A 456390-nucleotide genomic window follows, 5' to 3' on the forward strand; every position below is an offset into this window, starting at 1 on the left:
TCCAGACGATTCATAAACAGCTGCTGAGGGCGAACGAGCCTGTGGTTCGCCACGGCATCCTGCACGATCCGAACCCGTTGCTCGGCCGCGAAACAGACATCGCGGCGGTGACCGCGCTGCTGCGGTCCGCGCGCGTCGTCTCCCTCGTCGGCCCCGGCGGCCTCGGCAAGACTCGCATGGCCCATGCCGTCGGCAGGCTGGCCGGGCGGCGGGTAGTGCACCTGGTCCCGCTCGCCGGTGTCGAGGACGACGGCATGGTCGCCACCGAGGTGGCCGGTGCGCTGGGGGCGGGTGATGCGTCGCAGGCCGGGCCATCGACTGGCAACAGTGTCATCTCCGCCATCGCCAAATCGTTGAGGTCCGGTCCCACCCTGCTGATCCTGGACAACTGCGAGCAGGTTCTCGAGGGAGTCAGCGCACTGGTCGGTCCGCTGGTGTCACTGGTAGCAGACCTGCGCATCCTCGTCACCAGCCGGGCGCCGCTGGGATTGACCTCGGAGGCGGTTCATCTGCTTCCTGAGCTGGCGACGGCGACGGCGGCCGAGTTGTTCGGGCAGCGCGCCCGCGCGGTGCGGCCGGACATCGCGCTGCCGCCGGCCGAGGTGGCGGCACTATGCGCCCAACTGGACGGGCTGCCTTTGGCCATCGAGCTGGCGGCGGCGCGAGTGCGGGTAATGTCGGTCGCCGAGATCTCGGGCCGATTGGTCGACCGGTTCGCGCTGCTGCGCAGCGGCTCCCGCGATGCGCCACAACGTCATCGGACGCTGCATGCGGTGGTCGATTGGAGCTGGAACCTGCTCGACGAGCAAGCGCAGGCGGCGATGCGGTTGTTGTCGGTCTTTCCCAACGGATTCACCGCTATGGCGGCGAACCGACTGCTCAGCGGCGACTCGGGCGATACAGACGGCCTGGATGAGACATTGGAGATGCTCGAGCATCTGGTCGACCATTCGTTGATCCAGATCACCGAGGTCGGCTCGGGCACCCGGTTCCGGATGCTGGAGACCGTCAGGGATTTCGGTGCGGCTCGGCGGGCCGATGCGGGTGAGGGCGAGCGTGCGTTGGCAGGGTTCCTGGCCTGGGCACGCGAATTCGGTGTCGGCGCCAACGAGATCGCCTTCACCGACCAAGAGGAGGACAACCCCGTGCGCGCCGAGCAGGACAACCTGGTGCGGGCCCTGCGGCTCGGGCTGGATCGGTCGGACGGGCCGACGGTCGCCGCCACCTGGGCGGCGTTGGGTGCCTGGTGGTACGTCGGATCCCACTACGCGCGGATCGTGGAGCTGGTGGGCGAATGTGCCTGGGTGCTCTCGCATTACCGGCCCGAACCCGACTATGTGGAGGTGACCCGAACGGCGGCGACCGTCTGCGCGTTGAGTGCCGTCACCCAGAGTGGTTTCGAGCTGCGATCGATGCTGGTGTTGCGGCGCCTGCCCGCGGCGCCGCCGGACACCCTGGTGCGCGCCGTTGCGGTGATTTTCCGCGCTGGACCCGAGCTGCTCGGTCCGGACTCCGCCGCACTGGATCGGCTGTGCGCTAGTGATCAACCGCTGCTCGCCGGCGTTGCCCACCTCGTCGCGAGCTTCCGCGCGGAGCAGACAGGTGACCGCGACGAAGCACTCGCGGCGACCCGGCGGATGCTCGCCGCCTTCGAGCGCACGTCGAATACCTGGATGCAGTTCCAGGCGCGTTGCCGGATCGGCAAACTCGCGCTGCTGTCGGAGCAGGGGGAGCTGGCGCGGCAGCAGGTGGAACGAGCGCTGCGGCAGCTCGTGGACCATGGGCCGAGGCCGGATCGCGTCGATCTGATCGTCGGGCTGGTAATGGCGTCACTGCAGCTCGGGGATATCGAAGGTGCCGAGCAATGGTTGGCTCAGGTTGCCGATCATGCCGACCCGTTCGCGCAGCCGTACAAGGTGATTGCCGATGCCGAAATTCGGCTCGCCCGCGGCGATATCGACGATGGTCTGCGGCGCTGGCGGGGGATTGCCGAGCTGGTAGCGAGCACCGCGCATCCCTTCTACCGTCCCGATCCGCGCGGTGTGCAGGTGTGGGCGTTGGAGGCTAGGTCGGCGATGGTCCTCGCACACGCCTACCACGGCCGGCTGGATCTGGTCGCCGCTCTCGTCGAAGATCTGCCCTGGCAGGTGACCGCGTTACTGGAGCATCCGGTAACCCAGCCGGGCGGCTATCTGGCGGAGCTGACAGCCTGTGGCGCAGTTCTTTTGGCATTGGCCATGGTGGAAATCGACCGCGGCCTGACGGCGGACGGCGCCCGCCTGATCGCGCTGGCCGAACGGTTCGATCCACCGCGGCAGATCCATCCGACCATGTCGAGTAAGCGAGCCAGAGAGTGCGCCGCAAACGCAGATGAGGCGGCGTATGTCGAGGGTGTGTCGACATACACCGCCCTGGACGTACTCGGCTTGCGTTCCGCCGCCCTTGCCGCACTGCGGAAACGGATGGCCTGATGGGCACAGCCGATTAGCGGCCGGGCTCGCGGTTCAGCAGCTGCTTCGCGCCGAAGAAGCTCGCGGCGGTGATGGCCAGGCACCAGGCGATGGCGATCCACGCGCTGTTGCCGATAGCCGTGCCCATCAGCAGTCCGCGCAGCGACTCCATGACGGGGGTGAACGGCTGATGCTCAGCGATCCAGCCCAGCCAGGACGGCATCGAGTCGGTGGGAACGAACCCGCTGCCGAAGAAGGGCAGCAGCATCAGCAGCATGGGCAGGTTGCTCGCGGTCTCCACGCTATCGCTGACCAGGCCCATGAGGACGGCGACCCAGGTGATCGCCATGATCAGCAGGGACAGGATGCCCACTGCGGCAAGCCATTCGGCCGGGCTCGCGGTGGGACGGAAACCGATGACCACGGCGACCGCAATGACCGTCGCGACGCTGAGCAGGGTCTGCACCACGCTGCCGACGACATGCCCGGTCAGCAGGGATGGCCGGAAGATGGCCATGGTGCGGAACCTCGCCACGATGCCCTGGGTCATATCGGTGCAGACCGACACCGCGGTGGCCGTCGCCGCACCCGCCACGGTCAGCAGCAGGATGCCAGGGGTCACGTAGTTGACGTAGTCGGCGCGACCGCCCGAGCTGCCGAGTCCGGCGCCGAGGGTGCCACCGAAGACGTAGACGAACAGCAGGAGAAACACGACCGGCGAGATGATCAGCGGCAAGGTCATCGACGGATAGCGCACGATGTGCAGCAGGCTGCGGCGCACCATCATCATCGAGTCGGTCACGGCGTACTTCATGGTGGTGCTCATCGCACGGACTCCTTCGGCTTGCCGGTGAGGGCGAGGAAAACATCATCGAGATCGGGGGTGTGTACAGAGAGTTCGGCTGCGTGGATCGACGCGGCTTTCAGCTTGTCCAGCAGGGCGTGCAGCGAATCGACGCCGCCATCGCTCGGCACCTGTAGCGTCAGCTCGCCCTCGTCGCGGGCGAGGACGCCGAACATCTGCGCGGCGAGGGCAAGGGCACGCGGCTCGGTGAACCGCAGGTTGATGTGGCCGCCCGGGACCAGGCGCTTGAGCTCCTCCGGGGTGCCTTCGGCGACCACCTTGCCGCCATCGATCAGCGCGATCCGGTCGGACAGCTGGTCGGCCTCCTCCAGATACTGCGTGGTGAGGAAGACGGTGGTGCCGCCCGCGACCAACTCGCGGACCAACCGCCAGACCGAGCGACGGCTGCGCGGGTCGAGCCCGGTGGTCGGCTCGTCGAGGAAAAGCACCTGCGGGTCGCCGACCAGGCCCATCGCGATGTCGAGCCGGCGGCGCATGCCGCCGGAGTAGGTCGATGCCGGTTTCTTCGCGGCGTCCACCAGGTCGAATTGCTTGATCAGCGAAGCGATTCGGCGTTTGCGCTCGGCCCGGCCGAGATGGTGCAGTGTCGCCATCATCGCCAGGTTCTCCTCGGCGGTGAGGAGGTTGTCCACCGCGGCGAACTGACCGGTGACGCCGATCGCGGCGCGAACCGCATCGGGTTCGCGGGTGACGTCGTGGCCTGCGACCCGCAGTTCGCCGTCATCGGCACCGATCAGTGTCGAAAGGATCTGCACCGTGGTGGTTTTCCCGGCCCCGTTCGGGCCGAGCAACGAAAAGATAGTCCCGGCAGGCACATTCAGATCGATGCCGTCGAGCACCTGGTGATCACCGTAGGACTTGCGCAGTCCGGTCGCCGTGATCGCCGGTGGGCGGGGGCTGGTCATCATGTCTTTCTCCTCGAATCCGCGACCCCGTGGTCGCTGTCGAGATAAAGAATGCGACCCCCCGGATTCACCGCGGTTGCCTCACGGTTTCACGAGGTTGCACTGGTCAGCGCGCGAATCCAGCCCGATGAAACCCGGAATCCCACGAGTGCCGCGTGCTGAGCCAGATCGACAGATCGCGGCCACGTGTGAACACCTGTGTCTGGAACCGTGATCGATGCTGGCAGGCCGGCCAGCGACGTAACTACCGTCGACGCCTGGTCAATTTCTCTTCGCCCGGCACGAGTTCCAAAGCGGCGCAGCGTTTTGGAACTACCTGACGGAAATGACGGTGATCAAGTGTTGCCACCCTCTTGATCCCGAACCGTTCCGCGATGGCAATTACCGACGCGTCTGCCGCACCGAGCGGGAACCTTCCGTACTGGACTACAAGGTCTGCCATGCGCGCATAGTCGGCGGGGAGGAGTTGTTCAACCTGGAGTTCTTCGGCCGCCAACGAACGGAGGAAACCGGCCTCGGCTTGTGCGCCGAGCTTGGCGAGCATGTAGCAGACTTCGGTGACTATGGTCGAATCAGCGGGGCCCGCTCTTCGCTCGAGGCGGCGTAACAAGCCGTGTGCTCACTGTCGTGTTTGTTGGCGATTGCGAGAAGTGGCCCGGTGTCACAAATGATCACTCACGGCCGCCGAGGTCACGCCACAACACTTCCTGGGACGTGGAAGCGAAGTCGGGTTCGGCCTCGACTGTCCCAGCGAACGAGAGCCGTCTGGATTCGGTCGCTGCTTCCCGGTCTGTGACCGGCTTACCGTGGCTGACCACCAAGCGAAGCACAACAGGTCGCAGATCCTGCTGCTCCTCTTCGGTCAATAGGCCGACGAGGTCACGGAGGTTCATGTCATCGAAGGCCGCGGTCATGCTCCTCGGGGTACCGTTCGACCTACTGCGAAGCAGCAGCGAAATCGCTCAGTTCAGCCCCGCGTACGAGTGCAACCCGCTGATCACGATGTTGATGATGAAGAGGTTGAACAGCATCGCAACGAACCCTGCGATGTTGATCCACGCGGCCTTGGTATCGCGCCAGCCGGAGGTTGCTCGGGCGTGGAGGTAGGCAGCGTAGAGAACCCAAGCGATGAAGGAGCACGTCTCCTTCGGGTCCCAACCCCAGAAACGCCCCCATGCTGCTTCGGCCCAAATGGCGCCGAGGATGACTCCCGCACCGAACAGGGGGAAGCCGATGATGGTGGTTTTGTAGGCGAGGCCGTCGAGGGCGCGGGCGTCGGGGAGGCGGCGAGCGATGGTGCCGAGGATGGTGGCGGATTCTTGGCCCTCGGGCTGGCGCAAGCGGAAGAGGAACAGCAGGCTGGCTATGCCGGAGACGAGGAACACGCCGCTGCCGATGCTGACGATGGTGACGTGGATGGGCAGCCAGAACGATTTGAGGGCGGGGACGACGGGGGCGGCGTCGGCGTAGAGCATGGTGCCCGCGAGGAACATCAGGATCAGGATCGGGACGAGCAGGAAGACCCACATGGCCCGGTAGCGCTGTTCACGCAGGAAGAGGATGCCGACGACGGCGGCCGCCGCGGTCGCCATGGTGACGAACTCGTACATGTTGCCGAGCGGGAAGCGGTGGGTCGCGAAGCCGCGCAACACGATCGAGGCCACGTGCAGTGCGATCGCGACGACGAGCACCGAGAACGCCATATTGCCTGCGCGCTCCGCGAGCGGCTTGGCCTGCGGCGTCTCGATGCGGCCGGGGACGGCGGGTCGGTCCGCGCCGGAACCGCCCGCGGTGACGAGCTCGCGCTCGACGACCTGCAGCGTCCGCGCCGAGGCGTACTGCACGATGAGCAGCACCAGCACCAGGGCGTACACAACGATCGCCGACTTGAAGGCGAGATCGCTGTAGTGCGCGATGTTCTCGTCGATCGGCATGGTCACTCTCCCGTGTTCTCGGTGCCGGACTGCTGATCCAGCAGGCGCGCACGCAATGTGTCGAACTCGCCACCCCAGCCGGCCTGATCGGTCCGCGCGAGCCCGCCCATTTCTACTACGGTGCGTCGTTGGTCAACGGTACCGGCTTCGGCATCGGCGGGGTAGACGCGGATCCAGACACGCCGCCGCTTCACCAGCAGCGAAACGAGCAGCCCCGCCATCATGGCCAACGCACTGACCAGCACCCACTGCTGCGCGGGATCGTGTGACACCTGCAAGTTCACGAATTCCTGTGCGCCGTCGAAGGTCACCTTGGCGCCGTTGGACAGGGTGGTGGATTCGCCGGGGCGCAGGTTCACCCTGGCCTCCTTGGTCAGCCTGCCCTGTTTGATCTGCTCGGAGTCGAGTGAGAACAGCGACTGCGGCTTTCCGGTGTCGAGGCCGGTGTCGCCGCGATAGACGTCCACCGCGACGGCCGGATCGTTCATGACGGGGAACGACGAGGTCAGCAGGCTTCCGTGGAGCAGGGCGGTCGGCGCGAACAGGCCCTCCACGGCGATCTGATTCTTGCGGCGCTCGGCCTCGGTGGCGTACATGCCGCCGGGCGGATCGATCCGCAGCACTCCGCTGGACAGGAAGGTCCGGGCATCCTCGGGTCGCCACTGGATGGTCTCTGTCCTGGTCTGCCCGTTCGGGAAGGTGACGGTGAACGTCGGCGCGAACCCGTGCCCTTGCAGGTACAGCCGGTCACCAGCGACACGCAGCGGATGGTTCACCTGAATCGTGCTGGTGCGCCAGGTGTTGGTCTGGAGGTCGGCACCGGCCTGGTATTCGATATTCGAGGTGAACATCTCGGCCTGGCCGTTCTGCAGGTAGTCGGCCTTGAAGTCCTTGACCCGCACACAGATCGGAGTCATGCCGGTGCCGTCGTTCACATTGCCCGCACGGAACGAGTCGAAAACCGCGGGCGAGGTGGTGCAGAAGCCGGGACCGTTGTTCGCGATGACGATAACGCTGCCCTCGTAACCGAACAGCTTGCCGACCGCGATGGCGACCAGCAGCCCGACCAGAGCCAGATGGAAGACGAGATTGCCCAGCTCGCGGGTGTACCCCTTCTCGGCCGAAAGAGTGGTCTCCCCGTCCCGCCCGCTCTGCTCGATGCTTCGCTCGCCGGGCCCTGCGTGGTTGGGCAGGCTGCCGCCTCCGGGCCGGACGCTCCCACCGGCGCGCACCTCGGTGCGCCAGCCGCGCAACTGCCGACGGGCATGCGCGATCACCTCGTCGGCAGACCGCTCGACGGTCTCGGCGTAGTGGTGCGGCAGCCTGGCCAGATTGCGCGGTGCGCGCACCGGCGGCGTGCGCAGCGCCCGGTAGTGGTCGAACACGCGCGGCAGGATGCAGCCAACCAGCGAAATGAACAGCAGCACATAGATGGCCGTGAACCAGAAGCTGGAGAACACGTCGAACAGCTCGAACCGGTCCATCCACGGCCCGAGCGTCGGCCGGTCGGCGATGTACTGGGCGACCTTCTGCTCGTTGAGGCTGCGCTGCGGCAGCAATGCGCCGGGGATCGCGGCCAACGCGAGCAGGAACAGCAGCACCAGCGCGGTGCGCATGCTGGTGAGCCCGCGCCAGGTGTTGCGCACCAGCGCCCACGCCCGACCCGGCAGCGACTGGCGCGGCGGAGTGTGCGGCGCCTCCGGTCTGTCGATCACGGTCATATCGGTAGCGTCACCTCGGAGACGAATGCATCGCGAACCCAGGCGACGAACTGGTCCCACGCGCCGGTGACCAGCGCGATGCCGACCGCAACAAGCAGGATGCCCCCGATGATCTGGATGGTGCGGGAATTGCGGCGCAGCCACCCGACGCCGCGCAGCGCGCTCGCCGAACCGAAGGCGAGGACCACGAACGGCAGGCCGAGGCCGAGGCAGTAGGCAACGATCAGCGCCACCCCGCGCACCGCGGTCGTCCCGTCGGTGCCCGCGGACACCGCCATCACACCGGACAGGGTCGGCCCGAGGCACGGCGTCCAACCCAGCGCGAACACCGCGCCGAGCAGCGGCGCGCCCGCGATGCTGGTCAGCCTGCGCGGCTCCATCCTGGTGTCGCGCTGCAGCGCGGGCACCAGGCCGATGAACACCAGGCCCATCAGAATGGTGACCACACCGCCGATGCGTTGCAGCAGTTCACGATTCACGTTCAGTGTGTGGATCACGCCGAAAACCGTCGCGGTAGCGAGCACGAACACCACGGTGAAGCCGGCGACGAACAAACCGGCCGCGCCCGCGACCCGCATCCGGCCACTGCGCGCCACTTGCGGTGCGGACACTACGGCCCGATCGGCAACGGCCACCGAACCGGACTTACCCCCGCGACCTTTGGCTTCGGCAGGGGTGACAGGCGGCGCCTCGGCACCGACCAGCCCCGCCAGATACGACAGATAGCCGGGTACCAACGGCACTACACACGGTGAAGCGAACGACACGAGTCCCGCCAGCATGCAGGCACCGAGCGCAAGCAGCAGCGGTCCGGTCGCCGCGGTCTGCTGGAACGACTCCCCCACTCCGGCAAGCACGATCACGCCGACTCCGCTCCTCGCGGATCGCCAGTGGTCGCCTGCTCGGCAGCCGGCACGGCGGAGACCGTCGGCGCCTCGTCGCGCGCGACATCCCGCAAGGATTCCGCCGCGGCACTGCGCGGCACCATCGCGACACCGGCCCAGCGGTCATCGACCCGCCAGGTGCCACGGACGAGCCGGGCAGCCTGCCGCGGACGACAGGCGCGGCCGCCGCGCATCCGGCGATCGCGGTTCACGACTGCACCTCCTCGGCCTGCTCCGCGTCGCGGCGCATCGGCACCTGCCGTTCGGTGTCCGTCGGCGCCGGGTCGACCTCGGCCCAGCTGACATCCATCATCGATGCCGCCGCGGCGCTGCGCGGCACCGAGGCCACGCCCGCCCAGCGATCGTCGACGGTCCATGTTCCACGGATGAGTCGGGCGGCCTGCCGCGGGCGACAGGCGCGCGGGCTGCGGGTGCGGTTCACTGAGAGTCCTCTGTGGCGATACGTTCGAGTACGGGCTGGAGATCCTCGGCCAGGAGCGACCGGAGGAAAACGGCGGCGACACGGTGCTGACGATCCAGAACGAGCGTCGTCGGGATGACGCTGGTCGGGAAGTTGCCGCCGAGGGCGAGCAACGTGCGCATGGACGGGTCGTAGATCGACCGATAGCCGATCTTGTTGTCCACCACGAAATCCTGGGCCTTGTCCTGCTGCGGATCACGGACGTTGATGCCGAGGAAAACGACACCCTTGTCCTTGGTCGCCTCGTAGGCCTTTTCCAGGGCAGGAGCCTCGGCGCGGCACGGCCCGCACCACTGCCCCCAGAGATTGAGCACGACCACCTTGCCGGCGAAATCCTCGACCGAGGTGGTTTTGCCTGCGGTCATCAGGTCGGGGCCGGCCAGTGTGCCGATGGTGCCTCGCGCGCTCGGCGGGTCGTAGAAGATGTCGGTTTTGCCACCGGGTGAGACGAACTCGAAGGTGCCGCCGGAGGCCACCGCGTCTGTCCCGGTCGAGCAGCCGGCCAGCGCGGCAACGAAGCACACGCAGGCGACCAGGACCGGCGCGAGGCGCCGGGCCACGGGCCGAGAGAACACGGTGGCCGATCTCATGCGCCGTGCACCGTGGGGTCCGAACCGCCCGCAGGCTCGGAGTAAACGATGTCGACGAGCGTATCGCCCTGGTACACAAGGGAAGTCAGTGAAGCGAGCGAGCACTGCCGGTGCCGGGGATCGTGCCAGAGCCGCTGCCCCTGCAGGAACCGGCGCAGCGTCCACACCGGTAGCTGATGGGAGACCAGCACGGCCTCGTGTCCGGCCGCCTCGACCCGCGCCTTGTTCACCGCGGCCAGCATCCGGTGCGCGATCTGCAGGTACGGCTCGCCCCAGGACGGCGTGAACGGATCACGCAGCTTCCACCAGTGCCGCGGCTTGCGCAGTGCGCCGTCACCGACCGACACCCGCAGACCCTCGAAGGTGTTGCCCGCTTCGATGAGATTCTCATCGGTCCGCACGATCAGGTCGTGCTGCGCGGCGATCGGCTCGGCGGTCTCCTGCGCGCGTTGCAACGGCGAGGCGATCACCAGCGAGATGTCGTGATCGGACAGCGCCCGCGCGACCGCGCCGGCCTGCGCGCGTCCGGTCACCGAAAGCTGGAAGCCGGGCAGCCTGCCGTAGAGGATGCCCTTCGGGTTGTGCACCTCGCCGTGGCGCAGCACGTGCACGATGGTCTCGACGCCGGGATCGCTATCGGCGGCGGCTGGTGTTTCGCGCTCTTCGGAATCTGGCTGATCGGGGTCGGAGCTCACGCGCGGGATCCTTCGGGTGTGGCGGCCGCGGCCGCATGTGCGGCGGCGGGCAGGGCGGCGGCAATACGGTCGAACGCATCCTCGTCGAGCGCCGCGGAAACGAACCAGGCCTCGAACGCGCTCGGCGGTGCGTACACGCCGCCGTCGAGCAAGGCGTGGAAGAAGGCGGGGAAACGCCAGGTCTGGCTGGCTTTGGCGGCGGCGTAGTCGATGACCGGACGGTCGGCGAAGAACACGCTCACCATATTGCCCGCGAACTGCACCTGATGCTCGACCCCCGCGGCAGTGAGAGCCTCGGTGAACAGGCCGCCGAGCCGTTCGGCATTGCGGTCGAGCGCGGCGTACACCGCATCGTCGGCGGCGCGCAGCGTGGCAAGGCCCGCCGCGACGGCGACAGGGTTACCGGAGAGGGTGCCCGCCTGGTAGACCGGGCCGAGTGGGGCCAGGTGATTCATGATCTCGGCTCGACCGCCGAACGCGGCGGCAGGCAGGCCGCCGCTCATCACCTTGCCGAAGGTGTAGAGGTCACCTGCGACGCCCTCGCGGCCGAACCAGCCTGCGCGGCTGACCCGGAACCCGGTCATCACCTCGTCCATGATCAGCAGCGCACCGTGCTCTTCGGTCAGTGCGCGCAGGCCCGCGTTGAACCCGGGCAGCGGCGCGACCGCACCCATATTGCCCGCGGCCGCCTCGGTGATCACACAGGCGATCTCGCCGGGATTCGCTGCGAACGCGGTGGTGACGGCGTCGATGTCGTTGTAGGGCAGCACGATGGTGTCGCCCGCCTGCGCGCCGGTGACGCCCGGCGAGGTCGGCAGGCCGAGCGTGGCGACACCGGACCCGGCGTCGGCGAGCAGCGCGTCCACGTGCCCGTGGTAGCAGCCGGAGAACTTGATGATCTTCGCGCGACCGGTGTAGCCGCGGGCCAGTCGCACCGCACTCATCGTGGCCTCGGTGCCGGAGTTCACCAACCGCACCCGCTGCACCGGCGCGACCCGTTCGGCGATCAGCTCGGCGAGTTCGATTTCGGCCTCGGTCGGCGCACCGAAGGACAGCCCGCCGGTCGCGGCGCGCTGCACGGCTTCGACCACCGCGGGGTGCGCGTGGCCGAGAATCATCGGCCCCCACGAACACACCAGGTCGACGTACTCGTGGCCGTCGGCGTCGACGAGGGTGTAACCGTTGGCGGAAGCGATGAATCGCGGTGTGCCACCAACGGACTTGAACGCCCGCACCGGGGAGTTCACACCACCGGGGATCACCGAAATCGCCCGTTCGAAGAGCTGAGCGGAAACCGGCACCGATGACCTGGTCGCGCGCGGAGAAGAACTCACGACGTCCAGTCTCTCAGCACGATCCGATCGAGTCGACGACAGGGTGTAGTGGAGTGATCCACACCGCAGCGCGCGTCGCGCACCGACGCGGCGCTCCTGCGCAACACGCCGGGCATGTTTCCTCGAATATCGGTCGCCGAATGATTGCTGATGCGTAATCTCGGTGCGTCTCACACCACATTCGGGCACCATCTACCAGCCAGAAGGGTCTGTCTATGCGGTTTGCCATCTTCACCGCCGCGGTTCTCACCGCCTGCACCACCGCCGCCGCACTGCTCGGCGCAGGAACAGCCGCCGCCGCGGAGCCGTTCGGCCAGCCGGACCGGGTCGGTCTGCATCTGAGCCACCAGGAGACGGCGGCCATCGCCGACGGGCCGCTGCCCGCACTGGTCTCCATGCTCGTGCCACCGAACCGGATCGGCGCGGGTCTGAAGACCGACACCAAGATCTACCACGACGACAGCGGCAACGTCCACGCCTCGCTGCGCCAGGTCATGACGGAGGCCGCGAGTTACCCGGACGGCACCATCACGCTGTATATCAACGCCCCCGGCACCCACGACGGTCGCGTGCTGGACATCTACCAGCAGTGGAACTGAGCGGAGGCCGGTCACGCACTCGAGCCGGGTCTCCGGCTCAGGTGTACATGCACGGCACCGAGGCCGAGATGGTGTGCAATCGGCACATGATCCCGTTGTAGATGCCTGCGGAGCCGGTCTCCGGCGCGAAGACCGGCACGACCATGGCGGTGTCGAACGCGGCGGGCTCCAGCGGCAATGTAGTGGCGCCCGCCGGCGCGGCACCGATCCCGACCGCAGCGGCGATGGCCACCCCGGCACCCAGCTTTCCAGCAAATCCGATCATAAGCATTCCTTTGTCGACGCACTATGAACCACAGCGAAATCTTAACGGCCACACAAAGATTCGCTATATTCAGCGTTGTGCGCCGTCCCACCGCCCACAGCAGCCGTGGCTGCACGTGCACGGTAACCGAGTCGGCGGTTGCGCGCCAGAGCGTGCCACATCAGGTGATCCCGGCGCAGGACCCGGCCGAGCCGGTGGTCGCAAGACAAGCCAGCGGCGCGGGCAGCAGGTGCAGCAGTGCCTGCGCAGTGGCGCCGAGGGTGGGCGGCACCGGCGCGACCTCGGCGGGGACGGCAGCGGCGAGAGCCATTGTGGCGACGCCGATCGTGTGGCTCGTCGGCTTCATGGCTTCGATGTTCCCGCGATCGGCGCAGTAAAACAGCAGCGGCGGCGATGATCGCCGGTGGTTGCCCGGCTCGGTCAGCCTCGGGTCGACGGACGCTCGGCGACGACGCGCAGCGCGCGTGCGCCCGCGTCGATGCCGACGATGCCGGCTATGGCGACCAGAAAAGCCGCCAGCAGCAGCCACGGACCGACATAGCGGGTCGCACTGTGGGCCGGGAGGTCGCCCGCGGCGGCGAATGACGTGGTGACCAACCCGTTTCGCCAGCTGAGCACCGCAACGACCAGGCACAGCACCGCAACGACTACCTCACCGAACACTACGATTTCTCGCCTCAACGATCCGCTCCGTTCTCGCTGTGTCGGTCATCGGCGCCGCCGGGGTCTTCGACGCTATCGACCTCGTCGACACTATCGGCAATGCCGTCGGTGGCGTCGGTGCCTGAGGTGCCGCGCTGCCGGTGGAGCGCCTCGGTGAGCGCGACCCGCAATCCACGGTGGTCCTTGGCCCAGGCCTGCACGAAGCTACCATCGACCAGCCGCAGTCCGATCCCGCCACGGCGGCGCGGCACCCCGCTCAGCTCGCCGAGCGCGCGCGCCGACTCCCAGTCCTCATCGTCCCAGGAGTCCTCGTCGCGCTCGGGGAGCACCGCGGCGACGGCGCTCAGCGGGAGCGTCTCGGTGCCCTCGCGCAGGATGCTGTCGGTAAGTTCGACGCTCACATGGCGTCGACCCGCGATCACCTGCAACACAACGAAACCCGCGATCAGCGCGGCACAGAAAATCAAGGCGAACCAGTGCACCGCAGTGGCGGTCACCAATTCGATGAAAAGAATGATCAGACACAGACCCGGCCCGTAGGACACCGAGCGCCAGCGCGCGCCCGGTTCGGCGAACAGAATGCCGGAGCCGACCCCCACATCGCTCACGTCATGCTCCCGGTCGCGCCGATCACGACGACGGGGAGGACCATCGAACGCGGACGATTCAGCCGACGATGCCGGGAATCAGCAGTACCGCGACGGTGAGCACACCGAACAGAATCAGCAGGCTGAGGACGAGCAATTCTCGCCGAATGCTCTGCGGCTGTTGGATAACCACACGCATCTATGCCTCCGATCCCCCGGAGCCATCTGGTCAACGCACTCACGAAAGATAAGCGAACGCCTGACACGCAACTACCGGTTCCCAAGTCCACTGTGACAACCCTCACGATACATGCCGGCGTTTCCCCGACAAACTCGACCGCCTGCTCGACGGCCCGTTCACCTGCGCTTCAGCTGGAAGTACGCGGTCGAGTCCGGACGGTGACTCAGGTAGATCGCACCCGCCGCGAGCACGCCCTGCACGATGCCCGCGCCGCCCGCCACCAGGGAGGCCACACCTGCGGTCCCCGAACCGAGCGCGAACATGGTGCCGACCGCCGTGAGCGCAAGCCAGACGCCGACGAAGGTCAGCAGCGTCCGCGCCCACAGCTTGCCGAGGAACAGTTGGTGCGCGAGCACCAGTGCGACCGCCGCGATGGTCAGGCCGAGCAGCACCGCGACCACGTACGCCAAGGACACCATCAGGTCGGCGGTGGCCATGGTGAATTTCGGATCGCTCTCCTGCATCTGGTCGAACATCTGCTTGGCGAATTCGTGCCGATTCTGCACCGCGGCCAGCATCGAACCCGCGAGTTGCACAATGCCGAAAACGACAACGCCCCACCACAATTGACGTGCGGTCCGGATGTCCTCCGGCGGTGCGGGCGGCTGCGGCACAGCGCCCATCGGGCCTATCGGGTTCGTCACGACAGCCAGTGTGCGGCCTCGGTTGCCCAGTAGGTGAGCACGATGTCCGCGCCCGCCCGCCGGATTCCGAGCAACGACTCCATGATCGCGCCCCTGCGGTCGATCCAGCCGCGCTGGGCGGCGGCGGTGATCATCGCGTACTCGCCGGAGATCTGATACGCGGCGACCGGAACCGACGAGCGATCGGCGACATCGCGAAGGATGTCCAGGTAGGACATCGCGGGCTTCACCATCACGATGTCGGCGCCCTCGGCCAGATCCAGCTCGAGCTCCCGGATCGCCTCCTTGCGGTTGGCCGGATCCTGCTGGTAGGTGCGCCGGTCGCCCTCCAGCGAGGAGCCGACGGCCTCGCGGAACGGGCCATAGAAGGCCGAGGCGTACTTGGCGGCGTAGGCGAGGATGCCGGTGTCGGTGTGCCCGACCGCGTCCAGCCCGCGCCGGATCGCGCCGACCTGGCCGTCCATCATCCCGCTGGTACCGAGCAGGTCGGCGCCGGAGTCTGCTTGCGCGAGCGCCATCTCCACGTAGCGGTGCAGGGTCGCGTCGTTGTCGACGGCACCGTTCGGGGCGAGCACACCACAGTGCCCGTGATCGGTGAACTCGTCGAGACAGGTGTCGGCCATGAGCACCGTCGAGCCGCCCACCTCATCGGCCAGCGCACGCAGGCCCCGGTTGAGGATGCCGTCCGGATCGCTGGCCTTGCTGCCGGTGGCGTCCTTGTCCTCCGAACGCGGCACCCCGAACAGCATGAGCCCGCCGACACCCGCGGTCACCGCCTCGACGGCGGCCTTGCGCAGCGAATCCATCGAATGCTGCATCACCCCCGGCATCGAACTGATTTCCCGCGGTTCTTCCAGGCCATCGGCCACGAACATCGGCAGCACCAATTGCCGTGGCTGCAGAGCCGTTTCGGCAACGAGGCGGCGCAGAGCGGGGGTACGGCGCAACCGCCGCGGGCGGTCCATTCCGGTCATGAACCGCACGATACGCCTGCCGCCTCCCTGGTGTTTCAGCGGCGCTCTTCCCACTACTGTGCCAACCGCGAAAGTCCTTGTGGCCAGCGGTTTTTGTCGGTGCCCAGAGGTAGAATCGAAGAAGTGTTCGAGAGATTCGCACTCGAAAACGCACCACTACGGGAGGACTGGCGATGCCCGCTACCGCACCCAAGTCGAAGACCGTCATCATCGACCGGCCCTATGTTCCGCTCCAGAAGCGGCCGCTGCCTGCGGGCCGCCCACGCAAGTGGTACGTCAGCCACAACCGCAGGCTCAAGGCCATGCGGCTGACCATCGCGCTGCTCGATTCGGGCATCTATCTCCCGAGCCAGGCGAGTAACGAGCGCATTCGGCGCACCGCGGAACTCATCGATATCCGCCCACCGTCGGACACCACCTGCAGGCTGGTGCGCACCCTGATGCGCTACAGCCGCTGATCCCGCCGAGCTGCCCGGCGTTCGACCCGGCGGCCGGTGGAAAAGCGAAACGCCCACAGCGCGGTGGGCGTTTCGTCCGACAATCCGATTACCGGCTGCGGCGGCTCTTCTTACGCGGCGGCGGCAGCAGACCCTCGGCGCGCAGCCGTGCGGCGTGCTCGGCGAGCGCCTCGACCAGCGGGCCGACCTGAGCGACCTCCGGCTGCACGTCGACGCGCAGACCGAATTCGATGGCGGTCTCTGCCGTCTTCGGGCCGATGCAGGCGACGATGGTGCGGGCATGCGGCTTACCCGCGATGCCGACCAGGTTGCGCACTGTCGAGGACGAGGTGAACAGGACCGCGTCGAAACCGCCGGTCTTGATCATCTCGCGGGTCTCGGCGGGCGGCGGCGACGCGCGCACAGTCCGGTAGGCGGTGACATCGTCGATCTCCCAGCCGCGGTCACGCAGACCCTCGGCGAGGGTTTCGGTGGCAATGTCCGCGCGCGGCAACAGCACTCGGTTCACCGGATCGAAAACATCGTCGTAGGGCGGGAAGTCGGCGAGCAGGCCCTCGGAGGACTGTTCACCGCTCGGGACCAACTCCGGGTTGATGCCGAACGAGCGCACCTTCTCCGCGGTGGCCTCGCCGACACAGGCGATCTTCACACCGGAGAACGCCCGCGCGTCCAAGCCGAATTCGGCGAACTTCTCCCACACCGCGCGCACCGCGTTGGTGGAGGTGAACACCACCCACTGGTAGCGGCCGTCGACGAGACCCTTGACCGCCCGCTCCATCTGGGCGGGACTGCGCGGCGGCTCGACCGCGATGGTCGGCACCTCCATCGGGATGGCGCCGTGCGTCACCAGCCGCTCGCTCATCTCGCCTGCCTGGTCCTTGGTGCGCGGCACGAGCACGGTCCAGCCGTACAGCGCGCGCGACTCCCACCAGGACATCTTCGACCGCTGCGCGACCACCTTGCCGATGGTCACCACCAGCGGGCCGACCAGCTCGGAGGCGGCGCTGTTGAGCGTGGCGAGGGTCGCCTCGATGGTGCGCTGCTGGCGCGTGGTGCCGCGCACGGTCACCGCGACCGGGGTCTGCGGCGCCATGCCGTGTTCGACAAGGGCGCTGGCGGTTTCGGCCAGGTGCCCCGAGGACGCGTGCAGCACCAGCGGGCCGGGCGCGGCCGCGAGTGCGGCCCAGTCGACCTCGCCGCGCACGTCGGCCTCGGTGTGCCCGGACCCGAGCGCGATGCCCGCGTAGCTCGGCACCGCCGAGCCGCCGGGCAGACCGGGCAGCACCTCGAAGACCATGTGTGACCTGGTCACCGCAGTGACCTCGGCGATAACGGCGTCGGTGGTCAACGGGTCGCCGGAGACGACGCGGACCACGTCATGGCCGTTGCGGGCTTCGGCGATCAGCGTTTTGGCCACCTCGGCGGGTTCGCCGAGCGCTGGACGCACGTCGACGGGACGCTCACCGTCCTGATCCGCCTGGACGGCAGTCCCGATGAGGGCGAGCACGCCCTTGTCCACATCGGGATCGGTGAACGCCAGCGTCGCCCGGCCGAGTACCTCACGGGCGCGCACTGTCAGCAATGCCGGGTCGCCGGGACCCGACCCGACGAAAAGGATCCGACCGGGATGCTTCTTGGTAGCTCGGCTGCTCATCGGCTGTTCTCCATTGGGCTGGGATCGACAAAGTCTGTGGCGGGCAGATCCACCGCCTGTGTGGGGGAACCGAGCGCCTCCGGTTCCACGCTGGTGAGCAGCTCACGCGCGCCGAGCTCCAATAGCTCACGGGCGAGTGCTCGACCCAATTCGGCCGCCCGCTCCGGGGCGCCGACCACGGAAGCCCGCAGCACCTCGGAACCGTCGATGGCCGCCGCGCATCCGCGTAGCGAGAGTTCGTCGACAACCCGGCCGTCGTCGTCGAGCGATTCGACGACCTCGGCGAGCGCGCCGATCGGCGCGGTGCAGCCCGCCTCCAGCTCGGCGAGCAGGGCCCGCTCCGCGAGGATGGCCGCCCGGGTGGCGGCGTCGTCGAGTCCGGCAAGCACCGCGAGCAATGCGGTGTCGTCGCTGCGGCATTCGACAGCGAGCGCACCCTGCGCAGGAGCGGGCAACATCTGCACCGGCTCCAGCGCCTCGGTGACGGCGTCCAGACGGTCGATTCTGGCGAGCCCCGCTCTAGCGACGACGACCGCGTCGAGCTCGCCTTCGGCGACCTTGCGCAGTCTGGTGTCCAGGTTGCCGCGCAACGGCACAATGTCGAGACCGAGTCCGAGCGCACGCAACTGCGCCGCGCGCCGCGGCGCGGAGGTGCCCACCCTGGAACCGGCGGGCAGCTCACCTAGCACGAGGCCGTCGCGGGCGACCAGAGCGTCACGCGGATCCTCGCGCACCGGAATGGCGGCGATGGTGAAACGGGGGTCGGGCGCGGTCGGCAGATCCTTGTACGAGTGCACCGCGATATCGATGGATCCGGCGGCCAACTCGTCACGCAGCGCGGAGGTGAACACCCCGACGCCGATCTTCGCGACCGGGTCTGTCGCGTTGTTGTCGCCTGCGGTTCTGATCACGACCAGCTCCGCCGCCTGCCCAGCCGCGATCAGCGCGTCGCGAATAGTGCCCGACTGGGTGAGCGCGAGCAGACTGCCGCGCGTGCCGATCCGCCACGGCGCATGAATGCTGCCTGCGGTCACGTTGTCCTCTTCCTGCACGATGGTCATGCGGACTGCCCCCGTTCTTCGCCGAGGTGGCCTGCCGTGAAGTCGTCGGCCAGCACAATGTCGCCGTCGCCCGCGAACCGGAAGGACCCGTGCTCGCCGCCGATCGCGTTGATCTCCATCGGCGCGGCGACCGCTTGCGCCGCACCAGGTTTGAGCTCGAACAGTTCCCGGAGCGCCTCGGCGTAGCTGTCGCCGCCCGGCGTGGAGGCCAGCTGTTTGACCCGCACCGTCGGCGCATGTAGCAGCTTGTCGACCACGCGGCGCACCGTGCGCGCCACCTCGTCGCGTTCCGGGTCGGCAAGACTCGGCAGCCGTGAATCGAGACGAAGTAGTTCGGCCTCGACCACCTCGGCCGCGCGCTGCCGCAGTGCGGCCACGGTCGGCGTCACCTCGGCCATCCGCTGGCCGGCAAGGTATTTCGCGAGTTCATCGGCAACGATCGCGCGGGCGGCGGCAGTGTCGTCGGCAGCGGCTCCGGCCGCGGGGTCGCGCTGCAGCGTCTCGATGTCGATCACCGTGATGCCGGGCAGCCCGGCAACCGCGTGCTCGACATCACGGGGCAGGCCGAGGTCGCAGAAGATCAATGGCCGTTCGGTGGAAGCGGATTCGGCGCGTTCGCGATCGGCGAGGGCGCGGTGGGTGTCGGCCAAGGTCACCACAGCGCCGACCGCGCCGGTACAGGTGATCACGACATCGGCGGCGGCCATGGCCTCGGTCAGCCGCGACAGCTCCATCGCCGCCGACTCGACCCCGTAGGACGCCGCGGTCTCCGCAAGCCGGCTCGCCCGCTCGATGGTGCGGTTCACCACGATGATGCGACCGATGCCCGCACGCGAAAGATGAGCCACGGCAAGGCCGCCCATCGCACCGGCGCCGACGACAACGGCGGTCCGGCCCGCGAGCGCGGTGTCGGATGGGACGGCAGCGGACCCCTCCGTGGTTACCGGAGCTGCCGCCTGCGAACCGTTCGCAGCCGCCCGCAGCACCTGCTGGGCCCGATCCAGCGCCACCGAAACCACCGAGGCGCCCGCTCTATCGATGCCGGTCTCCGAATGCACCCGCTTGCCGACCCGCAATGCGTGCTGGGCCAGTTCGTGCATGGTCCGGCCGACGGCCTGCTGCGAATCGGCGGAGGCGTAGGCACTGCGGATCTGGCTGAGCACCTGCTGCTCGCCGATCACCATCGAATCGAGGCCGCTCGCCACCGCGAACAGATGCTCAGCGGCGGCCTCGCTGTAGCGGACGTAGGCGTGCTTGGTCAGATCCGGCAGCGGCAGTCCGGAATGCTTGGTCAGCAGATCGCCGATCTCGGCGAGACCGCCGTGAAAGGCGTCGACCACCGCGTAGACCTCGACCCGGTTACAGGTGGAGACGATCATCGCTTCGGACACGTGGCTGGAAGTGAGCATTCGGTCGACCAGCTTCGGGCGGTCGGCATCGGTGATGGCAACCTTCTCCAACACCGAGACGGGAGCGCTCCGATGCGAAATCCCGACCAAAAGAACACTCATGGGGTAACCACCGATCCCTTGCTGCTTGGCTCCGTTGCCGAATGCGAGGTCGAATGCTTGAGTGCCGGATGCGCGCGATGGGTGATGCGGCCCGATACGGCACGTGCCACTTCGGGCAACGGCGGTGCGTTGCGCGAAGCATCGAAGGAAAGCATCTGCATCTCGACGGCCAGATCCACCCGGCGAACCTCGACGCCGTCCGGCGCGGTCAGCTCGCACGGGGCGAAGCTCAGAATCGACTGCAGTCCCGCACCGACCAGGCAGTCGCACACCGCCTGCGCCGCGTCGTCGGGAACGGTGATCACCGCGATGGTCGGCTGCAGCACGGTGACGGCCTCGGCGAGTGCGGCGACGTCACGCACCACCAGACCGGCGACCTGCAGGCCGATCACCTCGGGGTGACTGTCGAACATACCGACGACGGTGAAGCCGCGGCGCTGGAAACCGCCGTAGCCGACCAGTGCCCGGCCCAGATTGCCGGCACCGACCAGTACCACCCGATGTCCCTGCGACAGCCCGAGCACATCCTCGATCCTGCTGCGCAGCTTCGCCACGTCATAGCCGACACCCCGAACGCCATTGGGCCCGAGGAAGGAAAGGTCCTTGCGCAACTTGGCGGAATTGACACCCGCCGCGACAGCCAGTTCCTCACTCGATACGATGGCAACACTGTCGTCGGCCAACATGGCGAGGACCCGGAGATAGGTGGCAAGCCGCGCAACAGTGGCCTGCGGGATGTCCTTCTGCAGAGCCCTGCCGGAGACGCCGCCTGGCGTCTCATGCTGCTCTGTCACGTCGTCGGCTCCTCGTTCCGGACTGCTCAGGTCCGGTTCGCTGTTCGACCTCTTGCCCGGGGCGGTCCGGTGCCATGATCGAAGTATCGGAATGCTGGGTGTCATTACGCGGTGGGTCCGCAGCCTGGGCATGGGGGTCGCGTGCCACCACCGTAACCGCTTGTGAAGCCCTGCACAAAGTCGGTGAATTTGGCCTCATTTTCCGCCGCGACCAGCAGCGCGGCAGAAACGGACAGGATCAGCTTTCCCTCAGCGGGTCAAATCGGACCGCAATCGGGGCTCGTCGACATCGAAATAGCTGTGCTCACGGCCGTCGAGCAGCACGACGGGCAGCCGGTCACCGTACTCCGCGCGCAGGCCAGGGTCGGTAACGGCGGCCGCATCGACATCCACCGTCGCGGGCTCGATCCCGAAGTCGGCGCAGATCACCCGCAGCTGTTCCAGTGCGGTGACACACAGCGCGCAGCCGGATCTCGTCAGCAAAGTCACCGAATGTGTGGGATTGGTCATGACGGATATTAAATCGCCTCGCCACGCCCGGTTCGGTGCGCGCGGTAAGCCCGTGACTGTCACCGCTTCCGGCTACTGTGGACGTGGTTCGCGCGACGGGCGGAGGTACTGGTGCCGGAACAATCGAAGGTGGCCCACAGTTCAGGGACGAAGGCCGGATTCATCGCCGGACGATTCGGCGAGTTTCCGGTGCGATGGAACCAGGGCAGGCTCGGCCAGAGCCTCCAGGACCAGCTTGCGCGGATCTCCCGCAGCCCCTTCGGCCCGAGCGAGGAAGAGCTGCGGGCCAACCTGGCAGGCGAGGCGAGCGCGGACGCCGCGCTGACGCTGCACGACGCCGACCTGGCGGCCGCCGAACAGGAGACGACCGGACCGGAGGTGCCACGCGATCTCACCGCGGCCGCGTTCTTCGATGTCGACAACACCATGGTGCAGGGCGCGTCGATCGTGCACTTCGCCCGTGGTCTGGCCGCACGCAAATACTTCAAGACCTCCGACCTGGTCGACGTCGCCTGGAAGCAGGTCAAATTCCGCGTTACCGGCAAAGAGAACAGTACCGATATGGCAAGCGGCCGGGAAAAAGCGCTCGCATTCATCGCGGGCCGCCCGACCGCGGAGCTCGCCGCACTCGGCGAGGAAATCTACGACGAAATCATCGCCGACAAGATCTGGCCGGGGACAAGGGCTCTCGCGCAGATGCACCTCGACGCGGGCCAGCAGGTGTGGCTGGTCACCGCGACGCCGGTCGAACTGGCGCAGGTGATCGCGAAACGGCTCGGGCTGACCGGTGCCCTCGGCACCGTCGCCGAAAGTGTGGACGGAAAGTTCACCGGCCGGCTGGTCGGCGACATCCTGCACGGCCTCGGCAAGGCGCACGCGGTGCGCACCCTCGCGGTCCGAGAAGGTTTGAACCTCAAGCGGTGCACCGCCTATTCCGACAGCCACAACGACGTGCCGATGCTGTCGCTGGTCGGCACGGCGGTGGCGATCAACCCGGATTCGGATCTGCGGGAGGTCGCCAAGAATCGCGGCTGGGAAATCCGTGACTTCCGGACCGGCCGCAAGGCCGCCAAGATCGGCGTGCCGACCGCACTGGCGCTGGGCGCCGCCGGTGGTGCGGTGGCAGCGGCAGTCACTCGCCGCCGCGAGCACTGACTATCCGCTGAAAGCGTTGCGGCGCTTGGTCAGCAGTTTGTAGAGGGTCTGCTGGATGGTTTCGCGGACCTGATCGGTGACCTCGAACATGGTCATCGGGTCGTCCGCGGCGTCGGCCTCGTAGCCGTTGGTCGAGATCGGCGCGCCGAACTCGATGTACCACTTGGACGGCAGCGGGACCGCGCCGAGCGGACCGAAGTGCGGGAACAGCGGGGTCACCGGGAAGTACGGCAGGTTGAGCAGCCGCGCCAGCGGCTTGATATCGGCCAGCTTCGGGTAGATCTCCTCGGAACCGACGATCGAGCACGGGATGATCGGGGTGCCGGTGCGGACCGCAGCGGCGACGAATCCGCCGCGGCCGAAGCGCTGCAGCTTGTAGCGATCGGTGTACTGCTTGCCGACGCCCTTGAAGCCCTCGGGGAATACGCCGGTCAGCTCACCCGAGCGCAGCAGTCGTTCGGCGTCCGGACGGCACGCCAGGGTGTGGCCGGCCTTGCGGGCCAGCGAACCGAGCACCGGCGTCTCGAAAATGAGGTCGGCGGCCAGCAGGCGCAGCGCCCGCTGCTTCGGATGCTTGTCGTGCACCGCCAGCTGCAACATCAGTCCGTCCAGCGGCACAGTGCCCGCGTGGTTGGCGACAATCAGCGCCCCACCCACCTCTGGAATGTTCTCCATCCCGCTGACCTGCACCCGGAACCAGAAATCCGACATGGGACGCAGCATCGGCAGGAGCAGCGATTCGAGTAGATGCTCGTCGAAGCCGAACTCGTCGACCTGGTAATCGCCGGTGAGCCTGCGCCGCGCGAAATCCGCGGTCTTGCCGATCTGCTTGCCGAGGGCGCCGCGCAGCATGTCCGACAGTGATTGCGGCACTGGCGGTTCGGTGGCAGCAAGCCGTTCGGTCAGCGAGGTCACCTGGCCCGACGACGACTCACCGACCGTGGGCTCCGGCCAGCGACGCGCGGTCGGGCGCGGGCGCGCCTCGATATTCACGTCGTGGAGTTGGATGACTTTCGCGACATCGTTCATGGTTGTGCTCCCGTACCGGCCCCGAGCAGGCCGAGCAGTTTATTTTCTGCGGCATCGATCCATGCGGGGTCGATGACGGGCCGCAACGCTGCGCCCCCGATAAAGTCGTCGAACGCCTGCACCGTCGTCCAGCGCGGCACGAACCCGAGTTCGGTGCGCATGCGCGTGGTGTCCAGGCCACAGCCGAAATGAAAATAATCGAGTTGTTCGCTGCTGAATTCGCGCATCAGCGGGCCCATCAACGCGCGTCCCGCTGTGCGGAACACCAGGAACGGGATCGGAAGCTCGATGCGGCCTGCCCGCCGCACCGCTTGCGATAGAGCAAGGGCGCCGTCACCCGCAATATTGTATGCGCCGACGGCCGAAACTTTGGCAGCATGCGCCAAAGCGGCGATTGCGTCCTGCTCGTGGACCAGCTGCATCCTGGCATCACGGCCGAACACGGTCGGTGCAACCGGCAAACGCAAATACTGCACACCGCGCCCCGCCAGCCGTGGACCGACGATCGGCGCGAAACGCAGAACCGCTGTGGCCATATCGGGGCGGCGCCGGGCAAGCCCGCGGACGAATCCTTCGATTTCGATCATGTCGCGCGCGAATCCGCCGCTCGGCGGTATGCGCGCACTCATTTCTTCGGTGAATTTCGCGGGGTCTTTCGCGCTGCATCCGTACACCGCCGACGTCGAGCGCACCACCACTCGCCGCACCGACGGCGACTTCTGGCAGACCGCGAGCAGTTGCATGGCGCCCAGGACGTTGAGGTCCTTCATCACCGCTCTGCTGAAACCGGCGGGTGGCCGCGCCAACAGCGCGGCATGCACGACGGTGTCCACCTGGCTGCCATCGATTACCTTGCGGATCAACGGATTTCGAATGTCGGCGCGAATGAATTCGGCACGGCCCATGCGGCGGGAGAGCTCACGACTCGGGGTCATGGTGTCGACAGCGATGATGCGTTCGATACCGGGGTCCTGGGCGAGTCTGGCCACCACATTGCCGCCGAAGAACCGGCTGGCGCCGGTGACCAGCGCAACCTTGGGTGTGTGTCCATCTCTTATCTCAGATCCCACAGCACCGGATCCCAACTCGACAGCCCCCATTTCATTTAATGCGGTTCAAGCGTAACCGCTGCCATACGACGCGCCGAGATTGTTAACGAGGATCTAACGATGACTTCAGTCACCCGATACACAAACCGTTTTCAAACTTGAGTGTTTCAAAACGAAAAGCCCGCCACCGGATCGGTGACGGGCTCCCCAGCTAACGCGCAGCGGCTTACTTGCCGAGTTTGCGCCGCTGAACGCGGGTGCGGCGAAGCAGCTTGCGGTGCTTCTTCTTCGACATGCGCTTGCGACGCTTCTTGATCACAGAACCCATAGGGTTGTTCCTCGCGTTCTCTCTACTCGGCGCGCACGTCAATCACGTACGCCGTACTCGGCATCCGCGCCGCCGACGGCCACCGGACACCACGAAACGGTGCCACCGGCAGGCGAACACGAACCGAGGGTTCATCCTACCGGGACACCCCGAGGCGAACGAAACCGCCTCATCCAGCGTCGAAGTAGGACGTCTCCAGGTAGTCGTGGACCGCCTTGGCATGCACCCGGAACGACCGACCGACCCGCACGGCGGGCAACTCACCCGAGTGCACGAGCCGATAGACCGTCATTTTGGATACCCGCATCAAATTTGCCACCTCGGCGACGGTGAGGAACTGGGTGCCGCCACCGAGCACGGGTTGCGTTGGAGATACCGAACTGCCTTGCGACCGGGAACCTGCCCGGCTGGTAGATGGTCCGGAGCCGCCAGGCGACGTCCCTGAGCTATTTGCAGACATCTTGTTAGACATCATTGCACCATTGACCTCCGGCACGTCCGCGCCGCCGGCTTCCCCACCGGCGGAACAGACACGCACGTGCTCCTTGAAGCTTAGCGGGACCAGTGGGATTACTGCGACGGGTGTGAGAAATAAGCTTTGCTTCCAGGGAACCAACCGGTCACTCGGTAGACCTGCCCTGTTCCGCAGACCGTTGCTTGGCCGCGTGCAGTGCCTCCAGGAACGCGGACCGGACCCCGCCCCGCTCCAACTCGCGCAGCGCCGCGGCTGTGGTGCCCGCGGGCGAGGTCACCGCGGCGCGCAGTTCCACGGCGCTCTGCTCGGCATCGTCGAGCAGCGCGGCGGACCCGACCATGGTCTGCACCACGAGCTCAGTCGCGACGTCCCTGGCGAGGCCGAGGCCGACGGCCGCGTCCACCATCGCCTCGACGACAAGAAAGAAATACGCGGGTCCGGAACCCGACACCGCGGTGACCGCGTCCATCTGCGACTCGGCGACGGTCACCACTTTGCCGACCGCGCAGAGCAGGTCGGCCACCTCGGCCAGCTGCTCCGGCCTGGCATAGCGCCCCGGTGCGAGCACGCTCATGCCCTGGCCGACCAGCATCGGGGTATTCGGCATCACCCGCACCACGGGAAAGCCTGCGGGCAGCTTGGCTTCGAGTCGCGCGGTCGGCACGCCGGCCACGAGCGAGACGAGCACCTGATCCCGGTCTGCATCGAGTTCGGCCTTGCCCAGTTGGGTCAGCACGGTGTCGACGTCACCCGGCTTGACCGCGATCACCAGCAGATCCGCGCCGATGACCGCATCGGCCACCGACTCGGTGACCCGCACGCCGAACCGATCGGCGATCAGCGCGGCGCGATCCGCGTGCGTCTCGACGATAACCAGGTCCTTGCCCACGCGACCCGACTCGAGCAACCCGGCGACCAACGCCTCCCCGATGCGACCTCCACCGATCACCGCAATTCTCGTCATGGGGGTAAAGGTTAGACCGCGCTCAGCGCTGCGGAATCAGCGCCAGCTGGCGGCTTTGCGCGACGACCGCACCAGTGGAATCGAGAATCAGCTGATCCTCGTCGAACATGCGGCCGCCGACCTCGTGGGTGGTCGCGATGATCCGCAGCCAGCCGGGGGCGGGCCTGCGGCGCAGGTAGGTGGTCATCTGGACGGTCGGAGCCCAGCCGAAGTGGCCGAGGTTCATCGGGACCGGCGGGCTCATATCGGCCGACATCATCGCGAAGAACATCGAGACATCGGGATCGCGCTGATCGCCCGCGCGTGGGCGCATCCACAGCCGCAGTCGCGGTTCGGCCTGCTCGCCGTCCAGGAACCTGGCCCACTCGCGGTCGATGTAGAGCTCCGCGCCCTGGCCCACGTGCACGATGCTGCCCATCGCGGAGCCGGATTCGTAGCCGACGGCGTCGGCGGGCGGCGCGGCGGGCATATCGCCGTGCTGCGGTGCGTACAGCGGATCGGCGTCGTCGAGGTGTCCGAAGGTGAAGGCGGTTCGCACCAGACTGCGCCCGTCCTGGATCAGGGTCGTATCCGCCAGGCAGATCTGACGGCCCACTTTCCGGATGCGTACCTCGTACTCGACTGCACCGGGCTCCGGAGCGCCGAGGAAGTCGGAGCTGGCCGCGATGGGCGCCATCGCGACGAGTGCCGGATCGGAGGCGCGCAGCCAGTTGGTGGCCGCCGCGGCGCTGGCCGCGACCATCGTGCCGCCGTGCACCTTTTTGCCGATCGTCCAGATCTTGTCGATGATGCCGAGGTAGCGACCGGTGTCGGGGGTGGTCGCGGACAGTTCGGTCAGCGCGCATACGCGGCTGAACGGCGCGTCGGTCTCGGTGTCCCGCTCGAGGTCCACGGTCAGCTCCGGCATCGTCACTCCTGTCGTTCCTGTGCCGCATCGGCGGTCCGCGGCGATAGCCGAGACACCACGCTTATCCGATACCCGGCGTTCGTACAGCGTAGAACGACCGGATTCGGCGTCCGCATTCCCCTCCGGCGAGCGTGGGCGAACGACCTCGTCACACCTGGCCGGCGTGGCTCGGCGCGGGCGCGGGAGTAGGCGCCATGCCATTGAGATGCTCTCTGGCGAACGCGAGCGTGCGGTGCAGCATCGCCGCACGGTCTTGAGTCGTGCGTGCGCTCTGGGTATTGATCTCGGCGACCGCATGTCCGGAGAAACCGGTGCGCACCAGCGCCGCGCACAGCTCCACACAGGGCTGGGTGCCCTCGCCGGGCACCAGATGCTCGTCGTGTGCGGCACCGCGGCCGTCGGCGAGATGCAGATGCGCGAGGCCATGCCCCATCCGCCCGGCCAGCGCCAGCGGATCGGCGCCCGCGGTCGCGGTGTGCGAGAGGTCGAGGGTGTAGTGCCGGTATCCGACATCGGTCGGATCGTAGGACTGACTGAACGCGGTCACGCCGAGCCCCGGCCCGCCGCGCCGCTCCAGCCGCTTGACCGAACCGGCGCCACGACCGAACAGGGTGTCCGCGCGCATCGGGAACATATTCTCGACCGCGACAATGACGGTGCTGTGCTCCTCCAGCTCACCGACCTGATCGGCGAAGCCCTCCGCATAACGGCGCTGCCACCGGAACGGCGGATGCACAACCACGGTGCTCGCGCCGAGCGCCTCGGCGGTGCGCACACTGCGCTCCAGCTTGGCGACCGGATCCGAGCCCCACACTCGCTGCGAGATGAGCAGGCACGGCGCGTGCACCGCGATCACAGGCATGGAGTATTTACGGGCGTAGGCCTGCACAGTGGCGATGCTCTGACTGGCGGGCTCGGCCCAGACCATCAACTCGATGCCGTCGTAACCGAGTTCGGCCGCGTAGCGGAAGGCCGCTTCGGTGTTCTGTGGATACACCGACGCCGTCGAAAGACCGACCAATATCTGCCGCTGTCCGCCGACGCACGCGGGCTCGCCGGGCGAGTGGGATTCGGTGCGCACGCCCGTACCCAGTACGTCCGCGCCGACCACACTTCCCACCTGTGTGTCGTCTGCCTGCCCGATGTTCCCCACAGCAGCTCCTACTCAGTTCGTACTGAGAAGAAAGGCTAGCGGCCCGAGCGTGACAAAGATGCCGACGACGACGGCGATCACCGTGCTGAGGATGTCGTCGGTCCTGCGCAGTATCCGAACCAGCGCCACCAGGCCGAGAATCACGATCATCGCCAGGGCCAGCGCCACCCAGGGGAGCATCTCCCACATCCGCTCGAACCCCTTGAACAGCAACATGCCGGCGACCGCGGCGCCGGTGCTCTGCCCGCCGAGGATCATCCACTGCCGCCGATTGGCGTCGTACTCGGCCTTGCGCGCGACCCGCGAACGGCGCGACGACATGATCCCCGACCGCTCCGAATCCGGATGCTCGTCGAGGTCGTCCTCGTCGTCCTCCAGCGGGTCCGCATCCACCTCGAACTGCGGGTGCACATCGGTGTGGCCCTGCATATCGTCCAGGTCGATGATGTCGAGGGCGCGGCCCGCGTCGCGTTTCCCGCGGCCACGCTTACCTCGACCGCCCTCGCGTCTACTCGCGCGCGCGGCCTCCTCGCGTTCGGCCCGCTCGACCTCGTCGCGCAGCAGGTCACCCGCCACCGTCTGACCGGAAACCAGCTGCTGATCCTGACTGGCCAGCGACCACCCTGCGGTCGGAATCCCACCGGATTCGGGCGCCAGATCGTTGTTCGGGGTCGGCGCGTGGTGTCTTCGTGCCGACCACGCGGGCAGGCCGGCATCGGCAGAGCGTCGGGATGATCTTCGCGGTGGCTCCGGAGGCGGCTCCGGACTCGGAGCCCGGTTGCCTCGCGGCGGGGCCTCCGGCAACGGCGAAAGCGGCATCGGCGCCGATTCGGGCGCGAACCCGTTGGGCGCGGGCGACCACGGCGCGGGCGACGGCCCGACGTCGAGTGCCTCCTCCGCACGGCGGACGTCGAGTGCCTCCTCCGCACGGCGACGGGCAGCCCTGCCGGTTTTGGCTCCGTTGTTTCCCGCCTGGCCGTTGAGCGACCCACGGTCGGCGAGCGGGTCGGCTCGACCTGCCTCGTGCAGCGGCCGTACCTCGGTGGTTTCCTCGTCGGGATCGCGCCTGCGCCTGCGACCGGTGCGCCCGGAACCGAGCGGCGGCGCGCTGTCGCCCGACAGCGGATCGGCCCCATAGGGATCGACCGGTGCATACGGATCGACGGGGGCATAGGGGTCGGGCGCGGCATGCGACGACAACGGATCGGCGGGCGCGGCATGTCGGGAAGCCGGCATGTCCCGCCCCGGCATGACCCGGCTCGAGCGGCCGGGCAACGGATCCGGCTCGGGCGCAGCGTAATCCGACAACGGGTCATAGCGCGTGATCGGCCCCGACATCGGCGAATAGCTCGGCAGCTCCGACGCGGGCGGCGGGGGGGCGTACGAAACCGGTTCCGGTGCAGGCGCTTCGAACGCCGACGGCTGATATGCCGCGGGTTCGTATGCGGCGGGCTCGCGCACCGATGGCTGATATGCCGCGGGTTCGTATGCGGCGGGCTCACGCACCGATGGCTGGTAGGCCGACGGTTCATACGCGGGTTCATACGCGGCAGGCTCATACGACGGCGCGTCGAGCGCCGGTTCATCGGGCGCGGCATGCGAGGAGCGACCGCCGCCGGCCGGGATGACAGGCAGATCGCCCGTCAGCTCCGCGACCGAGATCCCTCGGCCGCTGCGCCTACGCCTGCCACCGCCACCGGAGGACGACGAACCCTGCTGACCATTGCGGGCCAGCAGTTCGGCCACCGATAGCTGTTTGGAGTCATCACTCATGGCGACACCGTTTCGATCGGGCCCGATAGCGCGGCGCCACCACCGGGTGCGGGCCTGCCGGTCTCCGCAGCCGGTCCCGGTGAGCTCGTCGCTCGGGGTCCGCCGTTCATGTCGGTATCCAGTTTGCGCAGGATCAGCCCCTCACGCAGTGCCCACGGACAAATCTCGAGGGTATCCAGCGATAGTGCCCGCATACTCGCCTCCGCGACCAATGCGCCAGCCACCAATTGCTGTGACCGATCGGAACTTACGCCTTCCAATTCTGCACGGTCCGACGCTGTCATTCGCGAGATGAAAGCAATCAGTTGGCGCAGACCTGAGCTGGTGAGTGTACGGCGCACCCGCAGTCCCGCAGAAGAGGGTGCCGCTCCGGTCAACCGAGCCAGCGAGCGGAAGGTCTTCGACGTGCCGACGGCAAGGTCCGGCTTACCCGCGTCCAGCAGCTGTTTGGTGGGCAGCACCAGCTCGGCGTCGAGCCAGTCGCGCAGCACGGCGACGCGTCGCTTGCCCGGTGGATCCTCGCGTAGCCACTCGCGAGTCAGCCGACCGGCGCCGAGTTGCAGCGACAGCGCGACATCGGGTTCCTCGTCGCCGCCATTGGTCATTTCCAACGAGCCGCCACCGATGTCGAGATTGAGGATGCGGCCCGCGCTCCAGCCGTACCAGCGGCGCACCGCGAGGAAAGTCGACCTGGCCTCGTCGACGCCGGAAAGTACCCGCAGCTCGACGCCGGCCTCGGCCAGCACCCTGGCGAGCACCTCTTCGGAGTTGGTGGCCTCGCGCAGCGCCGAGGTCGCGAAGGGCATCAGCTCGACGCACTTGGAGGTCTCGGCGATGCTGGCGAATTCGGCGACGGTCGCGATAAGCCGTTCGGCCCCCTGGACAGTGATCCGACCTGCGCCGTCCATGTTCTCCGACAACCGTAACGTCGCCTTTGTCGAGCTCATCGGCATCGGGTGGCCACCACGATGGGCGTCCACCACGAGCAGATGGACGGTATTGCTTCCGACATCGAGTACCCCAAGCCGCACATGAACACGGTACTGGGTGAACCGGGGCTTTAGACGAGGCGACCGAACTGTTAGCGTCTCGAGGTGTGACGGTAGGCGTATCCGCGAACGGCCCAGCCCGGCCCCGACCAGCCGAGAAGATCCAACCGACTCCCGAAGTGGGTCTCGATTTCCCGCGGGAGTGGATCGAGTTCGTCGATCCAGCAAACAGCGAGCATCTGATCGCCGCGGACCTGACGTGGTTGCTGTCACGCTGGACATGTGTCTTCGGCACGCCGGCGTGCCAGGGAATCCTCAGCGACCGCCCCGACGACGGCTGCTGCTCGCATGGCGCTTTCATGTCAGGCAAGGAAGACCGCAAGCGGCTGGAAGCCTCTGTGAAAATGCTCACACCAGAGGACTGGCAGCTGATGGACAAGGCCAAGAATGTGGGCGGCAAGGTCACCAAGCAGGGCTATCTCGACGTCGATGAGCTGGAAGAGGAGCCCGCGCTTCGCACCCGGCGATTCGACGGGGCGTGCATTTTCCTCAACCGCCCCGATTTCGAGGGTGGTGCCGGCTGCGCCTTGCACACGATGGCGCTGCGCAAAGGTATCGAGCCGCTGGAAGTGAAGCCGGACGTGTGCTGGCAGCTGCCCATCCGGCGCACCATGGAGTGGGTCGACCGTCCCGACGGCGTCCAGATCCTGCGCACCACCATCACCGAATACGATCGGCGCGGCTGGGGCAGCGGAGGTTTGGACCTGGCGTGGTACTGCACCAGTTCCCCTGACGCCCATGTCGCCGCGCGCCCGGTGTGGCAGTCCTATGCAGCCGAACTCAAAGAACTACTCGGCGAACCTGCCTACGAGGCGCTGGCGAGGCACTGCAAGCGCAGAGAAGGACTCGGCCTGATCGCTATTCATCCGGCGACCGTGAACGCCGATCGAATGAAGGCGGACGCACCGATTTCCGACCAATCCGCGTGAGGTTTTCATAGCGGGTGGTTCACCTGCGCGCCATGCGAGCGTCACCAATATGGGGTTTGATGTGCGGTCATGTTGAAGAAAGCCGTCACCCTGACAACCATCGCCGTCGGAGCCACCCTCGCCATGAGCGGCGCCGCGCATGCGGAACCCAATGGCGACCCGGCCAAATACGCCGATTTCACCGCCGACTTCCTGCCCGCCAACACCCCTGAGGCGCTCAATGCGGCAAAGGAGGGCAAGAACCTGATCATGAGCCCGTACGGCGTCACCCACACCATCGCTTGCCGCGGCACCAGCGCCGCGGATGTCTACGACTGCATGCAGGAAGACGCCCTCGGCTGGATCAGCCTGCGCAAGACCGACACCCCCGTCGGTCCCACCTGGCTCTACCTGCCCTGAGATCGCGGCGACGCCGAGGTTGTCGGGGGCCTCGGCGGATTCGCCTCGAGAAATCGCCTCGTCACGCCTCGAGTTTGTAGCCGAGGCCGCGCACCGTCACCAGATGTTCCGGCTTGGCCGGATCGCCCTCGATCTTCGAGCGCAGGCGCTTGACGTGGACATCGAGGGTCTTGGTGTCACCGACGTAATCGGCACCCCAGACCCGGTCGATCAGCTGGCCACGGGTCAGCACCCGGCCGGAATTACGCAGCAGATATTCGAGCAGGTCGAATTCCTTCAGCGGCAGGGTGACCTGCTTGCCGTTCACGTGCACGGTGTGCCGGTCGACATCCATCCGGACCGGCCCGGCTTCCAGCACGCCGCTCTCGTTGCCGCCGTCGAGTTCGTCGCCCGCGCCGCGGCGCAGCACGGCCCGAATCCGTGCGATGAGTTCGCGTGCCGAGTACGGCTTGGTCACGTAGTCGTCGGCGCCGAGCTCGAGCCCGACCACCTTGTCGATCTCGCTGTCGCGCGCGGTCACCATGATGACCGGGACCCCGCTGCGGGTGCGCAGCTGCTTGCACACGTCGGTGCCGCTCATGCCGGGCAGCATGAGGTCCAGCAGCACGATATCGGCGCCGGAGCGGTCGAATTCGGCGAGCGCGGATGGTCCGTCACCGACGACGGTGACCTCGAAACCCTCCTTGCGCAGCAGGAACGCGAGCGGATCGGCCAGCGACTCCTCATCCTCGACGATCAGAACACTCGTCATCTGCGTGCCTCCACACCATTGGGTCTGCTCGGCCCCGAAGGGCGCGGGCTGATTTCTCTCATGCTCACCACGGAGCCGTCGACCTCGTCGTCGCTATCGGCCTCGAGATGGGCGGGTATTCGCAAGGTGAACGTCGAACCGGTGCCCAGCTTGCTCCACAGGGTGATCTCACCGTTGTGGTTGGCGGCTACGTGCTTGACGATAGCCAGCCCGAGCCCGGTACCGCCGGTGGCGCGCGAGCGCGCCTTGTCGGACCGGAAGAAGCGTTCGAAAACCCGTTCCTGATCTTCCTTGGCGATGCCGATGCCACGATCGGTCACGGCCATCGCGACGTGATCGCCGCGCAGCGACCGGCTCACCGACACGTGTGAGCCCGCCAGCGAGTACGCGATCGCGTTCTCCACCAGGTTGGACAGGGCCGTGACCAGCAGAGTTTCGTCGCCGAGCACCTCGAGCCCGCTGGGCCGGTCGGTGCTGACGGTGATGCCCGCCGCCTCGGCCGCGGTGCGCGAGCGGTCGACCGCCTGCATCACCACCGTGTCCACGTCGACCACTTCGAGCTCGGGCAGCTTTTCCGCGCCCTGCAGCCGCGACAGCGCGATCAGTTCGGTCACCATTTTGCCCAGGCGCCTGGACTCGCCGAGCACCCGCTGGCCGAAGTGGCGCACTGCTTCGGGGTCGTCGGCGGACTCCAGCATGGCCTCGGCGAGCAGACTCATCGCACCGACCGGGGTCTTGAGCTCGTGGCTGACATTCGCGACGAAATCCCGGCGCGTGGCTTCCATCCTGGCCTGCTCGGAGTCGTCGTCGGCGAACAGCACGGTGAAGCTGGTCTCCTCGCGCGACAACTGCCTGGCCACGCCGCGCACCGCGATCCTGCTGCGGCCCGGCATCGGGTTCTTCGCGGTGAGGTCGAATTCGGCGGACTCACCGGTGGCCAGGACCTTCTCCACCGCGGCCCACGCGCGTTCGTCGAGCAGCCGGTTGCGGACGAGGCCGAGTTCCTCGGCGCGCGGGTTCACCAGCACCACGTCGCGATACTCGTCGACCACTGCGATGCCGCTCTCGGAGGCAAGAACGATGAGGTCGAGCACCTGCGACATCGTGAGCCCCGAGTCGGCCTGCCTGCGCGCGGCTTGCCTGGCGTTCATGAACGGGATCAGTAGCCCGCCGACTGCCAGTCCGACAACAGCCGCGAGGACTGCCAACAGTACGGCCTGCGGAACACTCACCCTTGAATCGTACGGTCGCCGACCGGCAACCCAACTCTGGGTACGAGAAGTTTCGCGCAGGTCATGGGCACTTCCTGCCCTGTTAGCCGCGCGTTTACGCGTTGTTAGGCCTGCGGAGGACGGTGCGCGGCACGAGCGGAAATCGGCCATATCCAGCGGACATACCTCGTGCGGCAGCCGCCCCCTCGGGCCGCGCTCAGTCCTCGTCGTCGGCGCCCGACATCGCGGCGCGGACCGCGCTCCCGTGTCGATCGACCCACTCGCCGAGGGCGTAGATCGGATTCAGCAGATCACGTCCCGCCGCAGTCAGCTCGTACTCGACCCGCGGCGGGGCCTCGGCGTAGCGGCGGCGTTCGATCAGGGTCATCTGCTCCATCCGACGCAGCGTCTGGGTGAGCATCTTCTGGCTGATGCCGCCGATGGCGGTGCGCAGGTCGCCCGGCCGCATCGGACCCTCGCGCAGCATGTACACGATCACCGGTAGCCACGAGTTGCCGAAGAGGTCGACCGCCATCCTGGCCGGGCAGTCGGCTTCGAAATCGCCGTACGGCGCGAACTGCGCGGGTTCCGCGACGATCGGCGTGGCAGGTTCGACTGTCATGACTCGAGCCTGCCACCGCCGTTGCGCACCCGGAGGTGCCCATCGACTTTCCTAGCGTCATTTCCGAAGACATCCAGACACATCCAGGAGTTGAGATGCGAATCGGAATCATCGGCGCCGGGCAGATGGCACAGGCGCTCGGCGGGGGTTGGGCAGCGGCCGGGCACGACATCGTCATCGGGGCGCGCTCGCAAGCCGCGGCAGACCAACTGGTCGCCACGATCGGACACAGCGCACGAGCGGGCAGCATTGTGGACGCCGCCGAGTTCGGTGCGGTTGTCCTGCTCGCGCTGCCGGTAAGCGCCCTTGACGCGGTATTGGGCGAAGTCGGCGGAAAACTGGTGGGCCGCACAGTGATCGATTGCACCAATGCGTTCATGCCGGACGCGGCCGCACCGGCGGGCGTGACCGCATTTGTGCTCTCCGAAGACGCGGTCGCCGAGCGCATTGCGGCGACCGCACTCGGCGCTCACGTGGTGAAGGCGTTCAATGTCTGCGCCGCCGAGGTATGGGCTTCGGACGCACGAGAATTCGAGGGCCGCAGGCTGGGTGTCCCGATCTGTGGTGACGACCCGGCCGCCGTCCGGCAGGTCTGCGCTCTGGCCGAAGACCTGAAGCTGCAACCGATTTCGTCCGGTGGCCTGCACCGTGCGAAATACCTGGAGGCGACATCGGTATTCACCGTCGGCCTCTGGTTCAGCGGGCAGGATGCCAGGGCAATCTTCCCGCCGCTGGATGCCGCCTTCGCGGTCGAGGACTGAGCGAGGCCGATAGTGCCTGAAGAAAGGACGCCTTCTTCGAATGATTCGAGGAAGGCGTCCTTTTCAGTGCTCCGATGCCGATATCACCAGCCGGAATTACCGCGGACCGGGATATTGACGAAGCTCGGACGGTTCGGATCCAGCTGCACATGCTGCGGCTTCAAGCCCGTGTCGAGCAGCATCGGCAGCACCGGCAGACCCTTCGGGAAGTTGCCCGCGAACACATCGACGCGCAGGCGGTGACCCGGCTTCAAGATCGCCTCGGTGGCGGGCAGCGCAATGTCGAGGGTGGTCTCCTGGCCGGGCACCGTCGGCTGACGGCGGTCCAGCGAGGTGTAGGCGCGCGGGTCGGTGTAGTCGCCGTTGGCGGACTTGCTGCTGTTGGCCGCATCGACCTCGCGCAGCGACGCCATGATCTGTCCGGAGGAGAGCACGGTCGACTGCCCGTCCGGCGCGACATCGTTCACGGTGGCCACCCAGTAGCCGTCCGCGCCATCCTGAACGGTGTTGAGCCGCACCGCGATCCGGCCGGAGATCGTGGTGGTGTCGGCGACCGGCACGCTGGTGAACGTCAGCCCGTTCGTCTCGGCGACCCGCGAGTCCTTGGCGCAGCCGTCGATGATCGAGAGCGCGCCCGCGCTACCCTGCGCTGCGTCGTTGGAGCACAGGGTAGTCAGGCCGGGCGCGACCGTCAGCCGCGCCGAGTCGGGGCTCGCCTGCGGCAGCAGCGATCCGTCGTACAGGCTGTTCGCGGTGCCACTGCGGTCGGCGGACAGATACATCCTGCGGTGCACCGCATCATGCGACGCCTCGGCGGCATCCGGATCGGCGAACGAATCGGTGGTGATCCAGCCGCCGCCCTGCTGACGCAGCGTGACCGGGCCGTAGCTGTCGATGCCGTTGTCGATGCCCTTGAGCCACTTGTCGAACCAGGCCCGCTGCAACACGTCCAGCCGCGGCGGCAGGCCGGGCTTGCCGTATTCGTTGCCGGAATTGATGTGATAAGTGTTGCCCATCAGCAGCTGCTTCTGGCCTGCGGGCAGCGGAATCTCGTTGTAGATCTTGGATTCCGAGTAAGTGAACAGGTCGTGCCAGCCGCCGGTCACGAAGGTCGGCACCTGGATCTTGCTCGGATCGCCCAGCCAGGCCCCCCGCGCTGCCGAGGTACCGGTCAGCAATTCCTTCGCGCGCGGATCGAGATCCTCGACGCGGGTGGTGGTGTAGACGTTGAGCAGCACGTCCATGAAGGTCAGCGGATCCTTCGCCCGATCGGCGAGCCACTGCGTGTCGAACTGGCCGTTGACCACCGACGCCAGATCCGGAAGCAGCTTGAGGCCGTTGATCGCCGTGAGCCACAGCGGAATGAAGTTGAAGCCGAAGCCGCCGCCGGGCGCGAGCACGTCGTTGACGAGGTCGCTGCCGGGCACCACCGGGAAGATCGCCTTCAGCGCGGGCGGCTGCTTCTCGGCGACCTGCACCTGGTTGATGCCGGAATACGAGATGCCGTTCATCCCGATGCGGCCGTTCGACCACGGCTGACGGGAGGCCCAGTCGATCACCTCGACGGTGTCCTGCTGCTCGCGCTCGCGCAGCATGTCCCACACACCCTGCGAGAAACCGGTGCCACGCACGTCGACGACGACCTGGGTGTAACCACTTTTGATGAGCTGGCGGTCGACCGCGAAGTTGCGCAGCTCGCCGCCGCCGAATGCCTTGGTGAGGTCGGTGACACCGGAGAGCGGCGTACCGCTCGAATCGATCTGACGGAACAACTCGATCAGCGCGTCGGAGAGACCGGGAATGGACATCGCGCTGTCGGCGAGGTTCGACACCAGCTTGGTGTAGGGCGTCATGTTGACGACGGTCGGCGTCGGGGTCTCGATCGGCCTGCCCGCCGCGTCCGCGGGGCGGTACACGTTGCCCTCGAGCACGGTGCCGTCGCTCATGGTGATCGGCACATCCCATTGGATGTTCACGTTCGGGAACTGCTGGGGGCCGTCTTCGGCCGCCGTCCAGGCCGCGCCCGCGGCGCCGCCGTCAGGGCCGGTGGCAACCGGTGCGGCGCTCGCGCCGGAAGTGAGGAAAGGAACGAGCACCGCGGTGGCAACTGCCGCCACCGTAACCCGCAACGCGTGCTTCATCGGACGTGATCCACCTCTCGGACTGATCGAACGAGCGAAAGTTTACATACCGACGAGTAAGTTCGAACTCCCGGTCACGCGAATTTTGAGCCGAATATCGATTCACATACAGCGGACAGCATGCCATGTCGGCTGCATATCCAGGCTGTAGCCGCGCTCGAAGATCAGAATTGCCACTCACCAAAACAGCAGATGCGCTGCGGTCGATTGCTCGACCGCAGCGCATCTGCGTGCAGGGATTGCCGGTCAGGGCTACTTGCCGCCCTGGCTTGCCACCGCGGCGGCGCCCGCGGCAGCGGCCTCCGGATCCAGGTACTCACGCGGGCGGACCGGGCGCAGGTTCTCGTCGAGCTCGTAGCGCAGCGGGATGCCGGTGGGGATGTTCAGCTCCGAGATCTCGTCGTCGGAGATCTGATCGAGGTGCTTCACCAGGGCGCGCAGCGAGTTGCCGTGCGCGGCGACCAGCACGGTCTTGCCCGCGACGAGCTCCTTGGAGATGGTCGACTCCCAGTACGGGACCATCCGGTTCACCACGTCGAGCAGGCACTCCGTCTTCGGCACCTCGATGCCCGCATAGCGCGCGTCGCCCTCCTGGCTGTACTCGTTGGCCGGGTCGATCGGCGGCGGCGGGGTGTCGTAGCTGCGACGCCACAGCATGAACTGCTCGTCGCCGTACTTGTCACGGATCTGCGCCTTGTTCTTCCCCTGCAGCTCGCCGTAGTGCCGCTCGTTGAGTCGCCAGTCGCGGACCACCGGAATCCAGTGCCGGTCGGCCGCGTCCAGCGCGATGTTCGCGGTGCTGATCGCGCGGCGCAGCAGCGAGGTGTAGACGATGTCCGGCGAGATGCCGTGCTCGGCCAGCAACTCGCCGGCCCGCTTGCCCTCGGCGATACCCTTGTCGGTCAGGTGCACATCCACCCAACCGGTGAACAGATTCAGGGCATTCCATTCGCTCTCGCCGTGGCGCAGCAGCACGAGGGTGTACGTCATGCAGGCCATTCTGGCATGTGCGCAAACCTGCCTCGCATCCGTTCCCGGTGGCCGAACCGGGCATCAGCCGGTCCGAGCCCGGCCCTTCAGACAACGGTGTCGGCCGTCGCGTGGCCCGCGGCGAGCACGCCCGCGCCGACCAGGGTGGCGCCGTTGGTGATTCGCGACAGCACGACGTGGAGTCCACCGAGGAACTCCAATCGCGCGTGCCTGGCGACCGCCGCACGCAACGGCTCCCAGAGTGGTGCACCCGACTGCGCGAAACCGCCGCCGATCACCACCAGATCGATATCCTGCAGCGCGGCCGCCGAGGCGATGGCCTGCCCGAGCGCGGTCCCGGATCGATGCAGCGCCGCGAGCGCGATGTCGTCGCCGGAGTGCGCCGCTTTCGCCAGCGCGGCACCGGTCGCACCGGACCAGCCCTGCGCACGAGCCCAGCGCACCGACGACATGCCGCTGGCGATCGCCTCGACGCACCCGACCCCGCCGCATTCGCACGGCACATCCCAGCCCGGCACCACAATGTGACCGATATGCCCAGCGTTGCCGGTCCGGCCGAGCAGTACCCGGCCATCCGCGATTATCCCGCCGCCGATCCCCGACGACACCGTCATCGCCAGCCCGTTCGCGACGCCGCGCAATGCGCCGACATGATGTTCGGCCAGCGCCAAGCAAGCACCGTCGATGGCGAATCGTATTGCGGCGCCGGGAAACAGCTTCTGCACCTCGGCGACGATCGGGAATCCGGACTTCCACTCGGGGATGTTCAGCGGGCTCGTGACACCGGACCGGGTATCGACAGGACCGGCCGAGCCGATCCCGATGGCGGTGACGGTGTCGTCGCCCGCGACCTCCGCCAACAGCGTGCGGCACGCCTCCCACACCGCCTCGCGCGGCACATCGACCTGCCGCACGTCACGCACCTTGCGGCCCCCGTGCACCCGTCCCGCCGCGAACTTCGTCGCGCCGATATCAAGAGCAAGAACTGTCATAGCCGGGCCGCCTCCACACTCACCGAGTCCCAGCGCGATTGTCGCGCACCGCGGGCCTGCCCGGGAGAGATCCCGCACCCTACGGCGTCGAGGGCGGCTCTCCGAGCACCGACGCCAGCACCGCGTCCACGAATTCCCGGAGCAACTTCCCCATGCTCGGTTGATCCGACATCGCTGTCCTGCGGTGGGTTCGGCAACGAAGCCGGACTCGCTCAGGGCTGATCGGCCGCGTCCACCAAATGCTCGAAGGCGCGCAGATTCGTCAGCGATTCGCCGCGCGAGACACGCCACTTCCACTCTCTGCGAATGGATTCGGCGAAGCCGAGTTCTAGCAGGGTGTTGAAGTCGGCTTCGACGGCCTCGAGGATCTGGCCGAACACCCGGTCCAGTTCATCGGCGGTGACAGCGTGGGTGGCGATGCGGCCGACCAGGTAGATATCGCCGACACGGTCGAGGGTGTAGGCCACGCCGTAGAGCCTGCGGTTGCGCCGCAGCAGGAATTTATAGACGCCTTCGAAATTTTCGTCGGGCTTGCGGCAGACGAACGATTCGATCCGCAGGCCGTGCTTGCCGACGGTGAGCATGACGGTGGTCTTCAGCTTGCGCTCACCGGGCAGGATGACGACGAAGACATCCGCGCTCGGCCGGGTGTATTCGATCTCCCTCTCACGCAGCGTCGCGTCGATCAGCTGCGCGGTCGCGTGCGCCCCGCTACTCACCGGCGTGCTCCCGTCCGGCGCCGCCACAGCGCCTGTGATCTGGCCTGGTTGCTCTCGCCGAGGAGAGCGGCCGCGCGTTCCATGGCGAGGCTAGCGCGCTCACCGGGTTCCGCGGGACGTGCGGCGTCGAACTCGGTGTCGTCGCCGAGCAGGTCGGACAGCACGCCGCGCCCGCCACCGAGCCGGGTGCGCACCGCACGGAAATCGGTCAGCGCCGCGGAGTAGCTGGCGAGCAATCCTTCCGCGGTGTGCTCCCAGGAGAAGTTGGCGGCATGGTCGACGGCGCAGGCGCTCATCCGGGCCAGCCGTTGCGGGTCGTCCAGCAGGTAACCGAGCGCGCTCGCCCAATCGGTGGTGGCGTGGCCGGGAAGCAGCAGGCCGCTCTCGCCGTGGCGGACCGCGGTGCCGAGCCCGCCCACGTCCGCTGCCAGCACCGGCGTGCCGCTGGCCTGCGCTTCGATGGCGACCAGTCCGAACGATTCGTTGTAGCTGGGCACCGCGACCAGATCGGCGGCGCGGTACACCTGGACGAGGCGGTCGGGCGGCTGCGGCGGCAGGAAGGTCACGCGGTCGGCGATACCGAGGCCGGCCGCCAGTTCGATCAGCGCGTCAGGGCGCTCGAGTCCCGTTCCGGATGGGCCGCCGACGATGAGCACCCGCAACTGCCGCGCGGGCTGGGCGCGCAGCACCTCGGCCGCGGCGCGCACCAGTACGTCGGGGGCCTTCAGCGGCTGGATCCGACCGACGAAGGCGACGATCTGCTCGTCGGTGGCCAGCCCCAATTCCGCGCGGGCGGCGGCCTTGTCGCCGGGGCGGTAGCGGGTCAGATCGGCGCCGGGCGGCACCACGTCGATGCGTTCGGGGTCGGCGCCGTAGAGCTCGATGAGCTGGCGCGCCTCGTCGGCGGTGTTGGCGACCATCCGATCCGCTTCGGCGATCACCTGCTTCTCACCGATCTCCCGGGTGACGGGTTCGGGACAGTCGCCGTCGGCGAGTGCGGCGTTCTTCACGGCGGCCAGGGTGTGCGCGGTGTGCACGAGCGGCACCCGCCAGCGGTCCCTGGCCAGCCACCCGACCTGACCGGACAGCCAGTAGTGCGAGTGCACGAGGTCGTAGTAACCGGGCTGATGCCTGGCTTCCTGCCGCAGCACCTCGGCGGTGAACGGGCACAGTTGGGTCGGCAGGTCGTGTTTGTCCAGCCCCTCGAACGGACCCGCCACCACGTTGCGCACGAGCACCCCGGGCGCCGCCTCCTGCACGGGCGGGACATTCGAGGAGGTGGCCCTGGTGAATATCTCCACCTCGGTACCGCGGCGGGCCAGCTGAATGGCAGTTTGCAGCACGTACACGTTCATGCCGCCCGCGTCGCCAGTGCCCGGTTGAGCAAGTGGTGAGGTGTGCACCGATAGCACGGCAATCCGATTGGGCCGTAGGTCCGGGCGTTGACTCACACTATCCATAGTGCACGTTGCATCGGCGAACTCAGACGCCGCTACCGAGGCAAGTGACGGCCATCACAAGTCGGCCGTGAGCACGCTCACGAAACTCGCGCCGTCCAAAGACACTCCCCGAACACGACCCAGTCTGCGCGAGGAGCGCAGACCGTACCGGCGGGTTTCGGACGGCTACTTCGGCGCGACCTCCACGCCGTCGACGAACGCACCGATCTCGGCCACGAACCGCGCGCGGTCCTCGATAAACAAACCGTGCTGCGCGCCCTCCCAGAACGAGGCGCGCGCACCGGGGACCGTGTCGAGGATGTAGCGGCCGTTCTCGATCGGGACGACGGGATCACTGGTGCCGTGCAGAACCAGCACCGGGACATCGAGGGCGCGCAGCGTCTCGGTGTTGTCGACGGTCCGATAGAACAGCGCCTTGCGCACCCGCGGCGGTGTGGCCAGGCTCGCGCCGAACAGTCGCTGGGCATCGACGCCCTTGTCCTGGCCCGGGCCGGTGTTGGCATTGCCGAAAGCTCCGAAAGCACGTATCGCACGTCCGGCGCTTTCCTCGAAGACGCCGGGAATGGCTTCCTGCATGGCCGAACCGGTCGCCGCACCTGGTGCACGGCCGATATTGGCCATCGAACCGGTGTAGACAACGCCGGCGATCGCGCCGGTGCCATAGGCGGTCAAGTAGTCGCTGAGCACAATGCCGCCGTAGGACCAGCCCAGCAGCACCGCGCCGGATTCGATGCCCTCCCGCCCGAGCACCGCCGCGATATCGGCGGCCCAGTTCTCGGGATCGTCGTACCCGGCCTCCGGCGCATCGGAGTAGCCGTGCCCGCGCAGATCGACGGCGATGACACGGAAGCGCTCGGCCAACTCGTCGGCGGCCGCACCCCAGCACCGCAGATTTGCCGACCAACCGTGCAGCAGCACCAGCGGGCGCCCATCGGCGGGCCCACTGACCCGATAGACGATGGTGGTTCCGTCCGCACTGACCGCATCCCGAATAGCCATGCCACCGAGGCTAACGGTGCGGCGCGCGCCGACCGTGATCCGGGCAACAACCCCGGTCTCCGGCAAACTCCCTGCACTTAGGATCGAGATCATGAGTATCCGCACCGCCGTCGTCACCGGAGCCAGCTCGGGAATCGGGGAAGCCACCGCCAGGGAGCTCGCCGAACAGGGTTACCACGTCTACGTCGGCGCCCGCAGGCTCGATCGGCTGCAGACCCTCGCCGACGAAATCGGCGGCACCGCGCTGGAACTCGATGTGACCTCCGACGAATCGGTGCAGGCCTTCACCGACGCGATCGACAGCGCCGACGTGCTCGTCAACAATGCGGGTGGCGCAAAGGGCCTCGCCCCGGTGGCGGAGGCCGATCTCGACGACTGGCGCTGGATGTGGGAGACCAATGTGCTCGGCACGCTGCGCATCACCAAGGCGCTGCTGCCGAAGCTGATCGCCTCGGGCGACGGCCTCATCGTCACCATCACCTCGGTGGCCGCCTTCCACGCCTATGACAACGGCTCCGGCTACACCTCCGCCAAGCACGCCCAGGCCGTCCTGCACCGCACGCTGCGCGGCGAGCTGCTCGGCCAACCGGTCCGGCTCACCGAGATCGCGCCCGGCGCCGTCGAGACCGAGTTCTCCCTGGTCCGCTTCGACGGTGACGCCGAACGCGCCGCCAAGGTGTACGAAGGCATCGACCCCCTGGTCGCGCAGGACATCGCGGAGATTGTCGGCTTTGTCGCGTCTCGACCGTCACACGTCAACCTGGACCAGATCATCGTCGCGCCGCGCGACCAGGTGGTGCCGGGTCGCTTCGCGCGCCGCAGCTGAGATCGGGTCCGCGCTCGGGTCGCAGCACCACGCTCTCCCGTCTATCGTGGCCCGGAGCCAGGGCTGGCCGAGTGCCCCGTAGCGGTTGCTCAGCGTGCACGGACGGTTAGCATCCGGGATTTGAAATTCGAATACACCAGATTGGAGTTGCTCGGCTCATGCTCAAGGGTTTCAAAGATTTCCTGATGCGCGGGAACGTTATCGACCTTGCGGTCGCGGTGGTCATGGGCACCGCGTTCACCGCGGTGGTGACGGCGGTGACCAAGGGCATCATCAATCCCTTGCTCGCCGTTTTGGGCAGGACCAACGAGCTGGGACTCGGCGTCCAATTGGTGGCGGACAAGCCCGCCACTTTCATCGCGGTCGGCCCGATCATCACCGCGCTCATCGATTTCGTCATGGTCGCCGCGGTGCTGTACTTCGTGCTGATGGTGCCGATGAAGACGCTCAAGAACCGCTTCGGCACCACCAAGGCCGCCGAGCCGACCGAGACCGAACTGCTCATCGAAATCCGCGACCTGCTCGCCGGGCGCAACCTGGGTACCGTCGAGGAGGCCATCGCGCTGGAGAAGGCGAACGTGGTGCCCGAGAAGGCCGCATCGAACCGGTAATCACCTGGCGCCCAAGACAATCCGCCCCCGTTCGGATCATCGAACGGGGGCGGATCTGTATTTCGCTGGTCGCGGATCAACGCGGCGGCCCCGGCGCGACCGGTGTCGCAGAGATGCCGGGAGCGTGCGCGGCGTCCAACGCGGACAAGCCCTTCCAGGTGCTCCAGTCGATGGTCCAGTCGTAGAGATCGCCGTCGGCGGCCGACATCTGGATCGACGTGCCGGTCACTTCGACCGGATCGCCGTAGAGCGCGGTCGGGAAGTACGCTTGTGCGTCACTGGGCGAAAGATTGATGCAGCCGTTGGTCACATTCGACGCCCCTTGCGCCGACAGCGATTCCGGATTCGCGTGGATGAATTCGCCGTTATTGGAAATGCGTACCGCCCAGCGTTCGCGAACGTTGGTGTAGAACGGCGGATTCGACATCATGAAGTCTTCGTATTTCTCGGTGACCACGTGCACACCGGAGCGGGTCACATTGCGTGGCTCATTACCCTGGCCGTAGCTGACCGGGAAGTCGAAGACGACCTGGCCGTCGCGCACCACCTGCATGCGGTGGCTCGGCGCGTTGGCCTGCACTACTTGACGGCGGCCGATGCGGAAATCCGAAGTGAGATCGGTGTATCCGTAGTTGCCGCCGCCGAGGTCGAGTCCGTAGAGCTTGGCCGTGACCTGCACGGTGGTGCCGGGCACCCAGTAGTCCTTCGGCCGCCAATGCAGGCGCGAGCCACCGTTGTCGTCGGGGAACCAGGCCCACGCGCCCTCGGTGGGCGGGTTGGTCGTGACGGTCAGCGCCTTCTCCACCGCGGCTTTGTTCTGCACAGAAGCCTTGAACTGCAGGATGATCGGCGCGGCGATGCCGACTTCCTGGTTGTCGGCGATATTGACGGTCGCGGGGACCGCGTTCTTCGGCGCGAGCGTGCGGAAGGTGCCGTCGATGGGAACCGGTTTGCGATCGGTGCCGATCACCGTGCCCGACCAGGTGTAGGTGGCGGCGTAGCCGAGCGCCTCGGTGATCTTGTAGCTGCGCTTGTCCGGTGCGAGTTCGCCGGTGACCTGCTTGCCGTTGGCATTGGTCAGCGCGATCTGGTCGATGGTGCCGTCGGCGACGGTGACCGAGACCGGTGCCGTCGGGTTGACATTCTCGGCGTCGGCGGCCGGGGCCATGCTCACTTTTGCGACCGGACCGGAGTCGCGGGCGGAGTCGCTCTTGCCGCCGCGGTCGATCGTGCAGCTTGCCACCAGGGCGACCACGACGAGTAGCACGGCCGACACGGCGGCGGCCGGTCTTCGGATGACTGGACGATTGCACACTTCTTCGAATTTACGCGCGAGAAATCGTTCGCTCGGCTAGCGAAGAATGTGGCGGCATCCGGTTAGAGCGTGACGCCGACCGTGACCGGTTCCGGCTCGAGCCGGATCCCGAATCGCTCGGCGACACCGTCGCGGACCGTCCTGGCCAGCGCGACCAAATCCGCGGCCGTCGCGTCACCACGGTTGGTCAGCGCCAACGTGTGTTTCGTGGACAGCCGAGCCGGGGCCGCCTGCCCGGGAAAGCCCTTGGCGAAACCGGCCCGCTCGATGAGCCAGCCCGCGGAGAATTTGACCCCGTCCGGCGCCGGATAGGTCGGGATCGTGACATCTCCCACATGTGCGGTGATCGCGGCCCGCACCTCGCCCACCCCGGCCTCCGGAACGACCGGGTTGGTGAAGAAGGACCCCGCGCTCCAAGTGTCGTGATCGCCGGGGTCGAGCACCATGCCCTTGCCCGCCCGTAGGCCGAGCACCGCCGCCCGCACCTGTGCCGCCGGTCTGGATTCGCCGTTGGTCGCGCCGAGCGCGTTCGCCAGCTCGCCATAGCGCAGCGGTGCGCTGGACCCGCTGGGATCGAGCGCGTAATCGACGGCGAGCACGACGGCGTCGTCACGGTGTTTGAGCACGCTGGTCCGGTATCCGAAACCGAGCTCGCCCGGCTCGACCCAGCGGATCTCGCCGGTAGCGCGATCGAGCAATCGCGCCCGGCGCAGCAGGCGCTCCACCTCGACGCCATACGCGCCGACATTCTGCACCGGGGTCGCGCCCGCCGATCCCGGAATGCCGGAAAGGCACTCCAGCCCGCCCAACCCGGCCGCTACCGTCGCCTCCACCACCGTGTCCCAGTTCGCACCCGCCTCGGCAATCACACCGTCCGCGCCGATCTCGACGCCCTCGGTCCGCACCAGGACGACGACACCGTCGAAGCCCTCGTCACCGATCAGCAGATTGGAGCCGCCGGCGAGCAGCAACATCGGTATTCCGGCCGCGTCCAGCGCGCGCACGGTCGCCACCAGCGACTCGGTCGTCACACACTCGGCCACCGTCGCGGGCCCGCCGACCCGCAGCGTGGTCAGTTCCGCAAGCCGCACCGATTCGCGCACCAGCGCACCGGTATCGGCCAGCAGTTCGCGCAGCTGATCCGACGACACCACCCGTGAAGTTCGCACAGCCAGACGGTAGCGTGTTCGAACATGGCTACACCCCTGGCGTACACGGCCCGCTATTCGCATCCGGTCGCGGCCGTGCGCGCGGCGATCGCTGACGAGCAGTATTGGAAGGACCGCATCGCCGAGGTGGGTGGGCCCAACGCCCGACTCGATTCGGTCGCCGTCAACGGTGATCAGGTCCACGTCGAGATGGTCCAGGCCATCGCCGCCGAGCTGCTGCCCGCCGCCATCACCGCGGTCCGCCCCGGCGATCTGATCATCCCACGCGCTGAGAATTGGTCCGGCGATACCGCGACCTTCGAGGCCCGCGTCGACGGCGCACCCGCCGAGGTCCGCGGCGCCATCTCCCTCGTTGCCGACGGCTCCGGCTCGGTCGCCACGGTCACCGGCAGCATCGAAGTGAAGATCCCGCTGTTCGGCGGGAAGATCGAAGCCGCGATCGCCGAGCGCCTCACCGAACTGTTCGCCTCCGAAGAGGAGTTCACCAACAACTGGCTCGCTCAGCGCTGAGTCCGCGCCCGACGCCGCACACCTTCTGAAATGTCAGGAGGTGTGCGTTCGTTCCGGGGCGTTAGCGCGGCGCCCAGCCGAGGAGCGCTGCCACCAATACCGGGACAGCAGTCCGGCCAGCAGCGCGCCGACCGCGTTGACGAGCACGTCGTCGACCGAGGAATGACGCCCTACCCCCAGCGCGAACTGCAGCATCTCGACGCCGCCCGACAGGATCGCGCCGACCATCAGCAGTCGCCACGGATCAGCGAACCAGGCCGAACGCACCGGAAGCAGAAACCCGAGCGCCGCAAAGACCAACAGGTTCCCGCCGAGCTGTTCGACAACCCGGTCGTCGGTGAGCTGATCGGCCAGGTCACGCAGCGGCACCAGGTTGACCGAGCGACCGGAACCGGCGGGCGTGAGAATCATCCACAGCCACGGCACCGTACCGACCACCATGCCCACATCGCAGAGCGCGGTGCGCCAGGAACCGCGCCGCCGCGCCAGCCACCACGCGACCGGGCTCGCCGCCGGAATCGCGGCCAGCGCCGCAACGACCACCCCACCCCATGTCTGCCATGTCCCGTTCACTTCGCAAGTCTGACCGAAAGATTTCGGTCTCGGCCGTGCGCGGGCGGCCACCAGCGCGAACTGGGTAATCTCCTGGTCCGACCGCGTGCGGATGGTCTTCACATTCACCGCCGAGCGATGGCGCGGCAATCGGTCCCGGTAACGTAATCGCTCATGGCTCGCCGACTGGACTATTCAGCCCGCTACCCGTTGCACACCACCAAAGAGCTGTATGCAGCGCTGTCGAACCGCGACTACTGGGAGGCGCGGGTCACGGAGATGCGGAAGTACTCGGAGAACGAAGTCGTGAGTCACGAGGTGAGCGACTCCGGGATCGAGATCATGCTGCACCACATCCTGCCGCGAGAGATGCTGCCGGAGATGGCGCAGGCGGTGATGCGCAAGGACATGGTGATCACCCGCAAGGAGAGCTACGGCCCGTTCAACGAGGAAGAAGTCGTCGGCAAATACTCCGCGTCCATCCCCGCGGGCCCCGGCAGCCTCGGCGGCGCCATCCGCGTGTTCCCCACCGACACCGGCTGCACCGCGCGGTTCTCCTCGGAGGCGAAGGTGTTCATTCCCATGGTTGGTCCGCGACTCGAGCAGCTGATGCTGGTGAACCTCGTCGACCTGTTCCGTGCCGAGGCCGAAGAGACCGTGCGGTGGCTGGAAGAGCAAAACCCGACCAGCTGACCAAACCGGTCGGCACCATCACCCGCGGCACCACCGGCGTCAACCGGCTGCGGCGCAGCGACCGCTGGCTGATCAACGACGAGCTGGTCCGTGCGCGCCTGCAGACCACGCCGGATCCGCTGGTCGTCGACCTCGGTTACGGTGCGAGCCCGTGGACCACGCTGGAGCTGGCGACCCGGGTGCGGACCGTCCGCGCCGACGTGCGCGTGATCGGTCTGGAGATCGATCCGGAACGGGTGGTACCCGGCCGCGACGGTGTCGGGTTCGCCCGCGGCGGCTTCGAATTGGCCGGGCTGCGGCCGGTCTTGGTGCGCGCGTTCAATGTGCTGCGGCAATATCCGGAATCGGCGGTTCCCGACGCGTGGGCGACCATCCTGTCCGGCGTCGCCCCCGACGGCCTGTTGGTCGACGGAACCTGCGATGAACTCGGCCGCCGCTGCGCGTGGGCACTGCTGGATCGCTCGGGACCGCTGTCGCTCACCCTGGCATGGGATCCGTTCACCGTCGAGCGCCCCTCCGACATCGCCGAGCGACTTCCGAAGGCGTTGATCCACCGCAACGTTCCCGGCGAACCGATCCATGCTCTGCTCACCGCCGCCGACCGCGCCTGGGCCCACGCCGCGCCACACGCGCCGTTCGGGCCACGGGTCCGCTGGCGGACCGCGGCGGAGTCGTTGCGGCAGGAAGGTTTTCCGGTGCGGACCTACCGCCGCCGCATGCGCGACTGTGTGCTCTCGGTGCCGTGGTCGGCCGTCGCGCCGAACAACGATCGCACATAGCCCGTCGCGGCCCCGACCGAGTCCAGCGCCGTCGCGACCGAGCCTGTTGCCGACGCGACCGGCAGCATCGAATGCGGCTCGAAGGGCTGACGCCACAGGCCGCCGTGCGCCGCGCCCACCGCGAACAGGCTCTCTGGATTCGCATCGTCCGGCGCGGCAGGCGGTGCCATCAGGTCGGCGACCAGTTTCGCAGCGAGAAGTGTTCGTGCCGTGGCGGGTTCGAATACTTCGACGCCGAATCGGTGCACGCCACGGTAGGCCGCCGCAAGCGAACGCTCGGCGCGCACCGCACTCGTCGAGGCCGGTGGCGCGACGGTGTAGGACACCGTGCGCCCCGCGGTGTGCGCGAGCACCGCGCGCCAGCGCAGGATGCGGTGCGCCAGAGCATGATTCGGACCGATGGACGGAACAAGCGCATCCGCGACACCCCATATCGCCCCGAGGTGGTCGGTGACCGTGGTGCGATAGTTCGGCCGATAGAGCGTCGACACCGACAGCAGCCGCAGCAGATTCTGGTCCGCGCCACGCAGACCGCGCCCGTGCAGTCGCGCATGCGCCAGCGCGACAACCTCTTCCGGCACGGCATAACAGTCGATCGGCGACCCGAGAAACGCCAGCGCGGCGTCCGGCCGGTGCTCGAGCAGATCCTCGACAAGGACGTCCTGCGCGGTGGCGAGCCGAACTCCCGCGGACCCCTGATCATTCGCGTACAGGCCGAACACCGGCCGGACCTCCGCACCGAGCTGCGCACGGATCCAATGCACCAGCGCCGGGAACTGCTGGGTGATATCGACGCCGGGATCGGCCGTGACCGGATAGCGCAGCACCCCGGCACCGGTCTCGGCGAGCCGCGAAAGTTCCTGCCAGCGTTCCGTCCCCGGCAGATCGATGCCGAGCACGTCCGCACCCCACCGCAACAGCGGGCGCAGCGGGCCGAGCTCGGCCGCCGCCCCGGTGACGATGACACGGAAACCAGTCAGTGCCAACCACTCCGGATGGTCGATCACCCGTTCCACAGCGGCGGCGAATCCCGGTTCCACGATGCCGCCGCGACGCCATTCGGTCAGCTGACGCTGCAACGACTCCTCCGCCAGCACCGTGTCGCGGTAGGGGACTTCCAGCCGCCCGAGTGGTTTCGCGGTGCCCTCGACCCGGACGGTATCGAGGGTGCCCGGTTCGGCAACCTTTTCGACGTCGACGCTGCGCAGCGGGGCGATGGTCGCTCCGGTCACCAGCCGCAGCAACTTGCGCGCGGAGCGCAGCCCTTCGGTCGCGATCCCGACCGACGCCGCAGGCGAGCTGGCGGCCAACGCGGTCAGCCCACGAAACACCGTGCGATAGGAGCAGCGCCAGTCCCGGCAGGTCTCCACCGTCTGGGCGAGATCCGCGTCATACCCGCGGACCGCGTCGGCGACCACGGCGGTGGCGAACATATCGCCGATCCGCTCGGGCGCACCGGAGGGGAAGACGAGATCCCACCTGCTCTGACCTTCGGTCCCCATGATCAGTCACCCTGCCATGATCGCGCGTCCGGCAAAACCGGACGCCACGGCGATTCATAGCCGGACCGAATCACCTCGCACCCGCTCACCACGCGGCTCATCGGCTCATACGCCGGTGAGGGCCCGATACACCCGGGCGGCCGCCCGCGGGGGCAGTCGGACACTGGCCGAACGGATTTCGTCGCGCGCACAACGGTCGATGGCGACCGCATCGCCGACCACCTCGTCCAGGGCGGTCTGTCCGATGTCCGCCTCCGCCAGATCGAGCACCGTCCGCACCGGCGTCGTGACCAGGAACGAGCCCGCCGACTCGACATCGGTGGCGATCAGTGGACGACGCAACACCACGAGGCGCGGCGTCACCGGCGGACGCCCAGCACCGACCGACAGGTGCAGGAATCGCGGCCGCAGCCGACCGAGCCCGTGCAGTTCGGCCGCGCTCTGATGCGACACCGCGGCGGCGCCATCGAACCAGGCCGCCCACATGGCGTACTCGTCGAGCGGGCCTTCGGGCCAATCGGCCAGCCGAAGTAAACCCACTCCCGCCCGCGTCACCGACCCGTCCCCGAGCGCCACCCGCACCCGCACCTCACAACCGGTACGCAGCACCTGCCTGGTGGTGAAAAATCCGGCATGCCGCCCGGCCAGGCGTCGCAGCACCCGCCATCCCTGCTCCGCGGAATCGAGTGCGCGGGCCGCAGCATCCCCAGCCATGGCCACCAGACTACGCCCGAAACTTGTGTCGCATGTCACAATCAATCCCCTCACCGCGCCCTCAGAGCGAACACAGAAATGTCGGGAAGAATCGGGCTCATGAGTCAGAAGCCTCCTGCCACCGTGACCTCCACCCGGCGCACCCTCGTGATTGCCCTGGTCGTGGTCGTGACGCTGCTCATCGGTGCGCTGGTCGCCGGCGAGGCCTACGCCAGGCACAAGTTCTCGCGGTGCATCAGCACGCAATTCGAGAAGGACATGGGCTCGAAGATCGACGTCGGCTTCGGCTGGCGGCCGATGCTGCTCACCTTGATCGACGGCAAGGTCTCCCGGGTGACGGTGGACAGCGCCGACTCCAAGTTCGGCCCGGCCGTCGGCATGGTGGTGCACGCCAGGTTCAAGGACCTCGATGTCGAGAACGCCGGACAGGGCGGCGGCACCATCAATAGTTCGTCGGCCGATGTCACCTGGAACAACGACGGTATCCGGCAGACGCTCGGCGGCCTGGTCAGCGGCGTGCACTCCTCCTCGAGCAGCGGCATGCTGACCCTCGACGTGCTCGGCGGGCTCGCCCAACTGCAGGTGCAGCCGCGGGTGACGAACGGGGTGGTGCAGGTGGACACCATGTCGGCGGAGCTGCTCGGCATGGGCCTGCCCACCGATCTGGTGCAGGGCATTGTCGATGTCTTCACCCAGAGCCTGCAGAGCTACCCGATGGGCCTGAAGGCGACCGACATCAAGGTGACCGACGACGGTATCACGGTAAAGCTGGAGGGCGGCCGCACCGAGCTCGAGACCGCCCCGGGCGAGGCCCGCTGCTGATCACCACCGAAATCGTGTCCTCGCCGGAGGAATTCGCGCTCCGGACGAATCAGGCGGGGAAACCGTCAAGCACCGCACGGGATTTGGACAGCCCGAGCCGTGTCGCGCCCGCGGCGATCAGTTCCGCTGCGGCTTCGGCGGTCCGGATCCCACCGCTCGCTTTCACTCCGAGACGCCCACCGACCGTGTCGGCCATCAACGCGACCGCGTGCACGCTCGCACCGCCCGCAGGATGAAATCCGGTGGAGGTCTTCACAAAGTTCGCACCCGCACGTTCGGCGACGCGGCAGACCTCCACGATCGCGGCGTCGGGCAATGCGGCAGATTCGATAATCACCTTGAGCACCGCCCGCTCGCCCATTGCCTCGCGGACGGTGACGATGTCGGCCAGGACGGCGTTGTAGTCAGCGGCAAGCGCCGCGCCGACATCGATGACCATGTCCACCTCGGCCGCACCGTGCTCGACGGAAAGGCGAGCTTCCGCGCCTTTCACCAGCGAATGGTGTTTGCCGGAAGGGAATCCGGCGACCGTCGCGATCGCCACGCCCGGTGCGCGCACCGGCAGCATGGACGGCGATACACAGATCGCATACACGCCGAGCGCACGCGCTTCGGCGATGAGTGCGTCGACATCGGCCGTCGTCGCCTCAGGTGCGAGCAAGGTGTGATCGATCATGGCGGCCACTGCGGCCCGGGTCAGCGACGTGGAATTTGCCATGGGGTGAGAGTCTGGCATACCGGCGGCGAATTCCGTTGCGTGCCTCCGGTGCTTCCCGCACACTCGTTATTGTCGGTGGAGTACGGGTATTGCATCGGACACGAGCGCGTACACGACTCCGCCGCAAGCGCAGGAGCGTGTACGGATGGCCCTACTCGTTCGGGAGGAGACGATACCGTGCTGATCCGTCGCGAACGCGCCGATGATGTCACTGCCATCGCGGCGGTGCATCGCAGCGCTTTCGGACCGCAGTACGCCGACGGCGACGCGCGATACACCCTCGCCGACGCCGACATCGTGGAGATGACCGGCGAAGCCGCCGACGACGGCGCCGGCGACCCGCCCGAGGTCGATCTCGTCGCCCGCCTCCGCAGCGACGAAGGCTGGATCCCCACCCTGTCCTTGGTCGCCATCGAGCACGACATAGTCATCGGACATGTGTGCCTCACCCGCGCGGCTGTCGGCCCATTTCCGGTCCTCGCGCTCGGCCCGCTCGGCGTCGACACCGAACACCAGGGCAGCGGCGTCGGCGCGGCCCTCGTACACGCCGCCCTCGGCGCGGCGGATGCCCTCGACGAACCCCTCGTCGCCCTGCTCGGCAGTGTCGACTACTACCCCCAGTTCGGCTTCGTCCCCGCCGCCCGCCTCGGCATCACCCCGGACGAACCCGCCTGGGTCTCCCACTTCCAGGTCCGCCCCCTGACCGCATACGAATCGCAGATAGTCGGCGAATTCCATTACGCCGAACCGTTTTATGGTGTTTGACTTGCTGTGTTTTTTGGCAGCGCCTGCGGCGCCGCGTGTTCGCGGCCCCCTTGGTCTCGCTTCCGAGCCGTCGAGACTCGCGCCTGCGGCGCATGCGCTTCGACGACTCGGAAGCGAGACGGGCCGCGAACTTTAGTGCTCGGTCTCGCTGCGCTCGGAAGACATCATCGTGCCCAGCGGGTGTGGCGGTAGTGATTGTCGCGACGTTGGTGGATCCGCGTCGGTTTGTGTGCGGTGATGGTGGCTCCCTCGCTTGGAGCACTCGCTGCCGGATTGGGGCGTCGATGGTGATGCTCGCGCCTTTGGTGGAAGTACTCGCCTTGCGTGAGGCGGGCGGATGGGGCGAGGAGCGACCTGGGAGGATGTGTCGATGAGTTCCGCTCCATCCGCTCTCGACGACCGTCGTTTCGTGCTCAGCCTCGGCTGCCCGGACCGCCCGGGCATCATTGCTCGAATCACCTCGTTCATCGCCGAGTTCGGCGGGTCGATCGTGGAGGCCGGCTACCACTCCGACGTCGACAGTGGGTGGTTCTTCACCCGGCAGGCGATCAAGGCTTCGACGGTGCCGTTCGGGATCGCCGAACTACGGGACCGGTTCGCGGGAGTGGCCGCGGAGCTGGGGCCGGAGACGGAATGGCAGCTCCTCGATTCCGGGGAGCGGCGGCGCGCGGTGCTGCTGGTCAGCAAGGACGGACACTGCCTGCACGACCTGCTCGGACGCGCCGCCAGCGGTGAGCTGCCCGCCACCATCGAGGCGGTGATCGGCAACCATCCCGACCTCGCAGGCATGACCGAGGCGCACGGCGTGAAGTTCCACTACGTGCCGTTCCCGAAGGACCCGGCCGAACGCGGCCCCGCATTCGAGGAAGTGCGTGCGCTCGTCGACGCCCACGACCCACACGCGGTGGTGCTCGCCAGGTTCATGCAGGTGCTTCCGCCCGAGCTCACCGAGCACTGGGCAGGCCGGGCAATCAATATCCACCACAGCTTCCTGCCGTCGTTCGTCGGCGCCCGCCCCTACCACCAGGCCTTCGCCCGCGGCGTCAAACTGATCGGCGCCACCTGCCACTACGTCACAGCAGAACTGGACGCAGGCCCGATCATCGAACAGGACGTCATCCGCATCGACCACGCCGACGAGGTCCGCGACATGGTCCGCCAGGGCCGCGACATCGAACGCGTAGTCCTGGCCCGCGGCCTCCGCTGGCACCTGGAAGCCCGAGTCCTGGTCCACGGCCGCCGCACAGTCGTCTTCAACTGACAAACCACCCACGACACAACCGCACCGTCGTCCTCACACACGGCCGCAACTTCGACATCGACGGTAGTCGAAATGGCGGCTGCGTAGGAAGTCCGCAACCACCATTCGACTACCGTCGATGTTCGTTGGGCGGTCAGCCTACGGCTTCTGCTGGGGTGCGGGTGGATTCGAGAACCTGGGTTAGTTCTTCGTTGAAGCGGTCGTGGGCCTCGGTGTTGCCGAGATGGCCGGTGTTCAGTACCTCGTACTTGGCCAGGCTGCCTGTTTCGCTGAGCATTTCGGCGATCAGCTCCGAGTGTGCGGGTGGTGTCATGTCGTCGAGGGAGCCCGCGAGCACGGTTGTGGGCACCACCAGGTTTCGTGCCGATTCGCCGAGGTCCATCTCGGCGAGAAGGATGCCGAACTCAGCGCGCACGCGGGCTGGGCAGGAGCGCACGATGGCCATGCTGAAGGCGATCTCGTCGTCGGTGGCGGCGAGGGTCATGATCTGCCTGGCGAAGACCCAGCGCACCGGAGCAAGCGGCGGGAAGAGGATGGGGGTGCCGAGTCCGAGGCGGCCGATGAAGGCGGGCAAGGGAATTCGGAGCTTCAGCAGCGGGAGCGGTCGGTTGAACAACGGCACGACCGTGGTAGTTGCGACCAGCCCGTGCGGGGCGGTATTGGTCAGCAGCACCGCGAGCGCCTGCTCGGCGACCCGCTCGGGATACCGTCCGGCCCAGGCCTGCAGCGTCATTCCGCCGAGGCTGTGCCCGACCAGCACGGCCTTGCGGCCGCGACGCAGAGTGGCCGCGAGGACAGCGGCCAGATCGTCGGCGAGCAGATCGGTGGTCAGCGGGCTGGAACCGAGTTCGCTTTCTCCGTGCCCGCGCTGGTCATAGGTGATCACGCGGTACTCGCCCGCGAAGGCGTTGATCTGTGCGTTCCAGTATTCGATGGCGCAGGTCCAGCCGTGCACGAGCACGATCACCTGTCCGTCGGCCGGTCCGTATGCGTGCACCCGCAGCTTGGCGCCGTCGGCGGTGGTCACGGGGACGACCTGATGCGCAACGGTAGGCGGGTTCAACGCCGCGGTCGCATAGGTACGGTTCCGCAGATTGGCGCGGTGTACGTCGAGCAAGCCCCGGATATGTTCCGGGAGGTTCCCCAACGCAGACGGCAGCATTGCACGCATCGGACACTCCTTTGTGTTACTGCTCGATACAGTAACCCCGATTCGCGCTGCTAACTAGAGCTAGCACCAAGAAAGTGCGACCGCCGCGCCTTCACCACCCCGGCGCGGCTTCGGACGGACACCGTCCGGCTCTGCCCAATTACTGCCGAATTCCGCCCTACCAGCGCGGACCGCGCTGAATCTCGTCCACCTTCGGCCGCACATCGGCCAGGTAGATGCCGGTCGCAATGATCGCAATGAGCGCAAGCAGACTCGTCACCGTCAGCGAAAGCAGCAGGAACAACAGCGCCGCGGCGAGGATCGCGATCCAGATCGGCTTGGTCAGCTTGTCCACCGCAGTGAAGGCGTCCGGACGCTGACGAATGGCGTGAATCAGCGCGAAGATCGTCGCACCGAGTGCTACCAGCCGCAGCACGAACAAGATCATGCCGGTTAAATCTTGCGCCACATTCACCCCACCCATCATAGAAGCAACGACCCCGCGCACCACGGGTGCGCGGGGTCGTCGTTTGTGCGTCAGGCGATTACACCTTCTTGGGAGCAGCCTTCTTGGCCGGAGCCTTCTTGGCCGGAGCCTTCTTGGCGGGGGCCTTCGCGGCAACGGGCTCCTCGGCCGCGGCGGGCGCGGTCTCGGTGGTCACCGTCAGCACCTCGGCCTCGACGACCGGCTCGGCGACGACCTCGACCTCGACCTCGACCTCGACCTCATCCTTGGCCGGACGGCCGAGCAGGTCGTTGACCTTGCCGAGCACGTCCTCCGCGCGGCTGACCGCGTCGGTGTAGAGGGATTCCACGCGCTCGATCTGATCCTCGACCAGGTGGTTGGCGCGCAGCCGCTCGACGGTCTCCTCGCCGCGAACGGCCAGGTCCGCGTACAGGTCGAGGACCTTGGCGTAGTACTTCTCGGCGAGCGTGCGCAGCTCCTCCGGAGTGAACTTCTCGCGGAGCTCGGCGAGGTCCTCCGGCAGTTCGGAAGGCAGCCCGGACAACCGCTCACGCAGCGTCTCGAACTGAGCCTGCACGTCGGCGGGCACGTTTGCGAAGCGCTCACGAGCCTCTTCGACGCGGCCGGTCACATCGGCGGTGGCGGCACGCTCACGCACCTGAGTGACAGCGTCGAGCACCGCGGCGTAGACCGCGTCGCCTGCGCCGACGGTGGCGAACAGTGGCTTGGTGGTCTGGTTCTTCTCGGTCATTCTTCGTTCTCCTGGCGTGGCGGAGTGTCGGTTGTCGTAAGCGGAACTTCGCTGTCCCATTGATCCCCCCCTGACTCGTTCCCTCCGTTTTCGCGGCGAAACGATTCATAGATATCCAGCAGGACCTGCTTTTGCCGTTCGCTGATCGACGTATCGGCAAGCAGGGCATCCCGGATCGGACTGTGCGGCCGCTGCTCGAGATAGCCAGCCCGTACGTACAACACCTCCGAGGACACCCGCAGTGCCTTGGCGATCTGCGTGAGTACCTCGGCGGACGGATTGCGCAATCCGCGCTCGATCTGACTGAGGTATGGATTGCTCACTCCCGCAAGGGTGGCGAGCTGACGCAGCGAGACTTGCGCAGCCTCTCGCTGTGCCCTGATGAACCCTCCGATGTCGTGCGCCGCGTTCACGACGCGGGCCGCCTTTTCTCCGACGCCTGCCGATTGCTCGGCCGAACTGTCGGTGTACTCGGCGGAAACCTCGGGCTGGTCTGCCATCACTCACCTTCTGGCGGTTGTACGGTATCAATTCTAAATGAGGGTGCTAGCTATTGCAAGCACTCTGTTAGCACTCTTCCAGCAAACATTCGGCGCTCTATCCTTCAGCCGTGGAACAGCACCTGCGAAATCGTGTAGATCGCAAGCCCTGCCAGCGATCCGACCACCGTTCCGTTGATGCGGATGAATTGCAGATCGCGCCCAACCTGCAATTCGATCTTCTTGCTCGCTTCCTCGGCATCCCACCTGGCAACCGTGTCGGTGACCAGGGTCGTGATCTCTCCTGCATAGTTTCCCACCAGATAGCGCGCCCCCCTGTCGATCCAGCCGTCGACTTTTGCGCGCATCTCGTCGTCGTCACGCAGCCGCTCACCGAGCTGCTGCACGTTCTCGGCAACCTTCCTACGCAGCGTACTGCTGGGATCATCCGCTGATTCCAGGATCAGCCGCTTGGCAGCGCGCCAGGTCGCCTCGGCCATGCCGGTGATCTCCTCGCGCCCCATCACCTGCGCCTTGATCCGCTCGGCCTTCTTGATCATCGCGTCGTCGTGCTGCAGGTCGTCGGCGAATTCCTCGAGGAACCGATTCGCCGCGAGGCGCACCTCGTGCTCGGGATTCGAACGGACCTTCCAGGTGAACTCGACCAGTTCCCGATAGATCTTTTCTGAAAGCAGAATGTTTACGAATTTCGGAGCCCATTGCGGAGCATCGCGCAAAACAATCCGATCGATCGTCTCCTGGCTGCCCAGCGCCCACTGATGGGCACGCTCGGCGAGCATGTCGAGCAGCGGAAGCTGCCGATTGTCGGCCAACAGTTCGGCAAGCACCCTGCCGATCGGCGGACCCCACAGCGGTTCCGCGATCCGCTTGACGATCGTGTTGTCGATGATCTGCTCGACGTCCTCGTCACGCAGCACGCCGACCACCGCACGCAGGATGGTCGAACTCTCCTCGGCCACCCGCGCGGCATGGCCGGAGTCCGCCATCCAGCGCCCGACCCGCCAGGAGATCTGCGCCGAGGTCACCTTCGCCGAGACCACATCCGGAGCAAGAAAGTTCGAACCGACGAAGGAACCCAGACTCGCGCCGAGCTGATCCTTTTTCTTCCGGATGATCGCGGTGTGCGGAATCGGCAAGCCGAGCGGATGCCGGAACAGCGCGGTCACGGCGAACCAATCGGCGAGCGCACCGACCATGCCCGCTTCCGAGGCCGCGCGCACATAGCCGACCCAGTCGCCACCCGAACCGCGTGATTCCAACCAACGGCAGAGCAGATAGATCACCGTCGCAAAGGCCAGCAGCCCGGTAGCCAGTGCCTTCATCCGGAACAGGTCGCGCTTCTTGCCTTCCTCGTCCACGAAGGCCGCGAAGGTACTGGGTGCCGCTGCGGCAGGCTGGGTGCGCGTGTCGAGAACCGCGATGTTGCCGGGAGCTTTCTCCATGCCTTCCATTCTGCGGTGCCCGGCACTCGGCCATACTCGGCACAGCACCGGCAGCGTGTGACGACACACCCGCGCCGCGCCCGTTCCGGTCGGCAAATATGTGGTTCCTGCCGCATCAGCGACCCAAACGCACATCTCACCGGTTGCCTGGACCTAAGCTTGTGGTCCGAGGAGCCCAATGGCTCGAAGCCCGAACCCCTACGAACGAGGGAGCTCACGCTGTCCACCGAAGACCTTGTCGACGTCGGCGAGCTCGCCGAGCGACCGGCAGCGGTGCGCACCGGCCGGACGGACGGCCGCAAGCGCCGATGGCGGCAGCACAAGATCGACCGGCGCGAAGAGCTGGTCGACGGCACCCTCGCGGCGATTCGCACCCGGGGCAGCAATGCCGGCATGGACGAAATCGCCGCCGAGATCGGTGTCTCCAAAACCGTGCTCTACCGGTACTTCTCCGATAAGAACGACCTGGTCCACGCCACCATGCAGCGGTTCATCGAAACCACGCTGATGCCGCGGGTCTACGAGGCGATCAGCCTCGATGCCGACGAGTACCAGCTGGTGCGCTCGGCCCTCTCGGCCTACGTCGGCACCGTCGACGAGGACCCCGAGGTCTACCGCTTCATCATGGGCAACGGCTCGGCCGACCAGTCCTCGCTCGCGGAGTTCGAGAAGCTCTTCGCGGAGGTCGTCTCCGTGGTCATCACCGACCGCGCCGGCGCGAAGGGTATCGACACCGAAGGCGCCCTGCTGTGGTCCTACGTGCTGGTCGGCGGCATCCAGCTGGCCACGCACTGGTGGACGACCAACAAGTCGATGTCCCGCGAACAGGTCGTCGACTACCTCACGATGATGGCCTGGAGCGCCATCGAGGGAATGGCGCGGGCCAACGGGTCGCGCGAGGTTTTCAACGCGCAGCCGCATGTGCTGCCGACCTTCGATACCGACTCGGGAAACTGATCAACCGCCCGACTTCGGGTACCTCCACAGGGTGCTAGCTGGGCCGCTAGCTGAAGTTCACCGCTGTGCTCGACTTTGCGGATTCGTTGGCTAGTCTGAACCCGAGCGGTGCGCCGAGTGGGCTGCGTCACCGCCCGCGCGCTGGCACCAATGGAGGTACCTCGATGGCGAAGCAAGTGCCGACTTCCCGGCTTGCTCGTGGCACCAAGCTGGGTGCGGTCGCAGCCAGCTCGGTCATCCGGACGCAGCGCACGCGGCTATCGATGCGAGGAAGGTCCGACGCCGTGCGGGCCAAAATGGCCGAAGAGTCGATGATCCGCACTACCGAACAGGTGGTCATGGTCCTGGGGACCATGAAGGGCGTGGCCATGAAACTGGGCCAGATGATGTCCGTGCTCGATCTCGACCTGGTGCCCGAAGACCACCGGGAACGCTTCCAGAAGCGCCTCGCCGTGCTACGCGATGCCGCACCGACGGTGTCTTTCGAATCGATGCGCCGGGTGATCGAGGAAGACTTCGGGCAACCGCTCGATCGGGTGTTCGCCGAATTCGAATCGACGCCGATCGCGGCGGCCTCCATCGGCCAGGTCTATCGCGGCACCCTGCACGACGGTCGGCAGGTTGCGGTGAAAGTGCAGTACCCCGGCATCGACGTGGCGGTGCGCGCGGACCTGAAGAACCTGGCCATGTTCCGGCGGGTACTGCAATCGGCGATGCCGTGGGTGACCCCGGCCGTGCTCGACGAACTGCGGCTGAACATGGAGAGCGAACTCGACTATCAGGCCGAAGCCAACACCCAGCTGCAGATTGCCGAGGTCTATGCAGGCCACCCGTTCATCCGGGTGCCACGCTCGATGCCGGAACTCAGCACCACCCGGGTCCTGGTCAGCGAATACGTGGCGGGCATGGGCTTCGACGCCATCCGACGGCTGCCCGATACGGAGCGCAACCGGATCGCCGAGATCATCTACCGGTTCTACGTCGGCTCGCTGTTCACCTTCAACGAGTTCTGCGGCGACCCACATCCGGGCAACGTGCTGCTCGCTACCGACGGCAAAGTCGCGTTCCTGGATTTCGGCCTGTTCAACCGGATGGATCCGGAGCACGTGCGCTTCGAGACGATCTGCCTGCGCGCGGCGGCCGAGGATCGCGCCGAAGACCTGCGGCAGTTGATGATCGAACGCGGCGTCATCGACTCGCCCGAGGAGATCGGCGCGGAGGAATGTCTGGAATATGTACTCGCCGCGTCGGAATGGTGCCTGATCGACGAAGAGCTGACGATCACACCCGAACTGGCCAGCGGCGCGTTCCTGCTCGCCGTCGACCCGAGGGCCAGCGAGTTCGCCGGGATGAAGCAGCAGAACCTGCCGCCGGAGCACCTTTTCTCGCGCCGCGCCGACTTCCTGACCTTCGGCATGCTCGGGCAGCTCGAATGCACCGCGAACTGGCATCGCATTTCCCGCGAGTGGATCTACGACGAACCACCGGTCACCGAACTCGGACAGATTCATCACCAATGGCTCGCCGAGCACCCGCCGGTTCCGCCGAAAAAGCCTCGGGCCCGGGCGAAGAAGCCCATACGGGACAAGGCATAACGCACACAGCACTGATCGGGAGCAGGTAACGATGGCAGACACACGAGAATTCGACCTCACGCTATTCGGCGCAACAGGTTTCGTCGGCAAGCTCACCGCGGAGTACCTGGCAGGCGCCGCGCCCGAGTCGGCGCGCATCGCGCTGGCCGGGCGATCGCTGGACAAGCTGACGAAGGTGCGCGACGAACTCGGCCCTGCCGCCGCGGGCTGGGAACTGGTCGTGGCCGATTCCACCGATCAAGCCGCGCTCGATGCGCTGGCCGCGCGGACCACCGTCGTGGTCACCACCGTCGGCCCGTACCTGCGCTACGGCCTGCCACTGGTGGCCGCCTGCGCGAAGGCAGGTACTCACTATGCCGACCTCACCGGCGAGCCGCTGTTCATCAGGGATGCGATCGACCAGTTCCACGACCAGGCCGCAACCACCGGCGCGAAGATCGTGAATTCCTGCGGCTACGACTCGATTCCGTCGGACATCAGCGTGTACCAGCTCTACAAGCGTTCGGTCGCCGACAACACCGGCGAACTGGAGGAGACCACGCTCGTCGCCTGGCTCAAGGGCGGCGCGAGCGGCGGCACCATCGACTCCGGCCGCGCGATGATGGAAGCCATCGCCGAAGACCCGTCCAAGGGTCGAGTGCTGTCGCACCCGTACTCGCTGAGCCCCGACAAGTCGATGGATCCCGATGTGGGCCGCCAGTCCGATCAGGCCCTGCAGCGGGCAAGCAGCATCGACCCGAGCCTGGACGGGTGGGTCGCGACCTTCATCATGGGCTCGCACAACACCAAGATCGTCCGCCGTACCAACGGCCTGCTCGGCTGGGTGTACGGCAAGAACTTCCGCTACCGCGAGGTGATGAGCGCAGGTAAATCTCCGGTCGCTCCGCTGGTTGCGGCGGGCATGGCGGGCGGCATCGTGGCCACCATGGCGGCGGGCGCGGTGCTGTCGCGAGTCGCGATGGGCCGCAAGCTGCTGGACCGGGTGCTGCCGAAGCCCGGCACCGGGCCGAGTGAAAAGGCCCGCACCAGTGGCTGGTTCACCATGAAGACCTTCGCGCGTACCTCCTCGGGAGCCAAGTACGTCGCGACCTTCGCAGGCAGCGGCGACCCGGGCTACCAGGCGACCGCGGTGATGCTCGGCGAAGCAGGCCTGTGCCTGGCCTTCGACGGCGACAAGCAGCCCGAACTGGCAGGCATCCTCACCCCCGCGGCGGCCATGGGTGACGCACTGACCGACCGGCTGCGCGCGGCGGGAATCACCATCGAGGTCGACCGAACCTGAGTTCGGTTGCGGCGGGCGGTGATCGAGGCATGGTCACCGCCCGAATCGGCCGCTCCGACTGCCCGATGACGAGGAGCGCCCATGGAATTTCCAACTGATCAGCGCGGCCGTCCTCGATCAGACATCGCATCGATAGCGACCGAACCGAGGATGACCCCGTGAACCTCGCCAGACGCACCATGAACGCCCCCGCACTGGCAGCAGTATACGAAAGAGCTTGGCGGCCAACCCTTTTCTACCTGGCCAGCGGCCGTACCACCGCCGCCGATCGCCGCGACGCCGTCACCGCCCTGCACCTCGAGGGCTCCAAGAAAGTCCTCGATATCGCCTGCGGCCCAGGTAATTTCACCAAATATCTGAGCAGCGCACTCGACGGCGACGGCTACGCCATCGGCCTCGACTACTCCACACCGATGCTCGCCCGCGCCGTCACCGACAACGCGGGACCCCGCGTCGGCTACCTTCGCGGCGACGCCCGCCGACTCCCCTTCGCCGACGGCATCTTCGACGCCGTCTGCTGCTTCGGCGCCCTCTACCTCATTCCCGACCCGATCGCCGCCACCCGTGAAATGATCCGCGTCCTGGCACCCGGCGGCCGGATAGCCATCACCGCCAGCCACCGGACCGACAACCCGTTCGGCCACGCCAGCCGCATGGTGGGCAGCTGGAGTGGCCTACGGGTCTTCGACAACGACATCTTCCCGACGTTGTTCGCCGAGCACGGGCTGGTCGACATCGACCAGCGGATCCATCGCCTATTGCAGTATGTGAGCGCAAGTCGCCCGGAGTGAGTCGGCTGCTCGCACCGGACGCGGCGGCAGCCTTGCCTCGCGCCACCTGCCTGGAAGATGATGGGCCAGTCCGTTATCCGGACATACTGAAATCACCGCTCTCGCTCATGTTCGCCGGCATCCACTGGCTTTGTGCCAGCGCCTCGAAAACGCAGGTCACCAATAGCTTGCGGCCACGCTGGCTCACCGTGTACTCGAGGACCGGGTGCGATTCGTGGCTTCGAATGGCATTGCCCCCTGCCGTGCGGTGGGCTCCGACAGCATCCAGAAAAGCTCGGGTCCGATCAGAATCGATTGCCCACCGCTCTCGTGGAACCATCGGCTGGAATATTCGATCAACAGATCGGTGAACGCTTCCGCGCTATCCGCCGCTTCGGTGAGCTGATTCAAGGCTGTGGATCGGTCGACGGTACTGAGGATGACCGCCGCCAATCTGCCTCCTATTTCCCGAAACTGATCAATACCCTGGTCCTGCCAAATGATAAAAGGCATAGCTACTCCATCGAAGAATTCGAGCATGACTGAAGTATTCGAACTCGTACGATCACGCACGGACTGATGCCGGGACCAGGTGACGGCCCTCGGTCGCCTTGATCGAGGTGATCTTAGCCTGCACCGGCTGCTCGGTGATGAACGGCGCGGCGATCAGTTCGGAATTCGTGACGATGTCGATCGGATCGAGCCGCATCGGCGCTGTATCAGCTTCGCGCTCGGGCCGGGTCGACGCCGGTGCGCTGGATTGCGGCGCCACAGCAAGGAGTTCGGCGCGTCCGTCCGCGCGTCCATGCTCCCACAGCATCAGCGTCAGATGCACAGCGAAAAGCAAGGCCAGCGGCATGCCCGCGTAGATGGCCACCGACACTGCGCCACCGCCGATCTCACGTGCGTACTCGATATTCCCGGCGACCGATACCAGCGTCGACAGCACGAACAGCCCAGTCGCGTACCACCAACCGGCACTCAGTTTGCGGAACGAGGCAGTGGCAATCATGGAGCCGATCACCAAACCGTCGATCGCGATCGGCACATTGGAGGCTAGATCGGGTAGGACGCGGTTTGTGATGGCTAGTCCGTGCAAAGCGGCAAAGGACATTTCGAATGCCTTGACCGCAACAACAGCAGTAACAACCAGCGACGCATGCGCCGGACGCGGCCTGAGCCAGCGCCGCCAGTTCACATTGGACGCACCGGGCATTGACGCGGGTGGTCCGTCGAATTCCTCCGCCATCACAGGTGTGATCGTCGTCATGGTGGGGAAGCGTAGCGCGTACACCGCATTACACACCAAAGCCATGGGGGAAAGTCGTCGCCGAGCGCGAACGACGCACCTATGGCGATCCAGCCGAACGACACCGCTTCACATTCTATGTCGCAGCGGGTGTCCGGTTTACGAAACAAGATGCGGGATCAGCAGGGAATGGCAGTTTTCACAGCGGGCGTGGTCACCATTTCACTACCGCCGCAAGGACATTCGGAGCGGCCGCCGTTCAGTCCGGTTCATCCGGCCGGGGCAGCGGCGCGGCACCGAGGTCGACCATGCGGCGCAGCATTTCCGGCGTGAGGGCGAATTCGAATTCGCTTCCGCCACTTTCGAATATGAAGGCCAGGTAGTGGTCTCGCTGCAAGGGTGCACGGCGGACGGAGCAGTGCTCCCCCACGACTACCCAGCTACCGATGGTCAGTTGATCGAACATCGCACCCTCCCACCCATTGGCCTATGCCACCCCGACAAGTGGACTATGCCAGTTATGCCGACCGGCTGTCAATACAGAAACCGGTTACGAGCGGGTGGAATACTCCTGCTGGAACTCCCAGCGGTCGGACGGGTAGACCACCTCGTCGAATTGCAGGACGGCGTCATCGGCCTCGTGTAGCGCCAACCGGTAGACGAGCACCGCGGCCGGACGGGGCAGGTCGAAGTGGCGACGTTCGTCGGCCGTGGCAAGACGCGCGCTCACTCGATCGCGGGCGTAGGACACGCGATGGTCGGTGACGGACTCGAGGTATCCGACGGTGCCACCCGGCAGCCGCTCGGCGTCGAGCAGCCGCGGTGCGATCTCGGCGAGCGCGGCCGAAAACCAGGATGTCGCGAGCTCGGCCACACCGGAATCGTTGGACACCAACCGCTTCCGAACGAGCACCGAGCCGTCGACCGCCACCGCGAGGCCTTCGCGCACCCACACCGGCCCATCGACCATCCCGGCTTCCAACACCGTCACCGACGCGTTCTCGGAGTACGCCGAACCGTATTGCCGTGCCCGATCGCCCCGCTCCCGCGCTGCCGGCAGCGCACTGCGATCGACCACGTACGTGCCGGATCCGCGCCGCGACTCGACAATCCCCCGCTGCCGCAACTCATTCAACGCCCGCGCCGCCGTGGGACGCGCGACATGCCAGCTCGCCGCGAGCTCCCGCTCGGACGGCACTTCGGCACCGGGAGCCAGTTCGCCGCGCTCGATCTGATTGCGGATATACCCCGAGATCTGGAGATATTTCGGGAGTACTTCTTCGATTTCGGGCACCGGACGCCTTCCCTTTCGAAACCTCCCTAGACCACTGGCCAGTGTAGCCGGGCAGGCGTGCCACACATCACACTGCGCTGCGCAGCCGACCGCAGGCAAGGAGCTCACCCCGTGACTTACCGCCCGGTAGAGTACGAAACCAGTACGTGCGGTGGGTGTGGACCGACACGTGCGGTGGGTGTGGACCGAACAGAAGGGGGCGACCCAGATGGCGGTACCTGATACCGGGCAGCGGATGGCCAGGCAACTCTATGCGGCGGCCACCGGTGGCGGCGGCGAGCCGTTCGTGCTCGCCGAAGACGTCGCCGAGAACCTCGCCGCGGCTTGCGACAAACTCGTCGATGACCTGCAAAAGGCCACGAGCACAGGATATCTCGTCACCGAGGTCGCCGGCTTCCCGAATCTGCCGACAGGACACGGCCTTACGCGTGGTTTCGACGACAAGGGCAGGCAATACCTGGACACGGTGACCGCCCTACAGGAAACAGCTCTGCTGTACAAGGCCGCATACCTGGCGGCAGGCAAGAAGTTCGAGGACGCCGACGCCGCGAACAAGGCGGCCCTCGCACTGGTCACCGAATACCTGGAGCCACGGTGACCGCGCCGCGGGATGCGGCAAGAGCAGCCGCCGCCGACATCCGCACCCGACAGCAACTGCTGACGAACGACGCCGCAACAGCAAGCGCCGGAACAGATCCCGTATTCGCCCCCGAACGAGAGCGGTTCGGTGCCTACACCCATCGCGAGATCTGGGACCTCGTGCACGAGACCCTGGATCCGGCCGCACTCGGCGAGGTCGCGACCGGATGGGAGTCCAACGCCGTCGCGCTCGCCGAGGCATTCCAGATCTTCTCCGACGTCGCCAACCGCGAATTCGCACGCTGGTCCGGCCGATCGGCCGACGCCGCACTGCAGGCCACCCGCGCATTCGTGCAGGTCGGCACCGAAGCACACGAGGTGTGCCGGACGGTGCAGCGCCTGATGGAGCTGAATTGCGAAGCTGCGCAGACCATTCGGGCTGCCATACCACCGCCGGTGGAGTACCGTCCGCTGGAGGACCCGGCCGCGGAGGCCGTGCACGGGGGTCAGCGCAGAATGGAATACGACATCGCGGCTGCCACGACCCAGGCCGACGTCCAGGACACGATGACCTACGTCTACACCCCGACCATGCCCGCCTCCGGCGACCGTGTCCCCCGCTTCACGCTGCCGCCAGAGGTGCCCGCGGGCTCGACTGAGGGCACCCCTGCTCGACCCACGTCAGTCGGCGGGGGCGGCGCGCAGTGAAATGGATTCTCACTCCGGACGAATTCACCCACGTCTGGGAAAATGAAACGAGCCTGGACCGGCGGCCCTACCCCGTCAACATGATGCCCGCGGCCACCACCCGCACCGAAACCGAATACGCCGCACTGCGATTGCCGCAGCGCTTCGCCCGCCAAGCCGACCCGGACCTCGCCGCCGCGCTCATGATGTGCGCCCGCACCGACGCGACAACCATCACCGTCTCCGGCGAGCGCACCGTCGCGCCGCGCAACGGCGGTTCCAGCGACACCGACCCGATCCTCGCCTTCGCCGCTGTGGTGCACAATCACGCAGGCATCCTGGTCGCCACCTCCGACAAGGTGATCGTGCAGATGTGCCACGCCCGCACCCTGGGCCAGCGCCTGGTCCAGATCATCGGCCCGGCGCAAGCGGGCAGGCTCGGCCCGATGCGGGAGCCACAGGACGCGGTGTTGAGTCCGGATCGCACCGAACCCTTCGTCACCAACGGCCACCGCGGCGCCGCACGTTTCCGCCAAACGCTCCGAAAACCGGTCGATGGCCGCGGCTTCATCACCGTGACCGTGGAGCCCGACCATCCCATGTCCCCGCCGACCCGCCACCGCAGCTGGCTCGACTTCACCAGCGACGGCCGCTACCTGCTCGCCTCCTCCAACGACCTGGTGCTCACCCCGGTCTCCGACGAGGATTTCGCCGACCAGATCCTGCGTCTCGCGCAGATCCGCTGACAGTCGTAGCGACTGCTTGCAGGTTGCTCGAAGCAACACCGCAGTGGCTTGCAAGTCGCTGGTATCAATACGTCCCGATCCGACACGAGCTGAGCAGACGACCCGTCGTCGGGAGTTCGCCGTGGTTAGCTGGACCGATGGCGAAGCACTGGTCTCTTCCGCCCACCAACGCCCTGCGGGCCGATGGCCTGCGGATCGCTGCTCTGGACACCTCCGGCACGCCCGGGTTCAAGGGTGACAAGAAGACGGCCGCCGCATTGCAGGCCGAACGCGCCGAAGTCCTGTCGGGCCTGCAGGAAAAGCTGTATGCCAACGGCCGTTCCGGCGACTCCCGCAATGTCCTGCTGGTTCTGCAGGGCATGGACACCGCGGGCAAGGGCGGCATCGTCCGGCACGTCATCGGCTCGGTGGACCCGCAGGGTGTCGATCACGCCTCCTTCGGGGTACCGACCGAGGAGGAGAAGCAGCACCATTACCTGTGGCGCATCCGCAAGGCGCTGCCGCGCGGCGGCCAACTCGGCGTGTTCGACCGTTCGCATTACGAGGACGTGCTCGTGGTGCGGGTGCACAACCTGGTGCCGCCGGAGGTATGGGATCCGCGCTACGACGAGATCAACGCCTTCGAACAGGAGCTGGTCGACCAGGGCACCACACTGGTGAAGGTAGCCATGTTCGTGTCGCTGGACGAGCAGAAGCAACGGCTCATGGAACGCCTCGAGCGACCGGACAAATACTGGAAGTTCAACCCCGCCGATATCGATGAGCGCGCCTACTGGCCCGCCTACCAAGAGGCCTACCAGGTGATGCTGGATCGGACCTCGACCGAGTTCGCACCGTGGCACGTGATTCCCGCCGACCGCAAATGGTTCTCCCGCCTCGCGGTCACCGAGCTGCTCATCGATGCACTCGACCAGCTGAAACTGGACTGGCCGACCGCCAAATTCGAAGTCGAGGAGCAGAAGCGCCGCCTCGAACAGGCCTGACCGCTTCGCCGTAGGCGACTGCCAACATATCGCTCGAAACGGCCCGCCTGCGGCTAAATTTCGGAATCTCTCAGGTTCACCCAGGATGATGTGGGCCGTGCCAGACCACGCCCGGCAGAGCTTCGGAACTACCATCGTGGCGGCAGGAAACCGGCAGGCTAGCGAAAGGCGTGGTGAACGCACGGTGAGCAACAACCCTGGTGGCAAGAAGAATCCGTTGGCGGTGGCGGAGCGCGCCGACCGCAACCGCAAGATCTTCATTCAGGTCGGCGTTGCAGTCGTGCTGATCGGTCTCGTCGCGGCCATCGGCATCGGCATCGCGGTGAAAAACAATCGCAAGAACGCGCCCGGCGCCACTCCGGCCATCGCGACCTCCGGCCAGAGTTCCGGCGCGGTGCAAGGCTCCATCACCGACAACGGCGCGATCCGCATCGGCAAGCCGGACGCCAAGGTCACCGTCCGCGTGGTCGCCGACCTGCAGTGCCCGGCGTGCAAGGGCTTCGAGGCTGCCAACTCCAAGGTGCTCGAGGATGCCGTAAACAATGGCACGGCCGTGGTCGAATACAACGTGATCGCCTTCTTGGACAAGGCATCCACCACCCAGTACTCCTCGCGTGCGGCGAACGCGTCGTACTGCGTCGCGGAGTCCGATTCGTCGAAGTACCTGCCCTGGCTGGCCGGCATGTTCGCCCAGCAGCCCGCCGAGGGCGGCACCGGACTGCCCGACGACAAGCTGATCCAGATCGCCAAGGACGCCGGCTACACCGATCCGGCCGTTGCCCAGTGCATCACCGATCACAAGTACGACAAGTACATCCAGGACAAGACCAAGGACGTGCTCAACAGCGGGATCAAGTCCACCCCGTCGGTGTTCGTCAACGGTAAGCAGATCGACTCCAGCCAGGAGATCTTCGGACCGGGCGGACTCGCACCCGCGATAGCCGCCGCCGCGGGTCAGTGAACGACGCAGCAGCGGCGCGGTCCGCGTGGGTGCTGCTGATCGGCGGGCTCGCTGGTTGGATCGCCTCGGTCACGCTGACCGTCGAGCGCTTCAAGCTGTTCACCGATCCCGATTACAAGCCCTCCTGCAGCATCAACCCCATCCTGTCCTGTGGGTCGGTGATGGCGACCGATCAGGCTGCCGCGTTCGGGTTCCCGAACCCGATCATCGGCATCGTCGGCTTCTCCGTGGTGGTGACTCTCGGCGTCCTCGCGGTCGCCGGGGTGCGGTTTCCGCGCTGGATCTGGGGCGGGCTGTGGCTCGGCACCGTGCTCGGCGTCGCCTTCATCGGCTGGCTGATCTTCCAGAGCCTGTACCGGATCAATGCGCTGTGCCCGTACTGCATGGTGGTGTGGGCGATCATCACACCGCTGCTCGCGGTGGTCACCGACCAACTATGGGGTCGCTCGCGCGGACCGCTCGGCATCATCGCGGAGTGGCGCTGGACGTTTGTGGCGGTTTTCTACGCGGTGGTGCTGCTGCTCGTTTTCCTGCGTTTCCAGGACTACTGGCTGTCGCTGGCCTGAATTCGATAGTCCGGCAAGTCGATTCGACGGCCGATGGTGCCCGGCGCCGTCGGCTGTCGTCGTTCTCGGGCACTGTTCAGCTCGGCGGCCCGACCGTCAGCACCACGGGGACCGTGCGCTGGAGGTGGCCCGAACCGGTGACGGCCAGTCCCACGGTGTCGTTCGGTCGGCGCAGGTTCAGTGCCGCACGCAGGGACTGGGCCGTGGTGACGGGGTGCCCGTCGATCGCGGTGATCACCTCACCCGAAACGATGCCTGCGGCGTAGGCGGGCATTCCGTAGATAGCGACGTCAACGCGAGCGCCTGTGCCGGCGGGCTCTGCGTTCGAGATGAGAATGCCGAGGGTGGCGGTCGGCCCGATGTGCACGGTGTCGGTCGGCGTACCGGATCGGATCTGCTGCACCACCCGCATCGCGGTATCGATCGGTACCGCATAGCCGTTCGCGGTGCTCCCGATTTCACGCGCCGGCTCACCCGACGCCGCGGTGATCACGCCGACCACGGCGCCATTCCGATCCGCCAGCGCGCCGCCGGATTGCCCCGAACTGACCGGCCCTGCGACCTCGAGCATGTTGGACAGCGGCTTGCGTGACAGGTCGGCGGAGTTGAGCGCGACGATCGTGCTGTTCAGATTGGTGATACTTCCGGCGATCGCGGTCGGGGTGCCGCCCGTGCCGCCCGCGTTGCCGATCGCCAGCACCTGGTCGCGCATTCGCAGATCCGACGAAGTGCCGATAGTCGCGATCACCAGGTCGGCCGCGTTGCCGAGTTCCAGCAGCGCGATGTCGGCGCCCGAGTCGTAACCGAGCACAGTCGCGTCGTACTCCAGCCTGTTGCCGACATCGGTCACCGTGACGGTCTCCGCGCCCTTCACCACATGATGGCTGGTCAGCACCTGCCCGTCGGGAGTGAGCACAATTCCCGACCCGGCCGCGCCGAGTCCGAAGGCGTGGCTGGAGGTGCTGATGTTCACCAGTGCCGGTTGGACGACGTGCGCGACCGCCACCGGGTCGAGCGGCGGTACCGGCGCCGATAAAGCGGGCGGCGAGGTGTCCGGTTCGCCGGTCGGCCAACCCGGCAGTTCGCCATGGAACCCCAGGAAAGCGGCAACCGCAAGCATCGCGGCGACGAACAGCGCGAGCGCGCGCCCACCGCCTGCCGCCCGATCCCGCTCGGGCACGCGATGCCATTCGTCGTCCATCGTCTCCCGCTCCGCTAGACCTGATGAATTCCATTGTGGCTGGAGATCATCATCCCGCCGGGAAGATTCAATGAACACCCCCGCGCCCCGGGCAGGTCCGGCGAGGAGTTTGGCAAACATGCTCATGCAGCGGTAGGCATGTAAGCATGAGCACCGCTGCCGCTTACGCCATGCCCACGCCCGATGGCGCCTTCGAGAAGGTCACCATCGAGCGCCGCGAACTGGGGCCGCGCGATGTATTGATCGACGTCGAATACGCCGGTATCTGTCACTCCGACATCCACACCGCGCGCGACGAGTGGGGCAACGCCAAGTACCCCTGCGTGCCGGGCCACGAGATCGCGGGCATTGTCGCCGCGGTCGGCTCGGCGGTGACAATGCATCAGGTCGGGGATCGGGTCGGCGTCGGATGCATGGTGGACTCCTGCGGCGTCTGTGGCCCCTGCCTCGCCGATGAGGAGCAGTACTGCGAAGCCGGCGCCACCATGACCTACAACACGCCGGTCGACCCGGCCGTCCAGCCGGGCGGCTACACGATGGGCGGCTACTCGACACAGGTCGTGGTGACCGAGCATTTCGTGCTCGCCATCCCCGAGGGCATCGGACTCGACGTGGCCGCGCCGCTGCTGTGCGCGGGCATCACGTTGTTCTCCCCGCTGCGGCATTGGGATGCGGGACCGGGCAAGAAGGTCGCGATCATCGGCATGGGCGGCCTCGGACACATCGGGGTGAAGATCGCGGCGGCGATGGGCGCGGAGGTCACGGTGCTCAGCCACTCGCTCGGTAAGCAGGACGATGGCAAGCGGTTCGGCGCCCACCACTACTACGCGACCAGCGACAAGCAGACCTTCCGCGAGCTGCGCAACCGCTTCGATCTCATCCTCAACACCGTCTCGGCCGACTTGCCGATCGACAACTACCTGCGCCTGCTCGGGGTGAACGGAACCTTGGTGCAGCTCGGCGTGCCCGAGAATCCGATGAGCGTCAAGACTTTCAGCCTCTCCGCCTACCGGCGCTCGCTGTCGGGCTCGATGATCGGCGGCATCGCACAGACCCAGGAAATGTTGAACTTCTGCGCGGCGCACGGCATCGGCGCGGAGATCGAGCTGATCTCGGCCGACGAGATCGACGGCGCCTACGACCGGGTCGTCGCGAGCGACGTGCGCTACCGGTTCGTCATAGACGCCGCAACGATCTAGCGGTCCCGGCCCATCCACTTGGTCGACGGCCCCCGGCAGTTCTTCGGATTACCGGCGGAACAACGGATCTAGGATGCACACGGGTGACTCACCGGCGCACCCAGCAGCCGAGGCCGCTCGACAGCGGACCCTCGAAGGTGGCCTCGGCGCACCCCGATTGCCTGCTGAAAGAGGCGGAGGAGCGTTGTGCCTGCGGATGAAGACAGCTCGCCGATCGACAAGGCTGCCAGCAGCGATGCTCCGGCGAACACCGACGATGTGAGAGTGGGGCCACCGCCCTGGCTGTTGCGTGCGTTCCTGCTCGCCGCGGCGACGGTGGCCGGTCTGGTCGGCGGCTTCTGGCTGTTGACCCGGCTGCGAGGGCTGCTGACGGTGCTGTTGATTTCGCTGTTCCTCGCCTTCGCGATCGAACCCGCGGTGAACTGGCTCGCGGCCCGTGGCTTGCGCCGTGGACCAGCGACCGGACTGGTGTTCCTCGCCTTGACCGTGCTCACCGTCGCCTTCGTGTGGACGCTCGGTGCGCTGCTCGTCGAGCAGGTCACCACGCTGGTCAAGAACGCGCCCCAATACGCCGACCAGGCGGTCGACTGGATCAACCACACCTTCAAAACCGACTTGTCCGGCACCGACATCGGGAAGATCGCCAAGGATCGCAGCGCCACCATCGAGGGCTATCTCGACGGCTTGGCGGGCAATGTCTGGGGTATCGGCACCACCGCGGTCGGCGTGCTCTTCCAAGCCCTCGGCGTGCTGTTGTTCACCTACTACTTCGCCGCCGACGGTCCGCGCTTCCGCCACGCCGTCTGCTCACTGCTACCGCCGCATCGCCAGCGACATGTGTTGCGCGCCTGGGACATCGCCGTCGAGAAGACCGGCGGCTACATTTTTTCGCGCGGGCTGCTCGCACTCTGCTCGACCATTGCGCACTACGCGGCACTGCGCGTGCTCGACGTGCCGTCGGCCTTCGCGCTCGCGCTCTGGGTCGGCGTTGTCTCGCAATTCATTCCGACGGTCGGCACCTACCTCGCCGGTGCGCTGCCGGTGGTCGTCGCGCTGGTGCACAGCCCGAGCACGGCGCTGTGGATTCTGGGCTTCATCATCGTGTACCAGCAGTTCGAAAACTATGTGCTGCAACCGAGAATCACCGCGACCACCCTGGATATGCATCCCGCCGTCGCGTTCGGAGCGGTGCTTGCGGGCGCGGCGGTACTCGGGGCAACCGGTGCGCTGCTTGCCATTCCGGTGACAGCCACTGTCCAAGCCTTCGCCGGCGCGTATGTCCGTCGATACGAGGTCGAGTCCGATATCCACGACGACCTGCCGGTGCCACCCAAGAAGGATCGCCCGAAGTGGACCAGGCAGTTGGCGATTCGGCTCACCGGGAGCCGACGAGCGCCGACGGACTGATCGCGGACCGCGCGGCCCGACTACGTGCGCCGACTCGACGGGATGCGCGTTCTCCGCAACGGCAGGGGAAGTCCCCGCGCCGGAGGCGCAATCGAGCACTGTGCTCGCGGGCGGTTCGGGCACGGAGTCGGGTCGGACTGCGTGGCCGCTTTCGTAGATCGGGGCGGTCGCGCTCGGCCATACAGATGTTGAACATCCATCACTGACGCTTGTTTGAAACATATGTCACAAACAGATGTATGCCCCACTGCTATGGTTCGGAGGTGGGAACCCGAGAAGATCTGCTGGCCGCGGCCAAACAATGCCTGGCCGAACGCGGCTACGCGCGCACCACCGTGCGCGACATCGTGGCCGCCTCCGGCACCAATCTGGCGGCCATCAACTACCACTTCGGCACCCGCGACAAGCTTCTGAATCAGGCGATGATGGAGTCCAGCGCCACCGCGGTCCAGCAGATCCTCGCGTCATTGCCCGACACCGACACCGACGACCCCGCGGCCCGCCTGCACACCTTTCTCCAGCAGCTGATCACCTCGTTCACCGAAAACCGCGCGCTCTGGTCGGCGAACGTCGAGAGCCTGGCCCAGGCCCTGCACTCCCCCGAGATCCGCGCCGAACTCGGTAACGCCCAAGCCCTGGCCCGCACCGAACTCGGCGAGTTGTTCGCCCGCACCGGCAAGGACTCCCACCTGGGCGCGGTCCTGCAAACCATGATCGGCGGCCTCCTCGTCCAATGGCTGGTCGACCCCGACCACGCCCCCACCGCCGCCGACATCACCACCGGCCTCCGCACCCTGGCCACACTGGCCTGACCGACGCGCGGGACACGAATGCGGTTATCGCGTGGTCCCTCCGTCATATCCCGCTCGCCGCGGGCCGAGTGGCTGCCGGCAAGCCTCTTCGCCGCGCCCGCGCGCACCTCATTGCCCGAGGGCCGAGCACGGGACCAACTCGCCGGGCAGATTTGTCAGTGCGGCGGGGGTGGCACATGCTGGATCGATGGCGATCCTGCTGGCGTTGGCGTCTATGTGTTCGACGCTGGTCGGGGGGCTGGTGGCGGTGCGGATCGGGGACCGGAGACATTTGGTGCTCGGGGTGGCGGCGGGGGTGATGCTCGGGGTGGTCTTCTTCGATCTGCTGCCGGAGGCATTAGCCGAGTCCGCACACATTGTGCTCGGGGTGCCCGACGCGCTGATCGCCACGGTGTTCGGGTTTCTCACCATCCATGTCATCGAGCGGGCGGTTGCCGTTCACACCGGTCATGAACACGAATTCGGTACGCACAAGCACGGGTTCGAGTCCGTGGGGCTGCTTGCGGCGGCCGGATTGATCTTTCACAGCACGCTCGACGGTCTCGGGATCGGACTCGGTTTCCAGGCCGGAGCGACCGTCGGCACCGCCGTCGCCATCGCGGTGATCAGTCACGACTTCGCCGACGGTTTCAATACCTTCACCATCACGACCCTCTACGGCAGTGCCCGCAAACGAGCACTCACCCTGCTCGCCCTGGACGCCATAGCCCCCGTAGTCGGCGCGATAATCGGCACCCTCATCCGCGTGCCCGTCGAAGCAGTCGGCCTCTATCTCGGCTACTTCGCGGGCTTTCTGCTCTACCTCGCCACCGCCGACATCCTCCCCGAAGCCCACGCGCAACACCCCTCCCGGCTGACCCTCGCCTGCACCGTGGGAGGCGCCGCATTCATGCTGGCGGTCTCGGCGTTGAGCCACTGACGGCTGCGGGGCCTCGCTCCGACTCCCGTAAACGGGGGGCGAGGAGCAAATCCGCCCGATCCGGCGCTAGCCGAATGAAACCGCTTCCGACCAGGCGCTTTGCGGGTGGGAAGACAAATAGCGGGAGCAAGACCGGACACAGCGCAGACCAGACGCGATATACCAGCCGCCCAAGCCGACCTCGAACATATCTGGGACTACACCGCCGACCGGTGGGACGCCGACCAGGCCGAGGGATACCTGCGCGAACTCCAACACACCATCAAGCGCATTGCCGTGAACCCGTGCATCGGCCGGGCCTGCGATGAGATCCGCCCCGGCTACCTCGAACTCGTCGCCGGATCACACACGCTGTTCCATCGGGTCACCGACGGTGTCGTCGATGTCGTACGCGTCCTGCACCAACGCATGGATGTCGACCTGCACCTCTGACCGAGTGCTTGCGCGTTCGGGTGGAACCGCTTTTGCACTATGGCTGCGGTGTAGAGAACGCTGTTGAGCCGGCGGTTGCCGCCTCGGTGCAGTCGATGGTGTTCCTTGTCGGAAGAGTAGACCGGAATCGGAGCGCAACCGGTGTAGCGGGCGAGTTTGGTCGAACTCGCGAATCGTGTGATGTCGCCGATCTCCGCTATCAACACTGCTGCCGAGATATGGCTGATCCCAACGATTTCCATCAACGTGGGCGCCAAAGGGCTAACCAGGTCCTTGCAGCCAACCGGCGAACTTCTTCATACCCGCCTCGACATCGAAGCCCGGCAGCAGCCCCGGCCGATGGCGACTCCGCAGAACAATTCGCCCAGTCGCCCAGGGCCGTATGCGGTAGCCTGAGACGGCGCCGAGTTGATGTGAGGACATGGGGAGTGTCCCGGCTCGGCCGCTCTATGGGAGGGGAATTCCATGCGTGCACGACTGTTGGCACTCGCGGCTATTGCAGGTCTGGCCTGCGGGATCGGGATCAGCGCTGTCCCGGCGTCGGCGGATGCGGATTCGGGGCGCTGCCCCGGCGGTGCATTCTGTCTGTGGTCCGGGGCCGGCTACACCGGCACGATAACCCAGAAGGCGGTGCCGCCCGGTGGGAGAGGAGCCGGCCAAGTAGCGACCAACCCGACCCGGTCAGTGGTGAACAACACCAGCTACGTCCTGGACCTCTACGAGAACCCGGGCGGCGGCGGTCGCCATGCCACCATTCGGCAGCGGTCGGTACCCGACCTCGGATTCACCGCACACTGGTTGGTGCTCTGCATTTCCTGCTGACCGCCGCGGATGTCGTAGCACGGCCGCACAACACACGGTGCGGCCGTTGGCGGCCAGGGCTCAGGCACAGATCTACTCCACTCTCGAGGTCGCCAGCCAAGGGCCATCAGTCCGGCGTGCTCGTAGCGAGGTGGTTACGTCGACTGGATCAGCCAGGAACATCCCCTGGTAGCGGACCGTCACCACCTGCACCGCGAACCCGAGCCAGTTGTAGTCCCGGCGCCGCGCCGCGATCAACCGGCGATTCTCATCATCCAGATAGCAGAGCCGTTCCAGCTTCACCCGGGGCAACACACCGAAACACCCGTAGCCGGGCACGCCCTCATCAGTCACCCAGACATGAAATCATCAGCACAACAACAGGATTCACCCTGCCTGCTTAGTGTGACTGTCGTCCCAGATGTTCCTCAACCCCCATTCAGGGCCGCAACAGACCGGTCGGCACTGTGTTCAGCTGCCCGAACAGGACCAGTGCTTCCTCAGGGCCGGTAGCCGATAGTCCCGTCGGGTTGGATGCCGGTCTGTTGGCCGTTGGGAAGGCGCACCGGCGTGGTCAATGCCGAGGCCGCTGCGACGAAGTGGGCCTCGAGTGTCTCGACCGGATAATGGTAGGGCCCTTTGCGACTCGCGACGATGTTCCTCTTGTTGCGGACATACCAATCCAGGTAGAGGGCGCCGTCGGAGGTCACCGCCCATCGGGGTTCCTTGAAGCCACCGAAGGGATACCAGCCGCCCGCCACTACACATTGGTCGGGAGTCGGCTTGTATTCCGAGAAGTCGATGTAGTCGTGTTCCGTATATCGCTGGAACAGCGGAGCGCCGCGCTTGCGGGCGAACGCGAAAAACTCCGCGGCGTGGCGCGTGAACATGCCCATCCTCCGTGCCGCGGCCGCTCGCTTCTCGGCCTGCTGTCGAGCCTCGCGCTGGGCGATCTCCCGCTGTATCCGTGCATGCTCGGCGGCAGCCTTCTCCAGTTCCGACACGAATCCACCCCCTCAAAGGCCGACACCGGACCTCAGCCTTATATAACACCCTAATCTGCAATGCCAGTGAGACACAATGGAACTCGTGGGGAAAGTACCGAACTCCGCCCACCGGTACAGGTTCCACGCACCCGCGCCACCTTGCGGCAGCGTACGGAGCACTGAGAAAGGCTGCCGCGAACCCTCGAACGCGCTCCGGATGCGCTCCAGAGACGGCGCGGTCACGGTTGTGCCAATCTCAGCTCGAAGGCGACCATCGCGCTGACCAGCCATCGACTCTCGCCCACCGGGACGACCGCGTGGTCGACCACACTGCAATGGGCGGCTACCGCGACCGGCCCGGCTGTCGAACGCTCTACGGCGGCGCGGCGCGCTGTCCGCCGCGATCCCATGCGCGACAACAACTCCGAGCCACCCCAGCGACCTTCAGGCAACGGAACCTCGCACGGGAGTGCAATTTCCGCTTCCGCCGACTTGGCTAAATTCGTAGAGCTACGAAACCCATCTCGCATCGGTTCGCGTTCCCTGGTCCACCGGAGTTCTACGAGATCAAACCCTCGTCCACCACGGGCATCGAAAGCGGCGCACGGAAGATCGCGTGGTTCAACATCCTCTGCGGTCTACCGCCGACGGGCGCCAACCTGCCCTACCGGACGGGAAACAGATACCGACCGAATTTCATCAGAAAGCTCCCGCGCAAGCGCGCTTTCGGGATCGCCTACAACCTCGGGATCGAGATCAAATGGCATGTCGACGGACTGATCCTGTGGCGGCTGTGCATGGAGGTCGACAATCCGCCCGACGACGGAAAATGCACCGCACTGCTGTGGGCAGGAGCGATCGCGGCCATGATCCGGCGCCGCCAGGACTTCGAGGCAACCGCAGCAGCGCTGGACACACTGTCGTCCAGGCGGGTGTCGCCGATGGAAGCGCCGGTCGGTGCGGGCGCGGCGAATGTGCCCGCCGACGTCGGCTACGTGCAGGCGCTGCTCAACGATCACCGGGGCAGACAAGGGCTTTCGCTGCTCGTCGAGGACAGCGTCATCGGCAGCGCCACGATCGCAGCGATCAACGCGGCCGGGTCCCTCGCGGTGCAGCAGCCGAACAACCCCCGCACGGAATGGTTCAAGGGCCATTCGGTTGCGCCAGACCACAAATCGTCAAGACCGCTGGTCCGCGACGGACAACCGCCGGATCTGGACCGGACACCTGCCGGGCGCATTCATCTCGGATCGATAGCCGAACGACCCCTACGAGCGCGAGCTCGAGGGGTCGTTCGGTTGCGCCAGAAGGCGATTCGTCGAGATGTCGGCCGCAATGGACCTATCGGGTGATCAGTGTCGGCCTGCGCGGGGCTGGGCCGCCTGGTCGCGGGAGGTCGAGCGAACGTGCGAGGTGCCTGTGCGGGCGGGGCGGCCCTGGGACCGGCCTGCGGCATCGGTGCCACGGGCAACAGCAACGCCTGCGCCACGGGGGTTCCGGCTGCGCTGCCCACCGGTCGCGGCACCGTGGTCGGTGCGGCCACGCGACTGACCGTCGAAGCCGCCGCCACGACCATCACTGTTACGCGACGAACCGGCAGGACGCTCGGAGCGGCCACTCGAACGACCATCGAAGCCGGCACCACGACCATCGCTGTTACGCGACGAACCGGCACCACGCTCGGACCGGCCGTCGAAGCCGGTGCCGCGATCGAACGAGTCGCTCGCGCCACGCCCGTTGCGGCTCCGCGACGACCCACCGGCGACCGCGTCCCTACGGGACTGTCCGCCTGCGCCTTGACCGCCACGGGTACGGGCACCACCGGTTGCGGCGCCGCGTCCGTCGCTGCTGGGGCGGCTGTTCCGGTTACGGGCCTGGCCACCGGTGTGGGTGGAGGCGGTCGGGTTGTAGGTCGGTGCGACGAGGGGGGCGATCTCGCCGACCAGGTCGGTCACCGGCGCCGAGTCCGCGGTCACGCGCTGCGGGCTCACCTGGATGCCTGCCTTGCGCAGTAGTCCGGCGACGTCCCTGCGCTGCTCCGGGAGCACGACGGTGACCACGTCACCGGCGCTGCCCGCGCGGGCGGTCCGCCCGGAGCGGTGCAGGTATGCCTTGTGCTCGGCGGGCGGGTCGACGTGCACGACCAGCTCGACATCATCGACGTGCACGCCGCGCGCGGCGATATCGGTGGCGACGAGCACGCGCGCCGAGCCATCGGTAAACGCGGCCAGGTTGCGATCACGGGCGACCTGGGAGAGGTTGCCGTGCAGATCGGTCGCGGGGATGCCCGCGGTGGTCAGCTGCTTGGCGAGCTTGCGCGCCTGATGCTTGGTGCGCATGAACAGGATTCGGCGGCCGCCGCCGGAGGCCAGGGTGCGCACGAGCGCGTTCTTGGCGTCGACGCCGCCGACCTCGAAGACGTGGTGGGTCATCGCGGCCACCGGCGAGTTGGCCTCGTCGACGGAGTGCGACGCGGGATCACGCATGAATCGTTTGACCAGCTTGTCCACGCCGTTGTCCAGCGTGGCGGAGAACAGCAGGCGCTGGCCGGTCGGCTGGGTGGCCGCGAGGATCCGGGTCACCGCGGGCAGGAAGCCGAGGTCGGCCATGTGATCGGCCTCGTCGAGCACGGTGACCTGCACCTCGTTGAGGTGCACCACGCGCTGACGCATCAGATCTTCCAGCCGGCCCGGGCAGGCCACGACGATATCGACGCCGGCGGCGAGCGCGCGGCTCTGCCGCACTTGGGAGACACCGCCGATGATCGTCGTGACCGTCAACCCGCAGGCCACGGCCATGGGCTCGAGCGTCGCGGTGATCTGGGTGGCCAGTTCACGTGTCGGGGCGAGGATCAGGCCGGTGGGCCGACCCGGCTTACGCACACCGCCCGCGAGCCGGTCGACCATCGGGATGGAAAAGGCCAGCGTCTTGCCACTACCGGTCTTGCCGCGGCCGAGCACGTCACGTCCGGCGAGCGAATCGGGCAGGGTGGCGGCCTGGATCGGGAACGGTGCGGTGATCCCGTTCGCCGCGAGGGCGTCGACCAGCTTCTTGCGCACGCCGAGCGCGGCAAAAGAGGTCACAGGGGCAGAGCTCGAGGAACGGGTCGTCATAAGAAGTACAGGTGCCTTTCCGGCATCGGGGGTTGTACCGCAGCGGCACGCAGGATGGTGTGTCCATACCTGCGTTCGGTGTTATGACACCCAGCTGCGGGGCCGACGCGAAAGAAAGACATCCACGACGGACATAGGGCGACCGTGCAAGATCAACAATCGCCGACTAGCAACCATAGCGCAGTTCCGCGCCTTCTGCGGCGGGGGCGTCGTAGGTCACTATCGGAAAGCCGACGCCGCGCCCCGACAACCCGCTTTCCGACACCACACCCCCGCACGGCACCTGTACCACTGCCTGCGATTTCACCATTGCGCAGCCGTCAGTCACTCCGCGAAGGTGACTTTCGTCATCGAAGGCCATGCAACATTGCCGCAAATGTCCGCACCGCGGGTCAGCACCTCCGGTGGCCTGGTGCTCTCGGCCCGTGTGCGAGGGTGCCGACCCGCTGTGCGTCGGTCGCGGGTTGCATAGTGTTGCGGCCGCAACCGACACCCGCGCCCGAGGCCCGTATCAGTGCCCCTTCAGCTGTGGCATAACCTCCTGCGCGACCCACGACATCGCGTCGGCAAATGCGGTCGTCGGTACCGGCAGCCACAGTGAGCAGGCGCCCAAGCCGGCTTGCTGCAGGGCACCGAGTTCGTCGACGATGTTCGTGGCCGAGGCCTGTGGGCCGCCGAGCAGTCGGCCAGGATCTCGGTCGATCGCGGGGAATCCCGGGGGCACCACGAATGCCACCGAATTCGTCTGCGGTAGTTCGCGTTCGATGCCGGAGGCGGCGGCGAGTTCCGCTAGCCGGCCGCGTATCCGGGCAAGTTCGGCAGGCCCGGAAATGGATCCGTACCACGCCGCGCCGAATCGCACCGCGCGAAGCAAGGCAGCGTCGCTTTGCCCGCCGACCCACACCGGCGGTCCACCGGCCGTGCACGGCGCGACACCGATTCGCCTGCCGGGATCCTCGCCACGCCACAGCGCGCCGAGCTCCGCCAAGTACTCGTCGGTGCGCTTCCCGCGCGCCTCGAACGGCACCCCGACGGCGTCGAATTCGGTTCGGTCCCAACCGGTCCCGACGCCCATGGTGAACCGACCGCGCGACAACCGATCGAGCGTCGCGGTCTGGTGTGCGAGCACGATCGGGTTGTACAGCGGCAGAATCAGCACACTCGTCGCAAGGCCGATCCGTGATGTCGCCCCCGCGATCGCCGACAACATGACCAGCGGATCGGGCGTGACGCCCAACTCCCCCGCCAGCACATGACTGCCCGCGATCACATGGTCGAACCCCAATTGCTCTGCGGTGCACGCAGTTTCCACCACGTTGTCCAGCTCGACCTCCGCATCCGTCCACAACCGGTGCGGGCCGATACCGAGCCGCAACCCGTCGCTCGATTCCACGGACTCGTCCACGTGCATCCTGTCGGCCCTGCTTCCTGTCGTGTGTGCGCCTCACCCGGTCGACAACGCTCGACGCCCGATCCATCCGACCCGATCTCGCCCGGCCCGCCTTCGCCATCCACCACCGCCATCCAGGTGGAGCCCGACCAGTGGCACACGGCTGCGGCCGAGAGACCCGACATCATTGTGTGCCACTCGCCCCGATGGACGCACACCCCGAGTCAAGCTGCGAGGGTGACGATCCGGAGGACGGCGGCGACGGATTGGTCGGCGAGAGTGTCGGTCAGGGGCAGGTGACCGAAGAGGGCGCGATAGTAGATGGGGGCAGCAATGGCGTCGAGGACGAAGTCCATATCAAGGTTCTGGTCGATCTCGCCGCGGCGGATTGCCGATGCGAGCGCGGTTGCGGTGGTGCGCCTGCGCGGCTCGAAGACGGTGGCCAGGAAGTGATCTCGCAGAGCCCGATCATTGGCAAGGTCGGCGACCAGGGCCGGAAGGACGTGATGCAACGAGGTATCTCGTAGTGCGGCAACGAGATTGCGCATTGCGATGGTCAGATCGGCGCGGAGGTCGCCGGTGTCGGGGGTCGGCTGGAGACCGAGCAGGTCGGCGACCACGTCGACAACCAGGTGCCGCTTCGATGGCCAGCGGCGGTAGATCGCCGGTCGATGAATGCCGGCCCTGGTGGCGATCCGGCCGATGGACAGGTCTACGTAGCCGGTTTCGTCGAGCAGTTCCCGAGCCGCCGCCAGCACCGCCGCATCGATTCGGTCTTCACGCGCTCTGCCCGCCATCAGAACACCGGTCGCGGCATCAGCACGACCCGCCACCCGTCCGGATCCGGAAAGGTCAGTCCGCCGTGCTCGGCCCAGTACGGATTCTCCGCAGCCACCGGTTCCACACCGAAATCACCGAGCCGCTGCGCCACGTCGTACATCTGCGATTCGCCCGAGAAGTACAGCACCAGCACGTTTTCCGCACTGGGCGCATCGCCGGGGCTGCCGTCCGCGTGCGTGGTGAACTCCAAGTGGTAGCCGGCCCCCGGCAGCCCGAGCATCACTCCGTCGTAGCCGGCGTGATTCTCGAATCGGTACAGCTCCCGCAGCCCCAGCCCTTCGACGTAGAACCGAACTACCGCTGCCAAACGATCGGTGGGTCGGGCAATCCGAACTTGCGCCACAGGCAACGACTCGGGCCAGGTCTCGGTCATAATTCAACGATACGGTACGTACTGTACCGATTTCATGACCATTTCGCCGATTCGCCGGTCGGAAGATGCACCGACCCGGGCGGCCCGCGGCCGAACACTCCGACAGCCGCCGGAATAGCAAAGGCCGCCCCCACATCACTCGGACATGAAGGGCGGCCTCACCTTTTGCCTATTCGGCCGACGTCGCCCGCCGACGAACCCGGCGCGCGGCCGCGACCATATTGCGCAGCGACGGCTCGAGCTGCCAGTAGTGTCGCGTCTTCAAACCACCGTCCGGGTTCGCCCATAGTCGTTCCGGCGTAACCGCTTCGGCTGCGGCCGTGAGCAATTCGTCGAGCTCATCGATATCCGGGATACGCGCCGAACGGCTCTCGTAGACACCGGGTCCCACACCGTGGCTCAGGCCGTGGCCGGAGGCGCAGTCGTCCTTGAGCGCCTTGAGCACCCATTCGATGGAGCGGGTCGCGACCAGCGCGGTGACGTCGGCATCGAGCTGCTCGATCGCCTCGACCACCTCGGCGCGACCGGAATAGTTGATGTGCGTGTGGATCTGGGTTTCCGGCCGCACACCGGAGGTGGCGAGGCGGAATGCCCCGACAGCCCAGCGCAGGTACTCGGCACGACCGACAGGACGCGACGGCAACATCTCGCGAATGGCGGGCTCGTCGACCTGAATGATCGAGATGCCCGCGCGCTCCAGGTCGACAACCTCGTCGCGGATCGCCAGCGCCACCTGGTCCGCGGTCTCGAACAGCGGCTGGTCCTGGCGGACGAACGAGCGCGCGATCATGGTGACCGGACCGGTGACCATGCCCTTGACCGGTTTGTCGGTCAGCGACTGGGCGTAGGTGATCCATTCGACCGACATCGGGGCCGGACGCGACACATCGCCGTAGATGATCGGCGGTCGGACACAGCGGGATCCGTACACCTGCACCCAGCCGAAGCGGGTGGTCGCGAAGCCGTCGAGCAGCTCGGCGAAGTACTGGATCATGTCGTTGCGCTCGTGCTCGCCGTGCACGAGCACGTCGAGGCCGATGTCCTCCTGCAGGCGGATCGTGGCCTCGATCTCGGCCTCGATCTTCTTGCGGTACTCCGCGTAGGACAACCTGCCCTCGCCGAGATCGTGGCGGGCCTGCCGGATCCGTGTGGCCTGCGGGAAGGAACCCAGCGTGGTCGCGGGCACCGGCGGCAGATTCAGCTTGCGCTGCTGGGCTTCTCGGCGCACCTCGTAGGGCGCACGCTCACGCATACGCGGCGTGACCGCGTAAACCCGTTGCCGCACTGCGTGCTTCTGCTTGAAGTGCACCTCGGTCGGCCGCTTGCGCCACTTCTCCGACGGCCCCTCGGTGAGCGCCTTCGCGAGCGAAACCACCTCGCCCACCTTCTGTTTCGCGAAGGCGAGGCGATCGGCGACATTGCCCTCGATGTCGTATTCGGCGAGCACGTCGTAGGGCACGTGCAGCAGCGTCGTACCAGTGGAGACGACCAGGTCGGGGCAGACCTTCGCCAGCTCGTTGAGGTAGGACAGCGTGACGAACCGATCCGCGCGCCACACATTCAGGCCGCTGATCACGCCCGCGTACAAACGCTTACGACGAATTCCGGGAACCTTCGCGAGTTCCTCGGGGTCGATCCGGAAACTCGCCAGGTCCAGGCCGATGGCCTCGACGTTGGTGCCTGCCAGGATGGTCAGCGCTTCACCGAAGTCGCCGTACTGACCGGTGACCAGCATGCGCGGGCGCAGCGGCGCCTTCGAAAGTCGTTGGTAGGCCTTGTCGAACGCGGCGAGCTCGGCGGGGCTGCGCTCACCGGTGAAACAGGGCTCGTCCAGCTGCACGCAGGTGGCACCGCGCTTGGCGAGAATCTCGAACAGCTGCTCGTACACCGGCAGCAGCTTGTCGAGCAGGCTGAGGGTGTCGAATTCCGCCTCACCCGGCACGTGCCCGGCCTTGGACAGCAGCAGCAGCGACAGCGGGCCGAGCACCACAGGGCGCAGCTCGAAATCGCGTTCCTTGGCCCGGTCGAATTCGTCGAGCAACGCCTCGGGATGCAGTGAGAACTCGGTGGATTCATCGAGTTCGGGCTGCCGGTAGTGGTAGGCGGTGCCGAAGAACCGCACCAGCTCCAGTGGCGGCAGGTCGGGACGACCGCGTGCCATCAGGAAATAGAAGTCCAGCGGGTCCAGTTCATCCTGGAGCGGCTTGAACCTGGTCGGCACCGCACCGAAGAGCAGCGCATTGTCGAGTACATGGTCGTAGAAGGAGAAGGTGTTGCCGGGAACCTGGGTGAGCCCGGTGGCGGCCAGCTCGTTGAACTGCCGTTCCTGGATGTCGCGCCCGACTGCGAGCAGCTCGTCGCGGGATGCCCCGCCGCGCCAATAGGCCTCCAGGGCCCGCTTGAGTTCCCGGTGCGGTCCAATCCTCGGGTACCCGAGGATGCTCGACCCGTAACCATCGGTGACGTTGACCATGCGCGGGATGCTCCCTTTCGATCACCTGCGCTGGCGCCCACCGCCGAACGGTGGAACGCCGCACAGCGCTGCGCTCTCGGTGTTCGAGCGAGCCGTGACCACGACTCGCCTTCTTGCAGCTTATGCCGATAACCCCATCCACCCGGCCATACCTGAGGCCGGATGATGTTCAGCTGACCCACCCACCACGGAGCGAGTCTTACGAGCGACGTTCGCGGCCGGCTCGCGTCCGAGTGGCCGAAGCGCATGCGACGAAGTCGCGAGTCTCGGCCGCTCGGACGCGAGCCTTGGGGGCCGCGAACACGCAGCGCCGCAGGCGCTGCAAGTCAACTCAGCGCCGCAGGCGCTGCAAGTCAACTCAGCGCCGCAGGCGCTGCAAATCAACTCAGACCTTGTACTGGTAGAAACCCGCGCCGGTCTTCTTGCCGAGCAGGCCGGCCTCGACCATGCGCATCAGCAGCGGCGGGGCCGAGTACAGCGGCTCCTTGAACTCTGCGTACATGGAGTCGGCAATCGACTTGACGGTGTCCAGGCCGACGAGGTCGGTCAGCGCCAGCGGGCCCATCGGGTGGGCACAGCCGAGCACCATCGCCTTGTCGACGTCTTCCTTGGTGGCGAAGCCGGACTCCACCATGCGGATCGAGGACAGCAGGTACGGCACCAGCAGCGCGTTCACCACGAAGCCGGAGCGGTCGGCCGAGCGGACGACCTGCTTGCCGAGCACATCGCCCGCGAAAGCCTCGGCGCGCTTGGACACCGACTCGCTCGTCTTGAGCGTGGTGACCAGCTCGACGAGCGGCAGCACCGGAACCGGGTTGAAGAAGTGCATGCCGACCACGCGCTCGGGGTTCGCCGTGGCGACCGCGATCTTCATGATCGGGATGGAAGAGGTGTTGGAGGCCAGCACCGCATCGGGGTCGGTGACAACCTTGTCGAGCTCGCTGAAGATCGAGGTCTTCACCTTCTCGTCCTCGAGCACCGCCTCGACCACCAGCTGGCGGTCGGCGAAGTCGCCGAGGTCGGAGGTGAACCGCAGCCGCCAGGCGGCCTGCTCGCGCTCCCGCTCGGTGATCTTGCCGCTGCTGACGCCACGGTCGAGCGACCGCAGGATGCGGGAACGGCCTGCGGCGGCTAGTTCCCGAGTCTGTTCGAAGACGAGCACGTCGATATGCGCGCGAGCGCACACCTCCGCGATTCCGGCACCCATCTGTCCGGCGCCGATAATGCCGACGCGTTGAATCTTCTCGCTGCTCACGTCCCGCTCCTGCTGGTTTGTCTGGCAATCGGGTGGCTTGTGGCGAAGGAGCGACGCGGTCCGCGGCGAGCCTTCGATGGTCCAAGGTATAGGGATATGCCCTCCCCGCCGAGGGCTGTTCGGCGGGGAGGGCGGTACACCCCTACTGGAGTAGAGGGCTAAAGGTATTCACGTCGGGAACCTCATTCCCTTGTGCGAATCACGATTCCCTTGTGCGAATCACGGTTGGTGACGTCGGATGCTTTCGCAACCCCGTACGGGGTGAGCCCGACGAACCCCCGTTCGCGGCCGGCTCGCTTCCGAGTACTCGAAGCTTGGAGCGCCGGGGCGGACGAAGGTCCGACCCTCGCGCATGCGCCGAAGGCGCGAGTCTCGAGTGCTCGGAAGCGAGCCTTGGGGGCCGCGGACACGCGGCGCGGAGGCGCCGCCATGTCTCAGTGGAACTGACCCTCTTCGGTGGAGCCCTTCAGGGCGGCCGTCGAGGTGTTCGGGTCCACGGTGGTGGCGATCAGGTCGAAGTAGCCTGCGCCGACCTCACGCTGGTGCTTGGTGGCGGTGTAGCCGCGCTCCTCGGCGGCGAACTCGCGCTCCTGCAGGTCGACGTAGGCGGTCATGCCCTCGCGGGCGTAGCCGTAGGCCAGGTCGAACATGCCGTAGTTGAGCGAGTGGAAGCCGGCCAGGGTGATGAACTGGAACTTGAAGCCCATCGCGCCGAGCTCCTTCTGGAACTTCGCGATGGTCGCGTCGTCCAGGTGCGCCTTCCAGTTGAAGGACGGGGAGCAGTTGTAGGCGAGCAGCTGGTCCGGGAACTCGCTGCGGACAGCCTCGGCGAACTGCTTGGCCAGCTCGAGATCGGGCTTGCCGGTCTCCATCCAGATCAGGTCCGCGTAGGGGGCGTAGGCCTTGGCGCGGGCGATGCAGGGCTCGATGCCGTTCTTCACACCGAAGAAGCCCTCTGCGGTGCGGGTGCCGTCGAGGAACGGCTTGTCGCGGTCGTCCACGTCGGTGGTGATCAGGGTGGCGGCTTCGGCGTCGGTGCGGGCGATGATCACCGAAGGCACGTCGGCGACGTCGGACGCGAGGCGAGCCGAGGTCAGGGTGCGGATGTGCTGCTGGGTCGGGATGAGCACCTTGCCACCGAGGTGGCCGCACTTCTTCTCCGAGGCGAGCTGGTCTTCCCAGTGCACGCCCGCGGCGCCGGCCTGGATCATGGCCTTCTGCAGCTCGTAGGCGTTCAGGGCGCCACCGAAGCCGGCCTCGGCGTCGGCGACGATCGGGGCGAGCCAGTTCTTGACCGAGGTGTCACCCTCGACCTTGGCGATCTCGTCGGCGCGCAGCAGCGCGTTGTTGATACGACGCACGACGGCCGGGACCGAGTTGGCCGGGTAGAGGCTCTGGTCGGGGTAGGTGTGGCCGGAGAGGTTCGCGTCACCGGCGACCTGCCAACCGGACAGGTAGATGGCCTGCAGGCCGGCGCGCACCTGCTGCACGGCCATGTTGCCGGTCAGGGCGCCGAGGGAGTTGATGTAGTCCTCGTTGTTGACGAGATCCCAGAGGATCTCCGAGCCGCGGCGCGCGAGGGTGGCTTCCTCGACGACGGTGCCCTGGAGCTTCGACACCTGCTCTGCGGTGTAGTTACGGGTGATGCCCTTCCAGCGGGGGTTGGTGTCCCAATCCTGCTGGATTTCCGCGGCTGTCTTCGGGGTGCCGGTGGTCATCTCTGACTCCACTTCCTCGTTTGGTCGGGTATGCCCCACGGTCGAGTCTGGCTCGAACTGCTGGAGCGGCAATTTGCAGGCTTGCTAGGCCCATGGGGTGTACTTCCACACGATGGCACACCAAGAAATAGCCGTCTACCTGTTGCTAGTGTGAATCTCAGCTAGGTTTCCACAGGTGTTTGCTAACTTTGCGAAATTTGCCGATGAATTGCACGCATAAAACCTACCGACGGGTAGCTCTGACATGCGGTTTTAGCGTAACGCTCGTACTGTTAGCGATCTTCGGGTGGGCTGCCATCGACTGGCGCGGACATTCCGTCCTGTGAGGACCTTCACAGCTTCGGGCGGGTGCCTTCGGTGTGGGCTGGGCCACCTTCGAGTGGGACGGGCCGCGCGCCGTCGGGCAGACTGGGTCGAATTCACTCCAGGACACGCGTCCAGCTGCCTCGGCCATCCGCGGCGGGCATCGGGCGCTCGATCAACCCGACAGGAGCACCATGCGGAAACTGTGGTTCACCACGGCAATCGCCTGCGCTTGTGCCGCGAGCCTGCTGACACTGTCCGCAGCGACCGCCGACCCTGCGGGCGGACCGGGCACCGTCACTTCTATTGCGCCACTCGCCGCGGTCGCGACCCTGCCGGGGTCGGTGAACTCCACCCGCATCATCTATCGCACCAGCACCGCGAACAACGTGCCGACCGAGGCGAGCGCCGCCGTCTACTTCCCGCCGGGTCCCGCGCCCGCGGGCGGCTGGCCGGTGATCGCCTGGGCGCACGGCACCGTCGGACTCGGCGACGACTGCGCCTACAGCATCACCGGACCGAGCGCCGCCGAGCGCGACTGGGCCTACCTGGGCACCTGGCTGCAACAGGGTTACGCCATCGTGGCCGCCGACTATGCCGGGCTCGGCACGCCGGACGAGCATCCCTATCTCAACGGGATGGTCATGGCACACAACGTGGTCGACGCAGTACAGGCCGCGACCAGGCAGTACTCGTCACTCGCGAAGAAGTGGGCCGTCGTCGGCCAGTCGCAGGGGGCGGGCGCGGCCGCCTACACCGCGCGCTACGCCACCGAATTCGGTGGTCCCGAGTTGGACTACCGCGGCGCGGTCACCACCGGCGTGCCCGCCTACATCGAGGACGTGCTGCTGCCGCTGGCTCCGCATATGCCACCCATCAAGCTGAGCCCGCACAGCACCGCCTACGTGCTGTACATCCTCAACGGGCTGCGCACGACGTACGGAGACACAGTCGGACAGAGTCCGTCCGAAAACCGCGCCGGGCCGAGCGGAGGCGAGGCAGCCGCCTACAGCGACACAGTCGGACAGAGTCCGTCCGAAAACCGCGCCGGGCCGAGCGGAGGCGAGGCAGCCGCCTACAGAGACACAGTCGGACAGAGTCCGTCCGAAAACCGCGCCGGGCCGAGCGGAGGCGAGGCAGCCGCCTACAGAGACACAGTCGGACAGAGTCCGTCCGAAAACCGCGCCGGGCCGAGCGGAGGCGAGGCAGCCGCCTACCCGACGTTGAATATCGAGTCCTTCCTCACCGACGCCGGCCGGGAATGGCTGACCCGCGCCCGCGATGCGTGCATCGGGCCGCTCGGTGACGAGCTCGCCGCACGGGGCGTGGTACTGGGCGATCTGTTCTCCCGGCCGTTGTTGGAGATCCCCGACCTGCACGGGTTCCTCGCCCGCTACATGGCACTGCCCGAATCCGGCTACAACAAGCCGCTCTTCATCGGACAGGGCCTGCGCGACACCGATGTCATCACGCCGGAATCCCTGCGCTGGGCAGCCGTGCTGAAGGCGAACGGCCAGCCGGTCACGCTGCACACCTATCCCACCGACCACAGCGGGACGGTCAACGCTTCACTGCCGGATTCCCTGCCGTTCGTGCACAACCTGTTCGCCTGAACCGCACCCCGGCCGGTCGCGAACCCGACTCACACCGCGGTGAGCAGGTCACGGAGGCGAGCGGCGTAGGCCGACGGGTGGGTCATATTGCCGTTGTGGCCACCGGGGAATTCGACCACCGGGGTATCACGCAACACGGCCAACTCCTGCGCGCATTTGTGGTCGAAAACCTCATGCGGGGTGCTACGCCCGGAAGCCGGAATGATGTGGACGGCTGACCGCTGCAGTTCGGCGGCATCGAGGTTGTCGGTGCGAACGGCGGTGAAGTCCTCGCCGATAAAGAATGCGAAGTTCGCGGCACGCGCTGGAGTAATCGGGGGCAGCTCCACACCCGGCTCCAATTCCTGGTTCCGTGGGTCGATGCCGAGGGTTTTCACCATGGGCGCCAAGGCGGCCTGCCAACCGCTGTCCCGGAAAACCTGCTGGCAGTGTTCGAGTTCGCGCAGATGGTGCGCGCGTTCGGCCGCCGCAAGAAGCCACGGCGTGACCGGCTCGTGCGCGATCAAGGTGTGCAGCTGCTCCGGGTGTTCGACAGCCAGGTGCAGTCCAATGGCCGCACCCATGCTGCAACCGAGCATGTGGGCTGGTTGATCTGTCAGCGCGGTGAGCAGACGATGCACGTCATCGGCATGCTTCGCCACGGTCACCGGCTCGGTCGTGTCGTGAATCGTGCTGCGCGACAGTCCCCTTCGATCGTAGGTGATGACGGTGTAGGTCTGCTCCAGCTGGCGGACCAGGCCCTCGCTGCGGCGCGCGTCGCCCTCGCCGCTCTGCGAAATGAGCAGAACCGGGCCGGTACCCCGAACCTCGTAGTAGAGGTCGGCACCGGGCACCGAAAGGGTGGCGTTCGAAATCGTGGTCATACCGAGAACGATAACCCATCAGATTTGATACATCAATAGTGATGCATCAAACTTGATGTACTGTTGCCGCATGGATGGTGTGGAGCTTTTCCTATTGGGCCGAACGCTGATGAAGCTCGGCGAAGACGCGCTGCCCACCGAGGGTCTCGGCGGCGGCCACCGGCCGGTGCTGATCGTGACCAGCGACATTCTGGAGCATCCAGACAGCACCGTCAGCGAAATAGCCTCACGCACCAGCCTTCCGCAGAGCGCCGTATCGAACGCAGTCGCCCGCCTGAAAGAAGCAGGCTCTATCACCACAACCACCGACCCACGCGACCGACGTCGATCGTTGATCCGCAAGGCCGACCGAATCTCTGCCCGCGTCGCGCAGGTGCGGGCGACCACGATCGACGCCGCACTGGCGGCCGCACTCGGCACCGACGACCCTGAGCTGGTGAACGAAGTCGTCACCGCTTTGGAATTACTCGCTCGGCAACTACGCCCGAGCCACCCGCGCACAGCCGCGAGCAGCGATCCTTCCACCGCATCTCGGAAGCAAGGCGGCTGATCTCGCCTTCCGGCACACACATCCCGAGAATTCGACCGCGTTCAGTGTGTCGATAGCCCCGTAGGAGCGTGGGTTCGGTGCCAGTGTTCGGCGATGTCGATGCGTCGAGTTATCCACACATCATCGTGGGATTGGACGTGGTCCAGGAAGCGTTCGAGGGCCGCGGTGCGGGCAGGGCGGCCCACTATGCGGCAGTGCAGACCCACCGAAAGCATTTTCGGGCTGCCCTCGGCGCCTTCGCGGTAGAGCACGTCGAAGGCGTCACGCAAGTGCGCGAAGAACTGCTCACCGCTGGGGAAACCCGCAGGCGAGGCGAAGCGCATGTCGTTGGTGTCCAACGTGTACGGGACCACCAGGTGATCGCGGTTGTGGACGGTGACCCAGTAGGGCAGGTCGTCGGCGTAGGAATCCGAGTCGTAGACGAATCCGCCGTGCTCGACCACCAGCTGCCTGGTGTTCGGTGAGTCGCGCCCGGTGTACCAGCCCCGCGGTGGAGCGCCGGTCAATTCGGTGAGGATGCGAACCGCCTGGGCCATGTGCGCCCGCTCGGTCTCGCGGTCGGCGAGCTGATAGGACTTCCAGCGCAGGCCGTGGCAGGCGATCTCGTGGCCGAGCTCGCGAAAAGCCGCTACCGCCTCGGGATTTCGTTGCATCGCCCTGGCCACCGCGAAGATGGTGAGCGGCAGGGCACGGCGCTCGAAGACCCGGAGCACCCGCCACAGACCAGCGCGGGAGCCGTACTCGTAGAGCGACTCCATGCTCATGTGCCGATTCGGAAAGGCTTCCGCCGGAGTCATTTCCGAGAGGAAGGTCTCCGAGTGCGGATCGCCGTCGAGAACACTGTTCTCCGCGCCCTCTTCGTAATTGAGCACGAACTGGACCGCGATCCGTGCGCCACCCGGCCATTTCGGATCCGGTGGCGTCGACCCGTAGCCGACAAAGTCCCGCTTGCTCATTCGCCCAGCTCTCCGTACAGCCGCAGGCGCGCGAGCCCGCCGTCCGGGTAGATGTCCAGGCGCACTTGCTCGACCGAAGCGCCCATCGGCGCGATCGCGAAGCGGTGCCTGGTGTCGGGCAGCAGTGCGGTGCGTGGCAGCAGCTCGAGCTCGGTGCCGTCGGTGGTGCGGCCGGTGAGCCGGGCCGCGCCGGGGCTGTTGCCGAGGAAGTACGACGTGTCGATCTCCGCGAGCCGGATCAGGCCCGGTCCGGCGAGGCGGATGTGCACCCAGTCGTTGCCGTCGTCGCGGCGGCGGGCGGTCTCCCAGCCGTCGCCCATCTTCCCGGCCAGGCCGGGATAGAGCAGATGGTTGGGCGAGCTGTAGAAGCGGTTGGAGCAGTCGATCACCAGCGCGCCATTCTCCAGCGCGGCCAGATCCAGCGGGCCGAGACCGAGCAGCCTCGGATCGGGGCGACCCTCCCCGTACACCCGCAGCCGAGCCACGCCGCCATCCGGATGCATGGTGAGTTTCACATGGGTCCAGCGCTTTTCGCTCTCGATCGAGAACGGGTTGCGGCTGTCGCCTGCGACCGGGGCACGGTCGACCAGGGTCACCCAGTCGTCGCGTTCGGCGATGGTCTCGGCGTCCGGGTAGCCCTCGATCTCCAGCGCCGACACCGACACGACGGGCGGATAGTTGCCCTTGAACCAGGCGGTATCCACCACGATTCCCCGGATGAGGCCGGGCACGCCGAGCCGCACGATGGCGGAATCGTCACCGGGCTTGCCCCGACGCCTACGGGTCTCCCAGCCGTCATAGATCTGGCCCTTGTGCCCGAAGGTCGACGGGCGGTATTCGGCGGGGCCGGGGTTGATCAAATTCTCCTTCTCCGCGAAGAATTCGTCATCGGCCCAGATCACCGACCCGCCGAGGGGTCGGACCGCCAGATCCGGCAGCACCGTGAAGTCCGCGTCGTGCACTACCCCTCCTGTTCGGGCCGGAGCTTGGTTGTTCATCTACGCCCCCTGCGGGATCGGCGCGCGCGAGACCAGCGCTTGCAGCACCTCGATAGTCAGGTCGCCGAGCTCACCCGCGCCGCGCGCGCCGCAGTTCACGCCGCGTAAGACGGTGGCGGCCAAGGCTTCCGCGGTGGCGGGCTCGTCCATGACCCCGCCGGATCGCCGTTCGAGATAAGCCTGCAGGCGCGGGACCGCGATGGCGGTGGCCTGCCGGAAGAACTCGTAGGTGGCCAGCCAGCGGGTGATCAAATGCCCGGGGTGCATGTCCCAGCCCTGGTAGTACCCACGACGCAGCGATCGGGTGACCAGCCGATGATGGTTGCGCAGTGCGGCTTCGGGTTCGGTGTCGGGCACGATCTGGGTGGAGCCGTCACAGATCCACACACCCGTTTGCGCCGCGGCCGCCTGCATGACGGACTTGGCGTAGTCCGCGGCCGGATGATCGAGCGCCTGATCTGGCGCGGCGATACCGCAGGCGGCCGTGTAATCGTATGTGCCGAAATGCAATCCGCTGCAGCGACCACCAGCAAGGCCGATCATTCTTGCTATCGGTGTGGTGCCGTCGGCGGCAATGACGGCCTGCGGGCTCTCGATCTGGAGCTCGAAACGCAAGGTGCCTTCAGCCAGGCCATAGCCCCGCTCGAAGGCTTCGGAGAGGGCGACGAGAGCCGAAACCTGTTCTGCCGCTCGAATCTTGGGCACGGTAAATACGAAGCCTGCCGGGACGCCGCCCGCCGCGTCGAGCACCAACTCGAGGGTGCGCAGGGCTCTGTGGCGTTCCGCGTCCGCAAGACCCTTCGTCCGAATGCCGAAACTTGCCGGGCCGTCGGATTGTTCCGCCCAGGCAGACAGCACCGCGCCTGCGGTGATGGCGGCCTTGTCTTCCTCGTCGTCGGAACGGAATCCATAGCCGTCCTCGAAGTCGATGCGCAGATCCTGGATCGGGTTGCGCTGGAGGCGGTCGCGCACGGCGGGCAGGGACCGGGTGCTGTCGAGCTCGGCGAGCAGGTCGTGGTGGCGGTCGAGCAGTTCCGTTGCCGCCGCACCCCATGCCACGGGCGTTTCGGCGGTGACGCGATCGGCGGACACGTATGCCGTGTGAATGGGCTGCGCCCGGCGGTCGGGGCCTGGATAACGCGCAAGCAGTTCGGCGTCGACCGGGTCGAGCATCGCGTCGATTCGGGCACGAACGTCTTCGGGTAGCCGGGTCACCCCTGCGCTCCTTTCTGAATGACATGCCAGATCCGGTCGGCCGTCATCGGCAACCGGTCCAGTCGTACTCCGACAGCATCGCGGATGGCATTGGCCAGGGCGGGGGCGACCGGGTTGTACGGCGATTCACTCATCGACTTGGCACCGAGCGGGCCGAGGTCATCGGCGGTTTCGGCGAAGTACACCTCGGTGCGGGGCAGGTCGGCGAACTGTGGGATGTGGTAGTGCCGCAATGTCCGGGTGGTCACCACACCGCGGTCGCTGCGCATGTCCTCGTAGAGCGCGGTGCCGATGGCCTGCGCCGCGCCGCCCTCCACCTGACCGCGGCACTGCACCGGGTTGAGCACGGTGCCCGCGTCGACGGCCTGGATGGACTGCAGGATGCGCACTGATCCGGTGTCCGGGTGAACCGCGACCCGGAAGGCGTGCACGTTGAAGCTGACCGAACGTGGGCTGCCGTCATGATCGCCGCGGCCGGACAGCTCACCATTGGCCAGGAGTTCCGCCGCGACGAGCAGTCGATCACCGCAGCGGACACCACCGGGGCGCAGTTCGCATTCCGACGCGGGCAGTCCGGACAGCTCGGATGCCCTGGCCAGCATCCGGTCACGCAGCGACAGCGCCGCCGAGTAGCAGGCTTTGCCCGCCACCGTTATCCCGGTCGATCCGAACGCGCCGGTGTCATGTCCGACCAGATCGGTGTCCGACTGCCGGATCACCACCTGCCGCACATCGGCGTTCAGCGCCGTGGCCGCGAGCTGCGCGTGCACCGTGGTGGTGCCATTGCCGAATTCCGCAGTGCCGACCCGGATCTCGTAGCGTCCGTCGGCCAGCAGGGTGGCCGTTGCTTCGGAGCGATGTCCACGCGGCGGAATGGTGGCGATCATGGACAGCGCCATGCCCTCGCCGACGCGCCACTCCCGGCCGGGAGCGGCAATACCGTTACCGCGCAGCAGTGCTCGTTCGGCCAGGTCGATGCACTGGTCCAGGCCGTAGCTACCGATCATCAGGTCGCTGTCGTCGACTTCCGCACCGACGAGCCGATCTCCTGGCACCACCACGTTACGGCGGCGGAACTCGAACGGGTCGATACCGGTAGCCCGCGCGAGCTCGTCGAGCGCCGACTCGACCCCGAAGATGATCTGCCCGAGGCCGTACCCGCGGAACGCGCCCGACGGAATGTTGTTGGTGTACACCGCCTGGGCGTCGACCCGTTTATTGACGCAGCGGTAGACCTCCACCGACTCGCCCACACCGTGGAACATCACGCCCACGCTGTGATTGCCGTAAGCGCCCGCATCGGAGAGCACATCGACAGCAAGGGCGGTCAACGTGCCGTCGGCGCCGGCGCCGGCGGTCACCTCGACGCGCATCGGATGCCTACTCGTCGCCGCGGTGAACTCGTCGGACCTGGTGAACTCGTACTGGACCGGCCGCCCGGTGCGCAACACCGCCAGGGCAATGAGATCCTCGGCCAGCATCTCCTGCTTGGCGCCGAAACCGCCGCCGACCCGGGTCGCGAACACCCGCACCCGTTCCCGAGACAGACCGAAGACTTCACACAATTCGTCCCGCACCAAGAACGGCACCTGGGTACTGCACCTGATCACCAGCCTGCTCTGCTCGTCCAACCAGCCGATGCCACCGTGTGTCTCCAAATGCACATGCTGGGCGCGCGGCGAATGCCACACTCCGTGCACCACATGGGCGGCCGCGTCCAGCCCCGCAGCCACATCACCCACCTCGCCGTGCACCTCGGCGACCAGATTTCGCTGCGCATCCGCGATCCGAGCCGAATTCCGTTTATCACCATGCAGTTTCGGCGCCCGCGGGCTCAGCGCCCGCGCCGGTTCGAAGACCGCGGGCAGCAGCTCGTACTCCACCAGCAATGCCCGGCACGCCGCCCTGGCAATATCCACGCTATCGGCGACGACAGCGGCCACTCGCTGCCCGACGAAGCGCATCGTCCGGTCCAGTACATAGGTGTCATCAGGATCGTCCATCCGGAACTCGTGGCGCGCAGTCGAAAACGCGACATCCGGTGCGTCGGCCCAGGTGAGCACCGCATGCACGCCGGGGAGGGCTTCGGCGGCCGAGGTATTGATCGAGACGATCCGCGCATGTGGGTGCGGGCTCGGCAGCACCGCGATATGCAGTGGCGCGGTCGGCGGGGCCATCGCCGGGTCGGCCGTGGGGTCGGCATCGAGGGCACGGACGTCGAAGGTAAATGCTTCCGTACCGGTCACGACACGAGCGGACGCCGGTGCCGCGGTTCCCGTCCCGATCTGCCCCGAGCCGCGGTCAGGAAATATACCGGTGGCAGCGGGTGCGCACAGGCCGGCAGCCGTGCCGGGGCCAGCGGCCGCACCAATGTCAGCAGCGGGCCGCAGATCAGCGGCCGCACCAGCGTCGGCGGCCTGTCCTAGGTCGGAGGTCGCACCACCGCCCTCGTCCGCACGCAAGCCAGCGGCCGGACGCAGGTCAGCAGCGGCGCTGAGGCCAGCGGACGGATCGAGACCGGCAGCAGCCCTCGGACCAGCACCGGTTCCGAGGTCGGAGGCCGTGGCCCGGTCAGCGACCACGCTGAGGCCAGCAGACGGATCGAGACCGGCAGCAGCCCTCGGACCAGCACCGGTTCCGAGGTCGGAGGCCGGGGCCCGGTCAGCGGCCGCGCCGGGGTCGACCCGGTGCTGGGCGCGAACGTCGGATCCAGCTTCCGCAGGCACCGCATGCGCGGCCGGCTCGGGTTTCGCGGCTGCGGCGGTCAGTGCGTCGGTGATGGCGCGATATCCCGTGCAGCGGCAGAGGTTTCCCTTCATCAGCTCGGGTAGGTCGGCGGTGTCGGGCGTTGTCGATGGGCTGCCGCAGCCGAGGCCCGCGGCGGTGACCACCATGCCTGCGGTGCAGAAGCCGCATTGGAAGGCCGCCGCGTCGATGAATTGCTGTTGCACGGGGTGTAGGTCGGTAGTGGTGCCGAGGCCGGAGGCCGTGGTGATGGTGCGGTCGGCAGCGCGGTAGGCGGGGATGATGCAGGAGTGGACGGTCATGCCGTCGAGTTGCACCGAGCAGGCGCCGCAGTCACCTGCGTCGCAGCCCTTCTTCACGGCCAGGTTGCCGGTTTCGCGGAGCAGGGTGCGCAGGCACTGGCCGGGGCGGGGGTCCGCCTGCACGAGCTTGCCGTCGACCTCGAATTTCATAGTGGCTCACCCGTTTCGGGGCACAGCTCCGCGGCGACCTGCGCGGCCAGACGGCCGGTGACGTGGCAGCGCCAGTCCGGTGCGCCGTGCGGGTCGTCGAACCAGAGCGCCGGATCGATCGACTCGATGGCTGTGTGCACCTGAGCAGAGCTCGGTGGTTCGGCGAAATCCAGCACAATCGGGCGGCTGGTTGCCGCGGTGATGGTGAGCGCGCACCGATCGCCTGGCTCGCGCCGACCCATCACCACCGCCCCGGAGCGACCCAGCGGCGATAATGCGATCTTCCGGAAAGCAGTGCGCGACAGCAGGCTTCGCATCGGGATGGTGATCGATCGCAACACCTCGTTCGGCCGCAATACCTGGACGCCCGGGCCGATAACGAACTCCCGCAACGGGATACGTCGATCGGTTCCGTCCGGCGACCACACCAGTGCGACCCCGTCGAGTGCGGTCACCGCACCGAGTACCCCACCCGCGGGCAACGCCAAGCACACATTGCCGCCAACGGTCGCGGTCCGCCAGATCTTGTGTGAGGCGAGCAGCGCCCGGCAGCCCGGCGCGAACAGCGCCGTCCCCGGCCACTCGTTACGCAGCATCGGCAAGCCGAGTTCACGGCCGGGCCCCGCACCGGCGAATTCGGCCAATGTGCAGGTAGCCGCGATCTCCAAGCCTTCCGGCGTCTCCGACAACGCGGTCCAGCCGAGCCCGGTGATGTCGACAAGCCGCTCCAGCCGCTCCTGCGGCTCGGAGAACAGGAAAGTGCCCCCGGCGAGAACCCCGCACGAGCCGCCCACCACCCCGAGGTCAGCCCGCTCGCGCGCCACCGTCACCGCCCGGATCGTATCCAGGTCCACGTCTCACCTCACTCCACTACCTCTGCCGCCACAGTAGAAGCCGAGAGTTGCCGCGATGTTGCACGACACCCGCTCCACATTGCGCCATCGTTACCGCGACGCCACCAGCTGCCGGCTTCCGGCTTCCGGCTTCCGGCTTCCGGCTTCCGGCTTCCGGCTTCCGGCTTCCGGCTTCCGGCTTCCGGCTTCCGGCTTCCGGCTTCCGGCTTCCGGCCAGCATCGCCGCATTCACCAGCTCACCCAGCCGTGATGCCGCAATATCCTTTTCAACCGTCCGAGATCACCACAGTGCAACCAAGCCGACCGCCCGAACCGGACATCATCCAGCCTCCCACCACACCGCACCGCACCGCACCGGTCATCCTGCACGACTGGTCCGAACACAACGTGCTGTTCGCAAGCGCACTGTCTGCGACAGCAACAGTCAACGAGCCCGCGCCGATCGCGGCACCGATACGAGCGGTCGTACCATCCGATCCTTAGACTTCACGCGGCTCCTTCGACTTCATGCGGCCGGGCCCCGCACCGACCGACTACCTCGACACCGCGGTAGAGCCTGCCCTTTGGCCGGGACGGACAGAACCGCGCCAGCAAGCTGAGCCCGGCCGCGGTCGGTCACCGAACGGCCCTACTTCACGCCCAGCCCGCGCCAACAGCAGATGTTCCGGCGCCGATGAGGCAACGGACCGAGCGGACGACACCGGATACGGCGACAGGCTGTTATCAGGCGTGCCGGGGTCGTGTATCGCCCGGGGCCGAGGACGCCGCGCGGCACAACGGCGTGTTGTTCGTGAAAGCCGACGGCGTGGTAGCACCTGCTGCGCGGCGCCGGTCGGGGCGACGGGCTTGGGCCGGCGCCTCCCAAAGATGGGCAGTTTCCAGCCGTGGGTGCCGGGTTGATCTGTGCACACTGCCCTGGTGGGCTTGGAAATAGATCTTTGCGTGGTTGGACTCGGCCCGACGGGGCGCGCGTTAGCTCATCGTGCGATGCGTGCCGGGCTCTACGTCACAGCGATCGATCCGCGGCCGGAGCGGTTGTGGTCGCCGACCTATGCTTGCTGGGTCGATGAACTACCGGAGTGGCTGCCTCCCAGTGCGATTGCCACCCGCATCGAGGCTCCGACGGTGTGGACCAACACCGAGCGCCGCATCGAGCGACCCTACTGCGTGCTGTCCAAACCGGGACTGCGCGACGCCCTGCCGCTCGACGACGCTACTGTGCTGACCGGCCGGGCCACCCGGGTGAACGCGCACAAAGTAGAGCTCGCTGACGGCACGATCGTCCGCGCGGCCACGGTTTTCGATGCCCGTGGGCTCCCGCCGGTCGAACAGCGCCTCGCAGTCACCGCGCACGGCATTTTCGTGTCCGCCGAAACAGCGGCGCCGATGGTCACCGATGGTGAAGGATTGCTGCTGGATTGGCGTCCCGACAACGGCGCGGGCCCGGACGAGCCGCCGTCGTTTCTGTACGCGGTGCCGGTTGGCGATGGCACGGTGGTCTTCGAGGAGACCAGTCTCGGCCTGCGCGGTGGTATGCCTCAGCGTGAGCTGCGCGAGCGTTTGCTGAATCGGCTCGCCGCTCATGGCATCCGGGTTACAGGTGAGGAACCGAGCGAGGCCCCGCACTACCCACTGGATCAGCCGCCACCGAAAAATGGCGTGGTCGGGGCGATTCCGTTCGGCTCGCGCGGCGGCATGATGCACCCGACCACCAGTTACAGCGTGGCCGACTCACTGACGCTGGTGGACACCGCGGTCAGCGCGGTGAGCGAGGAGCGTGATCCGGTCGCCGCACTGTGGCCCTGGCGGGCCCGGCTGGTCTACTGGATGCGGATGCGCGGGCTGCGGGGCCTGGGCAGGCTCACCACCGATCAGTCGATGGCGATGTTCGAGTCTTTCTTCAGCGCCTCGCCGCGTGGACAGCGGGCGTTGCTGTCCGCGCACGACGACTACGCCGCGCTGGGGACTGTTCTGTTCGACACAGTCGCGCACGTGCGTCCGTTCCGATGGCGCTACGACCTGGTCGGCTGGACCAACCGGGACCGTTGGGTGGGATACGACTTCGATCAGCTGACAGTCCTGGCGGGCCGCCGTCCTCGCAGCGGCGACCGGACCGAGATAGCTGTGTCCTGATCTGGGTGTTCGATCACGCGAGACGGTCCAGCGGATGAGTCCGATTTCGGGTGAGGCCGAGCCGACGTCGAATCATCGCTCCCGCGCAGCCGGGTCGGATCAACCCGCCTTCGCGACCAACGCCGCCTGCTCCCGGGCTACCTGGGCTCCGACGGTCTGCTCGTCGACGGTCCGGACCTCGCCGTCGCGAACGACCTCGCGTCCGTTCACGATCAGTGTGGCGAGCGGTGGGGCCGAGCCGAGGATCAGTGCGGTGACCGGGTCGTCGATGCCCGCGTGCGCGGGGGTGTCGAGTCGCCACAGGGCCAGGTCGGCCAGCTTGCCCGGTTCGATCGAGCCGATCTCGGTATCGCGGCCGAGTACTCGGGCGCCGCCGATGGTGGCCAGCGCCAAGGCTGTTCGGACGCTCAGTGCGCGCGGGCCGCCGATGGCGCGGGCGTAGAGGAGGGCGTTGCGTGGCTCCTCGATCATCGAGCTGGACTCGTTGCTGGCCGCGCCGTCCACACCGAGGCCGACGGCCGCGCCCGCGGCGACCAGGTCGGCGGTGCGGGCGATGCCTGCGCCGAGGCGGCTGTTGGAGGTGGGGCAGTGCGCGATGCCGGTGCCGGACCGCGCAATCGAGGTGATGGCCGCATCGTCGATGTGCACGGCGTGTGCGAACCAGACGTCGGGACCGATCCAGCCGAGCTGTTCCATGTATTCCGCTGGGGTGCAACCGAACTGCGTCGCGCAGAAATCCTGCTCATCGACGGTCTCGGCCAAGTGGGTGTGCAGGCGCACCCCGGAATCGCGGGCGAGCGCGGCGGATTCCCGCATGAGGTCCACGGTGACCGAGAACGGCGAGCAAGGGGCGAGCGCGATGCGCAGCATCGAATCGAACGACGGATCATGCCAGCGGGCGATCGCCTCCGCGCTCGCGGCCAGCACGGTGTCCAGCGATTCCACCACGCGATCCGGTGGCAGCCCACCAGAACTCGCGCCGAGGTCCATCGAGCCGCGGCACGGGTGGAAGCGCAGCCCGACCTGCTCGGCGGCCGCGATTTCCGCGCCGAGCAGGTCACCGCCCTCCTGCGGAAAGACGTAATGGTGGTCGGTCGTGGTGGTGCAGCCGGTGCGCGCCAGCGCCGACAACGCTCCGGTCGCCGCGACCCGCACTGCCTGCTCGTCGATGCCCGCCCAGATCGGATAGAGCGTGGTGAGCCACTCGAACAGGGTGTTGTCCGCCGCCAAACCCCGGGTGATCCACTGGTAGAGATGGTGATGGGTGTTCACGAGGCCGGGAGTCAGCAGGCAGCCACGCCCATCGATGTGTGGCACGCCACCGAAATCGGGGGCATCACCTGCGGCGACCGCGCCGATCCTGTTGCCATGCACTGTCACATAGCCGCGGCGGAACTCCGTGCCCGCCGCATCGACCGTCGCGACAGCACACCCGTCGATGACCAGCGTCGGTTCGCTCATGCCCGCCATGCCGGCCCCCCGTCAGGCGCGTCTTCGCGTGACACCGTGGCGTGGATCAGCCCGTAGGGCCGATCGTCGGCATGGAACACCTCACCGTGCGTGTCGATCCCGAATCTGCCGAGGTCGTAGTCGAAGTGGTGTTTGTTCGGCGCGGCGAGCCGGATCTCGGCGAGCACCGGATAGGCCTCCAGCGCGGCCGATCCCATGGCGAACAGCGTCTGCTGCAATGCCTTCGAATGCAGTGTCGCGAACGCCTCGACCAACCGGGCCCGGACACCGGTGTACACCGCATCCCAATCGACGCCGACGGTGGTCGCAAACCGCCACTGCGCAATGAGCGAGGTGGCCAGCATGCGGTCGTGGGTCGGTGCGAGCACGGTGAATTCGTCGGTCAGGAAGTCTGCGAACTCGGAGCCGGTCGACTTCAGGATCACCAGGTCCTGCACGCCACCGATCACCCAGGCCCGCTGGTCGCTGCCCTTGCCCGCGACAGTGACCGTTGCCGTGCGCACCTCGGGGCCCGATCTGGTCCAAGTGTGGTCGTGCTCGCTGCCGTCGACCGAAACCCGCTGCCAGGCATACTCTTCGACCTCGATTCGCGCACTGTCGACGGGTTCGATGTCGTCGACGAAGTGCCCGGCCAACGCGAGCGCATAATCCTCGATGGTCTGGATCCCCGGCTGCTTCGCATACGCGTACGCCGTGTGCTTCTGGGTGTCGGTGGGCAGCACCTTCGACTGGTCACCGCTGATGTAGGCGTCGGCGAAATCACCACGCAGCACCGTGGATACGTTCAGGTCGCGGATCTCGTGGCGTGCCTGGTCGCGGTAGATCCGGACGACGCGGTTCTCGGCCTTGCCGTACCGGTTGTCGGACAGCACGATCGGCCCGGTCAGTTCCATGAATGGATCAGCTCCCTCGATAGGTGGAAAAAGCGAAGGGCGACAGCAACAACGGGACGTGGTAGTGCCGCTCCTCGGTGACAACGAATGTGATCGAGACCTCGGGAAAGAACGAATCGACCCGCAGCCGCTCGAAATAGGATCCGGTATCGAACACCAGCCGATAGGTGCCTGCGGCGAGGGTCCCGCCGAGTGCGCCGATCCGCCCGTCGGCATCGGTCACGCCCGCATCGAGCTGCTCCCGGCCGCCGTGCAGCGCCACCGCGACGCCTGCCGCAGGCGCACCACGAACCGCGTCGAGCACATGGGTGCTCAGCGTGCTCATGCGGCGGCGCCGAGCAGGCGGCGCAATCGGATTCGATTGATCTTCGCCAATTCTGTTCGCATCACGCGCCTTTCGGTCTGCGGATCGTTGCCGAGCCTGGCGTGCAGCAGTTCGAGCAGCTCGGCACCGGATTTGCCGGTCGCACACACCAGGTAGATGTGACCGAACCGCTGCTCGTAGGCGCGGTTGCCCTCGGCGAGCGCGGCCCGTATCGAATCCCCGGCGGTGGCCACGGCGGCCTGCTCGCGCGCCGACGCCGCGGTGTCCGGCCGGTCCCCGATCCTGGGGTGCCCGTCGAGTGCGCGGTCGATCTCCGATTCGGACAGTTCGGCCAGTGCCGTATCGGCCGTTTCGAGGAGAACTTCGACAGTGGCATACGGTCGCCCGGAAGCCACCGCACGGGCCCACGCGGGCGCCGAGCAACAATCGAGCAATGTCGCGACGGCGTCCGTCTCGGGCAGCGCGTTGAACGGCGCGAGGCCCTCCCCGTCCTGTGTCATCGATCCAGCATCGAATACGAACAGCCCGGTTGCCACTCGAACGACAGAGATCGCGTCCGGCGTGTCGCGTAGACGCGCCGAGATGGTTCGACAGCTGCATACCACCTGTGGGAAACCTGCCGGCAACGGTCGCGGACTACCGTTCTCTCTATGGGTGTTCCCAACCACGGCGCCGGCACCGAACACGGCGCCGAAGCAGCACGTGGTGCGGGCCGGGCCGGCGCCGCCGACACCCCCGAGTGCGTAGGCATCGTGCTCGCCGCGGGCGCGGGAAAGCGCTACGGAATGCCGAAGGTGCTCGCCGAAGACGGCGCCTGGCTGCGTGCGGCAGTGACGGCACTGCGCGATGGCGGCTGCGATCCGATCATCGTGGTACTCGGCGCGACAGGCCCGTCGCCGGACATCGTCGACCTGCCCCCTGACGTGCGCCACGTATGGGCGGCGGACTGGGCCACCGGACTCGGCGCCTCGTTCCGGGCCGGGCTGATCGCAGCGGAGGATACCGCCGCCGGGTACGCGGCGATCATGCCGGTGGACACCCCCGATGTCGGAGCCGATGTCGTCGCCAGGGTCACCGCCGCCGCCTTCGCGGCACCGAGCGGCCTGGCCCGTGCTGTGTTTCACGACACACCGGGGCACCCCGTTGTGCTCGCGCACAAGCACTGGACCACGGCGTGTAAGCAAGCCGTAGGAGATTCGGGCGCCCGCACCTATTTGTCCGGTAAGAACGATATGGTGTGCGTCACGTGCGACGATTTGGCGACGGGGAACGATCGTGATTACCCGGCCTCGGCCGCACGGTGATCGGAGCTAACAGATGCGTGACATTGTCGAAGATTTACTGCGACTATGGCATTCCGGACGTACCGGAGGGCTGGCCACCATCGTGCGCACAATCGGTTCCGGTTCCCTGCCGGTGGGTTCCGCGATCCTGGTCGACGCGAACGGCTCCATCTACGGCTCGGTGCTCGGCGGCTCCGTCGAATCGACCATCTACGATGCCGCCGTCGAGGCCGCCCGCACGGGCAGGCGCGGGCTGCACCGTTTCGGCGTTCCCATCGGTGAGGCGGGCCTGGACTCCGGTGGCATGATCGATGTGTTCATCGAACCGTTCTCCCGCCGGGATTTTCCCGAATTCCCCACTGTCGCAGCCGAAATCGCGGCCCAGCGCCGGGTCACCGTATTCACGGTGGTGTGGAATCCGGACGCGGACCTGATCGGCCAGCATCTGGTCACCGACAAGCGGCACGCCACCGAGTTGGTCGCGCTGCCCGAATCGGATCTGTTCGTCGCCTCGTTCCCGCCACCGCCGCGATTGCTCATCTTCGGCGCCAACGCCTTCGCCGCGGCGCTCACCGTGCAGGCAAACCTGCTCGGCTATCGCGTCACCATCTGCGACTCGCGTGACACCGTCGCCACCCCCGACGCCTTCCCCGGCGCCGAGGTGGTCGTCGACTGGCCGCACCGCTATCTCAACACCCTGTCGGCGGCGGGTGAAATCGACAGCAGCACCGGGATCGTCGTGCTCTCGCACGATCCGAAGTTCGAGATCCCGCTGCTGACAGTGGCATTGCGACTACCCGAGCTCGGTTATCTCGGAGCGATCGGCTCGAGGGCTGCCCACGTCCGGCGCATCGAAGACCTCCAGGCGGGCGGCTTCGACAATGCCACCCTGGCCCGCCTGCACTCCCCCGCCGGACTCGACGTCGGCGCACGGACCGCCGCCGAGGTCGCGGTCTCGATCGCCGCGCAACTGCTTGCCGCCCGGTCCGGTCGGACCGGACGGCACCTATCCGAAAGCAGCGACCCCTTGCATACCGAGCAGGCGTTCGCCTAATAGGCACAGTCGGACGAAGTCCGCCCCCAAACCGCGCACGGCCGCAGCGAAGGCGGAGGTACGCCTGACGGGCACAGTCGGACGAAGTCCGCCCCCAAACCGCGCACGGCCGCAGCGAAGGCGGAGGTACGCCTGACAGGCACAGTCGGACGAAGTCCGCCCCCAAACCGCGCACGGCCGCAGCGAAGGCGGAGGTACGCCTGACAGGCACAGTCGGACGAAGTCCGCCCCCAAACCGCGCACGGCCGGAGCGAAGGCGGAGGTACGCCTACTTCAGGCCGGGATTCTCGGCGTACACCTCACGCAGCACGGACAGATCGAACAGCTGATCGGCCTTGATGTCGATCTTGGCGTTGCGCAGCGCGGCAATGTTCTGCTCGATCAGGTGATCGGTCATGCTCAGCAGCCCGTTGGCCGTCGTGTCCTGCGAAACCACCAGACCGTTCTGCGCGATCGCCTCCTTGGTCTGCTCGGCAAGATCGAGCTTCTGATCCTTGCCATACACCTCGACGGCCAGTCTCGCCGATTCCTCCGGGTTCCCGATGGCGTCCTTCCAGCCCTTGATCTCGGCGATCAGGAAAGCCTTGAGCTTGTCGCGCTCCTTGTCGATGGTGGACTGCTTGACCGTCAACGTCTCGGCGACCAGCGGCAGGTTGTAATCGGCGAACAAGAAGTGGTTGTTCTCGAATCCCTTGGCGGCCAAGGTGATCGGCTCGTTGGTCACATAGCTGACCCAGCCGTCGACCTCGCCGTTGGCCAGCGGGGTCGGATCGAATTGCGCGGGCACGATAGTGACATCGCTCGGCTTCATACCGTTGGCGGTCAGCAGCGCACCGAATATCAGCTGATTGGTGTCCTGCACACCGATCCTGCGGCCCTTCATGTCCTGCGGCGTCTTGATCGGCTTGGCCGCGGAGCTGACGATCGCGAAGGGGTTCTTCTGATAGGTGGTCGCGACGATTTTCGCGGGCAGGCCCTCCAGGACCGCGGGTGCGGTGGTCTGCGGCGCCGAAAGGCCGAGCCACACTTTTCCGGTGTCGAGCCCGGCCTCCACCGAGGTGCTCGCAGCGCCGCCCGCGATCAAGTTGACCGAACCGAAACCGGCGTCCTTGTAATAGCCCTTCGAATCGGCGAAGTATTCACCGGCGAATTCGATGTTCTTCAACCAGGAGAGCTGGACCGCGACGGTGCCGTATTTGGAACCGTCGTCGATCGAGCCGCCCGATGAGCTGGTGGAATCGGAGCCACAGGCGGCCAGCAGCCCGGTGCCGCTCAGCACGGCTCCCGCCAGTGCGGAGTAGCGGAGGAACGAACGGCGGTCCAGGTGCTGCGGCCCGAACGAGGAGCGTTGCGCGGGTGTCATGCGCCGAATCTAGGTCGATTCCGTTTCGATTTCTTTACTTTGAGGTTCCGAGCGTTGATTTGCCCGAATTCGCGATCAACGGCGACCGGCTTCCGGCCCGAATCGGGCGAGCACGAGATTTTCGATCACGCCGACGATCGCGTACAGGATCACCGACACGATGGTGACGATGACGATCGACGCCCACAGCTTGTTGTACTGGAATGTCGGGATGGCGCGGATCAGGCTCGCGCCGAGACCGGTGCCACTGCCGAGCCATTCACCCAGTAGCGCGCCGATCAGTGCGCCGGGCACCGAGATTCGGGCCGCGGCGAACACCGAGGGCAGCGCGGCCGGGACCGCGACCATCCGCAACCCGGTCCAGCGCGAGCCGCCGTAGGCGGTCACCAGGTCCATCGCATGCTGTGGCGCGTTGCGCAATCCCGCCATAATCATCACCAGCGCCGGAAAGAACACCACGATCGCGGCCATCACCGTGACACCGGCGAGCCCACGCCCGAACACCAGCACGATGATCGGAGTGAGCGCCACCAGCGGCACCGACCGCAGCAGCATCGCGACCGGCAGGAAGGTCTGCTCGACCGCCGCGAACGACACGAACAGCGCGGCGACCACCAGCGCCGCCCCCATCCCGAGCCCGAACCCGATGGCCGCATCACGCAGCGTGATCTGCAGATCGTCGAAGATCGCCTGCCGCGCCGTTCCCGCGTTATCCGAGGTGACGAGGTATTTCCAGATATCGCTCGGCGTCTTGCCGACCCGCGGCCCGACCTGCGGGAAGGCCTTCAGGAAGACGTACCAGATGGCGAGCATCAGCAGCAGCGAGGTGAACAGCGGGAACAGGAAGCGCCCGATCCGCCGCAGCACGTCGATGGTTCCCGCGGCAGCGCCCGGCCGCGCTGCGCGGGTGTCGGCGGTGACCGCCGGGGCAGGGGCCACGGTCGGGTTCCGGTCGTCGGCTCGGTCACTCATCGGGCCTCCTGTGTCGTCCACGGCGCGACCAGCCGGGCGGCCAACGCGACGATCGCGTAGCCGAGTCCGGCCAATGCCGCGGCCGCGAGTGCCATACCCCAGGTGCGCGGCACGTTGTAGGCGGTTTGGGCGGCGGTCAGCGCGACTCCGATGCCGCTGTCCACGCCACCGAGGTATTCACCGATGATCGCGCCGAGCACCGCGGAGGGCGCGGCGATCTTCAACGCCGCGAACGTATTCGGCAGCGCGGCGATCGCCTGCACCCGATACAACTGTTGCCAGCGCCCGCCGCCGTAGGCACGCACCAGGTCGAGGCTGGTCTGGTCGGCCGAGCGCAGACCGGTCACCGTTCCGACCATGGTGGTGAAGAAGCAATACATCGCGGCGAGGAACACCGTCGGGGTGCGACCGCCGAAGACCACCAGGATGATCGGTCCGAGCGCGAGCAGCGGCGTGCAGTAGCTGAGGATGGCCAACTGGGTGGCCAGCGGTTCGATCGGCGGAATCAGCATGATCAGGATGGCCAGCCCGATGGCGAGCGCATTACCCCACACGAAGCCTTTCAGCGCACCCCATGCCGTGATCCGGAAGTTGGGGCCGTAGAGCGCCCAGCCGTCGTTGTACATGGTGTCCAGCACGTGCCACGGGCTCGGAATGGTGCCGCCCGCCACATCGAGCGCCGCGAGCAGCCACCAGATCGCGATCAGCCCGACGATGCCGAGCAGACCGCCCGCGCGTTTCATGCGACGCCGCCCTTACCCGACTTCCCGAACAACAGCTCCGAGAGATAGTCGTGCAATTTGTGGAACTCGGGGGTCCGCATCATCTCGGGGGTGCGCGGGCGCGGCAGATCGATTTCCACCAGCTCGAGCACACGACCCGGTCGCGGACTCATCACCGCGACCACATCGGAGAGGAATACCGCCTCCGCGATGCCGTGGGTGACCATCAGCGTGGTCGCGGGCTTCTCGGTCCAGATCCGCAGCAACTCCAGATTGAGGCGCTGCCTGGTCATGTCGTCCAGCGCGCCGAACGGCTCGTCCAGCAGCAGCACCGTCGGCTTCACCACCAGTGCCCTCGCAATCGAGACTCGTTGCCGCATACCGCCGGACAGCTGCGCGGGCTTGGCCTTCTCGAAACCGTCCAGCCCGACCAGCCGGACCAGGTCGGCGATCTGATCCGGATCGGGTTTGAGACCCGCGACCTGCAGGGGCAGCTTGATATTGGACTCCACCGAGCGCCACGGCAGCAGCGCCGAATCCTGGAAGGCGATGCCGAGCTCGTGGTGACCGCGCAACTCGGCGGGCGTCTCACCATCGATGAGCGCCTTGCCCGCCGTCGGCGTCTCCAATCCGGCCAGGATGCGCAACACCGTCGACTTGCCGCACCCCGACGGCCCGAGCAGCGAAAGAAACGCACCCTGCTCGGTATGCAGGTCCACCGAATCCAATGCGTGCACCGTGCGCCTACCGACGCGGAAGGTCTTCGTCAACCCGCTGATGTGGATGCCCGTCCCGCCGCTGGGCTCCTGCTCGCCGGTATCGCTCGCCGTGCTCATATACCAAACCCTAGGAGCAGGTCGTTGCACGGATATTGCGAATCGCCACCCCAGATTGCGCAATCGTTACGCGCGGCGCGTTCGGGCCGTTGTTCGTTCGAATCCGGCTGAACGGAATACCGCCGTGCGGATGAGAAACCGCCCGGCGACGGTTACACCGGTCGTGAACCCGATTTATGCGCTGCTCGACGCCAAGCTGCATATCGCAGGCTCGGAGATCCTGTGGCGCGAGGTGATCGGCAACGGCTTCGGTTTGGCCTCGGCGATCGGTGGCATGCGGCGTCGGGTCTGGGCCTGGCCCATCGGGATCGCGGGCAACACGCTGTTGTTCACGGTTTTCGTCGGCGGCATTTTCAACACACCCCAGCACTTGAATATGGCGGGGCAGGCCGGCCGCCAGCTGATGTTCGTCGCGGTCAGCGTCTACGGCTGGTGGAGCTGGTACCGCCATGCCCGCATCGAAACCGGGCTGGAGCATCGCGGCGTCGATCCGCGTTGGGCGAGCACGCGGGAGCGCTGGCTGCTCGTCGCGGCCATGCTGATCGGCACCGCCGTTTTCGCGCAGCTCTTCGCCCTGATCGGCTCCTATGGGCCGTGGGCCGAAGCATGGATCTTCACCGGCTCGGTGCTCGCCACCTACGGCATGGCCCGTGGCCTCGCCGAATTCTGGCTCATCTGGATCGCCGTCGACCTGGTCGGGGTGCCGCTGCTGCTGAAGGCCGGCTACTACCCGTCGGCCACGTTGTACTTGGTCTATGCGGGCTTCGTTGCCTGGGGCTTCGTCGTCTGGGCGCGAACGTTGCGTCCTGTCGTCGAGCCGACGCAGCAGCATGACGCGGTGCCGCTCACGCGTCTTCAGTAGCCGCAGGAGCTTCGCCGGACCGCCGACAAATTTTCTTCTCCAACTCCGATGAGTCTGCACGCCGGCGCAGGTAAGTACTCGCGAAACCCCTTCGGAGGAGGAAATTCGCGATGAACATGACCGTCGGTCAGCGCTGGGTACTGGCGCTGACCTCGCTTTCCGCATTGATGATCACGCTCGATTCCCTGATCGTCACCACGGCGCTGCACGCGATCCAGCTCGATTTACACGCGTCGATCGCCGAGCTGGAATGGACGATGAACGCCTACACCCTGAGTTTCGCGGTGCTGCTGATGGCAGGCGCGGCGCTCGGCGACCGCTTGGGCCGCAGGCGGGTACTCGCGGCCGGCCTGATCGTATTCAGCGTGGCCTCTGCCGGGTGCGCGCTGGCACCGAGCCTGGGCTGGCTGATCGCCGCGCGAGCCGCGCAGGGCGCGGGCGCCGCAGCCGTGCTGCCGGTGGCCATGGCGTTGCTGTCGGCCACGTTTCAGCCGGAGCAGCGGACGCGGGCGCTCGGATTGTTTGCCGCCGTAACCGGATTGGCCACCCTCGGCGGCCCACTGGTCGGTGGCGCGGTGGTGCAGGGCTTGGCCTGGCAATGGATCTTCTGGCTGAACGTCCCGATCGTTGCGGTGCTCGTCCCACTGGTACGCACACGGCTTGCCGAAAGTTTCGGCGCCGCACGAACAGTGGACTACCCAGGAATCGTGCTGGTGAGCGTTGCCGCGCTCGGGCTGGTGTGGGGGCTGGTTCGGGGCAACGAGTCCGGTTGGGCCAGTGCCGAAGTAGTCGGCGCGTTCGTCGTCGGCGCGGTGGGGCTGTTCGGGTTCGTCCGCTGGGAGTTGCGCACCGGCACACCGCTGATGCCGATGCAGTTCTTCTCGTCCCGAGCCTTCTCCGCAGGAAATACGGTGGGATTCTTATTGTTTGCCACGGTCTTCAGCGGCGCGTTCTTCTTCGCCCAGTTCCTGCAGGTGGTTCAGCAACAGGGTCCGCTCGGTGCCGGCGTCCGGTTGGCGCCGTGGACGGTGACGCTGTTCCTCGTCGCGCCCGTGGCGGGCAAGCAGATCAACAGGTTCGGCGAACGCCCCCTCATCGTCACCGGATTGCTCATGCAGGGTGTCGGTTTCGGCTGGATCGCGCTCATCGCCGACCCCGATCTGCGCTATCCGGCCATGATCGCGCCGTTCGTGATCATGGGTATCGGCGTGTCCATGGCGATACCTGCGGCGCAGAGTGCGGTGCTGCGTGCCGTGCCGATGTCTGCGGTCGGGGCCGCGTCGGGCACCTTCAACACGCTGCGCCAACTCGGCGGCGCTTTCGGCATTGCCGTGCCCGCAGCGGTCTTTGCGGCAGCCGGCGGGTTCGGATCGGTGCAGGCGTTCAGCGATGGATTCGCCGCGGCGATCGGAACGGCGGCGCTCCTCTCGCTCGCAGGTGCGGTGATCGGCCTGCTGATTCCCGGAGGTGCGCCGGTGGCACCGGGTCTGGCCGAATCATCGAATTCGGTAGGCGCGCCCGCCGCGGGTGGGCCGGTGTCCGCGGTCTCGCCGGTCCCCGCCGATAGCACGGGGACCACCGCATGACCCGCATCGACCGACGGGAACCGAGCTCCGGCTCGGTAGGTTGTGCACCTATGACGATCGGTGCGGATTTCGCGGCGCGGACGATGCCCTACCGCCCGGAGCTGCTGGCGCACTGCTATCGCATGCTCGGCTCGATCCACGACGCCGAGGATCTGGTGCAGGAAACCATGTTGCGCGCCTGGCGGGCCGCGGACCGCTTCGACGAACAGCGCGCCTCGATGCGCACCTGGCTGTACCGGATCGCGACAAATGCCTGCCTGACCGCGCTCGAGCAGCGCGGCAGGCGGGCACTGCCCACCGGGCTCGTCGGACCGAGCGCGCAGATGCCGACCCGCCCCGAGAAGCACCCCGAGATCTCTTGGCTGGAGCCGATTCCCGATGCGCTGCTCGGCACGTCGGCCGACGACCCGGCGACCGTGGTGGCCGCACGCAGCGGCATCCGGCTCGCGTTCATCGCGGCTCTGCAATATCTACCTGCCCGGCAGCGTGCCGTACTGATCCTTCGTGACGTGCTCGCCTGGTCGGCGGCCGAGGTCGCCGACCTCCTCGAAACCTCCCCCGCCGCAGTCAACAGCGCCCTGCAACGCGCACACGCCCAACTCGACAAGGATGCCCCGATGCTCGATCGAATGTCGGAATCCCTGAGTCCGAACGAACGCGCGATGGTCGATCGCTACATGTCCACCTTCGGCAATGCCGACATGGACGAATTCGCCAAGCTATTGCGCGACGACGTGACGCTCGAAATGCCACCCGCCCTGATCTGGTTCGCCGGCCGCACCCATGTCGTCGAGTTCTACGCCGCCAGGTGCGCAACGGACCCGACCCAATGGCGCGCCATCCCGACCGCAGCCAACACCCAACCCGCCGTCGCCTACTACCTCCGCGACGAAACCGGTTGCTACCGTCCGCATTCCATCCACACCTTCACGCTGAAGGACTCGGTGATCCATCGAATCACCGTCTTCGTGGACCCAACCCTCTTCCCCCGCTTCGGCCTTCCCGCGGTCGTCTGACCACCGAGGTCAGCGATCGCAGCGGCGATCGACGTAGCGGGCCACGCGGCCCGTGCGTTGTTCGCGCCGCAGACCCGAACACACGAAGCCCGGAAGCAGGGCGGATTGCGCGGCGTTCAGTGTCTGGTCAGAGGAGCCGGAGGTGGGCCGGACTGTCCGTGCGTTCTCCGGCGATCTGGAGCGTGTCCACGGTCGATCGCGGGCGAAGCCCGGCGAGTAGACAGGGTGCAGGACAAGCGAATTCCCCACCCGCAGCCGATGCCCACAAATCGCCACTATGGTCGGATCTATGGATGACGAAGTATCAGTGCGACTCGGGACCGCCGCCGACGCACGACGACACTTCGACGCGATCTGCCAGCTCTACGACGCCGCGTTCTCGCAACCGCCGTTCGTATGGCCGGACACCGAGTCGCAGCACCACCGGGAACTACTGACCGGCATGATCGGGTCACCGAACTTCGGGATCGCGGTAGCCACCGACGCCGCGGACGCCCTGATCGGATTCGTCTACGGAACAACGCTATCGACCACCACCGGATGGTGGAAGGGATTCCAGCAGCCGGTACCCGCCGAGGTGACGACCGAGTGGCCTGCCCGCACCTTCGCCGTCATAGACCTCGCCGTCGACGCCGCAGCGCGAAGGCACGGTATCGGACGCCGCCTGCTCGACACCCTGCTCGGCAACCGTACCGAGGAACGCGCGACGCTGGCGGTACAACCGCAGGCCGATGCCAGCCACGCCTTCTACCGGGCGCTCGGCGGATGGCACCTGATCGGACGCCAAGACACACCCGGAATGCTGTCCCCCGAATTTGATATCTACATCCGGGAATTGGACAGGCCGTAGTCGTTCATCAGGTCATCCAAATGGCGGACACACAAAGCGTCCGCCCACGGCGTCAAATCCGCCCGTACGCCCGCGATGATCCCCGACAGCCGGTCCGAGCGGCACGCCGCAGCCAGCACGGCCGCTTCCCCGATCACCTGCGCCGCCTCATCGATCTCGCGTCCCTCGATGTGGGCGTGCGCCAGATCGACGTAGGCCATTGCCCGGTTGCGGGTGTATCCCTCGCCGATCAGCTCCAGCGAAGATAGGGCCGCCTGATGCGCGTCGGCCGCTCGCCCGATCCGATACATGCAGTCGCTACGGAACGACAGCGACAGCCCCGGCCCGTGGAAATAGGCGACGCTCGCCTCCGTCCCGATACCGTCGACGAGCGCATCGTCCGCCGTGTCCAACGCCGCGAGACACGCGTTGGCCCGTCCGCTGGACGCGTACGCGAACGCCGCGATCACTTCCGCATAGGACCTCAACAGGCTGTCGTCGACGCTGCGCGCCCACACCTGCGCTGCCACAGCATGATCGATACCGGTCCGCGGAGACCCCCGCCAGGTCGACAGGTAGCTCAGATTGCACAACACCAGCGCGACCAGCTCGTCGTTGCCCGCCTCGTGCGCGGACTCGCGGGCCGCCTCATAGCTCGCATTGGCAAGATCGAACGCACGCAGATCGAAATGCATCCACCCAGCCAGCTGCGCCAACTGCGAATGCACGGTCAACAACCGAGGCTTCAACCGCTCGGGTGCCTGGGCCAGCAGCGCCCGCGCAATAGCCTGCTGCGCGGTCACCATCGGCAGTACAGCTTGCGGGCCGTACACATCATTTTGTGTCAGTGCGATATTCAGTGCGTCTTCGATATGGGCGATGCTCGCATCATCCACCCGCTCGGGCCGGATCAGCACCTCACCAACGCGCCGTTGTTCATTGACATCCAGGCCCGCCAGGATTGCAGCGACGGCAGGCAGGCCGCCTGCGACACCGCCGAACAGTTGCAAAAGCTCCCGTCGATTCATTTCGACCCACATCCGCAAATCGTCATCCAATGGCGAGTGTAGGCCCGCACGGTCCGGTGCCGCCGCGACAACTACCGCGAGCGCCGACGATGGCTCGGCTTTGTGGAACCGGTGAGCCTGCTCGCGAGTCAGACTGTCCAGCAACGTATCCATCACATCCGCCGACCGCGGACTCAGCAACGCTGCCGCGCCTTCCTGCTCCCACTTTCCGACCGTGCGCACACCACGCTGACACACCGCAGCGAACTCCGCCTGAGACAGGCGCATCGCATCGCGAAGTGCCTTCACATCGGTACCCGTCCATTTCTCGATCATCGCTGGTCCACCCCCCAACTCGGCGTGTCGAATACCGAAAGAGTAGGACCAAATTGCCGGTTGCGTACCTGTATCGCCGGTCATGGGGAACCGATGCTGAACGAGCACCCGTCGCCGGAGTGCTTCCAAGCCGGAAACCGTGACCAGGGGGTCAAAGTTGTTGACCACGAAAGAATTGCCGAAGCGGACCACCGCGCTCGAAGGGCCACCCCGCCCAGTCTTCTGTGACCTGCCAGGCGAGGCGATCGCCCGCTACCGCGACGCCCTCACCAATTGGGCCGCCACGCCCGACCCTGTCTCCTGTGAACTGCCCAGCGATGAAATGGTCAGCATCAGCGACGCACTCGCCGAATGGGCAAACCCAATGCGGCCCGGTGGCGGGGTGTCAGGTCCCCTGCCACCGGTGCCACTGACTCCAGCCGAGGCGGTGCAATGAACCTTGTCTGTCGAACTCATCGAACTCGTCGCGGACGGCTCACGCGAATGGGATCCCGGCACACTGCCTCAACATGCCGATGCCCAGGTCTCAGCCATCGGCCACAGCACCGACCACGACACAAGGGATTGAACTCAATGGAGCACATACCTTTTGGGGATACCCCCGTGTCCCGTTGCCTCTTCTACCGGCGGGTATGCGATCTGCCCGCAACCATCGATCCACCGAGCTTGGGTCGCATCATCATGAAAGCCAGCCACGTCGAAGGGCTCACGATGCCCGCACCGCTGGGCCAATCGGTCAAACACGACATGGGCCGACGCGGAGCCGCTATCGGCCCGATCCTGTCGCATCCACGGTCCAACAGATGGACATTCTTGATCCGACCCGACATACCCGACGATGTGCCGCTGTTCGCTGATCTGTTCCGCCACAACATATCTGTCATCCGCGACGGCGGAACAGTGGCGTTGCCGTCGCCGACCACGCAATCCGGGGCCATCAGGCAATGGATCGAACCACCACATGACACCTTCCGACCCTCCGGACTTCTCGTCATCGAATCGGTTCGCGCGTGCGTGGGACCGGGCCGGGCGCGTGAGGTGGCGCATGTCTGAATGTGATTGCGGCCCATGGGTCAGCCTGTCCCATTGCGGCGGAAGCGGTTTCAGCGCCGACGGCGCACTGATCAAGGTGATATGCCCTCAGCACTCGTGCCGGAAGTGGGTGTCGCTGCTCGATGGCCGCATCGAGATGCACACCGGGGGCGATCCGCTGCAACGGTGCCGATGGACAGATGTCCGGGTGAAAGATGACCGTGAGGTGTTAGGGATCGCATGGCCGGATAGAGCCCGTCAACCACCAGCACAAGCCGCCATCGAACCAGACGTCACCACCGACCTGTCGAACAGCGAACCCCATGACTGCTAAAGCGATCGGGCTGTTAGTTCTCGATGTCAGCGGCCCGCACCTGTTGCGAGACGAACGGGTCATCACCGATTTGGCCGACCAGCGCGGCTACACCCTGGCCGGGCTGGTCACCATCGCTCACGACACGTTCATGCCGACGACACTTATCGTCGCGACAGCGTGCCGCAACGGTGCGTCGACGATCATCGCGCCGAGCGTCGACCACATCAAGCACAACGCCCGCGCCATCGCCATAGCGTGCGACCTCATCACCCCGACCCACCGCATCCCCTGCACATCCCCTGACCGACGAGGAGGCATGTCATGAGCACACCAGACGGCGAATACAAAGCTGCCCTCAGAGAGTTCCGGCGCGCCTCGGATGCGTTTCATGACGGGGGCCTTCCCCCGACCGGGCCACTCGCGGATGCGTACAACGCGGCTGCGGCACGCCTGAAAGGGGTGGCGTCTCACCGCTGCGACACCGATGAGCCGACTAGATTCGATGCGCTATGACATCGGACAGCCAGGACGAGGGGAAGCCAGTGGACGACGAGCAGATCGGTTTTGATATCGAATTCGACGAACAAACCGAAGCGTTTTTGGATTGGGTTGCTCCAGAACGCATGGAATCGGAAGTGCAAGCTTTCCTCGCTAGGGTCGCTCCAGATTTGAGCGATGATTCGCAGTGGTGGAAGCCGCCGCTGTCGACTCAAATCATGGAGACGTCGGCGCAATTGTTTAGCGACTGGGCTGGATTTCTCGCACCCGAAAATCGTGAACTCGCTGATGGCTTGATTCGGTTTCTTGGGGAATGCTGCATACGTCGACGTGCCGGTATGACATGGACGAACAGTCCTGGGTCAGGCACACCGTTGTATACCGATTTCGGCCCCGCAGCACACTTCGCTGACAGCGGCCTTGGCTGCGAGCTGATGCCGCTGGCGAGTGAATTGTTCGAGGAGCACTTCGGCCCCAAGGGAGTCGAATACAGCATTCGCATGGCAGGAAAGCCTGCCTGACTAAGAGGCAAAAACGGGGGGCGTTGTGCCCGACGAATACGACGATTTCCGTCGAAGACTGTCCAACTATGAAAAGGGCCTATACTTCGAGCTTGGCCGGGCACATGAGCGGGGCGAAACCCGTGACCGGGGGTGGGTTCGCCAATTCACGCTCAAGATTGGCAAAAACATTCGCGTGCTGGATTCGGCACGGACTGAAGGGAAGAGCACTCGAGGTACAGAGCGCAAATCGGGCCGGGTCAACGAACGGGAAACGCTGAGGCAACTAAAGACTGAACGGGAATTACTTGTTTCCGGCCAGTTGACGCGTAGTCAGTGGGAGACCGTTGCTGGCGAGAAGATGCCGCGCGCTGTCCTCAGCTATATGCAGCAGATGGGTCGAGACTTCCCAGGCCGGTTTCAGCACGAGATCGTTTCCCGCGCCGATGCATTGCGGGCAATACAGCTCGGCCAATCCCTGGCGGGTAGGCAACTCGAATTAGTCCGACCATATGAGTTGCAACGGGCCGAGCGTGCTCGTCAACGGCTAGAGAAGATACGTGAAATTGTTCGGGTGCGTGACGAGAAGGCCCGCGAGAGAGCCGAGAAATTCCAGCGCATGCAGCAGTTCCGTGAAGCTGCCGCACGCGGTAGGGCGGATGCCACTGAGCGGGCTGAGCGCGACCGACAAGCGCGAGAGCAGGCCACGCGTGCCAAGGCGCGGGACGTACCGGAAACCGAACGTGCAAGGGTTGAACGCGAGGCCGCTGAACGGGCGGCGCGTGAATTCCCGGTACCCAGCCAGCTCTTCGGGCGGGAAGCCACCGACGGCGGGGAAGGTGTACACGACAAGGCACGGGCTGAGCGTGAGGCGGCCGAGAAGGCTCGGGAGCAACCTGACAGGGCACGGGAGGCAGCCGAAGCGGCGGAGCGGATCCATCTACACCGGGAATTCTTTGCGGCGCAACGCGAACGTGCCGAGCGAGCGGGCATCTTGGATTCGGTACGCGTTGTGCAACTCCAGTGGAATCAGCCGGGGGAACAGCGTCAGCCGGAACCGGTGGATCGGACAGTTGCCGACGCCAATCGTCATCACAACGAAGCCAGGGAACGCGAACGCGTCGAGGAGCGAGAACGTCAGCGCACCCTTGGGCGCGAACCTGACTAGAAGGGTTCGGGGTGCTGCCTACCGAGACTACAAAGCGGCCCGTGGAGCCCATTTCCGGGAAATCCGGCGCTAAGGAGTTATCGCAGATAATGAACCATTATCTGCGATAGTCTCGGGGTCTGCCTGGCGCGATGGCCATCGCAGGCTGACTGGTTGGCCATTGATACGGGCCTACTGCATCAGTTGGATGTGGGCGTGATCGGGTGACGTTGGGCAGACGCGAAGGATCATGTCGTAACCGCGAGCAATTGTGACGTCGGGGCCTATGGTCGTGCTGTAATCATCTGCGAGGGCCTGATCTTCGTAGGGTATCCAGCTGTGGGTTCCGCCGTCCCATTCGCACGAGGCGACGGTGAGCAGCGGTTCGGTCTCGATACCACAGGTGGGGCATGGCTGTGGAAAGGGGTCCGTGGTGCCCCACCGGATATGGCCGCCGACCTTCCACCCGGGTGCAACGCATATGTTGTCGATGAACCAGCTCTCGATGTCATCCGGATCGATCCCGGTTTGCTGCTGGCTCGCCCACTGTCGCATTTGCTCCAGCGGCTCGCTGCCGAGTTCTTCGAAATCGCTCGGGTATTCGGTGATGCGTTCCGGCTCCACCGTGCACGGCAAGGGTATGTAGTTGTAGCCGAAATCCACCGCTGCCGGTATCGGTGGGGCATTCAGGATGTCGGTGACGTCGGCGGCGGTGCGCCACACCAGCGCGGTCTCGGGCATGGCGTCGGCGTTGTCCAACGGGCACCAGAGTATCTGCAGCAGATCCTTGCCCGGTGGCGGACGTAACCCGGGGACGTCACGCGTATACAGTTGCGCCACCGGCAACATAGCATTCGGTACATCGGCCATCGGCCGCCACGGTACGGTATTGCGTTGCGTCAGCTTGGCATCCGCCAACGACTGTAACGGGTTGAGCCCGTGGGGATTCCACGCGTTGGTTAAGAAGTCCCAGTCGTGAGGCCCGTGACAGTGTGGCCACGGTTCATCGGTCGACCACAGCAAAGGGCCGCCGATCGAACTGTCGTATACCGATGGTGTGCCGCTGCGCGGGTGTAGCCGGGTCGCGGGACGAGCCAGCGGCGCCAGTGCGGGACACGCGGCTGCGACATCGACAGCTCGGGGTGGTGTGGTGCGGGTCATCGACAAACCTCTTCGGATTCGGGGCGTTCGAACTGTAGTTCGAAGTATGTCGAATCCCACGGTTGGGAATATCTGGCCGGACGTCCCTCCGCACCCTAGAGCCGCAGGCACGCGACACAGCCCGCCATGCAACCACCGCAAGGCCCTACCCGCCACCCGAATCCATCGAATCAAGCCGGGCCAACACGGCATTCAGCCAGCCCGGATCACCCGGGCATCGCTAAGCGCCGGATTTCTCAAATCTGGACCCCACGGGCCAAAGCCCCCAAAGCGCCGCCGACCACCTGCCGATGAAATGAGCAGGCCGGCGATCGCTTCCTGATCCGGCCGTTCGGCATCCGTCAATGAGACACACTCACTCGGTCAATGGGTCGGCGGCGATGGATCGGCGAATTTCGCCGACGACAAAACAGCCCGGCGACTGTATGGCGGCTGTGCCAAAGAAATCGAAAGCTGTCCGGAACCGCGCTACACGACGTCCACCCTCACGCCTGCGGCGCGGATCGTCGCGATGGCCGCGGGATCGGCATCGGAATCCGTGACGAGCACGTCGATCTGCTCGATGCCACAGATCCGGGCCAGCGCGGATCGTTCCAGCTTGTCGGCGGTGGCAACCACCATGACGTAGCCGGAACGGCGCACCATCTCGGTTGTCACCCCGGCTTCGTCGATATGCCGGCACTGCGCGCCGCCCTCGGCGGAGATCGCATTCACCCCGAGGATCAGCGCATCCAAGCGCAGCTCGGCCAGGGCGCGCTCGGCCAGTGGCCCGTGCAGCTCATAGGACTCCCGGCGCGCCACCCCACCGAGGCAGATGGTGCGCAGATGCGGACGCAGCACCATCTCGCCGGCGATATTCAATGCGTTGGTGACGATCGTGAGCTGATCGCCGCCGGCATTCGCCAGATCGGCGCGCCCCGCCAACGCCCGCGCCACCGCCGTGGTGGTGGTGCCGCCGTTCATGCCGACCACCGCGCTCGGATTGACAAGTGTCGCAGCATGTTCGGCGATCCGCTGCTTGGCCTCGCCGCCGGTCTGCCGATAGCGGGCGGGCAGATCGTAGGCCACGGTGGTCGCGACGACCCCACCATGCGTCCTGGTGGCCAGCTGCTGTTCGGCGAGCGCGGTGAAGTCGCGGCGCACCGTCGCCGGTGATACGCCGAGACGTTCGGCAGCTTCCTCCACCGAAAGCCGCCCCGAGTCGGCGAGGAGCTCGAGCAGCCGATTCCACCGCTGCGGCCGATCAGTCGGTCCGGTCATCTCACCCGTTCCCAGTCGAGCGGACGACCTGCTGTTTTTCCAGGCACGCGAACAATATGACCACAGGCACGCTGCCGACCGTAGAGATTCCGGACGGGTATTGCCAAGCCTGGTGACAACCGCTCGGCCACTCTCATTCCTTTCCCGGCGTGGCCCGCAGCCCGTCCAGCACGATCTCCACCACCCGATGGACGGCCTCGGCATACGACTCGTTGGATCGGGTGTAGATCTGCAACGTCATCAGTGCGGCCACATCCTCCGTCCGAATATCCACACGCACGGCTCCGGATGCCTTGGCCTGCTCGGTCATTCGCTCGACGAGGTCGACGACCTTGCCACGCACTTCACGCAGCCTCGGGTCGGCCTGGATCTGCGCGTGCAGCGCCGGCTCGATGGCCGCGGCAAGTCCGCCCACCTTTCGTTCGGCGCATTCGTGCAGGAATCGGCGCAGTGCGGGCCACGCGTCGACCTCCTCCTGCCAGGAAGTGGCGGCGGTCTGCGCCAGGTCGGCGAGGTAGGAGTGGGCAGTCGCGGCAATCAGCGCGTCGCGGTCGGGGAAGTGCCGATACAGCGTGCCGACGCCGACGCCCGCGCGGTCGGCGATCTCTTTCATGGATACGTCGATGCCTTGTTCACGGAATGTCACCAGGGTCGCCGCGATGATCTGTTCGCGGTTGTTCCTGGCATCTGCCCTCTTCGCCGGGGTCGTGGCACTCACCTCCCACTTTAAGTGGACGAAATCCTTCCGCTTACCGTACCGTCTTCTAAGCGGACGAAATTCGTCCACTTATGCGGAAGGCGTTGCCATGAACAAAACGGTTCTGATCTCGGGCGCAGGCATCGGCGGCTCGACGCTCGCGTTCTGGCTGGCCCGCCGGGGCTTCGAGGTCACGGTGGTCGAACGGGCCGCGGGAGTGCGTTCCAGCGGCAATCCCGTCGATGTCAAAGGGCCCGCGGTCGAGGTGGTCGAGCAGATGGGTGTCATGCCGCAACTGCGCGCGGCCGGGTCCGATGTCTCCCGGATGAGCTTTGTCGACAGCCACGGCAGGCAGGTCGCGCACGTCGACCTGAAGGCCTTCCAGGGGTCGGCCGGTGCGCGCGAAGTCGAGGTGCCCAGGGCCGATCTCGCGAATATCCTGCTCGACGCGGGCCGCGAACAGTACGAGTTCCTGTGGAACGACACGATTACCGATCTCGCCCAAGACCCCGCCGGAGTGGACGTCACCTTCGCCGCCGCGCCGCCGCGCCGATTCGACCTCGTCATCGGCGCAGACGGACTGCATTCCGCGGTGCGGCGCTCGGTCTTCGGCGAGGAGACCGCATTCCTCACGCACCAGGGGATCTACGTCGCGACACTGCGGATCGCCGAACCCTTCGGCAGCGACAGGAAAGTCCTCATCTACAACACCCCGGGGCGGGCGCTGGCGGTGCATCCGACGCGCGGCCGGGCGGTTGCCGCATTCATGTTCCGCCACCAGGGCATTCCCGGCTACGACCACCGCGACACCGCGCAGCACAAGCGGACGCTCATCGAAGCGTTCACCGATCAGGGCTGGCGAGTCCCCGAACTGCTGGACCGGGTGCGCGACACCGACGACCTGTTCTTCGACTCCGTCAGCAAAGGCGAGCTGCCGCAATGGTCCGACGGCCGTATCGCGCTGCTCGGCGACGCCGCCTCCTGCGTATCACTGTTCGGCGACGGCACCACGCTCGCCATCGCCGGTGCCTACACCTTGGCGGAAGCACTCACGGCCGATCCCGACGATCACCGAGCGGCATTCCGGAACTACGAACGGCAGCATCGAATGTTGGTGGAGCCCAAGCTCAATGGCGTCACCGCGGCGGCAGCCCTACTGATCCCCGCGACCAGAGCCGGGATCGCGATCCGCAATGCGGCCACTCGGGTGGTACCCGCGATCACCGCGGTCCGCGGTCTACTGCGACCGGCGGCGTGACGGGACCGGCGCAGCCATCAGCCGCGCCTCTCGGAGGCTCCCGCCAACGGGATCGTCAGGAAGGATGCGGGTGTTCGAGTTTCGCTGAATGCCGTAGGCGCAAGTCCAGAATTGACGAAATACGCTATCTCATCGCACATCTCATCTAGTGAGACTTCCCCGGGCAGTGTGTGCTGCACCAGCTCCTGTGCAAGCGAGTTCACCGCGCCGATCACCGCGAGCGCGAACAGATCGAAACGCCGCGGCTTGGTTTCGCCTCGTTCGACCGCGCGTTCCGCTTCGCTGACCAGCAGTGCCGAAAGCAGGCGTCGCTGCCGCCTGCGCCAATCCTCCACGGCCGGACTGACTCCGACCACCTCGACATATAGGACCCGCGCGGAGCGCTGATCCTGGCAGGTCACTTCCAAGTAGGCACGGACACCGTCGACCAGCCTTGTCGAAAACGGCTCGCCCTGAGTCTTTTCCAATACTTCCAATGTTCGTTCGACCGCATGCGAGGTAATGCGGTTGACCAGCGCGATCAACAAAGCTTCGCGGCTACCCATATCTTCGTAGAAGCTGCGGGTGGAAACGTTGGCAGTGGTGCACAACCGCTCGATCGAGGTCGCGGCATAACCATGGGTGCCGAACAACTCCAGCGCGGCATCGACGAGCCGCTGCTGCCGCTGTGCTACCCGCTGCTCCTTGGACAAGCCGCCGTAACTGCGACCGTCTCTTTGCTCGTCATCCTGCTGTGCCACGCTTCGATGCTACCGAGCGAGCGCGGCCGAACCCCGACGCGGACATCTGGATGACCGGGTCGACGCCGAGGGGTGCGGACCGGCTACCGCTGCTGCCCGACAAGGGCTTAGGCCATGGGCGGCAACAGATCTGAGAGCCGCTGCGTGAACTGCGGCGCGGTCACGGCGCTGACCGGATATGACGAGCTCGCAGGATCTCACCCGGCTGCGCCTGCGCGACAACGCCGGCTGACGGCTGGAAGAAGTCGTCGGTCGGCATGCCGCTCGATACGCCCAACCGGGAATGGGACACGCTGGTCATGGGCCGCCGCGGCACCTACGAACCGGGCCTCGAGATCGGGATCACCAGCCCGTGCAACCATCTGAAGCAGTACGTCTTCTCCACCACCCTGGAACCCGTCGACAACCCGCAGGTGGAGATCGTCGACACCGATCCGGTCGAGCTGGTGCGGCGGTTGAAAAAGGAGGAGGGCCTGAACATCTGGCTCTGCGGTGGTGGAAACCTGGCCGGACAGCTCATCGACGAGATCGACCAGCTGATCATCAAGAGCTCCCCCGTGATCGCAAGCGAAGGCGTGCAGGCCTTCACCGGCAACTTCCAACCGACGCAGCTCACGGTCACCACGCGCCAGGAGTTCAGCAGCGGCGCGCGAGTCACCTGGTTCGACCGCACCTGAGCCCCGCGATCCACCGAGGTTCCGGCATAACCGATGTCGGCTACGAGATGTCCCGGACAATTCCATCGGCCGCGGACTGTTCGATGGCGGCGAGGAGCCGGTGGTGACGCAGGGCGGTCTCGAAGCTGGGATGCGGTTGCCGGCCTTCGGCGATGGCCTGGGCGACGTCCTGGTAGAGGGCCGCGATGTTGGCCGGTGGGCCGGACCGGACGCTGGCTGGGACGGTGCGATAGGTGTCGGGCATGGCCAGGGCCTGGTCGCCGACCCGGATATCCCAGTCGCCCCAGTGGATGAATGTCCCGGGCTGGGCTGGGGTGGCGGTCAACGTTCCGTCGCTGCCGACGAGCTTGAGGAAGAACCCCTCCCGGGCGGGCCCGTTGCCGCCGTGCACGGCGGCGGAGGCGGTGGCGCCGCCGGCCAGCAGTCCGTGCAGCAGCACGTGGCTGGGCGTGGCGTTGGGCACGGTCTGCTCCGTCCCGGCGACGAGCACGCGGTCGTGTGTGCGGGGCAGCCGTGCGGAGACTTCGGTCAGTGGGCCCGTCACCCGTTCGAGTGCGGCCAGGAAGTGACCGGCCATGATGGTCAGGATGTTGGTTCCCTCCGAAGGGTCGAGGCCGAATACCAGGTTCGGCCATATTCGACTGCCGCCCCAGGGGGCGCCATCTGCCACCAGCGCGACCGATTCGAGCGTGCCGATCCGGCCGTCGGCCAGGAGGTCCGCGGCGAAGCGGGCGCTCGGGGAGTGGTAGCCCTGGAGGACGACCGCGTGCACGACACCTGCGGCGGTGGCGGCCTCGGTCAGCTCGCCCGCTTCGTCGGCGTCGACGCCCAGCGGCCACTCGGACACGACGTGCTTGCCGGCGTCGAGTGCTGCCCTGGTCACGGCGGCATGCCCGGAGGCCTTCACCGAGACGACGACCAAGTCGACCTCAGGGTGCGCGATGAGTTCGCTTGCGTCGGCGAAGGCGTGTCGTGCGCCGTGGGCGGCGGCCGCCCGGTCCGCGCTGGCCTGGTTGGTCGTCGCGACCGCGGTCACGTCGAACTCCTCGAGCGCTGCGAGCGCGGGCAGGTGCGAGCTGTCCGCCCAACCGCTGGCCCCGATAACTCCGACTCGGATCATGTGTGTCGCTCCTTAATTATGTACGTTTCGGTATGAAACTAGGCGGCGACACGCTCTCGCGCAAGAGGTAACGTACCGATAGGTAAAAAACATGCAGAGAGCACGGAGGACGGCATGCCCGGCGGACGCCCACGCTCGTTCGACACAGACACCGCACTCGACCGCGCGCTGGAGGTGTTCTGGCGGCACGGCTACGAGGGCACCTCGCTGGCCGACCTGACCGCCGCGATGGGCATCAACAAGCCCAGCCTCTATGCCGCCTTCGGGAACAAGGAGGAACTGTTCGGCAAGGTCCTCGCCCGCTACCTCAACGGCCCCGGCGCCTACGCCGCCGACGCGCTGAACGCATCCACCGGCCGCGAGGTCGTCGAACGGCTGATCCGCGGGGCCGTCGACCTGACCGCAGGCGAGAACACGCCCCACGGTTGCCTGTGCGTCAAGACCGTTCAAGCCTGCGGCACCGACGCGCACGCTGTACGCCAGGAGGCCGTCACGGTACGCAAAGCCAGCGAGGCGGCGCTGCGCAGGCGGCTCGAGCAGGCCACCGACCTGCCGCCTCGCCACGAACCAGCCGCCCTGGCCGCACTCGTCCACACGATCTCGGACGGCATCGCCGTCCAGGCCGCGGCCGGGCACAGCCGCGACGAGCTGCGGCAGGTCGGCAACTTGGCGCTGCGTGCCCTCCTGGACGACGACAGGTAGACCACGCCGCGAACGAGATCGGGATCACCCTGCCCGACCACCTGTACCCCGTGACCGGCGACAAGCGCTGAGTATCAACGAGATTCAGTCGTCCGGGGCGTCAGGATCGCGCAACGGCCGATGGCCGCCGCCTAAGTCGGGCAGATGGAAGGCGTAGTGGCCGTCCAGCCCGATGTGAGCGCGTACGAACGGTGCGGGCCGGCGGCGTCTTCGTCGCGGACCGGGTAGTCCTGGGTGGTTGCACAGGTCATCTTCGACACCACTCACCGGGGTATCTGGGCACCGCCCTTGATCTGAAGATGTTGGTGCAGACGAATTTTGACGTCACCGTGGTCGGATGGTGGTCGGTTGCGGCGCAACGTTCTGGTCTGGAGAAGCTGGTCGCCGCCGGGCGGGAATCGGCCGAGTTACAGCCTGGCATGGCAAGATCGGCACCCTGCATGTCGGTCAGTCGCAGTCGTACCAGTGGGTGAAGGGGCGGTCCGGGCAGGACAGGCACTCGAAGACGTACACAGCGCCCACCCCGCCTACGTCAAGGCCAGTAGGGTCAACGGCGCCAGCCCGATCATCGTCTTCGAGGGGCCGCCAGGTCCGCCAGGAGTCACCGTCCCATTCCCAACTGGCCACGGTCAGCAGGTGGCACATCGGCCGGCCGCATTGCTTGCAGTCGACGTCGCCCGGTCCGGTGAACCAGGCTGGATATCCGCCGAGCTTCATGCCCGGCGCCTCAGCGTGGTGAGTGCCGTACGACAGAAGCGGGGCTGCTTCCTCCAGCCGATAGAAATCCTCCTGCCACGCTTCGGCCAGGTCCTCCGGCAGATCCCAGGACGGGTATTCCGTCACGCGCTCGGGGTGGACTACGCAAGGCGCTGGCACGTGCCAGTCAGCAGCTGCGGGATCGGCTGCAGGTGCCGGAAGGACCGCCCCGACTGCTGTGGAGTTACGCCAGAACACCACAGGCCACGGCGACGCCGGAAAGTCGTGATTGAACGGGCACCACAGGACCTGCAGAACGTCCCTGTCCTGCGGAAAGGACACAACACCGGTCGGCAGATCCGAACGGAAAGCCTGCACAACGGGAACCATCGGCACCTGGGGGGCGCTCGGCGTGCCCCTCCCGAAGTCCTGGTGCGGCCTGGTGCACACCGGCCACGCCTCATCCGCCGGCCACAGCAACGGCCCTCCCACGGAACTCTGCCTGTTCGACGGGGTGCCCCGCCTCGGATGCAGACGGATGGTGTCCCGAGCCCACGCCGCGAGCCCCGGTACCAGTCCCGTCACGTCAACCGGGCGCGGGGTCGTCCGTCGAATCGCTCCGCCTGCTGCGGCACCCGAATCCATCACCTGATCAGTCACACGGCGAACCCTGCCAGACACCGCTGACAGCGGTCCACTATGTGCGGTAGCTCCTTAGCGTGACTTTTCTCGTCGATGTTCCCGGACACCCAAGCCCGGCCGGTGCCAGGTTTTACGACCACTGCGGAAATGGAGAACCGAAGCGCCGCGACCGAGTGCTACCCGGCGCGGCGATTCGTGGTGTGATCCGTTACTTGACGCTGCCCGCGGTCAGGCCCGCCACCAGCCGCTTCTCGATGAACGCGAACAAGATGACCACCGGAATGATGCCGACGGTGGAGATGGAGAAGACGTACTGCCATGCGGTGTCGTACTGTCCCACGAACTTCGTCAGCGCCACCGACAGCGGCTGATTCTCCGGGGTGGTGAGCACAACCAGACTGGCCGCGAACTCGTTCCAGCAGGCGACCACGGTGAAGATCGTCGCGGTGACGATGCCCGGCCACACCAGCGGCAGGCTCACCCTGGTCAGGATCTGCCATCGGTTCAGGCCGTCGAGCTGCGCGGCCTCCTCGATCTCCACCGGAATCGCGGCGAAGAAGCTGTGCAGAATCCACACCGCGAACGACAGGTTGAACGCGGCATTCACCAGGATCATCGCCAGCCAGGTGTCATTGATGCCGAGGGTGAAGAACTGCCGGATCAGGCCGGTCACCAGCACGGTCGGCTGCAGCATCTGGGTGATGAGCACCAGACCGAGGAATGCCGCCCGACCGGGAAAGCGATGCCGGGCGGTGTAATACGCGGCCGGAACGGCCACGACCAGCACCAACACAGTGGCGCAGACCGAGATGACGATCGTGCTGACCATATTGAACGGCAGCGGTGTCTCCGGCGTGTCCCACATCGTGCTGTAGTTGTCCGGATGCCAGGACTCCGGCAGGTACGTCGGTGGGATGCGCAGGATTTCGGCTCTGCTCTTCAGCGACCCCAGCACCATGACGAGGAACGGGATCAGGAAGATCGCGGCCACCAGCACCCCGACCGCGGTGAGCTCCCAGCGCCGCCGCTTGCCGCGCCCGGGCGATATTTCCCGAGGCGCTGCCGTGGGCGGGATGCCATCGATACGGATATCGTCCGGTGTCGTCATCGCCTCGCCCTGCCCTCGGTGCTGCTGCGCGCTCATCCGTCGACCTGCTGCGTCGGTTTGACGACCTTCACGTAGATCGCGATGATCACCACGATCAGCGCGAAGTTGAGCACGCTCATCGCGGCGGCGGTGTCGATCTGCTGGTTCTGCCGAATCAGCTTGAACGTCAATGTGGTCGTGGTGTCGGCGAAGAAACCTGCGATGCTACCGGTGATCACCTGCAGAATCGGCAGCGAATTGAACACATTGATGATGTTGATGATGGTGGCCACCGCGATCGCCGGACGCAGTTGCGGCAGTGTGAGATACCGGTAGCGCTGCCACGGACTTGCGCCGTCGACCCGGCCCGCCTCGCCGATCTCCGCTGGAATCCCCTGCAGCCCGGCAAGAATTGTGTAAGTGGTGAACGGAATCGAGACGAATACCGCGACCCCCATCGCCACCAGGAACGCCGGGATCGGTTGTTTGGTGAAGCCGTAGCCCCGGTCGAGCAGCCCGATGTCGACGAGGAAGCGGTTGGCGATGCCGACGTCGGGGTCGAGCATGTAGTAGAAGATCGTCGTCGTCATCACCACCGAGGCGGCCCACGGCACCAGGATCGCCATCCGCACCGCGGTGCGCCCCGGAAAGTCCTTGTTCAGGAACTGAGCCAGCGCCGCCGAGAGCACCAGGGTGATCAGCACGACGCAGACCACCCAGATCACCGTGTGCAGCAGCACCGAGCCCAGTTCACTGATGTCGAACAGATTGCGGTAGTTGGCCAGCCCGGCGGAGCCGCGATCCTGGCCGTAGGCGCTCAGGTCCCTGGTGCTCGTCCAGACCATGTAGCAGACCGGGAAGGCGACGATAGCCGCGATCAACACCAGGGAAGGCCCGAGCCACGGAATCGCCCGCAGCGCGCTCGCCCGCCCGGACGGCACCCGGGTTCCTTTGCGCCCCACGCTATTTCGCGGCTTCCTGGATGCGCGCGAGCACCTGAGCTGGGTCCGTGCCCTGCGCGATGGTGCCCATCTGCTGACGGATGGCACCCTGTGCCGCAGCCCATTTCGGGTTGTTGCTCGGGTAGAATTTGGCCACCGGCAGCGTCGCGGCGAACGCCTTCGTCACCGGGTCACCCGCGAGCTTGGCGGCCGCGCTGTTGGTGATCGGGATGAAGCCCTCGTGCTGCACGAAGTTCGCGTAGGTGTCCGCACCGTAGAAGAAGTCGAGGAACTTCTTGATCGACTCGGTCTTCTTGCCGTCCTTCTTGAACGCCATCAGATGATCGGCGACGCCGAGGGTGACCGGGTCGCCGGACTTCGTCGGCGAGGGCGCGGTCGCGTACGGCAGGCCCGCGTTCTTCGACGCGATCTGGCCGATGGTGGGCGGCAGACCCTCGATCATGCCGATCTTGCCCTGAATGAAGGCGTTGATGACGTCTTTGCGGTCGGTGGCGCCCGGATTGGGCTGGGTCGCACCGGCATCGATGAGTTCGCGCATGGCACGGACGCCCTCGAGGTTCTGCGGGGTGTCCACGGTGACCTTGTCGCCTTCGGCCCAGTTGCCGCCCGCGCCGAAGGTCCAGATGGAGGTCTCGCCCTGGGCCTCCTCACTGCCGAGGGGCAGACCGTAGCCGGAGACGCCGCCGCCGAGCGCCTGGATCTTCTTGGCCGCTTCGGTGAGTTCGGCCCAGGTCTTCGGCGGCGCGGCGACGCCTGCCTTGGCGAACAGGTCGGTATTGTAGAAAAGGGTGCGGGTCGAGGCGAACAGTGGCAGCGCGAACTGCTGGCCGTTGAGCGACGCGTTCTTGGCGAAGCCGGGCTGGATATCCGACAGCACATTCGGGGAGACGATCTCCGACGCCCCGTAGAGCATGCCGTCACCGGCGAAGCTCGCATAGGCGTCGATGTTCAGGATGTCCGGGGTTGTCGATTTGGATTGCAGCTTGGTCCGCACCACGTCGTTGATCGAGTTCCACGACTCCATCTGCAGGTTCACCGTGAGGCCGGGGTTGGCCTTTTCGAAGTCGGCGATGATGCCGTCCCACAGCGCCTTCGTGCCGGTAGCGCCGTCGCTGTAGACGGGAGCCAGGAAGTTGATCGTGGAGTCGGAGTCGGCCGAGTCTTTCGAGCCGAACCCGCAGGACGAGAGGGCGAGAGCGAGGCCGGTGGCCATCGCGATCCCCGCGAGCACGCCGTGGAGTGGTCTTTTCACGAGCAGAACCTTTCAATTTTCACACCCGGCGCCAGCGGACCGCCGATGATGGAGCGAACGTATCGACTGACCAACAATCTAGACCTCAGAGTGATCATATGTGACTGTTTTGATCGTAAATTTGACATGAACGATCATCAGGTCGATTCTGTTGTGGTGCCGATCTCCGCTCACCCCAGCCCCGTGACCCATCTGGCCACCGAGGTCGCCACCCAGCCGGACGACTGGGCGCGCGCCGAAACCATCGCTGCCGAACACCGCGCCGTACTGCCCCAACCAGGCGAGCGCGTCGCCGTCATCGGCTGCGGCACTTCACTGTTCATGTCCCGGGCCATCGCGGCGCTGCGCGAGGGCTCGGGCCAGGGCATTACCGATGCCTGGCCCGCCAGCGAAGTCCGCAGCGGTCGCGAATACGACCGCTACCTGGTCATCTGCCGCTCCGGCACCACCACCGAGGTGGTCAATGCCATGCGGGAGATCCCGACCCACATTCCGCGCACCGTGATCTGCAGCAGCCCGGGCACCCCCGTGCTAGAGCTGGGCGATGCAATCCTGATCGACGAGGTCGACGAGCAATCGGTCGTGCAGACCCGCTTCGCCACCACCACGCTCGCCATCCTGCGCTGGCATCTCGGCGAGGACCTGAACCCCGCGATCGCCCAGGCCCGCGCCATCCTCGCCGAGGATCCCGCGACGGCACTTGCCGAAGTCCGGCACGCCGAACAGATCAGCTTCGTCGGCATGGGCTTCGCAGCCGCCATCGCCGAAGAAGCGGGCCTCAAACTCCGCGAGTCCTGCCAGTCCTGGACCGAGGCCTACCTACAGACCGAATACCGCCACGGCCCGATCAGCATCTCCACCCCCGGTCGCGCGGTCTGGGCCTTCGGCCCGCTGGTCCCGCAATTCGAAGCCGACGTCACCGTCACCGGCGCCCACTTCGAACACCGCGATATCGACCCGATGGCCGACCTGGTCCGAGTCCATCAACTCTGCGTCCTGCGCGCCGCCGACCACGGCCTGGACCCCGACCATCCCCGCAACCTCAACCGCTCGGTAGTCCTCGACCAGTGACCCTGGCGCCACCATGACCGACTCCCCGACCCCGGCCCGCGGATCTGCGCTGCTCACACCACCAGAAGTGGTTACCCTGACCGAGATGGGAACCGCGCAGTCCGCAGCAGGATCACCGCGACCGGACGCCGGGTCACCCCGGCCCGGCCCGCCGGCTGTCGCGCCCGGCGCGGCGGTCGACGCGAGGGGTGCCACACCAGACGCCGCACTTCCCGACGACACGCTGACGCCGGGGACCCCGCTTCCCGACGATGCCCTGGTACTCGGCATGGATGTCGGTGGGACCACTATGAAAGGTGAGATCACCGACGCGGCCGGCACGGTGCTGACCGCTGCCGTCACTGCCACGCCGCAGGGCGAGGCGGCGTTCGAGGCCATGGGTGCGCTCGGAGATCGGCTGCTGGCCGAGCTCACGGCCGAACAGCGCGGCCGGGTGGCGCGGGCCGCGGTGCTGCTGCCGGGGATCGTGGACCATGTCCGGTCGATTGCCGTGTTCAGCAGCAATGTCGGCTGGCGGGATGTACACATCGGTGACCGGTTCATCGAACGCTGGCACATGCCGGTGTTGATCGAGCACGATGTCGCCGTGGCCGGTTGGGCCGAATGGCGGTACGGAGCCGGACGCGACCACGACAACGTATGCGTGGTCATTCTCGGCACCGGTATCAGCGGAACCCTGTCCGTCGGTGGCCGACTCGTGCGCAGCGAATACGGCCAGACCGGCGAGTACGGTCATATCCCGGTTCGCCACGCGGATGGCCTGCGCTGTCCGTGCGGCAACATCGGCTGCGTCGAGACGGTGGCATCCGGCGCGGCCATCGCCCGTGCGTACTCCCGCCGTACCGGCATCGAAACAGACAGTGCGGCAGATGTTTTCGCACTCCTCGATACCGACCGCGACGCCAAGGCCGTAGTAGACGACGCCATCAGCGCCCTCGCCGACGGCCTGCTCGGCATCATCCATGCCGCCTGCCCCCAACTCATCGTCCTCGGCGGCGGACTGGCCGGCGCCGGCGCCGCCCTCACCGAACCCCTGCACCGCACCATCGCCGAACGACTCCGCATAGTCCCCGCACCACGGGTGGTCCTCGGCGAATTCGGCGCACGAGCAGGCCTGGCCGGCGCGGCCCTGTTCGCCCGCCGCGGGGCTTTGACATGAAGTACGACAACGCACGCGCGACGCCGCCGACAGCAGGAGCGCAAGGCCGCACAGGTGCCGCGCCACCACCGGCCGAAAGTGTTGCGGCACTCGATGATTGCGCCATGCTCAGGAACGGGGGCGGCGCATGACGCGGCAGGCCCGGGCAGCCGAGTTCCACGTTCGCGGGCGGATTGTTTCCGCGGCGCAGGTGCTCGACGACGGGGTGGTCTCGGTTCGCGGCGAGCGGATCCACGCGGTGCAGTCGGTGACGGAATGGGCTGCGGCGCATCCTGATTCGGCTATCCCGACATTCAGTGGCACGGTGTTGCCCGGGCTGGTCGACATCCATAATCACGGCGGGTTCGGACACCGGTTCGACACCGTCAACGACGCGGAGGCGCGCGCGGCGGCCGAGTTTCATCATTCGCGCGGGTCGACCACGGTGTTGGCGAGCGTTGTCACCGGGGCCGCGGCGGACATGGTGGCGCAGACGACCATGCTGGCCGGGCTGGCCGAGACCGGAATGATCGGCGGAATTCATGCTGAGGGGCCATTTTTGTCGTCGGCCCGCTGTGGCGCCCAGGATCCGCGCTACCTGCGCGATCCCGACCTCGAACTGACCGATCGACTACTGTCCGCCGCCGGCGGACACCTGCGCGTGATGACGATCGCGCCGGAACTTCCGGGATATCGCGCAGTCGCCGAACGGCTGTCCGACAACGATGTGGCGGTATCTCTCGGGCACAGCGACGCCACCTTCGACGAGTTTCGTAAGTCATTGCGCCCCAACGGTTTCGGAAGTCTGGTTACGCACCTGGCGAACGGTATGCCGCCGCTGCATCATCGCAAGCCCGGTCCGGTTGCCGCCGCATTGGTCGCTGCGGCGACCGGCGACGTGGTCGTCGAACTGATCGGCGATGGGGTTCATGTCGACTCCGGTTTCGCCGCACTGGCTTTCGCGACCGCGCCGGGACAGGTCGCGCTGATCACCGATGCGATGCAAGCGGCGGGTATGCCGGACGGCGACTATCAGCTCGGTCCGCAGGCGGTGCGGGTTACCGACGGCGTCGCCCGAGTGGCAAGTGGATCCATCGCAGGGGGTACCGCTCACCTGCTGCAGTGTCTGGCCTGGGCCGTGCGCGATTGCGGCGTCCCACTACGCGATGCTGTGATTGCCGCCACTTCTATCCCGGCCCATTCGGCCGGATTGGCCGATGTGGGCGATATCTCGACCGACCAGTTCGCGGACCTGTTGATAGTTGATGACAATCTACAGTTGCGCCGGGTGCTCAGACATGGACAGTGGTTGACGTGATCCTCACCGTGACAATGAATCCTGCCTACGACATGACCTATCGCGTCGAGCGTTTCGAACGCGGCCAGGCGCATCGGGTCAGGTCCGTCGAGCAACGCATCGGCGGCAAAGGCATCAACGTGACGCGGGTGCTCAATCAGCTCGGAAAATACTCCCGGGCAACGGGTTTTTCCGACCATGCCTTCGCGGCCGCCGCCGAACTGGAGATGCCGGTGGACTTCGTGCACGCGTTGCCGTGGGTCCGGCGCACGGTGGTGATCAGCGAATCCGAGGACGGCACCGCCACCGCATTGTGGGAACCCGGCGCGCGCGTGTCGAATCCCCATGCCGTCGAACAGCTCGCCGTGCGAGTAGCCGGCCTACTACCCGATATCAATGGACTGGTGATTTCCGGATCGCTGCCCGGCGGCGTCTCGTCCAGCCTCCCCGCCGACCTCGCCCGCACGGCCATCGCCGCAGGCGTTCCGACTATCTGCGATGTCGACGGCGAATCCCTACGTCTTGCCGCCCAGATCCCCGGCGTCATCCTCATGCCGAACACCGAAGAACTCGAACGCCTCACCGGCCGAGTCCCGCTCACACCCGACGAGGTCGCGACCGCCGCGCGCCCACTCGTCGATCGAGGAGTGCGCGCCATCATCGCCACCCGCGGCGCCGACGGCATGATCGCGATCACCGCGGCCGGCTCCTGGTTCGCGAACCTCCCCGAACCGATGTCCGGAAACCCTACCGGCGCAGGCGATTCCGCAGCCGCAGCCGTCATCTCTGCCCTCTCGGAAGGCCCCGAACCCGATTGGCCCGCCATCCTCGTCGACGCAGTCGCCACCGCCGCCGCAGCAGTGCTGATCCCGGTGGCAGGCGAAATAGACCGCTGCGCCCGTACTCGGCTCATCCCCACCGTCCACCTCGAAAAGCTAGCCGAACCCAGCCCGCAGGACTCCTCACCATGAGCGCGAAACACCAGGCTCCCATGATGACCGGCGCTCCACATCGCCCGGACTGCGCTCAACCAAGAGCCGGTCACGCGAAGCATCCCGAAGACCATACCGCCGGACCAACCGATCACGCCCGGCATGCTGGTTCACCGGCCCGCCGTGTAGTCGGCTACGGGGTGTTCCGAAAACCCGTCCTCGCCTCATCAGATGATGAGCGCACTGCTTATGCATTTCAGGCCGTGCCTGCTTCCCGCGGCCGACCCGAGCTCCAGGAGACCCGACAATGACTCTGACGCCCGTCTCCGAACTGATCACCTCCGCACGCCCCGGCGGCCTCGGTGCGTTCAATGTGATCACCCTGGAGCATGCCGAGGCCATCGCGGGTGCGGCTGAATCAGCGAAACTTCCAGTGGTGCTGCAACTTTCGGAGAACACGGTCAACTACCACGGCAGCATAGCTCCTATCGCGCTCGCGTGCCTGCGGATCGCCGCGGACAGCACCGCGGCCATCGCCGTGCACCTCGACCACGCCACGTCGTTCGACCTCATCAGAGCCGCCGTCGATCTCGGCATCCGGTCGGTCATGTACGACGGCTCCACCCTCGACTACACCGCCAATGTCGCGACCACCGCGGAAGTGGCCCGCTGGTGTCATGATCACGGCGTCTTCGTCGAGGCCGAATTGGGTGAGGTCGGTGGCAAAGACGGCGCGCACGCACCGGGCGTCCGCACCGATCCCGACGAAGCGGTCGAATTCGTCGCGACGACAGGCGTCGACGCCTTGGCCGTGGCAGTCGGCTCCTCGCACGCCATGCACACTCGCACCGCCGAACTCGACAACGACCTCATCTCTCGACTGGCCTCGAAAGTGCCTGTCCCCCTTGTGCTGCACGGCTCCTCCGGTGTCCCCGACGAAGGTCTGCGCGCCGCCGTCGAACACGGCATGACCAAAATCAACATCGCCACCCGCCTGAATGTCCTTGCCACGGAAGCAATCCGGGTCACCCTGGCGGGAAGTCCCGACCTGTCCGATCCCCGCAAGTATCTGAAGCCCGCACGCGCCGCTGTCCGCTCAGAGGTCGAACACCTCCTGCACCTGCTGGCCGCGTAGCCCAACATCCACCCGCCTGCCAGAGCCTCTCCACACCAGCTTTCACCGGCGCGGCAGCCACCTTGCGGCAAGCACCGCGCAACCGGAACCCACATTCGGCTCCGAGACCACGGCGTGCGCGCGCCTGCGATCACTCCGTTGACCGATCCGCCCGAGGCAGTGCATCGTCGCAGCTCAGGTGGCGTATCCAGCCGGAACCAGCGGGGGCGTGATCTCCCCATGCCCGGGAAAGCATGGGCAGAGCATGGACACGTGGAGATGATAGGCTGAGTTGCCCTTAGTTTAGCTAACTATTTGCTCGTTTCGCCTGTGCTGTCTCACCTGATGAAGGAAACACAACTACATGGCTGCCATCCTGCAAATGGGAGAACAGCGCGCTGCCAGGACTGTCGAGCCGTCCCGGTCCCCGCACACATTGACGGCCCTTTGTGCCGCAATAGCTTTCGCTGCCCTATCCGTCGGCGTCTGGCTGGAATTCCTGCGGCCGAATTGGGAGATGTACTGGCACCAGATCGACCTACAGGTCTATATGTGGGGCGGTTCGACCGCGGCGGTGCACCCCGAGCTGCTGTACGACGGCCGCGGACCGATGGGCCTGCCCTTCCTCTACCCCGTCTTCGCCGCGTGGATCTGCGCCGAGCTGTCACGATTCTCGATCAATTACATCGGGACCGGCATCGTGGTCCTCACCATGGCATCGCTGTATGTGAGCGTGTGGAGCACCGCCGCACTCCAGCGGCATCGGCGCGGAGCCGGCATGGTCGCCATGACAATCGCCGTCAGCGCCGCCGCGATCTGGATCGAGCCGGTGCAGCAGGCATTTCAGTTCGGTCAGCTCAGCGTGATTCTCATGGCGTTGGTGCTCGCGGACCTCGCCATCCCCAAGGATCGCCGGTATCGGGGCATCCTGATCGGCATCGCAACCGGCCTCAAGCTGACCCCGGCGGTGTTCATCGTCTACCTGCTCATCACACGCCAGTTCAAAGCCGCCGCCGTAGCCACCGGGACCTTCGCCACCACCGTCGCGATCGGCTTCTGGTACCGCCCGACCCAGGCGTTCGAGTTCTGGAGCACTACCACGTCCTCGCAGAACCGAATCGGCTTCGCCTACGTCCAGAATCAGTCGATCAACGGCCTTTTCGGTCGCCTGCAATGGACGACATGGGATAGCAGCGAAGCCTGGCTCGTCGGCGCAGGCTTGCTCGCGATCACCGGAATAGCCGCCGCTCGCGTCGCCTACCTGCGCGGCGACGAACTACTCGGCGCCCTCCTCGCGGCCACCGTCATGCTGCTCGCCTCCCCGATCTCCTGGACCCACTACTGGGTCTGGATCGTCCCCGCCGCGATGTGGATTTTCCATGCACTGCGCAACCGCCCGCGCAGCATCCGAATCGGCGTGCCCGCCGCCATCTACCTCTTCACCTTCGCGTGGCCGATGCAGGTCGACCGCATCGGCTCCTGGGACCCAGATCTCCCCCTCCTCCCTCAGGGACTGATCTGGTTCGTCCCGCAAACCCTCGGCCGCGAATTCCACTGGACCCTCCCCCAATTCCTCCTGGGCAACTCCTACACACTCCTGGCCACCGCCGCCCTCTTGGCAGCCATCGCCTACCTCCTCCCCCGAACCCCCAAACCCCCCGCCCCAACCACAACCGCAATCCCCACCACAACCCGCGACCTGACCCACGCCGCGACCTAACCCGCACCGGCGCACCCACTCACACCGAGCCACATTTTGTCACTGGGTCGGCGAGTTGTGATGGCGCACATGGGTCCGGTGACCTGCCTGGCTGCGGCTGAGCCGCTCCGACGCTGAACAGCTCGACAACCTCGGTGGATGGTTGACCACCGTCGTCGCCCGGGAGTGCCTGCATATTGCGCTCCCGCCGACACCGCCGGAGGACCAGTGGCACACCGTGGAGCGACACACTCGCGATTCGGCGCGGATGTATGCCGTTCGCGGGCGGGGATACCGGCCGGTGGCGCCGGCGAGGGTGCGGAGCCACCGGTCGGCGGGCGGTGGGTCAGGGCAGTGAGCCACCTGGGTCGGTCGGAAGGGTGGTTTGGGCCGTTGGGTGAGGCGGGCCGCTTCCGTTACCGACGGGATAAGCCTGCTCGGGGGACCTCGAGGGTTACCGCGATCGGGCTGTGAGTCCGCTGGGAACTATGGGGCGCTGGGGCGGCAGAACACCGGCTCAGTGACGTACGGGAATCCACAACATGGACGAGATAGCGGATCAAGGATCGCGAGTCCGGCCCAGTACGGGATGAGCACGCAGGCGCTACGGAGGCGGTCCGTACCGAAGGAGGGGTCGCACCACCGCATACGTTGCCGCTTATGCGATCGTCAGCCGTTCGCGTGACTCATAAAGGTCCGCGCCGACTCGTGAGCTGGCTCTGTTTACGGCTTGCCTCAGCAATGAGTTGTCGTCGGACTGAGCGGATCATGCCCGGCCATGTGACCGTTCGAATCCGGGCGGCTCGGCCAGGCCCCAGCTATGCCCCGGGGCGGTCGGCAGAACGCCAGCATCCTCGTAGTTACACACAGCCTGCTGCGACACCGCCACCGCACGTGCCAGGTCCACCGGCAGCATCCATCCCCTCCTTTGAAGGTTTTCACTCGCTGTAACGAGGAAAAGCTGGTCCTACATTCAACCGAGGGTTCAAAGTTACGATCAGAGAGCATGAACATCCAGCCAGAGCCTCCCACCCTGCGCGAGCTGCGCACTCCAGACTTCACCTTGACCTTGAACGAGCTCAGGGCAGTGACCGCCTTTGCCGTGGCCTCGGCTGAGCAGGTGCTCCCGCTTTTCCAGGCGCATCACCCCGACGACGGCAGACCCCGCGAAGCACTCGCCGCCGCCGTCGCGTTCGCGCAGGGAGACCGCCGCTCCCGCACCCAACGTGTGGCAGCACCGGCGGCCCACCGTGCTGCAAAGGAAGCGGCGTCGCCGGTCTCGTTCCACGCCGCGATGGCCGCAGGCGATGCCGCGGCGTCGGCGTACCTGCATCCGCTGGCAGATGCTGTCCAGGTCAATCACATTTTGCGCGCATCTGCGCACACCATCCGGGTGTTCGAACTGTGCCCCACCAGCGAGGAAGAGGCCGCAGGTAATCCTGTCGAGCGCATCGTCGACCTCGCGACGCCGCTGTTGATCGACGTCCTCTGCCGCTACCCGAGGATCGGCGCCGGAACGAACCGGGTCAGTCAGCTGGTGCACGAGCTCGACGACCGTCTGCGAGACCAGTCGCGAACCCCGCCCGGGTCACACGACCGAGTGTCGGAGCAGCGATGATTCTGCCCAAGATCCGAGATCCCCGGATGGTGACGATCCGTCGGGGTGGCTCGCTGACCGACGCCGATCATCGGTTGCTCGCGCTGTGGGCCGCCGATTGCGCCGAGCATGTTCTCGACTACTTCGAGCGTGAACTGCCCGACGATCCACGGCCACGGGACGCAGTCGCGGCCGCGAGAGCGTGGGCGAGGGGCGACCTGCCGATGATGCAGGCCCGCACCGCAGGTGGTCACTCGATGGGCGCGGCCAGGCCGCTCGTCGGCGCGGCCCGATTCGCCGCCTACGCAGCCGGACAAGCCGCATGCGTTGGACATGTCGCCGAACACGATCTCGGCGCCGCTGCATACGCGATCAAGGCCGCTCGACGCGCGCACCCTGGCAATTCCCGGGCGGAGCGGATCGAGCGTGACTGGCAGCGTACGCAGCTCCCTGCCCCGGTCCGCAGGCTTGTCCTCGAAGACCAGATCCGGCGCAACAGCATCTGCTGGTCGGTCTTCTCCGACTGAGATCTACGCTTCTCTCGCAGTTAGGCCGCGTGCGTATATGCGTTCAACGTATTCCGCATCTCGTTCGCAACCACGGAATCCGGAAAGTGCTTACTCAACAACCCATTCAGCTGATTGAGCCGCTTGCGAACCCACGAGAAGCGCGCCGAAATCGGATTGTCGAGGACAGGGGACACCGCCGCGATTCTGCTATCCAGATCGCCTAACCGTGCACTGGCGGTCGCGAGATAGATCTGGCTCAGCATCTCGTCACCGGGCGAGCGCTGCACCTGCCACGCAGCGATTGCATCCTCGGACGCCCTCGCCAACCGGCGCAACGTCTTTTTGTCCTCAGCCCACATCAAAGAGAAGCCGCGGTCGTAGATCTGCTTGGCAGGGGTGAACGTGAAAAGCCCGGGTACCTCATCAGGTCCCGCGCCCTCGCGCGCCCGCTCCGTCTCGTCGAGCAGTTCTAATGCACGCTCAGAATCGCCCGAGTTCGCAACCGATGCGGCGAGCCCACAAAGCAACCGCGCCTCCGCAGACCCGGCGGTCCGGTGAAGTCCGGTACTGGGTCGAGCCGCCACGGGACACGTTCCGCCCCTCCGGGCTCGCCGTGATCGCCTCGGTTCGCGCGTGTTTGGGACCGGGCAAGGTGCGGGAGGTGTCACATGTTTGAATGTGGTTGCGGCCTTTCGATCACGGTCCCCAAATCGGACGTCGCTGCCGACCCGTCGAGCAGCGAACCCTGTGACTGTTAAAGCAATCGGCTGTTACTACTCGATGTCAGCGGCCCACACCGGTTAAGAGACGAACGCGTCATCACCGAGTTGGCCAACCAGCATGGATACACCCTGATGCGGCTGGTCACGATCGCGCACGACACGTTCATGCCCACCGTCCTGATCGTCACCACAGCACACAATTCGGGTACCTCGGCAGTAATCGCGCCGAGCGCCGACCACATCAAGCACAACGCCCGGGCCATCGCAGTGGTGTGCAACCTGATCACCCCGACCCACCACATCCCCTGCACATCCCCAGACCGACGAGGAGGCATGTCATGAGCACACCAGACAACGAATACCAAACCGCCCTTGCCGAATTCCGGCGCGCCTCGGATGCGTTTCATGACGGGGGCCGTCCCCCGACCGGGCCACTCGCGGATGCGTACAACGCGGCTGCCGCTCGCCTGCAAAAGGCGGCGTCTCACCGCTGCGACACCGACAAGCCGACTAGATTCGATGCACTGTGAAACCAGACAGCCAGCACGAGAGGAAGGCCCGGCCAGTGGACGACGAACAGATGACGATGGACCTCGGCGTGCCAGTTGAGCAGACAGCATGGGGGAAATGGATAGACCCCGATCGCCGCAAGGCGCAAGTCCAGAAGTTCATGGACCATGCAGGCATAAGCCGCTTCCCTTCGGAGCCGTGGCCGGAAGGGTCGGTGGAGGTAAAACGGCTCGATTCTATTGTCGTGGAACTGTTCCCGGACATGACTACCGCGATGGCTCCCGAGAACGCCGACATGGCAGATGCGTTCATCTGCTTTTTAGGTGAATGCTTCATCAGGTTCGCGGGGGCACATTGGGAGGATTACGAATGGTTCGGTCGTGACCATTCATTCTACGATCACGTCAATCCACTGCTCGAATATGGGTTCGACGCCGAGGGTGACACCGCCTACGGGTTGATGGAACTCATGATCGATGATTATGACCCGGACGACGGCGGCGACATGTTCTCCGGTATGGCAGAGATGCTGCGCGAATTCGCGGACGAATATGACGCCAATCGTCATCACAACGAAGCCAGGGACCGCGAACGCGTCGAGGAGCGAGAACGTCAGCGCACCCTTGGGCGCGAACCTCAGTAGAAGGGTTTGGTGCTACCCCGCGAGACTGCGAGGCGACTTCGGTCGATCACGCGGGCGGCGACGTTCGAATGGCTGCGGTAAAGGCAGCCCACTCGACTTGCCCGAACTCGAGGGTTGGACGAGCGTCGGGCAGCCCCCGATACTTGCTGTCGCGGACGAGAATCCGGTCGCCTTCGAACCGGACTTCTACACACGCAGTGCTGTCATTCGAATACGACGACTTGAACCAGCCCGGCACGCCATCCATATCGGCCGAGCCTACAGCTCACCGAGTTTGCGCTCGATCAACGTTATCGAATCGTCCCGTGACAGGGCATGATCGGTGATGGTGTTGGCGTACATAGTGCTGAGATGCCTTACCGGCTCGGCGTCTTCGATCACTCCGAGGTGCACCAATGTCTCGGTCCACCCCACGTCGGGTAGCAGCATGTTCTCGAACCCGAGCAGGTGGAACGATGCGCCTGCCAGCAGCGCACCGCCGGGCGCGTCGAACGGGATGACGCGAATGTTCACCGAATCGCGGTGCTCCTGGACGATCGAGACCAGATGGCGTAGCTGGCCTTTCAAGACCTCGGTACCACCCGTTCGCTGTGTCAGGGCAGCCTCGCCGACAAGTGCGGTGAAATACAGCGGTTCCGCGCCGGTCAGCCGCTGCTGACGCCGCATGCGTACCTCCACCCATCGATCGATCTCGACCTGCCGAACGCGGGCAGTGTCGTTGGCGATCACCGCACGGGCGTAGTCCTCGGTCTGCAACAGCCCGGGGATCAGGACGCTCGCATAACTCCGAATGTTGTGCGCTCCGTACTCGAGCCCATATAGCCGCGAGACTTCATCCGACAGCAATCCGGCATAGCTCGACCACCACCCGCGCTGCCTGGCGATCTCGCGCAACCGCAGCATCTCGTCGCGTTCGGCGGGGTCGAACTCGAGCAGCGACATCAGCCTCTTCAGCTTGTCCTCGGCCAGGACGCGTTCCTTCTCGACCTTCGACCAGTACGACAGTGTGAAGCCGAGTTCCTTGGCGATGACCGACGCGCTGACGTCGAACTCGCTGCGCCTGCGCTTGATTCGGAGCATGAGTTCCCAGCGGGCGACCGTTGGCGAGAGTGGTGCCATCGGCGGATGGTGTCCTTCCAGCTCTAACGATGCGTGGAGATGACCGTACCTCCCAGCAGACTAGATCAATCAGTGGTGAAATCGATAGGTCAACTTGACTTATCGATGGACCAAACCCTAGGCTTCATGTGTCTCAGATCACAGGCGGGAGCGTTCCAGCCGGGCCCGCACGGCGCGGGATCGAGGGGGGCGCATGGCTGTGCATGTTGTCGATCAGGCATGGATGGTTGGGGATCGGACCGCGCATCAGGCGCGGCGGGTCAGTGATGACGCGTGGGTGGTCTCGTATTTACGGGGACGGATGCTTACTACCGAGCAGGCGACGGCTGCGATTCAGGCGGCGGAGTTTGTTGCGGTGATGGATGAGCTTGCGGGGCGGATGGGGCTGACCGCGTTGGAAGCTTTGGGGCTTGCTGTCAACGAAAACCCCTGGGAGACATCGCTACCACGGCATCGCATTACCAAACTCCGTGGACGGCATCGGCGTTGAGGATTGTCAGCCTTGTACAGGTAGGTCGTTGTCCAGCAGCATCATTCGAACGAGGGGTAATCGGCATGGAACCACTGCCGCCGAAGGAAATGATCTTGGAAGCCTGCCGCAGCCTGCCGCGCGGTGATCATCCGATTCTGACATCCGCGCACCAACTGGCGGGACTGCACGAACAGCGCAGGTACTGCGCGCTGGGCTCGACGGCCGAAATCGACGAGCGGCGAGCCTATTTCGTACTCACCATCGATCGCTGGATTGCCACCGAAGTTCCGCTTCCGCACGGTGGCGCGCACATGCACACCGAGACGGTCGGCACCGTGATCGACAGAATGGCCCAATTCTCCACCTGCGCCTACGCGGCCCTGCGCACCGCACCGGACTGGATCGTGCACGACGCCTGGCAGCGTTTAGCCGAGCTCGCCCTCGGCTACCAGGATCTCGCCTTCGAGGTCTCCGCCGGCATCCGCCGCCTGCCCGACCTCGGCGGCCATCGGCCCTACAGCTCCGGTCAGGGCTGGCTCTGAACCACCACCCGAGACCACGGCAGCGCCTCCCGCCATCCTGGCTTCCCGAAAGCCCAGCCCTGCAACACTTTTGCCACGGTCTCGTGTCCCGACATATCGAACGGGCCCGCCACGCGTGCCGCGAAGTGCCGGTCGGAGCCACCCTCACGGAACTCGATCTGACAACTCATGTTGTCGTTGAGATAGATCTGCATGTAGTGCTGCCCGACCGGCTCGGCATCCAACCGATCCACGATCACGAACCGATGCCGCAGATTCATCTCACTCAGCAGGTCGAACAACAAGTCCGCAGAAGGGTTTTCCCACGCCTCCCCGCTCGCCGTCTCCACCCGCAACGCCGCATCCATCACCCCGCCGACCCTAACCAGTTCCCCATACTGGCAATACCCAAACATTGTCGCAAAACTTTGGTCCCCACCAAGTGCGCTGCTGCGGACCAACATTTGCCCATCGGCCGTAGTCGCTCGGCCCACCTGCCCTGTGCAACGCCCGGGACCGGTCACCGAACAGGGCATCAAGCGAGATACGTCACAGCCGAGTCCCGTTCGCCAACAATGTAATCGGGCGGGAAGCGCGCTGATATACCGTGGAGCTGCTGGCGCGAGCCGGATTCGAGCAGCGCCGGTCCGGTTGCTATTCGCCGGAGGCCGGGTCGGGCCAGGCGTGGGCTTCCAGGCGGGACCGGACCCGCGCGGCGTCTGTTTCCGAGGGCATTTCGTTGGTGGTCTTGGTGATCATCACCTGGATGTCGGTCTTGTCGGCGGAGAGGTCACCGGTGGCTGCCAATTCGGCGGCTATCTGGCGGACCTCGTCGTCGGAGAGGCGGCGGCGCAGGAGGGCGAGCAGCGGGATGTAGTCGGATTCCGGGACACCGTCGGGATATCCGGCCCGCAGCCAGTCGATGATCGCGTGGAGAAACGGCGGCATCGGGCTGGGTTCAATCGGCGTCGGGGAAGGGGGTGGCCAGTGGCCAACCGCCTGCGGCGAGGTGCGAGGCAACGCGGGCGACGTCGTGTTCGTCCGGCTGCTCCATCGCGAACCGCGTGATCGCCGTCTCGATATCGGCGTGACTGATCTCGGTGTCCGGGTTTTCGCTCACCAGTACCTCGGCGATCGCGACCACCTCGAAATCGGTCAGGTGCCGGTGCAACACGGCGAACAGGGCGACATAGTCGGAGCTGGGGATCCCCTGCGGGTATCCGGCGCGCAGCCAGCCGATGACCCGGCTGAGCACATTCGGTCGCCCCTGCGTGGATTTCGGTTGCTCTGTCACGATGCCGCCCTTCAGGCCTGTCCGAACAGGTGGATACCGAATTTGGCGGCGAGGAATGCCTTGGCGGTGTAGAGGATTCCGGTGATGATCGCGGCGATGATCAACCCGAAGCACACCAGAGCCCCGGCCAGCGCCGGGTAATTGCGTTGGACTGCACGGCCATCCGCGGTGACCGAATCGGCCGCCGACCAGAACCGCACTCCGACGGCGAAGATGATCGGCAAGCCCGCACCGAGCACCAAGCCGGCCGCGGTCACCTTCCACAGCGAGTTCAGATTCGTGATGAGCGTGTGCACGGTGCTCCTCCTAATGCCTACTGTGGACAACGGACCGGGAACGATCCACCGGTGCGGCTGCTCGCATGCGACGCCTGAGCGGGGCGGGATACAGCACGTTGTTCGACATGCTTCACACCTGAGCGGAACGGTTGGATTTGGTGCCGGGGCCCTCCGATGAGGACGTGCCGGGGGGTGGCGACAACCCGTCCGCGGTCACGCCGCCCGGCCTGCCCTCGGCCGACGACGAGGCACCCGCCGCAGCGGCAGACGACGAAGTGTCCTTCGCGGTAGCAGCGTCCTTCGCAATGCCGGAATCGGCGTCCGGCGTGTCGTCTGCCGGCCGCGCCCCGCCGGGCGATTCGATCGGCTCGTCTGCGTCCGGTGTCCGGCCGGGCCATTCGTTGACATTGCTGGTGTCGACGGGGTCGCGCCGCGAACGCAGGTACATGACAGCCGACAGCGCAATGAGAATCGCGAACACGACGAGCACGCCCGCGAGCCCGCCGATGATGTGCGCGATGGCCCAGCAGATAGCCCCCGCCACACCCGCGAGCGGCAGCGTGAGCAGCCACGCCACGGCCATTCGACCCATCACGCTCCAGCGGACCTCCGCGCCCTTGCCGAGCCCGGTGCCGAGGATCGAGCCGGTGGCGGTCTGTGTGGTGGACAGCGGCAGACCGAAATGGGCCGAGGTGAGAATGATCGCGGCCGACGAGGATTCGGCGGCCAGCCCCTGCGGAGAGTCGATCTCGACGAGGCCCTTGCCGAGGGTGCGGATGATGCGCCAACCACCCAGGTAGGTGCCCGCCGCGATGGCGACAGCACAGGCCGCCATCACCCACAGCGGCATCTCGTCGTTCTTGGTGAGGGTGCCGTGCGCGACGAGCGCCAGGAAGATGACACCCATCGTCTTCTGTGCGTCGTTGGTGCCGTGCGCCAGCGAGACCAGTGAGGCCGAACCGATCTGGCCCCAGCGGAAACCCTCGTCGACTTTGTTCGGATCCGACTTCTCGGTGATCCGATAAACCCCCCAGGTGCCGATGGCCGAAACCAGCGCCGCCACGATCGGGGCGAGCACGGCAGGCAGCACGATCTTGGTGAGCACGCCGTCCGAACCGGAGGCCCAGATCACTCCGCTCCAGCCGAGCGCGGCGATGGTCGCACCGATCAGGCCGCCGAACAGCGCATGCGACGAACTCGAGGGCAGGCCGAGCAGCCAGGTCAGCAGATTCCACAGAATGCCGCCGACCAGGCCGGCGAACACGATGATCAACAGGTCCTGGCCGTCGACGGCGTCGAGCCGGACGATGCCCTTGGCCACCGTCGCGGCGACAGCCACCGACAGGAACGCGCCGATGAGGTTGAGCACCGCCGACAGTGCGACCGCCACGCGCGGCCGCAGTGCGCCGGTGGCGATCGAGGTCGCCATCGCGTTCGCAGTGTCGTGGAAGCCGTTGGTGAAATCGAATGCGAGTGCCGTGACGATGACGATCAGAAGAACCAGTAATTCGACGGTCACCTCTCCAGTGTGAAGTACCGGCCATCTGAATTGCGATGCGGTTGCCGTCTGCCGGGACTCGATTTCGATCGGTTACCGTAGACTTGGCCTCTACCTGCCGAAGCGTGAGCAGCCCCCGCTACGGTCCACCGTCCGAGGTCAGGGCCTCGCCGAGATTCTGATCGCCGGCAAGCTCCCGCGACGCGACGCGACGTACTGCGGTGCGGCGAACGGCGGCTCATGGCAACAGGGCGCGGACGGTCTCGATGGTGTCGGCGTCCGCGGGTTCCTTGTCCGGGCGATAGCGAACGACACGGGCGAAGCGCAGGGCGACCCCGCCGGGATAGCGCGGACTTACCTGGACGCCGTCGAGCGCGATCTCGACGACGAGTACCGGCCGCAAATACACGGTCTGGTCGTCACGGGCGCGCTGGTGGCGCGGAAATTCGGCGGTCTGCCAGTGCAGTAGCGCGTCGGTGAGGCCCTTGAACGTCTTGCCGACCATCACCGGTTCGCCGGTTTTCGGATCGCGGGCTCCGAGATGCAGGTTCGACAGGTAACCGGTGCGGCGGCCGTACCCCCACTCGGCGCCGAGCACCAGCAGGTCGAGGGTGTGGGTCGGCTTGATCTTCTGCCAGGCGCGGCCACGTCGACCGGCCGCGTACGGCGCGTGCAACGATTTGATCATCACGCCCTCGTGCCCGGAGGCCAGCGCGCCGTCGAAGTACTCGGCAGCCGCCTCCGGATCCGGCCGCAGCAGAGCCGGAATACTGTGTTCGACAGCAACTTTCGTCAGCGCCGTGCGGCGCTCGTACAGCGGGGCGTCCAGCAGGTCCTGGCCGTCGAGGTGCAGGCAGTCGAAGAAGTACGGGTGCAGCAACAGTTCTCTGGTCGAGCTCACCTCGGCGAAGCGGCTCATCGTCTCCTGGAACGGGCGCGGCCGACCCGAATCGGTCAGCGCGAGAGTTTCCCCGTCCAGCACCACGCTGGTGCAGTGCAACCGGGAAACCAGATCGACCAGCTCGGGCACGCTCGCGGTGATATCGCGCAGCGTCCTGGTGAACACCCATACCCGCGATCCGTCGCGATGCACCTGTATCCGGGCGCCGTCCATTTTGTGCTCGACAGTCACCTCCCCGTCGAATTCGGCCATCGCCTCCTCCAGCGAAGCGCCGGGCGAGGCGAGCATCGGCTGGATGGGCCGACCCAGCTCCAGCCGGAACTCGGTGAGCGCGTCCACTCCACCGGTCAGCGCGGCAATGGCGGTGACCGGCAGTTGCCCCGACAGCATGTACGCCCGGCGAACCAGATCCACCGGCACCTGCGCCGCGACGGCGACCGCCTCGCCGACGACCGCGGTCAGCGCACCCTGGCGCAGCTCACCGGTCAGCAGCCGGAGTAGGAACACCTGTTCATCGGCGGTCGCCGCGGTCCACAACGCCGTGAGCAACCCCTTGCGCCGGTTCGCCGAACCCGCGCCCGCGATGCCCGCCAACTCGCTGAGCGCGCCATCGACATCCGAAACCGCAAGTGCCGCAGTGTCGCTCGGCGCACCATCCATCGCGGTGAGCGTGCGCCAGCCGGTGCCGATGCCCCCCTGCCGCAGCTCGCCGGAAACCCAGGCGACCACCGGGGCCAGCTCGTCCGGCGCGGCATCGGACAACAGTCCGGCCAGCGCGGCGATCTTGGTCTTACGGGACCGCGTCGCGCGGACGGTCTCCGAGGTCCGCACGACATCCGAGAACAGCACCACCTGACGGTAACCCGGGGGTGTGACATATCGCTCAGCTCTGCTGCTAATTCACCATTGGCAGGGCTGTGAAAGCGGCCATAAACTGGACAGATGGCCAAGACTTACGTCGGGGCGCGGCTTCGTCAGCTGCGGGCCGAACGAGGGCTGAGCCAGGTCTCGCTTGCCCAGAAGCTGGAGATCTCGGCGAGCTACCTCAACCAGATCGAACACGATGTGCGCCCGCTCACCGTGCCGGTGCTGCTGCGGATCAGCGAGGTTTTCGGCGTCGACGCCACCTTCTTCTCCTCACAGGACGACACCCGGCTCATCGCCGAACTCCAAGAGGTCGTGATGGACCAGGAGCTCGGCATCGAGGCCGACACCCAGGAGATCGCCGACATGGTCTCCGCGCACCCGAGCATGGCGCGCGCACTGGTCAACATGCACAACCGCTACCGAAACACCTCCGCGCAGCTGGCCGCCGCCACCGAGGACCGATTCGCCGACGGCTCCGGCAGCGCGACGATCAGCAAGCCACACGAGGAAGTGCGCGACTTCTTCTATCAGCGGCAGAACTACATCCACGAATTGGATACCGCCGCAGAGGAACTCACCGCCCGCATCCGATTCCACGGCGGTGACATCAACAACGAGATCGCGCGCAGGCTGCGCGCGCACGATGTGCGGATCGTCGAACGCATCGACCTCGGCGAGGGGGTGCTGCACCGATACGACCCGGACACCCAGCGACTGGAGATAGCCCCGCACCTGTCCGGCGGACAGCGCACCTTCAAACTCGCCGCCGAATTGGCTTATTTCGAATGCGGCGAACTGCTCGAAAAGCTGGTCGAGGAAGGCAATTTCGTCTCCGAGGACACCCGCAAACTGGCCATGCTCGGCCTGGCGAACTATTTCGCCGCGGCCACCGTGCTGCCCTACACACATTTCCTCGAGGTCGCCGAGGACTTCCGCTACGACATCGAGCGACTCTCGGCCTTCTTCACCCAAAGCTACGAGACCATCTGCCACCGGCTTTCGACTCTGCAACGCCCCAAACTGCGCGGCGTGCCCTTCTCGTTCGTCCGCGTCGACCGAGCAGGCAATATGTCGAAACGCCAGTCCGCCACCGGTTTCCACTTCTCCGCCAGCGGCGGCACCTGCCCGCTGTGGAATGTCTACGAGACCTTCGCCTACCCCGGCAAGATCATGACCCAGATCGCCCAGATGCCCGACGGCCGCAAATACCTGTGGGTCGCCCGCACCGTGGAGCGGCGAGCAACCCGATACGGCCAGGCCAGCAAGACGTTCGCCATCGGCCTCGGTTGTGAACTGCGGCATGCGAGCCGGGTCGTCTACGCCGACGGGATAGATCTCGACGAGGCGAAGGCCACCCCGATCGGCGCGGGCTGCCGAGTCTGCGAACGCGCCAATTGCCCGCAGCGCGCGTTTCCGCCGCTGGGCAAGGTGCTGGATATCAGCGAGCACCGCAGCTCGGTGTCACCGTACGTTCTCAAGTAGGCCGATGCATGTGGTCCGCCACTGCAGCCGAGTAGTCACCACCTCGAAACCAACTGGGCCCCACCCACATTGGATGGGGCCAGCCCCGTCTGCGGCGCCTCGGTTCGCCTCGGTTCGCCTCGGTTCGCCTCGGTTCGCCTCGGTTCGCCTCGGTTCGCCTCGGTTCGCCTCGGTTCGCCTCGGTTCGCCTCGGTTCGCCTCGACGGCATGCTGGTCGAGCAGGACCTTATGCAACGCAGAGGATTCGGCGGCATCGACTACCACGCATGAGACGTGCCCCTACGCGAGCAGATCATGAACTCGAGTCGGTTCGTTGGGGTGGATCAGTGATAGGCGTGTTCTGGGCCCCCGCGAGCCACCATCCGCCATCCTTCTCGACCAGTACGTACATAGCGATCTCGGAGAACCCGCCCGCTTCGGCGGCGAGCCTGCAGATCTGGGTCAGCACGACCCCCGGCGCGGGCGAAGTCGCGCCAACGACTTCGAAGTGTGAGCGCGGCGCAACCTGTGCGGCCATCAAGCGGCGGTGTATGGCGTTCAATTCGGAGTAGCCGGTTACTGACGCACCATACGGACTGCCCCACACCACGTCTGCCGCGAAAGCGGCATCGTAGCCATCCGCGTCGCCTGCTGCGCCTGACTGTTGTAGCCCTTCGGCGAACCGTGAGGCCACCTCGTGGGCCGTGGTAGCGCGCGATGGATCACCGAGAGTAGGTCGGGTTTGCATTTTTCCTTGCTCCAATCACTTCAACTATCAGTTACATAGGGCACGGCGCCGCCTGCGCGGACAGGATCATCGGCCTGCGGTCGGGCAGGCGGCCGTACGGCTCAGTGGAGACTGCCGAGCAGCCCCCCGTGGAAGGGGGTGAGATCGTCGATGCGGCCGGCGAGGACCTTCGCCAGCCACTCGGGGTCTCCCAGCAGGGCCCTGCCGACCGCCACGAGGTCGAACTCGTCGCGCTCCATGCGGTCGAGCAGCTCGCCGATGTCCGTGACCTCGCCCAATGACATCTGGGGGAACTCGTTGCTGATACCCACCGAACCGACGCTGATGGCGGGTTTTCCGGAGAGCTTCTTGGCCCAGCCCGCCAGGTTGAGGTCGGAGCCCTCGAACTCGGGGAGTTGGAACCGCCGGGTGGAGCAGTGGAAGGCGTCGGCGCCCGCGTCGGCCAGCAGGCCGAGCATGGTCTCCAGTTCCTGCGGCGTCTCGGCTATCCGCGCCTGGTAGCGGTTTACCTTCCACTGAGACAAACGGAAGGAGATCGGGAAGTCGCTGGAGACGCTGTCCCGGCACGCGGCCACGGTCTGGGCGGCGAAACGGGTACGGCCGACGATGTCGCCCCCGTAGGCGTCGGTGCGCCGGTTGGTGTGGGCCCACAGGAACTGGTCGATCAGATAGCCGTGGCCACCGTGGATCTCGACGCCGTCGAAGCCCAGTGCTTCGGCCGTCGCCGCTGCCGTGGCGTACGTCGCGACCACATTGTCGATATCCGCTTGGGTCATCGCTCGGCCCGAGTTCGTGCCGTCCAGGGCGATGCCGGAGGGGCCGATCCGCGGGGCGTCGAGGACCGGCGGATTGCCAACGGTGCGATCCATTCCGACGTGCCACAACTGCGGCATGATCCGGCCACCCGCCTGATGGACCGCCTCGGCCACGGCCGACCAGCCCGCCAGGGCCTCGTCGCCGTAGAAGTGCGGGACCCGGGCGCTACTGCCCGCCGAATCGTGGCCGACGTAGGCGCCCTCGGTGATGATCAGACCGACACCGGCGGCCGCCCGTCGGGCGTAGTACTGCGCCACGTCGTCGCCCGGCACACCTCCGGGGGAAAACTCGCGCGTCATCGGCGCCATCACGACGCGGTTGGGCAGCGTGAGACTGCCCAGTGAGAACGGGCGGACCAGGATGTTCCTGGCACGTTCGAGGGGATTCGTGGGCATCGGTGTTCGCTTTCGATAAAGGCCGACCATGCTGCGACGAGGGATTCAGGCCATGCGGTCGGCGGCTTGGGCGGGTATGGGAACTAGAGGTGGCTGGAGTTCCGCCTCAGTCGCAGGTAGGGGCCCCGGGGCTGTAGTGGCCGAGGTCGCCCACGATCGGGGAAGCCTGGTGTGAGGATCGGTTGTTCGTCGAGCGCCGCGAGGAAGAAGCGCGGGAGTGTCGGGCGGTCGGTCGTTCATCGCTGTGGCGCGATGTCAGACGGCGTACGGACGGACGCGTCTGGCCTCGCGCAGGGACTGCCCCCACCAGGTGAGCTGGTCGAGCATGGCCTTGGCCGCGACGTCGCACCCCGGGTCGGACGGCTTGCCGTCGGCGCCGAAGACCTCACCAAAGTTGTGGAAGCTGACGGTGTTGCGGATCGTGACAGCGTGGAGCTCCGCGAGCACGACACGAAGCTGCTCAACGGCGCGCAGCCCGCCGGCGAGTCCACCGTAGGAGACGAAGCCGACCGGCTTGGCGTGCCACTGCTCGTTGTGCCAGTCGAGGGCGTTCTTCAGCGACGCGGGGAAGCTGTGGTTGTACTCGGGCGTGACGATCACGAAGGCATCAGCCTGGGCCAGCCGCGGCGACACCGCGCCCAGTTGTGCCACGACCTCGTCGGAAGGAGCCTGCCCGAACGCCGGGAAAACGGCCGGCAGGGGCGTCTCGACGAGGTCGATCAGGTCGGCCGTCATGTCCGTGCGCTGAGCGATGTGTCCGGCGAACCAGTCGGCGACGACCGGACCGAACCGCCCGTCCCGGGTACTGCCGATGATCACTGCGGTGCGGAGGATGTCGTCGGTCGAGTCAGCCACGAAAACCCCTCAACAATGTGTACGCTGTATCCATAATATACAACGTACACATTGATGTGTACGTCGTCTACTCCAGGTACGCTGTACACAGCATCATTCGGCGGAAGGAACCCAGGCGATGGCCTCCCAGGAGAGACAGTCAGCGAGCGAGGACAAGGACCCCGTCTCGATGTGGGAGCGACTCGAACGACCGGCGCCGGCTCCCCGCACCACCCTCACTCCCCGGCGGATCGCCGAGGTCGCCGTCGCCGTCGCCGACGCCGAAGGACTCGACGCGGTCACCATGCGCCGCCTGGCCACCGAACTCGGCGTCGCCCCCATGGCCGCGTACCGCTACGTCACCGGCAAGGACGAGCTACTCGAGCTGATGGCCGACTTCGTCTACGCGGAGCTGGATCTGCCCGACAGCAAGGACGGCTGGCGCGCGACCATGCGGTCCGTCGCCCTGCGCATAAGGGAGGTCCTGCTCCAGCACTCGTGGGTGACGCGGGCGGCGTGCGGCGCACCGACCCCGAACCAGCTGGCAGTGCCGGAGGCGGCGCTCGTCGCACTCGACGGCCTGGGGCTCGACGTGGACACCGCCATGGCGGTCTACAGCACCGTCACCGCCTATGTACACGGCGCGGTCGACTCGGAGGTCAGGCTGAGTCAGATGCTCCACGTGCGCGGCTGGTCCACCCGCGAGGAGGCCCGCGCGGGACTGGCCACACAGATGACCTGGCTCATGAACACGGGCCGTTACCCGATGTACGCACGCTATATCCACGAGGCCGACCGCAAGGACGACGTGCAGTGGCAGTTCGAGATCGGCCTGGACTCTGTCCTCGATGGCATTGCGGCGCGCCTGGCGATCTGAGGACATCCGCGCTGGCGAACCGTGTCCCGAGCGACACACCGAGCCAGTCGAATCCGACCACCACACCGAAGCTGCTTGACAAATACAGAGGTATCGCGGGTTGTCGATGGTCTCCAGCCAGCCAGTGATCGGAACCGGGGTGTGGTGACGTAGCGGCTCCAGATCGCCACCGCCTCGGAGGCGAGCTCGGCTACCGCAGCCCCCCAAAAGAGGTTCACGCTGAGCATCTCAGCAGCGGTGATGCGCTGACCGTTTGAGCGCAGCAACGTTTCTCAACACCTTCGGTTGGGTCGCCGACGAGCCAACAGGCTCTGTGTCGAAAGGCGTTCGAGCGGCGTACGGTCGAGTGTGTGAACAGTGGCGCCGCACCTGCGGCAGCTGTGGAGAGCTCGGACCTGTGGGCGCGGGCGTTCTCGGCCCTGTACGACCCGCTCCTGTGGGTGGGCGAGAAGGCGGGCATGGGCGTTCGTCGACAGGATTTGCTCGGCCGTGCGAGGGGGCGGACGGTCGAGCTGGGCAGCGGTACTGGTCTTAACCTGCCGTACTACCCCGACGACCTCGCCGAGCTGATCCTGACCGAACCCGAAGCCGCAATGCGTGCGCGGTTGGCGCGGAGGCTGCATCGCAGTCGACGTCGGGCGCGGGTGCTCGACGCATCAGCGGAACAGCTGCCATTCGCGGATGAAACCGTGGACACGGTCGTCTCAACTCTTGTGTTGTGCACCGTCGACGCAGCCGATCCGGTGTTGCGGGAGATTGGGCGCGTGCTACGCCCCGGAGGCCAGCTGCTGTTCCTCGAACATGTCCGTTCCCAGTCGCCGCGACTTGCCCATTGGCAGGATCGCCTCGCCGGTCCGTGGCGCCGGTTCGCAGAGGGCTGCCACTGCAACCGTGCCACCCTCGAGCTGATCCGGACCTGCGGGCTGGAGCTTGGAGAGGTACAGGAAGCGTCGTGGCGGGCGATGCCCCCGATTATTCGACCGCTGATCACGGGCGTGGCCACCAAAAGCGGTGGCTGACACTCTCGAGTGGCTCTGAGCTCGTTTCACGCTGCGCTGTCGAACAAGGTCAGGAGGTTCCGGTCGAACTCGCTGAATTTTGGGCGGATATGACCGTAGCTGCTGATCAGGCCGGACACGGTGTTGCCTCAGGCCGCTCGCGTCAGGCACGAGCATGCAATTCCGCTCATGGCTTTCAGGTCGGTCACGTCACCACTCGCTGCAATTCGTGCTGTAGTGCGTTCAGTTCTGCGCCACCGGCCATCTGCTGGGTGAGCTCCGGCAGCCCGATGTCGAGCTTCTCGTAGGAGCCGAGCACAGTGCCTCGCTCGAGTAGCAGAAACCGGTCACCGACCAGGTAGGCGTGGTGGGGGTTGTGGGTGATGAGGATGACGCCGAGCCCGCGGTCGCGAGCTTGCACGACATACCGCAGGACCGCGCCCGCCTGTTTCACGCCGAGCGCGGCGGTCGGTTCGTCGAGGATCAGCACCTTGGCGCCGTAGTGCACCGCCCGCGCGATGGCCAAGCACTGCCGCTGCCCGCCGGACAGCGTGCCGACGGGCTGTTCCAGATCCTGAATATCGATTCCCATGTCGGACAAGGCAACACGTGCGATCTGCTGGGCTTTGCGCCGGTCCAGCAGCCGCAGCGGCCCGAATCCGGTGGTGGGTTCGCAGCCGAGGACGAAGTTGCGCCACACGCTCATCAGCGGTATCAGTCCGAAGTCCTGGTACACAGCGGCGATACCGCGGTCCATGGCCGCACGCGGTGAGGAGAGCCGGGTCGGCTCGCCTTCGATCCGCACCTCGCCGCTGTCGTGCTGGTGTACGCCGGAGAGGATCTTGATGAGGGTGGATTTGCCGGCGCCGTTGTCGCCCAGCACGCAGGTGACCTCGCCCGCGTTGACAACCATCGACACGTCCCGCAGCGCCACCACACTGCCGTAACTCTTTCCGACAGCGAGTGTTTCGATCAGCGCAGTCATCGGCGTGCCCTTTCCGCGCGCTTGGAGAACTCGGTGTTCACCAGCACTGCCGACAGCAGCAGGATGCCGAGGAACAGCATGAACCAGTCGCTGTTCCAGCGCGCGAACACAATTCCCTGCTGTGCCATGCCGAAGGTCAGCGCACCGATCGCAGCGCCGACCACGGACCCGAAACCACCGCTCAGCAGACAGCCACCCACGACCGCGGCGATGAGGTACTGAAACTCCGATCCGACACCCTGGCTCGCCTGGACGCTGTCGAATCGCAGAATGTCGCACGAGCCGACCACCCAGCCGGCGGCTGAGGTGGTCATGAACAGGATGATCTTGGTGCGCCCGACGGGCACGCCGACCGCTCGTGCGCCCACCTGCGAGCCGCCGAGAGCCAAGACCCAGTTCCCGAATCGGGTGCGCACCAGCACGACTGCGGCGATTATCGTGAGCACGATCCACCACAGGGTCGAGGCCTGTATGCGAGCGTCACCGATGCCGGTCGTGGAGGCGAACACCGCACTCGCCGACGAGTAGCCGCCCGAGTTGTGGATGCCCGACACTTGCACAGTGCCGGTGACCAGGCGCGTCACACCGAGGTTGAGGCCTTGCAGCGCAAGGAATGTGCCGAGAGTGACGATGAAACTCGGTAACCCGGTCCGTACCACGAGCCAGCCGTTTAGCGCGCCCACGGCCAGCGCGAACATCAGTGAGACAAGCAGCGCCGACCACACATTCCACCCGACGTGCACTGCGAGCAGCGCGGTGACCAGCGCGGTGGACCCGGTCATCACACCGGCCGACAGATCGAACTCACCGCCGATCATCAGCAAAGCCACGGCGATAGCCATGATGCCGATCGGCGACGCGGCGTCCAGCCACGTCGAGATACCCAACGGGCTCAGGAACTTATCGGTGACGACCGAGAAGAACACGAACACCGCGGCCGCACCCAGCGCCGCACCGGTCTCCGGACACACGATCAACCGATGCACCAATGGTGCGCGCCCTTTCGGCGGACGCGGCATCGAGTCGGAAGCTTCTGCCGCAACAGTCACTTCGCGCTCCCGGCCGGTCTCAGCGCGTTCCCTGCGCCACGAGCTGGGCGATCGCATCGACATTGGACTTGTCGACGAAGCTGGGGCCCGTCTGGATCGGCAGGCCGCCGCCGACGGTATCGAGGTTCGACCGGTAGAGCTGCAGCAGCACGATGGGCAGATACCCTTGTTCGTACTGCTGCGGGTCGGCGGCGAACAACAGTTTGCCCGCTCGGATGGCGTCGAGCACCTCGGTGTTGAGGGTGAAGGTGGCAATCGCTGCGGTGGAGTTGGCTTCTTGTGCCGCGGCGACCGAGCGGGCAGCGATCTGCGCGTTGTAGGACAGCACTGCGTCGATCGACCGGTCGGCCTGGAGCGCAGCCTTGATCCGAGACTGAACATCTGTCGGGTTGTTGATGTCGACCACCACCGTCGTGGTGGCATTACCGAAGCCCTCCGCGGCACCGCTGGCAAGATTGTCGGCGCTGACCTGGCCGGCCATATGGTTCACCAACAGCAGCTTGGTCTTTCCGGCATCGCGCAGGCGTTTACCCACGGCCACCGCGGCAGGTCGCTCACTCTGGCCGACGTGGCCGATGGCGCCGAGGCCGGCGCTTTCGGCTTCGCCGGAGTTGGTAGTCACCACCGGGATGCCAGCCGCCACGGCGCGTCGGATGGAGGGGCCCAGCGGCTGCGGGTAGGCCATCGAGACGACCAGGCCGTCGACACGCTGCGCGACGGCATTGTCGATGAGTTTGGCCTGCGCGTTGGGATCCTCGGCAGAGTAGTAGTCGACGCGTATGCCGAGCTGTTTGCCCGCAGCCAACGCACCGTTCTTCACCACACTCCAGAAAGCGTCACTCGGGCTGCTCTGGGTGACCACCGCAACCGAGCGCAACGTGCCCGCAGCGGCCGGGGTGCGGGTCTGCGCGGAGCTGCCGGTGCCCGGCGCGCTGCACGCGGCGAGCACAGGGCCCGCGACAAGCCAAGGCAGGACACGCCGCCGCTGTATCGTTTGCGAGATCATTGTCATCACGTCCAATCTGCCTGTCGGGCCGAAATACACCGCCCGCCAACGCGGTACGTAAGCCGACTGACATCAGATATACAATCCGGACTACCCCAAGCAGTGGGAAGCACCACCACGGCCGGCGGGCCGACATTCCAGGTTTCTGCTTGTCCCGCAAGACTTTCCGCCACAGCTTGCCCGCGAACCTGTCTACATCCACCCGGATCGCGGTCTTGCATCCGAGCACCTGGTGCCAGTCGCCCGCTACTTCCTCGAGCTGACCATGCAGCAGGCGGACGGCGCCGCGTTCGAGCAGGCGCAGACCACCCTGCTCAACCGGCTCAACCGGCTCGAGGAAACCGCCACCAGGTCGGCCGAGAACGGCGTGGAAGCAACCGAACTCGAACAGATCATCACCGAAGCCCGCGAACTCGCGCAGCGCGCCCAAGACGCGGCCGACAAGATCAAGGAGCAGTAGTAGCCGACGGCACGCTGTTGTCGTATCCGTAAGCAGCAGAACACAAATCGGCCATAGCGCGGTCGGGTGCCCCGGAGCTCGTCGGCCCAGCACAGCCGAGGCCGGAACGTTCGAACTGATGGCTATTCGGCACGCGGCGCGGCAGCCCGATATGACAAAGCCGGGCGACATCAGCGAAAACCGATGTCGCCCAGCCAGTTATTTGCTCACGCAGGTTGTGCGCTGGAACCGCATACCGAGCATGGTCAGCCCGAGTGCGGTGACCAGCAGGATGGCCAGTGTCCACGCGAGCATCGAAAAGCCGTGTGGTGCAGCGGCCGCCGCGACGATCGGGCCGACGGTCGCACCGACGTAGAAGCTGAACATCGCGACCGAAGAGGCCGCGGCCCTGGCTTCCCCGCCCAGCTCGCCTGCGCTCTGCAGGACGGCGGGGGCGATGATGCCGAGGCCGCCGACGAGCACGGCGAGCAGCACGGTCAACACCCCGAGGTGTCCGCCTTCGAAGGTGGCGAGCACCATCGCGGCAGCGGCGACGAGCACGCCGAGCACGATCTGGCCCGGCTTCGACAGCCGCGCAAGCGGCATCGCGAGCAGTGGCAGCGCGACCATCACCGGGAGCGCACCGGCCCGCAGAGCGAGCAGTTCGCCCGATCCCTCGACGATGCCGGTGAGTTCGATGCCGGTGTAGACCCCGACCATCACCGCCATGCTCAACGCACCGGCGGCAAGCATCGGCAGCAGCGGTTTGATCCGCAGCACCGCAGGAATCGCCGCGTAGCTGTGCAGCAGCGGCTTGTCCCGGCCGGTCGGCGCGTCATCGAGCATGACAGCACGCAGGGCGAGCGCCAGTGCCGTGAAGACGACGGCCGAACCGACGAACATGGTGCGCCACGGGAACGCGGCGACCACCGCCTGCGAGACGATCTGCGCGAGCACCGTCGCGGCAAGGAACGAGGTGGCCACCGACATGGTGACGACAGGCCGGTGCGCGGGCGCGATGCGAGTGGCGACGTAGGCCATGATCGCCGGTGGGATGGAACCGACGACCAGACCCTGCACGATCCGCAGCCCGACCGCGAGCGGCGCACTGAACGCCAGGCCGGTCAACAGTGTTACCACTGCGGCAGCGATCATGCCGGTGACCAGCACCCGCCGGTGGCCGAAGCGATCCGACAGCGGGCCGAAGAGCACGAAGCCGCCCGCGTAGCCGAATGCGAAGGCGCTGATGATCCACGTCATCACCCCCGAGCCGACGTTCCAATCGGCTTTCATGGCCGTGAACAGCGGAATCGGGATGTACATCTGGCCGGTGGCCAGCAGGGCGGACAAGACGAAGACGGGCAGTGTGCGCCCGGTGTGCGCGCGTGGTGACACGCTCCGGGTGCGTGCGGCAGCCGGTGTACCGGCCGGAAGCTGAAGTGTCGGCGTTGCCATAGCGCTGACAGTACGACGGCCATCAAACCTTGTCAACCAAATAGTTGGTTTAATGAAATGGTAAAGTCCAAGCCATGACCGTCACGATGAAGCGCAGCGACGCGACCAAGCAGGCGCTGCTGCGCGCCGCCCGGGACGAATTCGCCGAATACGGCCTTGCGGGCGGTCGAGTCGACCGCATCGCCGAGGCGGCCGGAGTCAACAAGGAACGCATCTACGGCCTTTTCGGCAGCAAGGACAAGCTGTTCGACGTCATCCTCATCGACACACTGCGCGAGTTCATCGACGTGGTGCAGCCGATGGCCGACACCGAACCGGGCGATTACGTCGGCAAGCTCTTCGACTACCACCGCGACAACCCCCAGCTGCTGCGACTGCTGCTCTGGGAATCACTCCATCGCGGGGCCGACGCACACGACATCGACGGCTGGCGAGCCGAGCACTACGTGCAGAAATTCGACCGGGCCCGAGAGCAATTCGGCGTCGACGAACAGCAGGCCGGACTCGTTCTCCTTGCCCTGTGCGGCGTCGCCAACTGGACATACGCGGTCCCGCAGACCACCCGCCTGCTGCTCGGCGCTGCCGCCGAGGACTACCAAACAACCAAACGGTTCATGCAGGAGTTCGCCAGGGCCGCCATGCGGCGCGAGCCCCGAGACGATCCATCGGTCAATGAGTTGACCACCCGGACGGCGGCCGCCGCGCCTACCGGGACGCTCCGCACCGCAGCGATCGAGACTCCGGTCGAGGCGATCGCCAGAGCGGATGACAATGCCGCGGTGGAGCCGCCCGCGCACACCGGCCCGGAGGATTCCGCTGACAACGTGGACCGGGCTGCCCAGCGGCTACGCGACGCACAGGCAGCCGCCGAGGCCGCCCGCGACGAACTGGCCGAAGCCCTGCGGGCGGCCCACGCAGCAGGCGCGGGGGCCAACCAGTTGGCCCGCCGAGTCGGGGGCACACTTTCCCGCCCGGTAGTACTCAAGCTGCTGGCAGACTGACTCCGCCGGCACCGCCCCCGCAAGTCGCGGGCCCTCTCCGGCCCGAAGGTCGCGCGCCCTCACCGGCCTGTAGGGCCCCTGCCGACCGACTCAGCCAACGCTCGGCCGACAGAGTCGCGGACGCTCCCAGCCCCCGTAGGGCTCCCAGCCGACCGACTCAACGAACGCTCGGCCGACAGAGTCGCAGACCCTCCCAGCCCCCGTAGGGCTCCCAGCCGATCACATCAACGAACGTCCAGCCACCGAGCCACAGGCCGCCCCCGGGTATCGCTCCTGACCGGCCGTCCTCGAATGGCCACCCGACAGAACCGCCGGTGCCCGTAGCCACCGGCGGTCGAGTCGAGACGTTCGGCCGAGCCCGCGTCAGAACACGGCAGCGCCTAGAACGCCGCCTCGTCCATCTCCATGATGTCGTTGTCGATCGCCGCGAGAATGCCCTTGACCGCGGTCAACTCCGGTAGCACGTTCTTCACGAAGAAGCTTGCGACAGCGACCTTTCCGGCATAGAACGGCCGGTCCTTCGCCGCCGGTTCCGCGGCCAGTGCGGTCGCGGCGATTTCGGCCTGCACCAGCAGCCGCCAGCCGATCAGCAGGTCGCCGACGGCGAACAGGAAACGGACCGAACCCAGGCCGATCTTGTACAGCTCGGCCGGATCCTGCTGCGCGGCCATCAGGTATCCGGTCAGCGTGGCCGCCATCGCCTGCACGTCGGCGAGCGCCGTGGCCAGCAGCGCCCTTTCGGACTCGAAGCGACCGGTCTTCATCTCGAGGAAAGCGGAGATCTGCCCGGTGACGTGCGCGATGGCGACGCCCTTGTCGCGAATGATCTTGCGGAAGAAGAAGTCCTGCGCCTGGATCGCCGTGGTGCCCTCGTACAGCGAGTCGATCTTGGCGTCGCGGATGTACTGCTCGATCGGGTAGTCCTGCAGGTATCCCGAACCACCCAGTGTCTGGAGCGATTCGGTGAGGTACCGGTAGGCCCGCTCGGAGCCGACACCCTTGACGATCGGCAGCAGCAAATCGTCCACCCGGTGCGCTAATTCGGCATCGGCACCCGAAACCAGCTGCGCTACATCGGCATTCTGATGTGCCGCGGTGTACAGATACACCGCGCGCAGACCTTCGGCATAGGCCTTCTGCATGGCGAGGCTGCGCCGCACATCCGGGTGGTTGGTGATGGTGACGCGCGGCGCCTCCTTGTCCGACATCCGGGTCAGATCCGCGCCCTGGACGCGCTGCTTGGCGTAGTCGAGCGCGTTCAGGTATCCGGTGGACAGCGTGCCGGTGGACTTGATGCCGACCACCATGCGCGCGTTCTCGATGACCTGGAACATCTGCGCGATGCCGTTGTGCACCTCGCCGACCAGCCAGCCCTTGGCGGGAACGTCCGTGCCACCGAAGGTCACCTCACAGGTGGGCGAGGACTTCAGGCCCATCTTGTGCTCGACACCGGTCACATACACACCGTTGCGGTCGCCCAGCTCGAGCGTCTGGTGATCGAAGAGGAACTTGGGCACATAGAACAGCGAGAGGCCCTTGGTGCCGGGTCCCGCGCCCTCGGGTCGAGCCAGCACGAGGTGGAAGACGTTCTCCGCGGTCTCACCGACATCGCCGCCGGAGATGAAACGCTTGACGCCCTCGATGTGCCAGGAGCCGTCCTCCTGCCGGACGGCCTTGGTGCGCCCCGCGCCGACATCCGAGCCGGCATCCGGCTCGGTCAGCACCATGGTGCCCTGCCAGCCACGGTCGTAGCCCTTGGTGGCCCATGCCTGCTGCTCGTCGGTGCCGACGTTATAGAGCACCGAGGCCATCACCGGACCCATATTGAAGAAGCTCGCCGACGGGTTTGCGGAGGTGAGCATCTCGTTGATCGCCCAGATGACCGCAGCGGGCGCGGGCGTGCCGCCCATCCCCTCCGGCATGCCGAGCCTGCCCCAATCGGCCTCGCGCACGGCCGCGATGGTCTTGCGCAGCGGCTCCGGCACGGAGATGGAGTAGGTGGCCTGGTCGTAGACCACCGGATCGCGATCCGCCGCGGCGAACGATTCCGCGACCGGGCCCTCGGCGAGACGCTTCACCTCGGTCAGGATCTCGCGCACGGTGTCGGAGTCGAGATCACCGTAGGCACCCGTATCCAGCAGCTTGTCCAGCTGCAACACCTCGAACAAATTGAATTCGATGTCGCGCACGTTCGCCTTGTAGTGACCCACCGTGGTCCTCCTCGACTGACAACTCCGTGGCCAGGCGAGCCACGGGATCGGCTTTCTGACGATGTACAAACGAAGCCTGCCGTACCGCGACGACGCTACGCAACCGTAGCCATTGGGAAGCCTCACCGTCGTTTACCGAGCGGTTACCACAAAGGTTCACACGGCGGAAACACAGGCAACGGACTCGTCATCGGGAGTCATTCCGGCGCAACAACTTCTGTCTAGTGTTCGCACCACGAATACAGCCGTTGTATACATCCCGGTCGACCCACCTGACCGGTGCAAAGGCGCGTGTATTCGCCCGCGGCGCACGCAGCGCCGCCGAACACCTGATGAAGTGAGAAGGGTCCTGCCCCATGCCAGATTCCCGTGCCATCCATCGGCCACGCATGCATCGCGCGGCAAAAGCGCTGGTCGCCCCGACGGCAGTCGTACTTGCCGGTCTGTTGCTGACCGCCTGTGGCGCCAAGGACGACGACTCGACCAGCGGCTCCAACGCCGCGTCCTGCGTCGACACGTCGAAGGATTCGATCAAGGTCGGTTCCCTGCACTCACTGTCGGGCACGATGGCCATTTCCGAGGTCACCGTCGCCAACTCCACCAAGCTCGCTATCGACCAGATCAACGCAGCGGGCGGCGTCCTCGGCAAGAAAATCGACCTGGTGCTCGAGGACGGCGCCTCCGACCCGAAGACCTTCGCCGAGAAGGCCGAAAAGCTCATCAGCTCCGACTGCGTCGCCGCGGTATTCGGCGGCTGGACCTCCTCGAGCCGCAAGGCCATGAAGCCGAAGTTCGAGAGCCTGAACTCGCTGCTCTACTACCCCGTCCAGTACGAGGGCCTGGAAGACAGCAAGAACATCTTCTACACCGGCGCGACCACCAATCAGCAGATCATTCCCGCGCTGGACTACCTGAAGCAGAAGGGCATCACCTCCCTCTATCTGGTCGGCAGCGACTACGTTTTCCCGCAGACCGCCAACCGCGAGATCAAGGAATACGCGAAGGCCAACGGCATCGAGATCAAGGGCGAGGACTACACCCCGCTCGGCTCGACCGACTTCTCCACCATCGTGAACAAGGTGCGCACCGCCAAGGCGGGTGCGGTGTTCAACACCCTCAACGGCGACTCCAACGTCGCGTTCTTCCGCGAGTACACCAATGCGGGCCTGAAAGCCGCTGAGATGCCGGTCGTTTCGGTGTCCATCGCCGAGGAAGAGGTCGCGGGCATCGGCGCGCAGAACATCGCGGGGCAGCTGACGGCGTGGAACTACTACCAGACCGTCGACACCCCGGTGAACAAGAAGTTCGTCGCGGATTACAAGGCCGCCTTCGGCGCCGACAAGCCGACCTCGGACCCGATGGAAGCCGCCTACGCCTCGGTCTACCTCTGGAAGAACACCGTCGAGAAGGCGAAATCCTTCGCAGTGGCCGACATTAAGGCCGCGGCCGACGGCGTGAGTTTCGAGGCACCCGAGGGTCTGGTCACCCTCGACGGCTCCAACCACCACATCACCAAGACCGCCCGTGTCGGTGAAATCCGGCCGGACGGACTCATTTACACGGTGTGGAACTCGGGCAAGGCCGTCACTCCGGACCCCTACCTGAAGTCCTACGACTGGGCCAAGGGCCTGAAGTAGTCGATCAGCGCCGGTGCGGGTCTCGTCGAGGGGACCGGGCCCGCACCGGCCGACACCGTTAGGAACCTTTATGGACGTGCTGATCGGCCAGCTCTTCACCGGGCTGAGTCTGGGATCGATTCTGTTGCTCGCCGCGCTCGGCCTTTCGCTGACCTTCGGTCAGATGGGCGTGATCAACATGGCGCACGGCGAGTTCATCATGGCCGGCTGCTACACGACTTACGTTGTGCAGAAGGTTTTCTCGTCGGCCGGTGTCTCACTGATGGTGTCGCTGCTCATCGGATTCCTCGTCGGCGGCCTACTCGGCGCTGCGCTCGAAATGGGCCTGATTCGCTGGATGTACGACCGGCCGCTGGACACCCTGCTCGTCACCTTCGGTGTCGGCTTGGTGCTGCAACAGCTGGCCCGCGACATCTTCGGCGCACCGGCCAAGAATGTGCTCGTCCCCGAATGGCTCGGCGGCGGCATCACCATCATGGGCGCGGTGGTGCCGAAGACACGCATCTTCATCCTGGTGCTCGCGGTCGTCGCGGTGACCACGCTGGCCACGGTGCTCAAGGCGACGCCGCTGGGCCGCCGCATCCGCGCGGTGGTGCAGAACCGCGGATTGGCCGAGACCAGCGGCGTTTCCAGTCGCGTCACCGATATCAGCACGTTCTTCATCGGCTCCGGCCTGGCCGGTGTCGCGGGTGTCGCACTCACCCTGATCGGTTCGACCAGCCCCACCATCGGACAGAGCTATCTCATCGACGCGTTCCTCGTGGTGGTGATCGGCGGCCTCGGGCAGATCAAGGGCACCGTCATCGCGGCGTTCGCGCTCGGCCTGCTCAATTCCTACATCGAATACTCGACCACCGCATCCATCGCCAAGGTGATCGTCTTCGTCATCATCGTGATCTTCCTGCAGGTCCGGCCGCAGGGCCTGTTCACGGTCCGGACAAGGAGTCTCGCATGACCACACTTGTGCAACGGTGGCGCGCACACTCCTCGCTGACCACGCTCGGCGGGTTCGCGGTCGCCGCGATCCTCTTGTTCGCGGTCGCACCTGCCATGCTCAGCGACTTCCGGCTGAACCTGCTCGCCAAGTTCCTGTGCTTCGCCATCGTCGCGGCGGGCATCGGATTGGCCTGGGGCCGTGGCGGAATGCTCACCCTCGGTCAGGGCGTGTTCTTCGGCATCGGCGCCTACATCATGGCGATGCACCTGCAGATGGCCGACGCGGCCAGGCTGCACAACGACGTGCCGGAGTTCATGGAGATCGCGGGTATTCGCGAATTGCCCTCGTTCTGGCAGCCTTTCGCCTCGGGCCCGGTCGCGTTGATCGGCATTCTGGTACTGCCCGCGCTCGTTGCGGCGGCGCTCGGGTACGGCGTGTTCAAGCGCCGGGTCAAGGGCACCTACTTCGCCATCTTGAGCCAGGCGCTTGCCGCAGCGCTGGCCATCCTGCTCACCGGTCAGCAGAAGATCGGCGGCTTCACCGGCCTTTCGGACTTCCGCGCCTTCTTCGGGTTCAAGCTGTCGGATCCGACCAACCGGCAGATGCTGTTCTTCATCGCGGCGGGCACGCTGCTCGTGGTCGTCGCGCTGGTCCGCCAGCTGATGCGCAGCCGCTACGGCGAACTGCTTGTGGCCGTGCGTGATCAGGAGGAGCGGGTGCGCTTCCTCGGCTACGACCCGGCCAACGTCAAAATCGTCGCCTATGTCGTCGCGGCCTTCTTCGCGGGCATCGCGGGCGCGCTGTTCACCCCCATCGTCGGCATCATCTCACCCGCCGATATCGGGGTGGTGCCCTCCATCGCCTTCATCATCGGCGTCGCGATCGGCGGCCGGACCACTCTGCTCGGGCCGGTGCTCGGCGCGATCGGCGTCGCGTGGGCGCAGACCGCGCTTTCGGAGGAATTCCCGTCCAGCTGGACCTACCTGCAGGGCGTGCTGTTCATCGTGGTCGTCGGGTTCATTCCGGCCGGTCTTGCCGGTGTGTGGCCCATGCTGAAGGGCGCGCTGGACAGCAGATTCCGCCGCACCGCGCCGACGTCGCCCGCCGCACCGGCTCTGGTCGCGGCGAGTACGGAACTACCGACATCGACGACGCAGGAGAAGGTGAAGTCGTGTTAACGCTTCCCCTGCCTGAAGGCAGGAGATTTCCAGCTCAGACCGCAACCGAACCACCCACCCGAGGGAAGTGATCCACTTGTCTCATGTCGTCGACACTGATGTGGCCGCGTTCTGCCACAACCAGAACCACTCCGGCAGCGTTCCGATCCCGACCCGCGGTGTAACCGCAGTCGATGCATCGGAAAGTCCTCTCGCACAGTTCCAGTCGCTTGGTTCTCGCGAAACACCGACTGCACGTCATCGTCGTAAAGGCGGGCTGAACCAACACCACCTTCCGGCCAGCCCGCACACCACGCTCGACCAACTCCCGCTTCGCCCCACCAATCGCCGCATCCGCCGCTTTGCGCGCCATCGTGGACTTCGCCAGGAACTTCGGCCGGAAATCCTCCACCGCGATCAACGCATGATGAGCGACAACACGTTTCGCCCACACCCGCGAATCATGCCGGGTTTGCCGCGCCGCTTTCTTGTGCAGCTTGGCAGCCTCGCGGGCGGCCCGCTTGTAGCCGCGCGACTGTGGGCCACGTTTGCCGTTGTGCCGACGGGCCATGCGGCGTTGCGCTTTCGCGAGTTCCGCCGCGCACCGTTTCCGATGCCCCAGAAACGGCAGGTCGAACCGGGTGTCGGTGGTCGTGGCCGTGACGCTCACACCCCAGTCGATACCGACACCGCCCTCTACCGTCGGCACGGTTTCCACCTCACGCCGCACGACGAACGAGGCATACCAATGCCCAGGACTGTCCCGGGTGATCCGGACAGACGTCGGATCCGACGGCAGTTCCCGCGACCACACGACCGGGATACTCACCCCTTTCGGGAGCAGCAGCCTGCCTGCACGGATAGTGAACCCGCGGACGGTGTACTCCAGCGACAGCAACGCCTTCTTACGTGGTTTGAACCTCGGGCGACCACGCCCTTTCACCGTGAACGAATGGTCGAGGGCTTGCGTATAGGTACGGAGGGTCTGCTGCTGGGCGACCTGCGACCCCTCCCGCAACCACGCGGTCCGGCCACGCGCTTCGGTAAGCAACTTTCCGAGCTTGCCGAAGGTGGAACCTGCACCCGACTTCCGTTGATGCACAGCCTCATTCCACAGAAACCGGCACCGATGCCACTCCGAGACCAGCGCCCGCTCTGCCTGCACGCCAGGGCGCAGTCGGTAGCTGTATCGCACTACCTCGGTCACACCCAGCAATCTAACCGACACCACCGACAAATCCTGGCGACCCAATCTCTGGAAGGAGGATGGCGCTTCCTTTCCCCCGCGAACGAAGGAGTATCCGCGCCAAACACCCGATGACCGAGACAACACACGAACCGAAGCTCGGCGGCAATGCCGGCATGTCGAGCGAGTACCTCGAAATCCGTGGCCTTTCGGTGAGTTTCGACGGCTTCAAGGCCGTCACGGACGTGGATCTCACTGTGCTGCAAGGTGATCTGCGCTTCCTGATCGGGCCCAATGGCGCAGGCAAGACCACGCTCATCGACGCGATCACCGGGCTGGTGCCCGCCACCGGGTCGGCGCAGAAGTCCGGCGTCGAACTGCTCGGCAAGAAGGTGCACCAGATCGCGCGCCTCGGCATCGGCCGAACCTTCCAGACGGCAAGCGTTTTCGAACAGCTCAGCGTCCTACAGAACCTAGATATCGCGGCGGGCGCGGGCCGCTCGGCGCTGACCATGCTGCGGCGGCGCACATCGGTGCTGCCGAGTATCGAAGAGGCGCTCGAGATCACCGGCCTCGGTGAGCTGCGCGACAAGCCTGCCGGTGTGCTCGCCCACGGACAGAAACAGTGGCTGGAGATCGGCATGCTGCTGGTGCAGAACGCTTCGGTGCTGCTGCTCGACGAACCGGTTGCCGGCATGAGCGCCGAAGAACGCGAGGAAACCGGAAACCTGTTGCGCCGCATCGGCGGCGAACGCATCGTCATCGTGGTCGAGCACGATATGGATTTCATGCGCGCTTTCGCCACCTCGGTGACGGTGCTCGCCGCGGGCAAAGTGCTCAGCGAAGGCACGGTCGAGCAGGTGCAGGTCGATCCGAAGGTACAGGAGGTCTACCTCGGTACCGCGGCAGCCATCGGGCTGGACGGGGACATCGAAGAGAGCTCCACCGCAGCGAACAAGGAGGCCGCCGATGCTTGAGCTCGTCGATATCCACTCCGGCTACGGCCGGACCGAGGTGATCCACGGTGTTTCGGTGTCCGTCCCGGACGACAGCGTCGTGGCGATCATGGGACACAACGGCGCGGGCAAGACCACCCTGCTGCGCACCGCCGTCGGCCTGATCGGTGCCAAATCGGGCCGCATCGAGTTCGACGGCGAGACGATCACCAAGATGTCACCGTCGCGCCGGGTGCGGCGCGGCATCGCGTATGTGCCGCAGGGACAACAGAGTTTCCCGCAGCTGACCACCGCGGAGAACCTCCAGGTGGTTGCCGACGGCCGCAAGCGCGGCAAGGCGCTGATCGACGAGTCGCTCGACCTGTTTCCGGCCCTGCGCGAGCTGCTGACTCGCAAGGCCGGCCTGCTCTCCGGCGGCCAGCGGCAACAGCTGGCGATCGCGCGGGCCCTGATCACCGAGCCGAAGCTGCTCATCCTGGACGAGCCGACCGAGGGTATCCAGCCGTCGGTGGTCGCCGAAATCGAGCGCACCATTATCGATCTCACCCGGCGCGGCGGATTGAGTGTGCTGCTCGTCGAACAGCACATCGGTTTCGCGCTGCAAGCCGCGCAGCACTACTACATCCTGCAATCCGGGCGCGTTGGCTCCGATGGCGCGGGCGGTGCGAGTGCGGAGACCGCGGTTCGCTCGGCGATGGCGATCTGAGCTGGCCGCCATGACGCGCAGGGGGCGAGTCCCACTGAGCGAGAGGGTGTATCACTCGCTGCGGCGAGACCTGGCCACGGGCGCGATCGTGCCGACCGAACGGCTCGGCGAGGAGCGTCTCGCCGAGATCTACGGTGTGTCCCGAACCCCGGTACGGGAGGCGCTGGCCCGGTTGCAGGCCGACGGGCTCGTCGAGCGCCACAGCGACGGGCTGTACCCGTACCGGCCGCGCCTCGAAGAATTGGACAACCTGTACGAGCTGCGGATCGTGTTGGAAACCAGGGGGATTCAGCGCATAATCGACGTCGCGCAGGCCGCCGAACGCGAGGCAAGCAGGTTCGACCCGGCACCCGCACACGATCTGGCACTGGTGCGTGCAGAACTCGACACCTGGCGCCGGATGCTCGAGGATCCGCCCGCGCCGGGCCCGGCACTGGTTGCCGCCGACGAGCAGTTCCATACGACACTGCTTGCCGCGGCGGGCAATACGGCGCTGGCCGATGCGCTCACCGGTGTCTACGTCCGGGTACGCCCGGTCCGCACCTTGGATCTGCCGACCCCTGACCGCATTGCCACCATGACCGCCGAACACATCGCCATCGCCGAACAACTCCTGTCCGGCAACCCCGATCGAGCTCTCGGCACCCTCACCGCCCATATCGACAGTTCACGTGCTCACGTTCTTTCGCGTGCCCAGCAGGCCCTCGACCTGACCAAACTCGCTCGCGCCGTGCGTGATTGACGCTCGGCGAGCCGATCCGGTCGGACTCGAGTAATCAGCAATCCGGCTGGAGGGGCCAGCATTCGACCGGATGATACGGCGGTGGTGCGGGTGTCGGGCTCGTCATCCCACTGCCCGGTTCGGGGTGCGCACGGCCGGAATCGTGCGCGATACCGCTGATGACTGCGCCGATGACAACGAAAATCCCGATGACCGCGAGGGCGAGGACAATCCAGGAGGCAATGCTCTGACGTCGCGTCGGCTCGCCGGGGATCGGCGCGACCCACGGCGGTCCGGCCTCCGGCAAGCCGATCGGGTTCGGGTCGGGAAGTACCGCGTCGAACCCGTCGGCGATGAGTTCGGCGCGTGAGGGGCCGTTGTCCACACCGAGTGCTCGGTAGGCGGCGAATACGCGGTCGGCGGTCCAGTTGCGCGGGCCCGCGGAGAAGCCTTCCAGGTAGATGCGCAGTTCGGTCGCGTCGCGAGCATTGGCGGCGAGGACGTCGATACCGGGGCGCAGGTTGGTGCGCGCCGGGCGCACCACAACGCCGTGAAACGGGACGAGCACCACCGCACCGCACACATGGCCCGGGTCGAGCAGCGCCCGCTCCAGCCGGCTCTTCACCGCGTACACCGCGTGTTCCAGCTGGTCGGTCGGACTGACCACGCCGTCGTCGTCCAAGTCGGCCCGCGCATCGCTGATCGTCCACGGCCCGTCGGCAGAGATATCGAGAATGCCGCTCTGGCGGCGCCGGAAGCCCCTGACCTCGATCACCGTGATGCCGCGCGCGGTGAAGAGCACCGCGTCGACCTGCCGGGTTCCGTTGTCGCCCACATCCAGGTCGACCACCGCCAGGCACGTCGTCGGGAACACCCGCAAGGACTCGACGAACTCCTGTTCGGCCCCGGAAAGAGTCGCTCCGGTCTTGATCTTCACCAGCATTGCGTTTTCCTACCCGCCTCATTCGGATCGACGCGGTCCTCCCGCCGCACTGCCGCGCCGGTACTGATGATGACGCGCTACCACCCCGAAGGCCACCGAAAACCCGAGAGCGGCAAGAACAACACCGTGATCCAGACCGGCCGGTCGCCTTGTTGACCCGTATCGGACTTGCCCGCCCGGCTCACGGCACGGTGGACCGACACTTCGGAGCCCGGACTTTCCGGACCTCACCGGCCCGGGAGGAACGCTTTAGTACGCTCGGGTCGGCCCGTCCCACCTCGGGCCCGCAATCAGGATCCCCGCAGCGCAGACGCGCTACCCGGAGATCGCGCAGGAGGAGGCGCAAGCATGGTTTCAGCGTTGCAACCACGGGTTTCACCTGGTCGGCTCCGGGAGCTGGGTCCCATCAATTGGGTTGTCTGGCAAGCGCTCTCCCGCGCCGCGGGGACCGACGATGCCCATCTTTTCAGCACTCTCGGTCGCACCAAGGGCCTGTTCCGGGGTTGGCTGCACTACTCGGGCAAGCTCATGCCGGGCGGCAAGCTGCCGCGGCACGAGTCGGAACTCGTGATTCTGCGCGTCGCGCACCTGCGTGCTTGCGAATACGAGATGGACCACCACATCCGCCTCGGCAAACGCGCCGGCGTCACGTTCGAAATTTTGGACCGTCTCCGCACCGGACCGTCCGCGCCCGAATGGTCGGACAAGCACCGCGCGCTGCTCTGCGCTGTCGACCAATTGGTGGAATCTCGCGATATCGACGATGCCGCCTGGTCGACCCTGGCCGAGCATTACGACGAGCGTCGTCTCATCGAAATCGTCCTGCTCGTCAACCAATACGAGGGCTTGGCCGCTACCATCACCGCCCTGCGCATCCAGCGCGACGCGGTATAGCACAGCCGATCGGCCCGCTTTCGCCGGCGCCTGACGAGCGTACGGCGCTGTTGTTCAACGGCTTTCGATCAACGTCGCCAAACCGCCCAAGACCCGGGTCAGCCCGAATTCGTAGGCGTGGTCGGCGCTGTAGGCGGCGTCGTGGGCCCGGCCTGCGGCGGCGCCGATGCGGGCGGCGAGCGGGTAGCGGTCGGCGTCGAAGACCTGTGCCAGGACCGGTGCGGCCCGCGCCCACCATTCGAGGTCCGTCATGGCGCTGTCGGCCACCGCACGGGCGGTGTCGATGGCGATGCGGGCGACCGAGGTGACGAAGCCGAGCACGAAGGTGAGTGCGGCATCCATCTCGACGTCACCGAGGCCGAGGCCGTCGAAGGCCCGCAGTTCGTGGTCGTACTTGGCGGCGAGACCGGGGCCGAGCGGCGGACGAGTAGTGGGCAAGTAGGCCACCCACGGATGCCGGGCGAGCAGCGCACGGTTCTCCGCAGCGATCGTGGTCACCCGGTCACGCCAGGGCAGGTCGGTCAGATCCGTGCGCGACATCTCGCCATAGACCGTGTCCAGCATCAGGTCGATCAGCTCCGCCTTGCCGGGCACATAGGTGTAGGTGGCCATCGGCGTGCGGCCGAGCCGGTTGGCGACGGCGCGCATGGTGAGTGCGCCGATCCCGTCCGCGTCGGCAATCGCGATGGCCGCGGCAACCACGGCGTCGACGCTGCTGCGCTGCTTCGGTCCACGCACCGCGCCCTGGTCTCCGGGCACGCGCCAGAGCAACTCCAGAGTTCGCACGGGATCGCCCGCGCCGCTGCGTTCCTTCGGCTGCTTGTCCGCCACACCTTCTCCTCGGTCGTGCGGCCCCACCGCCCGAGCTCACGATGGTATCGACGTGACGTAGATCATAGTGCAGCACGGCGTAGATCTCTCTACAAAGTATAGCGTACTTAGTATAGAGATTGAGTGCAGTCCAGAGGAGAGCCCATGAACATCACCGCTTCCGCCATCTCGCTCAATGTCGCCGACCCGCAGGCTTCGGCGAAGTTCGTCGTCGACCACCTCGGTTTCACCGAGAAGATGTCGGCCGACGGATTCGTTTCACTGGATCGGCCGGACGCAGGCCTGAACCTGATCTTCCTGCGGACCGGACTGGAAACCTTCAAGCCGAAGAGCGCGGCAGGTCACGCCGGTGACGGCCTGCTCGTCGTGTTCGTCGTCGACGACATCGACGCGGAGTATGCGCGGCTGCAAGCCGAGGGCGTGCCGATCGTGACACCCATCGAGACCGAGGAGTGGGGTGAGCGCTACTTCCAGATGAGCGATCCGAACGGGATCATTCTGCAGTTGGTTCAATGGGTGTGACCGATCCGAACGGCCGGGGCGGTACCCGATAGACGGACACCCTCGCGAGTGCGCAGTGGAAGTCCACTACCACCCGCTAGGGTGTTCGCCCGCGCCGGTCAGGCGAGACCCGCGCGGAACACCTCGACCGCGGGCGTCGAGGCGCGGCCGATCAGCTTCTGCAGGTCGCCGCTGTCCACATCGAGAATCCCGGAGGCGATTCCGGTGTCCGCGTCGGCCAGCGCCGCGGCGTAGCCCGCATCCAGACCCGCCTGCCGCAGCGCCGCGCTGTAGTCCGCCTGCGACAGGTTCTCGTAGCGCACCGGCTTGCCCGATGCCTCCGAGATCACCTGCGCCAGTTCGGCATAGGTGAGACGCTCGTCGCCGCCGAGTTCATAAATCTTGCCCTCGTGCCCATCGGTGGTGAGCACGCGCGCGGCCGCCTCGGCGTAGTCGGCACGTGCGGCGGCCGCCACTCGACCTGCGCCCGCGGCGCCATGCAGCACCCCGGTTTCGACAGCGTGGCCGAGCCCACCGAAGTAGTTCTCCCAGTACCAGCTGTTGCGCAGCACGGCATGCGGGACCGTCGATTCCGCGAGTACAGCTTCGGTGCCCTGGTGCTCCTGCGCCAGGATCAACGGGTTTTCGGTGGCGCGCGGAATGCTGGTGTAGGCAAGCAGTTTCACACCGGCCCGCTCTGCGGCCCGAATGACGTTGGTGTGCTGGGCGACTCGTTCGCCGAACTGATTTCCGGAGATGAGCAGCACGCGGTCGACGCCGTCGAGCGCGCGGTCGAGCGCGTCCGGGTCGTCGTAGCCGGCCTGCCGGACATCGACGCCGCGCTCGGCCAGATCGGCGATCTTCCGCGGGTCACGCACGATCGCGACGACCGGGGTCGACCCGTCGCGCAACAGCGCCTCCACCACGAGACGACCCAGGTGCCCACTTGCTCCGGTGACTGCCACAGTCATGACTACCTCCATATGTATCAACTGATCCGTAAGCACTAACTAATAGTAAGCACTATGCATCTCTACACCACTAAGGTCAAGTTGGGTACCATCGAATCCATGAGTACACAGCGCATCCAGTTGGCGGAGACCGACGATCCCGCGCTGGAAGCCGATGTTTTCGCTAGAAACTGCACGTCACGTCCGGTTTTGCAAAACGTGGCCAGCCGCTGGGGCATCCTGGCCCTCGTCGCATTGCGCGAGGGGCCGTACCGATTCAGCGCGCTGCGCAGACGCGTCGACGGCGTCAGCGAGCGCATGCTGTCGCAGACCCTGCAGGCCCTCGAACGCGACGGCATGGTGCACCGCGAGGTCCACGAGACCATCCCGCCGCGCGTCGAATACACCCTCACCGATCTCGGCGCCGACGTCGCCGATCGCCTGGAATCCCTGATCCAGGTGCTCGAAACGAACATGCCACGGGTCCGCGATGCCCAGGCGGCCTACCACCGCGCATAACCGGCGGACCCGCGATGGTCGACGACTCGCGGATCGGGCCGCGGCCGACACGCAGGGGAAGCACCGTCGAGGGTGACCGGTTGACCTGGTCATGGAACTGTCCTCCGCACTCGATTTCGCGCGCGCGACCAAGCGATCCGTGCTCACCACCATCCGCCGCAACGGCCGCCCCCAGCTATCCAACGTCCTGCACGTCGTCGGCGACGACGGGATCATCCGCATCTCCATCACCGCCGACCGCGCCAAGTATCACAACCTCGCCCGCGACCCATGGGCCGCGATCCACGTGACCCGCCCCGACTTCTTCGCCTACGCCGTCCTCGAAGGCACCGTCGAACTCACCCCCGTCGCCGCCGCCCCCGACGACCCCACCGTCGACGAACTGATCGCCTATTACCGCGCGGGCTCCGGCGAACACCCCGACTGGGACGAATACCGCCGAGCCATGGTCACCGACCGCCGCGCCCTGGTCCGCCTGACCCCCACCCACGCCTACGGCATGCTCTGAGCGCCCCTCGCGCAATCCGGGTATCGGGAGTTGGCGGTCGGACCGGCATACGATTGGTGCGACCATCCCCCACGAGACCGAGGTGATCATGAGCGCGCTGCCTGCCTGGGCTGCCGACCCGGAGACACTGCTCATCACCGAAGAAGGGTATGAGGCACTGCCGGCCGAGGTGCAGAAGCAGATCGAAGTGCTGGATGGCAGGGTGATCTTCTGCCGTAGCGGCAGTGTCGAGCACAACATCGTCGCTCGACGCCTGGCGAATGGATTCGATGCGGCGCGCCCCGCCGAGCCCTGCACACGCGTGGTGACCGATTTCGAGATGCATTACCGCAAAGTGCGCCCGCGCAGCCCTGGTTTCTCGTTCCGCCGCCCCGACGTCGTCGTCCATCGATGCTTCCCTCGCGGTCAGAAGCTGACGACCGAGGACGCCCTGCTGGTAGTCGAGGTCATCTCCCCTGGTTCGGAATACATCGACACAGTGGACAAACGGGCCGAATATGCGGGCGAGGGGATACCTACCTACCTCGTCGTCCATCTCGACGGCGAGCTGCGTGTCAAGATCATTCAGGAATTCCGGCTGGACTGGGCCAGCGGAAACTATCGACTGGCAGAGACTCACCAGGAAGTTCTCGTCCTCAAGGAGCCCTTCCCTGTGGAGATTCCGTTCGCTGACCTCGACGGCTGAGTACGAGTCGCCGACGAAAACGACGGTGGCCGGTCCGCCGCAGCGAACCGGCCACCGTCGAGGCGCGGGTGAACCCGATCAGAAGTTGATCATGTGGCCGCCGAGGCCGTGGAACGCTTCCTGCAGTGCCTCGCTCAACGTCGGGTGGGTGTGGACGTTGCGGGTCAGCTCGTTGACCGTGAGGTCCCACTTCTGGGCGAGGGTGAGTTCCGGCAGCAGCTCGGAGACGTCCGGGCCGATCAGGTGGCCGCCGAGGAGTTCGCCGTACTTGGTATCGGAGACCAGCTTGACGAAACCGGTCGGGTCGCCGAGGCCGTGGGCCTTGCCGTTGGCGGTGAACGGGAAGGTCGCGACCTTCACGTCGTAGCCTTCGTCACGGGCCTGCTGCTCGGTGAGGCCGAAGCTGGCGACCTGCGGCTGGCAGAAGGTGGCGCGCGGCATCATGCGGTAGTCGCCGAGGGTGACGGTCGGCGCGCCCGCGATGGTTTCGGCGGCGACGACGCCCTGTGCCTCCGCGACGTGGGCGAGCTGGAGCTTCGCGGTGACGTCACCGATGGCGTAGATATGCGGCACATTGGTGCGCATGTTGTCGTCGATGGCGATGGCGCCACGCTCGAGCGCGACACCGGTGTTCTCCAAGCCGTAGCCCTCGACCCTGGGCGCGAAGCCGACGGCCTGCAGCACCTTGTCGACGGTGACGGTCTCGATCGAACCGCTCTTGTTGTCCTTGATGCTGACGGTCACCTTCGATCCGTCGTCATCGATGGACTGCACGGCCGCACCGGTGGAGATGGTGATGCCGAGCTTCTTGTACTGCTTGGTGATCTCCTTGGAGACGTCCGCGTCCTCGTTCGGCAGCGCGCGGTCCAGGAACTCCACGATGCGCACGTCGACGCCGTAGTTCTTCAGGACGTAGCCGAACTCCATACCGATCGCGCCCGCGCCGACGATCAGGATCGAGCCGGGCAGTTCCTTGGTGAGGATCTGCTCCTCGTAGGTGACGACGTTCGCGCTCAGCGAGGTGCCGGGCAGCAGCTTGGTGACGGTGCCCGTGGCGATGATCGCGTTGCCGAAGGTGATCGTCTCGGTGCCGCCGTTGGACAGCGCGACCGAGAGCGTGTTCGCGTCGGTGAAGGTGCCCTTCCCGTCGAACTCGTCGATCTTGTTCTTCTTCATCAGGAAGTGGACGCCCTTGACGCGGCCGTCGGCGACCTTGCGGCTGCGATCGAACGCGACGCCGAAGTCGAAGCTCACCTCACCGGAGATGCCGAAGGTCTTGGCCTCCTTGGTGAAGATGTGCGCCAGTTCCGCATTGCGCAACAGTGCCTTGGAGGGGATACAGCCGACATTGAGGCAGACGCCGCCCCAATACTTCTGCTCGACGATCGCGGTACGGAGGCCAAGTTGTGCCGCACGGATGGCGGCGACATAACCGCCAGGACCGGCACCGAGAACGACAACGTCGTAATGGGAAGTCACGTCACCGAGCCTAACTCCGCCGCCAGGACTTCACCCACCGGTCCCCCGCAACAGTGAGAAGCACGACGCATCGACCTGGCAGATCGTCGGCGTGAACAAAATGAACGGATCAAGAGGGGTGGTCACGGGCACCTGGCCGCACCGCGCGCGCGACCAGGCCGGTGCCTGCTCATTACTGTGAACGGGTGGCTGATCGCGGAGCAGGTGTCGACGATCCGCGTACCGGACAGCGATCGGTGCCGTTGGCGCTCGACCCGTTGGACGAGACCGCGTCGACCCATTTGATCCGGTTGGTCCTCGCGCAAGCACGGCGCGCGGGTGTCGGCGCCGAACAACTCGCGACGGTGCACGGCATCGACGACGCCGCCCTCGCCGGGGAGCTCAATCGAATTCCGCTGCGTTCGCTGATCCGGCTGTGGGAGTTGCTGGCCGCCGCGCGGCCGGGGCCGGGCGGCGGCGTGGCCGTGGCCGATGCCGCTCCGCTCGGCACCCTCACCACCTGGGATTACCTCGTCACCACGGGGTCGACGCTCGCCGATGCGCTGCGCTCGGCCCAGCCATATCACCGCCTGGTGACCGCGGCAGCCGAAGGCTTCGATCTGCATCACGACGGCGACCTCACCGTGGGCTTCCGCACCACCGCAGGCGATCCGGCGGCCGTGGCCATGGTCAACGAGTATGTGCTCGCCTACTACCTGCGGCGGGCCCGTGAGGCTACCGGCCGCGCCGTCATCCCGACCTCGGTCACCTTCGGTCATGCCGCGCCACGCGATCACACAGCGCTCACCGACGCCTTCGGCACCGACCGCATCGAATTCGACGCACCCGCCGACACCATCACCTTCAGCGCCGCCGACGCCACCGCCCCCTTGTCGCGCGCGGACCCCTTGCTCGCCGACCTACTGCGCAGCCACGCCGATCTGGTGCTGGCGACAGCTCGCCCGATCGCCGGTCCGCTCGATGCGTTCCGCATCGCGGTGACGGCCGCCGTCGCCGACGGCGACGCGTCGCTTGCCGCGGTCGCGCGCAGGCTGGCGGTCAGCCCGCGTACCCTGCAACGCCAGCTGTCCGAGCAGGGCACCACCTGGCGGCACGAATTCGACCTCGTGCGCTATGAACAGGCGAAAACCCTACTGGGAGAAGGCCGTTTGACCACCGCGGCCATCGCGGGGCGGCTCGGATTCACCGATGATCGCGCGCTGCGCAAGGCTTTCCAGCGGTGGGCCGGTTCGTCGCCGTCACAGCTGCGGACCTCGGGCCCGCTTTAGCCGCCGAACCGCCTGTTTCGCCAGGTCACAAGGCTGGCGCGGATGGACCGGTTGGTGGCATCGCAGGACCTGGGAGCCCGGTCCGCGAGTCCATAACGTCTTCGGTACCGGATCGACACGGTTCGGATCTACGGAAGAAAAGGCAGCGTCATGCAGACCATCACCGAAGACGACGTCACGACCCTCCCCCGCACCTCCCGGGAGATCCAGCTGGCCGCGCGGCCGACCGGCGCCCCGACGGCGGAGCACTTCGCGCTGGCGCAGCGGCCGGTTCCGGAGCTGGCCGACGGGCAGATCCTGGTGCGCAACACGTGGATGTCGGTCGACCCCTACATGCGCGGCCGGATGGACGATCGCCCGTCCTACATCCCGCCGTTCCAGCTCGACGCGGCACTCGAGGGTTCGGCGCTCGGCGAGGTGATCGCCTCCCGCAGCCCGGAAATCCCCGTCGGCGCGACGGTCTCGCACTTCGCCGGCTGGCGTGAGTACGCGGTGCTCGATGCCGCGACCGCGACCCCGATCGCGCCGGAACTGGCTGCGACGCATCACTTCTTGGGCGCGCTCGGCACCACCGGCCTCACCGCATACGCGGCGCTGACCGATGTGGCGCCGATCCGGCCCGGCGACACCGTGTTCATTTCCGCCGCTGCCGGCGCGGTGGGCAGCGTCGCAGGACAGATCGCCAAGGCGCTCGGCGCCGCACGGGTGATCGGCTCCGCGGGCGGGCCCGCCAAGACCACGCTGCTGCTCGACGAATTCGGCTTCGACGCCGCCATCGACTACCGGGCGGGCGACCTGGCCGGACAGCTCGCGGCGGCGGCGCCCAACGGCATCGATGTATATCTGGACAGCGTGGGCGGCGAGCACCTGCGGGTCGCGGTGGATGCCATGCGGCCCAAGGGCCGGATCGCGCTCGTCGGCGCCATCAGTGGCTACAACGGCGAAGCCGCCGAAGCGGGGCCCGACCTGTACAAGGCCGCGACCAAGGAGGTTTCGCTGCGCGGCATGCTGGTGAACAGCTACTTCCCGATCTTCGGCGAGTACATCGGCAAGGCGGCGGGCTGGCTGGCCGACGGCACCATCCGCACCAGGGAGACCGTCTACGAGGGGCTCGAGCAGGCTCCCGCCGCTTTCCTCGGCGTCCTGTCCGGCGCCAATACCGGCAAGATGCTCGTCCGCCTCGGCTGAGGAGGACCGCGGGGATGTGTGGCGCGACCGTTCTACGGTCGCGCCACACCCGGCTGTGGGGTCAGTCCTGCCAGACCTGCTGGGCGGCACGGGCAAAGTTGCCGCCGAAGATCGCGGCCCGGTCGGCGGCGCTGAAACCACGGCGCGACAACAGCTCGTCGAGTCCGGGCACTTCGCTCCGTCCGAGCAAGTCCTCGGGCGGAACCCATTGCAGTGGACCCCATTTGGTGTAGGCGTCGGAGAATGCCTCCGGGTTGTTCAGCAGTTCGTGGTTGAAGTCCGCGGCGTCGAACGAATAATCCGAGCCGACGCCGATATGGTCGATGCCGACCAGCTCGACGCCGTATTCGATATGCGCGGCCATTGCTTCCACCCGCTGTGCGCGTTCCTCGGGACCGTTGTGCCCGAGGAAGATTCCCACGCCGTTGATGCCGATCACCCCGCCGGTACCCGCGCAGGCCGTGGCCTGTTCATCGGTGATATTGCGCGGGTGTTCCCACAGCGCGTCGAAGTTGGCATGGCTGTAGATCATCGGCGCTTCGGTGCACGAGGCCAGATCCAGGCCGGTGCGCCGAGAGCAGTGTGCGCCGTCGACGAACATGCCGACCGCGTTGAGCGTGCGCACCAGATCACGGCCGTAGGCGGTGAGTCCGGTGTCCTCGGCGTCCAGACACCCGCAGGCCGCCTCGTTGGCGTGGTTGTAGGCCGGCAGCAGCGAGCGGACGCCGAGGGCGTAGAACACTTCGACATTGTCGAGCTGCCCGCCGAGCGGACCCGCGTCTTCCAGGTCGAAGGCCAGCGCAATGGTTTCCGCATCGGCGGCGACATCGTCATAGCCCTGTACGAGGCGAAATCGGCCATCCGCCAAGGCATCCCGACGAAACTGCCGTGCGAGCGCAAGCGAATCCGCGGTCGACTGCCTGGAGTATCCGATATTCACCGACAGATAGGAACCGCGCGGGTACCTGGCCAACTCCTCGATTCGCGCCGAGGGCAGCAGCGGCAGACAGCAATGCTGTTCCCACAGAAATGGAGACAAGCTCGGGCTCCTGTTCGCTCGGCGCGGAAATGCCGATACTACGGAGCGCAATCGGGTGCATAACCATCGCCCGACCACCGCGTAACGACATGTCCGATTCGACCGATTTATTGAAGATATTCACCCCAACTGCCGAAGGCGGTGCGGCCATGCGTCGCATAGTGCTCCTGATTGCCTCGGTCGCGACTTGTGTAGGCCTCTGGATCATTCCGAGACCAGCTGCTGCGACTGCCGACTGCGGATTTGTCTGGGGTTCGCTCGATAAAGAGAACCCCGCCATGTCCGCTGCCTCGCTCACCGCCATCCGCTCCGGTCGGCACGACTGCTACGACCGGCTGATATTCGATCTCGCGGGCGCGGCCATCGGCTATCGAGTCGGCTACGTCGACGAAGTCGTGATGGACGCGTCGAGCACACCGGTTCCCCTGCGCGGCGGCGCATTCCTGCACATCGTCGTCCTCGCGCCCGCCGACGACACCACGGGCAACAGCACCTACCGCCCGTCGAACCGCGGCGAACTCGTGGATCTGACGGGCTACCGCACCTTCCGCCAGGCCGCGTGGGCGGGCTCGTTCGAGGGACAGACAACCGTCGGACTCGGGGTCCGCGCGCGACTGCCCTTCCGGATATTCATCCTCGAAGGCCCAGGTAGCGGGTCGCGGGTCGTGCTCGACGTCGCCCACTTCTGGTAACCGGACCACCCACCGCCGCGCCGCTCGGCAACAATGTGGACATGAGCGGTGTTGAGCAGAGTGTGAATGATCCGTATCTGTGGCTCGAAGAAGTGACCGATGAGCGGGCCCTGGACTGGGCCCGCGCGCACAACGATGTGGTCGTGGCGCGCTTTGCCGCGTCCGAACGGTTCACCGACCTCGAACGCCGCATCCTCGACATGCTCGACACCGACACCAAGATCGCCTATCCCGGGCGGCGCGGCCCCTGGCTCTACAACTACTGGCGCGACGCCGCCCACCCGCGTGGGCTGTGGCGGCGCACCACGTTCGCCGAGTACGCCAAGGACGCACCGGACTGGGAGGTGCTGATCGACCTGGACGCGCTGGCCACCGCCGAGGACGAGAACTGGGTGTGGGGCGGCGCCGCGGTGCTTCGGCCGGAACAGTCGCGCGCCCTCATCAGCCTGTCGCGTGGCGGCGCCGATGCGAAAGTCGTACGCGAATTCGATATCGAGAAGCGGGAATTCATCGACCCCGCCGACGGCGGTTTCCAGCTGCCCGAGGCGAAATCGGAACTGCGCTGGATCGATATCGATTCGGTGTACGTGGGCACCGATTTCGGGCCCGGCTCGTTGACCGATTCCGGATACCCGCGAATCGCCAAACGCTGGCGGCGCGGCACCCCGCTCGCCGAGGCGGAAACGGTGTTCGAAGGTGAAGCGGGCGATGTCGCGGTGTCGGCGGGTTACGACCGCACGCCCGGCTACGAACGGCATTTCGTCGGGCGGGCCACCGACTTCTTCAACGAAGAGGTCTACCTGATCGAAGACGACGGCAGCCTGCGTCACCTCGACGTGCCCACCGATGCCAGCGAATCCTGGTACAAGGATTGGCTGCTGATCCGGCTGAAGTCACCGTGGGAGGTGGGCAACGCGCGCTACCCCGCGGGCGCGCTACTGGCCATCGACTTCGAGAAATTCCTTTCCGGCGCAAGAGAATTCGAGGTGATATTCACCCCGGACGCCCACACCTCGCTGCACGGTTACGGCTGGACCGAGAACCACTTGCTGCTGATCACCCTCGAGGACGTGCAGACCAAGCTCTACGTCCTCACCCCCGGCCCCGACGGCTGGACCCGGGAGCCGCTGGCCGACACCCCGCCCATGGCCACCACCAGCGTGATGAACCTGGACCCGCTGGAGGGCGGCGACGAGTTCATGCTGACCACAAGCGGATTCACCAATCCCGCGACATTGCTCGCCAGCGCCGTCGGCGGCCGGACCGAACAACTCAAGCAGGAACCGGGCTTCTTCGATGCCTCCGGCATCGAGACCGAGCAATTCTTCGCCGAGTCCGACGACGGCACCATGGTGCCGTACTTCGTCATCCGTCACCGGGACCGCAAGGACAGCCCCGGCCCGACGGTGATGTCCGGCTACGGCGGCTTCGAGGTGTCGCGCACCCCCGCCTACAGCGGGGCCTCCGGCATGGGCTGGCTGGAGCGCGGCGGCACCTGGGTGATGACGAATATCCGCGGTGGCGGTGAATACGGCCCCGAGTGGCACACCTCCGTGCAGAAGGCCAACCGGCACAAGGTGTACGAGGACTTCGCCGCCATCGCAAAGGATCTGGTCGCCCGCGGCATCACCACCGCCGACCAGCTCGGCGCGGTGGGCGGCAGCAATGGCGGCCTGCTCATGGGCGTGATGCTGACCCGCTACCCGGAGCTGTTCGGCGCCATCGTCTGCCAGGTGCCGCTGCTGGACATGAAGCGCTATCACCTGCTGCTGGCAGGCGCCTCGTGGATGGCCGAATACGGCGACCCGGACCAGCCGGAGGAATGGGAGTACATCAGCAAGTACTCGCCGTACCAGAACGCCCGCGCGGAGGTCACCTATCCGCCGATCCTGCTGACCACTTCCACCCGCGACGACCGCGTGCATCCCGGCCATGCCCGCAAGATGGCCGCACTGCTGGAGGAGCAGGGCCACACCTTCTGGTACCACGAGAACATCGAAGGCGGCCACGGCGGCGCCGCCGACAACAAGCAGTCGGCGTTCCAGGCCGGACTCATCTACGAGTTCTTCACCCAGATGCTGATGGAACAGGGCGGAGCCCGCTGACGGACACTCGGCCACCGCCGACCGGCCTGACCGGCAGGCGGTGGCTGTTTCCTGAGCCGGATTCTACTATGTAGATGACATCTACTTTGTAGACAGAAACGAGCAGAGGAGCAGGCGTGACCCACCAATCGCAGTCTGCGACCCGGCTGCTCGATGCCGGTCACGAGCCGGGCGCATGAGCGACCGGAAGCGGCCGGCGCCGAGCGTCCGGACCACGTTGAACCGCGACTACATCGCCACGGTCGCACTGACCGTCATCGATGAGGCGGGCCTGGATGGTTTCACCATGCGGAAACTGGGAGCCGCGCTCGGCGCGGACCCGATGGCCGCCTACCGCCACTTCACCGACCAGCAGGACCTGTTCGACGCCATCGCCGCCGCGATGTTCGCCGAGCTGGAGATGGAAACCCTGCCCTGGCAAGAGGATTGGCCCGAGTTGATGCGCACCTACGCGTATCGACTGCGCTCGACGTTGCGTCGGCACCCGAATGCGGTGCCCATCTTCGCAACTCGGCCGGTCCGCAGCGCCACGTCGGTCGAGACCGGCAACTGGATGCTGGAACGCCTGCAGGGTGTCGGCTTTCCGGCGGCCATCGCCCTACAGCTGGCCCGATGCCTGCGCGAGTACGTGATCGGCCACATCCTCAGCCATACGGTGGCCACCGTGGCAGCCCAACGCAGTCGCACACCCGCTGCGGATTCCGCCGGCCACCACGCGCGCATCGCGGCCGCCGACGCGGTCACGAACACCGATCATTTCGAGATCGGCCTGACCGCCATGCTCGACGGATTCGGCAAACACCTCGATTAGACCGCAGTGTCGCTCAGCTTTCTGTGGCCTGCTGCCACGAGGCATCCATAATCGCTGTCGCCAAGGCAAGTTCGTCCTCGTCGCGGGGCGCGTAGAGCATCACGATCGTGTCCGGCCACTGTGGGCGCAACGTAATCGGATGCGGCTCGATCCAGCCTGCCTCGATCAGCGGCGCGATGATCGGCCGCGGCACGGTCAGATGCATGAATCCGGTTCGATGGATGTGCCCGAACTCGTCCGGGCTCGGGTACAGGAACGCCTCCCACCGACCGCGTGGGTCGTGCAGTCGCAGCGCGAGCGAGGCAGGTTCGGACACCTGGCTCGGACCGGTGAATACACCTGGCAGCGCGGTGGCGTGACCGATGAGCGCGGCGCGGATCCGTGGTGGCGAGAACTGGTCGAGCTGGTCGTGCGGAATCTCGCGACCGGTGGTCGTCGGCCGGGGGCCGGAGCGGCGCGGCGGCGCAAAGAGATCGACGTCCGACGGGTGCTGCGCTGTCATCAGATACCACACTTTCTGTTCGCTGATTACTTCTTGTGCGCTTCTCGAGTCTGGCCGACAATGACGCGGTGATGGAAGAAGGCACTTTGTCCCGCCTACCGCACACCGATGTGCGCGCCGCAGCCGTGGCGCCGATCGGGGCCGAGACGGCGAGCTGTCAGCTACGCGAAGTGCTGGATCGAGTGGGCGACAAGTGGAGCGTGCTCGTCATGGCACTGCTCATCGACGGACCGAAGCGCTACTCCCAATTGCAGCGTTCGATCGAGGGCATCTCGCAGCGGATGCTCACTCTCACGCTGCGCAGCCTCGAACGCGACGGCATGGTCGAGCGAACAGTGACCCCCACCTCGCCGCCGCGGGTGGACTATGCGCTGACTCCCGTCGGTGCCACCCTCTCCAATCAGGTCGACGCGCTCATCGAGTGGTCGGAGGGGCACCGCGAGTACATGGCGGCCGCCCGCCTCCGATATGACGCGGCAATCGCGAAGGGGCATGACGCTCGGAGCGCGGGAACGCCGGCACGCGAATAGCATGAGGCGTGTGTCCAATGAACAACGGCAGCAACTGAATCGGGAAATCATCGCGGAATTCCGCGCTAATGGCGGTGTCGTCGGAGGGCAGTTCGCGAACATGAGTTTGCTGCTGCTGACCACAACCGGCGCACGCACCGGCGAGCAGCGCACCTGGCCGCTGGGTTACCTGCGCGACGGCGACCGGGTGGTGATTTTCGCGGCCAACGGCGGTCGGCCGAACAAGCCGGGCTGGTATCACAATCTCGTGGCGAACCCCGGGGCCACCGTCGAGGTCGGCACCGAATCCTGGCCGGTGGTCGCGTCGATCGTCGAAGGCGCGGAGCGGAAGCGGTTGTGGGATAGCGAGTTGGAGGTTGCGCCGTTCCTTGCCGACTTCCAGAACGCGGTGCCGTGGGAGATTCCGGTCTTGGCGCTCACCCCGGCCAACGGCAGCGCGGCAGGCTAACGATCGCGCAGCCACTTCTCGATCTGATCGACTGTACTGCGGTACTGGCGAATCCAGCCGTTGTGTCCCAGTGACTCCGGCTGATGCCAGGTCGTCACGTCGGCCTTGGGCATCTTCTCCAGCAGATGCGCGGCGGAGCTCGGCGGTGCGAGGTCGTCGCCGGTCATCGTGATGGACAGGATCGGCAGCTGCAGTCTGCCGATCCGCTCCTCGTAGTCGATATCCGCACCGACCGGTACGAAGCGGCCGGTGCGCGACAGCCGGGCCCAGTCGGAGATCAGCACCTTCGACTGCCTGCCGAAACCTCCGACCGAGATCCGGTCGCCCGGCCAGAAGCCCGCGATGTTGGCGGTCAGCGAGATCGCCGTTGTGCCCATCAGCATCCCGGGCCCCGAAAGTCCACGGAAGCCACGATGATACGGAGATCCGGAGGCGACCAGGATCAGCCCGCCGAGCCTGCCGCGGATCCGAGAGGCGTACAGCACGGCGAGCTGGCCACCCATGCTGTGACCGAGCAGGTACGGCGTGCTGGCCGGGAAGCGGTCGCGCACAACCTCGAAGATCGCGGGGAAATCGACCGATGCCAGCTCGTGATAGCCGTAGGCGCTCGAGGAGTTCGGCCGCGGCCTGCTGTCGCCCTGGCCACGCATTTCCCCGATCGCCACGTCGAACCCGCGCTCGGCCAATCCGGCGGCGAACAGTTCGTAGTATCCGGCCGGGACACCGAGCCCCGGGACCATCACCACGACCGGGCGCGGCGCATCCGGGGTCACCGGATGGCTGTGTGCACCGCTCGCCGGGATCAGCCGCACCGGAACGACGCTGCCGTCCGGCATCTGGATGGGAACTGTCTCCATGCCGCGACGCTACCGCGCCGGGGCCGCATCGCCGTCTCCGACAAGGCGCTACGCGCCGACTGCACCCATGATCACCCGGCTGAGCACTCTGATCACGTCGTCGAGCGGTGGCCGCGGATCCGCGCCGCTCCAGGAATCGACCACATAGTTGACCGCGCCGATGATCGCGAGCACGCGCATCTCGTAGTCGCCCGTGGGGATTTCGCCGTGCATGGCGGCGTCCTCCGCGGCACTGGCCAGCAGCGAACCCCAGACCCGGCGCAATTCGAGCCGGAACTTCTCCACCTTGGGCCCCGCACCGACCACTTCGACCAGCGCCACACGCGCCTTGCGCGGATCGGACCCGATGGCCTCGACGTAGGCGCGGACGGACGCGTCGATGATCTCGAGTGCGGTCGCGTCGGCCTTCTTGTCCAGTGCAGCGGTGACCGCGTCGCGCGACTCCCTATCGATCTGCTGGTAGAGCTCGAGTAGTAGGGATTCGCGACCGGTGAACTCCTCGTAGAACTGCCGTGACGAGAGTCCGGCGTCCTTACAGATAGCGCCGACCGAACTATTGGCGTAGCCGTCGCGCGCAAAGACCGTCAGGCCCGATTCCAGAAAACGCGCACGCCGCTGACGTTGCCGGTCCTCTACGGGTTGCCCGGCATACATTCGTCCCGTATTCGCATCCTGTGACATTGGGGCAGACAATACCTAAGGGCCCGATCCCCTCGTCATGGATCGGGCCCTTCTGGAAAACCTCCGCGCGACCGCGCGTTAGCCGAAAGTTGGCGGCTTTGTTGCTAATGCGCCGACAGGCTCGCCGAACCAGTGGCAATCAGCTGCAGAAGGGGGCCAAAGACTGCGTTGGAAAGGAAGAGGCTCAAGGTATTGCTCCGATCTCACCGTAGCGACCACTCGGTCACTAGCTGTTTGCCGAAAAGGACGATACAGAGCACAACGCGCCAGGGGAAGTATTTTGCAGGAATTTTCTAGAATATTTTCCGGTGGTTCGCTGCCGGATCTTCGCGCCCGGATCGGCGCTCTCCGCGGCGACTGATTCGCCTGCCAAACCTCACATGGTCGAAGCCGGCTCGCAACCCGAACGACGTCGAAGGCGCGGGCAACGACTGTCGCCGTGGCGCAATTCCGCGTCACGGCTTCCCGCAGTGCGAAATACGTTCGGCCCGAACAATATCGACACCGGAGCCGGAAAGTCTTGCCGAACCGTATCTTTCGCGGTTACTTCGGCGTCACGTCAGCCGCTGCCGCCGCCGGATCGGCCTCAGCGCGTCGTGTCGGCGAGTACCGCGTCCAGTAGACCGGGGAAGCGCTCCGCGAGGTCGTCGCGTCGGAGTTCGACGAGCCGGTTGCGCCCGGACGCGAAGGTTGTTGTGACGCCCGAGTCCCGCAGCACCTTCCAGTGGTGCGACAGCGTCGCGGCGGTGATCTCGACATCGAACTTGTCGACGCTGCAGCTGAGTGGTTCACGCACCCCCGCAAGCGCCCGGACCAGCTCCAGCCGCACCGGATCGGCGAGCGCGCTCAGCACCCGGACCAGGTCCAGGTCGGCGGTGCTCGGCTGCGGTAGCTGGCGCAAATCCATTCTCCGATCGTTTGACAACAATCGAATCATATCTCAGCATACTAAGATGCTTCGACAATCATCGAACAATATCGTTCGGTCTCTCATTCCACTCGCCGTGGGCACCTTCGTGCTCGGCACCGACCTGTTCGTGCTCAACGGCTTGCTGCCGCTCATCGCCGCCGACCTGAACGTCTCCGTCGCCACCGCGGGCCAGCTGACCACGATGTTCTCCTGGACCTACGCAGTCGCATCGCCACTCATCGCGACCGCCACGGGATCTTGGGATCGGCGCTGGCTATTGGGTGGCGGCGCGGGCCTTTTCGTGCTCGGCATGATCGGCCAAGCCGCGGGCGAGACGTTCGCGATCATGGCGGCGGCGCGCATCGTGGCCGCGTTGGGCGCGGCGGCATTCCAGGCCAACGCCTTCGCCGTCGCAGGCGTGGTCGCCGACGACACCAACCGCGGTAAGGCACTGTCGGTGGTCGCCACCGGGCTCACCCTGTCCAGTGTCGCGGGCGTGCCGATCGGCATCTTCGTCGAACGCTGGATCGGCTGGCGTGGCGTGCTGTGGGTGATCGCCGCCGCAGGCGCCGTCGCGGCGGTCCTCGTGTTGTTGCTGCCACGGGTCACGCTCCCGAAAACCGGTCTGCGAGAACGTATCAGCGTGCTCGTGCGCCGACCGGTGCTGCGCGTGCTGATGGTGACCACGGCCGCCACGACGGCAACGTTCACTACGTTCGTCTATCTGCCTGTCGTCGTCGCGCCGTCGGTATCCCAGCAGCTGCTGGCATGGCTCCTGCTCACCATGGGCGTCGGCCAGGTCATCGGCAACGCGCAGGCCGGTCGCGCCGTCGACCGCTACGGGCCACAGCGCACACTGATCGTCGGCATCATCGGCACAGCGGTCGGGTTGATCCTGTTCGGTCCCGCCATCAACACCGCTTGGACCGTCTTCGCGGTGCTTGCGATCATTGGCCTGTTCGGCGCCACCATCATGGTTCCCCAGCAGACCCGCCTCTTCGGCATCGCCGCCGATGCGCCCACCGTCGCCCTCGGCCTCAATGGCTCCGCCATCTACCTCGGCAGCGGGATCGGCTCCATAGTCGGTGGCGCGGTGCTGGATTCGTTCGGCGCGTCCTGGCTGCCGTTGGTCTCCGCTCTCATCGCGTGTGCCGCGTTGGCAATGACTGTCGCAGACCGCACTCCCCGACCCGCAAGGGCCGCAGCCCCCGCAACGGCCTGAACTGCCCGCATCCGATCGGCGCGATCCACCACCGACGCTGGATCGGCCGCCGCACTGCGCAGGCACCACGACCTCGATACATCACGGTCAGGTCGTCCACCTGCGGCACCGGCACAGCTTCCGACTCCGGACCGGATTCGGCGGCGGCCGCGACCGAAACGACCTTCCCGTCGCCTGCGGGCAACCGGGGCATGGCAGCCGGTGCGGCAGGCCGCATTCGAGCGCGGCGCTACTGAGGTGCGGTGTCGCTCAGGCACGGTGTCGAAGCACCCAGGTGGCGATCTCGGTGCGATTCTGGACACCGAGCTTGCCGAGGACACTGCGCACATGGGTCTCCACGGTGCGCTCCGACAGCACCAGACGCTCGGCGATGTGACGGTTGGAGAAGCCGCTCGCCACCAGTTCGGCGACTTCGGTCTCGCGTGCGGTCAGCGGGTTCGCGCTACGGCCCGCACGATCGATGTCGGCAAGCAACGTGTCCGCCGATCGCAGCCGATAATCCAGACCGAGCAGCCGGAACTCCTGTGCCGCTCGGGTCGCCGCAGTTCGGGCCTCGCGCAGGTCGGCCTCCGTGCCGCGGTCGAGCAGGGCCCCGGCCAGCCCGAGCCGGCCGAGGGCGAGGAAGGGGCGCGCCCCGATACGGGCATCCATGTCGATCGCATGCCGGTAGTGGTCGATCGCCGTGTCGTTGCGTCCCGCGGTGCGGGCCAGGTCGGCGATCGGACGGGCGATCGAACCGGCGCAGAACACCGCGCCGCTGCCGTCGCCCATGTAGTAATCGTCGGCGACGCCGAGCACCCGGTAGACACGGTCGGCGGTATCCCTGTCCTCCAGCAGCACAGCGACAACGCCGATCAGGTAGAGCAGACCGAGCCATCGGGGCCCGACTTCGAGCGTGTCGGGCAGGGTCCGGAACTCCTCGAATCCGGCCCGCGCCTCGGCCATATCACCGGCCAGCGCGTGCAGCATCGGCGAATACACCCGGACCAGTGGAATTTTCGGCGCGAACCCGAACGCGTCGAGATGCTCGGCGATCTCGGCCGCGTCGAGGTATCCCTGCATTACACAGAATTGGCCGCGGAAGGCGTAGTGCAGGCCGATCAGCGAATAGTCGCCGATTCGCAGGGCGAGCGCGTGGGCGGCCGCGGCACTGTCCGCGGCGGCGGCGAGGTCGCCCACCAGGGTCGCGCGGGTCGCGCGGAGTCGATACAGGTGCCAGCGCGCCACCGGCAGTCGCCGGGAGTCCGCCACTTGTTCGATCTGGTCGAGTGATCTGTCGACCATGCCGAGGTCACCTAGTTGAAACCCCGCGTCGGTTGTCCACAGGTGTCCCCACAGTTGAGCAAGGGGTTGCTGTGCGCGAGAGCCGATGTCGATGGCGCGGTCGGCGAGGACGCGGCGTTCGGCAAGGTAGGGCGGCGCCGACAGGGACAGGTGCCTGGCGTGGATCGCGTCCAGCAGCGCATCGGGGTCGTTGCTGCGCTCGGCCTCGGCCAACGCCGTCGCGGAAAGCTCCCTTGCCCGTTCGCATTCGGCCATATCGGCGGCGGACATGGAGCGCTGTGCCAGCAGCCGGGCCCGTAATGCGGTGTCCGCGTCGGGCGAGAGTTGTCGTAAGGCGTTGACGCACAGCCGATCTACGCTTGCCATTGCCCGCGGCGTCGTAATGCCGGTGACCACGAGACCTGCCGCACCGATGAGATCGGGGCGGTCCGCCTGATCGGCGAGTTCGCCCGCGCGCACGGAGTGCGCCACGCTGTCATCGATCCGCCCCGCCGTGAACTCGCTGCGCGCAAGGTCGAGCCACAACTCGGCGAGCGTTGCTGCCGGGGTGATCCGGCCGATCCCGTCGATGACCCACTGCTGGAATCGAATTGCCTCGTCGTCGGCCAGGCTTGCGCGCGCGGCCGCGGCGGCCATCCCGGCCCAGTACGCACAGTTGACACCGGCGTCCCGGCCGCTCGCCTTGTGCCAGTGCGTCGCGATCGGCCCCGCCGCGGCAGGATTGCCGTCGGCGTGTACGGCAAGCAGTTCGGCGGCAGCTCTGTGCAGCGCCATGCGCTCCGATGGGACCAGTTCGGCGTAGACGGCGTCGCGGATCAGCGCATGCGCGAACGTGAACTCACCGTCGTCGAGTTGTCGAACCACACCCGCGCCGATGGCCGCATCCAGGGCCGCATCGACGTCGGCGCCGACGACGAGCCGAAGCAGTTCGGGTTCGATCCGCTCGCCGAGCACACTTGCCGCACCCAGCACCGCTCGGCTCGCCGGATCCAGCCGATCCACCTGCACGAGTGCCAGTCGGCGAAAGCCGGGATGTGACATCGGATCCAGCGACGCGACATCGGAACCTGCTGTGCCGAAATCAGATTCGATGACAAGTCGGATATACAACGGATTCCCGCCGGTTCGCGCGAACAACCGATCCACGTCGGCACGGCCCGGGGTCGGACACGCCTGGTCCAGCCAATAACGGATCTCCTCGATCGACAACCCGGACAGCGCCATCGACCGGGTGTGCGGGAGACGAAGCAACCACGGCACCTGCTCGAGGTAGACCGTGGTGGCAGGATCGCGCGCGGTGGTCACCACCAGGAGCCGCAGCCCGGGCAGCTCGGCCGCGATATACCGCAACAGCAGCAGCGAGGTCCGGTCCGCCCAGTGCAGGTCCTCCAGGATCAGTGCGAGCCCGGCCGGCTCGGCCAACTGCTCGAGGGCGGCCGCGACGGCGGCGAACATCCGGAACCGCCGTGCCGCGATATCCATGGTCGGATCGTCCGAGAGGTCGGCCGACAGCGATTCGGCGAGTTCCGGAATGTCGCGGATCAACCGAAGCCACGGCCACAGTGCCGGCATCCCCGCATCGTCCACCGCGAATCCCCGCCCGACACGCATACCGCATTCGGCGGCCAGTTCCACCGTGCGGTCCGCAAGCCGAGACTTGCCGATTCCGGCGGGACCGTCGATCAGGACCAACCGGCCCGCGCCGCCTGCCGCGGACAGCACCGCGGCACGCAGCGCGGCGACCTCGCGATGGCGACCGACGAACGCAGCCTGCATAGCCAGAAGTATCCCCCGCCTCCGGTGGCATGCGCCGGAGCCGCGGATGACCTTCGGGCCCGCTCGGCGGCGGGTCCGGCTATTCCGGTCGTATCGAATCGAGCAGGTCCGCGCAGCGATCGAGCAACTCCATCAAGGTTGCCCGCTCTTGCGTCGTGAAGCCGGCGGCCAGCGCGCGCTCGACTCGCACCGCTCTGGCGTCCGCATCCCGCATGACCGTCGCCCCCTTCTCGGTGAGGCGAGTTTCGAGCACATTCTTGTGCCATTCGTGTGGCGTCCGCTCCACGAGGCCGCGGTCCTGCAGGTTGGTCAGCACCGTATTCATGGTCGGTGGGGTGACGCCGCAGAGGCGGGCGAGCGCGGCGGCCGAGATACCGGGGTTCTCCGTCAGGAACAGCAGGGCCGCGTACTGCGGCACCGTCACGCCGGCGGGCTTCAATGCCGCGTTCTTGGCCGCACTGAGCGCCTGCTCAGCCCGCTTGATCGGGGATCCGATGCGCTCCGATGCGGGCATAGACGTCATGGCTGCATCGTATCCGCCCATTCTCTCATTAGCGTCTTGACGACCATTAGAGTTCTAATATACATTCGTGCTCGCTCTTAGATGTCGATACATCTGATTGATAGACCCGATGAGAGGCACGACCATGTCCCGCACGATCCGCCGCCGCCACTTTTCGACCATCGCCACCGCCGTCGCACTGACCGCCGTCGCCGCCTGCGGCACGACCACGGATGCCGCGAAAGCCACCGACCAGCCCGCCGCCTCCCGAATCAGCACCGCCTACGAATTGCCGAGTGATCGCGCGTATCCCGAGGGCATCGCGGTCGACACTCGCAACGGCGACACCTATGTCGGCTCATACACCAACGGCGCGATCTACCGCGCCACGCCGGGCGCCCGCCGGGCCGACATCTTCCTGGCCGAGGGCACCGACGGCCGCAAGACCGCCAATGGCTTGAAGGTCGATCGAGCCGGACGCCTGTGGGTAATCGACTCGACCATGGGCGTCGCGATCTACGACACCGGAACCCGAGCCCTGATCGCCCGCTTCGACGTTTCGGCCCTCGGCCCGCACATGGTCAACGACGTCGCGATTACCCAGGACGGCACCGCCTACCTGACCGACAGTCTGTCCGCCGTCGTCTATCGCGTCACCGAAGCCCAACTGGCCGACGCCGTGGCACACGGCGGAAAAGCTGAACTGACAGCACAATTCGATATGAATTCCACCATCGCATCGCACAAAGCCGGCTCCTTCACCCTCAACGGCATCGCGTCCGATGACTCGGGCCGCTACCTGCTGGTCGTCGATATGACCGCAGGCGACCTGTACCGCATCGCAACAGCACCGAATTCACCCGATCCGATCCGCAAGGTCGCCATGCACGGCGGCGATCTGAAGTACGGCGACGGCCTGGAACTGCACGGCGGCACGCTGTGGGCCGCACAGAACGTCACCAACACCATCACCCGTTGGAAGATCACCGACGACGGCGCTACTGCCACCCTGGAGCAGTCCATCACCGACGAATCCCTGCACATCCCGACCACCCTGGTGCGCGCAGGCAATCAGACCCTGGTCGTCGCCTCACAATTCGACAAGGGCGGGCCGATGGGCCCGGGCACGCCCACTACGTTCGCCGTCCTGACCGTCGGCGGAATCTGATCACCACCCATCGAGGGCCGGTCCGCTACCGCGCGGGCCGGCCTTCGGTCTTTTCTCGCGCCTCGCGAGCTCACCATCGCTAGGAACACCGGCGGTTATCGGACACCAAAATTTAGGTTAGCCTGCCCTGTATGACAGGAGTGGATTCGCGCAGCGCGAGTGCCCTCGAGGCAACCGGCGATCGTTCGAAGCCGTCCGCCCGGGTCGCGCCCGCGAACCGACCGCGCCGGCGCAGGCGGAAGCCGATTCGCCAAGTGCTGATCCGCACCCATCGGTGGTCCGCACTGACGCTCGGCCTACTGCTGGTTATCCAATGCACGACCGGGGCGGTCCTGCTCTACCACGGCGAACTCTTCCGAGCGAGCCATAGATCGTTCTATCAACAGACCGATGCCGCGCCGATAGTCACGACCGAACAGGCCGTCGACCTCGTACGCGCCGCCGACCCGGACTTCGACGTCGGCTGGGTCGGCTCCGACGGCGGCGTGATCGCCGTCGGCAACCGCGGCTCCACCGCCGCCTACGCGGTGGACCCCGGCACCGGCCGGATCAACGCCCGCGCCGGGCTCACCGACGGCGTGCTCGGCTGGCTGGTCAACCTGCACGACTGCGCATTCGGCTGCCTCCGCTATGTGGGCACGGTCCCCGCCGTGAACGGCAAGGCGCCGATTCTCGACGTGACGTGGGCCTACCTGATTCTCGGCGTCCTCGGAGTCCTGCTCGTCCTGCTCGCGGTATCCGGCGCTGTCGTGTGGTGGCCTTCCCTGAAGCGCATACGCCACGGTTTTCGCGTCCGGACGAACAAAGGCCGTTTCGCCAGGGACCGCGATCTGCACAACGTCATCGGCATCCTCGGCGTCCCCTTCCTGCTCATGTGGGGGATCACCGGCATCGCCTTCGAATTTCCCGCCGTGGAGCAGGCCTGGCTCGCCGTCACCGGCGGCGACGCCGTCACCGAGATGCCCAACGACACCTTCACTCCGCGGCCGACCGCACCACAGCGCCCACCGGTGTCCATCGGCGAGGCGAGCACTATCGCACTCCAGCAGGTACCGGGCCGACTCGCCTATCTGAAACTGCCCGGCGAAAAAGCCGACTACTACCGAGCCTCGATAGCAGGCGCCTATTCACCCTACGCACACCGTGCCTTCTACAGCGGCGATGTCCTGGTCTACATCAACGCCAGAGACAGCGCCGATATCAAGGTGGTCGATTCCAGTCACGACCGGCCGGTGGCCAATACGTTCTACGACAAAGTCTTCCGACCCGCCCACTTCGGGTGGCTTGTCAATGGCTGGTGGCGAATTATCTGGCTGCTGCTCGGCCTGACGCCCGCGGCCCTCGCCGTCACCGGCATCTCCACCTGGCTGGTCAAACGACGAACCCGACGAAACGCCCGCACCCTCCGTGCCAGCAGCGACTCAGTGACGTAAGCTCGGCCGATCGCAGGCAAGCGAAACTGGGGTGGCGACCGCTGGTCGAGTGACATACGCTTCGCCGCGGAGGAAAACCGCCTCATGGAGGGACAATTGACCACTCCGAGCACGGTGAAGCAAGGCGAAACCGGAACCAGCCTGGCGCAAAAGGTTCCACTGACGCAGCTGATCCACTTGATGGCCGAATACCAAAAGCTCGGCACGCACCGCCAGACATTTCGACCGGCGGCGCCTGCGAGAGATAACTTTGTGCGCGGCTGCGGGATCGTGGCGGGCGGATTTGCCACGGTCGGCGCGATCTGCGCGGTGGTCGGCGCGTACCCGGGTAGCGTTGCGGTCAGCCTGCTTGCCCTCGTACCCGCGTCGATGGCATTCGTCTGGGGCAGGCGCAACCGGCACAACCGCGCCGCGCGCCTCGACCTCTTCGAATCCGGCATGACCGTGTACCGCTCCGGCGAGCAGATCGCCGGATTCCGCTGGGACAGCGCCGAAGTACGCCAGCAGGTGATTCCGTTCCAGAGCACCGCGCCGTCGGACTACTCGTTCGAGATGAGCGGCCCCGGCGACACCGCGGCCGCGTTCGACGACGGACTGTTCGACGACGCGCGCGAGTGGGCCAAGGCGATCCAGTCGGCAATCACCGCAACCCAATTGCCCCGCGCGGTTATCGCCATCGACGAGGGTGCGACCGTGAATTTCGGCGAGATCGGCCTGCACCTGGGGGCACTCATCTTCCGCGACAAGATCTTCGCGTGGGAGCAGATCCAATTGATCGACGCCCGTAGCGGATTGGTCCGGATGAAGGTCGACGGCAGCTGGGTATCGCTCACCCCCGTCGGCAGGATCCCGAACTTCTACATCTTCAACGAAATCGCCGAACGACTGCGCCAGGCTGCCGCCGAAGAATTGGCGGCAAGAGGATCGATCGCTGCGGAAATGGCCGAGGCCGCCGCCGCTCCGAGCGCGGATGCCACAGCCGCGCAAGTCGAACCGCCCACTGCCGCTGCGCAAGTCGACGCGTCCGCTGCCGCTGCGCAAGTCGAACCGAACGATGCCGCGCCCGTTGCCGAGCGGGAACCACCCCACACCCCGGAGATCACCGAAGACGAGAAGCCCGATGTCACGGGCTCGGTGAACAATCCGAACAAGGGCAAGAAGAAGTCCACAGCAGGCACCGCGCGCGACAACCTGAACCCGGTAGACCTGAGCGCCGCCTCCAACTGACGCATACCCAACCGCTCCGCCACATCGACCGATACCGAAACGCCGGAAGCCGGCCACCCGAGGGTGGCCGGCTTCCGGTTTCTGCAGGTGTTGCCGGGAGGCTGGACTCAGAAGTCCATGCCACCCATGCCACCGGTCGGGTCGCCGGCGGGAGCGGCGGCCTTCTCCGGCTTGTCGGCGACGACGGCCTCGGTGGTGAGGAACAGAGCCGCGATGGACGCCGCATTCTGCAGCGCGGAGCGGGTGACCTTCACCGGGTCGGCGACACCGGCGGCAAGCAGGTCCTCGTACACGCCGGAGTCGGCGTTGAGGCCATGGCCTGCGGGCAGGTTGGAAACCTTCTCGGCGACAACGCCGGGCTCGAGGCCGGCGTTGAAGGCGATCTGCTTCAGCGGAGCCGACAGCGCGACACGCACGATGTTCGCACCGGTCGCCTCGTCGCCCTCGAGCTTCAGGTCGTCGAGAGCAGGAGCCGACTGCAGCAGAGCCACGCCACCACCGGCGACGATGCCCTCTTCGACGGCAGCCTTGGCGTTGCGCACGGCGTCTTCGATGCGGTGCTTGCGCTCCTTGAGCTCGACCTCGGTCGCGGCACCGGCCTTGATGACCGCAACACCGCCGGCCAGCTTGGCCAGACGCTCCTGCAGCTTCTCACGGTCGTAGTCCGAGTCCGAGTTCTCGATCTCGGTGCGGATCTGCGCAACGCGGCCCTTGATGGCCTCCGCGTCGCCCGCGCCCTCGACGATGGTGGTCTCGTCCTTGGTGATGACGACCTTGCGGGCCTGGCCGAGCAGCTCGATGCCGGCGGTCTCCAGCGAGAGGCCGACCTCTTCGCTGATGACCTCGCCACCGGTGAGGATGGCGATGTCGGCGAGCTGAGCCTTGCGACGGTCACCGAAGCCGGGCGCCTTGACGGCGACGGACTTGAAGGTGCCGCGGATCTTGTTGACCACCAGGGTCGACAGGGCTTCGCCCTCGACATCCTCGGCGATGATCAGCAGCGGCTTGCCGGCCTGGATGACCTTCTCCAGCAGCGGCAGCAGGTCCTTGACGGTCGAGATCTTCGAGCCGACGAGCAGGATGTACGGATCCTCGAGGACCGCTTCCTGACGCTCCGGGTCGGTGACGAAGTAACCCGAGATGTAGCCCTTGTCGAAGCGCATGCCCTCGGTGAGCTCCAGCTGGAGACCGAAGGTGTTGCTCTCCTCGACGGTGATGACGCCTTCCTTGCCGACCTTGTCCATGGCCTCGGCGATCAGCTCACCGATGGACGAGTCGCCTGCGGAGATACCAGCGGTAGCAGCGATCTGCTCCTTGGTGTCGATCTCCTTGGCGGTGTCGAGCAGGCGCACGGTGACGGCCTCGACGGCCTTCTCGATGCCACGCTTCAGGCCGAGGGGGTTGGCACCGGCCGCGACGTTGCGCAGGCCCTCGCGCACCAGCGCCTGGGCGAGCACGGTGGCGGTGGTGGTGCCGTCGCCGGCGACGTCATCGGTCTTCTTGGCGACTTCCTTGACCAGCTCGGCGCCGATCTTCTCGTACGGGTCCTCCAGCTCGATCTCCTTGGCGATGGAAACACCATCGTTGGTGATCGTGGGGGCGCCCCACTTCTTTTCCAGAACGACGTTGCGACCCTTGGGGCCCAGCGTCACCTTTACCGCGTCGGCGAGGGCGTTGAGGCCCCGCTCGAGACCGCGGCGGGCCTCTTCGTCGAACGCAATCATCTTGGCCATTGCGAAGTGATCCTCCAAGTAATGAGGCTGACACGCAGGGCGACCGCTTGTCGGATCGCCCCATTTACGCTGGCCAGGTTCGGTGCCCGCGACGGACGACCGGGGGTGTCGATGGAACCCGGTCTCACCGTCCCGACCTGGCACTCACAGGTAGAGAGTGCCAAAGCCCTTTTTAGCACTCAGGGGTGTCGAGTGCAAGGTACGGCGACACCGCGCCCACTCAGTCTCGGTCGTCGACGCGCAGCACCAATGCCACGAAGGCGTCGGTACGACGCTCCTCGGGCGTGCGCGGCTCGCCACCCTCGACCGTGACGAGCTCGGCATCGTGCAACAGCAACTCTGCCTCGACCCGCATGACAGCTCGGATGAATGGCGGTGCCACCTCCGGGGGAAGATCGCCGTTGACGATGTACTCGCCGTCCGGCCCCGACTCCGTGGACACGTAGGACAGCGCATGTATCAGGTCAGCGCGCCGCTCCCCTGCCACTAGGTCGGAATCCGTGTCATCCGCCATTGCTATAGCTTAGCGGCCGTCGATCTTGACCGCTGCCGGAGATCGCGGGTCGGCGCGCCGCGCCAGAGCCGAGGCGCAGGTAAGAAAGCCCAGGTCACCCGGCCCGCCGTGCAGGGTCGACCGCAAACCGCTGTCCGCCAACGTCTTACGATTCCATGCGACGCGCCGGGTGGACGACACGGAACTAGAGTGGCGACGTGAGTGAAGCACCGGGCTGGGACGCCATCGACGGCGCCCTCGCACAGTTGTACGACGGCGTCGAACCCACCCATTGGGCGCCGGAACTGCCCTGGTCGCTCGGCGGTCCCGATCCGCTCGACGGCATCAGCGTGTATCCGCGCACCGACCCGATCCCGCACTGGCACTACCTCGGCTATGGCATGAGCGAGCTGTACGAGAAGGAGTGGGACAACCCCGCCGAATCGGGCTGGGGATTCGAATTCACCTTCCGGCTGGTACGCCTGCCCACCGATACCGTGCCACCGGTGTGGCCTGGCAACTTCATGCAGAACCTCGCCCGCTACGTCTTCCAGTCGGGCAAGTGGTTCGAGCCCGGCCACACCATCAAGGCGAACGGGCCCATCGCCGCCGACCGCGTGGACGCGACCGTCCACGCCGTCGGGTTCACCGTCGACCCGGAACTCGGCGGCATCGACACCCCGAACGGCAGCCTCCAGTTCCTGCAGATCGTCGGTCTGACCATGCCCGAGTACCGGGCCGCGCAGGGCGGGAACCTGCTCACCCTGCTTGCCGAGCTCGAGCCGCGGCTGCCGCTGTTCGTCACCGATGTCGGGCGCGAATCGCTGATCGCCGAACCGCCGCCGAAGGTGGACTGGCCGCGTTGGGGCGGCGGGCTGCGCGGCAGGCAGTAGCCCCGGCCGGGGGTAGATTTCGCGGCGGAGCATGATCTCGTTCGACTCGATCCCGAAGGGGGACGACGATGCCCGACCTGGCGTTCGAATCGCTCTACCGGCACGGGTTCGCGCGGGTGGCGGTCGCGGTGCCACGGGTGCGGGTCGCCGACCCCGCCTACAACGTCGAGGAGACGCTGCTGCTGGCCCGCCAGGCGGCTGACGCCGACGCGGTACTGACGGTGTTTCCCGAGCTCGGGCTGTCCTCCTATACCTCCGACGACCTGTTCCATCAGGATGCGCTGGCCGACGCGGTGGAGGCGGCGCTGGGACGCCTGGTCGCGGCGAGTGCGGACATCGACACGGTGCTGGTGGTCGGGGCACCGGTCCGGGCCCAGGGCAGGCTGTTCAACTGCGCGATCGCGGTGAGCGGGGGCGTTGTGCTCGGCGCCGCACCCAAGAGCTACCTGCCGAATTATCGCGAGTTCTACGAGAAGCGGCAGTTCGCGGCGGCGCGGGAGAACTTGGCAGACCAGATCACGATCGCGGGTCGGCGGGTGCCGTTCGGAGCCGATCTCCTGTTCACCGCGACCAATCTGGACGGATTCGTCTTTCATCTGGAGATCTGCGAGGACGGCTGGGTGCCGCTGCCGCCGAGCGGGTTCGCCGCACTTGCCGGTGCGACCGTGCTCGTCAACCTCTCGGCCAGCAATATCGTCATCGGCAAGGCCGACTATCGGCGGGCGCTGTGCACTTCGCACTCGGCGCGCTATCTGGCCGCCTACCTGTATTCGGCTGCGGGACACGGCGAATCGACGACCGATATGGCGTGGGACGGACAGGCCCTGGTCTGCGAGAACGGCGATCTCCTTGCCGAAGGTGAACGGTTCGCCGATCATCCACAATTGATCACCGCCGACCTCGACCTACCGCGCCTGGCCGCGGATCGATTGCGCACCACCAGTTTCGCCGACAATGTGCACGACCACCGCGACCATCTGGTTCGGCTGCGGCGCATCGAGATCGAGTTGCCGGTGCCGACCACCGCCGTCGAGCTGCGACGCGAAATTCCGCGCTTCCCTTACGTTCCCGCCGACCCGACCGCACGCAACGAGCGCTGTGCCGAGGTGCACCACATCCAGGTGGAGGGCCTGAGCACCCGGTTGCGGGCCACCGGAATCCAGCGTGTCGTCATCGGGGTCTCCGGCGGGCTCGACTCCACTCAGGCGCTGATCGTGGCGGCCAAGACCATGGACCGGCTCGGGCTGCCGCGGACCAATGTGCTCGCCTACACCATGCCCGGCTTCGCGACCGGGGCGCGCACTCGCAACGACGCACACCGGTTGATGCGCGCACTCGGAGTGAGCGCAGCGGAGATAGATATCCGGCCCTCGGCCACCCAGATGCTGCGCGACCTGAATCACCCTGCCGCCGACGGTGTTCGGCAATACGACATCACCTACGAGAATGTGCAGGCCGGCGAGCGGACCGCACATCTGTTCCGGCTGGCCAATCAGCACAATGCGCTCGTCGTCGGCACCGGTGATCTCAGCGAACTCGCGCTCGGCTGGTGCACTTTCGGCGTCGGCGATCATATGGCGCATTACAGCGTGAATGCCTCGGTGCCCAAGACGCTGATCAAATACCTGATCGCCTGGGCAGTGGACACCGATCAGTTCGGTGCGGATGGGGGCGAGGTGCTCGCGTCGATCCTGCAGACCGAAATCTCGCCGGAATTGATTCCCACCACCGATTCCGACGCGACCGGACCCGGTCAGAGTTCCGAGGCCACCGTCGGCCCGTACGAGTTGCAGGACCTCCACCTCTACAACCTGCTGCGCTTCGGCTACCGCCCGAGCCGCATCGCCTACCTGGCGTGGCAGGCCTGGTCGGACACCGCCCGCGGCAGCTGGCCCGATCTCATCCCCGCCGACCAGCGCAATGCCTACGACCTGCCGACCATCAAACACTGGCTCGCGGAATTCCTGCGCCGCTTCATCCAGACCAGTCAGTTCAAACGCTCGACGCTGCCGAACGCCCCCAAGGTCGGCTCCGGCGGCTCACTGTCGCCGCGCGGTGACTGGCGCGCTCCCAGCGACGCCTCGGCCGCCGCCTGGCTCGACGAACTCGCCCGCAACGTGCCCGATCGGTGATACCTCAGCCGGCCCGTAGATGCGTGCCGACGGTGTTGCGCTGAGGGACGTTCGGGAGACCGTTCGACCGCCCGCGCCGCGATAGCTCGCACACGGCAGCCGCTCGACGCCGCCGAGCCGACGACCTGCGCCGAACCCGTGCCTGCCTGGCACGGGCGGCAAAGGCGGCACGGAATCCGGCCAGCACCTGCCGGATTCGGCTGCGACACCGAACCTGCGCCGGACGGACGGTCATCCGGTCGCCGTGGATGTCCGCCCATCCCCTTGTCATGACTGCTCGGTGGCGATCACCGAAAGCAGTTCGACCAGATGGGTTTCCACCTGGGGCTTGTAGACGCCGACACCGGCGAACAGGCCGAGACCGTTCTCCTGCTCCAGCAGTGCGAGCAGGATGTGCTCGGTGCCGATGTAGTTGTGGCCGAGGCGCAGTGCCTCGCGGAAGGTCAGCTCGAGCGCCTTCTTCGCCTCCGGGCCGAACGGGATCAGCGGGGGCACCTCGTCCACCCGAGCCGGTAGGCCCGCCGTCGCGACCTCGCGGACGGTCTCCAGTGAACCGCCCTGCACGATGATCTCCTTCGCACCGAGACCCTCGGGTTCCGACAGCAGCCCGAGAATCAGGTGTTCGATGCCGATCTGGGCATTGCCCGCCGTGCGGGCGGCTTCCTGCGAGGCCATCACGACCGCCCGCGCCCGCGGGGTGAATCTGGCGAAGCCGGCGTTGGGGTCCATGGCGGCGGCGTCCTCCGCCGCACCGGGCGCCTTGGGCACGAACCGCTTCTGGGCGGCCTGCTTGGTAACGCCCATGCTGACGCCGATATCGGTCCATGACGCGCCGGAGCGGCGGGCTTGGTCCACGAAGTGGCCGATCAGGTGATCGGCTACTTCGCCGAGGTGTCCCGCGGCGACCACCGCGTCGGAGAGTTGTTCCAGCACGTCGTCGGGACGCGCTTTCTTGATGCCCTCGATCAGATCGTCGAGCCGTATGTTGTTTGCCATGCGTCAACCATAGGTTGACGATTGCGCATCGTCAACCGTTCGTTGACGATGTCGCCCGGCGGGTGGCGCCACCGCACCGCACCGGAATATCGAGCGCGCCGGCGATGTTCAGGGGCGGGCGGCCCGACCGGCGCCCCGCACGATCTGTTCCTTGAACCACGCGGCCGTGCGACCGGTCAGCACGGTGCGTCCCGGGGTGTCATCTGCGTGCAGAAACTGGATGAGTCCGTCGCGGCGGCCGAGGCTGAGGCACTGGAACACATAGCGGAACCGCAGTTTTCGCGGGTCGCGACCCCGCATCCTCGCGACCACGGCATCCGCCACGTACTTGCCGGTCGGCAACGCGGTCGCGCAGGCCATGCGCAGCTCTCGATCGCCGGGGCCGGCGACGACCGCACTGTCGCCCGCCGCATAGACATCCGGATGCGAGACCGAGCGCAGCGTCGGGTCGGTCAGCATCCGACCATCGGCGGCCACCGCGATACCGGATCTGCGCGCGAGATCCGACACACCGAATCCGGTGGTCCACACCGTCGCCATGGACTCGATCAACTCACCACCGGCCAACCGGACCCCCTCGGCCGACACCTCGATCACCGTGGCGTCCGACCGGATTTCGACCCCGAGCCGCTCGAGCACCCGCCGCACATGGGCCTGTGCGCGCTGCGACATCCACGCACCGGGCTCCTCCGAACTGAGCAGCAGCACGCGCGAATCCGGCTCGGACTCCGCCACTTCCGCGGCCAGCTCGATGCCGGTCGCGCCGCCGCCGACCACGATCATCCGCGCCGTTTCGGCTTGCTCGAACAGCTGGATCGCATCCTCGGGGGTGGCCACCGAGAAGGCGTGTTCGGCGACGCCCGGCACACCGGCCGGGTCGGCCTTGCTGCCGAGCGCATAGACAAGCGTGTCGTATTCGAGAGCAGGCGCGCCGTCCAAGATCACCCGCCGCGCGTCGGCGTCGAGCTCCGTCACCCACGCCTGGACGAATTGTATTCCCTTGGCGACCAACAACTCTCGAAGATCCCATGCCGGAATTCGCTGCCCGGCGGCTTGCTGATGCAGTCGCACTCGCTCGACATAGCCGGCGCGTCCGTCGACGACGGTGATCCGCGCATCCTGCGCTGTGCTCGCGAAGCGGCGGGCCGCGGCGAGCCCCGCGTATCCGGCGCCGAGTACGACAATTCGATGCTGTCCGGTCATGATGTGGCTCCTTTTCGACAGGCCGACACCCTTCAGACCAAACCGGCTGCCGATCCATGACAGTTGCCGGGCATGAGCCGCATCACACTGAAGTTGGCCCAGAGCCTCCGGTCTCAGGCGGGCGAACCGCCAACGCGACCGAGATAGGCGAGTTTCTCGGGATTCACGATCAACCGCAGCGCGGTCACCGTATCGCCCGCCGTTTCCACATCGACGACGAGCAGCGGGTCGCCCGCCACCCAGGCGACGACCGCGGGCGAACCGTTGAGTTCCTGCACCGCGATCTCCAAACCCGGCACCTCCCAGCGGAACAGCCCGATCAGGTAGCGCGCGACATTGTTCGCGCCGACGATCGGACGCCGTGCCGTGTTGACGACATCGCCGCCGTCGGCCGTCGAGGTGGCGTCGGCGGCGAGCATCCGCTCCAGTGCCTCGACATCGCCGTTGCGTGCCGCCTTCAGGAATCGCTCGATCAGCTCGCGAGCCTGGTCGGAGGGCACATCGAAGCGCGGCCGTCCTTCCCGGACTCGCAGGCCGGCCCGCCGGAAGATTTGCTGCGAATTGGTCTCGGTCAGCGTGAGCATGTCGGCGATCTCTCGGTGGGCATAGTCGAACGCCTCGCGCAGTACGAATACCGCCCGCTCGACCGGGCTCAACCGCTCCATCGCGGTCAGCAACGCCAGCGAAACCAGCTCGCGCTCCTCCACCGATTCCAGCGGACCCAGCTCACCGGCGGCCGTCGGCACCGGTTCGGGCAGCCACGGCCCGACATAGCTATCCCGGCGCGCCCGCGCCGAAAGCAGCCAGCTGCGACACAGATTCACGACCGCGGTGGTCAACCAGGCCTCCGCGGACCGAATGGTGTTGCGGTCGGTACCATCCCAGCGCAGGTAGATCTCCTGCACCGCGTCCTCGGCCTCGCTCGCCGATCCGAGCATTCGATAGGCGAGCGCGAACAGCCGCGGTCGATGCGCCTGGAATTGGCGCAATCCATCCGGTTCCACCCACACCTGCTTCCGCGCTCGGCCGTCCGGGAAGACGCTACCGCTTGTGCCCGACCCGACCCGAGAGCGCTCACCGCCAGTGGTGGGTGACCGCCGCCGGAAACGCACGAGCCGGGCGTGGTCGCCGGTGCGGTGCGCAGCGCGAATGCTCATACCTCGGCAGCCTGCACGCCGAGGTATGAGGAATCCTCGTCGAAAACCTGCGGACCGCCGCAGCGATCAGCGTGACACCTCGTCTTGCCGCTGCCTGCCGCCCGGCCTGCGCAGGCGTAAGCGAGCGCTGGACACGCGGATGGCCGGGCGACGGATCGCGGGCATACGCCGCTGAGCACGGCGCTGAGCACGGCGCTCGGCCGGCTTGTGCTCCCAGGTCTCCGGTCGCGCGGCGACCCAGCGCTGCGAGTGCCAGGCGAACGGGATATGACCGAGGTACAGCGCGACCAACACCAGCAGCAGCACAATCGGGTAGGTGACCAGCGCCGCCGCGGCGACCGCGACCAACACGAGCAGGCCCGCGGCGGCCTGCGGTGCCACCGACACCGACTTCATTGCCAGCGTGGGGATGGTGCTGACCGACAGCGCGGCCGCGCACAGGGTCCACAGCGCGACCTCGTAGAAGCCGACCCACCAGCCGTCGCCGAACTGCACGAACAACGCGATCGGCACCAACGCGATGAGCGCGCCCGCGGGCGCGGGCACGCCGACGAAGTATTCGCGCGACCAATCCGGGCGGGTGTCGTCGTCCATCAGGGTGTTGAACCGGGCCAGCCGCAGCACGATGCTCACCGCGTACATCAGCGCGACGATCCAGCCTGCGCTATTGCTGTCCAGTAGCGCGATGTACAGCACAAGGGCGGGCGCGACGCCGAACGAGATGGCGTCCGACAGCGAATCGAGCTCCGCGCCCATCTTGCTGGTGGCGTCGAGCATGCGGGCCAGCCGCCCGTCGAGAGTGTCGAGCACCGCCGCGGCGCCGACCATTGCGAGCGAGATGTTGAGCTTGCCGTCCAGGGCGAATTTCACCGCGGACAATCCGGCGCACAGCGCCAGGATCGTCACAATGCTCGGCAGCAGCCGGATCGAGCGGCTACGCCGGGGCTTGGACACGGCGTGCTCCATCATGACTCGGCGGATGATGAGCCCAACACCGCCAGGACGGTTTCGGCCCCGATGGTGCGCTGTCCCGGCTCGACAAGTAGCTCGGTGCCCGCCGGGAAGTAGGTGTCGACGCGCGAGCCGAAGCGGATCAGCCCGTAGGTATCGCCGATGGTCAGCACGTCACCGACCTTCGCGTCGCAGACGATGCGCCGGGCCAGCAGCCCGGCGATCTGGACGACGACGACCTGCCGGCCGTCGGGGGTCTCCAAGACCATGCTGTTGCGCTCGTTCACCGAGCTGGCCTCGGGCAGGTCGGCCGAGCGGAATTGGCCGGGCTGATGCGAAACGGCGCGCACGATGCCGGAGACCGGCGTGCGCTGCACGTGCACGTCGAGCACCGAGAGGAAGATGCTCACCCGGGGCAGCGGCTGGTCGCCGAGGCCCAACTCCGGTGGCGGAGAAGCGGTGTCGACGAGTGCGACCTCACCGTCGGCGGGTGCGACGACAACGCCCGCCCGATTCGGCGGCACCCGGTTCGGGTGCCGGAAGAAGGTGGCGCAGGCCGCCGCGGCGAATAGTCCGCTCCGGCGCACCCACTTGCGACGCCCACCGAGGACCGCCACCGCTAACGGCGCGGCCACAAACGGCAGGCCGGCGGGGTGCAGCGGGGGAATCGCGGCCCGAACCAGATCGACGACATGGCCGACTCCGGTGGTTTCGGGCGTGCCGGGCGGGGTGGGGCGGCGTGCCACAGGCTCCTCTTTCGTGCTCGATACAGGTGGAATGCGCCCCTCAACAATAGGTCGAGCGCAAGCGATCACACCCTAATCGACGTAGCCGGACATCGTCCGCCCACAGCCCACACCGGGCCCAGCGAAGGCGAGGCACTATCGAGCATAGGAGCCTGTGGCAGGTGTTGCCCGTATCAGGCTCGACGGCCGGTGAACAGCTTCACCAAGAACAACAGAAGGGCCGCACCGGCCAGGCAAGTGAAGAAGCTGAACCAGAGGCCGCCGCCCTCGACGTCGACGCCGAGCAGCTTCAGCAGGAATCCACCGAGTAGACCTCCGACGATGCCGACCACGATGTTGAGAAGGATGCCCTGCTGAGCATCTGTCTTCATGATCTTGCTGGCAATCCAGCCGGCGAGTCCGCCGATTATGATCCAGCCGATAATCCCGAGTCCCAGCATGTTGTCCTCGAATCACTAGTTGGGGGCCTGCCGCCAACAGCAAAAGGCGTGCTCAGAGGGTATACCCGCGGAATGTGAGAATACGCACTGGCGCGCAGCGATCCTAGGGCTAATATGAGGGGGCCTCATGTCTACGGGCACGTAGGTAGTTGACCGATGAGGGACTCATTACATGCTTCGGGGTACAACCCGGCGGCGCCGCCGCAGGTACATAGGAGACGCATAATGGCTGCTCGAATCGCCCAGTACACCGGGGCAGAGCACACGGCGATCCTCGGGCTCGGCGTATACCGCCCCGCCCGGATCGTCACGAACGATGAGGTGGCGGGTCCGATCGACTCGAGCGACGAGTGGATCAGGACCAGGTCGGGAATCAAGACCCGAAGGTTCGCTTCGGAAACGGAAACGATCCAGAGCATGAGCGTCGCGGCCGCCCGCGACGCGCTCGAATCCGCAGGGGTCGAGATCGACCATGTCGACTGCGTGATCGTTGCTACGTCCACCCATCTATTGCTCACCCCGGCGGCCGCGCCGCGCATCGCCACCGAGCTCGGCATGAACGGCGCGGCGGCCTTCGACGTCTCCGCCGGTTGCGCCGGCTTCTGTCACGGGCTGGCGCTCGCCTCGGATCTGGTGCGCGGCGGCACCGCGAACCATGTGCTGGTGATCGGTGTGGAGAAGCTGACCAACACCGTCAATCCGACCGACCGCTCCACCGCATTCCTGTTCGCCGACGGTGCGGGCGCCGTGGTGGTCGGGCCGTCGGACACCGTCGGGATCGGCCCGACGGTGTGGGGTTCGGACGGCACCCAGCATCACGCGATCCGGCAGGACAAGGACTGGATGGAGTTCTTCGCCGAGATCGAGGAGAAGGGGCTCGACGCGGTCCGCCCCTACATGGCGATGGAAGGCACCGCGGTGTTCCGCTGGGCGGCGCATTCCCTGGAGAAGGTCTGCCGTGACGCCATCGATCGGGCGGGGCTGTCCACCGACGATCTGGACGCGATGATTCCGCACCAGGCCAACGGCCGGATCATCGAGATCATGGCCCGCGTACTGAAACTGCCGGAGCACTGCGCGCTGGCCAACGACATCGAGGAGACCGGCAATACGTCGGCCGCCTCGATTCCGCTTGCCATGGAGGCACTGCTGCGCACCGGTGAGTCGAAGCCGGGCGATACCGCGCTGCTCATCGCCTTCGGCGCGGGGCTTTCCTACGCCGCCCAGGTGGTCACACTGCCGAAATGGCAGTAGCCACCGGGTAATTCAGCCGAGGCCCCAGGTGACTTTCACCGTGAAAGTCACCGTCTGGGTGCCCGGCTCCAAGGCGAAGGACTCCGGCGCCCCGTCGCGCAGTGCCTTCGGGTTGTCGTCGCGGCTGCTTGCCTCATTGATGGTGCTGACGTCCGTCAGTTTCAACCCGGCAAGCACCGCGTATTGCTCGGCCCGCGACTTCGCGTCGGCGAAGGCACGCGAGCGCGCGTCGGCGAGCAATCGCGAATCGTCATCGAGTGCGAAAGAGACACCGCGCAGTCGAGTTTCGTTGCCGCCCGCCTTGACCCCGCTGTCCAGGATCGCCGAGGCCTTCGACAGGTCACGGACCACAATGTGCACGGAGTTGGTCGCTCGGTAGCCGATGATGGTCTGGTTGCCGCCGTTCGGGCTGCCGGCGTATTGCGGTTGGATGGAGATCTCGGTGGTGCGCACGTCCTCCCGGGCCATGCCCACGGCCACCATGGCGTCGGAGATCGCCTTGGCCTTGTCGTTGGCACCGTTGATCGCCGCGGATACGTTGTCGGCGTTCACCTCCACCCCGAGATCCGCATTCAGGGTGTCCGGGGCACCGCGCACCTGACCGGACCCGACCACGGTGACCTCGCGGTCGGGTCCCGAATCGGATTTACCACAACCGGACAGCAGCACAGCCGTCCCCGCCGCAGCCGCAATGGCCGCGGTAAAGCGCGTGTTTCGTCGCATACGACGAAAGCTACGCCTGCGCCTCGACCGCTGTCTTGATCTTGCCGAGCGTCTCGTTCATGCCGCGCACGAGTTCCTCTTCGAACGGCTGCTCGCCACCGAGCGCGGCGTTGATGGCCGTGCGAGAGAACCAGGTGGTGCCGTTGGGGACATCGCGGCGTTCGATCAGCCTGGTGCCGGTCGAGGTCGGCTCCAACGTGTAGCTCCAGATGCTGCGGTTCTCGTTGACCCGGAACGCGAAGGCCTGGTTGGGTTCATAGCGCACGATCCGCGCGGTGGTCGGCCAGTACTTCTTGCCGTCGGTATTGAGGTTGAACGTCCAGGTGCCCGCCTTCGGCGTGCCGAGCGCGAGCATCCTGACGCACTGCGGGCTGAACTCCGGCATCCGCTTCAGGTCGCCGATAACGGCCCACACCTGCTCCGGGGGTGCGGCGATGTCGATCGTGACTTCGAGGTTTTTCGGCAACACTGCCTCCGGGAGAACTGCGGCGACCGGACCTATTTCGGTCCGGCCAGCACGATTTGACGATTATCTCGCATCCTAAATATGCAGCAGTTGGAAGACAAACACGTCACATTTTCGAGATTTGTTCACCTGCCCGTGTAATGGCCAGCGCACAATGACGGATAGACGAAGCATCAGACACTGCCACCAACTTTTCCGTCCAGCGTGAGGTGATCGGCCGTGAAACTGCGCTCGCTTTTACACCGTCGGCACGTGGAACAGCTTCCGCTGCTACCCGCTGTCGAATCCTCCGATGGATCTGCGGCTCGTGGCTCGCCCTCCTCGCTCGCAGCCCGCATGATCGCTCAGGAAGAACTGCTCGAGCGCCTGCTCACACCGGGCGAACTCGACATGGTGCGCAGGCACCGGGCGTGATGGCGGGCAAACCCCGACGACAGCAGACCCGGCGAGGATCCATACTCGTTAGGTGACTTCACCCGCTGCTACGAAGCCGGCCATCCTCAGCGTCGACGACGACCCAGGGGTCTCCCGCGCGGTCGTGCGCGACCTGCGCCGCCGCTATGGCGCCGAGTACCGGATTCTGCGCGCGGAATCGGGCGCCACCGCGCTCGACGCGCTTCGTGAGATGAAACTGCGCGGCCAGCCGGTCGCGGTACTGATCGCCGACTACCGGATGCCGGGCATGGACGGCATCGAATTCCTCGAGCAGGCGATGGACCTGCACCCCTACGCCCGCCGCGTGCTGCTGACCGCCTACGCCGACACCAGCGCCGCGATCGACGCGATCAATGTCGTCGATCTCGACCACTATCTGCTCAAGCCGTGGGATCCGCCGGAGGAGAAGCTGTATCCGGTGCTCGACGGGCTGTTGGAGGCCTGGCGCGGCAGCGAGCAGCGGCCGGTGACCGAGACCAAGGTGGTCGGCAACCGCTGGTCGCCACGGTCGTCGGAGGTACGCGAGTTCCTCGCCCGCAACCAACTGCCCTACCGCTGGTATATCGCCGACGAGCCCGAAGGCGCGCGGCTGCTGGAGGCGGCGGGCGCCGATCCGGAGCGATGTCCCGTCGTCATCACCGAAGCCGGGCAGACGCTGGTGCAGCCGAGCGACGGCGAGTTGGCCCAGAGTGTCGGGCTGAGCACGAATCCGACCGGCGACTTCTATGACCTCATCGTGGTCGGTGGTGGCCCCGCGGGTCTGGGCGCGGCGGTCTATGGCGCCTCCGAGGGCCTGCGCACGGTGCTCGTCGAGCGCACGGCAACCGGCGGCCAGGCCGGACAGAGTTCGCGGATCGAGAACTATCTCGGTTTCCCGGATGGCGTGTCCGGATCGCAGCTCGCGGATCGGGCCCGGCGGCAGGCGGCCAAGTTCGGCGCCGAGGTGATCACCACCCGTGAGGTGGTCGGTCTCGAGGTGAACGGGTCCGCGCGCACCGTGCGGTTCGCCGACGGCGGACGGCTCTGCGCGCACACGGTGATCATCGCGACCGGCGTCGACTATCGCCGCCACACCGCTCCCGGCGTCGACAACTTCACCGGGCGCGGTGTCTACTACGGCTCGGCGATGACCGAGGCATCCGAATGCTCCGATCACGACGTCTACATCGTCGGCGGGGCGAATTCGGCGGGCCAGGCCGCGGTCTTCCTGTCCCGCAACGCCCGCACCGTGCACCTGGTCATCCGCGCGGACTCGCTGGACAAGTCCATGTCGCACTATCTGATCCAGCAGATCGGGCAGATACCGAACATCAAGGTGCACACTCGCACCGAGGTGATCTCCGCCGACGGCGACGACCACTTGCAGCAGATCGTGCTGCGCAATAACGAAACCGGCGCCGAGGAGAAGGCCGAGGCCGAGCGGCTGTTCCTGTTCATCGGCGCGGCGCCGCAGACCGACTGGCTCGACGGAGTGATCAAACGGGATAAGGCCGGATACGTACTGGCCGGACCCGATCTGCTCGTCGACGGCGCCAGACCGGCCGGTTGGGAATTACCGCGGCCCCCACACCACTTGGAAACAAGTGTGCCGGGCGTCTTCGTCGCCGGTGATGTGCATGCCGACTCGGCCAAACGCGTGGCTTCCGCAGTCGGTGAGGGTGCTATGGCTGTCATGCTCGTGCACCGGTATCTCGCGTAATCAGGAGGCTGACATGAATTCGAAAGATACCGCCGCGCGCAGCAGCCGCCTGGTTTGCGATCCCGCGGAATTGCGCAAGCTCTTTCTCTTCGAGAAGCTCGACGACGAACAACTCGAATGGCTGTGCGGGGACGGGCGGGTGGAAACCATCGAACCCGGTTTGGTTTTCCGTGAGGGCGATCCGGCGACCTGCTTCTATGTACTGATGGACGGCGAGGTGGTCCTCACCAAGCTCTCCAGCGGCACCGAGATCGAAATGGTCCGCACCGACCACAAGGGCGCGTATGCGGGCGCCTGGATGGCCTACATGGGCGACAAAGTCGACCAGACCTACAACGGCTCGATGTCCGTGCCGCGGCCGTCGCGGTTCTTCGTGCTCGACGCCGGCGCCTTCGCCAGGATGATGCACGAGTGGTTCCCCATGGCGGTGCACATGCTGGAGGGCGCGTTCTTCGGCAACCGCAACTCCAACGAACGCATCGCCCAGCGGGAGCGGCTGCTCGCGCTCGGGTCGCTGTCGGCGGGCCTGACCCATGAGCTGAACAACCCCGCCGCCGCCGCGGTCCGCGCTACCTCGGGGCTGCGGGAACGGATCGCCGGGATGCGGCACAAGCTGGCGATGATGGCCGAAGGCAAGTTCGACACGGAATCGCTCGTCTCGCTGGTGCGGCTGCAGGAGGAGGCGGCGGCGCAGGTCGCCAAGGCGCCGGAGTTGACGCCGATGGAAGCCGCCGATCGTGAGGACCTGCTCGGCGAATGGCTGGAGGACCACGGCATCGGCGACGCCTGGAATCTCGCGCCGAACTTCGTCCAGGCAGGCTTCGACGTCGATTGGCTCGAGCGCGTGGCCGCCACCCTCGACGACTGCCCCGACCAGGTGTTCCAGGGCGCGATCCGGTGGCTGAACTACACCATCGAGACCGAGCTGCTGATGAACGAGATCGCCGACTCGACCACGCGAATCTCCTCGCTTGTCGGTGCGGCCAAACAGTATTCGCAGATGGACCGGGCGCCGTTCCAGGTGATCGACATCCACGAGCTGCTCGACAGCACGCTGGTCATGCTCAGTCGCAAGATCGGCGACGGGGTGCAGGTGGTCAAGGAGTACGACCGCACTTTGCCGCAGGTGCCTTGCTATGCAGCGGAATTGAATCAGGTGTGGACCAACCTGATCGACAACGCGGTGTACGCGATGAACGGCCAGGGCACCCTGACGATTCGGACCAGGCACGAAAACGACTGTGCCGTCGTCGAAATCGGCGATACCGGTCCCGGCGTACCCGCCGAGGTGCGTAGTCGAATCTTCGAACCGTTCTTCACCACCAAACCGGTCGGCGAGGGCACCGGCCTCGGCCTGGACATCTCCTTCCGGATCGTGGTGAATAAGCACAACGGCGATATCCAGCTCGATTCGGAGCCGGGCAATACGCGCTTCACCGTCTGGCTGCCGCTGCACCGCGCCGAGGAAAACCCGGCCGAAGCGAACTCGGCCGACGACAATCGAGGCGAACCGGAATCCAACGCAGGAGGACAACGATGACGCAGCAAGACCTGGAAGGGATCGACCCGAGCGTCGCACCGAGCGGAACCGGCTGCGTCGAATGCGAAGCGGCACAGGGCTGGTGGGTGCATCTGCGCCGCTGTGCCCAATGCGGCCACGTCGGCTGTTGCGACACCTCGCCCGCGCAGCATGCGTCCAAGCACGCCGAGGAAACCAGTCACCCGTTCATCCAGAGCTTCGAGCCGGGCGAGGATTGGTTCTGGGACTTCCGCACCGAGGAGATGTACAGCGGCGGACCGGAGCTGGCTGCGCCGACCAGTCACCCGGCCGACCAGCCGACACCGGGCCCGAGCGGGCGTGTTCCCGCCGATTGGCAGCAGCATATTCACTGACCTTCAGTGATCGATTGGGCGATCATAAGTCGCCCACCGCACAGTAGGAGCGACAGCGCCGGAGCCAGACCCCGGCGCCCGATCCGCTGCGGAGCCTCCCATGACGACGACCCGATCGCACCCGGTACGCTGCACCGAACGCGCCGGAGGCTCCGGCGCCTCTAGTCACCGGGAAATGCACGTGATGAAGCGAACTTCCGCCATCGCCCTCGCCGCAGGGGCGGTGGTCCTACTGCTGGCAGGCTGCGGCGGATCGGATGAATCCGCCGAGGCCAACGGTCTGCGCAAGGGCACGACCGGCACCAGTTCGTCGGTACCGCAGCCGACCGGCACCAGCACCGGCACCAGCAGCCCGCCGACCACCGGTGGCGGCGCTGCGACAACCCCCGCCAAGACGGTCGACCCGTCGCTCGGCCCGGCGTCGCGCACCACCTGTGGTGAATTCAAAGCGCTCGATAGCGTGGCGGAGAAGGCGCTGATCGAGCAGATACTGGCGGAGAACCCGAACAGCTCCTTCGCAGGCAGCCCGAACGTCGCGCTCGGTACCGCGAAGCTGGTCTGCCTCGCGCCGAGCAATGCCGATACCCCGGTCGCCACTGCCGCCGGGATCGTCAGGTAGGACAGTGTCTCGCTGAGACAGCGCGCGTGCGCAGCCTACCGGCTGCGCACGCGCGTTTTTTCATACCATCACTGCTCAGGGCTGGCCGGTGGCGAGCGCCGTCAGAGCATCGATGAACGGCTGACCGCCCATGGCCGCACCGCCCGCGAGCGCGCCGACGACGATCCCGGTCGGCCCGGTGATGAGGCTGAAGATGCCGAAGCCGAGCAGGCCACCGATGAATCCGCCGAGCATGCCGCCGAGAATCATGCCGACAATGTTCTGGCTCGCTTGCTGCACGAAGTTGTCGAAGGAGCTGATGTCCTTCAGATCGGCGATATCCTTCGGGCTCACTTCCGGTGTAAGTGTGAGGCTTCGGCCGCTGTCATCGATCTTGTAGGCGACCGGAATCGCGTGCCCGGCAACCTCGAACGTCAGCGGCACCTCGGCGACGACCGCGCCGTTCTCGCCCTGTACCGCCACCGCTGCGCCGTTACCGCTGAGGGCGAATTTGCCCGCGTCGAGCGTGGTGGTCACAACCTTTGCATCACGGGAAAGCGCTGTGTTGTAGCCGATTCCCTGCTCGATGCCCGAAGTGGACACGGCCTGCTCGACGGCCACCGGTTGCGCGTTCGCGGCGCCCGCAGTGATTCCCACCGCCGCGATGGCCAGAAATGCGGTCGCGCTGAACTTTCCGAACTTCATTCTTTGAATCCCCTCCAAAAGACGGCCGTCCGATCGGATCGACCGTCGGGGACGTTACCGCGTCCGCAAGTGACTGGCACACAAGGGATTAGCGCCGATGTCGACGGACTCCCCGGGTTGTTCTCCGCCGAAATAGTTGGTCGCCGGAACATAACTGAAATGGAGTTGTCGCACCACGCCGGTGCGTGACGAACCACGTAATAGTCATTGCGAACTGTGAAATAGATATGTGCGCGACAGCGTGGATCGCCGCTGTTCATTGATTGCTGCGGCAACGGCTGGAACCGAGTAGGTCGGCACGCGACCACTGGTGCGCGGCCACGATGCCGCCGACGACGAAACCCGGCCGCATCCGGTTCCGTGAAAACACTCACAATTATGTTTGCGAGCTGCAGATAGCAGGACGAGGCGCTCACGACGGTGTTTTTCGGCGAACACGCCCGCACCCGGGCAGAATGGCACAGTGGCAGAACTGGCTCTCACCGCTCGCTTGAACCCGTCCGCCGCCGATGCCCGCCGCGGCGTGGTGCGGCTGCACCCGGAGGCGCTGACCGCGCTCGGGCTGCGTGAGTGGGACGGCATCTCGATGGTCGGGTCGCGACGAACCGCGGCGGTCGTCGGGGTGGCGCCCGCGGATACACCGACGGGAGTTGCGCTGCTCGACGACGTCACATTGTCGAATGCGGGGCTGCGCGAGGACGCGACCGTGGTCGTCGCCCCCGCGACGGTGTACGGCGCAAAACAGGTCTCGGTCAGCGGGTCGGTGCACGCCACCAGGACCATTCCGGCGGCGACCCTGCGACAGGCGCTGCTCGGCAAGGTCGTGACCGTCGGTGACGCGGTCTCGCTGCTGCCGCGAGATCTGGGCCCCGACATCAGTTCTTCGGCTGCCACCCAGGCGCTTTCCCGCACGTTCGGTATCGCGTGGACCACCGAGCTGCTCACGGTGACCGCCATCGATCCAGGGCGCGGCCCGGTGAGTGTGCAGCCGAACACCGCCGTCTTCTGGGGTGCGGGCGTGGTCGCCGCACGCGAGGCCGCCGACCGCGCGGCGGCCGGGGCACCGATCCCGGTGGGCGAGCAATCGCAGGCAGCGGCCGCAGCAGGCGAGCTGGCGGCCATAGCTGCGACGAACGGCGAGGTAACGGGCTGGGTCACCGGGAGCGGTCGCGCCGCGATCCCCGTCGAGGAGCTGGCGGGCGTGCACGGCCAGGCCGCGAAACTCGACGAGTGGCTCAGCCTCGCGCTCGACGAACCGGAGTTGCTCAAAACCCTCGGTGCCACACCGCATCTCGGCGTGCTGATCACCGGCCCCGCCGGTGTCGGCAAGGCCACCCTGGCTCGCTCGGTGACCGCGCCGCGGCGCATCATCGAGCTGGACGGCCCGACCGTCGGGGCCGCCGAGAGCGGCACCCGGTTGCGTGAGGTCGCCGCCGCGGTCGCCGAGACCGGCTCCGGTCGGGGCGGGATCCTGCTCGTCACCGATATCGACGCACTGCTGCCTGCGCAGGCCGAACCGGTCGCCACCCTCATCCTCGACCAGTTGCGAGCGGCGATCGCCGAGCCCTCCGTCGCGTTCCTCGCGACCACCGCGCACCCCGCCGATATCGACCCACGGCTGCGCGCTCCCGATCTGTGCGATCGCGAACTCGCCCTCGCGCTGCCGACGGCCGCGGTGCGCAAGGCACTGCTGGAGCAGTTGCTGCGCAAGGTGCCGACCGACGAACTGAAGCTGGACGACATCGCCGCGCGGACACCCGGATTCGTGGTGTCGGATCTGGCGGCCCTGTGCCGGGAGGCGGCGCTGCGCGCGGCATCCCGTGCGAGCAAACAACATTCGGACCCGGTGCTGGCCCAGGCCGATCTGCTCGGCGCACTGGAGGTGATCCGGCCACTCTCGCGTTCCGGCGTCGACGAACTCGCGATCGGCAGCCTCGGTCTCGACGACGTCGGCGATATGGTCGAGACCAAGCAGGCGCTCACCGAGACCGTGCTCTGGCCGCTGCGCCACCCGGATTCCTTCGCCCGCCTGGGCATCCATCCGCCGCGCGGGCTGCTGCTCTACGGTCCGCCCGGCTGCGGCAAGACATTCCTGGTTCGCGCGCTGGCGGGCACCGGCCAGCTCAGCGTGCACGCGGTGAAGGGTGCTGAGCTGATGGACAAATGGGTCGGGGCCTCCGAGCGAGCGGTGCGCGAACTGTTCCAGCGCGCACGCGATTCCGCGCCCTCGCTGATCTTCCTCGACGAGGTGGACGCACTCGCGCCACGACGCGGTCAGAGCAGCGACTCCGGCGTCGGCGACCGGGTGGTCGCCGCGCTGCTGACCGAACTCGACGGTGTGGAGCCACTGCGCGATGTGGTGGTGCTCGGCGCGACGAACCGCCCGGAGCTGATCGATCCCGCACTGCTGCGCCCGGGCAGACTGGAGCGCCTGGTGTTCGTGCCGCCGCCGGACGCCGACGCCAGGCTGGAGATTCTGCGCACCGCGGGCCGGTCGGTGCCGCTGGCCGACGACGTCGACCTCGCCGCACTCGCTGCCGACCTGGACGGGTACTCCGCGGCGGATTGCGCGGCCCTGTTGCGTGAGGCCGCGCTGACGGCCATGCGGCGGGATATGGACGCCGCCGACGTCACGGCCGATGACGTCGCAGCGGCACGGGCGGTGGTGCGGCCCTCGCTCGATTCCGATCAGGTCGAGTCGTTGCGCCGCTACGCCGACACCCGCGGTTAGCCGTTCGCAGCCACCGAGGCGAACTCACCGCAATCGAGGCCTTACTGGCCTTTGCCCAAATTGCACCTGACCGGGCAATGTTTCAGTAATCACAAGGTCAACCGTCGCGCACAGGTATGTTCGCATCGTGCGAAGGATCGGCAATGCGGTCGACACGATCACGGCTTTCCTGGGGGCCGCGGTCGCCGGCGTGTCGCTACTGCTGCCGATCACCTTCACCTGGACGGGCCAGACCACGCAGTATCGGCTGACCAGCCTCATCAACAGCGTGCCGCGCGGCGCCGCGATCGGGGTGATCGTCGCGGTCGCCGTCGCCGTGCTGGTGACCACCTTCACCCGTCCGGTGACGGCGTGGGCGACGGCGCTCGGCGGCGCGCTCGGCATGTTCGTCAATCACTTTGCCGGACGCCACGTTTCCTCGCCCGACATGCTGACCACACAGAACTATCTGGACTCGGTGTGCGCGGGCATCCTGCTCGGCGCACTCGGCGCGGCAGTGCTGCGCAGACCGGGTCTGGCGATCGGATTCACACTGGGTGGCGCAGGCTCCTTCGTCGCAGGCAACCTGGCCGACGCACTGCATATCACCGCGCAGGATCCGCTCCAGATTCTGGAAACACCGCCACGGTGGCTGATCGCGGCGGCGGTGGGGTTCCTGTCGCTCAGTACCTACCACAACCGGTCGCGGCCGATGGCCGAGCGGTCACCGCGGCTGGCCGTGGAACTTCCGGTGACGCCGATTCTCGCGGCCATGGTGCTGGCCCTTGTCGTCCTCATGGTCACCGAATGGCTGAACCGCCAGTATCAGGACGCGCCCAACGTCAGTCATGCGGTCGATATCGGACTCGCGGTCACCGCGACGGCGCTCGCCGCAATGGCCGCCGCGATGCTGCTGCCGGGGCGCGATGGCGTCGGCGTGTACCTGGCGGTGAGTCTGGTTCCGGTCTTCACTGCCCTCGGCTACGCCGCACGGCCGGGCTGGGGCGTGGTTGCGCTACTGGCAATTACCGCCGTCGGGCTGTTCATCGGGACCCGACTGCCGTCGGCGTTCATCGCGATCACGATGATCGCCGGACTCGCCGTATTCGCCATATACAACGGGAGCAGCGATATCAACGTCGTGGACGCAGCGGGCAGCGCCGGTCTCGCATTGACGACAGGCTACTGCTGTGGCACGGCACGCCCTCGCTACGCGCCGAGCGGCGTGCTGGCGATCGCGGCCCTCTACCTGCCATCGATCATCACAGCGGTCGAACTCCGGCCCGACGGCGCGACCAAAGCATCGACACCTGGGTGCACCGCACTCGCGATCGTGGCCTGTTCGGCCGTCGGAATTGCCGTGCTGTACTTCTTCCGGCCGCGCGGTCGGCCGCCGCAATCGGACGAGCCCGCCGAGGGCGAAACATTAGCGGACATATAGCCGATCCGCTTCGACATGGCCGACGCCATACCGGCTCCAGCCACTGAAAACACGCGCTCCGCGTAGGATTTACCCGCATCACGCCGCCGCCCCGACCCGACGGAGTGCAGTTTGCTCGTAATCCTGCTCGCGCATGCCATGGCCGCGCTCGCGGCACCGCTGTGCGTGCGGATGTTGGGTCGCAATGCGTTCTATGTCCTTGTCCTGGTCCCGTTGGGCGGCCTCGGCTGGGTGATTGCGAATTGGGATAGCACACAGCAGGTTCGGGTCGCGTGGGCGCCGAGCATCGAGATGAACATCGATCTGCGTTTCGATTCGCTCGCCGCCGTCATGTCGGCGCTCGTCCTCGGCATCGGCACGCTGATCCTGATCTACTGCGCCAGATATTTCGAGGACGACCAGCCGCGGCTCGGAGTGTTCGCGGCCGAGATGGTCGGCTTTGCCGGGGCCATGTTCGGGCTGGTTACCAGCGACAACATGCTGCTGCTCTTCGTATTCTGGGAAACAACCACGGTGTTGTCGTTTCTGCTCGTCGGGCACAACGCCGAGCAGGCGGTCAGCCGAAGGGCGGCGATCCAGGCGCTGCTGGTGACCGGCGCGGGCGGACTCGCGATGCTCGTCGGCATCACCATCCTCGGCGAGGCCAGCGGCAGTTACCTGCTGTCGGACCTGCTGACGCGGGCGGACCCGCCGGCGGGCACCGCGGTGAATGTCGCCGTGGTGCTGCTGCTCGTCGGGGCGTTGAGCAAGTCCGCGATCGTGCCGCTGCACTTCTGGCTGCCCGGTGCGATGGCCGCGCCGACTCCGGTCAGCGCGTACCTGCACGCCGCCGCCATGGTGAAAGCGGGTGTATACCTGGTGGCTCGGCTGGCGCCGGTGTTCGCGAGCAGCCCGCCGTGGCACCCGGTGATCCTGACCCTTGGGGTGGCGTCGATGCTGCTGGCCGGGTTGCGGTCGATCCAGGTGCACGACCTCAAATTGGTGCTGGCATTCGGCACGGTGAGCCAGCTCGGCTTCCTGATCCTGATGGTCGGCCTCGGTACTCCGGACGCGGCGCTGGCCGGTGTGACGCTGATAGTCGCGCACGCGTTCTTCAAGGGCTGTCTGTTCATGGTGGTGGGCATCATCGACCACGGGGCAGGCACGCGCGATCTACGGCGACTTTCCGGTCTCGGCCGCCGCGCACCCGGGCTGTACGCAGTCGCGATGCCGGCCGCGCTCAGCATGGCCGGGATCCCGCCGCTGCTCGGCTTTGTCGGCAAGGAAAGCGCGCTGGCCGCCATCCTGGACACCGAGACGCTCGCCGCGCCCGCCAAGGCCGCCGTCGCCGCCGGCGTGGTGCTCGGGTCGATGCTGACGGTCGGCTACAGCATCCGCTTCGTGTGGGGTGCGTTCGCGGACAAGCCGGGGCGCTCGACCGGCGCGAACGACAGCGAGTGGCGGGGCAGGCAGGATCAGGGCACGCATGGTGCGGCGGAGGATCACTGGCATGCGCCGGGTGCGTTGTTCCTTACGGCTCCCGCGGTGCTGGCGGTGGCGAGCCTGGCCGCGGGAATCGCCGCACCCTGGCTCGACGAGCTGCTGAGTCCGTACGCGAAAACCCTGTCGGGGACGCTCGATTCGCATCTGGCACTGTGGCACGGATTCAATGACCCACTCGCGCTGACCATCCTGATCATCACCGTAGGCGTCGCACTGTTCCGGCTGCGTACCCGTATCGGCGAATCCCCGCGCCCCAAGCTCGGCAATGCCGACCGGGCCTACGACGCCACCCTTGCGGCGATGGATCGACTGTCGCTACGGATGACCGCCGCCGTGCAGCGCGGTTCGCTCCCGTTGAGCCAGGCGACCATTCTCGGCACGCTGATCATCCTGCCGACGGTGTTGCTGGCGAGCGGCACTCGCACGGGAGTCGAACTGCGCCTGTGGGATTCACCGTTGCAACTGGCCATCGGGGCGATCATGGCCGCGATGGCGCTGGCCGCAACGCTGCTGCGCAACCGGTTGGCCAGCGTCCTGGTCGTCGGCGTCACCGGCTACGGGTGTGGCGTGATCTTCGCACTGCACGGCGCTCCGGATCTCGCGCTTACCCAATTCCTCGTCGAGACACTCACATTGGTGATCTTCGTGCTGGTGTTGCGCGCCTTCCCCGCCGAGATCGAGCACAGCCGCACCGCCGCCTTCAAGATGCGCAGGGCGGTGCTAGCCACCGGGGTCGGCGCCACAGTCGTGACGCTCGCGGCCTTCGCCACCGCGGCCCGTAGCACCGAACCGATCTGGCACCTGATCCCCGACGCCGCCTACACATTCGGCGGCGGCAAGAACGCGGTCAACGTCCTACTCGTGGACATCCGCGCGTGGGACACCCTCGGCGAGATCTCGGTACTCGTCGTCGCTGCGACCGGTGTGGCCTCACTGGTGTTCCGCAGCAGGCGTTTCGGCACCGCACCGCGCGCCGCCGACGCACCGAACTACGACCCGGACCTGGTGAGCTGGTTGCCCGCGGGCCGGCTCGTCGCGCGGCGGGACCGATCCATGGTCCTGCAGATCACCACCCGCCTGGTCTTCCCGACCATCATGGTGCTGTCGGTGTACTTCTTCTTCTCCGGCCACAATGCGCCCGGCGGCGGTTTCGCGGGCGGGCTCACCGCCGGACTCGCGCTGACCCTGCGCTATCTCGCGGGCGGCCGGTACGAACTCGGTGAGGCACTCCCTGTCGACGCGGGCCACGTGCTCGGCGCCGGGCTGGCACTGGCCGCCGGCACGGCGGCAGGCTCACTGCTGCTCGGCGCGCCGCCGCTGTCCTCGGCGATCCTGGAAGTCACGCTGCCGGTGCTCGGGCATATCAAGCTGGTCACCGCCTTGTTCTTCGATCTCGGCGTCTATCTGATCGTGGTCGGCCTTGTCCTCGATGTGCTGCGCAGCCTCGGCGCGCGCCTGGACAACGAGTTGGCATCCGACAAAACCGGCTCGGCGAAGGGCGGTGTGTGGTCATGACGGCAAACCTGACGCTGCTGGTCCTCATCGGGGTACTCGTCGCCTGCGGGGTGTACCTGATCCTCGAACGTGCCGTGTCGAAGATGCTGCTCGGCATGATCCTGTTCGGCAACGCGGTGAATCTGCTGATCCTCACTGTCGGCGGACCCGGCGGCAGGCCACCGATTCGCGGCGATACCGACAACGCGCACGAACAGACGGCCGACCCCTTGTCCCAGGCGATGGTGCTCACCGCGATCGTGATCACCATGGGCCTCGCGGCATTCGTCCTCGCGCTCGCCTACCGGTCCTACAGCCTCACCACCACAGAGGATGTCCAGAACGACCGGGAAGACGTCGACATCGCCGCACGGCGCGAGCGAGAGGACCCAGAGGATTGAGCCCGTCGCCGGATCTATTGCCCGTGCTGGCGCCGCTGCCGGTGCTGGTCCCGTTGCTCGGTGCCGCAGCGACCCTGGTGTTCGGCCGCAAGCCACGCATCCAGCGGTCGATCATGGTGCTGGCGCTGGCGTCGGTCGTCGTGATCTGCGGACTGCTGCTGTATCTGGCCGACCGGGACGGAACCACCGCGGTCCAGGTCGGCGGCTGGGAAACACCGATCGGCATCACGCTGGTGGTGGACCGGCTCTCCGCGGCGATGCTGCTGGTCTCGTCCATCGTGCTGCTCGTCGTCTCCCTCTACGGTGCGGGCCAGAACATCCGCGACGGCGACGACCGGCAGCCGACCTCGATCTACCGGCCCACCTATCTGGTGCTGACCGCGGGTGTTTCGGCGGCATTCCTCGCCGGTGACCTGTTCAATCTGTTCGTCGGCTTCGAGATCCTGCTGGCCGCCTCGTTCGTGCTGCTGACCGTCGGCGCGACCGCGGACCGGATCCGCGCGGGCGTCGCGTATGTGATGGTCTCGATGCTGTCGTCGCTGATCTTCCTGACCGGCATCGGGCTGGCCTATGCGGCCACTGGAACGCTGAACCTGGCACAGCTGGCCGTCCGGATGAGCGAGGTGCCCCATGGCACACGCACCGCCATCTATGCGGTGCTGCTGGTGGCGTTCGGTATCAAGGCGGCGGTCTTCCCGCTGTCGAACTGGCTGCCCGACTCCTACCCCACCGCACCCGCACCGGTGACCGCGGTGTTCGCCGGGCTGCTGACGAAGGTCGGTGTGTACGCGATCATTCGGACGCACACACTGCTGTTTCCCGACGGTGGTTTCGATTCGGTACTGCTGGTCTGTGGTCTGCTCACCATGCTGGTCGGCATTTTCGGCGCGATCGCACAGAACGATATTCGCCGCCTGCTGTCGTTCACGCTGGTCAGCCATATCGGCTACATGGTGTTCGGCGTCGGGCTCGCCACCACGGCCGGGCTGACGGGCGCGGTTTTCTACGTGGCGCACCACATCTTGGTGCAGACCACACTGTTCCTGGTGGTCGGTCTGATCGAGCGTCAGGCCGGTTCGGTGACGCTGCGCAGGCTCGGCGGCCTGGCCGAGGCGAGTCCACTGCTTGCCGTGCTGTTCCTGGTCCCGGCGCTCAATCTCGCCGGGATTCCACCGTTCTCGGGGTTCATCGGCAAGGTCACGCTGCTGCAGGCGGGTGCGGCAGACGGCAGTGTGCTGGCCTGGGTGCTGGTGGCGGGGTCGGTGGTCACCAGCCTGCTGACGCTGTACGTCGTCGCGCGGGTGTGGAGCAAGGCCTTCTGGCGGCCGCGGTCGGAGGCTCCGGAGGGCCATCTCACGGCCGCTAAACCACCGACGCTGATCGAGGATTCGAGCGACGTGCTCTACGACGAACGCACCGACCCCGGCCGCATGCCGGCGCTGATGGTGCTGTCGACGACCGCGCTTGTCGCGGTGGGCCTCAGCCTCACCGTGCTGGCCGGGCCCATCCTCGGCATCGCCGAGCGCGCCGCGACGGATCTGCGCGATCCCGCCGTGTATACCCGTGCGGTGCTCGGCAATTCGCAGATGGCAGCGCCGGGAGCAGTCCGATGAGCCTCGGTAGCGCGGCGATCAACCGGGAGCGGGCGGTCCGCGTCGGCATTCTGGTGTGGCTGACCGCCGTCTACATGGCCCTGTGGGGTGATCTGAGCGTCGCCAATCTGCTGGCCGGGCTTGCCGTCGCCGCGCTGATCATGGTGACCCTGCCGCTGCCCCGGGTGCCGGTCGCCGGACGACTGCACCCGCTGTCGCTGGCCGAACTCATCGTGGTGAGCGTGTACTACGCCCTCGAATCCAGCCTCCAGGTCGCCTGGTTCGCGATCCGGCCCGCACCGCCACCGGTCTCCGGTGTGCTGCGACTGCGTATGGAGATCAAATCCGATCTGGTGCTCGCATTGTGCGCGGACCTGCTCAATCTGATTCCGGGAACCATGGTGCTCGAGATCGAGAAGGAACGCCGCGTCGTCTTCGTACACGTGCTCGACGTGGGCAGCGACGCGGCCGTCGACAAGTTCTATCGGACCACCCGGCGGCTGGAACGACTGCTGATCGCCTCGTTCGAGCGCCCCGCCGAATGGCATCTCACCGAACCACCGGAGGTCAGCAGATGACCGTCGTCGCCATTGTCGCCGCCGTGCTTTTGACGGCAGCGGCCGTGATCACCAGCTACCGTGTCCTCGCCGGACCGAGCACCTTGGACCGAGTCGTCGGCATCGACTCGCTGATGGCGATCGCCGCCTCGGGGCTCGCGGTCTGGGCGGCCTACAGCAACGACACCACCGTGCTCCCTGCGATCGTCGCGCTGGCGCTCGTCGGGTTCCTCGGCTCGGCAGCCGTCGCCCGATTCCGGGTCAGGGACGACCAATGACGCGCGACAAGGACGGCCGATGACACTGTGGCACTGGATTTCCGCCGTCCTGATCCTGTCCGGGGCCGTGCTCGCACTGACCGCGGCAATCGCGATCGTGCGCTTCCCCGACACCATGACGCGCATGCACGCCGCCACCAAACCGCAGGTGATCGGGCTGATCCTGGTGCTGGAGGGCGCGGCGATCCCCCTGCGCGGCAGCGGCAATGTCTGGCTGCTCGTCCTCGTCGGCTTATTCACCCTGCTCACCGCACCGGTCATCGCACACTTGATCGGCCGCACCGCCTATCGCGAACAGCGCCACCGCGATGGCTTGTTCCGAGTCAACGAGCTCGGCGACGACATCGACGCGCCCTGACTCCGGCAAGCGCTTACAGTGCTGCGCCCCGGCCTCGACGACAGATCACGCGATGGACGGCGTGGTGAGCGCCTGATCCTTCGCCGCGACTCCGGGGCGCCGGGCGAACCAGGTGGCGTGGAAGGCAGCGGCCATTGCCGCGAGCAGCGCAAGCACGACTGTGCCTGCCAATACCGGGTATTCGGCCATCGAGACCGCGAGGTAACGGTAGGAGATCAGCAGCGTCGTCAGGATTGCCGCGCCGAAGGCGACCACCCGGACGCGGAACAGACCCCAGCCGCGTTCGGGTTCACGCAGCACCGACTCCACCGTCAGACAGAGCACCGCGCCCGCGACCAGGTCGACGCCGTAGTGGTAGCCGAAGCCGAGTGTCGCGGTCAGGGTGGCGAGCAGCCAGAACGTGCCGCCCCAGCGCAGCCAGAGCGGGGCACGTTCACCGTTGGTGTCGCGGCGGGTGTGCAGGAACACCGACAGCGCCCACGCCGTGTGCATGGACGGCATGCAGTTGCGCGGGGTCGCGGCATCGAACGGCAATGGCGCTGGACTGTGGTCGATCGGCGGCAGCACCCCCGGCCAGAAATTGCCGACCTGCAGCCCGTGACCGTCCGGCCCGAACGCGAACATCGGGCCGACCACCGGGAAGATCACATAGATGACCGGCCCGAGCAGGCCGAGCACCAAGAACGTCCGCACCAGATAGTGGCTCGGCCACTGACCGGTGGGAACCACCCCGCGCAGCTGCCATACCGCGACGACGATCGCCGCGACCGGCAATTCGATGTACACCCAGTGCAGCACCGCGTAGACCCCGGGACCGAGCGTGTCGAGCACCCGACCCATCACCCACGACGGGTCGCCAAGGGCATGGTCGGCGAGCATGACGTACTCGTCGAGCACCGTCGGCCGGGTGATCACCGTGACGTGCAGCCAGACATCGCCGACCTTGGTCGCCAGCATGAGCAACGCGCCCAACGCCGCGGCATGCAGCGCATTGCGCCGTTCGACGCCGCGCCAACGCAGCCACGCGAGCACGGCGAGCCCGGTGAGCACGATCACCGGCCCGTTGCCGACGGTCACCGGATCGCCCGCGAGCAGGCGCCCGCCCGCACCGACCAGATCGATGGCGACGGCCGCGCCGAGCGCGATGATCCGACGCCGCATCGATACACCGACGAGGGCGAGCACCAGCCCGGCCCACGGCACCGACATCGACTTGGGCGTGCCGACATAGTCGTGCCACACGCTTTCCAGCGGACCCTCGAAGCCCTGCTCCACGGCCACGATCTGCAGGGCGATCAGCAGGATCGGCACGGCGGCGACAGCGGCCACCATCCACACCCGGGTATGCGGCATGCGCACCCGCGCAGCCGCACTTCCCACTCTGGAACCCGGATCTTCGACAAGCACGTCGACCATAGTAAACGGGGGATGAACGCCACCCCACTGGCCGACTGAACGTCAGTCGACCGAAACGATGGGCAGACCTACTGGTCCAGCTCTTTGACCAGCGAGTCGACCACCGCGATCAGATCACCCTGGGCAGCCGCGGCGACTTTGCGTTGCCGCTGATACGACGCGCCACGCTCTGGAATCTCGGCGACGAATCGCAGCTCGTCGGCACACCCGAGCCGTTTGGCCGTCGGCTCCAACCGGTTGAGCACATCCATCAGATCATCGGTGACCAACCGCTCGTTGCTGGCGGCATCCACGATGACGATCGCGTCGAGGCCGTAGCGGGCGGCCCGCCATTTGTTCTCCTGCACATGCCACGGCGGCAGCGTCGGTAGCTGTTCGCCGTTCTCGACCCGCTGATCGAGATCCACGATCAAGCAGTGAATAAACGACGCCATCGCCGATAGCTCCGCACGCGTGGAGATGCCGTCGCAGACGCGCACCTCGATCGTGCCCCACTTGGGCGCGGGCCTGATGTCCCAGTGCATGCCGCCGAGTTGCTCGAACACCCCGGTCTTCATCTGGTCGTGCACGAAATGCTCGAACTCTGTCCAGTTTTCGAACTGGAACGGCAACCCGGCGGTGGGCAGTTGCTGGAACATCAGCGTCCGATTGCTCGCATATCCGGTGTCCGAACCGGCCCACATCGGCGAGGACGCGGACAGCGCGAGCAGATGCGGATACGACAGCAGCATCGAGTTCAGAATCGGAAAGACCTTGTCGCGGTGGGAGACCCCGACGTGCACGTGCACGCCCCAGATCATCATCTGGCGGCCCCACCACTGGGTGCGCTCGATCAGCTCGTCGTAGTGCACCGAACGGGTGAGCTGCTGCGCCGACCACTGGGCGAACGGATGGGTGCCCGCGCAGAACAGGTCGACGCCCAACGGGTCGGCGGCGCGCCGCACGGTTTCCATGGTGCCGCTCAGATCGTCGAGGGCCTCACCGACGGTGTTGTGCACCCCGGTGACCAACTCGACGGTGTTGCGTAGCAACTCCTTGGTGACCTGTGGGGTGCCGTCGTGCGCACGCAGGTCACCCACCGAATCGAACACTGTCGCAGCCGTATTCGACAGGTCTCGAGTGACCTTGTCGACCAGCGCGATCTCCCACTCGATGCCGATCGTCGGCCGGGGCGAACCTTGGAAGAGAACCCGCTCGATTCCTGCCCCGGCCATATCAAACCTTGCTACTGGATGACACCGCAGGCGACGCGGCCACCCGCGTCGCCGGTTGCCAGACTGGTGTCGTCCGGGCCGGCAACGCCGTCGGCCCGAACATAACGGTTGGGGATGTTGCCGAAGTTGTCGGCGTCGGCGTGGATCATCAGGGCCTTGCCCTTGATCTCTTCCAGGGTCACCGCATCGGTGGTCGTGACCAGCTTCGCCATGCCGTCTTCGCGGACCTCGAGCGAGGTCAGGTCGCCGCTGGCCGGGTGCGCGTTGGCGCTGCCGACCTGCAGGTGGCCGCCCGCCGAGAGGAAGGCGCCCGCCGGGCCGCCGGTGGGCGCGACCGAGTTGGCCTCGCACTTGCCGACCTGGTGGATGTGCAGCCCGTGGAATCCGGGCTTCAGGCCGTGGCCCTCGACCGTGACCTGCAGGTGTTTGCCGTCCTTGACGAAGTTCGCGGTGCCGACGGAGGCGCCCGCGGGGTCCTTCAGCTCGACCTTCACGCCACCGTTGGCGTCGGCGCTGCCGTGCTCGGTACCGGATTCGCCGGCCGGAGCGGACGCGCCGGTCCACACCGGGGGCGTCGTTCCCTTGACATCACTCGACTCCTGACTGTTGGAACAGGCAGCGAGGCCGAAGACCGCGACCGCAAGCACCGGGGTCACAGTCCGCCAGGACGGGCGACGAGTTGTGTACGGGGCCATCGGAGAACTCCTTTACGAGTACCGAGTTTACGAGTAAAGCTGGGTGGACACGTTCGTTACCGGACAAGATGATGCCACGCCCGTCGTGTCGCGGGAGTGACCGGGCCGTGTCGCGGCGGGCCGCGGACCTCAGTTACCGGTGACGACGACGGTCACACCCGAACCCGAATCACCTGCTCCGGTACTGCGCGGTACGGCGGTGGCGCCGAGTTCCGCGGCGATCGCCACGGCCGCTTCCCGCTCGCCGGGCGTATTTCCGTAGAACACAGTTGTTTTCGCGACATTCTCACCGGGATAGTTACCGACTTCGACGACGTTCCAGCCACTGGCGCTGAGTTCGCTCGCGGTGCGCGAGGCCAATCCGGCGATCAGGCCGTTGTTCAGAACCCGCACCGGCACCGCGCGACCCAGGGCAGGTGTCGTGGTCGGTGGCGTCGTCGTGGTCGGTGGCTTAGTCGTGGTCGGCGTCACGGTGGTGGTGGCCGCCTCCGATGTCGACGTCGCGGCCGAGGTGCGAACGACGACGGAAGTCGCCTGAACCTGTGACGCGGGCGATACGGCCTCCGACTCGCCTGCGCTGTCGGTATCGGAACTCGACAGCGACATCGCACCGAGGCCTGCGAAAACAATGGCCAGCGCGATCAACACCATCGCCAGCGCGCGCAACGGCGGTCCCCCGGAGGTGGGATTCGGGTAGCTCACCTGCTCGACCCTAGTCTCAATTCACAGCAACAGGTCATACCTGGAAACCGAGCCGCCGTGCGGCCCTGGCCTTCTGCCTGCTCGCCCGCAGCCTACGCAGGCGCTTCACCAGCATCGGGTCGGCGGCGAGCGCCTCCTGACGGTCCACGACCGCGTTCAAGACCTGGTAGTACCTGGTCGGCGACATGCCGAACAATTCGCGGATGGCCTCTTCCTTGGCGCCCGCGTACTTCCACCACTTACGTTCGAAGTCCAGAATGTCGCGCTCACGACGGCTCAAACCGTCGGTGTCACTGTCATCGGTCTGTGTCGAGACCTCAACCGTGACATCGTCGCTCGCAGAAGGGCTGCCCTGGATCGCGGAAAGATTCCGTGCCGCTGCGCCGTCCATCTCGCTCCCTCGCCGAGTAACCACCAGACGAAAAATGATGCTTGTACGTCGCGGATCATTCAACCACGGGCCGATGGGAATGCCGCATCCTCGTCGCGGCGTGTTCGCTACCCCTGGGTAACGCGTGTCACCGGGGTGTTCCCACCCTCACGGCGCACCGCCCGGCCGCCCCCGCAATAATTGCCCTATGTCAATCCTCCCCATCGTCATCGTCGGCGACCCCGTTCTGCACCACCCGACCGAACGGGTCACCCAGACACCGGAGGAGCTCGCGGAGCTGATCGCGGACATGTACGAGACCCTGGACGCAGCCAACGGCGTCGGCCTGGCCGCCAATCAGGTGGGCGTGCCGCTGCGGCTGTTCATCTACGACTGCCCGGACATCGGCGCCGACGGCAAGGCGACACGGCGCAAGGGCGCGGTGATCAACCCGGTGCTGGAGACCTCACAGATCCCCGAGGTCATGCCCGACCCCGATGACGACGAAGAGGGCTGCCTGTCGGTGCCCGGCGAGCAGTTTCCCACCGGTCGGGCCGAGTGGGCTCGGGTCACCGGCATCGATGAGCACGGTGAACCCGTCGACATCGAGGGCAAGGGCTTCTTCGCGCGCATGTTGCAGCACGAGGTCGGTCATCTCGACGGGTTTCTCTATGTCGATGTGCTGATCGGACGCAACGCCCGCGCGGCGAAGAAGGCGATCAAGCGAAACGGCTGGGGCGCGCCCGGGTTGAGCTGGATTCCCGGCACCGTGCCCGATCCGTTCGGCCACGATGACTGACGCTGCGCTGCCCGATATTCCGCTGGGCAGGCGCGTGGTGCTTCGCTACCAACTGCCTGCCGGTTATCCGCAATCGCTGACCGATGTGATCGGCGAGCTCGTCTCGCTGAATCCGCCGACGGTGCGCGCCGTGGACGGACAGGTGGTCGCGGTGGCCCCGGACCGGGTCGTCGCACTGAAAGCGTTGGGGCCGAGACCTATTCGCACCAAGGAGATCCGGGCGCTGGAGGCCGCCGCGGCCAACGGGTGGCCGGGGATCGAGCACGCCTGGATCGACGGTTGGCTGGTACGTGCCGGGCGCGGTTACACCGGTCGTGCCAATTCGGCGGTGCCGCTGGGCAATTCCGCGGGACCAGCGGAGCTGGGCGCGGAAACACTGCACCGCATCGGCGAGTGGTTCACCGCGCATGGGCTGCCGTTGCTCCTGCAACTACCCGATCGCCTCGCTCCCGTGCCGCCGGGTTGGCGCACCTGGAGCGAGACCGTGGTGCTCGGCATCGATATCGACACTGTCGTACTGCCGCAGGGACCTTCGATGGTCCGGGTGGCGCCCGCACCCGACCCGGCCTGGGTGGACCTGCACCGGTTCAAGGGCGAAGACCCTGCGGCACCGAGTGTTTCGCGGCCGGTACCGGAGCTCGACGTGCTGACCGCGGTGCAGGACGGCGAGGTCGGGTTCGCGTCGCTCGGCCTGCCGCAACCGATCGCGATCGGCCGCGGCGCGCTCACCACCGCGCCGGACGGGAGATGCTGGGTGGGGCTGACCTGTGTCGCGGTCGCCGCGGCGCATCGCAGGCACGGGCTCGGTTCGCTGGTGTGCGCCGAGCTGATCCGCTGGGGACACACTCGTGGCGCCACCCATGCCTACATTCAGGTCGAAGCCGACAACGCCCCGGCCATGGCGATGTACCACGATATGGGCTTCGTCGAGCACCACGCGTACAGATACGCCGCGCCGGAGGCCACTCGCTGAACCGAGCGGCCTGCGGTAGAACGGTCCTACAACCCACTGCGTAAGGAAGGCATCCGTGCGTCTCGCGACCTGGAACGTCAATTCGATCCGCTCCCGTCTCGATCGGGTCGCGGATTTTCTCGACCGCCAGGACATCGACGTGCTCGCGATGCAGGAAACCAAGTGCCGCGACGACCAGTTCCCGTTCGAGCGTTTCGACGAACTCGGCTACGAGGTGGCCCACCTCGGCGTGAACCAGTGGAACGGTGTCGCGATCGCCTCCCGGGTCGGCCTGGAGAACGTGGAACTCGCCTTCCCCGAGCAGCCCGGCTTCGACAAGGACGCGGGCGAATCGCTGATCAGTACCCCGGTGGTGGAATCACGCGCGCTCGGCGCCACCTGCGGCGGCGTGCGCGTCTGGAGTCTGTACGTCCCCAACGGCCGCACCCTGACCGACCCGCACTACACCTACAAGCTGGAATGGCTTGCCGCCCTGCGTGACAACGGCGCGAAGTGGCTCGCCGACGACCCCGGGGCCCAGATCGCCCTGGTCGGCGACTGGAATATCGCCCCGACCGACGACGACGTCTGGTCGGTCGAATACTTCGCCGACAAGACCCACATCTCCCAGCCCGAACGCGACGCCTTCACCGCCATCGTCGACACCGGCTTCGCCGACGTCATGCGCCCCTTCGCCCCCGGCCCCGGCGTCTACACCTACTGGGACTACACCCAGCTGCGGTTCCCCCGCAAAGAGGGCATGCGCATCGATTTCATCCTCGCCTCCCCCACCCTCGCCGCCCGCACCAAGGACGCCGTGGTCGACCGCGAGGAACGAAAAGGCAAGGGCGCCAGCGACCACGCCCCCGTCATCGCGGAGTTCACCGACTGAGGGCTCGATCACGTGGTGCGCGATCGCTGGACGCTTGATGCGGACACGCCAGATCGGTGTGAGCCTGACGAGCCTGGTCGAGCTCTAGGCGCTCAATAACGAATTGGCGATACCTCACTCGTAGTGGGTGCGGCAGGCGATGATGATGGCTGCGTCGTCCTCGATGACATATACGACACGGTGTTCGGAAGTGATTCTGCGCGACCAGTAGCCGGAGAGGTTCTGCCGCAACGGTTCCGGCTTACCGATACCTTCGTAACCGTCGCGACAGATGTCGTCGATGAGTTTGTTGATCCGCCGCAGAGTGGCCCGATCCTGCGTCTGCCACCACGTGTAGTCGGCCCAAGCGCTCGGGGTGAAGGTGATCTTCACTTGCCGCCCTCGGCCCCGACATCGGCGGCACCGATGATTTTCCCGCGCCCTGGTTTCCGAGCCGCTTTCGCCTTGACCGCCTTCGGCGTCGCAGACTTCCGCGTCGGGGGCTTCGCTGTCGCAGACTTGGGCGCCGCAAGGCGCGACTCATCGTCTTCGACGAGGTCGTGCGGACTCGCCTGGCCGCTGCGATGCTCAGCAATCGAGCGCTCCAAGTGCCGTGCGTTGGCAGGGTTGCCGAGCAAGTACGCGGTCTCTTTCAGCGCCTCGTATTCGCGCAGAGAGATGACAACGGCGGCCTCATGTCCGGCCCGTGTGATGACGACTTCTTCCAGGTCTTCGGTTGCGCTATCGAGAACGGCGGCGAGATTGGCACGTGCCTCGCTGATAGTCATGGGGCGCATACTGCTGATTGTACAGGATCACGTACAAAGCCGGCAGAGCCAACAGGCGTCAGCCGGCAGAGGCCCTGGACCCGACAGGGCGGGGCGTCGCGTTCGCGCGCTTCCCGCGGGGATACTGTCACCGGGTTTGCGGGGTGCCCGCAGCCAAATGCGCACCGTCGAGGCGTCCGGGCATCAGGCCCAAGAATATGCATCCGCGACGGTGGCAGTGAGGCCCGAGCTCCTGACTACGGGTTCATTTCATAGACCCCGGCGTGCGCCCGAGCCTGACTCAGCACCTGCTCGAACCGCGCTCGATCGGCGACGGGACGACGGACCAGGTCGAGCGCGCGTGTCTGCTGGGCCTTGGTCGCGGCCGGCTTGGTGTGCAAAGTCAGTGCGTTCTTGGAGAATTCGCGCACGAAACCGTCGAAGATCTGGTCCAGCACGTCCGCACCGGTGCCCTCGATCTCGGCCTGCTCCAGGATCAACTGCGCGTAGGGCACCGCGGTGAACAGTTCGCCGAGCGCGAAGAGGAAGTCGACGTCGCGCTGTTGTGCGGCGGTCGGCGCGGCGGCGGCCAGTAGGGTCTGGAACGCGAGGGCCTGCTCGAGGAATACCGCGACATTCGCTATGTGCGTGAACTTTTCGAAGACCGGACGCCAGTCACGGAACCGGATGCGGCCGAGGCCACTGCTCGGCCCTTGCCGGAACAGAAATTCGTCATCGGACGCGTCGCGCCGCGTCGGCACCGGCGCGTAGTCGGCGCCGGCCAGTTCCTTGCCCAGTCTCGGCACTGCCGCACCCGCGCGCGGGGTGAGCTTGCGGCTCGACCAGCTCAAAGCGCCGGAGACCGCGCGCACCGCGCTCTTGGGCGCGACTGCCGCGCCCGGCAGATAACGCAACGCCGCCAATCCGGCATCGGCGGGATGGAACATGTAGTTGGCCATGAACTTCAGCGACAACGCCATGTTCACGTGCACCGTGCCCTCGAGGCGCGGCAGCCCGAAGAGGCCGAGCATCGCCATCGGGAAGTACATGTCGTTCTCGAAACCGCGGGCGGCGATCACATCCGCGAGGTCCTCGACGATCCGCTGGCCCTGGCGGGTGACGGTCATCTTCTCGATCGCATTGAACAGCAGGTAGCGGCGGTCGTCCGGCGAAGCGCAGCGCAGGTAATCGATGGCCCGCTCGCTGTAGAGCTTCATACCGATCAGTCGCGCGTACGAGTCGGTCAGCAACGACTGCACCTGCGGGAACTCGGTTACCCGGTGGCCGAACAGTATTCGGTTCTCGGCATGCGTAATCGCCTCGTAGTAGGCGTGTTCGCACGCGCCGACCGCGCCGAAGCCGAGGTTGAACTTGCCGACGTTCACGGTGTTCATCGCGGCATGGAAGGCATCCTCGCCGCGGTGCAGGATGTCCACCTCGGCGACCGGATACTTCTCCAGATCGAAGGCGGCGACATACATCTGACTGTCGACGACATTGCGGCGCAGCTTGTAGTTCTTGTGCTTGCTGTCGGCGACGAAGAACAGATACCCCTCGTAATCTTCCTGCGTCGGCTTGCTTTCCAGCGCCTTGGAGCTGTCGATGATCGGCTTGTCGGCGCGGCGGCCGAACACCGACACCATGGCCGCCAGGTTGCCGTTGCCGATGTAGTGCTTGCTGCCGGTGGCGGTGTACCCGCCGCCGCGCTCGGGCTCGAGCACCATATCGGTGGAGTAGACGTCGGCGCCGTGATCCTTCTCGGAGAGGCCGAAGGCGAAGATCTCACCGGAATCCAGCAGCGCGGCGGCCTTCTGCTTGGCGGCTTTGTTGTCGCTCTGCCAGATCGGGCCGAGCCCGAGGATGGTGACCTGCCAGACGTACCAATAGGACATGCCGTAGAAGCCGAGGATCTTGCTCAGCATCGCGATCCGTCCGGTGTCCCAGCGCTTGTTCGGATCACCGTTCGCCTCGGCGGCGGGCGTGAGGAAGGTGGCGAACACCCGCTCACGCTTCACGAAATCGAGGAAGTCGGAGTACCAGATCCGATCCCGATCATCGCTCTTGAGCATCGCCTTGCCGCGGGATTCGAACCAATCGACCGTGGCGCGCAACAGCCTGCGGGTCTCCGCGTCGAACTCGGCGAACTCGCTGGCCTTCGGGTTGAACAGAGTTGTGGTCATCGATGACTCCTCGGCGTGGTCGGCGACTTCATTCGCGACTGTAGCATTATTGTTCGTCAACGTAGGAAGCTGATTTTACGCGTAAGACCAGGGCGAACCGTGGCAATCGCACTGATATCGTTGGTCTTCATGGGTAGCGAGTCGGCCGTGCAGCCACGGCAGCGGGCACAGCATTTGGGCCCCGAGCGCCGCCGCCCCCAGGTGCTGGACACCGCGCTGGCGATTGCCGTGGAGAACGGCATCGCAGCGGTCACCATGGCCGCCATCGCCGAGCGCATGAATGTGACAAGGCCCGTGGTCTACGCGTGCTTCGCCGATCGTGTCGAACTGATCGAGGCCCTCATCCAGCGTGAGGAGAGCTATCTCGTCGGCGGGCTGCTCGAGGTGCTGCCCGCGCGCGATGTCGACGCGGGCGAGACCGTGTTCATCGAGGGCTTCCACGCGCTGCTGGAGCAGGCGGCCGATCGTCCCGATGCGTGGCGGCTGCTGTACGGCAATCCCGATCCCGCGGTTGCGGATTCGTTCGGGCGTGGCCGCAAGCTCGCGGTCGAGCGCTGCTCCACCCTGCTGCGCCCCACCCTGCGCGCATGGGGCACCGAGGACGCCGACCGGAAGCTGCCTGCCCTGGTGGAGCTGTGGGTGTCGGCCGGCGAGGGTGCAGTGCGCACCTTGCTCGCGGGCGAGGGCGACTGGGATCCGCAGAGCCTCGGCGCCTTCGTCGGCGCCGCGGTGTATCGCGCGCTGCGCCACGCCTGACCTCTCGCCGCCGGATCCCGGCAGCACACCCCGTGCCCCGCACTGCGCAGCTCAACAATTGTGCAGCAGGTAAGCCGCATCGCTAGGCGAAATGCTCGTCAACGCGGTGATGTCCCGACAGAATGCGCACCGATCGGGCCGATTTTGCCACCATTCGGCAACACCGCTCACTACCATGGGTAGCAAATATCCGACCAGCGGCCGGAGGTGCGGTCATGGCGTTCTATCGGCAGGTGGGATCGGTGCCGCCGAAGCGGCACACCCAGCACCGGGACGAGAGTGGGCGACTCTATTACGAGGAGCTGATGGGCGAGGAGGGCTTCTCCGGCGACTCGTCATTGCTCTATCACCGCGGCCTGCCGCCCGCGATCGTCGACTCCACGGTCTGGGAACTGCCCGACCAGTCCACGACACCGAATCATCCACTGCGCCATCGACATCTTCGTCTGCACAACCTGTTCCCCGGTGACACCCCCGCCGAGACCGATCCCGTCACCGGTCGGCGGCTGCTGCTCGGCAACGCCGATGTCCGGATCTCCTACGTGGTCGCCAAGGGCGGCTCGCCGCTCTACCGCAATGCCATCGGCGACGAACTGGTGTACGTGGAATCCGGTGCCGCGGTGCTGGAGACGGTCTTCGGCGCGATCGCCGCACGACAGGGCGATCAGGTGCTCATTCCAAGGGCGACAACACACCGCTGGCTGCCCAGCGGGCCCGACCCGCTGCGCGCGTACGTGATCGAGGCGTCCGGTCACATCACACCGCCGAAGCGCTATTTGTCGAAATTCGGTCAGCTGCTGGAACATTCGCCGTACTGCGAGCGCGATCTACACGGACCGACCGAGCCGTTGACAGAGACGGGCACCGATATCGAGGTCCTGGTGAAGCACCGGCCGGGCGGCCGCGTCGTCGGTACCAGAATGATCTACGCGACGCACCCGTTCGACGTGGTCGGCTGGGACGGCTGCCTCTACCCGCTCACCTTCAACATCGCCGACTTCGAGCCGATCACCGGACGCGTGCACCAGCCGCCACCTGCTCATCAGGCGTTCGAGGGCATCAACTTCGTGGTGTGCAATTTCGTGCCGCGCAAGGTCGACTACCACCCGCTGTCGATCCCCGTGCCGTACTACCACTCGAATGTCGACTCCGACGAGATCATGTTCTACTGCGGCGGAAACTACGAGGCGCGCAAGGGTTCCGGCATCGGCCAGGGCTCGGTGTCGGTGCACCCCGGCGGTTATGCGCACGGACCGCAGCCCGGGGCCTATGAGCGCAGCATCGGCATCGACTTCTTCGACGAATTGGCCGTCATGGTCGATACCTTCCGGCCGCTGGAACTCGGCGAGGGCGCGTTGGCGTGTGAGGATCCCGGCTACGCCTGGACCTGGTCGAATCGGGGTCCACAGCAGTGAAGAAGCGCATCGAGGTTCGTCCCGGCTCGCTCTATGGACCCGACAACCTGCCCTACTGCGTGTTCGCGCCCGCCCAGGGCAACTATCGCGTCGGCGCCCGACTGGCCGACTCGGTCATCGATCTCGCCGTGGCACTCGATGATCCGGTCTTCGCACAGCCGAGTCTCAATGCGTTCATGGCACAGGGCCCGCGCCGCTGGCATGCGGCGCGCGACCGGCTCCGCACGCTGGTCGATGGCGAAATCCTCGCCGAGGCAGTGCATCTGCTGACCGAGGTGACCTTGGCGCTGCCGGTGCAGATCGGCGACTACGTCGACTTCTACGCCAGCATCGATCACGCCACGAACCTCGGCCGCCTGTTCCGCCCGGATTCCGAACCGCTACTGCCCAATTGGCGGCACCTACCGGTCGGGTACCACGGCCGGTCCGGCACCGTCGTCGTATCGGGCACCGGCATCACCCGCCCCTGCGGTCAGCGTCGAACCGATTCGGGCACACCCGATTTCGGCCCGACCCGACGGCTGGATATCGAAGCCGAGCTCGGCTTCCTGGTCGGGGTCGGCTCCGAGCTCGGCACGCCGATCGGCGCGGACGAGTTCGCCGAGCACGTCTTCGGTGTCGCGCTGGTCAACGACTGGTCCGCACGGGACATCCAGGCCTGGGAGTATCAGCCGCTCGGCCCCTTCCTCGGCAAATCGTTCGCTACCTCACTGTCACCCTGGGTGACCCCACTGGCGGCGCTGGAGTCTGCCCACATCCCGCTGCCCGAACAAACCCCCGAGCCGCTGCCCTACCTCCGGGAGACCGAGAAGTGGGGCCTCGATATCGATCTCACCATCACCTGGAACGGTCAGCCGGTGTCCTACCCGCCCTACAGCCGCATGTACTGGTCCCCGGCGCAGATGCTTGCCCATCTCACGGCGAACGGCGCCGCCACCCGCACGGGTGACCTCTACGCGTCGGGCACCATTTCCGGACCAGCACGGCAACAGCGCGGCTCGTTCATCGAATTGTCCTGGGGCGGTATTGAACCGGTGCCCGTCAACGGGCAACTGCGCACCTTCCTGGAAGACGGCGATGAGGTGGTCATCACCGCGACCGCCCCGGGCCCAGCGGGCATGCGCCTCGGACTCGGCGAGGTCCGGGGCCGCATCCTGCCCGCCGCGCAGCCTTGACCCGCTGAATCGAGGGCTACGACGCGGCAATTCCGCTCGGTAGCGTTCGGGCCGGAGGAGGCATCCGCCGCGAGTGCGCCCACCGCGGTAGCGGATTCCGGATCCGGCGGATGCACCTCTAGCCAGCCCCCGACGTGCAGTTCGCCGGTGGTTGGCGTGATCATGGGTTTGCTCAGCGCACTGAACACGGGTTCGGCGAACGCCGGGACCAAGTAGGCGAATTCGCCATCGTGCCGACCGGCGCCCACCCCCGCTCACGAAGGCGGGTGGGCGCCGGCCGATCGTCCGGAGCTGATAGCTCGCGAAATATCCACAGCCGCAGTGCAGCCCGACATCGTCCGACTACCCGACGGCCGCTCGGCCCGCATCCACCGCATTGAGGAAGCGGGTGAGGTCGACGATCAGGGTCTCGACCACATCGGGTGCACCGCCATCGTCGTGGTGGTGCAACCAGTCGGTGACCAGCTCGAACATGCCGCCGATGGTGGCCAGCGCCAGCGCGAGCCGACGATGTTCGTCGGCGGCGTCCGCGACGGGCTTCGTTGACCACTGTTCGTCGAGGAAGGCCGCGGCCCAGCGCCGATTGATCCGACGCTGCTTTTCCACGGCCGTCGAAATGCCGCCCGACTCACCGAAGGTCACCCGAGCCAGCCGCGGATCATCGGCGATCGCATGCACGAACGCGGCGATAACGGCGGCGGCGCGCTGCGGCCAGTCCAGTCCGGCGGCCGCGGCCGCGCCCTCGATGACCCGTTGTTGGATCTGCTCGGTGAGCTTCACCAGCAGTGCGACATAGCAGGCTTCCTTGCTGTCGAAATGATCGTAGAAGCCCTTGGTGCCGACATAGGCGTGCTGGCAGATCTGCTCGATCGATGTCCCCGAAAAGCTCTGCTCGGCAAACAGTTCGGTGGCGGCGTCGAGCAACTGATTGCGGCGCTGCGCGCTGCGCTGTTCGGCATCGAGGCCGCGGATCCGACGCCGCACCGATTCCGGTTCGGGCCGCGCGGCAGATGTGCTGCGGGTCATCTCTCGACCATAGCCGGAGCGATTTCAACAAGAGTTCTTGTTGGTAATCGGAGTTCATGTTGTAATCACTGGCACGTTGATGAGGGAAGGACTGACGTGTCAGTGATCAATGGGGATCGGACCGACAGCAGACGCCGGGCCGCGGCACGCGCCGTTGCGACGGCAGTGACTATGGCCGTCGCGCTGACCAGCGCACTACTGGCCGGTGACCTTACCGCCGCCCCGGCAGCTGCGGCACCGCTACTGCCGCAACATGATTCGTTCTATCGGCCGACCGAGGGATTCGAATCGCAGGAACCGGGCACCATCCTGCGGTCGCGGGAGGTGAAGCCGGCCGTGCTGACCCTGCTGCCGCTGAATGTGCGTTCGTGGCAGCTGCTGTACCGCACCACCGACCTGTTCGGGAAGCCCACCGCGGCCGTCACGACGGTGGTGCTGCCCGCGGGCGCCGATCCGAACCGGACCCGGCCGCTGGTCTCGCTGCAGTTCTACTACGACAGCGCAAGCCCCGACTGCGCACCGTCGTTCGTGCTGCAACAGGGCAGCGGACTCGCGGGCGCCGAGGGCATCCATTCGCAGAGCGAGCTGATCGCACTGGCAGCGCTGATCAGCCAGGGCTGGGCGATTTCGATCCCGGACTACGAGGGTCTCGACGGCCATCTCGCGGTCGCCGAAGAACCCGGATACATGACCCTCGACGGCATTCGCGCGGCGGAACGATTCGAGCCGCTCGGTCTGGACGGCGCGAACACACCGGTGGCCATGTGGGGTTACTCGGGCGGCGGCATGGGCAGCGGGTGGGCGGCCGAAATGCAGCCGACCTACGCGCCGGAGCTGAACGTCAAAGGCGTCGCGCTCGGTGCGCCGACCTCCGATGTGGTTTCGCTGTTGCATGTCAACGGGTCGATGTTCGCGAGCCTCATCGGCATCGGCATCTCCTCGCTGCGCAAGGCGTACCCGAGCTTCAAGGAAGCCGCCGACCGGTACCTGACCCCCGAAGGCCGGGCGCTGATGGACCGGACCGAGCGTCAGTGTCTGCCACGTAACGCGCTGACCATGATGTTCATCGACTACCAGCGGCTGCTGACAATTCCGATCGCGGATTTCCTCGCGGTTCCGGAAATCAAGGAGGTCTTCGATGCCACGGTGCTGGGCCGCAATATCCCCACCGCGCCGATATTCCTCTACCAGGGCGTCTTCGACGAGGCGGTCCCGTGGTGGACCAACGACCGGCTGGCCCAGCACTACTGCGCGGGCGGCGCGTCCGTCGTCTACACCCGCGATCATCTCAGCGAGCATCTGACACTGCCGTCGCTGGGCATGGGACAGACCTTCAACTGGCTGAAGTCACGGCTCGCGCCGAACGCCCCCGAGCAGGTCGGCTGCCGCACCGACAACGTCGTGTCCATGTTGGCCGACACCAATGCGCTGCTGTCGCAGATCGAGATCAATCTCAACGCCACCTTCGGCGCCCTCGGATTCCCCATCGGCCCACGCGAGCGCTGATCGACACCCTCTGGCCGCTCGTCTCCGACCGGATATCGGACCGGTCGGGGGCGAGCTTCGCCGTCCGTCCACGATGAGTTCCTGACCCCCGTACCGTCTGCATTGATGCACGCAACTTCACTCGGGAGGATCGTCATGCAGAAAATCGTCACCAACCTCTGGTACGACACCGAGGCCGAGCAGGCAGCCGAGTTCTACTGTTCACTGTTCGAAGACTCGAAGGTCACCAACGTCGTGCCCTACACCGAGGCGGGTCCGCGCCAGGCGGGCACGACTATGCTCGTCGACTTCGAGCTCAACGGCCAGAAGTTCACCGCCATCAACGGTGGCGGCGACTACCACTACACCCACGCCATGTCGCTACTGGTCAATTGCGACAGCCAAGCAGAGGTCGACCGCCTCTGGACCGCTCTACTCGCCGACGGCGGCCACGAAATCGAATGCGGTTGGCTCAACGACAAATACGGCGTCCCCTGGCAAATCTGGCCCTCGGAAGCCGACCAACTCCTGACCGGCTCCGACCCCGCCGCAGTCAACCGCGCGGTAGCCGCCATGCTCGGCATGAAGAAAATAGACGTCCAAGCGATGCGCGATGCCTACGACACTCCCGACTAGCCCCGGCCCAAACCGGCGAGCAAGATCAACGGGACATGATTGCGGGCTTCCCGCGCGATGCCGCAGTGATGTCCCGTTGATCTCGAGCGGAGTAGCCGACCTTGCCCACTATGACGAGAGCGGTATCTCCAAGCGCGTATGCATATCCCGATAATAGTTTCTCAAGTGCCGGGCGACGTCGGACGAGTTGGCGAACTCCGCGGCATCGGGGTTGCGGTAGAACCAGGCCAAGCCCGAGGCGAACAGTTCAGCTTTGCCGCCGGGGTTGCTCGGACCAAAATATCTGGCTCGCTCCGGATCCAATGCCTCGATGATCGGCATAACCTGGGCATGAATTCTGCCGAAGTCCCTTTTATGACTCGGATTGCCGAGTGCATGATCGACACCATGACTGAACTCGTGCAGTGCGGCGTCTTCGTTCACACGTTGACTGGCGCTTCTGCCCACCAGCAAGGCCCGATCCTTGGGGCTGTACACAGCCGGGACATCACTCCATGTTTGACCTTCGTGCCAACCTTCGGGGGTTCCTTTGAATTTGATCGTCGGATGACCGAATTCCGTCACAGCGGCGTCTCCGAGCCATATCCCACCCGACTTTCTGCCGTTCATATGCGCCGCCACGATACTATGCATTTGTTCCGGAGCGAGTGTCAATGAGTCGGCGTATTCTCGGGCTAGCTCCGAATCGTTCGTATGGAACCTGCCATTATAAATGCTCGCCAGATATGTTCGGCTGGTCGGCGCATGTTTCTCCACCTGTGTCGCATACGCCGAAGGAGTGTCGCGGTCGGCTCGCAGTCCATCAGCTATATGGATGTCCTCGCCGGTGAATACATTGCCTGCGCCCACCGCTTTGCCCGTCAGACTGTCCGATTCTTCATGCAATGATTTCGTGCCACGCAGCAAGCCACCCGTCAATCGTTCTACGATCCCCCTGAATTCACCGGCAGGGCCGCCTCCCCTCACCGCCGCAACCTCGAAATGCCTTTACGCACCGCCCTCGTCTCCTGCTCACCCAGCCTTGTGGCCGCCACCATCGACAGCACCGGCACCACCTCCCATTACTGCCGACGACTCAGGTTAAATAACTTCCGCCACAAGCCTTCCCGCCTCCGGGAAGTATTGTGGAGTCCCGGAACGACGCTAACTCCGACCCGCGATCGACGCAGAAACCGCACGGACATCGGCCACGGCCGCACGGAATTCGCGAGCTGTTCAGCGTCGACCACGGTAGGTTTGGAGGTTTGTCCGACCAGCACGCGGGACATCGGGGTGTAGGGTCGGCCGGGAAAAATTCACATCGCCAACGGGGGCTCGCACCAGCGGGCTGAGAGGACAGCTAGCCCATTCGGGCGTCAGGGCTGTCGACCGTATGAACCTGACCGGGTAATGCCGGCGTAGGGAGGAATTCCATGACGACGACACCTGTCGAGACTGTGACAACGGGTCCGATCGAGGGCAGCGTCAAGCACTACCACGAGGTCGATGACCTGCGCATTCCGGTGCGCCGCATCAACCTGACCAACGGCGAACATTTCGACGTCTACGACACCTCGGGCCCGTACACCGATGACGCGGCCACCATCGACGTCGAGGCCGGTCTACCGAAGTTGCGCGACGCCTGGACCAAGCCGGAGGTCGCCGGTCCGCCCACCCAGCTCGCGTGGGCGCGCCAGGGCATCATCACCCCGGAAATGCGATTCATCGCGGCCCGCGAGGGCGTGGCGCCGGAGTTGGTGCGCGAGGAGGTGGCCGCGGGCCGTGCAGTGATCCCCGCCAATCACAAGCACCCGGAGCTGGAGCCGACGATCATCGGCAAGAAGTTCCTGGTGAAGATCAACGCGAATATCGGCAACTCGGCCGTGTCCTCTTCCATTGCGGAGGAAGTCGAGAAAATGGTGTGGGCCACCCGCTGGGGTGCCGACACCATCATGGACCTGTCCACCGGCAAGAACATCCACGAAACGCGCGAGTGGATCCTGCGTAATTCCCCCGTCCCGGTCGGCACCGTCCCGATCTACCAGGCGCTGGAAAAGGTGAACGGCGACCCGACCGCGCTCACCTGGGAGATCTACCGCGACACCGTGATCGAGCAGTGCGAGCAGGGCGTCGACTACATGACCGTGCACGCAGGCGTGCTGCTGCGTTACGTGCCGTTGACTGCCAAGCGGGTCACCGGCATCGTCTCGCGTGGCGGTTCCATCATGGCCGCCTGGTGTCTGGCTCATCACCAGGAATCGTTCCTGTACACCAACTTTGCCGAGCTCTGCGAGATCCTGGCGAAGTACGACGTCACCTTCTCCCTCGGCGATGGTCTGCGGCCCGGCTCTATCGCCGATGCGAATGACGAGGCCCAGTTCGCCGAGCTGCGCACCCTCGGCGAGCTGACGAAGATCGCCAAATCCTATGGCGTGCAGGTGATGATCGAGGGCCCCGGCCACGTGCCGATGCACAAGATCGTGGAGAACGTGAAGCTCGAAGAGGAGCTGTGTGAGGAGGCGCCGTTCTACACTCTCGGCCCGCTCGCCACCGATATCGCACCGGCCTACGACCACATCACCTCGGCCATCGGCGCCGCGATCATCGCGCAGGCGGGCACCGCGATGCTCTGCTACGTGACGCCCAAGGAGCACCTCGGCCTGCCCAACCGCGACGACGTCAAGGTCGGCGTGATCACCTACAAGATCGCCGCCCACGCCGCCGACCTCGCCAAGGGCCACCCGCACGCCCAGGACCGGGACAACGAATTGTCCAAGGCCCGTTTCGAATTCCGCTGGCGCGACCAGTTCGCCCTCTCGCTGGATCCGGATACCGCCCGCGAGTACCACGACGAAACCCTGCCCGCCGAACCTGCCAAGACCGCGCACTTCTGCTCGATGTGCGGCCCGAAGTTCTGCTCGATGCGGATCTCGGCGGATGTCAGGGAGTACGCGGCACGTCAGGGGCTCGACGACGCCGCGGCGTTGGAGGCGGGCATGGCGGAGAAGTCCGCAGAGTTCGCCGACGCGGGCGGCAAGGTCTACTTGCCGGTGGTCTCCTAGCCTGATTCACCGCACCCGCCGGGTTCGCCTTCGGACCCGGCGGGTCGCGTGGAATGTCCCCGCAGGCATAACGTCCGCTACTCGAAGTGCCGAGGCCTGCGGACTGGCGTGGATTCCGAAGGCGAATCGGTCTCCGCCCCAGCCTGGTCTACGCGGACCAACCACTCGATAGCCGAGGGCCCGACCCACGAACCGAGGTGCGCTGTGCGGATACTCGTGACAGGAGCGAACGGCTACCTCGGCGCAGCCGTCGCGGCAGCATTGCGTGACAGCGGGTATGACGTTGTCGGACTTATCCACAGGGACCGTTCACGAGTACCGGACGGCATGCCTGTCCGGTCCGCCGACCTACTCGACCCGGGCTCGCTACGTGCAGCAGTGCGCGGCATGGATGTGGTCTGCCACCTCGCCGGGCTCACCCGCGTTCGCGAGTCTTTCACCGATCCCGAGCGGTATTTCGATGTCAATGCCGCAGGGACAGTGGCATTGCTGCGGGCCATGGAGTCCGAGGGTGTCGGCGCCATGGTTTTCGCGTCCACCGCCGCGATCTACGGCGCACCCGAACAGCAGCCGATGCACGAAGACCTGCCCGACAACCCACCCCATCCGTATGCCGCGAGCAAACAAGCCGCCGAACAGGCCATCGAAGCCGAATCCCGCACCGGGCGACTCGCCGCAGTGATCCTGCGGCTGTTCAACATCGCGGGCGGGCCGGACCCCGACAGCACTCGAATCCTGCCGCGCATCCTCGCGACGGCCGCCGGTGACAGCCCCGCCCTGACTCTCAACGGCGACGGCAGCTCCGTCCGCGACTACGTGCACATCGCCGATGCCGCAAGGACTTTCGGCGCGGCGATCGCCACGATGCCGAGCCATGGAATGTGCGTGCGCTACAACATCGGCAGCGGAGTCGGCACCAGTGTGCGGCAATTGATCGACGTCGCCTCGCAGGTGACGGGGCGCGACATCCCGATCGAGCACCGCCCGGCGGTCGCGGAACCACCACGACTCGTCAGCGACAGTGGTCGGGCTCGGCGTGAACTTAATTGGACTGCAACAACTTCCGAGATCGGGAGCATCGTCCACGAGGCGTGGTCGTGCCGACCGACGAAAACCGAACGGCCGGAGTGAGATTCCACTCCGGCCGTCTCGAATCGAATCAGGATACGGTCTCGGGCTGCGCCTCAGCGGTAGTTCCCACCCGCACGGCCGGTTCCGGCGCTACAGACCGCCGTCTGCGCGACACTCCACCATGGTGGCCTGCTCTATTAGATTAAGCGGAAGATCTGATGCCGACCGCCGGAAGCGTTCACCTAGGGCTAGTCCGGAGCTGGAGAGATGCCTGGTGACGCAACGGAGTCGCGCATCCAGTTCCACCCGGCTATGTCAGAACGGTCCATCCCGGCTACCGCAAATTTCGCACCATAGCCGCCGGTTCGCTACCCAGCCGCACCACTCGCTCGGCATCCCCAACCCTGGGGGCAGTCGCCCGCTGGGGATGCAACAATACTTACCTCGTGCTGGTTCGATCCACCGCGTGGTGGGGATTTCAAAGGCGGAGCATTGGATGCGTTGGTCTGCGTGTCGGACGGTTTCATCTATGACGACGTCGACTACGGCCTGAGGATTCAACAGCGGCTTACAGCCGAGGGGCTCGAGACCGGACGGGTAGATTTAACGAAGTCGAATTTGGACACACTGCCACCGGCACGCGTTTACGTGTTCACCGGTGGCGAGACTTCGGTGAACACAGAGACAGCATGGATGCGCCGGGCCGTCGAGCATGCGGGCCGGCTCGTCCGGACCGCCGGTGCCGCGACGCACAGTGTGGTGGGCATATGCTTGGGTTCGCAAATCATTGCAGAGGCCCTTCGTCCGGGCTCGATAACATCGTTGCCCGCCATGGACATCGGTCTTATCCGCGTCATGGGCCGCGACGGCGCGCATGGTCAGGAAACCGTTCCGACGTTCCATTATCAGGCGATATCTCCGCATATCGAGTCGATCGACGGCGTTCGAGTCACGTGGTCCAGTCCGACAACTCCGGTCGAGGGCTTTTCCTACGGTTCAGCGGTATACGGCTTCCAGTTTCATCCGGAGTTGACCTCCGACGATATGCTCGAGCTCATCAACGGGCGAGCGGATGAAATCGAATTCCGGAACGGGACCGTCGCCGACGCCCGGCACTCGGTCGGCCGATATCGCGATTCACTGAGTTCCGATCTGTTTCGGCGCCTAGTCGTCGATCGTTGTCGTGTCGGGAACGGAATGCGCCGTGTCGGGTGAAGGCGGGCAGGTGAATGCGGCTTCGGCATGCCCGCTGCGGGCGTCAACGGTGCGATGGTGCCACGTAGATTCGTGAGATTCCGGTTGAAAAACGTTGCGACACTGCGTGATGTCGTAAACTCCCCAAAGCCTATCCCAACAGTGTGAAGGTGAGCCGTGGCAGGTTCGGAGTCGGTCGTTGAGACGCTGGTGAACATTGATCGCTATCCGCTCGATGATCTGGAAGGTCGAAGCTGCCGTGATGTCGTCGAGCACGCTAGACGGCACCTGACGGAGGACGGTTGCTGTGTCCTGCCGCAGTTCATCCGAGGCTCCGTGTTGGAGGCACTCAGAAGCGAGTGCGTCGATCTTATTCCTGGCGCTGATCATGTGTCCGAGGTCGTGAATGTGTACAAGACCGAGCCCGACGCTTCGCTACCGACCGATCATCCAGCCCGTTTCATGATGGAGCGCGGCAACGCTTTTGTGGCGCGAGATAGGATTCCGGCGGCCTCGGTCATTCATAGACTGTACGGCGACGAGATGTTTCAACATTTCATCGCACGATGTTTCGGCTTACCGCGAGTGTACGAGTTGGCAGATCCGCTTGCGGGTCTGTGTCTCAATGTCGTTGCACCGGGAATGTCGCACCCTTGGCATTTCGATATCAACGAATTTGCAGTCAGCATGGTCACACAACGGGCTGACGACGGCGGCGAGTTCGACTACTGTCCGAATATTCGATCTGCGAGCCACGAGAATATTGATGACGTGCGAGAGGTCTTGACCGGTCGCGACCGGGGCCTCGTACGCAGCCTAACGCTCCAGGTCGGTGACCTCCAGTTGTTCCGTGGTCGTTATTCACTACACCGCATACGCGAAGTCCGCGGCGATCATGAGAGGCTCTCGGCGATATTCGCCTACAGTGGGCAGGCGGACGTCATCGGCAGTCCCGATCGAACTCGTTTATTGTTCGGCAGGGTAACGCCTCAGCACGACAAAGATTCAAGCGCAGCTCATCCCGACGGGTTGCTGGGATGACCGGACCCGCCAAACGCCACGAAAGCGGCAAAGCGACGTTCGACCACGTGTACTCGCAACCGGACCCGCGTGCATACTTCGCCGAACTGAACAAGTTTGAATATCGTATCCCGCAGTACGCCGCGCCGACTTTTCTGGCACTTATCGACCGCTACCGCATGGAGCGGGGGCAGCAACAAATCCAGGTGCTGGATATCGCATGCTCGTACGGTGTCAACGCTGCTCTACTGCGTTGTGACGTAACGCTGGACGACCTGTATACCCGGTACCGGACCGCTGCCCACTACCCTCGGCGTCGGCTCGTGGCGTACGACCGGGAACTGGTTCGATCACGTGGCAGGGAAGGTAGCGTGCGATTCGTCGGCCTCGACGTCTCGAGGGCCGCCTTGACCTACGCCCATGACGTCGGATTTCTCGACGACGTGGTGAACGCCGACCTCGAGCACACCGAGATGTCCTGGGCGCAGCGCACGCTCGTCGGCAGGTCGGATCTGGTCATCTCAACCGGCGCACTAAGCTATGTCGGCTCGACGACATTGACTCAGATCGTGGCAGCCGCCGCTCGCCGAGCGCCGTGGCTGGTCAATTTCGCCGTCAGAACCATACAGTTCGGCGTCATCGCCGCACGTCTCGACGCACTCGGCTACGACACGATCGAACTCGCGGCACCGGTAAGGCAGCGGCGGTTCGTTTCAGAAGAAGAGCAGACGCGAGTCCTCGCCACACTGAACCGCATAGGACTCGATCCGCATGGTTTCGAAGCGGACGGGTGGCTGTATGCCCAACCCTATCTCTCGCTCCCGCGCATAGGCAGGAGCCCGGTGACCATCGATATCGCCCGATCCAATTCCACAACGAAATCGAGTGTGCCAGTGAACGAGAACCTCGCCGCGGAGCGGTCCGTCAGCACGTTCGGCAACGACGAACAATTGCCGCGGCTGCCCATCCCTACGTTGGAGGATACGTGCGAACGATTTCTCGAGCGGTGTTCGCCGTTGCTGACTGCCGAGGAACTGACTGTCACGGTCGCGGCCGTGGAACAGCTCCTCGCATCGGACAGTCCGGCACGGACGTGGCATGCCGAGATCGAACGATTCGATCGGACACCGGGAGTCCACAGTTGGCTCGACACATTCTGGACGTCCCGTCATCTCGGCCGTCGGGACCGTATTGCGCTCAACGCGAATTTCTTCTTCTTGTTCGCGGACTCGGCGCACGGACAACTCGAACGTGCCGCCGAGCTGATCGCGCGCACCGCCGCTTATAAGCTCGAACTCGACGCGGAGACGGTACCGCCGGTGATGCTGCGCGGCCGGCCGCTGTCCATGCATCAAAACAGGTACCTGTTCTCCACCACCAGGATCCCCGGAATCGAATGCGACACCGTGCGCTCGCCCTACAGCGCTGCGGAACCCGGCCCGTCAACCGCACGGCACATCGTCGTCCATTTCCGTCGCCAAGCGTTCCGACTGGACATTCTCGCAGCTGACGGAACCCCGTACCCCGTCGAAGACCTGATCGCCGGGCTGAATTCGATCAGGGGAACCGATCCGACCGTGGAGTTCTCGCCGGGAGCGCTGACAACAAAACCGCGCGCAGCGTGGGCGACGACCCGCCAGGCCCTCATCGAAGATCCGGACAACCTCGCCGCACTCGAGACGATCGAGACGGCACTGTTTTCCGTCGCGCTCGAAGACTCCGCGCCCCAAAACGAACTCTCGGCCTGTAACCAGCTCCTCTATGGCGACGGCGGGAACCGCTGGTATGACAAAGCGTTGACATTCATCGTGTTCGTCGACGGCCGCGCGGGCGTCAACATCGAGCATTGCGGCCTGGACGGAACCACCGTACTCAGCTTCTGTGACGCCGTTCTGGCGAGTTCGACAGCCACACCAGCGGATAAGCCCGGCCAAGCGCCCGCGATAGCTCCGATCGAATTCCGTCTCAACGAGCACCTGCAGCAGGACATTCGGTACTCCGCAGCCGACTTCGACAAGCAAGCGGCCGAGACCGCGACCGCTGTTGTGACGTTCGACGACTTCGGCTCGGACACAGCCAAACGCCTCGGAATATCACCGGATGCGTTGGTGCAGGTGGCTTACCAACTGGCTCACCAACGGGCGAGGGGATTGCTCGGCACCACCTACGAATCCATTGCCATGAGACATTACCGCCACGGCCGCACAGAGGCTCTCCGGGCGGTCACCCCCGAAGTCGTTCGCTTCGTGGCGTTGATGAACGACTCGACCGCCACAGCCACGGCTCGGGCCGAAGCGCTGCGGGCCGCGGCGGGGGCGCACGTTGCTCGTGCCAGGGACTGCCAGGCGGGTCGCGCTCCCGAAAGGCACCTCGCGGAGTTGCAGCGAATCCAGCGGCAACTCAACGCTGAGCCGCTCGCGATCTACGAATCCCCCGGGTGGACGATTCTGCGTGATGACTATCTCAGCACCAGTTCCGTGCCATCGGCCAATATTCGATTCTTCGGTTTCGGGCCGACGACCGCCCAATGCATCGGGATCGGCTACGTCCTGCTGCCTGGCAGCCTCAACATCTACCTCAGCGCACCCCAGGCCATTGAACAGCACATGCGCCAATTCGCCCACGCTCTCCATGTCGCCATCCCCGAGTTGTGCGACCTGTTGGTCCCGGCATCAGTCGCCTAGCTTTCGTAGTTAAGTAGCAGGGGAGCCATGAGCGGCTGCAACACCGGATACGCCGACGGGCAGTGGAACCTGCCGTCCGGGAAGCTCGAGGAGGGGAAGACCTCGAGTTGGCAATGATCCGCGAGGCCGAGGAAGAGATCGGGATTCAGCCGATAGCCGAGGGCCCGACCCACGAACCGAGGTGCGCTGTGCGGATACTCGTGACAGGAGCGAACGGCTACCTCGGCGCAGCCGTCGCGGCAGCATTGCGTGACAGCGGGTATGACGTTGTCGGACTTATCCACAGGGACGGTTCACGAGTACCGGACGGCATGCCTGTCCGGTCCGCCGACCTACTCGTCCGAGATCGGGAGCATCGTCCGCGAGGCGTGGTCGTGCCGACAAACGAAAACCGAACGGCCGGAGTGAGATTCCACTCCGGCCGTCTCGAATCGAATCAGGATACGGTCTCGGGCTGCGCCTCAGCGGTAGTTCCCACCCGCACGGCCGGTTCGGGCGCTTTGCCGCGCAGCGGGACCTCCTCGACGAACCACGAGACGATGAATCCCAAGGCGCAGATAATGGTTGCGGCCAGGAATACGTAACCAGTGCCTGCAGCGAACGCCTCGAGGTAGCCGTAACCGTCGGCGGGCACATGCCCATGCAAAGCCCTGGTGAACAGCGAGCCGAAGGCGGCCACACCGAGGGAGCCGCCGAGTGTGCGGAACAGGGTGGTTGCGCCGGAAGCGGCGCCGATGTGCTTCATATCCACGCTGTTCTGGGCGATCGCGGTGGACAGCTGCATCGCGAAGCCGAGTCCGGCACCGATCAATGCCATCGCGAAACCTGTTGCCAGGCGCCCTGTCCCGGCGTCCACAATGGTCAGCAGCGCGGTCCCCGCGGTGAGAAATCCGCCACCGAGGATGAAGTAGATCTTGTATTTACCGGTGGCGCTCATCCGCTTGCCGACGATCTGGGAAACGATCAGCAGCGGAATCATCATCGGCAGCAACAACAGTCCGGAATTCGCGGCGGAAGCGCCTTGGACTGTCTGCTGGAACAGCGGCAGATAGAGGATCGCTCCGAACATCACCACACCGCCGACCAGTGCCGTCAGCGCGGAGACGACAAGATTGCGGCTGCGGAAGATCTCCAATGGAATCACCGGGTCGACGGCTTTCCGTTCGATGGCGAGAAAAGCACTCACCGCCGCGACGGCCAGTGCGATCAGTCCCAGGATCGGCACCGAGAGCCAGGAGTACTCGACGCCACCCCACGTCGCGACCAGCACCAGGGCGGCGATAGCGGTCGCGAGGGCGACGATGCCCGCGTAGTCGATGGTGACCTTCTTGCGAGCGACAGGAAGGTCCAGCATCCAGAACGACCAGGCGAAGGCCAACAGGCCGAGTGGAATGTTGATGTAGAACGCCCATCGCCAATCGAGGCCGTCGGTGATCACGCCACCGAGCAGTGGTCCGCCGATGGTCCCGATCGCCATCGTCGTCGCGGTCATGCCCTGGTATTTGCCGCGCTCGCGCGGCGGCACCAGCGCGCCGATGAGCGCGAATGCGCTGACGGCGATACCGCCCGCACCGAGGCCCTGTAGCGCACGGAACCCGATCAGCGCGGGCATCGACCAGGCCGCGCCGGCGAGCACCGACCCGACGATGAACACCCCGATGGCCGTCAGGAACACCGGCTTGCGGCTGAACAGGTCGCCGAGCTTCGCCCACACGGGTGTCGATATCGCCGACAGCAGCGCATAGGCGGTCACCACCCAGGCGACCTGGCTCAGGCCGCCGAGCTCACCGACGATCGTCGGCATCGCGGTGCCGACGATCGCGTTGTCGAGCATTGCCAACAGCATCGCGAGCATCACCCCGGCCACGACCAGCCGGATCGACCGCTGCGGTGCGGTCTGCGTCTCGATCTTTGTTGCGGACATGGCCGCTCACCTCCTCGATTTTCGAACACCGCCAGAAAAGCATATCGACTATAAAAGTACAACTGATACGACTTTGAAGTCGATAGCTAATCGGAGTAGAGTCGTCGACATGACCGCGACGACAGGGCGCCGCGAGCGCAAGAAGGCCCAGACCCGGCAGACGCTTGCGGACGCCGCGACGCGACTGTTCCTGGAACGCGGCTACGACAACGTCGGCGTCCGCGACGTCGCCGAAGCGGCGGACGTCTCACTCAGCACGCTGTTCAAGCACTTCCCCAGCAAAGAGGCGCTGGTCTTCGATCTGGACGAGGAACTGGAGGCCGCCATGGTTGCCGCGGTCCGCGACCGAGCACCGGGCCAGTCGGTGCTGCACGCCATTCGCGACTACTTGGTGCTCAACCGCACCAGATCCGGTACCGACCCAGACATCGCGGCGTTCCACGATTTGGTGAACTCGACACCCGCCCTGCGCGAGTACGCGCACCGAATGTGGCTACGGCACGAGACCGTGCTTGCCGCCGCGATCGCCGAGGCGACCGGCGCACCCGAAGACGACCTCGCCGCCGCCGGGCTGGCCCATTTCGCCTTGGAGAGCACCCAAATCGCCGGTGACCGCGAGGACCCGCCGCGCGCCCTGCGCGAGCTCTTCGACCTGCTCGAACATGGCTGGGGCCGCACCCACTGACTGCCGGTCACCCGAAAACCACTCGGCACCAACCACACTGCCAGTACCGCGACGACGATGGCTGCCGATACGGAAGACCTCGTCGTGAGTGCCAGGTCGAACGCGTGCCGTGCGGCGAGCATCAGCCACCGCTCGGATCCGATCGTGGCGGCCTCTTCTGCAGGAAACCCGCAGACATCGCGCTCCTTCGCTCGCCCGAACGAACCTCAGCCAACATCTGCCGCACATAAGCAAACAGCAAGCTACCGAGCCGGGCGCGACCTTGTCGAACTTCGGCTTGCTTCTTAATCTAGCTGTGCTAGATTCTCTATCACAGCTAGAACAAGAGAACGGAAGTCGCCATGCTCACCACGGTCATCCAGCTCCTCGCCATCGTCGCGGTCCTCGCCAACGCGGTCGTCTATGGCACCGACACCCTCGCAGCGCTGGTCATGCGGTCGGTCCACGCCGAACTGGATGACCGCACCATGACCATCACCGCGGGATGGGGTCACTACTACGCCGACAAGCGGATGCCGATGGTCGGTATCAGCGGCGTGGTGACCGCGGTGGCGACCACGCTTATCGCGGCCATCGGCGGACACTTCGCGGCCGCCATCGCAGCCGGTATCGCCGTACTGGCCCTCGTGTCGTGGCTCGGCGTCTATGTGCGGGTCGCCAAGCCGATCAATGCCGTGCAAACCACCGCCGCGCAGACCGGGATCATCCCACCGAATGCCCGTGCACTGCAGGAGAAGTGGGACAGCGTCGTCAACGGTCGCGTCGCCCTTCAGTTCGCCGCCATCGCCGCCCTGTGCGCCGCCATCGCCCTTGCGTGACGGCATCTCGACCACAGCCGAGTGTGAGCCGTGCATCCGTTACGGATGTAGGGCTCATACTCGTTCGACGTGGTGGCGGCCAGCCCCACATGCCCCTCAGCGCAGCTGCCCTGCTCGACGAGGCGACAGACGGCAGAACAAATGCCACTGGTGCCGATCTCGAATTGCGCCCATGCGAGCCGGAAACCGACAGCAGCAACAGCTTCCGCACCGACGACGCTTCGGCCGATGACCCGCCAGCGCAGACTCGGCTCGACAACGCAACAGATGGCGCGGGCGATGCCGACGGTGACCGGTCTCGAATGTGGCGCAGGCAGGAAAACTCAGCACCGCAATGGCTTCCGCACCCTTGGCACAGGGAATGATCGATCAGGCCATCAGCGCAGGTTCTGCTCGATCAGGCGGTGGGCCGCGCGGTCGGCGCGGTCGATGTCGCCGGTGATCAGGCGGTCTTGGATGACGCCGCGCAGGCCGGAAATCAATAGCGTGGCAACGGCTTCCGGATCTTCGATCGACGCGATTCGACGGAGGGCGTCAGTAAGGGCCGCGACGAAGGTGGCGATCGCGGCGTTGGCGTAGGCGGCGTACGGGCTGTGCGGGGCGCAGGCCGTGCCGAGCACCTGCAACAGGACGCGCACGCTGGTCGCACCCGCGCCCGACAGGCTCGCGGTATAGAAATCGCTCAGTCGCTGCCGGAGTTCGGCGGCGTCGCCGACGTCCGCGAACAGTGCCGCGATGTCGGGGCGCTGGGTGGTGAGCGCCTGGACGAGCATCTCCTCTTTGGTGTCGAAGTAGTAGATCAGCATGCGGGAGCTGGTGCCGAGTTCGGCCGCGAGTGGGCGCAGCGACAGGTCCGCGAGGCCGTGATCGGCGATGTATTGCACCACGTCGGCGAGGAGTTCGGCGCGTTTTGCTTGGTCGAGTGGGCGGGCCATGAGTTGACTGTAGCGAGTGGTACAGGTATCCATGACCTCGTGACTGTAACAATCGCTTCAGAAACTCTCGGCGCTGCTCGCGACTCGGTCGTGGTCACCGCCTACGCCGCGACCACCTCGCTCGCCGACGACGCCGACATCACCTGGTCGGAGCTGCTGGCCTGCCACAGCGGCATCGGGATGCTCGAGGACGATTTCGTCACCGAATACGACCTGCCGGTGCGGATCGGCGGCAAGCTGAAGTCACAACCCGGCGAGCAGTTGACTCGGATCGAGCAGCGGCGGCTGTCCTATGTCGAACAGATGGCGCTGGTACTCGGCCGCCGAGTCTGGAGCAATGCAGGCGCGCCTGCGGTGGACCGGGAACGGCTGGCCGTCGCGATCGGCACCGGCCTCGGCGGCGGCGACGCGCTCATCAACGCGGTGGACGCCATGCGCGAGGGCGGCTACCGGAAGGTGTCGCCGATGTCGGTGCCGATGGTGATGCCCAATGGGCCCGCCGCCACTGTCGGACTCGAAATCGGTTCCCAGGCAGGCGTTTTCGCGCCGGTCTCGGCGTGCTCGTCGGGTTCCGAGGCAATCGCGCACGCCTGGCGGCTGATCCGCACCGGCGAGGCCGACATCGTCGTCGCGGGCGGCGTCGAGGGCCACATCCACGCGGTGCCGATCGCGAGCTTCGCCATGATGCGCGCGATGAGCACGCGCAACGACGAACCGCAGCGCGCGTCGCGGCCGTTCGACCGGGACCGCGACGGCTTCGTCTTCGGCGAGGCCGGGGCCCTGCTCGTGCTCGAATCCGAGCGCCATGCACGAGCGCGGGGCGCGCAGATCCACGGCAGGGTGCTCGGCGCGGGAATCACCTCGGACGCCTACCACATCGTCGCATCCGACCCCGGCGGCATCGGCGCGGCGCGAGCCATGCGCAAGGCGATAAGTACTGCGGGACTGCAGGTTTCGGATATCCAGCACGTCAATGCGCACGCCACGTCGACGTCCGTCGGTGACGCGTCCGAAGCCAACGCGATCGCGGCCGTCGTGCCCGATGCCTCGGTCTACGCGCCGAAATCCGCGCTCGGACACTCGATCGGCGCGGTCGGCGCCCTCGAATCGATCCTGACCATGCTGACCCTGCGCGACCAGATCGTCCCGCCCACACTGAATCTCGACAATCGCGGGCCGGATATCGACCTCGATATCGTCGCCGGCGCACCGCGCACCCAACGGATCGACTATGCGCTCAACAACTCGTTCGGTTTCGGTGGGCACAACGTCGCCCTCGCGTTCGGCCGGCCCTAGTACTCCAGCCTTGATCAACTTCTACGCGCCGGGAAGCGCCTGATCGGCTCGACCACGTTCCGGACGAGCTTGCCCCCTTGGCCGCCATCGCGAGCGCGGCCCGGAGCCGACAGGCTCGATCAGCCGATCGGTGGTGCGAGGTATTCCAGCGCATAGCCATCACCGGAGGGGGTTACGCGGGCGATGCCGGGTGAGTCGAGGTGGGCGCCGGCTACGAAGTGGTGTGGTTGGGTCAGTTGTTCGAGGAGGGCCGCTCGCGCGGCGCGGGCTTGGGACTGGTTGCCGTCGAACTCCCAGGACACGTTCGGCCGATCGAATTGGAGCGTGGGAACGTGAACGGTGTCGCCCCAAACGAGAAGGTGGCCGGTGCCGCTCCTGACGTCGTAGACGGTGTGACCGGGTGTGTGGCCCGGTGTCGGGATCGCGGTGGTCCAGTCGTTGATCGCGACCTTCTTCGACACGGGTACGACCCGGTCGCGGATCGGCTCGAGCCGCCCCGTGAACACCGAGGTGTCGCCCGCGCCGATCCACACGCGCTCGAGTTTGGTGAACGCCTCTGAACCGTCCGGCGCGATCAGGCCGCTCACGTGATCTTCGTGCCTGTGGGTGATGGCCACATCGGTGACATGCGCGCGGTCGATTCCCGCTTCGTCGAGCGCATCGTAGATCAATCCCATGGTGGGGTCGTGCCAGGCGTTGGACGCGCCGGTGTCGATGAGAACCGACCGCGTGCCGTCGGTGACGAAGAAAGCGTTGACCGACAGCCGCAAGTTGTCGCCGGCCAGCGGCACGGCGGCCGGCAGCTCATCGAGCGTGCACCCATCCTCGTCGCGGAGCCGTGTCGGCGGCATGTCGATGTACCCGTCTCGCAACGAGATCACCTGCAGATCGCCGAATTCGAACGTGGCATGGTGCTGGCCACTCGAGATCAAACGCATGGAACCTCCGTCGTGTTGGGCGCATATCGCGCGTCTCCGATAGAAGACTATATCTTCTTTAGGAGATAGTTACACTGTGGGCGGCGAGTTACCCATCGATCGAGGAGCACGGTGGTCGAGCAAGACGGAAACGCGGCCGAACCGCAGCACGGTGACGACCTGGCCGGCGCGTTCGGCGGTAACGTGCGGCGACGCCGCGAGGAGGCGGGCCTGACGCTGGAGCAGCTGTCCACACAGTCGGCGGTGAGCCGGGCGATGCTGTCCAAGGTCGAACGCGGTGAGAAGAGCCCGACGATCGGCGTCGCGTCCAGGATCGCCCACGCGCTCGACGCGTCGCTCTCGGACCTGATCGGTGGGGCAGCCGCTGCCGCGTCTGGTGTGGCCGTTGTCATGCGCAAGAACGATCGCCCCGTTTTCCGTGACCCAGAAACCGGCTTCGAACGGCACATGGTGTCAGCGGCCCCGGGCGCGGGAGGAGCCGAGATGGTCGTCCACTACCTCCCCGCACAGGTCTCTACCGGGCTACTGCCCGCGTATCCGCCGGGTACGGAGAAACAACTCGTGGTGCTCGAAGGCACCCTCACCGTCGCGATCGGCGGAATCAGCGAGACCCTGAACACAGGCGACTCTCTGTTCTTCCAGGCCGACGCGGACCACGGCTTCGCCAACCGAACGAACGCTGCCTGCGAATACATCATGGTCATCTCGCGCAGAACCTGATCGGCCGCAGCCATCGCCCAAGGAGCACGACAGAGAACGCAAGATCGTCCAAGGAGAAGCGACCCGGTTACGCCTATGGTGCAGCCATGTTGCTCGAAACAAGAACGCGGTCAGCTACGGAGCAGCCGGTTCGGCCGAGTCTGCTGTCGGGCGGTGGGCAGCTTTGCCCTGATCGCGGCAAGCGCGTTCATGCTCTGGTACGACATCACCGATGTCAGCGGCCCGACCAGCGAGTGCCGTTGCAGTACTGGCCCGATGCCGCCGGAGTACCGTTCCAAGGGAAATCGTTAACCGAACGAACAACTTTCCGACCGGCAACGCCGGCCCGATGGGACGGACAACGACGTGGCCGACGCCTTCTACCTGCCGGATCCAGCGGACCCGAATCGGTTCGTCTCGACCGAACTCACCCGCGGCCCCTGGTCGCCGGATGCCCAGCACGCCGGGCCGCCGTCCGCGCTGCTCGGCTACGCGATCGAACGCTGCGCACCGCGGGAGGGTTTCCAGGTCGGCAGGGTCGCAGTCGAGATTCTCGGTCCGGTTCCGCTGGCGCCGCTGACCGTCGAGGCGCGCGTCACGCGGCCCGGCCGCAGCGTCGAACTCATCGAGGCAACGCTCTCGACCGATCGCGGGCCGGTCATGAAGGCCAACGCCTGGCGCTTCACACTGGCCGACCCCGAACTGGACCTGCCCGCGCAGATCATCCCCTCCGGCGTCCGTCCGGGACCCGAGCAGGCGGTCTCGTCACCGTTTCCGGCCACCCAGCCGGTCGGTTTCCACACCGGTATCGAATACCGTTTCATCACAGGATCATTCGCTGAACCCGGCCCCGCGATCTGCTGGATCCGGCTGAAATATCCGATCGTGGCAGGCACCACCCCGAGCCCGCTGGAGCGCACCCTGGCCGCCGCCGACTCCGGTAACGGTGTGAGCTCGGTCCTGGACTGGTCGCGCTACCTGTTCATCAACACCGACCTCACCGTCACGCTCCACCGCATGCCCGTTGACGAATGGATCTGCCTCGACGCCGCCACTTACCCCCAACCACACGGCATCGGCCTGGCCGAATCCGCCCTCTTCGACGAGAAAGGCCCCCTCGGCCGCAGCACCCAAGCCCTCCTCCTCGCCTCGCGTGGATAGCGTCGAGTAGCGCATGACGGGTGCGCCTCCGGACGTTCGCGGCAGCGATGCGCAACTTGTCGGGCAGCAGCCGGTGCACCAGCCGGGTGAGCTGGACTGCCTCCGTGGACAATTCGACGTGGTACAGGTTCGGACTCGAGGTGGCGCGTACCCCTCGGTGCAGATCAGGTACAGCATGGCGGCCGGCCGCGCATCCCGGTCCGCGGCCAGGGGCGGGGCAAAGGGACGCCGTCATCCCTGATGGCCTGCTCGGCGCGGCCGATGCGCTCGGTCTACTTCATGACCACTCTTCGGGGTCGTCGGCGCCCCGGGGGCGCCGCCCATCGGGAACGTCACAGCCGCTGACCATCCTGCTACATCATCGCCGCAAGACTTTCGTTTTCGGTCATGACATGCTGTCCCACATGGTGATCGACGGGCTGGTTGCGGACGGATACGAAGCGGTGCGGGCGGCATTCGCCGCGAACTTCGCCGACCGGGGTGATGTGGGCGCCGCGGTATGCGTGTATCGGGACGGACGGCCGGTGGTCGACCTGTGGGGCGGATCTGCCGATCCCGAGACCGATCGCACCTGGGATCGGGATACCATCCAGCTGGTCTATTCGGCGACCAAAGGCGTCACCGCGACCGCCGCGCACCTGCTCGCGCAGCGTGGCCACCTCGACCTCGACGCGCCGGTGGCGCAGTACTGGCCGGAGTTCGCGGCCGCGGGCAAGGGCGAGATTCCGGTGCGCTGGTTGCTGAGCCACCAGGCCGGGCTCGCCGCGGTGGACAAGCCGGTACTGCTGGCGGACGCGCTGGCCTGGCAGCCGATGGTGGAAGCGCTTGCCGCACAGGCGCCGAACTGGGTTCCGGGCACCGCGCACGGGTATCACGGCCGCACCTTCGGCTGGCTGGTCGGCGAGGTGATCCGGCGGGTCAGTGGCCGCAGCGTCGGGCAGTTCGTGGCCGAGGAGATCGCCGGGCCGCTCGGGATCGACTTCTACATCGGGTTGCCCGAGGCCGAACGCCACCGGGTCAGCCGCTTGGTGTTCGCGCCCGCCGTCGATCTGGCAACCGTCCCGATGGATGCGATTCCGGCCGAACTGCACGATATGGTTGCGGCCCTTCGAGATCCGGAGTCACTGGCCACCCGTGCGTTCCAGGTCACCGACCCGGCCGACATCGACTTCAACTCCCCCGCCGTACATGCCGCGGAGATCCCGTCGAGCAATGGCATCGGTAGCGCACGCGGGCTGGCGCGGCTGTACGCCTCGCTCATCGGAGAGGTCGACGGCATCCGACTGCTCACCCCGGAAACGGTCGCCGACGCCACCCGGGTGCAGGCCGATGGCATCGACCGCGTGGTCATGCTGCCCGATCGCTACGGCACTGGCTACATGCTTCCCGCCGAGGGCTTTCCACTCGGCGGCGCCGCCTCCTTCGGCCATCCCGGTCGCGGCGGTTCGCTGGCCTATGCCGACCCGTCGCGTGGCATCGCGTTCGCGTACGTCACCAACTACATCATCGAAGGTGCGGTGGATCTGCGGGCCCGCAGCCTGGTCGAGGCGCTGGATCAGGCCCGCGCCTAATGGCGGGTGGAGATCTGCTGGACGGCCCAGCCGTTGCCGTCGGGGTCGGTGAAGAAGAGGAAACCGACGTTGTCCAGGGGATCGGGCATTTGGGTCGGGCTCTGGCCGAGGACTTGGATATCACTGACCTCGACGCCGCGTTCGAGCAACTCGGCGTGGGCTTTTCGGATGTCGGGGACAACCAGCTGTAAACCCTGCAGCGAGCCGGGTTCCATCTTGGGGACCGCGCCCTCGCCGATGACGATGGAGCAGCCGGAGCCCGGTGGGGTCAGCTGCACCAACCGGACGCCCTCGCCGATTTCGGTGTCGTGGTCGACCGCGAAACCCAGCTGCTTCGAGTAGAAGTCCTTGGCCCGGTCGATGTCCGACACCGGCACGATCACGACCTCGAGTGTCCAGTTCATAGCGAGTCCTTTCGCTGCTGCGGACAGGGATATTCCTAGCAGTGCAGACGCTCGGTCGGCGGCGAAATCATCGGTCGGGCCGTCGGTCACGGGCGCCGCTGCCAACGCCAGGCGAATTCACCGGCCTCCGGCGGCGGACCCGGCAGTTCACCCTCGACCGTCAGGCCCGCGATGAGCAGCGCGAGCACGCGACGCCGCAGCTCGGCGGTGCGTTTCTCGTCGGGCATCGAAATGGCGGCACAGGCTTCCAGGACGAGACCGAGATCCAGGCTGGTGACGTCGGGACGCAATCGCCCGGAGGCGTGGGCGCGGCGCACCAACTCCTCGGCCACCTCACCCGCGTGCACGACGTCGGGCAACATCGATTCGTCCGGCGTGAAGGTGCCTGCCAGATGCACCGTCAGCGAGTGCACGTCGGCATCGACCACCCGCTCCAGGAATCCGACGAAGCCGTGCCAGCCGTCGGATTCCTCCAGCGCGGCATCGGCTTCCACGTTGTAGCGGCGCAGGCCCTGGTGGCACAGGGTGCGCAAGAGGTCTTCCTTGCTCGGATAGCGGCGATAGAGCGCGCTGATCCCGACTCCGGCACGTTCGGCGACGGCGGCGATCGGGGCGTTGGGGTCGGCGAGGAAAACCGCCCGCGCGGCCTCCATGATCAGCCCGTCGTTGCGGGCGGCCTGCGCCTTGCGGCCGGGCAGGGCCTTCGGAGCTGGGGTCTCGAATGTTTTCGGCATGATTTCAGCGTAACACTTGAAACGGAATGATCCGTTCTGTTATGGTTCAAACAGAACAAAGCATTCCGTTTCAGAAGGAGAACGCCATGAACGCCATCCATCCCTTCACCATCGACATCCCGCAGTCCCAGCTCGACGACCTGGCCAACCGGCTGCAGCGGACCATCTGGCCGAACGAGCTCAGCGGCGTCGCCGACTCCTACGGCGTTCCGAACGAGCGGGTGCGCGCCCTCGCCGAATACTGGCTCGACCGTTTCGACTGGCGGGCGCTGGAGGCCAGGCTGAACTCCTACCCGCAGTTCGTCACCGAGATCGACGGCGAGGACATCCACTTCCTGCACATCAAGTCCTCCCGGGCCGACGCACTCCCGGTGATCCTCAGCCACGGCTGGCCGGGCTCGATCCTGGAATACCTCGACGTCATCGCCCCGCTCACCGAGCCGGAGTCCGCCGATGCCCCGGCCTTCCACCTGGTCATCCCCTCGCTGCCGGGATTCGGATTCTCCGGTCCCACCCGCAGCACCGGCTGGGGTCGCGACCGCACCGCCAAGGCATGGGTGGAGCTGATGAGCAGGCTCGGCTACCAGCGCTACGGCGCGATCGGCAACGACGGCGGCTCGATGATCTCGCCCGAGATCGGCCGCATCGATCCGGAGCGCGTCGTCGGTGTCCATGTCACGCAGCTCTTTTCGTTCCCGTCCGGCGACCCGGCGGAATTCGAGGGCCTGTCCGAGGACGACATGGCCGCGCTGGCGCAGCTGCAGTGGTTCCACGACAACAAGATGTCCTTCAACACCCTGCACAGCCAGCAGCCGCAGACCCTGGCCTTCGCGCTGAGCGATTCGCCGGTGGGCCTGCTCGGCTGGAATGCGCAGCTGTTCGGTGAGAGCCTCGACGACGACTTCGTGATCGGCAATGTGGCCATCTACTGGCTGACCGGCACCGCGGGCTCGTCGATTCGCTTCTACTACGAGGATGCGCACGTCGCGCAGCAGCCGGCCGCGCCGACCGAGACGCCGACCGGGCTCGCGATGTTCAAGGGTGACTTCCAGTCGATCCGCCGCTTCGCCGAGCGCGATCACCGCAATATCGTCAGCTGGAACTCCTATGACGTCGGATCCGTGCAGGGCGGCGCCAACGACGCGGCCGGGCACTATGCCGCACACGAGGCGCCCGAAGTGTTGGTCGCCGATATCCGCAGCTTCTTCGCCCAGCTCAGCTGAGCATTCTTCGCCACTCGACGGCCCGTGCCCGGCGTTCCGGAGCACGGGCCGTGGTGCGTTCCCCAGGCCCGAGACACTCTCTTATGTCAGCGAGACGCGCGGCCATGGTTCACCGGACTCGACGCTGATGTACTGGATTCACCAACAGCTCAACAGCTTTCGAGAACAAGGAGAACATCGTGAAAATCGCAGTCTTCGGAGCCACAAGCACCGTCGGTCGCCAGGTCGTCGAGCAGGCGCTCGCCCAGGGTCACGAGGTGACGGCCTTCACCCGCAACGCGGCCGGAGTCGGGCAGCGGCACGAGCGCCTGCACATTATCGAGGGCGACGTGCTCGACACCACGTCGGTGGAGCGGGCCGTCGTGGGCCAGGACGCCGTGCTTATCTCGCTCGGTGCCGGCCGCAAGGGCGTCATCCGGGCCGAAGGCACGCGCGCGGTCATCGAGGTGATGAACCGGACCGGGGTGAAGCGGCTGATCGCGCAGACCACCCTCGGCGTCGGCGACAGCCGCGGCAACCTGAACTTCCTGTGGAAGTACGTCATGTTCGGCATGCTGCTGCGTCAGGCGTACGCCGACCACGTGCAGCAGGAGGCGTACGTCCGCGCCAGCGATCTGGACTGGACCATCGTGCGCCCGAGCGCCTTCACCGACGGCCCGCGCACCGGCAGCTACCGCCGCGGATTCCCCGCCGACGAGACCGGACTCGCGCTGAAGATCGCCCGCGCCGATATTGCGGACTTCATGCTCGAGCAGCTGACCGACACGTCCTACCTCCAGCAGACTCCCGGCATCTCGAACTGAGGCAGGAGCCATGCCGCGCCGTTGGACCGGCGCATGTCACCGGCCCGCCCGACCGCGCCCCACACTCCGACCCGGGGTGTGTGGGGCGCGGTTGTGGAATACCTCGGCGTCACAATTGCTTGAAATGAGGGTGACCGATCACGAAATCTTCGAGCTCGGCGACTTCGCCTTTGCCGGTGGAGCCGTGCCCGACGCCCGGCTGGCGTACCGGACCTACGGCGAGCTCGCGGACGACAAGTCGAACGCCATTCTCTTCCCGACCTGGTTCGCGGGGACCCACAGCCACAACGAGTGGTTGATCGGCCCGGGCAAAGCGCTGGATACCACCCGCTACTTCGTGATCGTGCCGAATCTGTTCGGCAACGGGCTTTCCAGCTCGCCGAGCAACACGCCGGCACCCTACGACCGCGCGCGGTTCCCGAACGTCACCATTCTCGACAATGTCACCGCCCAACACCGCTTGATCACCGAGCATTTCGGCATCACCCGACTGGCCCTCGTCACCGGCGCCTCGATGGGCGCGGCGCAGGCGTATCAGTGGGCGGTCAGGTACCCGGACATGGTGGAACGCCTGGCGCCGATCACCGGCTCGTCACACACCAGCCCGCACAACAAAGTCTTCCTCGACGGCCTGCGATACGCCCTGACCGCCGATGCGGCCTTCGCCGACGGCGACTACCTGGAACCACCGCGCCTGGGCCTGCGCGCATTCGCCCGCGTGCTCGCGGGTTGGGCGCTGTCGCAGGCGTTCTATTGGGAGCGAGTGTACGAGAAAGTCGGCTTCGCTACCCTCGACGAATTCCTCACCAACCTATGGGAGCCGATCTTCGCGACGGCGGACGCCAACGATCTACTCGCCCAGATCTGGACCTGGAAGCACGCCGACATCGGCCTGACACCGGGTTTCGACGGCGACACCGCGGCGGCATTGGCCGCCATCACGGCGAAGACCGTAGCCCTGCCCGCCCTGAAGGACCTCTACTTCCCTCCGGAGGACGAGGCGTGGGCCGTCGGTCATATGCGGGACGCGAAACTGATTGTGGTACCCGGCATCTGGGGACACCTCACCGGCGGCGGGAGCGACCCGGAGGGAGCGGTGTTCATCGATAACGCACTGCGGGAGCTACTCGCGCGCTGAACGCCATCACACGGTCGACATTCGGCCACGACTCGAACCCGACGTGTCACCCAGGTGACGCCGACGATGCACCACCAAGTTTCGAACCCAGCGCGGCAAGACCCGTCGGAATGTGTCGCGCTCCAGCCCGAGTTCCATGTGCAGGGAACTGCGGTCGCGCCGGGCTTACGATTCACCACCCGCGCCGATCAGCCACATCACCCGACGAAAAGATCGAAAACGTGGCCGTCGATACGGCTCCGGACCGTTCGCTACTTCCTTCCACTTCACGCCGGAAGGCAACCGCCTCCGACCACCACCGGACGAGATCTCCTGAACCAGTGGCGCTTTGGCCCGGCCGGGCCACGGACCTGCTCGCACACCGCCGCGATCTGGCGCCAGCTCACGCATGTTCGCGCAGTTCACCCCAAGCAGGGAACGGATCGGGGTATTCGGCCCATTCCAGCGGTCCCGCAGCAAGTTCGGCGGCGGTGAGCAATGCGGTGTCCAACATTTCGCGTACCCGGTCGCGGTCGAGCTTTACGCCGATGAAGACGATCTCCTGTCCGGGCGGCACCTCCAGCGAAGTCCACCGGGCGGCCGGTTCGAATACCAGGTTCGGGCCCGCCTGCGACCAGACCGCTGCCAACCCTGCTCGGCTGGCGATCCAGCAGAAACCCTTGCTGCGCAACAGTCCTCGCATCTGATCGAGTGCATCGGAGAGGCGGGCCGGATGGAAAGGGCGGTCGGCGGTGTAGGTCAGGCTGCGGATGCCGTATTCCTCGGTCTCCGGGATGTGTCCGCCCGCGAGTTCGTCCTCCCAGCCCGCAGCCTCAGCGGCGACGACCGGGTTGTAGCGTCCGGTGCCGAGCACCTCGGCCAAGTCCACGATGCCCTGCTGTGTGCGCAGCACTTCGGCGCGCGGATTCAGCCTGCGCACAGTGGCTTCCACCGCCCCGGCGACGGCGTCGCTCACCAGATCGGTCTTGTTGACGAGCAGGACGTCGGCGAATTCCACCTGATCCACCAGCAAGTCGGCGATAGTGCGCGCGTCCCCTTCCGCCGCTTGCAGATTGCGTTCGGCAAGCGCCTGCCCGCGGGCCACCTCGGTGAGGAAGGTCGATGCGTCGACCACCGTCACCATGGTGTCCAGCCGCGCGATATCGCCGAGCTTGAAACCGTCCTCGAATTCCCAGTCGAAGGTGGCGGCCACCGGCATGGGCTCGGAGATGCCGGTGGATTCGATGACCAGCTGATCGAACCGGCCGTCCCGTGCCAGGCGGCCGACCGCTTCGATCAGGTCCTCGCGCAGCGTGCAGCAGATGCAGCCATTGGTGAGCTCGACCAGCTTCTCCTCGGTCCGGTCCAGGTGACCTTGGCCCGCGACGAGCGCGGCGTCGATATTCACCTCGCTCATGTCGTTGACGATGACCGCGACGCGGCGGCCGTCCCGGTTGGCCAAGATGTGGTTGAGCAGCGTGGTCTTGCCCGCGCCGAGGAAGCCGGACAGCACGGTGACGGGCAGCAGGTCGGTGGTCGATGAAGTGGTCACCCATTAATGATAATGGTTTTCATTTGCGTTGAGGATTCGGGGCGGCTTCCCGGCGTGGCAGGTCGTAGGGTCTTGGGTGTGAAATTGCTGCCTCTTCCCGCCGAGGGACAGACTCCGGTCCGCGCACTCACCATCGCGGGCACCGACTCGGGCGGGGGTGCCGGAATCCAGGCCGACTCGCGCACCATGGCGCTGTGCGGGGTGCACGCGTGCGTCGCGGTGGCGGCAGTGACGGTGCAGAACTCGTTGGGTGTCAGCGGCTTTCACGAGATTCCGCCGCAGATCGTGGCCGATCAGGTGCGCACGGTGGTCGGCGATATCGGGATCGGCGCGGCCAAGACCGGGATGCTGGCCTCGACCGCCATCATCGAGGCCGTCGCAGGGGTCTGTCACGAGGTCGGCATCGGACGCGACGGGACGATTCCGCTGGTGGTCGACCCCGTCGCGGCGTCTATGCACGGCGATCCGCTGCTGCACGAGGAGGCGCTGGACGCGGTGCGGCACACGCTGATTCCGCTCGCGACCGTGGTGACACCGAACCTCGACGAGGTCAGGCTGATCACCGGCATCGACGTCACCGACGATCCGAGCGCCCGCCGCGCCGCCGAGGCGCTGCACACACTCGGCGCACAGTGGGCGATCGTCAAGGGCGGGCACCTGCGCTCGTCCGAATTCAGCACCGATCTGCTGTTCGACGGCGAGCAGTTCCTGGAATTCACCGCGCCGCGCATCAGCACCGGCAATGACCACGGCGGCGGCGACACCCTGGCCGCCGCGATTGCCTGCGCCCTCGCCAACGGCTATTCGGTCCCCGACGCGGTGGCCTTCGCCAAGGAGTGGACCTACCGCTGCCTCGCCGCGTCCTACAACCTCGGCGCCGGGCATGGGCCGGTGTCGCCGCTGTGGCGATTGAGCCACCTGTAGGCCGCGCTCAGAGCGACTGAGTCGCGCTCAGAGCGACACCGAACGAACAACACGGAAGCCGACGTCGTCGGGCCGAAAGCTCGGATGACTGCGACGGCGTACCGAGGCGCGGCAGCTCCAGTGCTCGTCGAACCACCCGCCGCCACGCAGCACCCGGTAGGCGCCGTACACCTCGGCGTCGTAGACGTCCCAGCACCAGTCCCACACATTGCCGAGCATGTCGTACAGACCGAACGCATTGGGGCGCTTGCCGCCGACCTCGTGCATTCGACCATCGGAATTGCCGCGGTACCAAGCGATCTCATCGAGTTCGCCATAGCGCGGACCGGTCGTCCCCGCGCGGCACGCATGCTCCCACTCGGCTTCCGTCGGCAACCGGTACCCGTCAGCGGAAGCGATCCACTCGATACTGCCGCCATCGCCATCGCCATCGGCACTGGCTTGGGCACGGCTATCGGCACCAGCTTTGGCTCGGTCCTTGGGACCGCCGTCGGCTCTGGCATTTGCATCGCCATCGTCGCTGGCGTTGGTATCGACATGGGCACCGGCGTTCGCATCGCCATCGGCACCGGCGTTCGCATCGCCATCGGCACCGGCGTTCGCATCGCCATCGGCACCGGCGTTCGCATCGCCATCGGCACCGGCGTTCGCACCAGCACCGGCACCGGCACCGGCACCGATGCGATATGCCGGTGACAACCCCTCGCTTCGGGACAGCGCGTTGCAGAATCGGACCGCGTCCCACCACGAGACGGTCTCGACCGGCATTCGGTCGCCGTGCGCGGCGCTCGGGCGTTGACCAGTGACGTGCGCGTACTCCGATTGGGTGACCGGAAACCGCGAGATCGAATACGGCTCCACCTCGACCGACCAGCTGCGCTGCGTCCGCCGATCCGACAGCGTCACCCGCCCGGCGGGGATGGCAACCATCCCATTTTCCGTATTCACACCCACGGGGAGTTGATCCTATCGTCGCGGGTCGGCGAGCACCGTCGGCCGCAATCCCATGATGTCAGGTCTCGGCCGGATTCCACGGACCGCCCGGAGGGCCGGGCTCGTGTCAGCGTGATGGCAGCGACGGTGGGCACTGTGCGGCCGCCGGCTCCGACTGCCGTTTCTTGTCGGTGGGCCGGTTCATACTGTGAACGTCGCAAACACAGTTGGCCTCAATGGCGCGGCACAACAGGAACAACGTGGTTCGCGTGGATGCGGCAGCCGGCCGTCATAGCGCGCTCGCGGCCGGCGCTACCGGTGGTTCACTACGGCTTATACACTCGAAAATGCTTGGTGCAACGGTCGATCGGCGTCGATGAGGATCCCGTTGAGACGGGCGTTCGCCTCGGCGAGGGCCGAGATTATCTCGGCCAGGTAGGCGACGAACTTCTCGATCGGCATCGCGTTGGCCTGTAGGCGGTTCGCGCCCAGCCACCAGTCGGTGGCCGAGGCGACGGCGCCGAAGATCGAGTAGTTGACCAGCTCCACGCTGGCCACCTCGACGGACTTGTCCGCCAGCATTCCGGCGAACAGCTCGGCGGCGCGCTTGGCCGATTGGCGGGCGGACTGCAAGGCGCGCTCGGATTCGTCGGCATGTTGAGTGAAGTGGCTGTGCAGCATGAAGCGGAAGACGTTCGGATGCTCGGTCACCACGAGCACGTATTCGGCTGCGCCGCGGCGAACCAATTCGCGGGCCGAATCGTGGGTCGGGTCGATGCTGGAAATAATTCGTTCCCACAGCATGTCGCGCACCCGGTCGACGATGGCGTTGTAGAGATCGGTTTTGTCCTCGAAATGCCGGTACAGCTTGGGTTTCGCCGCACCCGCCTCCTTGGCGATGTCACCCATGCTGACTTCGGGGCCGAACTTGTCCAGCGCGCGGAATGCCGCGTCCACGAACTCGTCACGCACCTTCTTGCGATGCTCGCGCCACCGTTCGGTGCGAGCATCGACGCGCTTGGGCGGCGCTTCATCAGTGTCCCGGCCGCGTTGCGTCACGAAATCGACCGTACCAACCACCTACTCCACCTCGGACAACTCGGTAGGAACACGGAAGGGCGGCGTGCTCTTGCCCATGATCCGGAAGCGGCGCCACGGGTCGGGATCGCCGACGAAACCTCTCGCGCGCTGCGCTCGGTACGGATGGTCACCCTGGTCCGTGCTTCGTCGCCGAGGGCGGAGGGAAGTTCGTCGCTAGGCCGAATGCGGCCGAACCAGCGGAAGATTCCGTCGATCGGCTCGCGGTAGCCGCGCAGCTCGACCAGGACCGGGATTTCCGTGTCGTGCACGACGATCGTTGCGGGCCCGATGTAGTCCGATCCGGTATGTGGGCTGCCGGCGAAACCGCTGCTCATCTCGACTCCTTCCGGATCCCGCCGTAGCGGTGAAAACCGAACGCACACCCCCGCGTTGACATCGGATGAGACGTGCGACACACTCGTAAATGTACACGGAACTGTCGGTATTGGGTACCTCAGGTATTAGATATTACGATTCCGCAGATCAGCGGAGAGAGCTGGGGACAATGACGTCCGGCCACGATTACAGCTTCCGACCTGCCACTACTGCGTCCGGTGCTGCCGTGCACCGACGCCGCCGCACCGGCGATCGGCAGAACACCGCACGGCGATTGCTGCTCGCCGCAACGGCGGAGAGCGCCTACGACCCGGATCTCGACATCGACTGGGACGCGGCGCCAGACCCCGCCAAGGTGGGGATGCTCGACGGCACCGTGACACGGCTGCTCTACAAGCCCTCGCGCACCGTGCCGCAGGACATCCTCGACGAGCTCGACAGCAAAGCGGCGTGAGCATGGCGCCCGTGCACACCAGAGTGCTGATCATCGGCAGCGGCTTTTCCGGCCTCGGCATGGCCATCGCGCTGGACAAGGCCGGGATCGGCGACTACCTCATTGTGGAGAAGGCCGGCGAGATCGGCGGAACCTGGCGCGACAACACCTATCCCGGATGCGCCTGTGATGTGCCGACCCACCTGTACTCCTACTCGTTCGAACCGCGCACGGACTGGCAGCGGCTGTTCTCTCAGCAGCAGGAGATCTTCGACTATTTGAAGGAGGTCACCGACAAGTACGGTCTGCGCAAGCACATTCGGTTCCACCAGCACATGAATCGCAGCTATTGGGACGACACCGAGCAGCGGTGGCACGCGTTCAGCGTCGACGGCCAGGAGTACGTCGCACAGTTCATCGTCTCCGCGATCGGTGCGCTGCATGTGCCGAGCATTCCGAAGATCGCCGGCAGCGCGGAATTCGCCGGCGCGGCTTTCCATTCCGCGCAGTGGAACCACGATGTCCCATTGGCGGGCAAGCGGGTCGCGGTGATCGGAACCGGTGCGAGCGCCATCCAATTCGTGCCCGAGATCGTCGGCCAGGTGGCCGCGCTGACGGTGTATCAGCGCACCGCGCCGTGGGTGCTGCCGCGGTCGGATGTGGTCTTCTCCGAAGGGTTCCGGCGGGCACTGCGCCGGGTGCCCGGACTGCGTTTCGCGGTGCGCAACGGGATCTACTGGACCGCCGAGGTCGGCGCTTATGCGATGAACCGGCGGCCCGATCTACTGCGGGCCGTGGAGTGGGTCGGCAAGCGGCTCATCAACCGTCAGATCGCCGATCCGGTGCTGCGCGCCCGCGTGACGCCGGACTACCGGGCCGGTTGCAAGCGCCTGCTCGGCTCCGACACCTACTATCCCGCGCTGGCCGATCCCAAGACGGAGCTGGTGACCGAGCGCATCGACCACCTGACCGCAGCGGGCCTCGTCACCGCCGATGGCGTCGAGCGCCCGGCCGATGTGATCATCTACGGCACCGGATTCCACGTCATCGATTCGTTCTCGAGCCTCTCGATCACCGGACGCGGTGGCGTCGACCTGGCGCGGCGGTGGACCGAGGAAGGCGTGCAGGCCCATCGCGGTATCACGGTGGCCGATATGCCCAATGCCTTCTTCCTGCTCGGCCCCAATACCGGGCTCGGCCACAACTCGATCATCTTCATGATCGAGTCACAGATCCACTATGTGCTGCAGGCGATGCGGCAGTTGCGCGAGCAGGGCGCAGTGGCGCTGGCGCCGCGCCGCTCGGCGCAGGACCGGTTCAACGCGCGGCTACAGCAACGGTTGGCCCGCTCGGTGTGGAACACCGGTGGCTGCAAGAGCTGGTATCTGGACGAGCACGGCAACAACCGGACGCTGTGGTCGGGCTTCACCTGGGAGTACTGGCGGCAGACCCGGCGAATCGACCCCGCGGAATACGAATTCTTCGGTCCGAGCTCGAGTCCCATCGTTCGCCCGACCATTGTGCTGGAAGACCTTCCCGCACAGTCGTTCCCCACTTCGATCACGTCATAGCGCGAGGACAGGTCATGAAGAGCTTCGATAATAAAGTTGCTGTCATCACCGGTGCGGGCTCCGGGATCGGTCGCGCGCTCGCGCTGGAGCTTGCGCGGCGGGGCGCGCGGCTCGCGCTGTCGGATATCGATACCGGCGCGGTGGCCGATACCGCGGGTCGTTGCGAAAAGCTGGGCGCGACAGCCATTCCCTATGAACTCGATGTCGCGCATCGGGCGGCGGTGTACGCCCATGCCGACGATGTGCGCGGCGAGTTCGGCGGCGTGAATCTGGTGATCAACAATGCCGGTGTTGCGTTGGGCGCCAAAGTCGAGGACATGGAGTGGTCGGACTTCGATTGGTTGATGAACATCAATTTCTGGGGCGTCGCGCACGGCACCAAGGCTTTCCTGCCGGATGTCATCGCCTCGGGAGACGGACATATCGTCAATATGTCGTCGGTGTTCGGCCTCATCGGCGTGCCGACCCAAAGCGCCTATAACGCCGCGAAATTCGCGGTGCGCGGCTTCACCGAGGCATTGCGGCAGGAGATGCGGATCGCCGGGCACCCGGTCGGCGTGACCTGCGTGCACCCCGGCGGGGTCAAGACGAATATCGCGGTGAACGCGCGCGGCATTCCCGATGGCATCGACATCGACGTGGTGCGGCGCGGCTTCGAATCCATCACCATGACCAGGCCGAACTCGGCGGCCAAGATCATTCTGCGCGGCGTACAGCGAAACAAGGCCAGGGTGCTGATCGGCGCAGACGCACGCGGCTTCGATCTGATTCCCCGGATTCTCGGCCCGAGCTACGAGGACCTCGGCGTGCCGCTCTACCGGCTGGGCCGCCGTGCCGCAGGGCGTTTCGGCATCCAACTGTAGGCGGGGCGATGGCGAATTCGCACGTGCGCACCCTGGAAATCGTCGAAGTGATCAAGGAGACCGACGCCGAATTACCATGGCCGCGAACGTCCACACTGTTGGACACTCTGCCGGCCAACGGCTACGACGCCCCCTATTCCCGCCGTGCCGGCGAATGCAGCGCCTGCGCCTGCACGGTGCGCGCGGGCGAGGTCAGCATGCTGCGCAACGAAACTCTCGTCGACGCCGACCTCGCCCTCGGCCTCACCCTCGCTTGCCAGTCGGTGCCGCTGACCGACCACGTCGAGATCGACTTCGACTAACCGGCCGAGGACGATCCCGCGGTCAGCGCTTCTTGGGCAGGAAGGTGGCCTCGGTGCTCGCATCACCGGCCGACTTGGCCTTCTTCTCCGCTCGCTTTTCCTTGAGAGACTTGCCGGACTTCTTCGTCATGCCACTGCGCGGAGATTTATCGGACATCGTGGTCCTTCGATTGGAGACCTGAACGGTCCCGATCCCCCGACCGTACGCTACGGCGGAGGGCTCGGAGCCCGGCTTTCCGCTGGAGAGCGGATTTTCAGCCCAGCTGTTCGGTGAGGAAGTCCTCCCAAGTGCGCTTGCCGATTCGCGCGTTGTCGAGATTGAGATTGACGCCCGCACGGTAAGCCTTGCCCGCCTTGCCCGGCACCCGGATCGGCAGGAACGGGCGGCGCTTGCCGACGGCCGTCAAGTAGCTGCGGATCAGCTCCGGCAGCGTGTATACCGTGGGGCCGGCCAAATCCGTCACCAGACCGGCCGGGGCGCCGTTCGCCAGCTCGACCAGGCGGGCCGCCACCTCACGCGAATCGACCGGCTGCCACCGGATCGCGTGGGGAGCCGGGACGATCGGCATCTTCGCCATCGCCTGCACCGTCTTCAGCGCCAGGTCGTGGAACTGGGCGGCCCGCAGGATCGTGTACGGCTGGCCGGACTCGATGATGGCGCGCTCCGCGCCGAGCTTGGCCTTGAAGTACCCGAGCGGGATGGTGTCCGCGCCGATGACCGAGATGTGTACGAAGTGCTGCACGCCCGCGGCCGCGGCGGCCTGCACCAGGTTCTGCGTGGCGATGTCATCGCCCTTGGGGCCGCCCGCAAGGTGCACGATGGTGTCGACACCGGCTACCGCCGCATCGATGCCTTCGCCTTTCAGGAGGTCACCGGTCACGTATTCGATGCCCTCGGTGGCCTCGCGGGTGCTGCGGCTCAGCAGCCGAATCCGGTAGCCGGCCTCCCGCAGCAGCGGCGTGACGTGGCCGCCGAGGGTGCCGGTGCCGCCGGTGAGCAGGATGGTCGAGGTCATTGGTCTCTCGGCGGACCGGGAGTCATCCCAATCGCTTCGTTGGCGGTTCTGCCTAGATGACTGCGCAGGCGGCCGGAGTGTGACAGCGGGTCCATAGAGTGCCCCGTCACCATCGCCATGATTTGCCGAAACAGCAAAGAAAGTGGCCCGGGAAAGCACCGCGCGGCCATCATTCGATGACGGTGGACAACCACACGCCTGCGACCCCGACAGGAGCACAACCCATGACCGAGACCTCTGAATCGAACGCCACCCAGGAGTTCTGGGAGGAGTTCTATCGAGACCGCGACCAGGTCTGGTCCGGGAATCCCAACCCGCTGCTGGTGCGTGAAGTTGCCGACCTGACACCGGGAACTGCGCTCGACCTCGGCTGCGGCGAAGGCGGCGACGCCATCTGGCTGGCCGGACACGGATGGCGGGTCACCGCGGTCGATGTGTCCGCGACCGCCTTGCGGCGCGCCGCAGGGCATGCACAGGATGCAGGCGTCGGGGACCGGATCGTCTGGGCCGAACACGATCTGGCGCAGTCGTTTCCGGATGGGTCGTTCGATCTGGTGACCGCGCAGTTCTTCCATTCGCCGGTCGCGCAGGCCGATGAGCGGACCGACGTGCTGCGGCGGGCCGCGGCGGCGGTGTCGCCCGGTGGGGTGTTGCTGATCGCCGGTCACGCCGGGTGGCCGTCGTTCGTGCACGAGCACGACGCGCCCTTCGACGTGCACTTCCCGACGATCCCGGAGGTCATCGACGGACTCGGCCTCGACACGACGGCCTGGCAGGTCGAGACGACCGACGAAGTCCAGCGCGAGGTGACCGGGCCGGACGGTCAGAGCGGGCACCGGGCCGACACTGTCGTGCGCATTCGACGCCTCCGGTAGGACCCGGGTACCCAGCAACCTCACAGCTGGGGCCCAGCTCCACACCAGCGCGGGTGTCGAAGGTGGTCCACATGACCGAAACCGCGACCGCCGTGCACCGGGCGGAGCCGACCGAAGCGGTGATCGCCCCCGTGCTGGATGTGGTGATCCCCGTCTACAACGAGGAGACCGACCTCGGGGTATGCGTGCGTCGGCTACACGAGTACCTGCGCGCCGGATTTCCGTTCCCGGCGCGCATCACCATTGCCGACAATGCGAGCACCGACGACACCATGCAGGTCGCACGGCTGCTCGCCGACGAACTCGACGACGTGCGAGTAGTGCATCTGGACGACAAAGGGCGGGGCAGAGCGCTGCGGACGGTGTGGGAGCAATCCGACGCCCAGGTGGTCGCCTACATGGACGTCGACCTGTCCACCGACCTCAATGCCCTGCTCCCCTTGGTCGCCCCACTGATCACCGGGCATTCCGATCTCGCGATCGGCACCCGATTGAGCGCGTCGTCGCGCGTGGTGCGCGGCCCCAAGCGCGAGATCATTTCCCGCTGCTACAACCTGCTACTGAAAGCCTCACTGCAGGCGCACTTCTCGGATGCGCAGTGCGGATTCAAGGCGATGCGCACCGAGGTCGCGCGCCGGTTGCTGCCGCTGGTACGGGACGGTGAGTGGTTCTTCGACACCGAGCTGCTCGTGCTGGCGGAGCGAGCCGGGCTGCGCATTCACGAAGTGCCGGTCGACTGGATCGATGACCCCGACAGCCGCGTCGACATCGTCGACACGGCGCGCAAAGACCTGCTCGGCATCGCCAGACTCGGTCGGGCGCTGGCGACCGGTGCACTGCCGCTGGAGGAGTTGCGCCGCGCGATCGGGCGCGAGCCGCTGGTGGCGGGCGTGCCGCTCGGCATGGTCGGTCAGTTGGTACGCTTCGCCATTGTCGGGATCTCGAGCACCCTCGCTTACCTGCTGCTTTACGTTGTCCTGCAATCGTTCATCGGTGCGCAGCCCGCCAACTTCCTCGCGCTGTTGATCACCGCGGTCGGCAATACGGCCGCCAACCGTGCCTTCACCTTCGGGGTGCGCGGGGTGCGCGGGGCGGTGTCGCACCAGTTCCAGGGTTTGGTGATCTTCGGAATCGGCCTGGCGTTAACCAGCGGATCGCTGTTCACGCTGCATCATTGGGCCCCGGATGCGCCGGTCCATCTCGAGCTGTTCGTGCTGGTGATGGCCAATCTGATCGCCACGCTGACCCGATTCGTCGGGCTACGTTGGGTTTTCCGGAACCCTGCCGATCGACGCGTGTTGGACACCGCGGCCCACGGTGAGGAAGGAGGTCTCCGATAATGACCACACTGATCGATTCGCGGCCGGCCGCGACGGTTGCCGAGCCGCCCAGCAAACGCGACATCCGGTGGGAATACCCCGCCTTGGCCGTGCTGCTGATCGGCACCGCGGCCGCCTATCTGTGCAATCTCAGCTCGAGCGGCTGGGCCAACTCGTTCTATTCCGCCGCGGTGCAGGCCGGTTCGGTGTCGTGGAAGGCGTTCTTCTTCGGCTCCTCGGATGCCGCGAACTCGATCACTGTCGACAAACCGCCCGCCTCGCTGTGGTTGATGGAACTGTCGGTGCGTGCGTTCGGCCTCAACAGCTGGAGCATTCTCGTTCCGGAAGTACTGCTCGGCGTCGCTTCGGTGGCGCTGCTGTGGGCGACGGTCCGCAGGCCCTTCGGCCCGGCCGCCGGACTGCTCGCCGGACTGGCACTCGCGGTGACTCCCGTCGCGGCGCTGATGTTCCGGTTCAACAATCCGGATGCGCTGCTGGTGTTCTTGATGGTCGCGGCGGCATGGGCGATGACGCGTGCGGTGGCGGACGGGCGCACTCGTTGGCTGGTGCTCACCGGCGTGCTGATCGGATTCGGGTTCCTCACCAAGCAATTGCAGGTGCTGCTCGTTGTGCCCGCGCTGGCGCTGACCTATCTGATCGCAGGTCCACCGAAGCTCGGCAAGCGGATCTGGCAGCTGCTCGCGGCGGGCGCGGCGATGATCGCCGGAGCGGGCTGGTGGCTGCTGATCGTGGAGCTCTGGCCTGCCTCGTCACGACCGTGGATCGGTGGCTCGCACACTAATTCGATCCTCGACCTGACCCTCGGCTACAACGGCCTGGGCCGATTGAACGGCAATGAGCGCGGCAGCGTCGGTCCCGGCGGTGAACTGCCCGCGGGCGGCAACGGAATGTGGGGCAGCGCCGGGATCACCCGCATGTTCGAGCCCGCCCAAGGTGGTCAGATCGCCTGGCTCATCCCGGCCGCACTTGTCGCTCTGGTCGTCGGAATTCTGCTGCGCGGCAAGGCCACTCGCACCGATCAGCAGCGCGCGGCACTCGTCCTCTGGGGTGGCTGGCTGCTGGTGACCGGGCTGGTTTTCAGCTTCATGGCGGGGATTTTCCATCAGTACTACACGGTGGCCCTCGCGCCGGCCGTCGCCGCGTTGGCCGGCGCGGGCGTGGTGCTGCTGTGGCGAGGTCGGCACCGATTGTGGGTCCGATCGGCACTGGCGCTCGCCGTTGGACTCACCACGGCGACTGCGTGGATGTTGTTGTCGCGCAGTGAAAGCTTCGTGCCATGGCTACGGTGGGCGGTGCTCGTTGTCGGCGTGATCGCGACGGTCGCCGTCGCGTTCCCCGCACCCCGCAAGCTTGCGATCGGGTCGGCATTGGCTGTCGCGTTCGTCGGGCTGGCCGGGCCCGTCGCCTACACCGTCGACACTATTGCGACAGGGCATGCGGGGGCGATTCCCTCCGCGGGGCCGAATGTCGGGGGCGGGCATCGTCCGCCGTGGGGCGAGGGCGCGTTCGGGATGAATGGTCCGGACGGCGGACCCGGCGGTGCGATGCCGGGCGCGGACGGACGAAACTCACAGCCCAACAGCCGGATTCCGAATGGTGGTGGGCGGACCGACGGCGGAACTGCGGCCGGACCGAACGGCGCACCTGGGATGCGTGGGGGCGGCATTACACCGGGTGGCGGCGGCGCACCCGGCATGCAGGGCGGCCGAGGCCAAGACGGTGGGCCCGGCAATATGCTCATGGCCAGCAAGCCGAGCGATCAGATGGTCACGAAGCTGGAACAGAACGGAAGCGACTACACCTGGGTCGCCGCCGCGGTCGGCTCCAATAGCGCAGCCGGGTTCCAGCTGGCCACCGAACTGCCGGTAATGCCGATCGGCGGCTTCAACGGCAGCGACCCCTCACCCAATCTCGACCAGTTCCAGCAGTATGTGGCCGAAGGAAAGATCCACTATTTCATCGGTGGCGGCCGCGGGCCGGGTTCCTCCGGCACCTCGACCAGCGCCCAGATCGCGCAGTGGGTGCAGGAGAACTTCACTGCTGTCGATGTAGACGGCGTCACGATGTATGACCTGACAGTCGGACGCTGAAAGACCGAGATCTCTTTGCACACAAGGTGATTCGCCCGATCCTACGGTCGCGGCATGGGCGTCGGCGCGATCCATTCGCGCCGCCGCCCGACTCCGCTCTCCGCTGCTGGGCACCCGATCGACCGAAGCTCGGCGCGCGGCAGCGCTGCCCGCCTTCACATACCCCGAGCCCCCAGGCTTGGCGGCACTGCGAGACACGGGTTTCACCGCAAGCGCGGTAGTTTCGCACCCATGTCGACATCGAATAGCAACGTGCAGTGGAAACGCGGAATCAGTGGACTGGTGTTGGCCGGTGCGGTAGTTGCGGGTGTGCTGTCCGGGTCTGCCACGGCTTCGGCCGATAGCGGACAGGTCGTCATCAGCCAGGTCGGTCCGTCGCCGGTGGCGAATGACGGTTGCACCTTCTCTTCCGTCGGCGGTTCGTGCACCGATCCGGGGCCGGTCGGCGGCGCATTGATCGCCTTTCGGAATTGGCTTGTGAGCATGGGTTACGGGACTGGCAGTTCATCGGGGTCCGCCTACTTCTTCTGACAGTCGAGGGCTTGATCGGAAATATCGATCGCCGCGTTATCGCAGCCGCGACCTTGTAACGTGCCGCGACATAATTTCGGATACATCCCATGTAATCAACGACAACCAATGATCGGAGCTCCCCATGCGAACCTCGGCTCGAGCAGTAGCCATATGCCTGGCCGCTCCCATTGCGGCAGTCGCCCTGACCGGGATAACCGCCGGAACAGCCGCCGCCGCCGCGCCGGGCTGTGAGGGGTCGATGAACGCCGGATTTTCCTACAACGGTGTGTGCCGGGGCGAGGAGGGCACCTACCGACTCGAGATCGATTGCATCGGATACAATCTCGCAGCCAATCCGCCGGCCGTGGGCCAGTTCACGACACGCCAAGACTTGCCTGTCGGACAAGCGGGCACGGTGAGTTGCTTCGGCCCGAACTGGTCCAGCGCCGGGTGGGCTGTGGGTGCGCGGATCTTCCGGCTCTGACTGCTGAACGCGGCCCCTGGCCAGTACGGAGTTCCCGGTCGGGGGCGTTCGGCAACAGCACCTCGAGGTGACCTACCACCTCGAAAGACGCTGCGGCAGTTCGACTGAACCACGCGTACGCGTCACGATCACTACCGGCAGCCTTCAGAAACCGATCGAGCCTCGGCTCCCAGAGCAGGTCCCCCATCGGCTGCGACATAGTTCCCCATCACTCGCAGTTGTCACCCTATGTGTGAACGCCCCAGTGCCGCCTCTGAAGCAATTCATGCGCCTGGGGCTCCCTCATTTCTTCCCAGGCACAGGTTCCGCGACCTACGGCAGGGTCGTCTTTCTGGCGTAGCTTCTCGTATTCCCACAGCGGCCGAACCTCACGCATTCTCAGCGTCGATCGCCGAATCCGGCTGAAGTGGAAAAGGAAGAGGAGATGGATCGGTACGACCAGCGCAAGAGCCGGCTCGAGTAGTGAGCGAATCGAGGCCGATGATGTTGCGGCCGATCCGCCGAAGGCGGATCCGAGAAATCTTGCGCGACAAGCCACTTCCGCGACAATGCTCCGGAGGCGACTACGCTCGCCGCAATATCGATATAGGTCACGTGATCAACAAGGGGAAGGCGTAGTGGACGATCTCGCCGCGCGATTCGAGGAGCTGGGTCGCCTGGTACCGATCCCCCACCCATGGGACATAACGGAATACATCGCGCGGGTGGCAGAGTACCGGGGACGGCCGATCACGTTGTGCCCGATCGACGTCGGCGCGCTCTTGGGTAACGGATGCGGCACCGGAAGCGGCCTGTGGATTGCCAGGGAAAGCGACGACGTGATCATGTACGGGGCCGACACCGAATGGCATGCCGATCACATCATCGCCCACGAGATCGGTCACATGCTGCTCGGCCACGGCGGGACTGCGAGCGGTCCCGGTGGTGCCGCGGCTGATCCGCCATTGCGCGAATTGATGCCCTCGCTGTCGCTGGAAACCATCCGCAGCGTACTGCGCCGCCAAGACTACGGCAGTGAGCGCGAGCACGCCGCCGAAACCTTCGCCGACCTGCTGCTGGTCGAAGCGATGCTGCCGAAGCGGTCGGCGAGCCGGTTCCGCTCGACGTTCTTCCGAAACCGGCATCGATGAGATGACCTCCCCGATCCCGGGTCTGATCACCTGGCCCGTCCTGACAGGTATGACGTTGGTGCTCGCCGGCCGGTGGTGGCTGTTGCGGGACAGCATCATCGACCGGCTCATCAACCGCGCGCTCGCCGCCGCTCTCATCGAACACCTGTTGCGGGAGGCATGGTTCGAACAGTCACTGGCCTGGCTGCTGCCCGGCGATGACAGCGACGTGGTGAACATCGCCCGACAGCTCTCGCTGGGAGCAACCGTATTGGCCGTCTCGAATATCTACGGCATTGCCAAGTTGTGGGCAGGCGCCGATCCCGCCCACACGTGGCGCAGGCAGTGGCGCTATTACCTCGTCACGATCACTGCCACCGCCGTCATCCTGATCGCAGGGACGCCCGCCCGCCACGCCGACCAGTTGATCGACCAAGCCCTCGGCTGGCCAGCTGTCGTGGTCTGCATCGCGTTTTCCCTGCCGCTCGGCGCTACAGCCCTGCTCCTCGGCCGGGTATGTGTGGGCGAGATGCGCGCCGCAGGCAGCACCACCTGGCAGGAACGTGCACTGTACACAGCGGTCCTGGGCACCATAGTGGGCATGGGAATCGTAGCGGTCGGATACCCGCTCGGGACCATCATCAGTGTCATGACTGGCCAACCGTCATTCGACCCCGAGATGCACTGGGAAGCATGGAGCGGCTTCTTTCTCTCTGCCGTCGGCGCTACCGCCACGATCACCGTGCCGCTGATCAGCACCCTGCTCACCCACATCGGATGGGACCGCACCGGCCGATACTGCCGCCGCCTGTGGCCGATGTGGGCCGATCTCACCGCAGCCGTACCCGAAATCGTCCTAGAGATGCGGCGCGACCACAACGGCCGAACAGACCCGGCCATCCGTCTGCACCGCATGACGGTCGAGATCCGTGACAGCCTGCTGCATCTCAAGCGCTACAGCGACAGCCCTGACGATCTGGCCGCCACCGGCGGTGACCCACATATCTATGCCCGCCGCATCGCCGAGGCCATTGCCACCAAAGCTGCCGGGCACCCCCCGAGCGCGAGCCGGTTCACGCCCCGGCACCAAGTCCAACCGGGGGCACGGGACCTCACCGCGGAGCTGCGCCAGCTACTCGCACTTGCCAAGGCATGGCCGCACGTCCGCGGCCTGACAAAGTCGCCGTAGCGGCGCGCCGTCAACCTCGAACCACCTGAGGTAATGCGGTGGCCGGGCGACGCCGTGCGGTGATCGGATCGAATTCTGCGATGTAGCGCCGATCTTGTCTGCAGATCGGCATGGCCATGCCGCTAAGCGAGCGGTCGCACGCGAGAAGCGTCGGGCTCAGCGCATCCTGGATTAGCCGATTGCATGCTATCGCCGGCGCGGCGCGGTAATCCAGTCGGTGAAATCCCACTGATTGACGGGAACCCACGGCAGAATGCGGCCATGCGGACATTTGCTCGATTGTTGCAGGCTGCCGTCGTCGGGGCGCTGGTCGTGGTCGCCGGTCAGGGCGTCACGGCCGCCCCCGCCGCGAGCGAAACCCATATTCACTTGCCCTGGCTGACTTCTGAGCCGGGCGCGGTGCAGGCGTCGGGAGCAGCACTGGCAGACGGAATCACCGGCACGGTGCTGTGGTCGCGACAGCCGCACACCCCGGTCCCGATAGCCAGCATCACGAAGGTGATGACGGCACTGGTCGTGATCAACGCCGGCGACCTCGACCGGACCATTACCGTGCCGCAAGAAATCATCGCCTACGACACCAAGTACGACGGAAGCAACGCAGGCCTGGTCCCCGGCGAGGTGCTCACCGCGCGACAGCTCCTCTACGCGATGATGCTGCCGTCCGGCTGCGACGCCGCCTATACCCTTGCCGAGGCCTACGGGCCCGGCCAAGACGGCTTCATCGCCAAAATGAACGACACCGCGCATCAAATGGGCTTGGCGGGAACACATTTCACCGATCCCAGCGGGCTGCCCGCCCCCAACGACCACTCCACCTACTCCACACCGGCGGACCTGGTGGCCCTCGGCCTGCGCGCAATGAGCCTGCCGGTGTTCCGCGACATCGCCGGGTCGCAGAGCTATCACCTGCCCGCCGGCCCGGGCAACCGCGCTCACCTCTGGCAGACCACGAACAGGATGCTGCGCGACTATCCCGGCACTGTCGGCATCAAAACCGGATACACCGACGCTGCGGGAACCTGCCTGTTGTTCCAGACCGTCAGGGCAGGAATACCGCTGATCGGTGTTGTCCTGCACAGCTCACCCGACAGTGACGTCGCGGCAAAGGACGACGCCGAGCGCATGTTGAACTGGGCCTACAACCCGATCCTGAGCGCGCTGCCGATCGGCTAGCGCCGAATGCGGCAGGCTTGCCTGCGGATCCCGGTGCGCACCAAGCCAAGAAGTCCGACGCGGAGGATGCCCGTCTCGAGTCGAGATCTCGGCAGGTTCGGGTGGCCGCAAGTTGATGGCCGAGCCGATGTCACAGGCACTGACGATCGCCGGCGCGAGTGAGCGCTCATGCGGATTACCGTTCGGTGGTCCGTAGCCACCGATGCTGACCATCGAGTCCGAGGATCGGCTCTACGGCTGCGGCATGCCTCCGTGCGGACTGTTGAGCACCAGAGGCGCCGAACCCTTCCGCAGGTAGCCGAAGTCCTCGTAGTACTCGATGTGCTGATGCCCGCCGTCGGTCATGGACCCCACGCTGCGGAGGTCCTCCGCAAGGAGCGCTCGGCTCTCCCGGTCCCCCACCAGCAGCAGGACCCGGCGCTGCGCGACGACCTGGACGAGCAGCCGAGGACCAGCGTCCGAACCGACTTCGACAGCCGCGAGATCCTCGGTCTCGAACCTCCCCTCGCCCCGAGCCACTACGGCGGCCAGACCTTCGAACTCCTCCGCAGAACCGCTGACGTCGACCATGCCGTCGCTGAACTCCTCGACCCTCATACCTCTCCCTACGACAGCAGCGGGGCCAGTTCCTCCGCGCAGGCGTGCAGTTCGGACAAAAGTACGGGATCGGGCACGGCCGGGCCGACTCCCCGTGTGGCATTGGCCAGGCATGTCCGCCTGAACCCGCACCGATGAGCGTGCGTTCAATCGGAGCTGACTTCTGTTCCCGGTTTCCGGGTGCTCGCCGTAGCCCCAGACGCACGCAGTAGCCGCGCGATGACTTCCATTTCAACCAGCGTTCCCTCGATCCCGGCACCCAAGAGTTCGTCGGCCATGGAACGTGCTTCCGCCAGGGAAAGCGATCGCGCGACACGGAGGGCTTTCATCACCAATGCTGGTGCGACACTGCTCTTCTCGACTCGAAGCACCGTCAGTCCGTTCGCAGCTAAGAGTGCGTCACGCATACGCGGCGGTGCCGGATCGATGCCACATTCCCACCAGGTGCTTCCGCAGGTTGAACACTGGGCCTCGAGATCCCATCGGTGATCGTCGCCGACGAGCGCCTCGGTCACCGAGGACTCGAACACCGTCCGGCAGTCGCCGCAACGTACCGAGTACGGCGCGGATTCAAATACGAAGTCCGCCACCGCCGAATCCTAAGCCACCCGGACCGACACGCAGAACGTCTTTCTTGCCGCATACCGCGCGGTTCCAACAGCCACGCAGCCGAACCCCGGGGTTCGACGGTCGGTGGCCGTGTCGCGGGGTCCGGAGTGGACCCCTCGACACGGCTGCCAGCTGTGCTGTGCCGGTCCCGCACCGTCAGACGGCGTCGAGGGCCGCGGTGATCTTGCGGGCCATCGCCGCCACGGCGGGGCTGGGTTCTCCCTTGCCGGGCCCGGTGGCGGCTTCGACGGCGACCAGGACGGTGTCGCGGAAGTTGTCGGCCTCGCCCGGATGCTGTGTGCCGAGCAGGCTCATGGCTGCGGTCAGGGCAGGCAGCACCTGGTCGGCGAGTTCGGCGACGGACTTGCCTGGCAGGTGGATGTCTTTGGACTTGGCGGCGAGCACGTGCCCGACCAGCCCGGTCGCCGAGGTCAGGGCGATGGAGCCGTGTGTGATGCCCTTGTGTGGTGCACCGGCGGCGGCCAGCAGCGACACCGCGCCGTAGGCGGCGGTGCGCAGGGTGGCCTTGTCCTGGTCGGTCAGGGTGATGGTCATGTCGTGTGCTCCTCGTAATCGGTTGTGGCAGCGACCCGTACCGTGTCGGTGCCGGTCGTTTTGTTCGATGGACACACTGTTGCCGGGCTGACTGACACCGACCTGACACACGCCTGACGCCTCCACTGACACCACGATCGGCCATCTGGCTTCAGTCGTGAATTCGGGAGGCATGTCGTGTCTCGTTGAAGCTGAGGCACCGAAACGTTCCCGATCTACGGTGCCTCAACTGCGTGAGACGGCAGAATTGATGATTCGTCTCGCCGATCTGAGGCAGATGGCTGTTTCATCGACGCAGGCACGGAAACGGGTCGGCAGGTTCGGGAACGTAATTACTGTTGATGACCCGACAGTTCAACGGTTGAGTAGGTAGTCGACGACGCCGCCCGGGTTCGACAAGGCAACGAGGTGACCGCCGGGGACGATGTCGGCTTCGAGTCCGAGCCGCTCGCGGGCGACCCGTTGCTGCAGAGCGACCGGGAAGAAGCGGTCATCAGCACCGGCCAGGACATGGATCGGCGCCTGCGGCCAAGCGCCGAAGGGACACGGCTCGGCGAAGACCCGATCGGACTCGGGGCGTTGATACGGCTCTCCCTCGAGCGCAATCTCCGGTCGGACGTCGTGGAGAAAGTATGTCTCCAGGTCGAATTCGCGGCTGTAGCCATTGGCGTCGGCGGCAGCGTTGCGGGCGTCGATTGATCCGACGTGGTCCCACCACTGTCCCGCCGTTTCACCGGACATCGGAATCATCGCGTTGACGAACACCAGTGCCGACGGGGTGATCTGTTCGCACACCGGGCCCGCAGTGAACGCACCGAGCGACTGGGCCACGATCACGTCGCCGTCTACCGCGTGCTCGAGCACGATATCGCGGTATTCCGCGAGCCCCGAGCCCTCGTCGTCACCCGGCAAATCGACCGGAATTGCGCGGTGGCCCGCGTCGGTCAGACCGGCCGCCACGCGGCTCCAATACCAACCGACCCCGCCGGCACCCGGGATCAAGACAAATCTGCGCAACTTCGCGGTCATACCGAAGTAGACGACGCACGGCCGCCGAACTCATCGCAACGCGATCGGGCATGGCGGGAAGCCCCGCACCGGCGCGACTTCCTCGAACCGAACACCTCAGCAGCCGCAAAGAGCGCCCCTCGAGCTCGACCGGACCGCCTCGTTGACATCACGCATGCCCGGAGTCGTCACTGTTGGAACGCCACACCCTGACGACCCGTGCCTCAACCAAATGAGACGACGCGCCGGATACCTCAAATCAACGAGACTGCCTCACCTTCAACGAGATAGGACAAGTCAGTTGATCGCGAATTCGGGCATCAGTCAGGCCGCTTGCGGCCCGTTTCCGGCCGCGAATTTCGACACCACCCGACCGATGTGTCGGTCGAGTTGTGTCGCGGCGGTGCGTCGGATGGTGACTCGGGTTCAGCCCTTGGTGGCGCGACCGATCCTTTCCTTGGACCGGCATGACTACACCGTGCGGCCCGGTCTGGGTTGCTGGGCCGCACGGTCGGTGGAGTGGTCAGGCGCCGAAGTCGGCGCGGTGGTCGGTGGCCCACTCGGCCAGGGTGCGTCCGGGCTTGCCGGTCACGGCGGTGGCGGGACGTACCTGGTCGGGGGTGGTGAGGGTGTCGCTCCAGTAGTCGAGCAGCATTTTCATGATCGGCTGGGGGATGAATTGCGCTGTCTCGGCGCGGAATTCGTCGGGGGTGATCTCGGTCAGGGGGAGCTGTCGGCCGAGTGCCGCACTGATCGTGGCGACCTGCTCGGTGCGGGTGAGTGCCTGCGGACCGGTGATCGGGATGATCTGCCCGATGTGGTCGTCGGACAGCAGCGTTTCGGCGGCGGCATCGGCGACGTCGTATTCGTGGATCGGTGCTTGCGCGGATGCCAGGTACGGTGCGCGGATGGGTGCGCCCGAGCTGATCTGCCACCGCCATTCGAGCAGGTTGTTGGCGAAGATGCCGGGGCGCAGGATCGTCCACGCGTCGGTGCGATCGGTGATGGCGGCTTCGACGGCGCTGTGGTGCAGCTGGCTTGCCGAGCCGCGGTCACGGGGAAATTCCATCGCCGCAGCCAGCGAGGACAGGACCGTGAAGCGGTGCACGCCGGCGGCGACGGCCGCGTCGAGGAAAACGTCGATGCCGCGTGCCGGGAAGATGAAGGCGCGATCGACGCCCCGGAACACATGCCGGCCGAGGGTCGAGGCGTCGGCGAGGTCGCCCGCGACGACTTCGACCGCCTCGGGCAGGATCGCGTCCTCGGGTTTGCGGGTCAGGGCGCGGACTGCGGCACCGCGGGCGAGGAGGGTGGTGACGAGGTGGCGGCCGACGGCGCCGGTCGCGCCGGTGACAAGAACGGTCGGGCGGGAGGGGCGAATCTCTGTGCTGCTCATGACATGAACACTTCCGGTAAAGACCATCTCGCCACATCACGAGAATTCGTTATTTCTACGACGGCTACACCAGCCGAACCAGGAGAGTTCATGCAGGATGTCTACGTGGTGAGCCACCCGCACGCGGAGCACACGCAACTCAATCTTGTTGGCGGGTGGCACGACTCGCATCTGACTGCGCGTGGCCGACGCGATGCGCACCTGGTTGCCGAAGAGCTGAAACGCCGCCGCGACACACCGCGGCCGATCCGCATCACAACATCCGACCTTGCCCGATGCGCCGAAACCGCCACGATTCTCGCCACAACACTCTCCGCCCCCGTCACCACAGACCCCCGGCTTCGCGAGATCAGCTTCGGCGAGGCCGAAGGCCGACCGAACGACTGGCTCGCACAGCGGCAGGTGCCTGCACCCGAGGACAACCGGCTCGACCACCGGGGCCCCATCCTCGGTGCCGAGACCCGGCGCGAAGTCGCAACCCGGGTCGGGGCATGCATACGCGAACTGATGACCGACACCGTTCATGACCACGTCGTGGTCACTCACGGATACGCGCTGACGTTCGTCATCACCACCTGGATGCAGATCCCCGTCGACGCGGTCGGATTCGCATCCTTCGCGACAACACCGGGCGCGATCACCCACCTGCGCCTGGACGACTACTGGCGCAACCGAGCCCTGCTCAGCCTCGCCGACACCTCCCACCTGACACCGATCAGACCTGAACGGTGACGAAACGGGCTGATCATCCGACCGTATCCGGCCAGTCGATCAGTCCCGAAACCCTGGGGTCCGAGTGAGACGACGCGGGCCGGGAGGTCGGGCACGCCGTACTCGAATCCGCAGCTCACCGTAGGTTTTGGGCCAATCGTATGCGCTGGCCTCCGCCGGACTGTCACGCTAGTTGCTACCGCACCGAGCAGCTCGTGATACGAGGAGGACATGTCGATGCTTGAAATCACCAAACTGAGCACTGACGAGGCCCTGGTAAGTGGCGGTACCGAGGTCATCGTGACCGGGCGGGGTTTCCAAGGAGCCAGCCGGGTGTTCTTCGAAGATCAGAACTCGAAGCAATACGACGTGCAGAAGTACACGGTGGACAGTGATAGCCGCATCACGCTGGTCAGTCCTGACACAAAGGGCACGACCGGCACGTTCCACATCTTCATCGTCGTCGGCGGGAAAGAATCCATGGTTCCGGAGGTTCACGGCGTGGTTCCTGACAGCGACACTACGCGCAGCACAGGAACATTCGGAGGCACCCGAACGATGGTTCGCAGCTGCGCCGCCGAGATTGATGTGACGCATCGCCGCATGGCGGATATCCTCTGGGACGACTTCATTCGAGCGCAGCAGGAGCCCGTTCAGTTGTAGTGGTCCGCGGGTACTTCGCTTCGGAACTCGACCTTGCTGACATACAACCGCAAATCTGCATGTCGAACGACAGGCCAGTAAGCCCGAATACCCTGCCGCACAGCCGCTTCGATCCGAGTAGTCCACCAGTAAGCGGAAGCTCAACGCGGCCGCAGGGAGTTCCGAAGCCGAATAACCTCAACTCGCCGATCGCCGTACCGAACGTCCTGTAATGCCGGCGACCGCGCGCGTGCCGAACGCGCCGTGCCGTGCTGCGACGCGCCTATCGTTGTGCAGGTGAGGGCAGATAGCTGGCCTGGAGGAGAGGCGGAGGCCGCTGTGTCACATGAGGACAACAAGCAAGCCGGACACCGCGCTCTGGTGGACCGCGTCCTCAACGGGAAGGGCACGGCATCTCCGGACCTGCGCGCCCGCGCCTTCCGCAACGCGGATGTTCCCGCGCCGTTGCACGCGCTGATCGACAAGGTCGCCACGAGGCCGGCGCAGGTCAACGACGCGGACTTCGCTGCAGCCAAGGCATCGGACTTCAGCGAGGACCAGCTCTTCGAACTGGTGATATCCGCTGCGGTTGGCCAGTCCACCCGGCTCTACGACGCGGGACTGGCAGCCTTGGCCGAAGCAATCGGCAGCGCGGAGGCCGAATAATGCGACTCGACATCCTGAACCGCGGCTACAGTCCCGGAACCAAGTTGCTGTTTACACTCATTCGGGTGTTTTCTGGCCAGCCGGTGCCGGACGCCGCCAGGCTGGTCTTCTACCGGCCCGACTTTTACGGTGCCTGGGCGAAGAAGTTCACCCACGACGCGATGCGTGGGCCGTCCGCTTGGCCGGTCGCCGACCGAGAGCTGATGGCGGCCTTCGTGTCGAAGGTCAACGAAAGCGCGTTCTGTATCGGCGCACACACCGCGACCGCAGGGCAGGCATACCAGGACGGCGCGAAGGTCCGAGCGGTGCTGTCCGACGTGGAATCGGCACCCATCGACGACGGGCTGCGGGCGACACTGCGGATGCTCGGCAATCTGACCAGGGCAGGAACGATCGGCGTCGAGGACATGCGGGAAGTGTTGTCCACAGGTGTCACACGCCGGCAGGTCGAGGACGCGCTGGCGGTCTGCGCCGCATTCAACACGACCGACCGGCTCGCCGACGCCTTCGGCTTCGAACTGCTCAGCCCCGCGGGCTTCGAGGCAGGAGCCAAGTACCTGCTCAAACGGGGCTACCGATAGGACTGCAACACACCGCGTGACCACAACCGCCGACGACGCGCAATTCAACCTGGTGAGTTACTTCTTCGCAGAGGCTGATTCGCTTCGGAACTCGACAGACTCGCCGTCCAACCTATTCAGGGTCGACCGTCGGTTCCAGAAACAATCGTTCGTTGGGTAGTCGCGCCAACCCAGTTGTGTCGCCGGGGATCACGTTCACTGCATCCATGTAGTGGCGTGATCGGTGTTCTTCCACGAACCGCAAGGCCGCAGTCACACACGCGACGAAATCCAGCCGCACACCGTGCAGGAACACGCTCAGGTGGACATCCGCCTCGTCCGGCATCGGGGAAGAACCGTTGGGGCTCAAGGTGTTTCCGTGTCTCGAACGCTGGTGGGTCGTACCGGGATCGCTTCGAGCTCGTCGAGGTTGTCGTGCAGTTCGGGCCAGCCGTTCTCGTCGACGGCACAGAGAGTGCCGTCGGACCTGTGGACGATGGGCCGACTGTCGGTGGGGGCGATCGCGAGTTTGTGGGCGGTGTCCTCGTGGAAGACCGCGAGTAGCGCCCGCACATGAGGGGCGATCTCGCCGGGCGGCAGGTATCGGATCATGTCGGACATCGGTTCACGCTCTCGCCGTGGTGTCGGATCGGGTGCTGATAGGCCAGGCGTTCCCCAGCGCGTCACGGCTATCGACGACCCGAACACCTGACCAGGTACAGCGGGCCAGCGGATCACCACCCGTGTGTATCTCGATCCGACCTCCGATCAGCGACACCGATTTCAGGCAGTAGTGACGCGGGCACCGTACCTGAATCAGTGCGCCCTCCAGATCGAATCCTGCACTGCCGCAATAGAACCGTTTCATCCCCTGGCTGCCATCGCCTTCAAACATGCGACACCGCCCGCATTCTGCGTGGTGCGACACACGCGCGAATCGATGCGATGACGACAAGCCCGGAGGGGCGGAACGTGTCACGCGGTGGCTCGATCCACTGCCGGATGGCCCCCGACTGGGGAGTGGGCGACGGCAAGGCCACCGTTCCGCCTTCGCGGATGACGGAGACGTTGTGCCGGAACAGATCGGCGAACAGCGGCACATCGTCGGGTACGTCGGGCCGGATCAGGTACGTCCACCTGTTCGACCGTGGGTGCGCCACAATCGGCCCGACAGCGGCACCGCGACGACCCATGTCGTGTTTGACGGCTTGCCCGAGTGGCGTGGGCATCGTCAACGCCCAGACGTGCGTTGCCTTCATGATGATGCGGCCCAGACTCGGCGGGTCGATGTTCGCGGGCAGGTCGCATACCCGGCGATAGAAGATGCATCGGGATACCGGGGTATCACCAAACATAATGTGGTCCATCGGGTTTGACCTCTGCTCATATCGACAGTGGATTGGGTGCGCCCTGTGGCGGGGACTCGACATACCCGACACAGGGCGGTTCTCTGGCCGCGGGTGGGCCTGCCCACTCGCGCAACGCGGTTGCGAAGCTCGCGACTACATCGGCTCGTGCGCCCACATAGGCGACAGACGGACCGATGAGCGGTTCTCGTTGCGGAAGCTCGCTGTTCGGCATCTGCCGACCTCCGGGGCATCGACTACTACGGCTTAGGCGCGCCCAGCCCCGCGACATCTCGGTGCCTGTCTGGGTGCAAGAGAGGAATCGAGCGAAGGGAGGAACTCTCTACCGGGCGCTCATCCAGTTCAACACTGCTACCGCAGATTTGGAACATTCCCCGTCATATTTTCGCCAATGAGTATCCCAATTTCCCATGCGACGCCCAGACTGGTTCCCAGACGAACGAGAGTCGTTAGCGAACCTTTGGAGCCGACACTATGACCACTAGTTCGACCCTCCCGCGACGGATACTTGCCCGCCTGCTCAAGGAAAAGCGGGAAGCGGCAGGAATCGGCCCGGATGCCGCTCGTCGAGCGATCGGCGTATCGAAACAGACGTTCTGGAGGATGGAGACCGGGCAACCGACCCGGATCAATCCGCTGTTCATCACGCACCTTGCCCAGATGTACGGCGTCGATGACAGGACGACGGACGTGTTCCTGGGGCTGACCGAGGAATCGCAAGGCAAGGGGTGGTGGCACGCCTACGGAGACACGATCCCGAAACACTTCGACCTCTACGTCGGCCTTGAAGATGCCGCAAAACGGTTCAGCGCGTATCAGGCGACGCTGCTTCCCGGACTGCTGCAAACGGCCGAATACCGCCGAGCGGTGATCTGGACCGAATATCCGTCGATGCCGACCAACGAGGTCGAGCGGCGCATCGAAATCCACACCCGCAGGCTGGAGCGCCTGGAGAGCCGGTCCAACCCGCTCGAGGTAAACGTACTGATCGACGAGTCAGTATTGCGTCGCTTGGCGGGCTCACCGGAAATCATGGCCGCTCAGCTCGCCCACCTTGCGAAGGCAGACCGATTGCCGAACGTCTCGGTCCGAGTTGTGCCACTAGCAGCCGGATTACACAAGGGCGCGAGTACGGGATCCTTCATCCTCCTCGAGTTCCCGCGTCACCCAACCGCGCAGCTCACCGAGCCTCCCGTGATCTACATCCAGGGAATCACGGGCTCTCTCTACCTCGAAAAGGCAGACGAGGTCGATCAATACCGAGACGCCTATGCTGGGATCCAGGGCGTAGCGCTGGATGAGGGCGAAAGCCGACAGCTCATCCACGAGATTGCAGAGGAGTTGACCCGGTGAGTGTCGATCTGTCGGGAGCACGATGGTTCAAGAGCAGCCGGAGTTCGGCTAACGCAGAGTGTGTAGAGGTCGCGTTCCTCGATGGCGGCAAGATCGGGGTGCGTGACTCCAAGAATCCGACGGGCCCAACGCTGGTGTTCACGCCGGGTGAGTGGGAAGCATTCACCTCTGGAGTGCATGGCGGCGAGTTCGACAGCCACTAGCCCAAAAGCAACAGCCTGCGCCAGGTAGCAAGGGAGTGCAACGTGAACGTTGATCTGTCCGGGGCCAAGTGGTTCAAGAGCAGCCGTAGCCAGGGAGGCTCGGAGTGCGTAGAAGTGGCCTGGCTTGGAGAAGGCATGGTGGGGGTGCGCGACTCGAAAAACCCGACTGGCCCGGCATTGGTCTTCACTCCTGGCGAGTGGGAAGCCTTCACCGGTGGCGTGCAAGACGGCGAGTTCACCCACCCTTAGCCCTGGAACACCCCGCCCTGCACCTCGATTGATCGTTGAGGTGCAGGGCTTCTTTGTATTCCGAGTGGGATGCGGTCTCCGCACCGCATTCCTCTATCTGAGGCTTTCATCTCGAAAACCCATCGCGGGCAGCGGACTCCAGCAATGATGGTCCCGAACGTGACGACGTCAGTCGGGGCCCGCAGCCACCCATCAGGTCACGTGCCAACACCGAACAATCAGGAGAATCGTGAGAACCATTACGAGACTCGCCGTAACCGTTGTCGGCGCACTGGTCGCGATCGCACTCACCATCGGATTCGCGTCCACCGCATCAGCGGAATCGCCCGATCCGATCGCCGCCGCATCCGAGCCGACCCCGCATGCGACCGAGATCGAAAAGTGCCTGTTGATGGGTGACACCATCGAAATCAGAACGGCGGTAGGCGCGGCGATAGGCGCCGTCCTCGGTGGAATCGTGGGCCTGCCACTCTTCTTCATCGGCGCCATCCCCGGAGCGATCATCGGCGGGCTCCTCGGCGTATTCATCGGTTCCACGTCTTACGCGATCGATGCCGCACACCTCCAGCAACAAGGACTCTGCTGATCGTCGGCAGGGACTGAGCCACGTGCAAGCTCGGAACCATCCTGCGCAAAGTGTTGTGCCGCAGGCTTGATACGTGATGTAGACAAGCAGATACATAATTCGCCCGGCGACTCGTCGCCGGGCGAATTATGTTCGGGTGGAGCGTATTACGGCCGTCAGTTGGCCGCCGCATAGTTGGCCTCGACCCATTCGGCGAAGCTGGGGCCCGCGAGCTCGGCGTGCGCGCCGGGCAGCAGGCCGCCGTTCTCGAACTGCTCGCGGTCCGGGTTGGCCGAGTCGCTGGTCTCCTGGATCTGGGCCGGGTGGCCGACGCGGGCGGCCAGCGTTGCGGCGGCGCCCGCCATCGTCTCCGGCTGCGGGCCCGCGACCTCGGGGAACGGTCCGTCGGTCGATTCCGGTGCCGGGTTGACGGCCAGCTCGACGAGGGCCTCCGCGACCGTGCGGGCGGCAACCAGCTGGGTGCGCATGTTCGGCAGGTACGCCACCTCGCCCTGGGTTCCCCACTGGGTCATGACCTCGACCAGCTCGTGGAACTGCGCGGCCCGCAGGATCTGCACCGGCAGCGGCCCTTCCAGCAGCGCCGCCTCATGGGCGAGCTTGGCGGCGTTGTAGCCCGCGACGGAACCATCGATGCCGATGATGGACACCACGACCAATCGCTCGACGCCGGCCTTCTGCCCCGCCTCGTGCAAGTTCTTGGCAGCGGCACGGAAGAACTCCGTCGCGATGTCCTTGTCGGGGGACGGCGTGCTGGACGCGTCGATGACCACCTCGACCCCGTCGAGCGCCTCGACCAGTCCCGCGCCGGTCTCGATATCGACCCCATTCTTCCGGGAGAACGCGACAACCTCGTGGCCCTGCTCGGTCAGCACATCCACCACGTGGCGGCCCAGCCGTCCGGTCGCTCCGGCCACTGCGATCTTCTTGGTGTTCGACATGATTCCTCCTGTGTTCGGCTGTGGTGTTCCGCGTTCACAGGGAGGACGACACAGCCCGGGCGAGTGTGACATCACCACGAACATCGAACGAAACGGCGTCGCCCGTGATCAGGGTGGGACTGGTTGGCTGTGTCCGTAAACACTGTGACGGCGGTTGTTCGTGAATCTGGACGGCGGCCGACGGGATCCGTGTGGGTGTCGTTCGCGAATTTGACGGCACGGGACCCACCGTTGCGGGGATAGTTGTGATCGGGATCGGGGAGGTGACGGGTGCGGGGAGGTCCCCGGTTTCGCCTGAATTGATGTGATGATCATGGTTGTCGAATCCTGATCATCGAATGCCGTTGCTGTGTCCGCGTTTTCATCATCGCTGGGTATGTGCTGATGCGTCCTCCCAGAACGATGGCATAGATTCATACGTCTTCGAGCGCGGTAACATTCCGTTCCGGAAAATTCATCATTCGAGCCATTTTGTCGAAGTGAGGTTCGCCGAATATCCCGAAGACCTCCTTCCCTTCAGCCATATCCTCGCGCATCAACTGTGCCGCATGCGCCCGTCTGCGATCATGGGCATCCGCCGCGACCTGTTGGACCGGAGTCTCCACCGACCCACCTGCCGCCGGGTCCGCCGTTTCCCGCAACAACCGGTCTTCGTCTGACGCATCCCATTCGAATGGAGATTTCTTCCTCTCCGGATAAAGCCTTTCCATTGTTCGCTTAAGTACTTCTCGCCTGTCAACATCGTCCGACAGAAAAGTGGAATGCATTTTCATAGTTTCCCGCAGATGCTCTTCCATTTCCGGTCGATAACCCTCCTGCGCACGAAGTGCCTGCGGTATCCGACGCAAGACGTAATAAGTGAAGACCACCTCCGGCTCGTGCCCCTTTTCTCTGATCAGCCAAAGCGCTTGATCATGAAAATTTTCCTCCAGCGATTCAATGGGAACGCCATGCTTGTGGGCCAGATACGCCAGGCGAACAGTGTCTCCGCCAGCGGCCAGAGAAGCCGCCTCCGTGGGACCCGGCTCCCGAACCATGCCTTCGATGCGGAATGTACGGTTGCGGCCTTTCGTACGGTCGAGCCAGTCGTTGACGAGTTTGCCGAAAGCCTTCGATTGGGGATCAGTGGGGTCCGTACGGTGGACTACCCCAACGAAGATACTGTCGCCGGATCCAGCTCGCGCCACCCGATGCGGGGTGCGATCCTGACTGTCACCAGCCAGTCTCTGAACACTTCCGGATGGACTGTTCCGATCCCCTTCGTGGTTGCGATTGTCCACTTCGAGAGAAATATCACCGTCCTTTTCCTCGATTTCTCGTAGACCCCCCTTGACGGTCCGCGTGACATCTCGCCAGCATTCCGTTACAGAATGCGCACCTCTTGGGATTTCTCTGCTCAAAATATCCTTGATGGCTGTGCAGACAGCGCTGAGTTTCCTCATTCTCCTACCATTGATGCGGCCAAAAACCCGCGGTAACTCTGTTGCTCACGTTCGGCGATCCCGACCAAATCGTCGAACTGGGAGCGGATCGTGAGCAGACGAAGCATCTGCAAGGCGGTATCGACCGCGGCGTCGGCGGCCTGCTCGGTCAGCCCGTGGCGGCGGGACGTGGTCATCGCAATGTCATCCTCTCGCTGGGGGTTTCAGCCGCAGCAGCTGGTCATAGACCTCGACCGACGGCAGCGGCCGAGAACCCTCGCCGATGCCTGCCCGGCCTTGCCGCGGATCTGCGGTTTACGCTCGGCGACATACGCGCGCACCCCGCTGGTACGACACCCCCGTCATGTCGTGCTCGTCGAGTGGCCGGCGATAGACGCAGGTGATCGTATGCCGTTGCTTGCGTGGCGCGCTCAGGTCCGCCCGCAGCATCTCGTCGATGAACGGCTTGAACGGATCCAACCCATTGCCCCGCTGCGGATACGCCTTCCGCGGCCACGTCGACGCCAACGTCCGCCACCCCACCCGGTACTTGCGTTGCAACACCCGCCTCGACACAGCCGCACAAAAATCTCGGCGGATCGCCGCATACAGCTCCACCCTCGACAAACCGGCCACCAGCACGCTCCTCCGTCGCGACCGACATTCTGCCACAGGGTAATCACGGGTGCCGTCGGAATTGGTGAACAACTCCCCCGACACACCCAGTGCCATCGACATTCACTAACAACCACCGCCGAAGATGTTGGGACGAAACCAGACTGGTTGCCTGAGCCGCGGATTCCTCGAAATACTGTGCACAGCAGTACCTTGCGCTGGTCGACAAGCGGAATTTGGGTCGATAGCGTGCTCGGGGTGACTGTGGAAAACGATCAATTGCTAAATGCCGTCGCGGAGTTCGAGCGTGCGGTGCGAGGAGACGAGCCGGCGGAAATCGCGCAGGCGCACGGCGAACTGCGCCACCTGGTCGGCGACGCGAATCCGGCGGCGCTGACACAGGCTGGTCCCCGGCTGGCCGCCGTGCTGGAGGATGTACCGCTCGGCGGCCGAGCGGATATCGCGGTCATGATCGGCTACTGCGTCGAGGTCGGCGCCGACCCGGTCTCGTGCGCGCCCCCGGTGCTCGCGAATCTCGCGGAAGTACTGGATGGCGCAATGGAATTGATCGAGCAGGTGTCAGCCATCAAGGACCTGGAACTGCCGGACCCCGAGGATATCGACGAGGAGAGCGAACTATTGGGGCTGATGTTCGAGACGTTCGGTCCCCAGGCCACCCTGTCCTGGTTGACGCTGTCGCCGTGGGTGACGGCATCGCTGTCCATGCTGCAGCGCAAGGCGGTTCGCCAGGGCCTCGGCCCCATCCGCGAGCTGCTGACACAGCGTTATCAGGCTTATCTCGAGGCTTCCGGCTCGGACGGCAAGGACATCGACTACGCGTTGCTGGTATTGGACGACGAGCCGCTGATAGCCCTGGACCGTGACACCGGCACCGGCTACCGGCTGCGCATGAGCGGGATCGCCGACAACTTCCAACTGCAGACGTTGCTCGGCGACGCACTCATCGGTGGCGGACATCTCGCCGGAGAGTCGCCGTCGGCCGAGGCGGTCGCGGTCTCGCGCGATAGCGACGGCCGAGTACCGACCGTCGTCTCATTCCTGTTCCACGCCCCCGACGGGACACGGATCTGGAACGAGGGCACACCGTCCGATATCCCGGTCATCGACGGCGCCCGATTGCTGGTGCTCGACGAGATGCCGTATCCACATCATTTCCCGGCGCTGCGGTACTTCCCGAGCATGCTCGCGGAGCTCGAGCTGGATCGGGCACTGAGCCCGACGGAGTGCGCCACCTGGTTCGCGCATGTGCGGCCCGCCGAGAGGTAGATCTGAATTAGCTGGTCGGCCTGGGTCAGCGGGGCGCGTTCAGGGCGGCATGCAGGGTGGCCGCCCACTGATGGACGATTTCCTTGCGGCGCGCGGAGTCGTCGGTGAGGACGTCGGCCAGGCCCAGGCCGCGGGCCAGGTCGAGGGTTGCCTGCACCAGGTGGTGGGCGACGGGGTCGGTGTCGTCGACGCCGAGGGCCGCCACCGCGCGGCGGTGGGAGATACGGCCGAATTTGGCTTCCAGAGGGACGATTCGCTCGCGCAGGGCCGGGTCGGCCGCGGCGTGGGTCCACACCTGAAGTGCGGCTTTGAACAGCGGACTCGTGTAGGACTCGACCAGACCGGCGACCACGGCTTCGGTGCGGGCGACGCCGTCGGCGACGGCGGCGACCGTCTCGGCTTCCGCTCGAGCCTGGTCGGTCCGGGTGTCGAACATGTACTCGAGTGCGGCGGTGATCAGGTCTTCCCGGGTCGGAAAATGGTGCTGTGCCGCACCACGCGACACCCCGGCCCGTTCGGCAACGACCGCGACGGTGGCGGCGACCCAGCCGGTTTCGGCAAGGCAGTCGATGGTCGCCTCCAGCAGCCGCTGCCGGGTGGCCCGGCTGCGGTCCTGCTTGGGTTCGTGGGGTGTCGCCATGGGCTTATTCTGCCCAGCTCGGTGGGCGGCGCTGCAGGAAGGCCGTCATGCCCTCGCGCACCTCAGGGGTTCCGAAGAAGCTCGCGGAACGTTTGGCGAGCTCCTCGGCCGACACATCGAACTCGGCCAGGATTGCCGCGTTCACCAGCCGCTTGGCCTCGGCGAGGCCCTGCGGGGACCCCTTGCGCAGCTCCGCGGACAGCCGCGCCACCTCGGCCGCCGGATCCGCGGCGGTGACGGTGACCAAACCGATCTGCTCGGCGACCTCGGCACCGAACTTCTCACCGGTGAGGTAGTAGCGGCCGGCCGCGCGTGGGCTGAGCCTCGGCAGCAGGGTCAGCGAAATCATGAACGGCGCCAGCCCGATTCGCACCTCGGTGAGGGCGAAACTACTGCCGGGCCCAGCGACCACGATGTCGCAGGCGGCGACGATGCCCATACCACCGGCACGCACATTGCCGTCGATCTGCGCGATCACCGGTTTCGGAATTTCGACGATTCCGCGCAGCACACCGATCATCACCCGGGTGCGCTCGTCGGCGGCCACGGCCGGATCGACGTTGCTCGCCTCGGTCAGGTCGGCACCCGCGCAGAAGGTATTGCCGGTGTGGGCGAGCACGATTCCCCGCACCGCCGGATCGGCCGCCGCGTCGTCGAGGCCCTTCAGCAGCTCGGCGACCAGCTTCGAGGACAGCGCGTTGCGGTTGTGCGGTGAATCGAGCGTGAGTACCGCGAAGCCGTCACGGACCTCGTAGCGCACGTACGGCGCGGTGGATGTCTCGGTCATCGAGTCTCCTGTGTCTCTGAGATGCTGCCCGTCACGCGGTGCCCGCCGCCCCGGCAGCTTTCGAGGCCCGGTCATATCGCGCAGGCCGAGGCATTCCGTGGATCCCGGCACTGGCCGGGATCCACGAAACCGCTCTGGAAGGCGACGTCGGTCGGGACGACATGGGCACGGATATCAGTAGGACTTCGGCAGGCCCAGGGAGTGCTGGGCGACGAAGTTCAGGATCATTTCGCGACTGACCGGCGCGATACGGCCGATCCGCGCTGCGGCGAGCATGGCGGCGAGGCCGTACTCCTTGGTCAGTCCCGCACCACCATGGGTCTGGATGGCCTGGTCGAGCGCCTTGATACTCGCCTCTGCCGCAGCGTATTTCGCCATGTTCGCGGCCTCGGCCGCGCCCATCTCGTCGCCCGCGTCGTAGAGCGTCGCGGCCTTCTGCATCATCAGCTTGGCCAGCTCCAGCTCGACCTTCACCTGGGCCAGCGGATGCGAAATGCCTTGGTGCGCACCGATCGGCGACTTCCACACCGTGCGTTCCTTGGCGTATTCGACCGCCCGCTCGATGGCGTAGCGGCCCATGCCCACGGCCATCGCAGCACCCATGATGCGCTCCGGGTTGAGGCCGGAGAACAGCTGCATCAGCGCCGCGTCCTCCCTGCCGACCAGAGCGGTCGCGGGCAGCCGCACGTCATCGAGGAACAGCGTGAACTGGTGGTCCGGCTCGATGATGTCCATTTCCTGCGGCGTCTTCTGGAAGCCTTCGGCATCGGTAGGCACGATGAACAGCGCGGGCTTGAGCTTGCCGGTCTTGTGGTCCTCGGTGCGCGACACGATGAGCACCGCCTCGGCCTGGTCCACACCGGAGATGAAGATCTTGCGGCCGTTGAGGATCCAGTCCTCGCCGTCGCGGCGCGCGGTGGTGGTGATCTGGTGCGAGTTCGACCCGGCATCCGGTTCGGTGATGCCGAAGACCATCTTGCCGCTGCCGTCGGCGAGCTTGGTCAGCCATTCCTGCTTCTGCGCGTCGGTGCCGAACTTGCTGATAATGGTGCCGCAGATGGCCGGTGACACCACCATCAGCAGCAGACCCGCGCCCTGGGCGGCGAGCTCCTCCATCACCAGCGACAGCTCGTACATGCCCGCGCCACCGCCGCCGTACTCCTCCGGCAAATTCACCCCGAGGAAGCCGAGTTTGCCTGCCTCGTCCCACAATTCGGTGAGCGGCTCGTTCTTGCGCGCCTTCGGGAGCACGTAGTCGCGGTAGTTGTACTTCGACGCGAGCGCGGCGACCGCCGCCCGCAGCGCCTTCTGCTCTTCGGTTTCGATGAAGCTCATGCCTCCGCCTCGCTGACGCTCGGCTCCGGCATGCGTTCCGCACACTGGCACATGATTCGTTCGCTTCGCTCTCTCATTCAAATCTCCTTTGTCATGCGGTAAACCCGCACCCGGTCGGCCTCGATGATCGCTGCGCGATGACTTCTCATCGGGCCTCCTGGTTGTCTTCGTCGACTGGATCCACGACGGCGAGCACGGCGCCCACATCGACCTGCTGGCCGACCGCGACGTTCAGGGCGCTGAGCACCCCGGCGGCCGGGGCGGAGATGGTGTGCTCCATCTTCATCGCCTCCAGCCACAGGATCGGCTGGCCCTGTTCCACCAGGCTGCCGACCTCCGCACCGAGCCGAATCACGCTGCCCGGCATCGGCGCGAGCAGCGAACCGGTGGCCACCTGGTCTGCCGGGTCGCTGAAACGCGGCAGCCTGCGCACGCTCACCGGGCCCAACGGCGAATCGATGCACACCAGGTCGCCGTAGCGCGCGACCGCGAATTGCCTACGCACGAGGCCACGTTCGCCGGGCACCGCCAGCACGACCCGATCCGGTGTTGCCTCGACCAGTTCGAGACCGTCGTGACCGTCCACCGTCACGCCGTCGCGGGTGCAGAGGTAGCCGATGTCGTGGATGCCGGTGGTCCGGCTCTCGTAGGACTTGCGCTGCGATTGCGAGGGCAGGTTGCGCCAGCCCGCGGGAAAACCGCCGCCGACCCGTGCGGAGCGACGATTGGCTGCCGCATCAGCCAGCGCGGCCGCGACGATCGACAGCGCTTCGTCGGCCTCGGACGCCAAGGGCGCGGAGAGCGCCTCCAGTCCATGGGTGGTGAAGAACGCGGTATCGGTGTCACCGGCGAGGAAAGCCTGGTGCCGCAGCACGCGCACCAGCAGATCGCGGTTGGTCACCAGACCGTGAATCTTCGCGCGGTGCAATGCCGTAGCCAGCAGCCGCGCGGCCTCGGCGCGAGTGTCGGCGTAGGAGATGACCTTGGCCAGCATCGGGTCGTAGTGCACACCGACGACCGAGCCGTCGACGACACCGGTGTCCAGGCGCACACCCGGTCGATCGAGAACACCGAATTCGGTTGTCACCGAAGGGATGTCGATGCGGTGCACAGTGCCACTCTGCGGCTGCCAGTCGTGTGCGGGATCCTCGGCGTACAGCCGGACCTCGATCGAGTATCCGCGCATCGCGGGAGCCGACGCGGCGAGCTCACCGCCCGCCGCGACCTCCAGCTGCGATCGCACGAGATCCAGTCCGGTGGTGCATTCGGTGACCGGATGTTCCACCTGCAGCCGGGTATTCATCTCCAGGAAGAAGAACTCGCCCGCCTCGTCGGCCAGGAACTCCACGGTGCCCGCACCGGTGTATCCGATCGCGCCCGCGGCAAGACGGGCCGCCTCGAACAGCCGCTCCCGCATTCCCTCGGTCCGTTCGACCAACGGGGAGGGAGCCTCCTCGATCACCTTCTGATGGCGACGCTGAATGGAGCATTCGCGCTCACCGACCGCCCAGATGGTGCCCTGGGTGTCCGCCATGACCTGCACTTCGATGTGCCTGCCCGTTTCGAGATACCGCTCACAGAACACGGTGGGATCACCGAACGCGGACTCGGCTTCGCGGCGCGCCGCAGCGATCTGCGGCTCCAGCTCGGCGAGGGCGCGCACCACGCGCATCCCGCGACCGCCGCCACCCGCGGACGCCTTGATGAGCACCGGCAGGTGCTGCTCGGTGACCTCGGCGGGATCGAGTTCGGCGAGCACGGGCACGCCTGCGACATCCATCATCTTCTTGGCGGCGACCTTCGAACCCATCTGTTCGATGGCTTCGACGGGCGGCCCGATCCAGACGAGCCCGGCGGCCAGCACGGTACGCGCGAATTCGGCGTTCTCGGAGAGGAATCCGTAGCCGGGGTGGATGGCGTCCGCGCCGGTGGCCAACGCGGCCTCGATGATGAGCTCACTGCGCAGATAGGTTTCCGCGGGGGTGTTACCCGGCAGCCGCACCGCGGCGTCGGCCTCGGCGACATGCGGTGCGGCGGCATCCGCGTCGGAGTAGACCGCGACCGTGCCGATACCCATGCTGCGGCAGGTGGCGAACACGCGCCGCGCGATCTCGCCGCGGTTGGCAACCAAGACATTCGTGATCTGCATCGCGGGCCTCACATTCGGAAGACGCCGAAGCCATCGGCGCCCTTGATCGGAGCGTTGTGAATGGCCGACAAGGACATTCCCAACACCGTGCGGGTATCGCGGGGATCGATGACACCGTCGTCGTAGAGCCGACCGGACATGAACATCGCCAGCGACTCGGCCTCGATCTGGGCCTCGATCATGGCGCGCATCCCGGCGTCGGCGTTCTCGTCGAACGGCAGCCCCTTCGCCTCCGCGGCGGCGCGGCCGACGATGGAGATCACGCCCGCCAGCTGCGCTCCGCCCATGACAGCGGATTTCGCACTCGGCCAGGCGAAGACGAAGCGCGGATCGTAGGCACGCCCGCACATGCCGTAGTGCCCCGCACCGTAGGAGGAGCCCATCAGCACCGAGATGTGCGGGACCTTCGAGTTGGAGACGGCATTGATCATCATCGCGCCGTGCTTGATGATGCCCTTCTGCTCGTACTCCTTGCCGACCATGTAGCCGGTGGTGTTGTGCAGGAACAGCAGTGGCGTGTTCGACTTGTTGGCCAGCTGGATGAACTGGGTGGCCTTCTGCGATTCCTCGGAGAAGAGCACGCCGCGCGCGTTGGCGAGGATGCCGACCGGATAGCCGTGCAGCTCGGCCCAGCCGGTGACCAGGCTGCTGCCGTAGAGCGGCTTGAACTCGTCGAAGTCGGAGCCGTCGACAATGCGGGCGATCACCTCGCGCGGATCGAACGGAATCTTCAGATCCGGCGGGACGATGCCGAGCAGATCGGCCGGGTCGTAGAGCGGATCGATCACCGCGGCACGCGGTGCGGGCCCCTGCTTTTTCCAGTTGAGCCGCTTGACGATGGCGCGTCCGATGCGGATCGCGTCCTGCTCGTCGAGCGCGTAGTAGTCCGCGAGACCCGAGACCCGCGCGTGCATGTCCGCGCCGCCGAGCGACTCGTCATCGGACTCCTCACCGGTGGCCATCTTGACCAGCGGCGGCCCGCCGAGGAACACCTTGGAGCGCTCCTTGATCATCACCACGTGGTCGGACATGCCGGGGATGTAGGCGCCACCGGCGGTCGAGTTTCCGAAAACCAGTGCAATGGTGGGGATACCCGCGGCAGAGGCCTGGGTGAGGTCGCGGAACATCCGGCCGCCGGGCACGAAGACTTCCTTCTGCGTCGGCAGGTCTGCGCCACCGGATTCGACCAGCGAGATCACCGGCAGCCGGTTCTCGCGCACGATGTCGTTGATGCGCAACGTCTTTCGCAGCGTCCACGGATTGGAGGTGCCGCCGCGCACGGTCGGGTCGGGCGCGACGATCATGCACTCGACACCCTCGACGATGCCGATGCCGGCGATAGTGCTCGCGCCGACGTGGAATTCGCTGCCCCATCCGGCGAGCGCACACAGCTCCAGGAACGGGGAGTCCTCATCGAGGAGCAGCTCGATGCGTTCGCGCGCGGTCATCTTGCCGCGCTTACGATGCCTGGCCAGCTTGTCCGGGCCGCCGCCGGCGATCGCCTTGGCGAACTCGGCCTCCACCTCGGTGAGCTTGGCGGTCATCGCCTCGGCGGCCGCCGTGTACTCCGGCGATCCGGTGTCGAGGGTGGTGCGTAGTGTCGTCAAGACTGGTACCCCAATCGTTTCGCCGCCAGACCGGTCAGGATTTCGGTGGTGCCGCCGCCGATGCCGATGATGCGGATATCGCGGTACTGACGTTCCACCTCGGATTCGCGCATGTAGCCCAGCCCACCGAACAGCTGCACGGCTTGGTTGGCCACCCACTCGCCCGCCTCGACGGCGGTGTTCTTGGCGAAGCACACCTCGGCGATCAGATCGGTTTCGCCGTTCGCGCTGCGCTGGGCCACATCTCGGGTGTAGACCCTGGCCACGTCGATGCGGCGCGCCATTTCGGTCACCGTGTTCTGCACCGACTGCCTGCTGATCAGCGGGCGGCCGAAGGTCTCCCGGTTGCGCACCCATTCCAGGGTGAGGTCCAAGCAGCGCTGGGCCTGCGAATATGCCTGCACCGCAAGGCCGACGCGCTCGCTGACGAACGCACCCGCGATCTGATAGAAGCCGGAGTTCTCGGCGCCGACCAGATTCTCCACCGGCACCCGCACATCCACGTAGGACAGCTCAGCGGTGTCGGAGGCGAGCCAGCCCATCTTCTCCAGCTTGCGGCTGACCGTGAACCCCGGTGTGCCCTTCTCCACCACGAGCAGTGAAATCCCAGCGGCGCCAGGGCCACCCGTGCGCACCGCGGTGACAACGAAGTCGGCGCGGACGCCCGAAGTGATGTAGGTCTTCGCGCCGTTGACGATGTAGTGGTCGCCGTCGCGGCGTGCGGTGGTGGTGAGGTGGCCGACGTCGGAGCCGCCGCCCGGCTCGGTGATGGCAAGCGAGCCGATCTTCGCCCCGGCCAGCGTCGGGCGCGCGAAGCGTTCGATCAGGTCTTCGTTACCGGAGGCGACGATGTGCGGTACCGCGATGCCGCAGGTGAACAGCGAGGCGAACAGGCCGCCGGAACCGCCGGCCTGGTGCAACTCCTCGCAGACGATCATCGCGTCGATGCCGTCACCGCCGGAACCGCCCACGGATTCGGGGAATTGGATGCCGAGCAGGCCGAGCTCGCCCGCCTTCTGGTGCAATTCGCGCGGGATCTCGCCGTTGCGCTCCCAGTCGTCGAGATACGGGAGGACCTCGCGCTCGGCGAAACCGCGTACGGTGGCGCGCAATTCGCGCCGCTCGGGGGTGTTCCACGGGCTCACGGCAGCACTCACAGCCCCGTCACCTCCCGCTTTCTTTCGACGGCTCGAGACGGGTGTGCGCTCGGCGCGTAGTGCTCACTCATGGCAACAGCTCCACTGGGATATCGATATGACGCGAGCGCAGCCATTCGCCGAGCCCCTTGGCCTGCGGGTCGAATCGGGCCTGGTAGGCCACGCCCTTCCCGAGCAGACCTTCGATGATGAAGTTCACGGCGCGCAGATTCGGCAGTACGTGCCGGGTGACGGTCAGCGCGGCGGCTTCGGGCAGCAACTCCTTGATCCGCTCCACAGTGAGCGTGTGCACGAGCCACCGCCATTGGTCGTCGGTGCGCACCCAGACGCCGATATTGGCGTTGCCGCCCTTGTCGCCGCTGCGCGCCAGTGCGATCGTGCCGAGTGGTTCCCGGCGGGTTTCGCCGGCGGGCAACGGTTGTGGAAGTTCGGGTTCGGCAACGTCGGCCAGTTCCAGCGTGTCCGACGCGGGCGCGATCTCGACCCGGGTGCCCTCCGGCAGCACCGCCGCGTGCGGCACCTCGGTGGCATCGACGAATCCCGGTGTGTACACCCCGTACGGGGAACCGTTGCCGGGCAGGCTGGTGAAGCTGGTGCCCGGGTAGCTGGCCAGCGCCAGCTCGACCGCCACGTTGGAGAAGCCACGGCCGACCTTGTTGGGGTCGGGATCACGAACCACGCAGCGCAGCAGCGCGCTGGCCTGCTCCTCGGTGTCGGCGTCCGGCCGGTCGAGGCGAGCCAGCGTCCAGCTCAGTTCGGCGGGCCGTACGGGCAGCCAGGACTCCAGCTGGCGTTGCGCCAGTTCGGCTTTCGCCTCGATATCCAGCCCGGTGAGGATGAACTCCATCTCGTTGCGGAAGCCGCCGAGCGTGTTGAGCGAGACCTTGAGCTGCGGCGGTGGCGCTTCACCGGTCACGCCGCTGATCTGCACGCGGTCGGGGCCGGCCTGGTCGAGCCGGATGGTGTCCAGTCGCGCGGTGACATCCGGTCCCGCATAGCGCGCGCCCTGGATCTCGTACATCAGCTGCGCCTCGACGGTATCCACAGTGACCGCGCCGCCGGTGCCGTGATGCTTGGTGATGACGCTGCTGCCGTCCCCGCGCACCTCGGCGATCGGGAACCCCGGGCGGCCGAGATCGGCCAGTTCCTTGAAGAATGCGAAATTGCCGCCGGTGGCCTGGGTACTGCATTCGATGACATGACCCGCGACGACCGCACCGGCCAGCTGGTCGTAATCGGTTCGCCCCCAACCGAAGTGGGCGGCGGCCGGGCCGACGATCACCGAGGCGTCGGTGACCCGTCCGGTGACCACGATATCCGCGCCCGCGTTCAGGCATTCGACGATGCCCCAGGCGCCGAGGTAGGCATTGGCGGTCAGTGGCGCACCGAGGCCGAGTTCATCCGCCCTCCCGAGCAGGTCGTCACCCTCGACATGGGCGACCTTGGCATCCAGACCCAGATCCGCGGCGACCTTGCGCAGTTTCGCCGCGAGCCCGGCCGGGTTGAGGCCGCCCGCATTCGTGACGATCTGGACGTTGCGCTCGAGCGCGAGCCCGAGGCAGTCCTCGATCTGCCGCACAAACGTCTTGGCGTAGCCGAGGCTCGGATCCTTCATCCGGTCACGGCCGAGGATCAGCATGGTCAGTTCGGCGAGATAGTCACCGGTGAGCACATCGAGCTGCCCGCCTTCGAGCATCTCGCGCATAGCACTGAGCCGATCACCGTAGAACCCGGAACAGTTGCCGATCCGGATCACATCCGAATCGGCGGCCAGCATACGCATCAGCTGGGAGGCCCTCCTCTGCGGCGAACCGTCCCGGCGCCGCCGCATTGCCGCACCGGTGAAGTCCGCGTACCAGAGACCAGCATCACATCCGATAAAGAAAAAAGCAAGCACGCGTGCTTGTTAATCGCACACACCCACCTGAACCCCCGCAACCTGCGATTAAGCTCCCCGCCGTGTCCTCCATCCTGCTACTCGCACTCGCCGGATTCCTCCTCGGCGGCGCCTACTCCACCTGGAAGACCCTCCGCCCCCTGTCGATCGCACTGGGCGTATGCGCTGCCCTGGCGGCGGCGGGCGCGATCGCCTGGATGAGCTAGAGCATCAACCCCCACCAACCTTGCGATCAGCGTTCACAACCACCCCACGCCTCACAAGCACAAGCGCACCCAACAACGTCGCAAGCATCACCGTCAACCCCACCCCGCAGCGAGCCTCCCACAGCCACCGCACGCAAGCAGGCGTATCCAACACGGCCGCGACAATCCCTACCAACGCACCCACTCGGCACGATGACACCTGCCGAGCGCAACGAGACCCAGCACTCGAGTTCGCGGCCCGTCTCGAGGCTCTGTTCAGCGGGCTGGTGAACTCCGAGCTGTCGCACCTGCTGTGCATCGACCTCGACGCCAACACCGAAACCATCAGCGGCACCGACATCCCCGCGCTGCCGGCGGTACCGACACCCGCTGGCCGTCGAGGACCGCTTCGGTCAATCCTCGCTGTTCAAGCCCCTGTGACGTGGTAGCTGCTAGTCGGGGATTAGTGGGTGGTCCGGGCAGCGAAACCGCGGGAGTTCGCACGCTTGACCTTGACCCGAGGTCAAGGTGCACGCTCATCGCATGCCTACTTCTTCGCACTCGCGCAACTCGAACAACACGGCCTGGACCGGCATGGTGCCGGTGGAAGACACCGCGCTGGCCGTCACCGACACCGGCGGGACAGGTACCCCCCTGGTCTATCTGAACGGTTCCTACGCCAGCCAGAAGCACTGGCAGCGTGTCATCGCCGACCTGGGCCCCGGCTACCGGCACATCACCTACGACGAGCGGGCCCGCGGCAAATCGAAGCGGTCAGCGGACTACTCCTTCGAGGCCGCCGTCCGGGATCTCGATGCCGTCCTGAAAGCCAGAGGGGTGGATCGGCCGCTGCTGGTGGGCTGGTCCTACGGTGCGCTGCTGGGGGTGTACTGGGCCGACCGAAACCCGGACCGGGTTGCGGGCGTGGTCGGGGTCGACGGCCCGTTCCCGGTCGGTTGGACTGACGAGGCCGACCTGGAGCGGGTCCGCAAGCTGTTTCGCCGGTTGCGGTTTGTGCTGCCGCTGGTGGTCCCGCTGGGCCTGGCCGCACGGATGTCCGCCGCCCAGCACGCCGAGATCGCCATCGAGGCCCACGCACTCCACGCCGCCCTCGGCCCGATCCTCGAGGGTCTGACCGTTCCGGTCCGGTACGTGGTCGCCTCGGGCGACCACACGGGCGACGCGGGTGGTGAGATGGACCAGGCGCGCGCGACCCTCGATCCGCTGCTGGCTCGCAACCCGAACTTGACGGTGAGCGCGAAGGTCGCCAGCAACCACGAAAAGATCCTGGCCAAGGACTCCCCCGCCGTCGCCGACGCGGTTCGCGAGCTTGTCACCGCCCTCGGCCGCGAGGTTGGCTGAGCAGATGATCAACGGTGTCACGATCGGGCAGGCGGCGGCATTCGTCGGCGTCACGGTGAAGACGGTGCGGCACTACCACAAGCTCGGCCTGGTCGAGGAGCCGGAACGCGACAGCTCCGGTTACCGGCGGTACGGATCGGCCGACCTGTCGCGGCTGGTGCAGGTCCGGACGCTGGCCGCCGCCGGGGTGCCACTGGCCGAGATCGGGCCCCTGCTCGACACAGATGCCGCATTGTTCGCCGCCGCGCTCGCCGACGTCGAGCGGCTCCTCACCGAACGGATCGAGGAGTTGATCGCGCAGCGTGACACGCTGCACCGGCTCGCCGATGGCGACCGGGCTCTGCTGCCCGACCGCGCTGTGGCGCTGCTGAAGCGGATGCCCGGCCTCGGCTTCACCGCGGACGAGGCGGCGACCTACCGGGAGGGCCTGGTGTTGGCCAGGGCACTGGTCCCGGAGGGCTTCGACGACTACCTCACCCATGTCGAGCACGCCCTGCAGGACACCCGGTTCGTCGCCTTGAGTAAGCGCGCGGAGGAGGCCACGGCCTGGGAACCGGACGACCCCCGCATCGAGGAACTCGCCACCGCCGCGGCCGACCACTTCCTCGCCAACCCCGCACAGCTGAAAATCGTGACCGGCATGCAAGCCCGCACCGAGGCCGCGACCCGATACACGCTGATCCGCCAGTACGGCGCAGCGCAGACACCGGCCGCGACCCGGCTGTCCGCGCTCTTCGCGACCAAGCTCCGCTCCGCCGGCATCGATATCCCCGGAAACTCCAACTGACGGAGAAGATCTCCGCCAACGTCCAGCTGCCCGGCAACCGGGCTCGCATCAGCCGCCAGCAGCTCACCGGCTGGGTCCGCTGACCCCGCCGCCCCGATTCACACCGAATCCATTTCTCACACTGACGGAGTACAGCCATGCCCACGTTCGAGATACCGGAACCGATCGCCGTCACCGTCGACGTACCTTCCGGTGGCCTCACGGTGATTGCCTCGGACCGTACCGACACCGTCGTCGACGCTTGCCCATGAACACCGCTCAGTGGCTGGACCTGGGGCTTCGGCACCCGAGACGGTCGGCAGACCATCGTCACGAACGCGAACGGCGACTTCAACCACCCGGCCGAGAATCTCATCGATGTCCTGTCCGCCGAGTTCTGCCCGGCTGGGTGGGCACTTTCCGATTCACTTCACGCACCCATTCACGAACTGTTCGAGGAATTCTTGTCATGCGCGCCTTCGAAGACACTCGACCGAACGGAATAGTCAAGCGGCTGCTGGACGACCGTCACTCCCTGCCACTATCGGTCGCTTTGCATCTTGTCCCCGGCGCCCTGATCGTCGCCGCCTACCTGCTCATCGGAGAGCCATTCGTCGCCGCCATCGGTTTTCCGGCCTTCGCGGGCTGGGCGATCGCGCTGTGCCTGGTTCTGATACCGGTCCAGTTGGGGCTGCTGTGGCTGGGCCGCAAGCACAACGGCCGCTTCTCGCTGCGCGGCGTGCTGCACTACACCGACAAGCCGGTCTCGCGCGGGAAGCTTGTGGCGATGGTCATCGGGCTCATCTTGTGGATGTTGGTGCTGGGGTTTGCGCTGGCACCGTTGAACAACTTCTTCAAAGACTTCTTCACATGGCTCCCGTACGCGGACACAGGCGGCAGCGGCAACAACACATACCTCGACGGATACTCGCACTCGGTCATGCTCACCACGCTGGTGATATGCCTTCCGCTGACCGGAATCTCCCTCCCTCTCATCGAGGAGCTGTACTTCCGCGGTTTCCTGCTGCCCCGCCTCTCCCACCTGGGCCGCTGGGCGCCGGTGCTCAGCACGGTCTTGTTCGCGCTCTACCACTTCTGGTCGCCGTGGGTGTTCGTGTCGCGGGTGATCTTCACGTTCCCGGGGTTCTGGTTCGCCTGGCGGGAGAAGGACATCCGGCTGTCGATCGGGATGCACGTCGGCGTGACCTCGATCGTGGCGACGCTCGGCACCATCGCCCTTGCGCTGAACCTCATCTAAGACTCGGCACGTCGCCAGCCGAAGCCGCACGTCATCTCGGCGATCGTGAACCGATAACTGTGCCCCACCCGTCGCCGAGGCCGTACGCGAGGTCGCCGCGCTCGACCGCGGGCGGCAGACCACCACGCTCAGCAGTGCCAGATAGCGTGATCAGTTGCCAGATACGGTGGTCAGCCACACGCAGGCGCCGCCAAAACACAGGGCAGCCAATTCAACTCAGCCGGAAGATCCGCAAGTCCTCAGGCACCCCACTCAACGGTGCCGCAAAAAAACTCCGCCGATAAGGCTTGACCGTGTACCCCAATTCCTCCAACGTCTCCGGCCGAAGCGAATCCAGCGTCGCCTCCGACAACATCATGTTGCCGTTGCCACCCGCTTCCATCACTCGCGCGGCGATGGTGACGTCCACACCGAGCCAGTCCCCACCGATCTCCCGCGGTGAACCGGTGTGCAGCCCGACGCGCATCTGCGGCCGGTAGCCGCGAACCTCGACCTCGGCCAGATTGCGTTTGGCCTGGGTCGCGGCGCGCACCGCACGGTCGGCCGAGGTGAACACGGCCATCACGCCGTCGCCCATGCGCTTGACGACCTGACCGCCTCGGTCGGCGATCGGCGGCTCGATGGCCTTGGCTACCACCCGCAGGAGTTCGAGGGTTGCTTCATCGCCCGCCGACAGCGACCAACTGGAGAACGCCACCAGATCGGTGAACATTACAGTTACCTCTTGGCTACCTTTACCGCGGCCGACTCGCTCCAACATGGCCTGCCAGACCTGCAGCGCGCCGAAGCCGATCTCACGGGCCGCGCTCGGTTCGTCACCGACCAATTTGTCCGCGGCGCGGGCGACCGCGCGAGCGCCGCCGGGACCCGAAACCGACAGTGGGTCACCGAAAGCCGGATCACCTGGCAGCTGCTCACGCGCCTTGCGCAGCGCGCCGATCAGATCCGGTCGCTGATTCGCCGCATTCATCAGTGCGGAAAGCTGCCCCCTGCGAAGCCCCGAACCCCGACGAGGCGAACCGTCCGCGTCGACAGGCACCAGCGGTATGGCTACCTCGGATGGAATGCCGCCGGTCTCCTCCGGCGTCGACCCGGGCTCAGCACCGCCGGAAGGTGTTTCGCTCACGCCCCGAGCGTATCTCAGCCGACCTACCGTCGGCGGGTTACTCATTATCACCATGTGCCACCTCACGATCAGACGGAGCGGGCACAACATTGGGGCCGCCGATAGATAACGTGATAGTTGCTGGGGCCGATGCTACCTAGCGTGGATTGCAGAAGGAAGCGACCTATTTCACAGTTTCCGCGATGTTCACACTCGGTCGACAGCCGTCGGAAACGAGATCGCCGGTCCGATGTGGAAGGGGATTCACACACCGGACCGGCGATCGCACCGTCCACCGGGCAGTGGCAGGCGGTGAAAAAGAGCGCGCGATTCCTCCCGACAAGGTCACGCGCACCCCACACCCGAGTGGCGAGGGAGGGCTACTCGGGTAGCTCCATGATCAGGCGTCGCGCTGGTTCACCGCGACCAGCGCCGCGCCGAAGATGATCGCCACGAAAGCAATGAAGTAGGCCAGGCTGCCCCATACGCCCCAGTGCCAGTTCGCGGTGGACTCCGAGGAGCTCACGAAGCGCGTGATGTTCTGGAAGGGCAGGAACGGCGCGACATTGCGGCCGAAGCTGCCGAAGGCGCTGAGCAGCGGCTCGATCAGCAAGGACCACAACACAACCAGGGAGATCGCCGCGGCCGACTGCCGAACGAGCACACCGATGCCGATGGCGAGCGCGACGGCGAAGAACGCGTAGATCGGAATGCCGTACACCGAGCGCCAATGGTCCTCGAGCACGATATCGGCGGCCGCCTTCGAGCCGCCGACCACCTTGGCGACCGCAATGGCGATCAGCGCGATGATCGTGGTGAGCACGGCCCCGAAGCCGCCGACCAGCGCGGTCTTGGTCACCAGGACCTTCGTCCGATGGGGTACGGCCTGGAACGTCGTCCGGATGACGCCGAAGCGATATTCGCTGGTCACCGTCAACGCGGCCATGATCATCAGGACCATGATGCCGAATCCGGTGACGCCCGCGGTCGCGGTGCCGATGTCCAGCGTCGGCGTCCCCTGGTCGGGATTGTCACCCGCGGAACGCACGACCAGCGCGAACAGCGCCGACAATCCGATGCCGAGGATCACGATGATGGCCGAGCACCACCAGGGCGACCTGGTGGAGGTGAGCTTGATTCGTTCTGCTGCCAGCACGCCCATCAGAGCGCACCTCCCATCACCTGATCGAAGCCTTCGCCGTGGTACTGCACCGCGCCGCCGGTCATCCGCATGAATGCCTCTTCCAGCGAGGCCCGCTGCGGCGCGAGTTCGAACAACGTGATGTCGTTCGAACCCGCGAGCTTGCCGACGTCGTCGCTGGTCACGCCCGCCACGACCAGGGCGGGACCGTCGGTGCTCTCACCGTCTTCGCGCACGGTCATGCCGTTGGAGGTGAGCACGCTGCGCAGCTGTTCGAGCTGTGGGCTGCGCACCCGCACCGATGCTTCCGAGGCGCGTTCGATGAATTCCTGGGTGGTCGTATCGGAGATCAACTGACCCTTGCCGATCACGACCAGGTGCTCGGCGGTCTGCGCCATCTCCGAGAGCAGGTGGCTCGACACCAGCACGGTGCGGCCCTCCGCGGCGAGCCGCTGCATGAACCGGCGGATCCAGAGAATGCCCTCGGGATCGAGGCCGTTGACCGGCTCGTCGAACAGCAGCACCTGCGGATCGCCGAGCAGTGCGCCCGCCAGGCCGAGCCGCTGCGACATGCCGAGCGAGAAGCCACCCGCGGTCTTGCCCGCCACCTCGGACAGGCCGACCAGGCGCAACACCTCGTCGACGCGGGAGGACGCGATGTCGTTGGAGGCGGCCATCCACTGCAGGTGCGCGCGCGCCGAACGATTCGGATGCACCCACTTCGCATCCAGCAGCGCGCCGACGGCGCGCAGCGGATGGTCGAGATCGTGGTACGGCTTTCCGTTGATCAGTGCGGTTCCCGCGGTGGGCTTGTCCAGCCCGAGGATCATCCGCATAGTGGTCGATTTACCTGCGCCGTTGGGTCCAAGGAAGCCTGTCACCTGTCCGGGTCGGACGGTGAAGGACAGATCCTGAACCGCGACGGTCTGCCCGTAGTGCTTGGTCAGGCCCCTCAGCTCGATCATGAGTACCAGCATTCCGCAAAAACGGGCCGAGCGCGTCACCAGAAAGTGTCGCGTCGGATCATCCTCGAGGATGATCTCCACCCCGAGGGGTCTGCGGATGTTCCCCTAGAGCGCGGGCGAGGACGCCTGAGCCCAGAAGCGCTTGGGGATGCGGCCGGCCCGGCGAGCCAGATGACCCGCGCGGACAGCGTCCGCCATGGCGGCGGCCATCAGCGCGGGGCGTTGGGCCCTCGTCACAGCGGTGGCGAGCAGGACGGCCGAGCAGCCGAGTTCCATGGCGAGGGCGGCGTCGCTCGCGGTGCCGATGCCCGCGTCGAGGATGACGGGAACCCCAGCCCCGGCCACGATCATCTCGATGTTGTGCGGGTTGCCGATACCGAGGCCGGTGCCGATCGGGGCGCCGAGCGGCATGACCGCGGCGCAGCCCGCGTCTTCCAGTCTGCGGGCCAGGATGGGGTCGTCTGTGGTGTAGGGCAGCACCACGAAACCCGCATCGACCAGTTGTTCTGCGGCGGTGAGCAATTCGATGGGGTCGGGAAGCAGGGTTCGCTCGTCGGCGATCACCTCCAGCTTGACCCAGTTGGTGTCGAGCGCCTCGGCGGCCAGCTGTGCGGTGAGCACTGCTTCGGCGGCAGTGCGACAGCCCGCCGTATTGGGCAGCGCCGTAATGTCCAGGCGCTTCAGCAAATCGAGCACCCCCGTGCCGCCGACGGCGTCCACGCGGCGCATCGCGACCGTGGTGAGTTCGGTACCGGAGGCGAGCAATGCCTCCTCGAGTACGGCGAGGTTGTCCGCGCCGCCGGTGCCCATGATCAGCCGGGAGCCGAACTGCTTGCCCGCGATCTCCAGTGCGTCAGCCACCCTGGACCGCCGTGAGCACCTCGATCTGCCAGCCGCGCCCGACCGGCTCGCCCCAGCGGGACTTCGGGAACACCGCACCGTCCACCGCGAGCGCGACGCCCTGATTAGGCAGCCCGAGTCGGTCGAGCAGCTCACGCACGGTCAGTGCTTCGGCGAACTCGTGGTCGGCGCCGTTCACGGTGACACCGATGGGGATTGACGTCGCGGTCATCGAATTCCTCCTGCGGACGACGATAGAGACGGCGCACCGGGCGCCGAAAAGCGTTGCGGATCGGCGGCTTCCGCTGCCGCGAGCACTGTGCCGTCGAGCAGGCTCAGCACCGCGTCGGCGGTGAGTGGGACGGCGAGCATGCCGTTGCGGCCGTGTCCGGTCGCGGCGACGATCCGGTCGGTGAGCCGGCCGATCAGCGGCAGATTGTCCGGGGTGCCCGGCCGCGAACCCGCACTGGCCTCGGCCAATTCGTACTCGCCGATGCCGGGCAGCACCGCCTCGGCGTCCGCGATCAGGTCACGGACACCGGCCACGGTCACCGCGGTGTCGAAGCCTGCCTCGTATTGTGTTGCGCCGACAACGATTCCGTCCGCGCGCGGCACCAGATAGACCGGCCTGCCGTGCACGCGGGCGCGGATCACCCGCGTCGGCGGGGGTGTCGCGCCAGGCCGATGCCGTAGGCGCAGGATCTCCCCCTTGACGGGACGGACCGGTAGCTGCGGCCACAAGCCTGCGGAGGCCGCGCCCGCCGCGAGCACGATCTGATCGTGCGGTAGTGCGTCGAGTGCGGCGACCGATTCGGCGCGGAACTCGACCCCCTCGGCCACGCAGGCCTGCCGCAAAGCATCGAGCAGCCGCCGGTTGTCGATGGCGGGCTCGGCGGGTGCGAGCAGACCGGCACGCACCGTGCGGGCCAGTGCCGGCTCGCACGCACGCACGCCTGCCCGATCCAGCAGGTGCAGCTCGTTACCGCGACCACCCACCCAGTCGGCCACCGTACGCAGGTCAGCGGCATCGGCTCCATCGAGCGCGACGGTCAATGTCTCATCGGCGACGAAGACATGCACTCCGGTGGCGGCCTCGACCCGCCCGGCGAAATCCGGCCAGCGGGCCAGTGAGGCGGCGCCGAATTCGAGGACGCGATCCTCCCCCGGCCAGCCTTCCGACAGCGGTGCCAGCATGCCCCCCGCAACCCATGAGGCGCCGGATCCAACGGCGGGGTCGAAGTTTGTGACCGTCCAGCCAGCCTGTGCGGCCCGCCAGGCCACGGCGAGTCCGATGGCGCCGCCACCGACGACAGCCAAAGTCCGCATCCGTTCCACCTGCCTTCTATTCGCATCCCCACGGTAGCGCGGCTACGGTCGAGGGCGTGCAACCCTCCCACCCCAACCGGTCCCTACCGCCCAGGGAGCGTCTGGCAACCGCGCGGCTCTATCTCTGCACCGACGCTCGCCGGGAGAAGGGCGATCTGGCCAAGTTCGCCGAAGCCGCCCTCGCGGGCGGCGTCGACATCATTCAGCTCAGAGACAAGGGCTCGCCCGGCGAGGCGAAGTTCGGTCCGATGGAGGCCAAGGCCGAGCTCGGCGCGCTCGCCGAACTCAAGGCCGCGGCCCGCAGACACGGTGCGTTGTTCGCGGTGAACGACCGCGCCGATATCGCACTCGCGTCCGGCGCCGATGTGCTGCACCTCGGACAGGGCGACCTGCCGCCCTGGTACGCCCGGCGCATCCTCGGACCCGATGTGGTGATCGGGCGCTCCACCCACAATCGCGCGCAGGCCGGACTTGCCGCGATCGACGAGCACATCGATTACTTCTGCACCGGTCCGGTGTGGACGACCCCGACCAAACCCGGCCGCCAGGCCGCCGGACTGGATCTGGTGCGCTCCACCGCCGACGCCCACCCGACCCGGCCCTGGTTCGCGATCGGCGGTGTGGACGGCGCTCGCTTGCCGGAGCTGCTGGCAGCCGGGGCCGACCGCATTGTCGTGGTGCGAGCGATCACCGAGGCCCGTGATCCGGAGGCCGCGGCCCGAGAACTCAAGGCCGCGCTGCTCGAAAACGCGTAGGCCGCAGCGCACCAGCCCGACATCCCGTCGACTTCGGTCCGCGAGGACCAAGAGCACCGCACCTGGTTTCGTCGCAGCTTCGCTGATCCACGACCTCGAGAACCCACGGCACTTCGTGTCGTTCGCGTCGTGGTCGAGCCCCGCCGCCAGGTCGGCCTGGCAGCAGCACGCGGAATACGCTGCGCGAATAGGAGCCTGCCGGGCGATGTGCGACGCGCGAGCGGCATTTACCAGCTCGCAGCCCGAGTCGAATAGGGCTGGACACCCAGCGCCGACTAGGACACGACTTGGACTCGGGTGAGCGAAAGGACCGGGTCGGGCATCCCGGTATCGGCGACCGGGGTCGAATCCGATGCTGCCGCCCTAGCGCCGGCTTCGCGCGCGGCAACCACGGCCGGGTCGACGATTCTGGCGTAACCACCGGGGCCATCCGGATCCGAATGCAGCCAGAGGAACCCTTCGTCGGCCAAATCGACGGTGCGCGGTAGCGCGGCCGCAACGGCGGGGGCGTCAACTACATCGTCCAAGCAGACGCGAGCGGGCGCGGCACGCAGCGACGGCCAGGAGGCGGCGAAGCCGGGGTGCAGCGGACGGGCGTCGACCTCGTCTTCCGGCACCCAGGCCAACGCGGTGCTCTCGCGGTTGCGGCTGGTCGGCAGAGTCATCACGGCATCGGCGACCACGGTCGTGTAGGTCCAGCCGCTCGATGAGGTGGCTGTGACCCGCTCCCCGCGCACCCGGACGTCGGCGGGATCGATGCCCGCCTCCTCCCATGCCTCGCGTACTGCGGCGTGCACGGGCGTCTCGTGGCTGTCGCGCGCGCCGCCCGGCAACGCCCAGGTGCCGCCCTGATGACTCCACAGCGCGCGATGCTGCAGCAACACCGCGGAACCACCGCCGGCCAGCGGAGCGCGCAGCAGCAGGCCGGCCGCGCCGAAGCGGCCCCAGTGCCGCAAGCCGTCGGGGTCATCCGACCAACCGTCGCCGTCACCACGCATCTGCCAAACCATCCTCATCCAGCCGTGGCAGGGGTGTTTCACACGCCACGGCACCGGTAAGACCACAATAAACTCCGACACGGCGCGTACGTGCGCCACAAAACCGGGGAGGTGGAGATGGCTCGCACCGAGCAGGCGACGGCTGCGCAGCCGCCGTCGGTCGTTACCGAGCCCGCGCGCAAGCATCTCGGTGCCGCGCGCAACTCGGCGGTGCGTGAGCATCTCGACCCGGCCAATCTGCGATCATTCGCGCAGTCCTCACCGGGGCGGCTCATCGCGATCGGCCTGGTCCTCATCGGCCTATGCCTTGCAGCGGGCGTCGTTTCCGCGGTGACGGTGAACGAACGTCAGCAGGCGCTCGACATCCTGCTCGACGACACCGAGCCGGACGCGCAATCCGCACAGCGGCTCTACACCACGCTGTCCATCGCGGATGCCGCGGCGAGCACCGCGTTCATCGCGGGCGGCCTGGAACCCGAGGCCGTGCGCGACCGATACAGTCAGGCGCTCGGCGAGGCATCCTCGGAGCTGGTGATCCAGTCCGGGCCCGCCTCGATGACATCCGCCGACCCCGACACCAGGCTACGGACCGGGATCGCCACCGGCCTGCCCGTGTATGCGGGTCTCATCGAGACGGCCCGAGCGAACAATCGCAGCGGATATCCGGTCGGCGCAGCGTATTTGAGCGAGGCATCGAATCAGATGCAGACGACGCTGCTGCCGATGGCTCAGGAACTACAGGATCATCGATCTGGCGCGGTCGACGCGGCCCAGCGCCACCATGCGCGGCCACCGTGGCCCGCCATCGTGCTGCTGATACTCGCCTTGGCGTTTTTGGTCTGGGCGCAAATCGAGCTGGCCAAACGCTGGCACCGCGTGGTCAATCCCGGACTGCTGCTCGCCTCCGCCGCGATGGTGACCCTGTTGGCCTGGACCGTGGCCGCCGGGTCGATCTCGGCCGTATCGATGATCAACGGCCGCGACGGCGCGGCGGTGCCGGCCTCCCGGTTGACCGAGAGCCGAATCGTGACCCAGCAGGCGCGTTCCGCCGAAACTTTGAAACTGGTGCGACGCGACGCGACCGGCGACTACGACCGCACCTATGATTACAGCATCGCCCGGCTGACCGAACTGCTCGACGGCTACCCGACGCGCGCGCCCGCAGCCGGGGACGTGGCGAATGCCCGTACCGCACTCGCCCGTTGGCGCGCCGCGCATCAGCGAATGAACGAAACTCTCGCCCACGGCGACTTCGACGGCGCGGCAGCGGTCGCGACCGGCCCCGGCACCGCGGACGCCGCCGCCCAGGTGGATGCGCTGGACAGGTCGCTCGGCGCGGCGCTCGCGAAGACAAGGGACACCCTGCGCGGCAAGATCTCCCAGAGCGCCCGAGTGCTCGACTTCCTTGCTCCCGGCGCGATGGTGCTCAGCATCCTCGCCGCGAGTTTGGTCGGCCTCGGTCTCTGGCCCCGACTGCGGGAGTACCGATGAAAACCACCCGCGGCATCCTGGCCGCTGCCCTGCTCGCCGTCGCCTGTGCCGGCGGTTGTGCCGGCGACTCGCTCTCGAGCGCGCCGGCCAAGATCGTCCGATACGACGAACCGCCGCTGCCGGCCAAAGCCGTCCCGGTACTGCCGAATACACCGATCACGCCACTGGTCGACCCGCAATGCGGCGATCCGACCGCCAGCCTGCGGCCGACGGGCTCGGCGGTCGGTGGGCCGACCATCGACGCCATCCGCGCTCGTGGCCGACTGGTGGTCGGACTTGACACCGGCAGCAACCTGTTCAGCTTCCGTGATCCGGTCAGCGGCGCCGTCGTCGGCTTCGACGCCGACATCGCCAGGGAGGTCGCACGCGACCTGCTCGGCAGCCCGGACCTGATCGAATACCGCAGTCTCGGCTCCGCCGACCGCGAGCGGGCGCTGCAAAATCACACCGTCGACCTGGTCGCCAAGACCATGACGATCAACTGTGAACGACGGCAGAAGGTGACGTTCTCCACGGTGTACCTGCGCGCCTACCAGCGCGTGCTCGCGGTGAAGAATTCCGGCATCAACGGCCTCGCCGACCTCGCGGGCAGGCGGGTGTGCGTGGTGCCCGGCACCACCTCACTGGAGCGGATCCGCCACGAACAGCCGGGCGCCACCATCCTTGCGGTGCCGACCTGGGCAGATTGTTTGGTGGTTCTGCAACAGCGCCAGGTCGACGCGGTAAGCACCGACGACGCCATCCTGGCCGGCCTCGCCGCGCAGGATCCCTACTACACCCAGCTGGTGGGCGGCAGCATCAGCTTCGAGCCCTACGGCATCGGTATCCCCAAAGGCAACGACGATCTGGTGCGTTTCGTCAACGGGACGCTGGAGCGGATCCGGGCCGACGGCACCTGGACCAGAATCTATCGACAGTGGCTTTCCGTGCTCGGCCCCCCACCGGTGCCGCCGGAACCGACCTACCTGGACTGACCGCCGATGACGAGCCAGCACGGCGCCGACCCTGACAATTCCGCCCGTTCCGGTAGGAATGGTTCGCCCGCGCCGCAGGAGGATTCGGCCGACCACGACCTAGCGGGCACCCAGGCGGTCCGACCTGGGCACGAACCCGCGGCCGAGGAGAACATCGGACCCGACACCATTGCCGCCGAAACCGTTGGACCGGGCACCACCGCCGACGAAACCGTCGCGCCCGGCCCCACAGCTGACGAAACCGCCGGACCAGGCACCACCGCATCCGAAGCCGCCGGACCAGGCACCACCGCATCCGGCTTCACCGTCGGCACGCGGCGTCCGCAATCGGAGCCGAACTCGAATGCCACGATGCGGACCTCCGGCCGCAGCGTGCGTAGCACGCGCACCGTCCGCTCACGCCCGACGGTGCGCAGGCTCGGCGGGGGACTGGTGCCCATCCCGACCATCGTGCCCGCCGATCCGCGCGACGCGGTGCTCACCGATCCGGTCGTCTCCGAAGGCAAGCGCTTCTGCTGGCGTTGTGGGAGCCCGGTCGGCCGGGCCACCGCGGTCCGGCCCGCGACGACCGCGGGGACCTGCCTAACCTGCGGCGTCAAATACGATTTCCGGCCCTTGCTGTTCCCGGGCGACCTGGTCTCGAACCAGTACGAGATCCAGGGCTGCATCGCACACGGCGGACTCGGCTGGATCTACCTGGCGATCGACCGCAATGTCAGCGACCGCTGGGTGGTGCTCAAGGGCCTGCTGCACGCGGGCGATGCCGAGGCACAGGCGGTGGCCGTGGCCGAGCGCCAATTCCTTGCCGAAGTGGCCGATCCCAGCATCGTCAAGATCCACAATTTCGTCGAGTACACCGGCCAGGACGGCGAGCCGGTCGGGTATATCGTCATGGAATATGTCGGCGGCAAATCGCTGCGCGACATCCTCGACACCTATCCGCGGCCACTGCGGATGCCGGTCGCCGAGGCTATTGCCTATCTGCTGGAGATCCTGCCCGCGCTGGACTACCTGCATTCGGTCGGATTGACCTACAACGATCTCAAGCCCGACAACATCATGATCACCGAGGACCAGGTGAAACTGATCGACCTCGGTGCCGTCGCCATTATCGAAGCGTACGGAAATCTCTACGGCACCCGGGGGTTCCAGGCGCCGGAGATAGCAAGGACGGGGCCGACTGTGGCGTCGGACATCTACACCGTCGGGCGGACGCTCGCCGTGCTTACATTGAGCATGCCGATGGAGCAGGGCCGCTATCTGGATGGAATTCCAGACCCCGCAGCACATCCCGTGCTCGAGCGCAACGAGTTCTTCCATCGGTTGCTGTTGTCGGCGACCGACCCCGACCCGCAGCGGCGCTTCCCCTCCGCTCGCGCCATGTCCGCCCAGATGGCGGGCGTGCTGCGCGAAATCCTGGCCTTGCAGACCGGGACCGAGCATCCCCAGCTGTCCACGGTGTTCAGCCCGCAGCGCGCCAGTTTCGGCACCGAGGAGCTGATCAGTCAGACCGATGCCTACGCCGACGGCATCGGCCGCAGCACTCGGCTCGAGGCACGGGAAGTCGCTGCGGCCCTTCCTGTTCCGCTCATCGATCCGGCGGATCCCGCCGCGCCGCTGCTCGCCGCCGCCGCCGTGCACCACGACCCGCAGCAGGCACTGGAAGCACTGCGCGAAGCACGCGAGCGCGCCGAATCCGATCCCGAGAATGCTCCGGAGACCATGGATCTGGAGCTGACGCTCGCGGAGGCGCGGGCGTACCTCGATCTCGGCGAGTCGGCCACTGTGCTGGATATGCTGTCGCGAATACCCGCCGATCACGATTGGCGTATCGATTGGCACATCGGTCAGGCCCAGCTGCTGGAACAGGATTACGAAAAGGCTTTCGCCAGTTTCGACGCGGTGCTGCAGGTGCTGCCGGGCGAAATCGCGCCGAAGCTGGCGCTGGCGGCCACGGCGGAACTGATATTGCAGCAGTGGGATTCCGACGATCCGGAGCAGTGGCGGGTCTACGCCGAGAAGTTCTACGACTCGGTGTGGCGCACCGACCGCGCGGTGGTGAGCGCAGCCTTCGGCCTGGCCAGGCAGCTGGCCACGGCGGGCCGGGTCACCGATGCGGTGCGCGCGCTCGACGAGGTCCCCGTCGCGTCGCGGCACTACACCACAGCACGCCTGACCGCCGTGCTGCTGTTGCTCACCTGCGCGCCGGTGGGCGAACTCGAGGAAGCGACGCTGCACATCGCGGCCTCCCGAATGCTTGTCATACCGAAGGGCGAAGGCCGCGCGGTCCAGATGCGCGTCCTCGTCCTCGGCGCGGCCCTGGCCTGGCTGCAGGCGGGCAATACGCCGAAACGGCAGGACGCCACCCTGTTCGGCGCCCCCTTCACCGACCGCGACCTGCGCGAAGGCACCGAAGCCAGCCTGCGGGCCCTGGCCCGCAGCGCGCCGGGCCGAAACCATCGCTACGCCTTGGTCGACCTGGCGAACGCCATTCGAGCCAAGACCTGGATCTAAGTAAACGTCCGCTCAGCCAGCACCGCACCATAAAGCCATGGTCTACCTCGCGACAATCATGACCATGTCACGGTGATCGGCCCTCAACAAACTGGCAGCCGGATCCATGAACCGCGCTAGCATCGCGCGATGGTGAAAGAAAGCCGCCGCCGAGTCCTTACGGTGGGTGAGCAGCAGTACCGCTGGAAGACCTACCACCAGCATGTAAACGGCTGCGAGGAAGTCCTGCGGCTGCGACAACTCGGGTCGGTGGCAGGCCTGACACTGGTCTTCCGCCCCGATGGTGAGCGCAATGTCTCCGACGGCGGGCCGGGCCCGACCGGTGTCATCTGGATTGGTGACCGTTTGCTGAACCTGAACAAGCCCGGCGTGGTTCGCGCGTTCGCCGACGCGGCCGTCGACGCGGGCTGGATGGCCGAGGCACGCACAGTCGGCCGCCGCAATGGCTGGGACCTATTCGATAACGCGTACACCAGCAATACCAACGGCTCATCGACGGTATAGGCACCGGGACCAGATCTGCCCGAGTTCTCGGGCACTCACTTTCGTTTTGGTTTCTTCCGGTTCCGGTCTGGGGCCGGAAACGCGCGTATCGCGCGCCCCGCAGGTACGGACGACCGAGAATTCCCTCAGCAATCCGAAATTTGTTGGGAGACAGCATGACCGAGCACGCGATCCAGCTGCCCACTGCGGGAGAGTCCACCTACGACACCTATGACCGAATTCGTGAGCGCGGCGAGGTCGTTCCTATCGAATTGCCGGGCGGGGTGCCCGCCTGGATCGCGACCAGCTACCAGGCCGTCAGTGAAGTCCTTGATGACAAACTGTTCAGCAAGAGTGCCGCGCAGTGTCCCGCCCTGCACGACGGCACCATTCCGGCCGATTGGCCCATGCGCGCGCTCACCGATATCGACCACATGCTCAACAAGGACGGCCTCGACCACCGGCGGCTGCGCAAGACCATCAGCCAGGCGTTCACCCCCGCCAGGGTCGCCGCGCTCGAACCGCGCATCGAGAAGATCGCCGCGAACCTGATCGCTCGGATCTGCCGGAACAGTCGGCACACCGAAACCCCGGGAGCCGCGTGCACTCAGCGAGCTCCGGGGGCAGCCGGAGCGAGCAATTCGGGAGGGGCGAGGGCATCGCTGACCCGAGAGCACGCGGAGCGGGTCGCCCAGGATTTCGGTGGGCCGGCGAACTCGATCCGATACCAATACTGACGTATCGACCATGAGGTTTTCGTGAAGGTTTCTAGAGCTGTTCGGCGGCCACCACGCGTTGCGCCGCGCGGGCGATGGCCAGTTCCTCATTGGTCGGAACGACCAGCACGGCCACTTCGGCTCCCGGTGCCGAAATATGCCGGGCTGTGCGGTCTTTCGCGGTGTTGAGCGCGGGGTCGACCGCGATGCCGAAGCGGGAGAGCTCGGCGAGGGCGTCGGCGCGAACCTGTGTGCTGTTCTCCCCGACACCCGCGGTGAAGGTGATGGCGTCGAGGCGACCCAGCTCCACCAAGTACGCGCCGAGGTAGCGGCGCAGTCGGTGGATGTATACGTCGTAGGCCAGCTTCGCGGCGGCGTCACCCTGATCGATGAGCCGTTGCAGCTCACGGAAATCGTTGACACCCGAAAGCCCCTTCAGGCCCGAGTTCCGGTTCAGAAGCTCGTCGACCTGGTCGATATTCAGATCGGCCGAGCGCATGAGGTGCGGCACGATGCCCGGGTCGAGATCGCCGGACCTGGTGCCCATCACCAAGCCCTCCAACGGGGTCAGACCCATTGTCGTGTCGACCGGCTGACCGCCCTTGATCGCCGAGGCCGAAGCGCCGTTACCCAGGTGGAAGACAATCTGATTCAGGTCGGCGGGATCGCGATCGAGCAGCTCCGCGACCCGCCCGGAGACGTATTCGTGCGAAGTGCCGTGAAAACCATATTTCCGAATGCCCTGCGCGGCAGCGACCTTCGCATCGATCGCGTAGGTCTTCGCGGCATCGGGCAGGCCGTGGAAGAACGCGGTGTCGAACACGGCGACCTGCGGTACGCCCGGCAATAGCCTCCTGGCACTCTCGATGCCCGCAACATTGGCCGGATTGTGCAGCGGCGCAAGCGAAGACAGCTCCGAAATCGCGGTGACCACTGCATCGTCGATCAGCGTCGGCCGGTAGAACACCTCGCCGCCGTGCACCACTCGATGCCCGACCGCGTGCACGCCCTCGCTCGCCAGATCACGTCCGGTCTCGGCAAACATCTCGAAAACCAGCCGCAGTCCGGCGGTGTGATCGGCGACCGGCTCATGACACTCGACGGTCATTCCCTCGGCACGATGCTCGATCCCGGCGTTCGCCTCGCCGATCCGGTCGACCATGCCCGAAGCCGCGACAGCGCTCGACTCCGGGTCCAGCAGCTGGTATTTGATCGACGACGAGCCGGAATTGATCACCAGCACCAGACCATCGGCACGTTCGCTGCTCATGACGCCTCCTGTGTCCCGCGAGAGTTCACATCGCCTCCAGGGTCCTGCGGTGCTCTCGCACACGTTCAGCAACCGTGATCACGACGCCAATGTTCCGCATTGCCCCTGTGCCGCGGACACCCCCGTCACTCTCCGTGCGCCTGAATCGCGGTGATCGCCACGGTGTTGACGATGTCGGCGACCAGAGCGCCGCGGGACAGATCGTTGACCGGCTTGCGCAGACCCTGCAGCACCGGGCCGATGGCGATCGCGCCCGCACTGCGCTGCACTGCCTTGTAGGTGTTGTTGCCGGTATTGAGATCGGGAAACACGAACACCGTTGCGCGGCCTGCCACCTCGGAATCCGGCAGCTTGGTGGTGGCGACGGTCGGCTCGATCGCCGCGTCGTATTGAATCGGGCCCTCCACCAGCAGTTCCGGCGCACGCTCGCGGACCAGCTTGGTCGCCACCCGGACCTTGTCCACATCGGCGCCGCTGCCCGATTCACCGGTCGAGTACGACAGCATGGCCACCCGCGGTTCGATGCCGAACCTGGCCGCGGTGCCCGCCGAGGAGATCGCGATATCGGCCAGCTGGTCCGACGTCGGATCGGGGACCACCGCGCAGTCGCCGTAGGCGAGCACCCGGTCGGCAAGGCACATCAGGAACACACTGGACACCGTGGCGACGCCGGGCGTGGTCTTGATGATCTCGAACGACGGCCGGATGGTGTGCGCCGTGGTGTGCGCGGCACCGGACACCATGCCGTCGGCAATGCCCTTGTGGACCATCATGGTGCCGAAATACGAGATGTCGGTCATGGTTTCGCGGGCGCGCTCAACGGTCATGCCCTTGTGCGCGCGCAGCTTCGCGTACTCCGCGGCGAAATCATCCAGATATCCCGAAGTGGCGGGATCGAGCACCTGCGCGGCGGCAATATCGACGCCCAGTTCGGCGGCGCGGGCCCGGATGGACCCCTCGTCACCGAGAATGACCAGGTCAGCGATCTTGCGCTGCAGCACCCGACCCGCGGCACGCAGGATGCGGTCGTCGTCGCCCTCGGGCAGCACGATGCGCTTGCGGTCCGCACGCGCCCACTCGATGAGCTGGTACTCGAACATCTGCGGGGTCACCACCGAGCTGCGCGGAACGTCGATGCGCCGCAACAACTCCGCGTCGTCGACCCGCTGCTCCATCAGCGCGAGAGCGGTGTCGACCTTGCGCGGGCTGCCCGCCGACATCCGGCCGCGGGTGCGGTAGGCGGCACTGGCCGTGTCGTAGGTGCCGAGTTCGGTGGTGAGGATCGGCAGCTTCGGTTTGAGACCGGTCATCAGTCGCGCGACCGCGGGATGCGGGAGCATGCCGCCGTTCATGATGATGCCCGACAGCGACGGAAAGCCTTCCGCCTCATGCGCATTCACCACGCTGAGCAGCACGTCCGAGCGGTCACCCGGCGCGATGACCACGACGCCGTCGACAAGCCGCTCCAGAATGTGTTCGGCCGTCATGCCGCCGACCATGATCTCCAACGCCTCGCGCTGCAGCAATTCCTGGTCGCCGCTGTACATTTCGCCGTCGATCGCGGTGCACAGCTCGGCCATGGTTGGCGCAATCAGCAACGGCACTTCCGGCAGCGTCCAGGACGGCACATCGAAGCCCTGCAAGGCCGAGCACACCTCGTCGAGCTGGTCCGGATCGCAGCGGTTGGCGATGATCGCGACCAGCTGCGCGTGCTCGAGGGCCAGTTCGCTCGCGCACAGCTCGGCCAGATGCCGCACCTCCTCCGGGGTGCGGCCGGAGCCGCGCACCACCAATAGCACCGGTGCGCCGAGGTTCACCGCGACCCTGGCGTTGAAACGCAGCTCGCTGGGGCTGGCCACGTCGGTGTAGTCGCTGCCGACGATCACCACCGCATCACACACCTTGGCGACCTCGTGGAAGCGCATCACGATCTCGCTGATCGCGGCATCGGGATCAGCGTGCACCTGGTCGTAGGTGACGCCGGTGGCCTGCGCGTAGTCGATATCGGCTGTGCTGTGTTCGAGCAGCAGTTCGAGAATGTAATCCGGCTCGGTGGTCGAGCGGGTGATCGGCCGGAACACCCCGACCCGAGCGGTGGTCACGCACAGCATCTGGAGCATCCCGAGCGCCACCGTCGATTTTCCGGTGTCACCCTCCGGAGACGCGATGTACACGGCGGATGGAGCAGATTCGGCCATGGTCGAAGCTTAGTAAACGGATGGCAACTCCCCCGCCTTCCCGAGTCTTCAGGAAGCTTCTAGCAACGCCGTATAGTCCGGGCATGGCTGAGCAGTTCCCGGACCGGCAATGGGGTTCGCGCACCAATGTTCTTTCCCGCGCAGCGAATAAGCTCGCGGCTACCAAGCCCGGTTCGTGGTTCATTCGGAAGATCACGCCGCTGGATCGCGCACTGCTCGAGCGCACCGACGCCAAGTACACCGTGCTCGGCCCGATCGGTGCGCCCGTCATCCTGCTGACCAGCATCGGCCGCAAGTCCGGCGAACCGCGCACCCAGCCGCTGCTCTATGTGCACGACGGTGACACGTTGTACGTGATCGGCAGCAACTTCGGTCAGGCCGAGCACCCGGCCTGGACCGCCAATCTGCTGGCGAACCCGCAGGCCACCGTCGCTATCGCGGGTGAACGCATCCCCGTCCAGGCCACCCTGGTCGCCGAGGCCGACAAGGACGCCGTCTTCGCCCGCTTCGTCGAAATCACCGGCGCCTACGACGCCTACCGCTCCCGCACCACCCGCAATCTGCGCATCTTCGCACTCACCCGCGCCTGAGATGCGCTGACGACCGGTCTTTCGCCTGCGCAGTCCCTCCAACGACTCGATGATGTGGTGACGGCGACCCATGCGATGGCCGTCACCACACCGTCGATCTAGCCCCCGAAGCTACCGGTTGCGGGCTTGGTGGCGGGGACGGTGACAGTGACCAGCTCCGACAACTCGTATCCCGCGTCGCCCGCACAGCCTCCCCTGGCCGTGATCGTCGTCCCCGGCTCGAGACCTTCCAGCGACGTCTTGATCGTCTGGCCGGGGTTGGCCAGCGACTCCGGGCGAGAACCGCCGAAGAACACGTGGTTGTTGTCGGGTCCGACGCCGGCCTCGGCCCAGCACTGACCCTGGTCGTTCGGATTGTGCAGCGTCGCGGTCACCGTTCCCGGTCCGGTGCCCGCGAAGGTGACGTCAGGGGCCTTGAACGGCGTCGCCGCGCTTGCGGGCGCTGCGGTAGTGGGGGCGAACATTACGGCCGCCGCGGAGGCGGCAAGGAGGACGGCTCCATGAATTCGTCGGTTCATCACATGACCGGATCATTCCCTGGAACAGCTTTCAACACAACAAAATTCGCTACCAGAGCTGGAGATACCCGCTAGAACACACACCGTGCGGGCGATGTGACATGGCCGCGGCGACTGTCACGAGCGCCGCGTGGCCATGTTCGATTGTCAGCCGAGCGCGCGCAGGCGCGGGGCCAGGTCGCGCTGGAAGAGATCGAGGAAGCGGCGCTGGTCGTGGCCGGGAGCGTGGAAGACCAGGTGGTTGAGGCCCGCGTCCAGGTAGGGCTTGATGAGGTCGACGGCCTGGTCGGGGTCGCTCGCAACGATCCAGCGCTTGGCGATCTGATCGATGGGGAGAGCGTCGGCGGCGGCCTCCATTTCGATCGGGTCGGTGATGCTGTGCTTCTGCTCGGGGGTCAGCGACAGCGGTGCCCAGAAGCGGGTGTTCTCCAGGGCCAGTTCGGGATCGGTGTCGTAGGAGATCTTTATCTCGATCATTCGGTCGATGTCGTCGACGGTGCGGCCTGCCTTCGCGGCACCCTCGGCGACGGCGGGCATCAGCTTCTCGGTGTAGAGATCCATACCCTTGCCGGAGGTGCAGATGAAGCCGTCACCGGCGCGGCCCGCGTACCGGGCCACCAATGGACCGCCCGCAGCGATGTAGACCGGGATACCGCCCTTGGGGACGTCGTAGATCGAGGCGCCGACAGTGCGGTAGTACTGACCGTCGAAGTCGGTGCGCTCGCCGGTCCACAGTGCGCGCATCAGGTCGACCGATTCGCGCAGACGGGCGAAACGCTCCTTGAATTCCGGCCATTCGCCGGTGAACCCGGTGGCGATCTCGTTGAGCGCCTCACCGGAGCCGACGCCGAGCATGATCCGGTCCGGGTACAGACAGCCCATGGTGGCGAAGGCCTGCGCGATCACCGCGGGGTTGTAGCGGAAGGTCGGGGTGAGCACCGAGGTGCCGAGCTGGATGCGCTCGGTGCGCTCGCCGACCGCGGCCATCCAGGCCAGCGAGAACGGCGCGTGCCCGCCCTTGTGGCGCCACGGCTGGAAGTGGTCGCTCACGGTGGCGCTGTCGAGCCCGTGTTCCTCGGCGAGCACCGCGATCTCGACCAACTCCCGAGGTCCGAACTGCTCTGCCGATGCCTTGTACCCGAGCTTGAGCTCACCCATGTGCGCCACTCCTGTCGCTTAGCTGCCACGGTTCGGGTGCGGGCGTTCCCGCACCCCGCTTCGGCCGTATCAACGCTTCATCGTGTCGCGATAGTCCGCGTCGCGGCACGACGGTCCTCCGCGTTTCAGACGGCCGTCCTCGACCATAGTCAGCGACCGACCCCGATGTGTGCGGGGTCGTACCGCGTCGATCCCTTACCCACGATCACCTGGACAGGCGACTGCTTCGCCTTCGCTCAGCCGGCGCAAGCGACTGCTTCGCGTTCACTCAGCCCAGGCGCAAACAGCTGCCTCACGTTCACACAGCCCAGGCGCAAACAGCTGCCTCACGTTCACACAGCCCAGGCGCAAACAGCTGCCTCACGTTCACACAGCCCAGGCGCAAACAGCTGCCTCACGTTCACACAGCCCAGGCGCAAACAGCTGCCTCGCCTCAGCTCAGCCCGATGCAAGCGGCTACAGACTTCGTCCGGCTGCGCCATAGTGGACAATTGACCGGTGACCGCCATTGACGAGCCCATCCTGTCCTATCTCACCGACATGGACGGCGTGCTGGTGCACGAGGACCACATGATCCCGGGCGCGGACAAGTTCCTGGCAGAGCTGCGGTCCAACGAGATCCCGTTCCTGGTGCTCACCAACAACTCGATCCGCACCCCGCGTGACCTGCAGGCCCGGCTGCGCCACACCGGATTGGATATTCCGGAAGAGGCTATCTGGACCTCCGCCCTGGCCACCGCCACCTTCCTCAATGACCAGCGCCCGAACGGAACCGCCTATGTCGTCGGCGAATCCGGGCTCACCACGGCGCTGCACGAGATCGGCTACGTGCTGACCGACAGCGATCCCGACTATGTCGTGCTCGGCGAGACCCGCACGTACTCCTTCGAGGCGATCACCACCGCCATCCGCCTTGTCGACCGCGGCGCCCGGTTCATCGCCACCAACCCGGACCCGACCGGCCCTTCCCGCGACGGCCTGCTGCCTGCCACCGGCTCGGTCGCCGCCCTGATCACTCGCGCGACCGGCCGCGACCCCTACTACGTCGGCAAGCCGAACTCGCTGATGATGCGGTCGGCCCTGCGCCGCATCGGCGCCCACTCCCAGTCCACCGTGATGATCGGCGACCGAATGGACACCGACGTCATCTCCGGACTCGAGGCGGGTATGCGAACCATCCTCGTCACCACCGGCATCTCCACCCGCGCCTCGGTAGAGCAATTCCCCTACCGCCCGACCCTGGTCGTCGATTCGGTCGCGGACCTGGTCGGCCATACCAGCACGCCTTTCGACTAGCCCCTGCACCAGCGTCACCCTCGCGACAGTGCGGGTCCCACCAGCGATGTTCGTCATACTGACATCATGGAAACCTGGTTCGACGCAGCACGTGCGGCGGAGACCGGCCATGACTGGGATGCAGCGATCTCCGCAGTCAGCGCTGTTGCCGAGTGCTACAGCGCAGACCATAACCGGCACGATGCGCATCTGTGGCACATGGATCTACTCGTGAAAGCGAGACGCCTCGACGAGCTAGCCACGCGGGGTGAGACCGACGTCCACGCGCGGCGCAGGCTGGACCGGTTCCTGTACGAGGACAGTCGCGACCGCGATCTCCGGCAACGGGCCCAGCATGGGGACAAGACCACGCTGTACTTGCTCGTGAAGCTGCTTTGCCAGCGAGAGGAGCAAGCCGCTGCTCAGCAGGTGGTAGCCGAAATTGATGGCACCGATGAATACGCGCTGGGCCTGGCGAGACAGCGGCTGACCGACATATAGCACACAAACCGCACGTCAGTGTTGATCAGGACTTCGAACATCGACAGCTTCCGGTCCGGCGGGCGAGGTGTCGTCACCCAGCGGTCAGGAATCCCCGAGATCTGGTCGGCGCGATCAGGATTCGGTGTCGGTGATGGCGTCGAGGGCGGCGGACAAGGTGGTCAGCACATCCACCGTCAGGGCGAATTTTTCGGGGCCGAGTTCGGCCGCCAGTCGCTGTGCCATCACGGCGTGATGGGGGTTGATGCGCTTGATGGCGTCGCGACCGGCGTCGGTGGGCGCCACCAGTTTCGCGCGGCGGTGAGCGGGGTTCGGGCGGTATTCGGCAAGTCCCTTGTCCACCAACAGATCCGCGATGCGCTGCACGCTCTGGCGGGTAATGCCCATCGCCCTGGCGATGCCCGCCACCGGAAGCGGTTCGCGCAGCACCGCCCCGAGCACTTGCCACCAGGCCGCAGTAATGCCCCCGGGCTGGGCGAGTTCTTCTGCGATCGTGAGGAATTGGCCGTTGAGCCGGAACGAGGTGATGGCGGCGGTGCTGAAGAGTTCCTGTTCAGGTGTGTCACTCATGCCGAGCAGCCCTCCTGTGCCGCACGGCTTTCGATGCCGGGCATGCCACCTCCTCGATGTGGATCGTCGGCGATCCGACCGTTCGATCGGATCGCCGTGGATTGTCCCTCAGTGGGAGGTTCCCGCCATCTGCGCCTCGTATTCGGCGAGCACGGCATAGCCTGCCGGATCGCTGTGCGCATAGAGCCGGTACCAGCCGTCGAGCACGTGCGGCTCGTACACACCGAGCCTGCCCAGCACCTCGCGGGCGAACTCGAAGGGTGCGGTGCCGCTCGCGGTGATCAGATCGCCGTCGGTCACCGCAGGCTCGTTCACGTAGCGGTCGCCGCCCGAATATCCGCTGTAGGCAAGGAATTCCGCGACATTACTGGTGTGCGCGCGAGTGTCGAGCAGACCCTCCTTCGCCAGCCCGAAGGTGGCGCCACAGATGCCCGCGACCGGCACACCCGCATCGAGGAACGCCCCGGCCAGCCGCGCGAACGGGGCAAGTTCACCCGTAACCCACGTATCCGCGCCGGGCAGGATCAGCATCGCGCTGTCAGCGGGGGCGAGATCGGCGATCGCCACATCCGGCACAATCCGCACCCCGCCCATTGTGGTGATCGGATCCATGGTCAGCCCGACCGTCTTGACCTGGAACTTTCCGGGCTCTTTATGCCAGGCGTGCTTGTTGATGTGCGCAGTGGCGGCACCAACCTCCCAGTCGGCGAGAGTGTCGTAAACGGCCATGTGAACTGTTTGCGTGGGCATGACAGTATGCTGTCACATTTGACAGGATGCTGTCAAATGAAGCGCTGCCCGCACTACACCCAACTCGACGCGCTCGGACCGGCAGGGGCACTACCTTCGGGATGGCTCGGTCCATGTGCATGTTCAGCTGTGGTCGCGTGTAGTGGCAGAGCGGAGTGCCTCTGTTCGGAGCCGGAAAGGCGCGGCGCCTGCGGGGTTGAGGAGAACATCGGCGCCAGACGGGATGATGTCGGGGAGTGCGCTGCCGTGAACCGGGATCCACTGGTCGACATCGAGGTGGGCCTTCTGTAGTTCGGCGGTGGCGACGACAACACAGGGTGTGCTGTCGGGGGCGGTGCCCAGCAGCGGCTGACCGTGTACGTCGCAGCCGATTTCCACGATCGCGTCACGCACGGCGGCGACGAGTTCGGTGCGAGGCTGCTGTCCTTCAGCGATCAGGCGCAGTACCGCGTCGATAGGATCGGTCGGCACGGTGGGTGCGCTGGGGCGGTAGCGTGGATTCGGCCGGAACGGCCCAGTGCCACCATTATCGTGTAGCTCCCACCCGCCCACGATGACCTCCACGGGCGGGGATGCGGTCGGATCGCCCTGATTCCAGCCGGGATCGACCAACACGAACCAGTTGTTGTGCCGGACAGCTTCCGGTGGCGGATTCCCCACAGCTCATCGTCCTTACCTCGGTTCCATGCCTTGTACCGCCACTGTCTCATGACACCGCCCTCCGATCCGGACGGATCACTGCGAAGCCCACCGTGGGACGGTCGCCCGGCCAGACTCCAACACTGACTCACAGCGTCCGCCCGAACCTTTGCGCAGGTAACCTGTGACGATGTTGGTTAGATGCCCCGGGATTTCTATCCCGGTGCGGGACGCGGCGCGAGGCGATGGCTAGCACAGGAGCGGCTCGACTGATGGTCGAGGCAACCGAGTCGATCACACGATTACTCAAAGACGGCGCTCATACCATCAACAACCGGGTCGGGGTCAATGGGTTCGCAGGCGAACTCGACAACGCCGGGAGGACCCTTACGAACGGCGACGGCGCCAGCGTGAGTGTTCTCAATCGTTACAGCTTCAGCTTGCAGGACGACCAGGGCGTTGCACATCACATCCACGACATACGCGTCATTCCCCTGGTGGATCACGAAGGGAATACATTCGGAATTTCCTTCCCAACCAAGAAAGGCGCAACAGAGAACGATCTTTCCGGGGACAAGAAATACTACGAGACATGGTCACGGATGCCGGATCGGCTGAGTGACAGCGAATACTACCCCGTGCGTCGTGTCGACCCAGGCGACGGGAGCGACCCCGATTGGAAAGATGCCGGGCCTTCTCAGCCCGCACCCTGGGCCGATGACGCCAGGGAGGGGATGCTTTACGTGCACGCGCACGGACGCCCAGAGGGAATCGAGATCGATGCCAATTTCGGTGACGATGCCAACCCCGACTGGCAAACTGTGGGGATTCCTGGGGGTTTCTTCGGGCAATTGGTTGCGGCAAATTTGGATTTCCAATCCGCTTCCCGTGCAGGACCAAATAAACCGCTGATGATGCTGGTCTGCGAGGGGGACGCTCACGTCCAGCAGGTAGCAGGGGCCATTCACAGCGCGGGCATGAACCACGATGTTTGGGCCACGGTCGGTGTCAATCAGGCGCGCTTCACCGAGCGGAAAGGAACCGCGGAATTGGGTGCGGAGATACCGGACGGCGGCGCGCCCTCCGATCCCATCACCGTCATCCGAGCGCCGAACCGCCCACCCACAACATAACGAGACCGGTTACCCAACGAGTGGTAGCGCCTTTTTCGCGTCACTGCCGCCGCTTGCGGGCGGCCAGGTTGGTACTGGCCTGCCATCGGATCAGAGCCTCCGCCGACGGGCGGGCGTATTTGCCGAGCGAGCGCACCGAAGCGTGCCCGCTCATGCGCATCAGCATCGGCGTGGACGCCCCGTCCTCTGCGGCATGCGTGAGTCGTCTGTGCCGGAGTTGATACAAGGTGAATGGCCGCGACCGAAGCCGCCGGTACGGCATGGTGCTCGAACAGCTCGGCCGCTCGCCGGTACGACAACCGGCCGCGCAACGTCCACGGGTCGATATCGTCGACGGCCGCACCAGGTTTCGCCTCCCGTTGGATTCTTCGGCATGCCGCCGACCTTCTGGTTAGTCACCTGGTGCCAGTAGATCGCGTCAAGGGATGTCAGTAGCGCGAGACACCAGCCGTGCTCGGCGAATGTTGGTAACGCCACGCCATTACCGACAACGACGAGGGGCGAGAGGGTCAAACCAAGAAGACGCACCCGGAGCCCTCCCCCGACCGCTCTCCCGAAAGGGGAACGATACCGCGACCTCAACCGGTATCGAACCACCTGGATGAGACAGGTTCCGTTCATAGCCAGACCAGAGCAGAGACCGCTAACGTGACTTTTCACGCCACTGGACCCCGTGTGCCGAGCCGTTCCGGAGCACAGCTCATTCGACGGCTCGATACCCTCCCCTTCGATTCCCCAGGCACACCGAAACACCACGGGTTCAAGGGCTCTCCAGGCCAGAAAAGGGCGCACGACCTGTGGATTCGCAAAGGAACGGGCGACCCGATTCGTTCAGCGGGTGCGCTCGAGCTTCGAGAGGTGCGCGATATTGGCTCGATCATCCGAGTCCGTGCTCGGCTCCGTCACGAACCAGGCGTCGAGGATCTCCGTCAGCAGGGCACTCGAGGTCGTCCGCAGGCTCAGCGCAAGGACATTCGCGTCATTCCACTTGCGCGCACCGGCCGCGGTGGCGGCATCACCACACAGCGCGGCCCGGATACCGGCCACCTTGTTCGCGGCGATCGACGCACCGGTTCCGGTCCAGCAGCAGACGATGGCTTGCTCGGCTCGCCCCTCGGCGACATCACGTGCCGCCGCCGCACTGGCCCAGGCCCAGTCGTCGCGCTCCACCTCGGAAAGCGCCCCGTGCGCGAGTGTCTCCAGCCCGCGCCGATGCAACTCCTCGATCAGTTCCTTCGCCACCCCGACACGCTCGTCTGCCGCCACCGAGATCCGCATACGTCCAGGGTAGGCACCCGGCGGCGCCGCAGGTCGCCGAACAGGACATCACCGTGCTCGTTCTCGACGATGTCCCGCTCGCGGCGCGGACGCTCTAGCTGAGAGCGTGGCCGAGGTCGTCGAGAAGGTCTTCGACGTCCTCGAGGCCCACCGAGATGCGGACGACGCCGTCGGTGAGGCCGATGGTCGCGCGACCTTCCGGGCCCATGGCGCGGTGGGTGGTGGTGGCCGGGTGGGTGATGAGGGTCTTGGAGTCGCCGAGGTTGTTGGAGATATCGACGATGCGCAAGCGATTGAGCACCTCGAAGGCGCGCTTCTTGCCTTCATCCGCAGGCGCGTTCAGCTCGAAGGTGACCACCGTGCCACCGCCGCTCATCTGGCTCACGGCCAGTGCGTGCTGCGGATGTGATTCCAGGAAGGGGTATTTCACCCAGCCGACAGACTTGTTGCCCTCGAGGAACTGAGCGATGCACAGCGCGGCTTCCGTGGAATGACGCACCCGCAGCGGCATCGTCTCCAAGCCCTTGAGCAGGGTCCACGCATTGAACGGGCTCAAGGCGGGACCGGTGTGGCGCATCAGATTCTTCACCGGGCCGTCGATGTAGTCCCGCGCACCGAGAATCGCGCCGCCGAGCACCCGGCCCTGGCCGTCGATGTGCTTGGTACCGGAATACACCAGGACGTCGGCGCCGAGTTCGAAACCACGCTGCAGCAGCGGCGTGGCGAAGACGTTGTCCAGCACCACCTTCGCGCCCGCGGCGTGTGCGAGTTCGGTGACCCTGCGCACGTCCACCAGCGTCTGCATCGGGTTGGCGGGCGTCTCGAAGAACACCGCCTGGGTGGGCACCGACAATGCCCGCTCCCACTGATCCAGGTCGTCACCGTCGACGAAGACGGTTTCGATCCCCCAGCGCGGCAGAATCTCGTTGCACACCACGAAGCAGGAGCCGAACAGGCTGCGTGCGGCAACCAGTCGGTCACCGGCGCCGAGCAGCGCGCCGAGCGCGGTGAAGACGGCGGACATGCCGCTCGCCGTGGCGAAGCAGGCTTCGGCGCCATCCATCAGCCGCAGCCGCTCCTCGAACATGGCGACCGTCGGGTTGCCGTAGCGGGAGTAGACGAAATGTTCGACCTCGCCGGTGAACGCGGCCTCGGCGGCCTCGGCGCTCTCGTAGACGAAGCCGGAGGTCAGATACAGCGCTTCGGCCGTCTCCTCGAAACCGGAGCGCCGCAGGCCACCGCGCACGCCGAGGGTCGCCGGACCGACGCCATCGGGCAGTGGCTTGTCGAAGGAGCCGCCGGTGATCACGACTGCCGCCACGGGAGGCCGATGGCCCGCCAGCCGGAGCCGCCACGATGACCGGTCGCGTCGAGGCCGCCCTCGAAGCCATCCAGCACGTTGTAGGACGGTCCGATCCCGACCCCGGTCGCGGTGTTCGCGGCATGCGCGGAACGCTGGCCGGAGCGACACAGGAACACGACGGGAGCCTCCGGGTTGCGGCCGTCGAGCGCCTGGGTCAGCTGCTCGACGAACGCACCATTGCGGGTGCCGGTGCCGTCGACCCACTCGATCAGCACCGTCGGGCGCTCGATCGATGTGGTGTCGGGAACTCCGACGAAGCGCCATTCGGCTTCGGTACGCACGTCCACCAGGACGGCTTCGGGGTTGTCCCGCAGTAATTCCCACGCCTGCTGCGGGGTGATGTCACCGGCATAACTCATATGGACCTCCTGTGAATCCGCTCTTGCCGCACCTGGGTTTCGGTGCGCGGCCAGGTCGTCACCCGGAGCACCCCGCCGCGGAGGAGGGTTGCCGACCAGCAAGCCGGGGCTTGACGCTGGTTCTCATGACCTGGTTCTGAGATTGCCTGGGCGGGGGTCACCCTGTCAAACCCCAGTTCACGACGCGGGATGGTCAACCGCAGATGAGCCAGCGGTCGCCCGATCGCGTCAGATTCCAGGTCGCCGTGGCTGCCTTGCCGTCGACCTCGGTGGTGACCGTCGCCTTCGCCCGGTCACCGTCGACCATCGGATTCTCGATTTTTGTTATCTCGACGGTCTTTCCGGTTTCGAGGCCGCCGAGCTGGGTGGCCAGCGACGACTTGCGCTCGTCGAATCCGTCGCACGCCACACCCGGCGGCGGCGTGACATCGCTGCGACCGCGAGCCTCCGCGTAGTTGCGGACCGCCGCCGCGATGCGATCTGCTTCTGTGACATTTTTCTCAGCCGGTGACAGCAGCCCGCCGAGCACGATCCCGACGACCACGATGACCGCGACCACCGCCGCCGCGATGAACGGCCACGGGGTGCGGGAGTCGGTCTGGTCGACCTCGATTACGGCGTCGCCGTCGGTGTCTTGCTGATCGGTCATGTTCACGATGATCCCTGGTCGGCGGGGTTATCGAGCGCCCACCCCCGAACTCGGCGACACGCCGCGGAGGATCCGTGCGCGCAGCGGTTACCTCGGGGCACACCGTGGGTAAGCAGTGGGAGGCAGGCCGTCGTGGCCGCAAGCCGGTCACCGCACCGGCGCGGACTGCCACGCGGACCACCGATAGAATCGCGAGACTGCGGCCTGCTGTCATAGCTGATATGACAGCGAGTCGGCACCAGTGTCCGCACATCAGGTGCAACCACAGCGGCGCGTCGAGTTAGCCTAGGCTAAGACCGACGCCATTAATTGTTTTCGACCTTAAGGGTGCGCGTAAGAGATGACCGAACAGAGTGCAGCGACCCGCCCGCTCCGCATCGCGATCGTGGGCGCAGGGCCGGCCGGCATCTACGCCGCCGACGCATTGATGAAGTCAGATGCGCAAGTGTCGATCGACTTGTTCGAGCGCATGCCTGCTCCGTTCGGGCTGATCCGCTACGGCGTCGCGCCCGACCATCCGCGCATCAAGGGCATCATCACCGCCCTGCACAAGGTGCTCGACAAGCCGCAGGTGCGCCTGCTCGGCAACATCGACTACGGCACCGACATCACCCTCGACGACCTGCGCACCTTCTATGACGCGGTCATCTTCTCCACCGGTGCCAACGCCGACCGCGCCCTGGACATCCCCGGCATCGGTCTCGACGGCAGCTACGGCGCGGCGGACTTCGTGTCCTGGTACGACGGACACCCCGATGTGCCGCGCACCTGGCCGCTGGAGGCCGAGAAGGTCGCCGTCCTCGGTGTCGGCAATGTGGCGCTCGACGTGGCACGGGTGCTCGCCAAGACCGGCGACGAACTGCTGCCCACCGAGATTCCGCCGAACGTCTACCAGGGCCTCGAGGCCAACAAGGCGGTCGAGGTCCACGTGTTCGGCCGCCGCGGCCCCGCCCAGGCGAAGTTCACCCCGCTGGAGCTGCGCGAGCTGGACCACTCCCCGACCATCGAGGTCATCGTCGACCCGGAAGACATCGACTACGACGAGGGCTCCGAGGCCGCGCGCCGGCACTCCAAGCAGGTCGACATGATCGCCAACACCCTCGAGCAGTGGGCCATCCGCGACGCGGGCAACCGCCCGCACAAGCTGTTCCTGCACTTCTTCGAGTCCCCTTCGGAGATCATCGGCGAGAACGGCCAGGTCGTCGGCTTGCGCACCGAGCGAACCCAGCTCGACGGCACCGGAAACGTCAAGGGCACCGGGGTGTACCGGGACTGGGACGTCCAGGCCGTGTACCGCGCTGTCGGCTACCTGTCGCAGAACCTCACCAACCTGCCCTTCGACGATCAGGCAGGCACCGTGCCCAACGAGGCCGGTCGGGTGATCGGTGACGAGAACGCGGACGGCGCCGACCGCTACCTGCCCGCCACCTACGTCACCGGCTGGATCAAGCGCGGCCCCGTCGGCCTCATCGGCCACACCAAGGGCGACGCCAACGAAACCGTGGCCTGCCTGCTCGACGACAGCGCGAACTTCACCCCGGCCGCCCAGCCGGAACTGGACGCGGTGACCGCGTTCCTGGAGAGCAAGGGCATCCCTTTCACCACCTGGCAGGGCTGGTACCGCCTGGACGCGCACGAGCGCGCCCTCGGCGAGCCGGAGGGTCGCGAACGCGTCAAGGTGGTCGAGCGTGAAGACATGCTGCGTGCCAGCGAGCCGCACAAGGTCTGAGCCCCGCTCGGTGTGATCGCACTGGATCCATCCATGCCGGGAGCGGAAATACTGTCACGTCCGCGGCAGCGAAAACTCCGACACTGAGGCATTCTGTACAAGTGTTCGATGCCCATGTCCATATCTTCGACCCGCGGTTCCCGCTGGCCGAGAACGAGGGTTACCTGCCCGACCCGTTCACCATCGCCGACTATCGAAAGCGCATGTCGCGCTTCGATATCGGCGGTGGTGCCGTGGTCAGCGGCTCTTTCCAAGGCAACGATCAGACCTATCTCAAGGCGGCACTCGCCGAATTGGGCGAGGGCTGGGTCGGGGTGACCCGCCTCGATCTCGACGCCACCGACGACGAGATCATCGAACTGGACCGGATCGGCGTGCGCGCGCTGCGCTTCAACCTCAAGCGCGCCGCCGCCGACATCACCGGCATGACCCTGCAGGCATTGCGCGCCCACGAGCTGGTCGGCTGGCATGTCGAGGTCTACATCGACGGCCAGATGCTCGGCTCGCTGCAGCCGGTCATCTCCAAACTTCCCGCCTTGTCCATCGACCATCTCGGCATGTCCGACGAGGGTCTGCCCTACCTCCTCGACCTGGTCGACCGCGGCGCCCGCGTGAAGGCAACGGGTTTCGGCCGCGTCGCCTCGAATGTCGCCAAAACGTTGCGCCGCATTCACACGGTGAACCCCGAAGCCCTCATGTTCGGCACCGACCTGCCCGGCACCCGCGCCGGCCGCCCGTTCAGGGACTCGGATGTGGACCTGATCTGCGACGTCGTCGGCACCGACATGGTCAAGGTCCTCGAAGACAACGCCCGCGCCTTCTACCGGCTCCCGGCCCGGGCACGCGCGATCCCCGCCGATCCCAACCGGACCACCCCCATGTTCCGCGCGGAACAGCCGACGTTGCCGTTGCGCCGCGACGAACTTCCTAAATTCGAAGCGGTGCCGGACACGATCCCGTTTCCGGCGATCGAATAGCGCCGTCGGCAGCCTCGCCGGAGACGGCCGAAACACGCGGTGAGCTCTCGTTGAGCCGGGTGGTGCACGGTACGTGCCAGCAGCTGGGACGGGACGCCTGGGCGCAGCTCAGCCGACGCGTTCAGCACTTCCCACCTACGGAAGTTTCGAAATCCATTGCACCCCTATCGTTTCGGCCGTGGCGAAGTTCGACGAAGTCCTCTCATCCTTCTGGCGGTACCCGGCCGACGACGACCATGTGGCGTTGACCGACGCGGCGATCCGAGACGCCGAGGAAAAACTCGGTGTGCGACTTCCCACCTCGCTGCTGCGCCTTCTCCGGGTACGCAACGGCGGCATCGTCTCCGACCGCTGGGACGCCTTTCCCGTCGAGGGGTCGGGGTGGTCGGAGCATTACGCGTGCTTCGACTACCTCAACGGCATCCGCGACGAGGATGATTTCACACTCCTGGATACGCCGGACATGGTGCAGGAGTGGGAACTTCCCGCACCGGTCGTGCTCCTGCACGGCGATGGGCACTGGTGGGTCGCGCTGGACTATCGCGCCTGCGGCCCGACAGGCGAACCATCGGTCGTAGAAATCGACTCCGATGGGCCGGAAGTCGTCTATCTCGCATCTGATTTCGAGTCGTTCGTCGAGGGGCTGACCTCGTCCGAACAGTTCTCGAGACCTGATCAGCTCGCTGTAGCGACCGCCGACGCCCTGGCCGCTGAAGTTCACGCTGGAGCTCGCGCTCCGAAAATTGAACTCCCAGACCGACTTCCACGGTGGCCGAATCTCTAGACGCACTCGGGAACCCGATCTTCTCGTCACGCTGCCGTGTTGGTTATGTGTGGCGGCCGGCAAGTCGTCGGCGTCGGACATCGAGCAGCCGATCAGTCGGCCGTCCAAATTGCCAGCTCACCATTCGGCATGCATACGACCCGATAACCGTTCGGACCTACGAGTGTCCATGCCTCGTATTCCTCATCTGGCGGGACCACGAGCCGGTTCCCGGAATCCAAGTCGATGGTCAGAGTTCCCGAAGAATTCACGACAGCGGAAGTGATCGCACCGCGAAGGACGGATTCGAGATCGCTCTGCGAACCGCCCCCGTTCGCGAGCGCAACAGACCATCGGCCACCTCGGCTGGATTCGATCTCCATATCTCCCTCGATCTGGAGATCGAATCCGCCGCTGGTCGAGACCTCGACCAGGTACTCGCTGACTGCGACCGAGACGCGCTGCCCGGTAATCGGTAATTCCATTACCATCCTCGAGCGCGTGAACCGTTGCCTGCCAAGCTTGTTGATTTTCACGGAGGCGACTGCCGGACCCGGAAAGTCGAGCAGCAACGCGGGGCCTCGACACGCCAGTCGCAGTTCGTGACCTGTGGTTGCGGACAATCGAGCTGGACTGCCGTCGTTGCGTCTTCAGGTAGCCGCGCGGTGGCTCGTCCACGGCCCGCCGACAGCGGAGCGCGTGGCCTTGAAGCCCGGTTCGAGGTCCAACACATCGATCAATGTCGGATCCTCATCGATGGCATGGCTGAGATGCCCGATCCGGCCCTCGTCGCGGGCATCGGTGGGCCCGATGAGCTGCCACAGTTCGTCGTCATCGTCATTGGAGACCAGCAGGACGGGCTCCTGCTTCTCGAAGACCTCCGGGGTCTGGATACACGGCGTCAACAGCAGCCAGTGGCGCATCCACCAGGCCCGCGGGTCGCTCGCCATCACCTGGTCGGCAACCCACCATACAAACGGCAGGTTTGGGTGGGCGCGGGCCTGCTCGGCGGTCAGATCGGGGCCGCCCTCCGGCACCCGCTCGAACGGCTCGTCCACAAGCGCGAATGCGTACCCGCCGTTGCGGTCGAGAACTACCGCGTGGAAAGTTCCGCCGCCCGGGTTCCCAGCCCCGAAGCCGAGGGAGAGCCGTCCGACGTGCGGGTCGGAACCGGTTACCCAGCCGAATGCATACGACGCGAGTTCGCCTCCAGGACCCACGAACTCGCCGAACGCCCGCCGATCCATCCCGGTCGCGTCGGGCGTCGGTACCTCGATCAGCTGACCCGCCGTGACTTGTCCATCCACGAGTGGATCGTAGTTGCACTTTGCTGAGTGCGTCCAAATGTCGCGTCTGCGGGCGTGCAGTCTCTGACGAACCTCATCGCGGCTCCCGTGAGGCCGCATCGAACTGCCACGTAAGGCACATCTGCCACGCCACCATTCGAGCTACGTCACTATCGCGCCGATAACCCAGACTCCCGTCGCCAGCAGCGCCCCGAACAACTCGATCAGCATAGAAAGACCGACACCCTTGAGCGCGTGAACTGTTGCCTGCCAAGCCTGTTGGTTCTCACGCAGACGCTGAAGCTCCGAAAGATAGACACCGAGAACGAAACCCACGAACAAGCCGACCACCGGGATCACGAAAAAGCCGACGATGCCCAGGACCGCCCCGACGAAGAGAGCCCGGTTCGAGACACCCGCGTCCTTCATCTTCTGGCCCGGCCAGGTGTATTTGATGATGCCGGACAACACGAGGAACGCGGTGCTGACAGCGAAAACGGTCCACGCGGTAGCACCGCCCTCGACGAACGCCCAGACCGCGATCGCACCGAAGATCAGGATGACACCGGGAAGTATCGGGACGATTATCCCCAACAGCCCCACCAGAATTACCAGGCCGACAACGACCTCACCCCACATGCTCACTGCTGGTCCCTCCGGTAGTGGCGTCGTGTCACGCTGCCTGGATTCTGGCGTATCGGCTGGTTCCGTGCACGAGGTAGGTGCCGGACGGGGTTGTTTGGGTGTCGAGCGCCAATGGGCACGGGGTACCGCGAATCTCGCTACCGAGCCAGAGGGCCGCACGCACCTTGGCCCAACGTTCTTTCCTCGTTCCAGGAGAGATGGCGATCGCTAGCGGCGCAGGAGGTCCACGATGCCGGTGTTCGACTCATTCCCGCCGCCCTCGGCGACCCGGCGCTCCATCAGAGCCATGAAGGGCGTGAGGAGTTCGGGGCTGACGCCCTGTTCGGCGGCGATACGCAGCAACGCCCCGCGCGGTCGAATTGCGTTGATAGCGAGCACTATTCCCAGAACCAGGAAAGCGCTGATGGGCCAGTAACCTTGGTTCGTCGCCCACCTCGAGTGGTGCAGTTACGACCGCGACAAAGGAGTCCGGTGTGGATGTTTGGTTCGCCGCCCATCCCGGGCTCGGCGCGCGTTGGCGGCCGAGCAGGCTTGGATCCCCGAGATATCGATGCGCCATGCGACTGAGCGAAAGAACTACGTCTGGCGATCGCACAGACCGGGACAGTGACAGCTCGGGAAATGCATCCAGGGACACCCCATCGCCCCGGGCCGAGCGCACACATTCCAGTCCCTCGACCAAGGGTCGTAGCGTCGCCGTGACGAGCGACAGAATTGCTGCCGCAGCGGATGCCCTCGAGAAGTAGCCGACCTGATGATGCAGGCTCGTCAGCTGCTCGTTCATCTGACACGGCAGGTCGCCGAAGCTACCGAGCAGGGCGCCCGAGCTGTCCGTGCGAGGTTTCGCGAAGGCGCCGCACGGATTCGCGCTGCGGCGGACGCGTTCACTAGGGCGGATGGAAGATATGCCACCCGTGTCCTGGAGGAAGACGACATCCCCGCAGGCGAAACAGATTTCCTAGGCTGGGACGACCGCGGAAATGTATGGGCTTTCACCCCGGATCACGTCCGGTCCAGATTGCTGCGAAACTATGATGGAAAACCGATCGGTGTCCAGTATCCGTCCAAACCATTCGATTCTATGGTCGGCAAAATCTGGTCCAGGTCGAAGTATCGGCACACCGATTTCGAGTATTTCATCGACGATGACGTCGAATCCTCCACAATGCGTTTCAAACGGCGTTCACCTCTGCGCGAGCCACCATGGGTCCGCATCAGTTCTGATTACCAGCACTTTTCCCCCCGCGCGCGTACGAACCCGGTGTACGTGGATGCGCACGCGAATGGTTCCGCCTTCCTCGTCCGAATCAAGACCGGCAGGTTTTCTTCTGCGGTAGTGGACCTAAATGGCACCGATTTCGCTCGCCTCAACGTAGCCAACAACCATTTCAATCGAGCATTGTCGGAGAATCGGGACACAAAAGCATTGGTACTCGTTGCGTGCGAGTCGGCGTCTTATTTTCATTCCTTGAGCTATGCCAGTAAGAAGTTCGCCAATTACTTGCAAAACGAGGCCGGTCTGGATATCGATGTGTTCGGTGCCACCGGACCCGTAGCCACACCGCCAACCATGTGGCCAGCATTCTTGCGATCTTCAGAACTGGGCGTGAGCCTTCCCGGAGGCGTAGACAGTACTGAGCCGGCTTGGATACGACACACGGTGCAAGGCCAGGACATCCCCATTTGGGCCCGCAACTCACCACCTGAAGGCCGTACCGCCGATAACGACTACTTGTAGCCACAATCTGATCGGAGGAATCTCGATGGACCAACCGATACCCAAGACGGTCATCCAGCAGGGCGACTGGTTCGTGCTGCCGGCCCCCTCCTGGAACCCCGATGGTCCTTCAGCGACCCCTCCCCCAGAAGCGACGGTCGGCGGCTGGATGGTGGAAGTAGACGGCACAATCGGCCCTTTCGAGCCGAACCCGGGCTACTTGCCCGCGGACGACTCCACACCGAGCGATCCGATCGATGCGATGCTGCGACTCATCGCTGCCGGGGAGAAACTCGGCGACGAACTCGTCGCGATGATCTGCCACTCGGTCGTGGAAATCGGCTGCGGCGACGACGATCTCCCGCTCATCGGCGCTGCGCCGGACGGCGCACCGTGCGTAGTGGTCGCAACCGCGGCGGTACAGAAGCGAACAGTGGACGTTGACCGCTGGATGCTCATGGTGGGCAGCGATCTTCCGAGGATCGTTCCTCGGGGCGTCGACATCATGCTCAACCCGAGCGGCGTAGCTCCGTTCCGGCTGCTCATCAACACCATGCGCGGCGATCCCGCGACGTCGTGACCTGGTGAAGTCCTCCAGCTCGCTGAGGATGCGGTGCAGTCGATCCAGGTAGGCCGACAACGACCTCACCCCCACATCCTCACTGCTGGTCCCTCCGGTAGTGGCGTCGTGTCACGCTGCCTGGATTCTGGCGTATCGGCTGGTTCCGCGCAGAGGCGGCCGACGTCAGCACCACCGTTGCCGAGGCCGAGCGCTTGGGCGCAAAGGTATTGGTGCCGCCCACGACGAACGAATCCGGCTTGGCCCTCGCTCAGCCCGCAGACACCTCGGGCAAGCAATTAGCTACCTTTACCTCGCCGCCGGCGGCCTAAGCCCTCGTGGTGGTGCGCCGTGATGCGGCGCACCACCCCCCGCGAAGTCGTGTACGAAGGCGGACAGTTCGTCGGTGTCGAGGGCGGCCAGCAGGCAGGTGGTCGCCCGAGCCGTTTTGTCGGCGAACTCGGGGTCCTTGCCCGCGTTCCAGGTCTTGGTTTCCTGACGTTCGGCTAAACATCAGCTACTAGTATCGCCATGGGTGCCACGCCAGAAGGCCACGGCGCAGTAGAGCGGTCGAACATCACAGTGAAAGGGAAATATCCATGCAGCGATCCACTCTCTACCATGCGCTCGCGGTCACCGTGACCGCCGTCGTCGCAGCCACCGGCGCGCATCTCATTGCCGGATGCGGCACTGCGTCGTCACAGCCGTGGCCCGGTAGCGGTAGCGCCGAGCAGTTCACCCTTGCCGCAGACAAGTCGGGGCACCGATGGGCGTCCGCCGCGTCCGCCACCGTAACGCCCGGGGTGCAGACCAACACCGAGGGTGCGAGACAGTGCACCGCGAACTACACCTTCGTCGACGATGCCGGCAACGTGTACCTCGGTCAGGCCGCGCACTGTGCGGGTACGGGTATCGGCGACCTGAAAGACCCCGACGGCTGCACCGCCAACAGCCTCCCCCTCGGCACCGCGGTAACCTTCAACCGCGGCGGCATACTGATTTTCCCGGGTGAGGTCGTCGGCACCGGTCATCTGGTCTATAGCAGCTGGCTGGCCATGCAGCAGAACGGCGAACACGACCACAATACCTGCGCCTACAACGATTTCGCGTTGGTGAAGGTCGCCCCCGAGGACGTCAGCAAGGTCAACCCGACCGTGCCGTACTGGGGTGGTCCCGTCGGCATCAACACCACCGGAACCGGCACCGGTGACCGCGTTTACGGCTACGGCAACTCCGGCCTGCGGTTCGGAATCGCCGAACTGTCCCCTCGGACCGGCCAGAGCAAGGCCGACGGGCTTGTTACCGCCGGTTGGACACACGCGCTGACCGTGACCATGCCAGGGATACCCGGCGACAGCGGCAGCGCCTTCCTCGACCGCAACGGCTATGCCGTCGGCACGCTATCGACTCTGGGCATCGGTTTGCCGATCGTCAACAACATCGGTGACCTGAGCCACGAACTTGCTTACGCCCGAGCACATTCCGGCATCTCGGGACTCTCGCTGGTCCTCGGCACCGAACCGTTCGACCCGAACCGCTGAGAGAGGTGTCAGCTACGACGATGCCGAGTGGGAACAGCGCATGCAGAACGCGTCCTGAGCTCGCTGTGGTGGCGCCTGACCTGATCTGGCGGCGGGTCGATGACTTCCTCGGCCAGTGTCGGATCGGTCGATAACATGCCGACTATGCCCGGGTGACGCCGGAGGCGCACTTCAAGACCACGCTCCGCAGGCTCATTGTGGTCAACCGATTCGGCTGGTTCTGAGCACAGAGAGGTTCCGGACGGCGGAAGCGTTTCGGCCGGCTTCGCGCACGGGGCAGATTCTGGACGGACATCCGGAGCCGCGGTCGCGCCGCGGCATGGTCGCGAGGATCTCGCGGGATAACGGCGGGGCTGCGGTCGATCAGAACGATGTTCTCGGCACCTGCCGTCCCTGCGGGTGGGAGATCACCCCGGTGCGGCCCTGAAACTGCACCGGGATGTCCCGGAATTGCGCTGCGCGGGCTGTCCACGACGCAGGCGGATCTACGCAGGCACGGTGACGCCGAACCACAACTGTGTGGCAGCGTGGAGCGCGTCCAGTTCGGCGGCGTCCAACTGGGGCGAGGACGATGCCCAGGCTACGTAGCAGTCCGGCCGCAGCAGCAGCGCGGTGGCCGGCGATGCCGGAGTGTGCGGTCCTGTGGTGACGATGTCGACCTTGTCATGCGAGCCGGGCAGCGCCTTGGCCGCGGATGCGTTCCCGGTCAGATCCAGCAGCAGCGGCCGTGCGTTCCTGGTCAGCTCCGCCAGCCTGACTGTGCCGGTGGGCCCGTCCAGCCGGAGGTCCGGCGCGAACCGGCCGACCAGAGGGTGTGGGTAGGGCTCGCCCATGTCGTAGCGGATGTCCGTCCCGGCAGTGAGGTCGGCGAGGCGTTGCACAGTGTCGCGGTCGTCGAGCAGTTCCGCGAACACTTCCCGCAGCGCGGTGACATCGCTGCCCGGGGCGAGCAACGCCGCCTGCGCCTGGGCATACATGACCATGCGGCGCGCGGCTTGCCTGCGCTCCGTTTCGTAGGTGTCCAAGAGACCGAGCGGGGCGGTGCCGAGCACGGCCGCGGCGAGCTTCCAGCCGAGATTCACCGCGTCCTGGAGACCGAGGTTGAGGCCGGGCCCGCCACCTGCGGTGTAAACGTGGGCGGCGTCGCCGACCAGGAAAACGCGGTGATCCCGAAAGTGTTCGGCCAGCCGGGTGTTACCGCCGGTGACCCTGCGCAGCACATGTGGTCCATCACCGGGCGGCAGACCGAGCGGCAGGTCGGCGCCGAGCACGCGGCGTACGCTCGTCGCCAGCTCATCCAGGCTCATCGGTTCCCTGGGCTCGGGCTGGTCCCACTCGATAGTGCTGACCAGCGGCGGATGGCCGGGCAGCGGCGCATACGAGAAACCACCGTGCTCCAAGCGGTGGGGCAGGAACGGCAGAACGGCCCCGTAACCGGGTATGTCCAGCGCGCCGGTGATGGGATCCACCCACTCGCCGGGGACCGTGGCGTGCGCGGTCCGGTCGGTCCGCCGATCGTAGGAGACGCCGGGGAAGCCGATGCCGGACAGCTTGCGGGTGACGCTGTGCGCCCCGTCCGCGCCGACCAGATACTGTGCCCGCATTTGGTAGGTCCCGTCCGGGCCGGTGACATCGACGGTGACCGCATCGTTGTCCTGCGCAAGGCCGACGACTTCGTGCCCGCGACGGATTTCCACACCGAGCTCGAGGGCACGTTCGTAGAGCACCTGCACGATGTGGCTCTGCGGCGCTGTGAGGCCATAGACCGGGCTGTCGTCGAGCAGGCTCAGGTTCAGGCCCATCGCGGCGAACATGAAGTAGGCCGAGTTCGGCTGTGGCGGTGCGGGATTGCCGCTGAGGCGCTCATACAACCCGCGGTGGTCGACCAACCGGACAACCTGACCGAGTAGGCCGTTCGCCTTCGGTACGTCGCTGGGTTCCGGCAGGCGTTCCAGCACGATCGGCCGGATCCCGGCCAGGCTCAGCTCGCACGCCAGCATCAGCCCGTTCGGGCCGCCTCCGGCGATGACGACATCGGTGATCATTGACGGTTTCTCCTTCATATAGATGCAAGGCAAAAGAGCATCGACCCGGCGTCAGCCGGGCAGCGTTCAGCCATACGGTTCAGGTCAGTGGACCAGGAGGTCGAGGATCGCGACCGGCTCGGTCAGTTCGAGCAGTCGCGAGATTTACGGTACATCAAGTACCTTAGTTGCGTCGATCCATAGGAGGCAATGACAATAAAAAGGTACTTCCAGTACCGATTGGAGAGGCCCGTGGCGGAGAATCCGACAAGGCGGTCAGATGCCAGGCAAACACGACGACGGGGGGCCGCCCTGGAGGATGCGATCCTGGCTGCTGCGGCGGACCAGCTCACCGAGTCCGGATACGCCGGGTTGACCATGGACAACGTCGCGACCCGCGCGGGCACCAACAAGAACACCATCTACCGCCGCTGGCCCAATCGTCTCGCGCTCGGCATCGCGGCCTACCGGCAATTGGCCACCACCGCACCCCTACCGGACACCGGCAGCTTGCGCGGCGACGTCCTCGAGTTCCTGCGCCAGGCGAACCGCCACTGGAGCTCCCCGCTCGGCGCGATCCTGCGCGAACTATTCGCCGCGGCAGGCGGCACGGCGGAACTGGTCGGGCAGCTGCGGGATCAGTCCGGCGACGCCGAGGCGGCCCCCTGGTTGACCATCCTGGGTCGCGCGGTCGCACGCAGCGAGGCAGCCCCCGAAGCACTGCATCCGAGGGTCGCCACCGTGGCTATTGTCCTGCTGCGCAACGAATTCGTGGTGCGCGGCTCCCCGACCGCACCCGACGATGTGCTCGTCGAAATAGTCGACGAGGTGTATCTGCCGCTGGTGCGACAACGCGGTGCGACTTCGAGATGATCGCGCCCCGGCGCTGAGCCCCGCAGCCGCTCTTCGATTCCCCGACCGGGGCCATTACGAGTCGCGCTCGCCATCGTGGACCGGCGGTCGACCCGGCCAGAGACCCCGCCGCACATGCTCACGGCCCGCAAACCGATTGCGGCGGTTCGTCACCGCGCGGGGAATCCGGCGTACCGGCCGGTTCTAGGCACAAGGAGGTTCCGGACGGGGGATCCGACGTTATTGTCATACTGTCAATACACCCCCGGGCCGCTCCCGGGACGGACGCACCGCGTCGCCGGTGCACTGGATCAACGACGAACCGAGGTAGGGCGTGAGCACACCAACCACCGCCACCAAGCAGGGCCCGCTCGCGGGCATCAAGGTCATCGAGCTGGCCGGTATCGGTCCGGGTCCGCATGCGGCGCTGCTGCTGGCCGATCTCGGCGCGGACGTGGTGCGAGTGCAGCGGCCCAACCTGCTCCCCGGCTTCATGGAAAGGCCGCAGTGGCGTGGGCGCACCATTGTCGAGGCGAATCTGAAGGATCCGGCCGATATCGAGAAGGTCCTCGGACTTGTCGAGAAGGCCGATGTGCTGATCGAGGGCTTCCGCCCCGGTGTCACCGAGCGTATGGGCCTCGGGCCGGATGCCGCGCTGGCGCGCAACCCCCGCCTTGTCTATGGCCGGATGACCGGATGGGGACAAGAAGGCCCGCTCGCCGACCGCGCCGGCCACGACATCAACTACATCTCGCTCACCGGTGTGCTGAACGCGATCGGCCGCAAGGGTGAGCGTCCGGTGCCGCCGCTGAATATGGTCGGCGACTTCGGCGGCGGCTCGATGTTCCTGGTGTTCGGCATTCTCGCCGCGCTGGTGGAGCGGCAGAGCTCCGGCAAGGGCCAGGTGATCGACGCGGCGATGATCGATGGGGCCCTTGCCCTTTCGCACATGATCTGGGGCATGCGCGGCATGGGCCTGTGGTCCGACGAGCGCGGCACCAACCTGCTCGACACCGGCATGGCCTTCTACGACACCTACGAGACCTCCGACGGCAAGTACATGGCCGTCGGCGCGATCGAGCCGCAGTTCTACGCCGAGCTGCTGAAGGGCCTCGAGATCGATCCCGAGGGCCTGCCGATGCAGATCGACCCCAATGGTCAGGACCAGCTGAAGAAGCTGTTCACCGAGAAGTTCAAGACCAAAACCCGCGACGAGTGGGCGGAGATCTTCGACGGCACCGATGCCTGCACCACCCCCGTCCTCACCTTCACCGAGGCCGAGCAGAACCCGCACATCGTCGCCCGCACCGGCCTGATCGAGCTCGACGGCGTCGTCCAGCACGCACCCGCCCCGCGCTTCTCCCGCACCCCCAGCGCCACCCCCACCCCGCCACCGACGGAGGCGACCCCGTTCGAATCCGTCTGGGCCGACTAGGCATTCACCGCACTAGCCGAACGGCACGTTGGATGACCACACGTCATCGGGCGTGCCGTTCGGGTGTCGGAGGGCGGCATTCCCATTCGACCTCCGGACCGATGGCAGCACATCGCCGAGTTGTCGGCGGCCCGTCGCTTCCGAGCGGCCGAGACTTGCGGAGTAGAGCGGCCGAGCGGACTGTCGCTCGGAACTTTCACCGCCGCAACGCAGTACCGCATCGCTGGTGCGCGGCCCCGGCTCAGACGCTGGCACTCGGCAGCTACCGGCGTGTCCAGTCGGGCTGAACGAAGTCGGCTATTCGAGCTTCGGACGGGTCCCGGCCGAGCAGGACGATCTCGCGGAACTGCCAGAGCATCGCGCCGGTAGGGGCGTGGATCGTCATGTCACTGCCGAGTCGCATCTGCAGCAGGCCTCGGCCTTCGGTGCCAGGTGCCGGCGTGTTGTCACGGAGTGCGGACTGCCGCACGGCCTCCCGAGGGTGGACCCATCGTGGTGTGTCGTCGGCGGCCAGTCGAGCGAGATCCACCAGATGGACGGAATGGATCTCGGCTGGGCTCGGCGTCAGGTCGGTCGTATCGGCGAGGGCCGCCACGAACGGGGTGATCACGAATCCCGAAGCGGCGGGGAAATCGTCGAGCCTGCCGAGCAGGTCGGCGGGAGTCGCGGTCAGGCCGAGTTCCTCGTGCAGCTCTCGCAATGCGGCCTGGTCGGCGGTTTCGCCGTCGTCCAGTCGGCCGCCGGGCAGCCCCCACTGCCCGGCATTGCGGCCTTGGTAGGCCCGCTTGATGACGATCACCGATGGTCGTCCGTCGGCTTGCTCCACCACGCACAACAACACGGCGGCACGACGGATGCCTGGGGTATCCGGAACTTCGATGTGCGGAAACTCGCTCAGCCGCACGTTCGCGAGCGCACGAAAGTCATCGACGTTCTCGGGGACACGCGGTCCCGTGGTGGAGCCCATACCCGTCGATACTGCCCCACCTGTCCCGGTGACGGTTCACCTCCCACCCACCTGCCGCCCATCAGTCCGGTCGACGACTCAGAGCGGCCCAGCCGCACGCAAGGATTCCGTCGAACGAGAGGTGACGGGGCGGTTTCTCGGCACATGCCGTACCTCGGCGGGCACGCCTTCAGGGCGTCGGCGGGTGTTCGGTTCCGGGCGACCGAGCGCGCCCCTTCCCGGCCTTCCATCCGGCTCGGCGACACGATCGCTTTCGACGACCCCGCTTCGGCCACACCGCGCGACTGCGGCAACCACGGGCGAAACCTCCCCCTCGCGAGCGCCCTTGCACTCTGGGGCCGGACGCGGTTCGGGGCGGGAATGCTTCGGGCCCTATGCAGCCGCGGCGCCGGCCGGGCTGGCGGCATCGGCCACTCCGCGGGTGACCAGTTTTGCGATTCGCGCCACGAAAGTGCGTGGGCGGCGGGGCATCAGGTGGGCTGCGGCGAAGTTCCCGGCACCGGGGACGACGTAGCCCTTGTTGCGCTCTAGCGCGCGCAAGGCGGAACCCACCACCCCCTCAGCGCTGCCGAACGGTGCACCGATGGCGGCTTTTCGGGTGCCCACCACGTCGAAGAACTCGGTCTCCGTCGGGCCGGGGCAGACAGCGAGGACCTTGATGCCGCGGTCGCGGTATTCGCTCCACAGCGACAGGCTGAAGTTGAGAACGAAGGCCTTGCCCGAGGCGTAGGTGGCGAAGTAGGGCGCGGGTTGGAAGGCGGCGGTCGAGGCGACGTTGACGATTTCGCCGCTACCGCGTTCGAGCATGCCGGGCAGCAGACGGCGGGTGAGGCCGGCCAGCGCTACGACGTTGACCATCAGCTGGTCGTGTTCGCGATCGGCGGCGAGTTCCTCGAAACGGCCCGCGCTGCCGAAGCCCGCGTTGTTGACGAGGGTGTCGATCGAAACCCGCCGGGCGGCAAGCTCGTTCGTGATGCGAGCGGCGGCGTCGGGCTCGGCGAGGTCCTGGCCGATGACCTCGACTCGGACGCTGTGGCGGTCGCGCAGTTGGGCGGCAAGGGATTCCAGGCGGTCCAGTGAGCGGGCGACCAGGACGAGGTCGTGGCCGCGGGCAGCGAGGGCGGCGGCGAACTCGGCGCCGATGCCGGAGGAGGCGCCGGTGACGAGGGCGGTTTTTCCAGAGCGGGTCATGTCTAACTCCTTCGATCGGATGCAACACAACAGTAGCTGTATTTCCAAAATATGCAACATCGATGTCGCATCTAATTCTGGAACTGAATACCACATGTACTATTTCCAGCAGATAGCAGTTAAGAGGAGCCCATGCCGTCCACATCCGCACGCCCGCTACGCGCCGACGCCGAACGCACCGTGCGCGCCATCCTCGACGCGGCCGAGCGGGTACTGAGCGACAACCCGAACGCGACGCTGGAACAGATCGCGGAAGTCGCGGGCGTCGCGCGGACCACCGTGCACCGCCGCTTCGCCAACCGCGAGGATCTGGTGCGCACCATGGCGATCACCGCGTGGCGGCGAATGGACGCGGCGGTCGATGCGGCCCGTCCACAAACCGCCCCGCCGCTCGTCGCGCTACATCAAGCGACGGCCAATGTCATCCAGATCAAATACGGAGCCGCATACGCCCTCGATCGCATCGATGTGAGCGACCCCGAAGTCGCCCGGATCCAGGCAAACGTCTTCGCGAAATGCGATGCGGCGTTTGCCCGGGCGCAAACCGAAGGCGTTATCGCACCCGACGCCGACCTCACCTGGGTGCGCCGCGTCTATCTGGCACTGATCACCGAAACCGTGCACGGCGCAACCGAATTGGACACGACGACAGACCCGGACGCGCTCGCGAGCCGCGTCATCGACACCCTCCTCGGCGGCGTCGGACGCGGGCGGTAATCGACCGACGCACGGCATCCGGCTAGTTGGACACTGGTGTGAGGATCGGGTCCCGGCTGATCGGTTGGGTGATGGCCGATACCAGCGATGTGGCCGCGCGCGAGGAGCGGCGGCGAATCCGCAACGCCGCCGATCCGGACCGGGGTTCGCCTCGGGTCCGGCGCGCAGGCTGGGATCGGGTTCCCGACCTCGCGGCACATCCTCCGGCTGAGCCTCCCCACTATCGCGGGCATCCAGAAGTTTGCTGAGCCGTCGATGCCAACCGTAGAGTCGGGCAATAGGGAAGGTGTGTCGCTCCCCGAAAATACTTGGTGACGAAGGGGTTTCGCGAATCCGATAGAGGGAAGTCGATGGGTGCCATGGTGGTGGCCGTCGGCGCTGCAGTGCTACTCGCGGGATGCGACGGCAGTTCCAGCACCAGCCAGCCGACCCCGAGCAACTCGCAGGCGGCGACGACAACCGCTGCGGCCGCGACCACATCCGCTGGGGGTGCGACCACATCCGCGGGGGGCGAGGACTCGAACACCGGAGGTGCGAACACAACGGACGCACCAGCGCCCGCCCAGCAGTCCGCGACAGTGGCGCCCGCCGCGCTCTGGGACCCCTGTGGGATATCCGACGCCGATATCACCAAGCAGGGATTGCGCGTCGACAGCAAGGTGGCGCTCACCGGATCCGACAGCTCAGGCGATAAGAGCTGCCGTTGGCAGTCCCTCATGGGCAAGTCCGAAATGACGATCGTGTCGACCCGGAATACGGTCCAGGACTTGATGCAGAGCGGCCGCTATGTGGATTTCAATGCACTGTCGGTCGGCGACCGAGCGGCCCACCAATATCGTGCCGCCCAGGACACGAATAAAATCGGCTGCTACATCAGCATTACGGTGCCGGGCGGCCTCGTCGCATTCGTCACGCGGAATCTACAGCCCGATGCGCCCGAAGAACCATGTGTCGGGGCGCGTCGTATCAGCGGCGCGCTGGTCGGGTATCTCCCCTGAGCGCCTCGGAGGGCAACGACGGTAGCTGGAATACGGTGCGCGACAAAGACCGTCAGCTGACCTCGGACGGTGACACCAGTCTCATGAGATGGCACAGGTGGTGACAGGTTCCCCAGAAATGCCCGAATTCACTGTGACACAAAGTTTTACATGACTGTTTCGCGATGACTATGGGTTGCGAAGAGCCTGTTAGAGGGAAGTTTTCACGTTCAGGGTGCGGGTAGGGCTGGTTGGCGCTCGGGTTGGCCGCCGATGATGTTGGTCGGTGTGCTGGAGGGTGAAGTTCGTGGCGACGCGGGTGTTCGCGGACGCGGAGTTGGAGCGTCTGCGGGGCCCCGGAGATCAGCCGCGACGAGCTGATCCGGTTTTCACCCTGGCTCCGGCGGATCTGGCGGTTGTTGATCCAGGACGGGTGCGGGGTCCGGCGGACCGGTTGGGTTCGGCGGTGGCTTTGTGCACCTTGCCGTAGCTGGGATTCGTGCCGGACAGGGTCGTGACTGCGCCGCCGGTGGTGATAGCGCGGCCGGCCGAGCAGCTGAAGGTGGACGCGGCCCGTGCAGGTGGACGACGATGGGCAGATGTCGCTCAGTACACGCGAGGCCGATCTGTTCGAGAGTTACCGGGGCCGTTTGGAGGCGATAGCCTACCGGTTGCTGGGGTCGGCGAGCGATGCCGAGGACGCGGTGCAGGATGCGTTCCTGCGGTGGCATGCCGTGGACCGGGAGCACATCGAGACGCCCGAGGCGTGGCTGACGAAGGTGCTGACCAATATCTGCCTCAATCAGCTCACCTCGGCGCGGGCGCGACGGGAAACCTATGTGGGGCAATGGCTTCCGGAGCCGGTACTGGCCGGTGACCGGATGCTCGGTCCGGCCGACACCGTCGAGCAGCGCGAGTCGGTCTCCATGGCGATGCTCGCGGTCATGGAGCGGCTCACGCCCAATGAACGGGTGGTGTACGTGCTGCGTGAGGCGTTCGGTTACTCGCATCGCGAGGTCGCGGAGATCCTCGACCTCACCGAGGTCAATTGCCAGCAGATCTACCGGCGGGCCAGACAGCATGTCAGCACCGAGCGCTCCCGGACCGCGGTCGATGCGGAAGCCGCGCGCCGGATCGTCGAGGAATTTCTCGCCGCGGCCCTCAGCGGCGATACCGAGCCACTGATCCGGTTGCTCACCGACGATGCGGTCAGCATCGCCGACGGCGGCGGCAAGGTGCCCGCCCGCAAGACTCCCGTCCTCGGCGCACTCGGCATCGCGCGCTACCTGCGCGAGGTGTTCCGTGGCACCAAGGTCAAGCGCGATCTGGTCGGCGGCGTGCCGTCGCTCTATGTCGTCGAGGTCAATGGCGCTCCGGCCGCACTGGTCGAGGTCGACGGGCGGGTGTACGGCGTCTTCGGCCTCGACACGACCGCCGAGGGCGTCGCGGCCGTCCACATCCAGCTCAACCCCGACAAGCTGGAACACATCACTCGCCAGTGGAGGGCCGCCGGACCTCGGCGACCCTTCACCGTGGGGTGGTGATTCACCTCACAGTCCATAGCTGTCAGGGTTTGCGGGGCTGTCCGGTTCAGGAGGTGAGTCCAACCCGATAGGAGCAAGCCATGAAGCACCGCATTGTCGTTCTCGGAGCCGGGTACGCCGGAGCCAATGCCGCTGGACGCCTGGCTCGGCGACTGCACCCCGACGACACCGAGATCGTTGTCGTCAACGCTGATCCCGATTTCGTGGAGCGGGTCCGCTCGCACCAGCTCGCGGCCGGGCAGAAACTGGAGCGCCGCAGGCTGATCGACGTCTACGCGGGTACCGGAGTGCGGGTGCGAATCGCGCGGGTCACCGCCGTCGACGCCGACCGCAAGACAGTCGCGCTCATCGACGACCGGGGCGTCGACGAGATCGCTTACGACACACTCGTTTACGCCCTCGGCAGCACCTCGGCCGACAATGGCGTCCCCGGCGTCTCCGAGCATGCGTGCGCCATCGCGGGCAAGCCGTCCGCGCTGCGGCTGCATGAACGGCTGCAAGACCTCGGCGCGAGCGGCACCGTGTTGGTTGTCGGAGGGGGCCTCACCGGCATCGAAGTGGCCACCGAGATCGCCGAGTCCCGCCCCGATTTGCGCGTATCGATCGCGGCCCGCAACGGTTTCGGTGACTGGCTCAGCACAAAGGCCCAGCAGCACCTGCGCAGTACCTTCAACTGCCTCGACATCGCTGTGCACGAGCACGCTGACATCACGCGCGTCCGAGCCGAGGGTGCGGTCACCGGCGACGGCAGCGTGATCCCTGCCCAGGCGACGGTGTGGACGGCCGGTTTCGCGGTCCACCCCATCGCCGCGGCCACCAGCCTCGAGGTAGATGAGACGGGCCGTATCGTCGTCGACGCCACCATGCGCTCGGTCTCGCATCCCGACGTGTACGCCGTCGGCGACGCCGCACTGGCACAGGGCGCGGGCAACAAACCGCTCCGCATGTCCTGCGCGTCGGGCGTCCCCATGGCCCACCATGCCGCCGACGCCATCGCCGCCCGCCTGACCGGCCGCAAGGTCCCCCAGAAGACCATCGGCTATGCCGTCCAGTGCATCAGCCTCGGCCGCCGCGACGCCATCATCCAATTCGTCACCCCCGACGACCAACCCAAGCCCTCCGCTATCACCGGCAAGACAGCCGCCCGCATCAAGGAGTTCGTCTGCAAGTCCGCAGTATGGAGCATCACCCACCCGACGAATATGCTCCCGGCCCGCCGCCGCCACCTCATCGTGGCCGCGGAGGCGCTCGCCGTCACCGCGTGACGCCGCACCACCGCGTGGGCCCTGTCGGACGACGACCCGACACGGCCCGCGCCGGGCGGATCCCGGCCGATCGGGTGCCGGTGATCGCCGCGCATGTGTGCACCTGGTACGCGCCCAGCGCCTGGCCGTGCATCCCGAAACCCTTCGAGCCTAACAGGTCTCAGTAGCAGGTCAGCGGCTGGAGCGGGTCGGCCGCGCGCGGGGTCAGCGCTTGATAAGCGGCGGCAATCGACTTGACCGCGAGTCGGAGTTCGGGTTCCGGATGGGTGAACGGCAGGCGCAGGAAACGTTCGAAAGCGCCCTGTACTCCGAATCTCGGTCCGGCCGCGAGCAATACGCCATGGTTGGGGGCGGTGGCCGCGAGGGCTGTGGAGACCGGGGCCGGAAGTTGAGCCCAGACGGACATGCCACCGGCACCGGTGGTGACGCGCCAATCGGGTAGTTCTTCGGTGACCGCCGTCAGCAGAGCGGCACGCTGCGAGAGCAGTTGACCACGGCGGCGGTCGAGGATGGCATCGGCATGCTCCAGCAGATAGGTGGTGGCCAGCTGGTCCATCACGGGGGTGCCGAGGTCGACGGTGGAGCGGATGCCGAGCAGCTTGGTGATGAGCGCCTGGTTGGTGCGGATCCAGCCGACGCGCAGGCCGCCCCAGAAGGATTTCGAGGCCGAGCCGATGGTGACGATCTCGGTGCCCTTGGCGAAGGCGGCGACGGGCGGCGGCGGGGTGGCATCGGTCAGGTGCAGGTCCATCATGGACTCGTCGATCACCACGGTCATGCGGGTGTCGCGGGCGATGGCAGCCAGTTCCGCGCGGCCCTCGGCGCCCAGCAGCAGGCCGGTCGGGTTGTTGAAGTCGGGCACCAGGTAGGCCAGCGTTGCCGCGGTTTGCCGTGCGGCACTGCGGATTCCATCGAGATCCCAGCCCGAACCCGGGGTCTCGGGACGCAGCGGCACCGGCACCGGGCGGGCGCCGACATCGCGGATCGCCTCGATGGCGTTCGGATAGGTGGGGTGGTCGATCAACACCCGCGCCGCCGGAGCGGTGAGCACATTGAGCAGCAGCCGCAAGCCGTGCTGGGCGCCGAGGGTGATCAGGATCTGGTCTGCTCCGGTGGGCAGGCCACGCTCGGTGTAGCGACGTGCCACCGCCTCGCGCAGCGCGAGCACGCCGACCGGGTCCATGCCGTGGGTCATGAGGTAGGGCGGAAGGCCCTGCAGCGCTGTCGAATACGCGTCCTGCATTTCCAGCGGCGCGGCCATGGCGGCGTAGGTCATGTCGATGGTCGGCAATTCCGGCTGTGCCATCAGCGCGAGAATGCTGCGCGCAGGCTTGGCGCCGTCATGCTGGATGGCGGGCGGCAGGGCCACGGTGCTGCGGGAGCCCTGCCGACTGATCAGGTAACCGTGCTCGCGCAGCAACGCGTAGGTGGAGGTGATGGTCGTGCGGCTGACGCCGATGGTGGCGGCGAGGTCGCGTTCGCTGGGCAGGGCGACGCCGAGTGGGGCCCTGCCGTCGTGGATGAGCAGCCGGATGCCCTCGGCAAGGGCCAGGTAGGCCGGGCGCGCGGACCTGCGGGACTCACCGGATTCCCCGCCCTCGTCCGCACTGCGCCACTGCCCCAGGTCCCGAGCCAAGCTGGCGGCACCGATCACTCTTGTCGACATAAAGTCCAGTATCAACCAAGTGGATATTTCTTGGCAAGGCCAGTCGGCGCAAGCTGTCCGTTATGACCGCAATCGTGACGGTGCTCGTCCTCGGATTCTGCACTTACCTCATCTACCACTACGCGCCGAAGCGGTCGGAGGAGATCTTCCGGATCGACCGGTTCCGCGCACCGGGCCCACTGACCGACCGGTCTCCGTTGCACTACGAAGACCAGCGCCGATACTCGGATCTCGCCGCGATCTACGGACGCAGCGACATGCCGGATCCCGACCTGGGGAGCGCGGCGCGACCGGCCGTCGCCGCGCAGCGCGCGGAATCCGTACCGATCGCCACACGCAAACCAGTCCAGTTGTGCAAAACTGGACTTGTCCGCAAAAATCTGTCGGCTGCGGGAGGCACACTGGCGGTATGAGTGAATCCGCTCGCGCGTCCACCGGGGCGGCGCTCTTCGACACCGCGATCGGGATCTGCGCGATCGCCTGGAACGAGGGCGCCGTCATGCGCTTCCAGCTGCCCGAGTCCAGCCCCGCGGCCACCCGGGCACGGATCACCCGCCGCCGCAGCGGCAGTGCCGACAGCACCGAAATTCCCGAGCAGACGCCGACCGGTCCGATCGCCGAAGCGATCGCAGGCATCCGCGCCCACCTCGACGGCAGCCTCGACGACCTGCGCTGGATTCCCTTGGACACCAGCACGATTCCCAGCTTCCACCGCGCCGTGTACGAGGTGACCCGAGCCATCGACCCGGGCCACACGCTCACCTACGGGCAGGTCGCCGACCGCATCAATGCTCCCGGCGCGGCCCAGGCCGTCGGACAAGCGTTGGGCCGCAACCCGATTCCCCTCATTATCCCGTGCCACCGGGTACTGGCCGCCGACAACGCCCTGACCGGTTTCTCGGCCCCGGGCGGCATCACCACCAAACAGCATCTCCTGGAGATCGAACGCACCCCCGGCTTCGGCGAGCCGACACTGTTTTGAATCCCACCGATTAGTTCGTCCGGCCCGCGCCGTCTTATCTCTTGAAGCAACGCACGCGCTATCAGGAGAAGAACGACCATGGAGACTGTCACCTCGGCCGACGGCACCGTCATCGCATTCGACCGGCACGTCGGAGGCGACGCCGGAACAGTGATTCTGATCGGGGGCGCATTCAGCTTCCGCAAGTTCCCCAAGATGGTCGAGATTTCCGAGACCCTCGCCAAGCAGTACGGCTTGACGGTCGTCAACTACGACCGCCGAGGCCGTGGCGACAGCACCGATACGCCGGGCGAGTACAACGTCGATAACGAAATCGACGATATTGCCGCGCTGATCGAGGCGGTCGGCGGGTCGGCCGCCCTGTTCGGCTGGTCATCGGGTGCCATGCTCGCGCTGCGAGCCGCGGAATCCGGCCGGGTGCCTGGCATCTCGCGCATCGTCGCGTTCGAGCCACCGTTCGTCATCGATCGTGAAAACCACGTACCGCCCGCGGATTTGACCACCGAACTGCATGCGCTGATTGCCGCGGATCGCCGCGCGGAGACTGTGCGGTTCTATATGAACAAGGCCATGGGTATGCCGCGCGCCATGGTGGCGGTCATGCGATTCACCCCGTACTGGAAGGGCCTGCTCGCCACCGCGTACTCGATTGCGCACGACTGGGCGGTGGTGGAACCGTTCATGCGCGGCGAGGCCCTGCGCACCGAAGACTGGTCACATGTCACCGTGCCGACGCAGGTGATCTCCGGTACCAAGAGCATCCCGCTGCTCCGCAAGGGCGCCAAGGCCATTGCCGCCGTGCTGCCCGATGCCGAGCACACGGAGCTCGCGAAACTCAGCCATAACCCGTCCATCGAGATCCTGGCCCCCGCCGCCGCCGAATTCCTCACCCGGGCCGGATCCGACGCTTGATCGCCGCGGCCTGCGGCGGCGATCCAACCGCCGCAGGCCTGTTGCGATCAGACGGCCGGCACCGGTCGGCGATCGCGGTGCACCATGTACACCGCGATCACCAACCCCGCGAAGGTCAGCAGCGCGCCGACGAGATAGATCGACCGCAGGCCCAAGGCACTGTCGCCGACCTGCCCGCCGAGCCACCCCGCGAACGCGGCGGCCAGCTGAAATCCGGAGGCGTTCACCGCAATGGCCAATGTCGGTGCGGCACTGGCGGTTGCCATCACTCGAGTCTGCATCCCGGGAATGATCGCGAATCCGAACACGCCGATCACGAAGGTCGATGCGGCCACCGACGTCGCATCCGTGCCGACCGCCCACATCACCGTCAGCGCGGCGGCAAGGCAGCCGAGCAACCCGGCCACCGAGGGCAGCAGGGATTTGTCCGCCAACCAGCCACCGAGAAAGTTCCCGATGACCGCGCCGACGCCGTACACCAGCAGCAGGATGGGCACCGCGCCGTCGGCGAATCCGGCGACGTCGGTGAGCAAAGGCGCGATGTAGCTGAAGACCATGACCAGCCCGACATTGCCGACGGCCGTCAGCGCGATCGCCATCTGGACATCACGGTTGGCGAAGACCCGCAGTTCCGGCAGCACCGGCCCGGTCGCGTGCACCGGCAGCACCGGAACGAACCGCAGCACCATCAGCAGTGCGCCGGCCGCGAAGACCCCCACCGTCGCGAATGTTGCTCGCCAGCCGAAGCTTTGGCCGATGAGTGTGCCGATCGGGGTGCCGAGAATAATGCCCAGATTCATGCCGAGTGCCACTTTCGCCACCGCGGCGGACTGTCGATCCGGCGGTGCGGTCGACACGGCGGTCGCGATCGCGACGGCGAAAAATGTGGCCACGACGAGTCCCGCGGCGCCTCGCGTGATCAGCAGCACCGCGTAGTTCGGAGCGACCGCCGACCCGAGATTCGCCAGTACTGCCACCGCGACGAGACCGATGATCAGCGGTTTACGAGCCAGCCGCGCGGTCGCGATGGTGATGACCGGCCCGCCGACGATCATGCCGACGGCATAGGCGGTGACCAGCAGACCGGCCGCGGATACGGACACCGACAGATCGGCGGCGACGTCCGGGAGAATGCCCGCGATCACGAATTCGCCTGTGGTGAGACTGAAGACGACGAGCATGAGCGAAAGCAGCGAAAGTGGCATCCACGTCCTCCAAGATAGTTCTAACTGTAATGATTTGAATTAGAACTATCACAGTTCGAATCATCAGCGCTAGACTCGAGCCATGGCAAGACGGCCGGACACGTCCGCGGACAGCAAGATCGACCGGGATATGTGCAGGCTGGTGCACCAGTTCGCGCACCAGCTCGACACCAACGCGCGTCGCGTCGCCGACGAGCTCGGCCTGACGCCGACTCAGGTCGTCATGCTGCGTGAGCTCTCCGAACCGATCACCGCACGAGAACTCGCGGCCCGCATCTTCTGCGAACCGTCCAACGCGACATTCGTCCTCGATCGACTCGAACAGCAGGGCCTGATCGAACGGCACCCGCACCCGACCGACCGCAGGGCGAAACAGATTGTGCTCACCGAGACCGGTCACGACCGCCGCGCCGAGGTACTGGTCGGCCTGCACACCGACTCACCGCTGTCGCCGCTGACGACACTCGAACAGGAAACCCTGCGCGATCTACTACAACGGCTGGTCGCGCCGCAATAGCAGCAGCGTGATTGCGAGGGTGGATGGTCGCGCCGAAACCGGCGCCCGCAGTGCCACCGAGGATGGCGCCGACCAGGATTCGGGTCAGGCAGTGCGGCCTCTGCACGTGCGCACGCACCATAGCCGTAGCCCGGATGTCGTCAGACCGGACGAAACCGGCTCGACGCTGATGAAGTCACCGCCTACTCCGTTCCGCGAAAGCGACCATCGCCGGCCGGTGGCGTATGCCGCGTCAGCCGGAGCCCGAGTCGCCTCGCATCAGCGCGCCCAGCGACTCCCGGTCGGTGACGTCCATTTTGATGCAGGCGCGATAGAGATGGCCTTCGACGGTGCGCACCGAGACGGTGAGGCGGTCGGCGATTTGCCGGTTGGACAGGCCCGCCGCAACGAGATTCGCGATTTCGCGTTCCCGAGAGGTGAGTGGCAGCGGCTGGGCAGCCTGACGCAGCGCCGGGGTGCTCGCCCCACCGCAGGCGGCGGACAGTCGGTTTGCCGCCGCGGCGGACTCCAGCAGACGGCGGCGATCGCCGCCACGTTCGTGCGCGGAAGCGGCTTGGGCGGCAGCGTCCGCGGCCGAGAGCAGCGCGCCGATCTGCTCGAATTCGGCCGACGCCGCATCGAGCCCCGGCCCGTCGTGGGCGGCGAGCGCGACCGCGTGCTTGGCCTGTGCCTGCACCAGCCTGCCGTCGATTTTGGCTGCCAGATCGGCGAGTCTGCCCGCGACCGAATGATCGCCGAACCGGGCGGCCACGTGCAGCGCCATCGCCTCGATGGCGTGCTGATGCGACCGGGCGGCGGCGTCGGCCGCGCCCATCGCCGATCGGATGGCCGGGGTGACAGTGCCTTCGGCGGCGGCCATGCAGGCCTTGGCGATCTCCAGCTGCGGGTCGTACACCGCGCTGTGTCTGCCACCGCGCGCGGTGACCTCGGCAATGGTCTCGGCCGCCTCGGCGGTGCGACCGAGCGCCGAATATGCCTCCGCCAAGCGGATTCTCGCGGGGATCATCCAGGCCGCCGCGCCCTCCATCGAGAGGGCGGCCACCGCTTGTTCGAGATGCTCGATGCCGTCGAGGAATTGACCTTTGGCCACGTCGACGGTGCCCTGCAGAATCTTCGACATGCCCCACGCCAGATACTGGCCCGGCGCGGAATAGCCGAAATATGCCGCGGCGCAACGCCGCGCGGCTTCCAGGTCGCCGGTCAAGGTCAGCGCGAGCACCTCGGCGTGTGTCGAAATGAACCGGTTGAGCCCATCGATGTGGGATTCCACCTGGTGCCCGCGTGTCGCGTACTGCCGGGCGGCCTCACCTTTGCCCATCAGTGCCAGGGCAAGTCCACCGCCGAACGACGCCCACCACACCGCCCACGGCGGCGATCCTGCGGCCGACATCACGGATTCGGCATCGGTGAACGCATCGTCGAGCCGGTTCTCATTGACCGCGCACGCCGAGGCGAGTCCGGTGAGCGTAGCCACGATTTTCGGATGCTTCGCCCTGGCCCGGATCGACGCGAGCACCTCGTCGGCGCGATCGGCATCACCAACGGCCCACAGCAGATTCGAGACCCGAGTGCTGCCCCAACGCGCCAGCTGCACTTCGTTCAGCTGATCGGGATCGAACGTGGCGAGGGTACGTTCGGCCTCGATGCGGTGACCCTGCCAGAGCAGCGCCCGCGCGAGCAGATCCGCCGCCTCGACACCGCCCTGGCGTTCCACCGCCGCCCTGGCGAAACGCTCACCGAGCGGCAGGTTCGCCAGCCCGATCGCATCCGCCGCCGCCGCCTCGAACAGCTCGAGATCGGCGGATTTATCGCTGTCCAAGGCCAATTCGGCCAGCCGGATGCGGTCGGCGGCGGAATTGATGCGCCGCTCCTTGAGCGAGGAGTACAGCCGTCCACGCAGCCTGCGGGCCGAGGCGATGCCGAGCCTGCGCCGGATCACCTCACCGAACAGCGGGTGGTTGTAGCGCACGATCAGTTGGTGCGAGTTCGCGACAACCCTGATCACACCACGGTTTTCGGCAGCCTCGACGGCTTCCTCACCGGCCAGCTCGGCAAGCACGTCGAGGTCGATCGGCTCACAGAAGGTGAGCAACTCGAGCACCCGCAGCACCGGCTCCGGCAGTTGCTCGACCCGATCCTCCAGCAGCGCGGCCAATTCCGAGGTGACCGCGGCCCGGCCGCGCAGCTGCCACACGCCGTTGACCTGACGCAGCGTGCCCGCCTCGATCGCGCCCTCCACCAAATGCCTGAGAAACAGGGCATTTCCGCCGGAGGACTCCCACATGAGGTTGGCGGTGAAGCCCTCCAACTGCCCACCGAGCATGGACTCGACCAGGTCGACGCTCTGGCGCTGGGTGAACGGGCTCAGGTCGATGCGCAGCAGATGGCCGTCTTTCCACAGCGAGGTGACCGCGTCGGGAACCGGCACCCCGCTGCGGACCGTCGCCACGATATAAGCGGCCTTATCGATGGCAAGCTGCAGCAGCAGCGTGGCCGACAGTTGGTCGAGCAGGTGTGCGTCGTCGACGCCGATGATCGTGTGCCCGTCCGCGAGCAGCGCTTCCCGCGCCGCGGACATGAACGTCACCGGATCACGGGCTGTATAGACCCCGACCATGTGCGCGAAGACGCCCAGCGGGATGCTCCGCGCCGATTCGGTGCCCGCCACCCATCGAATATTGCCCCCGATGGCGGCCGTCGCCTGTCTCGCCAGCGTCGTCTTGCCCACCCCGGCGTCGCCGGTGAGCACCGTGCCGACATAGTCGGTACCACTGAGCGCTGCGCGAATCGCCTCGAACTCGGTCTCGCGCTCGATCATCGGCCAATTCCGAGCCATGCCCTAACTGTAGTTCTTCACCGATCATGATCGAAGCCAACGAACGATGAACTGCCACAGCAATTCAGACGGTTTCTGTCCCTAGTCGGCGCGGGCGGACAAAGTCAGCCCACACCGCGCCGAACCGATTACAGACCGGCCAGCCGCTCAGGCCAACACGTCGTGGCGGACAATGGTCTGATCACGACCCGGGCCGACACCGATGCACGAAATACGTGCACCGGAGAGTTCCTCCAACCGCAGCACGTATGCCTGCGCGTTGGCGGGCAGCTCCTCGAACGTCTTGGCCTGCGAAATATCTTCCCACCAGCCGGGCATTTCTTCGTAAATCGGCTTGGCGTGATGGAATTCGGTCTGCGTGGTCGGCATCTGCTCGACCCGCTCGCCGTCGATCTCATAGGCGACGCAGATCGGCACGGTCTCCAGGCTGGAGAGCACATCGAGCTTGGTGAGGAAGAAGTCGGTAACGCCGTTGACCCGGGTCGCGTAGCGGGCGATGACCGCATCGAACCAGCCGCAACGGCGGGCCCGGCCGGTGGTCACGCCGACCTCGCCGCCCTGCTTGGCCAGGAACTCACCGTAGTTGTCGAACAGCTCGGTCGGGAACGGGCCCGAGCCGACGCGGGTGGTGTAGCACTTGAGGATGCCGAGCACCGTGTTGATCTTGTTGGGCCCGACGCCCGCGCCGACGGCAGCGCCGCCCGAGGTCGGGTTGGACGAGGTCACGTACGGGTAAGTGCCGTGGTCGACATCGAGCAAGGTGCCTTGCGAACCCTCGAGCAGCACGGTCTCACCCCGTTCCAGGGCTAGATTCAGCTGCAGTCGGGTGTCGGCGATGCGGTGGGAGAAACTCTCCGCCTGCTCCAGCACCTCGTCGACAACCTGCTGCGGATCGAGCGCGCGACGGTTGTAGATCTTCACCAGAACCTGGTTCTTGAACTCCAGGGCCGCTTCGACCTTCTGGGTGAGGATCTTCTCGTCGAGTACGTCGGCGACCCGGACGCCGACCCTCGCAACCTTGTCCTGATAGCACGGGCCGATGCCGCGACCGGTGGTGCCGATCTTCTTGTTGCCGAGGAAGCGCTCGGTGACCTTATCGATGGCCACGTGGTACGGCATGATCAGGTGCGCGTCGGCCGAGAGCAGCAGACCCGAGGTGTCGACGCCGCGCTCCTCCAGTCCGGCCAGCTCCGCGAGCAGCACGCCGGGATCGACGACGACGCCGTTGCCGATGACATTGGTCACGCCGGGGGTGAGGATGCCGGAGGGAATCAGGTGCAGCGCGAACTTATCGCCGTTGGGCAACACCACGGTATGGCCGGCGTTATTGCCGCCCTGGTACCGGACGACCCATTGCAACCTGCCACCGAGCAGATCGGTCGCTTTGCCCTTACCTTCGTCGCCCCATTGGGCGCCGATCAGGACGATTGCCGGCATTGTCTCGTCTCCTACGGTTCGACGCGCAACACCCCGGGGGATGGCAGCCGACGGAGTCGGCGGGGCGGGAAAAGCCCAGTGTTGCAGCTACCTGCCGTATTGAGGCGGTGGCCGGAAGCACAGTCTAGCCGAAGCACCGACGGCGGCGGCGAACCGGTTCAGCCCGTAGGCTTGGCGACCGTGTCTCCAAAGCCGTACGCGGCTAGGGTGACACCCGAAGCGGACCAAAAGCAGGGGGTTCGCGGAAACCGACGGTCGTCGGCCGGACCAGGAGGGTGTACCGCAGTTTGAGTACCCACGTTCTCCGTTGCGACGGCGCACCGGTACCCATCGCTCTCGCGTCGTTACCGAACTCCCAGACCTCTGCCATTCCGGATACCGGCCACATCGATGAGCTGCTGCCCGTGCTCGCCGCCGACAGCCTGCCCCGGCTGATCGTGCTCGGCGCCGATGCCGCACTCGCCGCAGTACTGACCCACTTGATGCGGACCGAACGGTTGCACGTGGAGATCGGTTACGTGCCGGTCGACAAGACCTACGGCTCCCGCGCCTACCAGACCGGCACCGGCAATGCGGCGGCCAAGCAGGCACTGAAGGGCAGAGCGAAGGAAACGCCGCTGATCCGCGACGACACCGGCACCGTGCTGGTCGGTCGCGCGACGATCACCGGCCCCGGCGGCGACAAGCTGGAGGGCGAGGCCTACGTGGACGACACCTTACTGTTCTCCGGCGCAGTGAAGGCCATGCACATTTCGCCGATGCTGGAGATGCCCGGCGTTCGCGCTGCCGTCCGCAGGGGCATACGCAAGCGCCGCTGGGTGACGGGCCGTGCCGCCCAGCTCGGCACCCCCGGTGCGGTGGTGACCCGTGACGGCATCGCCAACGACCGCGTCGTACCGCGCTCGACGTTCTATCGACATCACGAACCCTGGCTATTGGTCCGATGAACCGTTCGTTCCCCAAGGGTCGGCGCTCCGGTCTCGGCGCAGTCCGGCCGAGCCCTATCTTCCTGCTCGTCGTCGCGATCACCGTGGCAGGCGGCGTCTTGGCCTGGGGCGCCGAACTCGATTCGACGCGGGCGAAGTTCGGCGTGTTCGTGTTGGTGCTGTTCGGCTGGATCATCACCGTCTGCCTGCACGAGTTCGCACACGCCTTCACGGCATGGCGGGCGGGCGACAACGAGGTCGAGCTGCGCGGCTACCTCACGCTGAATCCACTCAAATACAGCCACCCGCTGCTGTCGATCGTGCTGCCGATGGTGTTCATCGCACTCGGCGGCATCGGCCTGCCCGGTGGCGCGGTCTACGTGCGAGCAGCCGACTTCAGCCCGCGCACCCAGCGACTCATCAGCGGCGCAGGGCCTGCGACGAACGCGTTCTGCGCGGTCGTGCTGCTGGTGATCGTGCGCCTGCTCGGCAGCGCGCAGTCCCATCCCGCGTTCTGGTACGGGCTCAGCTTCCTGGCGTTCCTGCAAGTCACCGCAGCGCTTTTGAACATCCTGCCGATCCCGGGAACCGACGGCTACGGGATTCTCGAGCCGTCGCTGAGCTATCAGACCCGGCGTTCGCTCGACCAGTTCAAGCCGTTCGGCATGCTGATCCTGTTCGCGCTGCTTTTCACGCCTGAAATCAACAGGGTGTTCTTCGACTCGGTCTATGCCTTGTACGAATTGTCCGGCGTCCCATCCGACTGGTCGCGTTTCGGCAGTTTCCTGACTCGCTTCTGGACCTGACGCTCGGGGCCGAGCATGCGCCCCGCGATCGACCGCGCAGATCGCCCGGTCCGAATGCCAGGACCGGGCGACCGATCTCCGCCGACCGCGGCGCGCCCGGCCACCACACCGAATGGCCTGTTGAGCGTGCACAGTCGTGCGAAGTGGTGCACCGCAACACCCCTCGTACTGCGGTTACCACTACACGCTATGACCGGCAGTGCGCGCCGAACGCGAGTAGCGGACTACTCCAAGATCAGCATTCGGACACCAGGCGGATGGTGCGGCACGCTCGCAGATCGATCGAATGTCCGAAATCCGCTGAGTAGTCCGGTCATTCCGCCGGCGGCACGTGGGGGTGCGGCACCGTCGGCGGCAACAGTGCCATGGCGGAAATACGCTGCATGCCGCACACCTGCATGAGGTCGACCACCATCGAACGCACCTGCGCGAACACCACGTGTGCCGAAAGCCCAGCACCCGCGACGAGTTCCGGCCGCGCACTCTTGGCGACCGAGCGCAGCACCCGCGCCGCCTCGGCCTGGTCGGGCTGATCGCCCGGGTCGGCGAGCATCATCCGACGCACCACATCGACGGCCTGCGCGAGTCGCTCGACCAGGTCGATCAGCCGCGGGTCGAGGATTTCGTCGTCCTGCACCAGCGTGAGCGAACGGCGCAGCAGCACCCTGGTGTTGCGGATCGCGTTGTCCAGCGGGTCGGCGGTGGCCCGGATGCGTTCCAGGCGCGTGCGCGAATTCCAGTACAGCGGCGAGATCCTGCTGATCTCCCTGCCGCCCTCCAGGGTTGAGCGCAAACCATCGATCTGCGGCTGCGTCGCGCGGGCCGAGTCCAGTACCGCGCGGATCTTGTCCGGGTCTTGCTCGAGCAGACCGTCCGCGCATTCGGTGAGCGATTTGCCCATCACCGCAAGAACTTCCGCGGCCTGCTCGCGGGCCCTGCGCACCGGATGCAAAGGAATCGACGCGACGACGACCACGCCCACCAGCCCGCCGACCAACGCGTCGATCATGCGCGAGAAACCACCGCCCGCCGAAGGCGGCAACAACGTCGCGACCAGCACAGCGGAGCTGGCGGCCTGCATGGAGATGATCGAGCCACCGTCGAGGAACACCGTCGCCGCCATCGCGACGGCCACCACCAGAGCGATCTGCCAGACCCCGGTGCCCGCGCGGGTGATGAACAGATCGCCGATGCCGATGCCGACCGCGACGCCGACCACCAGCTCCACCGACCGGCGCAGCCGGGCGCCGAAGGAGATGCCGATCGACACCACGGCCGCGGTCGGTGCGAAGAACGGAATTTTATGGCCGATGACGTTGTGCGCGATAAACCAGGCAAGCGCGGCGCCGACAGCACACTGGACGATCGGCAGCGCGGACAGTCGCAGCCGCCGCCAGGAGCTGTGCAGCCGGTCCATACTGCTCATCCGCGCAACGTCCACGCGGGAGTTCAGGTCGAACAACTACGACTCAGTCCAGGCCGAGCTCGGACGCGGCACGCGGGTCACAGTCCTCCAGCAGATCCAGGCAGCGAGCGTATTCCTCGGTCTCGCCGATCGCACGCGCCGCCTTGGCCAGCGCGCCGACGCACCGCAGGAAGCCCTGGTTGGGTTCGTGGCTCCACGGCACCGGCCCGAAACCCTTCCACCCGTTGCGGCGCAACAGGTCGAGGCCGCGGTGGTAGCCGGTGCGGGCGAAGGCGTACGCGGCGACGATGTCGTGATTGACCACCGCCGCGGCGTCGTCGCTGCCACCCCGGGCCAGCGCGGCCTCCGCGAGGTGGGCCCACGCGATCGAGGCCGCGGGATGGGCGGCCGCGACCTGTACGGGGTCGACCTTGTCGAGCAAGGCCTCCTCCGCTTCGGAGTTTTCGGGCAGGAGTACCGGTTGCGGTCCGAGCAGGTCACCGAACGAGGTCATGTGGATCATTGTGCACCCGGTGGGGCGAAGTGCGGCGACGGGGGAATCACCAGCGACGGGCAGACGCCGCGACGGACCAGTAAAGACGGACTACCTCCGGGTGCGCCCATTAGGCTGACCGTCGAGTTCAACAGTTCCGCGTGAGCGAGGGGTATCAGTTGTCCGACCCGAACGACAAGAAGAACCCGGCGCAAGGTAGCGCCGGTGCCGCCGACCAGGCCGCGGACGCCGCGCGCCCGGACGCGCCCGCGGAACGGACATCCGCCTCGGATACCGCGCAGAGCGGCACAACCGCCGCACCGACCAAGCCCCTGTCCACCAAGGCTGCCGAGAAGCAGTCGGGAACCTCGGCTCGAACGGATACCTCCGGTACGTCGGGCAAGTCCGGCACGTCCGAAGGATCCGATGGCGTGCAGGACGCCGACGCCGCCACGACATCGGCCGCCGCGGCAACGTCTGCGCCGCCCGTCGGGACACCGGCCGCAGCAACCCCCGCGACACCGTCCGTGCCGTCCGCCGGAACACAATCCGCACCAACCACCGCGACACCATCTGTGCCGTCCGCCGGAACACAATCCGCACCAACTGTTGAGACACCGTCCGTGCCGTCCGCTGCGAAAGCGGCCACACCAAACCCCGCACCGGCCGCTGCAACGTCCGACCGACCTGGCGCTCCGACGCCGGGCGGGCCCGGCAAGCCTGCCGACCCAACTCCGGAAACCACACCCATCCCGTCTGCTTCCAGCAAGTCTGCGGACGCGAACCCGAAATCCGAGCCGGAGACGACACCGATCAAGTCGGGCGAATCCGCGTCGGGCCAGGCGGCGGGCGAATCCGCGTCGGGGAAGACCGCAGACGAGTCCACTTCCGGCAAAGCCGCGAGCGAACCCGCTTCCAGCACTGCGTCTTCCGGTGCAGCGTCGGGCACAGCGGCGTCGGGCGCACCCGACGCGGAGACGGTTCCCGGCCGTCCGATCCAATCCGTGTCTACCGCAGGCACGAACACCGCAGAGTCCGCCGAAGCCGACGGCCCCGTCACAGCAGGCGCCGCGAAGTCCACCTCCGAGGTCGCCGGCGGTGGCAGTGCCGGCGGCGGAGCTGACGACCGAACCACCGTTATCCGAGGCAACAGCTCGGCGAGCCGGACGTCGGCCGACGCCGCCGCCGGCCCCGATGCGGAAACCGCGGTGATCAAGCGTGACACCTCGGCGAGTCGATCAGGGCCCGATGCCGCGACAACCGATGAGGCACAACGCGCGGCCGCTGCGGCGGAACTGGCCGATTCCAGCGCGGCGACCGTTGTGATGCGCAGGGCGACCCCCGCGAACAAGCCCGCTGACGGCGACGCGTCCTCCGACGCACCCGCGGATATCGCGGCCGCCGATGCCAAGACCGTCTCCTTGCCGACGGCAACCCCGGCAGCCGACAAATCGGCGACCGACAAACCACAGGACGCCGGTCCCGACGAGCCGAATATCGCCGGCGCCGACGCGCAGACCGTCGCGATGCGGGTCGTCCCCAACCCGGCCGACGATGCCAAGACCACGGCGATACCGATCCAGAAGCGCGCCGACAGCGACGCGACCCAGCGGATGCAGACTCCAGGAGCCGGTAGGAAACCCGGCACCGACCGCGTCACGTCGCCATCCGGTCGTCCGGCCCCGATCACCCGGCCGCCGAGCACGCCTCGGCCCGCGTCCGGCCCGAAACAACCTGCAGCGCAAGGTTCTTCGGCACCACCGCAGAACGCACCCGGCACGCCGCCGACCGAGCAGACCCAACCGTCGCCACCGCGTCCGATCGCCACCCCTCGACAGGTCAACTCGGCGCCGTCACCGGCGGATATGCAGGTGACCCGCCCGGGGCAGTCGCTGTCCGGCCCGCCCGCGGCCCCGCGCCCGCCGCAACCGCGCCAGATCGCCTCGCCGCAGCGCATCACGCCACCCGCTCAGCCGCAGCCGGCCCCGGCTGCCGCCGAGCCAGTAGCGCCGGCCGGACGCTCGAAGCGTTGGCCCACCTCGATGCTTGCCGCGGCGGCGCTCGTCGTTGTGGCGCTCATCACGTTGGCGGTGGTGCTCATCAGCAATTCCCGCAACAACACTCCAGAGGCCAAGGTCCGTAGCGCCATCTCTGATTACACCCAGGCCTTGAAGACCGGCGACCTGACAACGCTGCAGGACACCACATGCGGTCCGCTGCACGATTTCTACAAGAACATCCCGACCGATCAATTCGAGGGTGTGCACCAATTGTCGGTGGAGCGCAAGAACATTCCGGTGGTGGACAGCGTCGACGCGATCCGGATCACCGACAACACCGCGATCGCGCAGGCCACCGTCTATACCGAGGCGGATCGCGCCAAGCGGTCGGCGCGGACCTTCGATCTGGAACGCACCGACGATGGCTGGAAGGTCTGCGATCCACCGACCGCGACGCCATAGCAGGGCCGAGCCAAGGCGGTGCCGGACGTCACATTGACCTGGTCAAGGGACCGGTTGACAAGTAGCATGGCCCGGATCATGGGCACGGAACAGACAATCGCACACCCGGAATCGGATGTTGTGGCGCAGACACCGACGCAGGCTGGACGACGATTCCGCAGCCGCGACCATTACGTAGTAGGCCGAGAGAAGGTCCGCGAGTTCGCGCGCGCCGTCCAGGCCCAGCACGGCGCGCACCTGCGGGAGCCCGATGCGCGCAAGCTGGGCTATGACGGCATCATCGCGCCGCCGACCTTTTCCTCGGTCATCGGCATCACCGCGACAAGGGCGCTGCTCGATTCGGTACTCACCGAGTACGACCTCTCCCAGATCCTGCAGACCGACCAGGTCTTCGAGATCGTGCGGCCGATCCTCGCGGGCGACCGGCTCACCACCGAGATCGTGATCGAATCGATCCGGCAGTTCGGTGACAACGATTTCATCCTGGTCGGCTTCGCGCTGACCGACCAGCACGGCGCGGTCGTGCAGACCGGATCGACCACGATCGTCGCGCGCCGCGGCGTCGAGGTCGACGCGAATATCGCCGAGACGGTGGAGAGCATCGTGATGCACGCCGTCCCGCTGACCACCCCCGCGGCGGCCAAGAGCTCACTCATCTCCCTCGACACCGACGACGACGACGAGCCTGCCCGCCTCTCGTCGCCGAGCGCGCTCGTGCTCAGCCTGCCCGACTTCGACCAGCTGTCGGTCGGCGATCAGCTCCCGGCCGGTAGCGCCGAGGTGACTCGTGGCGACCTGGCCAACTATGCGGGCGTCTCGGGTGATCCCAACCCGATCCACTTCAGCGAGCAGGCCGCAACGCTGGCCGGGCTGCCCACTGTGGTGGCGCACGGGATGCTCACCATGGGTCTTGCCTCCGGCTACCTGACCTCGTGGGTCGGTGATCCGACCGCGATCGAGAAGTTCAGCGTGCGGTTCTCCGGGTTCGTTCCGGTGACGAGCGATGCGCCGAGCACGATCGAATTCACCGGCAAGATCAAGTCCTTGAATCCGGCGCGGCGGACCGCGACGGTCGTGATGGCGGGCACTTCGGAGGGGCGCAAGCTCTTCGGGCGCGCCATTGCCGAGATCCGATTCGCCTGAGAAGCAGGACTGTTCGCGCGAATCACTCCACCGTGGCGTGCATCAGATAGACGTTGTAGTCACTCCAGGTCGAAACATTGAGGTACAGGTCCGAACCCGAGGACCACGGGTGGATGAAGCCGCCGTAGAGCTCCGGGTAGGCCCGCGCCGTCACCGTCGGCGTGCTCTCGGACCACTCCCCCTGCGGTGAATCCGATTCGCGGATAACAACGGCCGCCTTCGCCGTCTCGAGATAGCTCATCTGCCAGATATTTCGTGCGGCGTCGAAGCGGACCGACAACTCACCGGCCGGCGCATCGACAATCGGAGTGGCGGCGGCGAATCCACCGACCGGTGTCCACTGTCCGTCACGCCAATACTGATACGCGGTGGTGTTGAGGATCTGGTCCTTCGGCACCCTGGCCAGGCCGACCGCGCCGAGGCGGGTGTTGGGCGTGCCGAACACGTAGACGTGGTCGCCGTGCGGCACCATCGCACTGACCTGGAAGTTCGCGAGGCCGAAGATGTTGTCCCAGCGCGCGTACGGGTCCTTGGTCCAGGTTTGGCCGTGATCGTCGGAGTAGGCGATGCCGCCGTAGTTGGTGAAGAAGGTGCCCGGGATGCTGTTCCAGGTGCGAATTGCCATGTAGCTCAGGTACTGCCGGTCACCGATGGCGAACCCGGAGGTCGGAATCGTGGTCACCTCGACATTGTCGAGCTTGCGACTGGACAGTACTTCGGCTGCGTGGCAACGATCGTCGGTCACCATCCGGTCGTAGGTCATGCCGTCGGAGAGATCCCGATCGGTGCTGAAGGCCAGCACATTGCTGCGCCAGTCCGTGCCCATCCCGCCGGGCGGGTGGAACCCGCGCCCGACCGTGTCACCGAAGGCGGTCGCGATCTCCCCCGGTGCGCTCTCCCACATGATGCCGAGGTCGGTCCCGTCCACCTGCCACCGCTTGTCGGTGCGGTTGACCGAGTTCGCACCGGTCTGCTTGGCCACCTCGCGCACCGCACCGACTCGCGGCGCCCGCAGCTGCGGTGTTTGCGCGGCGGGTTCGGTCGGCGGATCGACCCGAGCGGGCCGCGGCTGCACGGACCCCGGTTGCGGTCCTGGTCCGGGAACCGCGAAGTGGAAAGGCTTGAGGCTCAACAGAATTTCCGGAATCCCGAGCCGACTGGCCAGACCGGGTGGCGGCACCGGCCCGTCGGTGAGATCCGGACACGGGTTGGTGCACGGATCGGCGGGCAGTTCCATCACGACCCGCTTGGGCGCAGGCTCCGGCAGTTGCGGCGGAAGCACAGTGACCACCGGATACGGAATCGGCACCTCGATCGTTTTCGGCACCAGCGGCTCATGGGTGGCCATCGGATCGCCCACGCACGGCCCGACTCCCACCGCATTCACCTCGGGCACCGCCACAGCAGCCCGCTCAGCGCACACCAACACCCCCGCCGCCACCACGACAGCACCGAGTACAGCCACCAGTCGCCCAGCCATAGCCACCCCTCGACATCCCTCGGAGTACCCGCCACCAGCGAACGACCATACCCGGCACACCCGATCGGACATGCGCGACTTTCCGATCACCGAAGGTATTTGCGCCAGGCAGCGCAGTTACCGATCCAGCACGGGACACGCGATGGTGAGTCCCGGCCGGATCGGCGACCGGGACTCACCCGATGTGGACGATGCTCTTGCCTCGGGTCGCTCCGCCTGCCAGGTGGGCGATCGCGGTCTCGACGTCGGCGAGGGCGTATTCGGCGGTGATGTCGATGCGCACCGACCCGTCGGCGACCAGGGTCATGGCGCGGGCGGCGCTGTCGGCCAACCGCTTCGGGTTGATCTGGCCGGCCAGGTTGCTGTTATAGGTCAGCAGCGACTGGCCTTGCATCAGCAGATCATTGGCCGACACCGTGACCGGTTCGAAGGTGGCGATGTTGCCGTAAACCACGATCCGGCCGTGCGGCGCCAACCGCGCCAGATTCGCGACGCGAGTTGCGCCGCCGATCGGATCGAGGATCGCATCGAACTTCTCCTCGCCCAGCGCATCGGGGAACTCTTCCCGCACGAACACCTCGTGGTAGCCGAGCTGGCGCGCGTAATCGACCTGTCCCGCATTGCCGACCACCCCGACGATCCGCTCCGCACCCGCGAGCGCGGCGAACTGCCCGGCCAGCGAGCCGACACCACCGGCGGCGGCATGGATCAGGACACTGTCCCCGGCCCGCACCCCGGCAACCGAGTTGATCAGGTCGTAGGCGGTCGGCACGACCCACCCGAACCCCGCGGCATCGCGCAGGCCGACCCCGGCGGCGTTGATCGCCAGCACGGCCGGCGCGATCACCACCTCGGCGTAACCGCCCCCGCCGATCAGCGCGATCACCTGCTCGCCGATCCGCGTCTCGTCCACGCCGTCGCCGACCGCGACGATCAAACCAGCCGCTTCGAAGCCCGGCACGAACGGGCGCGGGATCGGGAAATGCCCCGCACGTACCAGCACGTCACCGTACTGCACCCCCGCGTAGGCGACCTGGATCGCGACCTCGCCCGGCCCGGGCACCGGCTCAGCCACCTCGGTTATGCGGAATTGGTCATCGGTGCCCAGAACAACAGCCTTCATCACATTCAACCTTCTGTGTCAACTCAGTATCCTGATACTCAGAACTAAAGCATTATCAGGTAACTGAGTCAACTTAGGGAGTTGTGACATGGTGGACGTGCCCGTCGGGGAATACGTGTGCACCCGGATCCGTCGCGCCGAGCAGGCGCTGATGGCGCACCACGAAGCGGTGCTGCGCGGCTACGGGCTGACCATGACCCAGTACACGGTGCTACTGACCCTGTCCCGGGAGGACAGCATGTCCGGCGCCCAGCTGGCCCGCGCGTGCGGAGTCACCCAGCAGAGCATGGCCACCGTGTTGACCGGGATGCAGAACAAGGGGGTCATCGATCGCAAACCGTCTCCCCTGCATGCGAAAGTCATGATCGCCAGTCTCACCCCGGCCGGCCTCGACCTGCTCGATCACGCCTATCAGGAAGTCATCGTGCTCGAACGCGCTCTGACCGACCGATTCACCTCCGACGAGCACAAGCTGTTGTGCGAATTCCTCGACCGCGCCACCGCCGCCCTCATCGAGCAGACACCCACCGCCCACACCAACTGACAATCCCACCCGCCACGGACCGGTGGGGAAATCCGCTGTCCGCCAGCGTGTGAGAACTCCTGGCCCCGCAGACCTACCCGGCCACTGACGCCCCGACCGAATAATCAGGCGCAGACACCGGGTTCGGCGCAGGATGGAAGGCGTGAACATCTCACTGAACCACCGCCACGGGCTCGCCACATTCGGCGTTGCCTGTCTGCTGGCGGCCGGGTCGGCGCTCATGCCGACCGCCGCTGCCGATCCACCGCAGGCCGCCGCCATATCCGGGCCGCAAGATTCGCATCCGATACCGAGCTATCGGCCGGGGCCGAAAGGGAACAATGTGCCGCCGCCGAAGGAGCCGGCGCCGGAGCACCCCTGGTACTACGCGAACTGCGATCAGGCACGGGCCGAGGGCAGGCTGCCGTTGTATCGGGGGATGCCGGGGTATGCGCCGTATCTCGACCCGGATGGCGACGGGGTCGCCTGCGACTACTGAACGGCCTGGAAGACCAGGAGGGTGGTGCCGATTCGGATGATGTCGGCATCGGCCAGCAGGGCGCCGGTCTCGATCGGCTCGTCGTTGACGAAGACGCCGTTGGCCGAATGCAGGTCCTTGATCAGCAGGCCGGCCCGGCTCGGCATGATGTGCGCGTGGTAGCGGCTGGCCTTGGGGTCCTCGAGCACCAGGTCGTTGTCGGTCATCCGGCCGATCCGCAAACCGCCGTGGCCGATCACGAGCGCCCGGCCGTCGGCCATCCGCAGCTGGCCGCTGCGCACCGCACGCGGCATCTCGGTGACCGTCTCGGTCATCGCCGCGGCCATTCGCTCCGTGCGCTTGAGTTCGGCCGTGCTGAGCGGTTCCTGACGCAACACCCGCTGCTCGAGATCGACCACCATCGGGCCGGGATCGATACCGAGCTCCTCGGCCAGCACCGCGCGCACCCGGCGGCAGGCGTCGAGCGCGTCGGCCTGCCGACCGGACAGGTATAGCGCGGTGATCAACTGCCCCCACAGCGGCTCCCGCAACGGATGCTCCGTCGTCATGGCAACCAGCTCACCGATCACCGAAGAAGCACGTCCACAGGCGATTTCGGCATCGATGCGTGCCGCGGCGGCCTGCAGCCGCTCCTCGTCCATCGCGGTGGCGAAACCGTCGGCGAACTGCAGCCCGGCCAGATCGGCCAGCGCGCGACCACTCCACTCACGCAGCGCGGTGCCGAACAACTGCGCGGCGCCGGTGTGATCGCCGACCTCCGCACAGCGTGCACCCGCATCCCGTGCCGCCTCGAAACGGCCGAGATCGCAAGCCTCCTCGGCGATTTCGAGGCGATAGCCCGATGATTCGGTGCGTAACACCGTGGCCGGATCCACACCCGAATTACGCAGTGCCTTACGGATATTCGAGACGAACACCTGCAGGCTCGCGGCGTAGGAATCGGGCGGATCCTCGTTCCACACCATGTCGGCCAACGCGGCAGAGGCCACCGCGCGCCGCCGATTCACAGTGAGCGCGGCAAGCAGCGCCCGCGGCTTGGGCCCGCCGACTGCCACCGGCTCACCACCGACGAGCAGCCGAACGGGCCCGAGCACACGCACATCAAGACTCATGAGCTGGGAGCCCCCGGGGGGTCGAGCGGGTCAGGCGCTGATCGACCGTCCCGCGGACTTCAGATCATTGCACGCCTCGAGAACGCGCGCCGCCATGGCGGACTCGGCCTTCTTCAGGTAGCTGCGCGGGTCGTAGACCTTTTTGTTGCCGACCTCGCCGTCGATCTTGAGCACACCGTCGTAGTTGGCGAACATGTGACCGGCGACCGGACGGGTGAAGGCGTACTGGGTGTCGGTGTCGACGTTCATCTTGACGACGCCGTACCGCAGCGAGTCGTCGATCTCCGACTTCAGCGAGCCCGATCCGCCGTGGAAGACGAAGTCGAAGGGCTGCGCGTCGGCGGCGAGACCGAGCTTGGCGGCGGCCACCCGCTGGCCCTCGGCCAGCACCTCGGGCTTGAGCACCACGTTGCCCGGCTTGTAGACACCGTGCACATTGCCGAAGGTCGCGGCGAGCAGGTACTTGCCGTTCTCGCCTGCGCCGAGCGCGTCGATGGTCTTCTGGAAGTCCTCGGGCGAGGTGTAGAGCTTGTCGTTGATCTCGGCCTCGACACCGTCTTCTTCGCCGCCGACGACGCCGATCTCCGCCTCGAGGATGATGTTCGCCTGGGCGCACGCCTTGAGCAGCTCCTTGGCGATCTCCAGGTTCTCGTCGATCGGGATCGCGGAGCCGTCCCACATGTGCGACTGGAACAGCGGGTTCTGCCCCGCGTTCACCCGCTCCTGGGAGATGGCGATCAGCGGGCGCACGAAGGTGTCCAGCTTGTCCTTGGGGCAGTGGTCGGTGTGCAGCGCGATGGTCACGTCGTAGCGCGCAGCGATCACGTGCGCGAACTCGGCCAGCGCGACCGCGCCGACGACCATGTCCTTGACACCCTGGCCGGAGGCGAATTCCGCACCACCGGTGGAGAACTGGATGATGCCGTCACTACCCGCGTCGGCGAAGCCCTTGATGGCCGCGTTGACGGTCTCGGAGGAGGTGCAGTTGATGGCAGGGAAGGCAAAGGAGTTCGCTTTGGCCCTACCGAGCATCTCGGCGTAGACCTCCGGAGTCGCGATGGGCACTGTGAAGACCTCCGTGTTGTGCGGCAATAGACAATTCTGTCAGGCCACAGCGTAGGCCAGCGACGTTTCGCGCTGTTTCACGGGCAAGACAATGCGTCCCGAGGGCCCATTCCCGGCCCACAACCACGGAGCGAGTCTTACGAGCGACCGTTCGCGGCCCGTCTCGCGGCCGAGTGGCCGAAGTGCATGCGCCGCAGGCGCGAGTCTCGGCCGCTCGGCCGCGAGACCAAGGGGGCCGCGAACACGCAGCGCCGCAGGTGCTGCAGATTCGATCCCCACCACCACGGAGCGAGTCTTACGAGCGACCGTTCGCGGCCCGTCTCGCGGCCGAGTGGCCGAAGTGCATGCGCCGCAGGCGCGAGTCTCGGCCGCTCGGCCGCGAGACCAAGGGGGCCGCGAACACGCAGCGCCGCAGGTGCTGCAGATTCGATACAGCATTCTCAGTTGAACCCGGTACTGTGGGCCGCGTAATTGCGCTGGCAGCTACCGACGCGGTGACACAACCCGCGTGACGATTAGCAAGTTGGCCAGCCGTACCCGGACAGGAGGCCGCGTGATTCTGCTCGCAGCGACAGAATCGGTAAGCAATGTTGCGCTGACCCAGCTGTTGGATCCGATGCATTTGCTCACCGATACGTGGCTGAAGAACGCGGTTCTTCCAGCAATTCTGGTCATCGTCTTCATCGAGACCGGGCTGCTGTTCCCGATCCTGCCCGGCGATTCGCTGCTGTTCACCGGCGGTCTGCTCGCCGCGCAGACACCGAATCCGGTATCGATCTGGGTCCTGGTGCCCGCCGTTGCGATCACCGCGTTTGCGGGTGATCAGTGCGCGTACTGGATAGGCCGGGCCATCGGTCCCGCGCTGTTCCAGAAGGAAGACAGCCGGTTCTTCAAGAAGCATTACGTCACGCAGACGCATGAATTCTTCGAGAAGCACGGGCCCAAGACGATCATCCTGGCGCGGTTCGTGCCGATCGTTCGTACTTTCATGCCGGTGCTGGCGGGCGTTTCCAAGATGGACTACCGCAAGTACGTCGCCTTCGACATCGTCGGCGCCATCCTGTGGGGCGGCGGCGTAACGGTGCTCGGCTACTTCCTGGGCAATGTCGGCGTCATCAAGGACCACGTCGAGGCGATCTTCCTGCTCATCGTGCTGATCTCGGTGCTGCCCGGCATCTTCGCGGTGGCGAAGCGACTGCTGAACAAGGACGAGGCGCCCCGGCCCGACACCGAGTTGGCTGCCTCGGCGAACGAGCCAACCCACTGAGCCGGTGTCCATTGCACCGTTGCCCCTAGCAGTGGGCAATTTCGATCCGCTGACCTCGGCGGGCCCCGCGCTCGTCTGGACGGTGGTGCTGACCTTCGTTTTCATCGAGTGCGCGGTGATCATCGGGCTGTTCCTGCCCGGCGACTCGATGCTGATCACCGCGGGCATCGTGATGGCGGGGCACGCCACCGGCGAGACCCAGGTGTGGGCGCTCTCGGTGGGCACCATGCTCGCCGCCATCGCGGGCAACCAGGTGGGTTATGTCATCGGGCACCGCACCGGCCACCATTTGGTCGCGCGGAAGAACGGCAGGTACATCAACACCCGCAATCTGCAACGGGTCACCGAGTTGTTGCAGAAGCACGGGTTCCTCGCGGTGCTGATCGCCCGCTGGATTCCGTGGGTCCGCACGCTGTGCCCGATGGTCGCGGGCGCGGCCGGGATGAACCACCGCAAATACACCGCGGCGAGCACGGTCGGCGCGATCATCTGGGCACCGGTACTGCTGCTCATCGGCTATTACGCGGGCAGTTTCCTGGAGCGGGTGCCGTGGTTGATGCCCGGCGTCATCGGCACGCTCGTGGTCGGATTGATCATCGGGACGGTGCTCGGTATCCGGCACTACCGGCAGGAAATGCGCAAGCCCGCCGAGGACTTCGATCTCGAATCCGCTCCCGCGGGCATGCTCGAGTCCGAGGGCTGAGCCCCGATCCGAGCAGTCCTGCGCCGGCCGAGCCGCAGACAAGGCAGCCGTCTAGAGCCCGGCAGCGCTGACCTGGTAGGCGGCCTCCATCAACAACCATCCCGATAGCTGCACCGACAAATCCCGCTCGGGGACCCGCGACGAGGTCACCGAACCACCCGCGGTGAAATGCCCGGCACCGGAGCTGCCACCAGGCAACTGGGCCGGTTTGCTCCAGTCGTGACCGAACAGCGGCTCCCCCTCGACATCGAGCCGGTTCGCCCAGGCCGCGGCGGCCGAGGCCCGCACGATCGCGGCCGCGTCACGCCGGGCGGCGACCTGCTCGCGATCGTCACCGGGCAACATCAGCGCGACCACCGCGAGGTAGCGGGCCAGAATCCCGTTGAACAGCCCGCCGTCACCGCCACCACCACCGTTGATCACACCGCGGGTGGTCAGGTGCTCCTCGACCGCGGTGAGCAGCCGGTGCACGCGTTCGGCGTGCCTCGGCTCGCCGGTGTGCACCGCAAGCTCGGTCTCCAAACCGAGCACCACGCCCTGGCAATAGCTGAACACCGGGCGCTCGATTTCGCCGGAGGGCAAATGGATTCCGTCGAGGATCAGGCCGGTCTCCGGATCGCGCAGCATCTCGTCGAGCCAGTCGGCCATCTCCTGGGCCCGCGCGTGCCTGCCCAGGCGCAGCAGCGCGATACCCGCAGGGCCGTTGGCCGGTGCGTTGAAGTAGTCCGATCGCTTGCGCCACGGGATGCCGCCGCCGCGGGCCGGATCCCACGCGCCGTACAGCTCCTTCTCCAGCGCCACGAGTGCGCGGCGCGTCTCGGTGATGCCCTGGGTGCGCTCGGCGCGTTCCAGCGCGATGGCGAGCCAGGCCATGTCGTCGTAATAGCTATTGGTCCAGCCGGTGATGTTACGGATGCGGTGGGAGCGCGTGATCGCACCGATACGTTGACGGCGGGCCGGGGTCGGCACCCGGTTGGCCGCGTCCGTCGCGCAGTCGATCAGATGCGCCTGCCACCAGTAGTGCCAGGAGGCGAAGGTGCGCTCGCGCATGGTCGCAGGCCAGCCGACCACGCCCAATTCCGTTCCGGGACAAGCCCACAGTGCGCGCAAGTGCCGGGAGACAATCGCGGACTCCGCCATGTCGGCGCGCTCCGACCACACCGCGGGCGTCGGCGCCGCTCTATCCCCACCCGTGCCCTGCCCGGTATGCGGGCTCCGCGATGTCATAGATCAATGGTGCCAGTTGGACGCCGGTTTTTACGCCTGTTTTCGTTACCAAGCTGAGGCCAAATCGGCATGTTGACAGATCCACGCATGCATTGCGATTCCCGCCGCGACGCCGGCATTGATACTGCGGGTCGAACCGAACTGGGCGATCGAGACCGTCATGACCGCCGCGTCCTTCGCATGCTGGGTGACGCCGGGGCCTTCCTGCCCGAAAAGCAGCAGGCAGCGGCGCGGCAGCACCGCGGTTTCCAGCGGCACCGAGCCAGGCGTGTTGTCCACCGCGACCACCGTGAGATCCGCGCGCGCGGCGTAGGCGAGCAGCTCGGCCATATCGGTGTGATGCTCGATGTGCTGGTAACGGTCGGTGACCATGGCGCCGCGGCGATTCCACCGCCGCCTGCCGACGATGTGCACAGCGGCCGCGGCAAAGGCGTTCGCGGTGCGCACCACGGTGCCGATATTCGCGTCGTGCCCGAAGTTTTCGATGGCCACATGGAAAGGGTGCCTGCGCCGGTCGATATCGGCGATGATGGCCTCGCGCGTCCAATAGCGGTAGGCGTCGACCACATTGCGGCGGTCGCCGCCCGCGAGCAGCTCCTTGTCGAAGCGCGGATCCTCCGGCGGCGGTTCGGTGTGCTCGTCGGCCCACGGGCCGACACCGTGCGGATGCTCGCCCCACTCGGTGGGTCCTGGCGGCTCCTGCTCCGAGGTGCCCGACACTGGGTCATTCACTCGGATGATGCTAATTCCGGTCGCGACACCGCCGTCACACGAGGCGGATGCGCGCGGGCTCAATAGCTCGAGCTGGTGAGCGCGCCGGCGATACCGAGAACCACGAAGAACACCACGAACAGCAAGCCGACGATGATCATCACCGAACCGATGATGCCGCACACGTAGCCGACCATGACATTGTTGCGTCCGCCCATCGCGCCGCCCGACGCGTCGATCTCGTTGAGCGCCCTCTTGCCCATCACCCACGCGAACGGTCCGAGCACCTGGCAGAACGCCAGACCGAGGACACCGAGAATCAAGATCAGGGTGGCCTGCGGATGTTCCTGCGGCGGGCCATAGCCATAGGGTGAATAGCCGTACTGCGGCGGTGGTGGCGGGTAGCTCATGCGTGGATGGTAGTTAGGTGTAGCTGGCTACACCATCCATTCGGCGGACAGCTCCATCGAATCCCACGGCCACGACGACAACCATGGAGCCATGACCGAGACAGACACCGATCCGACCATCGTGCTGGCCGTGCCGACCGGACCCCCCGGCCGATCCGCCGCCCAGCAAGTGCTTCGCGCGGTGCTACGGGCGCCGATCGAGGCGCGGACCTGGAAGGAATTCGCCTACGTCTTCACGGTTTTCGTGCTCGGCTGCGTCGCCATCGCCTATGTGATCTTCGGCTTCCTCGGCGGGCTGTTCGCCTCGATCTTCATCATCGGGTTATGGGTGCTCGCACTGGTATTCCTGGGCGGGCGGACCTGGGGCCGGGTCTATCGCGCACTATGCAAGGACCTGCTCGGCACACCGGTCGTCGCACCGCCACGCTTCGCGCCGCAGCCGGGGCTGTTCGGATTCTTGAAGAGCGCGTTCACCGATCGGGCCTGCTGGCGGGCCATCCTCTTCCTCTTCGCCCAAGCCGTGCTCGGCGTCTTCGTCGGCTATTTCGTGCTCATCGTGATAGCCGCGGTGCTGTTCACAGCGATCTCGCCGATTCCGTGGGTGCTGTTCCACCCGACGAATGTCGACGACAACGGCGTCGAGCATCATTCGCTCACGCAGTTCGGTTCTTTCTATATCGACACCTGGCCCAAGGTGCTGCTGTTCTCGGCGATCGGCATCCTCGGTTGCTTCGCTTTGCCGTGGCTGTTGCGTGGCACCTGTCTGCTGCACCGAGCGCTCACGGTCACGTTGCTCGCCGCGACGGCGCGCGATACCCAGGTCGCCGAACTACAGGCGAGCCGGAGGGCCGCGGTCGAGAATGCGGCGGACACGCTGCGCCGGGTGGAGCGGGATCTACACGACGGCACCCAGGCGCGCTTGGTCACCATCGCTATGGCCCTCGGGCGGGCCGAGGAGCGGCTGGCCGTGGGCGGCGACCCCGCCGATCTGATCGCCGACGCGCATGCCAGTTCCAAAGAGGGGTTGACCGAACTGCGCGAGCTTGTACGCGGAATCCATCCGCCCGCACTGGAACTCGGGTTGGCGCCGGCCCTGGAAACCCTGGCGGCGCGCTGCGCGGTTCCGGTGGAGCTGCGGGTTCATCTGCCGCAACGGCCGCACCCCGCCATCGAGGCGATCGCCTACTTCTCTGTTGCCGAACTGCTCACCAATGTGGTCAAACATGCCCATGCCGACCGCGTCTGGGTGTCGGTGGTGCCGACCGACATTCGAACCATCGCGGTCACCGTGCGCGACAACGGAATCGGCGGTGTACTGCTACCCATGGCGGGCGAACACACCGCGGGCAGCGGACTCACGGGCCTGGCGGCGCGAGCGCGCGCCGTCGACGGCACTCTCACCGTGCAGAGCCCGACGGGCGGACCCACCGCGGTGACCATCCTGCTACCGAAAGCCGGGCCGCAATGACCATGCCACCGTCCAGCACACCATTGCGCATCGTGATCGCCGAAGACAGCGCGATCCTGCGTGACGGACTCGCGAGCCTGCTCACCGAGCGCGGCCACGAAGTGGTCGCCATGGTCGGTGACGCGAGCACACTGAGCGACGTGGTCGGCACCCACAATCCCGATGTCGCCGTGGTGGACGTGCGCATGCCACCGTCCTTCACCGACGAGGGCCTGCTGGCCGCGATCGAGCTGCGCAGGAAGTACCCGATGACCGGGGTGCTGGTCTTCTCCCAGTGGATCGAAACCCGCTACGCCACCGAACTTCTCGCGGGCGGTGCCAACGGTGTCGGCTATCTGCTCAAGGATCGGGTCGCCGATGTACGCGACTTCATCGACGCATTGAACCGGGTGGCCACCGGTGGCACCGCCCTCGACCCCGAGGTGGTGAGTCAGTTGATGGGCGCATCCAGGCAGCAGGATTCGCTGGCCAGGCTCACGCCACGGGAACGGGAGGTCCTCGAACTGATGGCGCAGGGCCTGTCCAATAATGCGATCGCCGGGACGCTGACGGTCACCGAGCGTGCCGTGGAAAAGCACATCGGCAATATCTTCACCAAACTCGATCTGCCGCCGTCGGATACTCATCACCGCCGCGTGCTCGCGGTATTGCGCTTGAAAGGCTGATTGCCCGGGAGAGGCCGAAAACTCGGCAGGACCCGCCGAACGCGAACGGATCGGACCCACCGCACCTGGTCGGACCGCAGATCAGGGACCGACAAGGGCACCACCATCGAGGCGCCGCCGTCCTCGCCCGACCATCCGCCGAGTCTTGCCGAGGTGCGTTCACAGCCGAGCGCGGCGTCCTATCCTGGAGGTGGCAGGACAGTCGGGTGGAGGCTGGGTATGGACCACGCGCGCATCTTCCGCACGGTGCTCGGGGTAACCGCCGGGTACCTGATTCTGCTCGGGCTGTGGCTGGGCTGGCTATTGCCGCACACCCCGCCCGGAACCGAGCCCTATCAGATCATCGCGCTCGTCGGCCTGTTCGGATCGTGCGTCGGCATCGGGATGATGCTGGCCGTGCGTCCGTCGCGGGCGGATCGGCGGCTGTGGCGGCACGGCCTGGAGGGCTGGGCGACGATCGAGGGAGCGCATGCGCTACGCCCCACCGATCACCACACCGAGCTCACCGAATTCGACCTGGAACTCACCGTGCCCGGTTCCGAAAGTTACCGGGGGACCATTGTTTTCGACGTGACACCGGCCGACAAGCCGCGGCTCGCGGTCGGCGAGACCATCTCGATCCGAGTCGATCCACAGAACCGGGACCGCATCATTCTGGTCCTGTGACTCATTCCGATACTGCGACAGCCACTTTCGCGTGCGCTCTCGGGTCGGCGAGCAGGTACTGCGCGGCGGCATAGGTGGACAGAATGACGCCCTCGGTGACGCGACGAGATCGCTCGCCGCGCGCGAAGAGACGGCGCAGCACGATCAACCCGTCGGAAACGGTGAACAGCAGCGCACCGACACCGAGTCGGCTGCGCGGGTCGGCACCGGGGACATTCACTCCGGCAACGGTTTTTGCGTGCGGTGCCACATCGGGATCGGAGGCGAGCACGGCCGCGGTCCCCAAGGTCGCGCCATAGGCCGCCAGCGGCGCGGCGACACCGGGCGCTTTGGCCCGCAGCAGCGCGCCCGCACCGAGCCAGGCAATAAGACGCGGCACGGCCACCGCGGCGTGCGGTCGCCCACCGCGCCGCCACCACAGTGCCGAATACCCGGTCTGCATCACCGCGAACGACGAAGCACCCGCGATCAGCCGACGATCGTTGTCCGGATCGATCAACAGGACGTCCCCGACCGTCGCGGCCCCCAGCGACCCGAGCAACAGGGCCCGGTCGGCGGGGTCCAGCTCCGCACCGTCGAGCGCGACGTCCGCCGCGAGCAGCGGCATCAGCAACGGTTTGGCGAGCCATTGGAGCTTCTCGCGCCCGGTGACAGCCCCGAAAACGGTGACCGCCGCCGCTACGAGGAAGCCTGCCCGGAACGGCCGCACACCCCACGACGGGCCCGGCGGCGGTAGCCGATCAGACACTGAAGCTCGGCTCGGTCGGAGCGGGCGGCAGCGTGACCACCTGGCCCGCGTAGCTCAGGCCGGCACCGAAGCCGAGCAGCAGGGCCGTCTGGCCGCCCTTGGCCTTACCGGTCACCAACATCTCTTCCATCGCGAGCGGGATCGACGCGGCGGAGGTGTTCCCGGTGTTCTCGATGTCGTTGGCCACCGGGATGTCGTCGGCGAGCCCGAGGTTCTTCTTCATCAGTTCATTGATGCGGGCGTTGGCCTGGTGCGGGATGAACACCTCGATGTCTTCCTTGGCGACACCGGACATCTCCAGTGCGGTGGACAGCGCACGCGGCAAAGTGACTGCCGCCCAACGGAATACCCGCGGGCCCTCCATCCGCAGCGACATCCGGCCGACCGGCTCGACAGCCGGGTCGGTGCCCTGCAAGGCCTGCGCCCGCTGCATGTACTCGAGAAAATCGACGTCCTGCGCGATCGCGGCCGCGTTCTCGCCGTCGCTGCCCCACACCGTCGGGGAGATGCCGTTCTCCTCGCTCGGACCGACCACCACAGCGCCCGCGCCGTCACCGAAGATCATCGCGGTGCCGCGGTCGGTCGGATCGAGTCCGACGGTCATCGTCTCGGCCCCGATCAGTAGCACGTAGTCGGCGGAACCAGCGCGGATCAGGTCGGCGGCGACACCGAGGCCGTAGCCGAAACCACCGCATCCGGAGGTCAGGTCGAAGGCCGCGATCCCGTTCATCCCCAGGTCGTTGGCGACCTTCGGGGCGCCGTGCGGGGTCAGCGTCAGCCAGCTGGAGGTAGCAAAGATCAAGGCGCCGATCTTCGAACGATCGATACCGCTGTTGACGATCGCGCGCTCGCCCGCTGCTGCGGCGATCGACTGCAGGGTCTCGTCACCGCTGATCCAGCGGCGATTGCGGACGCCGGTGCGCTCATAGATCCACTCGGGGGTCGAGTCGAGGACCTCGCACACCTCTTCATTGCTGACCACGCGTTGGGGGCGATAGGCACCGATTCCGAGCATCGCGACGTTCTCACGACTGTTGTTGACTGCAAGGCTCACCACAGGTAACCCACACGACCCTTCACTGTCTCCGACCGCCTCGCTGCGCTCGGCGTATGCGTTCCGTATATCGGGTCGCGGCGTTGCCTCGTTATCGGTCGCTCGTCGCTCCCAGCTCTGGTCCGAACCCGACCCGGGCCCGCAAACGCAGCTTAACCGAGGGCAAGATCCTTCAATCCGAGGATAGACCGGTACTCCAGCCCCTCGGCGGCGATGATCTGATCAGCCCCGGTTTCGCGGTCGACGACCGTCGCGACCCCGACCACCGTGGCACCGGCGTCGCGCAGCGCACGCACGGCGGTGAGCGGGGAGTTTCCGGTAGTGGTTGTGTCTTCGACAACCAGTACTCGCTTGCCGACGATGTCCGGGCCCTCGATCTGGCGCTGCATGCCGTGCGTCTTGGCGGCCTTGCGCACGACGAAGGCGTCGATCGGACGCCCCGGCGCATGCATCACGGCCAGCGCGACCGGGTCGGCGCCCATGGTCAGTCCGCCGACGGATTCGAAGTCCCAGTCGGCGACCAGCTCGCGCAGCAGCTTGCCGATCAGCGGTCCCGCGCTGTGGTGCAGGGTGGCGCGGCGCAGGTCGACGTAGTAGTCGGCCTCCTTGCCCGAAGACAAGGTCACGCGGCCGTGCACGACCGCCAGCTCGCGCACCAGCGCGGCCAACGTGTCGCGGTCGGACCCGGCGTCCTTGGTAACCGCGTCATTGCTTGTTGCCTGGTCGATCATGTCTGTGTTCCTTTCTCGCATGGGCGGGGCCCTCCGTGGTTACGCGTGCGCTGCCGCCTCCGGGCCTGACCGCCTATGCCTAAGTTCTTCCGCGTGCGTTGAACAGGCCGCGATTCATTCGGGCCGCCAGGGTTCGCGGGATCATTCCGGCGACGGTGGTGAGTGCTTTGTACTGCACGCCGGGCACGCTGAGCACCCGGTCCTTCTCCAGGTCACGCAGCGAACCGGCGACAACCTGATCGACACTCAGCCACAACGGTTTCGGCAGCGAAGACATCTCGATGCCGGCTCGCTCATGGAATTCGGTGCGCACGAAGCCCGGGCACAAGGCCTGGATCCGAACACCGGTTCCGGCCAGTCCGCCCGCCAACCCTTCGGTGAAGGATACGACGTAGGCCTTCGACGCCGAATACGTCGACCCGCGTCCCGGGATCAGACCGGCGACACTGGCCACGTTGACGATCGACCCCTTCGCCGCGGCGATCATCGGCGGCAGCGCGGCCCTGGTGAGCTGCAGCACTGCGGTGACATTGACATCCAACTGTGCCTGTAGCTGCTCCGGCGCCAACGTCCAGAACTCCCCGGAATGCGCGAATCCGGCGTTGTTGACCAGGAATTCGACACCCTCGGCCGCTCGCGCCGCGACCCGCTCACGATCCGCGGCAGCGGCCAGGTCGGCGGCGAGCACCTCCGAACGGGTAGCGAACTTCCGATCCAGTTCCGCCGCGAGCCCGGCAAGGCGCTGCTCGTCGCGGGCGACGAGCACCAGGTCGTAGCCGAGTGAGGCAAGTCGCACGGCGTACCCGTGCCCGATACCGGAGGTCGGTCCGGTGATCAATGCGACAGGACGGGTCGCGCCGGGCAGGCGCGCGGGAACAGGACTATCGGTCATGTCTGCGCAATCTGTGACAGCCGCTCACTGCGGTACAGGTCCCTGGTATGGGCGGAATCCCGGATGGAAGGGGCCACCGGGCTGCTCCGGTGCTTCATCGATCGGTGGCCATGCGTCGTCCGCCTCGGCGGTGACGTGCGGCGACTCGTCGTCGGCCGACCAGCGGTCCGCGCGTGGACGGGAACGAGCGTCGGGCACCACCGCGAGCGACGGCCTGCGCGGCGGGTCCTGGACGGCCGCCGCCGACGGTGCGCGCTGCTCGGGCTCCTCGTCCGGATCGTCGTAGGCGGCAGCGTTATAACTCGGCTTCTTGTATCCGGACTTGTCGAAGCCTGTTTGCTCGTACTCGGAATCGTCGTACTCGGAATCATCTTCCGGCGACGCCACCCGGCCGGCCCCGATCGGACCATCCTGCTCACCGCGCTCGTCGGGCTCGTCATGACGCGTGCGGGTGCGCGGATGCGGGCGGCCGGGGTCGTGGTCACCGGAGTCCATTCCCAGCACATCGCTGACCGGCGGCAACACGTGCAGCAGACCGGAAAGCCGCAGCACCGCGTCGATGGTGGTTTCCCAATCCCGCGCGATGGTGCCGACATTCAGCATGCCGAGTGTCCAGTTGCCCTCGCTCCACAACATCTGCACCGTGTCGGGCAGCGTCTCGATAAAGGCGACCATCCGCTGGTCGACGGCGTGCCTGGCGATTTCCGGATTGGTCGCGAAAACCACCCGGTCACCGATGGCGCCGAGTAGTTCCAGGTCGGCGTCCTTGGGCGGTGACGCGGTCTTGAGCCGCATGTCGACGTCGATATCCGAGCCGATCTGCCGCCGCACCGCGACCAGCGTCGCCGCGTCTTCCAGATCGAAGAGCACGAACTTCTCGCCCTTGCGGATACCGGACACCACATCCACCGCGGAGAGGTAGCCGAGCTTGGCCAACGCACCGCGGCGCCAGGTCGACGCAAGTGCCGGTTCCACCGACACGTACGTGTATCCCTGGGATTTCGCCCAGACCTGGCGCGCATGACCGGTCCGCTGTCGTTGGACCCGATCGAAATACAGCAGCACGATCGCACCTACCAGCGCGATCGCCGCCAACCCGAACCACAATGCCGTCATCGGTGCCTAGCCTAATCGTCCGTGCCGGACGGAGTCCGACATTGGGCCCGCGCCGGGCCGAGCGAAGGCGAGGAACTCGCCGGATGTCGGGTCGCTCATCTCGGTCCTCCCGGCAACGAGGTGCTGATGATGACTCTGGCCTGGATCGACCCGTCCGCGGTCTTGTCGCCTTGGATGACGACCATGTCGCCGACGGGCAGATCGGCGGCCTTGATCGCGGACAGCGAGATCACCTGAGTGTTGGTGTCGGTGTGCACGGTGACCGAGCCGCCCGTCATCGTATTCAGGGTCAGGGTGCCGCCGTTGTTGGCGCTGATAGTGCCCATGGTCGCGCCGAGTTCGTCGATATTGCCGAGCCCGGGGATGCTGGGGATCGTCGCGGTGGACTGACCCGACCTCGGCGTGCCCGTCGCTCTGGCCGGGCCCGGTAGCGTCGAGGTACTCGCGGCGCTCGACGCCGAGTCGTCACCCCCGAGCATCAGCCCGGCGGCCACACCGACCACCGCGACCAGCGCGACGACGCCGAGCGTGAGCGCGACCCACAGTCCCGTGTTCCGTTTGGGTGGCTGCGGTGGGCCGGGCGCGACCATGCCACCTCGGCCCGGCATCGCGCCTGTGTCCTGCAGTGTCGGATCGGCCCACTGCTGGCCGTGGGGGCTCTCGTAAGCACCCCACTGGTTGTCGTGGGGCGGAAACTCGCGAGTGGCGTTCAGCGGCGGCGGCGTCCACGCCTCGAACTGCTCGGTGGCCGGATACGCCGGGCCCGCGCCATGACCGTATGCCTCGGTGTACTCCGTCGTGTGCGCAGGCGGCTCGAATCCGGACTTGTCCGGATTACCGAGATGCTCGGTCGGAGCATCCTCCGGCCGCTGCGCCCACGGATCGTCCCGGTTCGTCATGGCGTCCAGGGTAGGCCGGGTCGGGCCGGCAGGCAGTCAGACCTGGCCATCCGGCGCGCGGGTCGCGCCCGCGACGGTGTTCGGAAACCTTTACTCATTCTTAGGTTTGCCACCAGAATTGGGGATTCGGAAATGTTGCGGGCCAGCTACTTTGGATAACGTGTTATATGGCCGGGTCGAAGAACAGTTACGGATCCGGGCACTGCTGAACGGCGCTGCGGCGGGACAAAGTGTCGCACTGCTGATTGTCGCCGACTCGGGCGCCGGAAAGTCCGTGTTGCTGGATCTCGCGGCTAGAATGGCAGGCAATTCCTGGCTGGTGTTGCGCTGCGCGGGCATCGAGAACGCACCGGAATCGCCGTTCGGCGGGCTGCGGCTGCTGCTCGCGCCCGCGCTCGGCCACATCGACAGACTGCCGGGGCAACAACGTGCGGCACTCGAGGTGCTCGACATGCCACACGCGGCCGATCGCACGCAGGTCGCTATCGCCGCGATGTCGCTGCTTGCGGAGCTCTCCAGCATCCAACCGGTGCTGTGCCTGATCGACGATGTGCACTGGCTCGATCAGCCATCCACCGAGGTGCTGCTGTTCGCCGCGGAGCGCCTCGGGCCCGAGCGGATCGCGGTCCTGTTCGCGGGACGACCGGAGTTCTCCGGGCACTGCCTGCCCGAGATGCGATTGCAGCCGCTGGGTGACGCGGCCCAGCGCACGCTGGCGGCAGCACGAACGACAAAGCCACGCGACCGCGCGACCACGCCGCGGATCGGTGGTCGCAACCACGTAGTCGACAGGCCCGATTGCGCCCGAATGGCGGTGCTGGTTGCGGCCACCGAGGAAACCGGTGATCTGGATTTGGTGTTGCGGGTCCTCGCCGATCTCGGTTTGACGGTCGACGCGTTGGAGGCTGCCGAACGGTCCGGCGTGGTGATCGTGATGAACCAATCGGTCAGTTTTCCGAATCCGATCGAGCGCGCGGCCGCTTACCGCAACGCACCGTTCACGCAGCGACTCGCGGTGCATGCGGCATTGGCCGCGGCGCTCACCGACCAACCCGACCGTCGAGCCTGGCATCTCGCCGCGGCCGCCACTGGGCCCGACGAAACAGCGGCCGCCGCGTTGGAGGCGGTCGCACGGCGCGCGCGCACCAGCACCGGATACGCCCGCGCGGCGACAGCATGGGAGCGAGCAGCCCGGCTCAGCCCCGACCCGGCCGACCGGGCCTGCCGCCTGGTCGCCGCAGCCGAAGCGGCCCTGGACGCCGGCCAACACCAGCGAGCCCTCGAACTGGCGGATGAGACGGTCCATTCGATGGACGCGGGGCCGGAAGATCGGGCTCGGTTGGCCATCGTCCGAGCCCGTAACGAATTCGACCGCGGCTCGCTGCGCGCCGCACACCGGCTGCTTGTCGATGGCGCCGCGGACCTCGCGTCCGTGAAACCGCATCATGCGGCACGGCTGCTGATCGGCGCCGCCACCGCGGCATGGACCACGGGAGATCTGTCGGCGGTGGCCGCCGCCCGGATAACAATGGCCGAGCTCGATCTCGAAGAGCAGCAGGCGCCTTGCCTCGCCACGGTGGACGGCTTGCTCGCGCTGCAATCCAGTGATCACGCCGCTGGGGTGCGGCTCATTCGGACGAGCGTGCGACGCATCAGGTCCATGCGCCCCAGCGCGCCGACGACACTGGTCGCGATGGCAAACCAGGCCACTGCCGCAGGTGACCTCGATGACGCCCGCGACATCTTGGTCGAGCTGGCTCGGACGTGCAGGGAGCTCGCGATGGACGGCTCGCTGCCCGCTGTCAACGGCGCACTCGGGACCGTCGAGATGCTGCTCGGCCACTTCCGGGAAGCGGAGGTGGCGCTGAGCGAGGGTGTGCGCATCGCGCAGGAGGGGAACCAACCGAACCGGATCGGCCAGGCGGAGTCGATTCTGGCTGTCATCGCCGCTATCAGCGGCGAGGAAGAACGCTGCCGCATGCTCACCAAACAGGCCTTGCGCCAAGCCAGTACCGATTTCAACGCCATCGATATCGCACACATCGAGTGGGCGCTCGGACTGCTCGACCTCGCCTACGGTCGCTACGAGGCGTCGATCGATCGGTTCGAGGCGCTGTGGGAGCGGCCGGACCGCGCCCTCGGTCAATGGATTCATCTCATGAGCGATCGCGTGGAGGCGGCGGTTCGACTGCGCAGTCCGGAACGCGCGGTCGAACCGATGGCCGCGCTCGAACAGTGGTTCACCGCAACACATTCACCGTGGATCCAAGCGCATCTACTGCGCTGTCGCGGGATGCTCGACGGCAACGGCGAGGCATACGCTCGCGCACTGGAACTGCACGCCGCCGAACAACGCTGGTTCGACCACGCCCGCACCGCGCTCCTGTACGGCGAATGGCTACGGCGCGACCGCTCCAAGACCAAGGCGCGTTCGGTGCTGCGCGGCGCGATGAGCATCTTCGAGCGGCTCTATGCCTGGCCCTGGGCCGAACGGGCCCGCACCGAGCTCCGCGCTGCCGGCGAGGCGATCGTGCCGACCGGATGCGATCTGGCCGCGCTGCTCACACCGCAAGAACTCCAGGTGGTGCGACTCGCGGCGGCGGGCGCGACGAACAAGGAGATCGGCGCTCGGCTGTTACTGAGCCCTAAAACCGTTGCGCACCATCTCTATCGAGCCTTTCCCAAACTGGGCGTCACCAGCAGGAACGGACTTGCCCGAGTCGATTTCGGGAGCGGCGCTTCCAACGAAGCCTGACGAGATCTCTGGTAGTTGGTCGGTCAGATGCCCGAACGTTGTCTGATACCGCAGCTGGTTTCGCGGACGTAGCGTCCTGCCTGGGACTGCCGGCAACAGCTGGAGCATCCGTGAGAAACGTGCTGTCACACGCTATCCGGGCATACAGCCCCAAGCCGGCCGACTACAAGTCGAGGTCGGCCGATCACCTTTGTTGGTAAGGAATCGCCATGACAACAACACTCACCGCTCCGACCGGCGCCGCGGCCGGAATCGGTCTTGCCGAACTGGTCGGAAAGCTCTCGACCGGGTCCGCTGTGCATCCCGCGCTGCAGCGTCATCTGACTCCGCTCATCGACGGCGAAGGCCACGCGTTCAACTCGGCGATCGCCAACGACGACCACGCCTTCAACTCGGCCATCGCCAACGACGACCACGCCTTCAACTCGGCCATCGCCAACGACGACCACGCCTTCAACTCGGCCATCGCCAACGACGACCACGCCTTCAACTCGGCCATCGCCAACGACGACCACGCCTTCAACTCGGCCATCGCCAACGACGACCACGCCTTCAACTCGGCTATCACCAACGAAGGCCACGCTTTCAACTCCTTCATCAGCAACAAGGACCACGCCTTCAACTCCTTCATCAGCCCGAACCTGTAGTCCGACGCAACAGGCCGAACTCCGGGTGGCCCCGGCGCGTCCGTTTCGGCGCGCCGGGGTCCGCCGGCGGAGTCGACCGGACATCGCCAAGGAGGCGAAGAAGATGAATCCCGAGGGCGCATCGTGGCCTACGGTCGGACTGGACGTCGAAGGGTTGCGCCGAATCGGTTGGCAGCCGCTTCCTTTCGTCGAGTACGTCATGAAGATCCACAGTCGCTGCAACCTGGCCTGCGACTACTGCTACGTCTATGAAATGGCCGACCAGAGCTGGCGCGACCAACCCAAGAACATGGACGATCGGGTATTCACCGACTCCTGCAAGACAATCGCCGAGCACGCGCGTCGCTTCGCGTTGCCTGCGGTGAATCTGGTGATGCACGGCGGCGAACCGCTACTCGTCGGATACGAGAAGCTGGAGTACTTCGCCCGGTCGGCGCGCGAGCTGCTGGAGCCGATCACCAAGGTGCGCTTAGGAATCCAGACCAACGGTGTGCTGATCGACAAGGAGTTCCTTCGGATCTGCGACCGTTGGGGCATCCAAGTCGGCGTCAGCCTCGACGGCGACCGCAAGGCCAATGATCGCCACCGGAAGTATCGCCGTGGCACGGGCAGCTTCGATGATGTCGCCAAAGGGCTGGAGCGGCTCATCGGCGGCGACCATCGACATCTGTACTCCGGTCTCCTGTGCACGGTCGATGTCGAGAACGATCCGATCGAAACCTATGAGGCACTCGTACAATTCGGCCCCCCCGCGCTGGATTTCCTTTTGCCCCACGGCAACTGGACTACACCGCCACCGGCCAAGACCGCCGACGCCACCACTACGCCCTACGCCGACTGGCTGATCCCGATCTTCGACCGCTGGTACGCCGCTCCCGAGGTAGAGACCAGGGTCCGGCTCTTCGATGTGGTGATAAAACTGCTGCTCGGTCGCAACGCCTCGACGGAGGCGGTCGGCCTGGCACCGGTCCGCCTCGCGGTGTTCGAGACCGACGGGACCCTGGAACAGGTCGACGAGTTGAAGTCGGCTTTCGCGGGCGCCACCAAGATCGAGCAGGCAGCGACCGGGAACCCGCTCGATGAAGCGCTGTGGGATCCGCATGTCATCGCTCGGCAGATCGGTATCGAGGCATTGAGCGACACCTGCCGGGCCTGCCCCCTCCACAATGTCTGCGGCGGCGGACACTACGTGCACCGGTATCGCGAGGGCACCGGTTTCCGGAATCCCTCGATCTATTGCGCCGATCTCGTGAAGTTGATCCGCCACATCGAATCCAGCATCAGGGCCGACATCACGGCAGCGGCCGTCGGGTGATGGTGTTCGATTGAACAGCAAGGGAATTCACACGAACAAGGCGTTCGTATTGCTGTGGTCCGGCAATGTTGTTTCGCTGACCGGCTTCTTCGGCATTCGCATCGCCTACCCGCTGCTGGTGCTTTCGGTCACCGGTTCCGTGACGCTCGTGGGCTGGGCGGGGTTCGTGATCACGGTGCCGAGCCTGATTTTTCAGATTCCGGCAGGCATCGCGGCCGATTATTCGGACCGGCGGCGCACCCTGCTGATCTGCCAACTGTCCGGATTGACCGCGACCTCCGTCGCCGCCCTGGTCATCGTTCTGAACGTGCCGAATCCGGGGCCGTTCCTCATCGTCGCGGCCTTCGTCGAGGGCACCGCCTGTGTCTTCTTCACCCTCAGCGAATTGGGTGCGATTCGTGACGTCGTCGACAGCGAACAGCGCCCCGCGGCGTTCTCGTTCTTCGAGGCGGAGCAGCCCATCGGCTCCGTGCTCGGCCGCGCGCTGGGCGCGGCCGCCTTTGGCATGGCACGGTGGCTGCCGTTCGTCATCAATGCCGTCTCGTACCTGTTCTGCCTGGCGACACTTTCGGCGATTCGCGGCGACTTCGCGGCGCGAAAGCCGGAAGGTGACCGGCCCAGCGGCGGACGCTGGAGCGTCGCGTGGGAGGGCGTGCGGATCGTATGGACCGAGCCGTTCCTGCGTGCCTCGACGGCGATCAGCGGGCTGTCGAACATGGTCATCCAGGTCGTCATCCTGTTGGTGATCTTCGAGATCGGCACCAGCGGCCGGCCGGTGTGGACGGTCGGCGTGGTGCTCGGTGCGGCTGGTGTCGGCGGCATTCTCGGCTCGTTCGCTGCGGCACGGCTCACCACCCGATTCAGTGCGCACGCGGTGTATCGCGGTTCGCTGTGGGCATGGACAGCGCTCCTATTGCCAATCGCCATCAGCTCGAACCCCGCGATCATGGCGGTGTCATGGTGCGGCATCGGTGCGGTCGGGACCGTAGTGAATGTGGCGCTGACACTCTTTCGGGTACGCGTTATCCCCGAAGACACGCTCGGCAGAGCGGTCGGCGCCGGCAATATCGTGACCGACGGCGCCGTCGCGCTCGGGGCGCTGCTCGCGGGCTATGTGCTGACCGCGCTCGGCGCCGCCACCACCGGATGGGCGCTGGTCGGCGCCATGCTCGTCCTCGCGATCGGCGGTAGCCTCGTCGGCCGCAACCGCGAAGCTCCGCTCGCCGAGACACCCGCACGGGTCGAGTGATCCTCGGCGAGCGACGCCGCGCTTACTTGCCGACGATGAGGCTCTCCCCGTTCGGTGTCACGCTCACCTTGACCGTGTCGCCGTCGGTGATCTCACCGGCCAGCAGTTCCTTGGCCAGGGTATCGCCGATGGCCTGCTGGATCAGCCTGCGCAGCGGCCGTGCACCGTAGACCGGGTCGTAGCCGCGTACCGCAAGCCAGAACCGTGCCGAATCGCTGACATCCAGCTTCAGCCTGCGCTGCGACAGCCGCTGCTGCAGCTGGTCGAGCTGGATGTCGACGATGGATTCCAGCTGCTCCTCGTCGAGCGGGTGGAACATGACCACATCGTCGAGGCGGTTGAGGAACTCTGGCTTGAACGCCGCGCGCACCGCGTTCATCACGAACTCCCGATCGCCGCCGGCACCGAGATTCGAGGTGAGGATCAGGATGGTGTTGCGGAAGTCGACCGTGCGACCTTGGCCGTCGGTCAGCCGACCCTCGTCGAGCACGGCGAGCAGGATGTCGAAGACATCCGGGTGCGCCTTCTCGATCTCGTCGAACAGCACCACGGTGTAGGGCCTGCGCCGCACCGCCTCGGTGAGCTGGCCGCCCTGGTCATAACCGACATAGCCGGGCGGCGCACCGACGAGCCTGGCCACCGCGTGCTTCTCGCTGTACTCGCTCATATCGATGCGGACCATGGCGCGTTCGTCGTCGAACAGGAAGTCCGCCAACGCCTTTGCCAACTCCGTCTTACCGACGCCGGTCGGGCCGACGAACAGGAACGAGCCGGTCGGGCGGTTCGGGTCGGCGACGCCCGCGCGCGCGCGTCGCACCGCGTCCGACACTGCCTGCACCGCCTCCGGTTGGCCGACAACGCGCTTGCCGAGCTCGTCCTCCATCCGGAGCAGTTTCTGGGTTTCCCCCTCCATCAGCCTGCCGACCGGGATGCCGGTCCAGGCCGCCACCACCTCGGCGATGTCATCGGGACCGACCTCTTCCTTGAGCATCACCTCGCCGTCACCGGCTGCGGCAGAAGCCTTTTCGGCCTCGGCGAGCTGCTTCTCCAGCGCCGGGATCCGGCCGTAGCGCAGCTCGGCGGCCTTGCCGAGGTCACCGTCGCGTTCGGCGCGCTCGGATTCACCGCGCAGGGTTTCCAGTTCCTCCTTGAGGACCCGGACCTGGTCGATCGCGCTCTTCTCGTTCTGCCAGCGGGTCATCAGCTGGTTGAGCTTCTCCCGATCGTCGGCGAGCTCCTGGCGCAGTTTCTCCAGACGCTGCTTGGAGGCATCGTCGGTTTCCTTGCTCAGCGCGACTTCCTCGATCTCCAGCCGCCGCACCGCGCGCTCGACCTCATCGATTTCGACAGGGCGGGAATCGATTTCCATGCGCAGCCGCGATGCCGACTCGTCGACGAGGTCGATTGCCTTGTCGGGCAGGAACCGGGAGGTGATGTAGCGGTCGCTGAGGGTGGCCGCGGCGACGAGCGCGGAGTCGGTGATGCGCACGCCGTGGTGCACCTCGTAGCGCTCCTTGATGCCGCGCAGGATGCCGATGGTGTCCTCCACCGACGGCTCGCCGACCAGCACCTGTTGGAAGCGGCGTTCCAGTGCGGCGTCCTTTTCGATGTGCTTGCGGTACTCATCCAGGGTGGTGGCGCCGACCATCCGCAGCTCACCGCGGGCCAGCATGGGCTTGATCATGTTGCCCGCGTCCATCGCGGATTCCCCGGTCGCGCCCGCGCCGACAATGGTGTGCAGCTCATCGATGAAGGTGATGATCTGTCCCGCACTGTTCTTGATGTCCTCGAGCACGGCCTTGAGCCGCTCCTCGAACTCGCCGCGGTACTTCGCGCCCGCAACCATCGCGCCGAGATCGAGCGAGACAACGGACTTGCCGCGCAACGACTCCGGCACATCACCTGCCACGATGCGCTGGGCGAGGCCCTCCACGATCGCGGTCTTGCCGACGCCCGGTTCGCCGATGAGCACCGGGTTGTTCTTGGTGCGACGGCTCAGCACCTGCACGACGCGGCGGATTTCGTTGTCACGGCCGATCACCGGGTCGAGCTTGCCCGCGCGGGCCGCCTCGGTGAGGTCGGTGGAGTACTTCTCCAGCGCCTGGTAGCTGCCCTCGGGGTCCGGGCTGGTCACTCTGGCACTGCCGCGCACTGTGGTGAATGCCTCGCGCAGCGCGTCGGCGCTGGCGCCGTATTTGATGAGCAACATCGTCACGTCCGAGTCGCCGGCGGCCAGGCCGACCAGGACATGCTCGGTGGAGACGTATTCATCGCCCAGCTCGGTGGCCAGGCGCTGGGCGGCCGTGATGGCAGCCAGGGCTTCGCGGCCGAGTTGCGGGGTCGTGGTCGCGCCGGTCGCCCTCGGCAGCCGGTCGACGATGTCCTGCGCTTCGCGACGGACCGTTGCCGGATCTACCGCGACAGCCTTGAGCAAGGGGGCGGCGATGCCGTCGGTTTGATCCAGCAACGCCACCAGCAAGTGCGCCGGACGAATCTCCGGATTACCCGCGGCGGACGCCGCTTGCAGCGCGGCGGTCAACGCCGCCTGGGTCTTGGTGGTGGGATTGAACGAGTCCACGGTCACCTTCCTACTAGTCGATGTGCACGGCACCGAGGGTTCGCATTCCGCTCGACGCACGATGGGTCGCGCGGCTCGCTGCCGTTCCTCACCGTTCAACGTTGGAAAGGTTGAGTCTGTTCCGCTCAACTTTGAAATTCTTCCAGCCTCTCGGCTCTTGACAAACGCTACGCCGCGACACCGTCGAATGCGATGAATCACGACGTCGGTGGTGTATGGATACCTACGACGGCGGTTGCCGTCGGATGCGTCACCTCTTCTCCCAATTACAAGGAGCGAACAGATGCGCGCGATCGTGGTACGGAATTTCGGAGCAACACCCGAGTTGACCGACATGCCGGTGCCCGAGCCCGGCGCAGGCAAGGTCCGCGTGCAGTTGGAGGCGGCCGGGGTCAACCCGTTCGATCAGCGGATGGCCACCGGATACCTGGACGGGAAGATGCCGCACGACTTTCCGATGATCCTCGGCGTCGACGGCGCGGGCACGGTGTCCGCGGTCGGGCCGGGCGTCAGCAGGTTCGCCGTCGGCGACCGCGTGGTCGGCAAGTTCCTCACGTCCCCGGCGGGCCACGGCAGCTTCGCCGAGTACGCGGTGTTGCCGGAGACCGGCGCGCTCGCGCGGATCCCGGACGGCATCCCGACCGGCGCGGCCGCGGCACTGCCGACCGCGGGCGTCACCGCACAGGACATTGTGGACGCCACCCGGATCCAGCCGGGCCAGACGGTGCTGGTGGTCGGCGCGACCGGCGGCGTCGGCTCCTTCCTCGTGCAACTGGCGAACATGGCAGGCGCCCACGTCATCGCCACCGCACGTGGCGACGCGGCCGATCAGACGACGCGCCTCGGCGCGGCCGAAACCGTCGACTACACCCAAGGCTCGGTCACCGTGCAGGTCGCGGCCGCCCATCCCGCCGGCATCGACGTGCTGTTCGACGTGGTGAGCCCGCCCGAAGCACTCACCGAGCTGACCACGCTGGTCCGCGACGGCGGCACCGTCTATTCCACCATCTGGTCCGCCGACGAAGCGGCGCTGCGCGAGCGCGGCATCAAGGGCGGCAATATCGAGTCCTCCGGCGGCGCACCGGAATTGACTCGCCTGATGAAACGCGTCGCCGAAGGCGATGTGGTCGTGCCGATCGACGCGACCGTGCCGCTGGCCGAGGCGCCGTCGGTGATCGGCGCTACGGGTGCGCGCGGCAAGACAGTGCTGACCATCTGAAGCGTGATGTGCGCAGGCCCAGCTGCCGGCGATAGCGTGCCGGTCGTTCGAAGGACGGTCGAACAGATCCACCGAAATGCCGAACCGGTCGCGCCCGCGGTCCGCACAAACGTCAGTGAATAACGCCTGCTACAACCTGTGCGACAGGCCCGCCGCGCGCGGTGTTTGCCCACCGATTACCGTTGGCCGAGCCGTGATGGGCCATACCCACACGACCACGGGATTTTCGGGGATACTTGACCGCGGAGGACCGCCGGTTACGGGTATGTCCTCGGGCAGCAATCAGAGGAAAGGGAGCTCGACGTCGTGGATGCGCGTTCGGCTGCGCTGGTCCGCGCCAACTTCCGTTCGGTGATCTCCTCACCCAACGGACCCGAGCGGTTGATCAGTGCGTTTTATGGTCACCTCTTCGCGGAAAACCCCCAACTGCGCGAGCTGTTTCCGCCTGCCATGGATATGCAGGCAAAACGGCTGGTGACGGCCATCCAGTATGTGCTCGACCATCTGGAGGACTGGGAGCGGGCGCAGAGGTTTCTCGAGCAGCTGGCTCGTGACCATCGCAAGTACGGCGTATTGCCCGGGCACTACGATGCCGCAGGCCGGGCGCTGCTGGCCGCCTGTCGTAGTTTCAACTACAACAATGGCGTCTGGAATCGCGCGCTCGAGGAGGGCTGGCGCGACATCACCATCCTCATCTCCGCCTCCATGGCCATCGGAGCCAACTCCGACAAGTCGCGCCCGTCCTGGGAAGCGACGGTCGTCGGCCATCGCCGGGTGCTGGAGGACTTGGCGATCGTGCGGCTGCAGTCCGAGAGCCCGATCCCGTATCAGGCCGGACAGTACGTGCCGATCGTAGTGCCACAGCGACCGAAGATGTGGCGCTATCTCTCGCCCGCGATTCCGGCAAATCCCTACGGCGAGATCGAATTCCACGTCCGCAAGATCCGCGGCGGCTGGGTGAGTCCCGCGATCGTGAACGAAACCCGCGTCGGCGACAAGTGGACGATCGCCAACCCGCTCGGCGGGCTGCACGTCGACCGGGACAGCGGTCGCGACGTGCTGCTGATCGGCGCGGGCACCGGCATCGCCCCGCTGCGCGCCCAGCTGATCGAAATGGGCCAGCGCGGCATCAACCCGCGCGTGCACTTCTTCATCGGCGGCCGCTACCCGTGCGAGTTGTACGACGTGGATAACATGTGGCAGCTCTCGCAGAGCAATCCGTGGCTCACCATCGTCCCGGTCTGCGAACAGAAGACCAACCCGTGGTGGTACCCGCATCCGCCCGCGGATGCGCCCTACGGCATGCACCGGACGCTGATCGGTAATCTCGGTGCAGTGGTCGCGAGCTTCGGTGCGTGGGCGGATCGGCAGATCCAGATCGCCGGATCGGCGCGGATGATCGCCGACACCCGCCGCGCGCTGATAGCGGTGGGCACCCCGGAGTCGATTATCAGCTCCGACCCTGTGTAGAACGAGGAGGCTCCGTTGGGGGACTTGCACGGCAACGGTGCTTCGCCCGATCACCGCACACTGCCCGATTTCGACGCCCCGCCCGAATGGAAGGCGACCGTCGTCGGCCATCATCGGCTGCGCCACGACCTCGCGGTGATCCGGCTGATCGGCGAGTTCGTGCCGTTCACCGCGGGCCAGTCCGTCGAGGTGCGGGTGCCGCAGCAGCCGAGCATGCGGCGAAGATTCTCCCCCGCCCTGCCGCCTTCGCTGGACGGCAAGCTCGAATTCCATGTTCGAACCGTGCCGGGCGGCTGGTGCAGCGGCTCCATCGTCGCCGACACCGCACCGGGTGACCAATGGCAGATCACCGCCCCGGCAGGCACGTTCGCCGTCGATCCCGACGGCGACGAGGTGGTGATGATCGCGGGCGGCACCGGCCTTGCCCCGATGCGCGCCCAGATCCTCGACCTGGCCAGGCACGAAGACCCGCCGCCCACCTACCTGTTCATCGGCGGTAGCTCCCCCCGCGACCTATACGCCGCCGACATGCTCTACCTGCTGACCGGCGAATTGCCCTGGCTCACCGTCATTCCGGTGGTAGAAACCCCGGATGATCCCGGCTGGGTCGACGACTGGTACGAACAGTCCCGCGTAGACATCGGATTCCCGCCCGACGACATGCTCCACGGCACCCTCGCCGATGTGGTCGGCTCACACGGCGCTTTCGCCAACCACCAGGTGCTCGTCTGCGGCTCCCCCGCTATGACCCGCGCAACAGTCGACCGACTCATCTCAACCGGAACCCCCGCCGAGAGAATCCAATTCGAGGGAATCTGACCAACAGACCCGCCCGGAACAGTTCGTCCAGCGCCCCGCTCCGGGCCGATTCACATGCAGCACAGGCGCATCCACCAGAGTCCCGACCATCTCCACCAACGCGCCCACTGGGCACGATGCACCCAGAGGCCTGTCCGCCCTGGGTCGGGGCATGATGTCGGCCAGCGCGGGATCATCTTCCGAGCGCAGCGCGACTGAGCACTACCGTTCGCGGCCTATCCAACCCACACCAGCCGAAGCGCGCCCACCAAAGTCGCAAGATAGCCACCGACGCCCCCACGCGGCACTATGACACCTTCGGAACACAGCGAGACCCAGCCAGAGTGCACTGCCCGTCTCATGCCGAAAACACCCGAGGCGCATCCACCAAAGTCGCAAGCTCAGCTACCAACGCCCCCACTCGGCACGATGACACCTTCCGAGCACAGCGAGACCGAGCACTAAAGTTCGCGGCCCGTCTCGCTTCCGAGCCGTCGAAGCGCATGCGACGAAGTCGCGAGTCTCGACGGCTCGGAAGCGAGACCAAGGGGGCCGCGAACACGCAGCGCCGAAGGCGCTGCAAATCAAAAGAGCGGGTCGTGGCGGATGTTCTTGGTCTGAGTGCCCGCTGCCATCAGGCGGAACTTGGTGGTCTGCACCATGGATGGCGATCCGACGATCTGGACGTCGCGGTCGGCCCACGACCCGTAGCCGGCGACGACCTTCCCGATCTGTCCGGTCATTCGTGGTTCCAGCCCCGGCCAGGTGCGCTCCGGTTCACCGGAGTCCACGTGCCACCACGGGTTTTCGTCGCTCTCGGTCACCGGTGTCACGGTGAGCCACTTATTGGCCACGGCGAGCGCACTGAGCGTTTCGAGATCGTAGAGGTCGCAGGGGTGATGTCCGCCGATGAACAGGTGCACGCGGGGATTGATCCGCCGCTGCGCCATCGCCATGAGCTGGGCGCGTAGTGGGGCGAGACCGGTGCCGCAGCCGACCATCAGCATCTTGCGCTTGCTGTTGCGTGGGATGCCGAGCCCGCCGAGGGGGGACCCGAGTAGCCACTTGTCGCCGATGTTCGTGTGGCCGACCATCGCCGGGCTGACCCAGCCGCCCAGCACGCTACGGATGTGGAATTCGATCTCGCCGTTGGCGTTCGCGGGCACGGCGGGCGACAGGTAGCGCCACATCCGCGGCCGCGACGGTATCTGCACGCTGATGTACTGGCCTGCGGCGAACTGCATCGGCTCGTCCAGTTGCAACCGCACGACGGTCAGGTTGCGCAGCACGTCGCGGCGCTCGACCACGGTCCCGGTCCACACCGCGGGCGTGGTCTCCTTCTCCGCGGCGCCGATCATGGTGTCGCCGATGATCGTCAGGCCTTCGTCCCAGGCCCGCTCCACTTCATCGGTCCACATCTCGGTGCCTGCGAAAATCCGCATCGCGGCCTTCAGCGAGTTGGCCACCGCGCCGTAATGCTCGGGCTGCACACCGTATTTGCGGTGGTCGCGGCCGAGTTGGGCCAGGAACGGTAGTAGCTTGTTCGGCTCCTCGAGCCGGTCCAGCGCGTAGGCGATGGCCTTGACCAATCGGTCACGCTGTGCATCCATCGCTGCCGGGAAGAATTCGCGAGCGTGCGGATAATCGGTGAACAAGATCGCGTAAAACGAACTTGCCAGCCTCGCGGACCCACCTTCCTCCGCAGCAACCGCCTTGAACGTCGTTCTTATCAAAGCGACAGTCCGCGAATCCATTTGTGTCACAACCCCATTTCGCACTCGTACACAAACCGAGCCGGCGAGTGAGGTGCTGCGGGACACTCGACAGCAGCCGATGCAACCGAGTGTAGGTGAGGTTTGCCAGCAACGGAATCATCCGTGAAAACATCACGCGTGAAATTCTCCTGAAACGAGGACCCGAAACGCGAAACGCCGCAGAAACCGACTGAGGGATCGATAATTTGGGTGAAATCAGTCACAGACTCACTGAATTTGTGAGATCCATTTTGCAAGATTCATCCTGATCCAGCACACCGAGCGATCGCACGGCAACTCCGAAATTTTGCCGATTACCTAGGGGTCAGCAACCTTTACGCACCCGGCTGCCCGGGCGACCGACCGGAAACCGCGAGACGACCGGCCGCCCGATCCGTCGCGCGGACAGTCGTGCGCGCCAATGGATCCGGCATCCCTCCCGCTATCGTCGCGCCTCGACGACATCGGGCCCCGGGCTTCGGTTCATGCGTGATGAACCGAAACACCGGGGCCCGATGATTGCCAGGAAGTGTCAGCGCCGATGCCGGGGCTGCCACACCACCAATGCGGTACTGCGTTGTGGCGGTGAAAGATCCGGGCGATAGCCCGCGCGCAGCCGCTCCACCTCGGCCACCAGATCGGCGACGTGCTGCTGCAATTCCGCCACCTGATTGGTGAGTTCGATAATGCGCTTGATGCCTGCGAGATTGACGCCCTCGTCCTGGGACAGCCGCTGCACCTCGCGCAGCAGCTCGACATCCCGGGCCGAGTAGCGCCTACCGCCGCCCGAAGTCCGTTGTGGCGTAACCAGTCCGAGGCGGTCATAGGTGCGCAGTGTCTGCGCGTGCATGCCCGCCAACTGTGCCGCCACCGAGATCATGAAGACCTGAGCCTCGGTACGGCCCGGATTGGGCCCACCTGACGCATTCTTCGGATCACCGGACATCACGCACCTGCCCATCCCGCACGTGGATCGAACCCGCTGGTCTTCTCCGCATCCGCGTAGCGTCGCAGCGCCTCGGAAGCATTGTCGTCCAGCTTCTGCGGCACGGCGACCTTGACGGTGACCAGCAGATCACCGGCGCCGCCGCCGGGGCCGCGCTTCGGCACGCCACGACCGCGCACCCGCAGGATGCGGCCGTCCGCAGTGCCCGGAGGCACCTTGACGCCGACGCGCCCTTCCAGCGTGGGCACCGAAACGGTTGTGCCCAACACCAATTCACTGTAACTGACCGGAAGCACCAGGGTCAGGTCGTCGCCGTTGCGGCCGAAGACCTTGTCCTGGCTGACGTGCACGGTGACGAAGAGGTCGCCCGAAGGCGCACCACGCAGCCCCGCCTCGCCCTGTCCGGCCAGCCGAATCTTCTGTCCGTCACTGACACCCGGCGGGATCCGCACCGTAATGGTGCGGGTCCGGTTCTGGATGCCACTGCCGTGGCAGTCGACGCACGGGTCGTCGATGATCGAGCCGGTGCCACGGCATTCGTCGCAGGGTTCACTGAAACCGAACGCGCCCTGGTTGCGGCTGATGACGCCGTTTCCATTGCAGATAGGACACACTCGGGGACTTGTCCCCGGCTTCGCGCCACTGCCGTGACACGTCGTACACGGTGACGGACTCGTCATCCGCAGCGGAACGGTGACACCTTGCGCGGCTTCACGGAAGCCGAGCGTGGTCTCGGTCTCCACATCGGCGCCACGGCGCGGGCGACTGCCCGCGGTCCGGGTGCCACCTCGGTTGAACAGGCCACCGAGGAGGTCGCCGAGGCCACCATCGCCCGCGTTCGCCTGACCGAAGATGTCGCCGATATTGAAGTCCTGGGAGAACCCGCCGCCCGTACCGGGGGTGAACCCGCCGCCCCGGCCATACGCACCACCACCGGCGAAAAGCTTTCGCGTTTCGTCGTACTCCTTGCGTTTGGCCGGATCCGACAGCACGGCATGCGCCTCGCTGACGGACTTGAACCGCTCCTCGGCCTTGGTGTCACCGGGATTGGCATCCGGGTGCAGGTCACGAGCGAGCTTGCGATACGCCTTCTTGATCTCGTCCTGGGAGGCGCTGGAGGAAACGCCCAGCTCCTTGTAGAAGTCCTTTTCGATCCACTCCCGTTGACTCACCGGGCATCTCCTCCTCTCACTGTGTTTGACCTGCGGCGCTCCCGGGGCCCTCCGTGGTCACGCTGCGCTACCGCCTCCAGGCCCGTCGCTCGCGCCGCTGTGCTTGACCTGCGGCGCTCCCGGGGCCCTCCGTGGTCACGCTGCGCTACCGCTTCCGGGCCCGTCGCGTCCTTATTGGTTGGGTATGCCGGCATCGGAACCAGCGTTCGATGCTTCATTCACCGGTAGATCGGCCACGCCATCGGTTACCCCGACCAGCGCGTGCCGAAGCACCCGATCGCCGAAGCGATAGCCCTTGCGCATGACGACACCGATCACCGGGTCGTGCCCGGAACCTTCGTGCTGCACGGCCTCGTGCAGGGTCGGGTCGAAAGGCTCACCCTCCGAACCGAATTCCTCGAGGCCCTGCTTGGTCAGCGCGTCGGACAGCTTGTCGGCGACCGCCTTGAGCGGTCCGGTCTCCAGGTCGCCGTGCGCACGGGCCCGATCGAGATCGTCGAGCACGCCGAGCAATTCGGTGACCACCGCGGCCTTCGCGGCATCGATGGTCGCCTTACGGTCCCGCTCGACCCGGCGCCGGTAGTTGGCGTATTCCGCGGTCAACCGCTGCAGGTCGGCAGTGCGCTCGGCCAACTCGCCGCTGATGCTTTCGGCCAGAATCGCTGCCCCCTCGTCGGCGGCGAGCACGGCGTCGGCACCGTTGCCCGCATCCGGGCCGGCCGCAGCAGCGTCTGCCGCGGCCGGTTCCCGAATCTCGCCGGTCTCCGGATCAACTTTGCGGTTGTCGACGAACGTGATCGGCTCTTGTTCGGAGTTACGCTCCCCCGAATTTCCCTGGGTCACTTCTTCTCCGTGTCGACCGGCTCGTCCACAACTTCGGCATCCACGACCTGGTCATCGTCGGCAGTGCTCGACGCACCGTTGCTCGAGGCCGCGGACTCCGCCGCCGACGCCTCGTAGATGGCCTGGCCCAGCGCCTGCGACTCGGTCGCCAGCTTCTCCACGGCCGATTTCACCGCGGCGATGTCGGTGCCCTCGAGCGCCTCGTTGGCCTCGGCGATGGCCGCCTCGACCTTCTCCTTGACGTCGCCGGGGACCTTGTCCTCGTTCTCCTTGATGAACTTCTCGGTCTGGTGCACCAGCGACTCGGCCTGGTTGCGGGTCTCGGCCTCCTCGCGGCGGGCCTTGTCCTCGGCGGCGTGCGCCTCGGCGTCCTTGACCATCCGGTCGATCTCTTCCTTGGACAGGCCGGAGCCGTCCTGGATCTTGATCGTGTTTTCCTTACCGGTGCCCTTGTCCTTCGCGGTCACGTGCACGATGCCGTTGGCGTCGATGTCGAAGGTGACCTCGATCTGCGGCACGCCACGCGGGGCCGGCGGGATGCCGGTCAGCTCGAAGGAACCGAGCAGCTTGTTGTGCGAGGCGATCTCGCGCTCACCCTGGAACACCTGGATCTGCACCGACGGCTGGTTGTCATCGGCCGTGGTAAAGGTCTCCGAGCGCTTGGTCGGAATGGTGGTGTTGCGCTCGATGAGCTTGGTCATCACGCCACCCTTGGTCTCGATGCCCAGCGACAGCGGGGTGACATCGAGCAGCAGGACGTCCTTGACCTCGCCCTTGAGCACACCGGCCTGCAGCGCGGCGCCGACGGCGACGACCTCATCCGGGTTCACGCCCTTGTTGGGCTCCTGGCCACCGGTCAGTTCCTTGACCAGTTCGGTGACGGCAGGCATACGGGTGGAGCCACCGACGAGCACGACGTGGTCGATGTCCTTGACCGAGATGCCGGCGTCCTTGATCACGGACTGGAACGGCGCACGGGTGCGGTCGAGCAGGTCCGAGGTGATCTTCTGGAACTCGGCGCGGGTCAGCTGCTCATCGAGGAACAGCGGGTTCTTGTCCGCGTCGACGGTGATGTAGGGCAGGTTGATCGAGGTGCTCTGCGAGGAGCTCAGCTCGATCTTGGCCTTCTCGGCGGCCTCACGCAGCCGCTGCAGCGCCATCTTGTCCTTGGTCAGGTCGATGCCCGCACTGGCCTTGAACTTGTCGACCAGCCAGGTGACAACGCGCTCGTCCCAGTCGTCACCACCGAGGTGGTTGTCACCGGAGGTCGCGCGGACCTCGACGACACCCTCGCCGATTTCCAGCAGCGAGACGTCGAAGGTACCGCCACCGAGGTCGAAGACCAGGATGGTCTGTTCCTTGTCGCCCTTGTCCAGGCCGTATGCGAGCGCGGCCGCGGTGGGCTCGTTGACGATGCGCAGCACATTGAGGCCGGCGATCTGGCCGGCTTCCTTGGTGGCCTGGCGCTGTGCGTCCTCGAAGTAGGCGGGGACGGTGATGACCGCGTCGGTGATCTCCTCACCGAGGTAGGCCTCGGCGTCGCGCTTCAACTTCATCAGCGTGCGCGCGCTGATCTCCTGCGGCGTGTACTTCTTGCCGTCGATCTCGACGCTCCACTCGGTGCCGATGTGGCGCTTGACCGAGCGGATGGTGCGGTCGACGTTCGTGACCGCCTGGTTCTTGGCCGGCTGTCCGACCAATACCTCGCCGTTCTTCGCGAAAGCAACGATCGAGGGGGTGGTGCGCGATCCTTCCGAGTTGGCGACGACGACCGGCTCTCCGCCTTCGAGAACGGCGACGACCGAGTTCGTGGTCCCGAGGTCGATTCCGACCGCACGAGCCATGGTTTTCCTCCTAGTTGACGTAACTACTTGTGTCGGTGCTAGGCGAACGATCGCCCTGCGGCCAGTTGTCCTGTGCCGCGAGACCTCGCCCCTAGCACCTCACGGAGCACGGTCCCAGCAACGCTGAGCGTGGTCGACTCAATCCTGCACCGGTTTGCGGTCGGGAGTCAACTCAAACTTGAGCCGGACGCACTCAACGTTGTCGAAAAGCTCAACCGGGGCCCTCAGCGATCTATTCCCGAACCTGGCCCGGTGGGCTGTCCGCCATTCTCGACAGCCGTGTCATCGCAGGCCAGGAATGTGCGCCAATTGTGATCACCACTAGCTGGTCTGGGAGTACAAGGCGATGGTTGTCACCGAGCTGGTCTGCGTGATCTGCGACAACCTCCCGGCGAAAAAGCCGCCCCCGAATTCGTCTTTGAACGCCGCGTCCTAAGTGCACTCGATCGAGGCCCGGTTCAACCCGGAAGGGTCGCCCGATTGGGCAGTTAGGCCGTATCCGGGCACAGCACCGGCGATCCGTACCACTGGCAGACCAGCAGCGCGAGCTCGACGTCGAGCCTGTCCTCGGCGATAGGCCTGCCGCGCCGCGATACCGCCCGCCCGACCCGGTATTTCACCGTATTGGAGTGCAGATCGAGTTCTGCGGCGGCCGCCTTGTAGCTGGACCCGGTGCGTAGGAATACCCGTAACGTCTCGCGCAGCCATGCGTCGTTCTTATTGTCGGTGGCCAAGTCGCCGAGCACCTCGCAAACCCATTCCCCGACCTCCGCGATCCCGCCGCCGAGCAGGGCCGCCGCCACCGACAATCCCGGGTCGCCGGCTGCGATGACGCTCGATTCCGCGTCTCCACGCGCCAGCGCGACCGAGCGCACACCTTGGGCGAGCCGATGCGACCGGCGGAACCCCGACACTCCGGAGGCCACCGTGCCGATCGCCACCCGCGGCGCATCCGGATACGCGGCCGCGAAATCACGGACCTTGGCGACAGCGTCGGGCTGCGCCGACCGATACGGCAGCCATGCCCAGGCGCTCATCCGATCGTCGGCGACGAACAGCGGGCGGGCGGCGGCATCTGCCACCTCGGCCGATTCGCGGACGAATCGTTGCAGCCCGGCGAGCTCGTCAGCATGGGCGCCGGCGCCCGGGTACCAAACGATAAGTGCCAGATGGAACCAATGCAGTGGGTAACGGATCGATTCGGTGGCGGCGCCGATATCGACGGTCCTCTTACCCGCCAGCACTTCGCGGACCCGAAGCGCACGGGCGCTGTTGCGGTCGTCCAGCCACTGCTCGCGCTCGCCTTCGTAGGCGGCGACGACCTGCTGGATGATCTGGTCGAGGTATTCGAACAGCCTGGTGCTGATCGCCTCCATGACGATGACCTGATCCACCGGCGCGATATCACTGGCCAGCAGATCGGCGAAAACCATCTTGGTCAGACGCCGCTGGCCGACATGGTAAGCGCGAACCAGGGCATTGAGCGGGACCTCATGCTGGGCCAAGCGCCTGCTGTACTCGATCGCCGCCACGGGCGCGTGGATCCGCGCCGCCGGGATGTCGTGCTGCAGCGCGTGCAGCAGTGTGTTGATATTGCCATGCACACTGGCCCCGAGCAGTTCGATGGTGTGGACGTCGGCACGCAACTCAGGTATCTCGTCCTCGATTACGCGCGAGATACCCACGTTGACATTCGTCACCCGCTCGTTCATGCGGGCGGCGATCTTCGCGATACAGCGGCTCACATCGACATCACCGTCGCGACGAAAAGTCGTCACCACCCAATGGTAGTTACAGCGCAGCGACCCGCGGTGACGAATACGAGGTCGACATTGTCCGCCGGCGACAAAGCACGCGACGAATTTCGTCAACGCACGACGATGACGAGCCGCACCGTTACTTCTACCGTTGTCGTCATTCCTCGCACCACACCTCCACCTCGAGGACCGCTGTTGATTCTTTCGACCCTCCCGGACCGTCGCGCCGCCGCCGCGCCCGACGCACCCGCCGTCACCGACGACAACATCGACCTGAACAACACCGAATTCCTGGCCGCCGTGCGGCGGGCCGCCGCCTGCCTGCGCGCCGCGGGCGTCTCGACGGACGACGTAGTCGCGATCATGCTGCCCGATACCGCCGCCCTCGTCGTATCCCTGTTCGCCACATGGCGTTTGGGTGCCACGGCCGCCCCGATCAACCCATCGCTGACCGCCCCGGAGGCCAGCTACCAGATGGCCCAGGCGGGCGCCAAGGTACTGGTCGCCGCGCAGCGGCCCGCCTTCGACGCTCCGGTCCAAGCCGTCATTTCTGCCGACGAACTCACCGCGGCAGACCCCGCCATCTCGGCAGCGGCGCGGCCCAGCGACGACGCACCAGCGCTGATCATCTACACCAGCGGGAGCAGCCTCGAGCCGAACCGCGTGATGCTCGACCACATGAACCTCGACGCCGTGTGCCGATTGGCGATCGAGGCATTCGCACTCACCGACGCCGACCACAGCCTGTTGATCCTGCCGCTGTTCCATATCAGCGGCATCGTGGTGGGCGTCTTGTCGCCGCTGCTCGCCGGTGGCCGCGCCACCATAGCCGGCCGGTTCAGCCCCACGTCGTTCTTCGAGCGGATCGAGCGCAGCCATGCGACCTACTTCTCCGCGGACCCGACCATGTACACGGCGCTGTCCGATCTGCCCGCTCAGATACGGCCGAACACCTCGTCGGTGCGGTTCGCCATCGGCGGCGCGGTGCGGGCCAACGTCGAACAGCGGACCAAGTTCGAACACCGCTACGGCATACCGATCATCGACAGTCACGGGCTGACCGACATTCCTGGGCGAACACGTTCAACCGCTAACCGGCGTGGAATGGCTCATCTGTAGGCATACCGTCGGTTAGACCTCGGAACTTCTGCCATCGAATTTCTGGCGATACTCAGCCACGCCCAGACATTGGCCCGACCACGCTTCCGCGCGTTGATGGCACGAGTAATCGGCGCCTCCGTCGACTATCCGGAACTGGTGAAGTATCCGTGACCGGTACCAAGATCGAAGGAACCGACACAGCGCCGGGACAGCCGCGCCCCTCTTGCGGCTGAGGCGGCACCGAACCTCAACGCTGCTGATGGTCTGCGTCCGTAGTCGTGCACAGGGCGTCGTCGATCAGCTTGCTTTGGGCCTGTTCCACGCGCAGGACGTCGTCCGCGGAATCGGCGAGGACGCCCGACAGCGAGACCGTGATGCTGCGCAGGCCATCTGCGGTGACGCCGGCGGCGCTGATCCAGCCGGAATCGCCGCCCTCGTGGCCCCAGTACACCCCGCCGCAGGACAGCGGGCGTGAGAAGAGCCCCAGCCCGTCACCGGCACCCGGCATGAACTGCTCGAACTCCTTGCTGACCGGAATGGTCTGTTTCATCTGCGTCAGTTGCGCCGGTGGCAGGAGCCGGCCGCCGAGCAGGGCGCGGAAGAATCGGTTGAGATCGGCGGTGGTGGAGACGAGCCCAGCCTCTCCATTGGCGCCCATGCCGACCTGCTCGGTGACGTCCACGGGCGGCTCGCCGGGGTTGAATGCCTGATACGTCTCGGCATGTGGTTGGGGCAGCGTGGGTGAAGTACCCGGCCGGAAGGTGTGATCGAGGCCGAGCGGCCGGACGATCCGATCTCTTACCTCCTCATGCCAGGGGTGCGTGGTAACCCGCTCGATGATCATGCCGAGCAGAACGTAATCGGTGTTGCCGTAGCTCCAGTCCGTGCCGGGCTGGAAGTCCGGGCGGTGGCCCATCGCCCGAGCGACGGTCTGCTCGGGTGTGTAGGTGTCGTATCGGTGCTGGTAGAAGTCCTGCGCTGAGGTGTAGTCCGGGTAATCGTCGTGAATGCCGCTGGTGTGCTGGAGCAGTTGGCGGATGGTGATCGCGCCACCGTCATTGCCGTTTCCGGACACCACGCCGGGCAACCACCGCTCGACCGAGTCGTCCAGAGACAGGCCGCGGTCGCCGGCGAGCTGCAGGATCACAGTGGCCACGAACGCCTTGGTGATGCTGGCTATCCGGAAGTAGCCATCCCGAGGGATCGGCTGCCGGGTCGTCAGGTCGGCGACGCCGCTGGTGGCGGTCAGGTTCCGGTCGTCAGAGGTGACCACGAGGGCCTGCACTCCCGTCACGCCGAGTGCGGTGAGCGCATCGGCGTCGCGCTGGAGCTGGAGCTGGATTCGGTCGTCGTGCTGCCGGGCGGCTATCGCGACAAGCACACTGAGGGAAAGGGTTCCGGCCACGATGGCGGCCAGCGCGAAGTTTCGTCGGATGGATCGGCCGCGCCGCCGTGGTGAGCGAATCGATGAACTCGTCATGGGCGTTGACGCTAGGTCTGGCCGAGGTGAGCAGACGATACCGCTCACTAGTGACAAAAAGCGGTAGTGGGCTGTAGTGCGAGGCTCGGTCGCCATGGCCCAGACTTGTGCGAATGAACCACCCTGGGGCCAGTCGGCTTCCGGCGATGTGGCGCGGTCTGGGTTATCTACTGGAAAGCCTGGTCACCGCCGCGGTCGCCCTGTTCGCGCTGCCCGTACTCATCGTCCCGACGATGGCTCGCGCCTGGGCGTCCTGGCATCGCCGCCGCGCCGACCGGCTGCTGCTTTCTCCGCGTTCTGGTCCCGTCCGTGTCGGTACGTGGCGTGTTCTCGGGTGGCTGTGCACAAGCATCGTGACCAGTCTGGCGTTCGGGCTCGTCGCGGTGCTGTGCGCAGGTAACGCGGTGGCCACGGCCATCACGGTGCCCTTGTGGTGGGCGTTGCCCGCCGGCACCCGCGCGGGCGGCTTCGGCGCTGGTGTTCCACTGTCCGGGTGGGGCACGGCGTTGACCCTGGGGACCGCACAGATGGTCATCTTCGCGGCCTTGACCTACTGGCTGGTTCCACCGCTGGCGCGCCTGCACGCCCGGATCTGTGTTGCGCTGCTGTCCCCCTCGGCCGCCGATCGGTTGGCGCAGCGTGTGGAGACGCTGACCGAGACGCGGGCCGACGCCATGAACGCGCACGGCGCGGAGCTCCGCCGGATCGAACGTGACTTGCACGACGGCACCCAAGCCCGGCTGGTGGCCATCGCGATGCGGCTGGGCGTGGCCCGTGAGTCGATGAGCGAAGACCCCCAGACGGTGGCCAGACTCTTGGAGGAAGCGCATGAGAGTACCGAGGAGGCCATGGTGGAGCTTCGTGCGGTGATCCGGACTATCTACCCGCCGATCCTCGCCGATCGCGGCCTCGCCGGGGCGCTGGCCGCGCTGGGGGCCCGATCGGCGATCGACACCACCCTCGATATCGGCGACCTCGGCACGATCCCCGCCGCGGTCGAGACCGTGGCCTACTTCGTGATCGCCGAGGCGCTCACCAACGTTGCCAAGCACAGCCAGGCCACCCGGACCATCGTCCGCGTCGCACGCGACGGTGGCCGGCTGTCGATCGAGGTCACCGACGACGGAGTCGGCGGCGCCGATGAGACGCTGGGTACCGGCATCGCCGGAATCCGCCACCGTGTCCTGGCGCTCGACGGCACCGTCCGCATCCACAGCCCCGGCGGCGGCCCGACCACGATCGCTGTGAGCCTCGCGTGCGGGTCGTGATCGCCGAGGACAACGTCCTGCTGTCCAATGGGCTGGAACTCCTGCTGACCGCCAAGGGCTTTCACGTCGCCGCGATCACCCAGGACGCCCCCGGCTTCCTCGCCGCCGTCACCGAACACCGACCGGACGTCACCATCGTCGACGTACGGCTACCGCCGACCTTCCGCGACGAGGGCATCCACGCCGCCATCCGCGCCCGCCGCCAGCACCCCGGCCTACCCGTACTCGTCCTCTCCCAATACGTCGAGCAGCAGTACGCAGGCGAACTGATCTCCGACGGACGCGGCGGCGTCGGCTACCTGCTCAAGGACCGGGTGAGCCGGGTGAGCGAGTTCATCGACGCGCTGCGGCGGGTCGCCGCCGGCGACACCGTCATGGACCCCGAGGTGATCGGGCAGCTCCTCACCCGTCACGCCCACGACCCGATTGCCGCCCTCACGCCACGCGAACGCGAAGTTCTCGCCCTGATGGCCGAGGGCAGGGACAACGCCACGATCGCGGCCCGGCTCGTCATCACCGAGAACGCCGTCCACAAGCACATCGGCAACATCTTCGCCAAGCTCGGCCTCTCGCCGGCTGATAGCGGCCACCGACGCGTCCTCGCCGTCCTCACCTATCTCAGCCGCCACTGAACCTATCTCAGCCGCGCCGACCGGGTCAGCTATTGGACCGGTGGCCGATGCGGGCAGCTACCGCTGGTCACCCGTGCCCAGTCTCCGAGCATTCGATTTCCTTGGTGACTTCGTTGTCTTCAGGATTGGCGTCCTGGTCGCTGCTGGTCACTCGAGCCCATACGCGTACGTGGCGGGTGATGGGTTTCCCATCTTCGTCGCTGAGGGGGAAGAGGTTGACCTGTTTGGATTCGACGGGGCGAGGATAGTCGTGACTGCCGATCGGGCCTCCGTCGATGGACCACTCGACACGCACGTCGTGCGCCGTGGCCGAGCCGAGATTACGAATCATGACCTGCGCGGGGAGCGGTTGCCCCATTGGCGCCCTGGAGCTACAGCCCACCGACAGCTCCAGGTCGGGCAGGCCCTCTGCCTGTGCGGCGGTGCTGGTGACGACTGCTGCCGCCGATATCAGAGCCGACACGCCAGCCGCGGCGGCGTATTTCACAACGATGTACCTCACAGGCCTTCCTTCGTGAATGTTGTTGACCGACATGGGTTCTTCAACCGATTCCCGACAACTTACATACTGGGGACGCCCGATCGCTGCTGGAGCTGGGATCGTTCTGCCCGACTCGAGCACTCAGCCAGAACAACTCACCTTCGATGACCGGATCGCGCAGCAACCGCGCGTGCTCGATCTCCTCGTCCGCTTCCAACGGCCGTCTCAGCCTGCGGACCCGGTCGACATCCGGCGGTATGAGGCAGGATCGTTGTCGACCACCGCACTCAGGTATTCGACGCTGTGCGGGGAGCCGGTAATCCACTTGCCGAAATCATCTTCGAAACCCGGCTTGTAGTAACTCGGGCAGGAAGGCCGCAACACTTCAGTCTGGTGCGGGCCTACCCACGTGCTGGACTGCTGTCCGAGGCCGGTCGTGCAGTTCATCCGCCAGGTCACGCGGTAGGTGTCGTCGGTGTCGTTGCGGCAGGTGTAGTCGGCACGGCAGTTCAGTCCGGGGGCGAGTTCCTTGGCGGCGGCCTGCGGGGCGAGCACCGCGGCCCCGACAGCGATCAGAGCGGCGATGCCGACTCCCACTGCCGATCGGGTCCGCAGTCCATTGCTGTTCGTCATGTCGGCAACGGTAGGCAGATCAGCGAGCCGCGTCACTGGCCCTTTCCCCCCGATCCATGGTGGAGCCAGCTATACCTTGACGCGGTGTGGATGTGGAAAAGCTCACTGGTGCACCGACTTCAGGATGATCGGCGCGCGGAGGAACCAGCTCGTCTGCAAAGCCCGGCCCCCGAGGCGAGCGAAGATGTCGGACAGGGTCATTGCGGCCCTGATGCAGTGGCGGGTGATGGGTTCAGACTGGATGATGGCGTTGGGCTTCCAGTCTGTGAGCGCGCTGCGCGGACTCGGTGTGGTCGGGTTCGCCGCGTCATGGGCTTCGCGTTCGTGCGACAGCCCCGAGGCCCACACCGGATCACCTACAGTCGATCCATGGTCGCTTGGCGAATCGCGCGGTGGGGACTTCTGGCTGTCCTATTCCTGGCCACGGCGGGGTGCCGCGAGCCGGATGTGCCACCGGACGCACCGACCGCCGATCTCGGTACCGAGTTCACGCTCGCCCCCGGCAATACGATGCGGGTCGATGACGATCGTATGCGGGTGTCGTTCGACAAAGTGTCGCAGGACAGTCGGTGTCCGAAGGATGTCGACTGTGTGTGGGAGGGAGATGCGACCATAATCGCGACGGTAACCGTCGGTTCCGCGCAATCGCGACAGGAATTCCACTCGAACCGGCGCCTCGCTTCAGCGGCAACGGTCGATGGCTACCGGATCGAACTGAAGGCCCTCAGCCCCGAACTCCTCAGTACCCAGTCGATTTCGCCGTCCGACTATCGCGTGGCTTTACTCGTAACTCGGGCGTGACCGGTTGCGGGCAGCGCTCAGTCGCTGTGTCAGCCGGCCGGGGCTGACGGGCCGACCAGGCCCGCCGCACTGCAAAGGCACCTATGGTGGCGGCTGCGAGCTGGGGCTTTATCTACGGTGGGTAGGTGGATGAAGTGTGGAGCGAGGAGGAATACGTTGAATACTTGCGGGAAGAGCGCCGCCGTTTTACGTGGGTGATGCAACGATACGGAGGGCTTTCGTCGGTGGAGGCCGAGGCTGCTGCGTTGGAGTCGTATCCATATGAGGCGGCGGATAAGCCGTTTCGTGGTCTGATCTTCCATGACGACGCGTGGCATTGGGCGATGCTGAGGATCCACGGCGATAACTACACGATGGAGCATCCCGAACTGTGCGTACCGTCGTCGGAGTACGAGGCGCTCTAGTTGCTACTGCCGGTCTCCGCTCGGTTCTCCGGGCATGGGCCATGCCTCGCCTGAGCCCGCCTACCGACGCTGACGCAGGTACTCGTCGTGTTCGAGGTCTTCGCGGTAGTAGCGCTGGGTGAGGGTCATGAGGCGATGGATTTCGGCTGCCATGGCTTGGGGAGCAAGGGGTTTGGCGATGATCGGGTCGCCGGTTCTGACGTAGTAGCGGCCGTCTTCGTAGTCCATCCACCAGAAACCGCGACCGAAGCCGGGGCGGGCGTCGAGTGCCGGGCCGGAGAATACGGCGATTTCGCCGATGGCGTGCCGGGGGCGTTTGAAAACGCGGTCCAACTGTTCGACGAGGCTGATTTCGTAGGGTGCGCGGACCGCGCGGTCCCGATCGGCCGCGAGTGTTTCGCGGCGCACCTCTAGTGGTTTGCCGGTTCCGGCGCGCATCTTCGGCAGGGCCGCTACCGCTTGTTCGGCGACTTTCTTTGCGGAGCAATAACTTACGATCACGTCAGCACCGGTATCGAGAGCCGCGCCCGGCAGCTGGACCAGGGTCGCACCCGCCTTGTCGCGCACCGCACCGTGAAATCGGTAGACGGCCAAGGGGTCTCGGTTGTCGAAACCTTTCGACTCGATCCGGGTATCCGGTTCCAGCAGTATGTCCAGTGCCCGCTCCAGATCGACGGCGTACTTGCCGAGCAGCGCGTCGACCGCAGCCTCCCGCTGCCGTTTCAGCGCGCTGAAATCCATTTCCTCAGGCCGGAATTGGAGCGGATAGGGCAGCCGGTCACGACCGTAGGCGGCCCAGAGGATCTCGAACTCTTGGCCGGTGAAGCGCCACTCAGCCATGGCCCCCACCGATGACCGGCGGCACCGTTTTCGGTAGCGAGTCCAGGCCGGTGACTTCTTCGCCATTCTGTTTGTTGATCAGATAGTCCTTGGTGCCGGAGGTCTCACGCTCATCGTCCTTACCTTTGCCTGCCGCGCCTGGCGCGACGCCGGACGTGCCGGCGGTACCCGGCCGGTTGCCGGTGCCCGCGGACGCCGCGAGCGGGTTCGCGCCGGATTGCTGAGGAACACCGGGAATGCTGCGCCCCGGTGCCGGGGTGCCAGGAGTGCTGGGAATGCCTGGGCTGCTCGGCCTTCCGGGTGTGCTCGGTGCGCCGGTGGAGCGCGGTGGAATCGTTGGGGTCGGGGTGGTCGGACTCGGGGTGCCGGTGCCGCTCGGTGTGTTCGCCGGGGTGCCAGGCGTGTTCGCAGGCGAAGCGGGCTGTTGCGTCGCGTTGGCCGGGTTTACCGATTGTGGTGTCGTCGCGGCCGGGTCGGTGGCGAGTTGCTGTTCGGGGCTACCGCCCGGCTCTTCGGAGCCCGGGTTTCCGGTGCCCTCAGGAACTTCGCTCGGTTTTCCGGGTTCGCCGGAACCAGTCGGGCCAGGGGATGTACCACCGGGCGGTGCGACCAGCGGTTGCGCCGGGTCGTCGACGATGGACGGCGCGGCAGGCAGGACAGGAACGCCGTGGTCGGTCTGGTTCACCACCTGACCGAAGACTGTGCGCAGCACCCGGCGCGCCTCCTGGGTGGCCTCCTCCTCGGTGTAGTCGCCGCTCTTCATCACGCCTTCTTGCGGCAGCGTCTTGCCGTGAAGGTCCGGGCGTTGCGTGGCCTGCGGCATCAAGGCTTGGGTCTGCTCCAGCCCGGTTTGCAACTCGAGCAGTTTGAAACTCACCAATGCCGCTGCCCCGGACAGATTTTCGGACTTCTTGGCATAGTTGTTCACCGCAGCAGCTGCCGCCGCACCGGACTGCCCCGTCCACCCGCCGTGCCCGCCATCACCGTTGACGGTGCGGGCGAAGTGCTGGTTGAACAACGTTGTCACGGCAGTGAGCTGCGCCCCGATTCTCAGCCACGCCTCCCCGGCCTGCCGGGCGGCACTCGGCCGCATCGCGTCGACGGCCTCGACCATCTGCGTCAGCGTCATGCTGTCGTAGTTGTCCGGGCCGGGGATTTTGGGCGGATCGAACTCGCCCGTGAAGTTGCCGGTCAACGAGTTCGTGCTGGTGTAGATCGCTTCCCGATCGCGGTTCCACTGTTCTTGCGCGGCGATGATGCGGGCGCGGTAGTCGTCGTAGGAACTCATTGTGGGATGTCCACTCCGGTGAGCTGATCGGCGCGAGTTTGGTCGATCTCCACGAAGTTCGAGATGGCTTTAGCTACAACCTCTTTCGCCATCTTGACTGTGTCTATGTGCTGCTGAAGCACTGTGTCGATCGACTGGTCGGTACCGGTGGCCTTCAGTTTGAACTTCTCCTCCAAGGCCAAGCTAGACGGAAAGGGACCAAAACCGGTGACGTGCTGGACGGTGCCCACAATCTCCAGAATGTTGCCGAGGCGGTCGAGGTAGTCGTCACATATTTTGTCCAGCCCCTTGCCCACCTCGGGGTCAAGTGAGATCTCGCCCGCGTTGGCTAGATCGAGAACCGTGCGCCACTCCGCAGGATCTACGCCAAACTCCATGGTCCACCTAGCTCCCCGGTAGATATTTGGCCAGATCGTCGACATGGCGGCGCACCTCGATGCATGGATCGCCCTGCTTGCCGATCTCGTAGCGAGTTTGCACCCTGAAAGCGACAGAACCATGTGGAACTTCGATCGCGATGCTGCACTTGAGTCGCTTGCTATCGCCGACATCAAGGAACTGCACAGCTCGGCGTGAGCCAACGGTCATCAGCGTGAATGCCTCGTAGTCTGTGCGCTTTTGGATGTCCTGAAGCGTGGGAATGCCGGATAAAATGCCCAGGCTGTACCAGCGTGCACCAGCCCGCCAGCTGCACACTTTCCAGCCGTCGAAGTCCACACCCGCAACATCCTTCGTCTTACTTGCGGGATCGAGTCCGGTGGCGGATATCGCCGACTCAGGCAGGTCGCAAGGATTCCACAATGCGGCATCGGGGTCGGCAGATTTCGTCGCTGCGGCCGTCGACGTGGTTCCTGCCGCGCTCGTTGTGGCCGAGACCGGGCCAGTGGAGTCGTTACAACCCGCCAGAACCAATGCGGCGCCAATCGCCAGGGCAAGACCGCGCAGCGCATTCCCCCTGCTTGTCATAGGTTCCTCGCCGCCGGTGGACCGCCGTGTCGGTAGGGCCGGACCGGCTTTTCCGCCCCCTGTCAGCTCTCTGTTGACGGTACTGGCCGGTCAACCGGCGGTGCAAGCGAACTCGGCGGTTGATGCTGTCTTTCTGGCCAGAAGACCCCTCAGAACCGCACACTTCCTGTGATAGGCACCAACTCTGGGTGTTGCATGGGGGTGCAGGTCCAGACACAAAGTGCCGGTCCAGTGATAGGGCACGAAGACTTGAGGAGCGCACGTTGGGGATGAGGCGCCATGTTTCGTTAGTTGGGGCGGGCTATCGTCAGCTCGGGAGTTAGGAGCGATTGCCCGCCGACACCGTCATGTCGAGCACCATGCTTCGCACCGCGCCTAGGGCCCGCCTGGTAGGCGGCGGCGCCCGACGGACACTTCATCTTTCAGATCTTCGTAGCCGATAGCTAGCTCAGCGAGTCTCTCCCACGCGTCACCGAGCTCCCCTTTCGAACCGCTTGCCAATGCCGCGAATGCGCAGGCGGTGAACTGTCCGAGCCGGTCGACCACCGCACCGATGGTTTCTGTGTGCACACGTGCCGCACCGAGTGACGGCGGGAGGTGCACGCAGACCCAGTGGTCGATTTCGCGGACCAGGCGTGCACGTTCGTTGTCGATCTCGTCGGTTTGCTCGCGGCAGGCACAGAGTCGCCGCTCGTGTAGTTCGGCAAGCTCCTTGGCCGAATGCAGTAGCGGGTGATCTTTGTGCACATCGCCGCGACATGCGGCCAACATCAGGTTCTTTCCGGGCAACGGCGCATCGAGCATCATCGTTCACGCACCTGAGCAGTCGCGCGTACTGACGCGATGATCATCAGCCCGGAAGGGCGGAATGCACAGCGCGGCGGCTCGATCCAGCGTCGGAATTGCGGGCACCGATCGGTAGGGGAAGGCAGTGCGATCGCCCCGCCCGCTCGCACTATCGAGACGTTGAGACGGAACATCTCGGCGAACAGGCTGTCGTCGTTGGGCAGGTCTGGACGCACCAGGTAACTCCATCGGCTCGACCGGGGATGCGACATGATCGGGCCGGTATCTTGTTGCCGGCGTTGCATTTCCCGTCGCACTGCATGCCCGAGATCGGTGGGCATCATCACCGCCCAAACAATCCCCGCTTTGACGATGATCCGTCCGAGTTGCGGCGGGTCAACGATCGCGGGGAGATCGCACACCAGCCGGTAGTACCGGCAGCGGGACACGGGCGTGTCGCCAAAAGCTATGTGGTCCATACGGAGACCTCGAGTCGCATCGGTGATGGATTTGTGCGCCCGTGCCCTGGGCGGACTGTGGTGTAGCCAGGACGGAAAGCTTGGAAGCGAAGCAGATTTGCACTACCTACCGGGCGCATAACTAGAGCAAAACACCTCCTACCTGCGGGAAGTGTCATAAAATGGGTTACCCAGTTGAACTAACCCGAAAGCGCAGAGCGATCCCCGCGCAGGTGGCTCCCTTCACCCAGAACGGGCGAACGCCACAACAGAAAGGGCACTTTGACCGACACCGGTTCGACCTTGCCGAGGCGGCAGCTCGGCAGCTACCTGCATGAGGCGCGCACTGCGCTGAACATGTCGCAGGAGAAGCTGGCAGAGCTTGCAGACCTGAGTTCATCCGTATTGCAACGGCTGGAAAAGGGGGAAGCAACACGACTGAAAGTCCGTGACCTACAAGCAGTTTGCGATGTCCTGGAGATGTCCGACGAGACGACAACCGCCATGATCGGACTACTGCGCCAAGGGGCCGAGAAGAGCTGGTGGCACGAATACGGCAACCTGATACCCGCCACATTCGATGTGTATGTCGGGCTCGAAACCGCAGCGCGGAGGCTGAACACATACCAGCCGTCGCTGATACCGGGCTTGCTCCAGACTGCTGACTACGCCCGAGCTCTTATGCAAACGGGCTACCCATCAGAAGACCGCGCCGAACACGAGCGGCGGATCGAGCTCAGGACAAAACGTCAAACAATCGTCACTAGGAAGCATCAGCCGATCGCCCTTGATGTAGTGCTCCACGAATCAGCCCTTCGCAGCACCGTGGGTGGTCCCGACGTCATGGCAGCACAACTTCGACATCTGGCGGAGATCGGGAAGCTGGCGAACGTGACGGTACGAGTGTTGCCCTTCGCGGCTGGAGCACCGATCGGCGACCCTGTTGGACAGTTCGCCATGCTCGAGTTCAGCAAGGACGGGAAGGGAAAGCCGGTCTGGCCCCCGGTCGTCTACTTGGAGACCTTCGTCGGGTGCATCTACCTGGAAAAACCAATGGACGTGCAACTGTACGATCGGGTGTACCAGAGTCTCCAGCAATGTTCGCTGGATGCGACAGCAAGCAGGAGCCTGCTTCGGCAGGTGGCAAAGGAGTTACTAGAGACATGACTGCCGACCTGTCTGGGGCTCAATGGTTCAAGAGCAGCCGCAGCGCCTCAAAAGCCGATTGCGTCGAAGTCGCCTACCTCGAAGGTGGTGCTGTTGGCGTGCGCGACTCCAAGAACCCGACCGGCCCCGCGCTCGTCTTCACCCCCGGCGAGTGGGACGCGTTCACCGCCGGAGTACAGGACGGCCAGTTCAACCGCGCGTAAGTCTGGGAACGCGAAGAAGCCGCCTCCGTCGACCGGACCCGCAAAGAAGCGAGACCTGACGTCTGATCTGTCCGGGACTGCTGCACGGATAGGTGTCATCTGATCTGCGGTGCCGAAAGGCACTGCTGGAAGGATGCATACCGTGCCCAAGCCCTACCCCAAAGAGTTCCGCGACGACGTCGTCCGCGTTGCACGTAACCGAGAACCAGGCCACAAGCTCAAGCAGATCGCCGCCGATTTCGGGATCAGCGAGTCCTGTCTAGCCGGCTGGATCAAGCAAGCCGACATCGAGGACGGCATCAAGACCGGAACCACGAACGAGCAGTCCGCCGACAACGCCGAACTGCGCAAACGCATCCGGCTACTCGAGCAGGAGAACGAAGTGTTGCGCCGGGCCGCGGCCTATTTGTCGCAGGCCAACCTGCCGGGAAAATGATCTACCCGCTCGTCCGTGAGCTGGCCGCCGACGGGATCCCCGTCGCGGTGACGTGCCGGGTCCTGGAAATCGCGCGCCAACCGTACTACCGGTGGCTCGCCGATCCGGTCACCGCTGCCGATCTCCACGAGGCCTATCGGGCCAACGCCTTGTTCAATGCTCACCGCGACGACCCCGAATTCGGGTACCGATTCCTCGCCGACGAGGCCGCCGACGCGGGCCAGCCAATGGCGGCGCGGACCGCGTGGCGGATCTGCTCGACCAACAAATGGTGGAGCAGTTTCGGCAAGAAACGCGGCACCAAGAAGCGCCGATCCGGTCCACCGGTCCATGACGATCTCGTCGAGCGGAACTTCGCCGCTGATGCGCCGAACTTGTTGTGGCTCACCGACATTACCGAACATCACACCAGCGAAGGGAAGCTTTATCTTTGCGCGGTGAAGGACCTGTTCTCCAACCGGATCGTGGGCTACTCGATCGACTCGAGGATGAAAGCGCGCCTCGCCGTTGACGCCCTTGTCTCGGCAGCGGCCCGACGCCATGCCGCAGGTGGGCAAGTCGCTGGCTGCGTTGTTCACAGCGATCGGGGATCACAATTTCGATCCCGAAAGTTCGTCCGTGCGTTGGGAAATCAGGCGATGGTTGGATCAATGGGCAGGGTCGGCGCGTGTGGAGACAATGCCGCGATGGAATCGTTTTTCGCGTTGCTGCAAAAGAACGTCCTCGACCGGCGACCGTGGGCGACCTGTGACGAGCTCAGGATCGCGATCGTCACCTGGATCGAACGGACCTACCATCGGCGTCGACGCCAGACCAGGCTCGGCAAATTGACCCCGGTCGAATACGAGACCATCATGACCACACCAGCTCTTCAAGCTGCCTAACCGCTGTCACCCGATCGTGCAGCAGTCCCTCTTGCGAATTCGTGACTGCCGGAGAGGCATTCACCACAGACACGGCTTGGGGATGCTCCGCTGCTTGCCCGTTTCCAACGCGCGGTCACAGAGAATGTCTGGCACTGTCGTCTTTTCAATGTCACCGTTGGGAGATCATCTGTGGAAATGCCCGGCACACACAGCTCGCCGATCGATGCCGGTGGGCCCCGTTTCTCGCTCCATTCCGAAGCGTTCGCGAGAGATCCACACAGCGCCTACCGCGCTATGCGTAGTAAATACGGCTCCTTGGTGCCGATCGAACTGTCACCGGGCATCCCGGCCACCCTGGTGATCGGATATCGCACCGCCGTAAGGATTCTCAACGATCCGGATCACTTCCCCGCTGATCCGCGCGGCTGGGAGAAGAATGTGCCGAGCGAGTGCCCGATTCTGCCGATGCTGGGATGGCGGCCGAACGCGCTGCGCAGCGCTGGCCTCGACCATCTGCGCTACCGGCAGGCGAACACGGCGGGCATCGCCGAGATCGACGGGCACGCGCTCCACGCCATTGTCGAGAAGCACGCCATCCGGCTGGTGAACACGTTCTGCCAAGACGGTGCCGCTGATTTGATCAGCCAGTACGCGTATCCGCTCGTCTTCGAAGTCCTCAATACGATCCTCGGCTGCACACCAGAGATCGGGCGGAAGGTCGCCACCGGCATGGCCGCGATCTTCGAGGGCATCAACGCGGCCGAGGGCGAGGCGATGCTCATCGAAGGCCTGCTGGAATTGGTCCGCTTGAAGCGACAAGAACCCGGCAGCGACGTCACCACGCGGCTGATCGAGGATCCAGCCGCGCTCGATGACGAGGAAATGATCCACCAACTGGTCACTCTCTACGGCGCGGGTATCGAGCCACAGCTGAATTTGATCGTCAACACGCTGCTGCTGATGATGACCGACGACCGGTTCGCGGACAGTGTGCACGGTGGCACACTGTCCACTCGTGACGCCCTCGATGAGGTCCTGTTCACCGACCCGCCGTTGGCGAATTACTGCGTGTCCTACCCCCGCCAGCCGATCCTGATCGACGGAGTGTGGCTGCCCGCGAACCAGCCGGTCGTGATCAGCATGGCCGGCTGCAACAACGATCCGGACGTCGGCAGCAGCGGTGAATACACCGATAATCGCTCGCATCTGGCGTGGGGTCTCGGGCCGCATGCCTGTCCCGCGAGGTCGATCGCATACCTGATCGTGCAGGAGGCCATCGACCAATTGCTCGACGCGCTCCCTGAACTGCGACTGGCTGGCGCCGCCGAAGACCTGGCGTGGCGACCAGGACCCTTCCATCGGGCACTGGCCGCACTGCCCGTCGTCTTCCCTGGATCGTCACCGTTGCCGTTGCCGTTGCCGTTGTTCTAAGGAGATAACGATGGACCAACAATTGATCGTCCTCGACCCGACAGGGACTGACATCCAAGGGGAGTCCGCGCGCATCCGAGCGCATGGACCTGCCGTCTTGGTTGAGCTGCCCGGCGGTGTCAAAGCGTGGTCGGCTACCGATCCCGATCTGCTCACGAACCTGCTTATCGACAAGAGGGTGTCCAAGGACGCCCGCCAGCATTGGCCAGCACTCATCAATGGTGAAGTACCGCAGACCTGGTCGCTTCTTCTGTGGGTGGTAGCGGACAACATGTTCACCGCGTATGGCCCCGACCATAAGCGATTGCGCAAACTGGTCGCACCCGCGTTCACCGATCGCCGCACCAAAGCGATGCGTCCGCTCATCGACCGCATCACCTCGAACCTGCTGGACAAGCTCGAACAGACCCCCGCAGGTAAGGCGGTCGACCTGCGTGAGAGTTTCGCCTATCCGCTGCCGATCCAGGTCATCAGCGAGCTGATGGGTGTTCCGGAGTCGCTGAACAGCGGCCTGCGCGCGTGTGTCGACGGAATCTTCGACACTTCGCTCGGCCCAGAGGAATCGCACGCCAATTACATGGAGATGTACCGGATTCTCGGTGAGCTGGTCGAGTTCCGTCGTGACAAACCCGGCGATGACATGACGAGCCTGCTGATCTCGCACGTGGACGAGGAGGACGGCTCGCGGCTCACCGAGCAGGAACTCATCGACACGCTGCTGCTTGTCATCAGCGCCGGCCACGAGACGACGGTCAATCTGCTCGACCAGGCCATCTTCGCGTTGCTGACCCACCCCGAGCAACTCGCCGCGGTAGTAGAGGGCCGGGCGGCTTGGTCGGACGTCGTCGAGGAATCATTGCGGTTCCAAGCCCCGGTAGCGCACCTGCCGCTGCGATTCGCCGTGGACGACATCGACATCGACGACGTCCATATCTCCAAGGGCGATGCAATCCTCGCCTCCTACGCCGGTGCGAACCGTCACCCGAAGTTGCACGGTGACGCCGCGGACAACTTCGACGTCACCCGAGCCTCCAAGGAGCACTTGTCCTTCGGCTACGGCGCCCACCACTGCTTGGGTGCCCCGCTTGCCCGGCTGGAGGCCATCGTCTCGCTGCCCGCCATCTTCGAGCGCTTTCCGAACATGCGGCTGGCCGTGGACCCGTCGGAGTTGAATACCGTGAACAGCTTCATCTCGAACGGACATGAAACACTGCCGGTATACCTGACAAGCGAATAGACAGCCCTGCTGACCTGTCCGTGTTCGCGACTCCATCGCGACACGGACACCAAGCGGCAACTTGTATCTGCACGCGATTCGTGGCGTGAATTAGTTTGTCCCCTTGCGATTACCGGGCACGCGCCCTGACAGTACTTCCGCGGGCAGCTTGCCGTGCAATGCCGGAACCTGGTTGTTCTGGACATCGAATGGCCAGGCTTCGCGACGTCCTCCGTACAGGAGTTCTTACGGCACTGGGGCCATGGGTTCCGGTCGTCGACTCGCCGCGCCACCGGAGCAGCTTGCCGAAGGGCGTGTCAACTGACCCAGCGGTCGTAGTTCCGCCGGAGGGAGCCGAGGGCGTAGTGGCCGAAGGTTTCCGCGAGGTCTTCTATCGGGTGGAGCCATCCGTATGTGCCGTCGGTGCGGTGCAGGTAGCAGTCGTTGCTGTCGTTGCGGTGGTATGTCCACGCCAGATCGGTGGCGCAACGCACGGTTTCGCCGTAATACCACACCGCTCCGTTCAGGAACTCGGCATTTGCCGGGTTTTCCAGCAGGTCCTCCGGAGTGGGCGTGACCTGTCGGATCATCGACTCCAACACGTCGAGCGAGTCAGGTGAGAAGTCGGAGCCGAGTTGTGCGCCATAACGCTGCTGCCATTCCGGAAATTGCTGTGCCCGTGCGGTTGTCCAGGCGGCCGCGTAGTCGTCGTCGGACTGCTTGCGCCGGGATTTCTTGCGGTTCCTGCGGCGGATGGCGTCCTCGGTGCGCTGGCGGACGGCCGCGGTGACCCAGTGGTCGAAGTTGTCGCGCAGGTCGCTGCGTAGATCGCCGAAGCCTCCGTCGTTTCGGCGTTCCACCAGCCTGCGCAGGTCGTGAACTACGAAAACGCCCAGAGGGTAGCCGCTTTCGCGCTCCAGCGTGCTCACGTCCAGGCCGTTGTAGCAGCGCCCATCCGCATCGAGGTTGTCGTGGTGTTGCCATTCGGACGGCTTGCCACGGCGTAGGACCTCGCCGTAGTACCAGGCGGCGCCCTCGACGAATTCAGCGTGCTGGGGGTCCTGGAACTGGTTCGGGGTCGGGAGTACCTCGAACACGACCTCGGCGAGGTCGATGAGCGAGTCGCGGGAGAAGTCCCAGGTTCGTCCCGCGCCGTAGCGCGCGGTCCAGGCGGGAAAGTCGTGCTCACGTGCGGCACACCAGGATTCGACGACTGTCGGTGCAGGGGGCGAGTCCAGGCCGGGAGTGGGCGCTTTCGTCGGATACCAGTTCGGGTCTTTCGCCGCCTGCTCGCGCGTGTACTGTTCTCGAGCCTCGTACGCGCGGGTGAGCGCGCCCGGGTCCTGCCACCGGCACGCCACCCGGACCAGGTCGATCGGTGAGACGTCGTCCGATATGAAGTTGTAGCCCCTGACGATGGGGCGGCCGAGTGACACGTTGCTCGGTGTGTCGTCAAGGGTCCAGCAGCCGCCCCCGGCTCGCAGCAGCGCCTCGCCGACATAGGCGGCGATGTTCTCGACCAGATCCTGCTGCGGATCTGGGCCTGCCGCACGGCAGAGCCTTTCGAGCAGGCGTAGCGAATCCGCCGAATAATCGAGGGTGATGTGAGGCGCGGCGGCGGCGAGGGCGTCGATACGTCCGGCGATCGACTCGACCCAAGTGTGCAGCGGGGTCTGCCAGGCCGTACCGGCCCACCGGTACTCGGGCTTCGGCCGGTCCGCGGCGACGAACGATGTCGTCCAGTATCCGAACGCATTGTGCAGCTGCACGGGGTTGCCGTCTCGGACCGCGAGCCACAGGTCGACTCTCGGTGCGGACGACCATTCGTCGTCGGGGTGCTTCCGCACGCGGAAGTACTGGTCGCCGTGCGGGGCAATCCACTGGCCAGGTTCCGCGCGACGCAGCGTCTCGCCGAGGTACCACGTTGCGCCGTCCACGAAGTCGGTATTGCCCGGGTCGTCGAGTTGTTCGGGCGTCGGCGTCACCCGAAATAGCGCGGCCGCGAGGGCATCGATGGTCGGCGGCGAAAAGTCCCACGTGCCGCCTGCTCCGTAGGCAGCGACCCATTGCGGAAGCCGCTGCTCGCGCTCGGCCAGCCAGGCCGAGAGCCGGTTTGCGTCGGAAACCTTTGGGAGGCGGTCCAACCGCCAGGTGAATTCCTTGTCAGGCCGCCAATCAGGGTGCACCGCAGCGAATTCGAGTACCGCCTGCTCCCACTCGGCGTATTTCTCGACGATCGCAACACCGCCGGAGCCCACCAGCTTCCTCGGCGCCACCGGGGTCAGCCCGAGCTCTTCGGAGGGGCAGGCGAGCGGCTGTCCGAAGGTGTCGCTGTCCGGCGCGTCATCCCATCCCCAGCGGCCGCCCGCGAGCTTCAGCAGGGTCTGGCCGATGTAGGCAGCCGCGGCGGCGTCGAAACCGGGCGTCTCGTCGTAGTCGTAGAGCACGTCACCGAGCAACTCCAGCGACTCCAGCGTATGGTCGAGCACCACGTCGTCCGGGACGATGTCATCCATCAGGTCATAGGTGATGGACAACCCCTCGATCCACCGCACGAGGCTTTCGTGTTCGCCGAACATGCAAAGATCCTTCCGCCGCTCGACGGCATTCTCGCTCGACGCCATGGTTGCTCGGCACAATAATTCCCAAGACTGAGAATGAGCCGTCCGGTCGAGGTCGCTTTGTCGGCTGGACCGACGGGGTGCTCGGTCCACACTGCCGGGGTGAGTGTAACGAGGCGAGCCCTCCAGTGCGCACGAACCGTGCTGTCCCGGTTGAGGATTCGTGACCAGTCGGCAGCCATCGAGGCAGGCGCGATCGTCGCCATGATCGAGATCGATAGTGACCATCGGCGGCTCGGCAGCAGGAAATCCCTGCGGGCCCACCGTCGATGAACATCATCGCGTCGATCCCCGAGAAGTAGGTCGGCTCGGACGAGCCAGGGGCTTGTGACGTCTCACTCCTCACAGCCGAACTCGGCGTCGTACAGCGTCCGCGCCGTTGCGACATCAGCCGAAGCTGCATGATGTCGCAGCAGGTAGGCGGCATTCGAGAGCAGTGCTCTTGACAAAGAGCGGAGATAACAGAGATCATTGCTCTCGTTACGGAATGCCGATCGCACGGAGTCGAAAAATGAAGTTGTTCTACACCGGACCCGCCACTACCGACCTGCACGAGAACTACGCCAAGAAGGGTCTGCTGGACGAGAACGCCCCGGTCCGCTCGGTCAGCACGATCGTCGTCGACGCTCCGATCGACACCGTCTGGCGGCTACTGAGCGACATGCGGAACTGGCCCGACTGGCGCTCCGACGCTCATGTACTCGAACTCGGCGAGATGAAGGTCGACGCCTCGTTTCGCTGGAACCTGCACGGCACCACCATCAAAGCGACCTTCGCCACCATCGAGCCGCAGCGGGAACTCGCCTGGACCGGCGTCTCCATGGGCTGCATGAAGGCTGTCGATCGCCTCCGGCTGACCCCGCTCAGCGAAACTCGCACCGAGGTCACCATGGAGGAATCGCTCGCCGGTCCGCTGCTGACCCTCTTCTTCAGCTCCGAAAAGCTGCGCGCGGGTCATGACGCCATGCTTGGCATGCTGAAGGCTGCCGCCGAATCCCCGATCCCGGCCGCAGCCTGACGGTGCGCCCTCGCTACTTGAATTGGATTATCTGGAGGTAGTTCCCGTCAGGGTCCGCGAAGGTCCCGAAGCGGCCGGAGGGGCGATCGGCGACGGGAACGAGCCAGTCCACGCCTGCCGCCCGCAGCTGCGCCTCGACGGCGCCGAAGTCCTCGACGTGGAAGTTGAGGATCATCCGGCCCGGCTCATTGTTCTTCGTCCCGAGGTCGTCGCGCTTGTCGATGACCAGCAGGAAGCCGCCGAGATCGATCGGCCCTTCGCCTTTGTATTCCGGCGCGAGGGTTCTGCGGTACCAGTCACGCAGTTCCGCGGGCCGGGTGGTACCGAGCAGGATGCTGCCGGGTTTCAGTGTCACGGCATGAGGTGAGCGCTCGGCACGCAGCACGGAGGCGGCATCCTGATGAGCCGGGGCATTGCCGCCCTCCTTCGGGTTGGGTTGTCCCACACCGGTATTGATCAGATTCCGCAGGCTGCCGCCGATGTAGCCGCCCCATGCGTTGGAGCACACGTCGTAGCACTCGTACTGCGGAACCAGGCCCACGTGGGTGAAGCGGACCTCGGCGCCACCGTCCTTTTCCGAGATTTCGAAGACGATCTCGGTGCCCTTCCATTCGGCCTGGTCTTCGATGAAGTTGAAGTAGTTGTCCAGAACGAGCCATGCGACCTTGCGGCCGGGCACCAGTTCCGTGACGCGGATCGTGCAGCGATGGACATCCTGGTAGCGGTGGACGAACTCGCCGCCGACCCGATCGGTGACGCCCTCGGCATCCTCCGACCACCAACCGCGGACATTGGTGATGGCCTCGAAAGCTTCCTGGGGAGTCCGATCCACCGAGAAGGTGGTAGTGAAGTTCTGCTTCGTATCAACTTGCATCATGCAAGCGAGGATAACTGGAGGAACTTTCATGATGCAAGCGGTATCGGTAGACTGGTTCGCATGCTGGGGAAGACCTACGACTCACAGGCGTGCTCGATCGCGCGCGCCCTGGAGGTGATCGGCGAACGCTGGAGCCTGCTCATCGTTCGTGACGCGGTGTTCGCGGGTTCGACCCGCTACAACGACTTCCAGCGCAGCCTGGGCGTAGCGACCAACATTCTCAAGACCCGCCTCGATGGTTTCGTGGAGGCCGGAATCATGGTGCGCCGCAAGTATTCCGAGCAGCCCGACCTGTACGAGTACCTGCTGACCGACAAGGGGCGTGCGCTCGCACCCGCGCTGGTCGCGCTCACCGAATGGGGCGATGAGTGGGTGACCGAGGGCGAGCCCCCGATCCTCTACACCCACTCGGTATGCGGCGCCGGAATCACCCAGCACACGGTGTGCGCCCACTGCGGTCGCGTGCACGACCCCGCCGAAATCCAGGCCACGATCGGCCCCGGTATGCCCCCCGAACACATACCGCAGAAGTCTTGACGCCCAAGCCGCGCTACCGCCCTCACCGCAATCCGGTCGAACGGGCGACCAAGCTGCCATCGGGTTAAGACGAACCACTGGAATGCCGCTCAGCTCTAGCCGGGTCGATGGCGATAAGAGGATCGGCCGCGGAGCGAAGCCCGCCAAGACTAGTAATCCGGCTGTAGATCGCGGTCCGGGTGATCGGGCGGTCGTCGGCGTGAGGTTCGGATGTCGTGAGGCGGCTTCTTGGTGCAGGGTGAGCTACTCGGGGCCCCAGCAGTAATCGCCGAAATCCAACGAAGTTCGGGATGTGCACCAGTAGAAGGTGATTCGACGGTTCCGGATGTGGGCAGCGTGATGTTTGCCTTCTTGTTCACTGCTGCGGCCGCAGGGCTCTGCCACCGCACCGATCCGAATCCGAAACTCCCCGATCGACACCACGGCGCGGTAAACGCGTTCAGGGACCAACCACCCCGGGCGGCTTTCTTTCAGAGGCTGCGTCCGTAACCGGCCCGGTGGGCCGGTCGGGCTCGGGTGTCGGCCTGGAGCATCGAACCGAATGCGGTGTGGGCCAGCAGCTCCTGAGCGGAGGTCAGCTGCGGGCGACGAACTACCGACGCGGATCGCGTGCCACCGTAGCAACACATCAGGCACTGGCGTTCTAGGCCCAGATAGGTAACTTGCCGGATACCTTCGGCCGCATCCGTTTAGCGTCAACCGGGTAGTGGTGGCAGCCGGAGGAGAAAGACTGTGGATGTTGCGGTTGGGTAGTCGGCTGCTTGCGGTGATGGGCGTACTGCTGGGGTTGGTGGCACGAGACCCACACCGAGCGTTATGACAACGGCCCGTACACACTGCACAGTTGCGGCACTCACGACTGACCTACGTCGCCCAGGAGGGACATCGACGCCGGTGCTGATGAAGCTGTCGGGACATACCTCGGTACGCAGCCTCGCCAAATACGCGAGGGTGTCCGACGGGGGCTGTGGCGGTATCAAGCCGACAGCGACCCGGCCGCGCGACGGCGATCTGGCGGTTGATCAGCAGATGAGATCCGCGACCTGGTTCGGTATTCGCGTTGGTCGCGGCGGCCGACAATGATCCGTTTACCTGATGAGCTGTTGCGGCGTATGCGGGACGACATGGTCGAACTGCTCACCCACAAGACCGGTGGCCACCTGTACGCCCCGGTGGACGAGGTGGCCGATGTGATCAGTGCAGCACCAAGGAGATTGGGCGGGGACGACGAACACAGCGCGCGACTCGTCGAAGGCCACGGGCGCGAGGTGGATACGGCGGCACATCCGCCCAGGACTGTCGCAGACAACCAGCCCGTCAGGGACGAAACCCCGCCTCCAGCCACAGAATCCCACAACGACAATCCAGCACCTGGCCAGGCCGAACATTTCGTGTTGAGACTTACCCAAGAAGACAGATCTACCTTTGCGAGCCTCGCCAACAAGATTTCCCTTCCGCACATGATCAGCAACGTCAAGAATTTTGTGGCGTTTCGGGAATGGCGGGGACAGGAATTTTCGGCCTCCGAAAAGAGATTGATCGCACTCTTGGACAATATCGAGGCGGAGCAAGGCGGGAAACTGGGCGGATTGGACCTGAAGTTCCGATGGGTCTCGGCGAGTCAGGATCTTGGAGTTCCGCAGCTCGTGAAAACCGCACGCGTGCATGGAGGAGCGGCACCGAAAGACCCCTGGACGCACATAGGGGACGGTGTTGTCAAAGATTTCATGGAGAACCGTCAAGGTCCCGGTGTCCTATTTGTCTACGATGATGGCAAGCTCACATTGCCAACCAAGGCAGAAATAGACGCCGACTGGGCCGACCCCAATGGTAAACATTCACACATGTACGCCAAGAAGCCTAAACCTGGACTAGAGTTGAAAGATGCGCTCGTGGGGATGATCCGCTTCGATGCTCCTGGCGATAGAAGCACGCCATGATTCGAGTTACGGCGAGCTCCGGTCCTTCCGCTTGAACCAACTCGCGCTTACCTGGAGAGATTCGGGGAACCCCACTTGTTGCAGGTGGTAGGTCCAGCAGTCGTGGAAGTCACCGTTGCTATTCCGCCATCGAGTTATCCCATGCCTCCACCGTTATCGTCGTATTTCCAAGGAAGACCACCGCTACCGGCAGGCCCCGCGCGGTAGCCGAGCCGGCCACCGCAGGCGTGCCGACATCACCCTCCAGTACATGGCAGTCAGGTGGATCGGCCTCCTGGTCGAGCCCTTCGGCGATCGCCTCGAGAAACCCGAGAATTGGGAGGTGTCAGCGGCTGGCTGCGTCAGCCGGGGTCGTGGGTCGCGTGCAGCCATTCGTCGAGGGTGGCGAAGTCCGCGACGGTGAGGCCATGGCGGGGATCGACGCGATGAAGTAGGGCTTGTCCTTGATGGTGCGCGGACACCCAAGCGCGATCGGAGTCGGTGATCTCATCGTCGACCCACACGAATGAGCGCCCGGCTGCCCAATCGACCAGGGCACGGGTCTTCCAGTGCAGCCGGTCGTCCCCGTCCTCAGCACAGGACTCCGGCCAGATCACCACTGGTAGCTCCGGCAAGCCGATCAGCGGTGAGATCCATGCGTTCGCGTCGGTCATCCATGTCGTTGCCCACACCAGATCGCATGGCAGCGCTGCCAATTGAGGCCCGTGCTCGGGATCGAGTCGCACCAGAAGCGGATTCGACGCGACCTGCCATGGTTCGAGGTGCGGCTGATGTCTCGGATACCCGTCCGGATACTGCTGCGGGGTCGCTCCGAACGGAATGAGTGGTCCGTCGACATCAAGGAAGAGCAGTGGACGCTGCACAGAACCTGTCACCGTTGCACGATAGCGGCGCTGGTGCCTCGTCCGGATAGGTTGCTGCAGTAGTCGGATCTCGGGTTGATTGTTGCTTGACGGAGCGCAGTAGCCTGCGCTTTGGCAGCGCGCTGCACCGCAACAGCACGGCATGTGTCAAGTCCGGCACAATCTCACGATGCGCATGCTGATACTGGTGTTAGCGGTTTTCGGAGCTCTGGTGGGCTCGGGCAGCGCCGCCGCGGTCGCGTTGGTAGCCGAGCATGCTGCCGCCTCGACCTCCCCGAGCCCGACTCGACCAGTGCTCGTAGTGCCGCCGCAGTGGACCTCCGAGAGAGTCTGCGAGCAGCCTGGCGACATGGTGGCCATCGCCTTCGAAGATCCGAAGCCGTGGCAGGAACGTAGACTGCCCGACACCGAAGTGCTGGCCGCGCTCGGCGCGGCCGCCGGGGCACTGCTCGGGGTGCTGTTCGGGTATGGATACGGCAGGACAGGATGGATCCTGCGCTGGGAGCGTAGTGTGCCCGGTCAGGCAACCTTCGGTAGGTAATTCGCGTGCCGGATCTTGGAGCCGACGGCGAAGTCGCGGATGGGTCCGGCGGGCTGGTTGCGCCAGCGGATGTAGCCGCCGATAGCAGCGTCCTGTTCGTCGTGGCTGCGGTGGTCGGTGCCGCCCAGCGCGAAGTACGGCAACGCGGCGAACTCACACCATGATCACGAACTTCGGTCGGAATACCCACCATAGGTAAGACGTCCGATACCTTCCGATAGCCGTACCCGCTTAGGCTCGAACCGGGTAGTGGTGGGCTGCGGTAGCAGCCGGAGGAGAAAGACAGTAAATGGTGCGGATGGGTAGTCGGCTGCGTGCGGCCGTGGGTTTGTTGCTAGGTCTGGCGGCGCTGGTGTTGGTGCTGTCAGCGTGTACGACCAAAGAGTCCGACTCCGGGGCGCCGACGTCGAGCACGGTGGCCAAAACGTCGACCACCGGAGCGAAAGCGGTGACGCCGACGAGTGCGGGCGCCGGTGCTGCACAAGGAAATCCGGGCGGATCGCAAGGCGCGGGCGGATCGCAAAGCGCGGGCGGATCGCAAGGCGCGGGCGGATCACAGCCAGGAGCCGCGCCCGGCACGGATGACTGCGACCGAACAGTCCAATGTGGCGTCCCCCCGGTCGGCGGCACCGACAACTGCGACAGCACAGTCGTATGCGGCGCCCCACCGGTCGGCGGCATCGACCACTGCGACAGCACGGTCGTATGCGGCGCCCCCCCGGTCGGCGGCATCGACCATTGCGACAGCACGGTCGTATGCGGCGAATTACCGAAGTGCACGGACCGGATCAACTATGCGGGCGATCCACGGTCGAATGCCGAGATCAACGCCCTGGGTGAGATGAATCTCGGCAAGTGCCCCGACCCGATTCCGCCCACGACCACCACTTCGGCCGCGCCGCAGACGACCGCGACCACGTCGGCCGCGCCAACGACCACAGTGACCACTTCGCCTGCTGCCGAGACGACGGTCACCACCACTGCGAAGTAGCCGCTGGTACGCCTGCTGTCGCTGGACTTCAGCCCAGCGGACGCCCTCAGGCGTCCCGGATGGCGAGGTCGACCGCCACTGAGCTCGATAGGCAAGAAGCCGCCTCGGCTGGACGAACCGAGGCGGCTTCTTGCGTGAAGGCTGCGATGCACACAGAGTCGATGGCCTGCTGACCCGACTACTGTGGCGGCCAAGGGTTTTGGGGCGGGTAAGGGTTTACCGGCGGCTGCGCAGACCCGGACGTCGGGTACTGCCACTGGGCGGGGAATTGGGCCGGTAGCGCAGCTGGGGCTCGAGTCGAGTTCGCCGCGAGTACCACGGTGATCGTGGCCGCCAACGCGGCGATCGTCGCGGGGATGAGCAGCCATCCCTGGTCCTCGAAGAGAAACGACAGTTCCAACCGGGATACCAACTCGAAGGAAGTGGTTGTCAGCAGCATGCCCGCACCGACGGTGGCAAGGGCTCGTAAGGCGGGGGTTCGAGCGCCCGCCCCGGTGAGCACGGCGACCGATGCGCCGATCGCGACGATGATCATGATCGCGAACAGACCATCGCTCCAGTGGAATCCGTAGGTTTCCGCCAGCCGCCACCCGCCGGTGATGAGGGCGGCCAGCAGAATCAGTATCCCGGCCACCCGATCGATACTCGCCGCCGCAGGGCTGTCGGGCCGTGCGTAACCGGGGCCCTGGGCGTACGGGTTGGTCGGCGGGTAGGCGGGGGGCGCGGCGTACGGGTTGGGCACGCCCATCGCTGGATTGCCTTGGGGTTGTACGGGTTGCGGGTGCGGGGCCGGCTGGGCGTAGCCGCGATACGGGTCGGGCGGGGGCGGGATGGACACAGCGGGAACTCCTTGCCTGCCGACACCGATGCGGGGTGATCGACGCATCCCCCCTCGCCACCCTATCGAAACCTGGGGCGGGCGGCCGCCCAGCCATGGGGTTGCTGAACGAGCAAGGCCGATCGAGGATCGGCCGCACCGCCGCGCTGCGGCCGGTCGCCGATTCCAGCGCTCGCCGACCCGGATCGGTGCGGCCGCTCGCCGTGTATATGGCGGCGGTACCGGCGGCGTGGACGCACGACGGTCCGGATCGACTACAACGCGTGATCGACGCGGTGCTCGCCACACTCTGAGCCCGCACTCACCGGCCTGATCCGGCGCTATCTTGCGCCCAGATTTGTATCCACAGTCGAAGAATCGGCGCGGGACATGGAGCTACTGCTCCGAGCGACGAATGCCGTTGTCGCGAGAGCGAGCACGAGCAACCCCGCGCAGACATAGCTCGAAACGGCGAAACCACTCGACATCGCCTCGCGCGCGGCTTCGGCAACGCCGGTGGTCGCCGGTTGGGCCGCGAGTGCGGGGATCGCTGATCCCGCACTCTCGGTCACGGCCGCGCTGAGCTGATCGGCATCCCGGCCCGACGACCCGGCATCGGCGAGGCGGTCGCGCAGGCCCGATCCGAACGTTCCGAGGAACAGTGTGGTCAGCACGGCGATACCAAGTGCTGAACCCAGTTCCCGTGCCGCGCTCTGAATTCCGGAACCCTGACCGGAGAACTCGCCTGGCACGTCGGCGAGCACCACATTGGTGACCTGCGCCGTCGCGAATCCGACACCGACGCCGTAGACGAACAGCGCGACAGCAATCGACCACCAGCTGCTGTCGGCGGCGGCCCACCACCCGAGCAGCACCAGCCCGGCGGCCTCGAGCAGCAGGCCGATCCGCACCTGCCCCAGCGCCGAAATCGCGTTCGTCATAGAGAAACTCGCGCCGCTCGCACAGAAACTGCCCACGGCGAGCGGCACCAGCGCGAGGCCCGCTTGCAGAGCGCTGTAGTTCAGCGTGAACTGCAACCACAACGGCAGCACGGCGATGATGCCGAACTCGCCGAGCCCGACGATCAGCGTCACCACATTGCCCCTGCGGAACGAGCCGATCGCGAAAAGACCCGTGTGCATGAGCGGTTCGGAGCCCGCGCGAGCAAGCGCCACCTGCCTACGCCAGAACACGAACATCGCGAGCGCCGCGGCGACAAAGGCGACGAGAACGGGCGAAGGACCTGTGCGCCAGACAAATCCGCCGATGGTGAGCGGTTCGGTGACGACAAGCCAGCCATGGGCTCGGCCCTCGATCAGCGCGAAGGCGAGCAGGCCGAGTCCGATGGCCGAGAGCGCCGCGCCGGGCCAATCGACTCGACCGCGCATGCGTTGCGACGCAGGCAGATACACCACGACGCCCGCCATGATCAGCACCACCACCGGGATATTGACGCCGAACGCCCAACGCCAGGAGAAGTCCGCGAGCCAGCCGCCGAGCAGCGGGCCGACCGCGGCCGCCGCGCCGATGGTGGATCCCCAGATCGCGAAGGCCTGGCCGCGCGCTGCCCCGGTGAACGTCGCGTTCACCAGGGCCAGTGAGGTCGGCAGGATCATGGCTCCGCCGACGCCCTGGAGGAACCGCGCCAGGATGAGCAGCTCACCATTCGGCGCAGCGGCGGCGAACAGGCTGGTCACACCGAATATGAGCAGGCCGATGAGGAAGAGCTTTCGGGCACCGTACAGATCGGCAAGTCGTCCGGTGAGCAATAGCAGGGCGGCGAAGACGATCGCGTAGGACTCCTGGATCCACTGGGCCTCGATCGAGGTGATCGAGAGGTCTTCGATGATCGGGGCGAGGATCACGTTCACGATCGTGAGGTCGACGACGATCAGGGCGACGCCGAGCGATACGGCGATCAGGCCCAACCACAGGCGCAGCGGAGGGGTGACGGTTTCGGCGGGCAATTTATCTCCATCATGAAGTAACTTTATGATGAAGTTACTTTCGGCGAGGGTAGGTTGTCAATCCAGGACCGGAAGAAACGGAGGTAGGCGCATGGGGCAGACGTCCGGCGATATTGCGTCGCAACGGCAACGGCTCGCGGAAGGGCTGATGGCCTATGGCGCGAGCTTCACCGAACTGGGCCGCCGCTTCGCCGAAGCCCTCGGCGTGCACACCACCGACGCCTTCGCGCTCATGGACATCGCCGTCGCCGAAGAGGCCGGCACACCCCTGTCGCCCGCACTGCTGGGCAAGCGCATCGCATTGTCCTCGGGAGCGATGACCGCCCTACTGAATCGGCTCGAACAGGCCGGCTACGTCATCCGCAGCCGCGAGCACACCGACCGACGGATTGTCACGCTGCGCTGCAGCCCACAGGCCAGGCAGCACGCCGACCAATTCTTCGGGCCCGTGAACGCCGAGCAGGACGCCATCCTGGCCGCGTACCCACCCGAACTCCTCGAGCAGTTCGATACGGTCCTCGCCGCGCTGCGCGGCACGATGGACCTCCAGCTCGCGCCGCCGGAATCGTAGGGCCTCACCCAGTCCCGAGACCACACCGGCGTTACCATTGACGCGTTCGACACAAGTCTGGAATTCCTACAGCGGGTGCTACCGACACACTGACGAAACCTGCTGGAATGGAACAGCGTTGGCCTTCTCGCCCGTGGGGCTATCGGCGCGACCACATTCGGGCACGCTATCCCCGTGGCTTCCTATACTCAGCGCTACATCGGCGGCGATCATGAGGCTGTATGGGCAGAACTCGGGCACCTCGGACCGATCCCTGACGCCCTGATCGAGGACTGCGCAGCTGTGGCGCGGGAAACGATGCAACGGGTCGCCGGACACGTTGCCCGGCTTGCGGAGCAACTCACCGAACTCGGATTCGATTCAACGGAGACGCTTCTGACACCGCCCACCGCCACCGACCATGCAGAGCTCGACTTGCTTGCCAGCGAGATCCGCACAGTGCCAGTGGCCTTGGATGCCTGCCTCCGATACGTCGGTGGAGTGTGGTTCGTGGGTGACTGCCCGGCTTTGGATGTGGAGCCGGACGGCCTCCCTTCGAACGAGATGCAGTGGTGCGAACCCAATGGCCCGGACACTGGCTACTTCAGGTACCCCGACCCGAATCCTGTCCTACACGGGTACGCGGACCCTCTGGTTCTTCCGGACGTCGCCTACCTGCGTTATGCGTGGGACGCGTACCGCGAGCAGCTCTCAGAAAGTCCTGCACTCACCTTGGAGGGGTTCGATTTCGACTTCGCACCGGACGAGCACCACAAGGCAAACGTCAGCGGATCCACCCACAACATCAGGTTGACTCAGCTGGTCGCGGACCCGGTCATCCATGGAGTCCACGGACGACCCAACGTTACGCTGGTCGACTACTTGCGACTGTCCATTTCCTGGGGCGGCATGCCGGGCTGGTCATTCGACCCCGAATTCGCACCCGCCGCCCTCGCCGAGCTCAGGAGAAGCCCTGACTTCTGAGCAACTACCGAACCGATCACCCCCTACGGGCATACCAATTCGCCCACACCCGCGCATCCAATAGCCAGTTTCGGATTGGCAGGTTCGTCGGAGCGTCACGCGGTGGCCGATGTAAGTGCGGACCATAGCTGATGTCGGTAGCGACGAGCGGCACGGCTTTCGTTGCCCGCAGCAGGTGCTTGCTCGGCGATCTCCACTCCACGAGGATGGCGGGCGGCGGTGCGGCCGATCGAACCGCCGAGAGGAGTGGTCGTGGTGGCGAAGACGCGGTCGTGGTGGGGTTGGGGGAATGTCGAGGATGCGGTCGTCGGCGCGGAGCGGGAGGCGCTGACGAAGCGGGTCGCGGCGATCCTGCCCGGGACCGATCTCACCGTGCACGAGCCGCCCTCGGTCGAATCGCTGGAGCTGCCCGAACCTCGCGTCGCAGTGCCCGATTCGCTCGCCGGGCTCGCCTCGACAGACCAGGCCGACCGCGCGGCGCACGCACACGGGCAGGCGTTTCGTGATGTGGTGCGCAATCTGATGGGCGATGTGCAGAACCCGCCCGATGTGGTGGTTCGACCACGCAATGAGGCCGATATCGTCGACGTGCTCGACTGGGCGTCGCGGGCGAATGTCGCGGTCATCCCCTTCGGCGGCGGTACTTCTGTGGTAGGCGGGGTGGAGCCGAGGATCCGCGACTCCGCCGGTGACCACGGCCGGACCGTCGGAACGAACGGCGATCACGAGTTCGCCGGTGCGATCAGCCTCGACCTCGCCGCACTCGATCAGGTACTCGAGATCGATCGCACCAGCCGGGCCGCGCGGATCCAGGCGGGGGTCTTCGGTCCGGCGTTGGAGGATCAGCTACGCGGCGCGGATCTGACGCTGCGACACTTTCCGCAGTCCTTCGAGTTCTCGACACTCGGCGGCTGGCTGGCCACCAGGGCCGGTGGACATTTCGCGACCCTCTACACCCACATCGACGACCTGACCGAGTCGATGCGGGTGGTGACGCCGTCGGGCATCAGCGAATCGCGGCGGCTGCCGGGCTCGGGTGCGGGCCCGTCCCCCGATCGGATGTTCCTCGGATCCGAAGGCTCGCTCGGCGTAATCACCGAGGCATGGATGCGCCTGCAAGACCGGCCGCGGTGGCGTGCAACGGCTTCCGTGCACTTCGACGACTACGGCGCCGCGGTCGCCGCCACCCGCGCGATCGCCCAGTCTGGTCTGTATCCCACCAATTGCCGGTTGCTCGACCCGGCCGAAGCATTCCTCAACGCGGGCGCGGCGACCAGCGGCGGAGTACTGGTGCTCGGCTTCGAATCCGCCGATCACCCCACGCGAACCTGGATGGAACGCGCGCTGGAACTGGTCGCCGACCACGGCGGCACGCTCCCCGAGCCCGCGCGCTACACCGAGTCGACGGGCCATCAGGACGGGGCGGGCGCGGCGGACACCTGGCGCTCGTCGTTCCTGCGGATGCCCTACCAGCGCGACGCGCTCGCCGCCCAGTCGATGATCACCGAAACCTTCGAAACCGCCTGTACCTGGGACAAATTCGACAACCTGAAGACAACGGTGACCGAGGCAGCCAACGAAGCCATCCGATCCGTCGGCGCGACCGGCGTGGTGACCTGCCGCTTCACCCACGTATACCCGGACGGTCCCGCGCCGTATTTCGGCATCTACGCCGCAGGACGCTGGGGCAGCACTCTCACCCAATGGGATGACATCAAATCCGCTGTCTCCGAAGCACTCTCAGCCGCAGGCGGCACCATCACCCATCACCACGCGGTCGGCCGCGATCACCGCCCCTGGTACGACCGGCAACGCCCCGACCCGTTCGCGCATGCCTTGCGGGCAGCAAAGTCCGCGCTGGACCCCGCAGGCATCCTCAACCCAGGCGTGCTGATCTGACACATCACCGAGCGCGCAGGTCGAACGACCACCCAATTCCGCTACCTTCCAAGGGCTTACCGGGCAGCGCCCGGCACGTCGGGTGACCTGCACCGGGCCGGACGTCACAGTCGTCCGACTGTTCGCGTGTGACTGTGACATCCTGGATGCCTACCCGACCCGCGCCGCCTCGCGGGCGAGGATGCGGGCGCGTTGTTCTTCGAACCGGATGACGTCGCGAGCGAGTTTTTCGAGGTATTCGCCGAGTTCTTCGCGGCTGCGTTCGCCGCGTGCGGTGAAGTCGGTGCGCTCGAGGACGTTCCATATTTTCAGGACCGGTAGCACGACCTCGTCCTGATGCTGGCGCAGGTCGTAGATCCCGTGCTTGACCATCAACACGCCATTGCGACGCCAGTTCGGCATGCCGGCGCCGGGCATAACGAACGTCTTCACGATCTTGGTCACCGATTCCATCGTCTGATCAGGTGCGATGTCGAACGCGGCACCGGTGATGTTGCGGTAGAACATCATGTGCAGATTCTCGTCGGCGGCAATGCGTTGCAGCATCCGTTCGGCGATCGGATCGTCGCAGACTCGTCCGGTGCTGCGGTGGCTGACCCGGGTGGCCAACTCCTGGAAAGTTACATACGCGACCTGATCGAGCACACCGCGGAAGTCCTCCGGCGCGTGTACACCGCGGGTCAAATGCACCATCCGGTCGTTCTCCAAGGCGACGGGATCGACTGCGCGGGTGCACACGAGGTAGTCACGTATGGCGATGGCATGGCGGTTTTCCTCGGCGGTCCAGCGGCCGACCCAGGTACCCCACGCACCGCTGCGAGCGAAGTTCTCAGCGATCACACGGTGGTAGGAAGGCAAGTTGTCCTCGGTGAGCAGATTCGTGATCATCGCGACTTTGGCGACCTCCGAAAGCCGTGACTGCTCGGGATCCCAATCGTCACCACCCATTGCTGCGAAGTTGCGACCCTCGTCCCAGGGAACAAAATCATGCGGATGCCAGTCCTTGGCGGTGGCCAAATGCCGGTCGACATTGGCCGCGACAGCCGGCTCCAGCTCCGTCAGAAGTTCAAGTTGCGTCAAATCCTTTGCCATGCAGCGCCTTTCGATTCGGTGGAAATGACCACGGAACGTACCGCTGTTCACGCATAACTGACTCTGCGGCGTCGCCGCACCCAAACCCTAGACGTCGCGATCAGTTTGCTGCGCATCAGGTCCGGCCCCATTTGATCGAGTGGCCGACCGAAGGGAGCGCCCTGACTCGGCATCAAACATCCACTCGTGCCACGATCCGCATCTCGTCGCCTCGGGTAGTGCGGTGGCTCGATTTGGTGCGCAAGGGCGACGCAAGCGCCCGCTGCAATGGCCGATGACATGACTGCACATCTCGCCCGCCGAGGGCAAGGCGTTTCTGGTGACCAGCGCGGGTATCGGAGACTTCGCCACCGAGCGGCCGGCCGCCATACAGTTCGGCCCGACGTGCCGCGTCACCACGGTCTTCGATCTGTTGCCGGCGCAGTACGACGTCGGCCGGGACGAACTGCCCTTTGGCGAACCCGTCGCCAGGCGTTCCCCGCAGCTCATAGTCGAACGCCCGCCCCACACAGGTTTACAGTCGGGGTGCGTTCTCCACAGCTGGACCCGGGTGGGCGAGTTGATCGCCGTGGGCCGGCCTGAGACCAGGATGAACTCCGGGCTGGAGGCCGTTCGCCACCGAAGTCTGCTGCAGGAGCTCGGTCAGCGTCGCGCGCTGGGCGGGGTCGAGTGCGCCCAGGATTTCGGCGTCCAGCGCGGCGACGATCCGCTCGGCCTGTGCGATCACCTTGCGTCCGGCGGGCTGTAGGTACACCGCGTGCGCCCGGCGGTCGGTCGGGTGCTTGCGCCGCTCGACGAGGCCACGCTTCTCCAACTCGTCGACCAGGCCGACCATCACGTTGCGGTGAATGCGCAGCACCTCGCACAGCTGTTGCTGCGACTGGCCGTCATTCGCACTGAGCATGCGCAGCATGCCGGAGTGCCGCGGGCTGATGCCGAGGGGGGCCAGGAGTTCGGTGTACCGGTTGGTGACATGGAATCCGAGCTGTCCGAGCAGGAAGGCAGGGTGCTCGGACATCGGCACGAGGATCGGATCGGCGTCAGTCACCTACCAAGCATAAACGGCAATTAAGGCACTCAGGTTGATTGCCCTCTTGATTGATAATCACTTCAAGTGCATAGTTTGAGGAGCGCACCCGAACCGAAGAAGAGAGCTCCCATGGACACCGACATCTCCCCCGACGCAGACGCCCCACCCACCCTCGACCCACGCCGCTGGATCGCCTTCGCCGTCGTGCTGGCCGCGGGGTTCATGGATCTGCTGGACGTCACCATCGTCAACGTCGCCGCGCCGAGCATCCAGACCGATCTCAGGGCGGAGTACTCGCACATCGAATGGATCATCGCGGCCTACGTCCTGGCTTTCGCCGCCGTGCTCATCACCGGCGGGCGCCTCGGCGACATCTACGGCCGCAAACGCATCTTCCTGATCGGCATGACCGGATTCATCCTGGCCTCGGCCGCCTGCGGGCTCAGCTCGGACCCGACCATGCTCATCACCTCGCGATTCGTGCAGGGCGCGATGGCAGGGCTGATGGTGCCGCAGATCCTCGCGATCATCCGAGCCACCTTCCCGGAACACGAACGCGCCAAGGCGATCGCGGTATACAGCGGCGTCGGCGGATCGGCGTCGGCGGTCGGCCTCTCACTCGGCGGGCTGCTGGTGCAGTGGGACGTCTTCGATCTGGCCTGGCGGCCCATCTTCCTGGTCAACATCCCGGTCGGCATTGCCGCGCTGGTCGCGGCGAGCGTTGTCATGCGGGATTCCCGCTCCGCCACCCCGCCGCGGCTCGATCTGGTCGGGATGGTGCTCGCCATCTCCGCGGTACTGCTACTGGCCTACCCGCTGACCGAAGGACGCCAGTTGGATTGGCCTGCTTGGACTTTCGCCATGATGGGTGCGGCGGCGGTGGTCTTCGGGCTATTCGTCGCCTACGAGCGGCGGCGGGCGCGGACCGGCGGATCGCCGCTGATCGATCTCGAGCTGTTCCGGTCACGTCCGTTCGCCGTCGGCCTCGCGAGTTGGCTGCTGTTCTGGATCGGACTCGGCGGCTTCTTCCTGGTGTGGACGCTGTTCATGCAGGCGGGCCTCGGCTGGTCGCCGATGCGGGCCGGATTGACGGCGGTGTGCTTCGCAGTCGGCGCCGGTACCGGCGTCGGCGTCGGCGTGGGCGTGCTCGCACCGCGATTCGGGCGCCGGGCGCTCATCGCCGGCGGTCTGGTCAATGCCGGTGGATTCGGGCTCTACGGAGGGATGGCCGCGCACTACGGTGCGTCGATTACCTCGTGGCAGATGGTGATTCCACTGATCATCATCGGTATCGGGTTCGGGATGGTGGTCGCGCCCACGATCGATCTACTGCTCGGCCAGGTGCCTGCGCGCGAGGCGGGCTCGGCGTCGGGACTGCTCAATACCGGACAGCAGCTCGGCACCGCGCTCGGTGTCGCGCTGGTCGGTGTGGTGTTCTTCGGTCAGCTGGACCATGATTCGGCGCGCGGCGTCGAGGCGGTCGCGCCGCAGGTGCGTGCCGAGCTCGGCACGATGGGATTACCGCAGCCGGCGCAGGACGAGATTCTCGCCAATTTCCTGGCCTGCGTGCAGGATCGGTCCGCCGAGGTCGATCCGACAGTGGTTCCCGACAGCTGCCGCAGCGGCTCGGCACCGGGCAATGCCGGCGTGACACACGTACTCACCCGAGCCGGAGTGGAGGCCAACGCGGTGAACTTCGCCAACACCTTCGAATACACGCTCTGGTACGGCATCGCCATCTTGGCCCTGATGTGCCTCGGCTTCTTCGCTCTACCCAAGGATGCTCGGCTGAAGCAGCACGAACTCGATACCGAATCAACGGATCTCACACCGGCAGGAGTCTGACATGAAAATACTGGCCATCGGACGCGTACAGGACGTGGTGAACACGGCGGTCGCGGTGTTCCAGTCGCACGGCTACGCGGCCGTCGGGACCATCGCCGATGACGAAGCACTCGATGCACTCGACATCGACGAGATCACCCATCTGATCATCGGCGGTGGGGTGGAGCCCGATTCGCGAGAGCAACTGAAGAGGCGGGCGGCCGCGCATGGCGTCACCGTGCACGAGGCCGTGCGCAATGGGCGCGGCATCGAGGGTTACCTCGAAGAGGTGGTGATTCCGTCACTGCATGGGTGACGGAATCGGCTCGAGCCCGGACCGGGTCGCCGAGTTCCCCGCGGATGAGCATTCCGAGACGATCGAACTCCGCGTCCCCATCGGCATGGGTGACATCGGGACGCGTGATCCACGGGTCGTCGAGGTCCACCGCATCGTCCTCGACCTTGTGTTCATCGCGACCGTGCTGACGCACACATGCCCGATGTCCCCCTTACCGACAGGGAGACGTCGGGCATTGTGTGTGCAGCTCTTCAGTTTTCGGCTGCGGACTTCCACATCTTGCTGCGCAGGTCACGGCCGCGGACGACCTGGATTCGCCACGGCGACAGCTGAAGAATGTGGAGCTTCGGGTCGTCGATGCCCTGCCAGAAATTGCCGAGGGGGTAGCCTGCGCCTTTCGGGCTGGTTTGCTCGTACAGATCCCAGACGTGTTGCCTGGTCACGAGGTCGTCGAGCGGCACCCAGTCGGCCAGGGCATCGGCGTGCACCTGATTCCGCTTCCTGGTCCAGTACGCGAAGGTCGTGTGCGGGTTGGCGGCCAAGTGCGCCGCCTTGACCGGGGTCCGGTAGGTGGCCAGCCAGCCGACGGGGTTCCCGTCGACGATCTCCCACACCGGAATCAGGACCCTGGAGCGCGGGCGGCCCTCGCCGTCGACGGTGACCATGGTGGCGTAGACGATGTCGCCGACGTAGGCCTCGAACTCGTCGCGGATATCGTGGAAAGACTGTACCGAGATGGTCATTTCGAAGCTCCCTTCAGACCTGCGCGAATTGGGTCGATGCGGAATCCGTGGCCGGTTCGGCGGCGCTGCGACGCAGGCCGAATGCGGCGACCAGCCCCGCGACGGCCGCGGCGACCACCGGCACGATCAATGCTGTTCGCACCGCCTCGATTCCGGACTGACCTGCCGTGACGGCCGCCACCTCGACCGCCGTCACCGCCGAGATGCCGAGCGCGAAACCGAACTGGAATGCGGTGTACAGCAGGCCACTCGCCAACCCCTGGTCCTGCTCCGCGATGCCGTCGGTGCCCGCGATGGTGAGCGGACCGTAGACGAGCGCGAAGGCAACGCCGAGCAGCAGCATGGCCGGGAACATGGCCGCGTAGGCCCGGTCGATATCGGTCGGCAAGAACAAGGCGTAGGCGATCGCGGCGAGCACGACACCGCCGAAAACCACTCGCGCATTGCCGAATCGGTCCACCAGGCGTGGTGTCAGCACCGGCGCGAGCACCGCGTCGACGCCGATCACCGCCATAGCGAGACCGGTCTGCACCGTCGACCAGCCGCGCAGTTCCTGAAAGTACAGCGTGGCAAGGAACTGGAAACCCGCGAAGGAACCGACGAACAGCAGCGCAACCACATTGGTGCGCACCAGGGCTCCCGAACGCAGGATGCCCAGCCGAACCAGCGGGTTCGCGGTGCGACGCTCGTTGACGACGAACAGTGCGAGCATCAGCAGCCCGGCCGCGAACACCGCGGTGGTCAGCGCCGGGCCGTCACCGGGATGCTCCAGCCGGACCACACCGTAGACGAGCAACAGCATCGCGCCGGTGACGCTGGACGCACCGAGTAGATCGAATCCACCCCGAACCCGTTCCGGCACACCGGAATCCCGCACCAACCCAATCGCCGCCGCCAAGATCAGCGCGGACAGCACGACCGGAGCGAAGAACACCCAGCGCCAGCCGAGCGCGGTGAGCAGCCCGCCGACGACCATGCCGAGCGAGAAGCCGCCCGCCGCAATGCCCGCGTAGACCAGCAGCGCCTTGTTCCGCGCAGGTCCCTCGGCGAAGTTGGTGGTGATCAGCGACAGTCCGGCAGGCGCCATGAACGCGGCGGCCACTCCGGTCACGAAGCGTGCCGTCAGCAGCATCCAGCCTTCGGTTGCGAAGCCGCCGAGTCCGGAGAACAGCAGGAACACCGTCAGCCAGAACAGGAACATGCGCCGCCGCCCGAGCAGATCGGCGGCGCGGCCGCCGAGCAGCATGAACCCGCCGTAACCGAGAACGTACGCGGAGACGACCCCGCTCAGCATCC

General features: G+C 66.1%; 457 protein-coding genes, 6 pseudogenes and 1 riboswitch (2 of these 464 cut by a window edge). Of the genes and pseudogenes, 220 read left to right on the forward strand and 243 right to left on the reverse strand.

The genetic code is table 11. The features are described from left to right. Positions 1-2471: the 3' portion of an ATP-binding protein gene (locus OHQ90_RS00740; RefSeq protein WP_328406609.1), read on the forward strand. 682 nt of this gene lie to the left of the window's left edge; only the last 2471 of its 3153 coding nucleotides appear in the window; its start codon lies beyond the left edge, outside the window; its stop codon occupies positions 2469-2471. A gap of 13 nt (positions 2472-2484) precedes the next feature. Here the strand turns inward: OHQ90_RS00740 and OHQ90_RS00745 are convergent, their stop codons facing one another. The 12 genes from OHQ90_RS00745 to hemL all read right to left on the reverse strand — a co-directional run bounded on the left by OHQ90_RS00745 (position 2485) and on the right by hemL (position 11859). Then, a complete protein-coding gene (locus OHQ90_RS00745) occupies positions 2485-3276 on the reverse strand; it encodes an ABC transporter permease (RefSeq protein WP_328406610.1) in 792 nt (263 codons plus the stop codon). Beyond that, positions 3273-4223, reverse strand: coding sequence for an ATP-binding cassette domain-containing protein (locus OHQ90_RS00750; RefSeq protein WP_328406611.1), 951 nt, complete (start codon positions 4221-4223; stop codon positions 3273-3275). Before OHQ90_RS00750 ends, OHQ90_RS00745 begins: the two co-directional genes overlap by 4 nt. A gap of 241 nt (positions 4224-4464) precedes the next feature. Further along, positions 4465-4764 (reverse strand): PIN domain-containing protein, encoded by a 300-nt coding sequence (locus OHQ90_RS39285; RefSeq protein WP_442941286.1) that lies wholly within the window; start codon positions 4762-4764, stop codon positions 4465-4467. A 127-nt stretch (positions 4765-4891) separates the two neighbouring features. Beyond that, on the reverse strand, positions 4892-5134 hold the full coding sequence (locus tag OHQ90_RS00760) for a hypothetical protein (RefSeq protein WP_328406613.1): 243 nt from the start codon (positions 5132-5134) through the stop codon (positions 4892-4894). A gap of 48 nt (positions 5135-5182) precedes the next feature. Continuing rightward, positions 5183-6154, reverse strand: a complete 972-nt coding sequence (ccsB, locus tag OHQ90_RS00765) for a c-type cytochrome biogenesis protein CcsB (protein WP_328406614.1) — start codon at positions 6152-6154, stop codon at positions 5183-5185. A 2-nt stretch (positions 6155-6156) separates the two neighbouring features. After that, positions 6157-7875 carry a cytochrome c biogenesis protein ResB gene (gene resB / locus OHQ90_RS00770; protein WP_328406615.1) on the reverse strand — a complete coding sequence of 573 codons (1719 nt, stop codon included), beginning with the start codon at positions 7873-7875 and terminating at the stop codon, positions 6157-6159. Next, entirely contained in the window at positions 7872-8738 is an 867-nt protein-coding gene (locus tag OHQ90_RS00775; protein WP_328406616.1) for a cytochrome c biogenesis CcdA family protein, read from the reverse strand. Before OHQ90_RS00775 ends, resB begins: the two co-directional genes overlap by 4 nt. Next, a complete protein-coding gene (locus OHQ90_RS00780; protein WP_328406617.1) occupies positions 8735-8971 on the reverse strand; it encodes a hypothetical protein in 237 nt (78 codons plus the stop codon). The genes OHQ90_RS00775 and OHQ90_RS00780 overlap by 4 nt, the downstream gene beginning before the upstream one ends. After that, on the reverse strand, positions 8968-9201 hold the full coding sequence (locus OHQ90_RS00785; protein ID WP_328406618.1) for a hypothetical protein: 234 nt from the start codon (positions 9199-9201) through the stop codon (positions 8968-8970). Before OHQ90_RS00785 ends, OHQ90_RS00780 begins: the two co-directional genes overlap by 4 nt. Next, the gene (locus OHQ90_RS00790; protein WP_328406619.1) at positions 9198-9830 is read right to left on the reverse strand and encodes a TlpA disulfide reductase family protein; all 633 of its coding nucleotides are present in this window, start codon (positions 9828-9830) and stop codon (positions 9198-9200) included. Before OHQ90_RS00790 ends, OHQ90_RS00785 begins: the two co-directional genes overlap by 4 nt. Further along, positions 9827-10444 carry a histidine phosphatase family protein gene (locus OHQ90_RS00795; protein WP_328412439.1) on the reverse strand — a complete coding sequence of 206 codons (618 nt, stop codon included), beginning with the start codon at positions 10442-10444 and terminating at the stop codon, positions 9827-9829. The genes OHQ90_RS00790 and OHQ90_RS00795 overlap by 4 nt, the downstream gene beginning before the upstream one ends. A 77-nt stretch (positions 10445-10521) precedes the next feature. Continuing rightward, positions 10522-11859 carry a glutamate-1-semialdehyde 2,1-aminomutase gene (gene hemL, locus OHQ90_RS00800; RefSeq protein ID WP_328406620.1) on the reverse strand — a complete coding sequence of 446 codons (1338 nt, stop codon included), beginning with the start codon at positions 11857-11859 and terminating at the stop codon, positions 10522-10524. Positions 11860-12074: 215 nt separating this feature from the next. On the opposite strand from hemL, the gene OHQ90_RS00805 reads away from it, so the two are divergent. Beyond that, complete coding sequence (locus OHQ90_RS00805; RefSeq protein WP_328406621.1) at positions 12075-12458, forward strand: hypothetical protein; 384 nt, start codon at positions 12075-12077, stop codon at positions 12456-12458. Between the two features lie 37 nt (positions 12459-12495). On the opposite strand, the gene OHQ90_RS00810 is transcribed toward OHQ90_RS00805, so the two are convergent. The 6 genes from OHQ90_RS00810 to hemB form a co-directional block, all read right to left on the reverse strand. Continuing rightward, positions 12496-12723, reverse strand: coding sequence for a hypothetical protein (locus tag OHQ90_RS00810; RefSeq protein ID WP_328406622.1), 228 nt, complete (start codon positions 12721-12723; stop codon positions 12496-12498). 160 nt (positions 12724-12883) lie between these two features. Continuing rightward, complete coding sequence (locus tag OHQ90_RS00815) at positions 12884-13069, reverse strand: hypothetical protein (protein ID WP_328406623.1); 186 nt, start codon at positions 13067-13069, stop codon at positions 12884-12886. A 74-nt stretch (positions 13070-13143) separates the two neighbouring features. Further along, on the reverse strand, positions 13144-13404 hold the full coding sequence (locus OHQ90_RS00820; protein ID WP_328406624.1) for a hypothetical protein: 261 nt from the start codon (positions 13402-13404) through the stop codon (positions 13144-13146). Further along, positions 13401-13994, reverse strand: a complete 594-nt coding sequence (locus OHQ90_RS00825) for a hypothetical protein (protein WP_328406625.1) — start codon at positions 13992-13994, stop codon at positions 13401-13403. The genes OHQ90_RS00820 and OHQ90_RS00825 overlap by 4 nt, the downstream gene beginning before the upstream one ends. Before the next feature lie 336 nt (positions 13995-14330). Next, positions 14331-14858 (reverse strand): hypothetical protein, encoded by a 528-nt coding sequence (locus OHQ90_RS00830; protein ID WP_328406626.1) that lies wholly within the window; start codon positions 14856-14858, stop codon positions 14331-14333. Continuing rightward, complete coding sequence (hemB, locus tag OHQ90_RS00835; RefSeq protein ID WP_328406628.1) at positions 14855-15832, reverse strand: porphobilinogen synthase; 978 nt, start codon at positions 15830-15832, stop codon at positions 14855-14857. Before hemB ends, OHQ90_RS00830 begins: the two co-directional genes overlap by 4 nt. A gap of 173 nt (positions 15833-16005) precedes the next feature. Between hemB and OHQ90_RS00840 the strand changes: the two genes are divergently transcribed. Next, entirely contained in the window at positions 16006-16290 is a 285-nt protein-coding gene (locus tag OHQ90_RS00840) for a hypothetical protein (protein WP_328406629.1), read from the forward strand. Positions 16291-16378: 88 nt separating this feature from the next. Here the strand turns inward: OHQ90_RS00840 and OHQ90_RS00845 are convergent, their stop codons facing one another. The 5 genes from OHQ90_RS00845 to OHQ90_RS00865 form a co-directional block, all read right to left on the reverse strand. Then, complete coding sequence (locus tag OHQ90_RS00845; RefSeq protein WP_328406630.1) at positions 16379-17944, reverse strand: bifunctional uroporphyrinogen-III C-methyltransferase/uroporphyrinogen-III synthase; 1566 nt, start codon at positions 17942-17944, stop codon at positions 16379-16381. Then, a complete protein-coding gene (gene hemC / locus OHQ90_RS00850; RefSeq protein ID WP_328406631.1) occupies positions 17941-19005 on the reverse strand; it encodes a hydroxymethylbilane synthase in 1065 nt (354 codons plus the stop codon). Before hemC ends, OHQ90_RS00845 begins: the two co-directional genes overlap by 4 nt. Further along, a complete protein-coding gene (locus tag OHQ90_RS00855; protein ID WP_328406632.1) occupies positions 19002-20516 on the reverse strand; it encodes a glutamyl-tRNA reductase in 1515 nt (504 codons plus the stop codon). Before OHQ90_RS00855 ends, hemC begins: the two co-directional genes overlap by 4 nt. Then, complete coding sequence (locus tag OHQ90_RS00860; protein ID WP_328406633.1) at positions 20513-21310, reverse strand: redox-sensing transcriptional repressor Rex; 798 nt, start codon at positions 21308-21310, stop codon at positions 20513-20515. The genes OHQ90_RS00855 and OHQ90_RS00860 overlap by 4 nt, the downstream gene beginning before the upstream one ends. A 249-nt stretch (positions 21311-21559) precedes the next feature. Beyond that, a complete protein-coding gene (locus OHQ90_RS00865) occupies positions 21560-21820 on the reverse strand; it encodes a glutaredoxin family protein (protein WP_328406634.1) in 261 nt (86 codons plus the stop codon). 189 nt (positions 21821-22009) lie between these two features. Between OHQ90_RS00865 and OHQ90_RS00870 the strand changes: the two genes are divergently transcribed. Next, entirely contained in the window at positions 22010-22975 is a 966-nt protein-coding gene (locus OHQ90_RS00870) for an HAD family hydrolase (RefSeq protein WP_328412441.1), read from the forward strand. On the opposite strand, the gene OHQ90_RS00875 is transcribed toward OHQ90_RS00870, so the two are convergent. From OHQ90_RS00875 to OHQ90_RS00915, 9 genes and pseudogenes are all read right to left on the reverse strand, one after another. Beyond that, positions 22976-24004, reverse strand: coding sequence for a lysophospholipid acyltransferase family protein (locus tag OHQ90_RS00875; protein WP_328406635.1), 1029 nt, complete (start codon positions 24002-24004; stop codon positions 22976-22978). It lies immediately after the preceding gene. Beyond that, entirely contained in the window at positions 24001-25104 is a 1104-nt protein-coding gene (locus OHQ90_RS00880) for an NAD-dependent epimerase/dehydratase family protein (protein ID WP_328406636.1), read from the reverse strand. Before OHQ90_RS00880 ends, OHQ90_RS00875 begins: the two co-directional genes overlap by 4 nt. Before the next feature lie 175 nt (positions 25105-25279). After that, positions 25280-25381: a 30S ribosomal protein bS22 gene (locus tag OHQ90_RS00885; protein WP_003402602.1), complete on the reverse strand. Its 102-nt coding sequence runs from the start codon at positions 25379-25381 to the stop codon at positions 25280-25282. Between the two features lie 169 nt (positions 25382-25550). After that, positions 25551-25841, reverse strand: a complete 291-nt coding sequence (locus OHQ90_RS00890; protein ID WP_328406637.1) for a helix-turn-helix domain-containing protein — start codon at positions 25839-25841, stop codon at positions 25551-25553. Positions 25842-26001: 160 nt separating this feature from the next. Next, complete coding sequence (proC, locus tag OHQ90_RS00895; RefSeq protein ID WP_328406638.1) at positions 26002-26820, reverse strand: pyrroline-5-carboxylate reductase; 819 nt, start codon at positions 26818-26820, stop codon at positions 26002-26004. A 22-nt stretch (positions 26821-26842) separates the two neighbouring features. After that, entirely contained in the window at positions 26843-27727 is an 885-nt protein-coding gene (locus OHQ90_RS00900; protein ID WP_328406639.1) for a thioesterase family protein, read from the reverse strand. A 148-nt stretch (positions 27728-27875) separates the two neighbouring features. Then, the gene (locus tag OHQ90_RS00905; protein WP_328412442.1) at positions 27876-28751 is read right to left on the reverse strand and encodes a sugar phosphate isomerase/epimerase family protein; all 876 of its coding nucleotides are present in this window, start codon (positions 28749-28751) and stop codon (positions 27876-27878) included. A 141-nt stretch (positions 28752-28892) separates the two neighbouring features. Continuing rightward, positions 28893-29141, reverse strand: a pseudogene (locus OHQ90_RS39290) (hypothetical protein); the annotation flags it as partial. A 1508-nt stretch (positions 29142-30649) separates the two neighbouring features. Continuing rightward, positions 30650-31684, reverse strand: a complete 1035-nt coding sequence (locus tag OHQ90_RS00915; RefSeq protein ID WP_328406641.1) for a Ppx/GppA phosphatase family protein — start codon at positions 31682-31684, stop codon at positions 30650-30652. Between the two features lie 65 nt (positions 31685-31749). Between OHQ90_RS00915 and OHQ90_RS00920 the strand changes: the two genes are divergently transcribed. Both OHQ90_RS00920 and OHQ90_RS00925 read left to right on the forward strand, forming a co-directional pair. After that, a complete protein-coding gene (locus OHQ90_RS00920) occupies positions 31750-32631 on the forward strand; it encodes a hypothetical protein (RefSeq protein WP_442941287.1) in 882 nt (293 codons plus the stop codon). 69 nt (positions 32632-32700) lie between these two features. Continuing rightward, the gene (locus OHQ90_RS00925; protein ID WP_328406642.1) at positions 32701-33030 is read left to right on the forward strand and encodes a hypothetical protein; all 330 of its coding nucleotides are present in this window, start codon (positions 32701-32703) and stop codon (positions 33028-33030) included. Positions 33031-33091: 61 nt separating this feature from the next. Here the strand turns inward: OHQ90_RS00925 and OHQ90_RS00930 are convergent, their stop codons facing one another. The 3 genes from OHQ90_RS00930 to OHQ90_RS00940 form a co-directional block, all read right to left on the reverse strand. Next, positions 33092-33781 (reverse strand): response regulator transcription factor, encoded by a 690-nt coding sequence (locus tag OHQ90_RS00930; RefSeq protein WP_328406643.1) that lies wholly within the window; start codon positions 33779-33781, stop codon positions 33092-33094. Then, complete coding sequence (locus tag OHQ90_RS00935; RefSeq protein WP_328406644.1) at positions 33778-35013, reverse strand: sensor histidine kinase; 1236 nt, start codon at positions 35011-35013, stop codon at positions 33778-33780. Before OHQ90_RS00935 ends, OHQ90_RS00930 begins: the two co-directional genes overlap by 4 nt. Positions 35014-35209: 196 nt before the next feature. After that, positions 35210-35614 (reverse strand): winged helix-turn-helix transcriptional regulator, encoded by a 405-nt coding sequence (locus tag OHQ90_RS00940; RefSeq protein WP_328406645.1) that lies wholly within the window; start codon positions 35612-35614, stop codon positions 35210-35212. A gap of 95 nt (positions 35615-35709) precedes the next feature. On the opposite strand from OHQ90_RS00940, the gene OHQ90_RS00945 reads away from it, so the two are divergent. Beyond that, positions 35710-36375: an NADPH-dependent F420 reductase gene (locus OHQ90_RS00945; RefSeq protein WP_328406646.1), complete on the forward strand. Its 666-nt coding sequence runs from the start codon at positions 35710-35712 to the stop codon at positions 36373-36375. An 83-nt stretch (positions 36376-36458) separates the two neighbouring features. On the opposite strand, the gene OHQ90_RS00950 is transcribed toward OHQ90_RS00945, so the two are convergent. The 6 genes from OHQ90_RS00950 to OHQ90_RS00975 form a co-directional block, all read right to left on the reverse strand. Next, positions 36459-38516, reverse strand: coding sequence for a CocE/NonD family hydrolase (locus OHQ90_RS00950; RefSeq protein ID WP_328406647.1), 2058 nt, complete (start codon positions 38514-38516; stop codon positions 36459-36461). Positions 38517-38768: 252 nt separating this feature from the next. Then, positions 38769-39506, reverse strand: a complete 738-nt coding sequence (locus tag OHQ90_RS00955; protein ID WP_328406648.1) for a phosphoglyceromutase — start codon at positions 39504-39506, stop codon at positions 38769-38771. 86 nt (positions 39507-39592) lie between these two features. Further along, positions 39593-40498: an ROK family protein gene (locus tag OHQ90_RS00960; RefSeq protein ID WP_328406649.1), complete on the reverse strand. Its 906-nt coding sequence runs from the start codon at positions 40496-40498 to the stop codon at positions 39593-39595. A gap of 212 nt (positions 40499-40710) precedes the next feature. After that, complete coding sequence (locus OHQ90_RS00965; RefSeq protein WP_328406650.1) at positions 40711-41217, reverse strand: YbjN domain-containing protein; 507 nt, start codon at positions 41215-41217, stop codon at positions 40711-40713. Continuing rightward, on the reverse strand, positions 41214-42677 hold the full coding sequence (gene mshA / locus OHQ90_RS00970) for a D-inositol-3-phosphate glycosyltransferase (RefSeq protein ID WP_328406651.1): 1464 nt from the start codon (positions 42675-42677) through the stop codon (positions 41214-41216). Before mshA ends, OHQ90_RS00965 begins: the two co-directional genes overlap by 4 nt. A 165-nt stretch (positions 42678-42842) precedes the next feature. Then, positions 42843-43676 (reverse strand): alpha/beta fold hydrolase, encoded by an 834-nt coding sequence (locus OHQ90_RS00975; protein ID WP_328406652.1) that lies wholly within the window; start codon positions 43674-43676, stop codon positions 42843-42845. A gap of 91 nt (positions 43677-43767) precedes the next feature. On the opposite strand from OHQ90_RS00975, the gene OHQ90_RS00980 reads away from it, so the two are divergent. Beyond that, positions 43768-44502, forward strand: a complete 735-nt coding sequence (locus OHQ90_RS00980; protein WP_328406653.1) for an SDR family oxidoreductase — start codon at positions 43768-43770, stop codon at positions 44500-44502. Between the two features lie 158 nt (positions 44503-44660). Then, entirely contained in the window at positions 44661-45113 is a 453-nt protein-coding gene (gene mscL, locus OHQ90_RS00985; RefSeq protein WP_328406654.1) for a large conductance mechanosensitive channel protein MscL, read from the forward strand. Positions 45114-45189: 76 nt separating this feature from the next. Here mscL and OHQ90_RS00990 read toward each other — a convergent pair whose 3' ends face one another. Together OHQ90_RS00990 and OHQ90_RS00995 are read right to left on the reverse strand one after the other, a co-directional pair. Beyond that, positions 45190-46428: a L,D-transpeptidase gene (locus OHQ90_RS00990; RefSeq protein ID WP_328406655.1), complete on the reverse strand. Its 1239-nt coding sequence runs from the start codon at positions 46426-46428 to the stop codon at positions 45190-45192. Between the two features lie 62 nt (positions 46429-46490). Next, entirely contained in the window at positions 46491-47579 is a 1089-nt protein-coding gene (locus OHQ90_RS00995; protein WP_442941430.1) for a UDP-N-acetylmuramate dehydrogenase, read from the reverse strand. Between the two features lie 42 nt (positions 47580-47621). Here OHQ90_RS00995 and OHQ90_RS01000 point away from each other — a divergent pair, with 42 nt between their 5' ends. Next, entirely contained in the window at positions 47622-48107 is a 486-nt protein-coding gene (locus OHQ90_RS01000; RefSeq protein ID WP_328406656.1) for a DUF2505 domain-containing protein, read from the forward strand. A gap of 33 nt (positions 48108-48140) precedes the next feature. On the opposite strand, the gene OHQ90_RS01005 is transcribed toward OHQ90_RS01000, so the two are convergent. Continuing rightward, complete coding sequence (locus OHQ90_RS01005) at positions 48141-48680, reverse strand: VanZ family protein (protein ID WP_328406657.1); 540 nt, start codon at positions 48678-48680, stop codon at positions 48141-48143. A 153-nt stretch (positions 48681-48833) separates the two neighbouring features. Here OHQ90_RS01005 and OHQ90_RS01010 point away from each other — a divergent pair, with 153 nt between their 5' ends. After that, positions 48834-49352: a DUF2505 domain-containing protein gene (locus OHQ90_RS01010; protein WP_328406658.1), complete on the forward strand. Its 519-nt coding sequence runs from the start codon at positions 48834-48836 to the stop codon at positions 49350-49352. Then, the gene (locus tag OHQ90_RS01015; RefSeq protein ID WP_328406659.1) at positions 49322-50131 is read left to right on the forward strand and encodes a class I SAM-dependent methyltransferase; all 810 of its coding nucleotides are present in this window, start codon (positions 49322-49324) and stop codon (positions 50129-50131) included. Before OHQ90_RS01010 ends, OHQ90_RS01015 begins: the two co-directional genes overlap by 31 nt. Here the strand turns inward: OHQ90_RS01015 and OHQ90_RS01020 are convergent. Continuing rightward, a complete protein-coding gene (locus tag OHQ90_RS01020) occupies positions 50056-51633 on the reverse strand; it encodes a hypothetical protein (protein ID WP_328406660.1) in 1578 nt (525 codons plus the stop codon). The genes OHQ90_RS01015 and OHQ90_RS01020 overlap by 76 nt on opposite strands. A gap of 105 nt (positions 51634-51738) precedes the next feature. After that, positions 51739-52347 (reverse strand): hypothetical protein, encoded by a 609-nt coding sequence (locus tag OHQ90_RS01025; RefSeq protein WP_328406661.1) that lies wholly within the window; start codon positions 52345-52347, stop codon positions 51739-51741. Between the two features lie 99 nt (positions 52348-52446). On the opposite strand from OHQ90_RS01025, the gene OHQ90_RS01030 reads away from it, so the two are divergent. Further along, a complete protein-coding gene (locus tag OHQ90_RS01030; protein WP_328406662.1) occupies positions 52447-53169 on the forward strand; it encodes an LmeA family phospholipid-binding protein in 723 nt (240 codons plus the stop codon). A gap of 49 nt (positions 53170-53218) precedes the next feature. On the opposite strand, the gene deoC is transcribed toward OHQ90_RS01030, so the two are convergent. Beyond that, the gene (gene deoC, locus OHQ90_RS01035) at positions 53219-53887 is read right to left on the reverse strand and encodes a deoxyribose-phosphate aldolase (protein WP_328406663.1); all 669 of its coding nucleotides are present in this window, start codon (positions 53885-53887) and stop codon (positions 53219-53221) included. A 177-nt stretch (positions 53888-54064) separates the two neighbouring features. Here deoC and OHQ90_RS01040 point away from each other — a divergent pair, with 177 nt between their 5' ends. Both OHQ90_RS01040 and purU read left to right on the forward strand, forming a co-directional pair. Then, positions 54065-54652 (forward strand): GNAT family N-acetyltransferase, encoded by a 588-nt coding sequence (locus OHQ90_RS01040; protein ID WP_328406664.1) that lies wholly within the window; start codon positions 54065-54067, stop codon positions 54650-54652. Between the two features lie 370 nt (positions 54653-55022). Then, positions 55023-55913 (forward strand): formyltetrahydrofolate deformylase, encoded by an 891-nt coding sequence (gene purU / locus OHQ90_RS01045; RefSeq protein ID WP_328406665.1) that lies wholly within the window; start codon positions 55023-55025, stop codon positions 55911-55913. Positions 55914-56046: 133 nt separating this feature from the next. On the opposite strand, the gene OHQ90_RS01050 is transcribed toward purU, so the two are convergent. The 5 genes from OHQ90_RS01050 to OHQ90_RS01070 form a co-directional block, all read right to left on the reverse strand. After that, positions 56047-57084: an alpha/beta fold hydrolase gene (locus tag OHQ90_RS01050; protein ID WP_328406666.1), complete on the reverse strand. Its 1038-nt coding sequence runs from the start codon at positions 57082-57084 to the stop codon at positions 56047-56049. Between the two features lie 157 nt (positions 57085-57241). Then, positions 57242-57547: a DUF2516 family protein gene (locus tag OHQ90_RS01055; RefSeq protein ID WP_328412448.1), complete on the reverse strand. Its 306-nt coding sequence runs from the start codon at positions 57545-57547 to the stop codon at positions 57242-57244. Positions 57548-57608: 61 nt separating this feature from the next. Further along, entirely contained in the window at positions 57609-58280 is a 672-nt protein-coding gene (locus OHQ90_RS01060) for a heparin-binding hemagglutinin (RefSeq protein ID WP_328406667.1), read from the reverse strand. Beyond that, positions 58277-58780 (reverse strand): helix-turn-helix domain-containing protein, encoded by a 504-nt coding sequence (locus OHQ90_RS01065; RefSeq protein WP_328406668.1) that lies wholly within the window; start codon positions 58778-58780, stop codon positions 58277-58279. Before OHQ90_RS01065 ends, OHQ90_RS01060 begins: the two co-directional genes overlap by 4 nt. 104 nt (positions 58781-58884) lie before the next feature. Beyond that, complete coding sequence (locus OHQ90_RS01070; protein WP_328406669.1) at positions 58885-60222, reverse strand: DUF445 domain-containing protein; 1338 nt, start codon at positions 60220-60222, stop codon at positions 58885-58887. 273 nt (positions 60223-60495) lie between these two features. On the opposite strand from OHQ90_RS01070, the gene OHQ90_RS01075 reads away from it, so the two are divergent. The 4 genes from OHQ90_RS01075 to OHQ90_RS01090 all read left to right on the forward strand — a co-directional run bounded on the left by OHQ90_RS01075 (position 60496) and on the right by OHQ90_RS01090 (position 64847). After that, entirely contained in the window at positions 60496-61179 is a 684-nt protein-coding gene (locus OHQ90_RS01075; protein ID WP_328412450.1) for a TetR/AcrR family transcriptional regulator, read from the forward strand. Positions 61180-61343: 164 nt separating this feature from the next. Beyond that, positions 61344-62774, forward strand: a complete 1431-nt coding sequence (locus OHQ90_RS01080; protein ID WP_328406670.1) for an ABC1 kinase family protein — start codon at positions 61344-61346, stop codon at positions 62772-62774. 31 nt (positions 62775-62805) lie between these two features. Then, positions 62806-64056, forward strand: a complete 1251-nt coding sequence (locus OHQ90_RS01085; protein ID WP_328406671.1) for a saccharopine dehydrogenase family protein — start codon at positions 62806-62808, stop codon at positions 64054-64056. Between the two features lie 158 nt (positions 64057-64214). Then, a complete protein-coding gene (locus OHQ90_RS01090; RefSeq protein WP_328406672.1) occupies positions 64215-64847 on the forward strand; it encodes a class I SAM-dependent methyltransferase in 633 nt (210 codons plus the stop codon). A gap of 183 nt (positions 64848-65030) precedes the next feature. On the opposite strand, the gene OHQ90_RS01095 is transcribed toward OHQ90_RS01090, so the two are convergent. From OHQ90_RS01095 to OHQ90_RS01110, 4 genes are all read right to left on the reverse strand, one after another. After that, on the reverse strand, positions 65031-65366 hold the full coding sequence (locus OHQ90_RS01095) for a hypothetical protein (RefSeq protein WP_328406673.1): 336 nt from the start codon (positions 65364-65366) through the stop codon (positions 65031-65033). A 25-nt stretch (positions 65367-65391) separates the two neighbouring features. Further along, the gene (locus OHQ90_RS01100; protein WP_328406674.1) at positions 65392-66096 is read right to left on the reverse strand and encodes a DUF2637 domain-containing protein; all 705 of its coding nucleotides are present in this window, start codon (positions 66094-66096) and stop codon (positions 65392-65394) included. A gap of 238 nt (positions 66097-66334) precedes the next feature. Beyond that, positions 66335-66541 carry a hypothetical protein gene (locus OHQ90_RS01105; RefSeq protein ID WP_328406675.1) on the reverse strand — a complete coding sequence of 69 codons (207 nt, stop codon included), beginning with the start codon at positions 66539-66541 and terminating at the stop codon, positions 66335-66337. Positions 66542-66625: 84 nt separating this feature from the next. Continuing rightward, entirely contained in the window at positions 66626-67369 is a 744-nt protein-coding gene (locus OHQ90_RS01110; RefSeq protein ID WP_328406676.1) for a GntR family transcriptional regulator, read from the reverse strand. Positions 67370-67577: 208 nt separating this feature from the next. Between OHQ90_RS01110 and OHQ90_RS01115 the strand changes: the two genes are divergently transcribed. The 6 genes from OHQ90_RS01115 (at position 67578) to OHQ90_RS01140 (ending at position 71891) form a co-directional block, all read left to right on the forward strand. Further along, positions 67578-67967: a hypothetical protein gene (locus tag OHQ90_RS01115; protein ID WP_328406677.1), complete on the forward strand. Its 390-nt coding sequence runs from the start codon at positions 67578-67580 to the stop codon at positions 67965-67967. Next, positions 67964-68656 (forward strand): hypothetical protein, encoded by a 693-nt coding sequence (locus tag OHQ90_RS01120; protein WP_328406678.1) that lies wholly within the window; start codon positions 67964-67966, stop codon positions 68654-68656. The genes OHQ90_RS01115 and OHQ90_RS01120 overlap by 4 nt, the downstream gene beginning before the upstream one ends. Beyond that, entirely contained in the window at positions 68653-69381 is a 729-nt protein-coding gene (locus OHQ90_RS01125) for an ESX secretion-associated protein EspG (protein ID WP_328406679.1), read from the forward strand. The genes OHQ90_RS01120 and OHQ90_RS01125 overlap by 4 nt, the downstream gene beginning before the upstream one ends. A 137-nt stretch (positions 69382-69518) precedes the next feature. Beyond that, positions 69519-70364 carry a polyphosphate kinase 2 family protein gene (locus OHQ90_RS01130; RefSeq protein WP_328406680.1) on the forward strand — a complete coding sequence of 282 codons (846 nt, stop codon included), beginning with the start codon at positions 69519-69521 and terminating at the stop codon, positions 70362-70364. A 184-nt stretch (positions 70365-70548) separates the two neighbouring features. Then, a complete protein-coding gene (locus OHQ90_RS01135; RefSeq protein ID WP_328406681.1) occupies positions 70549-71325 on the forward strand; it encodes a DsbA family protein in 777 nt (258 codons plus the stop codon). Next, positions 71322-71891, forward strand: coding sequence for a vitamin K epoxide reductase family protein (locus OHQ90_RS01140; protein ID WP_328406682.1), 570 nt, complete (start codon positions 71322-71324; stop codon positions 71889-71891). The genes OHQ90_RS01135 and OHQ90_RS01140 overlap by 4 nt, the downstream gene beginning before the upstream one ends. Positions 71892-71967: 76 nt before the next feature. Here the strand turns inward: OHQ90_RS01140 and OHQ90_RS01145 are convergent, their stop codons facing one another. After that, positions 71968-73092 carry a S1C family serine protease gene (locus OHQ90_RS01145; RefSeq protein ID WP_328406683.1) on the reverse strand — a complete coding sequence of 375 codons (1125 nt, stop codon included), beginning with the start codon at positions 73090-73092 and terminating at the stop codon, positions 71968-71970. A 146-nt stretch (positions 73093-73238) separates the two neighbouring features. On the opposite strand from OHQ90_RS01145, the gene OHQ90_RS01150 reads away from it, so the two are divergent. From OHQ90_RS01150 to OHQ90_RS01170, 5 genes are all read left to right on the forward strand, one after another. Further along, the gene (locus OHQ90_RS01150; RefSeq protein WP_328406684.1) at positions 73239-74291 is read left to right on the forward strand and encodes an NAD(P)-dependent alcohol dehydrogenase; all 1053 of its coding nucleotides are present in this window, start codon (positions 73239-73241) and stop codon (positions 74289-74291) included. 186 nt (positions 74292-74477) lie between these two features. Then, the gene (locus OHQ90_RS01155) at positions 74478-75698 is read left to right on the forward strand and encodes an AI-2E family transporter (protein ID WP_328406685.1); all 1221 of its coding nucleotides are present in this window, start codon (positions 74478-74480) and stop codon (positions 75696-75698) included. 263 nt (positions 75699-75961) lie between these two features. Continuing rightward, positions 75962-76510, forward strand: coding sequence for a TetR/AcrR family transcriptional regulator (locus tag OHQ90_RS01160; protein WP_328406686.1), 549 nt, complete (start codon positions 75962-75964; stop codon positions 76508-76510). 187 nt (positions 76511-76697) lie between these two features. Then, complete coding sequence (locus OHQ90_RS01165; protein ID WP_328406687.1) at positions 76698-77429, forward strand: ZIP family metal transporter; 732 nt, start codon at positions 76698-76700, stop codon at positions 77427-77429. A gap of 159 nt (positions 77430-77588) precedes the next feature. After that, complete coding sequence (locus OHQ90_RS01170; protein ID WP_328412452.1) at positions 77589-77861, forward strand: type II toxin-antitoxin system RelE/ParE family toxin; 273 nt, start codon at positions 77589-77591, stop codon at positions 77859-77861. On the opposite strand, the gene OHQ90_RS01175 is transcribed toward OHQ90_RS01170, so the two are convergent. Further along, positions 77750-78103, reverse strand: a complete 354-nt coding sequence (locus OHQ90_RS01175; protein ID WP_328412454.1) for an IS110 family transposase — start codon at positions 78101-78103, stop codon at positions 77750-77752. The two genes, OHQ90_RS01170 and OHQ90_RS01175, sit on opposite strands and share 112 nt — an antisense overlap. A gap of 223 nt (positions 78104-78326) precedes the next feature. Between OHQ90_RS01175 and OHQ90_RS01180 the strand changes: the two genes are divergently transcribed. Further along, on the forward strand, positions 78327-78683 hold the full coding sequence (locus tag OHQ90_RS01180) for a peptidase inhibitor family I36 protein (protein WP_328406688.1): 357 nt from the start codon (positions 78327-78329) through the stop codon (positions 78681-78683). Positions 78684-78755: 72 nt separating this feature from the next. Here OHQ90_RS01180 and OHQ90_RS01185 read toward each other — a convergent pair whose 3' ends face one another. Together OHQ90_RS01185 and OHQ90_RS01190 are read right to left on the reverse strand one after the other, a co-directional pair. Next, the gene (locus OHQ90_RS01185) at positions 78756-79016 is read right to left on the reverse strand and encodes a DUF4158 domain-containing protein (protein WP_328406689.1); all 261 of its coding nucleotides are present in this window, start codon (positions 79014-79016) and stop codon (positions 78756-78758) included. A gap of 146 nt (positions 79017-79162) precedes the next feature. Further along, positions 79163-79666 carry a hypothetical protein gene (locus tag OHQ90_RS01190; protein ID WP_328406690.1) on the reverse strand — a complete coding sequence of 168 codons (504 nt, stop codon included), beginning with the start codon at positions 79664-79666 and terminating at the stop codon, positions 79163-79165. A gap of 779 nt (positions 79667-80445) precedes the next feature. On the opposite strand from OHQ90_RS01190, the gene OHQ90_RS01195 reads away from it, so the two are divergent. Continuing rightward, the gene (locus OHQ90_RS01195) at positions 80446-81000 is read left to right on the forward strand and encodes a hypothetical protein (protein ID WP_328406691.1); all 555 of its coding nucleotides are present in this window, start codon (positions 80446-80448) and stop codon (positions 80998-81000) included. Here OHQ90_RS01195 and OHQ90_RS01200 read toward each other — a convergent pair whose 3' ends face one another. From OHQ90_RS01200 to aceA, 7 genes are all read right to left on the reverse strand, one after another. Next, positions 81001-82761 (reverse strand): DEAD/DEAH box helicase, encoded by a 1761-nt coding sequence (locus tag OHQ90_RS01200; RefSeq protein ID WP_328406692.1) that lies wholly within the window; start codon positions 82759-82761, stop codon positions 81001-81003. Between the two features lie 511 nt (positions 82762-83272). After that, positions 83273-84166 (reverse strand): LLM class flavin-dependent oxidoreductase, encoded by an 894-nt coding sequence (locus tag OHQ90_RS01205; protein ID WP_328406693.1) that lies wholly within the window; start codon positions 84164-84166, stop codon positions 83273-83275. Positions 84167-84375: 209 nt separating this feature from the next. Then, positions 84376-84948 carry a TetR/AcrR family transcriptional regulator gene (locus tag OHQ90_RS01210; RefSeq protein ID WP_328406694.1) on the reverse strand — a complete coding sequence of 191 codons (573 nt, stop codon included), beginning with the start codon at positions 84946-84948 and terminating at the stop codon, positions 84376-84378. Continuing rightward, positions 84948-85364 (reverse strand): VOC family protein, encoded by a 417-nt coding sequence (locus tag OHQ90_RS01215; RefSeq protein WP_328406695.1) that lies wholly within the window; start codon positions 85362-85364, stop codon positions 84948-84950. Before OHQ90_RS01215 ends, OHQ90_RS01210 begins: the two co-directional genes overlap by 1 nt. A 169-nt stretch (positions 85365-85533) precedes the next feature. Continuing rightward, entirely contained in the window at positions 85534-87837 is a 2304-nt protein-coding gene (gene metE / locus OHQ90_RS01220; RefSeq protein WP_328406696.1) for a 5-methyltetrahydropteroyltriglutamate--homocysteine S-methyltransferase, read from the reverse strand. 385 nt (positions 87838-88222) lie between these two features. Beyond that, positions 88223-89092: a 3-hydroxybutyryl-CoA dehydrogenase gene (locus tag OHQ90_RS01225; RefSeq protein WP_328406697.1), complete on the reverse strand. Its 870-nt coding sequence runs from the start codon at positions 89090-89092 to the stop codon at positions 88223-88225. A 434-nt stretch (positions 89093-89526) separates the two neighbouring features. After that, positions 89527-90810 (reverse strand): isocitrate lyase, encoded by a 1284-nt coding sequence (aceA, locus tag OHQ90_RS01230; RefSeq protein WP_328406698.1) that lies wholly within the window; start codon positions 90808-90810, stop codon positions 89527-89529. A 497-nt stretch (positions 90811-91307) separates the two neighbouring features. Here aceA and OHQ90_RS01235 point away from each other — a divergent pair, with 497 nt between their 5' ends. After that, on the forward strand, positions 91308-92726 hold the full coding sequence (locus OHQ90_RS01235; protein ID WP_328406699.1) for an alpha/beta hydrolase family protein: 1419 nt from the start codon (positions 91308-91310) through the stop codon (positions 92724-92726). 29 nt (positions 92727-92755) lie between these two features. On the opposite strand, the gene OHQ90_RS01240 is transcribed toward OHQ90_RS01235, so the two are convergent. Beyond that, the gene (locus tag OHQ90_RS01240; protein ID WP_328406700.1) at positions 92756-93589 is read right to left on the reverse strand and encodes an alpha/beta fold hydrolase; all 834 of its coding nucleotides are present in this window, start codon (positions 93587-93589) and stop codon (positions 92756-92758) included. Positions 93590-93659: 70 nt separating this feature from the next. On the opposite strand from OHQ90_RS01240, the gene OHQ90_RS01245 reads away from it, so the two are divergent. After that, positions 93660-94139, forward strand: coding sequence for a MarR family winged helix-turn-helix transcriptional regulator (locus tag OHQ90_RS01245; protein ID WP_328406701.1), 480 nt, complete (start codon positions 93660-93662; stop codon positions 94137-94139). A 41-nt stretch (positions 94140-94180) separates the two neighbouring features. Here the strand turns inward: OHQ90_RS01245 and puuE are convergent, their stop codons facing one another. Genes puuE through OHQ90_RS01270 form a run of 5 tightly spaced genes read right to left on the reverse strand, consistent with a single transcriptional unit; the run spans position 94181 to position 101359 of the window. Beyond that, positions 94181-95095 carry an allantoinase PuuE gene (puuE, locus tag OHQ90_RS01250; RefSeq protein ID WP_328406702.1) on the reverse strand — a complete coding sequence of 305 codons (915 nt, stop codon included), beginning with the start codon at positions 95093-95095 and terminating at the stop codon, positions 94181-94183. Next, positions 95092-96057 (reverse strand): allantoicase, encoded by a 966-nt coding sequence (gene alc / locus OHQ90_RS01255; protein WP_328406703.1) that lies wholly within the window; start codon positions 96055-96057, stop codon positions 95092-95094. Before alc ends, puuE begins: the two co-directional genes overlap by 4 nt. A 36-nt stretch (positions 96058-96093) precedes the next feature. Further along, positions 96094-97266, reverse strand: a complete 1173-nt coding sequence (locus tag OHQ90_RS01260; protein WP_328412456.1) for a DUF6986 family protein — start codon at positions 97264-97266, stop codon at positions 96094-96096. Between the two features lie 38 nt (positions 97267-97304). Beyond that, a complete protein-coding gene (locus tag OHQ90_RS01265) occupies positions 97305-100505 on the reverse strand; it encodes a molybdopterin cofactor-binding domain-containing protein (protein WP_328406704.1) in 3201 nt (1066 codons plus the stop codon). After that, positions 100502-101359: an FAD binding domain-containing protein gene (locus tag OHQ90_RS01270; protein WP_328406705.1), complete on the reverse strand. Its 858-nt coding sequence runs from the start codon at positions 101357-101359 to the stop codon at positions 100502-100504. The genes OHQ90_RS01265 and OHQ90_RS01270 overlap by 4 nt, the downstream gene beginning before the upstream one ends. Positions 101360-102346: 987 nt before the next feature. Between OHQ90_RS01270 and OHQ90_RS01275 the strand changes: the two genes are divergently transcribed. Next, positions 102347-103492 (forward strand): lycopene cyclase family protein, encoded by a 1146-nt coding sequence (locus tag OHQ90_RS01275; RefSeq protein ID WP_328406706.1) that lies wholly within the window; start codon positions 102347-102349, stop codon positions 103490-103492. Positions 103493-103591: 99 nt separating this feature from the next. Here the strand turns inward: OHQ90_RS01275 and OHQ90_RS01280 are convergent, their stop codons facing one another. From OHQ90_RS01280 to uraD, 4 genes are read right to left on the reverse strand one after another with little or no spacing between them, the layout of a single operon-like run. Then, positions 103592-104953 (reverse strand): 8-oxoguanine deaminase, encoded by a 1362-nt coding sequence (locus OHQ90_RS01280; RefSeq protein ID WP_328406707.1) that lies wholly within the window; start codon positions 104951-104953, stop codon positions 103592-103594. Then, the gene (pucL, locus tag OHQ90_RS01285) at positions 104950-105855 is read right to left on the reverse strand and encodes a factor-independent urate hydroxylase (RefSeq protein ID WP_328406708.1); all 906 of its coding nucleotides are present in this window, start codon (positions 105853-105855) and stop codon (positions 104950-104952) included. The genes OHQ90_RS01280 and pucL overlap by 4 nt, the downstream gene beginning before the upstream one ends. Positions 105856-105862: 7 nt before the next feature. Next, on the reverse strand, positions 105863-106180 hold the full coding sequence (gene uraH, locus OHQ90_RS01290) for a hydroxyisourate hydrolase (protein ID WP_328406709.1): 318 nt from the start codon (positions 106178-106180) through the stop codon (positions 105863-105865). Beyond that, positions 106177-106680, reverse strand: coding sequence for a 2-oxo-4-hydroxy-4-carboxy-5-ureidoimidazoline decarboxylase (uraD, locus tag OHQ90_RS01295; RefSeq protein WP_328406710.1), 504 nt, complete (start codon positions 106678-106680; stop codon positions 106177-106179). Before uraD ends, uraH begins: the two co-directional genes overlap by 4 nt. A 285-nt stretch (positions 106681-106965) precedes the next feature. On the opposite strand from uraD, the gene OHQ90_RS01300 reads away from it, so the two are divergent. Both OHQ90_RS01300 and OHQ90_RS01305 read left to right on the forward strand, forming a co-directional pair. After that, complete coding sequence (locus OHQ90_RS01300) at positions 106966-107484, forward strand: nucleotidyltransferase family protein (protein ID WP_442941431.1); 519 nt, start codon at positions 106966-106968, stop codon at positions 107482-107484. A 13-nt stretch (positions 107485-107497) separates the two neighbouring features. After that, on the forward strand, positions 107498-108517 hold the full coding sequence (locus OHQ90_RS01305) for an XdhC family protein (RefSeq protein ID WP_328406712.1): 1020 nt from the start codon (positions 107498-107500) through the stop codon (positions 108515-108517). A gap of 268 nt (positions 108518-108785) precedes the next feature. Here OHQ90_RS01305 and OHQ90_RS01310 read toward each other — a convergent pair whose 3' ends face one another. From OHQ90_RS01310 to OHQ90_RS01325, 4 genes are all read right to left on the reverse strand, one after another. Continuing rightward, entirely contained in the window at positions 108786-109880 is a 1095-nt protein-coding gene (locus OHQ90_RS01310) for an ABC transporter substrate-binding protein (RefSeq protein ID WP_328406713.1), read from the reverse strand. A 75-nt stretch (positions 109881-109955) separates the two neighbouring features. Beyond that, positions 109956-110693 (reverse strand): ABC transporter permease, encoded by a 738-nt coding sequence (locus tag OHQ90_RS01315; RefSeq protein WP_328412458.1) that lies wholly within the window; start codon positions 110691-110693, stop codon positions 109956-109958. Positions 110694-110848: 155 nt separating this feature from the next. After that, entirely contained in the window at positions 110849-111595 is a 747-nt protein-coding gene (locus OHQ90_RS01320) for an ABC transporter permease (protein WP_328406714.1), read from the reverse strand. Then, positions 111592-112410, reverse strand: a complete 819-nt coding sequence (locus OHQ90_RS01325) for an ABC transporter ATP-binding protein (RefSeq protein ID WP_328406715.1) — start codon at positions 112408-112410, stop codon at positions 111592-111594. The genes OHQ90_RS01320 and OHQ90_RS01325 overlap by 4 nt, the downstream gene beginning before the upstream one ends. 163 nt (positions 112411-112573) lie before the next feature. Between OHQ90_RS01325 and pnuC the strand changes: the two genes are divergently transcribed. From pnuC to OHQ90_RS01345, 4 genes are all read left to right on the forward strand, one after another. After that, positions 112574-113272: a nicotinamide riboside transporter PnuC gene (gene pnuC, locus OHQ90_RS01330; RefSeq protein WP_328406716.1), complete on the forward strand. Its 699-nt coding sequence runs from the start codon at positions 112574-112576 to the stop codon at positions 113270-113272. A 110-nt stretch (positions 113273-113382) separates the two neighbouring features. Continuing rightward, on the forward strand, positions 113383-114858 hold the full coding sequence (locus OHQ90_RS01335; protein WP_328406717.1) for an MFS transporter: 1476 nt from the start codon (positions 113383-113385) through the stop codon (positions 114856-114858). A gap of 50 nt (positions 114859-114908) precedes the next feature. Further along, positions 114909-115874, forward strand: coding sequence for a sigma-70 family RNA polymerase sigma factor (locus tag OHQ90_RS01340; RefSeq protein WP_328406718.1), 966 nt, complete (start codon positions 114909-114911; stop codon positions 115872-115874). Between the two features lie 289 nt (positions 115875-116163). After that, the gene (locus OHQ90_RS01345; RefSeq protein WP_328406719.1) at positions 116164-116724 is read left to right on the forward strand and encodes a GNAT family N-acetyltransferase; all 561 of its coding nucleotides are present in this window, start codon (positions 116164-116166) and stop codon (positions 116722-116724) included. On the opposite strand, the gene OHQ90_RS01350 is transcribed toward OHQ90_RS01345, so the two are convergent. Beyond that, a complete protein-coding gene (locus OHQ90_RS01350) occupies positions 116697-118046 on the reverse strand; it encodes a helix-turn-helix domain-containing protein (protein ID WP_328406720.1) in 1350 nt (449 codons plus the stop codon). The genes OHQ90_RS01345 and OHQ90_RS01350 overlap by 28 nt on opposite strands. 139 nt (positions 118047-118185) lie before the next feature. Here OHQ90_RS01350 and OHQ90_RS01355 point away from each other — a divergent pair, with 139 nt between their 5' ends. From OHQ90_RS01355 to OHQ90_RS01375, 5 genes are all read left to right on the forward strand, one after another. After that, a complete protein-coding gene (locus OHQ90_RS01355; protein WP_328406721.1) occupies positions 118186-118482 on the forward strand; it encodes a hypothetical protein in 297 nt (98 codons plus the stop codon). A 167-nt stretch (positions 118483-118649) separates the two neighbouring features. Next, complete coding sequence (locus tag OHQ90_RS01360; protein ID WP_328406722.1) at positions 118650-119099, forward strand: DNA-directed RNA polymerase subunit beta; 450 nt, start codon at positions 118650-118652, stop codon at positions 119097-119099. Positions 119100-119401: 302 nt separating this feature from the next. Further along, positions 119402-119719 carry a hypothetical protein gene (locus tag OHQ90_RS01365; RefSeq protein WP_328406723.1) on the forward strand — a complete coding sequence of 106 codons (318 nt, stop codon included), beginning with the start codon at positions 119402-119404 and terminating at the stop codon, positions 119717-119719. Between the two features lie 217 nt (positions 119720-119936). Next, a complete protein-coding gene (locus tag OHQ90_RS01370) occupies positions 119937-120413 on the forward strand; it encodes a hypothetical protein (RefSeq protein ID WP_328406724.1) in 477 nt (158 codons plus the stop codon). Between the two features lie 25 nt (positions 120414-120438). Next, complete coding sequence (locus OHQ90_RS01375) at positions 120439-121560, forward strand: hypothetical protein (protein ID WP_328406725.1); 1122 nt, start codon at positions 120439-120441, stop codon at positions 121558-121560. A gap of 171 nt (positions 121561-121731) precedes the next feature. Here the strand turns inward: OHQ90_RS01375 and OHQ90_RS01380 are convergent, their stop codons facing one another. The 3 genes from OHQ90_RS01380 to OHQ90_RS01390 all read right to left on the reverse strand — a co-directional run bounded on the left by OHQ90_RS01380 (position 121732) and on the right by OHQ90_RS01390 (position 124678). After that, positions 121732-122700, reverse strand: a complete 969-nt coding sequence (locus OHQ90_RS01380; RefSeq protein WP_328406726.1) for a hypothetical protein — start codon at positions 122698-122700, stop codon at positions 121732-121734. A 468-nt stretch (positions 122701-123168) separates the two neighbouring features. Further along, positions 123169-123960: a DeoR/GlpR family DNA-binding transcription regulator gene (locus OHQ90_RS01385; RefSeq protein ID WP_328406727.1), complete on the reverse strand. Its 792-nt coding sequence runs from the start codon at positions 123958-123960 to the stop codon at positions 123169-123171. Positions 123961-124093: 133 nt separating this feature from the next. Then, positions 124094-124678, reverse strand: a complete 585-nt coding sequence (locus tag OHQ90_RS01390; protein WP_328406728.1) for a TetR/AcrR family transcriptional regulator — start codon at positions 124676-124678, stop codon at positions 124094-124096. A gap of 88 nt (positions 124679-124766) precedes the next feature. Between OHQ90_RS01390 and OHQ90_RS01395 the strand changes: the two genes are divergently transcribed. Then, a complete protein-coding gene (locus OHQ90_RS01395) occupies positions 124767-125915 on the forward strand; it encodes an FAD-dependent monooxygenase (protein ID WP_328406729.1) in 1149 nt (382 codons plus the stop codon). Positions 125916-125932: 17 nt separating this feature from the next. Here OHQ90_RS01395 and OHQ90_RS01400 read toward each other — a convergent pair whose 3' ends face one another. Continuing rightward, the gene (locus OHQ90_RS01400; RefSeq protein WP_328406730.1) at positions 125933-126655 is read right to left on the reverse strand and encodes a TetR/AcrR family transcriptional regulator; all 723 of its coding nucleotides are present in this window, start codon (positions 126653-126655) and stop codon (positions 125933-125935) included. Positions 126656-126912: 257 nt separating this feature from the next. On the opposite strand from OHQ90_RS01400, the gene OHQ90_RS01405 reads away from it, so the two are divergent. Next, positions 126913-127332, forward strand: a complete 420-nt coding sequence (locus OHQ90_RS01405) for a dihydrofolate reductase family protein (RefSeq protein ID WP_328406731.1) — start codon at positions 126913-126915, stop codon at positions 127330-127332. Positions 127333-127372: 40 nt separating this feature from the next. Here the strand turns inward: OHQ90_RS01405 and OHQ90_RS01410 are convergent, their stop codons facing one another. Then, a complete protein-coding gene (locus OHQ90_RS01410; RefSeq protein ID WP_328406732.1) occupies positions 127373-128452 on the reverse strand; it encodes a Gfo/Idh/MocA family protein in 1080 nt (359 codons plus the stop codon). A gap of 114 nt (positions 128453-128566) precedes the next feature. Between OHQ90_RS01410 and OHQ90_RS01415 the strand changes: the two genes are divergently transcribed. Continuing rightward, a complete protein-coding gene (locus OHQ90_RS01415) occupies positions 128567-129154 on the forward strand; it encodes a TetR/AcrR family transcriptional regulator (RefSeq protein WP_328406733.1) in 588 nt (195 codons plus the stop codon). A 447-nt stretch (positions 129155-129601) separates the two neighbouring features. Here OHQ90_RS01415 and OHQ90_RS01420 read toward each other — a convergent pair whose 3' ends face one another. The 4 genes from OHQ90_RS01420 to OHQ90_RS01435 form a co-directional block, all read right to left on the reverse strand. Next, positions 129602-129997 (reverse strand): hypothetical protein, encoded by a 396-nt coding sequence (locus tag OHQ90_RS01420; RefSeq protein WP_328406734.1) that lies wholly within the window; start codon positions 129995-129997, stop codon positions 129602-129604. A 703-nt stretch (positions 129998-130700) separates the two neighbouring features. After that, positions 130701-131636: a carbohydrate ABC transporter permease gene (locus tag OHQ90_RS01425; protein ID WP_328406735.1), complete on the reverse strand. Its 936-nt coding sequence runs from the start codon at positions 131634-131636 to the stop codon at positions 130701-130703. Beyond that, positions 131633-132520: a carbohydrate ABC transporter permease gene (locus tag OHQ90_RS01430; RefSeq protein WP_328406736.1), complete on the reverse strand. Its 888-nt coding sequence runs from the start codon at positions 132518-132520 to the stop codon at positions 131633-131635. Before OHQ90_RS01430 ends, OHQ90_RS01425 begins: the two co-directional genes overlap by 4 nt. 22 nt (positions 132521-132542) lie before the next feature. Further along, the gene (locus tag OHQ90_RS01435; protein WP_328406738.1) at positions 132543-133793 is read right to left on the reverse strand and encodes an extracellular solute-binding protein; all 1251 of its coding nucleotides are present in this window, start codon (positions 133791-133793) and stop codon (positions 132543-132545) included. A 126-nt stretch (positions 133794-133919) separates the two neighbouring features. Between OHQ90_RS01435 and OHQ90_RS01440 the strand changes: the two genes are divergently transcribed. The 9 genes and pseudogenes from OHQ90_RS01440 (at position 133920) to OHQ90_RS01475 (ending at position 143168) form a co-directional block, all read left to right on the forward strand. Then, entirely contained in the window at positions 133920-134864 is a 945-nt protein-coding gene (locus OHQ90_RS01440) for an SIS domain-containing protein (RefSeq protein ID WP_328406740.1), read from the forward strand. Positions 134865-134877: 13 nt separating this feature from the next. Continuing rightward, entirely contained in the window at positions 134878-136023 is a 1146-nt protein-coding gene (locus tag OHQ90_RS01445; RefSeq protein ID WP_328406741.1) for an ROK family protein, read from the forward strand. Between the two features lie 127 nt (positions 136024-136150). Beyond that, positions 136151-137320: an N-acetylglucosamine-6-phosphate deacetylase gene (locus tag OHQ90_RS01450; protein ID WP_328406742.1), complete on the forward strand. Its 1170-nt coding sequence runs from the start codon at positions 136151-136153 to the stop codon at positions 137318-137320. Further along, positions 137317-138270 carry a 1-phosphofructokinase gene (locus OHQ90_RS01455; protein WP_328406743.1) on the forward strand — a complete coding sequence of 318 codons (954 nt, stop codon included), beginning with the start codon at positions 137317-137319 and terminating at the stop codon, positions 138268-138270. The genes OHQ90_RS01450 and OHQ90_RS01455 overlap by 4 nt, the downstream gene beginning before the upstream one ends. 268 nt (positions 138271-138538) lie before the next feature. Continuing rightward, positions 138539-139366, forward strand: coding sequence for a class II fructose-bisphosphate aldolase (locus tag OHQ90_RS01460; RefSeq protein WP_328406744.1), 828 nt, complete (start codon positions 138539-138541; stop codon positions 139364-139366). A 343-nt stretch (positions 139367-139709) separates the two neighbouring features. Then, the gene (locus tag OHQ90_RS01465; protein ID WP_328406745.1) at positions 139710-141065 is read left to right on the forward strand and encodes a glycosyltransferase 87 family protein; all 1356 of its coding nucleotides are present in this window, start codon (positions 139710-139712) and stop codon (positions 141063-141065) included. Positions 141066-141150: 85 nt separating this feature from the next. After that, a pseudogene (locus OHQ90_RS39295) lies at positions 141151-141265 on the forward strand (RNA polymerase subunit sigma-70); the annotation flags it as partial. 785 nt (positions 141266-142050) lie between these two features. After that, positions 142051-142662: a putative immunity protein gene (locus OHQ90_RS01470; protein WP_328406746.1), complete on the forward strand. Its 612-nt coding sequence runs from the start codon at positions 142051-142053 to the stop codon at positions 142660-142662. Beyond that, positions 142659-143168: a putative immunity protein gene (locus OHQ90_RS01475; protein ID WP_328406747.1), complete on the forward strand. Its 510-nt coding sequence runs from the start codon at positions 142659-142661 to the stop codon at positions 143166-143168. The genes OHQ90_RS01470 and OHQ90_RS01475 overlap by 4 nt, the downstream gene beginning before the upstream one ends. Before the next feature lie 20 nt (positions 143169-143188). Here the strand turns inward: OHQ90_RS01475 and OHQ90_RS01480 are convergent, their stop codons facing one another. Beyond that, positions 143189-143677 carry a hypothetical protein gene (locus tag OHQ90_RS01480; protein ID WP_328406748.1) on the reverse strand — a complete coding sequence of 163 codons (489 nt, stop codon included), beginning with the start codon at positions 143675-143677 and terminating at the stop codon, positions 143189-143191. Between the two features lie 300 nt (positions 143678-143977). Between OHQ90_RS01480 and OHQ90_RS01485 the strand changes: the two genes are divergently transcribed. Genes OHQ90_RS01485 through OHQ90_RS01495 form a run of 3 tightly spaced genes read left to right on the forward strand, consistent with a single transcriptional unit; the run spans position 143978 to position 145025 of the window. Continuing rightward, the gene (locus tag OHQ90_RS01485) at positions 143978-144214 is read left to right on the forward strand and encodes a hypothetical protein (protein ID WP_328406749.1); all 237 of its coding nucleotides are present in this window, start codon (positions 143978-143980) and stop codon (positions 144212-144214) included. Next, positions 144211-144402 carry a hypothetical protein gene (locus tag OHQ90_RS01490; RefSeq protein ID WP_328406750.1) on the forward strand — a complete coding sequence of 64 codons (192 nt, stop codon included), beginning with the start codon at positions 144211-144213 and terminating at the stop codon, positions 144400-144402. The genes OHQ90_RS01485 and OHQ90_RS01490 overlap by 4 nt, the downstream gene beginning before the upstream one ends. A 35-nt stretch (positions 144403-144437) precedes the next feature. Next, a complete protein-coding gene (locus OHQ90_RS01495) occupies positions 144438-145025 on the forward strand; it encodes a hypothetical protein (RefSeq protein ID WP_328406751.1) in 588 nt (195 codons plus the stop codon). Positions 145026-145071: 46 nt separating this feature from the next. On the opposite strand, the gene OHQ90_RS01500 is transcribed toward OHQ90_RS01495, so the two are convergent. Both OHQ90_RS01500 and OHQ90_RS01505 read right to left on the reverse strand, forming a co-directional pair. Beyond that, positions 145072-145272: a DUF397 domain-containing protein gene (locus tag OHQ90_RS01500; protein ID WP_328406752.1), complete on the reverse strand. Its 201-nt coding sequence runs from the start codon at positions 145270-145272 to the stop codon at positions 145072-145074. A gap of 11 nt (positions 145273-145283) precedes the next feature. Then, complete coding sequence (locus tag OHQ90_RS01505) at positions 145284-146144, reverse strand: helix-turn-helix domain-containing protein (protein WP_328406753.1); 861 nt, start codon at positions 146142-146144, stop codon at positions 145284-145286. A 193-nt stretch (positions 146145-146337) separates the two neighbouring features. Here OHQ90_RS01505 and OHQ90_RS01510 point away from each other — a divergent pair, with 193 nt between their 5' ends. Both OHQ90_RS01510 and OHQ90_RS01515 read left to right on the forward strand, forming a co-directional pair. Beyond that, positions 146338-146634: a hypothetical protein gene (locus OHQ90_RS01510; protein WP_328406754.1), complete on the forward strand. Its 297-nt coding sequence runs from the start codon at positions 146338-146340 to the stop codon at positions 146632-146634. A gap of 65 nt (positions 146635-146699) precedes the next feature. Continuing rightward, positions 146700-147158, forward strand: a complete 459-nt coding sequence (locus OHQ90_RS01515) for a DUF4254 domain-containing protein (protein ID WP_328406755.1) — start codon at positions 146700-146702, stop codon at positions 147156-147158. Here OHQ90_RS01515 and OHQ90_RS01520 read toward each other — a convergent pair. From OHQ90_RS01520 to OHQ90_RS01545, 6 genes are all read right to left on the reverse strand, one after another. Further along, entirely contained in the window at positions 147143-147508 is a 366-nt protein-coding gene (locus tag OHQ90_RS01520) for a hypothetical protein (RefSeq protein WP_328406756.1), read from the reverse strand. The genes OHQ90_RS01515 and OHQ90_RS01520 overlap by 16 nt on opposite strands. 283 nt (positions 147509-147791) lie before the next feature. Next, positions 147792-148085: a DUF3349 domain-containing protein gene (locus tag OHQ90_RS01525; protein WP_328406757.1), complete on the reverse strand. Its 294-nt coding sequence runs from the start codon at positions 148083-148085 to the stop codon at positions 147792-147794. Positions 148086-148095: 10 nt separating this feature from the next. Next, the gene (locus OHQ90_RS01530) at positions 148096-148431 is read right to left on the reverse strand and encodes a DUF3349 domain-containing protein (protein WP_328406758.1); all 336 of its coding nucleotides are present in this window, start codon (positions 148429-148431) and stop codon (positions 148096-148098) included. Positions 148432-148442: 11 nt separating this feature from the next. Beyond that, the gene (locus OHQ90_RS01535; protein WP_328406759.1) at positions 148443-148727 is read right to left on the reverse strand and encodes a hypothetical protein; all 285 of its coding nucleotides are present in this window, start codon (positions 148725-148727) and stop codon (positions 148443-148445) included. 112 nt (positions 148728-148839) lie between these two features. Next, positions 148840-150228: an inorganic phosphate transporter gene (locus OHQ90_RS01540; RefSeq protein ID WP_328406760.1), complete on the reverse strand. Its 1389-nt coding sequence runs from the start codon at positions 150226-150228 to the stop codon at positions 148840-148842. A gap of 217 nt (positions 150229-150445) precedes the next feature. After that, the gene (locus OHQ90_RS01545) at positions 150446-151957 is read right to left on the reverse strand and encodes an ATP-dependent DNA ligase (protein ID WP_328406761.1); all 1512 of its coding nucleotides are present in this window, start codon (positions 151955-151957) and stop codon (positions 150446-150448) included. 93 nt (positions 151958-152050) lie between these two features. Between OHQ90_RS01545 and ramB the strand changes: the two genes are divergently transcribed. Further along, positions 152051-153457 carry an acetate metabolism transcriptional regulator RamB gene (gene ramB / locus OHQ90_RS01550; RefSeq protein ID WP_328406762.1) on the forward strand — a complete coding sequence of 469 codons (1407 nt, stop codon included), beginning with the start codon at positions 152051-152053 and terminating at the stop codon, positions 153455-153457. Between the two features lie 292 nt (positions 153458-153749). On the opposite strand, the gene OHQ90_RS01555 is transcribed toward ramB, so the two are convergent. The 3 genes from OHQ90_RS01555 to OHQ90_RS01565 all read right to left on the reverse strand — a co-directional run bounded on the left by OHQ90_RS01555 (position 153750) and on the right by OHQ90_RS01565 (position 156250). After that, positions 153750-154184, reverse strand: coding sequence for a DUF4440 domain-containing protein (locus tag OHQ90_RS01555; RefSeq protein WP_328406763.1), 435 nt, complete (start codon positions 154182-154184; stop codon positions 153750-153752). Between the two features lie 101 nt (positions 154185-154285). Next, complete coding sequence (locus OHQ90_RS01560; protein ID WP_328406764.1) at positions 154286-155395, reverse strand: NADH:flavin oxidoreductase; 1110 nt, start codon at positions 155393-155395, stop codon at positions 154286-154288. A gap of 255 nt (positions 155396-155650) precedes the next feature. After that, the gene (locus tag OHQ90_RS01565; RefSeq protein WP_328406765.1) at positions 155651-156250 is read right to left on the reverse strand and encodes an NADPH-dependent FMN reductase; all 600 of its coding nucleotides are present in this window, start codon (positions 156248-156250) and stop codon (positions 155651-155653) included. A 118-nt stretch (positions 156251-156368) separates the two neighbouring features. Between OHQ90_RS01565 and OHQ90_RS01570 the strand changes: the two genes are divergently transcribed. Further along, a complete protein-coding gene (locus tag OHQ90_RS01570; RefSeq protein WP_328406766.1) occupies positions 156369-157106 on the forward strand; it encodes a TetR/AcrR family transcriptional regulator in 738 nt (245 codons plus the stop codon). A gap of 350 nt (positions 157107-157456) precedes the next feature. Continuing rightward, positions 157457-158125: a class I SAM-dependent methyltransferase gene (locus OHQ90_RS01575; RefSeq protein ID WP_328406767.1), complete on the forward strand. Its 669-nt coding sequence runs from the start codon at positions 157457-157459 to the stop codon at positions 158123-158125. Between the two features lie 184 nt (positions 158126-158309). On the opposite strand, the gene OHQ90_RS01580 is transcribed toward OHQ90_RS01575, so the two are convergent. Genes OHQ90_RS01580 through OHQ90_RS01590 form a run of 3 tightly spaced genes read right to left on the reverse strand, consistent with a single transcriptional unit; the run spans position 158310 to position 161150 of the window. Next, positions 158310-159089, reverse strand: coding sequence for an ATP-binding cassette domain-containing protein (locus OHQ90_RS01580; protein WP_328406768.1), 780 nt, complete (start codon positions 159087-159089; stop codon positions 158310-158312). Next, entirely contained in the window at positions 159086-160138 is a 1053-nt protein-coding gene (locus OHQ90_RS01585; protein ID WP_328406769.1) for an ABC transporter permease, read from the reverse strand. Before OHQ90_RS01585 ends, OHQ90_RS01580 begins: the two co-directional genes overlap by 4 nt. 19 nt (positions 160139-160157) lie before the next feature. After that, a complete protein-coding gene (locus OHQ90_RS01590; RefSeq protein WP_328406770.1) occupies positions 160158-161150 on the reverse strand; it encodes a substrate-binding domain-containing protein in 993 nt (330 codons plus the stop codon). A 226-nt stretch (positions 161151-161376) separates the two neighbouring features. On the opposite strand from OHQ90_RS01590, the gene OHQ90_RS01595 reads away from it, so the two are divergent. Then, on the forward strand, positions 161377-161604 hold the full coding sequence (locus tag OHQ90_RS01595) for a hypothetical protein (protein WP_328406771.1): 228 nt from the start codon (positions 161377-161379) through the stop codon (positions 161602-161604). A gap of 198 nt (positions 161605-161802) precedes the next feature. Here OHQ90_RS01595 and OHQ90_RS01600 read toward each other — a convergent pair whose 3' ends face one another. Then, entirely contained in the window at positions 161803-163038 is a 1236-nt protein-coding gene (locus OHQ90_RS01600; RefSeq protein WP_328406772.1) for an MFS transporter, read from the reverse strand. A 74-nt stretch (positions 163039-163112) separates the two neighbouring features. Here OHQ90_RS01600 and OHQ90_RS01605 point away from each other — a divergent pair, with 74 nt between their 5' ends. Then, a complete protein-coding gene (locus OHQ90_RS01605; RefSeq protein ID WP_328406773.1) occupies positions 163113-164039 on the forward strand; it encodes a TetR/AcrR family transcriptional regulator in 927 nt (308 codons plus the stop codon). Between the two features lie 380 nt (positions 164040-164419). Here OHQ90_RS01605 and OHQ90_RS01610 read toward each other — a convergent pair whose 3' ends face one another. Beyond that, on the reverse strand, positions 164420-166249 hold the full coding sequence (locus tag OHQ90_RS01610; protein WP_328406774.1) for an acyl-CoA dehydrogenase: 1830 nt from the start codon (positions 166247-166249) through the stop codon (positions 164420-164422). Between the two features lie 356 nt (positions 166250-166605). Between OHQ90_RS01610 and urtA the strand changes: the two genes are divergently transcribed. The 3 genes from urtA to urtC all read left to right on the forward strand — a co-directional run bounded on the left by urtA (position 166606) and on the right by urtC (position 170001). Beyond that, complete coding sequence (gene urtA, locus OHQ90_RS01615; protein ID WP_442941293.1) at positions 166606-167886, forward strand: urea ABC transporter substrate-binding protein; 1281 nt, start codon at positions 166606-166608, stop codon at positions 167884-167886. A 70-nt stretch (positions 167887-167956) separates the two neighbouring features. Further along, positions 167957-168841, forward strand: a complete 885-nt coding sequence (urtB, locus tag OHQ90_RS01620) for an urea ABC transporter permease subunit UrtB (RefSeq protein WP_328406775.1) — start codon at positions 167957-167959, stop codon at positions 168839-168841. Further along, the gene (gene urtC, locus OHQ90_RS01625) at positions 168838-170001 is read left to right on the forward strand and encodes an urea ABC transporter permease subunit UrtC (protein WP_328406777.1); all 1164 of its coding nucleotides are present in this window, start codon (positions 168838-168840) and stop codon (positions 169999-170001) included. Before urtB ends, urtC begins: the two co-directional genes overlap by 4 nt. 34 nt (positions 170002-170035) lie before the next feature. Here urtC and OHQ90_RS01630 read toward each other — a convergent pair whose 3' ends face one another. After that, positions 170036-171193 carry an RNA-guided endonuclease InsQ/TnpB family protein gene (locus tag OHQ90_RS01630; RefSeq protein ID WP_328412462.1) on the reverse strand — a complete coding sequence of 386 codons (1158 nt, stop codon included), beginning with the start codon at positions 171191-171193 and terminating at the stop codon, positions 170036-170038. A 104-nt stretch (positions 171194-171297) separates the two neighbouring features. On the opposite strand from OHQ90_RS01630, the gene urtD reads away from it, so the two are divergent. The 3 genes from urtD to OHQ90_RS01645 are packed head-to-tail and all read left to right on the forward strand — an operon-like array spanning position 171298 to position 173570. After that, complete coding sequence (gene urtD / locus OHQ90_RS01635) at positions 171298-172143, forward strand: urea ABC transporter ATP-binding protein UrtD (RefSeq protein WP_328406778.1); 846 nt, start codon at positions 171298-171300, stop codon at positions 172141-172143. Next, positions 172136-172828, forward strand: coding sequence for an urea ABC transporter ATP-binding subunit UrtE (gene urtE / locus OHQ90_RS01640; protein ID WP_328406779.1), 693 nt, complete (start codon positions 172136-172138; stop codon positions 172826-172828). The genes urtD and urtE overlap by 8 nt, the downstream gene beginning before the upstream one ends. A gap of 10 nt (positions 172829-172838) precedes the next feature. Next, on the forward strand, positions 172839-173570 hold the full coding sequence (locus tag OHQ90_RS01645) for a GntR family transcriptional regulator (RefSeq protein WP_328406780.1): 732 nt from the start codon (positions 172839-172841) through the stop codon (positions 173568-173570). Between the two features lie 34 nt (positions 173571-173604). Here OHQ90_RS01645 and OHQ90_RS01650 read toward each other — a convergent pair whose 3' ends face one another. Continuing rightward, positions 173605-174492, reverse strand: coding sequence for a nuclease-related domain-containing protein (locus tag OHQ90_RS01650; RefSeq protein ID WP_328406781.1), 888 nt, complete (start codon positions 174490-174492; stop codon positions 173605-173607). A gap of 348 nt (positions 174493-174840) precedes the next feature. Between OHQ90_RS01650 and OHQ90_RS01655 the strand changes: the two genes are divergently transcribed. Continuing rightward, positions 174841-175386, forward strand: a complete 546-nt coding sequence (locus tag OHQ90_RS01655) for a carboxymuconolactone decarboxylase family protein (RefSeq protein ID WP_411998879.1) — start codon at positions 174841-174843, stop codon at positions 175384-175386. Between the two features lie 54 nt (positions 175387-175440). On the opposite strand, the gene OHQ90_RS01660 is transcribed toward OHQ90_RS01655, so the two are convergent. Further along, complete coding sequence (locus OHQ90_RS01660) at positions 175441-176217, reverse strand: TetR/AcrR family transcriptional regulator (protein ID WP_328406782.1); 777 nt, start codon at positions 176215-176217, stop codon at positions 175441-175443. A 144-nt stretch (positions 176218-176361) separates the two neighbouring features. Here OHQ90_RS01660 and OHQ90_RS01665 point away from each other — a divergent pair, with 144 nt between their 5' ends. Beyond that, positions 176362-176739 (forward strand): VOC family protein, encoded by a 378-nt coding sequence (locus tag OHQ90_RS01665; protein WP_328406783.1) that lies wholly within the window; start codon positions 176362-176364, stop codon positions 176737-176739. A gap of 98 nt (positions 176740-176837) precedes the next feature. Here the strand turns inward: OHQ90_RS01665 and OHQ90_RS01670 are convergent, their stop codons facing one another. Further along, entirely contained in the window at positions 176838-177689 is an 852-nt protein-coding gene (locus OHQ90_RS01670) for an SDR family oxidoreductase (RefSeq protein ID WP_328406784.1), read from the reverse strand. Between the two features lie 99 nt (positions 177690-177788). Here OHQ90_RS01670 and OHQ90_RS01675 point away from each other — a divergent pair, with 99 nt between their 5' ends. From OHQ90_RS01675 to OHQ90_RS01685, 3 genes are all read left to right on the forward strand, one after another. Next, positions 177789-178187 (forward strand): winged helix-turn-helix transcriptional regulator, encoded by a 399-nt coding sequence (locus OHQ90_RS01675; protein ID WP_328406785.1) that lies wholly within the window; start codon positions 177789-177791, stop codon positions 178185-178187. A 91-nt stretch (positions 178188-178278) separates the two neighbouring features. After that, complete coding sequence (locus OHQ90_RS01680; RefSeq protein WP_328406786.1) at positions 178279-178695, forward strand: PPOX class F420-dependent oxidoreductase; 417 nt, start codon at positions 178279-178281, stop codon at positions 178693-178695. An 88-nt stretch (positions 178696-178783) separates the two neighbouring features. Further along, the gene (locus OHQ90_RS01685) at positions 178784-179380 is read left to right on the forward strand and encodes a Uma2 family endonuclease (RefSeq protein ID WP_328406787.1); all 597 of its coding nucleotides are present in this window, start codon (positions 178784-178786) and stop codon (positions 179378-179380) included. Positions 179381-179458: 78 nt separating this feature from the next. Here OHQ90_RS01685 and lpdA read toward each other — a convergent pair whose 3' ends face one another. Further along, positions 179459-180859: a dihydrolipoyl dehydrogenase gene (lpdA, locus tag OHQ90_RS01690; RefSeq protein ID WP_328406788.1), complete on the reverse strand. Its 1401-nt coding sequence runs from the start codon at positions 180857-180859 to the stop codon at positions 179459-179461. Positions 180860-181044: 185 nt separating this feature from the next. Here lpdA and OHQ90_RS01695 point away from each other — a divergent pair, with 185 nt between their 5' ends. Continuing rightward, entirely contained in the window at positions 181045-182127 is a 1083-nt protein-coding gene (locus OHQ90_RS01695; RefSeq protein ID WP_328406789.1) for an AraC family transcriptional regulator, read from the forward strand. 150 nt (positions 182128-182277) lie between these two features. Then, positions 182278-183315 carry an NADP-dependent oxidoreductase gene (locus tag OHQ90_RS01700; RefSeq protein ID WP_328406790.1) on the forward strand — a complete coding sequence of 346 codons (1038 nt, stop codon included), beginning with the start codon at positions 182278-182280 and terminating at the stop codon, positions 183313-183315. Positions 183316-183376: 61 nt separating this feature from the next. Here OHQ90_RS01700 and OHQ90_RS01705 read toward each other — a convergent pair whose 3' ends face one another. Next, positions 183377-184354 carry a dipeptidase gene (locus OHQ90_RS01705; protein WP_328406791.1) on the reverse strand — a complete coding sequence of 326 codons (978 nt, stop codon included), beginning with the start codon at positions 184352-184354 and terminating at the stop codon, positions 183377-183379. 278 nt (positions 184355-184632) lie between these two features. On the opposite strand from OHQ90_RS01705, the gene OHQ90_RS01710 reads away from it, so the two are divergent. From OHQ90_RS01710 to OHQ90_RS01720, 3 genes are all read left to right on the forward strand, one after another. Beyond that, positions 184633-185046, forward strand: coding sequence for an AMIN-like domain-containing (lipo)protein (locus tag OHQ90_RS01710; RefSeq protein ID WP_328406792.1), 414 nt, complete (start codon positions 184633-184635; stop codon positions 185044-185046). Positions 185047-185087: 41 nt separating this feature from the next. After that, complete coding sequence (locus tag OHQ90_RS01715) at positions 185088-187151, forward strand: prolyl oligopeptidase family serine peptidase (protein WP_328406793.1); 2064 nt, start codon at positions 185088-185090, stop codon at positions 187149-187151. A gap of 175 nt (positions 187152-187326) precedes the next feature. Further along, positions 187327-187962: a TetR/AcrR family transcriptional regulator C-terminal domain-containing protein gene (locus tag OHQ90_RS01720; RefSeq protein WP_328406794.1), complete on the forward strand. Its 636-nt coding sequence runs from the start codon at positions 187327-187329 to the stop codon at positions 187960-187962. Positions 187963-187975: 13 nt separating this feature from the next. Here OHQ90_RS01720 and OHQ90_RS01725 read toward each other — a convergent pair whose 3' ends face one another. Then, entirely contained in the window at positions 187976-188464 is a 489-nt protein-coding gene (locus tag OHQ90_RS01725) for a luciferase domain-containing protein (RefSeq protein ID WP_328406795.1), read from the reverse strand. 71 nt (positions 188465-188535) lie between these two features. Between OHQ90_RS01725 and OHQ90_RS01730 the strand changes: the two genes are divergently transcribed. Next, positions 188536-188994: a winged helix-turn-helix transcriptional regulator gene (locus tag OHQ90_RS01730; protein WP_328412466.1), complete on the forward strand. Its 459-nt coding sequence runs from the start codon at positions 188536-188538 to the stop codon at positions 188992-188994. 10 nt (positions 188995-189004) lie between these two features. After that, positions 189005-189442: a nitroreductase family deazaflavin-dependent oxidoreductase gene (locus OHQ90_RS01735; protein WP_328406796.1), complete on the forward strand. Its 438-nt coding sequence runs from the start codon at positions 189005-189007 to the stop codon at positions 189440-189442. On the opposite strand, the gene OHQ90_RS01740 is transcribed toward OHQ90_RS01735, so the two are convergent. The 3 genes from OHQ90_RS01740 to OHQ90_RS01750 form a co-directional block, all read right to left on the reverse strand. Then, positions 189439-190299, reverse strand: a complete 861-nt coding sequence (locus OHQ90_RS01740) for an alpha/beta hydrolase family protein (RefSeq protein ID WP_328406797.1) — start codon at positions 190297-190299, stop codon at positions 189439-189441. The two genes, OHQ90_RS01735 and OHQ90_RS01740, sit on opposite strands and share 4 nt — an antisense overlap. 48 nt (positions 190300-190347) lie before the next feature. Further along, the gene (locus tag OHQ90_RS01745; protein WP_328406798.1) at positions 190348-190980 is read right to left on the reverse strand and encodes a TetR/AcrR family transcriptional regulator; all 633 of its coding nucleotides are present in this window, start codon (positions 190978-190980) and stop codon (positions 190348-190350) included. Positions 190981-191566: 586 nt separating this feature from the next. Then, positions 191567-191887, reverse strand: coding sequence for an ArsR/SmtB family transcription factor (locus tag OHQ90_RS01750; RefSeq protein ID WP_328406799.1), 321 nt, complete (start codon positions 191885-191887; stop codon positions 191567-191569). Positions 191888-191933: 46 nt separating this feature from the next. Between OHQ90_RS01750 and OHQ90_RS01755 the strand changes: the two genes are divergently transcribed. Beyond that, entirely contained in the window at positions 191934-193112 is a 1179-nt protein-coding gene (locus tag OHQ90_RS01755) for an MFS transporter (RefSeq protein ID WP_328406800.1), read from the forward strand. A 249-nt stretch (positions 193113-193361) separates the two neighbouring features. Here OHQ90_RS01755 and OHQ90_RS01760 read toward each other — a convergent pair whose 3' ends face one another. Both OHQ90_RS01760 and OHQ90_RS01765 read right to left on the reverse strand, forming a co-directional pair. Next, complete coding sequence (locus OHQ90_RS01760; RefSeq protein WP_328406801.1) at positions 193362-196172, reverse strand: ATP-binding protein; 2811 nt, start codon at positions 196170-196172, stop codon at positions 193362-193364. Between the two features lie 79 nt (positions 196173-196251). Then, on the reverse strand, positions 196252-196695 hold the full coding sequence (locus OHQ90_RS01765; protein WP_328406802.1) for a MarR family winged helix-turn-helix transcriptional regulator: 444 nt from the start codon (positions 196693-196695) through the stop codon (positions 196252-196254). A 124-nt stretch (positions 196696-196819) separates the two neighbouring features. Between OHQ90_RS01765 and OHQ90_RS01770 the strand changes: the two genes are divergently transcribed. The 3 genes from OHQ90_RS01770 to OHQ90_RS01780 all read left to right on the forward strand — a co-directional run bounded on the left by OHQ90_RS01770 (position 196820) and on the right by OHQ90_RS01780 (position 200502). Beyond that, positions 196820-197842, forward strand: a complete 1023-nt coding sequence (locus tag OHQ90_RS01770) for an SMP-30/gluconolactonase/LRE family protein (RefSeq protein WP_328406803.1) — start codon at positions 196820-196822, stop codon at positions 197840-197842. Positions 197843-197973: 131 nt separating this feature from the next. Beyond that, positions 197974-199275, forward strand: coding sequence for a PepSY-associated TM helix domain-containing protein (locus OHQ90_RS01775; RefSeq protein ID WP_328406804.1), 1302 nt, complete (start codon positions 197974-197976; stop codon positions 199273-199275). A gap of 96 nt (positions 199276-199371) precedes the next feature. Then, a complete protein-coding gene (locus OHQ90_RS01780; RefSeq protein ID WP_328406805.1) occupies positions 199372-200502 on the forward strand; it encodes a DUF6585 family protein in 1131 nt (376 codons plus the stop codon). A 107-nt stretch (positions 200503-200609) separates the two neighbouring features. Here OHQ90_RS01780 and groL read toward each other — a convergent pair whose 3' ends face one another. Continuing rightward, the gene (groL, locus tag OHQ90_RS01785) at positions 200610-202235 is read right to left on the reverse strand and encodes a chaperonin GroEL (RefSeq protein WP_328406806.1); all 1626 of its coding nucleotides are present in this window, start codon (positions 202233-202235) and stop codon (positions 200610-200612) included. A gap of 220 nt (positions 202236-202455) precedes the next feature. After that, complete coding sequence (locus OHQ90_RS01790; protein WP_328406807.1) at positions 202456-202749, reverse strand: hypothetical protein; 294 nt, start codon at positions 202747-202749, stop codon at positions 202456-202458. Between the two features lie 197 nt (positions 202750-202946). On the opposite strand from OHQ90_RS01790, the gene OHQ90_RS01795 reads away from it, so the two are divergent. Continuing rightward, positions 202947-203621 (forward strand): suppressor of fused domain protein, encoded by a 675-nt coding sequence (locus tag OHQ90_RS01795; protein ID WP_328406808.1) that lies wholly within the window; start codon positions 202947-202949, stop codon positions 203619-203621. Positions 203622-203689: 68 nt separating this feature from the next. Further along, positions 203690-205753 carry an NAD(+) synthase gene (locus tag OHQ90_RS01800; RefSeq protein ID WP_328406809.1) on the forward strand — a complete coding sequence of 688 codons (2064 nt, stop codon included), beginning with the start codon at positions 203690-203692 and terminating at the stop codon, positions 205751-205753. A 267-nt stretch (positions 205754-206020) separates the two neighbouring features. Here the strand turns inward: OHQ90_RS01800 and OHQ90_RS01805 are convergent, their stop codons facing one another. From OHQ90_RS01805 to OHQ90_RS01830, 6 genes are all read right to left on the reverse strand, one after another. After that, positions 206021-206749 (reverse strand): Clp protease N-terminal domain-containing protein, encoded by a 729-nt coding sequence (locus OHQ90_RS01805; protein ID WP_328406810.1) that lies wholly within the window; start codon positions 206747-206749, stop codon positions 206021-206023. A gap of 108 nt (positions 206750-206857) precedes the next feature. After that, positions 206858-207952: an NAD(P)/FAD-dependent oxidoreductase gene (locus OHQ90_RS01810; RefSeq protein WP_328406811.1), complete on the reverse strand. Its 1095-nt coding sequence runs from the start codon at positions 207950-207952 to the stop codon at positions 206858-206860. Between the two features lie 113 nt (positions 207953-208065). Next, on the reverse strand, positions 208066-209109 hold the full coding sequence (locus OHQ90_RS01815) for an RNA polymerase sigma-70 factor (RefSeq protein ID WP_328406812.1): 1044 nt from the start codon (positions 209107-209109) through the stop codon (positions 208066-208068). 66 nt (positions 209110-209175) lie between these two features. After that, positions 209176-210075, reverse strand: a complete 900-nt coding sequence (locus tag OHQ90_RS01820) for a CDP-alcohol phosphatidyltransferase family protein (RefSeq protein ID WP_442941432.1) — start codon at positions 210073-210075, stop codon at positions 209176-209178. Then, on the reverse strand, positions 210075-210806 hold the full coding sequence (locus OHQ90_RS01825) for a phosphatidylserine decarboxylase (RefSeq protein ID WP_328406814.1): 732 nt from the start codon (positions 210804-210806) through the stop codon (positions 210075-210077). Before OHQ90_RS01825 ends, OHQ90_RS01820 begins: the two co-directional genes overlap by 1 nt. A 173-nt stretch (positions 210807-210979) precedes the next feature. Then, positions 210980-211246, reverse strand: coding sequence for a GlsB/YeaQ/YmgE family stress response membrane protein (locus OHQ90_RS01830; RefSeq protein WP_328406815.1), 267 nt, complete (start codon positions 211244-211246; stop codon positions 210980-210982). A 225-nt stretch (positions 211247-211471) separates the two neighbouring features. On the opposite strand from OHQ90_RS01830, the gene OHQ90_RS01835 reads away from it, so the two are divergent. Beyond that, positions 211472-212500 carry a beta-ketoacyl-ACP synthase III gene (locus tag OHQ90_RS01835; protein ID WP_328406816.1) on the forward strand — a complete coding sequence of 343 codons (1029 nt, stop codon included), beginning with the start codon at positions 211472-211474 and terminating at the stop codon, positions 212498-212500. A gap of 12 nt (positions 212501-212512) precedes the next feature. Here OHQ90_RS01835 and OHQ90_RS01840 read toward each other — a convergent pair whose 3' ends face one another. Together OHQ90_RS01840 and OHQ90_RS01845 are read right to left on the reverse strand one after the other, a co-directional pair. Next, positions 212513-213223, reverse strand: coding sequence for an SIMPL domain-containing protein (locus tag OHQ90_RS01840; protein WP_328406817.1), 711 nt, complete (start codon positions 213221-213223; stop codon positions 212513-212515). A 10-nt stretch (positions 213224-213233) separates the two neighbouring features. Beyond that, positions 213234-213689, reverse strand: coding sequence for an SRPBCC family protein (locus tag OHQ90_RS01845; protein ID WP_328406818.1), 456 nt, complete (start codon positions 213687-213689; stop codon positions 213234-213236). A 252-nt stretch (positions 213690-213941) separates the two neighbouring features. On the opposite strand from OHQ90_RS01845, the gene OHQ90_RS01850 reads away from it, so the two are divergent. The 5 genes from OHQ90_RS01850 to OHQ90_RS01870 all read left to right on the forward strand — a co-directional run bounded on the left by OHQ90_RS01850 (position 213942) and on the right by OHQ90_RS01870 (position 218335). After that, the gene (locus OHQ90_RS01850) at positions 213942-214103 is read left to right on the forward strand and encodes a hypothetical protein (RefSeq protein WP_328406819.1); all 162 of its coding nucleotides are present in this window, start codon (positions 213942-213944) and stop codon (positions 214101-214103) included. A 52-nt stretch (positions 214104-214155) separates the two neighbouring features. Continuing rightward, on the forward strand, positions 214156-215823 hold the full coding sequence (locus tag OHQ90_RS01855; protein ID WP_328406820.1) for an FAD-dependent oxidoreductase: 1668 nt from the start codon (positions 214156-214158) through the stop codon (positions 215821-215823). 13 nt (positions 215824-215836) lie between these two features. Next, on the forward strand, positions 215837-217363 hold the full coding sequence (locus tag OHQ90_RS01860; protein WP_328406821.1) for an ATP-binding protein: 1527 nt from the start codon (positions 215837-215839) through the stop codon (positions 217361-217363). After that, positions 217360-217716: a UBP-type zinc finger domain-containing protein gene (locus tag OHQ90_RS01865; RefSeq protein WP_328406822.1), complete on the forward strand. Its 357-nt coding sequence runs from the start codon at positions 217360-217362 to the stop codon at positions 217714-217716. The genes OHQ90_RS01860 and OHQ90_RS01865 overlap by 4 nt, the downstream gene beginning before the upstream one ends. 184 nt (positions 217717-217900) lie before the next feature. Then, positions 217901-218335, forward strand: a complete 435-nt coding sequence (locus OHQ90_RS01870) for a hypothetical protein (RefSeq protein WP_328412468.1) — start codon at positions 217901-217903, stop codon at positions 218333-218335. A gap of 75 nt (positions 218336-218410) precedes the next feature. Here the strand turns inward: OHQ90_RS01870 and OHQ90_RS01875 are convergent, their stop codons facing one another. Further along, positions 218411-219019, reverse strand: coding sequence for a hypothetical protein (locus OHQ90_RS01875; RefSeq protein WP_328406823.1), 609 nt, complete (start codon positions 219017-219019; stop codon positions 218411-218413). 463 nt (positions 219020-219482) lie between these two features. Between OHQ90_RS01875 and OHQ90_RS01880 the strand changes: the two genes are divergently transcribed. The 8 genes from OHQ90_RS01880 to mnhG all read left to right on the forward strand — a co-directional run bounded on the left by OHQ90_RS01880 (position 219483) and on the right by mnhG (position 229332). Next, the gene (locus tag OHQ90_RS01880) at positions 219483-221750 is read left to right on the forward strand and encodes an AAA family ATPase (protein ID WP_328406824.1); all 2268 of its coding nucleotides are present in this window, start codon (positions 219483-219485) and stop codon (positions 221748-221750) included. A gap of 127 nt (positions 221751-221877) precedes the next feature. Then, positions 221878-223170, forward strand: coding sequence for a hypothetical protein (locus OHQ90_RS01885; protein WP_328406825.1), 1293 nt, complete (start codon positions 221878-221880; stop codon positions 223168-223170). A 111-nt stretch (positions 223171-223281) separates the two neighbouring features. Further along, on the forward strand, positions 223282-226167 hold the full coding sequence (locus OHQ90_RS01890) for a Na+/H+ antiporter subunit A (protein WP_328406826.1): 2886 nt from the start codon (positions 223282-223284) through the stop codon (positions 226165-226167). Then, positions 226164-226547 (forward strand): Na(+)/H(+) antiporter subunit C, encoded by a 384-nt coding sequence (locus OHQ90_RS01895; protein ID WP_328406827.1) that lies wholly within the window; start codon positions 226164-226166, stop codon positions 226545-226547. The genes OHQ90_RS01890 and OHQ90_RS01895 overlap by 4 nt, the downstream gene beginning before the upstream one ends. Further along, positions 226544-228160 (forward strand): Na+/H+ antiporter subunit D, encoded by a 1617-nt coding sequence (locus tag OHQ90_RS01900; protein WP_328406828.1) that lies wholly within the window; start codon positions 226544-226546, stop codon positions 228158-228160. Before OHQ90_RS01895 ends, OHQ90_RS01900 begins: the two co-directional genes overlap by 4 nt. A gap of 17 nt (positions 228161-228177) precedes the next feature. Next, positions 228178-228717 carry a Na+/H+ antiporter subunit E gene (locus OHQ90_RS01905; RefSeq protein WP_328412470.1) on the forward strand — a complete coding sequence of 180 codons (540 nt, stop codon included), beginning with the start codon at positions 228178-228180 and terminating at the stop codon, positions 228715-228717. After that, positions 228714-228974: a monovalent cation/H+ antiporter complex subunit F gene (locus OHQ90_RS01910; RefSeq protein WP_328406829.1), complete on the forward strand. Its 261-nt coding sequence runs from the start codon at positions 228714-228716 to the stop codon at positions 228972-228974. Before OHQ90_RS01905 ends, OHQ90_RS01910 begins: the two co-directional genes overlap by 4 nt. A 19-nt stretch (positions 228975-228993) precedes the next feature. Continuing rightward, on the forward strand, positions 228994-229332 hold the full coding sequence (gene mnhG / locus OHQ90_RS01915; RefSeq protein WP_328406830.1) for a monovalent cation/H(+) antiporter subunit G: 339 nt from the start codon (positions 228994-228996) through the stop codon (positions 229330-229332). Positions 229333-229377: 45 nt separating this feature from the next. Here the strand turns inward: mnhG and OHQ90_RS01920 are convergent, their stop codons facing one another. The 5 genes from OHQ90_RS01920 to OHQ90_RS01940 form a co-directional block, all read right to left on the reverse strand. After that, the gene (locus tag OHQ90_RS01920; protein WP_442941433.1) at positions 229378-230685 is read right to left on the reverse strand and encodes a DUF5933 domain-containing protein; all 1308 of its coding nucleotides are present in this window, start codon (positions 230683-230685) and stop codon (positions 229378-229380) included. A gap of 131 nt (positions 230686-230816) precedes the next feature. After that, the gene (locus tag OHQ90_RS01925) at positions 230817-231962 is read right to left on the reverse strand and encodes a glutamate--cysteine ligase (RefSeq protein WP_328406831.1); all 1146 of its coding nucleotides are present in this window, start codon (positions 231960-231962) and stop codon (positions 230817-230819) included. 11 nt (positions 231963-231973) lie between these two features. After that, a complete protein-coding gene (gene sodC, locus OHQ90_RS01930; RefSeq protein ID WP_328406832.1) occupies positions 231974-232657 on the reverse strand; it encodes a superoxide dismutase[Cu-Zn] in 684 nt (227 codons plus the stop codon). Between the two features lie 129 nt (positions 232658-232786). Next, the gene (locus tag OHQ90_RS01935) at positions 232787-233359 is read right to left on the reverse strand and encodes a LytR C-terminal domain-containing protein (RefSeq protein ID WP_328406833.1); all 573 of its coding nucleotides are present in this window, start codon (positions 233357-233359) and stop codon (positions 232787-232789) included. Between the two features lie 34 nt (positions 233360-233393). Beyond that, on the reverse strand, positions 233394-233750 hold the full coding sequence (locus OHQ90_RS01940) for a DUF3263 domain-containing protein (protein WP_328406834.1): 357 nt from the start codon (positions 233748-233750) through the stop codon (positions 233394-233396). Between the two features lie 187 nt (positions 233751-233937). Here OHQ90_RS01940 and OHQ90_RS01945 point away from each other — a divergent pair, with 187 nt between their 5' ends. The 3 genes from OHQ90_RS01945 to OHQ90_RS01955 are packed head-to-tail and all read left to right on the forward strand — an operon-like array spanning position 233938 to position 236372. Beyond that, positions 233938-234528, forward strand: coding sequence for a peptide deformylase (locus OHQ90_RS01945; protein WP_328406835.1), 591 nt, complete (start codon positions 233938-233940; stop codon positions 234526-234528). Then, positions 234521-235501, forward strand: coding sequence for an N-acetylglutamate synthase, CG3035 family (locus OHQ90_RS01950; RefSeq protein WP_328406836.1), 981 nt, complete (start codon positions 234521-234523; stop codon positions 235499-235501). The genes OHQ90_RS01945 and OHQ90_RS01950 overlap by 8 nt, the downstream gene beginning before the upstream one ends. Positions 235502-235556: 55 nt before the next feature. Further along, positions 235557-236372 (forward strand): exodeoxyribonuclease III, encoded by an 816-nt coding sequence (locus OHQ90_RS01955; protein ID WP_328406837.1) that lies wholly within the window; start codon positions 235557-235559, stop codon positions 236370-236372. Between the two features lie 114 nt (positions 236373-236486). On the opposite strand, the gene OHQ90_RS01960 is transcribed toward OHQ90_RS01955, so the two are convergent. The 3 genes from OHQ90_RS01960 to OHQ90_RS01970 all read right to left on the reverse strand — a co-directional run bounded on the left by OHQ90_RS01960 (position 236487) and on the right by OHQ90_RS01970 (position 239298). After that, a complete protein-coding gene (locus OHQ90_RS01960) occupies positions 236487-236744 on the reverse strand; it encodes a Txe/YoeB family addiction module toxin (RefSeq protein WP_328406838.1) in 258 nt (85 codons plus the stop codon). Continuing rightward, positions 236741-237148: a type II toxin-antitoxin system Phd/YefM family antitoxin gene (locus OHQ90_RS01965; protein ID WP_328406839.1), complete on the reverse strand. Its 408-nt coding sequence runs from the start codon at positions 237146-237148 to the stop codon at positions 236741-236743. The genes OHQ90_RS01960 and OHQ90_RS01965 overlap by 4 nt, the downstream gene beginning before the upstream one ends. A gap of 227 nt (positions 237149-237375) precedes the next feature. Next, positions 237376-239298 (reverse strand): acyl-CoA dehydrogenase family protein, encoded by a 1923-nt coding sequence (locus OHQ90_RS01970; RefSeq protein WP_328406840.1) that lies wholly within the window; start codon positions 239296-239298, stop codon positions 237376-237378. A 129-nt stretch (positions 239299-239427) separates the two neighbouring features. On the opposite strand from OHQ90_RS01970, the gene OHQ90_RS01975 reads away from it, so the two are divergent. From OHQ90_RS01975 to fahA, 3 genes are all read left to right on the forward strand, one after another. Then, a complete protein-coding gene (locus OHQ90_RS01975; RefSeq protein ID WP_328406842.1) occupies positions 239428-240054 on the forward strand; it encodes a TetR/AcrR family transcriptional regulator in 627 nt (208 codons plus the stop codon). Between the two features lie 215 nt (positions 240055-240269). Continuing rightward, on the forward strand, positions 240270-241469 hold the full coding sequence (locus OHQ90_RS01980) for a homogentisate 1,2-dioxygenase (RefSeq protein WP_328406843.1): 1200 nt from the start codon (positions 240270-240272) through the stop codon (positions 241467-241469). Then, positions 241466-242644 carry a fumarylacetoacetase gene (gene fahA / locus OHQ90_RS01985; protein ID WP_328406844.1) on the forward strand — a complete coding sequence of 393 codons (1179 nt, stop codon included), beginning with the start codon at positions 241466-241468 and terminating at the stop codon, positions 242642-242644. The genes OHQ90_RS01980 and fahA overlap by 4 nt, the downstream gene beginning before the upstream one ends. Positions 242645-242986: 342 nt before the next feature. On the opposite strand, the gene OHQ90_RS01990 is transcribed toward fahA, so the two are convergent. After that, complete coding sequence (locus OHQ90_RS01990; RefSeq protein WP_328406845.1) at positions 242987-243670, reverse strand: TetR/AcrR family transcriptional regulator; 684 nt, start codon at positions 243668-243670, stop codon at positions 242987-242989. Positions 243671-243766: 96 nt separating this feature from the next. On the opposite strand from OHQ90_RS01990, the gene OHQ90_RS01995 reads away from it, so the two are divergent. Together OHQ90_RS01995 and OHQ90_RS02000 are read left to right on the forward strand one after the other, a co-directional pair. Then, a complete protein-coding gene (locus OHQ90_RS01995) occupies positions 243767-245176 on the forward strand; it encodes a lipase family protein (RefSeq protein ID WP_328406846.1) in 1410 nt (469 codons plus the stop codon). A 135-nt stretch (positions 245177-245311) separates the two neighbouring features. Beyond that, positions 245312-245791 (forward strand): VOC family protein, encoded by a 480-nt coding sequence (locus OHQ90_RS02000; protein WP_328406847.1) that lies wholly within the window; start codon positions 245312-245314, stop codon positions 245789-245791. Between the two features lie 108 nt (positions 245792-245899). Here the strand turns inward: OHQ90_RS02000 and OHQ90_RS02005 are convergent, their stop codons facing one another. Beyond that, complete coding sequence (locus OHQ90_RS02005) at positions 245900-246757, reverse strand: hypothetical protein (RefSeq protein ID WP_328406848.1); 858 nt, start codon at positions 246755-246757, stop codon at positions 245900-245902. Positions 246758-247203: 446 nt separating this feature from the next. On the opposite strand from OHQ90_RS02005, the gene thiC reads away from it, so the two are divergent. The 6 genes and pseudogenes from thiC to OHQ90_RS39300 all read left to right on the forward strand — a co-directional run. Continuing rightward, on the forward strand, positions 247204-248832 hold the full coding sequence (thiC, locus tag OHQ90_RS02010; RefSeq protein WP_328406849.1) for a phosphomethylpyrimidine synthase ThiC: 1629 nt from the start codon (positions 247204-247206) through the stop codon (positions 248830-248832). A gap of 216 nt (positions 248833-249048) precedes the next feature. After that, positions 249049-249963: an NAD-dependent epimerase/dehydratase family protein gene (locus OHQ90_RS02015; RefSeq protein WP_328406850.1), complete on the forward strand. Its 915-nt coding sequence runs from the start codon at positions 249049-249051 to the stop codon at positions 249961-249963. 432 nt (positions 249964-250395) lie between these two features. Next, entirely contained in the window at positions 250396-251118 is a 723-nt protein-coding gene (locus OHQ90_RS02020; RefSeq protein ID WP_328406851.1) for a type 1 glutamine amidotransferase, read from the forward strand. Between the two features lie 156 nt (positions 251119-251274). Next, positions 251275-252138 (forward strand): HalD/BesD family halogenase, encoded by an 864-nt coding sequence (locus tag OHQ90_RS02025; RefSeq protein ID WP_328406852.1) that lies wholly within the window; start codon positions 251275-251277, stop codon positions 252136-252138. Next, positions 252135-254801: a choline/carnitine O-acyltransferase gene (locus OHQ90_RS02030; RefSeq protein ID WP_328406853.1), complete on the forward strand. Its 2667-nt coding sequence runs from the start codon at positions 252135-252137 to the stop codon at positions 254799-254801. The genes OHQ90_RS02025 and OHQ90_RS02030 overlap by 4 nt, the downstream gene beginning before the upstream one ends. A gap of 113 nt (positions 254802-254914) precedes the next feature. Next, positions 254915-255046 (forward strand): annotated as a pseudogene (locus OHQ90_RS39300) (hypothetical protein); the annotation flags it as partial. 191 nt (positions 255047-255237) lie between these two features. Here OHQ90_RS39300 and OHQ90_RS02035 read toward each other — a convergent pair. Further along, positions 255238-256725: an MDR family MFS transporter gene (locus OHQ90_RS02035; protein WP_328406854.1), complete on the reverse strand. Its 1488-nt coding sequence runs from the start codon at positions 256723-256725 to the stop codon at positions 255238-255240. A 109-nt stretch (positions 256726-256834) separates the two neighbouring features. Here OHQ90_RS02035 and OHQ90_RS02040 point away from each other — a divergent pair, with 109 nt between their 5' ends. Together OHQ90_RS02040 and OHQ90_RS02045 are read left to right on the forward strand one after the other, a co-directional pair. After that, complete coding sequence (locus tag OHQ90_RS02040; RefSeq protein WP_328406855.1) at positions 256835-257410, forward strand: TetR/AcrR family transcriptional regulator; 576 nt, start codon at positions 256835-256837, stop codon at positions 257408-257410. Between the two features lie 341 nt (positions 257411-257751). After that, positions 257752-258228, forward strand: a complete 477-nt coding sequence (locus tag OHQ90_RS02045) for a DUF1772 domain-containing protein (protein ID WP_328406856.1) — start codon at positions 257752-257754, stop codon at positions 258226-258228. Positions 258229-258605: 377 nt separating this feature from the next. On the opposite strand, the gene OHQ90_RS02050 is transcribed toward OHQ90_RS02045, so the two are convergent. After that, positions 258606-259163, reverse strand: coding sequence for a TetR/AcrR family transcriptional regulator (locus tag OHQ90_RS02050; protein WP_328406857.1), 558 nt, complete (start codon positions 259161-259163; stop codon positions 258606-258608). A 39-nt stretch (positions 259164-259202) separates the two neighbouring features. Here OHQ90_RS02050 and OHQ90_RS02055 point away from each other — a divergent pair, with 39 nt between their 5' ends. After that, positions 259203-260459, forward strand: coding sequence for a KasA/KasB family beta-ketoacyl-ACP synthase (locus OHQ90_RS02055; protein WP_328406859.1), 1257 nt, complete (start codon positions 259203-259205; stop codon positions 260457-260459). A 119-nt stretch (positions 260460-260578) separates the two neighbouring features. Here OHQ90_RS02055 and OHQ90_RS02060 read toward each other — a convergent pair whose 3' ends face one another. Then, positions 260579-261397: an MBL fold metallo-hydrolase gene (locus tag OHQ90_RS02060; RefSeq protein WP_328406860.1), complete on the reverse strand. Its 819-nt coding sequence runs from the start codon at positions 261395-261397 to the stop codon at positions 260579-260581. Between the two features lie 111 nt (positions 261398-261508). Here OHQ90_RS02060 and OHQ90_RS02065 point away from each other — a divergent pair, with 111 nt between their 5' ends. After that, the gene (locus OHQ90_RS02065) at positions 261509-262117 is read left to right on the forward strand and encodes a helix-turn-helix domain-containing protein (protein WP_328406861.1); all 609 of its coding nucleotides are present in this window, start codon (positions 261509-261511) and stop codon (positions 262115-262117) included. 110 nt (positions 262118-262227) lie between these two features. Here the strand turns inward: OHQ90_RS02065 and OHQ90_RS02070 are convergent, their stop codons facing one another. Next, positions 262228-262395 carry a hypothetical protein gene (locus OHQ90_RS02070; protein ID WP_328406862.1) on the reverse strand — a complete coding sequence of 56 codons (168 nt, stop codon included), beginning with the start codon at positions 262393-262395 and terminating at the stop codon, positions 262228-262230. A 67-nt stretch (positions 262396-262462) separates the two neighbouring features. Between OHQ90_RS02070 and OHQ90_RS02075 the strand changes: the two genes are divergently transcribed. After that, a complete protein-coding gene (locus OHQ90_RS02075; protein ID WP_328406863.1) occupies positions 262463-263257 on the forward strand; it encodes a thioesterase family protein in 795 nt (264 codons plus the stop codon). A gap of 392 nt (positions 263258-263649) precedes the next feature. Beyond that, entirely contained in the window at positions 263650-264828 is a 1179-nt protein-coding gene (locus tag OHQ90_RS02080) for a serine hydrolase domain-containing protein (protein ID WP_328406864.1), read from the forward strand. Here the strand turns inward: OHQ90_RS02080 and OHQ90_RS02085 are convergent. Both OHQ90_RS02085 and OHQ90_RS02090 read right to left on the reverse strand, forming a co-directional pair. After that, positions 264825-265232 (reverse strand): VOC family protein, encoded by a 408-nt coding sequence (locus OHQ90_RS02085; protein WP_328406865.1) that lies wholly within the window; start codon positions 265230-265232, stop codon positions 264825-264827. The genes OHQ90_RS02080 and OHQ90_RS02085 overlap by 4 nt on opposite strands. Before the next feature lie 86 nt (positions 265233-265318). Next, on the reverse strand, positions 265319-265966 hold the full coding sequence (locus tag OHQ90_RS02090; protein ID WP_328406866.1) for a TetR/AcrR family transcriptional regulator: 648 nt from the start codon (positions 265964-265966) through the stop codon (positions 265319-265321). Between the two features lie 86 nt (positions 265967-266052). On the opposite strand from OHQ90_RS02090, the gene OHQ90_RS02095 reads away from it, so the two are divergent. The 3 genes from OHQ90_RS02095 (at position 266053) to OHQ90_RS02105 (ending at position 269130) form a co-directional block, all read left to right on the forward strand. Next, the gene (locus tag OHQ90_RS02095; RefSeq protein ID WP_328406867.1) at positions 266053-267189 is read left to right on the forward strand and encodes an epoxide hydrolase family protein; all 1137 of its coding nucleotides are present in this window, start codon (positions 266053-266055) and stop codon (positions 267187-267189) included. 179 nt (positions 267190-267368) lie between these two features. Further along, entirely contained in the window at positions 267369-267992 is a 624-nt protein-coding gene (locus OHQ90_RS02100) for an NAD(P)-dependent oxidoreductase (protein WP_328406868.1), read from the forward strand. 124 nt (positions 267993-268116) lie between these two features. Beyond that, complete coding sequence (locus OHQ90_RS02105) at positions 268117-269130, forward strand: alpha/beta fold hydrolase (protein WP_328406869.1); 1014 nt, start codon at positions 268117-268119, stop codon at positions 269128-269130. A 382-nt stretch (positions 269131-269512) separates the two neighbouring features. Here the strand turns inward: OHQ90_RS02105 and OHQ90_RS02110 are convergent, their stop codons facing one another. Further along, positions 269513-270661, reverse strand: coding sequence for a GTP-binding protein (locus OHQ90_RS02110; RefSeq protein ID WP_328406871.1), 1149 nt, complete (start codon positions 270659-270661; stop codon positions 269513-269515). A 78-nt stretch (positions 270662-270739) separates the two neighbouring features. On the opposite strand from OHQ90_RS02110, the gene thiD reads away from it, so the two are divergent. Further along, a complete protein-coding gene (thiD, locus tag OHQ90_RS02115; RefSeq protein ID WP_328406872.1) occupies positions 270740-271585 on the forward strand; it encodes a bifunctional hydroxymethylpyrimidine kinase/phosphomethylpyrimidine kinase in 846 nt (281 codons plus the stop codon). A gap of 27 nt (positions 271586-271612) precedes the next feature. On the opposite strand, the gene OHQ90_RS02120 is transcribed toward thiD, so the two are convergent. The 3 genes and pseudogenes from OHQ90_RS02120 to OHQ90_RS02130 form a co-directional block, all read right to left on the reverse strand. Then, a complete protein-coding gene (locus OHQ90_RS02120; protein WP_328406873.1) occupies positions 271613-272515 on the reverse strand; it encodes a formylglycine-generating enzyme family protein in 903 nt (300 codons plus the stop codon). Between the two features lie 336 nt (positions 272516-272851). Then, complete coding sequence (locus OHQ90_RS02125) at positions 272852-273577, reverse strand: TetR/AcrR family transcriptional regulator (RefSeq protein WP_328406874.1); 726 nt, start codon at positions 273575-273577, stop codon at positions 272852-272854. 21 nt (positions 273578-273598) lie between these two features. Further along, positions 273599-273933, reverse strand: a pseudogene (locus tag OHQ90_RS02130) (DUF4873 domain-containing protein). Between the two features lie 170 nt (positions 273934-274103). Here OHQ90_RS02130 and OHQ90_RS02135 point away from each other — a divergent pair. The 4 genes and pseudogenes from OHQ90_RS02135 to OHQ90_RS02150 form a co-directional block, all read left to right on the forward strand. Continuing rightward, the gene (locus tag OHQ90_RS02135) at positions 274104-274388 is read left to right on the forward strand and encodes a hypothetical protein (RefSeq protein WP_328413467.1); all 285 of its coding nucleotides are present in this window, start codon (positions 274104-274106) and stop codon (positions 274386-274388) included. 2 nt (positions 274389-274390) lie between these two features. After that, positions 274391-275938, forward strand: a complete 1548-nt coding sequence (locus tag OHQ90_RS02140; RefSeq protein WP_328412474.1) for a flavin-containing monooxygenase — start codon at positions 274391-274393, stop codon at positions 275936-275938. A gap of 14 nt (positions 275939-275952) precedes the next feature. After that, on the forward strand, positions 275953-276801 hold the full coding sequence (locus OHQ90_RS02145; protein WP_328406875.1) for an SDR family NAD(P)-dependent oxidoreductase: 849 nt from the start codon (positions 275953-275955) through the stop codon (positions 276799-276801). A gap of 74 nt (positions 276802-276875) precedes the next feature. After that, positions 276876-277103: pseudogene (locus OHQ90_RS02150) on the forward strand (2Fe-2S iron-sulfur cluster-binding protein); the annotation flags it as partial. A gap of 22 nt (positions 277104-277125) precedes the next feature. Here OHQ90_RS02150 and OHQ90_RS02155 read toward each other — a convergent pair. Together OHQ90_RS02155 and OHQ90_RS02160 are read right to left on the reverse strand one after the other, a co-directional pair. Continuing rightward, positions 277126-277260 (reverse strand): hypothetical protein, encoded by a 135-nt coding sequence (locus OHQ90_RS02155; protein WP_328406876.1) that lies wholly within the window; start codon positions 277258-277260, stop codon positions 277126-277128. 97 nt (positions 277261-277357) lie between these two features. Next, entirely contained in the window at positions 277358-278119 is a 762-nt protein-coding gene (locus OHQ90_RS02160) for an SDR family oxidoreductase (protein WP_328406877.1), read from the reverse strand. 224 nt (positions 278120-278343) lie between these two features. Between OHQ90_RS02160 and OHQ90_RS02165 the strand changes: the two genes are divergently transcribed. The 7 genes from OHQ90_RS02165 (at position 278344) to OHQ90_RS02195 (ending at position 286895) form a co-directional block, all read left to right on the forward strand. Continuing rightward, positions 278344-278994, forward strand: coding sequence for an SAM-dependent methyltransferase (locus tag OHQ90_RS02165; RefSeq protein ID WP_328406878.1), 651 nt, complete (start codon positions 278344-278346; stop codon positions 278992-278994). 71 nt (positions 278995-279065) lie between these two features. After that, positions 279066-280334, forward strand: coding sequence for a bifunctional glycosyltransferase family 2/GtrA family protein (locus OHQ90_RS02170; protein WP_328406879.1), 1269 nt, complete (start codon positions 279066-279068; stop codon positions 280332-280334). Further along, positions 280334-282424: a glycosyltransferase family 39 protein gene (locus tag OHQ90_RS02175; RefSeq protein ID WP_328406880.1), complete on the forward strand. Its 2091-nt coding sequence runs from the start codon at positions 280334-280336 to the stop codon at positions 282422-282424. Before OHQ90_RS02170 ends, OHQ90_RS02175 begins: the two co-directional genes overlap by 1 nt. A 231-nt stretch (positions 282425-282655) precedes the next feature. Continuing rightward, positions 282656-282955 (forward strand): hypothetical protein, encoded by a 300-nt coding sequence (locus OHQ90_RS02180; RefSeq protein WP_328406881.1) that lies wholly within the window; start codon positions 282656-282658, stop codon positions 282953-282955. 1083 nt (positions 282956-284038) lie between these two features. Continuing rightward, on the forward strand, positions 284039-284551 hold the full coding sequence (locus OHQ90_RS02185) for a hypothetical protein (protein ID WP_328406882.1): 513 nt from the start codon (positions 284039-284041) through the stop codon (positions 284549-284551). Position 284552: 1 nt separating this feature from the next. Further along, positions 284553-285719, forward strand: a complete 1167-nt coding sequence (locus OHQ90_RS02190; RefSeq protein WP_328406883.1) for an MAB_1171c family putative transporter — start codon at positions 284553-284555, stop codon at positions 285717-285719. A gap of 261 nt (positions 285720-285980) precedes the next feature. After that, positions 285981-286895 carry a D-alanyl-D-alanine carboxypeptidase family protein gene (locus OHQ90_RS02195; protein ID WP_328406884.1) on the forward strand — a complete coding sequence of 305 codons (915 nt, stop codon included), beginning with the start codon at positions 285981-285983 and terminating at the stop codon, positions 286893-286895. A gap of 231 nt (positions 286896-287126) precedes the next feature. Here OHQ90_RS02195 and OHQ90_RS02200 read toward each other — a convergent pair whose 3' ends face one another. From OHQ90_RS02200 to OHQ90_RS02220, 5 genes are all read right to left on the reverse strand, one after another. Continuing rightward, a complete protein-coding gene (locus tag OHQ90_RS02200) occupies positions 287127-287492 on the reverse strand; it encodes an Imm32 family immunity protein (RefSeq protein ID WP_328406885.1) in 366 nt (121 codons plus the stop codon). A 146-nt stretch (positions 287493-287638) separates the two neighbouring features. Then, the gene (locus OHQ90_RS02205; protein ID WP_328406886.1) at positions 287639-288082 is read right to left on the reverse strand and encodes a hypothetical protein; all 444 of its coding nucleotides are present in this window, start codon (positions 288080-288082) and stop codon (positions 287639-287641) included. Between the two features lie 175 nt (positions 288083-288257). Beyond that, positions 288258-288656, reverse strand: a complete 399-nt coding sequence (locus OHQ90_RS02210; protein ID WP_328406887.1) for a hypothetical protein — start codon at positions 288654-288656, stop codon at positions 288258-288260. A 354-nt stretch (positions 288657-289010) separates the two neighbouring features. Then, positions 289011-289685: an alpha/beta fold hydrolase gene (locus tag OHQ90_RS02215; protein ID WP_328406888.1), complete on the reverse strand. Its 675-nt coding sequence runs from the start codon at positions 289683-289685 to the stop codon at positions 289011-289013. Positions 289686-290187: 502 nt separating this feature from the next. Next, positions 290188-291060 carry an SDR family oxidoreductase gene (locus OHQ90_RS02220; RefSeq protein ID WP_328406889.1) on the reverse strand — a complete coding sequence of 291 codons (873 nt, stop codon included), beginning with the start codon at positions 291058-291060 and terminating at the stop codon, positions 290188-290190. 90 nt (positions 291061-291150) lie between these two features. On the opposite strand from OHQ90_RS02220, the gene OHQ90_RS02225 reads away from it, so the two are divergent. From OHQ90_RS02225 to OHQ90_RS02240, 4 genes are all read left to right on the forward strand, one after another. Beyond that, the gene (locus OHQ90_RS02225) at positions 291151-291792 is read left to right on the forward strand and encodes a histidine phosphatase family protein (RefSeq protein ID WP_328406890.1); all 642 of its coding nucleotides are present in this window, start codon (positions 291151-291153) and stop codon (positions 291790-291792) included. A 210-nt stretch (positions 291793-292002) separates the two neighbouring features. Next, positions 292003-292434 carry an IPT/TIG domain-containing protein gene (locus OHQ90_RS02230; RefSeq protein ID WP_328406891.1) on the forward strand — a complete coding sequence of 144 codons (432 nt, stop codon included), beginning with the start codon at positions 292003-292005 and terminating at the stop codon, positions 292432-292434. A gap of 318 nt (positions 292435-292752) precedes the next feature. Beyond that, on the forward strand, positions 292753-293079 hold the full coding sequence (locus OHQ90_RS02235) for a hypothetical protein (RefSeq protein WP_328406892.1): 327 nt from the start codon (positions 292753-292755) through the stop codon (positions 293077-293079). A 65-nt stretch (positions 293080-293144) separates the two neighbouring features. Further along, positions 293145-293660: a carboxymuconolactone decarboxylase family protein gene (locus tag OHQ90_RS02240; RefSeq protein WP_328406893.1), complete on the forward strand. Its 516-nt coding sequence runs from the start codon at positions 293145-293147 to the stop codon at positions 293658-293660. Positions 293661-293772: 112 nt separating this feature from the next. Here OHQ90_RS02240 and OHQ90_RS02245 read toward each other — a convergent pair whose 3' ends face one another. The 3 genes from OHQ90_RS02245 to OHQ90_RS02255 form a co-directional block, all read right to left on the reverse strand. Further along, positions 293773-293985, reverse strand: coding sequence for a hypothetical protein (locus OHQ90_RS02245; protein WP_328406894.1), 213 nt, complete (start codon positions 293983-293985; stop codon positions 293773-293775). Between the two features lie 20 nt (positions 293986-294005). Further along, positions 294006-294260 carry a hypothetical protein gene (locus OHQ90_RS02250; RefSeq protein WP_328406895.1) on the reverse strand — a complete coding sequence of 85 codons (255 nt, stop codon included), beginning with the start codon at positions 294258-294260 and terminating at the stop codon, positions 294006-294008. Between the two features lie 266 nt (positions 294261-294526). Beyond that, entirely contained in the window at positions 294527-294994 is a 468-nt protein-coding gene (locus OHQ90_RS02255; protein ID WP_328406896.1) for a DNA-directed RNA polymerase subunit beta, read from the reverse strand. Between the two features lie 486 nt (positions 294995-295480). Between OHQ90_RS02255 and OHQ90_RS02260 the strand changes: the two genes are divergently transcribed. The 4 genes from OHQ90_RS02260 to OHQ90_RS02275 all read left to right on the forward strand — a co-directional run bounded on the left by OHQ90_RS02260 (position 295481) and on the right by OHQ90_RS02275 (position 297397). Further along, complete coding sequence (locus tag OHQ90_RS02260) at positions 295481-296359, forward strand: helix-turn-helix domain-containing protein (RefSeq protein WP_328406897.1); 879 nt, start codon at positions 295481-295483, stop codon at positions 296357-296359. Continuing rightward, positions 296356-296562, forward strand: a complete 207-nt coding sequence (locus OHQ90_RS02265) for a DUF397 domain-containing protein (RefSeq protein WP_328406898.1) — start codon at positions 296356-296358, stop codon at positions 296560-296562. Before OHQ90_RS02260 ends, OHQ90_RS02265 begins: the two co-directional genes overlap by 4 nt. 42 nt (positions 296563-296604) lie before the next feature. After that, a complete protein-coding gene (locus tag OHQ90_RS02270; RefSeq protein WP_328406899.1) occupies positions 296605-296811 on the forward strand; it encodes a DUF397 domain-containing protein in 207 nt (68 codons plus the stop codon). 229 nt (positions 296812-297040) lie between these two features. Continuing rightward, positions 297041-297397 carry a hypothetical protein gene (locus tag OHQ90_RS02275; protein ID WP_328406900.1) on the forward strand — a complete coding sequence of 119 codons (357 nt, stop codon included), beginning with the start codon at positions 297041-297043 and terminating at the stop codon, positions 297395-297397. Between the two features lie 155 nt (positions 297398-297552). Here OHQ90_RS02275 and OHQ90_RS02280 read toward each other — a convergent pair whose 3' ends face one another. The 4 genes from OHQ90_RS02280 to OHQ90_RS02295 all read right to left on the reverse strand — a co-directional run bounded on the left by OHQ90_RS02280 (position 297553) and on the right by OHQ90_RS02295 (position 300332). After that, the gene (locus OHQ90_RS02280; protein ID WP_328406901.1) at positions 297553-298335 is read right to left on the reverse strand and encodes an SDR family oxidoreductase; all 783 of its coding nucleotides are present in this window, start codon (positions 298333-298335) and stop codon (positions 297553-297555) included. A 413-nt stretch (positions 298336-298748) separates the two neighbouring features. Beyond that, a complete protein-coding gene (locus tag OHQ90_RS02285) occupies positions 298749-299777 on the reverse strand; it encodes a hypothetical protein (protein WP_328406902.1) in 1029 nt (342 codons plus the stop codon). Then, positions 299774-299953: a hypothetical protein gene (locus OHQ90_RS02290; protein WP_328406903.1), complete on the reverse strand. Its 180-nt coding sequence runs from the start codon at positions 299951-299953 to the stop codon at positions 299774-299776. The genes OHQ90_RS02285 and OHQ90_RS02290 overlap by 4 nt, the downstream gene beginning before the upstream one ends. A 118-nt stretch (positions 299954-300071) precedes the next feature. Continuing rightward, entirely contained in the window at positions 300072-300332 is a 261-nt protein-coding gene (locus OHQ90_RS02295; protein WP_328406904.1) for a hypothetical protein, read from the reverse strand. A gap of 297 nt (positions 300333-300629) precedes the next feature. Between OHQ90_RS02295 and OHQ90_RS02300 the strand changes: the two genes are divergently transcribed. Next, a complete protein-coding gene (locus tag OHQ90_RS02300) occupies positions 300630-301658 on the forward strand; it encodes a hypothetical protein (protein WP_328406905.1) in 1029 nt (342 codons plus the stop codon). Between the two features lie 25 nt (positions 301659-301683). Here OHQ90_RS02300 and OHQ90_RS02305 read toward each other — a convergent pair whose 3' ends face one another. The 7 genes from OHQ90_RS02305 to OHQ90_RS02335 form a co-directional block, all read right to left on the reverse strand. After that, the gene (locus OHQ90_RS02305; RefSeq protein ID WP_328406906.1) at positions 301684-302298 is read right to left on the reverse strand and encodes a TetR/AcrR family transcriptional regulator; all 615 of its coding nucleotides are present in this window, start codon (positions 302296-302298) and stop codon (positions 301684-301686) included. A gap of 4 nt (positions 302299-302302) precedes the next feature. Beyond that, a complete protein-coding gene (locus OHQ90_RS02310; protein WP_328406907.1) occupies positions 302303-303085 on the reverse strand; it encodes an enoyl-CoA hydratase family protein in 783 nt (260 codons plus the stop codon). Between the two features lie 174 nt (positions 303086-303259). Further along, entirely contained in the window at positions 303260-304420 is a 1161-nt protein-coding gene (locus tag OHQ90_RS02315; RefSeq protein WP_328406908.1) for an acyl-CoA dehydrogenase family protein, read from the reverse strand. Between the two features lie 145 nt (positions 304421-304565). Further along, positions 304566-306569: an acetyl/propionyl/methylcrotonyl-CoA carboxylase subunit alpha gene (locus OHQ90_RS02320; protein WP_328406909.1), complete on the reverse strand. Its 2004-nt coding sequence runs from the start codon at positions 306567-306569 to the stop codon at positions 304566-304568. An 8-nt stretch (positions 306570-306577) separates the two neighbouring features. After that, entirely contained in the window at positions 306578-308176 is a 1599-nt protein-coding gene (locus OHQ90_RS02325; RefSeq protein ID WP_328406910.1) for an acyl-CoA carboxylase subunit beta, read from the reverse strand. After that, complete coding sequence (locus tag OHQ90_RS02330) at positions 308173-309321, reverse strand: acyl-CoA dehydrogenase family protein (RefSeq protein WP_328412475.1); 1149 nt, start codon at positions 309319-309321, stop codon at positions 308173-308175. Before OHQ90_RS02330 ends, OHQ90_RS02325 begins: the two co-directional genes overlap by 4 nt. Positions 309322-309400: 79 nt before the next feature. Further along, positions 309401-311116, reverse strand: a complete 1716-nt coding sequence (locus OHQ90_RS02335; RefSeq protein ID WP_328406911.1) for an acyclic terpene utilization AtuA family protein — start codon at positions 311114-311116, stop codon at positions 309401-309403. Between the two features lie 176 nt (positions 311117-311292). On the opposite strand from OHQ90_RS02335, the gene OHQ90_RS02340 reads away from it, so the two are divergent. From OHQ90_RS02340 to OHQ90_RS02355, 4 genes are all read left to right on the forward strand, one after another. After that, positions 311293-311436, forward strand: coding sequence for a hypothetical protein (locus OHQ90_RS02340; protein ID WP_328406912.1), 144 nt, complete (start codon positions 311293-311295; stop codon positions 311434-311436). 522 nt (positions 311437-311958) lie between these two features. Beyond that, a complete protein-coding gene (locus OHQ90_RS02345; protein WP_328406913.1) occupies positions 311959-312777 on the forward strand; it encodes an alpha/beta fold hydrolase in 819 nt (272 codons plus the stop codon). A gap of 4 nt (positions 312778-312781) precedes the next feature. Further along, entirely contained in the window at positions 312782-313564 is a 783-nt protein-coding gene (locus OHQ90_RS02350) for a MerR family transcriptional regulator (protein WP_328406914.1), read from the forward strand. Positions 313565-314012: 448 nt separating this feature from the next. Beyond that, positions 314013-314801, forward strand: a complete 789-nt coding sequence (locus OHQ90_RS02355) for a CPBP family intramembrane glutamic endopeptidase (RefSeq protein WP_328406915.1) — start codon at positions 314013-314015, stop codon at positions 314799-314801. Between the two features lie 211 nt (positions 314802-315012). Here the strand turns inward: OHQ90_RS02355 and OHQ90_RS02360 are convergent, their stop codons facing one another. From OHQ90_RS02360 to thiO, 6 genes are all read right to left on the reverse strand, one after another. Beyond that, a complete protein-coding gene (locus OHQ90_RS02360) occupies positions 315013-315927 on the reverse strand; it encodes an adenylate/guanylate cyclase domain-containing protein (protein WP_442941298.1) in 915 nt (304 codons plus the stop codon). Positions 315928-316306: 379 nt separating this feature from the next. Then, positions 316307-317068 carry an ABC transporter permease gene (locus OHQ90_RS02365; protein ID WP_328406916.1) on the reverse strand — a complete coding sequence of 254 codons (762 nt, stop codon included), beginning with the start codon at positions 317066-317068 and terminating at the stop codon, positions 316307-316309. Then, positions 317068-318012: an ABC transporter ATP-binding protein gene (locus tag OHQ90_RS02370; RefSeq protein ID WP_328406917.1), complete on the reverse strand. Its 945-nt coding sequence runs from the start codon at positions 318010-318012 to the stop codon at positions 317068-317070. Before OHQ90_RS02370 ends, OHQ90_RS02365 begins: the two co-directional genes overlap by 1 nt. A 105-nt stretch (positions 318013-318117) precedes the next feature. Continuing rightward, the gene (locus tag OHQ90_RS02375) at positions 318118-318873 is read right to left on the reverse strand and encodes a thiazole synthase (RefSeq protein ID WP_328406918.1); all 756 of its coding nucleotides are present in this window, start codon (positions 318871-318873) and stop codon (positions 318118-318120) included. Beyond that, a complete protein-coding gene (gene thiS / locus OHQ90_RS02380; protein WP_328406919.1) occupies positions 318866-319084 on the reverse strand; it encodes a sulfur carrier protein ThiS in 219 nt (72 codons plus the stop codon). The genes OHQ90_RS02375 and thiS overlap by 8 nt, the downstream gene beginning before the upstream one ends. Further along, on the reverse strand, positions 319081-320178 hold the full coding sequence (thiO, locus tag OHQ90_RS02385) for a glycine oxidase ThiO (protein WP_328406920.1): 1098 nt from the start codon (positions 320176-320178) through the stop codon (positions 319081-319083). Before thiO ends, thiS begins: the two co-directional genes overlap by 4 nt. Positions 320179-320234: 56 nt before the next feature. On the opposite strand from thiO, the gene thiE reads away from it, so the two are divergent. Further along, positions 320235-320933, forward strand: coding sequence for a thiamine phosphate synthase (thiE, locus tag OHQ90_RS02390; protein ID WP_328406921.1), 699 nt, complete (start codon positions 320235-320237; stop codon positions 320931-320933). Next, positions 320878-321234, forward strand: a complete 357-nt coding sequence (locus tag OHQ90_RS39305) for an antibiotic biosynthesis monooxygenase (RefSeq protein WP_442941299.1) — start codon at positions 320878-320880, stop codon at positions 321232-321234. The genes thiE and OHQ90_RS39305 overlap by 56 nt, the downstream gene beginning before the upstream one ends. Here OHQ90_RS39305 and OHQ90_RS02395 read toward each other — a convergent pair. Continuing rightward, on the reverse strand, positions 321209-321931 hold the full coding sequence (locus OHQ90_RS02395) for an NUDIX hydrolase (RefSeq protein ID WP_328406922.1): 723 nt from the start codon (positions 321929-321931) through the stop codon (positions 321209-321211). The genes OHQ90_RS39305 and OHQ90_RS02395 overlap by 26 nt on opposite strands. A gap of 117 nt (positions 321932-322048) precedes the next feature. On the opposite strand from OHQ90_RS02395, the gene OHQ90_RS02400 reads away from it, so the two are divergent. The 5 genes from OHQ90_RS02400 to OHQ90_RS02420 all read left to right on the forward strand — a co-directional run bounded on the left by OHQ90_RS02400 (position 322049) and on the right by OHQ90_RS02420 (position 328130). Further along, positions 322049-323422, forward strand: a complete 1374-nt coding sequence (locus OHQ90_RS02400) for a hypothetical protein (RefSeq protein ID WP_328406923.1) — start codon at positions 322049-322051, stop codon at positions 323420-323422. Beyond that, positions 323419-324396 (forward strand): glutamate ABC transporter substrate-binding protein, encoded by a 978-nt coding sequence (locus tag OHQ90_RS02405; RefSeq protein ID WP_328406924.1) that lies wholly within the window; start codon positions 323419-323421, stop codon positions 324394-324396. Before OHQ90_RS02400 ends, OHQ90_RS02405 begins: the two co-directional genes overlap by 4 nt. A 6-nt stretch (positions 324397-324402) precedes the next feature. Continuing rightward, complete coding sequence (locus OHQ90_RS02410) at positions 324403-326910, forward strand: serine/threonine-protein kinase PknG (RefSeq protein WP_328406925.1); 2508 nt, start codon at positions 324403-324405, stop codon at positions 326908-326910. A 129-nt stretch (positions 326911-327039) separates the two neighbouring features. Beyond that, the gene (locus OHQ90_RS02415) at positions 327040-327414 is read left to right on the forward strand and encodes a hypothetical protein (protein WP_328406926.1); all 375 of its coding nucleotides are present in this window, start codon (positions 327040-327042) and stop codon (positions 327412-327414) included. A gap of 155 nt (positions 327415-327569) precedes the next feature. After that, positions 327570-328130 carry a hypothetical protein gene (locus OHQ90_RS02420; RefSeq protein ID WP_328406927.1) on the forward strand — a complete coding sequence of 187 codons (561 nt, stop codon included), beginning with the start codon at positions 327570-327572 and terminating at the stop codon, positions 328128-328130. A 31-nt stretch (positions 328131-328161) separates the two neighbouring features. On the opposite strand, the gene OHQ90_RS02425 is transcribed toward OHQ90_RS02420, so the two are convergent. Both OHQ90_RS02425 and pta read right to left on the reverse strand, forming a co-directional pair. Next, positions 328162-329379 carry an acetate kinase gene (locus OHQ90_RS02425; protein WP_328406928.1) on the reverse strand — a complete coding sequence of 406 codons (1218 nt, stop codon included), beginning with the start codon at positions 329377-329379 and terminating at the stop codon, positions 328162-328164. A 125-nt stretch (positions 329380-329504) separates the two neighbouring features. Next, on the reverse strand, positions 329505-331577 hold the full coding sequence (gene pta, locus OHQ90_RS02430) for a phosphate acetyltransferase (RefSeq protein WP_328406929.1): 2073 nt from the start codon (positions 331575-331577) through the stop codon (positions 329505-329507). Between the two features lie 83 nt (positions 331578-331660). On the opposite strand from pta, the gene OHQ90_RS02435 reads away from it, so the two are divergent. Continuing rightward, a complete protein-coding gene (locus OHQ90_RS02435) occupies positions 331661-332167 on the forward strand; it encodes a nitroreductase family deazaflavin-dependent oxidoreductase (protein ID WP_328406930.1) in 507 nt (168 codons plus the stop codon). A gap of 98 nt (positions 332168-332265) precedes the next feature. Here the strand turns inward: OHQ90_RS02435 and OHQ90_RS02440 are convergent, their stop codons facing one another. Beyond that, positions 332266-332685 carry a hypothetical protein gene (locus OHQ90_RS02440; protein WP_328406931.1) on the reverse strand — a complete coding sequence of 140 codons (420 nt, stop codon included), beginning with the start codon at positions 332683-332685 and terminating at the stop codon, positions 332266-332268. 147 nt (positions 332686-332832) lie between these two features. Further along, on the reverse strand, positions 332833-333843 hold the full coding sequence (fgd, locus tag OHQ90_RS02445; protein ID WP_328406932.1) for a glucose-6-phosphate dehydrogenase (coenzyme-F420): 1011 nt from the start codon (positions 333841-333843) through the stop codon (positions 332833-332835). A gap of 540 nt (positions 333844-334383) precedes the next feature. Here fgd and OHQ90_RS02450 point away from each other — a divergent pair. Both OHQ90_RS02450 and OHQ90_RS02455 read left to right on the forward strand, forming a co-directional pair. Continuing rightward, positions 334384-335139, forward strand: coding sequence for an HAD-IIA family hydrolase (locus OHQ90_RS02450; protein WP_442941434.1), 756 nt, complete (start codon positions 334384-334386; stop codon positions 335137-335139). Positions 335140-335205: 66 nt separating this feature from the next. Then, positions 335206-335619, forward strand: a complete 414-nt coding sequence (locus tag OHQ90_RS02455) for a hypothetical protein (protein ID WP_328406934.1) — start codon at positions 335206-335208, stop codon at positions 335617-335619. Positions 335620-335733: 114 nt separating this feature from the next. Here OHQ90_RS02455 and OHQ90_RS02460 read toward each other — a convergent pair whose 3' ends face one another. The 3 genes from OHQ90_RS02460 to OHQ90_RS02470 form a co-directional block, all read right to left on the reverse strand. Beyond that, positions 335734-336189, reverse strand: coding sequence for a MarR family winged helix-turn-helix transcriptional regulator (locus OHQ90_RS02460; RefSeq protein ID WP_328406935.1), 456 nt, complete (start codon positions 336187-336189; stop codon positions 335734-335736). Between the two features lie 108 nt (positions 336190-336297). Beyond that, the gene (locus tag OHQ90_RS02465) at positions 336298-336939 is read right to left on the reverse strand and encodes a type 1 glutamine amidotransferase family protein (RefSeq protein WP_328406936.1); all 642 of its coding nucleotides are present in this window, start codon (positions 336937-336939) and stop codon (positions 336298-336300) included. 123 nt (positions 336940-337062) lie between these two features. After that, positions 337063-337599, reverse strand: a complete 537-nt coding sequence (locus OHQ90_RS02470; protein WP_328406937.1) for a type VII secretion system-associated protein — start codon at positions 337597-337599, stop codon at positions 337063-337065. A 251-nt stretch (positions 337600-337850) separates the two neighbouring features. Here OHQ90_RS02470 and OHQ90_RS02475 point away from each other — a divergent pair, with 251 nt between their 5' ends. Further along, entirely contained in the window at positions 337851-338711 is an 861-nt protein-coding gene (locus OHQ90_RS02475; protein ID WP_328406938.1) for a hypothetical protein, read from the forward strand. A gap of 831 nt (positions 338712-339542) precedes the next feature. Here the strand turns inward: OHQ90_RS02475 and OHQ90_RS02480 are convergent. From OHQ90_RS02480 to OHQ90_RS02495, 4 genes are all read right to left on the reverse strand, one after another. Then, the gene (locus OHQ90_RS02480) at positions 339543-339989 is read right to left on the reverse strand and encodes an RpiB/LacA/LacB family sugar-phosphate isomerase (protein ID WP_328406939.1); all 447 of its coding nucleotides are present in this window, start codon (positions 339987-339989) and stop codon (positions 339543-339545) included. A gap of 94 nt (positions 339990-340083) precedes the next feature. Continuing rightward, positions 340084-341298 (reverse strand): O-succinylhomoserine sulfhydrylase, encoded by a 1215-nt coding sequence (locus OHQ90_RS02485; RefSeq protein WP_328412479.1) that lies wholly within the window; start codon positions 341296-341298, stop codon positions 340084-340086. Then, a complete protein-coding gene (locus OHQ90_RS02490; protein WP_328406940.1) occupies positions 341295-341711 on the reverse strand; it encodes a rhodanese-like domain-containing protein in 417 nt (138 codons plus the stop codon). The genes OHQ90_RS02485 and OHQ90_RS02490 overlap by 4 nt, the downstream gene beginning before the upstream one ends. 14 nt (positions 341712-341725) lie before the next feature. Further along, positions 341726-341842: riboswitch (SAM riboswitch) on the reverse strand. Positions 341843-341904: 62 nt separating this feature from the next. Beyond that, positions 341905-342360 carry an Rv0361 family membrane protein gene (locus OHQ90_RS02495; protein ID WP_328406942.1) on the reverse strand — a complete coding sequence of 152 codons (456 nt, stop codon included), beginning with the start codon at positions 342358-342360 and terminating at the stop codon, positions 341905-341907. A 340-nt stretch (positions 342361-342700) separates the two neighbouring features. Between OHQ90_RS02495 and OHQ90_RS02500 the strand changes: the two genes are divergently transcribed. From OHQ90_RS02500 to OHQ90_RS02510, 3 genes are all read left to right on the forward strand, one after another. Beyond that, positions 342701-344089, forward strand: coding sequence for an FAD-dependent oxidoreductase (locus tag OHQ90_RS02500; protein ID WP_328406943.1), 1389 nt, complete (start codon positions 342701-342703; stop codon positions 344087-344089). Positions 344090-344190: 101 nt separating this feature from the next. Then, positions 344191-345066, forward strand: a complete 876-nt coding sequence (locus tag OHQ90_RS02505) for an amidohydrolase family protein (protein ID WP_328406944.1) — start codon at positions 344191-344193, stop codon at positions 345064-345066. A 178-nt stretch (positions 345067-345244) separates the two neighbouring features. Next, positions 345245-345850 carry an SMI1/KNR4 family protein gene (locus OHQ90_RS02510; RefSeq protein WP_328406945.1) on the forward strand — a complete coding sequence of 202 codons (606 nt, stop codon included), beginning with the start codon at positions 345245-345247 and terminating at the stop codon, positions 345848-345850. Positions 345851-345942: 92 nt separating this feature from the next. On the opposite strand, the gene OHQ90_RS02515 is transcribed toward OHQ90_RS02510, so the two are convergent. The 4 genes from OHQ90_RS02515 to OHQ90_RS02530 form a co-directional block, all read right to left on the reverse strand. Beyond that, positions 345943-346314: a DUF6188 family protein gene (locus OHQ90_RS02515; RefSeq protein ID WP_328406946.1), complete on the reverse strand. Its 372-nt coding sequence runs from the start codon at positions 346312-346314 to the stop codon at positions 345943-345945. Positions 346315-346479: 165 nt separating this feature from the next. After that, positions 346480-347136, reverse strand: a complete 657-nt coding sequence (locus OHQ90_RS02520) for a hypothetical protein (RefSeq protein WP_328406947.1) — start codon at positions 347134-347136, stop codon at positions 346480-346482. A gap of 141 nt (positions 347137-347277) precedes the next feature. Then, on the reverse strand, positions 347278-347754 hold the full coding sequence (locus OHQ90_RS02525) for a DUF456 domain-containing protein (RefSeq protein ID WP_442941435.1): 477 nt from the start codon (positions 347752-347754) through the stop codon (positions 347278-347280). A 213-nt stretch (positions 347755-347967) separates the two neighbouring features. Then, positions 347968-348138 (reverse strand): hypothetical protein, encoded by a 171-nt coding sequence (locus tag OHQ90_RS02530; RefSeq protein ID WP_328406949.1) that lies wholly within the window; start codon positions 348136-348138, stop codon positions 347968-347970. 376 nt (positions 348139-348514) lie between these two features. On the opposite strand from OHQ90_RS02530, the gene OHQ90_RS02535 reads away from it, so the two are divergent. The 3 genes from OHQ90_RS02535 (at position 348515) to OHQ90_RS02545 (ending at position 351577) form a co-directional block, all read left to right on the forward strand. Continuing rightward, entirely contained in the window at positions 348515-349498 is a 984-nt protein-coding gene (locus OHQ90_RS02535) for a hypothetical protein (RefSeq protein WP_328406950.1), read from the forward strand. 25 nt (positions 349499-349523) lie between these two features. Beyond that, positions 349524-350057, forward strand: coding sequence for a type VII secretion system-associated protein (locus OHQ90_RS02540; protein ID WP_328406951.1), 534 nt, complete (start codon positions 349524-349526; stop codon positions 350055-350057). Positions 350058-350635: 578 nt separating this feature from the next. Beyond that, positions 350636-351577: a hypothetical protein gene (locus OHQ90_RS02545; RefSeq protein ID WP_328406952.1), complete on the forward strand. Its 942-nt coding sequence runs from the start codon at positions 350636-350638 to the stop codon at positions 351575-351577. A 485-nt stretch (positions 351578-352062) separates the two neighbouring features. On the opposite strand, the gene OHQ90_RS02550 is transcribed toward OHQ90_RS02545, so the two are convergent. Then, positions 352063-353622, reverse strand: a complete 1560-nt coding sequence (locus OHQ90_RS02550) for an FAD-dependent monooxygenase (RefSeq protein ID WP_328406953.1) — start codon at positions 353620-353622, stop codon at positions 352063-352065. Positions 353623-353853: 231 nt separating this feature from the next. Between OHQ90_RS02550 and OHQ90_RS02555 the strand changes: the two genes are divergently transcribed. After that, positions 353854-354474 (forward strand): TetR/AcrR family transcriptional regulator, encoded by a 621-nt coding sequence (locus OHQ90_RS02555; RefSeq protein ID WP_328406954.1) that lies wholly within the window; start codon positions 353854-353856, stop codon positions 354472-354474. Between the two features lie 313 nt (positions 354475-354787). After that, positions 354788-355888 (forward strand): CaiB/BaiF CoA transferase family protein, encoded by a 1101-nt coding sequence (locus OHQ90_RS02560; RefSeq protein WP_328406955.1) that lies wholly within the window; start codon positions 354788-354790, stop codon positions 355886-355888. Between the two features lie 262 nt (positions 355889-356150). On the opposite strand, the gene OHQ90_RS02565 is transcribed toward OHQ90_RS02560, so the two are convergent. Together OHQ90_RS02565 and OHQ90_RS02570 are read right to left on the reverse strand one after the other, a co-directional pair. Then, on the reverse strand, positions 356151-356855 hold the full coding sequence (locus tag OHQ90_RS02565) for an NUDIX hydrolase (protein ID WP_328406956.1): 705 nt from the start codon (positions 356853-356855) through the stop codon (positions 356151-356153). A 372-nt stretch (positions 356856-357227) separates the two neighbouring features. Next, on the reverse strand, positions 357228-358046 hold the full coding sequence (locus OHQ90_RS02570) for an SDR family NAD(P)-dependent oxidoreductase (RefSeq protein ID WP_328406957.1): 819 nt from the start codon (positions 358044-358046) through the stop codon (positions 357228-357230). A 132-nt stretch (positions 358047-358178) separates the two neighbouring features. Between OHQ90_RS02570 and OHQ90_RS02575 the strand changes: the two genes are divergently transcribed. The 5 genes and pseudogenes from OHQ90_RS02575 (at position 358179) to OHQ90_RS02590 (ending at position 362549) form a co-directional block, all read left to right on the forward strand. Continuing rightward, entirely contained in the window at positions 358179-358763 is a 585-nt protein-coding gene (locus tag OHQ90_RS02575; RefSeq protein ID WP_328406958.1) for a TetR/AcrR family transcriptional regulator, read from the forward strand. Positions 358764-359113: 350 nt separating this feature from the next. Beyond that, entirely contained in the window at positions 359114-359761 is a 648-nt protein-coding gene (locus OHQ90_RS02580; protein WP_328406959.1) for a DUF3558 family protein, read from the forward strand. Between the two features lie 286 nt (positions 359762-360047). Next, positions 360048-360359: pseudogene (locus OHQ90_RS39310) on the forward strand (DUF4158 domain-containing protein); the annotation flags it as partial. Next, positions 360340-361284 carry an RNA polymerase sigma-70 factor gene (locus tag OHQ90_RS02585; RefSeq protein ID WP_328406960.1) on the forward strand — a complete coding sequence of 315 codons (945 nt, stop codon included), beginning with the start codon at positions 360340-360342 and terminating at the stop codon, positions 361282-361284. The pseudogene OHQ90_RS39310 and the gene OHQ90_RS02585, both read left to right, overlap by 20 nt. A gap of 80 nt (positions 361285-361364) precedes the next feature. Continuing rightward, positions 361365-362549: an NAD(P)/FAD-dependent oxidoreductase gene (locus OHQ90_RS02590; protein ID WP_328406961.1), complete on the forward strand. Its 1185-nt coding sequence runs from the start codon at positions 361365-361367 to the stop codon at positions 362547-362549. Between the two features lie 160 nt (positions 362550-362709). Here OHQ90_RS02590 and yczR read toward each other — a convergent pair whose 3' ends face one another. Beyond that, complete coding sequence (yczR, locus tag OHQ90_RS02595) at positions 362710-364215, reverse strand: MocR-like transcription factor YczR (protein WP_328406962.1); 1506 nt, start codon at positions 364213-364215, stop codon at positions 362710-362712. A gap of 62 nt (positions 364216-364277) precedes the next feature. Here yczR and OHQ90_RS02600 point away from each other — a divergent pair, with 62 nt between their 5' ends. The 3 genes from OHQ90_RS02600 to OHQ90_RS02610 all read left to right on the forward strand — a co-directional run bounded on the left by OHQ90_RS02600 (position 364278) and on the right by OHQ90_RS02610 (position 366109). Beyond that, the gene (locus OHQ90_RS02600) at positions 364278-364628 is read left to right on the forward strand and encodes a hypothetical protein (RefSeq protein ID WP_328406963.1); all 351 of its coding nucleotides are present in this window, start codon (positions 364278-364280) and stop codon (positions 364626-364628) included. After that, positions 364625-365197, forward strand: a complete 573-nt coding sequence (locus tag OHQ90_RS02605) for a methylated-DNA--[protein]-cysteine S-methyltransferase (protein ID WP_328406964.1) — start codon at positions 364625-364627, stop codon at positions 365195-365197. Before OHQ90_RS02600 ends, OHQ90_RS02605 begins: the two co-directional genes overlap by 4 nt. A gap of 78 nt (positions 365198-365275) precedes the next feature. Beyond that, complete coding sequence (locus tag OHQ90_RS02610) at positions 365276-366109, forward strand: alpha/beta fold hydrolase (protein WP_328406965.1); 834 nt, start codon at positions 365276-365278, stop codon at positions 366107-366109. Positions 366110-366156: 47 nt separating this feature from the next. Here OHQ90_RS02610 and OHQ90_RS02615 read toward each other — a convergent pair whose 3' ends face one another. Next, positions 366157-367314 carry an MFS transporter gene (locus tag OHQ90_RS02615; protein WP_328406966.1) on the reverse strand — a complete coding sequence of 386 codons (1158 nt, stop codon included), beginning with the start codon at positions 367312-367314 and terminating at the stop codon, positions 366157-366159. An 82-nt stretch (positions 367315-367396) separates the two neighbouring features. Between OHQ90_RS02615 and OHQ90_RS02620 the strand changes: the two genes are divergently transcribed. Further along, entirely contained in the window at positions 367397-367831 is a 435-nt protein-coding gene (locus OHQ90_RS02620; protein ID WP_328406967.1) for a MarR family winged helix-turn-helix transcriptional regulator, read from the forward strand. A gap of 232 nt (positions 367832-368063) precedes the next feature. Here the strand turns inward: OHQ90_RS02620 and OHQ90_RS02625 are convergent, their stop codons facing one another. Continuing rightward, positions 368064-370667: a LuxR C-terminal-related transcriptional regulator gene (locus OHQ90_RS02625; RefSeq protein WP_328406968.1), complete on the reverse strand. Its 2604-nt coding sequence runs from the start codon at positions 370665-370667 to the stop codon at positions 368064-368066. 147 nt (positions 370668-370814) lie between these two features. Next, entirely contained in the window at positions 370815-372104 is a 1290-nt protein-coding gene (locus tag OHQ90_RS02630) for an adenylosuccinate synthase (protein WP_328406969.1), read from the reverse strand. Positions 372105-372391: 287 nt separating this feature from the next. Between OHQ90_RS02630 and OHQ90_RS02635 the strand changes: the two genes are divergently transcribed. Continuing rightward, positions 372392-373051, forward strand: coding sequence for a hypothetical protein (locus tag OHQ90_RS02635; RefSeq protein ID WP_328406970.1), 660 nt, complete (start codon positions 372392-372394; stop codon positions 373049-373051). Then, the gene (locus tag OHQ90_RS02640) at positions 373048-373836 is read left to right on the forward strand and encodes a site-2 protease family protein (RefSeq protein WP_328406972.1); all 789 of its coding nucleotides are present in this window, start codon (positions 373048-373050) and stop codon (positions 373834-373836) included. Before OHQ90_RS02635 ends, OHQ90_RS02640 begins: the two co-directional genes overlap by 4 nt. Before the next feature lie 313 nt (positions 373837-374149). Here OHQ90_RS02640 and OHQ90_RS02645 read toward each other — a convergent pair whose 3' ends face one another. Further along, complete coding sequence (locus OHQ90_RS02645; protein WP_328406973.1) at positions 374150-375262, reverse strand: FUSC family protein; 1113 nt, start codon at positions 375260-375262, stop codon at positions 374150-374152. A 43-nt stretch (positions 375263-375305) separates the two neighbouring features. After that, complete coding sequence (locus OHQ90_RS02650; protein WP_328406975.1) at positions 375306-375755, reverse strand: DUF3151 domain-containing protein; 450 nt, start codon at positions 375753-375755, stop codon at positions 375306-375308. 140 nt (positions 375756-375895) lie between these two features. Between OHQ90_RS02650 and OHQ90_RS02655 the strand changes: the two genes are divergently transcribed. Continuing rightward, a complete protein-coding gene (locus OHQ90_RS02655) occupies positions 375896-378196 on the forward strand; it encodes an Rv0361 family membrane protein (protein WP_328406976.1) in 2301 nt (766 codons plus the stop codon). Between the two features lie 78 nt (positions 378197-378274). After that, complete coding sequence (locus OHQ90_RS02660; protein ID WP_328406977.1) at positions 378275-379339, forward strand: fused (3R)-hydroxyacyl-ACP dehydratase subunits HadA/HadB; 1065 nt, start codon at positions 378275-378277, stop codon at positions 379337-379339. Positions 379340-379361: 22 nt separating this feature from the next. Here OHQ90_RS02660 and OHQ90_RS02665 read toward each other — a convergent pair whose 3' ends face one another. Both OHQ90_RS02665 and OHQ90_RS02670 read right to left on the reverse strand, forming a co-directional pair. Continuing rightward, on the reverse strand, positions 379362-380819 hold the full coding sequence (locus OHQ90_RS02665; protein WP_328406978.1) for a DUF4185 domain-containing protein: 1458 nt from the start codon (positions 380817-380819) through the stop codon (positions 379362-379364). Between the two features lie 175 nt (positions 380820-380994). Further along, positions 380995-381942: a quinone oxidoreductase family protein gene (locus tag OHQ90_RS02670; RefSeq protein ID WP_328406979.1), complete on the reverse strand. Its 948-nt coding sequence runs from the start codon at positions 381940-381942 to the stop codon at positions 380995-380997. Positions 381943-382030: 88 nt separating this feature from the next. Between OHQ90_RS02670 and OHQ90_RS02675 the strand changes: the two genes are divergently transcribed. Both OHQ90_RS02675 and OHQ90_RS02680 read left to right on the forward strand, forming a co-directional pair. After that, positions 382031-382486, forward strand: a complete 456-nt coding sequence (locus OHQ90_RS02675; protein WP_328406980.1) for a MarR family winged helix-turn-helix transcriptional regulator — start codon at positions 382031-382033, stop codon at positions 382484-382486. Between the two features lie 142 nt (positions 382487-382628). Then, positions 382629-382964, forward strand: coding sequence for an excalibur calcium-binding domain-containing protein (locus OHQ90_RS02680; RefSeq protein WP_328406981.1), 336 nt, complete (start codon positions 382629-382631; stop codon positions 382962-382964). On the opposite strand, the gene OHQ90_RS02685 is transcribed toward OHQ90_RS02680, so the two are convergent. Together OHQ90_RS02685 and fbaA are read right to left on the reverse strand one after the other, a co-directional pair. Then, a complete protein-coding gene (locus tag OHQ90_RS02685) occupies positions 382958-384076 on the reverse strand; it encodes a BTAD domain-containing putative transcriptional regulator (protein WP_328406982.1) in 1119 nt (372 codons plus the stop codon). The two genes, OHQ90_RS02680 and OHQ90_RS02685, sit on opposite strands and share 7 nt — an antisense overlap. 30 nt (positions 384077-384106) lie before the next feature. After that, positions 384107-385141 carry a class II fructose-bisphosphate aldolase gene (gene fbaA / locus OHQ90_RS02690; protein WP_328412481.1) on the reverse strand — a complete coding sequence of 345 codons (1035 nt, stop codon included), beginning with the start codon at positions 385139-385141 and terminating at the stop codon, positions 384107-384109. Positions 385142-385757: 616 nt separating this feature from the next. Here fbaA and OHQ90_RS02695 point away from each other — a divergent pair. After that, positions 385758-386408: a DedA family protein gene (locus OHQ90_RS02695; RefSeq protein WP_328412483.1), complete on the forward strand. Its 651-nt coding sequence runs from the start codon at positions 385758-385760 to the stop codon at positions 386406-386408. A 19-nt stretch (positions 386409-386427) separates the two neighbouring features. Beyond that, positions 386428-387111 (forward strand): DedA family protein, encoded by a 684-nt coding sequence (locus OHQ90_RS02700; protein WP_328406983.1) that lies wholly within the window; start codon positions 386428-386430, stop codon positions 387109-387111. A gap of 51 nt (positions 387112-387162) precedes the next feature. Here the strand turns inward: OHQ90_RS02700 and OHQ90_RS02705 are convergent, their stop codons facing one another. The 3 genes from OHQ90_RS02705 to OHQ90_RS02715 all read right to left on the reverse strand — a co-directional run bounded on the left by OHQ90_RS02705 (position 387163) and on the right by OHQ90_RS02715 (position 389459). After that, the gene (locus OHQ90_RS02705) at positions 387163-388251 is read right to left on the reverse strand and encodes a glycoside hydrolase family 76 protein (RefSeq protein ID WP_328412485.1); all 1089 of its coding nucleotides are present in this window, start codon (positions 388249-388251) and stop codon (positions 387163-387165) included. Between the two features lie 132 nt (positions 388252-388383). After that, positions 388384-389070 carry a TrmH family RNA methyltransferase gene (locus tag OHQ90_RS02710; protein ID WP_328406984.1) on the reverse strand — a complete coding sequence of 229 codons (687 nt, stop codon included), beginning with the start codon at positions 389068-389070 and terminating at the stop codon, positions 388384-388386. Positions 389071-389129: 59 nt separating this feature from the next. Continuing rightward, entirely contained in the window at positions 389130-389459 is a 330-nt protein-coding gene (locus OHQ90_RS02715; protein WP_328406985.1) for a DUF4190 domain-containing protein, read from the reverse strand. Positions 389460-389550: 91 nt separating this feature from the next. On the opposite strand from OHQ90_RS02715, the gene OHQ90_RS02720 reads away from it, so the two are divergent. From OHQ90_RS02720 to OHQ90_RS02730, 3 genes are all read left to right on the forward strand, one after another. Further along, positions 389551-390927 (forward strand): sensor histidine kinase, encoded by a 1377-nt coding sequence (locus OHQ90_RS02720; protein WP_328406986.1) that lies wholly within the window; start codon positions 389551-389553, stop codon positions 390925-390927. Continuing rightward, positions 390924-391592 (forward strand): response regulator transcription factor, encoded by a 669-nt coding sequence (locus OHQ90_RS02725; protein WP_328406987.1) that lies wholly within the window; start codon positions 390924-390926, stop codon positions 391590-391592. The genes OHQ90_RS02720 and OHQ90_RS02725 overlap by 4 nt, the downstream gene beginning before the upstream one ends. A gap of 219 nt (positions 391593-391811) precedes the next feature. Further along, entirely contained in the window at positions 391812-392258 is a 447-nt protein-coding gene (locus OHQ90_RS02730) for a DUF3592 domain-containing protein (RefSeq protein ID WP_328406988.1), read from the forward strand. A gap of 1 nt (position 392259) precedes the next feature. Here OHQ90_RS02730 and OHQ90_RS02735 read toward each other — a convergent pair whose 3' ends face one another. From OHQ90_RS02735 to OHQ90_RS02760, 6 genes are all read right to left on the reverse strand, one after another. Beyond that, a complete protein-coding gene (locus tag OHQ90_RS02735; RefSeq protein ID WP_328412487.1) occupies positions 392260-392967 on the reverse strand; it encodes a lysoplasmalogenase in 708 nt (235 codons plus the stop codon). Positions 392968-392998: 31 nt separating this feature from the next. Further along, complete coding sequence (locus OHQ90_RS02740; RefSeq protein ID WP_328406989.1) at positions 392999-394063, reverse strand: beta-ketoacyl-ACP synthase 3; 1065 nt, start codon at positions 394061-394063, stop codon at positions 392999-393001. A 149-nt stretch (positions 394064-394212) separates the two neighbouring features. Continuing rightward, complete coding sequence (pyrE, locus tag OHQ90_RS02745) at positions 394213-394791, reverse strand: orotate phosphoribosyltransferase (protein ID WP_328406990.1); 579 nt, start codon at positions 394789-394791, stop codon at positions 394213-394215. Between the two features lie 79 nt (positions 394792-394870). Then, entirely contained in the window at positions 394871-395683 is an 813-nt protein-coding gene (locus tag OHQ90_RS02750; RefSeq protein ID WP_328406991.1) for an SDR family NAD(P)-dependent oxidoreductase, read from the reverse strand. Positions 395684-395707: 24 nt separating this feature from the next. After that, a complete protein-coding gene (locus OHQ90_RS02755; protein WP_328406992.1) occupies positions 395708-396799 on the reverse strand; it encodes a hypothetical protein in 1092 nt (363 codons plus the stop codon). Positions 396800-396894: 95 nt separating this feature from the next. Next, positions 396895-397698, reverse strand: a complete 804-nt coding sequence (locus OHQ90_RS02760; RefSeq protein ID WP_328406993.1) for a DUF5666 domain-containing protein — start codon at positions 397696-397698, stop codon at positions 396895-396897. 160 nt (positions 397699-397858) lie between these two features. On the opposite strand from OHQ90_RS02760, the gene OHQ90_RS02765 reads away from it, so the two are divergent. The 4 genes from OHQ90_RS02765 (at position 397859) to OHQ90_RS02780 (ending at position 403664) form a co-directional block, all read left to right on the forward strand. Continuing rightward, the gene (locus tag OHQ90_RS02765; protein ID WP_328406994.1) at positions 397859-400453 is read left to right on the forward strand and encodes a helix-turn-helix transcriptional regulator; all 2595 of its coding nucleotides are present in this window, start codon (positions 397859-397861) and stop codon (positions 400451-400453) included. A 209-nt stretch (positions 400454-400662) separates the two neighbouring features. Further along, positions 400663-401100 carry a hypothetical protein gene (locus OHQ90_RS02770; RefSeq protein WP_328406995.1) on the forward strand — a complete coding sequence of 146 codons (438 nt, stop codon included), beginning with the start codon at positions 400663-400665 and terminating at the stop codon, positions 401098-401100. A 103-nt stretch (positions 401101-401203) separates the two neighbouring features. Next, complete coding sequence (locus OHQ90_RS02775; RefSeq protein ID WP_328406996.1) at positions 401204-402415, forward strand: FxsB family cyclophane-forming radical SAM/SPASM peptide maturase; 1212 nt, start codon at positions 401204-401206, stop codon at positions 402413-402415. Positions 402416-402425: 10 nt separating this feature from the next. Then, positions 402426-403664 carry an MFS transporter gene (locus tag OHQ90_RS02780; RefSeq protein WP_328406998.1) on the forward strand — a complete coding sequence of 413 codons (1239 nt, stop codon included), beginning with the start codon at positions 402426-402428 and terminating at the stop codon, positions 403662-403664. Between the two features lie 22 nt (positions 403665-403686). Here the strand turns inward: OHQ90_RS02780 and clpB are convergent, their stop codons facing one another. Next, positions 403687-406242, reverse strand: coding sequence for an ATP-dependent chaperone ClpB (gene clpB / locus OHQ90_RS02785; RefSeq protein WP_328412489.1), 2556 nt, complete (start codon positions 406240-406242; stop codon positions 403687-403689). Between the two features lie 283 nt (positions 406243-406525). On the opposite strand from clpB, the gene OHQ90_RS02790 reads away from it, so the two are divergent. From OHQ90_RS02790 to OHQ90_RS02800, 3 genes are all read left to right on the forward strand, one after another. Beyond that, a complete protein-coding gene (locus tag OHQ90_RS02790) occupies positions 406526-407461 on the forward strand; it encodes an NADP-dependent oxidoreductase (RefSeq protein ID WP_328406999.1) in 936 nt (311 codons plus the stop codon). Positions 407462-407767: 306 nt separating this feature from the next. Then, positions 407768-408931: an FAD-binding oxidoreductase gene (locus tag OHQ90_RS02795; protein WP_328407000.1), complete on the forward strand. Its 1164-nt coding sequence runs from the start codon at positions 407768-407770 to the stop codon at positions 408929-408931. A 60-nt stretch (positions 408932-408991) separates the two neighbouring features. Then, positions 408992-409750 carry an FAD-binding oxidoreductase gene (locus OHQ90_RS02800; protein WP_328412491.1) on the forward strand — a complete coding sequence of 253 codons (759 nt, stop codon included), beginning with the start codon at positions 408992-408994 and terminating at the stop codon, positions 409748-409750. 563 nt (positions 409751-410313) lie between these two features. Here the strand turns inward: OHQ90_RS02800 and OHQ90_RS02805 are convergent. From OHQ90_RS02805 to OHQ90_RS02830, 6 genes are all read right to left on the reverse strand, one after another. Beyond that, positions 410314-411483, reverse strand: coding sequence for a globin domain-containing protein (locus OHQ90_RS02805; protein WP_328407001.1), 1170 nt, complete (start codon positions 411481-411483; stop codon positions 410314-410316). A gap of 532 nt (positions 411484-412015) precedes the next feature. Then, positions 412016-412429 (reverse strand): heat shock protein transcriptional repressor HspR, encoded by a 414-nt coding sequence (locus tag OHQ90_RS02810; protein ID WP_328407002.1) that lies wholly within the window; start codon positions 412427-412429, stop codon positions 412016-412018. Continuing rightward, a complete protein-coding gene (gene dnaJ / locus OHQ90_RS02815) occupies positions 412429-413601 on the reverse strand; it encodes a molecular chaperone DnaJ (protein WP_328407003.1) in 1173 nt (390 codons plus the stop codon). Before dnaJ ends, OHQ90_RS02810 begins: the two co-directional genes overlap by 1 nt. Before the next feature lie 171 nt (positions 413602-413772). Further along, on the reverse strand, positions 413773-414444 hold the full coding sequence (gene grpE, locus OHQ90_RS02820; protein ID WP_328407004.1) for a nucleotide exchange factor GrpE: 672 nt from the start codon (positions 414442-414444) through the stop codon (positions 413773-413775). Beyond that, positions 414441-416288 carry a molecular chaperone DnaK gene (dnaK, locus tag OHQ90_RS02825; protein WP_328407006.1) on the reverse strand — a complete coding sequence of 616 codons (1848 nt, stop codon included), beginning with the start codon at positions 416286-416288 and terminating at the stop codon, positions 414441-414443. The genes grpE and dnaK overlap by 4 nt, the downstream gene beginning before the upstream one ends. 488 nt (positions 416289-416776) lie before the next feature. Then, positions 416777-418066, reverse strand: a complete 1290-nt coding sequence (locus OHQ90_RS02830; protein ID WP_328407008.1) for a PucR family transcriptional regulator — start codon at positions 418064-418066, stop codon at positions 416777-416779. A gap of 174 nt (positions 418067-418240) precedes the next feature. Here OHQ90_RS02830 and OHQ90_RS02835 point away from each other — a divergent pair, with 174 nt between their 5' ends. Then, positions 418241-419164, forward strand: coding sequence for a class I adenylate-forming enzyme family protein (locus OHQ90_RS02835; protein WP_328407010.1), 924 nt, complete (start codon positions 418241-418243; stop codon positions 419162-419164). A 229-nt stretch (positions 419165-419393) separates the two neighbouring features. Here OHQ90_RS02835 and OHQ90_RS02840 read toward each other — a convergent pair whose 3' ends face one another. Continuing rightward, complete coding sequence (locus OHQ90_RS02840; protein WP_328407012.1) at positions 419394-420626, reverse strand: serine hydrolase domain-containing protein; 1233 nt, start codon at positions 420624-420626, stop codon at positions 419394-419396. A gap of 113 nt (positions 420627-420739) precedes the next feature. Between OHQ90_RS02840 and OHQ90_RS02845 the strand changes: the two genes are divergently transcribed. Together OHQ90_RS02845 and OHQ90_RS02850 are read left to right on the forward strand one after the other, a co-directional pair. Further along, positions 420740-421894, forward strand: coding sequence for a sensor histidine kinase (locus OHQ90_RS02845; protein ID WP_328407014.1), 1155 nt, complete (start codon positions 420740-420742; stop codon positions 421892-421894). Beyond that, on the forward strand, positions 421882-422526 hold the full coding sequence (locus OHQ90_RS02850) for a response regulator transcription factor (RefSeq protein WP_328407016.1): 645 nt from the start codon (positions 421882-421884) through the stop codon (positions 422524-422526). The genes OHQ90_RS02845 and OHQ90_RS02850 overlap by 13 nt, the downstream gene beginning before the upstream one ends. Positions 422527-422593: 67 nt before the next feature. Here OHQ90_RS02850 and OHQ90_RS02855 read toward each other — a convergent pair whose 3' ends face one another. From OHQ90_RS02855 to OHQ90_RS02865, 3 genes are all read right to left on the reverse strand, one after another. Continuing rightward, the gene (locus OHQ90_RS02855; protein ID WP_328407018.1) at positions 422594-423061 is read right to left on the reverse strand and encodes a hypothetical protein; all 468 of its coding nucleotides are present in this window, start codon (positions 423059-423061) and stop codon (positions 422594-422596) included. 171 nt (positions 423062-423232) lie between these two features. After that, positions 423233-423640, reverse strand: a complete 408-nt coding sequence (locus OHQ90_RS02860; protein ID WP_328407020.1) for a hypothetical protein — start codon at positions 423638-423640, stop codon at positions 423233-423235. A 102-nt stretch (positions 423641-423742) separates the two neighbouring features. Continuing rightward, a complete protein-coding gene (locus OHQ90_RS02865; RefSeq protein WP_328407022.1) occupies positions 423743-423988 on the reverse strand; it encodes a hypothetical protein in 246 nt (81 codons plus the stop codon). Positions 423989-424566: 578 nt separating this feature from the next. Here OHQ90_RS02865 and OHQ90_RS02870 point away from each other — a divergent pair. Then, entirely contained in the window at positions 424567-424845 is a 279-nt protein-coding gene (locus OHQ90_RS02870; protein ID WP_328407024.1) for a hypothetical protein, read from the forward strand. 60 nt (positions 424846-424905) lie between these two features. Here the strand turns inward: OHQ90_RS02870 and OHQ90_RS02875 are convergent, their stop codons facing one another. The 6 genes from OHQ90_RS02875 to OHQ90_RS02900 all read right to left on the reverse strand — a co-directional run bounded on the left by OHQ90_RS02875 (position 424906) and on the right by OHQ90_RS02900 (position 428961). Next, complete coding sequence (locus tag OHQ90_RS02875; RefSeq protein ID WP_328407026.1) at positions 424906-425685, reverse strand: ESX secretion-associated protein EspG; 780 nt, start codon at positions 425683-425685, stop codon at positions 424906-424908. Then, positions 425678-426973 carry a hypothetical protein gene (locus tag OHQ90_RS02880; RefSeq protein WP_328407028.1) on the reverse strand — a complete coding sequence of 432 codons (1296 nt, stop codon included), beginning with the start codon at positions 426971-426973 and terminating at the stop codon, positions 425678-425680. The genes OHQ90_RS02875 and OHQ90_RS02880 overlap by 8 nt, the downstream gene beginning before the upstream one ends. Then, a complete protein-coding gene (locus tag OHQ90_RS02885; protein ID WP_328407030.1) occupies positions 426970-427350 on the reverse strand; it encodes a hypothetical protein in 381 nt (126 codons plus the stop codon). Before OHQ90_RS02885 ends, OHQ90_RS02880 begins: the two co-directional genes overlap by 4 nt. 7 nt (positions 427351-427357) lie before the next feature. Then, complete coding sequence (locus OHQ90_RS02890; RefSeq protein WP_328407033.1) at positions 427358-427939, reverse strand: DUF3558 domain-containing protein; 582 nt, start codon at positions 427937-427939, stop codon at positions 427358-427360. Positions 427940-428314: 375 nt separating this feature from the next. Then, positions 428315-428746, reverse strand: coding sequence for a DUF4254 domain-containing protein (locus OHQ90_RS02895; protein WP_328407035.1), 432 nt, complete (start codon positions 428744-428746; stop codon positions 428315-428317). Next, a complete protein-coding gene (locus OHQ90_RS02900; protein WP_328407037.1) occupies positions 428743-428961 on the reverse strand; it encodes a hypothetical protein in 219 nt (72 codons plus the stop codon). Before OHQ90_RS02900 ends, OHQ90_RS02895 begins: the two co-directional genes overlap by 4 nt. A 504-nt stretch (positions 428962-429465) precedes the next feature. On the opposite strand from OHQ90_RS02900, the gene OHQ90_RS02905 reads away from it, so the two are divergent. The 5 genes from OHQ90_RS02905 to OHQ90_RS02925 all read left to right on the forward strand — a co-directional run bounded on the left by OHQ90_RS02905 (position 429466) and on the right by OHQ90_RS02925 (position 434523). After that, positions 429466-430350 carry a helix-turn-helix domain-containing protein gene (locus OHQ90_RS02905; protein WP_328407039.1) on the forward strand — a complete coding sequence of 295 codons (885 nt, stop codon included), beginning with the start codon at positions 429466-429468 and terminating at the stop codon, positions 430348-430350. Further along, positions 430347-430553 carry a DUF397 domain-containing protein gene (locus OHQ90_RS02910; protein WP_328407041.1) on the forward strand — a complete coding sequence of 69 codons (207 nt, stop codon included), beginning with the start codon at positions 430347-430349 and terminating at the stop codon, positions 430551-430553. Before OHQ90_RS02905 ends, OHQ90_RS02910 begins: the two co-directional genes overlap by 4 nt. A gap of 142 nt (positions 430554-430695) precedes the next feature. After that, positions 430696-431873, forward strand: a protein-coding gene (locus OHQ90_RS02915) for an IS3 family transposase (RefSeq protein WP_328407043.1) whose coding sequence is annotated in 2 segments (ribosomal slippage) — positions 430696-430980 and positions 430983-431873 — 1176 coding nt in all. Because the reading frame shifts where the segments join, the coding sequence is not laid out codon by codon here. 177 nt (positions 431874-432050) lie between these two features. Next, complete coding sequence (locus OHQ90_RS02920) at positions 432051-433286, forward strand: cytochrome P450 (RefSeq protein ID WP_328407045.1); 1236 nt, start codon at positions 432051-432053, stop codon at positions 433284-433286. Between the two features lie 10 nt (positions 433287-433296). Then, the gene (locus OHQ90_RS02925) at positions 433297-434523 is read left to right on the forward strand and encodes a cytochrome P450 family protein (protein ID WP_328407047.1); all 1227 of its coding nucleotides are present in this window, start codon (positions 433297-433299) and stop codon (positions 434521-434523) included. A 296-nt stretch (positions 434524-434819) separates the two neighbouring features. Here OHQ90_RS02925 and OHQ90_RS02930 read toward each other — a convergent pair whose 3' ends face one another. Then, on the reverse strand, positions 434820-437081 hold the full coding sequence (locus tag OHQ90_RS02930) for a hypothetical protein (RefSeq protein WP_328407049.1): 2262 nt from the start codon (positions 437079-437081) through the stop codon (positions 434820-434822). A 553-nt stretch (positions 437082-437634) separates the two neighbouring features. Here OHQ90_RS02930 and OHQ90_RS02935 point away from each other — a divergent pair. Continuing rightward, positions 437635-438141: an SRPBCC domain-containing protein gene (locus OHQ90_RS02935; protein WP_328407051.1), complete on the forward strand. Its 507-nt coding sequence runs from the start codon at positions 437635-437637 to the stop codon at positions 438139-438141. A gap of 13 nt (positions 438142-438154) precedes the next feature. Here the strand turns inward: OHQ90_RS02935 and OHQ90_RS02940 are convergent, their stop codons facing one another. Then, a complete protein-coding gene (locus OHQ90_RS02940; protein WP_328407053.1) occupies positions 438155-439018 on the reverse strand; it encodes an SRPBCC domain-containing protein in 864 nt (287 codons plus the stop codon). A 60-nt stretch (positions 439019-439078) separates the two neighbouring features. Between OHQ90_RS02940 and OHQ90_RS02945 the strand changes: the two genes are divergently transcribed. Together OHQ90_RS02945 and OHQ90_RS02950 are read left to right on the forward strand one after the other, a co-directional pair. Continuing rightward, positions 439079-439555, forward strand: a complete 477-nt coding sequence (locus OHQ90_RS02945; protein WP_328407055.1) for a winged helix-turn-helix transcriptional regulator — start codon at positions 439079-439081, stop codon at positions 439553-439555. A gap of 1124 nt (positions 439556-440679) precedes the next feature. Next, positions 440680-441495: a hypothetical protein gene (locus OHQ90_RS02950; protein ID WP_328407057.1), complete on the forward strand. Its 816-nt coding sequence runs from the start codon at positions 440680-440682 to the stop codon at positions 441493-441495. A 341-nt stretch (positions 441496-441836) separates the two neighbouring features. On the opposite strand, the gene OHQ90_RS02955 is transcribed toward OHQ90_RS02950, so the two are convergent. After that, positions 441837-442370 carry an HAD domain-containing protein gene (locus tag OHQ90_RS02955; RefSeq protein WP_328407059.1) on the reverse strand — a complete coding sequence of 178 codons (534 nt, stop codon included), beginning with the start codon at positions 442368-442370 and terminating at the stop codon, positions 441837-441839. A gap of 157 nt (positions 442371-442527) precedes the next feature. Between OHQ90_RS02955 and OHQ90_RS02960 the strand changes: the two genes are divergently transcribed. After that, positions 442528-442899 (forward strand): hypothetical protein, encoded by a 372-nt coding sequence (locus OHQ90_RS02960; RefSeq protein ID WP_328407061.1) that lies wholly within the window; start codon positions 442528-442530, stop codon positions 442897-442899. Here the strand turns inward: OHQ90_RS02960 and OHQ90_RS02965 are convergent. Then, positions 442878-443042, reverse strand: coding sequence for a hypothetical protein (locus OHQ90_RS02965; protein WP_328407063.1), 165 nt, complete (start codon positions 443040-443042; stop codon positions 442878-442880). The two genes, OHQ90_RS02960 and OHQ90_RS02965, sit on opposite strands and share 22 nt — an antisense overlap. 146 nt (positions 443043-443188) lie before the next feature. On the opposite strand from OHQ90_RS02965, the gene OHQ90_RS02970 reads away from it, so the two are divergent. After that, a complete protein-coding gene (locus OHQ90_RS02970) occupies positions 443189-443890 on the forward strand; it encodes a hypothetical protein (RefSeq protein WP_328407065.1) in 702 nt (233 codons plus the stop codon). A gap of 178 nt (positions 443891-444068) precedes the next feature. Here OHQ90_RS02970 and OHQ90_RS02975 read toward each other — a convergent pair whose 3' ends face one another. Beyond that, the gene (locus OHQ90_RS02975) at positions 444069-444728 is read right to left on the reverse strand and encodes a hypothetical protein (RefSeq protein WP_328407067.1); all 660 of its coding nucleotides are present in this window, start codon (positions 444726-444728) and stop codon (positions 444069-444071) included. A gap of 35 nt (positions 444729-444763) precedes the next feature. On the opposite strand from OHQ90_RS02975, the gene OHQ90_RS02980 reads away from it, so the two are divergent. Beyond that, positions 444764-445021, forward strand: coding sequence for a hypothetical protein (locus OHQ90_RS02980; protein ID WP_328407069.1), 258 nt, complete (start codon positions 444764-444766; stop codon positions 445019-445021). Positions 445022-445048: 27 nt separating this feature from the next. Here the strand turns inward: OHQ90_RS02980 and OHQ90_RS02985 are convergent, their stop codons facing one another. Then, the gene (locus OHQ90_RS02985; RefSeq protein WP_328407071.1) at positions 445049-446674 is read right to left on the reverse strand and encodes a DHA2 family efflux MFS transporter permease subunit; all 1626 of its coding nucleotides are present in this window, start codon (positions 446672-446674) and stop codon (positions 445049-445051) included. Between the two features lie 91 nt (positions 446675-446765). Here OHQ90_RS02985 and OHQ90_RS02990 point away from each other — a divergent pair, with 91 nt between their 5' ends. From OHQ90_RS02990 to OHQ90_RS03000, 3 genes are all read left to right on the forward strand, one after another. Continuing rightward, on the forward strand, positions 446766-447245 hold the full coding sequence (locus OHQ90_RS02990; protein ID WP_328407073.1) for a MarR family winged helix-turn-helix transcriptional regulator: 480 nt from the start codon (positions 446766-446768) through the stop codon (positions 447243-447245). Between the two features lie 174 nt (positions 447246-447419). Next, positions 447420-448208: a hypothetical protein gene (locus OHQ90_RS02995; RefSeq protein ID WP_328407075.1), complete on the forward strand. Its 789-nt coding sequence runs from the start codon at positions 447420-447422 to the stop codon at positions 448206-448208. 255 nt (positions 448209-448463) lie between these two features. Next, positions 448464-450107: an FAD-binding oxidoreductase gene (locus OHQ90_RS03000; RefSeq protein ID WP_328412493.1), complete on the forward strand. Its 1644-nt coding sequence runs from the start codon at positions 448464-448466 to the stop codon at positions 450105-450107. 150 nt (positions 450108-450257) lie between these two features. Here the strand turns inward: OHQ90_RS03000 and OHQ90_RS03005 are convergent, their stop codons facing one another. Together OHQ90_RS03005 and OHQ90_RS03010 are read right to left on the reverse strand one after the other, a co-directional pair. Continuing rightward, entirely contained in the window at positions 450258-451199 is a 942-nt protein-coding gene (locus OHQ90_RS03005; RefSeq protein WP_328407077.1) for an acyl-ACP desaturase, read from the reverse strand. 514 nt (positions 451200-451713) lie between these two features. Beyond that, complete coding sequence (locus OHQ90_RS03010; RefSeq protein WP_328407079.1) at positions 451714-452247, reverse strand: MarR family winged helix-turn-helix transcriptional regulator; 534 nt, start codon at positions 452245-452247, stop codon at positions 451714-451716. Positions 452248-452358: 111 nt separating this feature from the next. On the opposite strand from OHQ90_RS03010, the gene OHQ90_RS03015 reads away from it, so the two are divergent. Beyond that, a complete protein-coding gene (locus OHQ90_RS03015) occupies positions 452359-454074 on the forward strand; it encodes an MFS transporter (RefSeq protein WP_328407081.1) in 1716 nt (571 codons plus the stop codon). Between the two features lies 1 nt (position 454075). Then, positions 454076-454369, forward strand: a complete 294-nt coding sequence (locus OHQ90_RS03020; RefSeq protein ID WP_328407083.1) for a hypothetical protein — start codon at positions 454076-454078, stop codon at positions 454367-454369. A gap of 233 nt (positions 454370-454602) precedes the next feature. Here OHQ90_RS03020 and OHQ90_RS03025 read toward each other — a convergent pair whose 3' ends face one another. Both OHQ90_RS03025 and OHQ90_RS03030 read right to left on the reverse strand, forming a co-directional pair. Beyond that, complete coding sequence (locus OHQ90_RS03025; protein WP_328407085.1) at positions 454603-455094, reverse strand: pyridoxamine 5'-phosphate oxidase family protein; 492 nt, start codon at positions 455092-455094, stop codon at positions 454603-454605. A 13-nt stretch (positions 455095-455107) separates the two neighbouring features. After that, on the reverse strand, positions 455108-456390 hold the 3' portion of the coding sequence (locus tag OHQ90_RS03030) for an MFS transporter (RefSeq protein WP_328407087.1). The gene runs 160 nt beyond the window's last position; 1283 of the gene's 1443 nt are visible here — the last part of the coding sequence; its start codon lies off the right edge, out of view — the gene reads right to left on this strand; it ends in the stop codon at positions 455108-455110.

Origin of the sequence: Nocardia sp. NBC_00403 (genome assembly GCF_036046055.1) — a bacterium.
Lineage (GTDB): Bacteria > Actinomycetota > Actinomycetes > Mycobacteriales > Mycobacteriaceae > Nocardia.

Coding starts and splice junctions, on each gene's coding strand:
- OHQ90_RS02250 (WP_328406895.1), bottom strand. CDS start 294,260: ATGTCCGACATGATCCGATACCTGCCGCCCGGCGAGATCGCCCCTCAT.
- OHQ90_RS02245 (WP_328406894.1), bottom strand. CDS start 293,985: ATGCCGGACGAGGCGGATGTCCACCTGAGCGTGTTCCTGCACGGTGTG.
- OHQ90_RS02890 (WP_328407033.1), bottom strand. CDS start 427,939: ATGACAAGCAGGGGGAATGCGCTGCGCGGTCTTGCCCTGGCGATTGGC.
- deoC (WP_328406663.1), bottom strand. CDS start 53,887: ATGGCAAATTCCACGTCGCTGACCCGGGCCGCAGTGGCCGCCATGATC.
- OHQ90_RS02365 (WP_328406916.1), bottom strand. CDS start 317,068: ATGGGCGTGCTGGCAGCAGAACGAATCAAGCTCACCTCCACCAGGTCG.
- OHQ90_RS02145 (WP_328406875.1), top strand. CDS start 275,953: ATGAAGAGCTTCGATAATAAAGTTGCTGTCATCACCGGTGCGGGCTCC.
- OHQ90_RS02565 (WP_328406956.1), bottom strand. CDS start 356,855: ATGGGCTCCACCACGGGACCGCGTGTCCCCGAGAACGTCGATGACTTT.
- OHQ90_RS02840 (WP_328407012.1), bottom strand. CDS start 420,626: ATGACGAGTTCATCGATTCGCTCACCACGGCGGCGCGGCCGATCCATC.
- OHQ90_RS01050 (WP_328406666.1), bottom strand. CDS start 57,084: ATGCGTGCAATGCTGCCGTCTGCGTTGGGGAACCTCCCGGAACATATC.
- OHQ90_RS01440 (WP_328406740.1), top strand. CDS start 133,920: ATGAACGATCATCAGGTCGATTCTGTTGTGGTGCCGATCTCCGCTCAC.
- OHQ90_RS02665 (WP_328406978.1), bottom strand. CDS start 380,819: ATGGCTGGGCGACTGGTGGCTGTACTCGGTGCTGTCGTGGTGGCGGCG.
- OHQ90_RS02355 (WP_328406915.1), top strand. CDS start 314,013: ATGCGCGCCTTCGAAGACACTCGACCGAACGGAATAGTCAAGCGGCTG.
- OHQ90_RS01700 (WP_328406790.1), top strand. CDS start 182,278: ATGCAGACCATCACCGAAGACGACGTCACGACCCTCCCCCGCACCTCC.
- OHQ90_RS02030 (WP_328406853.1), top strand. CDS start 252,135: ATGACCGGACCCGCCAAACGCCACGAAAGCGGCAAAGCGACGTTCGAC.
- OHQ90_RS01325 (WP_328406715.1), bottom strand. CDS start 112,410: ATGAGCACGGCGAGCGATACCGGCGAGCAGGAGCCCAGCGGCGGGACG.
- pta (WP_328406929.1), bottom strand. CDS start 331,577: ATGGCCGAATCTGCTCCATCCGCCGTGTACATCGCGTCTCCGGAGGGT.
- OHQ90_RS02535 (WP_328406950.1), top strand. CDS start 348,515: ATGATGCAGGCTCGTCAGCTGCTCGTTCATCTGACACGGCAGGTCGCC.
- OHQ90_RS02910 (WP_328407041.1), top strand. CDS start 430,347: ATGACTGCCGACCTGTCTGGGGCTCAATGGTTCAAGAGCAGCCGCAGC.
- OHQ90_RS02845 (WP_328407014.1), top strand. CDS start 420,740: ATGAACCACCCTGGGGCCAGTCGGCTTCCGGCGATGTGGCGCGGTCTG.
- OHQ90_RS02105 (WP_328406869.1), top strand. CDS start 268,117: ATGAGGGTGACCGATCACGAAATCTTCGAGCTCGGCGACTTCGCCTTT.
- OHQ90_RS01175 (WP_328412454.1), bottom strand. CDS start 78,103: ATGGAAATCGTTGGGATCAGCCATATCTCGGCAGCAGTGTTGATAGCG.
- OHQ90_RS02190 (WP_328406883.1), top strand. CDS start 284,553: ATGACCTCCCCGATCCCGGGTCTGATCACCTGGCCCGTCCTGACAGGT.
- OHQ90_RS01070 (WP_328406669.1), bottom strand. CDS start 60,222: ATGGAGAAAGCTCCCGGCAACATCGCGGTTCTCGACACGCGCACCCAG.
- OHQ90_RS01920 (WP_442941433.1), bottom strand. CDS start 230,685: ATGCCGCATACCCGGGTGTGGATGGTGGCCGCTGTCGCCGCCGTGCCG.
- OHQ90_RS00940 (WP_328406645.1), bottom strand. CDS start 35,614: ATGACAGTCGAACCTGCCACGCCGATCGTCGCGGAACCCGCGCAGTTC.
- OHQ90_RS01650 (WP_328406781.1), bottom strand. CDS start 174,492: ATGCTGGTGAAGATCAAGACCGGAGCGACTCTTTCCGGGGCCGAACAG.
- OHQ90_RS00960 (WP_328406649.1), bottom strand. CDS start 40,498: ATGACAGTTCTTGCTCTTGATATCGGCGCGACGAAGTTCGCGGCGGGA.
- OHQ90_RS01555 (WP_328406763.1), bottom strand. CDS start 154,184: ATGCAAACCCGACCTACTCTCGGTGATCCATCGCGCGCTACCACGGCC.
- OHQ90_RS02600 (WP_328406963.1), top strand. CDS start 364,278: ATGACCGCAATCGTGACGGTGCTCGTCCTCGGATTCTGCACTTACCTC.
- OHQ90_RS01815 (WP_328406812.1), bottom strand. CDS start 209,109: ATGAGCATTCGCGCTGCGCACCGCACCGGCGACCACGCCCGGCTCGTG.
- OHQ90_RS01925 (WP_328406831.1), bottom strand. CDS start 231,962: ATGGCCGGGGCAGGAATCGAGCGGGTTCTCTTCCAAGGTTCGCCCCGG.
- OHQ90_RS01840 (WP_328406817.1), bottom strand. CDS start 213,223: ATGCGACGAAACACGCGCTTTACCGCGGCCATTGCGGCTGCGGCGGGG.
- OHQ90_RS03025 (WP_328407085.1), bottom strand. CDS start 455,094: ATGACCATCTCGGTACAGTCTTTCCACGATATCCGCGACGAGTTCGAG.
- puuE (WP_328406702.1), bottom strand. CDS start 95,095: ATGAGCAAGCGGGACTTTGTCGGCTACGGGTCGACGCCACCGGATCCG.
- OHQ90_RS02760 (WP_328406993.1), bottom strand. CDS start 397,698: ATGACGAACCGGGACGATCCGTGGGCGCAGCGGCCGGAGGATGCTCCG.
- OHQ90_RS01670 (WP_328406784.1), bottom strand. CDS start 177,689: ATGACTGTGGCAGTCACCGGAGCAAGTGGGCACCTGGGTCGTCTCGTG.
- OHQ90_RS01065 (WP_328406668.1), bottom strand. CDS start 58,780: ATGGCAGACCAGCCCGAGGTTTCCGCCGAGTACACCGACAGTTCGGCC.
- OHQ90_RS01605 (WP_328406773.1), top strand. CDS start 163,113: ATGACCGTCACGATGAAGCGCAGCGACGCGACCAAGCAGGCGCTGCTG.
- OHQ90_RS01800 (WP_328406809.1), top strand. CDS start 203,690: ATGCCCGACCTGGCGTTCGAATCGCTCTACCGGCACGGGTTCGCGCGG.
- OHQ90_RS02230 (WP_328406891.1), top strand. CDS start 292,003: ATGTCGATGCTTGAAATCACCAAACTGAGCACTGACGAGGCCCTGGTA.
- OHQ90_RS02120 (WP_328406873.1), bottom strand. CDS start 272,515: ATGGTTGCCATCCCCGCCGGGCGGGTGACGCTGTCGGATCGGCGGACG.
- OHQ90_RS01100 (WP_328406674.1), bottom strand. CDS start 66,096: ATGACGACGATCACACCTGTGATGGCGGAGGAATTCGACGGACCACCC.
- ccsB (WP_328406614.1), bottom strand. CDS start 6,154: ATGCCGATCGACGAGAACATCGCGCACTACAGCGATCTCGCCTTCAAG.
- OHQ90_RS02875 (WP_328407026.1), bottom strand. CDS start 425,685: ATGGCTGAGTGGCGCTTCACCGGCCAAGAGTTCGAGATCCTCTGGGCC.
- yczR (WP_328406962.1), bottom strand. CDS start 364,215: ATGTCGACAAGAGTGATCGGTGCCGCCAGCTTGGCTCGGGACCTGGGG.
- OHQ90_RS01030 (WP_328406662.1), top strand. CDS start 52,447: ATGAGTCAGAAGCCTCCTGCCACCGTGACCTCCACCCGGCGCACCCTC.
- OHQ90_RS02200 (WP_328406885.1), bottom strand. CDS start 287,492: ATGAGGGTCGAGGAGTTCAGCGACGGCATGGTCGACGTCAGCGGTTCT.
- OHQ90_RS00925 (WP_328406642.1), top strand. CDS start 32,701: ATGTTGAAGAAAGCCGTCACCCTGACAACCATCGCCGTCGGAGCCACC.
- urtD (WP_328406778.1), top strand. CDS start 171,298: ATGACCGAGACAACACACGAACCGAAGCTCGGCGGCAATGCCGGCATG.
- OHQ90_RS02730 (WP_328406988.1), top strand. CDS start 391,812: ATGGACCACGCGCGCATCTTCCGCACGGTGCTCGGGGTAACCGCCGGG.
- OHQ90_RS01245 (WP_328406701.1), top strand. CDS start 93,660: ATGGATGGTGTGGAGCTTTTCCTATTGGGCCGAACGCTGATGAAGCTC.
- OHQ90_RS01715 (WP_328406793.1), top strand. CDS start 185,088: ATGAGCGGTGTTGAGCAGAGTGTGAATGATCCGTATCTGTGGCTCGAA.
- groL (WP_328406806.1), bottom strand. CDS start 202,235: ATGGCCAAGATGATTGCGTTCGACGAAGAGGCCCGCCGCGGTCTCGAG.
- OHQ90_RS00885 (WP_003402602.1), bottom strand. CDS start 25,381: ATGGGTTCTGTGATCAAGAAGCGTCGCAAGCGCATGTCGAAGAAGAAG.
- OHQ90_RS01000 (WP_328406656.1), top strand. CDS start 47,622: ATGGCTACACCCCTGGCGTACACGGCCCGCTATTCGCATCCGGTCGCG.
- OHQ90_RS02315 (WP_328406908.1), bottom strand. CDS start 304,420: ATGAGCTTCATCGAAACCGAAGAGCAGAAGGCGCTGCGGGCGGCGGTC.
- OHQ90_RS02630 (WP_328406969.1), bottom strand. CDS start 372,104: ATGCCGGCAATCGTCCTGATCGGCGCCCAATGGGGCGACGAAGGTAAG.
- OHQ90_RS01515 (WP_328406755.1), top strand. CDS start 146,700: ATGGAACCACTGCCGCCGAAGGAAATGATCTTGGAAGCCTGCCGCAGC.
- OHQ90_RS02895 (WP_328407035.1), bottom strand. CDS start 428,746: ATGATGCTCGATGCGCCGTTGCCCGGAAAGAACCTGATGTTGGCCGCA.
- OHQ90_RS02970 (WP_328407065.1), top strand. CDS start 443,189: ATGGTGCGGATGGGTAGTCGGCTGCGTGCGGCCGTGGGTTTGTTGCTA.
- thiO (WP_328406920.1), bottom strand. CDS start 320,178: ATGCGGACTTTGGCTGTCGTCGGTGGCGGCGCCATCGGACTCGCCGTG.
- OHQ90_RS01895 (WP_328406827.1), top strand. CDS start 226,164: ATGACGGCAAACCTGACGCTGCTGGTCCTCATCGGGGTACTCGTCGCC.
- OHQ90_RS02280 (WP_328406901.1), bottom strand. CDS start 298,335: ATGTCGAACACCAAGAAGATCGCAGTGGCCGGAGCGACCGGACGGCTG.
- OHQ90_RS01200 (WP_328406692.1), bottom strand. CDS start 82,761: ATGACGACCCGTTCCTCGAGCTCTGCCCCTGTGACCTCTTTTGCCGCG.
- OHQ90_RS00865 (WP_328406634.1), bottom strand. CDS start 21,820: ATGACCAATCCCACACATTCGGTGACTTTGCTGACGAGATCCGGCTGC.
- OHQ90_RS01020 (WP_328406660.1), bottom strand. CDS start 51,633: ATGGGGACCGAAGGTCAGAGCAGGTGGGATCTCGTCTTCCCCTCCGGT.
- OHQ90_RS02040 (WP_328406855.1), top strand. CDS start 256,835: ATGACCGCGACGACAGGGCGCCGCGAGCGCAAGAAGGCCCAGACCCGG.
- aceA (WP_328406698.1), bottom strand. CDS start 90,810: ATGACCACCGGCACCCCGAAGACAGCCGCGGAAATCCAGCAGGATTGG.
- OHQ90_RS01685 (WP_328406787.1), top strand. CDS start 178,784: ATGAGCGCGCTGCCTGCCTGGGCTGCCGACCCGGAGACACTGCTCATC.
- OHQ90_RS01910 (WP_328406829.1), top strand. CDS start 228,714: ATGACCGTCGTCGCCATTGTCGCCGCCGTGCTTTTGACGGCAGCGGCC.
- OHQ90_RS02000 (WP_328406847.1), top strand. CDS start 245,312: ATGCAGAAAATCGTCACCAACCTCTGGTACGACACCGAGGCCGAGCAG.
- OHQ90_RS02400 (WP_328406923.1), top strand. CDS start 322,049: ATGGCTCGCACCGAGCAGGCGACGGCTGCGCAGCCGCCGTCGGTCGTT.
- OHQ90_RS01130 (WP_328406680.1), top strand. CDS start 69,519: ATGGCGAAGCACTGGTCTCTTCCGCCCACCAACGCCCTGCGGGCCGAT.
- OHQ90_RS02725 (WP_328406987.1), top strand. CDS start 390,924: ATGACCATGCCACCGTCCAGCACACCATTGCGCATCGTGATCGCCGAA.
- OHQ90_RS02770 (WP_328406995.1), top strand. CDS start 400,663: ATGACAACAACACTCACCGCTCCGACCGGCGCCGCGGCCGGAATCGGT.
- OHQ90_RS01055 (WP_328412448.1), bottom strand. CDS start 57,547: ATGGGTGGGGTGAATGTGGCGCAAGATTTAACCGGCATGATCTTGTTC.
- OHQ90_RS01950 (WP_328406836.1), top strand. CDS start 234,521: ATGACTGACGCTGCGCTGCCCGATATTCCGCTGGGCAGGCGCGTGGTG.
- sodC (WP_328406832.1), bottom strand. CDS start 232,657: ATGGCCCCGTACACAACTCGTCGCCCGTCCTGGCGGACTGTGACCCCG.
- OHQ90_RS02285 (WP_328406902.1), bottom strand. CDS start 299,777: ATGAGGAAACTCAGCGCTGTCTGCACAGCCATCAAGGATATTTTGAGC.
- OHQ90_RS02650 (WP_328406975.1), bottom strand. CDS start 375,755: ATGACCTCGTTCGGTGACCTGCTCGGACCGCAACCGGTACTCCTGCCC.
- OHQ90_RS01665 (WP_328406783.1), top strand. CDS start 176,362: ATGAACATCACCGCTTCCGCCATCTCGCTCAATGTCGCCGACCCGCAG.
- OHQ90_RS01240 (WP_328406700.1), bottom strand. CDS start 93,589: ATGACCACGATTTCGAACGCCACCCTTTCGGTGCCCGGTGCCGACCTC.
- OHQ90_RS02860 (WP_328407020.1), bottom strand. CDS start 423,640: ATGACGAACAGCAATGGACTGCGGACCCGATCGGCAGTGGGAGTCGGC.
- OHQ90_RS02415 (WP_328406926.1), top strand. CDS start 327,040: ATGGTGAAAGAAAGCCGCCGCCGAGTCCTTACGGTGGGTGAGCAGCAG.
- OHQ90_RS02775 (WP_328406996.1), top strand. CDS start 401,204: ATGAATCCCGAGGGCGCATCGTGGCCTACGGTCGGACTGGACGTCGAA.
- OHQ90_RS01580 (WP_328406768.1), bottom strand. CDS start 159,089: ATGACTGCGCTGATCGAAACACTCGCTGTCGGAAAGAGTTACGGCAGT.
- OHQ90_RS01450 (WP_328406742.1), top strand. CDS start 136,151: ATGACGCGGCAGGCCCGGGCAGCCGAGTTCCACGTTCGCGGGCGGATT.
- thiS (WP_328406919.1), bottom strand. CDS start 319,084: ATGACCGCGACGTCAATCCCCATCGGTGTCACCGTGAACGGCGCCGAC.
- OHQ90_RS00930 (WP_328406643.1), bottom strand. CDS start 33,781: ATGACGAGTGTTCTGATCGTCGAGGATGAGGAGTCGCTGGCCGATCCG.
- urtA (WP_442941293.1), top strand. CDS start 166,606: ATGCCAGATTCCCGTGCCATCCATCGGCCACGCATGCATCGCGCGGCA.
- OHQ90_RS02345 (WP_328406913.1), top strand. CDS start 311,959: ATGCCTACTTCTTCGCACTCGCGCAACTCGAACAACACGGCCTGGACC.
- OHQ90_RS01510 (WP_328406754.1), top strand. CDS start 146,338: ATGGCTGTGCATGTTGTCGATCAGGCATGGATGGTTGGGGATCGGACC.
- OHQ90_RS01805 (WP_328406810.1), bottom strand. CDS start 206,749: ATGGCAAACAACATACGGCTCGACGATCTGATCGAGGGCATCAAGAAA.
- OHQ90_RS01340 (WP_328406718.1), top strand. CDS start 114,909: ATGACGATCGGTGCGGATTTCGCGGCGCGGACGATGCCCTACCGCCCG.
- OHQ90_RS00900 (WP_328406639.1), bottom strand. CDS start 27,727: ATGCCGGAGCTGACCGTGGACCTCGAGCGGGACACCGAGACCGACGCG.
- OHQ90_RS02440 (WP_328406931.1), bottom strand. CDS start 332,685: ATGAACCGACGAATTCATGGAGCCGTCCTCCTTGCCGCCTCCGCGGCG.
- OHQ90_RS01990 (WP_328406845.1), bottom strand. CDS start 243,670: ATGACCCGCAGCACATCTGCCGCGCGGCCCGAACCGGAATCGGTGCGG.
- proC (WP_328406638.1), bottom strand. CDS start 26,820: ATGACGAGAATTGCGGTGATCGGTGGAGGTCGCATCGGGGAGGCGTTG.
- pyrE (WP_328406990.1), bottom strand. CDS start 394,791: ATGATCGACCAGGCAACAAGCAATGACGCGGTTACCAAGGACGCCGGG.
- OHQ90_RS02195 (WP_328406884.1), top strand. CDS start 285,981: ATGCGGACATTTGCTCGATTGTTGCAGGCTGCCGTCGTCGGGGCGCTG.
- OHQ90_RS00745 (WP_328406610.1), bottom strand. CDS start 3,276: ATGAGCACCACCATGAAGTACGCCGTGACCGACTCGATGATGATGGTG.
- OHQ90_RS02060 (WP_328406860.1), bottom strand. CDS start 261,397: ATGCGTTTGATCTCGAGTGGCCAGCACCATGCCACGTTCGAATTCGGC.
- OHQ90_RS02930 (WP_328407049.1), bottom strand. CDS start 437,081: ATGTTCGGCGAACACGAAAGCCTCGTGCGGTGGATCGAGGGGTTGTCC.
- OHQ90_RS00880 (WP_328406636.1), bottom strand. CDS start 25,104: ATGGGGGCTGTCGAGTTGGGATCCGGTGCTGTGGGATCTGAGATAAGA.
- hemB (WP_328406628.1), bottom strand. CDS start 15,832: ATGACCGGAATGGACCGCCCGCGGCGGTTGCGCCGTACCCCCGCTCTG.
- OHQ90_RS01940 (WP_328406834.1), bottom strand. CDS start 233,750: ATGGACGGCGCAGCGGCACGGAATCTTTCCGCGATCCAGGGCAGCCCT.
- OHQ90_RS00975 (WP_328406652.1), bottom strand. CDS start 43,676: ATGGCTATTCGGGATGCGGTCAGTGCGGACGGAACCACCATCGTCTAT.
- OHQ90_RS02220 (WP_328406889.1), bottom strand. CDS start 291,060: ATGAGCAGCACAGAGATTCGCCCCTCCCGCCCGACCGTTCTTGTCACC.
- OHQ90_RS02180 (WP_328406881.1), top strand. CDS start 282,656: ATGTCGACATCGAATAGCAACGTGCAGTGGAAACGCGGAATCAGTGGA.
- OHQ90_RS00945 (WP_328406646.1), top strand. CDS start 35,710: ATGCGAATCGGAATCATCGGCGCCGGGCAGATGGCACAGGCGCTCGGC.
- OHQ90_RS03005 (WP_328407077.1), bottom strand. CDS start 451,199: ATGGCAAAGGATTTGACGCAACTTGAACTTCTGACGGAGCTGGAGCCG.
- OHQ90_RS02410 (WP_328406925.1), top strand. CDS start 324,403: ATGACGAGCCAGCACGGCGCCGACCCTGACAATTCCGCCCGTTCCGGT.
- OHQ90_RS01215 (WP_328406695.1), bottom strand. CDS start 85,364: ATGACCGAGACCTGGCCCGAGTCGTTGCCTGTGGCGCAAGTTCGGATT.
- ramB (WP_328406762.1), top strand. CDS start 152,051: ATGGCCAAGACTTACGTCGGGGCGCGGCTTCGTCAGCTGCGGGCCGAA.
- OHQ90_RS01810 (WP_328406811.1), bottom strand. CDS start 207,952: ATGACCGGACAGCATCGAATTGTCGTACTCGGCGCCGGATACGCGGGG.
- uraD (WP_328406710.1), bottom strand. CDS start 106,680: ATGACACAGGACGGGGAGGGCCTCGCGCCGTTCAACGCGCTGCCCGAG.
- OHQ90_RS01730 (WP_328412466.1), top strand. CDS start 188,536: ATGGAAGAAGGCACTTTGTCCCGCCTACCGCACACCGATGTGCGCGCC.
- OHQ90_RS02155 (WP_328406876.1), bottom strand. CDS start 277,260: ATGTCCGATAAATCTCCGCGCAGTGGCATGACGAAGAAGTCCGGCAAG.
- OHQ90_RS02160 (WP_328406877.1), bottom strand. CDS start 278,119: ATGACCTCGACCATCCTGCTCACCGGCGGCACCGGCACCCTCGGCGGC.
- OHQ90_RS01755 (WP_328406800.1), top strand. CDS start 191,934: ATGCTTCGACAATCATCGAACAATATCGTTCGGTCTCTCATTCCACTC.
- OHQ90_RS02260 (WP_328406897.1), top strand. CDS start 295,481: ATGACCACTAGTTCGACCCTCCCGCGACGGATACTTGCCCGCCTGCTC.
- OHQ90_RS02685 (WP_328406982.1), bottom strand. CDS start 384,076: ATGAGTCTTGATGTGCGTGTGCTCGGGCCCGTTCGGCTGCTCGTCGGT.
- OHQ90_RS01350 (WP_328406720.1), bottom strand. CDS start 118,046: ATGATCGAGAAATGGACGGGTACCGATGTGAAGGCACTTCGCGATGCG.
- OHQ90_RS01870 (WP_328412468.1), top strand. CDS start 217,901: ATGAAGCGAACTTCCGCCATCGCCCTCGCCGCAGGGGCGGTGGTCCTA.
- OHQ90_RS01415 (WP_328406733.1), top strand. CDS start 128,567: ATGCCCGGCGGACGCCCACGCTCGTTCGACACAGACACCGCACTCGAC.
- OHQ90_RS02675 (WP_328406980.1), top strand. CDS start 382,031: ATGGTGGACGTGCCCGTCGGGGAATACGTGTGCACCCGGATCCGTCGC.
- OHQ90_RS01490 (WP_328406750.1), top strand. CDS start 144,211: ATGAGCACACCAGACAACGAATACCAAACCGCCCTTGCCGAATTCCGG.
- OHQ90_RS01945 (WP_328406835.1), top strand. CDS start 233,938: ATGTCAATCCTCCCCATCGTCATCGTCGGCGACCCCGTTCTGCACCAC.
- OHQ90_RS02605 (WP_328406964.1), top strand. CDS start 364,625: ATGAGTGAATCCGCTCGCGCGTCCACCGGGGCGGCGCTCTTCGACACC.
- OHQ90_RS02695 (WP_328412483.1), top strand. CDS start 385,758: ATGCATTTGCTCACCGATACGTGGCTGAAGAACGCGGTTCTTCCAGCA.
- OHQ90_RS01310 (WP_328406713.1), bottom strand. CDS start 109,880: ATGACACCCGCGCAACGCTCCTCGTTCGGGCCGCAGCACCTGGACCGC.
- OHQ90_RS00810 (WP_328406622.1), bottom strand. CDS start 12,723: ATGATCGGATTTGCTGGAAAGCTGGGTGCCGGGGTGGCCATCGCCGCT.
- OHQ90_RS02210 (WP_328406887.1), bottom strand. CDS start 288,656: ATGACCATCACCCTGACCGACCAGGACAAGGCCACCCTGCGCACCGCC.
- OHQ90_RS02640 (WP_328406972.1), top strand. CDS start 373,048: ATGAACCGTTCGTTCCCCAAGGGTCGGCGCTCCGGTCTCGGCGCAGTC.
- OHQ90_RS01260 (WP_328412456.1), bottom strand. CDS start 97,266: ATGCTCGACCCGGTCGACGCCGAACTGCTTGCGCGTTATCCAGGCCCC.
- OHQ90_RS02750 (WP_328406991.1), bottom strand. CDS start 395,683: ATGACCGATAGTCCTGTTCCCGCGCGCCTGCCCGGCGCGACCCGTCCT.
- OHQ90_RS01145 (WP_328406683.1), bottom strand. CDS start 73,092: ATGGACGACGAATGGCATCGCGTGCCCGAGCGGGATCGGGCGGCAGGC.
- OHQ90_RS01740 (WP_328406797.1), bottom strand. CDS start 190,299: ATGGAGACAGTTCCCATCCAGATGCCGGACGGCAGCGTCGTTCCGGTG.
- mshA (WP_328406651.1), bottom strand. CDS start 42,677: ATGGATAGTGTGAGTCAACGCCCGGACCTACGGCCCAATCGGATTGCC.
- OHQ90_RS01445 (WP_328406741.1), top strand. CDS start 134,878: ATGACCGACTCCCCGACCCCGGCCCGCGGATCTGCGCTGCTCACACCA.
- OHQ90_RS02490 (WP_328406940.1), bottom strand. CDS start 341,711: ATGAGTTATGCCGGTGACATCACCCCGCAGCAGGCGTGGGAATTACTG.
- OHQ90_RS02395 (WP_328406922.1), bottom strand. CDS start 321,931: ATGCGTGGTGACGGCGACGGTTGGTCGGATGACCCCGACGGCTTGCGG.
- OHQ90_RS01095 (WP_328406673.1), bottom strand. CDS start 65,366: ATGCTCGAATTCTTCGATGGAGTAGCTATGCCTTTTATCATTTGGCAG.
- OHQ90_RS02885 (WP_328407030.1), bottom strand. CDS start 427,350: ATGGAGTTTGGCGTAGATCCTGCGGAGTGGCGCACGGTTCTCGATCTA.
- fgd (WP_328406932.1), bottom strand. CDS start 333,843: ATGGGTGAGCTCAAGCTCGGGTACAAGGCATCGGCAGAGCAGTTCGGA.
- OHQ90_RS01235 (WP_328406699.1), top strand. CDS start 91,308: ATGCGGAAACTGTGGTTCACCACGGCAATCGCCTGCGCTTGTGCCGCG.
- OHQ90_RS01180 (WP_328406688.1), top strand. CDS start 78,327: ATGCGTGCACGACTGTTGGCACTCGCGGCTATTGCAGGTCTGGCCTGC.
- OHQ90_RS02705 (WP_328412485.1), bottom strand. CDS start 388,251: ATGGCGGAGTCCGCGATTGTCTCCCGGCACTTGCGCGCACTGTGGGCT.
- OHQ90_RS02035 (WP_328406854.1), bottom strand. CDS start 256,725: ATGTCCGCAACAAAGATCGAGACGCAGACCGCACCGCAGCGGTCGATC.
- OHQ90_RS01475 (WP_328406747.1), top strand. CDS start 142,659: ATGATTCTGCCCAAGATCCGAGATCCCCGGATGGTGACGATCCGTCGG.
- uraH (WP_328406709.1), bottom strand. CDS start 106,180: ATGAGCACGCTGAGCACCCATGTGCTCGACGCGGTTCGTGGTGCGCCT.
- OHQ90_RS01080 (WP_328406670.1), top strand. CDS start 61,344: ATGGCGAAGCAAGTGCCGACTTCCCGGCTTGCTCGTGGCACCAAGCTG.
- OHQ90_RS02950 (WP_328407057.1), top strand. CDS start 440,680: ATGGTCGAACTGCTCACCCACAAGACCGGTGGCCACCTGTACGCCCCG.
- OHQ90_RS02880 (WP_328407028.1), bottom strand. CDS start 426,973: ATGAGTTCCTACGACGACTACCGCGCCCGCATCATCGCCGCGCAAGAA.
- OHQ90_RS00845 (WP_328406630.1), bottom strand. CDS start 17,944: ATGAGCAGCCGAGCTACCAAGAAGCATCCCGGTCGGATCCTTTTCGTC.
- purU (WP_328406665.1), top strand. CDS start 55,023: ATGAGTTCCGCTCCATCCGCTCTCGACGACCGTCGTTTCGTGCTCAGC.
- OHQ90_RS02045 (WP_328406856.1), top strand. CDS start 257,752: ATGCTCACCACGGTCATCCAGCTCCTCGCCATCGTCGCGGTCCTCGCC.
- OHQ90_RS01410 (WP_328406732.1), bottom strand. CDS start 128,452: ATGATCCGAGTCGGAGTTATCGGGGCCAGCGGTTGGGCGGACAGCTCG.
- OHQ90_RS00840 (WP_328406629.1), top strand. CDS start 16,006: ATGCCCGCTACCGCACCCAAGTCGAAGACCGTCATCATCGACCGGCCC.
- OHQ90_RS02610 (WP_328406965.1), top strand. CDS start 365,276: ATGGAGACTGTCACCTCGGCCGACGGCACCGTCATCGCATTCGACCGG.
- mscL (WP_328406654.1), top strand. CDS start 44,661: ATGCTCAAGGGTTTCAAAGATTTCCTGATGCGCGGGAACGTTATCGAC.
- OHQ90_RS02810 (WP_328407002.1), bottom strand. CDS start 412,429: ATGTCCGGTGATCCGAAGAATGCGTCAGGTGGGCCCAATCCGGGCCGT.
- OHQ90_RS01280 (WP_328406707.1), bottom strand. CDS start 104,953: ATGAGCGAACCGACGCTGGTCATCGACGGGTGTGCTGTCGCGACGGTC.
- OHQ90_RS03015 (WP_328407081.1), top strand. CDS start 452,359: ATGGACACCGACATCTCCCCCGACGCAGACGCCCCACCCACCCTCGAC.
- OHQ90_RS02805 (WP_328407001.1), bottom strand. CDS start 411,483: ATGGATTCGCGGACTGTCGCTTTGATAAGAACGACGTTCAAGGCGGTT.
- dnaK (WP_328407006.1), bottom strand. CDS start 416,288: ATGGCTCGTGCGGTCGGAATCGACCTCGGGACCACGAACTCGGTCGTC.
- OHQ90_RS01645 (WP_328406780.1), top strand. CDS start 172,839: ATGACGCGCAGGGGGCGAGTCCCACTGAGCGAGAGGGTGTATCACTCG.
- OHQ90_RS01165 (WP_328406687.1), top strand. CDS start 76,698: ATGGCGATCCTGCTGGCGTTGGCGTCTATGTGTTCGACGCTGGTCGGG.
- OHQ90_RS02625 (WP_328406968.1), bottom strand. CDS start 370,667: ATGGCTCGGAATTGGCCGATGATCGAGCGCGAGACCGAGTTCGAGGCG.
- OHQ90_RS01195 (WP_328406691.1), top strand. CDS start 80,446: ATGGAGGTCGACAATCCGCCCGACGACGGAAAATGCACCGCACTGCTG.
- OHQ90_RS01975 (WP_328406842.1), top strand. CDS start 239,428: ATGGGTAGCGAGTCGGCCGTGCAGCCACGGCAGCGGGCACAGCATTTG.
- pucL (WP_328406708.1), bottom strand. CDS start 105,855: ATGGAACTGACCGGGCCGATCGTGCTGTCCGACAACCGGTACGGCAAG.
- OHQ90_RS02495 (WP_328406942.1), bottom strand. CDS start 342,360: ATGACCGATCAGCAAGACACCGACGGCGACGCCGTAATCGAGGTCGAC.
- OHQ90_RS01105 (WP_328406675.1), bottom strand. CDS start 66,541: ATGTTCGATCAACTGACCATCGGTAGCTGGGTAGTCGTGGGGGAGCAC.
- OHQ90_RS02450 (WP_442941434.1), top strand. CDS start 334,384: ATGGACGGCGTGCTGGTGCACGAGGACCACATGATCCCGGGCGCGGAC.
- OHQ90_RS02540 (WP_328406951.1), top strand. CDS start 349,524: ATGGACCAACCGATACCCAAGACGGTCATCCAGCAGGGCGACTGGTTC.
- OHQ90_RS00980 (WP_328406653.1), top strand. CDS start 43,768: ATGAGTATCCGCACCGCCGTCGTCACCGGAGCCAGCTCGGGAATCGGG.
- OHQ90_RS02305 (WP_328406906.1), bottom strand. CDS start 302,298: ATGGCGACACCCCACGAACCCAAGCAGGACCGCAGCCGGGCCACCCGG.
- OHQ90_RS02755 (WP_328406992.1), bottom strand. CDS start 396,799: ATGACGGCATTGTGGTTCGGGTTGGCGGCGATCGCGCTGGTAGGTGCG.
- OHQ90_RS02580 (WP_328406959.1), top strand. CDS start 359,114: ATGGGTGCCATGGTGGTGGCCGTCGGCGCTGCAGTGCTACTCGCGGGA.
- OHQ90_RS02925 (WP_328407047.1), top strand. CDS start 433,297: ATGGACCAACAATTGATCGTCCTCGACCCGACAGGGACTGACATCCAA.
- OHQ90_RS02945 (WP_328407055.1), top strand. CDS start 439,079: ATGCTGGGGAAGACCTACGACTCACAGGCGTGCTCGATCGCGCGCGCC.
- OHQ90_RS01010 (WP_328406658.1), top strand. CDS start 48,834: ATGGCTCGCCGACTGGACTATTCAGCCCGCTACCCGTTGCACACCACC.
- urtC (WP_328406777.1), top strand. CDS start 168,838: ATGACCACACTTGTGCAACGGTGGCGCGCACACTCCTCGCTGACCACG.
- OHQ90_RS01745 (WP_328406798.1), bottom strand. CDS start 190,980: ATGTCACAGGATGCGAATACGGGACGAATGTATGCCGGGCAACCCGTA.
- OHQ90_RS01570 (WP_328406766.1), top strand. CDS start 156,369: ATGGCCTCCCAGGAGAGACAGTCAGCGAGCGAGGACAAGGACCCCGTC.
- OHQ90_RS02550 (WP_328406953.1), bottom strand. CDS start 353,622: ATGATCACCGATGTCGTCATCGCCGGAGGCGGCCCGAACGGGCTGATG.
- OHQ90_RS02310 (WP_328406907.1), bottom strand. CDS start 303,085: ATGACCGAGACATCCACCGCGCCGTACGTGCGCTACGAGGTCCGTGAC.
- OHQ90_RS02225 (WP_328406890.1), top strand. CDS start 291,151: ATGCAGGATGTCTACGTGGTGAGCCACCCGCACGCGGAGCACACGCAA.
- OHQ90_RS01380 (WP_328406726.1), bottom strand. CDS start 122,700: ATGACCCGCACCACACCACCCCGAGCTGTCGATGTCGCAGCCGCGTGT.
- OHQ90_RS02425 (WP_328406928.1), bottom strand. CDS start 329,379: ATGAGCAGCGAACGTGCCGATGGTCTGGTGCTGGTGATCAATTCCGGC.
- OHQ90_RS01875 (WP_328406823.1), bottom strand. CDS start 219,019: ATGAAGTTCGGAAAGTTCAGCGCGACCGCATTTCTGGCCATCGCGGCG.
- OHQ90_RS00760 (WP_328406613.1), bottom strand. CDS start 5,134: ATGACCGCGGCCTTCGATGACATGAACCTCCGTGACCTCGTCGGCCTA.
- OHQ90_RS01765 (WP_328406802.1), bottom strand. CDS start 196,695: ATGACGTCTATGCCCGCATCGGAGCGCATCGGATCCCCGATCAAGCGG.
- OHQ90_RS01860 (WP_328406821.1), top strand. CDS start 215,837: ATGAATTCGAAAGATACCGCCGCGCGCAGCAGCCGCCTGGTTTGCGAT.
- OHQ90_RS01265 (WP_328406704.1), bottom strand. CDS start 100,505: ATGAAATTCGAGGTCGACGGCAAGCTCGTGCAGGCGGACCCCCGCCCC.
- OHQ90_RS01385 (WP_328406727.1), bottom strand. CDS start 123,960: ATGACCGGACCGACTGATCGGCCGCAGCGGTGGAATCGGCTGCTCGAG.
- OHQ90_RS01210 (WP_328406694.1), bottom strand. CDS start 84,948: ATGGCGGGCAGAGCGCGTGAAGACCGAATCGATGCGGCGGTGCTGGCG.
- OHQ90_RS01980 (WP_328406843.1), top strand. CDS start 240,270: ATGGCGTTCTATCGGCAGGTGGGATCGGTGCCGCCGAAGCGGCACACC.
- OHQ90_RS02855 (WP_328407018.1), bottom strand. CDS start 423,061: ATGTCGGTCAACAACATTCACGAAGGAAGGCCTGTGAGGTACATCGTT.
- OHQ90_RS39285 (WP_442941286.1), bottom strand. CDS start 4,764: ATGCTCGCCAAGCTCGGCGCACAAGCCGAGGCCGGTTTCCTCCGTTCG.
- OHQ90_RS02215 (WP_328406888.1), bottom strand. CDS start 289,685: ATGACCGCGAAGTTGCGCAGATTTGTCTTGATCCCGGGTGCCGGCGGG.
- OHQ90_RS01830 (WP_328406815.1), bottom strand. CDS start 211,246: ATGCTGGGACTCGGGATTATCGGCTGGATCATAATCGGCGGACTCGCC.
- OHQ90_RS01590 (WP_328406770.1), bottom strand. CDS start 161,150: ATGACAATGATCTCGCAAACGATACAGCGGCGGCGTGTCCTGCCTTGG.
- OHQ90_RS00890 (WP_328406637.1), bottom strand. CDS start 25,841: ATGTCTGCAAATAGCTCAGGGACGTCGCCTGGCGGCTCCGGACCATCT.
- OHQ90_RS01675 (WP_328406785.1), top strand. CDS start 177,789: ATGAGTACACAGCGCATCCAGTTGGCGGAGACCGACGATCCCGCGCTG.
- OHQ90_RS01275 (WP_328406706.1), top strand. CDS start 102,347: ATGCGTGCCGGGCTCTACGTCACAGCGATCGATCCGCGGCCGGAGCGG.
- OHQ90_RS02715 (WP_328406985.1), bottom strand. CDS start 389,459: ATGAGCTACCCGCCACCACCGCCGCAGTACGGCTATTCACCCTATGGC.
- OHQ90_RS01720 (WP_328406794.1), top strand. CDS start 187,327: ATGAGCGACCGGAAGCGGCCGGCGCCGAGCGTCCGGACCACGTTGAAC.
- OHQ90_RS00805 (WP_328406621.1), top strand. CDS start 12,075: ATGCGGTTTGCCATCTTCACCGCCGCGGTTCTCACCGCCTGCACCACC.
- mnhG (WP_328406830.1), top strand. CDS start 228,994: ATGACACTGTGGCACTGGATTTCCGCCGTCCTGATCCTGTCCGGGGCC.
- OHQ90_RS01965 (WP_328406839.1), bottom strand. CDS start 237,148: ATGCGCCCCATGACTATCAGCGAGGCACGTGCCAATCTCGCCGCCGTT.
- hemC (WP_328406631.1), bottom strand. CDS start 19,005: ATGACCATCGTGCAGGAAGAGGACAACGTGACCGCAGGCAGCATTCAT.
- OHQ90_RS02080 (WP_328406864.1), top strand. CDS start 263,650: ATGCTGTCCCACATGGTGATCGACGGGCTGGTTGCGGACGGATACGAA.
- OHQ90_RS02170 (WP_328406879.1), top strand. CDS start 279,066: ATGACCGAAACCGCGACCGCCGTGCACCGGGCGGAGCCGACCGAAGCG.
- OHQ90_RS02590 (WP_328406961.1), top strand. CDS start 361,365: ATGAAGCACCGCATTGTCGTTCTCGGAGCCGGGTACGCCGGAGCCAAT.
- OHQ90_RS02140 (WP_328412474.1), top strand. CDS start 274,391: ATGGCGCCCGTGCACACCAGAGTGCTGATCATCGGCAGCGGCTTTTCC.
- OHQ90_RS01600 (WP_328406772.1), bottom strand. CDS start 163,038: ATGGCAACGCCGACACTTCAGCTTCCGGCCGGTACACCGGCTGCCGCA.
- OHQ90_RS00855 (WP_328406632.1), bottom strand. CDS start 20,516: ATGAGTGTTCTTTTGGTCGGGATTTCGCATCGGAGCGCTCCCGTCTCG.
- OHQ90_RS02920 (WP_328407045.1), top strand. CDS start 432,051: ATGCCCGGCACACACAGCTCGCCGATCGATGCCGGTGGGCCCCGTTTC.
- OHQ90_RS02090 (WP_328406866.1), bottom strand. CDS start 265,966: ATGCCGAAAACATTCGAGACCCCAGCTCCGAAGGCCCTGCCCGGCCGC.
- OHQ90_RS01115 (WP_328406677.1), top strand. CDS start 67,578: ATGGCGGTACCTGATACCGGGCAGCGGATGGCCAGGCAACTCTATGCG.
- OHQ90_RS02620 (WP_328406967.1), top strand. CDS start 367,397: ATGGCAAGACGGCCGGACACGTCCGCGGACAGCAAGATCGACCGGGAT.
- OHQ90_RS01305 (WP_328406712.1), top strand. CDS start 107,498: ATGCGTGACATTGTCGAAGATTTACTGCGACTATGGCATTCCGGACGT.
- OHQ90_RS01150 (WP_328406684.1), top strand. CDS start 73,239: ATGAGCACCGCTGCCGCTTACGCCATGCCCACGCCCGATGGCGCCTTC.
- OHQ90_RS02350 (WP_328406914.1), top strand. CDS start 312,782: ATGATCAACGGTGTCACGATCGGGCAGGCGGCGGCATTCGTCGGCGTC.
- OHQ90_RS01505 (WP_328406753.1), bottom strand. CDS start 146,144: ATGGCACCACTCTCGCCAACGGTCGCCCGCTGGGAACTCATGCTCCGA.
- OHQ90_RS01790 (WP_328406807.1), bottom strand. CDS start 202,749: ATGGCGGATGACACGGATTCCGACCTAGTGGCAGGGGAGCGGCGCGCT.
- urtB (WP_328406775.1), top strand. CDS start 167,957: ATGGACGTGCTGATCGGCCAGCTCTTCACCGGGCTGAGTCTGGGATCG.
- OHQ90_RS02165 (WP_328406878.1), top strand. CDS start 278,344: ATGACCGAGACCTCTGAATCGAACGCCACCCAGGAGTTCTGGGAGGAG.
- OHQ90_RS02585 (WP_328406960.1), top strand. CDS start 360,340: ATGTCGCTCAGTACACGCGAGGCCGATCTGTTCGAGAGTTACCGGGGC.
- OHQ90_RS02460 (WP_328406935.1), bottom strand. CDS start 336,189: ATGAGTGACACACCTGAACAGGAACTCTTCAGCACCGCCGCCATCACC.
- OHQ90_RS02420 (WP_328406927.1), top strand. CDS start 327,570: ATGACCGAGCACGCGATCCAGCTGCCCACTGCGGGAGAGTCCACCTAC.
- OHQ90_RS01315 (WP_328412458.1), bottom strand. CDS start 110,693: ATGCTCGCCATCTGGTACGTCTTCCTGAAGGCCTTCCCGCAGGTCGGG.
- OHQ90_RS02405 (WP_328406924.1), top strand. CDS start 323,419: ATGAAAACCACCCGCGGCATCCTGGCCGCTGCCCTGCTCGCCGTCGCC.
- OHQ90_RS01760 (WP_328406801.1), bottom strand. CDS start 196,172: ATGCAGGCTGCGTTCGTCGGTCGCCATCGCGAGGTCGCCGCGCTGCGT.
- OHQ90_RS01655 (WP_411998879.1), top strand. CDS start 174,841: ATGGTTTCAGCGTTGCAACCACGGGTTTCACCTGGTCGGCTCCGGGAG.
- OHQ90_RS02935 (WP_328407051.1), top strand. CDS start 437,635: ATGAAGTTGTTCTACACCGGACCCGCCACTACCGACCTGCACGAGAAC.
- OHQ90_RS01820 (WP_442941432.1), bottom strand. CDS start 210,075: ATGGAGCACGCCGTGTCCAAGCCCCGGCGTAGCCGCTCGATCCGGCTG.
- OHQ90_RS01970 (WP_328406840.1), bottom strand. CDS start 239,298: ATGACCACAACTCTGTTCAACCCGAAGGCCAGCGAGTTCGCCGAGTTC.
- OHQ90_RS02135 (WP_328413467.1), top strand. CDS start 274,104: ATGACGTCCGGCCACGATTACAGCTTCCGACCTGCCACTACTGCGTCC.
- OHQ90_RS02335 (WP_328406911.1), bottom strand. CDS start 311,116: ATGCGTATGCTGGCCGCCGATTCGGATGTGATCCGGATCGGCAACTGT.
- OHQ90_RS02500 (WP_328406943.1), top strand. CDS start 342,701: ATGACCGAACAGAGTGCAGCGACCCGCCCGCTCCGCATCGCGATCGTG.
- OHQ90_RS02575 (WP_328406958.1), top strand. CDS start 358,179: ATGCCGTCCACATCCGCACGCCCGCTACGCGCCGACGCCGAACGCACC.
- OHQ90_RS01395 (WP_328406729.1), top strand. CDS start 124,767: ATGAACAAAACGGTTCTGATCTCGGGCGCAGGCATCGGCGGCTCGACG.
- OHQ90_RS02320 (WP_328406909.1), bottom strand. CDS start 306,569: ATGCAGATCACGAATGTCTTGGTTGCCAACCGCGGCGAGATCGCGCGG.
- OHQ90_RS02790 (WP_328406999.1), top strand. CDS start 406,526: ATGCGCGCGATCGTGGTACGGAATTTCGGAGCAACACCCGAGTTGACC.
- OHQ90_RS02050 (WP_328406857.1), bottom strand. CDS start 259,163: ATGGCCCGCCCACTCGACCAAGCAAAACGCGCCGAACTCCTCGCCGAC.
- OHQ90_RS01835 (WP_328406816.1), top strand. CDS start 211,472: ATGGCTGCTCGAATCGCCCAGTACACCGGGGCAGAGCACACGGCGATC.
- OHQ90_RS01060 (WP_328406667.1), bottom strand. CDS start 58,280: ATGACCGAGAAGAACCAGACCACCAAGCCACTGTTCGCCACCGTCGGC.
- OHQ90_RS01460 (WP_328406744.1), top strand. CDS start 138,539: ATGACTCTGACGCCCGTCTCCGAACTGATCACCTCCGCACGCCCCGGC.
- OHQ90_RS01470 (WP_328406746.1), top strand. CDS start 142,051: ATGAACATCCAGCCAGAGCCTCCCACCCTGCGCGAGCTGCGCACTCCA.
- OHQ90_RS01750 (WP_328406799.1), bottom strand. CDS start 191,887: ATGGATTTGCGCCAGCTACCGCAGCCGAGCACCGCCGACCTGGACCTG.
- OHQ90_RS02670 (WP_328406979.1), bottom strand. CDS start 381,942: ATGAAGGCTGTTGTTCTGGGCACCGATGACCAATTCCGCATAACCGAG.
- OHQ90_RS01345 (WP_328406719.1), top strand. CDS start 116,164: ATGGATGACGAAGTATCAGTGCGACTCGGGACCGCCGCCGACGCACGA.
- OHQ90_RS02435 (WP_328406930.1), top strand. CDS start 331,661: ATGGCTGAGCAGTTCCCGGACCGGCAATGGGGTTCGCGCACCAATGTT.
- OHQ90_RS02570 (WP_328406957.1), bottom strand. CDS start 358,046: ATGACCCGCTCTGGAAAAACCGCCCTCGTCACCGGCGCCTCCTCCGGC.
- OHQ90_RS02720 (WP_328406986.1), top strand. CDS start 389,551: ATGACCGAGACAGACACCGATCCGACCATCGTGCTGGCCGTGCCGACC.
- OHQ90_RS01500 (WP_328406752.1), bottom strand. CDS start 145,272: ATGGATGGCGTGCCGGGCTGGTTCAAGTCGTCGTATTCGAATGACAGC.
- OHQ90_RS00875 (WP_328406635.1), bottom strand. CDS start 24,004: ATGAACGATGTCGCGAAAGTCATCCAACTCCACGACGTGAATATCGAG.
- OHQ90_RS02615 (WP_328406966.1), bottom strand. CDS start 367,314: ATGCCACTTTCGCTGCTTTCGCTCATGCTCGTCGTCTTCAGTCTCACC.
- OHQ90_RS02960 (WP_328407061.1), top strand. CDS start 442,528: ATGCGCATGCTGATACTGGTGTTAGCGGTTTTCGGAGCTCTGGTGGGC.
- OHQ90_RS02480 (WP_328406939.1), bottom strand. CDS start 339,989: ATGCGGATCTCGGTGGCGGCAGACGAGCGTGTCGGGGTGGCGAAGGAA.
- OHQ90_RS02525 (WP_442941435.1), bottom strand. CDS start 347,754: ATGTGGGGTGAGGTCGTTGTCGGCCTGGTAATTCTGGTGGGGCTGTTG.
- urtE (WP_328406779.1), top strand. CDS start 172,136: ATGCTTGAGCTCGTCGATATCCACTCCGGCTACGGCCGGACCGAGGTG.
- OHQ90_RS01405 (WP_328406731.1), top strand. CDS start 126,913: ATGCCGCTCGATACGCCCAACCGGGAATGGGACACGCTGGTCATGGGC.
- OHQ90_RS01865 (WP_328406822.1), top strand. CDS start 217,360: ATGACGCAGCAAGACCTGGAAGGGATCGACCCGAGCGTCGCACCGAGC.
- OHQ90_RS00750 (WP_328406611.1), bottom strand. CDS start 4,223: ATGATGACCAGCCCCCGCCCACCGGCGATCACGGCGACCGGACTGCGC.
- OHQ90_RS01725 (WP_328406795.1), bottom strand. CDS start 188,464: ATGACAGCGCAGCACCCGTCGGACGTCGATCTCTTTGCGCCGCCGCGC.
- OHQ90_RS01525 (WP_328406757.1), bottom strand. CDS start 148,085: ATGCCGCCGTTTCTCCACGCGATCATCGACTGGCTGCGGGCCGGATAT.
- OHQ90_RS02475 (WP_328406938.1), top strand. CDS start 337,851: ATGGTCGAGGCAACCGAGTCGATCACACGATTACTCAAAGACGGCGCT.
- OHQ90_RS02940 (WP_328407053.1), bottom strand. CDS start 439,018: ATGATGCAAGTTGATACGAAGCAGAACTTCACTACCACCTTCTCGGTG.
- OHQ90_RS01365 (WP_328406723.1), top strand. CDS start 119,402: ATGACTGCTAAAGCGATCGGGCTGTTAGTTCTCGATGTCAGCGGCCCG.
- OHQ90_RS01560 (WP_328406764.1), bottom strand. CDS start 155,395: ATGCCCACGAATCCCCTCGAACGTGCCAGGAACATCCTGGTCCGCCCG.
- OHQ90_RS01465 (WP_328406745.1), top strand. CDS start 139,710: ATGGCTGCCATCCTGCAAATGGGAGAACAGCGCGCTGCCAGGACTGTC.
- OHQ90_RS01085 (WP_328406671.1), top strand. CDS start 62,806: ATGGCAGACACACGAGAATTCGACCTCACGCTATTCGGCGCAACAGGT.
- OHQ90_RS01775 (WP_328406804.1), top strand. CDS start 197,974: ATGACAGGAGTGGATTCGCGCAGCGCGAGTGCCCTCGAGGCAACCGGC.
- OHQ90_RS02660 (WP_328406977.1), top strand. CDS start 378,275: ATGGGCACGGAACAGACAATCGCACACCCGGAATCGGATGTTGTGGCG.
- OHQ90_RS02255 (WP_328406896.1), bottom strand. CDS start 294,994: ATGTTTGGTGATACCCCGGTATCCCGATGCATCTTCTATCGCCGGGTA.
- OHQ90_RS02645 (WP_328406973.1), bottom strand. CDS start 375,262: ATGAGCAGTATGGACCGGCTGCACAGCTCCTGGCGGCGGCTGCGACTG.
- OHQ90_RS02085 (WP_328406865.1), bottom strand. CDS start 265,232: ATGAACTGGACACTCGAGGTCGTGATCGTGCCGGTGTCGGACATCGAC.
- resB (WP_328406615.1), bottom strand. CDS start 7,875: ATGACCGTGATCGACAGACCGGAGGCGCCGCACACTCCGCCGCGCCAG.
- OHQ90_RS00955 (WP_328406648.1), bottom strand. CDS start 39,506: ATGACGTACACCCTCGTGCTGCTGCGCCACGGCGAGAGCGAATGGAAT.
- OHQ90_RS01335 (WP_328406717.1), top strand. CDS start 113,383: ATGAACATGACCGTCGGTCAGCGCTGGGTACTGGCGCTGACCTCGCTT.
- OHQ90_RS02095 (WP_328406867.1), top strand. CDS start 266,053: ATGAACGCCATCCATCCCTTCACCATCGACATCCCGCAGTCCCAGCTC.
- OHQ90_RS02515 (WP_328406946.1), bottom strand. CDS start 346,314: ATGGAATTACCGATTACCGGGCAGCGCGTCTCGGTCGCAGTCAGCGAG.
- OHQ90_RS00815 (WP_328406623.1), bottom strand. CDS start 13,069: ATGAAGCCGACGAGCCACACGATCGGCGTCGCCACAATGGCTCTCGCC.
- OHQ90_RS02545 (WP_328406952.1), top strand. CDS start 350,636: ATGCAGCGATCCACTCTCTACCATGCGCTCGCGGTCACCGTGACCGCC.
- OHQ90_RS02370 (WP_328406917.1), bottom strand. CDS start 318,012: ATGATCGAGCTGAGGGGCCTGACCAAGCACTACGGGCAGACCGTCGCG.
- OHQ90_RS02465 (WP_328406936.1), bottom strand. CDS start 336,939: ATGCCCACGCAAACAGTTCACATGGCCGTTTACGACACTCTCGCCGAC.
- OHQ90_RS02455 (WP_328406934.1), top strand. CDS start 335,206: ATGGAAACCTGGTTCGACGCAGCACGTGCGGCGGAGACCGGCCATGAC.
- OHQ90_RS01710 (WP_328406792.1), top strand. CDS start 184,633: ATGTCCGCTGCCTCGCTCACCGCCATCCGCTCCGGTCGGCACGACTGC.
- thiC (WP_328406849.1), top strand. CDS start 247,204: ATGACGACGACACCTGTCGAGACTGTGACAACGGGTCCGATCGAGGGC.
- OHQ90_RS01680 (WP_328406786.1), top strand. CDS start 178,279: ATGGAACTGTCCTCCGCACTCGATTTCGCGCGCGCGACCAAGCGATCC.
- OHQ90_RS00950 (WP_328406647.1), bottom strand. CDS start 38,516: ATGAAGCACGCGTTGCGGGTTACGGTGGCGGCAGTTGCCACCGCGGTG.
- OHQ90_RS01425 (WP_328406735.1), bottom strand. CDS start 131,636: ATGAGCGCGCAGCAGCACCGAGGGCAGGGCGAGGCGATGACGACACCG.
- OHQ90_RS02990 (WP_328407073.1), top strand. CDS start 446,766: ATGGGGCAGACGTCCGGCGATATTGCGTCGCAACGGCAACGGCTCGCG.
- OHQ90_RS02175 (WP_328406880.1), top strand. CDS start 280,334: ATGACCACACTGATCGATTCGCGGCCGGCCGCGACGGTTGCCGAGCCG.
- OHQ90_RS02290 (WP_328406903.1), bottom strand. CDS start 299,953: ATGACCACGTCCCGCCGCCACGGGCTGACCGAGCAGGCCGCCGACGCC.
- metE (WP_328406696.1), bottom strand. CDS start 87,837: ATGGTCAACGTCACCGATGGTTACGGGTCGAGCATCCTCGGGTACCCG.
- OHQ90_RS01320 (WP_328406714.1), bottom strand. CDS start 111,595: ATGAAACGCGCGGGCGGTCTGCTCGGCATCGTCGGGCTGATCGCGATC.
- OHQ90_RS01300 (WP_442941431.1), top strand. CDS start 106,966: ATGCCGAAGGTGCTCGCCGAAGACGGCGCCTGGCTGCGTGCGGCAGTG.
- OHQ90_RS01770 (WP_328406803.1), top strand. CDS start 196,820: ATGTCCCGCACGATCCGCCGCCGCCACTTTTCGACCATCGCCACCGCC.
- OHQ90_RS03020 (WP_328407083.1), top strand. CDS start 454,076: ATGAAAATACTGGCCATCGGACGCGTACAGGACGTGGTGAACACGGCG.
- OHQ90_RS01025 (WP_328406661.1), bottom strand. CDS start 52,347: ATGGCTGGGGATGCTGCGGCCCGCGCACTCGATTCCGCGGAGCAGGGA.
- OHQ90_RS00790 (WP_328406619.1), bottom strand. CDS start 9,830: ATGAGATCGGCCACCGTGTTCTCTCGGCCCGTGGCCCGGCGCCTCGCG.